Origin of the sequence: Paenibacillus sp. 11B (assembly GCF_030487755.1) — a bacterium.
Taxonomy (GTDB): domain Bacteria; phylum Bacillota; class Bacilli; order Paenibacillales; family Paenibacillaceae; genus Paenibacillus; species Paenibacillus vandeheii.
Genome location: NZ_JAUKNS010000001.1, coordinates 980243 through 1441615, shown reverse-complemented (window position 1 = coordinate 1441615; position 461373 = coordinate 980243). Strand labels below are relative to the sequence as shown.

412 protein-coding genes, 4 tRNA genes, 1 other RNA gene, 6 pseudogenes and 2 other annotated features (2 of these 425 only partly in view) are annotated in these 461373 nt (G+C 46.1%); of the genes and pseudogenes, 329 read left to right on the top strand and 94 right to left on the bottom strand.

Annotated elements, in window-relative coordinates:
* Window positions 1-212, bottom strand: partial view of a DMT family transporter gene (locus Q0V21_RS06435; RefSeq protein WP_301878091.1) — the 5' end (the start) only. Its footprint begins 733 nt before the window's first position; the window shows 212 of its 945 coding nt (coding positions 1-212); it begins with the start codon at window positions 210-212; the stop codon falls past the left edge of the window.
* Window positions 213-441: 229 nt separating this feature from the next.
* On the opposite strand from Q0V21_RS06435, the gene Q0V21_RS06430 reads away from it, so the two are divergent.
* The 9 genes from Q0V21_RS06430 (at window position 442) to sigK (ending at window position 9054) form a co-directional block, all read left to right on the top strand.
* Window positions 442-1344 (top strand): polysaccharide deacetylase family protein, encoded by a 903-nt coding sequence (locus tag Q0V21_RS06430; protein WP_301878090.1) that lies wholly within the window; start codon window positions 442-444, stop codon window positions 1342-1344.
* An 82-nt stretch (window positions 1345-1426) separates the two neighbouring features.
* Window positions 1427-2080, top strand: a complete 654-nt coding sequence (locus Q0V21_RS06425; protein ID WP_301878089.1) for a YkyA family protein — start codon at window positions 1427-1429, stop codon at window positions 2078-2080.
* Window positions 2081-2221: 141 nt separating this feature from the next.
* Window positions 2222-3112, top strand: coding sequence for a hypothetical protein (locus Q0V21_RS06420; protein ID WP_079351211.1), 891 nt, complete (start codon window positions 2222-2224; stop codon window positions 3110-3112).
* 113 nt (window positions 3113-3225) lie between these two features.
* Complete coding sequence (locus Q0V21_RS06415; protein WP_301878088.1) at window positions 3226-3672, top strand: GNAT family N-acetyltransferase; 447 nt, start codon at window positions 3226-3228, stop codon at window positions 3670-3672.
* 226 nt (window positions 3673-3898) lie between these two features.
* Complete coding sequence (locus tag Q0V21_RS06410; RefSeq protein ID WP_301878087.1) at window positions 3899-4822, top strand: ADP-ribosylglycohydrolase family protein; 924 nt, start codon at window positions 3899-3901, stop codon at window positions 4820-4822.
* Window positions 4823-4847: 25 nt separating this feature from the next.
* On the top strand, window positions 4848-6098 hold the full coding sequence (locus Q0V21_RS06405) for an MFS transporter (protein ID WP_301878085.1): 1251 nt from the start codon (window positions 4848-4850) through the stop codon (window positions 6096-6098).
* Window positions 6099-6493: 395 nt separating this feature from the next.
* On the top strand, window positions 6494-7438 hold the full coding sequence (locus tag Q0V21_RS06400; protein ID WP_301878084.1) for an alpha/beta hydrolase: 945 nt from the start codon (window positions 6494-6496) through the stop codon (window positions 7436-7438).
* A gap of 605 nt (window positions 7439-8043) precedes the next feature.
* Complete coding sequence (locus tag Q0V21_RS06395) at window positions 8044-8223, top strand: hypothetical protein (RefSeq protein WP_301878083.1); 180 nt, start codon at window positions 8044-8046, stop codon at window positions 8221-8223.
* Window positions 8224-8352: 129 nt separating this feature from the next.
* Window positions 8353-9054, top strand: coding sequence for an RNA polymerase sporulation sigma factor SigK (gene sigK, locus Q0V21_RS06390; RefSeq protein ID WP_024628561.1), 702 nt, complete (start codon window positions 8353-8355; stop codon window positions 9052-9054).
* Window positions 9055-9597: 543 nt separating this feature from the next.
* Here the strand turns inward: sigK and Q0V21_RS06385 are convergent.
* Window positions 9598-10164 (bottom strand): DUF421 domain-containing protein, encoded by a 567-nt coding sequence (locus Q0V21_RS06385; RefSeq protein WP_079349724.1) that lies wholly within the window; start codon window positions 10162-10164, stop codon window positions 9598-9600.
* A gap of 213 nt (window positions 10165-10377) precedes the next feature.
* On the opposite strand from Q0V21_RS06385, the gene Q0V21_RS06380 reads away from it, so the two are divergent.
* The 12 genes from Q0V21_RS06380 (at window position 10378) to Q0V21_RS06325 (ending at window position 22892) form a co-directional block, all read left to right on the top strand.
* Window positions 10378-10887 carry a HEAT repeat domain-containing protein gene (locus Q0V21_RS06380; RefSeq protein WP_079349723.1) on the top strand — a complete coding sequence of 170 codons (510 nt, stop codon included), beginning with the start codon at window positions 10378-10380 and terminating at the stop codon, window positions 10885-10887.
* A 76-nt stretch (window positions 10888-10963) separates the two neighbouring features.
* Entirely contained in the window at window positions 10964-11626 is a 663-nt protein-coding gene (gene rnhA, locus Q0V21_RS06375; protein ID WP_079349722.1) for a ribonuclease H, read from the top strand.
* A gap of 195 nt (window positions 11627-11821) precedes the next feature.
* On the top strand, window positions 11822-12691 hold the full coding sequence (locus Q0V21_RS06370) for an alpha/beta fold hydrolase (protein ID WP_079349721.1): 870 nt from the start codon (window positions 11822-11824) through the stop codon (window positions 12689-12691).
* A gap of 155 nt (window positions 12692-12846) precedes the next feature.
* Complete coding sequence (locus tag Q0V21_RS06365) at window positions 12847-13836, top strand: serine/threonine protein kinase (RefSeq protein ID WP_301878082.1); 990 nt, start codon at window positions 12847-12849, stop codon at window positions 13834-13836.
* 264 nt (window positions 13837-14100) lie between these two features.
* Window positions 14101-15414, top strand: coding sequence for an ABC transporter substrate-binding protein (locus tag Q0V21_RS06360; protein ID WP_301878080.1), 1314 nt, complete (start codon window positions 14101-14103; stop codon window positions 15412-15414).
* Between the two features lie 68 nt (window positions 15415-15482).
* Complete coding sequence (locus tag Q0V21_RS06355; protein ID WP_301878079.1) at window positions 15483-16364, top strand: carbohydrate ABC transporter permease; 882 nt, start codon at window positions 15483-15485, stop codon at window positions 16362-16364.
* Entirely contained in the window at window positions 16364-17209 is an 846-nt protein-coding gene (locus Q0V21_RS06350) for a carbohydrate ABC transporter permease (protein ID WP_079349717.1), read from the top strand. The genes Q0V21_RS06355 and Q0V21_RS06350 overlap by 1 nt, the downstream gene beginning before the upstream one ends.
* 26 nt (window positions 17210-17235) lie before the next feature.
* Window positions 17236-18789, top strand: coding sequence for a DUF4127 family protein (locus Q0V21_RS06345; RefSeq protein ID WP_301878078.1), 1554 nt, complete (start codon window positions 17236-17238; stop codon window positions 18787-18789).
* Window positions 18790-18806: 17 nt separating this feature from the next.
* The gene (locus Q0V21_RS06340) at window positions 18807-19523 is read left to right on the top strand and encodes an N-acetylmannosamine-6-phosphate 2-epimerase (RefSeq protein ID WP_301878437.1); all 717 of its coding nucleotides are present in this window, start codon (window positions 18807-18809) and stop codon (window positions 19521-19523) included.
* The gene (locus Q0V21_RS06335) at window positions 19501-20328 is read left to right on the top strand and encodes a MurR/RpiR family transcriptional regulator (RefSeq protein ID WP_079349715.1); all 828 of its coding nucleotides are present in this window, start codon (window positions 19501-19503) and stop codon (window positions 20326-20328) included. Before Q0V21_RS06340 ends, Q0V21_RS06335 begins: the two co-directional genes overlap by 23 nt.
* A 28-nt stretch (window positions 20329-20356) precedes the next feature.
* Window positions 20357-21310, top strand: coding sequence for an ROK family protein (locus tag Q0V21_RS06330; protein WP_301878077.1), 954 nt, complete (start codon window positions 20357-20359; stop codon window positions 21308-21310).
* The gene (locus Q0V21_RS06325) at window positions 21300-22892 is read left to right on the top strand and encodes an FAD-dependent oxidoreductase (RefSeq protein ID WP_301878076.1); all 1593 of its coding nucleotides are present in this window, start codon (window positions 21300-21302) and stop codon (window positions 22890-22892) included. The genes Q0V21_RS06330 and Q0V21_RS06325 overlap by 11 nt, the downstream gene beginning before the upstream one ends.
* Before the next feature lie 182 nt (window positions 22893-23074).
* On the opposite strand, the gene Q0V21_RS06320 is transcribed toward Q0V21_RS06325, so the two are convergent.
* Entirely contained in the window at window positions 23075-25141 is a 2067-nt protein-coding gene (locus Q0V21_RS06320; protein WP_301878075.1) for a vWA domain-containing protein, read from the bottom strand.
* 577 nt (window positions 25142-25718) lie between these two features.
* Here Q0V21_RS06320 and Q0V21_RS06315 point away from each other — a divergent pair.
* The 36 genes and pseudogenes from Q0V21_RS06315 to imm48 all read left to right on the top strand — a co-directional run bounded on the left by Q0V21_RS06315 (window position 25719) and on the right by imm48 (window position 60622).
* Entirely contained in the window at window positions 25719-27887 is a 2169-nt protein-coding gene (locus Q0V21_RS06315; protein ID WP_079349711.1) for a transcriptional regulator, read from the top strand.
* A gap of 183 nt (window positions 27888-28070) precedes the next feature.
* Window positions 28071-28496, top strand: a complete 426-nt coding sequence (locus Q0V21_RS06310; RefSeq protein ID WP_301878074.1) for a membrane-associated protease 1 — start codon at window positions 28071-28073, stop codon at window positions 28494-28496.
* Between the two features lie 126 nt (window positions 28497-28622).
* Window positions 28623-29084, top strand: a complete 462-nt coding sequence (locus Q0V21_RS06305; protein ID WP_301878073.1) for a J domain-containing protein — start codon at window positions 28623-28625, stop codon at window positions 29082-29084.
* Between the two features lie 42 nt (window positions 29085-29126).
* Complete coding sequence (locus Q0V21_RS06300; protein WP_483312365.1) at window positions 29127-29678, top strand: FHA domain-containing protein; 552 nt, start codon at window positions 29127-29129, stop codon at window positions 29676-29678.
* A 42-nt stretch (window positions 29679-29720) separates the two neighbouring features.
* Window positions 29721-30254, top strand: coding sequence for an FHA domain-containing protein (locus tag Q0V21_RS06295; RefSeq protein ID WP_072734549.1), 534 nt, complete (start codon window positions 29721-29723; stop codon window positions 30252-30254).
* Entirely contained in the window at window positions 30239-31120 is an 882-nt protein-coding gene (locus Q0V21_RS06290) for a PP2C family protein-serine/threonine phosphatase (RefSeq protein WP_301878071.1), read from the top strand. Before Q0V21_RS06295 ends, Q0V21_RS06290 begins: the two co-directional genes overlap by 16 nt.
* A 40-nt stretch (window positions 31121-31160) precedes the next feature.
* Window positions 31161-33005: a SpoIIE family protein phosphatase gene (locus Q0V21_RS06285; RefSeq protein ID WP_301878070.1), complete on the top strand. Its 1845-nt coding sequence runs from the start codon at window positions 31161-31163 to the stop codon at window positions 33003-33005.
* Window positions 33005-34297 carry a normocyte-binding protein gene (locus tag Q0V21_RS06280; RefSeq protein WP_301878069.1) on the top strand — a complete coding sequence of 431 codons (1293 nt, stop codon included), beginning with the start codon at window positions 33005-33007 and terminating at the stop codon, window positions 34295-34297. The genes Q0V21_RS06285 and Q0V21_RS06280 overlap by 1 nt, the downstream gene beginning before the upstream one ends.
* A 7-nt stretch (window positions 34298-34304) precedes the next feature.
* A complete protein-coding gene (locus tag Q0V21_RS06275) occupies window positions 34305-34994 on the top strand; it encodes an iron-dependent peroxidase (RefSeq protein ID WP_301878068.1) in 690 nt (229 codons plus the stop codon).
* A 32-nt stretch (window positions 34995-35026) separates the two neighbouring features.
* A complete protein-coding gene (locus Q0V21_RS06270) occupies window positions 35027-37678 on the top strand; it encodes a molecular chaperone (protein WP_301878067.1) in 2652 nt (883 codons plus the stop codon).
* 31 nt (window positions 37679-37709) lie between these two features.
* On the top strand, window positions 37710-38483 hold the full coding sequence (locus Q0V21_RS06265; protein ID WP_301878065.1) for a DNA and RNA helicase: 774 nt from the start codon (window positions 37710-37712) through the stop codon (window positions 38481-38483).
* Between the two features lie 32 nt (window positions 38484-38515).
* The gene (locus Q0V21_RS06260) at window positions 38516-39148 is read left to right on the top strand and encodes a hypothetical protein (protein WP_301878064.1); all 633 of its coding nucleotides are present in this window, start codon (window positions 38516-38518) and stop codon (window positions 39146-39148) included.
* Between the two features lie 21 nt (window positions 39149-39169).
* The gene (locus tag Q0V21_RS06255; RefSeq protein WP_076288032.1) at window positions 39170-40585 is read left to right on the top strand and encodes a phage baseplate assembly protein V; all 1416 of its coding nucleotides are present in this window, start codon (window positions 39170-39172) and stop codon (window positions 40583-40585) included.
* A gap of 37 nt (window positions 40586-40622) precedes the next feature.
* The gene (locus tag Q0V21_RS06250; RefSeq protein WP_079349702.1) at window positions 40623-41729 is read left to right on the top strand and encodes a pentapeptide repeat-containing protein; all 1107 of its coding nucleotides are present in this window, start codon (window positions 40623-40625) and stop codon (window positions 41727-41729) included.
* Entirely contained in the window at window positions 41729-42244 is a 516-nt protein-coding gene (locus Q0V21_RS06245; RefSeq protein WP_301878063.1) for a hypothetical protein, read from the top strand. Before Q0V21_RS06250 ends, Q0V21_RS06245 begins: the two co-directional genes overlap by 1 nt.
* Before the next feature lie 14 nt (window positions 42245-42258).
* Window positions 42259-42693: a DUF4280 domain-containing protein gene (locus Q0V21_RS06240; protein WP_079349700.1), complete on the top strand. Its 435-nt coding sequence runs from the start codon at window positions 42259-42261 to the stop codon at window positions 42691-42693.
* A gap of 2 nt (window positions 42694-42695) precedes the next feature.
* Window positions 42696-46019: an HNH endonuclease gene (locus Q0V21_RS06235; RefSeq protein ID WP_301878062.1), complete on the top strand. Its 3324-nt coding sequence runs from the start codon at window positions 42696-42698 to the stop codon at window positions 46017-46019.
* A gap of 20 nt (window positions 46020-46039) precedes the next feature.
* Window positions 46040-46516: a DUF6985 domain-containing protein gene (locus Q0V21_RS06230; protein ID WP_079350492.1), complete on the top strand. Its 477-nt coding sequence runs from the start codon at window positions 46040-46042 to the stop codon at window positions 46514-46516.
* A 614-nt stretch (window positions 46517-47130) separates the two neighbouring features.
* A complete protein-coding gene (locus tag Q0V21_RS06225) occupies window positions 47131-47751 on the top strand; it encodes a hypothetical protein (RefSeq protein ID WP_079350493.1) in 621 nt (206 codons plus the stop codon).
* A gap of 259 nt (window positions 47752-48010) precedes the next feature.
* On the top strand, window positions 48011-48529 hold the full coding sequence (locus Q0V21_RS06220; protein WP_079350494.1) for a hypothetical protein: 519 nt from the start codon (window positions 48011-48013) through the stop codon (window positions 48527-48529).
* A gap of 54 nt (window positions 48530-48583) precedes the next feature.
* Window positions 48584-50482 (top strand): HNH endonuclease, encoded by a 1899-nt coding sequence (locus Q0V21_RS06215; RefSeq protein WP_301878061.1) that lies wholly within the window; start codon window positions 48584-48586, stop codon window positions 50480-50482.
* 2 nt (window positions 50483-50484) lie between these two features.
* Entirely contained in the window at window positions 50485-50925 is a 441-nt protein-coding gene (locus Q0V21_RS06210; RefSeq protein WP_079350107.1) for an SMI1/KNR4 family protein, read from the top strand.
* A 92-nt stretch (window positions 50926-51017) separates the two neighbouring features.
* Window positions 51018-51206 (top strand): annotated as a pseudogene (locus tag Q0V21_RS32840) (hypothetical protein); the annotation flags it as partial.
* Window positions 51207-51452: 246 nt separating this feature from the next.
* Window positions 51453-51962, top strand: a complete 510-nt coding sequence (locus Q0V21_RS06200; RefSeq protein WP_301878436.1) for an SMI1/KNR4 family protein — start codon at window positions 51453-51455, stop codon at window positions 51960-51962.
* 135 nt (window positions 51963-52097) lie between these two features.
* Window positions 52098-52250 carry an HNH endonuclease gene (locus Q0V21_RS06195; protein ID WP_079350108.1) on the top strand — a complete coding sequence of 51 codons (153 nt, stop codon included), beginning with the start codon at window positions 52098-52100 and terminating at the stop codon, window positions 52248-52250.
* 11 nt (window positions 52251-52261) lie between these two features.
* Window positions 52262-52681, top strand: a complete 420-nt coding sequence (locus Q0V21_RS06190; protein WP_079350111.1) for an SMI1/KNR4 family protein — start codon at window positions 52262-52264, stop codon at window positions 52679-52681.
* Window positions 52682-53404: 723 nt separating this feature from the next.
* Window positions 53405-54511, top strand: a complete 1107-nt coding sequence (locus Q0V21_RS06180) for a hypothetical protein (protein WP_301878060.1) — start codon at window positions 53405-53407, stop codon at window positions 54509-54511.
* A gap of 207 nt (window positions 54512-54718) precedes the next feature.
* On the top strand, window positions 54719-54862 hold the full coding sequence (locus Q0V21_RS06175; protein WP_301878433.1) for an HNH endonuclease signature motif containing protein: 144 nt from the start codon (window positions 54719-54721) through the stop codon (window positions 54860-54862).
* A gap of 14 nt (window positions 54863-54876) precedes the next feature.
* A complete protein-coding gene (locus tag Q0V21_RS06170; RefSeq protein ID WP_094939947.1) occupies window positions 54877-55350 on the top strand; it encodes an SMI1/KNR4 family protein in 474 nt (157 codons plus the stop codon).
* Between the two features lie 391 nt (window positions 55351-55741).
* Window positions 55742-57166: a hypothetical protein gene (locus Q0V21_RS06165; RefSeq protein WP_301878059.1), complete on the top strand. Its 1425-nt coding sequence runs from the start codon at window positions 55742-55744 to the stop codon at window positions 57164-57166.
* A gap of 229 nt (window positions 57167-57395) precedes the next feature.
* Window positions 57396-57452, top strand: a pseudogene (locus Q0V21_RS32970) (hypothetical protein); the annotation flags it as partial.
* A gap of 15 nt (window positions 57453-57467) precedes the next feature.
* Window positions 57468-57779, top strand: a complete 312-nt coding sequence (locus Q0V21_RS06160; protein WP_218671923.1) for a pentapeptide repeat-containing protein — start codon at window positions 57468-57470, stop codon at window positions 57777-57779.
* Window positions 57780-58139: 360 nt separating this feature from the next.
* A complete protein-coding gene (locus Q0V21_RS06155) occupies window positions 58140-58421 on the top strand; it encodes an SMI1/KNR4 family protein (protein WP_079349698.1) in 282 nt (93 codons plus the stop codon).
* 94 nt (window positions 58422-58515) lie between these two features.
* On the top strand, window positions 58516-59097 hold the full coding sequence (locus Q0V21_RS06150) for a hypothetical protein (RefSeq protein WP_079349697.1): 582 nt from the start codon (window positions 58516-58518) through the stop codon (window positions 59095-59097).
* A 37-nt stretch (window positions 59098-59134) separates the two neighbouring features.
* A complete protein-coding gene (locus Q0V21_RS06145) occupies window positions 59135-60037 on the top strand; it encodes a nucleotidyl transferase AbiEii/AbiGii toxin family protein (RefSeq protein ID WP_301878058.1) in 903 nt (300 codons plus the stop codon).
* A gap of 141 nt (window positions 60038-60178) precedes the next feature.
* Window positions 60179-60622, top strand: a complete 444-nt coding sequence (gene imm48 / locus Q0V21_RS06140; RefSeq protein WP_079349696.1) for an Imm48 family immunity protein — start codon at window positions 60179-60181, stop codon at window positions 60620-60622.
* A gap of 599 nt (window positions 60623-61221) precedes the next feature.
* On the opposite strand, the gene Q0V21_RS06135 is transcribed toward imm48, so the two are convergent.
* The 5 genes from Q0V21_RS06135 to Q0V21_RS06115 form a co-directional block, all read right to left on the bottom strand.
* Complete coding sequence (locus tag Q0V21_RS06135; protein ID WP_079349695.1) at window positions 61222-62079, bottom strand: SDR family oxidoreductase; 858 nt, start codon at window positions 62077-62079, stop codon at window positions 61222-61224.
* Window positions 62080-62219: 140 nt separating this feature from the next.
* Window positions 62220-62639 carry an Rrf2 family transcriptional regulator gene (locus Q0V21_RS06130; RefSeq protein WP_079349694.1) on the bottom strand — a complete coding sequence of 140 codons (420 nt, stop codon included), beginning with the start codon at window positions 62637-62639 and terminating at the stop codon, window positions 62220-62222.
* Between the two features lie 101 nt (window positions 62640-62740).
* Window positions 62741-63565 (bottom strand): carbohydrate ABC transporter permease, encoded by an 825-nt coding sequence (locus Q0V21_RS06125; RefSeq protein WP_079349693.1) that lies wholly within the window; start codon window positions 63563-63565, stop codon window positions 62741-62743.
* Window positions 63566-64438, bottom strand: coding sequence for a carbohydrate ABC transporter permease (locus Q0V21_RS06120; RefSeq protein WP_079349783.1), 873 nt, complete (start codon window positions 64436-64438; stop codon window positions 63566-63568).
* Window positions 64439-64540: 102 nt separating this feature from the next.
* On the bottom strand, window positions 64541-65842 hold the full coding sequence (locus tag Q0V21_RS06115; RefSeq protein ID WP_301878057.1) for an ABC transporter substrate-binding protein: 1302 nt from the start codon (window positions 65840-65842) through the stop codon (window positions 64541-64543).
* 176 nt (window positions 65843-66018) lie between these two features.
* Between Q0V21_RS06115 and Q0V21_RS06110 the strand changes: the two genes are divergently transcribed.
* Together Q0V21_RS06110 and Q0V21_RS06105 are read left to right on the top strand one after the other, a co-directional pair.
* Window positions 66019-67920, top strand: coding sequence for a cache domain-containing sensor histidine kinase (locus Q0V21_RS06110; RefSeq protein ID WP_079349691.1), 1902 nt, complete (start codon window positions 66019-66021; stop codon window positions 67918-67920).
* Window positions 67910-68662, top strand: coding sequence for a response regulator transcription factor (locus tag Q0V21_RS06105; protein ID WP_301878056.1), 753 nt, complete (start codon window positions 67910-67912; stop codon window positions 68660-68662). The genes Q0V21_RS06110 and Q0V21_RS06105 overlap by 11 nt, the downstream gene beginning before the upstream one ends.
* Before the next feature lie 52 nt (window positions 68663-68714).
* Here the strand turns inward: Q0V21_RS06105 and Q0V21_RS06100 are convergent, their stop codons facing one another.
* Window positions 68715-69344: a YfbR-like 5'-deoxynucleotidase gene (locus Q0V21_RS06100; RefSeq protein ID WP_024628536.1), complete on the bottom strand. Its 630-nt coding sequence runs from the start codon at window positions 69342-69344 to the stop codon at window positions 68715-68717.
* Between the two features lie 251 nt (window positions 69345-69595).
* On the opposite strand from Q0V21_RS06100, the gene Q0V21_RS06095 reads away from it, so the two are divergent.
* Entirely contained in the window at window positions 69596-70303 is a 708-nt protein-coding gene (locus Q0V21_RS06095; protein WP_079349689.1) for a metal-dependent hydrolase, read from the top strand.
* 148 nt (window positions 70304-70451) lie between these two features.
* Here Q0V21_RS06095 and Q0V21_RS06090 read toward each other — a convergent pair whose 3' ends face one another.
* Window positions 70452-71525: a M42 family metallopeptidase gene (locus Q0V21_RS06090; protein WP_079349688.1), complete on the bottom strand. Its 1074-nt coding sequence runs from the start codon at window positions 71523-71525 to the stop codon at window positions 70452-70454.
* 603 nt (window positions 71526-72128) lie between these two features.
* Between Q0V21_RS06090 and spoVAC the strand changes: the two genes are divergently transcribed.
* The 16 genes from spoVAC to leuS all read left to right on the top strand — a co-directional run bounded on the left by spoVAC (window position 72129) and on the right by leuS (window position 88297).
* Window positions 72129-72632, top strand: coding sequence for a stage V sporulation protein AC (gene spoVAC / locus Q0V21_RS06085; protein WP_079349687.1), 504 nt, complete (start codon window positions 72129-72131; stop codon window positions 72630-72632).
* Window positions 72629-73645 (top strand): stage V sporulation protein AD, encoded by a 1017-nt coding sequence (gene spoVAD, locus Q0V21_RS06080; RefSeq protein WP_024628528.1) that lies wholly within the window; start codon window positions 72629-72631, stop codon window positions 73643-73645. Before spoVAC ends, spoVAD begins: the two co-directional genes overlap by 4 nt.
* Window positions 73646-73648: 3 nt before the next feature.
* Window positions 73649-73999, top strand: a complete 351-nt coding sequence (spoVAE, locus tag Q0V21_RS06075; RefSeq protein ID WP_053781314.1) for a stage V sporulation protein AE — start codon at window positions 73649-73651, stop codon at window positions 73997-73999.
* Window positions 74000-74209: 210 nt separating this feature from the next.
* Window positions 74210-75166, top strand: a complete 957-nt coding sequence (locus Q0V21_RS06070; RefSeq protein WP_024628526.1) for an AAA family ATPase — start codon at window positions 74210-74212, stop codon at window positions 75164-75166.
* Between the two features lie 3 nt (window positions 75167-75169).
* Window positions 75170-76417 carry a DUF58 domain-containing protein gene (locus Q0V21_RS06065; RefSeq protein ID WP_079349685.1) on the top strand — a complete coding sequence of 416 codons (1248 nt, stop codon included), beginning with the start codon at window positions 75170-75172 and terminating at the stop codon, window positions 76415-76417.
* The gene (locus Q0V21_RS06060) at window positions 76414-78627 is read left to right on the top strand and encodes a DUF4129 domain-containing transglutaminase family protein (RefSeq protein WP_301878055.1); all 2214 of its coding nucleotides are present in this window, start codon (window positions 76414-76416) and stop codon (window positions 78625-78627) included. Before Q0V21_RS06065 ends, Q0V21_RS06060 begins: the two co-directional genes overlap by 4 nt.
* A gap of 109 nt (window positions 78628-78736) precedes the next feature.
* Entirely contained in the window at window positions 78737-79264 is a 528-nt protein-coding gene (locus tag Q0V21_RS06055) for a YqeG family HAD IIIA-type phosphatase (RefSeq protein ID WP_064636329.1), read from the top strand.
* Window positions 79261-80388 carry a ribosome biogenesis GTPase YqeH gene (gene yqeH / locus Q0V21_RS06050; RefSeq protein ID WP_024628522.1) on the top strand — a complete coding sequence of 376 codons (1128 nt, stop codon included), beginning with the start codon at window positions 79261-79263 and terminating at the stop codon, window positions 80386-80388. Before Q0V21_RS06055 ends, yqeH begins: the two co-directional genes overlap by 4 nt.
* Window positions 80389-80429: 41 nt before the next feature.
* Entirely contained in the window at window positions 80430-81293 is an 864-nt protein-coding gene (gene aroE, locus Q0V21_RS06045; RefSeq protein ID WP_301878054.1) for a shikimate dehydrogenase, read from the top strand.
* A gap of 279 nt (window positions 81294-81572) precedes the next feature.
* On the top strand, window positions 81573-81866 hold the full coding sequence (yhbY, locus tag Q0V21_RS06040; protein WP_024628520.1) for a ribosome assembly RNA-binding protein YhbY: 294 nt from the start codon (window positions 81573-81575) through the stop codon (window positions 81864-81866).
* Between the two features lie 15 nt (window positions 81867-81881).
* Entirely contained in the window at window positions 81882-82472 is a 591-nt protein-coding gene (locus Q0V21_RS06035; RefSeq protein WP_301878053.1) for a nicotinate-nucleotide adenylyltransferase, read from the top strand.
* Window positions 82456-83022, top strand: a complete 567-nt coding sequence (gene yqeK, locus Q0V21_RS06030) for a bis(5'-nucleosyl)-tetraphosphatase (symmetrical) YqeK (RefSeq protein ID WP_301878052.1) — start codon at window positions 82456-82458, stop codon at window positions 83020-83022. The genes Q0V21_RS06035 and yqeK overlap by 17 nt, the downstream gene beginning before the upstream one ends.
* A 22-nt stretch (window positions 83023-83044) precedes the next feature.
* Window positions 83045-83392, top strand: a complete 348-nt coding sequence (gene rsfS, locus Q0V21_RS06025) for a ribosome silencing factor (protein WP_024628517.1) — start codon at window positions 83045-83047, stop codon at window positions 83390-83392.
* The gene (locus Q0V21_RS06020) at window positions 83389-84294 is read left to right on the top strand and encodes a CvfB family protein (RefSeq protein ID WP_079349680.1); all 906 of its coding nucleotides are present in this window, start codon (window positions 83389-83391) and stop codon (window positions 84292-84294) included. Before rsfS ends, Q0V21_RS06020 begins: the two co-directional genes overlap by 4 nt.
* Window positions 84295-84433: 139 nt before the next feature.
* The gene (locus Q0V21_RS06015) at window positions 84434-85204 is read left to right on the top strand and encodes a class I SAM-dependent DNA methyltransferase (protein WP_024628515.1); all 771 of its coding nucleotides are present in this window, start codon (window positions 84434-84436) and stop codon (window positions 85202-85204) included.
* Window positions 85205-85513: 309 nt separating this feature from the next.
* Window positions 85514-85781, top strand: a binding site (T-box leader).
* Between the two features lie 71 nt (window positions 85782-85852).
* Window positions 85853-88297, top strand: a complete 2445-nt coding sequence (gene leuS, locus Q0V21_RS06010; protein ID WP_301878051.1) for a leucine--tRNA ligase — start codon at window positions 85853-85855, stop codon at window positions 88295-88297.
* On the opposite strand, the gene comER is transcribed toward leuS, so the two are convergent.
* Window positions 88278-89123: a late competence protein ComER gene (gene comER / locus Q0V21_RS06005; RefSeq protein WP_024628513.1), complete on the bottom strand. Its 846-nt coding sequence runs from the start codon at window positions 89121-89123 to the stop codon at window positions 88278-88280. The two genes, leuS and comER, sit on opposite strands and share 20 nt — an antisense overlap.
* 186 nt (window positions 89124-89309) lie before the next feature.
* Here comER and Q0V21_RS06000 point away from each other — a divergent pair, with 186 nt between their 5' ends.
* The 3 genes from Q0V21_RS06000 to Q0V21_RS05990 all read left to right on the top strand — a co-directional run bounded on the left by Q0V21_RS06000 (window position 89310) and on the right by Q0V21_RS05990 (window position 93524).
* The gene (locus Q0V21_RS06000) at window positions 89310-89900 is read left to right on the top strand and encodes a ComEA family DNA-binding protein (RefSeq protein ID WP_301878050.1); all 591 of its coding nucleotides are present in this window, start codon (window positions 89310-89312) and stop codon (window positions 89898-89900) included.
* A gap of 134 nt (window positions 89901-90034) precedes the next feature.
* Window positions 90035-90556, top strand: a complete 522-nt coding sequence (locus Q0V21_RS05995; protein WP_301878049.1) for a deoxycytidylate deaminase — start codon at window positions 90035-90037, stop codon at window positions 90554-90556.
* A gap of 103 nt (window positions 90557-90659) precedes the next feature.
* Entirely contained in the window at window positions 90660-93524 is a 2865-nt protein-coding gene (locus tag Q0V21_RS05990) for a ComEC/Rec2 family competence protein (RefSeq protein WP_301878048.1), read from the top strand.
* Window positions 93525-94138: 614 nt separating this feature from the next.
* Here Q0V21_RS05990 and Q0V21_RS05985 read toward each other — a convergent pair.
* The gene (locus Q0V21_RS05985; protein WP_024628508.1) at window positions 94139-94441 is read right to left on the bottom strand and encodes a hypothetical protein; all 303 of its coding nucleotides are present in this window, start codon (window positions 94439-94441) and stop codon (window positions 94139-94141) included.
* A gap of 350 nt (window positions 94442-94791) precedes the next feature.
* Here Q0V21_RS05985 and Q0V21_RS05980 point away from each other — a divergent pair, with 350 nt between their 5' ends.
* From Q0V21_RS05980 to holA, 3 genes are all read left to right on the top strand, one after another.
* Window positions 94792-95340 (top strand): RNA polymerase sigma factor, encoded by a 549-nt coding sequence (locus Q0V21_RS05980; protein WP_024628507.1) that lies wholly within the window; start codon window positions 94792-94794, stop codon window positions 95338-95340.
* Window positions 95337-96587 carry an anti-sigma factor family protein gene (locus tag Q0V21_RS05975; RefSeq protein WP_301878047.1) on the top strand — a complete coding sequence of 417 codons (1251 nt, stop codon included), beginning with the start codon at window positions 95337-95339 and terminating at the stop codon, window positions 96585-96587. The genes Q0V21_RS05980 and Q0V21_RS05975 overlap by 4 nt, the downstream gene beginning before the upstream one ends.
* A 258-nt stretch (window positions 96588-96845) precedes the next feature.
* The gene (gene holA / locus Q0V21_RS05970; protein WP_301878046.1) at window positions 96846-97862 is read left to right on the top strand and encodes a DNA polymerase III subunit delta; all 1017 of its coding nucleotides are present in this window, start codon (window positions 96846-96848) and stop codon (window positions 97860-97862) included.
* A gap of 165 nt (window positions 97863-98027) precedes the next feature.
* Here holA and rpsT read toward each other — a convergent pair whose 3' ends face one another.
* Window positions 98028-98300, bottom strand: a complete 273-nt coding sequence (rpsT, locus tag Q0V21_RS05965; RefSeq protein WP_024628504.1) for a 30S ribosomal protein S20 — start codon at window positions 98298-98300, stop codon at window positions 98028-98030.
* Window positions 98301-98475: 175 nt separating this feature from the next.
* Between rpsT and gpr the strand changes: the two genes are divergently transcribed.
* The 18 genes from gpr (at window position 98476) to Q0V21_RS05875 (ending at window position 116357) form a co-directional block, all read left to right on the top strand.
* Window positions 98476-99477, top strand: coding sequence for a GPR endopeptidase (gene gpr, locus Q0V21_RS05960; protein WP_079349674.1), 1002 nt, complete (start codon window positions 98476-98478; stop codon window positions 99475-99477).
* 159 nt (window positions 99478-99636) lie between these two features.
* Entirely contained in the window at window positions 99637-100932 is a 1296-nt protein-coding gene (locus tag Q0V21_RS05955; RefSeq protein WP_301878045.1) for a stage II sporulation protein P, read from the top strand.
* A 45-nt stretch (window positions 100933-100977) separates the two neighbouring features.
* The gene (locus Q0V21_RS05950) at window positions 100978-101337 is read left to right on the top strand and encodes a hypothetical protein (RefSeq protein WP_024628501.1); all 360 of its coding nucleotides are present in this window, start codon (window positions 100978-100980) and stop codon (window positions 101335-101337) included.
* Between the two features lie 146 nt (window positions 101338-101483).
* Window positions 101484-103298, top strand: coding sequence for a translation elongation factor 4 (gene lepA / locus Q0V21_RS05945; RefSeq protein ID WP_301878044.1), 1815 nt, complete (start codon window positions 101484-101486; stop codon window positions 103296-103298).
* 181 nt (window positions 103299-103479) lie between these two features.
* Window positions 103480-104664, top strand: coding sequence for a radical SAM family heme chaperone HemW (gene hemW, locus Q0V21_RS05940; RefSeq protein WP_024628499.1), 1185 nt, complete (start codon window positions 103480-103482; stop codon window positions 104662-104664).
* Between the two features lie 116 nt (window positions 104665-104780).
* Window positions 104781-105251, top strand: coding sequence for an N-acetyltransferase (locus Q0V21_RS05935; RefSeq protein ID WP_094937945.1), 471 nt, complete (start codon window positions 104781-104783; stop codon window positions 105249-105251).
* Window positions 105252-105505: 254 nt separating this feature from the next.
* A complete protein-coding gene (gene hrcA, locus Q0V21_RS05930) occupies window positions 105506-106537 on the top strand; it encodes a heat-inducible transcriptional repressor HrcA (RefSeq protein ID WP_062328691.1) in 1032 nt (343 codons plus the stop codon).
* 39 nt (window positions 106538-106576) lie between these two features.
* Window positions 106577-107146 carry a nucleotide exchange factor GrpE gene (gene grpE, locus Q0V21_RS05925; protein ID WP_301878043.1) on the top strand — a complete coding sequence of 190 codons (570 nt, stop codon included), beginning with the start codon at window positions 106577-106579 and terminating at the stop codon, window positions 107144-107146.
* Window positions 107147-107302: 156 nt separating this feature from the next.
* Window positions 107303-109147, top strand: coding sequence for a molecular chaperone DnaK (dnaK, locus tag Q0V21_RS05920; RefSeq protein WP_079349668.1), 1845 nt, complete (start codon window positions 107303-107305; stop codon window positions 109145-109147).
* A gap of 129 nt (window positions 109148-109276) precedes the next feature.
* Entirely contained in the window at window positions 109277-110398 is a 1122-nt protein-coding gene (gene dnaJ / locus Q0V21_RS05915) for a molecular chaperone DnaJ (protein WP_024628494.1), read from the top strand.
* Between the two features lie 149 nt (window positions 110399-110547).
* Complete coding sequence (locus Q0V21_RS05910; protein ID WP_063567301.1) at window positions 110548-110916, top strand: hypothetical protein; 369 nt, start codon at window positions 110548-110550, stop codon at window positions 110914-110916.
* Window positions 110917-111186: 270 nt separating this feature from the next.
* Window positions 111187-111366, top strand: coding sequence for a YfhD family protein (locus Q0V21_RS05905; protein ID WP_079349667.1), 180 nt, complete (start codon window positions 111187-111189; stop codon window positions 111364-111366).
* Entirely contained in the window at window positions 111359-111751 is a 393-nt protein-coding gene (locus Q0V21_RS05900) for a hypothetical protein (RefSeq protein WP_301878041.1), read from the top strand. Before Q0V21_RS05905 ends, Q0V21_RS05900 begins: the two co-directional genes overlap by 8 nt.
* A gap of 163 nt (window positions 111752-111914) precedes the next feature.
* Window positions 111915-112880 carry a 50S ribosomal protein L11 methyltransferase gene (gene prmA / locus Q0V21_RS05895; RefSeq protein ID WP_301878040.1) on the top strand — a complete coding sequence of 322 codons (966 nt, stop codon included), beginning with the start codon at window positions 111915-111917 and terminating at the stop codon, window positions 112878-112880.
* A gap of 3 nt (window positions 112881-112883) precedes the next feature.
* Window positions 112884-113561, top strand: coding sequence for a site-2 protease family protein (locus Q0V21_RS05890; RefSeq protein ID WP_024628489.1), 678 nt, complete (start codon window positions 112884-112886; stop codon window positions 113559-113561).
* A gap of 137 nt (window positions 113562-113698) precedes the next feature.
* A complete protein-coding gene (locus Q0V21_RS05885; protein ID WP_024628488.1) occupies window positions 113699-114463 on the top strand; it encodes a 16S rRNA (uracil(1498)-N(3))-methyltransferase in 765 nt (254 codons plus the stop codon).
* Between the two features lie 2 nt (window positions 114464-114465).
* Complete coding sequence (mtaB, locus tag Q0V21_RS05880; protein WP_301878039.1) at window positions 114466-115812, top strand: tRNA (N(6)-L-threonylcarbamoyladenosine(37)-C(2))-methylthiotransferase MtaB; 1347 nt, start codon at window positions 114466-114468, stop codon at window positions 115810-115812.
* A gap of 110 nt (window positions 115813-115922) precedes the next feature.
* Complete coding sequence (locus tag Q0V21_RS05875) at window positions 115923-116357, top strand: NUDIX hydrolase (RefSeq protein ID WP_079349663.1); 435 nt, start codon at window positions 115923-115925, stop codon at window positions 116355-116357.
* Between the two features lie 56 nt (window positions 116358-116413).
* On the opposite strand, the gene Q0V21_RS05870 is transcribed toward Q0V21_RS05875, so the two are convergent.
* Complete coding sequence (locus Q0V21_RS05870; RefSeq protein WP_079349662.1) at window positions 116414-117415, bottom strand: Na/Pi cotransporter family protein; 1002 nt, start codon at window positions 117413-117415, stop codon at window positions 116414-116416.
* Between the two features lie 611 nt (window positions 117416-118026).
* Between Q0V21_RS05870 and Q0V21_RS05865 the strand changes: the two genes are divergently transcribed.
* The 30 genes from Q0V21_RS05865 to rnpB all read left to right on the top strand — a co-directional run bounded on the left by Q0V21_RS05865 (window position 118027) and on the right by rnpB (window position 155847).
* Window positions 118027-119403 carry a class I SAM-dependent rRNA methyltransferase gene (locus Q0V21_RS05865; protein WP_079349661.1) on the top strand — a complete coding sequence of 459 codons (1377 nt, stop codon included), beginning with the start codon at window positions 118027-118029 and terminating at the stop codon, window positions 119401-119403.
* A gap of 193 nt (window positions 119404-119596) precedes the next feature.
* The gene (gene addB / locus Q0V21_RS05860; protein WP_301878036.1) at window positions 119597-123103 is read left to right on the top strand and encodes a helicase-exonuclease AddAB subunit AddB; all 3507 of its coding nucleotides are present in this window, start codon (window positions 119597-119599) and stop codon (window positions 123101-123103) included.
* On the top strand, window positions 123100-127416 hold the full coding sequence (gene addA / locus Q0V21_RS05855) for a helicase-exonuclease AddAB subunit AddA (RefSeq protein WP_301878035.1): 4317 nt from the start codon (window positions 123100-123102) through the stop codon (window positions 127414-127416). The genes addB and addA overlap by 4 nt, the downstream gene beginning before the upstream one ends.
* 71 nt (window positions 127417-127487) lie before the next feature.
* The gene (locus Q0V21_RS05850) at window positions 127488-128672 is read left to right on the top strand and encodes an exonuclease SbcCD subunit D (RefSeq protein WP_301878034.1); all 1185 of its coding nucleotides are present in this window, start codon (window positions 127488-127490) and stop codon (window positions 128670-128672) included.
* Window positions 128669-132088 carry an AAA family ATPase gene (locus tag Q0V21_RS05845; RefSeq protein ID WP_301878033.1) on the top strand — a complete coding sequence of 1140 codons (3420 nt, stop codon included), beginning with the start codon at window positions 128669-128671 and terminating at the stop codon, window positions 132086-132088. The genes Q0V21_RS05850 and Q0V21_RS05845 overlap by 4 nt, the downstream gene beginning before the upstream one ends.
* A gap of 509 nt (window positions 132089-132597) precedes the next feature.
* Window positions 132598-132891 (top strand): hypothetical protein, encoded by a 294-nt coding sequence (locus Q0V21_RS05840; protein WP_285078309.1) that lies wholly within the window; start codon window positions 132598-132600, stop codon window positions 132889-132891.
* Window positions 132892-133098: 207 nt separating this feature from the next.
* Entirely contained in the window at window positions 133099-133458 is a 360-nt protein-coding gene (locus Q0V21_RS05835; protein WP_024628477.1) for a histidine triad nucleotide-binding protein, read from the top strand.
* Between the two features lie 198 nt (window positions 133459-133656).
* Window positions 133657-133830, top strand: a complete 174-nt coding sequence (gene rpsU / locus Q0V21_RS05830; protein WP_005547957.1) for a 30S ribosomal protein S21 — start codon at window positions 133657-133659, stop codon at window positions 133828-133830.
* Window positions 133831-133845: 15 nt separating this feature from the next.
* Window positions 133846-134289: a GatB/YqeY domain-containing protein gene (locus Q0V21_RS05825; protein ID WP_024628476.1), complete on the top strand. Its 444-nt coding sequence runs from the start codon at window positions 133846-133848 to the stop codon at window positions 134287-134289.
* A 335-nt stretch (window positions 134290-134624) separates the two neighbouring features.
* Entirely contained in the window at window positions 134625-135947 is a 1323-nt protein-coding gene (locus tag Q0V21_RS05820) for an NfeD family protein (protein WP_179132823.1), read from the top strand.
* Window positions 135948-136108: 161 nt separating this feature from the next.
* Window positions 136109-137119, top strand: a complete 1011-nt coding sequence (gene floA, locus Q0V21_RS05815; RefSeq protein ID WP_079349654.1) for a flotillin-like protein FloA — start codon at window positions 136109-136111, stop codon at window positions 137117-137119.
* A 13-nt stretch (window positions 137120-137132) separates the two neighbouring features.
* On the top strand, window positions 137133-137753 hold the full coding sequence (locus Q0V21_RS05810) for a hypothetical protein (protein ID WP_094937326.1): 621 nt from the start codon (window positions 137133-137135) through the stop codon (window positions 137751-137753).
* A gap of 176 nt (window positions 137754-137929) precedes the next feature.
* Complete coding sequence (yqfC, locus tag Q0V21_RS05805; protein WP_024628472.1) at window positions 137930-138223, top strand: sporulation protein YqfC; 294 nt, start codon at window positions 137930-137932, stop codon at window positions 138221-138223.
* Window positions 138220-139413: a sporulation protein YqfD gene (gene yqfD, locus Q0V21_RS05800; RefSeq protein WP_079349652.1), complete on the top strand. Its 1194-nt coding sequence runs from the start codon at window positions 138220-138222 to the stop codon at window positions 139411-139413. Before yqfC ends, yqfD begins: the two co-directional genes overlap by 4 nt.
* A gap of 6 nt (window positions 139414-139419) precedes the next feature.
* Window positions 139420-140391: a PhoH family protein gene (locus Q0V21_RS05795; RefSeq protein ID WP_024628470.1), complete on the top strand. Its 972-nt coding sequence runs from the start codon at window positions 139420-139422 to the stop codon at window positions 140389-140391.
* Between the two features lie 15 nt (window positions 140392-140406).
* Window positions 140407-142656: an HD family phosphohydrolase gene (locus Q0V21_RS05790; RefSeq protein WP_079349651.1), complete on the top strand. Its 2250-nt coding sequence runs from the start codon at window positions 140407-140409 to the stop codon at window positions 142654-142656.
* 33 nt (window positions 142657-142689) lie between these two features.
* Window positions 142690-143187, top strand: coding sequence for an rRNA maturation RNase YbeY (gene ybeY, locus Q0V21_RS05785; RefSeq protein WP_079349650.1), 498 nt, complete (start codon window positions 142690-142692; stop codon window positions 143185-143187).
* Window positions 143187-143558, top strand: a complete 372-nt coding sequence (locus tag Q0V21_RS05780) for a diacylglycerol kinase family protein (RefSeq protein WP_024628467.1) — start codon at window positions 143187-143189, stop codon at window positions 143556-143558. Before ybeY ends, Q0V21_RS05780 begins: the two co-directional genes overlap by 1 nt.
* 277 nt (window positions 143559-143835) lie before the next feature.
* A complete protein-coding gene (locus Q0V21_RS05775) occupies window positions 143836-144249 on the top strand; it encodes a cytidine deaminase (protein ID WP_024628466.1) in 414 nt (137 codons plus the stop codon).
* A 41-nt stretch (window positions 144250-144290) separates the two neighbouring features.
* Window positions 144291-145190: a GTPase Era gene (gene era / locus Q0V21_RS05770; protein WP_024628465.1), complete on the top strand. Its 900-nt coding sequence runs from the start codon at window positions 144291-144293 to the stop codon at window positions 145188-145190.
* Between the two features lie 101 nt (window positions 145191-145291).
* Window positions 145292-145432 carry a YqzL family protein gene (locus Q0V21_RS05765; protein WP_079349649.1) on the top strand — a complete coding sequence of 47 codons (141 nt, stop codon included), beginning with the start codon at window positions 145292-145294 and terminating at the stop codon, window positions 145430-145432.
* 33 nt (window positions 145433-145465) lie between these two features.
* On the top strand, window positions 145466-146218 hold the full coding sequence (recO, locus tag Q0V21_RS05760; RefSeq protein WP_079349648.1) for a DNA repair protein RecO: 753 nt from the start codon (window positions 145466-145468) through the stop codon (window positions 146216-146218).
* Window positions 146219-146620: 402 nt separating this feature from the next.
* Entirely contained in the window at window positions 146621-147508 is an 888-nt protein-coding gene (glyQ, locus tag Q0V21_RS05755) for a glycine--tRNA ligase subunit alpha (protein WP_024628463.1), read from the top strand.
* The gene (gene glyS / locus Q0V21_RS05750; protein ID WP_301877940.1) at window positions 147501-149576 is read left to right on the top strand and encodes a glycine--tRNA ligase subunit beta; all 2076 of its coding nucleotides are present in this window, start codon (window positions 147501-147503) and stop codon (window positions 149574-149576) included. Before glyQ ends, glyS begins: the two co-directional genes overlap by 8 nt.
* 228 nt (window positions 149577-149804) lie before the next feature.
* A complete protein-coding gene (locus tag Q0V21_RS05745; protein WP_373456219.1) occupies window positions 149805-150272 on the top strand; it encodes a YaiI/YqxD family protein in 468 nt (155 codons plus the stop codon).
* A gap of 46 nt (window positions 150273-150318) precedes the next feature.
* Window positions 150319-152139, top strand: coding sequence for a DNA primase (gene dnaG, locus Q0V21_RS05740; protein WP_024628460.1), 1821 nt, complete (start codon window positions 150319-150321; stop codon window positions 152137-152139).
* 43 nt (window positions 152140-152182) lie between these two features.
* The gene (gene rpoD, locus Q0V21_RS05735; protein WP_024628459.1) at window positions 152183-153322 is read left to right on the top strand and encodes an RNA polymerase sigma factor RpoD; all 1140 of its coding nucleotides are present in this window, start codon (window positions 152183-152185) and stop codon (window positions 153320-153322) included.
* A gap of 184 nt (window positions 153323-153506) precedes the next feature.
* On the top strand, window positions 153507-154265 hold the full coding sequence (locus tag Q0V21_RS05730; protein WP_079349645.1) for a tRNA (adenine(22)-N(1))-methyltransferase: 759 nt from the start codon (window positions 153507-153509) through the stop codon (window positions 154263-154265).
* Window positions 154241-155356 carry a Nif3-like dinuclear metal center hexameric protein gene (locus Q0V21_RS05725; RefSeq protein WP_079349644.1) on the top strand — a complete coding sequence of 372 codons (1116 nt, stop codon included), beginning with the start codon at window positions 154241-154243 and terminating at the stop codon, window positions 155354-155356. Before Q0V21_RS05730 ends, Q0V21_RS05725 begins: the two co-directional genes overlap by 25 nt.
* A gap of 81 nt (window positions 155357-155437) precedes the next feature.
* Window positions 155438-155847, top strand: an RNA gene (rnpB, locus tag Q0V21_RS05720) — RNase P RNA component class A.
* Window positions 155848-156089: 242 nt separating this feature from the next.
* On the opposite strand, the gene Q0V21_RS05715 is transcribed toward rnpB, so the two are convergent.
* Window positions 156090-157319, bottom strand: coding sequence for an aminotransferase-like domain-containing protein (locus tag Q0V21_RS05715; protein ID WP_301877938.1), 1230 nt, complete (start codon window positions 157317-157319; stop codon window positions 156090-156092).
* A gap of 108 nt (window positions 157320-157427) precedes the next feature.
* Here Q0V21_RS05715 and pdxR point away from each other — a divergent pair, with 108 nt between their 5' ends.
* Both pdxR and Q0V21_RS05705 read left to right on the top strand, forming a co-directional pair.
* On the top strand, window positions 157428-158948 hold the full coding sequence (gene pdxR / locus Q0V21_RS05710) for a MocR-like pyridoxine biosynthesis transcription factor PdxR (RefSeq protein ID WP_301877937.1): 1521 nt from the start codon (window positions 157428-157430) through the stop codon (window positions 158946-158948).
* A gap of 85 nt (window positions 158949-159033) precedes the next feature.
* Window positions 159034-159291, top strand: a complete 258-nt coding sequence (locus tag Q0V21_RS05705) for a hypothetical protein (protein ID WP_024628454.1) — start codon at window positions 159034-159036, stop codon at window positions 159289-159291.
* A 96-nt stretch (window positions 159292-159387) separates the two neighbouring features.
* Here the strand turns inward: Q0V21_RS05705 and Q0V21_RS05700 are convergent, their stop codons facing one another.
* Window positions 159388-161262, bottom strand: a complete 1875-nt coding sequence (locus tag Q0V21_RS05700; RefSeq protein ID WP_301877936.1) for a S8 family peptidase — start codon at window positions 161260-161262, stop codon at window positions 159388-159390.
* 288 nt (window positions 161263-161550) lie between these two features.
* Between Q0V21_RS05700 and Q0V21_RS05695 the strand changes: the two genes are divergently transcribed.
* Window positions 161551-162057, top strand: a complete 507-nt coding sequence (locus Q0V21_RS05695) for a YpuI family protein (protein WP_079349640.1) — start codon at window positions 161551-161553, stop codon at window positions 162055-162057.
* A gap of 9 nt (window positions 162058-162066) precedes the next feature.
* Here the strand turns inward: Q0V21_RS05695 and Q0V21_RS05690 are convergent, their stop codons facing one another.
* Complete coding sequence (locus tag Q0V21_RS05690; RefSeq protein ID WP_301878461.1) at window positions 162067-162330, bottom strand: hypothetical protein; 264 nt, start codon at window positions 162328-162330, stop codon at window positions 162067-162069.
* On the opposite strand from Q0V21_RS05690, the gene Q0V21_RS05685 reads away from it, so the two are divergent.
* From Q0V21_RS05685 to thiI, 5 genes are all read left to right on the top strand, one after another.
* Window positions 162241-162441 carry a DUF1540 domain-containing protein gene (locus Q0V21_RS05685; protein ID WP_306440240.1) on the top strand — a complete coding sequence of 67 codons (201 nt, stop codon included), beginning with the start codon at window positions 162241-162243 and terminating at the stop codon, window positions 162439-162441. The genes Q0V21_RS05690 and Q0V21_RS05685 overlap by 90 nt on opposite strands.
* Before the next feature lie 34 nt (window positions 162442-162475).
* A complete protein-coding gene (locus Q0V21_RS05680; RefSeq protein WP_301877935.1) occupies window positions 162476-162892 on the top strand; it encodes a hypothetical protein in 417 nt (138 codons plus the stop codon).
* Window positions 162893-163144: 252 nt separating this feature from the next.
* A complete protein-coding gene (locus Q0V21_RS05675; RefSeq protein ID WP_301877934.1) occupies window positions 163145-163900 on the top strand; it encodes a lytic transglycosylase domain-containing protein in 756 nt (251 codons plus the stop codon).
* A 176-nt stretch (window positions 163901-164076) separates the two neighbouring features.
* On the top strand, window positions 164077-165225 hold the full coding sequence (locus Q0V21_RS05670; protein WP_301877933.1) for a cysteine desulfurase family protein: 1149 nt from the start codon (window positions 164077-164079) through the stop codon (window positions 165223-165225).
* A gap of 6 nt (window positions 165226-165231) precedes the next feature.
* Complete coding sequence (gene thiI / locus Q0V21_RS05665) at window positions 165232-166476, top strand: tRNA uracil 4-sulfurtransferase ThiI (RefSeq protein ID WP_301877932.1); 1245 nt, start codon at window positions 165232-165234, stop codon at window positions 166474-166476.
* A gap of 131 nt (window positions 166477-166607) precedes the next feature.
* On the opposite strand, the gene Q0V21_RS05660 is transcribed toward thiI, so the two are convergent.
* Window positions 166608-167309 (bottom strand): TerC family protein, encoded by a 702-nt coding sequence (locus tag Q0V21_RS05660; RefSeq protein WP_301877931.1) that lies wholly within the window; start codon window positions 167307-167309, stop codon window positions 166608-166610.
* A 106-nt stretch (window positions 167310-167415) separates the two neighbouring features.
* On the opposite strand from Q0V21_RS05660, the gene Q0V21_RS05655 reads away from it, so the two are divergent.
* The 6 genes from Q0V21_RS05655 (at window position 167416) to Q0V21_RS05630 (ending at window position 173175) form a co-directional block, all read left to right on the top strand.
* A complete protein-coding gene (locus Q0V21_RS05655; protein ID WP_024628445.1) occupies window positions 167416-168075 on the top strand; it encodes a TerC family protein in 660 nt (219 codons plus the stop codon).
* A 280-nt stretch (window positions 168076-168355) separates the two neighbouring features.
* Window positions 168356-168850, top strand: coding sequence for a hypothetical protein (locus Q0V21_RS05650; RefSeq protein WP_301878425.1), 495 nt, complete (start codon window positions 168356-168358; stop codon window positions 168848-168850).
* 177 nt (window positions 168851-169027) lie between these two features.
* The gene (typA, locus tag Q0V21_RS05645) at window positions 169028-170869 is read left to right on the top strand and encodes a translational GTPase TypA (protein WP_301877930.1); all 1842 of its coding nucleotides are present in this window, start codon (window positions 169028-169030) and stop codon (window positions 170867-170869) included.
* A gap of 305 nt (window positions 170870-171174) precedes the next feature.
* On the top strand, window positions 171175-171471 hold the full coding sequence (locus Q0V21_RS05640; RefSeq protein WP_079349632.1) for a YlaH-like family protein: 297 nt from the start codon (window positions 171175-171177) through the stop codon (window positions 171469-171471).
* A gap of 90 nt (window positions 171472-171561) precedes the next feature.
* Window positions 171562-172623, top strand: coding sequence for an LCP family protein (locus tag Q0V21_RS05635; RefSeq protein ID WP_301877929.1), 1062 nt, complete (start codon window positions 171562-171564; stop codon window positions 172621-172623).
* A gap of 99 nt (window positions 172624-172722) precedes the next feature.
* Window positions 172723-173175, top strand: coding sequence for a pyridoxamine 5'-phosphate oxidase family protein (locus tag Q0V21_RS05630; protein WP_079349630.1), 453 nt, complete (start codon window positions 172723-172725; stop codon window positions 173173-173175).
* Window positions 173176-173182: 7 nt separating this feature from the next.
* Here the strand turns inward: Q0V21_RS05630 and Q0V21_RS05625 are convergent, their stop codons facing one another.
* Window positions 173183-173878 carry a YhcN/YlaJ family sporulation lipoprotein gene (locus Q0V21_RS05625; protein ID WP_024628439.1) on the bottom strand — a complete coding sequence of 232 codons (696 nt, stop codon included), beginning with the start codon at window positions 173876-173878 and terminating at the stop codon, window positions 173183-173185.
* Window positions 173879-174030: 152 nt separating this feature from the next.
* Here Q0V21_RS05625 and Q0V21_RS05620 point away from each other — a divergent pair, with 152 nt between their 5' ends.
* A complete protein-coding gene (locus Q0V21_RS05620; protein ID WP_024628438.1) occupies window positions 174031-175365 on the top strand; it encodes a PhoH family protein in 1335 nt (444 codons plus the stop codon).
* Between the two features lie 221 nt (window positions 175366-175586).
* Window positions 175587-176867, top strand: a complete 1281-nt coding sequence (locus Q0V21_RS05615) for an extracellular solute-binding protein (RefSeq protein WP_301877927.1) — start codon at window positions 175587-175589, stop codon at window positions 176865-176867.
* On the opposite strand, the gene Q0V21_RS05610 is transcribed toward Q0V21_RS05615, so the two are convergent.
* Window positions 176859-177938 carry a coiled-coil domain-containing protein gene (locus Q0V21_RS05610; RefSeq protein ID WP_301877926.1) on the bottom strand — a complete coding sequence of 360 codons (1080 nt, stop codon included), beginning with the start codon at window positions 177936-177938 and terminating at the stop codon, window positions 176859-176861. The two genes, Q0V21_RS05615 and Q0V21_RS05610, sit on opposite strands and share 9 nt — an antisense overlap.
* 180 nt (window positions 177939-178118) lie before the next feature.
* Complete coding sequence (locus Q0V21_RS05605; RefSeq protein ID WP_017687281.1) at window positions 178119-178355, bottom strand: DUF2626 domain-containing protein; 237 nt, start codon at window positions 178353-178355, stop codon at window positions 178119-178121.
* A 313-nt stretch (window positions 178356-178668) separates the two neighbouring features.
* Here Q0V21_RS05605 and Q0V21_RS05600 point away from each other — a divergent pair, with 313 nt between their 5' ends.
* From Q0V21_RS05600 to Q0V21_RS05420, 37 genes are all read left to right on the top strand, one after another.
* On the top strand, window positions 178669-179319 hold the full coding sequence (locus Q0V21_RS05600; protein WP_024628435.1) for an RsfA family transcriptional regulator: 651 nt from the start codon (window positions 178669-178671) through the stop codon (window positions 179317-179319).
* A gap of 143 nt (window positions 179320-179462) precedes the next feature.
* The gene (locus tag Q0V21_RS05595; RefSeq protein WP_301877925.1) at window positions 179463-180425 is read left to right on the top strand and encodes a ketopantoate reductase family protein; all 963 of its coding nucleotides are present in this window, start codon (window positions 179463-179465) and stop codon (window positions 180423-180425) included.
* Complete coding sequence (locus tag Q0V21_RS05590) at window positions 180425-180799, top strand: DUF3397 domain-containing protein (protein WP_079349626.1); 375 nt, start codon at window positions 180425-180427, stop codon at window positions 180797-180799. Before Q0V21_RS05595 ends, Q0V21_RS05590 begins: the two co-directional genes overlap by 1 nt.
* A 151-nt stretch (window positions 180800-180950) precedes the next feature.
* Window positions 180951-182648 (top strand): peptide ABC transporter substrate-binding protein, encoded by a 1698-nt coding sequence (locus Q0V21_RS05585; protein WP_079349625.1) that lies wholly within the window; start codon window positions 180951-180953, stop codon window positions 182646-182648.
* A gap of 189 nt (window positions 182649-182837) precedes the next feature.
* Window positions 182838-183770: an ABC transporter permease gene (locus Q0V21_RS05580; protein ID WP_079349624.1), complete on the top strand. Its 933-nt coding sequence runs from the start codon at window positions 182838-182840 to the stop codon at window positions 183768-183770.
* 65 nt (window positions 183771-183835) lie between these two features.
* Window positions 183836-184699, top strand: a complete 864-nt coding sequence (locus tag Q0V21_RS05575) for an ABC transporter permease (protein ID WP_373456220.1) — start codon at window positions 183836-183838, stop codon at window positions 184697-184699.
* A 17-nt stretch (window positions 184700-184716) separates the two neighbouring features.
* A complete protein-coding gene (locus Q0V21_RS05570; RefSeq protein ID WP_024628429.1) occupies window positions 184717-186480 on the top strand; it encodes an ABC transporter ATP-binding protein in 1764 nt (587 codons plus the stop codon).
* A gap of 153 nt (window positions 186481-186633) precedes the next feature.
* Window positions 186634-188265: a bacillithiol biosynthesis cysteine-adding enzyme BshC gene (gene bshC / locus Q0V21_RS05565; RefSeq protein WP_301877921.1), complete on the top strand. Its 1632-nt coding sequence runs from the start codon at window positions 186634-186636 to the stop codon at window positions 188263-188265.
* Between the two features lie 45 nt (window positions 188266-188310).
* Entirely contained in the window at window positions 188311-189576 is a 1266-nt protein-coding gene (locus Q0V21_RS05560) for an adenosylhomocysteinase (RefSeq protein WP_301877920.1), read from the top strand.
* 275 nt (window positions 189577-189851) lie between these two features.
* Window positions 189852-190289 (top strand): division/cell wall cluster transcriptional repressor MraZ, encoded by a 438-nt coding sequence (gene mraZ, locus Q0V21_RS05555; RefSeq protein ID WP_017687291.1) that lies wholly within the window; start codon window positions 189852-189854, stop codon window positions 190287-190289.
* An 18-nt stretch (window positions 190290-190307) separates the two neighbouring features.
* The gene (rsmH, locus tag Q0V21_RS05550) at window positions 190308-191258 is read left to right on the top strand and encodes a 16S rRNA (cytosine(1402)-N(4))-methyltransferase RsmH (RefSeq protein ID WP_301877918.1); all 951 of its coding nucleotides are present in this window, start codon (window positions 190308-190310) and stop codon (window positions 191256-191258) included.
* Window positions 191259-191285: 27 nt separating this feature from the next.
* The gene (locus Q0V21_RS05545) at window positions 191286-191714 is read left to right on the top strand and encodes a hypothetical protein (protein WP_301877917.1); all 429 of its coding nucleotides are present in this window, start codon (window positions 191286-191288) and stop codon (window positions 191712-191714) included.
* 133 nt (window positions 191715-191847) lie between these two features.
* Window positions 191848-194178, top strand: a complete 2331-nt coding sequence (locus tag Q0V21_RS05540) for a penicillin-binding transpeptidase domain-containing protein (RefSeq protein WP_301877916.1) — start codon at window positions 191848-191850, stop codon at window positions 194176-194178.
* A gap of 93 nt (window positions 194179-194271) precedes the next feature.
* Window positions 194272-196236 carry a stage V sporulation protein D gene (locus Q0V21_RS05535; RefSeq protein ID WP_079349618.1) on the top strand — a complete coding sequence of 655 codons (1965 nt, stop codon included), beginning with the start codon at window positions 194272-194274 and terminating at the stop codon, window positions 196234-196236.
* A gap of 128 nt (window positions 196237-196364) precedes the next feature.
* Window positions 196365-197852, top strand: coding sequence for a UDP-N-acetylmuramoyl-L-alanyl-D-glutamate--2,6-diaminopimelate ligase (locus Q0V21_RS05530; RefSeq protein ID WP_301877915.1), 1488 nt, complete (start codon window positions 196365-196367; stop codon window positions 197850-197852).
* Window positions 197852-199264 (top strand): UDP-N-acetylmuramoyl-tripeptide--D-alanyl-D-alanine ligase, encoded by a 1413-nt coding sequence (locus Q0V21_RS05525; protein WP_301878423.1) that lies wholly within the window; start codon window positions 197852-197854, stop codon window positions 199262-199264. The genes Q0V21_RS05530 and Q0V21_RS05525 overlap by 1 nt, the downstream gene beginning before the upstream one ends.
* 12 nt (window positions 199265-199276) lie before the next feature.
* The gene (gene mraY / locus Q0V21_RS05520) at window positions 199277-200245 is read left to right on the top strand and encodes a phospho-N-acetylmuramoyl-pentapeptide-transferase (RefSeq protein WP_024628420.1); all 969 of its coding nucleotides are present in this window, start codon (window positions 199277-199279) and stop codon (window positions 200243-200245) included.
* Window positions 200246-200248: 3 nt separating this feature from the next.
* On the top strand, window positions 200249-201670 hold the full coding sequence (gene murD / locus Q0V21_RS05515; protein ID WP_301877912.1) for a UDP-N-acetylmuramoyl-L-alanine--D-glutamate ligase: 1422 nt from the start codon (window positions 200249-200251) through the stop codon (window positions 201668-201670).
* 48 nt (window positions 201671-201718) lie between these two features.
* Window positions 201719-202816 carry a stage V sporulation protein E gene (spoVE, locus tag Q0V21_RS05510; RefSeq protein WP_285078090.1) on the top strand — a complete coding sequence of 366 codons (1098 nt, stop codon included), beginning with the start codon at window positions 201719-201721 and terminating at the stop codon, window positions 202814-202816.
* A gap of 7 nt (window positions 202817-202823) precedes the next feature.
* The gene (gene murG / locus Q0V21_RS05505; RefSeq protein ID WP_301877911.1) at window positions 202824-203933 is read left to right on the top strand and encodes an undecaprenyldiphospho-muramoylpentapeptide beta-N-acetylglucosaminyltransferase; all 1110 of its coding nucleotides are present in this window, start codon (window positions 202824-202826) and stop codon (window positions 203931-203933) included.
* A gap of 148 nt (window positions 203934-204081) precedes the next feature.
* Window positions 204082-204987, top strand: coding sequence for a UDP-N-acetylmuramate dehydrogenase (murB, locus tag Q0V21_RS05500; protein WP_301877909.1), 906 nt, complete (start codon window positions 204082-204084; stop codon window positions 204985-204987).
* A gap of 17 nt (window positions 204988-205004) precedes the next feature.
* Window positions 205005-206288 carry a UDP-N-acetylglucosamine 1-carboxyvinyltransferase gene (gene murA / locus Q0V21_RS05495; RefSeq protein ID WP_079349612.1) on the top strand — a complete coding sequence of 428 codons (1284 nt, stop codon included), beginning with the start codon at window positions 205005-205007 and terminating at the stop codon, window positions 206286-206288.
* Between the two features lie 58 nt (window positions 206289-206346).
* Window positions 206347-207114 (top strand): cell division protein FtsQ/DivIB, encoded by a 768-nt coding sequence (locus Q0V21_RS05490; protein WP_301877908.1) that lies wholly within the window; start codon window positions 206347-206349, stop codon window positions 207112-207114.
* Between the two features lie 292 nt (window positions 207115-207406).
* Window positions 207407-208690, top strand: coding sequence for a cell division protein FtsA (gene ftsA, locus Q0V21_RS05485; RefSeq protein WP_024628413.1), 1284 nt, complete (start codon window positions 207407-207409; stop codon window positions 208688-208690).
* 151 nt (window positions 208691-208841) lie between these two features.
* Window positions 208842-209954: a cell division protein FtsZ gene (gene ftsZ, locus Q0V21_RS05480; RefSeq protein WP_094937304.1), complete on the top strand. Its 1113-nt coding sequence runs from the start codon at window positions 208842-208844 to the stop codon at window positions 209952-209954.
* A 251-nt stretch (window positions 209955-210205) separates the two neighbouring features.
* On the top strand, window positions 210206-211186 hold the full coding sequence (gene spoIIGA, locus Q0V21_RS05475) for a sigma-E processing peptidase SpoIIGA (RefSeq protein WP_301877907.1): 981 nt from the start codon (window positions 210206-210208) through the stop codon (window positions 211184-211186).
* An 11-nt stretch (window positions 211187-211197) separates the two neighbouring features.
* On the top strand, window positions 211198-211920 hold the full coding sequence (sigE, locus tag Q0V21_RS05470) for an RNA polymerase sporulation sigma factor SigE (protein ID WP_017687308.1): 723 nt from the start codon (window positions 211198-211200) through the stop codon (window positions 211918-211920).
* A 111-nt stretch (window positions 211921-212031) separates the two neighbouring features.
* On the top strand, window positions 212032-212814 hold the full coding sequence (gene sigG, locus Q0V21_RS05465) for an RNA polymerase sporulation sigma factor SigG (RefSeq protein WP_024628410.1): 783 nt from the start codon (window positions 212032-212034) through the stop codon (window positions 212812-212814).
* A gap of 194 nt (window positions 212815-213008) precedes the next feature.
* Window positions 213009-213398, top strand: coding sequence for a YlmC/YmxH family sporulation protein (locus Q0V21_RS05460; RefSeq protein ID WP_301877906.1), 390 nt, complete (start codon window positions 213009-213011; stop codon window positions 213396-213398).
* A gap of 51 nt (window positions 213399-213449) precedes the next feature.
* Window positions 213450-214343, top strand: a complete 894-nt coding sequence (gene pgeF, locus Q0V21_RS05455) for a peptidoglycan editing factor PgeF (RefSeq protein ID WP_301877905.1) — start codon at window positions 213450-213452, stop codon at window positions 214341-214343.
* Window positions 214344-214349: 6 nt separating this feature from the next.
* Entirely contained in the window at window positions 214350-215051 is a 702-nt protein-coding gene (locus Q0V21_RS05450) for a YggS family pyridoxal phosphate-dependent enzyme (protein ID WP_079349608.1), read from the top strand.
* The gene (locus Q0V21_RS05445; RefSeq protein ID WP_024628406.1) at window positions 215042-215509 is read left to right on the top strand and encodes a cell division protein SepF; all 468 of its coding nucleotides are present in this window, start codon (window positions 215042-215044) and stop codon (window positions 215507-215509) included. Before Q0V21_RS05450 ends, Q0V21_RS05445 begins: the two co-directional genes overlap by 10 nt.
* A 7-nt stretch (window positions 215510-215516) precedes the next feature.
* Window positions 215517-215786, top strand: a complete 270-nt coding sequence (locus Q0V21_RS05440) for a YggT family protein (RefSeq protein WP_024628405.1) — start codon at window positions 215517-215519, stop codon at window positions 215784-215786.
* 16 nt (window positions 215787-215802) lie between these two features.
* Window positions 215803-216585 carry a YlmH family RNA-binding protein gene (locus Q0V21_RS05435; RefSeq protein WP_079349607.1) on the top strand — a complete coding sequence of 261 codons (783 nt, stop codon included), beginning with the start codon at window positions 215803-215805 and terminating at the stop codon, window positions 216583-216585.
* A 241-nt stretch (window positions 216586-216826) separates the two neighbouring features.
* A complete protein-coding gene (locus tag Q0V21_RS05430; protein WP_024628403.1) occupies window positions 216827-217336 on the top strand; it encodes a DivIVA domain-containing protein in 510 nt (169 codons plus the stop codon).
* A gap of 58 nt (window positions 217337-217394) precedes the next feature.
* Window positions 217395-217686: a binding site (T-box leader), on the top strand.
* A gap of 681 nt (window positions 217687-218367) precedes the next feature.
* Window positions 218368-221466: an isoleucine--tRNA ligase gene (gene ileS, locus Q0V21_RS05425; RefSeq protein WP_079349779.1), complete on the top strand. Its 3099-nt coding sequence runs from the start codon at window positions 218368-218370 to the stop codon at window positions 221464-221466.
* A 228-nt stretch (window positions 221467-221694) separates the two neighbouring features.
* Window positions 221695-222048, top strand: a complete 354-nt coding sequence (locus Q0V21_RS05420; protein ID WP_024628401.1) for a DUF5665 domain-containing protein — start codon at window positions 221695-221697, stop codon at window positions 222046-222048.
* Between the two features lie 12 nt (window positions 222049-222060).
* Here the strand turns inward: Q0V21_RS05420 and Q0V21_RS05415 are convergent, their stop codons facing one another.
* Window positions 222061-222798, bottom strand: a complete 738-nt coding sequence (locus Q0V21_RS05415) for a TraR/DksA C4-type zinc finger protein (protein ID WP_301877904.1) — start codon at window positions 222796-222798, stop codon at window positions 222061-222063.
* A 220-nt stretch (window positions 222799-223018) separates the two neighbouring features.
* Here Q0V21_RS05415 and lspA point away from each other — a divergent pair, with 220 nt between their 5' ends.
* The 8 genes from lspA to Q0V21_RS05375 all read left to right on the top strand — a co-directional run bounded on the left by lspA (window position 223019) and on the right by Q0V21_RS05375 (window position 229560).
* Window positions 223019-223513: a signal peptidase II gene (gene lspA, locus Q0V21_RS05410; protein ID WP_024628399.1), complete on the top strand. Its 495-nt coding sequence runs from the start codon at window positions 223019-223021 to the stop codon at window positions 223511-223513.
* Window positions 223506-224489: an RluA family pseudouridine synthase gene (locus Q0V21_RS05405; protein ID WP_301877902.1), complete on the top strand. Its 984-nt coding sequence runs from the start codon at window positions 223506-223508 to the stop codon at window positions 224487-224489. Before lspA ends, Q0V21_RS05405 begins: the two co-directional genes overlap by 8 nt.
* A 109-nt stretch (window positions 224490-224598) precedes the next feature.
* On the top strand, window positions 224599-225852 hold the full coding sequence (locus Q0V21_RS05400) for an LL-diaminopimelate aminotransferase (protein ID WP_024628397.1): 1254 nt from the start codon (window positions 224599-224601) through the stop codon (window positions 225850-225852).
* Between the two features lie 177 nt (window positions 225853-226029).
* Window positions 226030-226944, top strand: a complete 915-nt coding sequence (locus Q0V21_RS05395) for a decaprenyl-phosphate phosphoribosyltransferase (RefSeq protein ID WP_443145505.1) — start codon at window positions 226030-226032, stop codon at window positions 226942-226944.
* Window positions 226945-226976: 32 nt separating this feature from the next.
* Entirely contained in the window at window positions 226977-227609 is a 633-nt protein-coding gene (locus Q0V21_RS05390; protein ID WP_024628395.1) for an HAD family hydrolase, read from the top strand.
* Window positions 227610-227635: 26 nt separating this feature from the next.
* Window positions 227636-227926, top strand: coding sequence for an EamA family transporter (locus Q0V21_RS05385; protein ID WP_090810048.1), 291 nt, complete (start codon window positions 227636-227638; stop codon window positions 227924-227926).
* Window positions 227913-228233, top strand: coding sequence for an EamA family transporter (locus Q0V21_RS05380; protein WP_301877901.1), 321 nt, complete (start codon window positions 227913-227915; stop codon window positions 228231-228233). The genes Q0V21_RS05385 and Q0V21_RS05380 overlap by 14 nt, the downstream gene beginning before the upstream one ends.
* Window positions 228234-228258: 25 nt before the next feature.
* A complete protein-coding gene (locus Q0V21_RS05375) occupies window positions 228259-229560 on the top strand; it encodes a DUF6080 domain-containing protein (protein WP_301877900.1) in 1302 nt (433 codons plus the stop codon).
* Between the two features lie 155 nt (window positions 229561-229715).
* Here Q0V21_RS05375 and Q0V21_RS05370 read toward each other — a convergent pair whose 3' ends face one another.
* Window positions 229716-232391 carry a YhgE/Pip domain-containing protein gene (locus Q0V21_RS05370; RefSeq protein WP_301877899.1) on the bottom strand — a complete coding sequence of 892 codons (2676 nt, stop codon included), beginning with the start codon at window positions 232389-232391 and terminating at the stop codon, window positions 229716-229718.
* A gap of 784 nt (window positions 232392-233175) precedes the next feature.
* Between Q0V21_RS05370 and pyrR the strand changes: the two genes are divergently transcribed.
* The 21 genes from pyrR (at window position 233176) to Q0V21_RS05265 (ending at window position 254547) form a co-directional block, all read left to right on the top strand.
* Window positions 233176-233739: a bifunctional pyr operon transcriptional regulator/uracil phosphoribosyltransferase PyrR gene (gene pyrR / locus Q0V21_RS05365; protein ID WP_024631223.1), complete on the top strand. Its 564-nt coding sequence runs from the start codon at window positions 233176-233178 to the stop codon at window positions 233737-233739.
* On the top strand, window positions 233739-234650 hold the full coding sequence (locus tag Q0V21_RS05360; protein WP_301878419.1) for an aspartate carbamoyltransferase catalytic subunit: 912 nt from the start codon (window positions 233739-233741) through the stop codon (window positions 234648-234650). The genes pyrR and Q0V21_RS05360 overlap by 1 nt, the downstream gene beginning before the upstream one ends.
* 123 nt (window positions 234651-234773) lie before the next feature.
* Complete coding sequence (locus Q0V21_RS05355) at window positions 234774-236078, top strand: dihydroorotase (RefSeq protein ID WP_301877898.1); 1305 nt, start codon at window positions 234774-234776, stop codon at window positions 236076-236078.
* 397 nt (window positions 236079-236475) lie between these two features.
* A complete protein-coding gene (gene carA, locus Q0V21_RS05350) occupies window positions 236476-237618 on the top strand; it encodes a glutamine-hydrolyzing carbamoyl-phosphate synthase small subunit (RefSeq protein WP_024631220.1) in 1143 nt (380 codons plus the stop codon).
* Window position 237619: 1 nt separating this feature from the next.
* Window positions 237620-240838: a carbamoyl-phosphate synthase large subunit gene (carB, locus tag Q0V21_RS05345; protein WP_024631219.1), complete on the top strand. Its 3219-nt coding sequence runs from the start codon at window positions 237620-237622 to the stop codon at window positions 240836-240838.
* A 111-nt stretch (window positions 240839-240949) separates the two neighbouring features.
* Window positions 240950-241690 carry an orotidine-5'-phosphate decarboxylase gene (gene pyrF, locus Q0V21_RS05340; RefSeq protein WP_301877897.1) on the top strand — a complete coding sequence of 247 codons (741 nt, stop codon included), beginning with the start codon at window positions 240950-240952 and terminating at the stop codon, window positions 241688-241690.
* Window positions 241687-242328, top strand: a complete 642-nt coding sequence (gene pyrE / locus Q0V21_RS05335; RefSeq protein WP_301877896.1) for an orotate phosphoribosyltransferase — start codon at window positions 241687-241689, stop codon at window positions 242326-242328. Before pyrF ends, pyrE begins: the two co-directional genes overlap by 4 nt.
* Before the next feature lie 271 nt (window positions 242329-242599).
* Entirely contained in the window at window positions 242600-243538 is a 939-nt protein-coding gene (locus tag Q0V21_RS05330) for an ABC transporter ATP-binding protein (protein WP_301877895.1), read from the top strand.
* Complete coding sequence (locus Q0V21_RS05325) at window positions 243501-244622, top strand: efflux RND transporter periplasmic adaptor subunit (RefSeq protein WP_301877892.1); 1122 nt, start codon at window positions 243501-243503, stop codon at window positions 244620-244622. The genes Q0V21_RS05330 and Q0V21_RS05325 overlap by 38 nt, the downstream gene beginning before the upstream one ends.
* Complete coding sequence (locus Q0V21_RS05320; RefSeq protein WP_301877890.1) at window positions 244622-247528, top strand: ABC transporter permease; 2907 nt, start codon at window positions 244622-244624, stop codon at window positions 247526-247528. Before Q0V21_RS05325 ends, Q0V21_RS05320 begins: the two co-directional genes overlap by 1 nt.
* Before the next feature lies 1 nt (window position 247529).
* Entirely contained in the window at window positions 247530-248393 is an 864-nt protein-coding gene (locus tag Q0V21_RS05315) for an ABC transporter ATP-binding protein (protein WP_024631213.1), read from the top strand.
* A gap of 21 nt (window positions 248394-248414) precedes the next feature.
* Complete coding sequence (locus Q0V21_RS05310) at window positions 248415-249866, top strand: ABC transporter substrate-binding protein (RefSeq protein ID WP_301877889.1); 1452 nt, start codon at window positions 248415-248417, stop codon at window positions 249864-249866.
* 131 nt (window positions 249867-249997) lie between these two features.
* The gene (locus Q0V21_RS05305) at window positions 249998-250162 is read left to right on the top strand and encodes a hypothetical protein (RefSeq protein ID WP_167666091.1); all 165 of its coding nucleotides are present in this window, start codon (window positions 249998-250000) and stop codon (window positions 250160-250162) included.
* Between the two features lie 71 nt (window positions 250163-250233).
* Window positions 250234-250307: transfer RNA gene (locus Q0V21_RS05300), tRNA-Met, on the top strand.
* Window positions 250308-250363: 56 nt separating this feature from the next.
* Window positions 250364-250437 (top strand) — tRNA-Ile (locus tag Q0V21_RS05295).
* A 354-nt stretch (window positions 250438-250791) separates the two neighbouring features.
* Window positions 250792-250992: a hypothetical protein gene (locus Q0V21_RS05290; protein ID WP_079349590.1), complete on the top strand. Its 201-nt coding sequence runs from the start codon at window positions 250792-250794 to the stop codon at window positions 250990-250992.
* Between the two features lie 163 nt (window positions 250993-251155).
* Window positions 251156-252715, top strand: a complete 1560-nt coding sequence (locus Q0V21_RS05285) for a tetratricopeptide repeat protein (RefSeq protein WP_301878417.1) — start codon at window positions 251156-251158, stop codon at window positions 252713-252715.
* 86 nt (window positions 252716-252801) lie between these two features.
* A complete protein-coding gene (locus Q0V21_RS05280) occupies window positions 252802-252972 on the top strand; it encodes a hypothetical protein (protein ID WP_157258415.1) in 171 nt (56 codons plus the stop codon).
* A gap of 169 nt (window positions 252973-253141) precedes the next feature.
* Entirely contained in the window at window positions 253142-253816 is a 675-nt protein-coding gene (locus Q0V21_RS05275) for a hypothetical protein (protein WP_301877888.1), read from the top strand.
* Between the two features lie 116 nt (window positions 253817-253932).
* A complete protein-coding gene (locus Q0V21_RS05270; RefSeq protein ID WP_079349589.1) occupies window positions 253933-254046 on the top strand; it encodes a sporulation protein YjcZ in 114 nt (37 codons plus the stop codon).
* Window positions 254047-254217: 171 nt separating this feature from the next.
* A complete protein-coding gene (locus Q0V21_RS05265) occupies window positions 254218-254547 on the top strand; it encodes a DUF1904 family protein (protein WP_024631208.1) in 330 nt (109 codons plus the stop codon).
* 105 nt (window positions 254548-254652) lie between these two features.
* Here the strand turns inward: Q0V21_RS05265 and Q0V21_RS05260 are convergent, their stop codons facing one another.
* Both Q0V21_RS05260 and Q0V21_RS32835 read right to left on the bottom strand, forming a co-directional pair.
* Window positions 254653-255849, bottom strand: a complete 1197-nt coding sequence (locus Q0V21_RS05260; RefSeq protein ID WP_301877886.1) for an MFS transporter — start codon at window positions 255847-255849, stop codon at window positions 254653-254655.
* A gap of 143 nt (window positions 255850-255992) precedes the next feature.
* Window positions 255993-256157, bottom strand: coding sequence for a DUF6199 family natural product biosynthesis protein (locus tag Q0V21_RS32835; RefSeq protein ID WP_483312364.1), 165 nt, complete (start codon window positions 256155-256157; stop codon window positions 255993-255995).
* A 314-nt stretch (window positions 256158-256471) separates the two neighbouring features.
* Between Q0V21_RS32835 and Q0V21_RS05255 the strand changes: the two genes are divergently transcribed.
* Both Q0V21_RS05255 and Q0V21_RS05250 read left to right on the top strand, forming a co-directional pair.
* Window positions 256472-257620 (top strand): sensor histidine kinase, encoded by a 1149-nt coding sequence (locus Q0V21_RS05255; RefSeq protein ID WP_301877885.1) that lies wholly within the window; start codon window positions 256472-256474, stop codon window positions 257618-257620.
* A gap of 142 nt (window positions 257621-257762) precedes the next feature.
* Window positions 257763-258209, top strand: coding sequence for a NucA/NucB deoxyribonuclease domain-containing protein (locus Q0V21_RS05250; RefSeq protein ID WP_301877884.1), 447 nt, complete (start codon window positions 257763-257765; stop codon window positions 258207-258209).
* Window positions 258210-258386: 177 nt separating this feature from the next.
* Here Q0V21_RS05250 and Q0V21_RS05245 read toward each other — a convergent pair whose 3' ends face one another.
* Window positions 258387-258623: a hypothetical protein gene (locus Q0V21_RS05245; protein WP_024631203.1), complete on the bottom strand. Its 237-nt coding sequence runs from the start codon at window positions 258621-258623 to the stop codon at window positions 258387-258389.
* A gap of 206 nt (window positions 258624-258829) precedes the next feature.
* Here Q0V21_RS05245 and Q0V21_RS05240 point away from each other — a divergent pair, with 206 nt between their 5' ends.
* Together Q0V21_RS05240 and Q0V21_RS05235 are read left to right on the top strand one after the other, a co-directional pair.
* On the top strand, window positions 258830-259279 hold the full coding sequence (locus Q0V21_RS05240) for a general stress protein (RefSeq protein WP_079349585.1): 450 nt from the start codon (window positions 258830-258832) through the stop codon (window positions 259277-259279).
* A gap of 247 nt (window positions 259280-259526) precedes the next feature.
* Window positions 259527-259612: transfer RNA gene (locus Q0V21_RS05235), tRNA-Leu, on the top strand.
* A 166-nt stretch (window positions 259613-259778) separates the two neighbouring features.
* On the opposite strand, the gene Q0V21_RS05230 is transcribed toward Q0V21_RS05235, so the two are convergent.
* The 5 genes from Q0V21_RS05230 to Q0V21_RS05215 form a co-directional block, all read right to left on the bottom strand.
* Window positions 259779-260990, bottom strand: coding sequence for a tyrosine-type recombinase/integrase (locus Q0V21_RS05230; RefSeq protein ID WP_301877883.1), 1212 nt, complete (start codon window positions 260988-260990; stop codon window positions 259779-259781).
* A 77-nt stretch (window positions 260991-261067) separates the two neighbouring features.
* On the bottom strand, window positions 261068-261247 hold the full coding sequence (locus Q0V21_RS05225; protein ID WP_367620517.1) for a helix-turn-helix domain-containing protein: 180 nt from the start codon (window positions 261245-261247) through the stop codon (window positions 261068-261070).
* A gap of 613 nt (window positions 261248-261860) precedes the next feature.
* Window positions 261861-262058 (bottom strand): helix-turn-helix domain-containing protein, encoded by a 198-nt coding sequence (locus Q0V21_RS05220; RefSeq protein ID WP_301877880.1) that lies wholly within the window; start codon window positions 262056-262058, stop codon window positions 261861-261863.
* A gap of 87 nt (window positions 262059-262145) precedes the next feature.
* Complete coding sequence (locus Q0V21_RS32830) at window positions 262146-262538, bottom strand: sigma-70 family RNA polymerase sigma factor (protein ID WP_367620506.1); 393 nt, start codon at window positions 262536-262538, stop codon at window positions 262146-262148.
* Between the two features lie 888 nt (window positions 262539-263426).
* Window positions 263427-264272 (bottom strand): PocR ligand-binding domain-containing protein, encoded by an 846-nt coding sequence (locus Q0V21_RS05215; protein ID WP_301878415.1) that lies wholly within the window; start codon window positions 264270-264272, stop codon window positions 263427-263429.
* Between the two features lie 131 nt (window positions 264273-264403).
* On the opposite strand from Q0V21_RS05215, the gene Q0V21_RS05210 reads away from it, so the two are divergent.
* From Q0V21_RS05210 to Q0V21_RS05200, 5 genes and pseudogenes are all read left to right on the top strand, one after another.
* Window positions 264404-265909 (top strand): FGGY-family carbohydrate kinase, encoded by a 1506-nt coding sequence (locus Q0V21_RS05210; RefSeq protein ID WP_367620516.1) that lies wholly within the window; start codon window positions 264404-264406, stop codon window positions 265907-265909.
* 4 nt (window positions 265910-265913) lie between these two features.
* The gene (locus Q0V21_RS05205; RefSeq protein ID WP_301877879.1) at window positions 265914-267326 is read left to right on the top strand and encodes an L-fucose/L-arabinose isomerase family protein; all 1413 of its coding nucleotides are present in this window, start codon (window positions 265914-265916) and stop codon (window positions 267324-267326) included.
* A gap of 196 nt (window positions 267327-267522) precedes the next feature.
* A pseudogene (locus Q0V21_RS32825) lies at window positions 267523-267711 on the top strand (DUF4432 family protein); the annotation flags it as partial.
* Between the two features lie 157 nt (window positions 267712-267868).
* A complete protein-coding gene (locus tag Q0V21_RS32820; protein ID WP_367620515.1) occupies window positions 267869-268168 on the top strand; it encodes a DUF4432 family protein in 300 nt (99 codons plus the stop codon).
* 143 nt (window positions 268169-268311) lie between these two features.
* Entirely contained in the window at window positions 268312-269157 is an 846-nt protein-coding gene (locus tag Q0V21_RS05200; protein ID WP_301877878.1) for a class II fructose-bisphosphate aldolase, read from the top strand.
* Between the two features lie 702 nt (window positions 269158-269859).
* Here Q0V21_RS05200 and Q0V21_RS32815 read toward each other — a convergent pair.
* The 5 genes from Q0V21_RS32815 to Q0V21_RS05180 form a co-directional block, all read right to left on the bottom strand.
* Complete coding sequence (locus tag Q0V21_RS32815) at window positions 269860-270006, bottom strand: IS3 family transposase (protein WP_367620505.1); 147 nt, start codon at window positions 270004-270006, stop codon at window positions 269860-269862.
* Between the two features lie 589 nt (window positions 270007-270595).
* Complete coding sequence (locus tag Q0V21_RS05195) at window positions 270596-270766, bottom strand: hypothetical protein (protein ID WP_301877877.1); 171 nt, start codon at window positions 270764-270766, stop codon at window positions 270596-270598.
* 517 nt (window positions 270767-271283) lie between these two features.
* Window positions 271284-272069, bottom strand: a complete 786-nt coding sequence (locus Q0V21_RS05190; RefSeq protein WP_301877876.1) for an IclR family transcriptional regulator — start codon at window positions 272067-272069, stop codon at window positions 271284-271286.
* 688 nt (window positions 272070-272757) lie between these two features.
* Window positions 272758-273615, bottom strand: coding sequence for an IS3 family transposase (locus Q0V21_RS05185; protein WP_301878411.1), 858 nt, complete (start codon window positions 273613-273615; stop codon window positions 272758-272760).
* A 200-nt stretch (window positions 273616-273815) separates the two neighbouring features.
* Complete coding sequence (locus Q0V21_RS05180; RefSeq protein WP_301877875.1) at window positions 273816-273956, bottom strand: helix-turn-helix domain-containing protein; 141 nt, start codon at window positions 273954-273956, stop codon at window positions 273816-273818.
* Window positions 273957-274447: 491 nt separating this feature from the next.
* On the opposite strand from Q0V21_RS05180, the pseudogene Q0V21_RS05175 reads away from it, so the two are divergent.
* Both Q0V21_RS05175 and Q0V21_RS05170 read left to right on the top strand, forming a co-directional pair.
* Window positions 274448-275880, top strand: a pseudogene (locus tag Q0V21_RS05175) (IS1182 family transposase).
* Window positions 275881-276842: 962 nt separating this feature from the next.
* Complete coding sequence (locus Q0V21_RS05170) at window positions 276843-279203, top strand: beta-mannosidase (protein WP_301877874.1); 2361 nt, start codon at window positions 276843-276845, stop codon at window positions 279201-279203.
* Between the two features lie 192 nt (window positions 279204-279395).
* Here Q0V21_RS05170 and Q0V21_RS05165 read toward each other — a convergent pair whose 3' ends face one another.
* Complete coding sequence (locus tag Q0V21_RS05165) at window positions 279396-280091, bottom strand: GntR family transcriptional regulator (protein ID WP_301877873.1); 696 nt, start codon at window positions 280089-280091, stop codon at window positions 279396-279398.
* A gap of 261 nt (window positions 280092-280352) precedes the next feature.
* On the opposite strand from Q0V21_RS05165, the gene Q0V21_RS05160 reads away from it, so the two are divergent.
* The 12 genes from Q0V21_RS05160 to Q0V21_RS05105 all read left to right on the top strand — a co-directional run bounded on the left by Q0V21_RS05160 (window position 280353) and on the right by Q0V21_RS05105 (window position 303102).
* Entirely contained in the window at window positions 280353-280760 is a 408-nt protein-coding gene (locus Q0V21_RS05160; protein WP_301877872.1) for a hypothetical protein, read from the top strand.
* 471 nt (window positions 280761-281231) lie between these two features.
* A complete protein-coding gene (aldA, locus tag Q0V21_RS05155; RefSeq protein ID WP_301877870.1) occupies window positions 281232-282668 on the top strand; it encodes an aldehyde dehydrogenase in 1437 nt (478 codons plus the stop codon).
* 147 nt (window positions 282669-282815) lie between these two features.
* Window positions 282816-283937, top strand: a complete 1122-nt coding sequence (locus Q0V21_RS05150) for a mandelate racemase/muconate lactonizing enzyme family protein (protein WP_301877868.1) — start codon at window positions 282816-282818, stop codon at window positions 283935-283937.
* 128 nt (window positions 283938-284065) lie between these two features.
* A complete protein-coding gene (locus Q0V21_RS05145; RefSeq protein ID WP_301877867.1) occupies window positions 284066-285028 on the top strand; it encodes a C-terminal binding protein in 963 nt (320 codons plus the stop codon).
* Between the two features lie 25 nt (window positions 285029-285053).
* Window positions 285054-286055, top strand: coding sequence for a zinc-dependent alcohol dehydrogenase (locus Q0V21_RS05140; protein WP_301877866.1), 1002 nt, complete (start codon window positions 285054-285056; stop codon window positions 286053-286055).
* A gap of 41 nt (window positions 286056-286096) precedes the next feature.
* A complete protein-coding gene (gene kduD / locus Q0V21_RS05135; RefSeq protein ID WP_301877865.1) occupies window positions 286097-286852 on the top strand; it encodes a 2-dehydro-3-deoxy-D-gluconate 5-dehydrogenase KduD in 756 nt (251 codons plus the stop codon).
* A gap of 1826 nt (window positions 286853-288678) precedes the next feature.
* Window positions 288679-294222, top strand: coding sequence for an S-layer homology domain-containing protein (locus tag Q0V21_RS05130; RefSeq protein WP_301877863.1), 5544 nt, complete (start codon window positions 288679-288681; stop codon window positions 294220-294222).
* 1115 nt (window positions 294223-295337) lie between these two features.
* The gene (locus tag Q0V21_RS05125) at window positions 295338-296399 is read left to right on the top strand and encodes a glycoside hydrolase family 117 protein (protein WP_301877861.1); all 1062 of its coding nucleotides are present in this window, start codon (window positions 295338-295340) and stop codon (window positions 296397-296399) included.
* Between the two features lie 18 nt (window positions 296400-296417).
* On the top strand, window positions 296418-298889 hold the full coding sequence (locus Q0V21_RS05120; RefSeq protein ID WP_301877859.1) for a glycoside hydrolase family 2 TIM barrel-domain containing protein: 2472 nt from the start codon (window positions 296418-296420) through the stop codon (window positions 298887-298889).
* A 704-nt stretch (window positions 298890-299593) separates the two neighbouring features.
* Window positions 299594-300523: an ABC transporter permease gene (locus tag Q0V21_RS05115; protein ID WP_301877858.1), complete on the top strand. Its 930-nt coding sequence runs from the start codon at window positions 299594-299596 to the stop codon at window positions 300521-300523.
* A gap of 16 nt (window positions 300524-300539) precedes the next feature.
* Window positions 300540-301412 (top strand): carbohydrate ABC transporter permease, encoded by an 873-nt coding sequence (locus tag Q0V21_RS05110; protein WP_301877857.1) that lies wholly within the window; start codon window positions 300540-300542, stop codon window positions 301410-301412.
* A gap of 151 nt (window positions 301413-301563) precedes the next feature.
* A complete protein-coding gene (locus Q0V21_RS05105) occupies window positions 301564-303102 on the top strand; it encodes a type 2 periplasmic-binding domain-containing protein (RefSeq protein ID WP_301877856.1) in 1539 nt (512 codons plus the stop codon).
* A 497-nt stretch (window positions 303103-303599) separates the two neighbouring features.
* On the opposite strand, the pseudogene Q0V21_RS05100 reads toward Q0V21_RS05105, so the two are convergent.
* Both Q0V21_RS05100 and Q0V21_RS05095 read right to left on the bottom strand, forming a co-directional pair.
* Window positions 303600-304343, bottom strand: a pseudogene (locus Q0V21_RS05100) (ATP-binding protein).
* Window positions 304344-304397: 54 nt separating this feature from the next.
* On the bottom strand, window positions 304398-304880 hold the full coding sequence (locus tag Q0V21_RS05095) for an IS110 family transposase (protein WP_301877855.1): 483 nt from the start codon (window positions 304878-304880) through the stop codon (window positions 304398-304400).
* An 887-nt stretch (window positions 304881-305767) separates the two neighbouring features.
* Here Q0V21_RS05095 and Q0V21_RS05090 point away from each other — a divergent pair.
* Window positions 305768-307105 (top strand): annotated as a pseudogene (locus Q0V21_RS05090) (IS4 family transposase).
* Between the two features lie 77 nt (window positions 307106-307182).
* Here Q0V21_RS05090 and Q0V21_RS05085 read toward each other — a convergent pair.
* From Q0V21_RS05085 to Q0V21_RS04940, 30 genes are all read right to left on the bottom strand, one after another.
* Window positions 307183-308202: a hypothetical protein gene (locus tag Q0V21_RS05085; protein ID WP_301877854.1), complete on the bottom strand. Its 1020-nt coding sequence runs from the start codon at window positions 308200-308202 to the stop codon at window positions 307183-307185.
* Between the two features lie 95 nt (window positions 308203-308297).
* The gene (locus tag Q0V21_RS05080; RefSeq protein ID WP_301877853.1) at window positions 308298-310112 is read right to left on the bottom strand and encodes a VirB4 family type IV secretion system protein; all 1815 of its coding nucleotides are present in this window, start codon (window positions 310110-310112) and stop codon (window positions 308298-308300) included.
* Between the two features lie 4 nt (window positions 310113-310116).
* The gene (locus tag Q0V21_RS05075) at window positions 310117-310950 is read right to left on the bottom strand and encodes a C39 family peptidase (RefSeq protein WP_301877852.1); all 834 of its coding nucleotides are present in this window, start codon (window positions 310948-310950) and stop codon (window positions 310117-310119) included.
* 3 nt (window positions 310951-310953) lie between these two features.
* Window positions 310954-311634, bottom strand: a complete 681-nt coding sequence (locus Q0V21_RS05070; protein ID WP_301877851.1) for a hypothetical protein — start codon at window positions 311632-311634, stop codon at window positions 310954-310956.
* Window positions 311635-311652: 18 nt separating this feature from the next.
* Window positions 311653-313395, bottom strand: coding sequence for a DUF8193 domain-containing protein (locus Q0V21_RS05065; protein WP_301877850.1), 1743 nt, complete (start codon window positions 313393-313395; stop codon window positions 311653-311655).
* Window positions 313396-313461: 66 nt separating this feature from the next.
* A complete protein-coding gene (locus Q0V21_RS05060; protein WP_301877849.1) occupies window positions 313462-314037 on the bottom strand; it encodes a DUF6550 family protein in 576 nt (191 codons plus the stop codon).
* Between the two features lie 116 nt (window positions 314038-314153).
* Window positions 314154-314693, bottom strand: coding sequence for a hypothetical protein (locus Q0V21_RS05055; RefSeq protein WP_301877848.1), 540 nt, complete (start codon window positions 314691-314693; stop codon window positions 314154-314156).
* Window positions 314690-315082, bottom strand: a complete 393-nt coding sequence (locus Q0V21_RS05050) for a DUF4320 family protein (protein ID WP_301877846.1) — start codon at window positions 315080-315082, stop codon at window positions 314690-314692. Before Q0V21_RS05050 ends, Q0V21_RS05055 begins: the two co-directional genes overlap by 4 nt.
* Window positions 315083-315116: 34 nt before the next feature.
* The gene (locus Q0V21_RS05045; RefSeq protein ID WP_301877844.1) at window positions 315117-315992 is read right to left on the bottom strand and encodes a secretion protein F; all 876 of its coding nucleotides are present in this window, start codon (window positions 315990-315992) and stop codon (window positions 315117-315119) included.
* A gap of 15 nt (window positions 315993-316007) precedes the next feature.
* Window positions 316008-316757: a JAB domain-containing protein gene (locus Q0V21_RS05040; protein ID WP_301877843.1), complete on the bottom strand. Its 750-nt coding sequence runs from the start codon at window positions 316755-316757 to the stop codon at window positions 316008-316010.
* Window positions 316738-316974, bottom strand: coding sequence for a hypothetical protein (locus Q0V21_RS05035; RefSeq protein WP_301877841.1), 237 nt, complete (start codon window positions 316972-316974; stop codon window positions 316738-316740). Before Q0V21_RS05035 ends, Q0V21_RS05040 begins: the two co-directional genes overlap by 20 nt.
* Before the next feature lie 15 nt (window positions 316975-316989).
* Window positions 316990-317928: a type II secretion system F family protein gene (locus Q0V21_RS05030; RefSeq protein ID WP_301877838.1), complete on the bottom strand. Its 939-nt coding sequence runs from the start codon at window positions 317926-317928 to the stop codon at window positions 316990-316992.
* The gene (locus tag Q0V21_RS05025; protein WP_301877837.1) at window positions 317925-319274 is read right to left on the bottom strand and encodes a CpaF/VirB11 family protein; all 1350 of its coding nucleotides are present in this window, start codon (window positions 319272-319274) and stop codon (window positions 317925-317927) included. The genes Q0V21_RS05030 and Q0V21_RS05025 overlap by 4 nt, the downstream gene beginning before the upstream one ends.
* Entirely contained in the window at window positions 319271-320137 is an 867-nt protein-coding gene (locus Q0V21_RS05020) for a P-loop NTPase family protein (protein WP_301877836.1), read from the bottom strand. Before Q0V21_RS05020 ends, Q0V21_RS05025 begins: the two co-directional genes overlap by 4 nt.
* Window positions 320130-320879 (bottom strand): Flp pilus assembly protein CpaB, encoded by a 750-nt coding sequence (gene cpaB, locus Q0V21_RS05015; protein WP_301877834.1) that lies wholly within the window; start codon window positions 320877-320879, stop codon window positions 320130-320132. The genes Q0V21_RS05020 and cpaB overlap by 8 nt, the downstream gene beginning before the upstream one ends.
* Before the next feature lie 27 nt (window positions 320880-320906).
* A complete protein-coding gene (locus Q0V21_RS05010) occupies window positions 320907-321344 on the bottom strand; it encodes a prepilin peptidase (RefSeq protein ID WP_301877832.1) in 438 nt (145 codons plus the stop codon).
* A complete protein-coding gene (locus Q0V21_RS05005) occupies window positions 321341-321679 on the bottom strand; it encodes a hypothetical protein (protein ID WP_301877831.1) in 339 nt (112 codons plus the stop codon). The genes Q0V21_RS05010 and Q0V21_RS05005 overlap by 4 nt, the downstream gene beginning before the upstream one ends.
* Before the next feature lie 10 nt (window positions 321680-321689).
* Entirely contained in the window at window positions 321690-321899 is a 210-nt protein-coding gene (locus Q0V21_RS05000; protein WP_301877830.1) for a mercury transporter, read from the bottom strand.
* Between the two features lie 4 nt (window positions 321900-321903).
* Complete coding sequence (locus Q0V21_RS04995; RefSeq protein WP_301877829.1) at window positions 321904-322740, bottom strand: conjugal transfer protein TrbL family protein; 837 nt, start codon at window positions 322738-322740, stop codon at window positions 321904-321906.
* A gap of 54 nt (window positions 322741-322794) precedes the next feature.
* Window positions 322795-323025: a DUF6133 family protein gene (locus tag Q0V21_RS04990; RefSeq protein WP_301877828.1), complete on the bottom strand. Its 231-nt coding sequence runs from the start codon at window positions 323023-323025 to the stop codon at window positions 322795-322797.
* Window positions 323026-323090: 65 nt separating this feature from the next.
* Complete coding sequence (locus Q0V21_RS04985) at window positions 323091-323315, bottom strand: Mbov_0395 family pilin-like conjugal transfer protein (protein WP_197074276.1); 225 nt, start codon at window positions 323313-323315, stop codon at window positions 323091-323093.
* A gap of 119 nt (window positions 323316-323434) precedes the next feature.
* On the bottom strand, window positions 323435-325039 hold the full coding sequence (locus Q0V21_RS04980) for a VirD4-like conjugal transfer protein, CD1115 family (RefSeq protein ID WP_301877826.1): 1605 nt from the start codon (window positions 325037-325039) through the stop codon (window positions 323435-323437).
* The gene (locus tag Q0V21_RS04975) at window positions 324990-325505 is read right to left on the bottom strand and encodes a hypothetical protein (RefSeq protein WP_301877824.1); all 516 of its coding nucleotides are present in this window, start codon (window positions 325503-325505) and stop codon (window positions 324990-324992) included. Before Q0V21_RS04975 ends, Q0V21_RS04980 begins: the two co-directional genes overlap by 50 nt.
* Window positions 325502-326341 carry a hypothetical protein gene (locus tag Q0V21_RS04970; RefSeq protein ID WP_301877823.1) on the bottom strand — a complete coding sequence of 280 codons (840 nt, stop codon included), beginning with the start codon at window positions 326339-326341 and terminating at the stop codon, window positions 325502-325504. The genes Q0V21_RS04975 and Q0V21_RS04970 overlap by 4 nt, the downstream gene beginning before the upstream one ends.
* Before the next feature lie 30 nt (window positions 326342-326371).
* The gene (locus Q0V21_RS04965; protein ID WP_301877822.1) at window positions 326372-327088 is read right to left on the bottom strand and encodes a hypothetical protein; all 717 of its coding nucleotides are present in this window, start codon (window positions 327086-327088) and stop codon (window positions 326372-326374) included.
* Between the two features lie 14 nt (window positions 327089-327102).
* Entirely contained in the window at window positions 327103-327753 is a 651-nt protein-coding gene (locus Q0V21_RS04960) for a hypothetical protein (RefSeq protein WP_301877821.1), read from the bottom strand.
* Window positions 327740-327907 (bottom strand): hypothetical protein, encoded by a 168-nt coding sequence (locus Q0V21_RS04955; RefSeq protein ID WP_301877820.1) that lies wholly within the window; start codon window positions 327905-327907, stop codon window positions 327740-327742. The genes Q0V21_RS04960 and Q0V21_RS04955 overlap by 14 nt, the downstream gene beginning before the upstream one ends.
* Before the next feature lie 35 nt (window positions 327908-327942).
* The gene (gene mobP3 / locus Q0V21_RS04950; protein WP_301877817.1) at window positions 327943-329178 is read right to left on the bottom strand and encodes a MobP3 family relaxase; all 1236 of its coding nucleotides are present in this window, start codon (window positions 329176-329178) and stop codon (window positions 327943-327945) included.
* Entirely contained in the window at window positions 329159-329851 is a 693-nt protein-coding gene (locus Q0V21_RS04945) for a hypothetical protein (RefSeq protein WP_301877816.1), read from the bottom strand. Before Q0V21_RS04945 ends, mobP3 begins: the two co-directional genes overlap by 20 nt.
* Complete coding sequence (locus tag Q0V21_RS04940) at window positions 329841-330821, bottom strand: DUF3991 and TOPRIM domain-containing protein (RefSeq protein ID WP_301877815.1); 981 nt, start codon at window positions 330819-330821, stop codon at window positions 329841-329843. Before Q0V21_RS04940 ends, Q0V21_RS04945 begins: the two co-directional genes overlap by 11 nt.
* A 186-nt stretch (window positions 330822-331007) precedes the next feature.
* Here Q0V21_RS04940 and Q0V21_RS04935 point away from each other — a divergent pair, with 186 nt between their 5' ends.
* The 4 genes from Q0V21_RS04935 to Q0V21_RS04920 all read left to right on the top strand — a co-directional run bounded on the left by Q0V21_RS04935 (window position 331008) and on the right by Q0V21_RS04920 (window position 335335).
* Window positions 331008-332135, top strand: a complete 1128-nt coding sequence (locus tag Q0V21_RS04935) for a hypothetical protein (protein ID WP_301877812.1) — start codon at window positions 331008-331010, stop codon at window positions 332133-332135.
* 420 nt (window positions 332136-332555) lie between these two features.
* Window positions 332556-333224, top strand: coding sequence for a hypothetical protein (locus Q0V21_RS04930; protein WP_301877811.1), 669 nt, complete (start codon window positions 332556-332558; stop codon window positions 333222-333224).
* 2 nt (window positions 333225-333226) lie between these two features.
* Window positions 333227-334192 carry a PD-(D/E)XK nuclease domain-containing protein gene (locus Q0V21_RS04925; RefSeq protein WP_301877809.1) on the top strand — a complete coding sequence of 322 codons (966 nt, stop codon included), beginning with the start codon at window positions 333227-333229 and terminating at the stop codon, window positions 334190-334192.
* Between the two features lie 15 nt (window positions 334193-334207).
* The gene (locus Q0V21_RS04920) at window positions 334208-335335 is read left to right on the top strand and encodes a hypothetical protein (protein WP_301877807.1); all 1128 of its coding nucleotides are present in this window, start codon (window positions 334208-334210) and stop codon (window positions 335333-335335) included.
* 48 nt (window positions 335336-335383) lie between these two features.
* Here Q0V21_RS04920 and Q0V21_RS04915 read toward each other — a convergent pair whose 3' ends face one another.
* Genes Q0V21_RS04915 through Q0V21_RS04895 form a run of 4 tightly spaced genes read right to left on the bottom strand, consistent with a single transcriptional unit; the run spans window position 335384 to window position 344242 of the window.
* Complete coding sequence (locus tag Q0V21_RS04915) at window positions 335384-341956, bottom strand: N-6 DNA methylase (protein WP_483312361.1); 6573 nt, start codon at window positions 341954-341956, stop codon at window positions 335384-335386.
* A gap of 36 nt (window positions 341957-341992) precedes the next feature.
* Window positions 341993-342421 carry a DUF6075 family protein gene (locus tag Q0V21_RS04905; RefSeq protein ID WP_301877805.1) on the bottom strand — a complete coding sequence of 143 codons (429 nt, stop codon included), beginning with the start codon at window positions 342419-342421 and terminating at the stop codon, window positions 341993-341995.
* Window positions 342418-343461, bottom strand: coding sequence for a ParB N-terminal domain-containing protein (locus Q0V21_RS04900; protein ID WP_301877804.1), 1044 nt, complete (start codon window positions 343459-343461; stop codon window positions 342418-342420). Before Q0V21_RS04900 ends, Q0V21_RS04905 begins: the two co-directional genes overlap by 4 nt.
* The gene (locus tag Q0V21_RS04895; protein ID WP_301877803.1) at window positions 343451-344242 is read right to left on the bottom strand and encodes a ParA family protein; all 792 of its coding nucleotides are present in this window, start codon (window positions 344240-344242) and stop codon (window positions 343451-343453) included. Before Q0V21_RS04895 ends, Q0V21_RS04900 begins: the two co-directional genes overlap by 11 nt.
* A 592-nt stretch (window positions 344243-344834) precedes the next feature.
* Here Q0V21_RS04895 and Q0V21_RS04890 point away from each other — a divergent pair.
* Window positions 344835-347756 (top strand): insulinase family protein, encoded by a 2922-nt coding sequence (locus Q0V21_RS04890; RefSeq protein WP_301877802.1) that lies wholly within the window; start codon window positions 344835-344837, stop codon window positions 347754-347756.
* Window positions 347757-347918: 162 nt separating this feature from the next.
* Here Q0V21_RS04890 and Q0V21_RS04885 read toward each other — a convergent pair whose 3' ends face one another.
* On the bottom strand, window positions 347919-348626 hold the full coding sequence (locus Q0V21_RS04885; RefSeq protein WP_024631195.1) for a helix-turn-helix domain-containing protein: 708 nt from the start codon (window positions 348624-348626) through the stop codon (window positions 347919-347921).
* A gap of 248 nt (window positions 348627-348874) precedes the next feature.
* Between Q0V21_RS04885 and Q0V21_RS04880 the strand changes: the two genes are divergently transcribed.
* The 13 genes from Q0V21_RS04880 (at window position 348875) to Q0V21_RS04820 (ending at window position 360226) form a co-directional block, all read left to right on the top strand.
* A complete protein-coding gene (locus Q0V21_RS04880; protein WP_079349583.1) occupies window positions 348875-350095 on the top strand; it encodes a MalY/PatB family protein in 1221 nt (406 codons plus the stop codon).
* A gap of 230 nt (window positions 350096-350325) precedes the next feature.
* Entirely contained in the window at window positions 350326-350994 is a 669-nt protein-coding gene (gene ung, locus Q0V21_RS04875; RefSeq protein WP_053784508.1) for a uracil-DNA glycosylase, read from the top strand.
* A 20-nt stretch (window positions 350995-351014) separates the two neighbouring features.
* Window positions 351015-351434 (top strand): hypothetical protein, encoded by a 420-nt coding sequence (locus Q0V21_RS04870; protein ID WP_024631192.1) that lies wholly within the window; start codon window positions 351015-351017, stop codon window positions 351432-351434.
* 233 nt (window positions 351435-351667) lie between these two features.
* The gene (locus Q0V21_RS04865) at window positions 351668-352252 is read left to right on the top strand and encodes an LOG family protein (RefSeq protein ID WP_079349582.1); all 585 of its coding nucleotides are present in this window, start codon (window positions 351668-351670) and stop codon (window positions 352250-352252) included.
* Window positions 352253-352349: 97 nt separating this feature from the next.
* Entirely contained in the window at window positions 352350-352481 is a 132-nt protein-coding gene (locus Q0V21_RS04860; RefSeq protein WP_301243924.1) for a hypothetical protein, read from the top strand.
* Window positions 352482-353208: 727 nt separating this feature from the next.
* Window positions 353209-353946, top strand: a complete 738-nt coding sequence (locus Q0V21_RS04855; RefSeq protein WP_079349580.1) for a glycerophosphodiester phosphodiesterase — start codon at window positions 353209-353211, stop codon at window positions 353944-353946.
* A gap of 295 nt (window positions 353947-354241) precedes the next feature.
* Window positions 354242-355297, top strand: a complete 1056-nt coding sequence (locus Q0V21_RS04850) for a FecCD family ABC transporter permease (protein ID WP_301877799.1) — start codon at window positions 354242-354244, stop codon at window positions 355295-355297.
* Window positions 355298-355299: 2 nt separating this feature from the next.
* Complete coding sequence (locus Q0V21_RS04845; protein ID WP_024631187.1) at window positions 355300-356331, top strand: FecCD family ABC transporter permease; 1032 nt, start codon at window positions 355300-355302, stop codon at window positions 356329-356331.
* A 45-nt stretch (window positions 356332-356376) separates the two neighbouring features.
* Complete coding sequence (locus Q0V21_RS04840) at window positions 356377-358092, top strand: ABC transporter ATP-binding protein (protein ID WP_079349579.1); 1716 nt, start codon at window positions 356377-356379, stop codon at window positions 358090-358092.
* Window positions 358093-358418: 326 nt separating this feature from the next.
* Complete coding sequence (locus Q0V21_RS04835) at window positions 358419-358733, top strand: hypothetical protein (protein WP_301877797.1); 315 nt, start codon at window positions 358419-358421, stop codon at window positions 358731-358733.
* A gap of 192 nt (window positions 358734-358925) precedes the next feature.
* Window positions 358926-359357, top strand: coding sequence for a DUF5071 domain-containing protein (locus tag Q0V21_RS04830; protein WP_301877796.1), 432 nt, complete (start codon window positions 358926-358928; stop codon window positions 359355-359357).
* A 252-nt stretch (window positions 359358-359609) separates the two neighbouring features.
* A complete protein-coding gene (locus Q0V21_RS04825) occupies window positions 359610-359789 on the top strand; it encodes a CopG family transcriptional regulator (protein ID WP_079349576.1) in 180 nt (59 codons plus the stop codon).
* Between the two features lie 143 nt (window positions 359790-359932).
* Entirely contained in the window at window positions 359933-360226 is a 294-nt protein-coding gene (locus Q0V21_RS04820) for a DUF6809 family protein (protein ID WP_079349575.1), read from the top strand.
* Between the two features lie 153 nt (window positions 360227-360379).
* Here Q0V21_RS04820 and Q0V21_RS04815 read toward each other — a convergent pair whose 3' ends face one another.
* Window positions 360380-361282 (bottom strand): manganese catalase family protein, encoded by a 903-nt coding sequence (locus Q0V21_RS04815; RefSeq protein ID WP_301877794.1) that lies wholly within the window; start codon window positions 361280-361282, stop codon window positions 360380-360382.
* Window positions 361283-361512: 230 nt separating this feature from the next.
* Here Q0V21_RS04815 and Q0V21_RS04810 point away from each other — a divergent pair, with 230 nt between their 5' ends.
* From Q0V21_RS04810 to Q0V21_RS04795, 4 genes are all read left to right on the top strand, one after another.
* Window positions 361513-361806: a hypothetical protein gene (locus tag Q0V21_RS04810; RefSeq protein ID WP_079349573.1), complete on the top strand. Its 294-nt coding sequence runs from the start codon at window positions 361513-361515 to the stop codon at window positions 361804-361806.
* A gap of 53 nt (window positions 361807-361859) precedes the next feature.
* Window positions 361860-362180, top strand: a complete 321-nt coding sequence (locus Q0V21_RS04805; RefSeq protein WP_079349572.1) for a DUF3889 domain-containing protein — start codon at window positions 361860-361862, stop codon at window positions 362178-362180.
* A 198-nt stretch (window positions 362181-362378) separates the two neighbouring features.
* The gene (locus Q0V21_RS04800; RefSeq protein ID WP_053784259.1) at window positions 362379-362591 is read left to right on the top strand and encodes a hypothetical protein; all 213 of its coding nucleotides are present in this window, start codon (window positions 362379-362381) and stop codon (window positions 362589-362591) included.
* The gene (locus tag Q0V21_RS04795; protein ID WP_079349571.1) at window positions 362585-362866 is read left to right on the top strand and encodes a hypothetical protein; all 282 of its coding nucleotides are present in this window, start codon (window positions 362585-362587) and stop codon (window positions 362864-362866) included. The genes Q0V21_RS04800 and Q0V21_RS04795 overlap by 7 nt, the downstream gene beginning before the upstream one ends.
* A 75-nt stretch (window positions 362867-362941) precedes the next feature.
* Here the strand turns inward: Q0V21_RS04795 and Q0V21_RS04790 are convergent, their stop codons facing one another.
* The 3 genes from Q0V21_RS04790 to Q0V21_RS04780 all read right to left on the bottom strand — a co-directional run bounded on the left by Q0V21_RS04790 (window position 362942) and on the right by Q0V21_RS04780 (window position 364224).
* Complete coding sequence (locus tag Q0V21_RS04790) at window positions 362942-363178, bottom strand: DUF3892 domain-containing protein (RefSeq protein ID WP_024631175.1); 237 nt, start codon at window positions 363176-363178, stop codon at window positions 362942-362944.
* A 111-nt stretch (window positions 363179-363289) separates the two neighbouring features.
* Window positions 363290-363733 (bottom strand): GNAT family N-acetyltransferase, encoded by a 444-nt coding sequence (locus Q0V21_RS04785; RefSeq protein WP_285078707.1) that lies wholly within the window; start codon window positions 363731-363733, stop codon window positions 363290-363292.
* 236 nt (window positions 363734-363969) lie between these two features.
* The gene (locus tag Q0V21_RS04780; protein ID WP_079349570.1) at window positions 363970-364224 is read right to left on the bottom strand and encodes a hypothetical protein; all 255 of its coding nucleotides are present in this window, start codon (window positions 364222-364224) and stop codon (window positions 363970-363972) included.
* A gap of 144 nt (window positions 364225-364368) precedes the next feature.
* Between Q0V21_RS04780 and Q0V21_RS04775 the strand changes: the two genes are divergently transcribed.
* A tRNA-Val gene (locus Q0V21_RS04775) sits at window positions 364369-364441 on the top strand.
* 128 nt (window positions 364442-364569) lie between these two features.
* Here the strand turns inward: Q0V21_RS04775 and Q0V21_RS04770 are convergent.
* Window positions 364570-364908, bottom strand: a complete 339-nt coding sequence (locus Q0V21_RS04770; protein WP_218671918.1) for a winged helix-turn-helix transcriptional regulator — start codon at window positions 364906-364908, stop codon at window positions 364570-364572.
* Between the two features lie 126 nt (window positions 364909-365034).
* Here Q0V21_RS04770 and Q0V21_RS04765 point away from each other — a divergent pair, with 126 nt between their 5' ends.
* From Q0V21_RS04765 to Q0V21_RS04735, 7 genes are all read left to right on the top strand, one after another.
* A complete protein-coding gene (locus Q0V21_RS04765) occupies window positions 365035-366231 on the top strand; it encodes an NADH-dependent flavin oxidoreductase (protein WP_301877791.1) in 1197 nt (398 codons plus the stop codon).
* Window positions 366232-366459: 228 nt separating this feature from the next.
* Entirely contained in the window at window positions 366460-366879 is a 420-nt protein-coding gene (locus Q0V21_RS04760; protein ID WP_301877790.1) for an organic hydroperoxide resistance protein, read from the top strand.
* A 229-nt stretch (window positions 366880-367108) separates the two neighbouring features.
* Window positions 367109-367669: a DUF1541 domain-containing protein gene (locus Q0V21_RS04755; protein ID WP_301877789.1), complete on the top strand. Its 561-nt coding sequence runs from the start codon at window positions 367109-367111 to the stop codon at window positions 367667-367669.
* A 126-nt stretch (window positions 367670-367795) separates the two neighbouring features.
* Window positions 367796-367975 (top strand): hypothetical protein, encoded by a 180-nt coding sequence (locus Q0V21_RS04750; RefSeq protein ID WP_024631168.1) that lies wholly within the window; start codon window positions 367796-367798, stop codon window positions 367973-367975.
* Window positions 367976-368072: 97 nt separating this feature from the next.
* Window positions 368073-368270 (top strand): hypothetical protein, encoded by a 198-nt coding sequence (locus Q0V21_RS04745; protein WP_024631165.1) that lies wholly within the window; start codon window positions 368073-368075, stop codon window positions 368268-368270.
* A gap of 228 nt (window positions 368271-368498) precedes the next feature.
* Window positions 368499-369053 carry a stalk domain-containing protein gene (locus Q0V21_RS04740; RefSeq protein WP_024631164.1) on the top strand — a complete coding sequence of 185 codons (555 nt, stop codon included), beginning with the start codon at window positions 368499-368501 and terminating at the stop codon, window positions 369051-369053.
* Between the two features lie 97 nt (window positions 369054-369150).
* The gene (locus Q0V21_RS04735) at window positions 369151-369468 is read left to right on the top strand and encodes a DUF1292 domain-containing protein (protein WP_024631163.1); all 318 of its coding nucleotides are present in this window, start codon (window positions 369151-369153) and stop codon (window positions 369466-369468) included.
* 241 nt (window positions 369469-369709) lie between these two features.
* On the opposite strand, the gene Q0V21_RS04730 is transcribed toward Q0V21_RS04735, so the two are convergent.
* The gene (locus Q0V21_RS04730) at window positions 369710-371185 is read right to left on the bottom strand and encodes an aminotransferase class I/II-fold pyridoxal phosphate-dependent enzyme (protein WP_024631162.1); all 1476 of its coding nucleotides are present in this window, start codon (window positions 371183-371185) and stop codon (window positions 369710-369712) included.
* A 298-nt stretch (window positions 371186-371483) separates the two neighbouring features.
* Here Q0V21_RS04730 and Q0V21_RS04725 point away from each other — a divergent pair, with 298 nt between their 5' ends.
* The 4 genes from Q0V21_RS04725 (at window position 371484) to Q0V21_RS04710 (ending at window position 376331) form a co-directional block, all read left to right on the top strand.
* Window positions 371484-372776 (top strand): MFS transporter, encoded by a 1293-nt coding sequence (locus tag Q0V21_RS04725; protein WP_301877788.1) that lies wholly within the window; start codon window positions 371484-371486, stop codon window positions 372774-372776.
* Between the two features lie 345 nt (window positions 372777-373121).
* The gene (locus Q0V21_RS04720; RefSeq protein WP_024631160.1) at window positions 373122-373721 is read left to right on the top strand and encodes a hypothetical protein; all 600 of its coding nucleotides are present in this window, start codon (window positions 373122-373124) and stop codon (window positions 373719-373721) included.
* 171 nt (window positions 373722-373892) lie between these two features.
* Window positions 373893-375302: an NADP-dependent phosphogluconate dehydrogenase gene (gene gndA, locus Q0V21_RS04715; RefSeq protein WP_079349566.1), complete on the top strand. Its 1410-nt coding sequence runs from the start codon at window positions 373893-373895 to the stop codon at window positions 375300-375302.
* A 519-nt stretch (window positions 375303-375821) separates the two neighbouring features.
* Window positions 375822-376331: a shikimate kinase gene (locus Q0V21_RS04710; RefSeq protein WP_301877786.1), complete on the top strand. Its 510-nt coding sequence runs from the start codon at window positions 375822-375824 to the stop codon at window positions 376329-376331.
* Window positions 376332-376515: 184 nt separating this feature from the next.
* Here Q0V21_RS04710 and Q0V21_RS04705 read toward each other — a convergent pair whose 3' ends face one another.
* Window positions 376516-376821 carry a rhodanese-like domain-containing protein gene (locus Q0V21_RS04705; protein WP_024631157.1) on the bottom strand — a complete coding sequence of 102 codons (306 nt, stop codon included), beginning with the start codon at window positions 376819-376821 and terminating at the stop codon, window positions 376516-376518.
* A gap of 164 nt (window positions 376822-376985) precedes the next feature.
* Here Q0V21_RS04705 and aroA point away from each other — a divergent pair, with 164 nt between their 5' ends.
* From aroA to ptsP, 4 genes are all read left to right on the top strand, one after another.
* Window positions 376986-378281: a 3-phosphoshikimate 1-carboxyvinyltransferase gene (aroA, locus tag Q0V21_RS04700; protein ID WP_024631156.1), complete on the top strand. Its 1296-nt coding sequence runs from the start codon at window positions 376986-376988 to the stop codon at window positions 378279-378281.
* Window positions 378282-378501: 220 nt separating this feature from the next.
* Window positions 378502-378936, top strand: a complete 435-nt coding sequence (locus Q0V21_RS04695) for a CoA-binding protein (RefSeq protein WP_079349564.1) — start codon at window positions 378502-378504, stop codon at window positions 378934-378936.
* Window positions 378937-379132: 196 nt separating this feature from the next.
* Window positions 379133-381013: a glucose PTS transporter subunit IIA gene (locus Q0V21_RS04690; RefSeq protein WP_024631154.1), complete on the top strand. Its 1881-nt coding sequence runs from the start codon at window positions 379133-379135 to the stop codon at window positions 381011-381013.
* A complete protein-coding gene (gene ptsP, locus Q0V21_RS04685; RefSeq protein WP_079349563.1) occupies window positions 381010-382770 on the top strand; it encodes a phosphoenolpyruvate--protein phosphotransferase in 1761 nt (586 codons plus the stop codon). Before Q0V21_RS04690 ends, ptsP begins: the two co-directional genes overlap by 4 nt.
* A gap of 116 nt (window positions 382771-382886) precedes the next feature.
* Here ptsP and Q0V21_RS04680 read toward each other — a convergent pair whose 3' ends face one another.
* On the bottom strand, window positions 382887-383411 hold the full coding sequence (locus tag Q0V21_RS04680) for a type 1 glutamine amidotransferase domain-containing protein (RefSeq protein WP_079349562.1): 525 nt from the start codon (window positions 383409-383411) through the stop codon (window positions 382887-382889).
* Between the two features lie 275 nt (window positions 383412-383686).
* Between Q0V21_RS04680 and Q0V21_RS04675 the strand changes: the two genes are divergently transcribed.
* The 4 genes from Q0V21_RS04675 (at window position 383687) to Q0V21_RS04660 (ending at window position 386530) form a co-directional block, all read left to right on the top strand.
* A complete protein-coding gene (locus Q0V21_RS04675) occupies window positions 383687-384100 on the top strand; it encodes a hypothetical protein (RefSeq protein WP_052016637.1) in 414 nt (137 codons plus the stop codon).
* Between the two features lie 122 nt (window positions 384101-384222).
* A complete protein-coding gene (gene ytxJ / locus Q0V21_RS04670) occupies window positions 384223-384570 on the top strand; it encodes a bacillithiol system redox-active protein YtxJ (protein WP_079349561.1) in 348 nt (115 codons plus the stop codon).
* A gap of 92 nt (window positions 384571-384662) precedes the next feature.
* On the top strand, window positions 384663-385676 hold the full coding sequence (gene ccpA / locus Q0V21_RS04665) for a catabolite control protein A (protein WP_024631149.1): 1014 nt from the start codon (window positions 384663-384665) through the stop codon (window positions 385674-385676).
* A gap of 158 nt (window positions 385677-385834) precedes the next feature.
* The gene (locus Q0V21_RS04660) at window positions 385835-386530 is read left to right on the top strand and encodes a 5'-methylthioadenosine/adenosylhomocysteine nucleosidase (protein WP_079349560.1); all 696 of its coding nucleotides are present in this window, start codon (window positions 385835-385837) and stop codon (window positions 386528-386530) included.
* 152 nt (window positions 386531-386682) lie between these two features.
* Here Q0V21_RS04660 and Q0V21_RS04655 read toward each other — a convergent pair whose 3' ends face one another.
* Window positions 386683-387315: a GNAT family N-acetyltransferase gene (locus Q0V21_RS04655; RefSeq protein ID WP_079349559.1), complete on the bottom strand. Its 633-nt coding sequence runs from the start codon at window positions 387313-387315 to the stop codon at window positions 386683-386685.
* 454 nt (window positions 387316-387769) lie between these two features.
* On the opposite strand from Q0V21_RS04655, the gene acsA reads away from it, so the two are divergent.
* Window positions 387770-389494 carry an acetate--CoA ligase gene (gene acsA / locus Q0V21_RS04650; RefSeq protein ID WP_079349558.1) on the top strand — a complete coding sequence of 575 codons (1725 nt, stop codon included), beginning with the start codon at window positions 387770-387772 and terminating at the stop codon, window positions 389492-389494.
* Between the two features lie 179 nt (window positions 389495-389673).
* Here acsA and Q0V21_RS04645 read toward each other — a convergent pair whose 3' ends face one another.
* Window positions 389674-392793 carry a transglycosylase domain-containing protein gene (locus Q0V21_RS04645; RefSeq protein WP_079349557.1) on the bottom strand — a complete coding sequence of 1040 codons (3120 nt, stop codon included), beginning with the start codon at window positions 392791-392793 and terminating at the stop codon, window positions 389674-389676.
* A gap of 358 nt (window positions 392794-393151) precedes the next feature.
* Window positions 393152-393751 (bottom strand): 30S ribosomal protein S4, encoded by a 600-nt coding sequence (gene rpsD / locus Q0V21_RS04640; protein WP_024631144.1) that lies wholly within the window; start codon window positions 393749-393751, stop codon window positions 393152-393154.
* A gap of 463 nt (window positions 393752-394214) precedes the next feature.
* Between rpsD and Q0V21_RS04635 the strand changes: the two genes are divergently transcribed.
* From Q0V21_RS04635 to Q0V21_RS04615, 5 genes are all read left to right on the top strand, one after another.
* Window positions 394215-396194 (top strand): sensor domain-containing diguanylate cyclase, encoded by a 1980-nt coding sequence (locus tag Q0V21_RS04635; protein WP_301877784.1) that lies wholly within the window; start codon window positions 394215-394217, stop codon window positions 396192-396194.
* A gap of 131 nt (window positions 396195-396325) precedes the next feature.
* Window positions 396326-397192, top strand: coding sequence for a hypothetical protein (locus tag Q0V21_RS04630; RefSeq protein ID WP_301877783.1), 867 nt, complete (start codon window positions 396326-396328; stop codon window positions 397190-397192).
* Between the two features lie 109 nt (window positions 397193-397301).
* On the top strand, window positions 397302-398417 hold the full coding sequence (locus Q0V21_RS04625) for an aminopeptidase (RefSeq protein WP_079349554.1): 1116 nt from the start codon (window positions 397302-397304) through the stop codon (window positions 398415-398417).
* A 96-nt stretch (window positions 398418-398513) separates the two neighbouring features.
* Window positions 398514-398759, top strand: coding sequence for an HPr family phosphocarrier protein (locus Q0V21_RS04620; protein ID WP_024631140.1), 246 nt, complete (start codon window positions 398514-398516; stop codon window positions 398757-398759).
* 225 nt (window positions 398760-398984) lie between these two features.
* Window positions 398985-399278, top strand: a complete 294-nt coding sequence (locus Q0V21_RS04615) for an Fpa/YlaN family protein (protein WP_024631139.1) — start codon at window positions 398985-398987, stop codon at window positions 399276-399278.
* 185 nt (window positions 399279-399463) lie between these two features.
* Here Q0V21_RS04615 and cax read toward each other — a convergent pair whose 3' ends face one another.
* Window positions 399464-400534 carry a calcium/proton exchanger gene (gene cax / locus Q0V21_RS04610; RefSeq protein ID WP_024631138.1) on the bottom strand — a complete coding sequence of 357 codons (1071 nt, stop codon included), beginning with the start codon at window positions 400532-400534 and terminating at the stop codon, window positions 399464-399466.
* Between the two features lie 185 nt (window positions 400535-400719).
* On the opposite strand from cax, the gene Q0V21_RS04605 reads away from it, so the two are divergent.
* A complete protein-coding gene (locus Q0V21_RS04605) occupies window positions 400720-401082 on the top strand; it encodes an Asp23/Gls24 family envelope stress response protein (protein ID WP_024631137.1) in 363 nt (120 codons plus the stop codon).
* Window positions 401083-401238: 156 nt separating this feature from the next.
* Here Q0V21_RS04605 and ftsW read toward each other — a convergent pair whose 3' ends face one another.
* Window positions 401239-402525 carry a putative lipid II flippase FtsW gene (gene ftsW / locus Q0V21_RS04600; RefSeq protein WP_079349553.1) on the bottom strand — a complete coding sequence of 429 codons (1287 nt, stop codon included), beginning with the start codon at window positions 402523-402525 and terminating at the stop codon, window positions 401239-401241.
* A 13-nt stretch (window positions 402526-402538) separates the two neighbouring features.
* Window positions 402539-402886 (bottom strand): YugN family protein, encoded by a 348-nt coding sequence (locus tag Q0V21_RS04595; protein ID WP_053784292.1) that lies wholly within the window; start codon window positions 402884-402886, stop codon window positions 402539-402541.
* Between the two features lie 212 nt (window positions 402887-403098).
* Here Q0V21_RS04595 and Q0V21_RS04590 point away from each other — a divergent pair, with 212 nt between their 5' ends.
* From Q0V21_RS04590 to Q0V21_RS04555, 8 genes are all read left to right on the top strand, one after another.
* Window positions 403099-404268, top strand: coding sequence for a M20 family metallopeptidase (locus tag Q0V21_RS04590; protein ID WP_301877780.1), 1170 nt, complete (start codon window positions 403099-403101; stop codon window positions 404266-404268).
* A 199-nt stretch (window positions 404269-404467) separates the two neighbouring features.
* Window positions 404468-406144 (top strand): DNA repair helicase XPB, encoded by a 1677-nt coding sequence (locus Q0V21_RS04585; RefSeq protein ID WP_301877778.1) that lies wholly within the window; start codon window positions 404468-404470, stop codon window positions 406142-406144.
* 123 nt (window positions 406145-406267) lie between these two features.
* The gene (locus Q0V21_RS04580) at window positions 406268-408118 is read left to right on the top strand and encodes a helicase-associated domain-containing protein (protein WP_301877776.1); all 1851 of its coding nucleotides are present in this window, start codon (window positions 406268-406270) and stop codon (window positions 408116-408118) included.
* A 136-nt stretch (window positions 408119-408254) separates the two neighbouring features.
* Complete coding sequence (locus Q0V21_RS04575; RefSeq protein WP_079349549.1) at window positions 408255-408692, top strand: YlbF/YmcA family competence regulator; 438 nt, start codon at window positions 408255-408257, stop codon at window positions 408690-408692.
* An 80-nt stretch (window positions 408693-408772) separates the two neighbouring features.
* The gene (locus Q0V21_RS04570) at window positions 408773-409036 is read left to right on the top strand and encodes a YlbG family protein (RefSeq protein WP_024631130.1); all 264 of its coding nucleotides are present in this window, start codon (window positions 408773-408775) and stop codon (window positions 409034-409036) included.
* Between the two features lie 221 nt (window positions 409037-409257).
* Window positions 409258-409695: a hypothetical protein gene (locus tag Q0V21_RS04565; RefSeq protein ID WP_024631129.1), complete on the top strand. Its 438-nt coding sequence runs from the start codon at window positions 409258-409260 to the stop codon at window positions 409693-409695.
* A gap of 131 nt (window positions 409696-409826) precedes the next feature.
* Complete coding sequence (locus Q0V21_RS04560) at window positions 409827-410744, top strand: selenium metabolism-associated LysR family transcriptional regulator (RefSeq protein WP_024631128.1); 918 nt, start codon at window positions 409827-409829, stop codon at window positions 410742-410744.
* A gap of 111 nt (window positions 410745-410855) precedes the next feature.
* Complete coding sequence (locus Q0V21_RS04555; RefSeq protein WP_079349548.1) at window positions 410856-411716, top strand: PHP domain-containing protein; 861 nt, start codon at window positions 410856-410858, stop codon at window positions 411714-411716.
* A 149-nt stretch (window positions 411717-411865) separates the two neighbouring features.
* Here Q0V21_RS04555 and Q0V21_RS04550 read toward each other — a convergent pair whose 3' ends face one another.
* Both Q0V21_RS04550 and Q0V21_RS04545 read right to left on the bottom strand, forming a co-directional pair.
* Window positions 411866-412312: a GNAT family N-acetyltransferase gene (locus Q0V21_RS04550; RefSeq protein WP_301877774.1), complete on the bottom strand. Its 447-nt coding sequence runs from the start codon at window positions 412310-412312 to the stop codon at window positions 411866-411868.
* A gap of 97 nt (window positions 412313-412409) precedes the next feature.
* Entirely contained in the window at window positions 412410-414176 is a 1767-nt protein-coding gene (locus Q0V21_RS04545) for an Rqc2 family fibronectin-binding protein (RefSeq protein ID WP_079349547.1), read from the bottom strand.
* A gap of 312 nt (window positions 414177-414488) precedes the next feature.
* Between Q0V21_RS04545 and Q0V21_RS04540 the strand changes: the two genes are divergently transcribed.
* The 20 genes from Q0V21_RS04540 to Q0V21_RS04445 all read left to right on the top strand — a co-directional run bounded on the left by Q0V21_RS04540 (window position 414489) and on the right by Q0V21_RS04445 (window position 436312).
* Window positions 414489-417350 (top strand): cation-translocating P-type ATPase, encoded by a 2862-nt coding sequence (locus tag Q0V21_RS04540; protein ID WP_079349546.1) that lies wholly within the window; start codon window positions 414489-414491, stop codon window positions 417348-417350.
* Window positions 417351-417537: 187 nt separating this feature from the next.
* Window positions 417538-418371 carry a diaminopimelate epimerase gene (gene dapF, locus Q0V21_RS04535; RefSeq protein WP_079349772.1) on the top strand — a complete coding sequence of 278 codons (834 nt, stop codon included), beginning with the start codon at window positions 417538-417540 and terminating at the stop codon, window positions 418369-418371.
* Window positions 418372-418547: 176 nt separating this feature from the next.
* Window positions 418548-420437: a bifunctional homocysteine S-methyltransferase/methylenetetrahydrofolate reductase gene (locus Q0V21_RS04530; RefSeq protein WP_079349545.1), complete on the top strand. Its 1890-nt coding sequence runs from the start codon at window positions 418548-418550 to the stop codon at window positions 420435-420437.
* A gap of 19 nt (window positions 420438-420456) precedes the next feature.
* On the top strand, window positions 420457-421356 hold the full coding sequence (locus Q0V21_RS04525) for a YicC/YloC family endoribonuclease (RefSeq protein WP_301244138.1): 900 nt from the start codon (window positions 420457-420459) through the stop codon (window positions 421354-421356).
* Between the two features lie 50 nt (window positions 421357-421406).
* Entirely contained in the window at window positions 421407-421667 is a 261-nt protein-coding gene (remA, locus tag Q0V21_RS04520) for an extracellular matrix/biofilm regulator RemA (RefSeq protein ID WP_006209218.1), read from the top strand.
* Window positions 421668-421680: 13 nt separating this feature from the next.
* Window positions 421681-422253, top strand: a complete 573-nt coding sequence (gmk, locus tag Q0V21_RS04515; protein WP_024631121.1) for a guanylate kinase — start codon at window positions 421681-421683, stop codon at window positions 422251-422253.
* A 156-nt stretch (window positions 422254-422409) separates the two neighbouring features.
* On the top strand, window positions 422410-422625 hold the full coding sequence (gene rpoZ / locus Q0V21_RS04510; RefSeq protein ID WP_024631120.1) for a DNA-directed RNA polymerase subunit omega: 216 nt from the start codon (window positions 422410-422412) through the stop codon (window positions 422623-422625).
* 120 nt (window positions 422626-422745) lie between these two features.
* Entirely contained in the window at window positions 422746-423981 is a 1236-nt protein-coding gene (coaBC, locus tag Q0V21_RS04505; protein WP_301877756.1) for a bifunctional phosphopantothenoylcysteine decarboxylase/phosphopantothenate--cysteine ligase CoaBC, read from the top strand.
* Window position 423982: 1 nt separating this feature from the next.
* Complete coding sequence (priA, locus tag Q0V21_RS04500; protein ID WP_301877754.1) at window positions 423983-426532, top strand: primosomal protein N'; 2550 nt, start codon at window positions 423983-423985, stop codon at window positions 426530-426532.
* Window positions 426533-426715: 183 nt separating this feature from the next.
* The gene (gene def, locus Q0V21_RS04495) at window positions 426716-427204 is read left to right on the top strand and encodes a peptide deformylase (protein WP_024631117.1); all 489 of its coding nucleotides are present in this window, start codon (window positions 426716-426718) and stop codon (window positions 427202-427204) included.
* A 12-nt stretch (window positions 427205-427216) separates the two neighbouring features.
* Window positions 427217-428170, top strand: coding sequence for a methionyl-tRNA formyltransferase (gene fmt / locus Q0V21_RS04490; protein ID WP_079349543.1), 954 nt, complete (start codon window positions 427217-427219; stop codon window positions 428168-428170).
* On the top strand, window positions 428167-429687 hold the full coding sequence (gene rsmB / locus Q0V21_RS04485; RefSeq protein ID WP_079349542.1) for a 16S rRNA (cytosine(967)-C(5))-methyltransferase RsmB: 1521 nt from the start codon (window positions 428167-428169) through the stop codon (window positions 429685-429687). The genes fmt and rsmB overlap by 4 nt, the downstream gene beginning before the upstream one ends.
* A 254-nt stretch (window positions 429688-429941) precedes the next feature.
* Complete coding sequence (gene rlmN / locus Q0V21_RS04480) at window positions 429942-430982, top strand: dual-specificity RNA methyltransferase RlmN (RefSeq protein ID WP_079349770.1); 1041 nt, start codon at window positions 429942-429944, stop codon at window positions 430980-430982.
* A 7-nt stretch (window positions 430983-430989) separates the two neighbouring features.
* A complete protein-coding gene (locus Q0V21_RS04475; protein ID WP_024631113.1) occupies window positions 430990-431766 on the top strand; it encodes a Stp1/IreP family PP2C-type Ser/Thr phosphatase in 777 nt (258 codons plus the stop codon).
* Complete coding sequence (pknB, locus tag Q0V21_RS04470) at window positions 431763-433973, top strand: Stk1 family PASTA domain-containing Ser/Thr kinase (RefSeq protein WP_079349541.1); 2211 nt, start codon at window positions 431763-431765, stop codon at window positions 433971-433973. Before Q0V21_RS04475 ends, pknB begins: the two co-directional genes overlap by 4 nt.
* Before the next feature lie 62 nt (window positions 433974-434035).
* On the top strand, window positions 434036-434953 hold the full coding sequence (rsgA, locus tag Q0V21_RS04465; protein WP_079349540.1) for a ribosome small subunit-dependent GTPase A: 918 nt from the start codon (window positions 434036-434038) through the stop codon (window positions 434951-434953).
* Window position 434954: 1 nt separating this feature from the next.
* Window positions 434955-435614 carry a ribulose-phosphate 3-epimerase gene (gene rpe, locus Q0V21_RS04460; protein WP_053784310.1) on the top strand — a complete coding sequence of 220 codons (660 nt, stop codon included), beginning with the start codon at window positions 434955-434957 and terminating at the stop codon, window positions 435612-435614.
* A gap of 2 nt (window positions 435615-435616) precedes the next feature.
* A complete protein-coding gene (locus Q0V21_RS04455; RefSeq protein WP_024631109.1) occupies window positions 435617-435868 on the top strand; it encodes a hypothetical protein in 252 nt (83 codons plus the stop codon).
* A 167-nt stretch (window positions 435869-436035) separates the two neighbouring features.
* Window positions 436036-436116: a stage V sporulation protein SpoVM gene (gene spoVM / locus Q0V21_RS04450; RefSeq protein ID WP_019424875.1), complete on the top strand. Its 81-nt coding sequence runs from the start codon at window positions 436036-436038 to the stop codon at window positions 436114-436116.
* 1 nt (window position 436117) lies between these two features.
* The gene (locus tag Q0V21_RS04445; protein WP_024631108.1) at window positions 436118-436312 is read left to right on the top strand and encodes a hypothetical protein; all 195 of its coding nucleotides are present in this window, start codon (window positions 436118-436120) and stop codon (window positions 436310-436312) included.
* Here the strand turns inward: Q0V21_RS04445 and rpmB are convergent, their stop codons facing one another.
* Window positions 436313-436501 carry a 50S ribosomal protein L28 gene (gene rpmB / locus Q0V21_RS04440; RefSeq protein ID WP_024631107.1) on the bottom strand — a complete coding sequence of 63 codons (189 nt, stop codon included), beginning with the start codon at window positions 436499-436501 and terminating at the stop codon, window positions 436313-436315.
* Window positions 436502-437142: 641 nt separating this feature from the next.
* Between rpmB and Q0V21_RS04435 the strand changes: the two genes are divergently transcribed.
* The 9 genes from Q0V21_RS04435 to glsA all read left to right on the top strand — a co-directional run bounded on the left by Q0V21_RS04435 (window position 437143) and on the right by glsA (window position 448661).
* Window positions 437143-438951: a DAK2 domain-containing protein gene (locus Q0V21_RS04435; protein ID WP_079349539.1), complete on the top strand. Its 1809-nt coding sequence runs from the start codon at window positions 437143-437145 to the stop codon at window positions 438949-438951.
* A 78-nt stretch (window positions 438952-439029) separates the two neighbouring features.
* On the top strand, window positions 439030-439893 hold the full coding sequence (locus Q0V21_RS04430; RefSeq protein ID WP_301877746.1) for a DegV family protein: 864 nt from the start codon (window positions 439030-439032) through the stop codon (window positions 439891-439893).
* A 10-nt stretch (window positions 439894-439903) separates the two neighbouring features.
* Entirely contained in the window at window positions 439904-441949 is a 2046-nt protein-coding gene (gene recG, locus Q0V21_RS04425; protein ID WP_301877745.1) for an ATP-dependent DNA helicase RecG, read from the top strand.
* 113 nt (window positions 441950-442062) lie between these two features.
* Window positions 442063-442350 carry a stage VI sporulation protein F gene (locus tag Q0V21_RS04420; RefSeq protein ID WP_024631103.1) on the top strand — a complete coding sequence of 96 codons (288 nt, stop codon included), beginning with the start codon at window positions 442063-442065 and terminating at the stop codon, window positions 442348-442350.
* Between the two features lie 679 nt (window positions 442351-443029).
* The gene (locus tag Q0V21_RS04415) at window positions 443030-444682 is read left to right on the top strand and encodes a sensor histidine kinase (protein WP_285078709.1); all 1653 of its coding nucleotides are present in this window, start codon (window positions 443030-443032) and stop codon (window positions 444680-444682) included.
* A gap of 10 nt (window positions 444683-444692) precedes the next feature.
* Complete coding sequence (locus Q0V21_RS04410) at window positions 444693-445505, top strand: LytR/AlgR family response regulator transcription factor (RefSeq protein ID WP_301877743.1); 813 nt, start codon at window positions 444693-444695, stop codon at window positions 445503-445505.
* Window positions 445506-445625: 120 nt separating this feature from the next.
* Complete coding sequence (locus tag Q0V21_RS04405; RefSeq protein WP_301877742.1) at window positions 445626-446915, top strand: L-lactate MFS transporter; 1290 nt, start codon at window positions 445626-445628, stop codon at window positions 446913-446915.
* 207 nt (window positions 446916-447122) lie between these two features.
* The gene (locus tag Q0V21_RS04400) at window positions 447123-447605 is read left to right on the top strand and encodes a GNAT family N-acetyltransferase (protein WP_285078600.1); all 483 of its coding nucleotides are present in this window, start codon (window positions 447123-447125) and stop codon (window positions 447603-447605) included.
* A gap of 114 nt (window positions 447606-447719) precedes the next feature.
* Window positions 447720-448661 (top strand): glutaminase A, encoded by a 942-nt coding sequence (gene glsA / locus Q0V21_RS04395; RefSeq protein WP_079349534.1) that lies wholly within the window; start codon window positions 447720-447722, stop codon window positions 448659-448661.
* 205 nt (window positions 448662-448866) lie between these two features.
* On the opposite strand, the gene Q0V21_RS04390 is transcribed toward glsA, so the two are convergent.
* A complete protein-coding gene (locus tag Q0V21_RS04390) occupies window positions 448867-449208 on the bottom strand; it encodes a YolD-like family protein (protein WP_024631096.1) in 342 nt (113 codons plus the stop codon).
* On the bottom strand, window positions 449205-450449 hold the full coding sequence (locus Q0V21_RS04385; protein ID WP_301877740.1) for a DNA polymerase IV: 1245 nt from the start codon (window positions 450447-450449) through the stop codon (window positions 449205-449207). Before Q0V21_RS04385 ends, Q0V21_RS04390 begins: the two co-directional genes overlap by 4 nt.
* An 859-nt stretch (window positions 450450-451308) precedes the next feature.
* Here Q0V21_RS04385 and Q0V21_RS04380 point away from each other — a divergent pair.
* The 6 genes from Q0V21_RS04380 (at window position 451309) to Q0V21_RS04355 (ending at window position 459498) form a co-directional block, all read left to right on the top strand.
* On the top strand, window positions 451309-453534 hold the full coding sequence (locus tag Q0V21_RS04380; RefSeq protein WP_301877739.1) for a hypothetical protein: 2226 nt from the start codon (window positions 451309-451311) through the stop codon (window positions 453532-453534).
* A 26-nt stretch (window positions 453535-453560) separates the two neighbouring features.
* Window positions 453561-454772, top strand: a complete 1212-nt coding sequence (locus Q0V21_RS04375; protein WP_024631093.1) for a HEAT repeat domain-containing protein — start codon at window positions 453561-453563, stop codon at window positions 454770-454772.
* Window positions 454773-454794: 22 nt separating this feature from the next.
* Window positions 454795-456192 (top strand): glycosyltransferase family 2 protein, encoded by a 1398-nt coding sequence (locus Q0V21_RS04370; protein ID WP_179132809.1) that lies wholly within the window; start codon window positions 454795-454797, stop codon window positions 456190-456192.
* 68 nt (window positions 456193-456260) lie between these two features.
* On the top strand, window positions 456261-457064 hold the full coding sequence (locus Q0V21_RS04365; RefSeq protein ID WP_079349530.1) for a response regulator transcription factor: 804 nt from the start codon (window positions 456261-456263) through the stop codon (window positions 457062-457064).
* 134 nt (window positions 457065-457198) lie between these two features.
* On the top strand, window positions 457199-458566 hold the full coding sequence (locus Q0V21_RS04360) for a nucleotide sugar dehydrogenase (RefSeq protein ID WP_024631090.1): 1368 nt from the start codon (window positions 457199-457201) through the stop codon (window positions 458564-458566).
* A gap of 8 nt (window positions 458567-458574) precedes the next feature.
* Window positions 458575-459498 carry a hypothetical protein gene (locus Q0V21_RS04355; protein ID WP_301877737.1) on the top strand — a complete coding sequence of 308 codons (924 nt, stop codon included), beginning with the start codon at window positions 458575-458577 and terminating at the stop codon, window positions 459496-459498.
* 143 nt (window positions 459499-459641) lie between these two features.
* On the opposite strand, the gene Q0V21_RS04350 is transcribed toward Q0V21_RS04355, so the two are convergent.
* On the bottom strand, window positions 459642-460514 hold the full coding sequence (locus Q0V21_RS04350; RefSeq protein WP_301877736.1) for a helix-turn-helix transcriptional regulator: 873 nt from the start codon (window positions 460512-460514) through the stop codon (window positions 459642-459644).
* Window positions 460515-460982: 468 nt separating this feature from the next.
* Here Q0V21_RS04350 and Q0V21_RS04345 point away from each other — a divergent pair, with 468 nt between their 5' ends.
* Window positions 460983-461373, top strand: the 5' portion of a protein-coding gene (locus Q0V21_RS04345) for an LLM class flavin-dependent oxidoreductase (RefSeq protein ID WP_301878401.1). Its footprint extends 791 nt past the window's final position; the window shows 391 of its 1182 coding nt (coding positions 1-391); the start codon lies at window positions 460983-460985; its stop codon lies off the right edge, out of view.

Here is a 461373-nt window from a genome sequence, read left to right as displayed (position 1 = left end):
GCCCATTGTCTGAAATTCAAACGCATCATCTCATGCCGGAATTTCCACACAAAAGGCAGCATGAGCAGATTGGTGAGGAACAGTCGGTACATCGCAATGACGGCGACATCGGCTGAGGACCAACGTACAAAGATGGAAGAAAATGAAATGGCAATAATGCCGACAAAGAATAGCAGAAAGATCGACCTGCCGGCACGGTTCAAGCTAGTCATGGATGTAGCTCCTTCTTGAAGTCAAATGGCGTAAATCAATTTATTATACAGGACAATGCCTCCGCAGGAAAAGTATAAGAGAAGAAATAGATAAGTAGATTGTAACCGGGCTTGTAACTATTCTGTCATTCTCCAGGACCATTTTTCTATTAATCTTCTATATAGAGACATGAAACGATATAATGTACCAATAATCGGGAAAAAATGAAAGTAAGGAAGTGGCCTGGAAGTGAGAGTTCAACAACAGAGAGCGGGAGAGAGTGGCGGCATTCCGCATAGAACAAGCCGAACCAAGACGCATGGACGAAGAAGAATCCGGTATGGGAGACTGAGTGCTGCACTGGTGCTTCTGGCACTGCTCATTATCGGTTTAACATATGCATTCATTGGCATGACGCACTGGATCAAGGATTATGTAGCACCCCCTCCAGTAGCTGCAATTGAACAGCCAACCAAGCTTGGCATGATTGAAATGACTCCGGAGACCAAAGAGGAGCCTGCGCGGTTCCAGGGTCAGGTGCGCAAGCTGGCATACATAACGTTTGATGATGGACCAAGTGAATATACCGATCAATTGCTGGATATTTTGAAGCAGCATGAGGCAAAGGCAACCTTTTTCATGATTGGGCGCCAGTTAAATCAGCACAAGGAAGCGGTGGAGCGGCTTTTCAAAGAGGGCAGTTATCCGGGTCTTCACAGCATGACACATAACTATAACAAATTGTATAAGAGCGGAAACTCCGCTAATTTTGTGAAGGAGTTCAAGAAGGAGCAGAAGATGGTCCATGACCTCATTGGCTTCACACCACACCTGATTCGTGCTCCATATGGCAGCAGCCCACAGATTGGAGAAGACTTCAGGGGCGACATTGCCGCGGCCGGATTCAAAATGTGGGATTGGACCACCGATTCTCTCGATTGGAATTTACCGGGTCAGCCGGACAAAATCGTGGAACGTGTCAGCAGCAGTGTGCACCGGGATAAGGAAGTGATCCTGATGCATGAGCGGGAACAGACCGTAGAGGCACTACCGCTCATTTTAAAACTTCTTGAAGATCGGGGCTATGAGTTTGAGGTCTACGATCCGAGCGCCCATTGGGTGGCTAATTTTAGCGGGGATACCCGGTTATAAGCAATAAGCAGGCATTTTGCATAAATACTGAAATAAGCGATAAGTCATCGAGCGATAGATGCAAGAGAGGAGGCACTCCGAGGTGCTTAGAAGAAAAAAGATAGCTCTGGCCGGGGTCAGCATATTGCTGGCTCTGCTTGTCAGTGCTTGCGGTCAGCCGCAGGTTCCTGCGGCAAATCAAGTCAATCAACTGATTCTTACCGATCAGGAGATGAACCAGAGCTTGAAGGAGATTGTCCGTCATGAACGGGAAGACATGGAGTTGTACGGATCGATTTTGAGTAAAGGAAAGAATAGAAACAGTAACCTGGAGGCTCTGCTGGATCAGGCGGACGGACATATTTCCGAGCGAAGAACTCTGCTTGAACAGGCTGAAGCGGTAATGAGCAGGACAAAAGAACAGATGGAAGAACTGCGAACTTCGCTGGATGAGTTATCCTTTGAAAAAGAAGAGAACCTGGCTCAGGCTCACACGGTATTGGATCAATATGAGCAAAGAGCTGCTTCGTTTGCAGCGTTTGTTGCTTCCTACAGACAGAGTCTTGATGCGGACGAGCAATTATATTCATTGATGAGAGGCAGCGTGGAGCCTAATCTGGTCAAGATCAAACGTGCGATTCGGGAACGGAACAGCCAATATGCCAAAGTGGCCGAGTTAAGACAACAGTTCAACAAGCAGACGAAAGCGTTCAACGGAGCCAACGCAAAGCTTGTGCAAATGGAGCAAGCCGGCTGATTACTCATGGTGTCAACGGGCTATTGAACATTTGCATGATTGAGCGTCTTGTCAGCCGTGTAAGTAATACTAAGCTGTCAAGTTAACAAGTCAGGCAACATGGACAAGCATCATTGCGTATAAGCTAACGGAGGTGTTCATATGCGAAATACTATGAATATTAGTGCATCATTACTTGTTTTGGTTATGGGATTCTCGCTTGTGGCCTGCGGCAACAGTAGCCCTACTGCTCAGCCGCCCGCGAATAATACAGAAGAACAGACGACGGCACCAGGGAAGCAGCCTGAGGAAAGTGCTGTGATCGAAGCTGAAGGCATTTTGACCGGATGGGCAGACCCGCACACGGTTGAAATTCGTGTGAATGAGGAACCAATGTCTTTCCAGGTGGGTGAGGATGTGCAGAAGTCTTTTGATGACATTGACGATGAAGATTCCGTTCAATTCAAATATGTAGAGAAGGCCATTGAAGGCGACACGACGGTCAAACAATTGGTGCTTACGGAAATTGCCAAGGTCAAGTCCGATGATGACAATAACGGTTCGAATGCAGGCGGTAATGTTACCTCGGATCGTCCAAAGACGTCTGAGTTGGAAGTGACTGTAGAAGGCATGACCGAAAAGCGCCCGGTTACATTGGCTCAAGCCAAAGGATACTCGTTATATGTCTTTGAACCAATGACATTTGATGCGGGAGATCATGAATTGACCATGAAGATTGATCCGGATTACGAGGTAGAGATTGAAAAACTGCCTTCGGATTATAACCTGAATGAACTGAAGGTGGATGCGAAGAAAGAACTGACAGAAACCGGAGCGGTCGAGCAATTAAGTGAGGAAAAGCTTAGCAATGGCCCCATGAAAGAGGCAAAATTGTTCATGATGTCTCAAAATAATAAGAAAACAGAGTATTTCATCGTAAAAGAGCTGGATGGTACTGGCTTTGCTTTCCATATCCATGCACCGGTTGGCGAACCATCAGAAGGCTTCATGCCAATGGTTTATGCCTCCATTAATTCCATCATGAACGAGTAAGCTTGCTTGGATAAGTTCCTCGCCCAATTGTATTTTTCTTGTCAATCGATGCAAAAATGAATTACCATTTAATTCAGCTGTATCAGATCCTGGGGCGAATGAGGGGTTATTGAATGCGAGAAAGAAAAATAAGGGATATCCGGGTAACAGATGTTCATGATATTTATTTGCTGAATCAGGAATTCAATCCGAATTTGCAAGCATTCTCCGAGCAGCGGGTTAAGGCAAAGATTGAAGTCATTACAACGAAAACCAATGATAAGATTTTGGTGTGTGAGCAGGATAACGAAGTCATTGGCTACATCCATGGAAGTCCATATGAGTTGCTTTTTGCCGACTCTCTACTGAATATTTTGGGCTTTGTTGTGAAGGAGAAGGCTAGAAATCAGGGTATAGGCAGCCTGTTGATCGAGTCTCTGGAGCAATGGGGAAAGAATAACGGTTACTCCGGAATTAAACTACTGTCACATCCAAGTCGAATCCCAGCTCACCAATTTTACGAACATCGTGGATATGTATTTACAAAGGATCAGAAAAATTTTATTAAAACATTTCAATAGGTCATCTTTTTAAAAGAGTCGGGAGGAACGATGCGATAGGCATCGTCCCTCCCGGCTTTCTTGCCGTATGTCTATTCAGTTTGCTGGGCCAAACCCATTTGGCCTATTCTGTGTCAGGTTAAATTTGCAATCGACTTACGTATTAAACTTCTTTACGCCATATTAGGCCATGTGGGAGAATGGAGGAAGTTATTTGAGTCGTTGAATTGAAGAGGAGGGATCGACGATGCTGCTAAAGGATCGTTTCCAAGGTTGTTTCATTGGACTTGCCGCGGGAGATGCACTGGGAACTACAGTGGAATTCAGCAGTCCTGGCACGTTTGAGCCTGTTACCGATATTGTGGGCGGAGGTGTATTTGATCTGGTTCCGGGACAATGGACGGATGATACGTCGATGGCCCTCTGTCTGGCCGAAAGCCTGGTGAGAAAAGAGAGCTTCGATCCCGCGGACCAGATGCGCAGATATACGAATTGGTACCAGGTCGGTTATATGAGCAGTACGGGAACCTGCTTTGATATTGGCGGTGCTACTCGCAATGCACTTGAGCGGTTTGCGGCAACCGGTGAAGCGTATAGTGGCTCAACCGACCCGATGACCGCGGGCAATGGTTCGATCATGAGGCTTGCACCCGTAGCCATGGCCTATGCCAACGAGCCGGATCAGGCAGTGCAGTATGCTCGGTTGAGTTCCAAAACGACACATGCCGCTGTTGAAAGTATGGAAGCATGCGAAGTGCTGACGGCGATATTGGTTGCAGGACTGCGCGGAGCGGACAAGGACGTCATGCTGCAGCCTCAAACCTGTCGCCAGTGGAGGGACGAGAAATCTTTTTCACCCGCGATTGAAGAAGTTGTCCAAGGATCATACCGCCATAAAGCACCGCCTGAAATTCAGGGGAGCGGTTATGTTGTTCGTTCACTTGAAGCAGCGTTATGGGCATTCCACCAATCCTCGACCTTCGAGGAAGGTGCGCTTCTGGCAGTGAATCTGGGTGATGATGCGGACACCACGGGAGCGGTGTATGGGCAAATTGCCGGAGCCTATTATGGATTGAGCGGTATCCCGGCACACTGGCAAGAGAAGCTGGCCATGCGAGATACGCTGATTGAATTTACGGAGGCATTGTGGTCAAAGGCGGAAACAAGATAGAAGAGACAGGAGAAGAGAACATCATATGCGTAAGTCAGAATCATCTAATACGGAATTGGGAGTTTCGAAATCCGCTAAGCGAGGGGCGTTTCCCTTATCCCTTTTATGCCTGACGGTAGGGGCTTTTGCTATTGGCATGACGGAATTTATTATTATGGGGCTACTGCCCAATGTAGCAACGGATTTGAATGTGAGCATTCCGCAGGCTGGACAACTGATTACGGGCTATGCGCTTGGCGTGGCAGTTGGTGCGCCTATACTAACTGTGTTCACCCACAAGATTCCGCAGAAAAAACTGCTGGTGCTGCTGATGTGTATTTTTATCATCGGTAACGCGTTGTCTGTTATTGCTCCAACTTATGGGCTGCTTATCTCGGCACGTATTCTGACGGCATTTGCCCATGGTACGTTTCTGGGAGTAGGCTCGCTGATGGCAACACGGCTGGTTGCACCGGAGAGAAGGGCAGGGGCGGTATCCGTTGTACTGGCTGGATTAACGATTGCCAACATTATTGGTGTGCCTTTTGGAACATTTATCGGGCAGCAGCTCGGGTGGCGTTCATCGTTTGGGGCCATTACCATTCTAGGTATCATCTCATTGATTGGCATCATTCGTTTCATTCCGGTGATCCAGCAGGGACCCCCAGCAAATCTGGGCCAGCAATTCCGGAATCTGGTTCGACCACAGGTGTTATTGATACTACTTATTGGTGCGCTGGGTTGTGGAAGTCTGTTCGCTGTGTTCACCTATATTACACCGATGCTAGTCGATATTAGTGGTTTTGCTGAGCAAAGCGTGACCTGGATTCTGGTGCTGTTCGGTGTCGGGGTTACTTTGGGCAATATGCTTGGGGGCCGTCTGGCGGACTGGAAGCTGATGCCTTCCCTGATGGTTAACTTCGGTATACTGGCAGTTCTGTTAGCAGCATTAACGCTGACGCTGGACAATCCGTATCTGGCGGTAATCACCATATTTTGTTGGGGCGTTGCGGCTTTTGGTATTATGCCAGGGCTGCAAATTCGAATTATGAATATGACCCGTGAAGCACCACTGCTGGCGACAACGTCGAGTCACTCGGCCTTTAATCTGGGGAACGCAGGCGGTGCCTATTTGGGCGGGTTTGCAATTACGCATACGGGGCTAATCTCGGTACCGTTATATGCAGCAGTTATTGCGGCACTTGGATTGCTGGGACTACTCATTAGTGTGACAATGGAACGCAAAACACGCTTGCCAGAAATCGTAGAGGTCGCTGAGGCAGCGCCGGTAAACTGAAAAGACAGTCAGAAAGCTTCAATTCTCCTGCTGAACACGGAGAGTTGAGGCTTTTATTTGGTTTCACACATACTCCTGTTTCCGTTCTCCACTTTCAGTTTTTTAGAATAACCTCGAAAAGAGATATACTTTTTAAAGGAAATACAATGGAAATTTAAGTATTTAGATACTTTATAAGTTATTTAATGCGGTATAATGGAATTGATTGGGAAATAAAAATTCATGTTCTCATTTTTGTTCAAGAGGCAGTTAAGGGAACAGACCAATATATACGGAAAGGGGGTGAAGTTCACGTTATTTATGTAAGGGCTTTCAAAATATAGGTCCTATGAAAGGCCTGCTTTAAGTTTGTTCACACATACCAAAATTTAAGTTGGAACAGGAGAAGTGATGATATGAAAAAACGCTTGTCTGTCATTTTAAATCTTTCAATAGCTGCTGCATTTTTTGTGCCAACGATGGCTTTCGCCACTGAATCGAAGGAAGGTGTGTCCGCCGCCGCTCTGCAGGAAATTGGAAGTGGAACTACGAGTGTCTCGAACTACGAAAATGAAAATAGCTTGGCTGCAAGTGCGGTGATACCCGCACCGCCCGGTTATGATTCATACCGCAACAACATCCCACACGGAAATATGAATCTGATCTCATATTATTCCACAACGGTTGGCAATGCACGCAAAGCAATGGTGTATACACCGCCAGGATATTCTCCGAATAAAAAGTATAACGTTCTGTATCTTTTGCATGGCATTGGCGGGGATGAGTATGAGTGGGTTAACGCCATGAAACCGAAGAATATTCTGGACAACCTGTATTCCGAAGGCAAGCTGTCAGACATGATCGTAGTCTTCCCGAATGGCCGCGCCATGAAGGATGATCGCCCGATCGGTGACATTTATGCCCCGGATAAAGTGGCTGCATTTGAAAGATTTGAACAAGACTTGCTCAAGGATCTGATTCCTCATATCGAAGCCAATTATCCAGTGTACAAAGACCGCAATAGTCGTGCGTTGGCCGGTCTGTCCATGGGTGGTGGACAATCCCTCAATTTTGGGTTGAAGAATCTGAATACTTTCGCCTGGGTGGGCGCCTTCTCGGCAGCTCCAAATACAAAGTCGGTTTCCGAACTGGTTTCCAATCCGGGACAAGTCGCAAGCCAACTTAAATTGCTGTGGTTATCCTGTGGATCGAGTGATGGTCTGTTATGGGTCAGCCAGAACTTCAAAAACGGCTTGAGCAGCATGAACATTCCACACACCTGGTATCTGGATGTAGGCGGACACGAACCGTCTGTCTGGAACAGCGGGTTGTACCAGTTTTCTCAACGCATCTTTAAGTAATTACCAGCCTTCATGCAGTAAATGACTGTCAGCCTCAGTTCTGTATATACAGAGCTGAGGCTTTTGGCACGTGAGTTAAGCCATCAACTTGGTTCTCCCATCCTCGAATGATGGGCTCTAATGCTGCTAACATTTATAATAGACTGATATTTTCACAAAGGGTTGAGCGCTACCGAATCTGAGACACGTTATCTAAGGGTTTGAAGCGCCTGCAGCAGGTTAAGGAACCTGAGACACGTTATTTCGCAATTTGAGGCCGTTTGTAGCGTTTTTTTAGAGAATTTCAGGAAATAACGTGTCTGGTGTTCCTTACGTTTGAAAGAGAGGGCTTATTGTCCAAATAAGGCGTCCTCAGTTCCTTAGCCTAGAAAAAGAGCACGCAAACCCACAAGCCTCGGTTCAGGGCAAGGAGCTGCGAGGAGCTGCGGGGGGCCATGAAACGGACGATAAGCAAGAGCATTGGTTAAGTGGCATGCCAGAGTTTGAAGACACGCTCCAGTTCTTTCTCTTCAACAATTGAGTATTCGGTCGTATAGGCGAGTGTTCATGTTATAAGCGTTTGTTGATTGTTTTATATAGGTTATCTCTAAGAGGGAGTCGATGACATGTTTTACTACAAAGGTGCGTTCAGAGAAACGGACAATTTTATCTATTTCAAAAGTGATGTTCAATTAGTCGAGAATGATGTTGTTATATTCGGAGAGAAAAAATATTTTATCGAAAGTGTCGAGAAAGAATTCCTCATCCTTCAGAAAGTGGGCTCCATCGTTTCAGTGAGTGTATAAATCTTCGCGAATAACTTCCCTTTTTCAAGTGTACGTGCACTTCTGGGCACACGCCTACATACAATAAATCGACCCTGTTCCCACATGTGCTCAGGCCAGATCGTTGTAAAACTGCAGGAGGTGTCATCTGTGCCCGGATTGTTTACCGCAATTGCCCTTTTCATCAAAGAGTTAACGTTACTCGTCTCGTATGTCAAAAATAATGCATTTCCCCAGCCACTGGCTGAGGATGATGAAGCCAAACATTTACGCCTTATGGCTGAAGGCAACGCACATTCACGTAATTTGCTTATCGAACACAATCTGCGCCTCGTCGCGCATATCGTCAAGAAATTTGACAATACTGGCGAAGACCAGGAAGATTTGATTTCGATTGGAACGATTGGTTTGATTAAGGCGATCGAAAGTTTTCAACAAGGCAAAGGGACCAAACTCGCTACGTTTGCTGCCCGCTGTATTGAAAACGAAATACTTATGCATTTGCGTTCCCTGAAGAAAACACGCAAAGACGTATCTCTACATGATCCAATCGGAACGGACAAAGAGGGCAATGAAATTACATTAATCGATATTCTCGGAACAGAAGCCGACGACGTTGTAGATAAGGTGCAACTCAAGATTGAAAAAAGTAAGATTTACCGCAATCTCGACATCTTGGATGATCGGGAGAAGGAAGTTGTTATCGGCCGATTTGGCCTTGAGGCAGGCGGGGAAGAGCGCACCCAACGCGAGATAGCCAAGGAACTTGGCATCTCACGCTCCTATGTTTCACGGATTGAGAAGAGGGCGCTAATGAAGCTGTACCATGAATTTTATAAGCAAAAGAGTTAGAAATCTAGAACTCTCATTAACCCGGAAATGTATCCAGCTTTATTCCACAATAGAGCCAATAAAAAAATAAGAAGCTTTCCTGGACAATCTCGTCCAAGGGAAGCTTCTTTGGCTAAAGACCAGCTAAACGCATATTTATCAGTATTGCTTTTCGAAGTTAAGCTTCAGCCAATGAAGGATTCGCTCGACTACTTCCATATACCGCTGGCCGACGAGCAATCCGGTATGGGTCGTGTCCCACAGCCCTGCATATTCAGCGCCAAGCTGTTCTGGCAGTCAATTGACCTCTTCGCTCCTCATCATCGGATTCTACGGCTTTGATGACGAGGCTCGGACATGTAATTAAATCGCCGTTGATGGATACACCTCCGCTTGACCCAAATGCTGCCGAGAACGTGAGAAATGCCTTCGATGACTCCATTTGCAGATATTTACGCTGGAATGCAATGTCTTCTGCTGTTTCGTCGATGCTGCTTTGCTCCTCACGGGCCGGGGGAGGGATGACAATGTCAGGTATAATTCGATTTCTCTCAACTATTTCATTTACTGTATCTTGGAGTCAATTGGACGTGAGTGTCCATCCTGGATGACCTCCTGGAACAGTTCTTTGGATTCCGTAGGCCATGTACCCTGCTTTAAAAGTGCTTCCAAATCGCCTATGGTCACCGGGCGTGCGTGTCGTTTGAGCACGTATCCGAGCTGCCCGTTTGGTTCCATCGTGGCCGTTTCCAGATCGGCAATACTTGTAATTCCTTTTTCCCGCAACTGCATCTCCAATTGATCTACCGAAAAGCGCATGCGTTTCAAATTCGGCAGATTTAACTTCCCGTCCTCCACGACAACCTTCGATTTCCCACTCATCAGTTTTTCAAACCAATTAAACTTCAATTGCAATTGTTCAACGATCAGGAGCATGAGGATAAATACCGCAGCTGACCCGATTGCTTTGCCAAGCTCATGGTTCGCGATAGGCTGCACAATCGTGGTCCCGATCGAGATAATGATAACGGTGGTAGCGACACTCATCTGCGTGATTGATTTGCGTCCAGCAATCCGCAGTAAAATCATGCCAATCAGTACAAGTAAGATGGATTTCCAGATCCAGTCCATTGGTTGTATTCCTTTCTGCACCAAATCATCTGTTTATTTCTTAGCCTGTTCTTGATTTGGTTGAAATATACAATTGATTAGGACAAGAGATATAGATAAGGAAAATAGTCCTGATATTATAAGGACCATTATACTACATCCTAAAATAAGGAAATGACCGATATTATGATGGAGAGCTTTTTTCTAGCAAAATGAGGAGTGATACAGCGTACAATGTATACGAACCTAATACAAAAACACCTTTCTCAAGGAGATATTGAAGGAGCAATGAAGCAAGTAGCAACGATTGGTCAAAAAAAGGATACATCACAATTGTCTTCCCTGATTGATCTACTGAAATCTACGGAAAACAAAGACCTTCGCAACGAAATCGCGATCGCTTTATCTGACATTGGAGATGATCGAGCAGTCGAACCTTTAATTGAAATCATCACAGACCCCAAGACATCAGGAAGCAGAGGCACGTTGCTGTCCGCTCTTGAAAACCTGAATTATATAGTACATATAGAGAACATTATTCCATTTATCGGTGATTCCAGTCTGGAAGTGAGTGCGCAGTCATTCATGCTGCTGGAGCAAACGATGGATAGGTTATCGGAATCACAAAACCTTAGGTGTCAACAACGAATTGAGTTCCAAATCTCAAATAACCAAAGCAAGCTTTTGGAAGTTGCATTGGACATGTTGAAGAAATGGAGGGAATCTGCTGTAGGAACAAGATGAATCCACTCCTTTCAATCTCACCTCCCTATCGTTTACAATAAGGAATTGAATGCAGCAGATGAAGGAGCGGGTCATATTGGCAAAACAGAAATACTATGTCGTCTGGGCAGGTAAGCAGCCTGGCGTATACAGCACCTGGGCAGAATGCAAGGCACAGACAGATCATTTTACCGGAGCAAAATATAAATCGTATGAATCGAAAGCTGCTGCCGAAGAGGCATATCGTGCAGGATGGAAAGGAAACTGGGGTACGGGAGCAAGCGGATCAGGCAGTGCTTCGAAGACGAAGTCTGGCAGTAGCGGAAGAAGCGCAGGCATGGAGACCTCTGCAGAAATCGACTATGACAGCATCTCGGTGGATGTGGGTACGCGCGGGAACCCAGGTCCGGTAGAATACAAAGGTGTGGATACCCGCACGGGTGAGATCATTTTCTCGGTTGGTCCCATTGCGAAGGGAACAAACAATCTTGGTGAATTTCTGGCCATCGTACATGCCTTGGCGTATCTCAAAAAAGAGGGAAGCACCAAGACAGTCTATACAGACTCCGTCAATGCGATGAAATGGTTAAAGCAAAAAGCGGTGTCCACGACACTCGCAAGGGATGCTTCCACGGAAGAGATTTGGCTGATGATTGACCGTGCAGAGCAGTGGCTCCGAACGAATACGTACAGCAATAAAGTGCTAAAATGGCAGACCAAGCAGTGGGGCGAAATCAAGGCAGATTACGGCCGAAAATAGCCCAATTTCTCTACAATTTCTGTATTATTAATTTTCTATGAGAAACGATGTTTACAATTTCCAGTTTCCATTCTATAATCAGTTCATTATGATAAGTTACACATATGAAGGAGCCTGTCATCAGCGGGCTCTTTTATATTTATGGACCATGAAATCCATAGATTGTTAAAAGAGTATACTTTGCAGGAGGCAGACATGAGTTCCATTTATAGAAGTGAAGAAGGCAAGAGCAGCATACTTGAGGAATACGAAGCGTATGTTGAGCAATTGGGCGATGGTTTTACACGAGAGTACGTCGAGACACGTTTTGGACAAACGCATGTTTTATTAACAGGTCCAGAAGACGGTAAGCCGTTATTTATTCTCCAGGGCGGAAATTGTGTGAATCCGATGACGTTGTCATGGTTCTCTTCCCTATTCAAAGAATACCGGATCATCGCGCCGGATACGATCGGTCATCCAGGCTACAGTGAAGAAACACGAATTTCGGCAAGGTTTGATAGTTTGGCTTTGTGGATTTCTGATTTGCTGGACCACTACAAGATCGAAAAAAGTGCGTTTATCGGACCTTCCTTTGGAGGCGGAATTATCCTAAGATTGGCAACCTACATTCCGGACCGAATTGCATGTTCTGTTCTGGTAGCACCCGCTGGCTTGGCCATGGGATCCAAAATTAAAATGGCTCAGGATATCGTGCTGCCACTCGTCACGTACAGAATGACTTCTTCTCCTACTTCTTTGCAAAAGATCGCGGATATCATGTCATGCAGCTGTATGAAAGAAATAGATAAAAATATTATCGGGAAAATCTTCAAATACGTCAGTCTGGAGCAGGATATGCCGAAGCTTACAGAGCAGGAGGAACTGGTGAATTATACATCGCCAACACTACTGCTGGTGGGAGAGAAGGATGTCTTTTTCCCGGCAGATAAGGTCATTGAAAGAGCTGAGAAGATTATTCCGAATGTCAAAGCAGTCAAATACGATACAGGTCATTTTCCATCTCAAGATGTGTTAATCCAGATGAACCAGGAAATTCAGCAATTTTTACAGAAGAATTATTAAATTTAGAAATTTTTCAATATTTCCGCATGAATGTGATTCAAATTGCATCATTTGGTTTATATAGATGGTTGGCGATGAAACGCCTGTCTGTTGGAACCGAATGATGCAACATGCGGCAAGTCTTCCGATCGACAAGGTTGAAAAGAGGGTCTGTTATGAAAAAGGACAATTGCAAAATGGCATTGCAGCGCAATGTAATTTTAAATGATACATATCAGGTAAGACATCTTATGGCTAGCAGCGAGCTGGCTATTGTATATGCAGGAAGAGATCGAAATACAGGGGCGAAGGTAGCGATCAAGGAGTTTTTCCCCCAGAGACTGGCAGCACGACAGACCGACAAGCGGGGAGTGTTCTGTTCTTCCCGAGGGTTCAATGGTCAGTATCAGGAACTTCTTGCCGCATTTTTGGTAGAAGGAGAGCTGTTATCCACGCTGGAGCATCCTCATATTGTTCCGTATGTGGATCATTTTGAAGAAAATGACACAGGGTATCTTGTAATGGAGTACTGCTCAGGCATAACCCTGACCGAATATCTGATTGAGCGAAATCAAGCGCTGGATGCTGCATTTATTACGGAGACGCTGCTTCCGCTGGTAGATACACTGGACTATATTCATAAGCAGGGAATTCTTCATCGCGATGTGAAGCCATCCAATATTATGGTGATGGAAGACGGTACGCCCAAACTACTGGACTTCGGCTCCGCAGCTCGCTGGCCTGTACAATCCGGAGAAAAGCAGGCGATCTTTACCTCTGCAGGATATTCACCGCTTGAGTTCTATTCCGAGAAATCCAGTCAGGGACCGATGTCAGACATATACAGCCTGGCAGCGTTGCTTCATTATTGGACATGCGGGCAGCCTCCCATGGATGTAAAGCAGCGATTGTTCCGCGATGAATTACCGTCGGTGCGTTCTCATAATGAGTATGTGAACCGATGGCTCGCACGTGTGATTCACTGGGGATTGTCGGTCCGTTCCAAGCAACGCTGCAAGTCCCTCGCTTGGATTAAGAGATCGCTTCAAGTACAAGCCTGGATATGGAAAATACGCAAGCCTGGCACGGTAGAATGGGCCTTGTCCGAAAATGAACATACCCAGATTTACGAAGCGGAGCCGAAGAAACAGCATGAGACGGCTTGAATTCAGTATGGTTTTACCCATATAGTGAAGCTTAACATACGAGTCAGTTTGGTCCCTTCACGGATCGAGCTGGCTTCTTTTTTTTGCAGCAAAACGCTGGAGCATATAAAGAAAAATTATTTCTTTTTTTTATTTATTTATGGAAGAATACTTCATTCTAATTCCAGAGTCTGCATATACTCCATTGGAAAGATGGAGTGATAAGCCAGGAAACTGACATAAGCGCCGACTCCCGTCTTACACCAAACTGAGGGGGAATGTTGTGTGACCACCAACAGAAAGGGCTTCATAGTATCTTTGCTGCTAGTCGTCATGATGTCTATGCTGCTTGCCGCCTGCGGAGGAAATGGCAATACGGCGGGTACGCCGAGTCCGGGAAGCACTGGGGAGGCGGGAACGCAAGCTGGGAAGCCGGTGACGTTGGAGTTCTGGACGATTGCGCTACAGCCAACCTTCAACGATTACTTCAACGATTTGATTTCTGCCTATGAGAGCAGCCACCCCGGGGTAACGGTGGAGTGGAAGGACTATCCTTATGATGCAATCTCCCAGCGTTTGTTGACCAGCACAGCCAGTGGCAAAAGCCCTGATGTTGTGAATCTCAATACCGAATTTGCCAGTCAATTGGGAAGCAAGGGAGCGCTGCTGAATCTGAACGAATACCTGACAGAGGAGGAAGCGAAGAGTTACTTTGAAGGTATTTATAATTCTACGGTTTTGGATGGCAAAGCATATGCGCTTCCATGGTACACAGGTATCGAAGTGCTGTTCATGAATACAAAGCTGGTGAAGGAAGCAGGCCTTGATCCGGCAAATCCCCCTCAGACCCGAGAGGAGCTGGTGGAGTGGGCTCGTCAGGTCCATGAGAAGACTGGAGTGGCCGGATATGCGCAGCAGCTCGTCTCCAAGCTGTTTCCAATTGACGGCATCCCGATTCTAAATGAGGACAAAACGGCCGCGGCTTTTAATACACCGGAAGCAGAGGCGATGATCGCTCATATGCGCGACTTGATGGCCGAAGGCGTGGTATTGAAGGAGGATGCGGAATTCAGCAAACAGATCCAGTATTTTTCCGGAGAGCAGGTAGCCTTCCAATTGTCGGGTCCGACGTTTATCAACTTCATCAAGAAGTCGGCGCCGGATGTTTACAAGAATACAATTGCGGTAACGCTTCCAACGGGCAAAGCGAACCTGCGGCTCTCCAATTCCATGGATCTCGTCGTGCCACAGAAATCCAAAAACCCTGAGCAAGCAGTGGAATTTGCCGCCTTTATCACCAATGCAGCGAATCAGACCGCTTTCTCTAAGGTAGCCAACACGCTCCCGTCAAGCAAAGCCTCCATTGAAGATCCGTTCTTTACGGAATCCGACGGTTCACTGGAAGCCGAAGCCAAGGTAGCCTCCTCCCAAAGTCTCGATAAAGCTACGGATTACATGGTCGGTGTGCCGAATGCAGGGGATATCAACTCGGCGCTTGCACGGGGCTTACAGGAAATTCTGATGAACGGGGCAGATATTAAAGAAACGCTCAATGCGGTGGAGAAGGAAGTTAACCGTATTCTTAGTCAGGATTCCTGATTTTTGGTGGTACAGCTTGATGAGGGGGAGCACTCCCCCTCGATCCTGAAGGAGAGGGAGGCGTAGTGGTGTACAAGGCGATTCGATCTGAATCTTTTGCTGCATGGGCGTTTATGGCACCGGGATTGTTGTGTCTGGCGGTTTTTACCTTTTGGCCGATTATTTACGGGATACCCCTCTCATTAACGGATTATTCTGTCATCTCGGAGACGCATTTTGTTGGTCTGGATAACTTCACCCGGGCCTTCCAAGATCACAATTTCCTGATATCGCTGTGGAACTCGCTGGTGTATGTACTGATTGTGCCGGTGATCCAAATCATCTCGATCCTCATGGCCATTCTGGTCAACAGCCGCATTCCGGGCGTCAAAATGTTCAGGGCAGCCTATTACATCCCTGTTGTAACCTCCATGGTTGCGGTGGCACTGATCTGGAGCTGGCTGTTGGGCAATAACGGAGTGGTCAATTATCTTCTGATGAAGGTTGGCATTCTCAGTGAGCAGGTCTCCTGGCTTTCCACGAGTAGTACGGCGCTGTATGTTCTGATGTTCATCACCATGTGGAAGGGTCTCGGCTATTACATGATGCTCTATCTGGCAGGACTCCAGAACATTCCGGCAGATCTGTACGAAGCAGCAAGGGTGGACGGAGCGGGACCACTGAGACTGATTGTTCATGTGACCCTCCCGCTACTGCGGCCGCATATTCTCTTTTGCACTGTAATTTCGGTGATGGGCGCCGTTCGTGTGTTCGATGAGGTCTATATTTTGACCAAGGGCGGGCCGGGAACGTCCACATTGACTTCAAGTGTTTATATTTTTCAAAAAGGGCTGGAGCAGTTCAATTTCGGTTATGCCTCGGCGCTTGGGCTGATCGTCAGTGTGATGATAGCAGCGCTCAGTGTGCTGGTGTTCCGGCTGAACCGGAAAGGCGGGGTGAATACCTATTGATGCGGAGTACGCTATCGTCTAAAAAAATGAAAAAAGGCCTTCGTTATTTGATCACTTACGTATTGCTGATCCTGCTTGCCCTGTTTATGATGGGCCCTTTTCTGTGGCTGCTCAGCGTATCGCTGATGCCTGGCCGTAATGTATTTGCGAATCCGCCGGCGATCCTCCCTACCTTCATCGCGTTCGATAACTACGTACAGGTGTGGGCGTTCATGGATTTTCCACGCTATATCATAAATACTGTGGTGATTACGCTCCTTGGAGTGGTATTCAACATCTTCTTGTCCTGCCTGACGGCGTATCCACTCGCAACCTTTCGGTTCAAGGGACGTAATCTGGTTTTCACGTTGCTCATCTCGACCATGATTATTCCGTCGGCGACGGCGATGATTGTGCATTATTTAACCATTCAGGCCTTTCATTTGGGCAATACGTTTCTTGGGGTTGTGCTTCCGGCTGCGGTGTCGGTATTTAACATCTTTCTGATGCGGCAAACGTTTCTGGGCATACCGACGGATATTCGGGATTCTGGCAAAATGGATGGGGCCTCTGAGTTCCGTATCTTCGTGCAGCTTGTCATGCCATTGGTGAAACCGGGGGTTGCCGTCATTGGCTTGCTTGAGGTTATGGCATTCTGGAACAATTTCCTGTGGCCGATTGTGGTGCTGGATGATCCGCAGAAATATCCGCTGGCTGCGGCCCTGACGTACCTGAACGGGCAGTTCTCGTATAACTTCGGCTGGATTGCCGCCGGGACTATGATCTCGGTGCTGCCGATTATCGTTGTGTTCCTGTTCACCCAAAAATATTATATGGAGGGCATTGCGGGTGCGATTAAAGGATAAGAAACACAGAAAGGGTGATGGCATCCATGCCGAAGCAGTTTAAGCTAACATTTATCCCGTTGGATGAGCGGCCTTGCAATTATGAGTTTCCTTATTTATTGGCGCAAGGAACGGAATTTACATTGGAGCGTCCTCCGCTTGGACTTATGGGTCTGAAAAAGCGTCCGGGCGATGTGGAGCAGTTGTGGACCTGGTTTGAGGAGAACTGTGCCGGGGCGGACGGAGCAGTCGTTGCACTGGATACGCTGCTCTATGGCGGGATCATTCCTTCCCGGCTGCACCAGCTGCAGCTGGATGAATTGACCGCCCGTCTGGAGCGGCTGCGGGGCATTAAGCAGCGGTATCCGCAGCTAACCCTGTATGCGTTTCAACTGATTATGCGCTGCCCGCAATATTCTCTGTCAGATGAGGAGCCGGATTATTACGCTGACTGGGGACGGGAGATTTTTCGCAAAGGTTTCATCAGCCATCGGCTGGAACTGGGGATGGCGACTGAAGAGGAGATCCGCGAGCTGGCTGATATCGATAACCGTCTACCAACGGAAGTGCTGGAAGATTACCTTGGACGCAGGGCGAAAAATATTGAAGCGAACAAGCAAGTGCTGGCCCTGGTGAAAGAGGGAATTATCGAGTTCATGATTGTGCCGCAGGATGATTCAGCGCCTTATGGACATACAGCCAAGGATCAGGAGAAGGTGCGAGCAAGTATTACCGCCCTTGATCTGGAACTTAAAGTGTATATGTATCCTGGTGCGGACGAAGTTGGCTGCGTATTACTCACCAGAATGATGAACAAGGCTTGTGGCAAGATGCCGTTGGTATATCCGCGATTATCATCTGTTCAGGGAGCGTTTGTTACCCCGCTGTTCGAGGACCGTTTTTTCTATGAGACGCTGAAATATCAGATTTTGGCCGCAGGTGGGCTGATTGTACCCAGTGCGACTGAAGCGGATCTGGTGCTGTTAATTAGCACACCGGGGGAAACGATGGCGGAGGCGGTGTCGCAGCAGCATTCTTTTTACAGCTATGATGTATACCGGAATCTGATGGAACTAGTTGAATATGGACATTTTCTACTGAGGAGCAAGGAGAAGCCAGTCGCTGTAGCGGATGTCGGATATGCCAATGGTGGGGATCAGAAGCTGGTCAAGATGCTGCGGCAAAAAGACATGTTATTTGATCTGGCTGGATATGCCGCCTGGAATACCAGCTCCAATTCGCTGGGAACCGTCATTTCACAGGCTATGATCTATCTGCTCTATGGTCGTACACAATCGCATCTTGATTTCCTTGCCCTCCGCTATGCTGAGGATGTCTGCTATTGTTCAGTCGTTCGGGGAGAACTTAGCAATGGCCCGGTGCAGGAGATGGGTTATGGCAAGTACTTACTGGATGGATCTCGTGGCCTTGTTGCCGCCCGAGTAGAGGAAAGGCTGCGTCAAGAGCTTGCTGTGCGGATCGATACTGCAGCAGGGAGTATCCAGATTACCGATTGTTATATGCCATGGAACCGGATGTTCGAAGTGGGCCTGTCTGTACGATTCGTACCATCCAACCCTAGTAAGGAAAGCAGAATATAAGAGAGAGGGTGAGAACCCTGACAAAGGTAGTGCTGGAGAAACTGTATTTGGGGCTGATTGTTTCATGCCAGGCGTTGGCTGACGAACCGCTGCATGGCGCGGCGATGATGGCCCGGATGGCTGCGGCTGCGGAGGAAGGTGGGGCCGCTGGCATCCGGGCCAACGGGGCAGCTGATGTGCGTGCAATCAAGCAGGCGGTTTCGCTGCCGGTTATTGGCATCGTGAAGCGCAATTACCCGGACTCTGCTGTATATATAACGCCAACCCTCAGAGAAATTGACGAGCTGCTGGAGGCCGGCGCAGATATCATTGCATTTGATGCGACCCGCCAGAACAGACCGGAAAATCATACATTGGAGCAAATCACCACTTATCTGAACGCAAGTGGGGCAACTTCCATGGCCGACATCTCCATTCTGGAGGAAGCTTTATACGCTGAATCGCTTGGAGTGAGCTGTGTTTCCACCACCCTATCAGGTTATACACCGTATTCCCGGCAGCAGGAAGGGCCCAATTTAGAGCTGCTGGAGATGTCTGCCCAGCAGTTGAAGATTCCGGTTATTGCCGAAGGACGGATCAGTCAGCCCTCTCAGGTGGAAGAGGCGTTTAATCTGGGGGCATACGCTGTTGTGGTAGGCTCTGCGATTACCCGGCCACAGCTGATCACCCGGCGGTTTGCAGCAGTGACCAGAAAAGTGAGGATGAAGAGTAATGGAAATGAACGACCGAATTAATACGTATTATCCTTCCATGACCAGATCCGAGCAGAAAGTGGCCCGTTGCGTACTGGAGAACCCGGATAATATCATCTATTTTTCTGTGACCGAGCTGGCTGATTTTGCCGGTACAGGAGAGACCACGGTCATGCGATTCTGCCGCAAAATCGGGTTCAAAGGTTACCAGGATTTCAAGCTAATGCTGGCCCAAGGGCTGCCGAAACGGCAATACCAGTCAGACGGAGAGCAGGGAGAGGACGATTACGCTGACCATCTCTATGCCTCGATGGTTGGTGTGCTGCAATCCAGCTTGGGTATGCTGGATCGGGAGCAGTTGGAGCAGGCGGTGAAGTGCCTGGATGGCGCACGTCATGTGCAATTTTTCGGTGTAGGCTCGTCAGGCATTACCGCTATGGATGCCAAGAATCGCTTTCTGCGCATCGGGCGGCGTGCGGAAGCGAATTCCGACAGTCATATCCAGTCCATGATGGCGGTAACGATGCGAGAAGGTGATGTGGCTTTTGGTATCAGCGTGTCCGGCAGCACGCTGGATACCAACGATATGCTGATGAAGGCCAAACAAAACGGGGCTAAGGTGATTGCCATGACCAACTATGCCAAATCTCCGATTGCTTCCATTGCGGATATCCTGCTCTTGACCGCCGGGAAGGAGTCTCCCCTTGAAGGCGGCTCTGTAGGCGCTAAAATCTCTCAGCTGTTCATTATTGACCTGCTCTGCCAGGGACTGGAGCGCCAGCATGGCGAAGAGACCAAAAAGATGAAGGAATTAACGGCGAGGGCGGTTATTGACCGTATTTATTGAAGTGTTGATGTGAATAGGGGGAGAGCAGATGGCGCAGGTCATTGGCGTGGATGTAGGAGGCACAGGCATCAAGGGGCTTGTGATCAATGAAGCCGGAGTTGTTCTGGCGGAGGCTACGTATGCAACAGAGGCCCGACTGGGGCGGAAGGCCATACTTGGTCAGCTCTGTGGGTTAGTAGGAGAACTGCTGTCTAGCTATGGAGAAGTGGAGGCACTGGGCATTGCCTCGGCGGGAAGGGTGAATGTGGAAACGGGAGAAGTGATCCACGCTACGAACAATTTACCTGGCTGGCAGGGAATGCCGCTAACCGAGTGGGCAACCGGGGAATTTGGCCTGCCTTCGACTGCCGATAACGACGCCAATGCTGCACTGCTCGGCGAGGCGTGGCTTGGTACTGGCCGCGGTAAGCAGAACCTGGTGATGCTGACTCTTGGAACCGGGGTCGGAGGGGCCAACATGGCATTTGGCAGGATGCTGCGGGGTGGAGACTGGCGTGGAGGCGATTGGGGACACAGCGTTCTGGTGCCTGAAGGTCGGCCCTGCAATTGTGGTAAACGCGGCTGTGTGGAGCAATATATTTCCGGTAGTGCACTGCTGCGGTTGGCGCGGGAACAGAAGGACAACATCTATACTCATGGTCGAGAGATTATGACCGCTGCAGGCCAGGGAGAAGCAGCGGCGCTGTACATTTTGGAGCGTTACATAGCTGATTTGGCTTTGGTTGTTGAGAATATCGCTGCCTCGGTAGATCCCGAAGTGATTATTCTTGGCGGCGGAGTGACCCAAGCCCAGGCTATATGGTGGCCGATGCTTACCGCTAAGCTATCCAGTGTCGGGTTAGCAGACCGGGTATCCGTAGCAGAACTCGGTAACTGGGCAGGCTGTTTCGGGGCGGCGCAGCTGGCATTGGAACGCCTGCGCGAGGAGGGAGTTGGCTGGTCTGGCGGAAGTGAAGGGGAGGAGACAAAGCATGAGAATTGAACAGGAGAAACGCAGTGACATCATCATTATTGGTGGAGGTCTTGGTGGGACGGCGGCTGCGCTGGCTGCAGCGAAGGCAGGGCAGAGGGTGCTTTTGACGGAAGAGACGGACTGGCTTGGCGGTCAATTAACCTCACAGGCAGTGCCGCCGGATGAGCACCGCTGGATTGAACAATCTGGCAGCACAGCATCGTACCGCGAGTTCCGCAGCAGGGTCAGAGATTACTATAAACGGAACTACCCGCTTACGGAGGCTGCCAAGAGCAATCCTGTCCTCAATCCCGGTAATGGCTGGGTGAGCCGCTTGGCGCATGAGCCGAAGGTCGCGCTTGCCGTTTTGCATGAAATGCTGGCCCCTTACGTGAATACCGGTCGGATCGAGGTGCTCTATCATACCGTGCCAGTTCATGTGGATACAGCAGGTGAGCGGGTGACAGGCGTGATTGTGCGTGAAGGGCGAAGCGGGAGATTGATTAAGCTCCAGGGTGCCTATTATCTGGATGCTACAGAATGCGGTGATCTGCTTCCCCTTGCGGGAGTAGAGTATGTAAGTGGAGCGGAATCTCGGCGGGATACGGGTGAGCCACATGCCCTGGATGAAGCGGACCCGCTAGACATGCAGTCGATTACCCATGTGGCGGCAGTAGATTATATGCCGGGTGGAGATTTCACGATCCCCCGTCCGAGGGATTATGATTACTGGCGACAGTATATTCCCTCGTTCTCGCTGTATCCGATCCTGAGCTGGTACGCTTCGGATGCCAAAGATACCTCCAAGCTGAAAGAGTTCACGATGTTCCCGAATGATCAAGGCATAACCTCCCTGTGGGATTATCGGCGGATCGTTGACCCGGCTATATGGACAGAGCCACTGAATGATGGTGAAGTTACGCTGCTCAACTGGGCACTGAACGATTATTACGCCGGGCCGATCATTGGCGTATCGCCGGAGGAACGCGAGCGGCATCTGGAAGCGGCGAGGCAACTAACTCTTTCCTTAGTATACTGGCTTCAGACAGCAGCTCCCCGCCTGGACGGCGGAAAGGGCTATCCGGGCGTAAGGCTGCGTGGAGATGTGCTCGGTACGGAAGACGGTCTCGCGAAAGCGCCGTATATTCGGGAATCACGGCGAATCCGAGGCGTATATACCATTACCGAGCAGGATGTGAGCAAGGAATTGCGCGGAGCAGAGGGAGCCAAACGTTACGAGGACAGTGTGGGGGTCGGCAGTTATCATCTGGATCTCCATCCAACAACCGTGAGCCAGCGGACTTTTTATATTCCGAACCATCCCTATGAGATTCCGTTGGGTGCACTCATCCCGGTGCGAGTCAAGAACTTGCTTCCGGCTTGCAAAAATATCTCCATGACCCAGATTGCGAACGGTTGTTACCGTCTGCATCCCACCGAATGGAATATTGGCGAGGCTGCCGGCACCCTTGCCGCTTATGCCATTGCACAGCAAGTAGAGCCCTCAGAGGTGAGGGCTTCGGCGAAGCATCTTCACGCCTATCTGGAACAGCTGATTCGCCAGGGTGTTCAGCTTCATTGGACAGATGCGGAGCTGGCAGGGGAGTGTTAGATAGACTTTTAAGAGAACGTTGCTACCTTCACAACACATAAGCACTAGAGATACCAAAGGGATAAAAAAATGATTCCTGTTCTGAACAGGAATCATTTTCTATAAGTCGATTAACTCTCTTTGTGCATCTGTTTTTACAATAGTGTCATTGCAGATGATCGTTCTCATCAACACTGCGATGATTATCCCATGGCCTGCTGTGGATCTTTCTTTTGTCCTACATAGATATTGGTACTTGGTTTGATGGCTTTGTATCGAATTTCAATCTCCGTGACACCATCTTCAAACGTAATATACAACTTTTCATTATACTCCAGAGCTTCTGTATGTCTGGGTTTCACTGGTGTTCGTCCCCGAACGACTGTACAGTTCGTGTCATGCCTTACCAATAACGTTTCTTTTTTACCAGCTTCCAGCCAGATTCGTCCTGACTCTGGTACCTTAACCCCAATGTCCATTCGATCAAATAGTTCACTGAGACTTACTTTTCGTCGCTCCAATGAAGTCAGTGGCCAATTCGTTACGGGGATATCTTCTCCGTTCGCAGTAGCCAAGAAGTAGCCTTCCAGTCTTCCACGAAATACAGGTTTTGGTTTCAGCACGAACCAATATAGTGCGAAGATACCACCAGCTGCGAGGAGACCGAGTCCCGTATATAGGAGTACCTTTTCACGTAAAGAATGAATTTGCAACGGGATGTCTGCGGTTATACTGGCGCCTTCAGAATCCGTTGCGGTCACTTTGATGGATGAACTACCGGTGTGAAGCGAAGACCAGCGCAGTATATTGCCTTCAATGACAGCATCTCCGAGTTTGCGCTCATTACCACCTTCAGCGAGGGCATACGTTAATGGATCATTATTGGCATCCTTAAAGTACTTGCTTAGTTCAACCTCTGTATTGCTATTGTCTTTGGATAACACTATGGATTCCCCTGTTGCTACAGGGGCCTGATTCGTAATGTCTACTTCAACGGGAGTGATCTCCCGATAAAAGTCAGGACCATCAATTCGAAGACCCCATGTATATAGATCCGATTTTGGAAAAGTGTATTTTCCCGTAAATCCGCTGCCTGTATTGGTCAAAGGGATATGCTCTGTTTTTCCATCAGACGGGGTCACAATGAGTTCTGCTTCAAGTCCCTTGTAAACATTCAAATCCTGAATGGGTTTAGGGTCCACAGCCTGATCGTAGAGAGAGGCTTCAAATGTGATGCTTTTCCCCTTAATTGGCTGTTCCGTTGCCATATTTGCAACAGCAGACACGTTATAGTTACCGAGTAGGTTGATTTTCACCAGATCCCCGCTGCGCCCCTTGAATTTCAGTTTGAATTGTCCTTTGACCGGACGAATGATCTTCATTAGAGCATATTTATCAGATCGGATGAAGCTGACATTGCTGGACTGATAATAGAGCTGAGCTTCAGAGACAGCATGATCAGAGAGCATGATAATGTTGGCATCCGCCATGCTTGAATTGGGAATGTCCACCGTTACCTCCTGCATTGCCCCTGTTGCTGTTACTGCCGCCACAGATACAAGAACAGATTGAATCTGATCTGCAAAAATCCGGTTAAAAATTTCAGGCAAGTCGTCTGCACTTCCCGTGATAAAGGAAGATCCACCCGTCTCCTGAGCTATCCGCTCCAGTTCAGCGGGGTTAACCGTACCATCGCGGTTTAGTCCGACGGTATAGATTGGATAATTAGCTTTTTGAGCCATCTCAATCACCTTGTCTACATCTTTGGATGAATCAGCTGGTGTTCTGCTCGACGAGCCACGCAAATCCGTTTCCCCATCAGAGAGCAAAATCATAAATGGCTTTCGTTTGTCCGTCTGGGACTGTTCAAGCAAACTCGCACCTCGGCGTAAGCCAAGTCCAAGATCTGTATAGCCTGAGCGTTTTAAGCCATCAACACGACTACGAAGGTTATTTCGTGCCCCAGAGGATGATATATCCATTAGAAGTACGGATGAAGTGATTTGATCATTATAAGCTACGAATCCCAGTCGGGTCTTAGGTCCACTACTCATATCCATAAACATATGTATAACTTCTTCGGCGATGCGATCTTTGTCGGTCTCATTCATAGAGTAGCTAACATCCAGGACAAACATGGCATCGAGCCCTTCATACGCGTGGGTCTTGACAGATGATTCCGCGTAGATGCTGCCAATGTTCCCTGCTGGAATTAAAATGCTAATCACCAATAGGGAAAGCAGTATTTTTTTGCATTTAATTAATATCATGTGAGGCTTCGAATCTCCTTTCTGGTTTGAAAACTTCGCTACATTTTTTGGGGAATATTAAATTTTTTTGAATAACTTTTGCTTAATCGCGATATAACGCCGTTATGCGTAGTTTTCATCAATTGAGAATAATGCAACACCGCATACTTTCAGTATTTTTACTCTTGGTTAGGGGGAAAACCCCACTAGTCTTAAATCATTGAACTTCATCCAAATTATAGGATATTCTATATCATCGGCATGATTCGTAAGGAAGTGAAGCGAATTCCAAAAATTAGTTCTATAGGTATATCGAAGGTTATAAAATGAGCTTTTAGACCTATAGTGGGTATTATTGACAAAACATATCGCTGATGATTAAGATGAATTCCATAAATCTCCAAAGCAAACGGCATAATCTGGTACATAAGTTCCAGTCGTATGTTGACAGCTCGTTCTATTGGTCTTGTGTTTGCTGGGTGTAGTGATTCTCCTGAATCATGACCGAAGGCTGATAGAGACGTGCGGAGTGTCAAAAATTGATGGAGGGGGGGAAGCATTCGCCCAATGGATCATCATCTTGGCGGATGTTGCCTGAATGGACATTATTAATCAAACGAACCGAACGATGCTTTTTGAAGAAATTAATCCCGAGAAGTTGGACTTGATCACCATTGTCGGTGATGTTAAGGGCATCGACAGTCTGAGTGACGATAAGATCAAGGAGATTAACGAACATTTGCTTGTTCGTAGCTTCGATGAGTTCCTGGACAAGTTCTCACCTAGCGTGTACTCCTTTTTCAATGCGGTAAACCAGAAAGTCATGTATACGCTTAAAAAGCCGGAAGGTATCCCGGACGAAGCTATCTCGGAGATCAAGATCGACCATAGTAACGACTTTCTGAGAATGCTGTTCACCCTAATTGATACCAAACGCAGTCAAGGTATTACGAACGTTGATTTCAAGTTTGAAAATCTGCTCGATATGATCTCACCGAAGAAAGTCATGGATGACATTCGTCAGGTACGGAAGGAAATTCATTACATGTATGGCCAGCATGAGAAGCTGGATGACGGCGACCCGAAGAAGCTGGATATCGGAGATAAGCTGAACGTCATGTTTGAAGATGCAAGCCGCAACTACAACAATGTCATGGCCATGCTTCCTCTCGCCATTGAAGATATCAAGACCCGTTTGTTGCTGGGCCGTGCACAAGAAGAAACTTCTTCCGAGGCGATTCAGGTAGGGCAACTCACGATTGGTGAGAGCGGAGAATTGAAAATTATCGAAGCTCCGAAGAGTGATAACAACGAGCTGATGCTTCTCGATGAAGCAACAAGCACTGATTTGACGCAAGTATTTGCCGAAGATTATGACTCGCTCTCCGAGACACCTTCGCCGTATGTGCAGGATCTGGTGGTCCGCACATTCTGCCCGCTTCCTGCAGTTCAGTCTGAAGTGGATACAGCTATAGAAGTGCAGAACTACAACACATACCTGGAGTTTTACAAAAACGCCAAGGATGATTTTGTGAAAACCGTTAAACCGCTGGTCGAGAAAATCTTGGGTGTCAAAATGTTCTTTGACCAATATGCGATTAAAAACAAAGGCATGCTTCCTTCCATGCTTATCTCCAATGCCAAGCTGGATATGCTCGTCAAGAGCAGTAATATTCCGCGGCTTGAAACATATCTCAACACTGTCAATGCGAAGAATGATTTTACCGACACGATCTGGTTCGGTATCGTTCCTTCCGTAGAACTGGAAAATACAGGCCAAGTCAAAGTAAGTCGTGCCCGTTTCCGTGGTAATGAGAAAGTGGTTAAACAAGACGGAAATAGCATGGAATCTCTGGCAATGCTCCTTCAAGTCGTTAAGGATTACAAGGTGCAGGTGTTCTTCAGTTTCGAATCAGGAGAAGAAACCACGTTCAGCAGTATGGCTACCGCAGGCATCGATAAGTATATCGATAAATGTGCAGTGTTGACCCGCAAGGAATACAGCGAGTTTGCCATTCCGAGTGCTCCAAACTTCACGATTATTCCCAAGGAGAAATCGGGTGTCGTTATCGACAGTCGCATGCTTCAGACGGAGAATGGTGTGGAACTTTCCAAGGAGAAGGAAGACATCCTGAAACTGTGGATTGAAGGCGTATATGTTGGGGCTTCCTATGTATCTGCAGGGATTGTTGCTGCGTATCAGTGTCCGGAATACCTGAAAGGGGCTTTCAAAAACGTCAACCGTGATTATCCAGGTGTGCGTTTTGATATTGAGGCGGGGGACAACAGCTTGCGTGTTGTAACAACGATGACCAAAGAAATTTCCGGATTTACAAATACCATTAAGGATTTGATTAACCGAAAAAACTTTGGATTTATTTTCTCATCCGAAAATGCCCAAATCCAGGATAGCGATATCAAGCGGATCACCGTCTATAAAGCAAGAAGCATGGCGATGTCCGAAGATGGTTTCGATTCCTTGTACAAAACACTTGTAAGTACTTACATTGAGCGTTTGCTCCGTTTCCAAACCGGTGATTTCAAACATGAAAATATCGTCAAATTCTTCAGCAACAATCCGAGCAGTCAGAAGAGCCGGTGGCTGGGAACTCGAGGGTCGATCAATTCGATCATTCAGGAAGGCGACGACATGAGCTTTATCATCGATGAGAAGAGCAACATGTGCCACATTGACCTGGTATTCAACGGCAACGTGAAGAATCTGGAGGTCATGATTACTAAAGGCACTAGTGCGATGAAAGTGTAAGGACCAGCCTTGGAACAAGTCTGACTATTAAATTTGATTCTTCAAACAACGTATTATAGACATTTATTTTGGTGTTAGAGGCAGATTTTATCGTCTTGCCTTTATACATATATTCCGGTGCCTCTCCCGAGATGGGGAGCATGCCGGGCACATTTTTTCCTAATCTTAAGGAGGTTTTTATTAATGGGTTTTGTATTGAAAGTAGAAGGCGTAGAAACAATCGAATTGGGAATGGATAATATCCGTACAGTTGTGTATGACACGGATACTCCAGATGATTCCAACGCTAGATCCACAGATGTAGGCGCAACACTTCGCATCAGCGGCAAAATTATCACTGCAACCGATGGTGACAATGCAGATGACACAATGAAACTTGCTTTGTGGTCTCTCGTGCCTGCTGAAAAAGCGGATTGCTATCGCAAAGTAACCCTGGAAGTGGTTGCAGCAGATCAAGTGGTACGCAAAATTTACTTGCCTAACGCATTCGTTGTGGATTACACAGAACGTTTCGGCGATACCGAAGGCGTAGGTGAGTTCAGCCTGTTCATCAAACAGAAAAAAGACAAAACTGAATTCACTAAAATTGAGGGCGGCTTCCCTGTATAAAAGGGAACAACTGTTGTCTTGGGCCAGTTAGTTCTGGTCCGGAACAACGCTGTCATGTTAAGGGGCCCTGGCGCCCCTTAATCTTTATTTACGCCCGAATACGGCAGGGAGGCAGGAAAGAATACCATGAAAGATTATTATGCCGTGCTTGGTGTAGAACGTGAAGCTTCTCCGGAGCAGATCAAGAAAGCTTATCGCCAATTGGCGAAGAAATTTCACCCCGATGTCAATGGGGGAGACGTACAGGCAGAAGCGCGTTTCAAGCAAGTACATGAGGCATACAGTGCACTCGGAAATTCCGAGCTTAGAGCAGCGTATGATCAGCAGCTTCGCACTGGACGTAATACAGGTCAAGCGAAGGGATCAGCATCCGATACAGCCAGATCCAGTAAAGGCAATGCGAAGTCTGGGAGTGCAAATGCCGAGAAGGTATGGTCGGATCCGTCGCGGATGCAGGAACAGTTCGAACAATTTTTTGGCTATCACCCCAAAGGCAAGGAAAGTCCAAACGGTGGCAAAGCCGGTCCCAATAAAGGAATGGATATGTCCGCCATGTTTGACCGATATTTCGGAGTTCGAAAAAAGTAGACCGGGAGCTCGTTATGGATCATGCCGGTTCAGGCGGAGGTTATGGAAGTGAAACGAGGAAGGTCGGTATTGACGATGGGGCTTGACGCTTGCGTCGCCATGATTTCGTTAGCCGTGCTGTATTACATATTTATCATCAACCGGGATAGTAGTGCCCAGTGGGTAACTGGAATTATCGTGGTCCTCTCTGGAGGAGCATACCTGTATTTTAAATACATGCCAGCCACCAAGACGGAAAAGAAGAAATTGTCTTCGCGTGTTGTGAAGCTCGTCCTTCTGGACGACGACGGCACAAGTGTGAAGGAATGGTATATTCAGGGCGAAACGAGTGTTTTGATCGGGAAAAGTTCGAAGAACAGCGAGGCTGACATTGATCTGTCCGATACACCCTATGCGTCTCTCATTAGCTCGCAGCACGCCGTATTGAACAAAGCCTCGGGTCAATGGTTTATCGAGGATATCGACTCGGCCAGTGGGGTAGGTGTACGTAAAGGAAATCAAAGCAGAGCATCCAAATTGGAAATCGAAGAACCCAGCCTAATTGAGGCAGGGGACTTAATTTATATTGCCAATACCCGCATTTTGGTGAAATAACGTTGGCGTACATCATACAAGCTTACGGGGGAATGAAACGAAATGAGTCTGACTAGATGTGGAAACGGACATATGTTCAGCACGAGACGGCACGGCAATACGTGTCCATATTGCAATCTGGCCGTTGAATCGCCAGCTACCAGTAATGGTGAGGCAGCGGGTGCAGTCCCACGCGCACCTCGTACGGCAGAGGACGACAGAACGATGCCTTACCTGGGCGAAACGACAGGAATTGAACCGGTAACGGGATGGATGGTGTGTATCGAGGGTCCGCAGATGGGCCAGGATTATCGAATAATGGCTGAAAAGAACTTTATTGGACGTTCAGAAGAGATGCATGTTCGCATCCTCGGGGATAACACCATTTCTCGGCGTAATCACGCGGTGATTGTGTACGATCCCAAAAAGCGGAATTTCTATTTGCTGCCCGGCGATGCTTCTGGCCTCGCATATCACAACAATGAAGCGGTCTATTCTCCGGTGGAACTGGCTGCCTACGATGTTATCCAATTGGGACGAAGTAAATTCATTTTCATTCCATTGTGCGGTGTGCACTTTGAATGGGAGCAGCAGTGAACACCTTCATGATTTTGTGGAACGACAAGGAGCTAACGCCCTACTGGGTACTTGCGGGTGGCTGTTTGTTGATTTGGTTGCTGTTATTCGTGCGAAGCCGGATTCCGGTAAGGCAGCGTGACGATAGACCGGTTGGAGTTCAGATTGGCAATGGACAGACCATTGGTGCTCGCAATGAACAGGACGATTATTTTGCCTGTGCTGTGCAGCCGCATGGTGTACTTGCTGTACTTGCCGATGGGATCAGTGGATTGTCCGGTGGAAAAGTGGCGAGTACGACTGCCGTGGAAACATTTATCCGGGAGTTTGAAGAGTTGGAGCGGTTTCCTGATCCGGAAGAGTTTTGGGATGCTTCTTCCCATGCGGCAAATCAGGCCATCCTTCGGAATTTGCTGGGCGTTCCCGGAGGGACAACATTGGTGTCTGCCATGATCAAGGGAAAGGATCTGTATTGGGGTGCGGTAGGAGACAGCATCTTGGCCGTGTTTCGCAATGGAGAGCTGCTTGCCATCAATCATAAGCATACCCTGGAAACCCAACTTGAAGAACAGTATATGTCTGGAGAGATCTCCGAGCAGGAGGCGCTTGACAATCCGCAGCGCAAAAGGCTGGTCAACTATTTGGGGTACGACCATTTTAAACAAATGGAAATCGCGGACGAGCCGTTTGCACTGCAGCCGGCGGACAAGATTGTGTTATGCAGTGACGGGGTATACAACTCCCTTACTGAAATGGAACTGGAGACTATTCTGGCCAAAGACATTCCGCCGTTTGATGCAGCACAGGCCATCATTGATTTAATCGAAGAAAAACAGCTCGTGCATCAGGATAATGCCACGATTATCATTTTGGAGCAAGGATGGTAACGGATCGGGCAACGCACAGGGACGGGAAATGGGGAGACGGATGAGGAAGGAGAACAGTGAATTCAAGACCGCTTTTGTCTCGGAAGCGGGGTCTTTCCTGAAAAATCGGGATTTCTACGGCTGCGTTGAGCTGGAAGACTGGGCTTGTTATGTCATTGCAGATGGCCTCGACACCGATACGGAAGTGAATAGTGCACAGATCACGGTGCAGACCATTCTGGAATCCTTTTTGGAAAAACCAACGATGTCCAAACGCAGACTGACGGAGTATATCAAAATTGCGCATGAATGGTTGCAGTATGAAAGCCGCCGGGTCAGGCTCAAAGCGGGTTTCGTCATTGTTGTGACCGATTATACACGCATGGTGTGGGCATCTGCCGGACATAGCCGCTTGTATCATTTTCGGGGAAATAGGCTTGCATTAAAAAGTAAGGATCATAGTGTAGCTGCCCAGCTGGCAGCCGAAGGCCAGATTGCAGAGGATCGTGTGGATCAGCATGATGAACGCGGAAATCTGAATGAATACGCGGGCAAACCTGGCATGATCAAACCGTATGTATCCGATAAGATCAAGCTCGCCGATGGTGATGTGCTTGTTCTATGCACACCTGGAATATGGGAAGGCGTGCAGGATGCCGAGATGATTGATGCGGTGGAAGGTGCCAATGACCCGCAGGCGCTGGCCGATACGTTGGAAGAAGTGATGCTTAGCAAGCAGCGTTCGCGAATCGAGAATTATAGTGCGGCAGCCATCTATGTGAACAAGATTTTTCATGAAGAACCCAAGAACCGTAAGAAGTGGATTAAACGGATTGCCATCATGTTGATTATGCTCCTGATTTTTGGCGGAGCCGGCATATTCTACGCGGTGAAAAGCGCAGCCAAAAAAGCCGAGCTGGTAGTGGATATGCTGCAATACGAACAGAACGCTGACCAGTACGTGAAGGAACAGGAGTACGCCAAGGCCGTCTCAGATTACAGTCTTGCTCGCAACAATTCGATCAAAGTAAAGGACCCTGTGCACAAAAAGTTGCTGACTTCGAAGATGACTGCTGCTCAGACATTGGTTGACGGCGAAGCTCATTTGAAAGAAGGAGATATTCCCAAGGCAACCGCCAGTTACACCAAAGCACTGGAATTGTCTGAGTCCTACAATATGTTCAACCGTGAAGTCATTCAGGAACGTTTGGAACAGATGACCACCTTTCAGCAAGTACAAGACTGGATCACCGAGGGGGATCTGAAACTCCAGAACGGAGACTACAGTGGAGCGATCATCTTGTATAAAAGGGCCAGAACGGCCGCCACGGAAACAGCATACAAGGAGGCACTGAAGGAAGTTTCCACCAAACTGGAGACTGCCGAAACCAAACGGGCGGATATCAAGCGCCAATCCAGACAGCTTCAGGCCGATACCCTGGAACAGAAGGGTGACCGCTTCTCTGAAGCCGGAGATTATAGTGGCGCCATGGATGCCTATGCTTCGGCACAGGAAATTTATCAGGAGATCGATATGTTGGAACGCGTGCTGGCTATGGAGCGGAAAATAAATAAGCTGGATGAGAAACTGAATCCACCTGTACCGGCGGTTGATCTTACTCAGGATGCGGCAGGGTTAGGAACAACAGATACGTCTGGTTCGAACTCGGATTGGACCGGGAATGCGGGAGGAATGAGCGCAGGTAATTCAGTGGGAAGTACTTCTCCTGCAAGTAATGCCTCTTCGGTCGGAAGTGGAACTGTGGATGCTTCTGGATCCGGTTCTTCTTCAGGGAAAACGACAAGCAATGCTAGCATTAATTCCGCATCAAAGGCTAAAGGAAGCACCGACACCACCGAGGCTGAAGCGAATGAACTGGAAGCAACGGAAGGAGGAGATTCGTGATGAAAGATATTATTCGTGACCGTCTAAACAAGATGGAGGATCTGGAACAACGTCGCATGCTCAAAGATCTCATGACAGGCGTTTTTCTTAATCTGGTCGAGTATCAGGAGACGTTAAACAAACAGATCGAGCAACGGGTGTTTGACGAGGTGGTACCGCTGGAGGAACGCCACGATGTATATGTCACATTATGTCCGCGGGAAGATTTGGACCCCATTCATGAATTTCTGTATCCGATTCTTCCGGAGGATGCTACACCGCAGACCGTTTATTTGAGTGAGGCTTCAGAAGCGCTGGCACGTAAGGAAGAAATGAGATTGTTCACGTTCTACATGGAATGTGGGCAACAGGAGCTCCAATCCCTGCTGAAAAGTAATCGGACATTCCGCGGGGAGATTGTAACGAGTGAAGGCAGACATGGCATAACGGTTCGGTTGAAATCAAGTACTGCGTATATCTCCAAAATTGAAGAACTGTACCGGATCTTTCGTAAAAACAGCCTACCATGGAAATCGATTAATGCACCCTATGTGTTCAAATTCGTTGATTGTGTTCTAGTGGGTTCGGACGATGGAGATGCATGGGACAAACAGCATGTGGTCAAAGAACTTTCAATCCATTTGGAGGAGTTTGAGTCTTATAAAAGAACGAACATGATCCCACTTTGGAATATCCAGAAGCTTGATATGAAAACGGGTGGATTCCCTGTCCCGGCTTCTGACCGAATCAATTATGAACATGTGTTACCACTCCGCAAAACCGGAACGGAACACGGATATCTGGTGGATGGAGATGAATCGCATATTCGGTATATCAAAAGATCGGAAGAAGATATCACCATCGTATCTCCGCTGGAGAAATCCGATTCATGGACGGTACTGAAGATAGCCGGTCCCGTTACAACCCGAATCGGTAGAATGGACTTTCCGCTTTTTTCCAACAACAAACGGGAAGGGTTTGCGGGTAAATATGCGCGTCAGGAAGGACGCTCTGTGCGATCCAAAGGGGAGATTGCCCGCATGGTTCATGCTTTCCAGGTAGCGGAGGGATTGGAACTGGAAGATGTGAAAGTGGTGGCACCTGGGCCCACCTTGGGCATCACGTACCCGCTTAATGGATTTGTTAGCGATCATGTCCGTGTTGAGGCAGATAAACATCGAATGATTTTAAGGTTCAGCAAACACGGAATTCAGCCAGAACAGGCTATTTTTCTAGATGATTTGCTGAGCTTTCTGGTATCTGAGATCCAGTTGGCTTTCCCTGAATATCGCTGCGAAGGGGAATGGATGTGAGCTTAACATGAATTATATATGGGATCTGATTATTCGCGCCAAGCGTAATGGAACTGATCTGAGAGACGTAACTTTTGTTCCTGCACGTGTATATTCGCCTTATATTGAATTAAGTCATACGAACCTGAATGCTTCAGACGTGGAACGTACGATGGAAGTCAATCCGTATTATCGTTTTTTTGATATTTTCAGGGATTTGTTCGATATCAATAACGAAGAGCAGGTGGAATTGCGGGAGACGCTCTTTGATTTGGTCATTCATTTTCTGGCGGATATGGATTTGATGCAGGGGATGAATAAAAGGGAGTATTACATTCGCTTCATTTTGAATGATATGCATTCGGGTGTATACGGGAAACGGATACGGCGGCGACTGGAGTTGTTCGGACGAGAGGAACAGGAAGTGATCGCCTGCAATATTCTCCGTCTGTACGATACGGGAGAGGCCGTTCATCTGCTAAGGGATACTCTTGTCCGGATGTTCCCGCGTTCAACCCTTTATGCCAATTGTGAGGAGAAGGATGAATTGCTCTTATATATTGGTCAGGCAGAACGGACGGAAGCGAAGGAGAAGCTGGAATTGATTCTTGAACTCTTCCTGCCGGTTCGTTTTGACACGGAAATATACTGGGGTCATCATTTTGGCATTCTGGATGTGGACTATACGATGATACAGGACGGTATTGCCCTATATTAAGCAGCATCAGCAGTTGTAAGGAGGAAGTATAGATGAAAGGCTATTCATACCGATTGTATCCCGATGCCACGGGCAGGGAACGGGCCAGAGGAACCATGCGTTATACGCGCGAAGAGTTGATGGACATGACGACATTTCAATTACGGAATATTTGTTACAAGGAGCGACTGGTTGAGGGATTGGGGCCCCGCACGGAGCGTGAAGAACTGATTCGGATTATTCTGAAATTTTTGGGAGCGGACGATGTGTTGTGGATCGATCAGTCTGTTGAAGGCGGATTCGAGCGCATACAAAAGGCCATTTCTCGTCATATGACGGCTCCTATGAGCAGTGATGGAGGTATTAGTGTGCCCGCGCGGCTGATTCTGTTCGAAGGATTGAAAGTGGACAAGCTGGATCAGTACGTAGTCACGGCGCCGGGTGGTTTAACTGAATCCAACGTACTTTTGGTCAATGAGAGTATGGAGCTGTGTGGCATCTTTAATCTGGTTAAGGACGAGTCCATATCCGGAACCTTTTATTTGACGGCAGGAAGTGGATCGACCTGGAAACGATCGGGCAACAGACAGTACAGTCTTCTCTTTTTCCGTAAACGCGATTCGGAATATCTATATCAGACCTATTACTCTAGCAGGCCTCTTCCTCCGGTTCATATTCAATATACTCAAATTCCACTGGCCGATCTGGACATCCGGGAACTCGAACCGACAGACGCTGTACTTGCAATTGACTTTGGCACCTCCAACACGACGGCAGGCGCCTATTTGCATAATGGTTATATTCAGGCACCAAGCAGCCAGGATTTGCTGAATGGGCGGGTTCGTATGGATGCCATTAACTATGTGGCTTTTCCCGACCCTACATACAAAGACACGGACTGGATCGAGGTCCTGCCTACGGCCATCGGTGTGGCGGAGTGCTCGGATCCAGCGAACATTCGTTACGAGTTCGGCTATGAAGCGCTGCGAAGCATGCGTCGGGGAGGGTACAGCAGCCGGGCGAGTGTCTTCCGCAGCATGAAGCGCTGGGTGAACAACTACAACAAAATAGAAGAGATCGTCGATGTTCATGGCAATGCGGCCATGGTTTCTCGTATGGATCTGCTGCGTGCGTACATGAATTACATCATCCGAACGGCAGAGCATCAGTTTAAGTGTAAGTTTCGCCATGTGCATTTTACCAGTCCCGTGAAGATGAAAACACAATTTTTGCAGATGTTCGGAGAGATGCTTCCGGATTATCGGATTGAGCAGGCATATGCGCTGGATGAGGGAATGGCTGTGCTCTATAACACCCTTGCTGACGGGATGGAACGCGGTGCTTTCATGGAAGGGCAGACGTATCATGCGCTCGTGATTGATTGTGGCGGGGGAACAACTGACTTGTCATCTTGTGCATTTACGATCGAGGACGGACATATGGCGTACAAGCTGGATATCCATACCACTTACGAAAATGGGGATACCAACTTCGGAGGTCACAACATTACCTATCGTATTATGCAGTTCATGAAGATCGTATTCGCCGACTACTATAGCGGACGACGTCAGGTGACGGATATCGATAGCCTGATCGAGGCACCGGGTGCGGATGTGTTCCGTCAAGTGGACGAAGAAGGTGTGAAATCCGTCTATCAGAAGCTGGAACAACGCTATGAGGAGGCAGAACATATCATCCCGACTGCGTTTGCGCGTCGAGAGAATCGTTCACGAGATGAGTATCTTCGGGTGAGAGGCAACTTCTACTTTCTGTGGGAAATCGCAGAAGAGATGAAGCAGCAATTTTTCCGCAAAACCGGCATCTTGCGTAACCGATTCCACTCGGAGATGGAGGACGATGGGGATAGTGACCTGCAGATCACGACCATGGAACGTTGGTTTCTGTCCGTGGAACGTAGTGGTGAACTGAAGGATGAATATGAGTTCCCCGATGTGGTGTTTAATATCAAGGAAATTACTCAGCTGATTAAGGCTGATATCTATGAGGTGGTCCGCAAGTTTTTGGATGATTTCTATCGGCAAGGGCGGATGAGCCAATATTCGATTATCAAGTTGACAGGTCAGTCCTGCCGCATTGATGTATTTCGGGAAGCGCTGAAAGAGTTCGTTCCAGGCAGAAGCATTGAGTTTCGGCAAAAACCTGCGGAAGGGCGTGTGCCTGATCTTAAACTTGCCTGCCTTCGAGGGGCGATTCGTTATCAGAGTGCCCGCAAAACAGGAAGCGTTCAAGCCGATATCACGCATGATGCCGCTGTAATTCCTTATACCGTAAGTGCCTACACGCATAATGGACGTGAAAAAATGCTGATCAGCAGTCTGGATCGGAGTGACGGCATTCCGGGCTGCATTTCCCGTCCATTCGAGACGGCAGAAGTGGAGTTGTACCTGAGCGGAAGCGATGGTCAGCTGAGACAGAAATTCGTCTATGCCAACCGTCTGGATGCCTATAAAGAGGTGCTCTACGAAGACATCCGGGATCAGTACGGAGATAAAATCCCGCAGGATGATACGGACTCTATTGTGAATGGAGAGACGAAGTTTTTTGTTTTTCCGGATGACCGTCATTGGGGGTTTCATGTATTACCGGTTGCCCGCAGGAATGAACGGTTGTATCTGGGGCCGCAGAAGCTGCTTCCATTTGAAACAGACTTGTCGGAACTCGACTTCTTTGACGGAATGAAGTGAGGACCAAGAGCAGAAAGGAGGAACACCGCTCATGTTCACATATTCGTATCCGCATTTTAACAAGGGAAGAATTCTGAAAACATCCATGTTGGAGGGGCTACGTGATTTCCCCAGAGACTACATCGAACTGTACTATCGCGGTTATGCAGATGGCATCCTTGCAGGTGCAGAGGTGGAAGTGTTCCCGGACAAGTTGATCGTCTCCCCTGGGATGGTGCTGCATAAAGGAAGGCTTTACATGCTGACAGAGCCTATGGAACTGGTATACCAAGCTACGGGCCGGGTCAATGTGCTGAAGCTTCGGTTTACTGCGGAGGAGACCGTGAGTGACATGACGATAAGCCATTCGGAACTGCTCTTGGATGAAGAGACAACATGCACATCTGGAGAGTTGGAGCTGGCTCGATTCAAGCTGAAAGAAGGGGCCCGGCTGCGACGGGACTACCAGACCTTTGCCGATTTGGCAACGGAGTTCAACACGCTGCATGTCATTCATGTCCCTTATGCAGCCGAGGGGGCAAGCACCTTATCCCCTGTTGTCATGAAGGATTATGCCGAGAGATTGCTTCGAACGGGCACCTCTGATCCCCAGGATCTGGTCTTCGCCATGATGTGTCTTAATGAAGGAACGGTTGCGCGCAGCGTCATTTTGCATCACATTGCCAGTCGATTGGGGCTGGAGTACAGAGAATACGATAATGCGCAAATTCATCGATATCTGGATCGTATACTGGCGAATGCAGGTCGGGGAACGGGACGTTCGGGTATGCCGGTGGGCGGACCGCATCGTATGATTGTGGATTGATTCATTAAAAGGAAAGGAAGTGTGTTCCTCATATGGAATATCTTGATTGCAAAGTGATTCCAATATTATATAGCCAACGTGGAAATGAAGATGATCAGAATGGTGCAGAAGAAGAATTGGTTTCATCTGCATATAAATCTCAAGCTGTTGCTTCAGCAGATCTGCCAACGATGCTTCGTATTAGCAAGGAGAATGTGTTTCTAAAACGCACTGAGTTGTATGACAGTAGGGTGAGCATATCCCTTCCCCGTTCGTTGCGTTTAATTTTAGAGAAGGAAGCGAGCATAAAGTATCCTTCGTCTCATCGGCCGGAATGGATCTACACGAACGACTCAGGCACGGTCAATTTTACGTTCAACAGGCTGGAGCATCGAATTTCGGAAGCGGAACTGACTTCCTTTACCGAAACGATGGCGAATGTCGTTCGCGGAACGCAGCCTATCAGACAATGGGACAAACACGGCGTTCGTACTACAGAAATGGGACATGTCATGGGCTATTGCCAGTTTTCCGTACAGGGGTTGAATAATCAGATTTACAACCATATCGGTTTTACGATTTTGGACCAGTCCGTTCTTGTATACGGATTTAATTGCACAGATGAAGAAAAAAGGGATTGGCAGGAGCCTGGCGAGATGATTCTGAACTCACTTGCGATCCTTTGAGACTGAAAGGAGATGGGGAACATGAGTCTGACTTATGAGAATCTGCTTATTGAACCATATGAACTGCTGCATTTGCAAGAACTGACGATCCGCAAAAAGATGAATGAGCACACTCGGCTCGTGTTTAAGGGTATGGTGTCCGAGGAATGGAAAGATCGCTATGTCGATGTAACGGACCGTGATACTTCCATTGAAGTATGGCAAAAAGATGAGGATGGAAACAAAAGTCCGTTGTTCAAAGGCATTCCGTTATCTGTTGAAGTGCAGGTTGTGAGAGGCGTATATACGCTCCAAGTGGAGGCTATCTCGCATACATACCGGATGGACATTACAAAAAGGACGCGAACGTTTCAAAATGTCAAAATGACGTTGCCCGATTTGCTAAAGGAACTGGATCAGCATTATCCGGGACTTGATGTAATTGATGAGGGAACAGGCGGGGCCAAGATCGCCAAGGTTGCTGTGCAATATCAAGAAACGGATTGGGCATTTCTCAGGAGACTTGCTTCTCGCTTTCACACTAGCTTGATGCCTGCCGCCCAGTTTGATAGCCCAAAATTTTATTTTGGCGTCTTTGAGCACGGAAATTCAATTGACCTAGACAATACACGCTATACAATCCGCAAAAATATGACGCCATTCATGTACTTTACAGAAAACGATACGTTAAAGGTCAATGAATCGGACTTCATTATATACGAAATCGAGACAGACCAGGTCATGGAGCTTGGACACCATATTACTTTCCGGGGCAGGAGCCTATATGTGACTGAGGCATATACCGAGCTTGTGGGAGGGATCGTGAAACACCAATATGTACTTAGCCTTCATAGAGGACTGCGGCAAAAGACATATTACAATCCATTAATTGCTGGAAGCTCATTGCTTGGTCGCATCCTTTCAGTACATGGCGGTCATGTCAGAGTGCAGCTGGACTGTGATGAACAACAGGAGGAAGAGGAAGCGTTGTGGCTGCTGTATCAGTCGCCTTACATTGCAGAGGGGCAGACAGGTTGGTATGTCATGCCTGAAGTGGGGGATCCGGTGGCTGTCTATTTTCCAACGCAAAATGAAGAAGAGGCCTACGCGACAGGAGCACCTCGTCTGGATAACCAGATAACCGGAACGAACCAATTGAACAAACCGGACCATAAAATTTTCCGAACGCCCTATGGAAAGGAAATCAGACTGACACCAGATTCCATTTCCATTAGCAGTAAAGAGGGCGAGGTGTTCATTCGGCTCAGCGGGGACGAGGGCATCCAGATCATCGGAAGCCAGCAGGTTCGTATGTCTGCTGGGGGCAATATCTCGCTCAAAGCTGGGAAGAAAATAACATTGTCTGCTGATTCGCAATTGTTGCTCGAAGGTGGAGGAGGAACGTTCAAATTGGATGGACAGGCAAAAATGAGTGGATCGGAAGTGAAAGCCAACTAGCATGGTATGACAGAAAGGGCAGGAGGGGGAAGTTCCAATGGTTCGCAAGGAATCTGTATTACATTTTTATACCCATCAGGTGAAACCTGCGCGGGACAAGCTTATGGATGATTTGCAGCATACGCTGCATACAAGGCATGCGGAATTGACAGCCGAGTTCTTGAGTCATTTCAGGTTTATGATTCAGGAAGTCAGCGATGTGCAAAAGCGTGGAGCGAAAGGACGGATCGCTTATATTCAATATTCTATGCTGCGAACTGAACTACTTGGAGGAGATATGAATGTTCTGGTCGAAGCATGCGATGCTTCATGGTTGCTGGATCGCGCACCCATCCGTTCGTTCTATTCGTTCGATTGGGCCTATGAGTGTCTTGAACGGATGCTCAATGGACTAAGAGAAGAACTTCCTCGCTATCAAGGAACCGTTACAGCGGTAGAACTGGACCGAATCATGCTACAGGAAGCGGCATTGGTGAATCGTTATATTGTGCATTTTATACGCCATAGCTCTCGCGCGCTGGAGGACTTTGAGTGGAACTCTCTTATGGAACTGGAACAGATATTTGAAGTACGTGTGGGAGAATACTTGGATGCCAGCGAGTGCGTGTTTCGTCTTGATCGAAGGAATAGGAGCATTGAGGAGATTGGTGAAGCGTTGGAAGAAAGTGATGGTCTGGAGGTCATGTACGCGCACTTTCAGGGACTGGATATGAGCAAAATGGAATGCAGCGATCTGGATTTTCGTTACAGCCGTTTCGATCGTATCGATATGCATTCTACCGATTTTCAACGCTGTGTCTTGATAGAGACACGTTGGCGCAATTGTAGTCTGGAGAACACCGATTTCACCGGAAGCATTCTATATGGGGCAGATTTCAGCGGGTGTTCTCTGGAAAATGCTGTTTTCAGGGAGATCATAGGGGAGGCAGGACATCCGGAAGGACTCGTTCAGGGTCCAGAATACGATGCGCTTAACTTCGAGAATTCAAACCTTTCAGGTGCTGACTTCCGAGGAGCACGCCTTCGTGGAGCCATATTCCGTGGAGCCAATCTGACAGATACGTTATGGGATGGTGCTGATGTGGAGGATGCGATTTTTGACGATGCCGAGAGGGGGCGAGGGTTATCCGATACTTTCGTCTAATGGCCGATCCCAGATGGATACACCGCGTAGAGACAGAGCCTGTCGGAGAACTGCAACGCAGGGTCTGGAATCAGGCTTTTCATGATTCGGGCAGTGAGCATACAGCCATTAACCTTTATGTACGAAGCGGATTCCATGTGGATTATACGGATTATTTGGAACAGCCTGTCCCATTGGTTTCAGATCAATTGCTTGAAACACTTATATTGTATTGTCCCCATCTCAAGCGAAGGGCCACCGTATTAACGGACAAGGAGCGAATGACCCAGGAGACATATTGGGCCATTCACCCTCCTGCGCTGGCAAGCGTATTATCTCCCCATACTTGTAGGCGAATGGATGGAAGTCTGGAGCGGATCGTGCTAAAGCAAGAATTCCCTGAGGTACCTCTGTTCCAATTGATGGAGATGCGCGAAACCGTAATCATTGTCAATCTAGCATTGGCTGAGAGCATTCTGCGGCGAGATGTCACGGGAGTGCAATTCATTCCGTTGGAGTTGGAGCAAACAAATTAGAAAGGAGAGTTACGATGGCACAAAGTCAAGAACAAGCTGCCCAGATTCATACGGCTAGAGAAGCCTCCAAAGGCTATGTCGTTGCAGGAGCAATTCTTAAATGTAATTGCGGGACACAGCGTACACGATTGAAAATCCCGTTCAGTCATGGCGTATATATCAAGGGGAAAGCGAAGATGACCGTTGAGGATTATGTTCCGGGCATCCATATTGGGTCGTTCGGTAACTGTTCCAATCCACTAAATCCAGCAGTAGCGGCAAGTACGATGGTTGACATCTATGGGGTTAAGAAAGCGCCTTGCGTTCCCGTGCTGACCATGCCCTGGCTTCACGGAAAGGGAGATACCAAAGTGGAAGGGAAGGCTGCGCTGCTCAGTCACTGTACTCACAAGTGTCTGTACGGCGGAGATATCGTCATCGAGGATGACGGTCAGCAGTTGGACTTTTGACGATGAGTGAAATCACGCAGAAGAAACCGGAGCATATCGGATATGAACAGCTTCGCTTATATTGGCCTTATCGTGCACAGTGGCTGGAGGGCGTACAAATTACCCGCCAGGTGAACGAGCATGCGAAGCTCTATGTCAGCGGCATTCTTCCGGAAGAGGATGGACCTGAAATTCTTCAGGTTCAGGCTGATGGTGAATCTATCGTGCTCAGGCAAGTCGATGAAACTGGCAGATCGGTGAGAAGACTGTTCCATGGCGTCATGACCTCGCTCACGGTTCAATTGTCGGGAGGGATCTATCGATTCGAGCTTGAAGCCTTGTCCAACTCGTATCAAATGGATATCCGTATTCAGGAACGAGCCTTTCAAAACAGAGGGTGGTCGTTCAAGGAACTAATTCAATTCATTATGAATTCATACCGCTATTCGGATGTCATGGATCAGGTTACTGGAAATACCCTATTGAGTGGACTTGTTTTACAATATAAAGAGACTGATTGGATGTTCCTGCGCCGGCTTGCCTCGCGATTCGGTACGGTGTTGGTCCCCGAAATCACGGCGGCATCACCCAAGCTGTTTATCGGTTTGCCCGCAGGAAAGATGTGGAAGTGGCCGGAAAACCAGCCTTATCAGGTTCGTAAAGAATTGGGTGGAATTGACTGGCGTGGTTCCGGAACGGATGATCGATATATCATTCAGGGTCCCAAGGGCACGCAAGGCGTATTGCAGTATACGATGGAAAGTGCAGTCACCTATGCACTTGGAGACAAAGTTGAACTGCCGGATGGCACGGAGCTAACCGTGGTGTATGCCAATTCACGCCTGGAATCCGGGCTGCTCATGACGATCTATCGTATGGTACCCGAGGATCACATTCGCGTACCTAGATGCGACCTATCGGACCTGATTGGCTTGTCGTTATATGGTGAGGTGGTCCGCGTGATTCATGACCATGTTCAGATCAAATTACCCATGGACGAGGGCCCGATGGCGCAAGGGGCCGCATCTCCCTATCCGGTCACCCCAGCATATGCTGCGGAAGGACATAGCGGATTATACATGATGCCGGAGATCGGGGATCAAGTGGAATTATATTTTCCAAGTAGCCTGGAGTCCGGCGCATACATTCGTCATTCCATCTCGGAGGGCAAACGTTCTGCTAACGAGGGGACGGATCATAAAGTCTGGGGCCATCCTGCCGGAAGCTCTATCGGCATGTCGCCTGAGGAGGTTACGCTGCAAGCCGGATCCGGGATAACGATTACCTTGAATGAGCAGGGTGTACTATTGGATAGTCCGGGACATCTGTCGATTCAGGGTAGCAACATCCTGCTTGCAGCCGGAAAGATCGAGGCCACTGCACCGGAAGCGATATGGCTGCTTGGTGGAGGTGGCAGCTTCATTCTGGACGGGGAGGCCAACGTGCGAGCTGGCCTGCTGCAACAAGAGGGCAGCAACAAAGCGCCTGTTCATGTGGCGGATCTGCCACCAGAGCCAGAGCCACCGCTGATGCCGATTGAGGAGTACGAAGCGGCTCAGGCTGCTGCTGCAGAGGCAGCCGCATTAACCCAGGCCTCGACGACGAACCCGAAGGATGGATCCTTGGTTGGAGCTGCATTGGCCATCACTGCTATGATTCCGATCATGGGAGCGCTAGGAGGTATTGCTGCTCAAACCGCCGTCGGTGCTGGTATCGCCGCCGTGGCCACGGGTCTCATCGCGAGTGTACCGAAGATAGGGTCTTTCAAGCCTTCAGGGCTGAATTTGCTGGAACGACTCATGAATGGTTTTGCTGAAATGCAACAGCAGGAGAACGAAGCGAAATGGGCGATGCTTGGTAAAATGCTGACGGCCGCTAAAGTGTTAACTACAGCGACTTCGCCTCTCGATCTGATCAAGAAGTTGCATCAGCAGCATCAGGAAATTAGCATGACGTATTATGAAATTCCAGGTCATATTCGGGAGAAGTGGACGAAACAGCAGGCAGATCAGGACCTGAAAAGTTCGCTGGATTATTTCAACAAAGTGATGAAAAACCCGGAGGAATACAATATTCTTTTTGTAGGTCCCCATTTTGCGAATATTACCTTCGATATTGGCAGGCCTCATATCACGGTAGAGGAACTAGGGAGTTATGACTATTGGAAGGCTCAAGGGCTAAGCCTGGATGAAATGAAGTATCTGTCCTGGAGGCTCAAGGCTCCCATGAGCGAACAAGCCTTTGCTGAACTATGGGGTGAATACGATCAATATGATGCGACGCTAAAAGGTCTGGATACTCAAGTTAATTTTAAGAACAAGAGAGGTTCGGCAGGTGGTCTTGTAGGCTCGGTCCGGTCTATCCCCCAGGCAAGTGGAACAACGCCGCCCAAAGTGAGCACGAGCCCGTCTTCGCCTATAGTGCCCAAAGTGAAGACATTTGTCCGAAAATATTGGGAAGAAAGTCAGCAGATGCGAATCGTATCTGGTGGAGGAAGTCATTGGAGCAATAATAAGACGAACAAAACAGGTGAGACGGCTTCGGGGAATGGAAAGACAGCAAACAGTGGGGGAGGATCAACCTCAAAACCTGTAGAGAACCCGCCGAAGTCGAAAACAAGTTCGGGTAGTTCACCTTCTTCGAAAAAGAATGAAGGAAATTCAACGACAACGTCGAAACCAAGCACGACACCAAAGACGAATCCAGAAAAAAAAGAAACACCGAATGAAGTGAATATCTGGAAGCCGCCAACGAAGAAAAAGGACGAAGGTAAACCGCAAGGCGATACGAAACCGCCTAAATCATCCGAACCGGAGAAACCGCAGGAGAATCCCAAAACAAACAAACCGAAGGATGATCCGGAAGGCACTGAGGGGACGGGTAATGTTCCTAAAGTAACAAAAGGTTATGATGTAACACCATTGAAAAGCACTTATCAAGAAAGGCTGAATCAAACTCCTGTAAATAATGGTAAATGGACTGGCGAAAGAGGCGAATCAACTTTTATTTCAGATAAGCCTGAAGTAAAACCATATCTTGATGAAGCAGGAGTTAAAGGTGTAGAATATAAGAATGCAATGCCAGATTTATCTCCGTTTTCGAAGGCGGAATTTGAGATTACGGGTATGTCTAGTTCAAGAACTTCTAATTTTTCAAAAGCTGACAAGTTGCTCGCAGAGCAGTGGTCAACACCAGAGAAGCAGTGGACAAAGGCTGAAGTGGCAATATGGAGAACAAAAAACAAGTATACTTGGCATGAACTTAATGATGGAAAAACCATACAATTGGTTCCGAGTAGTGTTAATTCTAAATTTGGACACCTTGGTGGTGTAAGTGAAGTTAAATAAGAAAGGACGATACTCTAAAAATGAAAAAAGATGAGTTGTTTGGAGAAATTGTTTATGAAGATTTATGGATAGGGACGACAGAGATAACTATGTTTGGGAAAAACCAAAAAATACTTTTGAATATTTATGGCGAAGAGAATGAGGAAATTACTCCGAACCAACGGGATGCTTTTTCGCAATTCAAAGCGAATATGCCTAGCATAGTAAAGGAAAGCGAAGATAAGATTTTAGAGTATTATTTAGAGAACTATGAAGATTATCGAGCAATGCAAAGTGATAGTGAAGAAGTTGAAAAAATTGTTCCAAAGATTTCATCAATAGACGAGTTAGGGAGACTTGTTACGCCTACAGGTTTGCTAATAAGATATGATTTCGAAGATGGTATTAGAAGAGTAGGGATATTATGTGATTGCACTTGGGAACAAGAACATGGATTGGGTATTAGTGTTGAAAATGAAGAAGTAGTAGAAGTGGGTCTTCAAGATATTGTACTTTAACAGGGTCTGTCAAAGACTTAGTGTAAACTTGGTTTATAACCCCAGCAACAAGATCGTACAATGCCACAATGCGAGTTAGCCGCCCGTGTTGTGGTCTTTTTCATTCTCTGATATAGATGGCGGCGGTTAAAGAAGTAACCCCCACCCAGTGCCGAATGAAGCCATTATTCAACTAATCTCATACTTAACCCATGTAGTATCTGTATAGAGATTTCTTCATTTTGTTTGTACGCACATCAACGCTTGAATTTTATACCCTACTTAACTTAATAGCATCATGTTGAACAGGTCGATTATGGTCAGATACCACCATAATGGATCTGTTTTTTGTATGTTCGCTTTCTCACCGATTTTTCAAATCATTCACAACTGTAAATTACGTTTCTTGATGGATGTAGTGCTAGGAATGTTGCACCAAAATTGCAGGATGGTTCGACCACTATATTGCGAGGCTGTATCGGAACCATTTTTACAAGGAAGCATGCAACGAATTTGATAGTAGTTACGATCTTTATTGTGTAAGGATAATCTGGTGACGACCAGTTGACATAGAGAGTAGTTCATATGGTAAGGTTAGCCGCTCACTCCATCACTATTCGAGGGGGAAAGCAATCATGGACATGCCATTAACGAATTGGGAAGAACTACAGTCTAGAATGTTCAGAAATGCCTGTGCTGAACAACCGGATGAAGAACCGACAGAACTCTATGCAGTCAATACCGCGTTTTATGCCAAAGTTCCTCAAGAAATCCGCCTATGCTTTTTCTTGAAAGGCAATGCGGTTAACGTACTCCTTGAACTTGTATCGTGGGGGATATTGGACAGAGGGATAAAACGGAAAATAGCGGAGTGGTTTGTTATCAATCAGCAAGTGATGGCTCTCCATCTTGGGTTATCGAGAATACCGTCTGCACCAAGGTTGAAGAAGAAGGACTTTATCGAGGTTCAAAGGCGTGGTCGGAGGAACTTCTATCGTCTATGTACGATGCTGAACCCCTGTATGGTCTTGTCAGAAGCCGCTCATGCTTTCTTAAAACATGTCTACAACGAATCCAATTATGATGTGGTTCTTGTGCAAATGGACGACTGGGTGAGAGAGAAGTACCAAGACAGGCAGGACTTGTTTTCGGGAAGCAGTTGTATCGGCTGTTCTGCCAACGATAAAGAGCAAGGACTTCTATCCGTCATATGTGAGAAGAATACAGGAAGATATACGCAATGCAACGCCGAATGAGTTGGGTATGCTGTCATTGGTCGAGTGTCATAGCATTGTACTGGATTTGTGCGGTGAACGGACGGAGGTAATCGAGCGACAGTTACGGCTTCTAGAAGGGTAAGTCTCGTAAGCACCCACCGCGTTGGCATGAGAATTACCACAATACACCTAAATTGTACGGTAGCCTGAATATTATATTATTAGGCTGTATCTGAACTAGACTGTCTCACGATAAGGTATACTGAGCTCCAATGGTAGGAGCGCGAAGCGAAATGGTATGCTGACGGCTGCCAAAGAGTTGACTACATCGACTTCGGTGACCGATTTCTTTAAGAAGTTGGAACAACAGAACAAGGAGATTAGTCTTGCTTATGAGCAAATTCCGAGTTACTTCTGTGAGAAGTGGGCGCGTGAAAAAGTCCAACGTGACCTGCAGAAGTCGCTGGAATTTTTCGAGAGTGTGGAGAAAGACGATGTTCAACATCAAACCTTCTTTTCGCCCTACTACCAAGAAATTTCATGGGCATTAGACAGGGCGGGTATATATCATAATATTACCGTCGAGGAGGTAAAAGATTATAATTTTTGGTTGCGTCAGGACCTGACATTGGAACAAATGGAATATGTAACTCAATTGATTTACAATCCGATTAGCAATGAGAAATTCGTAGAGATGATCTACGATCATAAGATGCATCGCGATTTAATAGAGAACGGAACGATGATTGGCGGTAATCTAAGGGTAAGAACGCTAGACATTAAGGAAAGGTCATGCAAGTTGTTGGTAAAGGATTAAAAAAAGCAGCTGCTTGGTGGGGGTGGCAGCTTCATTCTGGACGGGTAGGCCAATGTGCAAGCAGGCCTGCTGCAACAGGAGGGCAGCAACAAAGCGCCTGTTCATGTGGCGGATCTGCCACCAGAGCCAGAGCCACCGCTGATGCCGATTGAGGAGTACGAAGCGGCTCAGGCTGCTGCTGCAGAGGCAGCCGCATTAACCCAGGCCTCGACGACGAACCCGAAGGATGGATCCTTGGTTGGAGCTGCATTGGCCATCACTGCTATGATTCCGATCATGGGAGCGCTAGGAGGTATTGCTGCTCAAACCGCCGTCGGTGCTGGTATCGCCGCCGTGGCCACGGGTCTCATCGCGAGTGTACCGAAGATAGGGTCTTTCAAGCCTTCAGGGCTGAATTTGCTGGAACGACTCATGAATGGTTTTGCTGAAATGCAACAGCAGGAGAACGAAGCGAAATGGGCGATGCTTGGTAAAATGCTGACGGCCGCTAAAGTGTTAACTACAGCGACTTCGCCTCTCGATCTGATCAAGAAGTTGCATCAGCAGCATCAGGAAATTAGCATGACGTATTATGAAATTCCAGGTCATATTCGGGAGAAGTGGACGAAACAGCAGGCAGATCAGGACCTGAAAAGTTCGCTGGATTATTTCAACAAAGTGATGAAAAACCCGGAGGAATACAATATTCTTTTTGTAGGTCCCCATTTTGCGAATATTACCTTCGATATTGGCAGGCCTCATATCACGGTAGAGGAACTAGGGAGTTATGACTATTGGAAGGCTCAAGGGCTAAGCCTGGATGAAATGAAGTATCTGTCCTGGAGGCTCAAGGCTCCCATGAGCGAACAAGCCTTTGCTGAACTATGGGGTGAATACGATCAATATGATGCGACGCTAAAAGGTCTGGATACTCAAGTTAATTTTAAGAACAAGAGAGGTTCGGCAGGTGGTCTTGTAGGCTCGGTCCGGTCTATCCCCCAGGCAAGTGGAACAACCCCGCCCAAAGTGAGCACGAGCCCGTCTTCGCCTATAGTGCCCAAAGTGAAGACATTTGTCCGAAAATATTGGGAAGAAAGTCAGCAGATGCGAATCGTATCTGGTGGAGGAAGTCATTGGAGCAATAATAAGACGAACAAAACAGGTGAGACGACTTCGGGGAATGGAAAGACAGCAAACAGTGGGGGAGGATCAACCTCAAAACCTGTAGAGAACCCGCCGAAGTCGAAAACAAGTTCGGGTAGTTCACCTTCTTCGAAAAAGAATGAAGGAAATTCAACGACAACGTCGAAACCAAGCACGACACCAAAGACGAATCCAGAAAAAAAAGAAACACCGAATGAAGTGAATACCTGGAAGCCGCCAACGAAGAAAAAGGACGAAGGTAAACCGCAAGCCGATACGAAACCACCTAAATCATCCGAACCGGAGAAACCGCAGGAGAATACAAATAAACCGAAGGAGAGTTCGAAAGGTACTGAGGGAACGGGGAAAGGTAAGAAGTTAGAACTGTCGGATTTTACTAAAGAAATAATGGAAACTAAACCGATGAATTCACCTATTCCACAAAAATGGTATAATAAGGGTGGTTACATCTCAATAGATAAGAATGGAACTTGGACATATACTAATAAGAAAGGGCAGTCTGTGAGTTATCCAGATGGCTACCCCGACTTTTCAGAGTATTATCATCCTACTATTAAACCAGTAACAATAGAAGTCACTACTCCTAAAAACCCTCAGGCGGACTTCAAGAAGGCGAACTTAGAAGCAGGACTAAATAAGGATTCTGATCCACCAGTTCCTGAACTAAATCAACCTCCAACAGGGTACACTTGGCATCATCATGAAGATGGAAAGACAATGGTTCTTGTTCAGAAGGATATCCATAGGGACTTTAGACATATAGGTGGTCAGTGTACAATTAACGGAAAAAATGATTATAAAGGAGAATAAACATGGCAACGATTTATAACACAAATGAAAAAGTTAAATTAAAAAATATTGAGGAATTTGAAGCAAAATATCATGTCGTGCTTCCGGTTCAATATCGCGATTTTTTGCTTGAGTATAACGGTGGTAATGTAAAGCCAAATGTTTTCAAAATTTCAGATGATGAAGGAGAGACTGCTCTCAACACACTTTATGGGCTAGATATCAATGAATCCTACGATGAGTTATCGAGTGTGTTTGACTCATTATATGGCGAAATCCCAAACGAATTTATATCTATAGGTGATGATTCTGGAGGAAATCAAATTTGTCTAGGAACTAGCGAAGAGTATACGGGGAAAATATATATTTTCCTTCATGATATAGAACCTACTGAAAAGATGAGCAATATGTTTCTTATATCTGATTCTTTTGATAGCTTTTTAGATAGTTTATATGAAGTTTAATCTTTAGAAAATGACGGATGCAGAAAAGCTAATTTCAACTTGAATTATAAGTCGAAATTGGCTTTTTCATTTGTCTGATCCCTGATCTTTGACCAGTAGCTAAAGAAGAAGTGCAAATTGAGTATATGTTAGGTGGAAAAGGCACATACGGAGGAGCAGCGAGAAGAGCTAATTTTGCTCAATCAGATCAAAGCTTAGCTGAACAACTTAATAATTCTCCTGAAATAGCACGCCAATTTGGTATGGAGTCTGGTAAAATTACTGCTAAAGATATAAAGATTTAGCGAGATGAAAATAAACTAATATGGCACGAATTAAAAGGAAACAGATGCTGTACAATTCAAGTGGCTGAATGATAGATTACCAAATAAAGTACAACCAGAAGGAACAACTTGGCACCATAATGAAGAAAGTGAATTGATGAAACTTGTACTTTTGGTATTCATAGTATTACAAAGCATAATGGAGGAAGAACAAAGGGACACTGGGCAGACGCTCCAAGACATTAATTTGAGAGGTGAAATATGTTGAAAATACAAAATAATAGTATAATTTATCCGCTTCCAGGTAGTAATTTAATTAAGCGTGTAGAAGAGAATTTTGAAATCGAGTTTCCCAAAGATTTTATAGATTTTATTTCGAAAAGCAATGGATCTATTCCAATAACTAGATTTTTTGAATTTAAATCGAATAGATATGTGGTTGATCGTTTTCTTTGTTTATTGGACAAGCCAAGCGAGCATGATAATGGTATGTATGATATTAAGGTTGTTTTCAGTCAATTGGATGAAAGGATACTCTCTGATGGAGATATGACAGGTGCTGAATTAGTACCAATTGCAGCTCTATTTGCAGGAGATTTTGTTTGTCTAGACTATACTGAAAGTAAAGTCGATCCAGTTGTTTGTATATGGTATAATGAGGAGTCAGATGAGTATGACCCAGTTACAGAAAAAATTGCAGATAATGTTAATAGTTTTCTTGATATGCTAGAAGAATATATTCTTCCTATAATGCAATCATATGACAACATTTAAAAGGCTTACTCCTACTCGAACAATGAGTCAGGAGTAAGCCTTTTATAGTTTTATGAAATGGCTATAGTTGTTACATCTGTTACCTAAAGGTGTGCTTGTTTAAGCGTTACTTTCCATAAAGATTCTAATCCACCTGTGCCAGCTAGTAATAAACCTCCAGACGGTTATACGTGGCATCATCATGAAGATGGAAAGACAATGATCCTTGTTAATGAAGATATTCATAGAGAGTTTAGACATATCGGTGGTCAGTCAACAGTAAATGGAAAAAATAAAAAAGGAGAATAACTGTGGCGAATATGGATAGAGTAAACGAAAGAATAACTATAAATGATATTCGTGAATTTGAAAGTAAATATGTTCTTAACCTTCCTGAACAGTATGTTGATTTCTTACTTAAATATAATGGAGGATATCTTGAAGAATCGACATTTAAGATTTCTGATGAAGAGGGTGAAAGTGTCATAAATAAATTCTACGGGATTGGTAATATGAAGGGGAATTTGGGTAAGGTATTTGAGGTTTTAGATGGAGAGTTACCTGGAAAATTTATATCGATTGCTAATGATCCGGGAGGAAACGAGATTTGTATTGGAACTGGTGAGAAACACTTTGGAGAAAATTATTTTTGGATACATGATATGGAGTCAGATGAAGAAATGGAAAATATGTTCTTTTTAAAAAGTAGTTTTAATGATTTTTTTGATAACTTATATTAAGAATTCATTTAAAATCCCTAGTGTTTTCATGAGCGTATTTACTAAAACAAGAACTTACATTACAGCCATCAATGTTACACTGCAATTTTCCCTTCTATTTTTCTTATTTCTGTCCCAACGTCCTATTAAATATGAAATGAGGTTGGGCGGCTGACTCCAATTAGACGTAATCCATTTCGGTTGAACGCACACGATCTACTTTAAATTATAAATTAAATAACGCTATACCGTTACATCAAACAGGTTGATTATGGTCAGATACCACTATGATTGACCTGTTTTTTGTTATCGTGGTTCTCTTACGTTTTTTTGAAACTGTAGAATACGCCCGATAAGTAGGATGAAATAGCAATAAATCGCATCTTTTAGAATAGATTAACGCACTATTGAGAGTAAGGCGGCTAATACGAAGGCTTTTTCATATTGTCCGCAACTTAATAGAACCTTTCAGCGATTGTTACAGCGCAAGGAGAAAATCTGCTGATGAGCAGTTGACATAGAAGTTGAGTGCGGTTTGGCTAGCTACCTGCCCAAAGTCGAACCATAATTCGGGTCGTTCAACTGAAGCAGGACTTAATCAGACGCCAGCACCTGAAAATCCCAAGGTTGGATTTAAAGTGGGACGAGGTGAATCCCAGTGCACGCTTAAACCTCTGCCAGATCCTAAAGTACAGAAAATATTTAAATAATATGGTGTTGCATCAGCAGCATCAGGAAATTAGCATGACGTATTATGAAATTCCAGGTCATATTCGGGAGAAGTGGACGAAACAACAGGCAGATCAGGACCTGAAAAGTTCGCTGGATTATTTCAACAAAGTGATGAAAAACCCGGAGGAATACAATATTCTTTTTGTAGGTCCCCATTTTGCGAATATCACCTTCGATATTGGCAGACCTCATATCACGGTAGAGGAACTGGGGAGTTATGACTATTGGAAGGCTCAAGGGCTAAGCCTGGATGAAATGAAGTATCTGTCCTGGAGGCTCAAGGCTCCCATGAGCGAACAAGCCTTTGCTGAACTATGGGGTGAATACGATCAATATGATGCGACGCTAAAAGGTCAGGATACTCAAGTTAATTTTAAGAACAAGAGAGGTTCGGTAGGCGGTCTTGTAGGCCCGGTCCGGTCTATCCCGCAGGCAAGTGGAACAACGCCGCCCAAAGTGAGCACGAGCCCGTCTTCGCCCATAGTGCCCAAAGTGAAGACATTTGTCCGAAAGTATTGGGAAGAAAGTCAGAAGATGCGAATCGTATCTGGTGGAGGAAGTCATTGGAGCAATAATAAGACGAACAAAACAGGTGAGACGACTTCGGGGAATGGAAAGACAGCAAACAGTGGGGGAGGATCAACCTCTAAACCTGTAGAGAACCCGCCGAAGTCGAAAACAAGTTCGGGTAGTTCACCTTCTTCGAAAAAGAATGAAGGAAATTCAACGACAACGTCGGAACCAAGCACGACACCAAAGACGAATCCAGAAAAAAAAGAAACACCGAATGAAGTGAATACCTGGAAGCCGTCTGCAACGAAGAAGAAGGACGAAGGTAAACCGCAAGCCGATACGAAACCACCTAAATCATCCGAAACGAAAAAACCAGAGGAGAATACAAATAAACCGAAGGATAAACTGGAAGGCACTGAGGGGACTGGTAAAGGTGGAAGTGGTAGTAAACCACCATATTTAAAAAACATTGATGATTTCTTATCAGGTAATAAGAAATTTGATGAAGTATTAGATGACTATGCTAAGCATTATGTTGATATCATAAATATTAAAGGATGGTCATGGGAAAAAAGTATACAGGGAGGTGCTAATTTAACAGGTTGACAAAGAAAACTGATTAGAACTAAAGCTGAGGAATTGAAACTTATACCTAAAATTGAAGTGAAGAAAGTAGAAGGTATGCGTTACGGCTTTGCTGATTTTGAGGGGGCTGGTGTAGTAGTGCATACAGATTACCTTCCAAAAGATTTGTGGAAGAAAGGTGACACAGAACAGTTTAACTAGTTGAATAAAAATCTACCAAAAGACATAATGAAATTGGTTGACAACGGATCGTATACATGGCATCACACTGAAGTACCGGGGAAAATGCAATTAGTTCCCTTTGGTATTCACAATATTACTACTCATAATGGTGGTAGATCAACTGGAATGTGGGCAGATGCACCAAGATAAGGGAGGAAAAAATTGTGGAAACGAGAGCAGAATCTATTATTTATCCATTACCATCTGATCAGCTATTGTCAAAAGAAGAAGGTTTCTGGAGGGTAGAGTTGCCTTCAGACTATAAAGAATTTATTAAAATAAATAATGGAGGCATTCCAGAAAGACGTTCTTTTAGTTGTGGTGGTCATAATTACTTAATTACTAGATTTTTGTGTATTATTGAAGATCCGACCAAACATGAATTTGGAATATTTGATATAGATGCCACAAAATCTCAACTTGACGAGAGATTGATTGATGATGAGGACTTGATAGGAGTAGCGTTGTTACCAGTTGCTGTTCTATTTTCTGGTGACTTTCTATGTTTAGATTTTCGTAAATCTAGGAATTCCCCTAACGTTTGTGTCTGGGATCATGCAAATTCTGGTGAATTTGATCCAGTGAGTTATGTTGTTGCGGATAGTTTTAAAGATTTTTTGGCGATGTTAACTGAATAAACAATATACTTAAGCCTGTTATTGTTACACAGGTATTCACAACTCCAACAACAAGATAGTACAAAACGTCCAACAAAACAAACACCTAAAAACTTGACCAATACACTTGTTAAAACTTTCAAAAGCTCTTTCCAACTTGAACCATGAGTAGGAGGAGCCTTTTTTATCTATGCCAAATTAATGATCACTACGCTTAATTAAGGTCAAAATCAGATGGGAGTTGTGGGCTCCTTCAAGCCACCGGCATTGAATTTGCTGGACCGACTTACTAAAGGTTTCGCTGAGCTACAACAGCAGGAGAACGAAGCAAAGTGAAAAACTGTTTGGTAAAATGCTGACGGCCGCTAAAGAGTTAACTACAGCGACTTCGCCTCTTGATCTGATCAAGAAGTTGCATCAGCAGCATCAGGAAATTAGTGCCACATATTATGAAATTCCAGGTTATATTCGGGAGAAGTGGACGAAACAACAGGCAGATCAGGACCTGAAAAGTTCGCTGGATTATTTCAACAAAGTGATGAAAAACCCGGAGGAATACAATATTCTTTTTGTAGGTCCCCATTTTGCGAATATTACCTTCGATATTGGCAGGCCTCATATCACGGTAGAGGAACTAGGGAGTTATGACTATTGGAAGGCTCAAGGGCTAAGCCTGGATGAAATGAAGTATCTGTCCTGGAGGCTCAAGGCTCCCATGAGCGAACAAGCCTTTGCTGAACTATGGGGTGAATACGATCAATATGATGCGACGCTAAAAGGTCTGGATACTCAAGTTAATTTTAAGAACAAGAGAGGTTCGGCAGGTGGTCTTGTAGGCTCGGTCCGGTCTATCCCCCAGGCAAGTGGAACAACGCCGCCCAAAGTGAGCACGAGCCCGTCTTCGCCTATAGTGCCCAAAGTGAAGACATTTGTCCGAAAATATTGGGAAGAAAGTCAGCAGATGCGAATCGTATCTGGTGGAGGAAGTCATTGGAGCAATAATAAGACGAACAAAACAGGTGAGACGGCTTCGGGGAATGGAAAGACAGCAAACAGTGGGGGAGGATCAACCTCAAAACCTGTAGAGAACCCGCCGAAGTCGAAAACAAGTTCGGGTAGTTCACCTTCTTCGAAAAAGAATGAAGGAAATTCAACGACAACGTCGAAACCAAGCACGACACCAAAGACGAATCCAGAAAAAAAAGAAACACCGAATGAAGTGAATACCTGGAAGCCGCCAACGAAGAAAAAGGACGAAGGTAAACCGCAAGCCGATACGAAACCACCTAAATCATCCGAAACGAAAAAACCAGAGGAGAATACAAATAAACCGAAGGATAAACTGGAAGGCACTGAGGGGACTGGTAAAGGTAACAAACCTAATCTTTATGATAAGGATGGAAATTATACGGGCGGTAGAACTCAGAAGGAATTGGATGACTTAGCTCGAGATCTAGCAAGTGATGGGAAAATAGAACCTGAAAATATAAGGGAAAGGGAAGTTGGATTAGCAGTAGAAGAAAGAGGTCAATTAGGAAAGCTAATACGTGATCCTCAAGCAGAAAATGGAGCAGAGTTTATTGATACTTCTTCAGGTTTAAAGTTGGACGTGAAAAGCTTTGAATCGTACCCAAGTGGTGACAATGGAGTTCCTATAACAAATCCCAAAAAGGGTGCCTTTACTATCAAACAAGGTATGAAAAAGCTACAAAAAGAATTTGATAATGGGAACAACGTAATTATTGACACGAGAAAAATGGAGCCTAAGCATGTTGAACAACTCAAGAAAGCAATTGATGAAGAAGGAGTAACAGATAAAATAATATGGTATCCTTAAGGAGTGGGAAAATGGAAGGAAATCTTAATAGGAAGTTTGAATTGCATAAAAAGTGGGTTGAGACAATTGGTAAAGAAGGCGAAATGTTAAAGCTAGATGAAGTGGACTTAAGAAGTTTTGATTTATCGATATATTGCTTGAACAAGCATAATTAATAGAGTGTACTTTTGATGATCCAAAACTGGAAAATATTGATTTTCACACATAATTATTAGCCTCGTCAACATTTAAAAATGCATATTTAGATAAATGTGATTTTTATAAATCAGATCTCAGATATACAGATTTTTCTAAATGTGTCATTAAAAAAAGTGGATTTAGTAAAGGTGATTGTTGGGAAGCAATATTTAGAAATGCATATTTAGTAGATTGTAATTTGATTAATGTATCATTTTACTTAACGGATTTTAGTTGGGCAATACTTGAAAATATAGATATAAGTGTAGCGACATTTGAAGAATCTTTATTAAGCGGAGTGACTTTGAAAAATATTAAAGGTATAGAAGAAGCTCATATTAAAAGTATTAATATTGGTACGTTGGATAATCCAATTTTGTTGAAATCAGATGAAGCAAAGAAATGGATGTTAGAAAAATGTGAAGTAAGTGGCTAAGAGGATTGGTTGCCAGTGCCGAGTGGAATGGGTAGCAATGCTCAATCAGACTTACCCCTTATCAGCCCTATATGAAATTTTACTAAATATGTTTGTACTCACATCAAATGCTTTAATTTTATAACCTAAAATTACTATTTCGTTTCATCAAACAGGTTGATTATGGTCAGATACCACCGTAATTGGCCTGTTTAATGTTATCTTTGTTTTCTTGTGTTTTTTAATTACTCACAACTGTAGAATAATCCGCCCCGATAGGAAGATATAATGGAAGTGAATGTCATTTTTAGAATGGATACCGCTACTATTAAGAGTATCGGCTAAAACGAAGGGTTTACATGATCCCCAAAGTTTGATCCTATTAATGGATGGTATGATGTTGAAGTTATTATTACACAAATAGGTGATAGATTAACTGATAATGAAGATTTAGTGGGGATGAATGTAATTCCTATTGCGGCACTTTTTTCAGGAGATTTTATTTGTTTGGATTATAGAGAGAAGAAAGAGCCTGTGGTAGTTATTTGGTTTCATGAAGAGTCAGAGGTGATATCTCCAGTTACACAAAAAGTCGCTCCCAATATATCAGCATTTTTGAAATGCTCAGTGAATAGGGTTGTTCTAGTTCATGTTAGCACGTGACCCAGTTAAAACGATGTGTCTGAATAATTAACAGAAGATGAGAAGATAGATCTATCTAATGACAGATGATAAAAATCAGTAAGGAAGTGGCCAGATGGAATTTGAATATCATGTAACCATGAGTGATCTGAAGCAGAATGAGAAGGAAACCTTTATCAACATCTGTAATAAAGAGAACGTAAAGCCCGTATTGATCGTCTTGGACCAAGGTGAATACATCAATCAGCCAATGATTACAGGCATTGTATATAGCGCGGATTATGAAGAAGTGAAGAATGTTATTGAAGAGGTTGTTGCGAAGTTTCGGGATAACGAACTCACAGTTGTTCGGACGAAGGTGGAAATTCCGGCAAAGGAAGAGACGTATTTTGATCAGCCGATGCTGGCGCAGTCTACGCCATATTTTGAATGGCACGGTAAAGTGTATGTTGATGATGTAGTCAGGTTGAAGCAGTTGTGCGCCGACTCAGGCGGACATATCTCACGGAACTCGCTGAATGCGAATGGGAAAATTAGATTTGTTACGGTCAGAGAATATAATAGTTCTGAAAAATTCTATAGCAGAGTAGAGAAGATACATAATATCTTACAGCAGAACAAAATCGAACTGTTAAAACAGCAATATGAACTGTGCATCTATGACAGTCGGGAAGAACTGGATCGTGGATGGATCTAACCGAATGTTGGGTGCGATGAATAGAGGAGGAGAACAGGTGTCTGGGAAAAATGTACAATTACATAACTTGAACGAGGATGAAAGATTCATTGTTGTGTTGGAAGCCTTATTGAAGCGTGCCTCTCTGGTGAATAGCCCATTTGTATTAAAAGGAAGTTTGCTGACAAGACAGTATTTGGAGAATCCCAATGTACGTTATGTTGATGACATCGACTTTTTGTATGTAGGTCGAATTGAGACTGAGGACCAGGCCAATGAAATATTTACAGACTGGATGATCCGGGTGACGGAAATGGACCTGAATGACGGTATCGTATTTCGAAGCTTTCGGGAGAACACGTTCTGGAGAAGAATAGACTATGCGATGGCGGATGATTTCCCTACGGTGAACACAGAGCTTGCCTTTTATATTGATAGTGAACCAAGGAGCGAAAATGAGTATGAAGATGAGGATGAGCTGCATCTTGATATATCCTTTAACCTCGACTTGGACGAGAAGTCTGTTGCTCTATCGTACCAACCCATGCTTGGAGAAGCTTTTGTCGTTCCTCACACCGTACCACTCTCCATTCAAATTGCATGGAAACTACATCAAACGATAGTGAGGCCCCGATTCAAAGACTTGTATGATTTGCAGCATCTGTTGTCTAACCCGTCATACGACCAACAGGCTCTGCAGGAGACACTACAGACCCTGGTCAACGAGTGCTATATAGACCCAGCAATTACAAGAGAGGATATGAAAAAGGTACTGGTTAACAATCTTCATGATGTGTATTTGAGGTTAAACTACGATTACGACCTGCAATATTATGCAGGAAGTCGTAGTCCTGAAGTGTACTTTATGGAGTTTGTTTCGGAGCTCCGCAAAACGATGAATCACGCTGGGATTAATAGTTACGCGTATGATCATTTACCAAGTTGTATTACGCACAAATAGAGCTTCTCATTTACAAGTAAGCTGAATCATTGTTTGTCTAACCGTAGATAGATTTGAAAGGAACACCCTATCTCCGATACAATGTTCTCATAGAGTCTGAGAGAATGGATTCAATATAGCTCAGAAATGGAGAATTACAATATGACTGATTTTATTAACGCTGAAGATATTAACGACATGATTCTGGCTGCGGCTGCTTCAGAGCTGGAGCAGATGGTGGATAAGATATGTGATCTGTTGGGTACGCCCTTGGAACAAACGACTGAACTGGAGCGGCAGGTCATGGCTGCATTTGGTTTTGGGGCGGTATACGGCATTACTCATCGGGATCAACTTAAGGAACCACAGGCTCATGCACTGAGCATCCGGATGCTAATCAAGCCGTTTAACTACAGTGAACAGCAGGCTGTGGATTTTGCCGATGATCTGATCCGGGTGGCTTCAGACCGTGAGGCTCATCCGGTAATGAACACGATTATTCATCGTGGGATTAATGGACACCGTCAATTTAACCAGGAGGACGACGAAGGGCTGGCCCGCAACATTCAAGAGATTTTGGCGGCGGTACAACCGGAGAGAAACTGAAGAGCAAGGACGGACTTCTCTTCTATCATGGGAATGAAAATATATGGCTGGCCGATCACATTCCGGCACGTTACATCGAGCAATAATTACGGTCTTGAAGTCCAAGCCTGCTGATCCTGGCTGGCGAATAGTAGACCATTTCTAAGGAACTCAGGACGTCTTATTTCGCCTTCAGATGCTCTTTCTAATAAGTAAGGAACCTCAGACACGTTATTTCCTGAAACCACCTGTCAAAACCGCAGTAAACCGCTGTTATTCTGATATAGCGTGTCTCAGGTTTCTTAGATTTCTGCGGTCACTTCAAATCCCTGAATAAGACGCCTCCGATTCGTTAGTGCTCGCATGTTTGTACACTCATGATGCCATGCGCTGACACGTTCAGGTCGGCTTCTGCTTTCCGTGGTTTGAAGACGCGCACTAGGATAAGTGATCTGTTCAGCTTCTATATCGTGTTATAGTTCTTAGCTACATCAAAAAGGACACATCCAACATTCGCTGGTGTGTCCCTTTTTAATTTTTCCATTATTCTCTTCTTCTCTTCTTCACTGTTTATAAAGCAGAGAGAATTCAGATATCTGGAAAGCTCTTATACTCAAAACTTACTTGCCCAAAATCGCTTTAACACCCTCGCTCAATGGTTGAGCCGGACGGCCAAGCAATTTCTCCAATGTATCACTTTCTACAGCCAGTGCGCCTTCACGGATGGCACTTTGCATTTCTACAAGCATCGATACCACAAAGTCAGGCAGACCTGCACCTTTCATAATGTCAGCGTATGCGGCATCGTCCACGTTTTGCACGTTAATGTCCTGTCCAAGTACTTGCCCAACAATAGCGGCGAGTTCAGCTTGGGTACGCAGTTTACCGGACAACTCATATACTGAATTTTCATGTCCCTCACCTGTAAGTACTGCAGCAGCAGCATGTGCATAATCACTGCGAGTAGCCCAGCCCACTTGGCTGGAGTTCGTTGCATGCACCCACGGTGCGCCTTGGGTAACTGCTTGAACGCTTCCTGCTTCATTCTCCAGGTACCAATTGTTACGCAGGAAGGAATAAGGGATGCCCGATTCACGGATAGCCTGTTCAGTGGCACGATGTACTTCAGCCAAGGAAAGGGTGTTTTTCTCTGCATTCACAACGCTGGTATAAGCGATAAATCCAACGCCTGCTTTCTTGGCAGCATTCACGGCAGCCTGATGTTGGCGAATACGCGTCTCGTTGTCACCATCGGTGGAGATCAGCAGCAGCCGATCTACCCCTGCAAATGCTTTTTCCAGCGTTTCGGGTTGATCGAAATCACCGTGACGAACGTCAACGCCTTGAGCACGAAGGGCGTCAGCTTTCTCCGGGTTGCGTACACTTACAGCTAGATCCCCAGCAGATACCGTTTTTAACAAAGCCTCTACGACCAGTGAACCCAAGTGACCTGTTGCGCCAGTAACCAAAATTTTCATTGTCTTTTCCTCCTAGGGGATATGTTTTGTTTTGATATTCGGTGATACACCAATTGGAAACATATGATGTAATCGTATGTGTTATAACAGGTGTGATTACAACGAAAGGTTTAAAAAAAGCTCGCAATGAGCTTTTTCATTCAGACTTTAACCTGATCCATCATCTGCTGTATCGTTACACGATTCAAGCGCTGCTCCATCGCTGTCTGAGCCTCAATCAGCTCAGCACGCAAGGTTTGTTCGATCATGCTGCCAACAGGACAATTCGGATTCGGATGTTTGTGAAAGTTAAACAACGCACCGTCCTCCACGACCTCAAGAGCACGGTATACATCCAGAAGTGTGATGTCTGCCGGGTCCTTTAGCAAGGAGGCACCGCCCACGCCGGGTCTGACCTCAATCAAGCGTGCTTGTTTGAGTTTGGACATAATCCGCCGGATAATGACGGGATTGGTATTCACACTTTGCGCGATAAAATCTCCCGTGCATTCGTTGGGTACAACAGCGATGAGTGACAGCGTATGAACCGCAATGGAAAAGCGACTGCTGATTTGTTTCATTTGTGATCACCACCGTTGTAACTATAATAGTTACAAATAAACCTGATGTCAATTATAAATTTAGAAGCAGTTAGTGAATGAGTTTACATTTCGGACATGTCTCAACCTTTAACAGCCCCGGAAGTCAATCCGCCAACAATATATTTTTGCCCAATCAGGAACACAATCAACACAGGCAGGGAGGTAAGCACGATATCCGCACTGACCAGATTCCACTGAGCACTGAATTGTCCGAAGAAGTTATATACAGCGAGTGTCATCGGCCACATCTCGACGGTATTGAGCATGTAGAGTGGTGCGGTAAACTCATTCCAGACGCTCAGGAAATTAAGAACAAAAACCGTAACCAGTACCGAGGTTAACAAAGGCACAATAATTCGGAGAAACAGCTTGAACCCGTTGCATCCGTCCATAATTGCCGCTTCATCCAGTTCTTTCGGAATATTGGATACAAACGCATACGTTATAAATAGCGAGATCGGAATGCCCATAGCTGTATAGAGCAGAATCATGCCCACATGCGAATTAATCATGCCCAGCGACTTCATGACCTCCATTAATGGAATATAGTTTAGGGGCAGTGTAATGCCCAGAATGAGAAAGAAGTACAGGAACTTGCTTAGCTTCGAATAATTACGCGACAGAGTGAAGGCCGAGAACGCCACAACAAACACCAGTAGCAGGGAAGAAGCAGTTGAATGCAGCAGACTGTTGAAAAAGGAACCACCCAAGTGTCCCTGCTCATAGACGATTCTATAATTTTCAAAGATAAACTTTTCGGGAAGCGTCAGTTTCAGCACTTTGGCTTCGGCATCGGATTTGAATGAATTCAGTACAATGACGACAAAAGGAATCAGTACCACCAGGCTAAGCAGCCAGGCGAGTATATTCAACCCGATGGAAACCAGCCGTTTCTTCATTCGCATCTAGTATTCCACCTTTCGGTTCATCAAACGGATGATGAAGAAGGAGATGATCGCCATAATGACAAACAGAATCGTGGATAATGCACTGCCGAGTCCCCAATAACCTTTGGCAAAAGAGGAATACACTGCTGTGTTAATCACATCTGTCGCGTTGCCTGGCCCTCCATTGGTTAGTACATATACCGCATCAAATACCCGCAGCCCGTACGTAATATTGAGCACCGTGGCGATCGTGATTGTAGGCATAAGCATCGGAATCGTGATTCGAAACAGCTTCTGCCAGAAGCTGGCACCGTCAATCGATGCCGCTTCGTAATAATCGCGAGGAATGGCGAGCAGTCCGGCAATGAACAGCACCATAATGTATCCCATGCCTTTCCACGTGTCCACCGCCATAATGGATGGCATCGCCCAGGTCAGGGAACCTAGCCAGTTTTGCGCCAGAACGTCCAGCCCCAGCGAACGTAGCGTCACGTTAACGAAGCCGTTGTTGGGATCGAGCAGGCTTTTGAAAACCAGGCCGACAATCAGGAATGACAGTACTTGGGGTGAAAATATGATCATCCGGTGCAGATTGGCGGCCTTTACACCGCTGACCAGCAGCAGAGCCAGGAACAAGCCCAGTACGGTTTTGGCGATGGATGTAATCAGGGTGAACAGAACAGTATTCTTGATAAAAAGTAAATACGTTGGATCACCCGCCAGAATGGTGCGGAAATGCTCAAGTCCAACAAAGTTCTTCTCTGAACTGTAGCTGTTCCAGTCGGTGAAGGAATAATAAATGCCCAGCAGGGCGGGAGCGACAATGAACAGCACATACAGCACAATCGCTCCGGAGGAGAAATACCAGGGATAGATTTTGTTTGCATTCATAAGTTGTACCAACCGTCCTTCCTGCCAGAATGGCATGAGCGAGGGTAGCCTCGCTGCATGTCAATGGTGGTCAGCTTCATAAGTTTGCCGGGATATGCGTTGTTATTGCCAGGCTTCATCTTTCAGTACCTTGGCCTGTTCGGCTCGGCGTTTGTCAATATTTTGAAGAATCTGATCAGGGGTCATCGCTCCGGCGAACATGCCGGAAAGGTCCTTGCCGATATCCATCCATTGCGGATCAATGTACTTCACAGCTGCCTGCATGACCGTACCTTTCTCATGAGTTTTCTCATAATCGATGTAATCTTGTGTCAGCTTCGGTTCAATTTCCGGCCAGCAGATGGTCAGGTTGCCTTCTCCGCCATCAAATACACGCTGCAGATGGTCATGCTCGGTGATCCAGCGGAAAAACTTTAACACCTCTTCCGGGTGCTTGCTGTTTTTGTTGCCAAACATCGCAGCCGAACCACCCGGGTTCACACCAATGGTCTGATTATCACCCCATGGCATTACGAAAAATCCCATATTGTCTTTCATGTCTGGATAAGCTTCGGATACTTCCTTTTCGGTACCCGGAACCCGGAGCAGCATAGCTGCCTTCTCCTGACCAAAGGCTTCAATCCCAGCCTCCACTGTATTGGATAGAAAATCCTTGCCGAAGTAACCAAGGTCCGCAAACTCCTTCAGCTGTTCAATGACCGTTTTGAGCTGCGTCAAATCCGCGACGTTCATCTCATTGTTGTTTAGCTTCTCGTACGTTCCCGGCGAAGCCTGCTCATAGTTCGGTCCGGTTTCGAACAATGGCAGCACCTGGTACCATCCGCTGGCAGGCGCCTGATAGAACGGAATGATGTCCTTGTCCTTGATTTTCTGGCTGATCGCTTTGAACTCGGCGTAGGATGTTGGCGGCTCAATGCCAAGCTCTTCGAAGATGCGTTTGTTATAGTACACATACCATATTTTCGATGGTGCAAAAGAAACCCCGTACACCTTGTCGTTATGGCTAACCGTTGGCAAAATCTCCTCGGACATGCGTCCTGTAAATTCCTCATTGGTCAGATCGATGGCATTTTCCTCCGGTCTAACATTGGCCAGCATGCTAAGCGGGTCTACATCCACATTAAAAATATCGGGTGCTTCACCAGAAGCGAGCTTGACCTTAATCAGGTCGCGCCACTGGGCGTCAGGGACCACCTGAAAGTCAATTTTCACACCCGTTTCCTGCTCATACTCCTTCGCCATCGTCTGCATGATTCCCGTACGTGGAATGCCGCTCTGGCTTGTTCCGAAGGTTAGCGTAACCTTGCCTGTGCCTTCAGAATTTTCACTGGTGCTGCACCCGGCAAGAAGCAGGCTGGACAGCAACAGTACACCTACAAGGGATAATAGAAATCGTTTTCTCATCAATGAACCTCCCAAGGAATAAAGAATATTGGCTCTTGCAGAAACGCTTTATGTAAGCGTATTCTTATGTGGATAACTTTACGCGGAAGGAAGAATGCGCTCAATAGACAAAAACGTCCTGTTGGGTGGACATTTTCGAGTAAGTTGCAAGATATCAACCTATAACGAGGTGTGAAATGGTTAAGTACCGATTCAGGACGCTTCAGCAAAGCCTGTTTGCCTACTACTCTGCGGTATTCATTGTTTTTTCACTGATTGTGGCAAGCCTCTTATATGTTTTTCTTGCCAATGACATTCGTAATCGCAGCGCTGAACAGCAGAAACAGCTGGGAAACTCGATGGTGGGCAATCTGGATCAGGAAATCGTCAAAATGAACAATTTCTCCATGAACATCGTATATTCCAACCTGGTCAAGGAGCATTTCAGTCACTATTTATCTCCAGCGGAAGACAAGGAACAGACGCTGGCCAGTGACCCGGCATTTTACAAGGATACAACGACACTGATTGATGTCATTCTGGCGATTATTAGCAGTTCCAACACAGCCAAACAAGCCAATATCTATGATGTGAACGGTAACATGCTGGGTGCGGGCGCGTTCAATGGACAGCTGTCGGTAGATTTGACCCAAAGACCGTGGTACGAGGAAACGTGGACGCGCAATGGCTGGCGTGTCATAAGTGTACTGGATGGTGGAACTTTACCGATGCCAACAGGGCAGGGGGAATCAGGCAAACGATATCTCTCCCTTACCCGGGTGTATAAGGATGGGAATTATGTCTCGCAAGGAGTCGTCGAAATTTTGCAGGATGCCGGAACCCTGTTCCAGCATTTGAACGATGTGCAAGCCGGAAACGAAGAACTGAGCGTGTATGTAGTGAATGAACGAAATGAGATTTTATATCCTTTTTTGTCCCATGAGCAGCAGTTAAAGGCAATAGATTCCGACGTTGTAAACTTGATTGGGAACAATCTCTATCCCTCAGGAACGATGCAGGAAGTGGTAGCTCCCAATGGGAATTCGAAGCAAATGATGACCTACACCACCTCCCAAGAAACGGGATGGACAGTTATCGTCATGCAGTCCAAACAATCCCTTTTCGCAAATTTGAATCGCACGGCTCTTCTGTTCATAGGGGCTACTTTAGTGACCTTGATGCTTATTCTGCTCCTCTCATATCTGATATCCAAACGCGTTACTTTGCCGCTCCATCGTTTGCAGCGTATTATTCAGAAAACAGGTGTCCATGATCTGACTACAGGCCAGGACTCTGGTCAGTTGTTCAAGCTGGAATATCCGGGTTCCATCCGTGAGATGGATGAGCTGAATGATACGTTTATCCAATTGAATCAACAGCTTGTGCAGTCCTTCCAGGACATGCTGGCGGTCAAATCCCAGGAAACGGATGCCAGGTTGCTGGCGTTGCAGTCTCAGATGAATCCTCACTTTCTCTATAACAACATTACGAACATCAGCATTATGGCAGAGGAGGGCATGAATGAACAGATCGTTGTGTTCTGCGGTCACATCGCATCCATGCTGCGTTACATCTCGGCTCCGAACAAAAACGGTGTTCCGTTGGAAAAAGAAATTGACTATTGCGAACGGTATTTGGAGTGTATGAAAATTCGGTTCGAAGATGATCTGCTTTACGAATTCCATGTTCCTGACTCGATGAAAAGCCTTCAGGTTCCCATGCTGCTGATTCAGCCTTTGCTGGAAAATGCCATGAAATATGGACTGCGTGATAATCCGCCCTGGAAGCTGCATATCATTGGAGAGCTGGACAGTATGCAGGAAACATGGCGCATCACTGTCGAAGATAACGGCCCGGGCATGGAACCCGAGGCACTTATGCTCATCCAGCAGTACATACAACAATCACAGGAATGGGAGCGTATGCCGGAACTTGAGATTAACGGTATGGGCTTGAAAAACATCTGGATCAGGCTCAAATTATGGTATGGTTCTGCGGCTCTTATGCATATTACAAATCATTCTTCTGGCGGGGTCAGCATCACGATTGGCGGTTCCATTCGAAAGGGGCACAGTGAGTCTCATGGTCATGACATATAGAACCATTATTGTGGAGGATGAGGCGTTAATTCGGCGCAATGTATCCCGGAAATTCAGCGAGCTGAGCACACGGTTTGAGGTTATAGGTGAAGCAAGGAATGGACAGGAAGCATTGGAACTGATTGAACATACAGTGCCTGATCTGGTTGTTACCGATATTCAGATGCCCGTCATGAATGGGCTGGAACTGGCGAAGCATCTGTATTTTGCCTATCCGCATGTCAAGATCGTGATCCTGAGCGGTCACCATGAGTTTGAATATGCTCGTCAGGCGATCAGTTACAAGGTGGAGGATTATCTGCTTAAACCCCTCACGGAAGGACAGCTTCGGACGCTGCTGGATGCGATGGAATTAAAGCTCGGCAGTGCAGGAGACTCACTGGCACATGTTAGTGCAATGCTGGATGAACAGGTGAAGCCGGAGGATATTGCAGAGGCAGTCAAGCTGTATTTGAAACAGAATTATATGCATGAAATTACGTTGCAAGACATGGCAGGACAGATGCATTTCAGCGTGGATTACCTGGGGAAGTGTTTCAAAAAGGTGACGGGTGAAACCCCGCTCAAATACATGACAGGGCTTCGAATCAACGAAGCAAAGCGCATGCTAGCGACCTTTAAAGAAATGGATATCAAGGCTGTAGGCAAAGCGGTGGGATATAGCGATTCCCATTATTTTAGCCGTATTTTCAAAAACAAGACAGGACTGTATCCCAGCGAGTATCGCCAACAGCTGCAATAACGAAAAAAAGCCCTGTCCATGGTTCTTGAAGAACCACGATGACTGGAGCTGATTATTGTGACAAAGCATCTTCCGTGATTTGGCGGATATCGAATGGGGAGCGGTTGCCTTCCTCTATGATGTCGGGGAGAATATGTTCGAGGAAATAGTGTACACAGTGGAGATCAATATTTTTGATTTTGATCAGGGCATATCGATACATGACGATAAATTCCTTTTCGGTATTGCCACGCTGCAGTTCAGCAAACGCTTCGTACACCTGATCCATTTTGTCGGCTACTTCCAGAATAAGTCCTTCAACCGAGTTGTCTTTGCCTTCACGCAGCTGTCTGCGGAATATGGGCTGGAATTCCTCAGGAATATTTTCGTTAATAAAATGCGCAACCATACCTTCTTCCACCTGCTGCAGCATGGAACGAAGCTCCAGTGAATAATGTTTGACTGGTGTTTTGATATCACCGATGAAGATTTCGCCATAATCATGACTGCTGGTGATTTCGTAAAGTTTTTTCCAATCAATAGCGACCCCATGCTGTTCCTCAATATCGGCAAGTGTTTTGGCATACTGCACGACTTTCCATGAGTGAGCGGATACGCTGTGTTCCTCGAATTTGAATTTTCCCGGGGTACGAATGATGCGTTCAAGATCGTTGAGTGACCTGAAGTACGTATGAATTCCCATATAAGTAATCATCCTTTGTTGTTTGGGTATGAACCGACTATACACCAGAGATGTTAAGACAAGATTAACGTCGTTTGGCGTAAAGGTAAAAATCCGTTCAGATGATAGTCTGCCCATAGATACAGAGGTAATTCCACAGTTTGAATGGATGAAATGAGAAATGCGAACTATTGTTCTTATATTGTTTTCGTTGTAATATCTGGAGTGGACGGTTTATGTTCCCTATTTCTTCGAAAGGAAGTTTTTGCATCATGATGGGAAGATCCCACCTCATTATTGGGACCACTGTATCCCTCTCTGTTCTGCAATTGGCAGGTATGCCTGTGACTGCACCGGCGGTTACTGTGGCCCTGATCGGTTCGCTGCTGCCAGACATCGATGAACCGAATTCGCTATTGGTATCCAAGGCATTGCCGAACAGCCTGATTCGACTGCTGCAGACCATCCTGCTGCCTGTCGCTGTATTTGTGTACTTCTATGTTCAGGCGAAACCATGGAATCTGCTGCTTGCCATTCTGATTGCGATGGTATCTTTCCTGCCGTCCCGTTCGCTGCGCAAAGTGTTGATGTTTGCGATTGGATTAGGACTCGTATTCTATGGCCATGCATTTGCACCATGGAATCTGATCGCGGGCAGTCTGTTAATGCTGTGCACGACGCTAACTCACCGGGGATTGACGCATTCCCTCTATGGAACCGCCGTATGGGCAGGATTGCTCTACAGTACGACTCATTTGCAGGGGCCTGAGATCTGGGTAGCTGGAGGTACGGCATATGCCATGCATCTGCTGGCTGATTCGTTGACGAATCGGGGTATTCGTCCATTGCCGCCACTCAAGTGGCGTATACGGTTCAATCTCATGAGTACAGGTACGAAACATGGGGCTGTTGTGGAGAATGTCTGCATTGTGCTGGCACTTATTTTGGCCTGGATTGCGTTTTCGCCTTTATTTCTGTAAACCACCAAATCATGCCAGTCTTTGCTTCTGCAGGGCTGGCATTTTACTATTCATTTCTACTTCGCACCTTAACCTGATGATTGAAACGAATGTCCTGTTCTGAACATAAAAAAGATGCCCTTAAAATTAGGGCATCTCTTAATGGTAGTTATGCGTTTTCGATTATTGTGTTCAGTGTTGTCTGATCCAGACCCTTCACCAGCTTCACGAGCAACTCTTTTGCTGCATCATAGTCATCCGTATGAATAATGGAAGAGGATGTATGAATGTAACGTGCGCAGATGCCAATTACCGTTGAAGGCACACCGATTCCGCTCAGATGAACCGCTCCGGCATCTGTACCCCCAGGAGAGATGAAATATTGCATTTTGATCTGATTGGATGATGCTGTGTCCTGAACATATTCAACAATACCGCGATGGGTGAACATGCCCGGATCGAAGATGCGCAGCAGGGCCCCCTGACCAATATGTCCGAATGATTGTTTATCTCCGGTCATATCATTCGCGGCACTGCAGTCCAGTGCAAAGAAAATATCCGGCTCAATCAGATTGGCAGCCGTGCGTGCACCACGGAGTCCCAATTCCTCTTGAACGGTTGCACCGCAATAGAGGGTGTTTGGCAACTTTTCCTTATGTAGTGCTTCAACCAGCTCAAGTGCAAGCCCTACTCCGTAACGGTTATCCCAAGCCTTTGCCATAATTTTCTTCGGATTGGCCATCGGTGTGAACTCACAGATCGGCACGATCTGCATACCCGGATGAATGCCCCAAGATTCTGCTTCTGCACGGTTATCCGCCCCAATATCCAAGTACATATGGTTGAGATCAACCGGTTTATTACGCTGGGATTCATCGAGTAAATGAGTAGGTGTTGAACCGACAACCCCGGGAATTCGGCGTTCCGGAGTGATGAGTTCCAGACGTTGAGACAGTACAGCCTGACTCCACCATCCACCGAGTGGACGGAATTTGATCATGCCTGTTTCCGTAATGCCTGTAGTCATGAAACCAACTTCGTCGAAGTGACCTGCAACCATGACTTTGGGTCCGGACGCCTCTCCTCGCAACACGCCAAAAAGGCTGCCCAACCGATCCTGGACAAATTCATCTGTATAGGGAGACATTTGTTCCTTCATCCATCCGCGAAGCTCGCGTTCAAACCCGGAAACGGAAGGGAATTCCGTCAACGTTCGAAACATTTCCAACGTTTTTTGATTCATGTGTCGACAACTCCTCTGCTTGTATGTAGATCAGGTCTCAGCAGAACGGCTGCCGGACTGTTGTCCTTCGAAAGAGAAGAACGTTTATTTAACCACTGGTCACACTACAGTATGAACCTTGCGCAAGTAATTGTCCATGGTTATGTCACGTATCTCAGGCATGAATGATTGTGCGTTTGATGCTTCATCGGGCTATTAAATCCGCACCAAACACAGTCGCGAGGCTGTTGCAATGAATATGCATATAGTGAGGAACAGTTTTGCTTAACCTTTATTTTTAATAAACCCGTCATTTCACTTGCCTAACAACAGGAAGGAGCTTGGACAATAGATGATTCCACCCGATGAAGGCAATGAAACCATCCTTTGTATCGTCCTTTTTATTTTGCTCGTGATCATTCTGCTTTATTTATAAATTTCATCTGACCTCTGATCCGGCGCTGAGCGACTCATCTGATTCGGCTGCTTCATCTGCTGGAAACAAATGCTGTCTTCCGCCGGATACATAACTTTCCCAACCTTAACAAACAATGAATACAGGATTACACACAGTACATGCAGTCACATCAGTTGACTCATTTTCACTAAGGGAGGTTCTGTATATTGCCAGCTCAATCTAAGGGTAGTGGAAAAAAATCATCATCATCCCTGTCCATCAGTGAACAGGAATATAAAAAAGTCGCCAAAAAACACGAGCCTGCCCGTCCAATCTGGGCGAACTGTATTAAAGCATTCTTCGTCGGCGGATTCATCTGCGTCATTGGACAGGCTATCCAGGAAGCGTTTATGGCCGGGTTCCACATGACATCCAAGGAAGCTGCCAGTCCAACCGTTGCGGTCATGATTCTCATTTCAGTCATTCTGACTTGTTTGGGTGTCTACGATAAAATGGCGCAATGGGCTGGGGCCGGGACGGCTGTCCCTGTCACCGGGTTTGCCAACTCCATGTGCTCGGCAGCACTAGAGCATCGTGCCGAAGGGCTGGTACTTGGTGTCGGTGCGAACATGTTCAAACTGGCAGGCTCGGTCATCGTGTTTGGTGTCGTTGCTGCCTTCATCGTGGGGATCGTGTATGCCATTCTCGGCTTCGGAGGTGGACATCTATGAAACGCTTGGGCCAACAAACCTGGCAATTTGAGAACCGTCCACGCATTATCGGCAGGTCAGCAGTCGGAGGGCCGGATGAAGGCCAAGGGCCTCTTGCATCTGATTTTGATTATGTATATGACAATTTGGAGATTGGGGAGAAAACCTGGGAAAAGGCAGAGCGCAAGCTCCTTGAACAGGCCTCTCAAATGGCTTTGATCAATGCCAATATCACGAAGGAAGAGCTTCAATTCTTTGTTGGCGGAGATCTGATGAACCAGATTATCAGCAGTTCTTTTTCTGCCCGCAAGTTGGGTGTACCCTATCTGGGGGTATTTGGTGCCTGTTCAACCTCAATGGAGACCTTGGCTCTGGCCTCACTCATAGTGGATTCTGGTGCAGGGGATTATGTACTAGCAGGTACGGTGAGTCATAATTGTACGGTGGAAAAGCAATTTCGTTATCCAACAGAGTACGGTTCTCAGAAGCCGCCATATGCGCAGTATACTGTTACGGGGTCGGGTTGCAGTGTGATATCCCGCACGGGTCAAGGCCCTGTAGTCACCAAAGCGACAATTGGCCGAATTATGGATATGGGCATTAAAGATCCGTTTAACATGGGGGCTGCAATGGCTCCTGCGGCAGCAGATACCATTGTTTCGCATTTCCGGGATACGGGCCTGGAACCCGGTTATTATGATCTGATTGTTACAGGTGATCTTGCATCGGTAGGATTGCCCATCGTTAAGGAGCTTTTGCATAAAGAGGGTGTTCCGATGGAACAAACGGTCTTCAATGATTGTGGCCTGATGATATATAACCTGGAAAAGCAGCCTCAGGTTGTGGCTGGGGGCAGCGGCTGCGGATGTTCAGCGACCGTGACCTACGGTCATATTTTGAACCGGATGCAAAAGGGTGAACTCAATAAGGTATTGGTTGTTGCTACTGGTGCATTATTGTCCCCACTTTCATACCAGCAGGGCGAGAGCATTCCTTGTATTGCGCATGCCGTAGCCATAGAAAAGGAGGGATAAAGGATGCAGTTTTTGTGGGCATTTATTGTTGGCGGGTTGATCTGTGTTGTGGGACAGCTTCTGATGGATGGTGTCAAGCTGACTCCTGCACATACGATGAGTACACTTGTTGTGGCCGGTGCGGTTGCGGATGCGTTTGGACTATATGATCCACTCGTCAAATTCGCTGGGGCGGGAGCCTCCATTCCCATTACCAGTTTTGGTAACTCCCTTGTGCACGGGGCATTGACGGAGCTGGAGAAAGAGGGATGGATCGGTGTTATTACGGGGATATTCGATTTGACCGCGGCGGGTATTTCCTCAGCGATTATCTTTTCTTTTCTCGCGGCATTAGTGGTTCGACCCAAAGGATAACAAACAAAGCATGCAGAGCTAAACATTATATAAGGATCCAGCAGAGGCTTCGGATAACTTCTATCCGGGCCTCTTTTTGTCGTAATCATGCGATAACTGCGGTGAATCTGACGGATGGAAACAAAATATGAGTTCCTTCGAGTGTACTCGCGCCCGTGGATCATGTACAATAAAAGGAAATCTGTATGCTTTTTTAGGAGGTTAGACCACATGCCTGTGCGCAAAGAGTCGATCCAAATCATATCAGCAGTTCGTTCTAATCTGGAATCATGCATAATGGGGAAATCCTTTGAAATTCAACTTTTGCTCACAGCTTTGCTTGCAGGCGGACACGTTCTGATTGAAGACGTACCGGGAACAGGCAAAACGCAGTTGGTTAAAGCGTTATCGAAATCCATGCGCGGAGAGTACCGCCGCATTCAATGTAATCCTGATATTTTGCCGAGTGACATTACAGGGGTATCCGTTTTCCATCCGCGGGACGAGCGCTTTTACTTCCGCCCGGGTCCGGTTATGACCAACATTTTGCTGGCAGATGAGATTAACCGGGCTACAACGAAAACGCAGTCTGCATTGCTGGAAGTCATGGAGGAGCGGAGTGTAACGGTAGATGGTGATACGTATGATCTGCCCCATCCATTTATGCTCTGTGCAACCCAGAATCCAATCGATTTTGAAGGAACGTACACATTGCCGGAAGCGCAGCTGGACCGGTTCATGTTGAAAATAAGTTTGGGTTATCCCGACAAAGATATCGAGAAAACGCTACTGAAACAGCATCAGTCCGGTCAGCCTGTGGATCGGCTTGAATCCGTAACCCACATGGATCAGATATCTGCCATTCAACAGGAAATCAAGGAAGTGTTCCTCGGTGATCCAGTCATGGATTATCTGCTTGACGTGGTTCGCAAAACACGCTCCCATCCATCCGTATTGCTTGGCGCCAGCCCAAGGGCAGCCATTTCATTTATGATGGCAGTGAAGGCTTTTGCCTTCTTGCAGGAACGTGACTACGTGCTTCCGGATGACGTGAAAACGATGGCACCTTACGTAATCTCTCATCGGATCGTGCTGCGTCCCGAATCGAGACTGGACAGCATGAGCTCCGAAGCTGTATTAAATTCCGTACTTCAGCAGGTTCGTGTGCCCGTCTCCATGGGGCAATAATTGATGAAGCCGCTTTTGAGTACAGTCCGAAGGGGAATACGCCACCCTCGCGTATGGAGCATCGCGGCGGTGTGGATGTGCTGTTTGGCTTATGTTTTATTCCAGGGCGGGAAGACCTCCCTGATGTTGCTGTCGATGGTGACTCTGCTTTGTCTTTACCTTGCGATTGCTGGTTTTAGCGGTGTACGGCGTACTCAAGGCGTACGCAAGCTCTCTTCCGGTCAGGATCATGAAGAGCTGCTGCATGCCGGTGACCAGGTACAGGTGCAGTTAAGTCTGAGCATCCCGGGATTTTTGCCACTCCCTTATGTGGTTGTGCGTGAAATGCTGCATCGGCATAACGGCGAATCTTGGTCTTTCAAAGAAAGCCTTATTCCGAGCATGCGTGGGTATGGTGAATTGTCATTTCAGACCCCACCGCTGGAGCGAGGCAAGTATGTCTTTTCAGAAACGGAATGTGCCAGCGAGGACATCTTTGGGCTGATGGAGCATCGGGGCACGTTCAAAGCGAAAGGGGAATTCCGGGTTCTGCCGCGGACCGTATTTATTCCGTACTGGCAGCTATATGACCGTAAATCGCGGTTATCCGGCCCCCAGACGGCCCTGACCCGCTCGCGCAGGGAAACGACCCAGATCAATGGTGTGCGTGATTATGTGTACGGAGACCGTCTTTCCCGGATTCACTGGAACGCTACTGCGAAGACAGGCGCGTGGAAATCCAAGGAATTTGAACATGAGTCTGTGCCGAAAACGATTCTGGTGCTGGATGCGCTGGCAGGCAGCTATGAACATGGTGAGGCCTTTGAACTGGCTGTGTCCACGGCTGCTTCCCTCCTGGAGTATGGCACAAGAGAACGAATGGGTATGGGACTGCTGACACTGTCGGAGAAGACTTCATTTTTTGCTCCCAGCGAAAGTTCGCTGGAACGGCAAAAGATGATTCATCATCTGGTGGATATCCAATATAACGGCCAGGAGAATCGTTTGCTGCCTGGTGTCGAGAAGATATCGCGTCAGTTTCCTCAAGGCGCTTATTTTGTAGTGATTTCTCCCCAGAAAGATGAAAAAGTTCTGGAGCTGCTTCGATGGGCTGACACACGGGGAATGACTCCTTGTCATATTCTAATTGAGCCCAGTGATTCCCGCCGGAGTTCCGAGTGGAATGCGATGCTGCGCGGAAGAGGCACAAGATCCTTCACCGTTTCCCATTTGCAGGAGCTTCCAACGGTTATGGGGGGAGGTAATGTATGAGTACTAAAGGCAAAGAGCTGGCAGCGGGGAGAAGATCCTGGTATCATGCAGCTTCGTTGCTCTGGATTTTCCTGATTGGGATGCAGTGGATATCATTTACACAGGAAACCTGGTATACCGAGACAACTTCATTAGTGCTGTGGACGCTCGCAGCGGTAAGTATTCTGGAAGTGATTCTGCCTTTCAAAATTATGGTTCGAACTATAATCAAGGCGATAGTCCTTTTATATATTTTGCATAAGACATTAATCGATTATACGGTTTATATCCCTTACGGCACGTTAGCGGAGCGCACAGAGCAGTTCATAATGCATCTGACGCCTTACATCTGGTTCACTCTGTGCGCATGGGTCATGCTTGAAGCTGCCCTTCGCCTGGTGAACACGACACGCCGAATTCTTGTTTTTCTGGGCATCAACATTATTTCGATGGGAATTCTGGATTCCTTTACCCAGATTCCACTCTGGATTGAAATTGCCTGGGTCATGTTTGCGGGAATGGGATGGCTGGTATGCCAGCACTTCCGTAATTTTCAACTGCAATATCCACAAGGCTGGAAGCGAATTATCCGGTATCCTTACAAAATTCTGGCGAACATTGCAATCATATTTTCTTTAATTATCGTAGCCAGTGTGAACATGCCGGAAGTTCCTCCTACCTTGACGGACCCGTATACCGCGTGGCGTAATTATACCGGAAGTTCGACGAATCAGGCCGGGAATGGAACACTGGACATTCCGGCAGCAACCGAGTCGGGATACAGCAGGGAAGACAACCAGCTTGGCGGAGGATTTAACTTCGACTATACACCTGTCATGTCCGTCACCACCAATGAGCGCAGTTACTGGCGTGGGGAGACACGCGCTGAGTATACGGGAACAGGCTGGGATGATCGCGGACGAAGTGCGACAGAGGATGTTGAGGCGGGACAGGCTCTGGAGAATGACGAACCCGGAAATGTGAGCACCAAACAAGTCACTCAGAAAGTGACGATGTTGAATGACAACGTGTATCCGATCCTCTTCGGAGCCTATTCTATTTCGGAAGTAACGTCTGTCAATGGGGAAGCTAATTCGGAACGGATGTTATGGAATCCGGAGCAGGCAGAACTGCATGTCGTTACAGACCGCCAGCAGCCGCAATATCCGAAGACGTATACGATTGTATCCGAGGCGCCAGTCATTGTGGAAGATGAACTTCGCACCAAATCTTTTGATGATCTGTATACGAGCAATCCGACAGATGATATGTACCTGCAGCTGCCATCCCGATTTCCTGATCGGGTGACGGACCTGGCTGCTGAAATTACAGCATCGGCAAATACACCGTATGAAAAAGTAGCATTACTGCAAAACTATTTACAACATAATTTTGATTACACAAACAATCCGGATTTATCCCGAAAAGTAAGCAGTGACTTTGTCGAAGGATTTTTATTTGACATTCGTGAAGGGTATTGTGATTATTTCTCGACTGCGCTGGTTATGATGGCGCGCTCCGAAGGCATTCCTGCCCGCTGGGTGAAAGGGTACGCGCCTGGTCAGCTGTCGCTGAATTCGGACATGCAGGCCCCTCGTCAACCTGGGGCTGAGATCGAGACGACCTACACCGTAACGAATGCAGATGCGCATTCTTGGGCTGAGGTTTATTTTGGTGAGTATGGCTGGATTCCGGTTGAAGCGACTCCGGGCTTTGATATGCCATTGCTAACCGAACAACCCGATGTACAACCTGTAGATGAGCCTGAAGTACAACCTGAAGAGGAACCGGTAAAAGAGGAAGAGCAGACTCCTGCGCCTGAGCAGGCCTCATCCAGCATCCCGGCTTTTGTGATCTGGGCTGCGGGAGCCATCATTGTATTGTGGGTGGCTTATATGTTCTGGCGGAATCGCCTCTCACTTCGATTCTTCGTGCTTCGACTGCGGACAGGTGGACCGCTGACACCTGAACAAAAGGTTGTGGCAGAGACTGAGCGCTGGATTCGTTATGCGAAGCGCAAAGGATTAACCCGGAGCGGGGACGAGACCCTACGTGAATCGGTAACCCGCTGGAGTCAGGCGAAGCCAGCTGCAGCAGAGACATTGTACGAACTTCTCGCGAAGTTTGAGCAGACTCGCTATAGCCCTGCGTCTGTAACTGCAGACGACTGGAAGGCCGTCTATCAGACAGCCTCGAAGCTGCGTAAGGAACTTAAAGCGGAACGGGCGTAATGTCGCCCGTCCCGTTTTTCCTTTTTTCCTAAGCTATCAGGCGCTGTATGCATTTTCAGGAAAGACGGATTTGTGATATAGTGTGTCGTATGAAACTGAGGTGACTTCTTTGTTTGAAATGTTAATGCCCAAGCTGCGTGTAGACACGGTTTTTGACATTAATCTGGAAGAGCTATACGCTCAAGGCTACCGTGGAATTATAACTGATCTGGACAATACGCTCGTTGGGGCCAAAGCTCCTGACGCCACGCCCGAACTGATCGAGTGGTTCGCACGTGTCAAAGAGGCTGGTTTCCAACTCATGATTGTGTCCAATAACAATTTGAATCGTGTATCCCTGTTTGCGACGCCACTGGATATCCAGTTTGTGCATAGTGCACGCAAACCATCGAATGTTCCGTTTCGTAGAGCAATGAAGATGATGGAGTTAACTCCAGAAAAAACGATTGTGGTAGGCGATCAGATGCTTACGGATGTCTATGGAGGTAATCGGCTGGGACTCTATACGGTTCTGGTGCTGCCGATCTCCATTGGAGATGAAGGCTTCATGACCCGCTTCAATCGGCGCGTGGAACGGATTGCTCTAACGAGTTTGCGCAAGAAAGGCTTATGGCTTGAGGAGGAAAAGAAGAAATGACAGAACCGCATAACGGCAATATTGCCGTAAGGTGCAGCGGATGCGGAGTGCATCTGCAAACGGAAAACCCGGAATTACCAGGATTCATCCCCGAGAAAGCGTTGGATCGTGAACCCGTCATTTGCCAGCGTTGTTTCCGTATCAAAAATTACAATGAGTCATCATCCGTTACAGTGGATCAGGATGAGTTCCTGGCCCTGCTGAGCAAAATCGGGGATAAGGATGCACTTGTCATCCATATCGTTGATCTGTTTGACTTTGATGGCAGTATCATCTCTGGTTTACAGCGTTTTGTAGGCAACAATCCGGTATTGCTTGCCGTGAACAAAACGGACTTGCTCCCGAAAGTAACCAACTGGAACAAGGTTCGCAACTGGGTACAAAAGCAAGCCAAAGAACAGGGTTTGCGTACGGTAGATGTCGTTCTGTGCAGTGCGAAGCAAAATCAGGGCTTCGATCGACTGCTTGAGCTAGTCGGAACGTATCGCGGAGATCGTGACGTATATGTGGTTGGTGGTACGAATGTGGGTAAATCCACATTGATTAACCGTCTGATTCGTGACTACAGTGATCTTGAGCAGGAACTCACAACATCCCGTTATCCGGGAACGACGCTGGATATGGTTAATATTCCGCTGGATGATGGAAAAGCTATTATTGATACACCGGGAATTGTATACCCTTGGCGTTTCAGTGAGATCGTATCCCGTAAGGATCTGGCTGCCATTATGCCTGAAAAACCGCTTAAACCTGCTGTTTATCAATTAAATTCTGGTCAGACGCTGTTCTTTGGCGGCATGGCTCGTTTTGACTTTGTGGAGGGGGATCGTCAGTCCTTCACTTGTTTTATCAGCACTGCGCTTGATATTCACCGGACGAAGCTGGAACGTGCAGACGACTTGTACCGTGACCATCTGGGTGAATTGCTGTCTCCGCCAACGCGTGAAGATGCAGCAGATATGCCTGAGTGGACCAGACATGAATTCCGTATCAAACGTGGCAGTCAGTCGGATGTATTTATTTCCGGCCTGGGCTGGATTAAGGTTAACGGAGAGAATGGGGCGCTTGTTGCTGTTCATGCTCCAAAAGGTATTCGTGTACTGATCCGTCCATCCTTGATCTAATGTAACCTCAGCAGCATTTTCATCAGATCGGAGGCGGAAGTATGTCGGAACAGAAAAAAGCCAATCCTTCACTCCCTGTCCTGCTTGGCGTTATGGGTGATCCCATTGCACATTCCAAATCGCCTGCCATGCATAATGCGGCTTTGCAGGCTGCAGGAGTGAATGGAATGTATATGCCATTGCATGTTCATCCCGCGCAGCTGGAAGCAGCCATTCGTGGAATAGTGGCGCTGGGGTACCGTGGTGTGAATGTAACTATTCCTCACAAGGAACAGGTCATGCAGTATCTTGATGAGATTGATGAAAGTGCACGTCTGATTGGTGCGGTGAACACCATTGTCAATGAAGAAGGCAAGCTGACAGGGTATAATACGGATGGCATCGGTTATGTGCGTTCTTTGAAGGAAGAAGCTGTTCCGGAACTCGCAGGTAAGCGTATCGCTGTTCTAGGGGCTGGAGGAGCAGCAAGAGGTGTGATCTATGCCCTCGCTTTGGAGAAGCCTGATCGGATTAGTATTCTTAACCGTACAGCCGACAGAGCCGTTGCGCTTGCTTCAGATCTGCGGGCCCATGGACTGGGTGATATCACAGGTGGCGGAATGGAAGAAGCCGCTGCGGTGCTGGCTTCAGCCGATATTGTGATTAACACAACAGCCGCAGGCATGCATCCGCATGTAGATGACGTGCCTGTTGATCCTGCACTCATTCGAGCAGGCGCAGCAGTAAGTGACCTCATCTACAATCCATTGGAAACTCGCCTGCTCCGTGAGGCAAGGCAGCGTGGATGTACTGTGCACGGTGGCCTGGGTATGTTTATATATCAGGGCGCGGTAGCGTTCGAGCACTGGCTCGGCATCCCGGCTCCCGTGGAGACGATGAGACGAGCTGTGTTAGACAGTTTTTGATATTGTAAAATGAAAATAAGATTACACGATGACGAAGAGTGCAGAACCAATCTGAAGAAACGAAGTGCTCGCCTTTATCCCCGGATTTCCCCCTTTAGAATATGAAATGAAGAAATCTGGGGATAACAGTGATCGTAAGATGGTACTGCAATCGTAGTCACACTGTGTAAACTTTGTTAGTTCGTTTTATGAATGTAAAAATATAATTGAACGGTCAAGCCTCGGACAGACATTGTACTGTTACTGAGGTTTGCTCACCATAAGGAGTATGGAGTATTCATGTTAAACGGTAAACAAAAGCGCTTTTTGCGTTCACAAGCACATCATCTGACCCCTGTGTTTCAAATTGGTAAAGGGGGAACGAATGAGCACCTGTTCCGTCATATCGAAGATGCGATTGAGAAGCGTGAATTGATGAAAGTGCAAGTGCTGAACAACAATCTGGATGACAAAAATGAAATCGCGGAAGAAGTTGCCCGTGAAACAGGAAGCGAACTGGTGCAAGTCATCGGTAGCACCATCATCCTGTATAAAGAATCACGTGACAACAAACAAATTGAACTACCTAGGTAAGGGAGAGTGACACGGGTGAAGATCGGCATCATGGGTGGTTCGTTTGATCCGATCCACATGGGGCACCTGCTGGCAGCCGAAGCGGCCAGGGATTCATATGCATTGGATGAAATCTGGTTTATGCCATCCCATGTTCCTCCTCATAAACGCGGAACCGGGGCATCGGGACAGCAACGTCTTGAAATGACGGAAGCAGCAGTGAAAGATGTGCAGCACTACGAAGTGCTTGGCATCGAGATGGAGCTTGGCGGCGTGTCCTATACCATCGATACGATGAAGGAGCTGTGGAACCGTTATCCGGAGCATGAATTTTACTTCATTGTTGGAGCGGATATGGTGAACTATCTTCCCAAGTGGGAACAGATCGAAGAACTCGCTGAACGTTTGATCTTCATCGGTGTGGGACGCCCGGGATTCCAGCTGCATCTGGATGACCTGCCTGACGTATTACAGGATCGGGTACTGTTGGCTGAGATGCCTTTGGTGGACATATCATCCACAGCAGTACGCAGACGTTTCTCCAAAGGGCATTCCGTGCGCTTTATGATTCCTGACGCGGTCCATCAATACATTGTAAGGAGCGGTTTATATGGAACTAAGCCGTGACGAACTGATCCGCGCAGTTTCCGGTCAAATGCCGGAGAAGCGTTGGAAGCATACGCTTGGTGTCATGGAGTCGGCAGTAATGCTGGCTGAAAAATATGGTGCTGACCCTGTAAAAGCGGATCTGGCAGCGATATTGCATGATGTGGCCAAGTATTGGCCTGTATCGGAGATGGAAGCGGTCATCCGTGATAATGGATTGAACGAAGAACTTTTGCAGCATGACAAGCAGCTCTGGCATTCCGAAGTGGGTGCTTTTGTTGCAAAGCGTGACTACGGCATTAGTGATGCCGAAATTATTAATGCCATCCGCTGGCATACCTCAGGTCGGGTGGGCATGAGTCTGCTGGATAAAGTGGTGTGTCTGGCGGATTATATTGAGCCTGGGAGAGACTTCCCGGGAGTGGATCATATCCGTGAACAGGCTGAGCATAGTCTGGAAGAGGGTTTAATTGCCGGTTTTGACTCGACGATCAGCTTGCTGATCTCGCAGCGCCGTGTCATTTATCCTTTGACCATGTTGTCGCGAAATGACTTGATTGCACAATTATAGATTAAATTATGGAGGTTGGTTCATGACAGTATCATCGAAAGAACTTATGAATATGGCGGTTGCCGCCGCTGACGATAAAAAGGCATCCAACATTGTAGCGCTGGATCTGATTAACATCTCGCTGGTAGCGGATTATTTTGTTATCTGTCACGGGAATTCCGATACACAGGTACAGGCGATTGCAACAGAAATTCGCAAACAGGCACATGCAGCCGGAGTGAATATCAAAGGCATCGAAGGTATGGATTCTGCACGTTGGGTATTGATGGATATGGGTGATGTGGTTGTTCATATCTTCCACCGCGACGAGCGTGAGTATTACAACATTGAACGACTGTGGTCTGATGCCAAAGTGGTGGAAACGGTATGAGTTTGATCGCAGGAACAGTTGTCAATTTGCCGGTTTCACGTGAAGTGTCTCCGTTTGGCTACTTTTTGACGACAGGATCGGAAGATGTACTGCTTCACTATACGGAGCTTACACGGGACGTTAAAATTGGTGAAATGCTGGAGGTCTTTCTGTTCTTTGATACGGAAGATCGTCTCGCGGCAACCATGAAAAAACCATATCTCACACTCGGTGAAATGGGACGACTGGTTGTGGCTGATATTCATCCACGCCTCGGCTGTTTCCTCGAAATGGGGCTTGGACGGCAATTGCTGCTCCCGATTCGTGAATTGCCTGAGTTGGAAGAATTGCGTCCCCATGTAGGGGATGAAGTTTTTGTTCTTATGGAGCATGACAAGCAAGGACGTTTGCGGGCAAAATTGGCTGGGGAACGTGAGCTTGCGCCATTGTCTTTCCATGCGCCAACCTCTTGGGTGAACGAATGGGTTGAAGCAACAGTGTACAAGCCACTTCAGATGGGTACTTTTGTACTTGTTGACGGTGGTGTGCTCGGCTTTGGCGCGATCGGCATGATTCATTCCTCGGAGCGAAATCGTATGCTGCGTCTTGGTGAAAAGGTAAAATGCCGGGTAACCATGGTACGTGAAGACGGACGTGTCAATCTGGCGATGTCCCCTCTCAAAGAGGTGGGTCGCAATGAAGATGCGGACAAACTGCTCGCTTTCATGAAAGAGCGCCCTACGGGCGGCATGCCCTATTCGGATGCTACCCCGCCGGACATTATCAAGCAGCGTTTTGGCATCAGTAAATCTGCGTTCAAGCGTGCCTTGGGCAAACTGATGAAGGACGGTCTGGTCACTCAAAAGGAAAACTGGACCTATCTGACAGAGTCTGTACCCCAGGATCAGAACGAGGACAAGTAAGCAAACAGCTATCATGGATCAAGCATGTGCTTGAATCCACACGTAAAGGCAGGGCAAGGCTGGGTGAACTCCGGACGCCCCTGCTTTTTCTTTTGTTCAAATGAGCTTCGAAAATGAAATTGAAAGTGCGGTGCCTGACATGTCTTACCGGAAATTTGCCTATGTGTACGATGAATTAATGGAGGATATGCCTTATCCGGACTGGATAAGGTTTGCGAGAACGGCTTGGGAACGGCATGGCATGCCAAAAAGTGTGGCTGAACTGGGCTGCGGTACCGGTTCAATTACGATCCCCCTGGTGAACTCCGGCTTCGAAGTTACAGGCATTGACCTGTCAGCGGACATGTTGTCTGTTGCACGCAGTAAAATGGAGGCTACACCTCAAGGTCACCGCTTATATCGGGAGGGCAGCGTCCGCTGGGTGCAGCAGGATATGCGGGACTGGAGAGTACCGGAGCCCGTGGACTCGGTGATATCGTTCTGTGATTGCGTGAATTATTTGCTTGAAAAAGAAGATGTTGTCCGTACATTTCAGCGTACTTACGAGATGCTGAAGCCTGAGGGGACTTTCCTGTTTGATGTACATCATCCGAATACCCTTATTCGATACGAAGAGGAGCAACCTTTTGTGTTGGATGAACGCTCCGTGTCGTATATTTGGACCTGTGATATGGATCATGATCGGTGTGAGATTGAGCATCATCTGAGTATCTTTTCGCGTGCGGCTGAGAGTGGCAAGGATATGTACCAGCGGTTTGAAGAGGTTCATGTTCAGCGTGCATACGATCCAGACTGGATGAAGCTGGAGCTCACGAAGGCTGGTTTCAGAGATGTGCGTGTGTATGCTGATTTTGAGTGGAAAGAAGCGGGAGAAGGCGCACAGCGTCTGTTCTATGTAGCTGTGAAATAAGATTATGATGTTGAACTGTCCTTATGATACATAGGGGCAGTTTTTGTTACAACAGATAGCAAACGGAAAATAAGAAGGTTATATGAACTCTACTTTGATCTGATGCTGAGAGAGAATCAAGTGTACTTATCGTCAATACAATAACCAGGAACACATTCAGTGGACGATGGATAACCTGAAAGAAGGAATCAAGCGATTCCGGTCGTCTTGATGTGTATACTCATGCATGGCATTGTTTATAGTCAACAAACAGTGTAATATTGACTTTAATGCTTCTTTTTTATATAATGTTCCCGATCATATCGTATACATATTTCGATGATAAGGATCAGTAGTGAGTCCTGTACATGACAGAGAGCCGGCGGTTGGTGCAAGTCGGTTGACAGTATTTCACGAACTCGCCTTGGAGAAATGCGGTGATTACACCATCTTGCAACCGACCGAAGCAACACTCGTGTTCAGGAATGGAAATCCGCATCGGTTAACCGCCGTTACAGGTCCAAAGGGAGTGGATGACGAAGCACGATCGTCCGCTAACTAGGGTGGTACCACGGGAATTCAACCTCTCGTCCCTAGCGCTGCAAACGCTACGGGATGCTGAGGTTTTTTTGTTGCAATAAATGTGAATAACCAGAGGAGGAACAATAGATGAGCGAGAATCAACAGCCAAAACACGGCTATAAGCCACAAGTTATGGAAAAAAGTTGGCAGCAATACTGGGATGACAATAAAACGTTTAAAACGGGTGAGGACCCTTCTAAACCGAAGTTTTACGCACTGGATATGTTTCCGTATCCATCCGGCTCAGGCCTGCACGTAGGTCACCCGGAAGGATACACGGCAACGGATATCGTATCCCGTTTCAAACGTATGCGCGGCTTTAATGTACTGCATCCAATGGGTTGGGACGCTTTCGGCCTGCCTGCCGAGCAGCATGCATTGGATACGGGTGAACATCCGCGTGATATCACCTTCCGTAACATTGATAATTTCCGTCGTCAGATCAAATCACTCGGTTTTTCCTATGACTGGGATCGGGAGATCAGCACAACAGACCCTGAATATTACAAATGGACGCAATGGATCTTTATCCAGTTGTACAATAAAGGCCTGGCTTATGTTGATGAAGTACCTGTTAACTGGTGCGAAGCTTTGGGTACGGTACTGGCGAACGAAGAGGTTATTGACGGCAAGAGTGAGCGTGGTGGACATCCGGTCGTTCGTAAACCAATGCGCCAATGGGTATTGAGAATTACGGAATATGCAGAGCGTTTGCTGGAAGATCTGGAGGAGCTGGACTGGTCAGAGAGCATCAAGGATATGCAGCGCAACTGGATCGGCAAATCGACCGGGGCTGAAGTTACTTTTGCCATTGAGGGTCATGAAGAAGTTATCAAAGTGTTTACGACACGTGCAGATACGTTGTTCGGCGCAAGTTATGCTGTATTGGCACCTGAGCATGAGCTGGTGGATGTCATTACAACCCCAGAACAGCGTGAAGCAATCAAGGCATATCAGGAACAGGCTGCTCGCAAGAGTGATCTGGAACGCACCGACTTGGCTAAAGACAAATCAGGTGTGTTCACAGGAACTTACGCAATCAATCCGGTAAACGGAGCGAAGGTACCTATCTGGATCGCCGATTATGTTCTGGCTGGTTACGGCACAGGGGCAATCATGGCCGTTCCGGGGCATGACACTCGTGACTGGGAGTTTGCGAAACAGTTTGGTCTGGACATCATCGAGGTTGTACAGGGTGGCGACGTAACCCAAGAAGCGTATTCCGGAGACGGACCGCATGTGAACTCCGATTTCCTGAACGGATTGAACAACGAAGAAGCGATTGCGAAGATGATTGCCTGGTTGGAAGAGAACGGTAAGGGACAAGGCAAAACGACCTATCGTCTGCGTGACTGGTTATTCAGCCGTCAGCGTTACTGGGGTGAGCCAATCCCGATTCTGCATCTGGAAGACGGAACGATGAAGACGGTGCCGGAAGATCAGCTGCCTTTACTGCTGCCAGATATTGACCAGATCAAACCTTCGGGTACTGGAGAATCACCGCTGGCGAATGTTACGGAATGGGTTAACACCGTAGATCCGGAAACAGGAATGAAAGCTCGTCGTGAGACGAACACGATGCCACAATGGGCCGGTAGCTGCTGGTATTACCTGCGCTTTATCGATCCACACAATGACAAGGAACTGATCTCTCAGGAGAAACAGCAGCAGTGGCTGCCGGTTGATCTGTACATTGGGGGAGCTGAGCACGCGGTGCTTCACTTGCTGTACGCTCGTTTCTGGCATAAAGTGCTGTATGATCTGGGTGTGGTGCATACCAAAGAGCCATTCCACAAATTGGTCAACCAAGGCATGATCCTGGGAACCAACAACGAGAAGATGAGTAAATCCCGTGGTAACGTTATTAACCCGGATGAGATCGTCAATGAATTTGGTGCAGACACATTGCGTCTGTATGAAATGTTTATGGGGCCTTTGGAGGCTACAAAACCGTGGAACGCTAACGGGGTTGAGGGCATGCACCGCTTCCTGTCACGTGTATGGCGTCTGTTCATCAATGAAGATACAGGTGCAATCAATGACAAGATTACAGCAGATGGTGGTACCGATGAGTTCAAACGGACGGCTCAGAAAACCATCAAAAAGGTTACAGAGGATCTGGAACATCTGCGTTTCAACACAGCAATCAGCCAGTTGATGATTTTCATCAACGATGCATACAAAGCAGATACGCTGTCACGTGAAGCGATGGAGAACTTTGTACAGTTGCTGGCACCACTGGCACCACATATGGCAGAGGAGCTGTGGAGCCGTCTCGGTCATGAAGGTGGAATCTCTTACGTAGCTTGGCCTGAGTATGATGAGTCCATGACGGTGGATGCCGAAGTGGAGATTGTTGTTCAAGTGAATGGCAAAATTGTAACTCGTGCTACGATCGCGAAGGATCTGGACGCACAGGGCATGCAGGACTTTACAATGGAACTGGCACCTGTGAAGCAGGCACTGGAAGGCAAGACCGTTCGCAAGGTCATTGCCGTTCCAGGCAAACTCGTTAATATTGTTGCCGGTTAATCTCACCGGCTTTGAATAGCTCATCCAGCTTCAATAAATCTTCATCATATTTGTCATGAGTCGTCTGGATCAGGCTGTCAAAAACACCATCTAGACTCACCTTCAGCAGGGCTAGTGCCTGTGCGGTGATGCCGCCAGGTACAGCCACGCGAGCCTGAAGTTCTTGCGGTGTATATCCTCCCTCGGTGAGCAGCTTGCCTGTTCCCAGGAGCATCTCGCCAGCAAGAGCGCAGGCATCGGCTCGCTTGATATCTGTGAGCTTGACAGCACTCTCGATCCATTGCTCCAGAAAGAACGATATGAATGCAGGTCCGCAGCTGGAGAAGTCGGATGTGATCCGGGTACAGGCTTCATCCACTTGATAGGGTCTGCCGATATGACTGAGCAGCCCTTCCAGCAAAGCGCGGTCTTCGGTAGTCATTCGCTCACCGTGTATACACAGGGACGCTCCGCTGCCGACCTGGTGCGTAACACTGGGGATCACTTTGGAGACTTTGCAAGGAAGTGAAGATTCCAGATGGCGCAGCTGCACGGGACTGGTGATCGAGACGATTATATGATTGGGATTCACGACAGGCAGGATGTCGTCAATGACATGTTTGAATTCAAGCGGCTTCACGCATAGAAAGACGATATTGCTGCGGATGACGGTTTCCCGGTTGCTCTGTGATTCATGCAGACCAGGGTAACGGAGGGCTAGCTGCCGTACTTTGGAAGGGGTTCGATTGCTGGCGGCGATCTGCCGTGGCTCAAGTGCACCGGATTGAATCAAGGCATAGATCAGCAGGCTACCCATGCTGCCGGTTCCGATAAATCCAACCTTCATTGTTCAGGCCTCCTTTCATGCTTTACGGTAATGGCGCAGTTCTTTCCCTCTAGTGTATGCGTCAGGACCTGCTTGACATGACATGAAAAAAGTACAGCTTGGTTTACCAGGCAAGTCCAACGGTTCGGAAGCACCGCCCGTGTTCAGAATAGATTTATTTTGAATCCAGGGAGAGGTGTGGAAGACATGAGATGGAACAAGGGAATGACCATTGCTGCTGCGGTGGTTGGATGTATATTGATATTATGGTCGGGCAAAAGTGAACAGCCACCTTCTGGCTGGGAACCTATGCAGCTCGCCACCGAGAAGCCGACGATAGTGCAGGAAACCTCTGCTGTACAGTCGGCTACTTTGGTTCAGGAACAAACAAAGGCTCCCGGTGCAGATCAGAGACCTTCAACTACTGAGGCCTCCACAGAGACGAACCAGATTAATGCCACGACGGAAAAGGTAGCTAATCAGAGCAATGCAGGCAACAACCAAATGGATGTTTCAATAGGTGTGGCAGAAACGAAATCGGATGTACCTGTGGTTTCACCAGACAATAATCAAGCATTGGTCGGCAATGAAGCTGTTGACAATGGTAAAATTGATGTCAATACAGCTCCTGTAGTCAAGCTTATGGACCTCCCTGGAATTGGGGAGAAAAAGGCGCAAGCCATTATTGATTATCGTAATTCGCATGGACCTTTTACCAAAGTCAGCGACCTGACTAAAGTGAAAGGAATCGGAATGAAAATGCTGGAGAAAATGGCTCCTTATGTGCAGATCAGGTAGTAACAATATATTAAATATCACGATATAAGTTGGATTTGAAATGACATTACAGCAATCGTAAGGTTTTCTGTACGCTGAGTGTCTGGATGACATCTATATGGATTCAACTTGTATCGGACGGGAGGGAAACGGTAATGAGTACAACAGACGTACGCAAAGACTGGGATACGTATTTCATGGACATCGCATATATGGTCTCAACCCGTTCCCGCTGTTCACGCCGTCATGTTGGCGCCGTACTTGTTCAGGGGAAGAAACTGCTTGGAACAGCTTATAATGGTGCGCCCATGGGAGTTCCGGACTGCTCTGAAGCAGGGTGCATGATCTCGGAAGAATATGAGCTGGTAGTGACCGACGGTCAGGAGGAAATGGTCAAAAAGCAACGCTGTATTCGTACCATTCATGCGGAGCAGAATTTGCTTTTGTTCACTGATCGCATTGACCGCGAAGGCTCTTCTGTATATGTTACGGATGAACCTTGCTGGACTTGCTCCAATATGCTCGCGAATAGCGGCATTACAGAAATCGTATTTCATCGCCCATATCCCAAGGATACAGGCAAGGTTACGGACATGATGAAGCAAAAAGGCATTACGTTTCGCCGACTGGAAAATTACCAGGCTCCGCGTGAGACGATGATGACGGTAAGTAACTAGAACACATATAATATCAAATTTGCGGGGAAGAACCTCCGGTTGCTGGAACAGCTGCCGGGGGTTTTTCTGTGTTCATACGCGTGAAAAGAAGGAGGCAAAGAAAATGAAAGGCAGACCTTTACTGGTATTTACCGTCTGCTGGTTATGCGGTAGCGGGATGGCATGTGCGTTATCAGGCTGGTCCCTGTTCATAGGAATGATTGGCGCTCTCGTTTGTCTGCCGTTGTTGCTACGAATGATTGATATACGCGGTTGGCCCATCTTGTTACTGATCGTAGCACTCATCGGCGGTGCTGTGCACTGGGAATGGAATGATACGCGGAATCGGAGCAGTCTGCCCGAGATCACACATACGGCTGCAGAGGATTTGGATGGTTATGCAGCTACATTTGAAGGAACCCTGATGTCGGATGTACGCATAGATGGGGATCGGGCCGATTTTGAAATGCAGATTACCTCCATGCTCCCGCAATCCGATATAACATCGGCATCAGCGTCAGAAGCGCGAACTGAGCCTAACTTGAGAGAACGTCTGATGGTCCAAGTCCGTCTGGCTGAGGAAGAAGAACAGCAGGTAGCAGCAGGCTGGAAGCGAGGGGATACGATAACGTTGACGGGTTCGCTTGCGCTTCCCGGCGAAGCCAGAAACTTTGGCGGATTTGACTATCAAAATTACTTAAGGACTCTTCATATCCATTGGTTGTTTAAAGTGAAGGGTGCCAACTCGGTAACGAACATTGCGCCTGAAGGGCTGGGGAAATTCAATATTCTTCGGTGGAATGACGTGGTCAGACATAAGCTCGGCTTAGCTGTAGAACAGTTATTCCCCGAACCTCATGCTGGCTACATGAAAGGTCTGATTATCGGGATGTCTAAAGATATCGATCCAGATACATATGGTCAGTTTTCACAACTTGGTTTAACTCATATCTTGGCGATCTCCGGAACACATGTTGCAGTGTATGTGGCATCGCTGCTGCTCCTTTTATCCTGGCTTAGGTTAACCCGGGAAACATCGCTCACCATTGTGTTGCTGCTAATACCAGCATACGTACTGTTGTCCGGGGGTTCACCGTCGGTCATTCGTGCGGGAATTATGTCGATGATTGGTTTGTATATGGCGCGGCGTGGGCTTGCCAGGGATGGCTTGCAGATGATCAGTGCAGCAGCGTTGTTGATGATGTGGTGGAACCCTTATTTTTTATTAAGTGTGAGCTTCCAGCTATCCTTTCTGGTAACAGCCGGACTGATGATCTATATGCCGCTGATTAATCGACTATTTAGCAGTTGGCCCAAAGGACTTGCAGCAACAGCTTCCGTGACGGTAACGGCACAGCTGATTTCTTTTCCGGTAACGATTCTGTATTTCAACCAGTTTTCACTGCTGTCATTTGTTGCAAACTTCCTGCTAGTCTCCTTGATTAGCGCGATTGTGCTTCCGCTTGGAACGGTTGCCCTGATTTTATCGCTTCTTTGGATGCCTCTTGCTAAACCGTTGGCGTGGACTGCTATTTTGCTGAACAAAATGACCTTTGCAAGTATGGAGTGGATGAACAGCTTGCCGGGCTTTGTGCTGATCTGGGCTACACCTTCGTTGCTGTGGATTGCAGCATATTATGCTGTTCTCTATGCGCTTTTGCGTACCCTTCATCGCGGCTCAGGTGAACAGCCTATTGCCCAGGGCACAGAAGAGGACACGGCTCCTCTGGTTCATCGGCATGCTGGAGGATCGTCCAGAGCAGCTCTGGGTCTATCTGCGTTGTCTAACGCATCATCACCATCACAAGGATTAAATAAAGGTGGACGTGAAGCTAATCATGGTTCAATGACCACATTAAGTGCAAGCATTGCGTGGCCGGAATATAGCAGTGCATTTGCTGCGCGTGGAGCGGGTTTTTACTCTGGTGAACGGATGAACTTCTTCCACAAATGGATGTGTGCCCTGTTGGCCATTAGCTTTGTAGCGGGACTATGGTGGGCATACCAGACGCCCCAGCCTGCGGGTGCGGGAGTGGTGCAATTTTTGGATATTGGACAAGGCGACAGCACACTAATTACAACTCCCGGAGGTAAACATATTTTGGTCGATGGCGGGGGCACGGTCCAGTTTGGAAAGTCCGAACAATCCTGGAAGACACGGCGTGATCCATATGAAGTAGGGGTCAAGGTGGTAGTTCCTTTATTGAAAAAACGGGGCATTCATCGGCTGGACGCCGTAATCGTAACCCATGCTGATCAGGATCATGCCGGGGGATTACAGGCGGTGCTCGAACAAATTCCGGTGGAACGATTCATGTTCAATGGGACAACCAGCGGTACAGCCAATTTTGAGAAATTGCTGGATACAGTTATCGAGAAGAAGATTCCGTTATATGCCATTCGCCAAGGGATGTCCTACGCGCCGGATGAAGAGACCAGATTACATTTTATATATCCGGATCTGGAGAAAACGATGGATACAGGAGAAAGATTGCCCGTTTCGGAACATCAGAATCATGACTCGGTTGTCTTTATGCTGGACATGGCAGGCGCCTACCTATTGTTCACAGGAGATATGGATGCTGCAGCCGAGCAGGATCTGCTCTATATGATTCAGGATGGATCGCTCGCAGCCTCATTTGGACAGCAGGGTGCAAATGCTGCATTAGCAGATGTTTCTGTTCAGGAGATGTTTACACGTCAGGCGGGGGAGAATCATGAGGATGCTCCGGTCACCATTGATGTGTTAAAAGTTGCACATCACGGGAGCAAAACTTCTTCTACCGAAGCTTGGTTACAGTACTGGAATGCATCGGCTTCCGTGATATCTGTAGGAGCCAACAATACATATGGACATCCCAATTCTGGAGTGCTTGAACGTCTTGTGGATTCGGGTACAGACATCTATCGTACAGACCAGATGGGGGAGATTCAGATGAGGATTAAAGATGGGGAGATTGATGTGCGCTATAAACTAGAGGGTGGATGACGTTACCTTTATGACTAGATAGATAATTCATCTTAAGTAATGAGTTACCTTTTCTTACTTCTTATAGTAGAGGAAGATCTACAACGAATGGTTGGAACGCTAATAATCCCTTAGGGGAGCTGACTAATTGAATTATTTTCTTGCCTTCAAAATGCCTACTGTTAAGCTAATTATCGTAACACTGAATATGTTTAGTATATAATCGATTTCATTCCATGTTTTATGCTGTATCCCAATATTAAATACAATTATTAACAAATTATAGAGAACAAATAATCCTAAAAAGTATTTTAAAAAGATTTTTAATTTCATTTAATCTGCCACATTTCTATTTAAAGTGTGTTACAGGACTAACTCTCTTCAACTTTGGTTGTTGTATCCAAGGACAGGATTTACCACTAAGTGTATATATTTTCTATTTTATATTATTATTTGAATTGAATTGTATTCGCTTTGTTAATTTAATGTAAGTTATGGTATTACAGTTTCAATAACAAGTTGGTAATCACATTTGCACGTAGAATAATATAACAAAAGCCCGCTATCCGTTATACTCCTCGGGGAGAATACCGGAAAGAGGGCCATTTTTTAAACATTTGGGAATAATGTAAGAATTATTCAACGCCATCTTTGAAATGTTTGCTCCAATGTTTGTCGCCTTTGTGCAACAGATCTTCCACCGTTTTCTCAAGCGTCAGCAAGAGCTGTGCTCGTACATCAAGCACGGTTTCTCTGTACAAGCGTTCTTCCGTTCCGACGATTTTGTCGCCGTATAATGCTTGTGCAGCGGTGTACTTCCGATGTTCCTCAACCAGAGTATCAATAGACTGCAATGCATGTTCCACAAAATGGGATATGCTTTGATATTCTTTGGGCATTTGTTCTTTTAACGCTTGAATTTTTGCAAGAGCTGGCATGCTCATCACCTCGTGTTATGAATGTAAATTTACAATACACTGTTTTCATGAAAATTACATTAAAATGAGCTTAAATTTGTACAAAATTTGAACTTTTTTATTTTCAATGCTATAAGTGTTGTTAGCTATAATGTATGCCATTGTGATTAAATTGAGTCGTGTAAGTACTGGAATGACTTTTGAGCTGGCTTGATGACTCGTTATGCAATTTCTGTTATTCTAAGAGAAGATTTCAGCGGCCCCAATACATAAGCCGTTATTTTGTTATGGCAATATAAAAATATACTTAACTTTGCAACAATTTTATTGATGGTCACGTCTGTAAGGTTGCAGGGAGAGGGGGATCCTTTGTGGTAGAGCCGGAACTCATCAGAGCCGCTCAATCGGGCGATCGCGACGCTCTAATTACCCTATTGCGGGACATTGAACAGCATGTTTATCGGACCGCATATTACATTCTAAATAATGAACAGGACGCTTTGGATGCTGCTCAGGAAGCGTTGATCCGAATTTACACCAAGATTAACTCATATGAGGAAAAGGCCCAGTTTAAGACATGGGTACAGCGCATCGTCACGAATATCTGTATTGATAAATTCAGAAGAACCAAGCCTTCCGTCTCCATTGACGAGCATGATATGGTTTTTCAGGACAATCAGGACGTGGAATTCGAAGTGATGTCCACGTATGTGGCAAAGGATATACAGGATGCTATTAATAAGCTACCTGAGCATCACCGTACCGTTATTGTTCTAAGATATTTGCAGGACTTATCCTATAACGAAATTGCGGATTGCCTCGATCTTCCGTTGAATACGGTTAAATCTTATTTATTTAGAGCCAGACAACAATTACAGAATCTACTACAGGAGTATCAGAAAGGTGGTGTGACAGGATGAAATGCGAAGAGGTGGTGGAATGGATGCACCGGTATCTGGATCATGATCTGGGCGAGGCCGAAACCGCGCAGATGCTACAGCATGTAGCCCAATGCGCGGAGTGCGCCGAAAATTTTAGTTTGCTCAGAGCTCTCTCCAGAGAACTGGAAGATTTGCCGCAGGTAACCCCGAGATTCAGTCTGGTTGACGCCATTATGCCGCAATTGGATGCAATCGACGAAGCGAAAAGAGAACAAAGCAGTACTATACAGGAAATGAGTCCTGTCCCTGCTGCATTTGAGAATTTACAGCGTTCAAGTGAGCGGAAACCGAAGCAAAAATGGTTGAATTCCATGGCTGGTCGGATGTCCTTGGGTGCAGCAGCAGCAGCTGTTGTTCTCGGTATAGCAATCTTTGGATATCAGCCAGAGAAGATAGAGAATGCCGAAGTGATGATGAGCACTGGAAGTAATCAAGAAGGCGGAAATACCGATCAAAATCCAGTGAGCAGAGAGATTAACAACGATGAACCATCCGCTGCATCGAGTGATAGCAGTTCATTAATTGAAGATTTTAACCAGCCATTTGTTGAAGATAAAAAACTTCAAGAGACTGCTCCTGAGGAAGATGGCTCCGAGAAGGCACAGGAACCTGTAATAAAGGAAAATCCAACGCCTAAACAGCCAGCTTCCGGGTCCGAAACGAACAAGAGTACTGATACGAAGGGCACTCCTTCCAGTTCCGATTCTGCTGATAGTACGAAAAGTGTAAATCAGCAAAAAAATGAGGATACAGGAACTGCTACCGCACCACCAGCAGGCACTGATGGAAACGGAGCAACGGAGCCTGAAACTGGGGACGCACAATCATTCACTTCTCAGGATATGCCCGACATTAAGGTAGAAGAGCCAACGGAGAGTACGACGACTCCTGATTCCGAGACGGGCATGGATGCAGCGGGAGGCAACAAAGGATTCGCTGCCACAGATTCGGGTGCCCTTTCCAATACAACTCCAAAAGAATGGAAGTCACCAGATGGCTCCTATCTGGTCATGCTGCTCGACGATCAGATCAGCATCTACTCTAAATCTGCCAATGACCCGGATGTGCTTAATTTGGTCGAGCAGCGAAATGTGGGTGGTACGCTAAAATCTGCGAGTTGGTCCACGGATAGTACCGTATTCAATTATGAGACGGATAAAGATGGGACAACAGTGAAGAAATCATTTAATGTTTCCACTGCTTCGAGTGGAACTTCTGCCAAATAGGCGGTAAATCACACATTTGGACTCCAGACTTGCCGAACATTTCTGTTGCATTGAGAATATACTGGGAGTAACAACAACGTCCTATCTCAGTTACAACAACTGACGTCGTATGACCGCTATACCAGCCTTTTCTAGAATTGTTGGTGTTAGCGTTTATATAGATGTAGGACAGGGGGCCTTCATCCGTTAAGCGGATGTAAGGTCCCTTTGTTGTCTGTCACGTTTTCTGGTAGGATAAGAGGATAAGGGGGCACCGTGATGGATGTAAAGAGTGCGACAAAGGCAATACGTAGTGGGGAAACGGCTCCGGTATATGTGCTGTACGGAACGGAGAAATACCAGATACAGCAATTTACGGATATGTTAAAAGAACAGGTTATTGAAGAAGAACACCGTGATTTTGCAATCATTCCATATGATCTCTCCGAAACAGCTGTGGAGGTGGTCATTGAAGAAGCGGAGACGGTTCCTTTTCTTGTTCCACGTAAACTTATCATTGTTCGCGATGCCAATTTGTTTACAGCGGGCAAGGATTCTAAAATTGATCACCAGGTTGACAGACTGCTTACATATATGGACAATCCGGCAGATTATAGTACTATAGTTTTCCTGGCACAAGGGGATAAGCTGGATGAACGTAAAAAACTGGTGAAGGCAGCCAAGAAACAAGCGGTTGTCCTTGCATTTGCTCCGCTGAGCGGTGAGGAGCTGCTGAGTTGGATTATAAAGCTGGCGAAGCAACGGGATGTTTCTTTTGAAGCTGGAGCGGCTGAAACGCTTGTGAGTTATGCAGGAACAGGCCTGCAGACGTTATCTGCGGAAGTGGACAAGTTGTGTTTGTTCGCTGGTAACGGAGGCACGATCAAACGCGCAGATATCGAATCACTGGTGGCACGAAGTACGGAGCAGAATGTATTCGCAATGGTGGAAGAGCTTGCTAACTTGAGGCTGGAGAAGGCTTTGGGCCTTTTTTATGAGCTTCTGAAGCAGCGTGAAGAACCAATCAAAATTGCAGCGTTGATCGCCCGTCAATTCCGAATCATGATCCAGGTGAAAGAGTTAGGTCAGCAGAGTTACTCTCAACAGCAGATTGCCAGCCAGCTTGGTCTGCATCCGTACGCTGTGAAGATCGCCGGCGAGCAGGCACGTAAATTTCAGGCGGAACGTTTAAGGCTGATTTTGAGTCATCTCAGTGAACTGGATTATCAGATGAAGACAGGGGCAGTGGATAAAGTGTTGGGATTGGAGTTGTTCTTGTTAAGGCTTGGTGCATAAACATAGATATAACGGTAAGACAAAGCGGCCTCTATTCCGTTGATCGTATGATCATCCGAATAGAGGCCGCTCTGTATGTGGGAAGCTTATAGAATCAGATACTAAAAAATCCTGAAAGCTCTTGCTGTTCAGGATTTTTCCATTAGATCGTATAAGTAACGCTTCTTACGCTTGTGCGGAAAGAGCGTTCAGTTTTTTCGCCAAGCGAGACTTTTTGCGGGCTGCAGCATTTTTATGAACCAGACCTTTAGTTACAGCCTTGTCCAGCTTTTTGGAAGCAGCTTGAATCGCAGCTTTTGCAGTATCAACTTCGTTACTTACCAGAGCAGCATCAGCAGCTTTAACAGCTGTACGGAGTGCAGATTTCTGGGAAGCGTTGAGTGCGCGGCGCTTGTCGCTCGTTTTTACGCGTTTAACAGCGGATTTGATGTTTGGCATTACATTCACCTCCTGTAAGGCATTTGCATGAATACAAACGTTTCACAACTTAAAATATTCTAGCATGCTGGCATGCAAATTGCAACAGATTTTCCTATGATGTTCGATAGTGCTGCATAAAGCACACCATTTTCCCACACAATATGCTCAAATGCGGTAAGGGAGGCAGGGACAGATGACACTGGATTTGCAAAATTATGCAGTTCGCACCGACTTGGCGATTGACTCCAAGGAAATGGCGCAGGGTGGGCAGAAGCAGACGATTCCCGGGCTACGGGAAGATGTGGAAAAGAAAGATGGTATCACTATCACGCGTATTGACGTGCTGGATGAAGCAGCTGCTACAGCCATTGGACGTGTGAAGGGGCACTACGTCACATTGGAGGTCCCTTCGCTTCGTAATGGGGATACCGATCTTCAGGAACGGGTGGCTGCAGAATTTACGCGAGAGATGGAAGATTTTTTGGCAAAGGCAGGCATCAACAAGACCTCCAAGGTGCTGATTGTCGGTTTGGGCAACCTGAACGTCACACCCGATTCACTGGGTCCGCTGGTTGTGGAGAATTTAATGGTTACGCGCCAGTATTTTGAACTGGTACCGGATCAGGTTGCACCCGGTTATCGTGAAGTCAGTGCTATTGCGCCGGGCGTATTGGGCACAACAGGTATTGAATCCAGTGACATCGTGCAAGCGATTGTGGACCGGACGAAGCCGGATGCAATTATTGCGATTGATGCACTGGCCTCACGCTCCCTGGAACGTGTCAATACAACGATTCAGGTCGCAGACATCGGCATCCATCCTGGCTCGGGCATTGGCAACAAGCGACGTGGATTGACACGTGAAATATTGGGTGTTCCCTGCATCGCCATCGGTGTGCCTACCGTATGTTATGCGTCCACTATCGTGAATAACGTCATTGAAATGATGCGTACTCATTTTAGACAAGAGACCGATCAGACGAAACAGATCATGGGCATGCTGGACGATATCGGTGAAAATGACCGCCTCAGTTTAGTAAAAGAAGTATTGGAGCCGCTGGGTCATGATCTGATTGTAACCCCCAAGGAAATCGACGAATTTGTCGAAGATATTGCCAATATTATTGCAACAGGTCTGAACGCAGCTCTCCATGATGCGGTAAATGCTGAGAATGTAGCTGCCTACACTCATTAATTGAAATTTGTAAGTTAAATGTTTGAGGCTCCTGAGAAGAAGGTCCGAATCTATCGGACTTTCTTTTTTGTGCAATCTTCTTTTTCCTGTTCTATCAAATCTGGCAGGCTCATAGAGTTGAAGTATAAGCGTTGTCCAGCAGGGAAGGAGACAGAAGCAATGAACAAAATATTGGCATGGAATATTGGTAAATGGAAAAAAAGATGTTTGCACGTGCTGGCCATGGGCCGTACGTTGTTGTTGCTTATGATTATATCGGCTTTGTTTTTTGTAGTCCTCGGTCTGGGAGGTATGGCAGAGAAGCGTTTGAATAACTCGCCAGTCTCTTCTATGAAAGGATTTGCGGGAGCTGTATCAAGCAGCTTTTTTGTGGACATGCTCGGCATGGAGATGCCGCATCTAACTCAAAAGGAACAAGCTTCTGCATTTTCTGGTGAAAATCTCACTTCGTTTGTATTTCAACTGCTAACGAATGTGAACCCCCAGGATCCCAAAAGCCTGATTGCTAGGGAAATGCCAGGCATGGGTTCCAATCAACCTGTACTGCTTCGACCAGGGTCAGGTAACGCCAAGGCTGAAGCCCCAGAAGATTATCAGCCGGGTCCGGGACTCATTGATACCGCCTCCGCAGGCGGTGGAAAGTCAGGTGGCGAGCAGCATGTTCCGCCGGGTCAGGATAATACCGATCCATCCAATCCCCAGGAACCGGGGGATGGCGAAGTCAAGGGAGATCCACCACCGCAGAGTGGCGGGAAGAATGAACCTAGTACACCAACGACAGGGAAAAAAGCGGTCCTTGTCTATCATTCCCACCCACGTGAAGGATACAACCCACTTTTGGGCACGAAAAGTGACAATCCTTCCTCTGGTAAATCTACGGGCAATGTTTTTCAAGTGGGAACCTACTTGTCCGACAGTCTGGAGAAGCTGGGCATTGGCGTGGAACACGCGCAGGAAGATTACCCGACCAAGGTTAAGGATTATAACTGGAATTATTCCTATAAATACTCCCGACAGACCGTGAAAGCTGCACTTGCTCAAAATGACGATCTTACGTACCTCATCGACATTCACCGTGACTCACAGCGTCATAACAAAACAACGACGACCATTAATAATCTGGGCTATGCCAAAGTATATTTTATTATTGGACATGAAAATCCAAACTGGCAGCAGAATGAAGCCTTTGCAGCGAAAATCCATAAAAAGCTGGAAGCCAAATATCCAGGGGTATCTCGCGGCGTGTGGGGTAAGGACGGTGGCGGAGCCAACAATGGCGAGTACAACCAGACGCTTTCACCCAACAGCATATTGATTGAGATTGGCGGCATCGACAATACAGCTGCTGAACTGGAGCGGACATCCAAAGTGCTCGCCGACATGATTGCAGAGGTGTACTGGGATGATCAGAAGGTGGACAAAGCGAGTGCGGAAAAAACATCTCAAGGCGGCTAGTATTCTTAAATAGAAGAATCAAAGATATAACAGGAGGCGAGGAATGTGTCCAGATTCGGTAAAAGATTGTTTTCCATCTGTGTATTAATGTTGCTGGGTGTTCTGTTTGGAATGCAGCTGGCAGGCAGCAACTTTAATAGAGGCGATGATTCGGCCGGCAACCCTGCAGTTGTGAAAACTCAGCCGGTGTCACCGTCTGCCGAATCTGTTCCGACCGAGCCTGTACAACAGGAGGTCAAAGAACCTCCAGCTGTACCTGTTCCGACACCGAGTCAGGTGCTTGGCGCAGAACAGAGTAAAGCACCCGTGGACGTGCTTGCCGACAAAACGGCAGGACTTCTTCAAAATCTGTCTCATAACGGAATGAAGTGGGTTGTATCCTTATTTAGCGGAGTCGCTGAATAAAAGACGTTGAAATACAGGCAAAATAAACCCTTGGGAGCTTGCGAATATGACGCATATTATAAAGTTGAGACAACGCGGGATTGATGCACCCTGCATCAACTGTTATAATGAAGTGATTGACACTAGGCTGTTTCTGGGGGTAAGGAATGACTGACATTCGGGCAAGACAACGTAAAATTCGTAACTTTTCTATTATTGCACATATAGATCACGGCAAATCAACACTTGCGGACCGGATCTTGGAGTACACAGGTGCGCTCACTTCACGTGAAATGCAGGAACAAGTTCTGGATAAGATGGACCTTGAACGCGAACGTGGAATAACGATCAAGCTACAAGCAGTAGCACTGACTTACAAAGCAGATGACGGTGAAGAGTATTTATTGAATCTGATTGATACACCGGGACACGTAGACTTCACGTATGAAGTCTCACGTAGTCTTGCTGCATGTGAAGGTGCTCTGCTGGTTGTGGATGCGGCTCAGGGAATTGAAGCCCAAACACTTGCCAACGTGTATCTGGCATTGGATAACAACCTTGAAATTTTACCGGTTATCAACAAAATTGACCTTCCAAGTGCTGATCCTGAACGGGTGAAACAGGAAGTGGAAGATGTCATTGGCTTGGATACAAGCAATGCAGTTCTGGCTTCGGCCAAAGCAGGAATCGGAATTAAAGAGATTCTGGAGCAAGTTGTACAGAGTGTACCGGCACCTCAAGGTGATCCTGACGAGCCTTTGAAAGCGCTGATTTTTGACTCGCACTATGACCCTTACAAAGGTGTAATCGTCTATGTGCGTGTGATCGATGGCATGATCAAATCGGGTTCCAAAATCAAAATGATGGCAACAGGTAAATCGTTTGAAGTGATTGAAGTTGGAGCGTTCAAACCTCGCATGACCATCGTGGACGAGCTGAACGTCGGGGACGTTGGATTTATCGTTGCAGGTATCCGGCATGTAGGCGATACACAAGTCGGGGATACGGTAACAGACGCCAAAAATCCAACGCTTGAACCGCTGGCGGGCTACCGCAAAATTAATCCAATGGTATACTGCGGTCTCTATCCGATTGAAACATCGGACTATGTTGACCTGCGTGAAGCACTTGAGAAATTGCAGTTGAACGATGCGTCTCTGAGCTTTGAACCGGAAACATCCAGTGCACTCGGTTTTGGATTCCGTTGTGGATTTCTTGGACTGCTTCACATGGACGTTATCCAGGAGCGGATCGAGCGGGAGTTTAACATTCCGTTGATCACAACTGCACCAAGTGTAATCTATCATGTAACCTTAACGAATGGTGAAGTGATGAGAATCGACAACCCATCCAACTATCCTGAGGTGGGACGGATTGATTACGTCGAGGAACCATACGTCAAGGCAGATATTATCGTACCGAATGATTATGTAGGTACTATTATGGAGCTGTGTCAGAATAAACGCGGTGAATATGTGAATATGGAATATCTGGACACCACGCGGGTTACCATTACCTATGAGATTCCGTTGTCCGAGATTGTATATGACTTCTTCGACCAGTTGAAATCCGGTACCAAAGGATATGCATCCCTGGATTATGAACTGTCCGGTTACCGTCAGTCCAATCTGGCGAAAATGGATATTGTACTTAATGGCGAACAGGTTGATGCTCTGTCCTTCATCGTTCACCGTGACCGTGCCTATAACCGCGGACGCATTGTCTGTGAGAAGCTGCGCGAGCTGATTCCACGGCAGATGTTCGAGGTGCCGATCCAGGCATCTGTAGGTACCAAGGTTGTAGCTCGTGAAACGGTAAAAGCAATGCGCAAAAACGTACTTGCCAAGTGTTATGGCGGTGACATCTCGCGGAAACGGAAACTGCTTGAGAAGCAGAAGGAAGGTAAGAAGCGGATGAAGCAGGTCGGTAACGTAGAGGTGCCGCAGGAAGCGTTCATGGCGGTGCTGAAAATTGATGATTAATAATTCAATTTTGGGTACAACACAGAATGTGTGTATCAAAATTGAATTGTAAGACGTTTGGTTACAAACGCGGGTACAATACAGAATGTGTGTATTCAAATTAGATTACAGAATAACCAATAAACCAAGCTGAAAGGGAAGCCGGATGGCTTTCCTTTTTTCAAATAGAGGGGGACTTGCCATGACATTGGCAGCACACAGCCGGAAGACAGGTGCACCCCAAGCGGTGTATCTTCACATTCCCTTTTGCACAAATAAATGTTTCTACTGCGATTTTAACTCCTATGTATTGAAGGACCAGCCTGTTATGCAGTATCTTGAAGCGCTGGAACGGGAGATGGAACATACAGTTAAAGCGAATCCGCCGGGAGAAATCAAAACCATATTTGTAGGCGGCGGCACGCCGACTGCACTAAAACCGGACGAAATGGCCGTATTCCTGAAGTCCGTTAAAACCTATTTCCCGAACTGGGCAGACGATATCGAGTTTTCAATGGAAGCTAACCCGGGCACGACCGATGCAGAGAAGCTCGCAGTTATGAAAGAAGGCGGAGTGAACCGCGTCAGCTTTGGGGTACAGGCTTTTCAAAATGACCTGCTGACAGGCATTGGCCGGATTCATAATACAGATGATGTATACCGCAGTTTGGAAAATGCCCGAGCAGCTGGATTGCATAACTTGTCCATTGACCTGATGTTTGGTTTGCCAAACCAGACTGTCGAGATGCTGAACGAAAGTATCGACAAAGCGCTGGAACTGGATCTGCCGCATTACTCCATATACAGCCTGAAGGTGGAGGAGAATACTCTTTTCCATACGTTATATCAGAAGAACCAGCTGCCGCTTCCTCATGAAGATGACGAGTTGCAAATGTATCTTCTATTAATGAAGCGTATGAAAGAAGCAGGTTACGGACAATACGAGATCAGTAACTTTGCCAAACCCGGCTTCGAGAGCCGTCACAATATCACGTACTGGCGCAATGAAGACTATTACGGTCTGGGTGCAGGTGCACATGGATATGTAGGCCGCGAACGCCATATGAATATAAAAGGTATAAACCCGTATGTTGAAGCTTCCAAAGGAGGCCTGCCGCGTCTCGATCATTTTGAAATCAGCCGTGCCGAGGCCATGGAAGATTACCTGATGGTTGGGTTGAGAATGCTGGAGGGTGCTTCCTCCTCACGGTTTAGCGATCAGTTCGGCGAGCCTATGGAGGAAGTGTTTGCTAAGCCTTTGGGCAAAATGTTGAATGCAGGACTGCTGGAGAAGACGCCAGACGGCTTCCGGCTTAGTGAACAGGGCATCCTGTTCGGAAATGATGTTTTTGCTGAGTTTATCGGGTCCATATCGCTGAATTCGTAGCTTGAAATTCTATACGCTCTGTTGTATATTTATTCATATTGATTTTACAGAGCGTGTAATTTATACAACTACGAAGTCGGCTTTCCTCTGGAAAGCTTCTATAGGAGGAGAGCTGGATGTCGGCCATATGCAGAAAAGCCGTACCGGAAGATGTTGAACCATTATTTGAAATGATTAAGGGCTATGCAGAGCGTGGGATCATGCTTCCGCGTTCACGGGAAGTACTGCAACGGCAGCTGGATCACTTTGTCGTGGCTGAAGTGAATGGTGAGGTTGTGGGCTGTGGATCTCTCTGCCGTTTGGGCAATGATCTGGTTGAAGTCAGATCGCTCGGCATCTCCGAAGGTCACAAAGGCATGGGTATTGGTTCACTGCTGCTGGATCGGCTGGTAGAGGAAGCGGAGAAACAACAGATTCCCAAGGTCATGGCGTTGACATATGAAGTATCTTTTTTTCTCAAAAACGGTTTTGCCGTGGTGGATAAGGAGATTTTCCCGGAAAAAGTATGGACGGACTGTGTTCATTGCAGCAAACAGGATTGCTGTGATGAGATTGCCGTATTGAAAGAGTTGAACATTTCAGCCTGATAAACGAATGAACCGTATGGATTGAGCCGAGTAACACTCTATCTCACCTGCGGTTCTTTTTAATTCATGAGATGTACAGTAAAGTGGTTATGTCTTGGAGACATTGGTCTATACTATAAATAGATGAGCGTACTCATCAAACTGACTTGACAATGTTCACGTCATTTTGGTATTTTTGTATTACCGCTTAGCACTCATCTAGCTGGAGTGCTAACGACATGGGACAGTGCAGTCAGAAGGAGGGAATACTCACCATGTTAACAGAGCGTCAACGAATGATTCTGAACGCTATAGTGGATGACTATATCCGTTCAGCTGAGCCCGTAGGGTCCCGGAGCATTTCCAAAAGGGGAGATGTTGGATACAGTCCGGCGACGATCCGTAATGAAATGGCGGACCTTGAAGATATGGGGTTTCTGGAACAACCGCATACCTCTGCTGGACGCATTCCTTCGCACAAAGGCTATCGATATTATGTCGATCATTTGGTTCCGTGGAATCAGGTGGAGCCGCAAGAGCTGGACGATCTAAAGTCATTCTTTGCGGAAAAGCTGAACGTGATGGAACAAGTGATTCAGCATGCCTCGGTCATTTTGTCTCATATGACGAACTATACTTCGATCCTGCTCGGACCGGAAGTTTTTCACACGTCACTTCGTCATTTTCAACTGCTTCCGCTTAATGAAAGCGAGGCTGTGGCCATAATCGTAACGAACACGGGTCAGGTGGAGAACAAGACCGTTCAGATTCCACCCGAAATTTCGGTAGCGGAGATGGAAAATGTAGTTCGTTTATTAAACAGCAAGCTGGTCGGCGTGCCGATTTACAAATTAAAGTCTCGTCTCTACACCGAGCTTGGGCAAGAGATGGAACGGCATATTACACGTTATGAGGAAGTCATGCAGGTGCTGAACAGCGCCTTTGACAACGAGCATGACAATCGTCTGTTCCTTAGCGGTGCCACCAATATGTTGACCCAGCCAGAGTTTAAGGATATCGAAAAAGTAAAAGATATTCTGGACTTGCTAGATGAAACACCAACACTCATGAAATTGATGATGCCCGTGCAGGGTGGATCTGGTATTCAGGTGCGAATAGGCACCGAGAATGATCATGAAGCCTTCGCCAATTGCAGCCTGATAACGGCATCCTATTCATTGGATGGAGAGGCTTTGGGCTCCATCGGAATATTGGGACCTACGCGAATGGATTACGCACGTGTCATTCATATTTTAAATACATTATCCCGTGATTTGACGGCAATGCTAACACATCGCTTCAAATAAGGGAATGAATCATTTCATTCTTATAAGGAGGTGAACATCTTGAAAGAGGAGCAATCATTCGCAGCAGAAGAACAGGAAGCAACTACAGCAGCTGAGCAGGAGCCTGTCAACGAAGCCGGAGCTGCAGAAGCACAGGCGGAAGAGATGACAGATCAGGAGCAAGATGAGATCGCACATTTGAAGGCGGAAGCTGAGGAACAACAACAACGTTTTGTTCGTGCGCAAGCTGATTTTGATAACTTCCGTCGTCGTACACAAAAGGAAAAAGAAGAACTGGCGAAATACGCTTCGATGAAGCTGGTTACCGAACTGGTGCCGGTCATTGATAACTTCGAGCGTGCCATGGCTACTGTACCGGAAGGTACTGAAGTCGAGTCCTTCTCCAAAGGCATCGAAATGATCTTCCGTCAGCTGGAGACAGTACTGAGCAATGAAGGTCTGACGTCAATGGATACGGTAGGACAACCGTTTAATCCCGAATTCCACCAAGCAATCATGTCCGTGGAGAGCGACGAGTATGAAGAAGGTACCGTTGTTGAGGAAGTCCAAAAAGGCTATATGCTGAAGGATAAAGTACTTCGTCCGGCTATGGTTAAAGTTAGCTCATAATTTCTGTTACAGAATGAATTGAGTTCACTCTTGATTGTACGATGCCACCGAAGTTTAATATAAAGGTCAGTACACACATAGAGCACGATTAGGAACAACAAATACAAATAAGGATCAATCTGATCCATTTAAATTGTCGAGGGAGGAAATTTTCCGATGAGCAAAGTAATCGGTATTGACTTAGGAACAACAAACTCATGCGTAGCGGTTATGGAAGGCGGCGAGGCTGTCGTTATTCCAAATCCGGAAGGCGCACGTACAACCCCATCCGTAGTGGGTTTCAAAAAAGATGGAGAACGCGTTGTCGGTGAAACGGCTAAACGTCAAGCAATCACAAATCCGGATCGTACAATTATCTCGATCAAACGTCATATGGGTACATCCCACAAAGAAACAATCGATAGCAAAGATTACTCTCCACAAGAGATCTCTGCAATCATCCTGCAAAAACTGAAATCCGATGCTGAAGCATATCTGGGTCAAACCGTAACTCAAGCGGTTATCACGGTACCAGCTTACTTCAATGACAGCCAGCGTCAAGCAACCAAAGATGCAGGTAAAATCGCAGGTCTGGAAGTTCTGCGTATCGTCAACGAGCCAACAGCAGCAGCTTTGGCATACGGTATGGAGAAATCCGAAGACCAAACGATTCTCGTATATGACTTGGGTGGCGGTACGTTCGACGTATCCATCCTTGAACTGGGTGACGGCTTCTTCGAAGTTAAAGCGACCAGCGGTGATAACCAACTGGGTGGCGATGACTTTGACCAAGTAATCATTGATTATCTCGTAAGTGAATTCAAAAAAGATCAAGGCATTGACTTGAGCAAAGATAAAGCAGCGGTTCAACGTTTGAAAGATGCAGCGGAAAAAGCGAAAAAAGAACTTTCCGGCGTATTGACTACAACGATTTCCCTGCCGTTCATCACGGTAGCTGATGGCGTTCCTCAACATTTGGAGTTGAACCTGAGCCGTGCGAAATTCGAAGAAATCTCTGCTGGTCTGGTTGAGCGTACGCTTGAACCAACTCGTCGTGCACTGAGCGATGCTGGAATGACAGCTAATGATATCGACAAAATCGTATTGGTTGGTGGCTCCACACGTATTCCTGCAGTACAGGAAGCAATCAAAAAACTGACAGGTAAAGAGCCTCATAAAGGCGTTAACCCGGATGAAGTTGTAGCTTTGGGTGCTGCTGTACAAGCGGGCGTACTGACAGGTGACGTGAAAGACGTTGTATTGCTTGACGTAACTCCATTGTCCCTGGGTATTGAAACTGCGGGTGGCGTATTCACTAAGATGATCGAGCGTAACACAACGATCCCTACAAGCAAATCCCAAGTGTTCTCCACTTACGCAGACAACCAACCGAGCGTTGAGATTCACGTTCTGCAAGGGGAGCGCGAAATGGCAGCGGGTAACAAATCCCTCGGTCGCTTCATGCTGGGAGACATTCCACCAGCTCCACGTGGCGTTCCGCAAATCGAAGTTAGCTTCGATATTGATGCCAATGGTATCGTTAACGTATCTGCAACAGACAAAGGTACAAACAAAACTCAAAAAATCACCATCACTTCTTCCAGCGGTCTGAGCGATGCTGAAGTTGAACAAATGATGAAAGATGCTGAGTTGCATGCAGAAGAAGACAAAAAACGCAAAGAACTCGTTGAAGCGAAAAACAGCGCAGATCAACTGATCTACTCTGTTGACAAAACGATCAAAGATCTTGGCGAAAAAGCAGATGCTGGTGAAGTTGAAAAAGCGAATGCTGCAAAAGAAAAACTGCAAGGCGTTCTGGCTTCCGACAATCTGGAAGACATCAAAGCTGCTACAGAAGAACTGACAGAGATCGTTCAACAACTGTCCGTAAAACTGTATGAGCAAGCACAAGCTCAAGAGCAAGCAGCTCAAGGCGCTGAAGAGCAACAAGGTTCTGCAAAACGTGACAACGTCGTAGACGCTGATTACGAAGTTGTGGATGAAGATAAAAAACAAAACTAATTCACGTTTTTTGGTGAATTAATCATCGGTGACGTTCGGATCGAGGGGAAAGTCATAGCCGGGGCTCCCGTGCTTTGGCTTTCCTTTTGTCACGATGTGCGATATGGTGAATGATATGGGGGTGGAAGAGTGGCTGAAAAACGTGATTATTATGAGGTACTCGGCGTCAGCAAAAATGCCAGCGACGAGGATATCAAAAAGGCATACCGCAAGCTTGCCCGTCAGTATCACCCTGACGTAAACAAGGCTGCTGACGCGGAAGCCAAGTTTAAGGAAGTTAAAGAAGCTTATGATGTAGTCAGTGACGGCCAGAAACGGGCACAGTATGACCAATACGGTCATATTGATCCGAATCAGGGCGGCTTCGGCGGCGGTGGCGATTTTGGCGGCGGCGGCTTTGGCGACATCTTCGATATGTTCTTTGGCGGCGGCGGTGGACGACGTGATCCGAATGCTCCGCAACGGGGGAACGATCTGCAATACACCATGACGATTGAGTTCAAGGAAGCGGTATTCGGTAAGGAAACCGATATTACCATTCCACGCACCGAAGGCTGTGATACTTGTCATGGTTCAGGTGCAAAACCAGGCACCAAACCGGAAACCTGTTCCGTCTGCCAAGGTAGCGGTCAACAGGAAGTAGTCCAAAATACACCGTTTGGCCGTATGGTCAACCGTCGCGCTTGTTCGAACTGTAACGGTTCCGGACAAATTATTAAGGAAAAATGTACAACGTGCAGCGGCAGCGGTAAAGTACGCAAACAACGCAAAATTCATGTTCGCATTCCAGCGGGTGTAGATGACGGCGCTCAATTGCGTATGACTGGTGAAGGAGAAGGTGGTCTGCGCGGTGGACCAGCAGGAGATCTGTATATTGTCATCCGTGTGAAATCACATGACTTCTTCGAGCGTGAAGGCGATGATATCTATTGCGAAATTCCACTCACCTTTGCTCAGGCAGCACTGGGAGATGAGATTGAAATTCCAACGCTGTCCGAGAAAGTGAAGCTGAAAGTACCTGCCGGTACACAAACGGGAACGTATTTCCGTCTCAAAGGCAAAGGCGTACCACGCTTGCGCGGCATGGGACAAGGGGATCAGCATGTGAAAGTCGTTGTAGTTACGCCTAGCAAGCTGAATGACGAGCAGAAAGATCTGCTACGCCAAATCGCTGCGCTGGATGGAGAACAAACTCATGAGCATGAGCAATCCTTCTTTGACCGGGTGAAACGGGCCTTCCGTGGAGACTGAGTCTTAATCATTAATATAAAAGGACACCACAGCGGTTTTTTCCGCAAGGTGTCCTTTTTTGCATAATATAGGCCCGGTTGCGGAAAGATACCAGACATGAGCATTCAGTGGTTTGCTGTGTGCCGAATCTAGGGAAGCAGGTGAACCAGATGACCGAGAAAAATATTTTGGCTTATTTTCATAGCCCGGAGCAGGCGGAAGGGGCGGCCAAAAAACTGGAGGCATTACGAGTGGAAGACCTGTCCATCAATCGATTCAGTCGTTATGCGGGCGTTGGGCCAAGTGGAGCATCCTATACGCCAGGTGTATCAGGCAGTTTTTCTTCCTGGGTACCAGGTGCTCTAGGCACGAATGCCAGCGCGGGAATTATGGCTGCAGCAGATCCTTCTGCGAGTGGTATGAGCGATGGCGGACAAGAGGGTCCGACAGGCAGAGATGTATTGCTGACCGTCGTCGTAGATGAGGCCGTACATCACCGCGCCCTATCCATTATCGAACAAGCCGGCGGTATGATTTAGTTTCACCAAATCTATATAAGATGGACAGAGAATTACACTTTAACGGAGGGTGTAGAACCAATCTGAAGAAGCGAAGCGTTCGCCTGAAAGCTTTCGTAAGAAAGCTACTTCGGAAGCATATGCTATCACCGGATTTCTCCCTTTAAGAAGGGAGATGAAGAAATCTGGGGATAACAGCGATCGGAGGATGGTACTACAATCGGAGTGGTACAGTGTAACAAGTATTAGTTCATTTTATATAGATACCTAATTTGAAGGAGGAGCATAACGATGGCAGAACATGAACGTCCAGGCAAGATTTTGACGAAAACGGAAAAGATGAAACGAATGCAGTCCGCCAAAAATGAGGATGTAGAATTCAGTGCGGAAGCTGCGGATCATGAAGATGTAGAGGCTTTGCGCCGCAGTGAAGCAGCCGATCGTCGTCAGGGTCGGGAGATTCATGACTGAAGATCGCTCTGTAGTAATTATCGAAGCGGTATTTACGAGCTGGTCCGAGGCTGAATCTGCACGCAGAGCGCTGGAATTGCTGCACCCGAACCAACTGAGTATCGAGAGTCTGAATGGCTCGTCGTCTTCAATGAATTCAGGAGCGCCTGAGGGCAACGATAACTCGACCATGGCTGTGATTGGGGGATTCAGTGGTGAGCTGAATGTACTTTCGCTCATTAGCGATGAGACCGAGTTGTTGTCGGGTGGACAGGTGTATGACGATACGGAAGCTGGCTCTGAAGGCAGGTCCAAGCAAGAAATCTTGCTGACCGTATCCGTATCCAGTGACTCTCTCCCGCAAGCTGCAGAGATGATTATGCAGAACGGTGGACGCTTTTATTAACAAGTTAATCAAGTCATGTCAGAATTAAAACAGGGTATTCGAGCAGTGAAGGCTGCGGGTATCCTGTTTTTGTTGTTTCTTTTACTGCTGCGGTTTTGTACTCCTGCTCGCTTGTGTAGTACAATGGTGGGGATGTTTGAAAAATGAGGAGGAAAAACGAAGTATGTTATGGCATGAACTAACAATACATACCACAGAAGAAGCTGTGGAGATGATTTCGAATTTTTTACATGAAGCGGGTGCTGGAGGGGTCTCGATTGAAGAGTCCGGTACTTTAAATAAAAAACGGGATACGACGTATGGCGAGTTGTACGAGTTTCCTTTGAATGATATTCCTGAAGGCTTTGCCGTCATTAAAGGATATTTCTCCGAAGGTACGGACATGGAGGCATTGCAACTGGAAGTAAGTCCACGAATTGAACAGCTTTCCGAATTCGATATCCAAACGGGTGAGGTACGTTTTGAGACTCGAACAGTGGATGAAAATGACTGGGCGAATGCCTGGAAACAATACTTCAAACCGGTACGTGTCTCGGAACGTCTGACCATTAAACCAACATGGGAAGAGTATACACCGGAAAGCCCGAATGAGAAAATAATTGAGCTTGATCCAGGCATGGCATTTGGTACGGGAACGCATCCAACCACTTCGCTATGTCTGCGCACACTGGAATCGGTCATTCAGGGTGGTGAGGAAGTCATTGACGTAGGCACAGGCTCTGGCATTTTGGCCATCGGAGCGATCCACCTTGGTGCAAAACATGTATTGGCGCTGGACCTCGATCCTGTTGCCGTAATCAGTGCCAAGGAAAATGTGGAACTGAATGGGTTGGAACAACAAATTACCGTTAAAGAAAGTGATCTACTGTCGGTTCTGGGTAGTCAGGACCCTGCGCTGGGCGTGAAGCTTCCGGTGAAAGTTATCGTTGCCAATATTTTGGCCGAGGTTATTATGATGTTTGTGGATGATGTCTACAATGCACTTGAGTCAGGCGGCGTTTATATTACTTCAGGCATCTGGAAAAATAAAGAACAGATTGTCCATGATGCGCTCGTTGCTTCCGGCTTCGAAATCAGTTCGGTGCACCGCGATGAGGACTGGATCGCGTTTGTGGCCAGAAAGAGGTAACCGATGGATTTGAACTCGTTCTTTCGTTATCCGCTGGATCAACTGCCGTTTTTCCTGCTGACCATCCTGATTGCTTTTACCGTGCATGAATTCTCTCATGCGTATTTTGCCAACAAATTTGGTGATCCGACGGCTAAGCTTCTAGGTCGGGTCACACTGAATCCGGTCGTACACTTTGACTTGTTCGGTGTACTGCTGCTCGTTATTGCCGGTTTCGGTTGGGCCCGTCCGGTTCCGGTCAATCGGGCCAATTTTGACAAACCAAGACTAATGGGCGTCATAGTATCCGTTGCTGGGCCTGTAAGCAATTTGCTGCTGGCGATCATCGGTACGATCATCTATGCTTCGTTGGTTGGTTCGGGAGCACTGGGTAGCATTGAAAATGAGCGTTTGCTTACAGCAATTTCCATGTTTTTCTCCATATTTAACCTAACGAACTTTTTCCTGTTTCTCTTTAACCTGATTCCGTTGCCTCCATTGGACGGATATCGAATTCTGGAGGATATTCTGCCGCCTTCGATCAGCCGGAAGCTGCAAGGGGTAGAGCAATGGTCCATATTTATTTTCCTTTTGATCCTTGTCATTCCTCCATTGCAAAATGCGACGATTCAACCTTTATATCAATTTGCCCAGAATATGTATGTAGATCTGGCAAGGTTAATCATCGGTTTATATCGTTAGAAACGTATAGTGTATGGGACTGAAATACTGGTCAGAAGCACATAAAAGTTGTATGATCATCTGTGGCGATTGGATTCACGCCTGCCTTTAGCGGGGTGAATTCCAGTCATAACAGGATAGAATGGGTGGACAGACTTATGCAGCGTTATTTTGTATCTGCAGAACAGTTTAATGAACATTCCGTGGTCATCACGGGTGATGATGCGCGCCATATCGGCAAAGTGATGCGTGGTAAACCTGGAGATAAACTGATTGTCAGTGATGGAAACTCCAAAGAAGCTTTGGTGGAGATTGAAAGCATCGAGGCTCAGCAAGTAACAGCGAATATTGTGGAACCTCTCGAAATGGACCATGAAGCGCGTATACGTGTAACTGTGGCTCAAAGCTTGCCCAAAGGCGATAAGATGGAGACGGTCATCCAAAGATGTACAGAAATCGGAGCAGTTTCCTTTGTTCCTTTCCTGTCTGAGCGTACCATTGTACAATATGATGCCAAGAAAGAAGGCAAACGGTTGGAGCGGTGGCGGAAAATCGCCAAGGAAGCCGCTGAACAGAGCCATCGGAACCGCATTCCATCCGTCGAGCAGCCACTTTCCTGGAAAGGGCTGCTATCTTCTTTTGAGGGCTACAGTCTGGTATGTTATTGTTATGAAAAGGAAAACGGCAAGCAGTTAAGAGACGCATTGAAGCCGTTTGTAGAGCAGCTTGCACCTGGTGCGAGTGCTGAAGTGTTGATTGTTGTTGGACCTGAGGGCGGATTTTCCGAGAAAGAAACGATGGAAGCCGATCAGGCGGGTGCTGTATCCGTTGGACTGGGCAAACGCATCTTGCGGGCCGAGACGGCCGGAATGGCGGCGCTAACTTGTGTCTTATATGAATCCGGAGAAATGGGGGGAATGTAATTATGCCATCCGTGGCGTTTTACACCTTAGGCTGCAAAGTTAATTTTTATGATACAGAGGCGATTTGGCAATTGTTCAAAAACGAAGGATACGATCAGGTAGACTTTGACGAACAGACAGCGGATGTATACTTGATTAATACTTGTACAGTAACCAATACCGGCGACAAAAAGAGCCGCCAGATTATCCGTCGTGCCATTCGGCGCAACCCGGATGCGATTGTAGCCGTTACAGGCTGTTATGCGCAAACTTCTCCGGCAGAAATTCTGGACATCCCTGGGGTGGATCTTGTCATCGGTACACAGGATCGGGACAAAATCTTGCCATATGTCAAAGAAATTCAGGAATCACGTCAGCCTGTCAACGCGGTACGCAACATTATGAAAACGCGGGTATTTGAAGAGATGGATGTACCGGATTTTGCTGATCGTACCCGTGCTTTCCTGAAAATTCAGGATGGCTGCAATAACTTCTGCACATTCTGCATTATTCCGTGGTCGCGTGGACTGTCCCGCAGCCGGGAAGCAAACAGCATTATCCAACAGGCTCATCAACTCGTACACGCCGGATACAAGGAAATTGTCCTGACAGGCATTCATACCGGTGGATACGGCGATGACATGGAGAACTATGATCTGACGGATCTGTTATGGGATTTGGACAAAGTGGAAGGCCTGGAGCGTATTCGAATCAGCTCGATTGAAGCGAGCCAGATTGACGATCGGATGCTGGATGTGATCAAACGTTCAGACAAACTTGTACGTCACTTCCACATTCCGCTGCAAGCGGGCGATGATATCGTACTGAAACGCATGCGCCGTAAATATACGACCGAAGAGTTTTACAATAAAATGCTTCGCATTCGGGAAGCGATGCCGGATGTAGCGATTACAACTGACGTTATTGTTGGGTTCCCGGGTGAGACGGATGAGATGTTCCTTAACGGCTATAATCTGATGAAGAAAATCGGTTTTTCCGAAATGCACGTATTCCCATATTCCAAGCGGACTGGAACGCCAGCAGCACGTATGGAGGATCAGGTGGATGAGGAAGTCAAAAATGCACGCGTGCATGAACTGATTGATCTGTCTGAGCAAATGCAACTGGCATACGCCAAGCAGTTTGTGGGGAAGGTACTGGATGTCATTCCTGAAGGTGAAGCCAAGGGCCGTGAGGGCAGTGGTAAACTGCATGGCTACAGTGACAACTACATTCAGCTGGTCTTTGATGGTTCCATGGATATGGTTGGCAAAGTGTGCCGTGTCAAAGTGACCGAGGCGGGTGTGAATGAAAGCCAGGCTACGCTGGTTCGTGTGTTGGAGGAAAATCTCAAGTCCGCAGCGATGTAATCGAGGCGTCAGAAACAAGGATTTCATTTCCTTGGGGAGCGTACCCGTGGAGATGAGGTCCTTCTTTTTCCAAAAAAGATGAAGACAATTCCGAAATGGGGGAGAGCAGCATGAACAGAAAAGAAATTTCGGCAGGCGGAGTCGTCTACCGCACGGGAGAAGACGGAAAGCTTCAAATTCAACTGATTGTAGATCGCTACGGCAAAACAACTCTCGCCAAGGGCAAGATGGAAGACGGAGAAACGGTGGAACAGACCGCGCTTCGTGAGATTCTGGAAGAGACGGGCATGGTTGGCCGCATTATAGAACCCGTCGATATCATCGCCTATACGTATCAGCATGCTGATTTTGGTTCAGTGGACAAGGAAGTTCATTATTATCTCGTTGAAGCGGAAAGCGGCGATCTGCAGCCTCAGATTGAAGAAATCAAAGGTGTGGATTGGTACACTCCGGAAGAAGCTTGGTCGAGACAGCAGCATAGCGGATACGATAATAACGATGACATTTTACGTGTGGCGCTGAACAAATTAGGCATTACCGTATAGCGGTTTTCTTTTGAGTGAGGATGTATCGCTGCTGATTGTCGAGAGAGTTCTAAACATCAGGCCACGGGTGACTTCGCCACTGGGGTGGAGACCGGTGGTTTTTTGTGCCAAATCGGCAAGTAACAGAACGGCAAGGCAAGCAGTGAACTGGTGACGTTAAAAAGGGTCTGGGCATGCGCAATCTGTGCCCCGTTATCCGCTGACAGCCAGGCCGAAGCTGCATGCAGCTGGCCGATCAGCGGCATAAACAGCAGCGCCCCCGCTATGTTTAATACAACATGGGAGGCTGCGACAAATTTGCCTGCGGATGCTCCGCCAGCGGCAGCAATCACGGCGGTGATACAGGTCCCCACGTTCGACCCGATCACAATGGCAATGCCGATCTCCACAGGCAGTACTCCTGTGGCTGCAAGCGTAATGGCCATGCTGATAACGGCTGCGCTGCTATGAATGAGCGCCGTCAGACAGGCACCTGCCAGAAAGCCCCACCACAAGCTGTCTGCTGAGCGGTCCAGGAACCACTGGAATACGCCCATACTCCGCAGCGGTATTGCAATGGATTGCATCACTTGAATGCCTGTCATGACGAGGGCAAATCCGGCGGACGCAAGAAAGCTGTATTGCATGGTAAACAGCGTCCGGCGTGTGCGCTCAGGAGCCAACTGATTTCGTTCACCAAGCACAACAAAGACGGCCCAGCCTGTCAGGGACAGGGCAAGCAGAGGCAGGGAGACTCGTCCGATCTGCAGTCCGACCAGCTCGGTGGTCAGGCACGTTCCGATGTTCGTTCCAAGAATAATGCCAAGTGTGCGTCCATAGGTAATCAATCTGGCGTTTGCCAGTCCAATGGTTAGCACCGTGACAGCCGTACTGCTTTGCAGCAGGGCTGTAGCGCCTGCACTGAAAGCCATGCCTTTCCAGGGTGCAGAGGTGGCCCGGCCCAGAAAACCAGCCAGCATCGGCCCGGCCATCCGTTGCAAGGCTGTTTCCATCAGCTTCATCCCACCCAAAAAGATAAGAAGCCCATATAATAGGGGCAGCACAACATCTCTGAACATGAGTTAACATCATTCCTTCCGTGCATGTCCTTATCTCATCCTATGAGAAAGCAAGGACAACCATGACAGGCTAACGGAATTCTGGAGACAATAGCATTTGAAAGACCAATAAGTTATCTTAACGGTCGCCCAAATTACCGCACCCCTATTCGAAAGATACGGAGATTCTGCAACGGAGGGGATGGAATTGGAACTGAAGAAGCGAAGCGCTCGCCTTTATCCCCGGATTTTCCCTTTGGAGAAAAGGAATCAAAAAAATCTGGGGATAACAGCGATCGGAAGGTTGTTCTGTCATCGTAGTGGTAAGTGTGAAATTTGAGATTCATCTGTACAATGCAACAGCGATCGAAAGTCCGACCCATCCCCGAAGCGATCACCTAAATTACCGCACCCCTATTCGAAAGATACGGAGATTCTGCAACGGAGCGGAGGGGATGGAATTGGAACTGTAGAAGCGAAGCGTTCGCCTTTGTCTCCGGATTTTCCCTGTGGAGTAAGGGAATCAGAAAAATCTGGAGACAACAGCGATCGAAAGTCCAATCCATCCCCGAAGCGGTCTCCTTTGCACCAAGCCTATCTTTTTAACTAACTATGAAAGAAGTGGATCTATCTTGCCATCAGTTACACTGGAACGCAGTCGCAAAAAGCGGCTTGAACATGCACATCCATGGATATATAACAATGAAATCGCCTCTGTTGAAGGAAACCCCGAGCCGGGAGATCTGGTCAACGTATTAAATCATCAAGGTCGCTATCTCGCGACGGGGTACTATAATCCTGCATCTCAAATCACAGTTCGAGTCGTGGCCTATCAACCTCTGGAGTTTGAACAAATGGATACTGCGTTTTTTGCAGCGCGTTTCCGCGATTGCTTGCGCCACCGGGAGCGTTTTATCCAGGATGGTGAGGCATACCGTCTCGTTTATGGCGAAGCTGATTTTCTGCCAGGACTAATCGTTGACCGTTTTGGCAGCATCCTTGTTGTTCAATTGCTCACATTGGGCATGGACCGTTGCCGCGAAGCGATCGTACAAGCTCTAATTGAAGTGATGCAGCCGGAAGGCATCTATGAACGCAGTGATGTGTCTATTCGTGAACTGGAAGGCTTGGAGCAGACGAAAGGGCCACTGTATGGGGATTGCCCGCGTCATGTCACGGTAACGGAAAACGGCTTGCTCATTAAGGTAGATATCGTGGAGGGTCAGAAAACAGGGTACTTCTTCGACCAGCGCGAGAATCGTGCAGCCATCGAACCGCTTATGAAGGGCTGGGGTTACAAGAGTGGCATTACGCTCCAACAGACCGAGCAGGATGGTACGCAGCAGTTACTTCCTGTCAATAAAAGCGGCAAGGTTGTGACGTTCCCTTATTGGGACGGAGCCACTGTGCTGGAATGTTTCTCTCACACAGGCAGCTTCACATTGAACGCCTGCAAATATGGAGCCAAAAAAGTAACATGCCTTGATATCTCAGAGCATGCGATTGAAAGTGCACGAACCAACGTAGAGCTGAACGGTTTCACTGACCGGGTCGAATTTGTCGTTGCGGATGCGTTCCAATACTTGCGTGAGCAGGTCAAAGGACTGGATGATCGTAATGTACGTGCGCGTGCTGGTGAACAGAAAGTGGATACTTCCAAAGCGCTTGCAGCCGGTGGTAAAACATTTGATGTGGTCATCCTGGATCCGCCAGCGTTTGCCAAAACGAAATCAGCAGTCAAAGGCGCATGCCGTGGATATAAGGACATCAATCTGCAAGGAATGAAGCTGGTGAATGAGGGCGGGTATCTGGTAACAGCAAGCTGTTCTTACCATATGCGTCCGGATCTCTTTCTGGAAACGATAGCAGATGCAGCCGAAGACGCAGGCAAAGTGCTGCGTCTGATCGACTGGAAAGCAGCCGGTAAGGATCATCCCCAAATTTTGGGTGTAGACGAAGGTCACTATCTGAAATTTGCCATCTTCGAAGTACGCAGCAAAAAGAATTAATTGAGCGATTTCAATCTAAATCGGACATACATTTAAGCAAAAGCCCACAGTTTGGATAAGCTGCGGGCTTTTTGCTATGCTGCACAGATGATCTCTAGAATTGCCGGATAGTGGCAAACGTATGTTCCGAACCAAGTCAAATATGTTATACTGGGAATTAAAATCTTGTTCGTGATGATTTGGAGGATTAAACATGTCCGTACGCTTTGTTATTGGCCGGGCAGGCAGCGGTAAAAGCGCGCTGATTACCCGGGAAATCACATCCCTGCTTCAAAAGGAACCACAAGGTAAACCGCTGATTCTGCTGGTTCCGGAACAGAGTTCGTTTCGAACCGAGCAGTCACTGGTGTCTTCAGGGGCTATTAAAGGTACCATGCGTGCTGAAGTGCTTGGTTTTCGCCGATTAGCCTACCGGGTAATGCAGGAGGCAGGTGGTTCTGCGCGAATTCCCATTGGCGCTGAAGGAAAAAAAATGCTGCTCTATAAAGTGCTCCAGCGCCGTAAAGAAGAATTGAAGCTGTTTGGAGCATCGGGCAGCCAGCTGGGATTTATAGGAGAACTGAATGACTTATACAGTGAGTTTAAACGTTATGAACTTGACCCCACTTCGCTGGAAGAAGGACTTTCCGCATGGAATACTTCCTCCTCCTCAGCACCGATTCTGGGAGACAAGCTGCATGACTTGCTTCTTATATACCGTGACTATGAAAAGGAATTGACTGAACTATATATCGATGATGAAGACACGTTGACTGAACTGACAGAGCGGTTGACGGAAAGCGCGTTACTGCAAGATGCACAGATCTGGATTGATGGATTTCAAGGATTTACCCCGCAGGAAATGAGTGTTATTGGAAGATTAATGCTGCAAGCTTCTTCCGTCACAATTGCATTGACGTTGGATCGTGCTTACGACCATGGTGCACTTCCAGGAGAATTGGAGCTGTTCCATCCTACAGCGAGTGCTTACGCGCGCCTCAAAGGCATGGCAGAGGATTTGGGGGTCCTTAGTGAGACGACCGTGCTTCAACCGGAAATTTTGCATAGATATGAAGGCAGTCCTGGACTGGCTCATTTGGAGGCTGGTTTTGATCGCAGGGTTCGCTGGATGAGTGAAGGTCGCGATGCAGGTATCCGACTTTACACAGCTGAGAACCGTCGGGCTGAGATGGAAGGGGCACTCCGTGAGATGCGTCGTCTGGCTCAAGATGAAGGTGCGCGTTACCGTGATATGGCAGTGCTCGTTCGTCAGCTGGATACATATGCGGACATTGCTGAGCCCCTATTTAGGGACTATGGTGTGCCTGTCTTTCTGGATCGGAGAAGAAATGAACTACATCATCCATTATCTGAATTTATTCGTTCGGCACTGGATATCGTTCGCCGCCGCTGGCGTTATGAGGATGTATTTCGCTGTGTCAAAACGGATCTGCTGCTTCCACAAGACGGATCCATCACACGTGAAGATATGGACCAGCTCGAAAATTATATACTGGCTTGCGGAATTCACGGATACCGCTGGACAGATGGAAAGCCATGGAAGTACGTACCCAGTCTTTCTCTGGAAGACAATGATCAGGATGTCCGCAGTCGGGGACGGGAGCAGATGCTGTCCTTAATGGAAAAATGCCGAACAGTGATTGTTGATCCACTGGGTGCTTTTGAGAAACGAATGAGTAAGGCAAAGACAGCCAAAGACCAATGTGCGGCGCTTTATCGATTGCTGGAGGATGCCGAGATTCCCTGGAAGCTGGATCATATGTCTGCTGAAGCCAAGGTCCAGGGTGATCCGGAACGATCGAGAGAGCATCGTCAAATGTGGGGTGCCGTCCTTGATCTGTTAGATCAGATGGTCGATATGATGGGGGCGGAACGGCTGGATATCGATCTGTTCGCCGGGCTTATGGAGACCGGGTTAACCGAACTGAAGCTGGGACTCGTTCCTCCAGCGCTCGATCAGGTGTTGGTTGGATCGATGGATCGTACACGTCTTCAGGATATCAAGTACGTATTTATTCTGGGTGCGGTAGATGGGGAGCTGCCTGCCGTGCCTCAGGATGATGGTGTATTAACCGAGCAGGAACGACTGCTCTTGACGGAGAGAGGTATGGGGCTTGGACCAGGGGCAACAAGACAAATGCTGGACGAACGCTTTTTGATATACACCGCCCTGACAGCGGCAAGCAAGCAGTTGTGGCTCAGTTATCCCATCGCAGATGATGAAGGCAAGACACTATTGCCCTCGGAAATTGTACGACATGTGCGGAAGATGTTCGGTCTGAATGAGCAGCCATTACTTGCCCAGCCGCCGGTCACGGATGTGGAAGAGGTACACTGGTCTTACGTTATCCATCCTGATCAGAGCCTTTCCTATCTCATCGGACAATTGCGCAGATGGCGTCGTGGAGAAGATATTCCTGAAATGTGGTGGGCGATCTATAACTGGCATGTCTCTCGGGAGACGAGCAGGCCTCAGCTGGAGCAATTGCTTGGATCGGTCTTTTATCGCAATCGGGCGTTACCTCTGCGTACCGTTACCAGCCGTAGATTATATGGCACAGAGGTAAGGACCAGTGTCTCGCGAATGGAGCGTTTTGTGGCGTGTGCGTTCTCCCATTTTGCCTCCCATGGACTGCGGCTGAAAGAGCGCCAACTGTATCGCTTACAAGCTCCCGACATTGGACAACTGTTCCATGCTGCCTTGAGTCAGCTTGCAATACGTTTGCGTGAGCAAAATCGCAGCTGGGGGAGTCTATCTCCGGAGGAATGCCGGAAGGAAGCGGAGCACACCGTGGAGCAGATTGCACCACAGCTGCAGGGAGAGATTTTGCTCAGCACGAAACGGTATGGTTACATCTTCCGCAAGCTGAAGGACATCGTTAGCCGGGCGTCGGTTATATTGGGTGAACAGTCCAGACGGGGAAGCTTTGAGCCGATTGGATTGGAGCTTGATTTTGGACCAGGTAAACCGCTGCCACCGCTTCGTTTTGAATTGGAAAATGGCTGTGTGATGGAGATTGTGGGTCGGATCGACCGTGTGGATGTGGCTGAAGGAGAGAACGGCCTGCTGCTGCGAGTCATTGATTACAAATCGAGCCAGACCGATCTCAAACTGCATGAGGTGTATTATGGCCTGTCATTACAGATGCTCACGTATCTGGAGGTGCTGCTTAGTGCTGCCGAGGAATGGCTTGGAGAATCGGCGATGCCTGGAGGAACACTCTATTTCCATGTGCATAATCCGTTGCTTCAATCCGCGAACGGCATGACATCTGAGCAGGCAGGACAAGAACTGCTGAAACGATTCAAAATGAAAGGCCTGCTCCTGGCGGACCGGGATGCGATCGCTCAAATGGACAATACCCTGGACAAAGGCTATTCAGCCATTATTCCGGTTGCGCTTAAGGCGGATGGCAGCTTTTATAGCAGTGCTGCTGTAGCTACACCGGAGCAATGGGATACTTTGCTTGCTTCAGTTCGCAGTAATATCCGCGAGATTGGCACCCGAATTACGGAAGGGGATGTGGCGATTGAGCCTTATCGTATCCAGCAGGAGGTTGCTTGCACTTTCTGTCCGTATAAACCGGTCTGTCAATTTGATGAAAATATCGAAGGTAATGAATATAATCTGTTGTCCAAACCGGGCAAACAGCAAATCTGGGACATGCTGTCTCAGGGCAAGGGAGGGGAAACATCATGACGAATATGCCAAAACCGGAGGGAAGCTTCTGGAGTGATGACCAATGGAGTGCCATCTCACAGAGTGGAGAAGACATTCTGGTTGCTGCTGCAGCGGGTTCCGGGAAGACGGCTGTATTGGTTGAACGGATTATTCGCAAGATCGCAGACCCTTCCCGTGGATTCAGCGTAGATCGTTTGCTGGTCGCCACATTTACCAAAGCTGCTGCTGCCGAGATGAAGCAGCGGATTCGGGAAGCGCTGGAACGCGCACTTGAAGAGCAGCCTGCGGAGGAACATCTGCGCAAACAACTGTCCCTGCTTGGGCGCGCTTCGATTACGACACTGCATTCATTCTGTATGGAAGTCATTCGTCGGTATTATCAGCAAATACCACTAAACCCGGCTTTTCGAATTTTAAATGAAAATGAAGCCGAAATCATGCGGCAGGAATTGTTGGAGCAGTTGTTCGAAGAAAAGTATGGGGAAGAAGACGAAGGCAGTACATTCCGTGAATTGGTGGATTGGTTCAGTGGGGAACGGAACGATGATGCAATGCATCGACTTGTGCAGCGATTGTATGATTTCTCGCGCAGTCATTCCTGGCCTGATCATTGGCTTGCGGAGATGGCATCTGCTTTTCAGGTAGAAAGTGTTGAGGCGCTTGGCCATTCTGCTTGGGTTCAGAGTATATTGCGCGATGCCGCTCTTGCCCTGAGTGGTGCGGCGGGTCTTCTGCGCCAAGGGATCAGTATATCGATGCAGCCGGAAGGCCCGAAACCTTATGCAGATACGTTAAAAGAAGATTTGGCTATGGTCGAAGAGCTTCTTTCTGCTGTTGAGGTTATGCCGTGGGAAAGATTGCCTGAAGTGTTTCAGCCCGCAGCTTTTGGCAAGCTGAAGCCTTGTAAAAAGGACCAGACGGACCCGGGGTTGCAAGAACAGGTCAAGGAACTGCGTGAGGCTGCAAAAAAAGCCGTTACAGACCTGAAAGGGTCCTTGTTTGGAAGAAGTGCTTTTTCTTTCTGGCAAGAGCTGGAGCAGGCGGCACCACTCATGCAAGAGCTGTCCAAGCTGGTCAGTGCATTTGGAGAGCGATATCGACAGGCCAAGCAAGAGCGCAGTCAGGTCGATTTCAGTGATTTGGAGCATTACTGTCTTCACATTTTGCGTCATGAGGATTCTACGCCTGAGCTTTCCATGCCTTCGGATGCAGCAATGGAATACCGGGCACGTTTTGATGAAGTGCTGCTGGATGAATATCAGGATACCAATACGGTACAGGAAGATATCGTCAGATTGATCTCCAGAGAAAATCCGGGGAACCGCTTTATGGTCGGTGATGTAAAACAGAGCATTTACCGTTTTCGTCTGGCTGAACCCGGCCTATTTCTGAATAAATACCGTCAATATGCAGCGTATACGGATGCGGACGGAGAGAACGGCTCATTACGTGCAGGACGACGTATTGATCTTGCACGGAACTTCCGCAGTCGTGCAGAAGTAGTCCATTCGGTCAATATGTTATTCAAGCAGCTCATGAACGAAGGGGTTGCCGAGATTGCCTATGATGAACGAGCGCAGCTCGCTTATGGGGCTACTTTCCCGGCAGAGACGCTTGGAGATGAGGCATACACACCTGAACTTATGTTGATCGATCGTCAAGGCGGAGGACCTGATCTCACGGAAAGCACGGACGAGAATGGGGATGCGTTGCCTTCTGCTGAGCTGGAGAGTGCCGAGCTCGAAACCGCTCAGCTGGAGGCACGAGCCATGGCTCGCCGTATTCGTGAAATGGTCGGAGATACGGATAAACCAGCCCTTAACGTTTATGATAAAGCCCTCAAATCCATGCGACCTGCGCGTTACGGAGACATTGTTATTTTGCTGCGTTCTGCCCTGATGTGGGCGCCACTCATGATTGAGGAATTCAGACAGCAGGGTATTCCTGCCGGAGGGGAACAGAGCAAAGGGTATTTTCAGGCGACGGAAGTGGAAGTAATGTTGTCCCTGCTGCAGATTGTGGATAATCCAAGGCAGGATATTCCGCTTGCTTCCGTGCTTCGTTCACCAATTGTCGGACTGGATGAAGAGGAGTTGGCCCAGATTCGCCTTGGGGACAAGAGACAGTCTTTCTATGATGCTGTTGTATCCGCTACAGGAGCGTTCGCAAGTTCGTCGAACATCTCCAGACAGCATGGAGAGTACGCTTCGCATCCTGATTCATCCGCAATTCAGCTGCAATGGCCGGAAGTCTGGTCAGAGATTGAACAGGGGCAGCGGGAATCGGCGGTATCCGCCGAGGCAGATGTTATGGAAGGCATACATGAATCCTCTGCACATGCAAATATAGATGAGATTATGGATGCTGGTATAGATGCAAGTATGGGTGGACGTATAAGCGATGATGCGGATAGGGAAAACGGTACCAGCACAGAGCTGCAGCATAAGTTAATTCGTTTTATGCGTCAGCTGGAGCAGTGGCGGGTTGAAGCCAGACAGGGCAGCTTGAGCGAACTCATTTGGCGAATGTATCGGGAAACGGGTTATCTGGACTGGGTTGGTGGCCTACCTGGAGGTATGCAGCGTCAAAGTAACCTGAAGGCCCTATATGATCGCGCGCGGCAATATGAGGAGGCAACGGCCAACCGTGGATTGTTCCGCTTCCTGACCTACGTGTCCAGACTACGTGAGAACGGTGGAGATCTTGGGACTGTAGCAGGTGGTTCTGGTGAGCAGGACAATGCAGTGCGCATCATGACGATTCACCGGAGTAAGGGCTTGGAATTCCCTATTGTTTTTGTTGGGGGTATATCCAAAATGTTCAATCAGCAGGATCTGAATTCGCCGTTTCTGATGCATAAGGAGCTGGGATTTGGCCCGAGGTTTGTAGATCGTGAGAATCGGGTTGCCTATCCAACCTTGGCAAATCTGGCGATTCGTCGTCGTGCCCAGTTTGAGCTGCTTGCCGAAGAGATGCGGGTGCTCTATGTGGCTTTGACCCGTCCGAAAGAGAAAATGATTTTGGTCGGTACCGTGAAAGACGTTGTTAAAAAGGCAGTCGCCTGGTCTCAGATTAAGGACAGTCCGGAACGGGTGCTGCCTGACTACCTGCTTGCAGCCGGACGGAGTTATCTGGACTGGATCGGTCCATCCCTGATGAGACATCCAGATGCAGCTTTACTGCGTGAACTTGCGGGAGGCACTGATTCATTTGCTGCCTGCCTTGTGGATGATGAATCACGCTGGGGCATTTCCGTCATTTCAGCTGATCAAGTATCCCGAGAAATAGTTGTGGATCAGACGCTTGGTGAGGATGAAGGCATGACAGAAGTGCGGAAAGAGCGGATTGCTGCCCTAAAAGCAGTTCAGCCTGTGGAGCTGTTTCCCAGCCCAACAGAAATAGGGATGACCGAGGATGGACAAGATGCAGCCCTACGAGACATCGGGGATGAAGATGTATCTTCAGCAGCAGGTCTGCAAAAGGGAGTACAGCTAATTCGCGAGGTTGATAAACGACTGTCGTGGACATATCCCCATCAAGCAGCAACGCAAGTGGCTGCCAGCACTTCGGTCACCGAGCTGAAAACATTGCTTGCGATGCAGGACCATCCGTCCGTTCAAATGATGGATGAAATGGAAGAACAAGTGGAGGCTTTCACGGTTTCTGAGAACCGTGGGCTGAAGGATGGAAGCTCGACCTTTAAATTGCATCTGCGTCGTCCCAAATTTATGGAGGAGAAACAACTGACCGGAGCCGAACGGGGAACCGTATATCATACGTTGATGCAGCATCTTCCTGTAGATGGCTCACTCGTTGATTCGCAAATCGTTGAGCAGACACTTTTGCGGTTAGTCGAGCTTCAGATTCTGCTCCCCCATCAGGCAGAGGTGATTGATTCTGAACAACTGGCTGGATTCTTCTATACAGAACCTGGCACAGAATTGCTGCGTGCGGAGTGGGTGAAACGGGAGATTCCGTTTATTTATGGACTTCCGGCACATCAGTCTCCTGCCGAATGGCTTCATGAACTGTCACCGAATGCCGGCATGCAAACGGTGGAGGAAGACGGTAAGATGCAGGCATCATTAGAAAATGAAACGGTGCTGGTACAGGGGATTATTGATTGCCTGTATGAGGTGGATGGCGAACTTGTTTTACTCGATTACAAGACAGATCAGGTGTTAGAGCATCGTGGCGGATTGGACAAACTGACGGAAAACTATCGTTTCCAGCTGGAGTTGTACGGCCGGGCCATTGAAGATATCTTGGGTCGGAAAGTAGACCGGAAGTGGCTGTACTTTTTTGATGGTGGACATGCTGTGAAGCTATAAAGTGAAATTTTCAAACGGCCGGATGAAATTTGTATCATTGGATATTGCATGAGAGAGGAGTTGAACGGACGATGCGTATTTTGCACACAGGAGACTGGCATCTGGGAAAAACGCTGGAGGGACGGAGCCGGCTACGAGAGCAGGAGGATTTTGTGGATGAGCTTGTTAGACTTGCGGATGAGCAGCAAGCCGATGCCATATTGATGGCTGGAGACGTGTACGATTCCGTTAATCCACCTGCATCGGCGGAACAGCTGTTTTACGAGGCAGCGGCGCGTCTGACGGAACAGGGAAGACCACTTGTGGTCATTGCCGGTAATCATGATCAGCCGGAGCGAGTGGCTTCGGTGACCCCGCTTGTGGACAGACAGGGAATTACACTTGTAGGTATGCCTACTTCAGAAGTAGTAACCATCCATGCAAAGCGAACTGGAGAGACTGCACAGATTGCTGCATTGCCATATCCCTCGGAAGCCCGATTGAACGAACTATTGACAACGGATGGGGACGAGAATGTGCTTCGCCAGGCATACAGTCGCCGGGTTGGCATGTTAATGCAGCGTCTGGCTGCTTCTTTTCGTCCGGAGACGGTGAATTTGGCGATGAGCCATATTTATGTTCTGGGCGGGGTTGAAAGTGATTCGGAACGTCCGATTCAGGTAGGGGGCGCCTATACGGTTGACCCTTCAGCACTATCAACAGGTGCGCAATATACAGCTCTGGGTCATCTCCATCGTGCGCAGGCCGTTAAAGGGGAAGGTGTGATCCGATATAGTGGTTCTCCGCTGGCTTACAGTTTCTCCGAAGCGGGGCAGAGCAAGTCCGTCACGATGGTTGATCTGGCACCAGGTGGGGCTGCAAATGTGGAGGAATTTCTGTTGACCTCGGGCCGCCCACTTGTGCGCTGGAAGGCGCGTGGCGGTCTGGCTGAGGTCTATCGGTGGCTAGATGAAGGGCGCGATCCTCAAGCCTTTATCGATATGGAAGTATGGCTGGATGATGCCATGTCTCTGAAGGAGATCCAGCAGCTGCGGAAGTCTCATGAAGGGATCATACATATTCGTCCGGTCTATCCCGAGATGGCGGCAGCGGGGCTTCTGGAGCAACGTTCCGAGCTTCCGGTGCATGAGCTTTTTCGTAAATTTTATCAGCGTCAGACGGGTGGAGCATTACCTGAAGACAGCCTGGTACAGCTGTTCCTTGAACTTGTCGATGAGGACGAGCCGGGTGTACGTGAGGAGGTTGAAGGAAATTGAAGCCGATTCTATTAAAAGTTGCGGGTCTGCAAAGCTATCGAGAGGCACAGGAGATTGACTTCACCGTATTGACTGAAACCGGTTTGTTCGGCATTTTTGGTCCTACAGGCAGCGGCAAATCTTCCTTGCTCGACGCGATTACGCTCGCGATGTACGGAAAAGTGGAACGTGCGGTTAACGGTACCCAAGGGATTATGAATCACGCGGAGGATTCATTGTCAGTTGCCTTTACATTTGAACTCGTATCAGCAGAAGGCACAAGAAGGTTTCGGGTGGAACGACGCTTCAAACGAAACAATGAAATTTCGGTAAGCAACACAATCAGTAAATTCATCGAAACTGTCAACGGAGAGGAGCAGGTGCTGGCTGACAAGCTGGCAGACGTGAATCGCTGTGTTGAAGACGTCATCGGGTTGAAAATGGATGATTTTACGCGGGCCGTTGTGCTTCCGCAAGGGAAATTCGCGGAGTTTCTGTCACTGAAAGGCAGTGAACGGCGCCAGATGCTGCAACGTTTGTTCCATCTGGAGAAGTATGGAGATCAGCTTGCCATTAAGCTCAGCCGGCGGGTGAAGGACAATGATATGGTTCATCAAGCCCTGGCCGCGGAGCAGCAAGGGCTCGGTAATGCCAGCAAAGAGACGTTGGCAGAAACGGAGCTTCTTCTTCAAGCTGCTGTGAAGCAGTCCGAGCTGTCGCGTAAAGCGCTTGATGAAGCGATGAAGGAAGCCGAACAGCTCGGCAAATTCCGTGAGTTAAGTCAAGAACGGCAGGTACGTACGGAGGAACATGAAAAGCTGAAAGCACGTGCACCACAGATCGAAGCGGGTGAACAACGGCTGAAGCAGGCCGGGGCGGCAGATGCGATACTCCCTTCATTGCAGACGATGCGTGATGCAGCAGTGCAGCAGAAGTTGCGTCAGGATGCAGCCGAGATGGCTCACCAGCAAGCGCTGGAACATGAACGGCTGTCTGTGTTGGAAGGCGAGAAGGCTGAAACGGCCCGTGTGCAGATGGCTGAGGAAGAACCCAAGTTGCTGCTTCGTTTGGAACAGCTGGAACAGGCCAAGGAGTTACAGCGGGAACGGGACGGACTTCGAGAGGATAGTACCCGTCTTAAGCAACTTCTGGACAAAGGGCAGGCGGAACAGAACGTCATCGGACAGCAGCTAGAGAAAGAAAAAGAACTTCAGCAGCGTGGCCGCAAACGACGGGAAGAATTACAGGAAAGCCTTAAGCCGAATGAAGTGAAGTCCGAAGAACGCAGACAGCTGCAGGCTGCACTGGAATTGAGACATCGTCTGGATACGGCGGCGGAGCAATTACGCCAGAACAAGGCTGAGATGGAAGCCAATAAGCAGTCGGCAGAACAGGGGGCGGACAGGCTTAAGCTGGCTGCCCAGGAAGAGGGCCGTCTGAGTGAACAGCGTCAGCAGCTGATCGAACAGGCGGCAACGGGTCTTGAGGCCTTGCTTGCCTGTGAGCAGGACATTGGCCGCGAACAGAGCCTGCTGGCCAGGGCGGAGGAGCAGCTGCGCGGAACGATGCGCGAGCAGGAGCTGCACCGGCTCTCCTCCGCCTTGCGCGCCGAGCTGCGCGACGGCGAGCCATGCCCGGTGTGCGGCTCCGCACACCACCCGCTCCCGGCTGCGCCGCCGGGAGAAGGTCCGCCCGCAGGCGATGCGGACCTGGAACTGCTGCGCAGCCTGCACGCGGAGCTGCAGGAGCTGCGCTTTGGGCTGCGTCAGCAGCTGCACGAACGTCGCAGCCTGCTGACGCAGCTTGGCGCTGCGGCCGGCGAAGCCCCGGCCGCAGCCGAGGCCGCGCCTGCGGCTGCGGAGCCGGAGCCCGCCGGGTCGCCCGTACACGGGCGCTCCCCGGCGGACTGGGCGGAGCGTGCCGCCGCACTGCGCGAAGCCGCGCGGGCGCTGGCCGCTGCCGCAGCGCCGCTGCAAGCGGAAGCCGCCGCGTTGCAGCAGGCGGCTGTGGGCGCGCAGCAGCGCCGCATGGAAGCGGCTGCTGCGCAGGAGGCCGGCCAAGCCGGGCTCGCCCAGGCGGAGCGCCGATTGGCCGAGAGTGAGGCCGCCGCAGCCGCCTTGCACGGCCGCTGGGCCGCGGAACTGCCAGGCATCGCTCAAGAGGAGGCTATGGCCCTCCACCAGGCGATGCAGGAGCGCGACGCGCGCGCAGAAGACATCAAGGAACGTTTGAATAAGAGCGTGACGTTTCTTGAAGAGAAAGAACAGCTGGTACAGTCTCTCCAGCAGAAGCTGGTCGAATTGGACAAACAGCTGATTCAGTGGCAGACGGAATGGCAAGGCAACAGCAAACAGCTTGCTGAGAAGGAAGAGCGTCTGCGTCAATGGGTTGGCGAGCAACGGGTCGAGGACTTGATTGCTGCGGCCCAGACTCGACTGGATGAACTGCGAAGAGTGGCTGCTGAGTCGGTACAGCGTTTCAAGGAAGCCGATGCGTTGAAGCAGGAATCAGCCAAGAAGGATGTCATGGCTCATCAAGCCGCAGCCTCGGCAGCAGAGCATTTGCAGCAGGCGCAGGAACGCTGGAAACAATTACTGGATCAATCGCCATTTGACTCCGAGACTGCCGTTGTGGAAGCTGCCCTTCCTTCCCAGGAAGCGGAGCAGCTGGCCGCGGAAATTCAGCAGCATCGTGATCGTGATCGTGAACTTGTTTCTCAATTACGTGAGCTGGAACAGAAACTGGGCGGAGCTGTTGTATCTGAGGAACAATGGTTGGCATGCACAGAGCGACTGCAGATGTCTCGTGCAGAGGATGAAGCGGCTCTAAGAGCCAAGGCGCGTGCAGAACGGGATCTGGAAGATGTGCAGCAGCGACACGTTCGATGGACCGAGTTGGAGAACAAACGAGTGGAAGTAAGCCGGCAAGGTGAAATGCTTAGCAAACTGCAAGCAGCTTTCAGAGGTAACGCATTTGTCGAGTATATTGCAGAAGAACAGCTGATGCAGGTTAGTCAGGCTGCTTCACAGCGCCTGCGCTTCCTGACCAAACAACGCTATTCACTTGAGGTGGATTCGGGCGGTGGCTTTGTCATCTGTGACGATGCAAACGGTGGGGTTAAACGTCCGGTGTCCACCTTGTCTGGTGGAGAGACGTTCCTGACTTCGTTATCACTGGCTCTGGCTCTGTCTGCCCAGATTCAGCTGCGCGGTCAATACCCGCTGCAATTCTTCTTTCTGGATGAAGGCTTTGGCACATTGGACCCTGAACTGCTGGATACTGTCATTACCTCGTTAGAAAAACTGCATGATGACCGTCTTGCCGTCGGTATTATCAGCCACGTTCCGGAGCTGCGGGCACGCTTGCCACGCAAACTTGTGGTTATTCCCGCGGGTGAAGCCGGAGCTGGCTCTCGTGTGGTTCTGGAAACGTTATAGGAGACGGAACACATTATGGTTTTAAATGAGTCCCAATTGTGACTCCCTCAGGAACCAACCTTAAAAGTTGTTGATCCTGAGGGGGAACTCTTAACTGACTAAGGTTTGTTGGTTTGAATCTCATTTCTATACTCGCTGAGTCAGTGGAGTGAGATAGCTCACAGATACAGGTTCATCCTGTTGTTATACTACAGTTAAGCCGACAAACTTTATGTTAAGTACCCCGGCGGACGTCTGATCAGGAATACTCCTGGATAGACGTCCGCGACAGCAGAACTCCGTATGGAAACTGCAACGGGGTGCTTCTTTTTTATTTTTTTATTTCACAGGCACAACTCCTATACTGATTTCACTCTTTTGGACACCGATTCCCGATTCTGAAACTCTTGTCATTCACAGTGTCATTTCGCCCAGATCTGAATACCATGAAAGGGTGATGAAGAGAAGAGCATATCCGGAGGCGATGAAACGTGGAAAAGGTAGAAGCGAAGAAACTGTGTAAGGAACACATGCATCGCTATGTGTGTGTACAGATGCATGACGGTGCCCATTATGATGGCATTATGGAAAACGTGGATGATGACATGATTTATTTGGCTGTTCCCGTGGGAAATGAAGCCATGGTTAATCAAGCGAACTGGGGACCCAATATGATGCCAGTTACTTATCCCGCTCATTCGCGGGGATTCTTCCCGGGCTTTGGCTATCCATACCCCTATTATGGTTACGGTCGCAGACGGTTTAACAGACTGGTATTACCTTTGGTTGGACTGACTGCATTATCCTTATTGCCTTATTATTAATAGAAAAAAATGAATCATTATGCTTGTACCAATATAATCGTTCACATCTTTGGTGTACGCTCAACAGTCCACTAAGTGTGAACGGTTTTTTTGTCCATCATCCTGGTTTGGATGACATACCTGAAGAGGTTCGATTGGAATTTACTTTTCAGTTCCGGTATGATAGAAGGGTATACATAATTTTTAATCCAAAGGAGGGTGTGAACAATGGATTGCTTATTTTGCAAAATTGTAGAGGGCAGCATTCCCTCCAATAAGGTACTGGAGAATGACCATGTCATCGTCTTTCATGACATCCAGCCCGCTGCACCGACCCATGTACTCGTTATTCCCAAGAAACATATTGCTTCCATGAATGAAGTAACCGCAGAAGATTTGCCGTTGATCGGTGAGATTCATTTGGCTGCGCAAGAAGCGGCCAAGCGTCTCGGTGTGGAAGAAACAGGTTACCGACTGATTAATAACTGCGGCAAGGATGGAGAACAAACCGTTCATCATCTGCACTATCATTTGCTTGGTGGGACTCGACTCGGCGTGTTGACAAGTTTGTCTGACTCCCACAAATAAACGAGCAAGTTTACTCAGTTTACTCTGATTCAGGACTTATCCATATATACTTAAAAGGCATGAATATGGAGTTGAAGTTCACATAAAATAAATGATCATTACGTTAAGGTTGACACCTTTATTACCTTTCGCCTATAATGAAAGGTGATGAACCGTGTTATTGCTCTTGGACGGTCTGGTCGGAGGGAGGGAAAACTGGTGTCTGAAACTAAAGTTCGCAAAAACGAGACTATTGATGCTGCACTTCGTCGCTTTAAACGTTCCATCGCAAAAGATGGCGTATTGGCTGAGGTGAAGAAACGTAAGCATTATGAGAAGCCAAGCGTAAAGCGCAAGAAAAAGTCCGAGGCTGCTCGTAAGAGAAAGTTTTAGGAGGATTTTAACTACATGAATCTTAGCGAACGATTGAACGAAGATATGAAGCAAGCGATGAAGAGCAAGGACAAGTTCAAGCTCTCCAACATTCGGTTGATTCGTTCGACGATCAAGAATCTTGAAATAGATTTGAAAAGAGATTTGGATGATAACGAAGTGCTTGATATTCTGAGTCGTGAAATCAAACAGCGCAAAGATGCCCTCCAAGAATTTGACAAAGCGGGCCGTGATGACCTCGCGGCAAATGCAAAAGCGGAAATTGAATTACTCAGTCAGTACCTTCCCGCACAGCTTACCGAAGAAGAAATTAAAGTTATTGTACAGCAGACCATCCAGGAAACCGGTGCTTCTTCGAAAGCCGAGATGGGGAAAGTCATGTCTGCCCTTATGCCGAAAGTCAAAGGCAAAGCGGATGGCAAACTGGTAAATCAAGCAGTTCAACAATTTCTGCAATAAAGCAAATCAATGAACACCTCCTGACTTGTCAGGGGGTGTTTTTTCCGTTTACACCATTGGATACGGTACTCAGTTTGAGAAGAAACCTGAAGCCGGCTGGGAAGTCATTCATCTGTTAAAGGAAATTCACAAATATTGCTTTTAAATGGATAATATATATGATAATGGATTTGGAATGTTGCAATTGCTGGCGATTTCAAATATAATTCTAAGATTTTGAAACGAAATGTTGCATTGTACGTAATAAATACCATAAGCTGGACAGTATAACATTAATGGAAAAGGGGGGACTATTTGTGAAGGGAAAGCGCCGGAAGAAGCTTACGGGGTCATTAATGCTCATGATGCTACTGACGCTGCTGCTTCCTGTTTGGATTGGATCACCGTCAGCACATGCAGCTGAGAAAAGTGGCGCCGTATATATCATTCCGGTGGATAAACCAATCGAGCAGGGACTTGGCAAGTTTATGGAACGCGGGTTCAAGGAAGCAGAAGAGATGAATGCTGGCCTGATCGTTCTGGATATCAATACGCCGGGAGGGCGTGTTGACACGGCTGAAGAACTGGGTACCTTAATTAAGGAAAGTCCAATTGAAACCGTTGCATTTGTCCGTGGAGATGCTGCCTCAGCCGGAAGTTTTCTGGCTCTGAATGCAGATAAGATCGTAATGTCGCCAGGCAGTATGATCGGTGCGGCAGCGATGGTGGACAGCACGGGTAAACATGTCGATGATCCGAAGCTGGTTGCATTCTGGAAGAGCAAGATGCAGGGAGCGGCAGAGAAAAGTGGCCGTGACGGCAAAATTGCAGCTGGAATGACGGATGTTAACATGGTCGTGAAGATGCCTGAGATTAACAAAACCAAAGAAAAAGGTGAAATTATTGCTCTCTCGGCCGACGAAGCGCTGAAAGTGGGTTATGCGGACCATATAAGCAATACGCCGGAAGAAGCCGCAGCCTGGCTCGGTTACAGTCAGGATGATGTGTTCACCGTTCAGAGAACAGCCGCCGAGAACATATCTACATTTCTGACCAATCCTGTCGTCATGACGGTATTGCTATTCCTTGGAATAGCTGGTGTAATCATTGAGTTGATTGTACCTGGATTCGGAGTGCCTGGTATTGTTGGTATAGTGTGCTTTGTGCTTTATTTCTCAGGGAATTACATCGCTGGTTTTGCCGGTGCGGAGACATGGGTGTTATTCACTGTCGGACTCATCATGATGATTCTGGAGATGTTTATTCCGAGTATGGGGATTCTTGGCATACTGGGATCAATTGCACTGGTGGCAGGCGTTGTACGGGCAGCTTATGATACAAGCGATGCTTTCATATCGTTGGGTATTGCTTTTGGGGCTGCGCTTGTAGTCATTGCGATTGTCGTTATTCTGTTTAAGGATCGAGGCATATGGAATCGATTCATCCTAAGCGACAGATTGTCAGCTGACCGGGGATATTCTTCCGCTACAGAACGTAAAGAACTGATCGGGCTGCAGGGAATCAGCCTGACACCACTTCGTCCTGCCGGAACAGCGATGTTTAATGGGGAACGAATTGATGTCGTATCGGATGGGGATTTCATTCCGGTGAATACACCGATTGTCGTAATTAAAGCGGAAGGTACACGCATTGTTGTTCAACAATCGTTACCGGTTTAATCCGCTCAGTTGCCAGGCTGCTCAGGCTTAGGCAACCGTACATAACCACTATGCTGAAGGTGCATGCGAAGTGGTGTAATCTTTAATTTAGTAGCAGATTTATGAATGTATGTTCATATAATTTTTGCCAAAATCAAAACGAAAATGGAGGAATTTATACTATGGAACCAACCATGATTACGGTTTTGCTCATTGCGGTTGTTGCAATTATCGTATTGAGCGTATTCTTCAGCTTTTTCCCAGTAATGCTCTGGATCTCGGCAATTGCATCCGGTGTACGTGTGAGTATTATTACGCTCGTAGCGATGAGACTCAGACGTGTAACACCTAGCCGGATCGTAAATCCTATGATCAAAGCAACTAAAGCAGGTCTGCAATTATCAATGAACCAACTTGAGAGTCACTTCCTTGCTGGTGGTAACGTGGACCGTGTTGTAAATGCCCTGATTGCTGCTCAACGTGCAAATATTCCACTCGAATTCGAACGTGCTGCTGCGATTGACCTTGCAGGCCGTGATGTATTGCAAGCTGTACAAATGAGTGTTAACCCACGTGTAATCGAAACGCCTGTAGTTTCTGCTGTAGCCAAAGATGGTATTGAAGTCAACGTACGAGCAAGAATTACAGTTCGTGCCAATATTGATCGACTTGTTGGTGGTGCGGGTGAAGAGACGATTATTGCCCGGGTCGGTGAAGGTATTGTAAGTACGAACGGTTCAGCGGACTCCCACAAAGAAGTTTTGGAAAATCCGGACCTGATCTCTCGTACTGTCTTATCCAAAGGTCTGGATTCCGGGACTGCTTTTGAGATTCTGTCCATTGATATTGCGGACGTAGATGTAGGTAAAAACATTGGTGCGTTTCTACAAACTGAGCAGGCAGAAGCTGACAAGCGGATCGCTCAGGCCAAAGCGGAAGAGCGTCGTGCAATGGCCGTAGCTCAAGAGCAAGAGATGAAAGCACGCGTCGTAGAAATGAGAGCGCGTGTTGTTGAGTCAGAATCCGCAGTACCGCTTGCGATGGCAGAGGCTCTACGCACTGGTAAAATCGGTGTTATGGATTACATGAACCTCAAAAATATTGAAGCTGACACTCAAATGCGTAACACACTGGGAAAACCTGCTGAGGGCTCGAATTCTAACGATCAGGGTGATTCCAAAAACGGAAGATAGGCGGTGAGTATATATGGGCCTATTCGAATGGATTTTTAATAATCTGTATATCGTGGCTGTCATCGGTTTTGCGCTCTTTTCTTTTCTTGGAAAAGCAGCTAAATCATCTGATCCAAACAAAAAGCGTCAGAACAATGGAATGCCGACCTTTGGAGGCAGTGGTGACTCCGATCAGTCCGACCGTTCACCAGCGCAGACCTCTCCAAAGAAAACTGCCAGCACTGAAGCTGCTGGTGAAACTCGTTATGATGAACCGTATGAGAACCAGTACGATGAACCATATGAGAACCAGTATGATGAAGGTCGTTATGATCAGCCGTATTCAGGACCACAAGCTTCCTCACGTCCTTCAGATGAAGTAGGTAGCCGAAACTTTAGTGGTGAGATGGAACGTTCGCTTGACCAACAAAAGAAAGAATTCGAAAGGCAACAACGTCTGATTCAAGAAAGGCTAAATCGCTTTTCTTCTTCAAACAAACCTGTTGTGGCTGATTCCAGTTGGGATCAAGTGGAGTCAAGTGAATCGGGAAATTCCCAGCTTCGTCCGGAAGACATTCGTACGGGTGTTTTATGGGCAGAAGTATTGGGTGCTCCTCGATCCAAGCAGCCTTTCGGTTCAAGAGGGAAACTTTAACAATCTAAGTGATGTAGAAGGAATAGAGCCGTTTCTGGTGAGCAATATGCCGGAGACGGCTTTTTTTGCGTTCATCATCTTTTTCTCACATTTCACATCTAACACGGTCCGTAGTTTTCATAATTTCATGAATCTGCGCATAAGTTGAACTGTAGAGGAAGGGGGAAGACCTTCGAATGACCCGGATCAGCCGCAAGCTGCGCAGATGGACCAGTGAAGTTCTGGATCTGCCGCAGGACGTGCTTTACGATATGCCACGGTTAACCCTGATCGGCACAAAGCAATTGTATATAGAGAATCATCGTGGTGTCATTCATTTTACACCGGATCGCATCGTTCTGGCTCTCTCCCAAGGCCAACTGGAGATCAAAGGGACTGAACTGATGATTCGCAATATATTGCCGGATGAAGTGGCTGTTGAAGGAACAATTCTGGATATTCATATGAATGGAGCGGAGGGGAACGGATGAAGCAGCCCAGTCTGTACAAACTGCGTGGAGCAGTCCGAATCACGGTCACTGGGGGGGATATTGAAGCATTGATCAACACGGTGGCAGAGCAGGGACTGGAAGTATGGGACCTGCGTGCCCATGACGGGCGCAAGGCAGAAATGTATATTCTGCTACCGCATTTTTTTAGGCTGCGTCCTTTGCTGAAACGGACAGGCTGCCGTGTAAAGGTGACACACCGGAGTGGATTTCCTTTTTTTGCAGCCCGTTTATTGAGAAGGAAGTTCTTTCTGGGCGGCATGCTGTTTTTTATAGCAGCTCTGTTTGCGTTGTCATCGATGGTTTGGAATATAGAAGTCAAAGGCAATGTGACGATTCCCACGGATGAAGTGCTCGCGGCAGCAAAGAAAGAAGGCATTTACCCCTTCCAGTGGGCATTTCGACTGCAAAGCCAGGACAAGCTCTCCAGACAGCTCGCGCTCGCTTTGCCGGATGTAACCTGGATTGGGGTGAGCAAAGAAGGGACAACCATCACCATCCAGGTTGTGGAGTCTGCACAGCCCAAGCGTGAACCGCTGCTGAACCCGAGACATCTGGTCAGTAAAACAGACGCTGTAATCACTCAAATATACGCGGAGCAGGGACGCCCTGTCGTGCAGAAGGACATGCGTGTCAAGAAGGGACAGGTACTGATATCGGGTATTTTGGGAGATGAAGAGAATACAAAAACCATTGTTGCCAAAGGGGAAGTACGTGGACTGGTGTGGCGTGAGTATCAGGTCGAAGTCCCCCTTGTGCAAAAACATAATACGATGACCGGGGAGAGCAAGGAACGTTTTTACATTGTGCTGGGGAAATGGGCGATTCAGCTCTGGGGATACGGGAATACGCCTTTCACCTCATTTGATACCGAAAGTGATCATAAACCGCTAACCTGGAGATCCTTCACACTTCCCATGGGATGGCTGACAGAGAAAGATTTGGAAACTCAGGAAAAAGAGCAGCAAAACACGATAGAATGGGCTAGAACAAAAGGACTGGAAGGAGCGAGAAACGATATTATCGCCAAAAATGGCAAAGGAACGAAAATTTTAAGTGAAAAAATTTTGCATGAGAAGAAAGAGAATGGTAAAGTTTATATGAAAGTATTGTTTGAAGTAGAAGAAAGCATTGCGGAAGAACTTCCGTTAGTCCATAGTCAAGGAGAATGAGGCTATTTGTCAGAGCAAACACGCAGCATACGAATCTCCCTCCAAAGTGCGGGAGAGGGTCAATCTCTTTTTGGACCCCAAGATATTTTTCTGAAACTGATTGAATCCGAGATTCCCGCCCAGATCGCATCCCGTGAAGCGGAGATTGTGATTCATGGCAACATTCAAAATGTGGAATCACTTGAACAATTATTTGATGTGTTGTTGCAATTGGTACGTAACGGATATGTGTTAACCGAAAGGGACGTTAAGTATGCCATTGAGCTTGCAAAGGAACTGCGTGCAGACCAGCTTCTGGATCTGTTCAAAGGCGAGATTACAACGACCTACCGTGGTAAACCGATCCGGGTTAAGACGATTGGACAGAAACATTATGTAACTACAATTAAAAAACGTGATGTTGTATTTGGTATCGGTCCTGCCGGTACAGGTAAAACGTATCTTGCAGTTGTGCTGGCTGTGGCAGCACTCAAGGAAGGAAGCGTCAAACGGATCGTGCTCACAAGGCCTGCTGTTGAAGCGGGAGAAAGTCTTGGCTTCTTGCCTGGTGATCTTCAGGAGAAGGTTGACCCTTATCTACGGCCCTTGTATGACGCCTTGTATGACGTTATGGGACAAGAGCAGACGGCCAAGGCACTGGAGCGCGGATTGATCGAAATTGCACCTCTAGCCTATATGCGGGGACGTACACTGGATGATTCGTTTATTATCCTGGATGAAGCCCAGAATACGACACCGGAACAGATGAAAATGTTTCTGACCCGTCTTGGTTTTGGTTCCAAAATGGTCATTACCGGTGACGTGACACAAATTGATTTACCGCGCGGCAAAAAGTCGGGGCTTGTGGAAGCAAATACAATACTGGGCCAAGTGGAAGAGATTGGATTTGTCTATTTTGCCGAGCAAGACGTTGTACGGCACTCCCTCGTCCAGAAAATTATCGTCGCCTATAACCACGCCGCAGAAAATCAAGAATAGAAAGGGATTGTCTCGATGACCTCGAAGGAACTGTCAAAAGGCAAATCTTTTCAAAATAGAGCTACAGGATGGAAGTATAGCGTGTGGGCACGCTATCTTCTGTTTTTGTTTCTGGTGATCCTTTTCTACGTGAGTCTTGCTTCCAAACTGCTACCTGAGCGGTATGATATTCAGGAAGGCACACGAAGTGAAGTGAATATTGCTGCGCCCATGCAGATTCCCAATACCAAGGCTACACTGAAAGCGCAAGAAGAAGCCGCTGAACGTGTGCAGCCGATGTTTCAGATCGTGCAGATGCGGAACGAAAATCTGATGACCACGCTGCTCGATCGTATTGATCGATTGAATCAGGATGATCAGATTTCCAGTCAGGACAAGATCGACATCTATCGTGATGAAATACCGCAGCGCCAGAAAGACTTTGTGTCCAATTTTATCAACAACAACCGGAAAGCGGGTACATACTCCGAAACTCTTTTGGAAGAGATCAGAAATGTGGTACAGGAGCAAAGCTACCGTATCCCGGAAGAAACATATATCAAAATTTCACGTCTGACTTCGGATGATATTCAGGAGATGAAGGCCGTTGCCCGGGATATCGTCTCCAGATTAATGACCGACCAGATTAGCGAGGCTACAACAGCTCGTGCCAAAGTGGCCGAGATGGTGAGTGTTAGCTCCCTTAGCAAACGTACACAGCGTGAGGTTGTACAGGAGCTTGCGCGTCTTGTAGTAACGTCGAACCGCTTCTACGATGAAGAGGGTACAAAAGAAGCTAAAGTGCAGGCGCGTGAGAACACTCAAACGGTCTTTATCAAGCAAGGTGATACGCTCGTTGCCAAGGGTGAGATGATCACCCCGGAGATGTACACTCTTTTGGGCGAGAACGATTTGCTGAAAAACGAAGTAAACTATTGGCCTCAGCTTGGATTGCTTATTCTGTCCTGTCTGTTGTCGGCAGCGATTCTCATGTATATTCAGCAATTCAGCGGAACGCATTTCAAGTATAACAATGCTCAGCTGCTGATGCTTGTTCTCATATTTATTATCACCATTGTGGTTATGCACGTCACAGCGATACTCCAGACCAGTGAGAATTCATATGTAGGCTTTCTTGCCCCTGTTGCCGTAGGCGCAATGTTAATTGCATTACTGCTGGATACATCACTTGCATTTGTATGTTCGATTATTATCGGCATGCTGTCGAGCATTATTTTGAATACACATCAGGGTCAGATTTTTGACTTTGAACTTGGTTTCTTCGCGGTGTTGGTATCGTTTGTTGCGATCTTTGCCACCCATCGGGCAAGTCAGCGGTCTACGATTCTGAAAGGCGCCATTATGGTCTGTCTGTTCGGGTCAATCGCGGTCTTCACGCTGGCTCTGATTGACTCAAGTGACTGGAACCGGACGACAACGCTGTATGGCATTGGATTTGCGTTTGCTGGAGGCGTACTGACCGCCATATTAGTCATTGGGCTGATGCCGTTTTTCGAAACCTCGTTTGGCATCTTGTCTGCCCTGAAACTGGTGGAATTGTCTAATCCCAATCATCCGCTATTGCGCAAACTGCTAACAGAGACACCCGGCACATATCATCACAGTGTGATGGTCGGAAACCTGTCAGAGGCTGCAGCGGAGGCAATTGGTGCCAACGGCTTGTTATGTCGGGTCGGCTCGTATTACCATGATATTGGCAAGACCAAAAGACCCATTTATTTTATTGAAAATCAAAATAATATGGAAAATCCGCATGATTCGATTGATCCCAAGCTGAGCAAGTCCATCATCGTTGCTCACGCACGGGATGGTGTGGAGATGCAGAAGGACTATAAGCTGCCAAGGCCTATTCGAGACATTGCCGAGCAGCATCATGGTACAACCTTCCTGCATTACTTCTATCACAAAGCGCTGCGTCAGGCCGAGGAAGCTGGGGTGGAACCTGATTTCACGGAAGATGATTTCCGTTATCCGGGTCCCAAGGCCCAGTCCAAGGAGTCGGCAATTGTTGGTATTGCTGACAGCGTGGAAGCTGCAGTTCGTTCCTTGCGTAAGCCTACCGTGGAACAAGTGGAATCCATGATCGAAAAAATAATTAAAGGTCGTTTGGACGATCATCAGTTTAACGACTGTGATCTGACGATGCGCGAACTGGACATCGTTGCCAAAACCCTTAAGGAAACCGTCATGGGTATATTCCACTCCAGGATTGAATATCCGGAGGAAATGAAGAAACCGAAGCCAACATCGCCTGAGGCGGGTTGATTCGCTAATATGAGAAGACAGGAGTATGAAAGAATGAGTCTTAACCTAGCATGGAATAATGAACAACAGGACAAAGAAATTAGCGAACCGATGATTGCAATGCTGGAGCAACTGCTGAACCTTGCCGGAGAAGCAGAAGGTGTTGCGGACGGGGAAGTGGCTCTGACTTTTGTAGATGATGAACAGATCCATGAGTTGAACCGTGACTATCGCGGCATTGATCGTCCAACGGATGTATTGTCTTTTGCAATGAATGAGACTGTGGATGAGGAACTGGATATTATCTACGAACTGGACGAGGATGAAGAAATGGAAGAAATGCCGGATGTTCTGGGGGATATTATTATTTCGGTTCCACGGACCATCCTGCAGAGTGAAGAATATGGGCATTCATTTGAACGTGAGCTCGGCTTCCTGTTTGTTCATGGATTCTTGCACCTGCTTGGATATGATCATCAGGATGAGGCCAGTGAAGCCGAAATGATGGGCAAACAGGAAGCGGTACTCGCTCAAGCCGGGTTGACACGATAATGAAAAGGCGCTCCTGGGGGATGGTATTCCGCAATGCTGCGGAAGGAATCGTATACGGGCTGCGGACTCAAAGGAATGTAAGAGTTCATACAGGAGTCGCCATTTTGATGTGTGCAGCCGGATTTTTTTTCGGGATTTCAAGAACAGACTGGATGTTTGTACTGACAGCCGTATTTCTGGTTCTTGTGACGGAGTTGATGAATACAGCAGTGGAAGCTGCTGTAGATCTGGCGCATCCGCATATACATCCGCTGGCAAAAGCGGCGAAGGACACCGCGGCCGGTGCAGTTTTGCTGGCTGCGGTGTTCGCCGTCATCATCGGGTGTATCGTTTTCATCAAGCCAGTGATGAGCTGGCTGGGATTGCTTTGATTGGATTTTAATATTACACACTAATTGTAAAGTTGGACTCATTTTTTAAGTTAAACTTCTGGTTTGCACAATAACGGAGAGGTCAGAAATAACCTGTAGAAGCGAAGCGTTCGCCTTTATCACCGGATTTTCACTTTGGAAAAGGGAATCAATAAAATCCGGGGATAACAGCGATCGTAAGGTTGTTCTGGCAGCGAAGAGGCCAGTGCAAATTTTTTAAGTTGAACTTAACTCATTGAGTGAAACTTTATATACACCCCAAAGGGAGAGATTGATTATGGATAATGGTTTGCTGATGCAAGAAGCGATTAAGGCACGTACAAAAGCGTATACCCCTTATTCTCATTTTGGAGTAGGCGCAGCTTTGCTTGACAGCGAGGGACATGTGCATCATGGTTGTAATATTGAGAATGCTGCTTATACGCCAGGCAACTGTGCTGAGCGTACAGCTATGTTCAGTGCAATTGCAGGAGGCAAGCAACCACGCAGCTTTAAAGCTATTGCAATTGTAGGAGATACGGACGGTCCAATTGCTCCGTGCGGTGTATGTCGTCAAGTGATGTACGAACTGTGTGATCCGGATATGAAGGTCATTCTGGGTAACATGAAGGGTGATCTGCAGGAGACTACAGTTGCCGAACTATTGCCATGGGCCTTTGGGCCATCTGATCTGAACTCTGCTAAAAAGTAAAAACCAATACATTCCAGGCCTAGGCGCCTGAGGAGGAACATATGAAAAAACAAGCATACAAATCCGGTTTTGTAGCCATTATCGGTCGTCCCAATGTAGGTAAATCCACGCTGATGAACCAAGTCATTGGACAGAAAATCGCCATTATGTCGGACAAGCCGCAAACGACGCGTAATAAGATCCATGGCGTATACACATCGGAACAACAACAAATCGTTTTCCTGGATACACCAGGGATTCACAAACGTCAATCCAAGCTGGGCGATTACATGAACCAGACTGCTTTGAACACACTCGGAGAAGTCGAAGCTGCTCTGTTCCTGATTGATGCTTCGGAAGGTATGGGCGGTGGTGACCGTTATATTGCAGAACAATTGAAAAATGTGCGAACGCCTGTCATTCTGGTCATGAACAAAATTGATAAAATTGAGCCGGAAGCACTGCTTCCGCTGATTGAGGCATATCGGAAGCTGCACAATTTTGCCGAAATCGTTCCGGTATCTGCCATGCTTGGCAGCAATGTAAGTACCTTGCTGGAGCAGCTCGGTAAATATTTGCCGGAAGGCCCTCAGTACTATCCTGATGATCAGGTTACGGACCATCCGGAGCAGTTTGTTTGCGCCGAGTTGATTCGGGAGAAAATTCTTCAGATGACGCGTGAAGAAGTGCCACACTCCATTGCAGTAACAATTGAGGATATGAAAGTACAGGATAACGGGGTTGTTTATATTTCAGCCGTTATTTTTGTGGAGCGTGATTCACAAAAAGGAATCATTATCGGGAAACAGGGTGCCTTGCTTAAAGAAGTGGGAAAACGTGCTCGCCAGGATATTCAAAATCTGCTCGGTTCCAAAATCTTTATGGACCTGTGGGTTAAAGTGAAGAAGGACTGGAGAAACCAGGAGCGTGTGCTGCGAGATCTTGGCTTTGGTCGCGAATAATAAATTCAGTATCCAGTAATTGCAACACATAGTTTACCTTGCAAGACTCCATCCTATCTGGTAGAAGCAAATGTCATTTTCGAAGAGAGGATGAAATTCCGATGCGAGATTTTTCGTGGAAGGTTTTTGCGATGACGGGGGATGTGGAGTCCTATCTGTTGTATACCGAGGCATGCAGCTCGTTGGGACAGGAGTCGGAACCTGCAAGGGAAGTGATTGAAGATGAAGAAGCCGAAGGTTAATTGGCTGATTCGGGAATGGTTAGGTGACGAGGCATGCTATACAGGGTGGAAGGGATTGTCATCCGCAGCATGGACTACGGCGAGGGGAACAAAATTATTACGCTTTGCACCGAAAGCGGCGGGAAAGTAGGGGTACTCGTCCGCGGTGCCAAAAAGCCCAAAAGCCGACATGCTGCACTGGTGCAGCCATTTACGTACGGTCAATATGTTTATTTTCGCAACACCGGACTGGGAACGCTAAACGCAGGAGAAATCATTGAATCATATCATGAGTTGCGTGAAGATTTGGTTAAGGCTTCCTATGCATCTTATGCTTGTGAACTGCTGGATCGTGTATTGCAGGATGAAGAGACAGGAACGTTCTGGTTTAAACAACTGAAAGCCTGTCTCCAGGCGTTGAAGGAAGAGAAAGATCCGGTTGTCATTACCAGCCTGTATGAAATGAAAATACTGCAGGCAGCCGGGTACGGTCCTCAGCTGGATGATTGCATATCTTGCGGTCAAGAGCGACCGGATGAGCAATTATTTGTTAGTCCAAGGCTTGGTGGAGTCCTGTGTCGTGCCTGCAAGCACTTTGATCCTCCGGCACTGTCTGTGAGTCCGAAAGCGTTGAAGTTGTTGCGTTTGTTTGCACAGCTGGATCTGCAACGACTCGGTAATATATCGGTAAGTGAAGGCACGCGGGATGAGATCAAAAAGATTATGCGGGCCTTTATGGATCATCAGCTTGGCTTGAATCTGAAATCCCGTTCTTTTCTTGATCAAATGGAAAAGTACGGGATTTGAGTCGTCCTATTATGAAATAAGTAATATATCTTGACTTCGTACTTATTTTTATATATTATGAACTATAATTTCTCTTTTGGAGACATGCATTGAACGAGAAAGTAGGAGACTTGATTTATTATATTCAAGAAGAGGTTGATTGACCTAATCTTGTGTGAGCGAGCCGGGGATGGTGGGAGCCGGGTTGAATCGGTCTGTGAAATGGCACTCGGGAGCATGAATGGACACGGAAAAGTGGGCTTGTTTGAACAGGATCTTCTGTTTATATCCAAGCCAAGTAGGGTGGAACCGCGGGAATAGCTCTCGTCCCTATGTCTGTATAACAGGCGTAGGACGAGGGCTTTTTATTGTCTGTACCGTTCTAGGCTTGTTTATCACAAACCATCGAAAAGGAGCATGATTATGAATTTTCAGCAGATGATTCTCACGCTGCAACAATTCTGGGCCGAGCACAACTGTATTATTGTTCAGCCATATGATACGGAAAAAGGGGCAGGTACGATGAACCCGATGACCTTTTTGCGTTCGCTTGGACCCGAGCCTTGGAAAGTAGCTTATGTAGAGCCGTCCCGCCGTCCTTCGGATGGTCGTTATGGAGAAAATCCAAACCGTCTCTATCAGCATCATCAATTCCAGGTTATTATCAAGCCTTCTCCGGACAATATTCAGGAAATTTACCTGGAAAGTCTGAAACAATTGGGCATTGATCCGCTCAAACACGATATTCGGTTTGTTGAAGACAACTGGGAGAACCCTTCCCTCGGCTGTGCCGGTCTTGGCTGGGAAGTATGGCTAGACGGTATGGAAATCACCCAATTTACGTATTTCCAACAAGTCGGCGGGATTGAGACAAATCCGGTAGCGGTTGAAATTACGTATGGCATGGAGCGTCTTGCTTCATACATTCAGGAAAAAGAAAATGTGTTTGAACTGGAATGGGTAGACGGGATTACATATGGTGATGTGTTCCGTCAGCCTGAATTCGAACACTCCAAATATACGTTTGAAGTATCTGATGTCAAAATGTTGTTTACACTCTTCAACATGCATGAAGAGGAAGCAAACAAAGCTATGGCACAGAATCTGGTTTTCCCGGCATATGACTATGTTTTGAAATGTTCACATACGTTCAACCTTCTGGATGCGCGCGGAGCAATCAGTGTAACGGAGCGTACCGGGTACATCACCCGTGTCCGTAATCTGGCTCGTCAAGTGGCTGCAACATATGTGGAAGAGCGTGAGAAGCTCGGCTTCCCGCTGATCAAGAAAGGGGGAGCTGAGCATGTCTAAGGATCTGTTGTTTGAAATTGGTCTGGAGGAAGTGCCTGCACGCTTCATGCGAGCAGCAATTGAACAGCTGCAGGATCGTGTCGTGAAATGGCTGGATGCCTCCCGTATTGCTTATGGTGAAGTGAATGCCTATGCCACACCGCGCCGACTGGCTGTTTTGATCAAGGATGTTGCCGAGAAGCAGGAAGACGTGGAGGAAGAGGTAAAAGGACCTTCACGTAAAATAGCATTAGACGATAGTGGTAACTGGAGCAAAGCTGCACTCGGATTTGCCCGTAGTCAGGGTGTTGAACCGGACCAGTTCACATTCAAGGAACTAAGCGGCGTGGAATATATCTATGCGACCAAGAGCAGCAAAGGCGTAGAAACATCCTCTGTAATCGGTCAGGGTTTGCTGGCTATCCTGCATGCTATGACGTTCCCGAAATTCATGCGATGGGCTTCGTATGATTTCAAATTTGTACGTCCGATTCGCTGGATTGTTGCTCTGCTCGGCAGTGATGTGATTGAGTTGGAAGTTGCAGGAGTGAAGTCTGGCAATGTAACACGTGGACATCGTTTTCTCGGAAAAGAGGCGGTCATAACGGACCCCGCTTCGTATGTAGAAGTGCTGCGCTCCGAGCATGTCATTGCAGATATTAAAGAACGTGAACAGATGATTGTGTCCCAGATCCAGGCACTGGCTGCCGAGAAGAAATGGGACATTGCGATCAAGGAAGATTTGCTGGAAGAGGTCTTGTTCCTGGTGGAGACACCAACGGTGCTGTTTGGAACATTCGAGTCTTCATTTTTGAATATTCCACAAGAGGTATTGATCACTTCGATGCGCGAGCATCAACGTTATTTCCCGGTGCTTGATAATGATGGCCAATTGTTACCATACTTCGTTACGGTTCGTAACGGCGGCAGCGATTCACTGGATGTCATTGCAAAAGGAAACGAAAAGGTACTACGTGCGCGTCTGTCAGATGCCAAGTTCTTCTATGAGGAAGACCAGAAGCTGGAGATCAAGGACGCATTATCGAAGCTGGAGAGCATTGTCTTCCAGGAAGAGCTGGGCACGGTTGGAGATAAAGTACGCCGTATTCGCAAAATTGCGGATGGTCTGGCTAACAAGCTGCAAGTACCAGCTGATGTAGCTGAAGCGGTGAGTCGTTCTGCGGATATTTGCAAATTCGATCTTGTTACACTTATGGTGGGAGAATTCCCTGAACTGCAAGGTGTGATGGGTGAGGATTATGCTCGTAAAGCTGGTGAAAAAGAAGAAGTGGCCAAAGCGGTATTTGAGCATTATCAGCCACGTTTCGCCGGAGATCAATCTCCTGCTTCGCTCGTTGGTGCCATTGTCAGTGCTGCGGATAAAATGGATACGATCGTAGGCTGCTTCTCGATCAATATCATTCCAACTGGATCTCAGGACCCTTATGCGCTGCGTCGTCAGGCAGCAGGTATTGTTCAAATTTTGCTGGATCACAATCTTCCACTGACACTGTCCGACGTGTTCGGCGTTGCACTTCAAGTGCATGCCCAGATGAACTTGTTGAAACGTGCGGATGAAGAGGTACGTAAAGATTTACAGGACTTCTTCGGTCTTCGTGTGAAGAAACTGTTGTCCGAAACGGTTCGTTATGATGTGGTTGATGCAGTAATTTCTTCCGGATTTGATGATATCAGCGCGGTAGTTCCAAAAGGTGAAGCCCTTATGGCAGCTGTTCAAACGGGAGATGCTTTCAAAACTACCGTTGAATCTTTCAACCGTGTCGGTAATCTGGCTGCCAAAGCATCCAATGCTTCGGTACATGCAGAACTCTTCACAGAAGAAGGAGAGCGTCAGTTGCATGAGGCTTGGAGTAAAACCAAGGAAGAATATCGACAGGTATTGTCTCAGCATGCAGCAGCTGAAGCACTCGCGATTGCATCGGCTTGGAAGGAAGCTATCACCGTATTCTTTGATTCAGTTATGGTTATGGCTGAAGACGAAGCTGTGCGGGCGAATCGTCTGGCACTGCTTGCAGCGATTGACCGTGATCTGAAAGCTTTTGCTGATTTCTCCAAACTGGTCTGGTAATCGGGTCCGTTTTTGCTCCGGGAGCACAGATCTGAGACAAAGCACAAATTCAGTATTAAAGAAGGATATATGAGGGTATAAATATACGGAACGGATTGTGAGAAATTTATATTTACAGCCGTTCCGTATTTTAGCCTTTGATTTCCATAGACTGGTCAGAAGGATTTTGGCTGGCTGGGGTCGTATATTACAATATGCAGCTATTTTATGAAACCGGGTGGTCTGGGTTTGAGTGAGTTGAATGTACGCCACATTGTTGTGGATGGTGATGCTTGCCCGGTCAAGGCCGAGATCGCAGAAACAGCACGCCAATTCAAAGTTCCTGTACTGATGGTTTCTTCATTTGATCATTTTCTTCAGGGCGGAGAGGGAGTGCGCACCGTTCAAGTAGATCGAAGTGATCAGAGTGCAGACTTGTACATTGCCAATCACATCAAGCCATACGATGTGGTCATTACACAGGATTATGGACTGGCGGCGCTCGCACTTGGCAAACGGTGTTATGTTTTATCATTTCGTGGTCGTGAGTTTAATGATCGTGACATTGATTTCATGCTGGATTCCCGTCATACTGCGGCCAAAGCACGTAAAAGAGGGCATTATGGAAAAGGCCCAAAGCCTTTCACAGAGCAGGATCGGGAAATTTTTCAACATAAACTGACAAAACTTTTGAAAGATTTGCAGGAGAATGTGTAAGTTTATCGAATAATATTTACGTGTTAAGAGATGAAGGTGGATCAAGATGAGTACCGGACAAGGCGGTATACCCGAAAGCATTATTGAATCGGTGTTACAGCAGCATGATATCGTCGATACGGTGAGCCGATTTGTACATCTGACCAAACAGGGGAAATATATGAAAGGCCTCTGTCCTTTTCATTCTGAGAAGACGCCTTCGTTTACAGTTACACCTGAGAAACAAATTTTCTATTGCTACGGTTGCGGCACGGGTGGAAATGCCATCAAATTCAGGATGGAAATCGAAGGGTTATCCTTTCCCGAGGCTGTCAAGACGATGGCAGAAGAAAGTCACATCTCAATGGGGGACTGGCAAGGGCGTGAATCGGCTCATGTTAATCCAGAGACTGAACGTTTATTGGAAGCCTATGAGCTTACCGCGAAGCTGTATCATTTCTTATTGAAAAATACAGAGCACGGTAAAGTGGCTATGGAATATTTACGCTCACGCGGGTTTAGCGACAAGCTGATTGACCAGTTCCAGATAGGCTATGCGCCGAATCGCTGGGATACCTTGGTACAATTTCTGGAAAAGCGCGAATTTCCGCTTGAAGAGATGGAGAAGGGCGGCTTACTGTCGCCGCGAAACGAAGGTCAGGGATATGTGGACCGTTTCCGAGACAGAGTCATGTTTCCGATTAATGGCCGGAGCGGAAAGCCGATTGCATTTGCAGGTCGCATTTTGGGAGACGGGCAACCGAAGTATCTAAATTCACCGGAAACCCGGTTATTTAACAAAAGCCGTGTTCTCTACAATCTGCATCATGCCAAAAATGCAATTCGCAAACAAAGGCAGGCCATATTGTTCGAAGGGTATGGCGATGTTATCTCCGCTTGGGATCAGGATATCCAAAATGGTGTAGCGGCAATGGGTACTGCGCTCACTGAGAATCAGGCACTGATGCTTAAGGGCATGTGTGATGAAGTCATTGTATGTTATGACGGCGATCGAGCGGGACAGGCTGCGGCTCTCAAAAACTTTCCTATTCTTGAGGAAGCGGGGTTGCAGGTCAAAATTGCTCTAATACCGGATGGACTCGACCCGGATGATTTTATCCGCAAGCATGGTGGCGAGCGGTTCCGAAACCAGATTGTGGACGGCGCCGTAACGACTACAAAATTTAAGCTTATAAACCTTAAAAAAAACCATATACTGCTAGAAGGCGGCGGACAGATCGCTTATTCCAAGGAAGCGGTGAAACTTATTGCTCCTTTGTCTTCTCCTACAGAACGGGAAGTATATCTTCGGGAACTGGCTGCGGAAGTGGACGTATCATTTGAAACACTGAAGCAGGAGTGTAATGAAGAACGGGAGGCCATGAAAAATAACCTCCAGTATGGGGATAATAACCCGAAAAGGTGGAATAATGGTAGGCAACAAAATAGGCAGGTGCCTACACCCAATCTGTTGCCGGCTTACCACGCTGCTGAACGCAAACTGCTCGCCTGGATGCTTCAGGATGAAGAGGCTGCCCAGTACGTGAATGAGCATCTTGGTGAAGCTTTTAACTTGGATGATCATGCAGCTATTGCTGCTTATCTATATGCCTATTATGCGCAAGGCAAACCGTCGGATACAAGCCGTTTTATGTCTTCACTGCATGACGACCGACTGGAAAAAACAGTTAGTTCAATCTCGATGATGGATGGTCCAGGTGAATGGAGTGTTCAAATGCTCGATGATTGCATCAGGGAAGTGCTGAAATATCCGCGTAAGAAAGAGTACGATCTGAAAAAAGAAGAAATGATTGCTGCAGAGCGGGCAGGTGATTCTGTACGCGCGGCACAAATTGCAATTGAAATGATTGCCCTAGAGAGACAGTGAACGTCTGAATGTTGGATGTTTCTAGGGAGGAGGGAGTCGAGTTATGGCGAATGATCAGCATACTGAACTAGAAACAGAATTGACGCTGGATCAGGTTAAGGATCAATTGATTGAATCAGGTAAGAAAAGAGCTTCGTTGAACTACAAAGAAATTATAGAGAAACTCTCCCCGTTTGAGCAAGACGCTGAGCAGATGGATGAGTTTTATGAACAACTGAGCGACCTGGGTATTGATGTAGTGAACGAAAATGATGAAGAGGTAACCCTTCGCCCTAGTGAAGATTCCGAGAACAACACCAGAGAGGGAGACGATGAATTCCACTTTGATGATGATCTGAGCCTTCCACCAGGAATCAAAATCAACGACCCTGTTCGTATGTATCTCAAAGAAATTGGTCGTGTACCTTTGTTGTCTGCGGATGACGAAGTAGAACTGGCTAAACGGATTGAAAACGGGGATGAAGAAGCGAAACGTCGTTTGGCTGAAGCTAACCTTCGTCTCGTGGTCAGTATCGCGAAGCGTTATGTTGGACGTGGAATGCTGTTCCTGGATCTGATTCAGGAAGGTAACATGGGTCTGATCAAAGCGGTTGAGAAGTTCGACCACAAAAAGGGTTATAAATTCAGTACGTATGCAACATGGTGGATTCGCCAAGCGATCACCCGTGCGATTGCGGACCAGGCGCGTACCATTCGTATCCCTGTGCATATGGTGGAGACGATTAATAAGCTGATCCGGGTATCCCGTCAGCTGTTGCAGGAACTTGGGCGTGAACCGACACCAGAAGAAATCGCTGCGGAGATGGATCTGAGTGTGGAAAAAGTTCGTGAGATTACGAAGATTGCTCAGGAACCGGTTTCCCTGGAAACACCGATTGGTGAGGAAGATGATTCCCATCTGGGCGATTTCATCGAGGATCAGGAGGCACTGGCTCCGGCGGATGCTGCTGCTTATGAATTGCTGAAAGAACAGCTCGAAGATGTCCTGGATACATTGACTGAGCGTGAAGAGAACGTACTTCGTCTGCGTTTCGGTCTGGACGATGGACGTACAAGAACGCTGGAAGAAGTGGGCAAAGTATTTGGTGTTACGCGTGAGCGTATTCGTCAAATTGAGGCCAAGGCTCTTCGTAAATTGCGTCACCCTAGCCGTAGTAAACGGCTTAAGGATTTCCTCGAATAACATCACTATTGGAGACTTTCCGCAAGACGCTTTAGCGGCGGCGGGGTCTCCTTTATTTTTAAATTGAACATCTAAATTTCTTGGTTTTGGTAATTCATCCTTGAAATGTTTTATTGGATTTCATTTTATCGCTTTTCGTTGTTCAATGCAAATCAATAAATTAAATGAATGGTGTAGGTGCTTCATGAAACTTTCGAATCGATTACAGCGAATACATGATCAAATTCCCGAAGGCAGCCGCTTGGCTGACATTGGCTCGGACCACGCTTTGCTTCCAGTAGCTGCAGTACGCAGCGGAAAAGCAGCAAGTGCAGTAGCCGGTGAAGTGAACCCTGGCCCTTATGAAGCTGCACGTAAGCAAGTCAGCGATGCAGGTCTGAAGGAACGTATTATAGTACGGCGTGGGGATGGATTGGATGTCATCTCTGCAGGAGAAGTGGATGTTGTGACCATTGCCGGGATGGGAGGGGCACTAATTGCCTCCATTCTGGATCGTGGTCTCTCTAAACTTGATGAGGTCAAGCTTCTTATTTTGCAGCCTAATGTGGGTGAAGATATTCTCAGACGTTGGTTGCTCGAGCATCACTGGGTGGTGGTTGCAGAACAACTGCTTGAGGAAGATGGCAAAGTGTACGAAATCATTACAGCAATGCCGCAAGAACTCAGTCCGATCGCCAATGAGGAAGTGTATCGCGCACGTCCCCTTGAAGGCGGGGTAGAATTGACATCAGATCTGCTGCTTCGCATGGGGCCTTATTTAACAGACCGTCCAACGGATGTGTTTTTTGCCAAATGGGAGAGCGAAATTGTCAAGCTGCAAAGCGTTGTTCAGTCCATTTCCAAATCCGATCAGGAGTCTTCCCGGGAGAAGGCGGCAGAGGTAGAGCAGCTAATTGTGAACTTGAAGGAGGTACTCTCATGTTTGCGAAAGGTCAAACGGTAATTCAAATGATGGAGCAGCTTGCTCCCAAACATCTGGCCGTGCCGGACGATCGAATTGGTCTTCAGCTTGGCAGTTTGCAAAAGGAAATTACACACGTGCTTATCGCGCTTGATGTTACGAACGAAGTTGTTGACGAGGCGATTTGCATTGGGGCCAATTTAATTATTGCGCACCATGCTATCATTTTCCGTCCGGTCAAATCGTTGAGCACCGACACTCCCATGGGGAAATTGTATGAAAAGCTGATCAAGCATGATATTGCGGTATACATTAGTCACACCAATCTGGATGTGGCTGAGGGCGGCATGAATGACTGGATGGCCGAGGCCATTGGAATAGAGAGCAAGGAGTCACTTGAGGATGTACATACAGATCATTTGTACAAACTGGCTGTATTTGTACCCCGTACTCATCATGAGCAGGTGCTCCAGGCCATTCTCGAAGCTGGGGCTGGCAGTATTGGTCAGTACAATAAATGCAGCTTCAATACGGAAGGCATAGGCACTTTTGTCCCGGGAGAGGGGACACAGCCTTTCATCGGTACAGAGGGACAGATGGAGCGTGTAGAAGAAATACGGATTGAGACGATCGTACCGCAGAGTTTGCGCAGCAAGGTTGTTCAAGCGATGCTTAAGGCTCATCCGTATGAGGAAGTGGCCTATGACCTGTATGCAATGGATTTAAAAGGCCGTACGCTGGGCCTGGGGCGCTTGGGACCACTCAAACTACCAAAGACACTCGGTGAGCTGGTGGAGGTCGTGAAGGCCCAACTGGATGTGCCTTACGTCCGGGTAGTAGGCGATCTTACTCGGCAAATCAAAAAAGCAGCAGTGCTTGGCGGTTCAGGTAGCCGTTATACCCTTCCTGCACGATTTAAAGGTGCTGATGTCATCGTGACTGGAGACATTGATTACCATACGGCTCACGATGCGTTGATGGCGGGTATGTGTATCATCGACGTCGGGCATAATGCCGAGAAAATCATGAAACCCAAAACGGCGGACTGGCTGCGTTCACGTTTGGAAGACAAACGTTATGAGACGAAAGTAACTGCATCAGAGGTAAACACGGAAGTATTCCAGTTTATCTAAAAGCTCTGGGGTTCATTGCTTCCAGTAAGATTAAGCTTGTTTGTAAACTCAAATGCCTGTATACTATGTAATGTTGTTCGGAAAGCTTGACAGACAATCGCTGGTGGCCTTCGTTGCCACGAGAGGAAAGTCCGGGCTCCACAGGGCAGGATGCTGGATAACGTCCAGTCAGCGCGAGTTGAAGGATAGTGCCACAGAAATGGACCGCCGATGGCCGGATTTTCCGGCACAGGCAAGGATGGAACCGAGGTGTAAGAGACCCCGAGGAACGCTGGTGACTTCGTTCCTGGTAAACCCCATCTGGAGCAAGACCTAATGGGACACAGTCGACTCTTCGGAGAAGACAGCCTTAGCCCGAGGTGTGTCTAGGTTGGTCGCTTGAGCTGTGCAGCAATGTATGGCCTAGATAGATGATTGTCGCTTGTGGTGGGAGGGTAGTTCCCGTCTGAACCACGAAGAGCACAGAACCCGGCTTACGGTAAGCTTTCCTAACTACAACACAACAGTAATAAGTACAGTCCACTATCAGTCAAGGGCAAACAGAACGATTGTACCTGATGTGCCTGACTGATCAGAAGGACGCCATTACATTTCAAAAGACTTCTTCCTGCTCTTGCAGGTCATATAAATAAGGCGTCAGACTTCGAGCTTTCTCGGGTCTGACGCCTTATTTTTGTTGTTAGTTTGTGCGGAATGAAAAATGGTTTCTAATGATACAGTGGATGACAGTTTGTTACAGTGTAACTACACTGTCCGACTGTAATGATGCATGCCAGCGTTGAATGGCGCGATCCATACGCTCTACAGCCTCAGGAAGCAGATCTGGATCGGTATGGGTGAAGTTAATCCGCATACGGTTGAGCTCCGGTGTACCTGCATAGAAGGAATCTCCAGGTACGATGCATACTTTCTCTTGAATTCCATAAGTGAACAGATTGCTGGCCAGCATGCCCTCAGGCAGTTGCAGCCATAGGAACATACCGCCTTGTGGTGAATTCCAGGAAATACCTTCCCACGCTTTTGCTGCCATTAGAGTGGTCATTTTTTTCATCCGTTGTTCATAATCCTGTGAGATATTGCGAATATGCCCGTCCAGATCGAAAGACTCCAGTAGCGCATGAAGTGCTCTCTGGTCAATGCTGCTGGAATGCAAATCTGCACCCTGTTTGGCGCGGGCGGCTATTTTGATAACATCCGGAGCAGCCAGTATCCAGCCAGTGCGGAGGCCTGGAGCTACTGTTTTGGAGAATGTGCTGGTGTAGATGACATTGGACGGTCCCTCGTAGGATGCTGCATCCAGCTGCGCCAGCGCAGGGGCATCCAGTTGTTCCGGTTTAAAACGTATTTCACCATAGGGGTCGTCTTCCAGGATCAATACCCCATATTTCCGGCACAGGTCCACGGCTTGTTGCCGTCTCGCTCGAGACCATACTTTGCCCGACGGGTTAGAGAACGTAGGATTGATGTAGACGAGCTTGGGACGATGCAATTGCAGCTGTTCTTCCAGTGATTCAGGCAACATTCCGTCATCATCACAAGCAACACCTTGCGCTTCAGCCTGATAGGAATGAATGACTTGAAGCGCAGCCAGATAGGTTGGTGATTCAACTAGTACGCTGTCGCCTGGATCAAGCAAAATTCGGCATACCAGGTCAATGGATTGCTGGGATCCGGTAGTCAGAATCATATGATCAGGTGAAGCCGGAATGCCTTTGGATTCAAGACGTTCAGCAATTTTGGCACGTAATGGTCGGAAACCTTCCGTCTCTGCATATTGAAGAGCCGCTGAACCGCCCATAAATACTTTTTCGTATGCGTCACGGATAGCTTCAAGCGGGAACGATGTTTGAGCAGGTAAACCTCCGGCAAGCGAAATCATTCCAGGCGCCTGTGCAGCCTGTAACATGTCGCGAACGACAGAGGACGGGGTGTTTTGTGCCATTTTGGACCAAGGGATATTCATATTATTCTCATCTCCTGTTATTCACTGTTATACTGATATTATAAACTATAATAGACGGAATGCAGTATAACAGTAAAATGCTGATCATAACAGTTGGGAGGTGCATGTGTGCATATTGAATTAAAGCGGGGAAGCAGCACTAAATTGTATGTTCAGATTGCACTCACCCTTGCGGACCGAATAAGGTCTGGATTAATCGAGCCTGGTACCCGTTTGCCATCGGTTCGTAAAATGACCACAGATCTGGGCGTCAGTCTGGTCACCGTGTCCAAAGCCTATGCAGAGCTTGAAGCCATACAGCTGATTACCTGTTCCCAAGGGAAGGGGTGTTATGTACGGGGGACGCAGGAGTTGGAGAAAACAGAAGATATGGAGAGGACACACCGTACTCAAGCAAAGAATGAATCCAGCACGCCATGGAACTGGCAGATGGCTCTTGTGGATTATTTGCCCCGGGCTCAGCTATGGAGACATTTTGATGCATCTCCTCAAGTTAGATATGAGCTGCATATGTCGGCCATTCAGCCTGAATTGTTGCCAACGCGAGAGATTATCGATAGTGCCTACCGACTGTCCTCGGATCATCCGGAGCGAATGGCTACCTACGGGTCCTTTCAGGGGGATCGGGAACTCCGTCAGACGTTCTCCGGGCATTTTGCGGAAAGAGGTCTGCGGGTAATGCCCGAACGGATGCTGATAACGAGCGGTACCCAGCAGGGAATCGATCTTGTGGCGCGTACGTTTGTTGGTCCTGGTGACGTCGTTTACATGGAAGCACCAAGTTATACCGGAGCGATTGATGTGTTTACAAGCAGAGGAGCAAAGATCATTACAGTGCCGATGGATGACGATGGTATGCGTATTGATCTGTTAACCCGGTTATGTGATACATACCCGCCTAAATTAATATATACCATTCCTACGTTTCACAATCCTACAGGCATTACGATGAGCGCCAAACGACGTGCACAACTGCTGAATCTTGCTCAGAGTTATCATTGTCTCATCCTGGAGGATGATCCGTTCGCTGATTTGTATTTCCGTGATCCGCCCCCTGCTTCCATTAAATCCATGGATGGGACGGGCCACGTGATATATATCAAGAGCTTCAGCAAAGTGCTGTCTCCCGGCTGTCGAGTGGCGTGTGCGGTTGCAGACGGAAGTGTACTCACCCGGCTTGTTGCTGCCAAATCCACTGCTGATCTCGGGAGCCCGCTGCTCACGCAGAAAGCATTGCAATCTTTTATTCAACATCAATACAGTGCGTATACAGCCCGTCTGAGGGATGAGTTGTATTCTCGTCTGTGTGCCGCAGCGGATGTGCTGGAGGAACATGGTCCTCCGGGGATGTACTGGACTTTACCTGATGGGGGATTAAACCTGTGGCTGCAATTGCCGGATGGTTTGGATATGCGTGAGCTGCACCGCCAGTCACTTGCTGCAGGTGTTTCCTTTTTGCCGGGTTCTGCCTGTTATGTGGGGGAAACGGATACGGCGAGTCTGCGGATCTGCTTCACGGTTACGAATATGGAACTGTTATGTGAAGGGCTACAGGTGTTATGCAGGGTTATTGAGAACATTACACCGCAGCAGGGTGGGACAACGGCGGACAGGCTCCCGCTTATTTAATTTTCTCGAACACGGACATACATCCAATCCACATTGGACCATGTGCAATACGTTATAGTATCACTTGAAAGGGAGTTGGTTTGAAATGAACCATTTCTGTCCACCGCTTTGTCCGATTGTATGTGACCCGATCCAGGTTGTTGAAGATTACTACATCCCACAAATCGTACCCGTAATTCACCCGATCGAAGTCATCAAAAAACATCACTGTGTGCCAATTCATCATCACATGTATCCTGTCGTGGTCAAAGAAGAAGAACCTTGTTTTGTTTCAAGCCATAACGGTAAGAAAAAATCCGTGAAAAAATCAGGCAAATCCCGCACAACTACTCGCAAGCGCTAGTCGCAGCGGGTGCCCCGGGGGAATAGGTAAACATACCAAAGAGCAGCATACGCCCCGGGGCGCAGCTGCTTTTGTTTTTTTACATTCAGTGTTCGGCTAATGTTTGATGTACTTTTTCATCGCATTATCCATTTGCTGTCTCACATGCTGCGGCCAGAATTGAAGTGGGGCGCTGCTGCCAGAGGCCGCCTCCAATGCTTTAAACACATCGATTTGACCGTAACCGAAATACTTGTCATGACCTGGGTCACCAAGATCTATGACGCTTTGACGCATGAGATCCATAACTTCCGTGTTGGTCAGATCGGGATTGAGCGAGCGAATCAAGCCTGCAAGTGCCGCTACATGGGGGCTAGCCATGGACGTTCCGGACAAGGCTGCATATTGGTTGTTCGGATACGTACTTGCGATGCTGGACCCTGGAGCCGTTACATCCACGTAATCCCCGTAGTTGGAATAGGAAGCTTTGCTCATGTCCGGATCCGTAGCGGATACCGCAAATACTTCCGGATAGGCGGCAGGGTATCCTGGACGCTCCGTATTGTCGTTACCGGTCGCTGCAATTAATACGATATCGCGATCAAAAGCGTATTTGATGGCATCATGAAGAAATTGGGCATCGGCGTAATTCCCCAAACTCATATTAATGACCTTGGCTCCATGATCAGCGGCCCAAATGATGCCTTCGGCAACGGCATAGGTTGTGCCTGAACCCGAATTGTCCAGCACTTTAACAGGAAGTACCTTGTTATACCAGCTCATGCCTGCTACACCTTCGTTATTATTCACAACAGCGCCGATGATGCCTGCTACATGTGTACCATGGCCCACATCATCAAGCGGTTTGCATGCTGGATCAACAACGTTATAACCATCCAGCAGCTTGCCCTTCAAATCGGGATGAGTCAGATCGACGCCGGTGTCTACCACGGCAACGATAACATCCTTGTTGCCCTTCGTAATATTCCAGCCGCGGTTAGTCTCAATGGCGGGCAGGTTCCACTGGTAGTCGGAGAACAAGAGATCATTGGGAACAGTTACATCTTGTTCAGGTAAGGTCTCATTGGTTAAATACATGTAGTGGGGTTCCATGTACAGCGGATTCCATTTACGTTCAAAATAAGCATGCAATTGCTCATAATTCATATGTTCTGACCGAAAAACATACGTATATCCAAGCTTACGTGCCGATTGAGTGCGCAGATCGGATTTAATGATGCGCATATCCCGCTCCCCTGGCTCCTGACGGAAACGGATGACGATTTCATTTTCGTAAAAATGACTGGCATTGGCGTTATCATGCCCTGTCTTTACGGTGATTTCGTTAAGGGTGTCGGGGTGTACAGATTCGATTTTGAACTTGCCTTCCCGCGGATAAGGGATCATGCGCAAATTTTTGCGCTGGTGCTGCTCGACAGCATTCAGGACATTTTGGCTAAACAAAGCGATGACTGCTCTTTTTCCATCTTTGGAAGGCTGCCCCATGACAAAAAACTTTTCTTTCCCCAGAGGAAAGGATGAAGATTCGAAGCTTTGACGTTTACTCACGGCTTTTTTGGCCAAGGCGAGAGAATGTTCCAGCTTCTGCTGTTCCACTTTGCTTCCTTTTGCTGCTGTTTTGTCAAAGTGCCGACTGTGTGATCCATTGGTATTCATTATATCAATAGACCGGATATGATCATGTGTTTGTTGTAGTTCATTAACGTATTTGCTTATTTGCACATCATTCATTTTGGAGGTCTTCTCAAGCATGATGCTAAGGTGCTGTTTGGCATCTGCGCGGGTTAGCAGATCGGTTGACTTTACATCCTGAACTTTGAGACGTTGTTTGCTTGCATGCTCCTCGTGTGGAGAATCGGGCATGGCACTTGGAGTAGGAACAGGACGATTGGACGTTGGAAGCAAAAGTGTCAAGGCAAGTGCGCCTGCACCCGCGGCAATGGCCCAATTAATCCATTTCGGTCTGGACATAAGGGATGGAACCTCCTCGTTTGTTTTGACAATCATCTTACAGTGCTCTAATTTCATCGTTGTCACTGGATATATGTATCGTTAGGAAAAGCGGTTATTTTTATGCAGGTGAAGATCAGGGGAGCTGTGGGTAATGGGCATGTTCAGGGGCAGGAAGGGAAAGCCTGATTAAGGGATACCGCTCGTCATCTTTTTATGGTAGGATAGTAGCTGAGAATTCAAGGTCAGGGGAGAACCTCCCGTTGGCCGATCTATATGTAAGGACTTATTTAAGGGGGAGCTACCTTTATGTCAGCAGCCAATGTACAGAAAACATGTGAGTCAACTAGGGAAAAGTTAAAACCGGCTATCGATCGGATCGAACAATTTTTGAATGAAAATGCCTTGCCTGAACTGGATCAGAATCAGACGGAGGAGTCATCAGCCTTCTACAAAGGATTTCTTTCGGATCTCCGTCATTTGCTCGTTTTTTCTGAAGTTTCTTACGAAAAACTTGGCGTTGTGCTGCGTCGTGCCAATTTTGATGTCGATTTTGCCGAGAAGGCTCTCTATAACACATACCATCAAAGCATAAACAGCTTTTTTTATCCTAAAAATGAATGTTACTCCGAAGATGGAAGATATGCTTACACTGGTCAGGATGCAATCCGTTTCCGTGATAAGCCCATTCGTGCAGTACGGGATGTCATTCTTGAGATATCAAAAACGTACGAAGAATTGCGCGATGACCTGGCATATTATGAAAGTGACTACCTAACGCAGCGTCGGATGCAAAACCAACGCAATCACGCGTAAATCAATTTTTTAACTCATATGCGAATTGGACAAAACCGCCCTTGGGCGGTTTTTTTGCGTTTTCTTCAACTGGAATTGCGGAGAAGGGCCCATGTCATCATCTGGCATTTCGTTGGAGAATAGCTCATTTACGGTGCGGAGACAATAGATGTCGAGGTGATAAAAATGAGCCATGAGAAGCCAATAGTCAAATGCAGTGTTGCTAACTGTCACTTTTGGGGAGAAAACAATTTCTGCCAGGCCGATGCCATCATGATTGACATTGACCAACATGCCACCCGCCGCTTACATGAGGAATTTGCCGGAGAGACCTTTGATTCCGATCATCATGATCATGCACGTACATCTTCTGCGACATGCTGCCACACATTTAGACCGAAATGAGCAGTCATTCCCATTTATATGGAGGTGCTTTGCATTGAATAAGGACCATAGAGATGATTACCCGTTCCATCGTCCAAAAAAAACTTCGTTAGATGAAAAACAGCGTGAACGTGTAGATTATCCAAGACGCAGCCACAAGGAAGAGTATGGTGCAGAGGTAGCACCTACAACTGGTTCTATTCGAACAGAACCAACGGAAAGAACAGATCATACACCTGTAAAGCACGAAGAAGACGGTGTCATGAAATCTACCGGCCGAATCTCCGGTTATATGGGGCTGGCCTTTGGTATTGCTTCCTTGTTCATGTGGTCCATTGTTCTGGGTCCGGCAGCAGCAGTGCTTGGATACTATGCTTATGTCAACGGCCGTAAAACGGCGGGGGCGTGGTCCATTGGACTTGGGGCCGTGGCAACACTCAGCTATTTCTTCATGATTCCATTCGCTCGCTGATACGTAAAAACATGATCTGAACAAGCAATCCTAATGAGCATATAACCGACTGATATGAGTTGCTTGTTGTAGCCTTCTGCTTCCACCTTACTTAAAGGTGATAGCAGAAGGTTTCTTTCGCATTTACGCAATGATGTTGTACAATCGGTTTATTTTTTTGAAAATATTTTGAAAACGATAGAACCTTCCTGTAAAATAATGTAGAATAAAGTCATAATCTACGTTTACATTATACGGGAGTGAATATAACTCATGCAGATTGATCCGCGCGCGTCGCGGCAGTTGCTGGAACTGCAATTGTCCAATAGTCTCAACGAAACAAATGCATCGGATGGAAATTCCGATTCAACGGTGGATTTTGCCAGTATGATGGACGGGCTGCTCGGGACGAATTCAACTTCTTTAAACCATACCGTAGGAGAAGACGTGAACTCTGCTGCGATCTCCAAACGATCCAGTGATGGTCTGTTGTGGCTGCAACTGGGCAGCATGTATAGTCCAGATGCAAGTTCTGTTTCTTCCTCAAACAGTAATGTGGCTTCTTTATCTTCTCTGATAAACATTGGAGTAGTGGATTCGGGTGCATCTGTACCTACGGATTTTGAATCTTTGATTGCTTCAGCGAGCGCCAAATATGGGGTGCCTGAATCTTTGATTAAGGCAGTCATTGATACAGAATCCGGCTTCAATCCAAATGTAGTGTCTTCCGCAGGTGCCAAAGGACTCATGCAGTTAATGGATGGCACGGCAGCAGGGTTGGGGGTAAGTAACGCTTACGATCCCGCTCAAAATATAGATGGTGGAACCAAATACCTTTCTCTTCAGCTCCAGCGTTTTGGTGGCGAGGTGAAGATGGCACTTGCTGCATATAATGCCGGACCGGGACGGGTTTCGAGTTTGGGTGTATCGAATGACGCTGAATTGATGAGTGTACTTAACCGTCTCCCTTCGGAAACACAGGCTTATATCTCCAAAGTGGAGAAAGCGCAGTCGAAATATATGGTGTGAATGGTCTATACCAAAGAAATGGCAAACACAACAGTACGTCCAGTAAAAGATCAAACGCGGGAACAGCAGCCCTTAAATGTGCGTAGTTCCTGTTTGGTCTTTTTGTGTTGAGCGGGGATCGTGTTACAATGCTCACTGTAGATTCCACAACGAAGAGACAAGGAGGGGAACCTCATTTGAAATATTTTGATCATGCCGCAACGACGCCGCCTCATCCGGATGTCATTCGTACAATGACCGAGATTATGGAGGCACAATATGGGAATCCGTCATCGATTCATGGATATGGTGAGCGAGCCCATCAACTGTTGCGCCGAGCGCGATCTGTCTGTGCAGCTGCTATTGATGTGAAGCCGGAAGAAATTATATTTACCTCAGGTGCAACCGAGAGCAACAACCTTGCCATCAAAGGCGCGGCATTACAGTATCAGTCTCGCGGCAAGCACATGATTACAACGGCAACGGAACATGCTTCGGTATATGAAAGTTTTGCACAGTTGCAGCAGTGGGGCTGGGAGGTCACATGGCTTCCCGTGGATTCCGACGGGCTGATTAGCGCCCAGCAGATGATGGATGCCATAAGATCGGATACGGTGCTTGTGAGTTTGATGCATGTGAATAATGAAACAGGAGCTATACATCCAATTGCTGAAATCGGAGCACGTCTGAAAAAGGAAGCACCAAAGGTGCTTTTTCATGTGGATGGGGTGCAGGGCTTCGGCAAGATGGAGGCTAAACCTGCAGCATGGGGCGCGGATCTGTACAGCTTGTCTGCTCACAAGATTCGTGGCCCCAAAGGAGCGGGACTTCTCTATGTACGAAGTGGAGTGCAGCTTACGCCTCTACTGTCAGGAGGTTCCCAGGAGCAGGGACTGAGAGCGGGAACTGAAAACGTACCTTTGCTTGTCGGTATGGCGAAGGCGATGCGTCTCGCAGCAGAACGTCAGGCTGATTTTGCACAGCGTACAACGATTTTGCGAGATCGTATTATGGAGGTCATCGATACGATTCCCGGACTTGTCCTAAATAGTCGTAAAGAGGGAGCACCGCACATAGTTCATTTTTCTTATCCTGGAATGAAGGCAGAAGTGGCGCTTCATACCCTGGAACAACTTGGAGTAACCGTTTCTACACAATCTGCCTGCTCTTCGCGATCAGCAGAACCCAGCAGGGTATTGCTTGCCATGGGCAGGGATAATGCTTGTGCTGCGGGTGGATTGCGTATTAGTCTTGGAGATGAACATACAGAAGAAGATGTGGCTCTGCTCGGGCAGGCTTTACATCAGATGGTGGCGCAGCTGCGCCCGTTGGAAAGGCGGATGTGATTTTAGATGAAATATGATATGCTGCTTCTCCGTTTCGGAGAGTTTATGTTAAAAGGAAAAAACCGTGCCCGGTTCGAAAAAACGATCATTACCCAGGTACGTTCCCTGCTCAAACCGTATCCAGGCGCAAGTCTCCGGAAGGAGTTTGGACGGTTGTATGTCGATTTGGGTGGCGAATCTCATACTGAACTGATTGCTGTGCTGAAACGAGTGTTCGGTGTTATGTCGATCAGTCCGGTTAAAGTGACTCCATCTGAGCTTGATCTGATCGTGGAGACGGCCGTTGCTTTTATGGATGAAAGAGTGAGTGAATTCAAAGAAGGGACTACATTCAAAGTTAATGTGCGGCGTGTATGGAAAGAGTTCCCCAGTTCTTCGCATGAAATGAACCATCTGGTCGGTTCTCCGATTCTTCGGAAATTCCAGCAGTTAAGTGTAGACGTGCGTCAGCCTGACATTGAACTGCGCGTGGAAATTCGGGATCAGGGCACATATATCTTCAATGAGGTTATTCCGGCTGTAGGCGGATTCCCCTTGGGTACGAATGGAAAAGCGATGCTCTTACTATCGGGTGGCATAGACAGTCCGGTAGCGGCATGGTCTTCGATGCGTAGAGGCCTGGAAGTGGAATGCGTCCACTTTTACAGTTATCCGTTCACAAGCCAGCGAGCCAAAGAAAAGGTCATTGATTTGGCGCGTGCCCTTGCTGATCATGCAGGCACAATTAAACTGCATCTGGTTCCTTTTACGGAAATTCAAACGGCATTTACCCAACTGGGACAAGATAACTTGATCATTACACTGATGCGCCGCTCCATGTTACGTATTGCCACCAAGCTGGCTGAACGTGAGCGTGCGCTTGCACTAATTACCGGAGATAGTCTGGGTCAGGTAGCAAGCCAAACCCTGCCGAGTATGAATGTTATTGGGCGTGCGACGGATCTGCCGTTGCTGCGACCACTTGTCATGATGGATAAACAGGAGATTATAACGCTATCCAAACAGATCGGGACGTACGATATATCGATTCTGCCCTATGAGGATTGTTGTACTCTTTTTGTACCGAAATCTCCAACCACGAACCCAAATCTTCGCATTGTGGACAAAATCGAAGCAACCATGAGTCAGTTGCCGGAATGGGTGGAACAGGCAGTGGAGCAGACAGAAACAATTACGCTGCATGCAGGCGAAAACTTTATGGTAACCAATCAGCAGGATGAAGCTAATGAAATGAAAGAAGAGTGGTTCTAAGGACCCGTATTCTGGTTTGAATGACATAATAAGGACTATGTTATCTTCAAGAAGAAAAAGGACTGGCCGATGTATTATCGGTCAGTCCTTTTTATGCTGCCTGTGGTTAGTGGGAGCAACATTTATTAAGCTTAGGAATAGGAGTGCTGCCGCTCTCCACCTGTTTTTTTGCTGCTTGCACGTTTGCGATATCCGGCGAACACAACACCAGCAGTGACGAGAACGATAAATAAGATTCTCAGTGCAGGATGCTCAGTGAAGAAAGGCACAAGACGATGTTCCTCTGTAATCATGTTAGAAGCCGTATACCCCAGTACGATGGCTCCAAGATAAATGATCCAAGGGAAACGGTTAATTAATTTGATGAACAGCGTACTGCCCCAAACGATAATAGGCACACTGATCAGCAGTCCAAGTATAACAAGTACCAGATGCTGCTGTGCTGCACCAGCAACGGCGATGACGTTATCCAGTCCCATGGCAGCGTCTGCGATCACAATCGTTCGCACAGCTACCCAGAGAGAGCTGCCGGCCTTGATATCCGAATGCTCTTCCCCTTGATCTGCCAATAGCTTGTACGCAATCCAGATTAGCAGTAATCCCCCAACAAGAAGTAGCCAGGGCACTTTGAGCAGCCAGAGCACAATCACAGTGGCCACAATGCGAATCAATAGTGCACCGCCTGTTCCATAAAGAATCGCCCTTTTTTGCACAGAAGGGTGCAAATTTCGAGCTGCGAGACCAATTACGATGGCATTATCGCCAGCCAGAATTAGATCAATAAATACAACGTTCAACAACGCTAGCCAAAAAGCGGGGCTAAACAGCTCCATACGATGTCACTCCTTCATATATTTCCAACCCTAAGAAAGCTTGTTCAACGTTTAAGAATAGCATGGACAACTTTGACATACAAGTTAGAGTGGGGGGATGAGAAGCATGGATACGTTATGGCTATTGACCGAAATATTAATGATCAATCTGGTTCTGAGTGGAGATAATGCGGTTGTTATTGCACTTGCAAGCAAGGATTTGCCAGCAACACAGCGCAAGCAGGCGGTGTGGTGGGGAGCTTTCGGCGCGGTTGTTTTACGTTGTGTGTTAACCTTTGCAGCGGTGCTGCTCCTGGGCATTCCTTTTATTCAGGCGGCAGGTGGCCTGCTTTTGCTCTGGATTGCCGTCAAGCTGCTGCTTCAGAATGAAGATGAAGTACATATTCGTAAGGCGTCCACCACCTGGAAAGCAATCCAAACGATTTTGGTTGCTGACTTTGTCATGAGTCTGGACAACGTTCTCGCAATTGCAGCTCTGGCGGATGGGGACCTGGCGCTCACGGTCATCGGGATTGCCATAAGTATTCCGATTGTGGTGTGGGGGAGCGGATTAATTGTCGGTTTGTTGAAGCGATTTCCGATTCTCGTGTTTGCCGGTTCAGGTATTCTGGCCTTCACAGCAGGTGAAATGGTGATGAATGATCCAAAGCTGGGCCAGTGGCTTGGCGGCATGGCAGCTGAGGCACATACATTCCTGCCTGTAGCTATGGCTTGTCTTGTAGTCGCGGTTGGCGGAGCCCATAAATTTGTTCGTCGAAACGTGTAAATTGAATTTGATAAATGAATGATAAATATACCTGTAGACTGCCCTCTTAGGGCAGTTTTTTGTCGTATTCAATGTGCTCTGCAAAATCAGACTGATTCGATTAAGTCATAGTCCGGCCATTTTAGGGTAATACAGGATAAGGGAGGGAGGGGAAGTACGACATTAAGTGTAGTTTTTTGCATACACATCGGCTAAACTAGAAGCAGGCTGGAAACAGTCAGTCATCATGGATGCTTATAGTTTAGCTTACGGGATACATAGCCAAATGTTATAAGAGGTGATTTTGATGAGAAATGAAAAAGCAATTGGGATATTTATATTGGTTGCAGGTATTATCATTTTACTAGGTAAGTTTGGTGTGTTTGGCTTCATTGGACGGCACTTCTGGCCTTTGCTCATCTTGTTGCCAGGTATTGCTCTTCATGCTTGTTATTATGCAAGGCTTACGCCATCCTGGTCACTCGTTCCAGCAGGTACGTTAACCGTCTATGGTCTGTTGTTCGGGATTACGAATACTTGGGGCGGGGGATTGATGAGCAGCCTTTGGCCTGCATTTTTGCTTGGGATTGCCATAGGTTTGCTGGAATATGCACTGGCCGATCATCGAAGACCTGCATTGGTACTTCCGGTTGCACTGGGCGTGGGTGTCCTTTCAATTATTTTCTTCGGATTTACACTGCTCCACACCGGAATTATCTACGTGCTGGCAGTACTTTTGATTATTGGCGGGATGTGGTTGCTGTTTGGTCGTAGACGCCAAGGGAGAGGCTGGTAACATTCCCAGTGGTCTTTCCAGCGAAATATCTTGATTTTTACCTATGATCAACTATAATATAAGGGATATAGGCATGCGTCGGGATATCACCGACGCTTATTTTGGGTGAGTAACCTGCGAAATTGCGGGAAGTTTAGTAGATAAGAATTGAAATTGGAAAGGATATGGATACAAACCATGCATTCAAGAGAACACATTCGCAATATTGCGATTATTGCCCACGTCGACCACGGGAAAACAACGCTCGTCGACAAGTTGCTCCAGCAATCCGGTACTTTCCGTGATCACGAAACGGTACAGGAGCGCGCAATGGACTCCAACGATTTGGAGCGTGAACGCGGTATTACGATTCTGGCCAAAAACACAGCTATTACCTATAAAGATTACCTGATTAATATTGTGGATACACCAGGACACGCCGACTTTGGTGGTGAAGTGGAGCGTATCATGAAAATGGTTGACGGCGTATTGCTCGTTGTTGATGCATACGAGGGTTGCATGCCGCAAACGAAATTCGTATTGCGTAAAGCACTTGAGCACAACCTGACACCTATCGTTGTTGTAAACAAAATTGACCGTCCAGCGGCTCGTCCGACTGAGGTTATTGATGAAGTACTGGACCTGTTCATTGAACTGGGTGCCAACGATCAACAACTTGAATTCCCTGTTGTATATGCTTCCGCATTGAACGGAACATCCAGCATGGAGAATGATCCTGCGAAACAGGATGACAACATGATGGCGATCTACAATACCATCGTTAGTCATATCCCACACCCTACCGAAAATGTTGAAGAACCACTTCAATTCCTCGTTACTTTGATGGACTACAATGAATACCTTGGCCGTATTGCCATTGGTCGTGTTAACCGCGGTGTGATCCGTCAAGGACAATCGGTAACGGTTATTATGCGTGATGGTAAAAGCAAAACTGCACGTATCGAGAAACTGTTTGGTTTCCAAGGTCTCAAACGTGTTGAGACAGAAGAAGCAGGAGCAGGCGACATCGTTGCGATCGCAGGAATCAAGGACATCAACATTGGTGAAACCATTGCTGATCCGAACAACCCAGAAGCACTTCCAGTTCTGAAAATTGATGAGCCTACATTGCAAATGACGTTCCTCGTGAACAACAGTCCATTCGCAGGTCGTGAAGGTAAATGGGTAACTTCCCGTAAACTGCGCGAGCGTTTGTTCAAAGAATTGGAAACTGACGTATCCCTTCGTGTTGACGAAACGGAAAGCCCGGATGCATTTGTCGTTTCCGGACGTGGTGAGCTTCACTTGGGTATCCTGATTGAGAATATGCGTCGTGAAGGATATGAATTGCAAGTATCGAAACCGGAAGTTATCATTAAAGAAGTTGACGGTAAGAAAATGGAACCGGTTGAGCGCTTGTTGATTGATATCCCTGAAGAAAGCATGGGTTCCGTAATGGAGAGCCTGGGCGCACGTAAAGCAGAGATGGTTAACATGGTCAACACAGGTAGTGGTCAAGTTCGTCTGGAGTTCCTGATTCCAGCACGTGGTTTGATCGGATATAGCACAAACTTCCTGACATTGACTCGTGGTTATGGAGTAATGAACCATGCATTTGACAGCTACGCTCCAGTAGTATCCGGTCAAGTGGGTGGACGTCACCAAGGTGTACTGATCTCAACTGAAACTGGTACGTCTACGTTCTATGGAATGATGGGCGTTGAGGATCGCGGTACGCTCTTCTTGGAGCCAGGTACTGAAATCTACGAAGGTATGATTGTTGGTGAACATACACGTGACAATGATATCGTTGTTAACATCTGCAAAGAAAAACAACTGACTAACGTTCGTTCTTCAGGTAAAGATGATACGGTTAAAATTAAAACTCCGATTATCTTCTCGTTGGAGCAGGCTCTTGAATATCTGAATGAAGATGAATATTGTGAGATTACACCGAAATCTATTCGTCTTCGTAAGAAGATCCTGAATAAATCAGAGCGTGAACGTGCAGAGAAACAACGTAAAATGGCTACAAAATAACGCCTAACGACAACTAAACTAGAAGATAAAAGTTAATGTTTGAGGATACACGGAAAGTAACGAAAGGTTTGTACAGCAAAAGTAGTGAAGGGATCGGAATCGATTCTGAAGAAGCGAAGCGCTCGCCTTTGTCTCCAAATTTTAACCTTTGAAGATTCGTTCAAGAAAATTTGGAGACAACAGCGATCGAAAGAACGATCCGAAACCGAAACGGTCACCACGCATGTACTTCCCTTGAGTTATCGAAAGGGTATAATCAACAATTAACTTATATTTAGCATGAACACGAAAGGAGCTGGCTGTGCATGCAAGCATGGTTCGCATCACACCCGATCGTAGCCTACATCGTCATCTTTGTATTGATTACTTACGTATATAACAAGGTGTTTCGGGTACGTCAGAAATTGCCACTTGGTAAGGAAATCGTTCTCTATATATTGATGGCGATGGGCACATTCATGCTTCTTGTTTTTCAAATCGACAAGCTGCCGATCATTCAATGTTTGTTGGTGGCGGTTGGTTTGATGCTGTTAGTGCGAGTGCGCTATTTCATTGAAGGTCGTCAAAAGAAAAAAGCGGAAGCTGCCGCTCGAAACTCATAAATTCTGTATAGTATAGACCATCCGTTTTCCCTAGGGAAAGCGGTTGTCTTATATATAGGCCAAAACAGATGTGATAAAGGTGTTGAAGATATGAACTCGAATTCGAACGGACTGCCTCCACGGAGACAGGCACCGACTCAATCCGGCGCTTCTGGATCGAAGAACGGTAAAGGCAAGCAACCAAAGAAGAAAAAACGGATGCGTACCTTTGGCAGACTAATTTTAAGTTTATTGGTTATTGCAATTGTGGTAGGCGGCGGATATGCGTATTGGGTATACAACCAGGTAGCGGATACGGGCATTGACAAGCCAGTACCTCCGGGGATGTCAGCCAAGACCAAACCGATTACGATGTTGTTACTAGGCACAGATAACCGTCCTGAGACGGGTACGTACCTTTCAGATGTGGTCATGGTTGCTTCTCTAAATCCGGAGACCAAGACGGCAACTATTGTGTCTTTACCTCGGGATACGCGTATTCAGTTGGATGGCTATAAAGCAAACAAGTTGAACTCCTACTATCCCAAATTCAAAGCACAAGAAAAAACCTCTGGCAAAAATGCAGAGGATCAGATGAAAGAAATGATGGGCAAATATTTGGATGTGGATATCAATTATACTACGGTCCTGAATTTTCAAGCGTTCCGTGATGCGGTCAATGCTGTAGGTGGCGTGGATGTAACGGTGGATAAAAACATGTGTTACAAAGATACGGCCGATGGCACAGATATTAATCTGGTAGCTGGCGCACAGCATTTGGATGGCAAAGAAGCACTTGATTTTGTTCGTTATCGTAAGTCGAACTGTAAACCAAAAACAGATGAATCCAACGATTTTGACCGAAATAAACGTCAGAATCAAGTGCTGAATTCCATGTTGGATCAGTTGAAATCATTGGGCGGTGTAACGAAGATTGGTAAAGTGATCGGTGCCGTTGATGAGAACATGACAACAGACGTGGAATCAGAACAAATGAAGAACTTCATCTCTACCTATTGGAATATTTCCAAATCGGATGTGCACTACACACCTGTAACCGGAGAATGGAGAAGTCCTTATGTGTATATCAACGAAACCGAATTGGCAACTGCCAAACAGGCGTTGAAGGATACACTCTCAGGTAAAGTAACAGCTTCTCCATCAGCCGAGTAACATGCATTCTTTTAGGATTGGAAGCAGCTTTGGTGGTATGATATAATAACATCAACAACGAATCAAGAATTGCATAAAGAAGATTAGGGGGCTGGTTGGATGTCCGAAGCCGTCACACAATTGACTGAATCTCTTTTACAGCAATTCAAGAACGAAACATTTGTGCTCTTGAGCACCGTGGACGTTGAAACTGGAGGTCCAACATCAACAGCAATCTCCTGGGTTTATGCGGAGAATGCTTCTACCCTGCGTGTGGCGATTGATCATCGTTCACGTCTCGTGAACAATATGATCGAAAATCCGGCTATTACCGTCACCATTTTTGGAGAAGAGATGGTGTATGCGGTAAACGGACGTGCTTCCGTACGACAAAATCCGTTACAGGATGTTCCGTTTAATATGTGCTGTTTCGACATTTCCATTGAAGCGGTAAGAAATGCGCTTTTTTATGGAGCCCAACTGTCCTCTGTGCCTCAATATGTCAAAATATATGATCAGCGTGCTGCTGAGAAATTAGATGAGCAGGTTTTTACTGCCATGAAAAAAGCCTAGTGAGAGATCACTGGGCTTTTTGTTGTCTTTTGTCAGACGAATGCAGCTGCTGCATTTGTTGTTTACGCTCTACATGTTCATCCGGATTTTGACGGACTTTGACATCTTTGGGCAGTTGGGGAATGATTCGGCCAACCATGTCAGCAAGTTCTGAGGCAAAACCGGATATCGGATGACCTTGACGAATATGCTCACCAATTTCCTTGATTCGTTCAGAAACATCGGCATCTGCGGTAACAATGGAATCCACACCTTCCGGATCTTTGCGGAGGGCTTCGGCAACAGAGTATTTAATGGTACCCACTCGTGCTCGTTCCAGTTCACCGTCAACATCAATGCCAACTACGGCTGTATTGCCAAGAATGACACAGTTGGCGTCTTTAACACCTTCCACTTGCTTGGCAAGTGTTTTGAGGTGGGTTACCCTTTTTTCATTTGGCATCCGATCAGCCGTGGTGTTGTTCTTGACGTTTTTCTCATGAACCTCACCTGTATTCTCGGTCAGATGATCCACAGCAGAAGGGTGCAACCGATCCTCCTGAGTATTGAGCATGTGAGATCCTTTACGTTGATCTTGCTGAGTTGTAACATTTCCTCCGTAGCCTTTGGCATGCTGACCTTGTTGCTGCGAGGCATTACGCGTAGAACTGTTGCAGCCTGTAAGTATAAAGATCAGAAGCAGCGTGCAAACCCAATATTTCATAAATGTTCATCCTTTCCTGGAGTTTTTCAGAATGGTTGACAATTATTTTGTCCTAGTCGAATACATTTATGTATGGGAGCATGATTGTCCATGCCGCTGCTGAAAGATCACACTATCCATGCCTTTAACGACGCCGCTTTGGAGGGGATTGAATGAAAAAGATTTTTGTATTGGATACGAACGTGCTTCTGCATGACCCCAATGCCATATTTGCCTTTGAAGAACATGAGGTAATCATTCCCGCGGTTGTACTGGAGGAAATCGACTCCAAAAAGAGAAATGCTGATGAAATTGGCCGCAATGCCCGCAATGTATCGAGACTTCTTGATGGATTACGTGAATTGGGACATTTGCACAGTGGGGTGCCTTTGGCTAATGGAGGCAATCTGAAAGTGGAACTGAATCACCGCAGTTTTGTGAAAGTACAGGAAATGTTTGGAGAAGTGTCCAATGATAATCGAATTTTGGCCGTCGCCCTGAATTATCAGATTGAGGAAAATGAGAAAGAGGTTGTTGAACGACAAGTGGTTCTGGTCAGCAAGGATGTGCTTGTTCGTATCAAAGCGGATGTACTCGGCCTATTCACACAGGATTACTTATCTGATCGGACGGCAGGTCTCAGTGAATTATATCCAGGATATACTGCACTGAAGGTTCATCCTTCGGTCATTGATGAGTTTTACACATATCGCTTTCTACCAATCAAACCGTTACAGTTGTCTTATTCGCTTTACCCGAATGAATTTGTAATTCTCAAGGATGAGATGGGAACCAATAAATCAGCTTTGCTCAAAGTAAATACAGAGGGAACGAAGCTGGAGCCACTTTTCCTGAGTAATGATAATGTATGGGGCATCAGTGCACGTAACGCGCAACAGCGTATGGCTCTGGAGCTGCTTCTGAATGATGACATTCCACTTGTCACGATTACAGGGAAGGCGGGAACGGGGAAAACCTTGTTGGCACTTGCAGCGGGATTACTTAAAGTGGAGGATGATCATAAATATAAAAAATTATTGATCGCCCGTCCGGTTGTTCCGATGGGGAAAGATATCGGTTATCTACCCGGAGAAAAAGAAGAAAAACTGAGACCGTGGATGCAGCCGATTTATGATAACTTGGAATTCTTGTTTGATACCAAAAAAGCAGGCGACATTGATAAAATTTTGATGGGTCTTGGCAGCATTCAGGTTGAAGCCCTCACTTATATTCGTGGGCGTTCCATACCAGGACAGTTCATTATCATCGATGAAGCACAGAATCTATCTCGCCATGAAGTGAAGACCATTGTATCAAGGGTGGGCGAAGGCAGTAAAATTATTTTGATGGGTGACCCTGAGCAAATTGACCACCCTTATCTGGATTCAGCAAGTAATGGTCTGACGTATATTGTGGAGCGATTCAAGCAAGAGGGGATCAGCGGACACATTATGTTGGAAAAAGGAGAACGTTCCAAGCTGGCTCAGCTTGCAGCGGATTTATTATAGGATTACGGGGAGTTATTTCCCGGAAAATGTTTCTATTTAACCGGCTCTTAGAGCCGGTTTTTTTGCTGAAAAAATAAAAATCACTTATTACACAGAACTCGATATGCTCGAAGTATGCAAAATATCGGAAAACTGTTTTTTGGCAGGATAGGACAAGAGCACTACTTATTTGTTACAATGAACGTTGCAGGAAAAAATTAGGGAGCAAGGAGGAGAAGTTAATGAAGCGTGGTCACCAAGTTGTTTTGTTTGCAGTACTGCTGCTTTCGTTAACGATTCTGTCTCCCAGCTTTGATTTTAGAGGTTCACAGCTTAATCAAGAACGGGATCAGGAAAAAGATGCATTTCCTAACACGTCATCTCGCAATGAGGATCATCATGCCCCGCTAGAGATTGTGGTGTCAATGTCTGAGACAGACTTTCAGTTGTTTAAAAGAATGGCTGATGAAGTAGCAGATTCTCAGCATGTGGAAATTAATTTGCGCAATTTAGAGCCGGATACATATAAGCGAGTGCTTGATAATCAATTTTCGGTAGGAGAGAGCGGAGATATTATTCTTCTGGACAGCGCAGAAGTTCAATACCATGCCAAAAAAGGACATCTGTATCCGTTAAACGGTACAACGCTGTCCAAGTCTTTGGGAGAGACGGTAGTGGGCTTGCGGGAAATGACAGAGTGGAATGGGTATCAATGGGGAATGCCGTTTGATTTTGATCCCTATGTAATGGCAGCTCGCTCTTCATTCCTAGACGAAGCCGGTTTGGCAGCATTGCCTGAAAGTAAGGAGCAGTGGATTAAACTTGTACAACAGGCAGCACAGGATAGAACGGATTTAATTAGAATAAACTTGAATGACCTTCACGCGGTAAGTGCATGGTTGAATCAGTTTGAACCAGGCATGGCCCCCGACAAAATCAAGAAAGCGCAAACTTCTTCCCAAACGGAGGCGTACCAACAGGTCATACAACTACTGGATCAGATCCAGCCTCATATTACGGGTGAATCAATAAATCCGACGCTTTCTGCTCCTAATGATCAGACGGATACTCCTATGGTAGTAACGTTACTGTCTCGTTTGTTAAGCGGAAATCAAGGCGTGGCAGGCAATCAGGGTTCAATGGAGAGGATAGCCATCAGTAAGTTGGAACCTTTAGGCTCAAGAAGCCTTGTTATCGCAGCTGGCTCACTTGAGGCGGAAGAGGCCAGCCGCTGGATTGAAGGTATGACTTCCTCTTCCGTGCAATCGGAGTGGTACAAGGAGGCTAACTATTTGCCAGCAAAGCAGCAAGAACTAGATCTTGAGTCACAGAAACTAATAACAAAATATGGTGCCACTGATATAAAATCTTGGGTTCCAGCTGAATCTTCACAGTCTGTAATGACTGAAAGCCTTGTACAGACTGCTGCCTTTCAAAAGAAGGTTCAACAACTACTTGCGGGAGAGATCACGGCGAATCAATACGTAAAAAGCATTATCGCTCTGCAGAGCGAATCAAAATGAAATAGCAAGCTTCACTTCAAGTATGCCTTCACTTGTGGATACCTCAGTGGCTTTGACAAACGACAGAATTTTCTGTGGGTAAAATCCGAGATCAAATTCCCGTTCCAGCATACGACGTGTAGTATCGGGGAGCTCTAACTGATTAAACACAAGTTTATCCACATGAAAGCGAATCGAATTCTGAGGTTCACTCTCGACCGTATAATGGCCTTCAATACTTAATTGCAACTGATCACGCTGTCCCGAGGCGGTAATCTGATCTTTTTCAAACTTGAAGGCGAAGTCTTCGAAGATGGGGTTTTGGGAACGAAGAAACGTATTCAGTTCATCTTGTCCAATTCGAATGGTGTAAGATGTTCCGGTAGTAGAGATGCCCCCGTTTTGTTCCTGGATAAATTGTGGCAGGTTCTGCATGGCTGCTGCCAATGCTTTGAAGTATCGCTTGACCTCGTATATGCCGATGTTCTCCCAATAGATGGTTAACTCATCCATCAATTTTTGCATGGCTGCAGCATCCCCGCTGGCGGCTACTTTTCCGTCCACTTCTTTTTGTAAGGCAAGTACGCGTTCACGTTGATTTTGAAGATTATTTTTGAGTTCAGACAGTTCTGAAGAGGTTTGGTTAATCTGGGCAGATGTTTGCTGCATGGAACGATATCGATCCTGATACTTGTCCAGAACAGCCTGATCCCTGCCAATAATAATCTGATAGTAATCGTATAGAACAAACAGGTCTTTAAAGGATCTTGCCCCCAGAACCGTCATCAAGAGACTATCACGCTCCCCGGTATAGTAGGATCTTACAACTGAACCTGCACGGTCTTGCTGAGTATGTATCTGTTCTTTCTGTTCCTGAAGCTGAATGGATAACGTCTGACGCTGTTCGTCCAGCTGTTTTTGTCTTTCTGCAATACGTTCGATTTCATGATCGATTTCGACGATGGATAGGCTTTGTTGCAAAATTTCGCGTGTATCCTCAGAGGAAGGCTCTCCGTAGGCATAAGTCCAAGGTAGCTGGATCAAAAATATAATGCATACAATAAAGCCAGGAATGCCGTATCGACGTTTCACCTATCATTCTCCTTTCCTTATCTAAATAGATGCGAACAGGCTTATCTCTTCCAGACAATATATGAAATAGATACGTGAATTATCCGTAGTGGTTACATAACACAAAGAATAGTCATTTAATCTGAAAACGACAAAAAAGCAATCCGACTATAGCCGGATCGCTTTGATGCTGCTGGCGGATTAAAGCGGCAATCCCATTTCGAATACGGTCCAGTAGCTGAACCCGGTGAAAGTCACGATCATATAACCCCAGAAGAGCAATATGTACGTACGTTCGGTGAATTTCAAATATCCCAAAATGACAAAAAACGCAGTCTGCAGGAAAAAAAGCAAAGCCATTTCGACCAAGTCTCCCGCAAAAGCCATTAGGCCAATCGCTAGCGTGAAGAACCCGAGTACCCGAAACATGCGCGCCACGGTAAGTCCTCCTCTCCTATGTACGTTCATAGATTGTCTACACAACATTATACCGGGAAAGGAAAATGGTGTAAACAAATTTGGATATGAAAGCGAATTCTTTTTAGCCAAAACGAGTTAACGTATGGTTTGTTTTGTATATGCAACGTATGAGCACACATAAATGTGGAAATACATTTTAGTATGAAATCAATTCTATGAACTCTATGAGAGGCATAAGAATGAATGAAGCAGCTTTTATACCTAATTCACATGCCGGGAAATCGGTTATGGGGACGGTTATTTTAGGATGTTGTTAGGAGGGTATTATAGCATGACTGCAGTGAGACAGGATGCTTGGAGTACAGAGGACGATTTGATTTTGGCAGAGGTTACTTTGCGTCATATTCGGGAAGGAAGCACACAACTGGCTGCTTTTGAAGAGGTTGGCGAAAAAATAGGCAGAACCTCTGCCGCTTGCGGTTTTCGCTGGAACAGCTGTGTACGTAAGAAGTATGAGTCTGCCATTAGCAATGCTAAGGCTCAACGACAAAAGCGGAGTTATCTTCGCAAACAACCGGTTTTGCTTGGACCACAGGTAGCAGCTTTGTCTACCCTGGATACGGAAGAAAATCTGTACAAAGCGGATGGGATTTCGGAAGACTCTCTATCCATTGATGCGGTTATACGATTCTTGCGGCAATGGAAGGGAACAGTGCAGGAAAACGGTCGCCAGCTAAAGATGCTTGAGAAAGAGCTTCGTGAAAAAGAGGATGAACTTCATGAACTGCGTTGCGAGAATGACCGTCTGTCCAAGGAAGTGAATGAAGTACAGACCGATTATCGTGTCGTAAATGACGATTATAAAGCATTGATTCAGATTATGGATCGTGCTCGCAGACTCGCATTTCTGACGGAAGAAGAAGAGGAACTCAAAACGAGATTCAAAATGGACGCCAACGGGAATCTGGAACGAATTGAATAATCGGAAAATGTATTTGTGGATCAGCATTAGATTAGGCCCGTCACACCTCCGTTACATAACGGCGGGTATGACGGGTTTTTTGTTTACTGTTTTTGTTCTATTATAGATAAAAGCAACTATTGGAGCAGAGGTAGGGATGCAGCATGATCATTGACGTTGTAGGATCAGGGTCACTGGGTCTTTTGTATGGAGGAAAGCTTCAGGACGCAGGTAATGAGGTTCGATTTTGGACCAGAACGGCTGAACAGGCGGATAAACTAAGTGTAGAAGGATTTAAGATCATCGAAAGGGAGAAAACCATCCAGATTCTACCTGACTATATCCAGGTCAAGCCGATTACGGAGTTAACCCGAGTGTGGAAAGACTTACCTGGAGATTGGCTATTATTAATGGTGAAGCAGACAGCAATACATGATGTTATTCGTGAAATTAGTTCGTTGGAGAAGCAATCCATAAACATCGCATGTTTTCAAAATGGGGTCGGTCATCTAGATCATGTACAATCCAACTTGCCGCACTCCAATATATACAGCGTCATAACCACGGAAGGGGCGAAACGTCAGCAGGATGGAGTCGTTCGTGCTGGGAAAGGGGAGACCTGGGTAGGAAAAAGTGAAGAGAAACCTTACTCAGCCCTAATGCCAATGGATCAGAATGAGTCCATTCGTTTACAGGGACTTTTGCAACAGGCAGGATTTGGCTGTACAGTGTCGAATGAAATCGATAAGCTTATTTATAGGAAGCTGTTAATCAATGCTGTCATTAACCCACTTACTGCGATATGGCGTATTCCCAACGGTGAGTTAATTAAAAAGGAAGAGCGAATTGTATTTATGCGTCAGCTATATGATGAGGCGTCAGGAGTATACAAAGCAAACGGGATAATTCTAGATGTAGATGTGTGGGAACAAATACTCTCCGTCTGTCGTTCTACAGCCTCGAATACATCTTCCATGCTTTCGGATGTTCTGCATGGACAACCAACGGAGGTGCAAGCCATTAACGGACAAATCGTAAGGCTGGCGAGTCAATGTGGCCTGACTGCACCGATGCATGAAGTACTGCTTCATCTGATTGAAGGTATGCAACCGGAAGGAGTGAGTTAATGGGATTTTTTATAGTGCTGAGCATCTTGCCGTTCTTTCCGTTTTTTCTGGTTTATTGGATCATGTATGGATGGAAGAAAGATAAGCGTGTGGCGTTGCGCTCGGCCATGGATGTGACAACCGTATTCCTTATTTTCTCTGTGTCGGCGTTATTCAACTTAACATTTGATTCGAATTTTGGATTTTATTTAACACTAATACTCATACTAATAGCACTTGGATTCATCGGCGGAGCACAAAATCGACTCAAAGGTAAGGTCGATGGGGGTAGAATGTTCCGGGCCGTTTGGCGCATGGCTTTCGTAATAATGAGTTTTGGGTACGTTTTGTTTACTATATTTGGACTATTTAGATACTTTTTGAAACAGATGTGAGGATACATAACGCAAAAGGGCTAAAAAATGTGTCGATTTTGTCGAAAACTGAAAAAAACATTACTTTCTGAAAAAGTAATGTAGATTTTTTTGACCGGTGGTTGTATAATCTATAAACATATACCACATCAATTTAGGGGGAAAGTGTTAGATGAAAAGGAAAAGTCTATTAGTCCTTTTGACGCTGATTTTGGCGTTCGGTACCGTACTTGCAGCGTGCGGTTCGAAAAACGAAGGCACAGGTAACACCGATAATGGTTCTGCAACCGAAGGAAATGGTCTTGCTAAAGATCAAGTCTTGAAAATTAACCTGTCAGCTGAACCTCCTACGTTGGACCCGGCTCAAGCAAAAGACAGCCAAACCAACACTGTTCTGAAATTCTTGTATGAAGGTCTTGTGCGTATCGGCGCTGATGGCAAAGAAGCTCCAGGCGTTGCTAAAGACTGGACAATCTCCGAAGACGGCCTGAAATATGTTTTCAACCTGAACCCGGATGCTAAATGGAGCAACGGCGATGCAATCACTGCCGAAGACTTTGTACGTTCTTGGGAACGTGCTTTGAAACCGGAAACAGCTTCTCCATATGCTTACCAATTGTATTACATCAAAGGCGCTGAAGGATTTAACCGCAGTGTTGATGAAACATTCAAAGGCACTAAAATTACTGATTTCTCCCAAGTAGGGGTTAAAGCTACTGATGAGCACACGTTGGAAGTGACGTTGGAAAACCCAACACCTTACTTCTTGGGTCTTACAGCATTCTACACGTACTACCCAGTACACAAGTCTGCTGACACGAATGACAAATTCTTTACAGACTACAAAAACATGATCGTTAACGGACCATTCACAATGGATCAATACGCTAAAGGTCAAAAAATCGTCGTGAAGAAAAACGAAGGCTACCATGCAGCTTCTGATATCAAATTGTCTGAAATCAACATGTCCCTGACAAACAGCAGTGCTTCCGAACTGCAAGCTTACAAGTCTGGACAATTGGACTATACAGGTGCACCTAACGGTGAAATTCCTTCCGACCAAATTCCTTCTGTAAAAGCGGAATTGCCGGACGAGTTTAAAGCTACTGGTATTGCTAGTACGTACTACTATCAGTTCAACGTTAATGAAGCTCCATTTAACAATGTTAAAATCCGTAAGGCTTTTGCAATGTCAATCGAGCGTCAATTGATTGTTGACAAAGTAACACAAGGTGGACAAATTCCAGCTTTCGGCTTTGTACCTCCAGGTATCCGCGGTGAAAACGGCGAATTCCGTGATGAGCACAAAGATGACTACTTCACTGAAAACGTAGAAGAAGCTAAGAAATTGCTTGCTGAAGGTATGAAAGAAGAAGGTTACACAACATTGCCAGCAGTGACATTGATCTATAACACTAGTGACGGTCACGCGAAAATCGCTCTTGCTGTTGCTGACATGTGGAAGAAGAACCTTGGTGTTGACGTGAAAACGGAAAACCAAGAGTGGGGCGTATTCCTTGAGAACCGTCAAAACCAAAACTTCCAAGTGGCTCGTGCAGGCTGGTCTGCGGACTATAACGATCCATACAACTTCTTGGAAATGTGGACTACTGGAAACACAAACAATGATTCCAAATTCAGCAACGAACAGTATGACAAAGATGTTAAAGAAACTGTAAAATCGGCTGATCCAGCTACGCGTATGGCTGCATTTGCTGATGCAGAGAAAGTTCTGATTCAAGATGAAATGGGCGTAATGCCGATCTATTACTACACAAATGTATCTTTGACTAAGCCTTACCTTAAAGGCGTACAACTTGATTTCAGTGGAGCAATTGACTTCACTCGTGCATATCTGGAAGAGAAATAAGTTGTTCTGAAGTCTATATGATTACTTCGGGATATATATGTGGAATTCCATATATATCCCGATTTTTTTGTATGTGCACCGATTTTCCTTATAATTCTTGAAATTTCCGATAAATGGATTGGACATTATTCTTGTCTAATTCTACAATCGATTTGTATACAAAATATTGTTTGTGGAGGTGTGCAAGGGTTGGTTAAGTACGTGCTGAAAAAACTACTATTTATGCTGCTATCGCTTTTCATACTCGCATCAGCAACCTTCTTCCTGATGAAGGCCATTCCAGGTGACCCTTTTACATCCGAGAAAAAAGTCTCACCTGAAATTCGGGCACTTTTGGAAGTGAAGTACGGTCTGGACAAACCGATGTATGAACAATACCTGAAGTATATGGGTGGAATCATTCAGGGTGATTTCGGGGTTTCTATGAAATACCTGAATCAAGATGTATCTGGTATGATCACTCAAACGTTTACAGCATCGCTGAAGCTTGGAATCTTTGCAATTATTATCTCAATTGTTGTGGGTGTCTTGTTGGGGCTTCTTGCCGCCGTTTACCATCGCAAGCTGATTGATGATATTACGATGATCCTCGCTGTTATCGGGATTGCTGTACCGAGTTTCTTGCTCGCATCCCTGGTACAATATGTGTTCGCATTCAAACTCGGCTGGTTTAACGTTATGGGCTTCGATGGCCCACTCGACTATGTGCTTCCTGTTGCAGCTTTGTCTGCATCACCAATTGCCTTTATCGCTCGTTTGACGCGTTCAAGCATGTTGGAAGTGTTGCATGCCGATTACATCAAGACAGCCAAAGCGAAAGGCTTGAAATGGCCTGCTATTATGTTTAAACACGTTTTACGGAACGGTATTCTGCCAGTCGTTACTTATGTTGGTCCAATGACAGCGAATATTATTACAGGTTCCGTTGTTATTGAACAAATCTTTAACATTGGTGGAATTGGTAAAGTATTCGTAGAGAGTATTACGAATCGTGATTATACGATGATTATGGGGATTACAATCTTCTATGGTATTCTCTTGATGCTTGCACGTTTCCTGACGGATATTGCTTACGTGCTGATCGATCCTAGAATTAAGCTAGAAAGCCGGAAGGGGGCATAACGTTGTCTGGCACGAATAAAAACAATAATGAAACGGTGAACACAGGCCTGGATAGTCAGGCAGCGTTGAAATCGCAAGAGAGTGTATCGCTATTCAAAGACGCTATGTATAGACTTGCAACCAACAAGGCCGCTATGATTAGTTTGGCTGTTCTAGTCCTTGTTGTCATTTTCTCTATGATTGGTCCAACTTCGTTGTTCTCAAGCTATAATTATTATTCCAATGATTTGTTGAATGCCAATGCCGCACCGAGTGCGGAACACTGGTTTGGAACAGATGAACTCGGTCGTGATGTATGGGTAAGAACCTGGGTAGGTGCACGTGTATCTCTTACTGTAGGTCTAGCTGCTGCTTTAATTGACCTTGTTATCGGGGTCATTTATGGAGCGATTATGGGCTTCTACGGTGGACGTGTTGACGGCATCATGAACAAGTTCTCCGAGATCCTGTACTCCCTGCCTTACATGCTCGTTGTTATCTTGTTGCTGGTTGTATTGGAGCCAAGTCTGACAACGATTATCATTGCACTTACCATCACAGGCTGGATCAGTATGTCCTGGATTGTACGTGGTGAGATTATGCAACTCAAAAATAGAGACTTTATCCTTGCTGCTCGTTCCATGGGCGCTAGCACAGGACGTCAGCTTTTCCGTCATTTGTTGCCAAATGCTATTGGACCCATTCTCGTCACATTGACGTTGTCCATTCCAAATGCGATTTTTGCTGAAGCATTCCTGAGCTTCCTCGGATTGGGTGTATCTGCACCTAAATCTTCCCTTGGATCCATGATCAATGATGCACTTACAGGCTGGACGCTGTATCCTTGGCGGATGTGGTTCCCTGCAGGTTTAATGGTTATGACAATGCTCGCATTTAACTTGCTTGGTGACGGCTTGCGCGACGCGCTTGATCCGAAATTACGTAAATAGAAATAGGAGGTGGGATTATGGAGCCGATTTTAACAGTCAAAGACCTGAGTGTGTCGTTTACGACGCGTTCTGGTGAATTTGATGCCGTTAAAAATGTGAGTTTTGAACTTGGCAAAGGAGAGACGCTGGGGATCGTAGGTGAATCTGGTAGTGGTAAGAGTGTTACTGCCCAAACCATCATGAAATTGATTCCCTCCCCGCCTTCGAAGGTCAAAAGCGGAGAAATTACTTTTCACGGGCAGGACCTGCTGAATAAGACAGATAAACAGATGGAAGCCATCCGTGGTAAAGATATCGGCATGATCTTCCAGGATCCAATGACTTCTTTGAATCCTACCATCAAAATTGGTAAGCAAATTACCGAGGTACTGCGCAAGCATCAGAATATGTCCAAAAAAGAAGCTGAAAAAAGCGCATTGGAAATGCTCGAACTTGTAGGCATCAAAAATGCCGAAGTGCGTATGAACCATTATCCACACCAATTTTCCGGTGGTATGCGCCAGCGTGCTATGATTGCGATTGCCTTGGCATGTCGTCCATCCCTTCTGATTGCGGATGAACCAACAACTGCACTCGATGTAACGATTCAGGCACAAATCTTGGATGTTATGAAAGACATGCAGCAAAAGCTTGGAACTTCGATCATGCTAATCACGCATGACCTTGGCGTAGTAGCAGGAATGTGTGATCGAGTTGTCGTTATGAAGGAAGGCGAAGTTGTTGAAACAGGAACAACTGCCGAAATCTTCAGTAATCCTCAACATCCATACACGATTAAATTGCTGAATGCTCTTCCTCGTCTGGACGAGCCTAAGAAAGAAAAGCCTACTCCAGTTGGTATTATCAAAGGTGCCAACAAGCCGCTGGTTCAAGTGAAGAACCTGAAACAATACTTCAATTTGGGCAAAGGGAACATTCTCAAAGCGGTTAATGATGTTAGCTTTGATATTTTTGAAGGCGAAACACTTGGAGTTGTAGGGGAGTCTGGCTGTGGTAAATCCACAACTGGCCGTACAATTCTGCGCCTTTATGAGCCAACAGGCGGAAATGTTAACTTTAATGGAACGGACATCTACAAGCTGTCTCCGCGCAAGATGAAAGAAATGCGTAAAGATATGCAGATGATTTTCCAGGATCCTTATGCTTCCTTGAACCCACGTTTCAACGTTATGGATATCATCGGCGAATCTCTTGATATTCATGGTCTGGCGTCAAGCCGGGCAGAGCGGAAGAGACGTGTTGAAGAATTGCTGGATCTTGTAGGTCTGAATCCTAGCCATGCACTCCGTTATCCACATGAATTCTCTGGTGGTCAAAGACAACGGATCGGGATTGCCCGTGCACTGGCTGTAGACCCTAAATTCATCATCTGTGATGAGCCATTGTCTGCCCTGGACGTTTCCATTCAGGCTCAGGTCGTTAGTTTGCTTGAAGAACTTCAGCAACGCCTCGGCTTGACGTACCTGTTCATTGCGCATGACTTGTCCATGGTTAAGCATATCAGTGACCGTGTAGCTGTAATGTACATGGGTAAAGTGGTGGAGTTGGCAGAAAGTGAAGAACTGTATGCGAATCCGATTCACCCTTACACCAAAACATTGCTGTCTGCGATCCCTGTACCTGATCCGGAAGTAGAAGCGAGCAAACGTCGCATTTTACTGCCGGAAGAACAAGCACTTAAGAATGGATCTGGTGGTCCTGCAAATGATCCATACAACCTGGAGAATGCTCAATTGATTGAGGTATCCAAAGGTCACTGGGTTTCAGAACCTTACGTATAAAAGTACAATTTGTATTTGGACTTATCCATGAATATCAAACCGCCGACCTTGTTCGGCGGTTTTTTATTTTTTGATGCACTTTCTTTTGACGAAAAGGGCTCACATTCGGTACAATCAAGTAAGCTCTTTGAAGCAGAATAGGAGGCAGACCTCATGAAAGGTATTACCGAGGCACTCCGCAGCGGAACGAGACTTGCAGAAGACTATGTCTGTTCAAGGGATGCTGCGCGTGGCCTTTACGAGTATGACATTCGCTGGGAATCGGGGCTACATACACGTGCCGAGTGGCTGGACCAATCGGAGAACACACGTGTACCTCGTCAAAGTCTGGCAGAGTATCTACGTATATATAATAAACGGGTGAATGATCATGGTGCAGTCCATGAATCCATCACACGTCTCGCGGAACAAGATGCGTTGGTTGTTACGGGAGGGCAACAAAGCGGCCTGCTCACAGGTCCGTTGTTTGTAATTTATAAAGCGGCAAGTGTAGTTGCAGCTGCGCGGGAAGCGGAGAACAGGCTACAGCGGCCGGTCGTTCCCGTTTTTTGGATTGCAGGTGAAGACCATGACTGGGATGAAGTCAACCATATGTATTTACCTGATCCCAACGGAGAGATGAAGAAGCTCAAGTTACAGGGGCGATTCGCAGGAAGAGATTCCGTGAGTTATGTCCATGTGGAAACGGAGCAATGGATGAATGTGTTAGATCAGGTGGAACATGTATTGCCAGATACGGTCCATAAATCAGGATTGATGAAGCTGATCACCGAAATCCATCAGTCGAGTTCGAACCTGAGTGATGCGTTTGCCCGATTAATTTCAGCCTTGTTTGGAAGTAGTGGACTTATTCTGATGGATGCAGCAGATCCAGACTTGCGCAGACTGGAGCAGCCGGTATTTGAGCGATTAATTCGTGAGAATGAGACATTACGCAATGCATACTCATATGGCGCCTCTGTGCTGGAACAAGCCGGATATGCAATGCCTGCTGAAGTCGCGGAAGATGGGGCCAATTTGTTTTACATACATGATGGAGCACGGTTGCTTCTGATGTTGAAAGACGGATTGTATGGCGACCGTAAAGGTCTGGTTTCATTTACAGAAGAGCGGCTTCTTCAGGAACTGGCTGAACATCCTGAGCGGTTTAGCAACAATGTATTGACGCGGCCTTTAATGCAAGATTCCATTTTACCTGTAGCGGCTGTTATTTTGGGTCAAGGGGAGATTGCATATTGGGGGTTAACGCGTGAGGCGTTTCACCGCTTCGGATTACAGATGCCGATCTTACTTCCACGTCTGTCCTTTACCATTATGGAAGATGTTCATCACAAACATATGAAACAGTACGGCCTTTCTTTCCAAGACGTTCAATACCATATGGAAGAAAAGAAGGAACAGTGGCTGGCACAGCAGGAGACCTTCCAGGTCGATGAACAATTTGAGCGAGTTCAGCAAGCATTTGCCGACTTATATCGTCCATTGCTTGATCAGATCGCTGAGATTCACCCTGGTCTGGAACGTATTGGAGATACCAATATAGGCAAGATCATCGAACAGATGCAGTATCTGCAACAGCAGACCCACAAAGCCATTAAAGATAAACACAATGTGAGTCTAAAACACTGGAACGGGATGCAAAACTCACTCTTTCCCATGAACAAACCCCAGGAAAGAGTACATAATGCACTCTTTTACCTGAACCGTTATGGAACCGAGTGGATTGGACAACTGATTGAAAGTCAGAGCGAATTCCGTGGACAACACCAAGTAATTACATTGTAGTTACCTTTTATAATAGAAGGAATTTATAATCGAGGAGGATGAGGAATGGCTACCCCTGCATTGCAAAACAGTATCGTTAAGGATATGGGACTCGCTTCGGAAGGTCATCTGAAAATTGATTGGGTAGAAGCGCATATGCCGGTGTTGAACCGCATTCGTTCTCAATTTGAACAGGATCTTCCGTTTAAAGGTTTGAAAGTAGCCATTTGCCTTCATCTTGAGGCCAAAACAGCTTATCTGGCGAAAGTCATTCAAGCGGGTGGTGCAGAAGTAACGATTACACACAGCAACCCATTATCAACACAGGACGATGTTTGTGCTGCTCTGGTCGAAGACGGCGTTACCGTTTATGCCAAACATAATCCGGACCCTGTAGAGTTCAAGGAATTGCAACTCCGGGCACTTGAAGTGAAACCTGATCTGATCATTGATGATGGCGGCGATTTTGCCACCATTATTGCATCCGAACGTCCTGATCTTGCTGCCACCATTCGTGGCGGAGCAGAGGAAACGACAACGGGCATCATTCGTCTGAAAGCTTTGGCGAAAGAAGGACAACTGCGCTTCCCGATGGTTGCAGTCAATGACGCTTATTGCAAATACCTGTTTGATAACCGTTACGGTACAGGTCAGTCTGCATTCGATGGTATTATCCGTACAACCAATTTGGTTGTTGCAGGAAAGAACGTAGTTGTAGCCGGTTACGGATGGTGTGGTAAAGGTGTAGCGATGCGTGCTAAAGGATTAGGAGCCAGTGTAATCGTAACTGAAATTGATCCCATTAAAGCCGTAGAAGCACATATGGACGGATTCCGTGTGATGACGATGGTGGAAGCTGCAAAATTGGGTGATTTCTTCATTGCTGTAACCGGCAATAAAGATGTGATTACTGGAGAGCATTATGATGTGATGAAGGATGGAGCAATCCTGAGTAATGCGGGTCACTTTGACGTGGAAGTGAACAAACCTGAACTTGCTAAACGTTCCGAATCGATTCGTACCGTACGCCGCAACATTGAAGAATATCGCTTCAAAGATGGCCGTAAAATGTATTTGCTGGCTGAAGGACGTCTCGTAAACCTGGGTGCAGCCGACGGACACCCAGCCGAGATTATGGATACAACGTTTGCATTGCAAGCACTGGGTCTGCGTTATGTGAGCGAGAACTATGCGGAACTAGGTAAAAACGTTGTTAACGTACCTTATGACATTGACCAACAGGTTGCCAGCTACAAACTGGAAAGCTTGAATATTGCCATCGACTCCCTGTCAGCCGAGCAGGAAAAATATCTGGACAGCTGGAAATTTTAAGAGGCATCCAATAATTACAAGCTGATTAAGTGCTTCAAAGGGTTTAAAATGGTTTATTAATGATACGGCTCATATGCGGGTGTACGTGCAATTGCCCGTAAACGGGAAACGTCTTTGATCCTGAGTGACAGGATCAAAGACGTTTTTTTGCGATTACTAAATTAAAAAAAGTAAAGCAAGCAAGAAGGGTTTTGATTTTTTTGTTCGAATCTATTATGCTTAGGTGGTGGAAAGTGGGGCAAAGTGGGAGAAACGGGTGAGGAGTGAGTGGGCCAATGTTTATGGGGGAGTTCCAACATAGCATTGATGATAAGGGTCGGGTCATTATTCCGGCTAAATTCCGCGAATCTCTGGGACCGTCTTTCGTTGTCACACGGGGTTTGGACCAGTGTCTTTTCGTGTACCCTATGGAGGAGTGGGGGGTCATGGAACAGAAGCTCAAAGCACTGCCATTGATGAAATCTGATGCACGTGCGTTTACCCGGTTTTTTTTCTCGGGTGCCACCGAATGTGAATTGGATAAACAGGGCAGGGTAAATTTGCCGGGCAATCTTAGAGAGTATGCCAAGCTGGACAAGGATTGCGTTGTTCTTGGCGTGTCGAACCGGGTGGAGATTTGGAGCAAAGGCATATGGGAGAGTTATTTCAATCAATCCGAAGAAGCATTCAACGACATTGCCGAAAAGCTGGTCGATTTTAATTTTGATCTATAAAGTCAGGAGGGGTGCAGGTTGTTTCACCACATAACCGTACTCAAAGAAGAGGCAACAGAGGGTTTAAACATCAAGCAGGACGGTATATACGTGGACTGCACTTTAGGCGGTGGCGGACACAGCTCCGTTATTGCATCCAAGCTCGGTCCAGGGGGGCGTCTGATCGCACTGGATCAGGATGATTGGGCTTTGGATAACGCGCGTGAAAAATTGGCTCCGTATGGAGAGCAGATTACATTGGTCAAAACCAATTTTCGTGATCTGGAACAGGTTCTGAAAGATCTGGAAGTACCGATGAAAGATGGCGTGCCGCAAGTAGACGGTATTTTGTACGATTTGGGGGTATCATCACCGCAGTTCGACGAAGGAGAACGTGGATTTAGCTACAATCACGATGCTCCGTTGGATATGCGTATGGATCAGGATGCATCCCTTACCGCCAAAGAGATTGTTAATGAATGGCCGGAAGAGGAGATTGCCCGCATCTTGTATCGCTATGGTGAAGAGAAATTCTCTAGAAGAATTGCTCGTGTCATTGTTGAAAAACGAAAGCAATCCCCGATTGAGACTACTGGTGAACTGGTGGAATTGATCAAAGAAGGCATTCCGGCCGCGGCCCGTCGAACTGGAGGACATCCCGCGAAACGCAGCTTTCAGGCATTGCGAATTGCGGTTAATGATGAGCTGGGCGCGTTCGAAGAGGGGTTACACCAGGCCGTTCGGTGCTTGGCACCCGGCGGACGTGTATCTGTTATTACTTTTCACTCACTTGAGGACCGGATTTGCAAACAGATTTTTAGCAGTTATTTGGAGAAGTGTACATGCCCTCCCGATTTCCCGTTGTGTGTTTGCGGCGGTAAGGGTGTCATGCGTTTAGTGAACAGAAAACCGCTGATTCCAACGGAAACGGAACTGGCCGAAAACTCCCGTGCTCGTTCAGCGAAGCTGCGCGTAGCCGAGAAACTGTAAACCAAGAGCGGAGGAGAGAGTCGGAGTATGGCATATACACGTGGTAATTTAGCAGTGAAAGAAAAAGCGTCCCAAGAACGTGTGAACCAGCAGCGGTATAAGGAAACCACCAAAGTGGTGACCCGTCGTACCGGTCTTCCGGCACGCGAGAAATTTTTGTATTTGATCACTTTGCTCGCAGTCATTGTTGTGGGTGGTGTAATGATGTCGCGTTATGCTCACATCTATGATCTGAATAAGCAGGCACAGACGACATTGTCCGATGTGAGAGAAGCAGAGAAAACCATTGCAGATCTGCAAGTGGAAAAAGAAAGACTGAACAATCTGGTCATCGAGAATGCTCGCAAACTTGGTTATGTTGAGGCTTCCGGCAAGGATGTCATTTTTGTACCTCGTTCAACAAGTACAACGAATTCGGCAGGTACTGATTCGTCTTCGGATACAGCAAATAACTAGAACATTTTGTATCAATCCATAACGAGACTTCCAAGCAAGATGAGATCGAAATGCTCCTGTTCGACAACATCTTGCACTTGGGAGTGAGCTGGAATTGAAATATACAAAATGCTGAAGTAAAAGAGGTGTACCGATGGTAAAAAGAATAAAGATGCGCACGCTGCTTATAGGGGGATGTATTACCCTCTTTTTTCTTGTATTAATAACCCGCATTTTTTTTATTCAGGTTGTTAATGGCGGTATTTGGCAGGAGCGAGCGGCTGGTTTGGTCGAACGCGAACAAACCATCAAGGCAAGTCGCGGGACAATTACAGACCGCAATGGCAACATTCTGGCGACGGATGCACCTGCTTACACGGTGTCTGTGAATCCGGCTCTGATTAACGAGTTCGGGATTGAAGATGTGATCATTAAAGAATTGTCTAGTTTGTTGGGGAAAAACGAGAGCGAAATGCGTTCGCTTGTAACAGCTAAAGATAAGGATGGGAAGTTCTACAAGCAACGTGAAGTTCGCAGTGAAGGGTATAAAATCAGCCCTGAATTGGCTGCTAAAGTAGATGCATTTCGTGAAAAACTGCAGGATGACTACAAGGCTAAAAACGCGATTGTTATGACACAGGAGTCGAAGCGATATTATCCCGAGGAAACGCTCGCCTCTCATCTACTGGGATACATGAGCCGTGATGGCAAGGCTGTTAATGGACTTGAGGTTTCGTATGATGAACAGCTTACAGGTACAGATGGTTATCTGAACTATCAGAAGGATGCCAAAGGTATTAAGCTTCCTGACTCCCAGGATAGTTATCTTCCTCCGCAGAACGGGAACAATCTGAAGCTGACGTTAGATGATACCATTCAGTACTACATCGAAGAAGCGATGAAAGAAGCGGTAGCCCAGTACAATCCACTGAGCATGACTGTCATCGCAGCAGATCCTAACACCATGGAAATCTTAGGGATGGCCAATTGGCCGACCTTTAATCCTAATACGTATGGGGAAACGCCGGATCAGAAAAACTTTATTAACCATGCGATACAATCCATCTATGAACCAGGGTCTACTTTTAAAATTGTTACTCTGGCGGGTGCGGTTGAAGAGAAGCTGTTTGATCCAAATGCAACATTTGAATCCAAACGGGTATACATCGGTGGCTATCCAATTAGTGATAACGGTCACGCCTATGGCCGAATTTCCTACTTGGAAGGTGTCAAACGTTCAAGTAACATTGCGTTTGTTAATCTGGGTTATAACATGCTTGGTGGTGAACGGTTGCGTCATTACATAGACCAATTCGGTTTTGGTAAAAAGACGGGCATTGATCTGCCGAGTGAATCGGCCTCACCAATCAAGCCGCTGGTTTATAAATCAGAAATTGCCACAGCAGCATATGGTCATGGTCTTGTACAGGTAACGCCAATCCAGCAGGTAGTAGCCATTTCGGCCATTGCCAACGGTGGCAAACTTATGGAACCGCATCTGGTAAAAGAAATTATTAATCCAAATGACGGTACATCAGAAGTAATTAAGCCGAAGGTTGTTCGTCAGGTTATTTCCAAGGAGTCTTCCAAACTGGTGAGCGGGTATCTGGAACAGGTAGTAGCAGACCAAACAATTGGTACAGGGCGTAATGCATACATTGAAGGTTATCGCGTGGCTGGTAAAACGGGTACAGCAAGAAAAGTTGTGAACGGGACATACAGCAAATCGAAGGATGTCGTTTCTTTTATCGGATTTGCACCTGTTAATAATCCCAAAATCGCGATGTTGATTGTGATTGACCAGCCTGATGGATCCAATATTGGCGGAGGGACTGCAGCAGCTCCGGTATTCAAGAAGATTGTAAGCCAGACTCTTCAGTATATGGGAGTTCCCAAAGACACGGTGAAGACCACTGACAAAAAGTCAAAAACAACTCCGGTCGTTCAAGCTAAAGCTCCTGATCTGTCAGGTAAAACAGCCAAACAGGCCAGAAGCCAATTATTGAACGCAGGAATTGCCTATGAGACACTTGGTCAAGGTGAAAATGTCATTCGCCAGTATCCTGTGGCGGGTGCAGCCATGAATCCTGGCCAGCGAATTTATCTGCTCACCGAAGAGAGCAGCAAGATGAAGATTCCTGATCTGACTGGCGAATCTCTCCGGGATGCCCTTGAAGTTCTTTCTCTTATGAAAGTGGGGGTAACCGTTAAAGGCGAAGGATATGTCGTGAAACAAACGGAGCAGGTATCAGGCGAACAGAGAACGGTTGAGCTTTCGCTGCAGACGGCCAAAGCGGCAGTTACCGGTATAGCAGATGAAGCCCCCGAGTCTTCTGATCCAGCATTAGGTGACGAGACTAACAATCAGGGAGCAGCTAATGGTACGGAGAACACCGAAGAAACGGGCAAAACGGATACTACAAAACCACCTTCAAATGAGACAAAATCGTCTGCCAACACATCGGACGAGGGTTCGCTCCCATAGAGATCACTGACAGCTTGTTCTAACCCCCGGTTGTCCTGAATATTCATGAATGGAACACAATCATGATTTTGGGACGAGTGGGGGGATCTTTTCGTGAAGGGGTCAAGCGTAAATCTGCGGCGCAGGCTGTTGTGGAGTTTAGTGATTTTAGTTCTGTTATTCTCAGCCTTGGTGATCAGGCTTGCTTATGTACAGTTGGGAAAAGGACCGGAACTATCCGCGAAAGCGGAGGAGTCTTGGCGGCGGAATATTCCTTATTCAGCCAAAAGGGGAGAGATCCTGGATCGAAACGGAACCTCTCTTGCCTACAATATAACTACACCGACCATTATGGCGATTCCTGCCCAGGTGAAGGAAGCAGAGACAACAGCAAGAGCACTCGCTCCTTTGCTGGGGATGACCGAAGAGAAAGTGCTGGCAACCATCAAAAAAAGAGAACTGATTGTAAGACTACAACCCGGTGGCCGCAAAATTACGATGGAGAAAGCTCAGCACATCCGTGATTTGAAGCTTCCGGGTATCGTTGTTGCTGAGGATAATAAACGCTTTTATCCTTATGATGATTTGGCGGCGCATATTCTCGGTTTTACGGGCATTGATAATCAGGGCTTAACGGGTGTAGAAAAAAGATATGATGATAAGCTGAACGGTTTAAATGGCAGTGTGTCCTACTTGTCCGATGCGGCCGGAAGGCTAATGCCGGGCTCATCTGAGAAGTATGTGGAACCGAAGGACGGTCTGAACCTGAAGCTGACTATTGATAAATCGATTCAGTCCATCATGGAACGTGAGCTGGATCAGGCTATGGTCAAGTTCCAGGCCAACTCGGCGCTTGCCATTGCAATGAACCCCAAAACGGGTGAAATCCTTGGCATGGCCAGTAGACCCGGATATGAACCAGCGGATTATCAGCAATACCCGGCCGATGTATACAACCGGAACTTACCGATCTGGATGACGTACGAACCCGGTTCAACGTTTAAGATTATTACGCTCGCAGCAGCACTTGAAGAGAAGAAAGTAAATCTGACGCAGGATCAGTTCTATGATCCCGGATTTGTTGAAGTTGGAGGCGCTCGCCTGCGTTGCTGGAAAAAGGGTGGCCATGGAAGTCAAACCTTCCTCCAAGTCGTGGAGAACTCCTGTAACCCTGGATTTGTTGCACTGGGTCAGAGACTGGGTAAAGAATCGCTATTCTCCTATATCAAAGACTTTGGATTCGGGACCAAAACAGGCATCGATTTAAGCGGTGAAGCCAGCGGGATTCTGTTCAAACTGTCACGGGTCGGACCTGTTGAGCTTGCAACAACTGCTTTTGGTCAAGGCGTTTCGGTTACACCGATTCAGCAAGTAGCGGCTGTGTCAGCAGCCATTAATGGTGGTAAACTATACAAGCCTTATGTTACAAAGGCATGGGTTCATCCGGAAACGGGTGAAGTGATGGAAGAGGCCAAGCCGGAACTGGTTCGTCAAGTCATTTCGGAAGATACGTCCAAGCAAGTACGTGAAGCGCTAGAGAGTGTAGTTGCCAAGGGTACGGGACGTCCGGCGTTTATTGATGGATACCGGGTTGGCGGCAAAACGGGTACAGCCCAGAAAGTAATTAATGGACGTTATTCCTCTACCGAGCATATTGTATCCTTTATTGGCTTTGCTCCGGCAGATGATCCGCAGATTGTTGTTTATACTGCGGTGGATAACCCGAAAGGGATTCAGTTCGGCGGCGTGGTTGCCGCACCGATCGTACAGAACATTCTGGAGGATGCATTGCATTATATGAATGTTCCTGTTCGGAAGGATCAGGTAGCCAAAGAATACAAGTATGGAGAAACGAAAATCGTGACGGTTCCCGATCTGACAGGAGCTACGGTCGAAGACTTGTATGAGGATCTGAATATGAATTTTATGCTGGCCAAATCCGGCAGTGGAAAATATGTCATTAACCAGGCTCCAAAGCCAGGAGCACGGGTCGATCAGGGTTCTACCATACGCATCTATATGGGTGATGTACTGAATGATATCCATGACCATACCAAGGAGGAAGGACAAGAGCCCTGATCGGGCTCTTGATCTCCACCGCAACAAAATGCACGGAGTTGCGTTTCATTAATTGGCTGTGTTGACGATAGTAATGAATACAGAACTGTTGAAATTGAAGTAAACTTGGAAAAAGTGAGGTTATTCATGTGCTTTTAAAACAACTTTTATCAATGCTGACAACCGCCCGTATCATTGGCGAACCAAATACAGAATGTCAAAACCTACAGACAGATTCTCGCCAGGTACAACCGGGAGATCTGTTTATCTGTCTTCCGGGGCATACGGTTGACGGACATGATTATGCCGAGAAGGCCGTAAACGCTGGAGCTGTCGCTCTGGTTGTGGAACGAGAGCTGGATCTGCCTGTACCGCAGCTGCTTGTAAAAGACAGCCGTTTCGCTATGGCTGTACTGGCGGATTCCTTTTTTGACTCACCAAGCCGCAAGATGAATATGATTGGTGTAACGGGAACCAACGGGAAAACAACGACTACCTATTTAATTGAAAAAATCATGAGTGATTTTGGTCGAAAAACAGGATTAATCGGGACTATTCAAATGCGTTATGACGGGCGTACGTACCCGATGTCAGGCACTACACCGGAAGCACTTGATTTACAGCGCAGTCTGAATGATATGGTGCAAGCGGGCACGGACTGTTGTGTAATGGAAGTTTCCTCCCACGCTTTGGAACAAGGTCGAGTAAAAGGGACGGAATTCCGTACGGCTGTATTTACCAACCTGACGCAGGATCATCTGGATTACCATCATTCCATGGAAGAATATCGCGGAGCCAAAGGATTGTTCTTTGCAAGATTGGGTAACGGATATACTGCGGATGCTTCCAAACGCAAATTTGCAGTGATCAACGCAGATGATCCCGCTGCAGACTATTTTATATCTGTAACGGCAGCTGAAGTAATTACATACGGCATGGAGGACAATGCGGATGTACGCGCATCCCAAATTTCAATTACTTCGCAGGGTACCTCTTTCCATGTAGACACATTCAGAGGCAGCACCGATATTCGTTTACGCATGGTAGGTAAATTCAATGTGTACAACGCAATGGCTGCCATCGCTGCTGCTCTGGTTGAGGACATTCCGCTGGAGGAGATCAAACGTAGCTTGGAGACGGTTCCTGGCGTAGATGGACGTGTTGAGGCTGTTGACGAAGGACAGTCGTTTGCTGTCATTGTTGACTATGCGCATACTCCAGATGGCCTGGAGAACGTATTGCGGACGGTGAAGGAATTTGCTGAAGGACGTGTGATCTGTGTATTTGGCTGCGGTGGTGACCGAGATCGTACGAAGCGACCTCTAATGGGCAAAATTGCAGCAAACTATAGTGATATTGTATTTGTCACTTCCGACAATCCGCGGACAGAAGATCCCGATCTGATTCTCAAGGATATTGAACAAGGCCTGATTGAAGACGCCATTGAATCTGACCGTTACACCATGATTGTGGATCGGCGCCAGGCGATTCATGAAGCTATTGAAATGGCAAGCCCTGCCGATGTAGTATTGATTGCGGGCAAGGGGCATGAAACCTATCAGATTATCGGCACAACTAAAACGGACTTTGATGATCGGATCATAGCGAAAGAAGCGATAAGGGGCAAATCCAATTGATAAAAAGAACATTGGCACAATTGGCCGAGATGTGTGGAGGAACACTAATTGACATTGCTGCTTATGGTAATGTTGGTGTTGAAGGTGTATTTACAGATTCGCGTAAGCCCGTTCCAGGCAGTCTCTTTATCCCGCTAGTTGGCGAAAGGTTTGACGGACATGAATTTGTGCAAACCTGTTTAGAGAAGGGCGCTGCCGGGACATTATGGCAAAAGGATCATGGAACTGCACCTCAAGGTGCTGTGATTATTGTGGAGGATACCCTTGTTGCCTTGCAGGAGCTTGCGACCTCCTATTTAAAAGAAAACAAGGCCTCCGTTGTAGGCATTACAGGCAGCAATGGTAAAACAACAACAAAGGACATCGTGGATGCCATTCTGTCTACCACATTCAAAGTGCATAAAACTCAAGGCAACTTCAATAACCATATAGGTCTCCCGCTCACCGTGCTAAGCATGGAGCCGGATACGGAGATCGTCATTCTGGAGATGGGCATGAGTGGCCGAGGAGAGATCGAAGAGTTATCTGTAATCGCCCAGCCCGATGTCGCGATCATCACGAATATTGGTGAATCCCATCTGCTTCAACTGGGATCTCGATTGGAGATTGCTCGGGCCAAAGTTGAAATTGCGGCTGGCATGAAACCAGGTGGGCTACTGATCTATAACGGAGACGAACCGTTGATTGAGCAGGTTCTGGCAGAGCCAGCCACTAAGCTCCCTGAAGGGCTCCAGCGGTATACATTCGGCTTGCAGGCAGATAATGATGATTATCCTACCGGAATCATGAATGCGCAGAGCGGGGTCGCTTTTACAACCAAGCAGTCTGGAGAAGTTGCTCTTACAATGCCATTACTGGGGACACATAATGTGGTCAACTGTCTTGCTGCATTAGCGGTTGCCCGTCATTTCGGAGTGGCCGCTGAGCAGATTGTGGCAGGACTGTCACGTCTGAAATTAACCGGCATGCGAATCGAGATTATTAACGGTGTCAGTGGTTTGACCATGCTCAATGATGCTTACAACGCCAGTCCGACTTCTATGAAAGCAGCTGTGGATGTGCTGGAGAGCCTTAAGGGGTATCGGATCAAAGTAGCCGTGCTTGGTGACATGCTTGAACTGGGGCCTCAGGAGCATGAGCTCCATCGGGGAATCGGTGAATACATCACACCCGATAAAATGAATATGGTGCTGGCTTATGGCCCATTATCAGCGAGTATTGCAGAAGGGGCAAGACAAAACATGCCAGCGGAAGCCGTGCACGCTTTTGAGAGCAAGGAAGAATTGACTCATTATCTGCTGGAGAATCTTCATTCCAGAGACGTTGTCTTGTTTAAGGCCTCCCGGGGCATGAAGCTGGAAGATGTGGTCGAAGCGCTAAAAATAGCTCCATTACAGAATAGAGTAGACTAGAGGGGTGAACCCATGGATTTTCAGGTATTACTGTTAACAATCGGTGTTTCATTTATTTTGGCGGTGATCGCCGCACCGCTCTTGATTCCATTGCTGCGTCGAATGAAATTCGGACAGCAGGTTCGGGAAGATGGGCCACAGAGCCATCTGAAAAAGAGTGGAACACCTACAATGGGCGGAGTTGTTATTTTACTCGCGTTCACATTGGCCTTTTTGAAATTTTCAGCGGTCAAAAATACGGACTTTTATGTCCTGCTTGTGGCTACACTCGGTTTCGGTCTGATCGGATTCCTGGATGATTACATCAAGATTGTATTCAAACGTTCACTGGGGCTGACCGCTAAACAAAAGATGATTGGTCAGTTGTTTTTCAGTGCCGTGATGTGCTACTTGCTGATTCAGAACGGCCACAGCACAGCCATATCGATTCCAGGTACATCCTTCTCCTTCGACTGGACGGGATGGTTCTACTATCCGTTTGTCGTATTCATGATGCTTGCCATCACGAATGCAGTCAACTTTACCGATGGTCTGGACGGCTTGTTGTCCGGCGTGAGTGCCATCGCTTTTGGGGCATTTGCCATTGTAGCGATGCAGGCAACATCTATGCCGGCAGCGGTATGTGCGGCGGCGATGATTGGTGCGGTACTAGGCTTCCTGGTATATAACGCACACCCGGCCAAAGTGTTTATGGGAGATACGGGATCACTTGGAATTGGTGGTGCGATCGGTGCCGTTGCGATTGTAACGAAGACAGAACTTCTCTTTGTCATCATTGGCGGTATTTTCGTCATCGAAATCCTGTCTGTTATTATCCAAGTGGTATCCTTCAAAACTCGTGGCAAACGCGTATTCAAAATGAGTCCGATTCATCATCACTTTGAACTGAGTGGCTGGTCGGAATGGCGAGTTGTCATCACTTTTTGGGCGGTAGGTGCCATTTTGGCCGCTCTTGGACTTTATCTCAACAAGGGGTTGTAGACAATGAATCATCCGGAAACATATCGTGGGCAACAAATCGTCGTGCTTGGACTGGCCAAGAGCGGCGTGCAGGTCGCCAAAGTGCTGGATCGTGCCGGCGCAATAGTTACAGTCAATGATAAAAAAGAGAGAGAACAGTGTCCCGAAGCATCCGAATTGGAGGCTTTGGGAATTTCTGTTGTATGCGGGGGGCATCCGGACGATCTGATTCACAGTGATGTGAAGCTTGTGGTCAAAAATCCGGGTATTCCTTACCATGCGCCTCCTGTGCAGCAGGCACTTGCCTTAGGCATTGAAGTGGTGACTGAGGTGGAAGTGGCATATCATTTATGCGCTGCACCTATGATCGGAATCACTGGGTCTAATGGGAAAACGACTACAACAACGTGGGTAGGCAACATGTTGGAGCATGCCGGCTTGAAACCGATCGTTGCCGGTAATATTGGAACACCATTGTGTGAGGCGGCAGAGCAGGCTTCTGCGGATAACTGGATGGTGGTGGAGCTTAGCAGTTTCCAACTGAAAGGCACATCCGATTTCCGTCCGCGCATTGCCAGTCTGCTAAACGTAGCGGAGACTCATTTGGATTACCATGGGGACATGGATGATTATGTGGCTTCCAAATCCAAATTATTCTCCAACCAGCAACCGGAGGATGTAGCTATCCTGAACTGGGATGATCCAGTATGCCGTGGACTGGTTCCTTATATCAAAGCAAGACTGCTCCCATTCTCGCTGACAGAGAAGCTTGAAGCAGGGGTATATGCTGATCCTCCATACGTGGATGGGGAAGAGGATGACGTGAAGCGCCAGGTGATCTATGCAGACGGTCAGGGAAACCATCATATCATTATTGATGTGGAAGACATCGGACTCCCAGGACGATTCAATGTGGGAAATGCATTGGCAGCAGTAGCTATTGCTGTGTCCGCTGGAGCCGACCCGTCTGTGCTTGCTGCGCCTCTGGCTGATTTCAAGGGGGTTGAACACCGTCTTGAGTATGTACTTGAACATGATGGAGCCAAATATTACAACAATTCTAAAGCAACCAATTCCAAGGCAACTGTAATGGCGCTGAACTCATTCAAGGAACCGGTTGTGCTCATTGCCGGAGGACTGGATCGTGGTTCAGACATGATGGAACTGCTGCCCTTGTTCCAGGAGCGTGTAAAAGCTGTGGTTGCTCTAGGAGAGACAAGAGCGAAAATTGCCAAAGTCGCGGAACTGGCGGGATTAAAGCAAATTAAGGTCGTCGATAATGAGGAGGACGCTGCCCGGACGTTAACCGCTGCCGTGCAGGAAGCTTCACAGTTTGCAGCTCCAGGTGATGTTGTCTTGTTATCACCGGCGTGTGCAAGCTGGGACATGTTTGCTTCCTATGAAGAGCGGGGACGCATTTTTAAAGAGGCGGCGCATAACTTGTAAGTAGGGGGGTGGAAAAGCCCCTACTTCCATGCAAGGGGTGGCCTCCTGATGAAACAGACGCGACCGGCGCCGGATTTCTGGCTCCTAATTTGTATTCTGGCATTGCTTGCCATCGGCATTATTATGGTATACAGTGCGGGCTCGGTGCTTGCTTTTCATGACTACGGTGATTCATTTTACTTTGTCAAAAGACAGCTGTTGTTCGCCGGACTTGGACTTGCTGCCATGTTTGTTACGGCAAATGTGGACTACCGGGTCTGGAGAAAGTATGCAAAGCCGATATTGATTGCCTGCTTTATAATGCTGATTGCGGTGCTGATTCCTGGCATCGGAGTGGTTCGCGGAGGGGCACGAAGCTGGTTGGGCATTGGCTCATTCGGCATACAACCTTCAGAATTCATGAAACTGGGTATGATCCTGTTTCTGGCTCATTGGTTAAGCAAGGAGCCTGGTAAAATCAAAACGTTTACGACGGGGCTTCTGCCACCGCTCGGCCTGATTGGTTTGGCCTTTGGTATTATTATGCTTCAGCCCGATTTGGGGACAGGCACAGTCATGCTGGGTGCTTCAATGCTCATTATTTTCACAGCAGGAGCACGGATGAAGCATCTATTACTGCTTGCCCTCGGTGGTGTAGCAGGGTTTGCCGGGCTGATTGCGGCAGCTCCGTACAGATTGCAGCGAATAACGGCTTTTTTGGACCCGTGGTCTGATCCACTTGGTGCAGGATATCAGATTATTCAATCTTTATATGCGATCGGTCCTGGAGGACTTGCGGGCTTGGGGCTGGGTATGAGTCGACAAAAATACAGTTATGTACCCGAACCACAGACGGATTTTATTTTTTCCATTTTGGCAGAAGAGCTTGGCTTCATTGGTGGAATGATTGTATTATTGCTGTTCCTGGTCCTGGTGTGGAGAGGGATGCGCGTAGCGATGACGATACCGGATACTTTTGGCAGCCTTCTGGGCGTAGGCATTGTGGGTATGGTCGCTGTGCAGGTCATTATCAACATTGGTGTGGTCATCGGGCTTATGCCGGTTACGGGGATTACACTCCCACTCATCAGTTATGGCGGTTCATCTCTGACCTTGATGTTGACAGCGTTAGGCATATTATTGAACTTATCCCGTTATGCGAGGTGAATGTACGATGCGAGTCGTTCTAAGCGGCGGCGGTACCGGTGGACATATCTATCCGGCCGTTGCGATAGCAAGGCAATGTGAGGCGGAGAATCCCGACTCGACATTTTTATATATCGGTGGTACCCGTGGACTGGAAAGCAAACTGGTGCCACAAGAGAATATTCCATTTCAATCGATTGATATTACAGGTTTTCGCCGGAAATTATCCTTTGACAACGTGAAGACGGTAATGAGATTTCTGCAAGGTGTACGCAAAGCCAAGAAAATGCTCAAGGAATTCAAACCCGATGTTGTCATCGGTACGGGGGGCTACGTGTGTGGGCCTGTCGTGTATGCGGCAGCCAAACTCGGTATTCCGAGTGTCATCCATGAACAGAATGCCATTCCCGGACTAACCAACAAGTTCCTTACACGTTATGTGGATACGGTCGCAGTTAGCTTTGAGGGTTCGGAGAAAGCATTCTCTGGAGCCAAAAGGGTTGTGTATACCGGCAATCCAAGGGCTACCACGGTAGCTCAAGCCAGCCGTGATCGCGGATTCGCGACACTGGGTGTACCTATGGACAGCCGAGTAGTTCTTGTGGTTGGTGGCAGCCGTGGTGCGAAGGCAATCAATAAAGCTATGGTGGATATGGCACCGATGCTGGCCAAGCTTGAAGATGTGCACGTGGTCTACGTAACAGGTGATTCTTATTTTGACGAAACGCGTGAAGCGATCCGCAGCTCCCTTGGAACGATGCCGAATCATCTGCATGTGCTGCCCTACGTCCACAACATGCCCGAAGTTCTTGCATGCACATCGCTGATCGTGAATCGTGCTGGGGCTTCGTTCCTTGCCGAGATCACATCGCTCGGAATTCCATCCATCCTGATTCCGTCACCTAACGTGACGAATAATCATCAGGAGGCAAACTCCCGCACGCTTGAGGGTGGAGGCGCATCGGTTACGATGCTGGAGAAGGATCTGACAGGCCAGGGGCTATATAAAGCGATTGCTGGAATTATGAATGACGAAGCGGCGCGCAAAAGGATGGCAGAGGCCTCCAGGAAACTGGGAAAACCCGATGCAGCCGAGGTACTTGTGAGCGAGATTCGGCGTCTTGCTGCAGGGCGTTAAAGTGCGTTTTGGGCGATTGTCACACACACGGCGGGACTGACATAAGATACCCTATAAATCGTGACAATCGTTCCATGGCGACGCAACACGGCCAGCAGCAATGTAAACTGCCGTGCTCATTGGTTTTGAAGTAAAGGAGGATGTTAATATGCAGCAGTGGATATCGCTACTATCCCAGAACAATGTCGGCAATGTTCTTGAAAACGAGCCGCTAGCCAAATACACCACATGGAAGATCGGCGGTCCTGCAGATGCGCTGGTCATACCGGAAAACAAAGAGCAGATGGTTAATCTCATCCAATTACTGCACAAGCATCAGATCCCATGGATGCAGCTTGGACGGGGTTCAAACATGCTGGTGTCCGACAAGGGAATACGCGGAGTTGTTGTGAAACCGGGAGAAGGCTTTGATTATGCCGAGTTTCACGAGGGCGGGGTAACTGCCGGAGCGGCACATTCCTTTGTTAAACTCAGTGTTGTTGCTGCAAAAAAAGAGTGGACCGGTTTGGAATTTGGCAGCGGCATCCCCGGAACGGTCGGGGGAGCCGTATATATGAATGCTGGTGCCCATGGATCGGATGTGTCACGGATATTTCAATCCGCTGAGATTGTACTGGAGACAGGGGAATTGGTACGTTACAGCAAGGAGGACATGGAATTTGCTTATCGCCACTCTGTTCTGCATGACCGGAGAGGCATCGTGCTGGAGGCTACATTTGCACTTCAGCAGGGAGAACGCAAAGTCATTTCGGAATCAATGGCAGCTTACAAAGACCGTAGGCGCCGTACACAGCCACTACAGATGGCGTGTGCTGGCAGTGTATTCCGGAATCCACCTGGTGATCATGCCGCCCGTCTGATTGAAGCAGCGGGGCTAAAGGGTAAGACTCAGGGAGGCGCACAGGTATCCACCATGCATGCCAATTTCATTGTCAATACAGGCCAAGCAACAGCAGAGGACGTTATCACCCTAATGCAGCAGATTCAGAGCACTATATCATCTCAAAACGGTATTAACCTGGTACCGGAAGTCTTCGTAGTGGGTGAACGGTAAACCCCGGAGGTGATACATTGGACAAATTGGTGATTGAAGGCGGGAAACCCCTCTCAGGATCCATACGCATCCATGGAGCAAAAAATGCAGCTTTACCGATCATGGCCGCAAGTTTGTTGGCAGACGGAGAAATTACGCTGCACAACGTTCCGCACTTGCTGGACATCGAAGTGATGCTGTATATCCTGGAACGACTTGGATGCACGTGTCGGCATGAACAGGGAACAGTGACGATAGATACGTCGTCCATCCGGTCATATGATGTGCCTGAGGATCTCATGAAACAGATGCGTTCTTCCATTTTTTTAATGGGACCATTGCTGGCTAAGTTTGGGCAAGTATCTGTATACCAGCCAGGTGGCTGTGCTATCGGGGAACGCAAAATTGATCTTCACCTTCGGGGCCTGGAAGCGCTCGGAGCTTCGATTGAAGAGCTGGATCAGCAGATCATTTGCCGTGGGCGTAAGCTGGTAGGTACAGATATTCATCTGGATTTCCCCAGCGTAGGAGCCACAGAAAATATTATGATGGCTGCCGTTACGGCTGAGGGTACAACAACGATATTTAATGCAGCCAGAGAACCAGAAATACAGGATCTGCAGCATTTTCTGAATGCGATGGGTGCACGAATTATCGGTGCTGGAACGGATACGATTACGATTAGTGGTGTGGAGAAACTCAAGCCTTGCTCTTATGAAATTATACCGGATCGGATCGTTGCTGGAACGGTGATGATTGCGGCCGCAGCAACGAGAGGGAATGTAACGCTTACACACTGCAATCCGGCTCATCTTACTTCCCTTATACATGTGTTGAAGCGTACTGGTGTTCAAATCACAGTCTGCAATGATATAATGACGGTGAGCTGTATGAGCCGTCCCAAATCAGTAGACCGCATTGTGACTTCTCCGTATCCTTCATTCCCAACAGACCTGCAGTCGCAAATTATGGTGCTGCTCAGTCTGGCAGACGGTTTTAGTGTGATGAAGGAAACGGTATTCGAGGGTCGGTTCAAACATGTGGATGAGCTGAATGTCATGGGTGCCGATATTTCGGTAGACCTGAATGCAGCATTTATCCGTGGCGTTCCCCGTTTGTACGGGGCTACAGTGGAAGCAACCGATCTGCGTGCAGGTGCAGCATTAGTCATTGCTGGCCTTGCTGCCCAGGGAAAAACGGTTGTGGAGCAAGTGCATCATATTGATAGAGGGTACGATCGTATCGAGAAGCTCTTTCAGAGTTTGGGAGCTTCGGTTGAGCGACAGTCCCCCGTTTCGAAGCAGCTGGATTTTGCCAATTAACGTCCTTTGAGTCCCCTTCTTAAGGGAAGGGGGCCGGAGGCTTTGTGGAGCGCGACCTATGCCTAAAAGCCAAATTCCGGTTCTGAAGAAGAATCGGCCCAAACGAAACACAAGCCGTAAAATTGTTTTTATTCTCTTACTTCTTTTTATTGTATTACTTGCTGTACTTTTTTTTCGTTCTTCGATGAGTCGGATTTCGGCAATTGAGATTACGGGTAATGTATACACAACAACTTCGGAACTGCTGGAGAAAAGCGGTCTGAAGGAGGGCGAACAGTTTTTTGGGATAAGCTCGGCGGATGTGATCGAGCGTCTGAAAACGATCAAGGCTATATCAACCGTAACTGTGGATAAACAATTTCCGGGTACTATTCTTATCAAGGTGCAGGAATATCCAACGGTTGCGTATGAACTTGGTTCTGACGGTACGCTAAAAGCCATACTGGCAAGCGGGACAAGCTTAACGGTTCCTGCCACCATTGGAGTTGCCGTAGAGAAACCTATATTAACCCAATGGAAGGCTGATGATCCGCTCAAGGCCAAGCTGAGTGAAGCGTTGGCCAAGATCCCGAATGAACTAACGACGGATATTTCAGAGATTATTCCGAATCCTACGCCTTCATTCCCGGATCAGATTCGGATGTATACCAAGTCACAGTTTGAAGTGATTACAACCGTCTCTCTATTGTCCGATAAGGTAGAGTATCTTAACCAGGTCATTGAGACGGAACGGCCAGGGAAAATCACGATGCTGGAGGCCGATACGTACGTGCCTTTCATTCCGGATAACCCGGAAGAAGATGCTGAACCAGGAGCAACTCCCTGATTTCCGCCTTTAATTCGGTTAAGCTGCATTCAAAACCAGGCGGGATCGGGGTTTAGCCCCTCTTATCCAGTGAAAGTTGTTCTTTCTGAGACGAAGAAAAAATGATACACTTGAATATGGCACCTAAGTTGCCTCCTTCTTTTTTCTTCAAGGTTTTATGTCTCACAACCAGATCTTGGCACCCAAAAAAATTGTAGAAAAAAGAGGGAAAGCCTAAAGTGTGTTGAATATGTTTTAAGAGTGTTTAAACCCGAACGTATTTTACTATTTGGAGTCAGGAGGTGCCACAGACTTGAGCAACAATGACATCATTGTTAGTTTGGACATCGGTACATCCAAAATTCGCGCTATTATTGGGGAAATGAATAATGGAACCTTTAATATTATTGGAGTTGGATCTGCCGACTCGGAGGGAATTCGCAAAGGTGTAATCGTAGATATCGATCAGACGGTGCAATCGATCCGCAATGCAGTGGATCATGCAGAACGTATGGTAGGTATTCAAATATCCGAAGTATATGTTGGAATCTCGGGAAATCATATCGGACTGATGAGCAGTCACGGCGTCGTGGCAGTGTCTAACGAGGATCGTGAAATCGGAGAAGAAGACATGGAGCGGGTGTTGAAAGCAGCCGAAGTGATTGCGGTCCCACCGGAACGGGAAATTATTGATGTTGTAGCCAAGCAGTATGTTGTAGATGGCTTGGAAGGCATACAGGACCCCCGTGGTATGATTGGTGTTCGTCTGGAAGTGGAGGCGACCATCATTACGGGTGCAAAAACCGCGATACATAATCTTTTGCGCTGCGTGGAAAAAGCGGGTCTGAAAGTAAGTGATCTGGTACTCATGTCACTTGGAGCAGGTCAGCTGGCTTTGTCCAAAGATGAAAAAACGATGGGTTCCGTGCTTGTTGATATCGGAGCAGGGGCTACAACCATCGCCATCTTTGAAGAAGACAGTCTCGTTGCAACTTCAACCCTGCCTATTGGCGGGGAGTTTGTAACCAATGACATCGCCTATGGTTTGCGCACATTAACAGATCAAGCCGAAAAGGTAAAACTGAAATATGGCTGCGCATGGCTGGATGACGCTGCTGCGGATGTCATGTTCAAAGTAACACGGATCGGCAGCAATGTAGACAAGGAGTTCTCTCAAGAGGATCTGGCGGCTATTATCGAACCTAGGGTTCAGGAAATATTCCAGATGATTTCTCAAGAAGTGAAGCGTCTTGGTTACAATGATCTTCCGGGAGGTTATATACTAACGGGAGGTACGGTCTCTATGCCGGGTGTTCTGCAGGTAGCTCAGCATGAGCTTGCTGCTTCGGTACGAGTTGCGGTGCCGGATTATATTGGTGTGCGTGACCCGGGCTATACAAGCGGTGTCGGTATTTTGCACAGTGTAATCCGCAGTTTGCGTATTCGTCCCTCGATCAACAACGGCGGTGGAAATAATAATAACAACAATAATAACAAAAAACCGACCAACCGTCCTAAGCCGAATGCGGCCCAGGAATCGGAGCAGAAACCAGGTCTGTTCGAACGGCTGAAAAATATGTTTAGTGAATTTATATAACAGGTTGGATCTATTTCATACAATTCTTGAAGCCGTTTGAATGCGCTGGTTCTAAAATAAACGCTTTCGTTCGTCGATATATGAAATTGATTCGGTTCAAATCAAAAATTGGACGGGCCATCCATGCACATTGAGGGGGAGATGGAATAATATGTTGGAATTTGATTTCGAGATGGAGAGCTTGGCTCAAATTAAAGTCATCGGTGTAGGCGGCGGCGGAAGCAATGCAGTCAACCGAATGATTGAAAATGGTGTACAAGGTGTAGAATTTATTACGGTGAACACGGATGCACAGGCATTACACCTGGCAAAATCCGAGCATAAATTGCAAATCGGTGATAAATTAACCCGTGGTCTTGGCGCTGGCGCCAACCCGGATGTAGGTAAAAAAGCAGCGGAAGAATCCCGCGATTTGATCATGAATACCTTGAAAGGTGCAGACATGGTATTTGTGACAGCCGGTATGGGCGGCGGAACGGGTACTGGTGCGGCTCCGGTGATTGCCGAAATCGCCAAAGAGTGTGGCGCACTTACCGTTGGTGTGGTTACTCGCCCGTTCACATTTGAAGGACGTAAACGTTCCAGCCATGCAGAGCAAGGTATTGAAGCTCTCAAGGAAAAAGTGGACACGCTGATCGTCATTCCTAATGATCGTTTGCTTGAGATTGTTGACAAAAAGACACCGATGCTGGAAGCATTCCGCCAAGCGGATAACGTGCTTCGTCAAGCGGTACAAGGTATCTCCGATCTGATTGCAGTACCGGGTCTGATCAACCTTGACTTTGCAGACGTCAAAACGATCATGCACGAGCGTGGATCTGCGCTGATGGGGATTGGTGAATCGACTGGCGAAAACCGTGCAGCAGAAGCAGCACGCAAAGCCATTATGAGTCCTTTGCTTGAAACGTCCATCGAAGGTGCACGCGGCGTTATCATGAACATTACGGGTGGCATTAACCTGTCCCTGTATGAAGTTAATGAAGCAGCTGAGATCGTTACGTCCGCTTCCGATCCGGAAGTAAACATGATCTTCGGTGCGATCATTGATGAGGATCTGAAGGAGGAAATCAAAGTAACGGTCATTGCGACTGGCTTTGAAGATAAACCTGCTTCACCACCACCTGGACGTAAACCGACTCCCGCAAGTGAGCCTGCGGATAACCGTTCGCCGAACCTGCGTCCATTCGGAAATCAGCCGAGCAGTGATCAGCTGGATATTCCGACATTTTTACGCAATCGTTCACGCAATAATAATAACGATTAATACGTTAATCGATTTCAATGAAGACCCGGTACTCCTGATGGAGCCACCGGGTCTTTTTATTTTTTTACATTTTATCACACATCATTGAACAAATTCTGAACAAGGGGCCTGAGTAATTCCGACAAAAAAAGTTGAAAGGGTCCCCCCATGATTAGACAGACTTTGAAAAGTGCGCTCCTTATACTTGTGAATATGCTCATGAATATCGGATAACGTTATTTCGATATGCTGCGCGCAGGCAGGTGAAGAATGTGGTAGTTTATGTGGATCTTATTTTTTTGACGAACCTGTGTATTGACGGTGCACTCATCGGCTTGACGGCCTGGATGCGCAAAACGAAGCTGGTCTGGTGGAGATGGTTGCTGTCCGCGATCGTCGGTGCGTTGTACGTCGTCATGATGTTTGTGCCGGAGTTTGATTTTATGTTCACCTTTTTGATCAAGTTTGGATTGTCTCTGGTGATGCTGAGTATTGCATTTGGGTTTACGGGTCTTCAGGCATTTATACGGACTTTGGGCACCTTCTATGTGATCAATTTTGTCGCTGCCGGAGGAATTCTGGGTGTACATTACATGCTCCAAAGCTCCGGGGAATTGTTCAACGGCATATGGTTTACAGCATCGGGTGGAATGTCATTTGATCTGAAAATCGCCTTCTGGTTCACGTTTGTCGTCTTTTTTGCCGTGCTTTTTTTATTCAAAGCCGTGCAGAGCTCGAAACGTAAAACAGACCGAATGACAACGTACTTGGGTAAAGTGGAGGTTTTTATTGACGAGGTGACTATTACTTGTACAGGCCTTCTGGATACAGGAAATCAACTCACAGACCCCCTTTCACGAATGCCCGTTATGGTCATGGAGGTATCGTTATGGCAAGACATGCTGCCTGCTGCATGGAAGGGCAGGTTGAAGGATGAGGCGCCGGACAACCTTATCATGGAGCTCGATCAGGAGGATTTTCACTGGCAGGATCGTTTAAGGCTGGTACCTTATCGAGGTATTAACAAAGGAACTGCGTTTATGCTGGCGATGAAGCCAGACCGGGTGAAGGTAACGATGGATGAGATGTGTTATGAGACGACAAAGGTATTAATAGGGTTGGACGGGGGCGTACTGTCATCCGATGGAAAATACCAGGCCGTGATTCACCCTGAGCTTGTGCAAGACGCCGCTTCTGCGCAGTCTACGGCTATCTCTGCGGGAGCAACAGAAAAGCCGCTGAATGTGGTATAGGAGGAACGTACATGCTTGTAAAATGGAAACTGGTGGCGCAGCTGCAGTACTATCGTTTATTATTTCTGCTTGGTTTAAAAAGTGAAGAGATTTATTATATCGGAGGCAGTGAGGCGTTACCGCCCCCATTAACACGTGAAGAAGAAGAGTTTTTGTTGCAAAAGCTGTCTTCAGGCGATTCGGCGATTCGTGCCATGTTGATTGAACGTAACCTGCGGCTGGTGGTATACATCGCGCGCAAATTCGAGAACACAGGTATCAATATCGAGGATCTCGTCTCTATCGGTGCGATTGGGTTAATTAAAGCAGTTAATACATTTGACCCGGAAAAGAAAATTAAGCTGGCTACCTATGCTTCCCGTTGTATCGAAAATGAAATTTTGATGTACCTGAGACGTAACAGCAAAATTCGTACAGAAGTTTCTTTTGATGAACCACTCAATATTGATTGGGATGGAAATGAACTATTATTGTCCGATGTACTCGGTACAGAGAACGATACAATCTATCGGAATATTGAAGAACAGGTAGACCGGAAGCTTTTGCATAAGGCATTGGAAAAATTAACCGAGCGGGAACGAATGATTATGGAGCTTCGTTTTGGGCTGACAGATGGGGAAGAAAAGACACAGAAAGATGTCGCCGATCTGCTTGGAATCTCCCAATCCTATATCTCCCGTCTCGAAAAAAGAATCATTAAAAGACTCCGTAAGGAGTTCAACAAGATGGTCTGAACAGGAGCATTTTTCATAATGGGTATTAATGGCAAGGATGCCAAGTGCGAATAAAAAAGCCTGCCCCGGAGATAATGTACATTAATGTTTCTCCTTGGGAGGTAAATCACGATGACCCGAAACAAAGTCGAGATTTGTGGCGTGGACACCGCAAAATTGCCTGTCCTCACCAACACAGAAATGCGGGAATTGTTTCATTCCCTTCAGCAACACCATGATCGCTCAGCAAGAGAGAAATTAGTGAATGGCAACCTGCGTCTTGTACTCAGTGTCATTCAGCGCTTTAACAATCGGGGAGAGTTTGTCGATGATCTGTTCCAGGTTGGATGTATTGGCCTGATGAAAGCCATTGATAATTTTGATTTATCCCAGAATGTCAAATTTTCAACCTACGCGGTGCCGATGATTATCGGTGAAATCCGTCGATACCTGCGCGACAATAACCCCATTCGGGTATCTCGCTCTTTGCGGGACATTGCTTATAAAGCACTTCAGGTGCGTGACAGCCTGACGAATAAAAACTCTCGTGAACCGACGATATTCGAAATTTCTGAGGTACTGAACGTACCGAAGGAAGATGTGGTTTTTGCATTGGATGCCATTCAGGACCCGGTTTCGCTCTTCGAACCGATTTATCATGATGGTGGAGATCCGATTTATGTAATGGATCAGATCAGTGATGACAAAAACAAGGATGTGTCCTGGATTGAGGAAATTGCACTGCGTGAAGCGATGCACCGTCTCGGTCAAAGGGAGAAAATGATTCTGTCGATGCGGTTTTTCGAAGGGAAAACCCAGATGGAAGTGGCTGATGAAATTGGCATTTCCCAGGCGCAGGTATCCCGTCTGGAGAAATCAGCGATACAACAAATGCAGAAACATGTGAAGTCGTAACAAGGGGCAAGCCAGGAGGCGATCCAAGGGAAGAGATATTCCTTGGATCGTCTTTTTGCTTTTTGCATTTCGACACCAGTGGAAGTGAATTTGTTCAGTTTCCTCTGAAAAAGAGGACATTTTTCGCGTATGAAACATATATTGTATAGAAGCGGAGAACGGGCAGAAGCGGATTAATCGGGGGGCGGGACCATATGAAAGTGAACACAGGTGAACCGGTGGGTAGCGGGATGAAAATTTCGGATTTTCAAACTAAAGATGTTATTAACATTACGGATGGCAAACGTCTGGGTCAGATTAGTGATTTGGAGCTGGATCTGAAACAGGGACGAATCGAAGCGATTGTTGTGCCGGGTTATAGTCGTTTTATGGGGCTGTTCGGCGGGGGAACGGATCTGATTATCCCATGGAGAAACATTGTGAAGATCGGTTCGGATGTCATTTTGGTTAAAATGGATGAAATGAAGGAAACTACCTATGATGAGCGTGACCGTGAAGCCCGCTTGTATGACGAACAGAACAACCGCATGGACCGGGCGGAACGAATCGAACGGCTAGATCGCAGCCAGCGCCGAACGATATAATCGAGACAGAACGGGGTTCATTTGGTACACTGGAAGTTGTGAGGTGAGAGGATGGAGCCGTTTATTTTGGATAAGGAAATACGGTCGGGAAGCCAGAACTCTAATTGGGGTCCTGACCCGTTGTTATTATATGTGGAGCCGTGGAAACTGGAGTTTAAGCATGTGAAAGCCGGTTTTACGACAAGGCAGGGTGGTGTCGGAAGCGCGCCTTACGCCAGTCTCAACTGTGCCTATCATGTTGGGGATGATCCGGCTGACGTGCTACATAATCGTAAACTTGTAGCTGAAAAGTTGGGTTTCCCTTTGGAATCCTGGACTTGTGGAGAACAGGTACATGGGAAACATGTAACTGTAATTACAGCTGATGATCGGGGCAAAGGTTTGCTGGATCGGCAGTCTGCATTGCAGGATACGGATGGTTTGGTCACCAATGTGCCTGGTGTGCTGCTGACTTCCTTTTATGCAGATTGTGTACCCCTTTATTTCTATGACCCCGTACAACAAGCGGTGGGGCTTGCTCATGCGGGATGGAAAGGTACAGTTGCAGGTATAGCCGAATCGATGGTTGAAAAGATGGAGCAGGAATATGGAAGTCGCAGACAGGATATCCGTGCTGCAATTGGTCCCTCGATTGGGGATTGCTGTTATGAAGTGGATGAAGCAGTTATGCAGCATGTACGAGTTTGGCTGGATCATTCCTCGGGTAATGATGAATACAAGAACTCTGCATCAAATCAAGTGTATCGGCCAGCCGGAAATGGCAAAACGATGTTAAACTTGAAAGAATGCAATCGACACATTATGATGAAAGCAGGAATATTGCCGGATCATATCGAATGTACAACTTGGTGTACAAGCTGCAATCCCGAGCTGTTTTTCTCATATCGTAAAGAAAATGGCATTACCGGGAGAATGGCGAGCTGGATTGGGCTGGAAGAGAGGTGACCCTCTGTGTCATTGGAGGAGCGTATACAACTGGTAAATCAGAAGATCGAAGCCGCGTGTCAGCGCAGTGGCCGTCAACGTGAAGATGTGAATGTGATTGCTGTCACGAAATACGTCTCACTTGAAACAACGGGAGCTGTGCTGGACCACGGTCTTGAGCATATTGGCGAAAACCGCTGGCAGGATGCACAAGCGAAATTTGAAGCATTCGGTCAGCAAGGTACCTGGCATTTTATCGGTCATTTACAGACGAATAAGGTGAAGGACGTCATCGGTAAATTCCGTTACATACATTCACTGGATCGTTTGTCCCTGGCCAAGGAGTTGGATAAAAAGGCGGCGTCTCTTGGCATCCAAGTGGAAACACTATTGCAGGTGAATATTTCGGGTGAAGAAAGCAAGTATGGCTTGCAGCCTGAACAGGTGAGTTCTTTTTTACGTGAAATCAGTTCGTTCAACAACCTGAAGGTCATCGGTCTGATGACCATGGCACCCCATGAGGAAGATCCGGAGCTTACACGTCCTGTATTTCGCGGACTGCGCGAGCTTAGAGACCATTTGAATGGACAAGCTCTGACGGCAGAGCCATTAACCGAGTTGTCTATGGGCATGTCCAATGATTTTGAAGTGGCGATTGAAGAAGGGGCAACCTGGGTTCGGCTTGGATCGATTCTCGTAGGAAAAGAGGAGGGTTCACAATGGGCGTAATGAATAAGTTTATGAATTTCCTCGGGCTACAGGAAGAGGAAGAAATTGTGGAACGTGAGCGTATGGCGGCACAAGAGGAACATGATCCTGATCAACAGGAAGCTGAAACCTCAAGTCTCGATAAACGTAGAAACCAAAGGGGGAATAATGTGGTGAGCATTCATTCCCAGAAAAATGTTAAAGTCGTCCTTTATGAACCGCGTTCTTATGACGAAGCACAGGAGATCGCTGACCATCTGCGCTCCCATCGGACAGTTGTGGTTAACCTGCAGCGAGTGCGTCAGGATCAGGCACTGCGCGTCATTGATTTCTTGAGTGGCACAGTATATGCACTGGGCGGCGGTATTTCAAAAATTGGTGGCAACATTTTTCTCTGTACGCCAGATACGGTTGAAATTCAGGGAGCAATTACGGAAATACTGGCTGACAGCGAGCAAGATTATAACAGAATGAGGTGAGCCACTTTTGCAACAGGTTGAAGTTGTATTGTACACGCTATACCAGATTTATTTTTACATGGTCATTGTCTACATATTGATGTCATGGCTTCCCAACGCACGGGAAAGCTTCATCGGTGAATGGCTAGGTAAGTTGGTGGAACCATACCTAAGACCTTTCCGTCGATTTATTCCGCCTTTGTTCGGTATGTTGGATATTTCACCGATTGTGGCGTTAATCGTTCTGCAACTTGCGCTTAATGGGCTGATCTCCATCCTCCGATACTTTGTATATTAGGGTAGGGTGAACATAGATGAGCGGTGAAATTTACGAGCATTTTAGTCATGACGAGCGGGATTTTGTGGATAAAGCCTCAGACTGGGTTGAACGTGCAGGCAAGTTTCATGACATGAAGCTAACTGACTTTCTTGATCCCAGACAGGCCTTTATTTTACAAACACTTGTTAACCGTCGAGATGATGTACAGATTCGTCTGGATGGTGGTTATGAAACAGCTGAACGTAAGCGTGCGCTGATTGCACCGGATTATCGGTATCTGGACGATGAAGATATGGGTATGCAGGTGATGAGCATTACGTCTGACGATCAGAAGATTAAAGAGCTGGAGCATGGGGACTATATGGGTGCCCTGCTCGGGCTTGGCATGAAACGTGGCAAGATCGGTGATATTCAAGTGCTGGAGGACGGGTGCCATACGGTGGTGGCGTCGGAAACCGGCGCTTTTTTATCGCTTCAATTGAACCAGGTGCACCGGGTACATGTGTTTACAGAGCTACTGCCATTGGATCAGCTGAAATGGTCCCAAAGTAAACTGGAGACGATGGATATTACCGTGGCTTCCCTGCGTTTGGATGGCATCTGTGCAGATGTGTATCGGCTTAGTCGCAGTAAAGTTCTGGTCCCGATCAAGGCTGGTCGCTGTCGTGTGAATTGGAAAGTGGAGGAAGACCCGTCCAAATCACTAAAAGCTGGCGACGTGGTTTCCATTCAAGGTTTTGGTCGATTCAAGGTGCTGGAACAGGATGGGTTGACCAAAAAGGGACGCTGTCGCGTAAAAATCGGCAAATTTGCCTAAGTGTGTTGCAGGAAAACCCGCTTTCTTGTCGAAATGTTTAAGGTAAAGGTGCAAAAAACATTCGGTGTTTCCGATATACATTAAAGTGCAAAGGTTGATATGATCGCTAAAGGATCAGAGTCTGATCCTGCATTCCGTATTAGTTGCCAGAATTGGGCATCTCATATACGGCCCCTTGGGTGGAACCCATATGCTGCAAACCTTCTCGTCCGGGAAGGAACTTTTACAGGAGGTGGACAGCATGCCATTAACGCCGCTGGACATACACAACAAGGAATTTTCCCGACGCTTGCGCGGGTATGACGAGGATGAGGTCAATGAATTCCTGGATCAAGTCATCAAAGATTACGAAGGCGTCATTCGCGAAAACAAAGAGCTGAGCAATCAGTTGCTGTCCGTACAGGAGAAGCTTGATCATTTTGCAACGATTGAAGAGACGCTGAGCAAAACGATTATCATTGCGCAGGAAGCTGCGGATGATGTGAAGAACAATGCGAAAAAAGAAGCACAGTTGATCGTGAAGGAAGCCGAGAAAAATGCGGACCGGATCATAAACGAATCATTGTCTAAATCACGCAAAATTGCTTTGGAAGTCGAAGAGCTGAAAAAGCAGGCGTCCATCTACCGTGCCCGTTTCCGTACACTTGTGGAAGCACAGCTCGAACTGCTGACTCAGGATGGTTGGGAAGCGCTGGAGAGCCGGGAACAGGAAGTCCGTGACCGTGAGCGGGAAATGAAGGAAATTTATTAGTCTATCCGCCTGGTTGACTTTTACCTGTAAAGAGGCTATAACTATATTCATAATGAATAGTGATTCCATGACGGGTTCAGTACGTTATGATCTCATCCCTCAGAGAGTTGGCGTTTGGTGCAAGCCAATGGATGAGTTATAGCCGAATATCTCCCCGGAGAAGTGACGCTGAAGCGGTGAATTAGTTGCCGTGTGTAAGCGAAACCGTGAGCCGAACGTTATATCGGCACCCTGCTGTAGTGAAGCGGGGCATAAGCGCTGTTGATGACAGAGCATACCCAATTTATATTGGATGTGGTTTGTGATGAACAGAATTAGGGTGGTAACGCGAGTATAACCTCGTCCCTTTCCAGGGATGAGGTTTTTTTGTGTCCAAAAAAAGCAGCGAACGCCCATGAGGCCCGAAGGGACCTCAAGGAGAGAGCCACTCGCCGGAGGAGCGAAGCGTCCGGCAACCGGGCTCCACCAAGGCGAACGCCCATGAGGCCCGAAGGTGCCTCAAGGAGAGAGCCAACTCGCCGGAGGAGCGAAGCGTCCGGCAGGGGCCTCACCAAGGCGAACGCCCATGAGGCCCGAAGGGACCTCAAGGAGAGAGCCCATCGCCGGAAGAGCGAAGCGTCCGGCAGCCGGGCCCTCACCAAGGCGAACGCCCATGAGGCCCGAAGGGACCTCAAGGAGAGAGCCACTCGCCGGAGGAGCGAAGCGTCCGGCAGCCGGGCTCCACCAAGGCGAACGTCCATGAGGCCCGAAGGGACCTCAAGGAGAGAGCCACTCGCCGGAGGAGCGAAGCGTCCGGCAGCTCCCCTACGTAGTAAGGCCCGGCGGCGTTCCCGGAGGGGACAGCCGCAAAAGGGCCGACTCCAACATATACACCTTCTCAAACGCCACCGCAGTCCCGCCAAAGACAACCCATCCCGGGTGTCCAGAGGGCGGAGCGCCTATGGGGTCCCCCTTGGTAAGGGGGATTTAGGGGGATTGAAACGCTTTTTGTGGACGGTCCACAATCTAACACAGTTGAAAGGAAGATAATTATGCAACGAGTTGACGTCAAAGAGAAAGCACGCGCCAGAGAACTACGCGTGTTAAACAAATGGAAAACCGAGAATACATTCAAAAGATCCATCGAAAACCGGGAAGGCAAGCCGAACTTCGTATTTTACGAGGGACCGCCAACGGCCAACGGTAAACCGCATATCGGTCACGTACTCGGACGGGTCATCAAAGATTTCGTGGGACGTTATAACACCATGAAGGGTTATCGCGTCGTTCGTAAAGCAGGCTGGGATACGCATGGTCTGCCTGTAGAACTGGGTGTTCAGAAAAAGCTGGGGATCTCCCACAAGTGGGAAATCGAAGATTACGGCGTGGAGAAATTCATTAACGAATGTAAAGCGAGTGTGTTCGAATACGAGCAACAATGGCGTGATCTGACGGAAGGGATCGGCTACTGGACGGACATGAATAATCCGTATATCACACTCGACAACAATTACATCGAAAGTGTGTGGAACATTCTGGCGACGATTCATGAAAAAGGCCTGCTGTACCGTGGTCACCGTGTGAGTCCGTACTGTCCTTCTTGTCAGACGACACTTAGCTCCCATGAGGTAGCGCAAGGGTACAAGGACGTCAAGGACCTCAGTGCTACGGCCAAATTCAAGCTGGATGACAGCGGCGAATTTGTGCTTGCCTGGACAACGACGCCTTGGACATTGCCATCACACGTTGCGCTGGCCGTGAACCCGGATATGGATTACTCCCGTGTTCGTCAGGAAAACGAAGTGTATATCATGGCGACCAATCTGGTTGAAAAGGTTATGAAGGACGCCAAAGGTGAATATGAAGTTATCGGTTCCCTGAAAGGGTCCGATCTGGTTGGTAAAACGTATAATCCTCCGTTCAACTACGTGCAGGCTGAGAAAGCAAACATCATCCTGGGCGCTGGATTTGTAACCGATGCAAGTGGTACAGGGATTGTACACATGGCACCTGCTCATGGTGAAGATGACTATCGTGTATGTCGTGAGAATGGCATCAGTTTTGTGAACATGGTGGACCTGGAAGGCAAGTTTGTGCCGCAGGTAACTGATTTTGCCGGACGTTTTGTGAAGGATTGCGATATTGATATCGTTAGATACCTGTCGGAAAAAGGACGTTTATTCAGCAAAGAAAAATATGAGCACAGCTATCCGTTCTGCTGGCGTTGTGATACACCTCTTCTGTACTATGCTATGGACAGCTGGTTTATCCAAACAACAGCAATCAAGGATCAACTGATCGCCAATAACAGTGAAGTAGACTGGTATCCAGGTCACGTTCGTGATGGTCGCTTTGGCAAGTTCCTTGAAGATCTCGTAGACTGGAATATCAGCCGTGACCGCTATTGGGGAACGCCACTGAACATCTGGGTGTGTGAAGAGACAGGTGAACAATTCGCCCCGCATAGCATCGCTGAACTGCGTGCTCGTGCTATTGGCGACGTGCCAGAGAATCTGGAGCTGCATAAGCCGTATGTAGATGACGTCAAAGTCATGAGCTCTTGTGGCAAATATGAAATGAAACGTACACCGGAAGTGATCGATGTCTGGTTCGACAGCGGCTCCATGCCGTTTGCCCAGCAGCACTATCCATTTGAAAATAAAGAAACATTCGAACAGCAATATCCGGCAGATATGATCTGTGAGGGAATTGACCAAACGCGCGGGTGGTTCTACAGCTTGCTGGCCGTATCTACACTTTTGACAGGCAAAGCGCCTTACAAAGCAGTTATGGCAACAGGACACGTTCTTGATGAGAATGGACAGAAGATGTCCAAATCAAAAGGCAACGTTATCGATCCATGGGAAGTGATTGAAGAATACGGTACAGATGCATTCCGCTGGGCTTTGCTGTCTGACAGCGCACCATGGAACAGCAAGCGTTTCTCCAAAGGTATCGTGGGCGAAGCGAAATCCAAAATGGTGGATACGCTGGTCAACACTCATGCATTCCTGACGCTCTATGCTACGATTGATGGATTTGATCCACAAGAGCATCCGTTCAAGCTGTCTTCACACAACCTGGATCGCTGGATCTTGTCAAGACTGAATAGCCTGATTCTCGTTGTAGAAAAAGCGCTGGCTGTTAACGACTACTTGAACTCTTCCAAAGCTATTGAAGCATTTGTGGATGAGCTCAGTAACTGGTACATCCGTCGTTCCCGTGACCGTTTCTGGGGCAGCGGATTGACAGAAGACAAACTGGATGCCTACCGTACATTGACTGAAGTGCTGGTAACTACAGCCAAGCTCGTGGCTCCGTTCACACCAATGCTTGCAGAAGATATCTATCTGAATCTGACTACTGGTGAGAGTGTGCACATGGATGATTATCCGGTTGCCAATGAAGCGCTGATTGATTTGGATCTGGAGCAGGATATGGAGACAGCTCGCCGAATCGTTGAACTTGCCCGTAACGTTCGTAACGAAACAGGCATCAAGACACGTCAACCGTTGTCCGAACTGATCGTTTCTCTGGATAAAGGTTTCAATCTGGCAAGTTATGAAGAGATCATCAAGGATGAGATCAATGTCAAAAGTATTCGTACCGAGCATGATGATGCGGACTTCGTTGATTTCACTTTGAAGCTGAATCTGAAAGTAGCAGGCAAAAAATACGGTAAAAACGTAGGCTTCCTGCAGAACTTCTTCAAGGGAATGTCAGCGGATGAGACTCGTAAAGTGGTAGCAGAGGATGTGCTAAACGTCGTTTCTCCGGAAGGTGAGGAGCTGCAAGTGACGGGTGAAGAATTGCTGGTGGAGAAACAAGCCAAATCCGGTTTTGCCTCGGCATCCGGCTATGGTCTGACGGTAGCTCTCAATACGGAGATCACAGCAGAACTCGAACAAGAAGGCTGGGTCCGTGAAGTCATTCGTGCAGTTCAAGATACACGGAAGAAGCTGGATCTGCCAATTGAGAAAAGAGTTCGTTTGACGCTGGATGTGGACGCTGCTCTTCAAGCAGCGATTCAGGCCTTTGATCATGTGCTGCGTGAGAATGTGCTCGTTACCGAAGTAACCTTCGGAACAAATGATTCGATGCAACGAATTGAAGCCGGAGGCAAAGCCATCGGTGTATATATCGAGGGGTAATACAGTAATTTTCACGTAAGGCGGTCCTGGAGAAAGGATACTTTGTCAGACTTTAACGGAGACAGAGTAACTCTATTTCAAATAGGACAGTATATAGAGACAGAAATGCCAACGAGCCTCAGATGCAGGAGAAGAATCCTGTGTCCTGGCTCGTTTGGTTTTTCAGCAAATGGGCAATGATTTCTATTGTGCAGACACTCTATATACATCAAAGGAACTGAGTAAATTATGAACGAACAGGATAGCCGATCACCATTGAATTCAGAATCCACGCATTCCAAGAATGCAGAGGACAAAATTGAAGAACTTCATACGCTCACCAACCGGCTCGCCAATGAGCTCGAACGTTCGCGGATCGCGCAGTACACAGAATTGCTGAACCGGCCATGGAAGCTGATTGGACTTAATCTGTTGTCCGGAGCAGCACGCGGCGTGGGGATTGCAATCGGGTTTACCTTTTTTGCAGCCACGATCATTTATGTGTTACAGGTTCTTGGGGCTCTTAATCTGCCCATTGTAGGTGATTACATTGCAGATATTGTGCGAATTGTGCAACGACAGCTGGAGTTGAACACATATTAGTCAGTCAAGTGATCAATACGAATCGTCCGAATCGAAATCCGGTTCTAACAGTCCTTCGCCTTCACGGTTCTCCAGATACTGTCGATATTGCCGATTGCGCACGATGGACACATCATGACCGTAGATATCGGTGGCGACAAAGCTCTCATATGCTTCAACGCATCCCTCGACTTCGTCTGTGGCTTCAATCGCCATAACATCATAACTGTCGATGTCCCGTCCCTCAGCCATGGATGGCGTGTTGGAGGTACCCCAACTTTCAACAATCTGCCACGCATCTTCGCCGTCGAAGCCGTTCTGGTCATCCCGTTCATCCAGGCTTGTGCGGCCAAAGGCCGGAGCGAGGAATTCTTCCTCGACAGGACGATTTTCGGAGACAACGGTTTCGGGTTGATGCTTTTTGCAGTACTTGGTGTAAGGAACAGCTTGCATGCGTTCATAAGAGATGGGCTGCTGACACACGGCACAAATCCCATAATGGCCTTCATTGATGGAATGCAGAGCAGAATCAATGCGCTCCAGTTGAAATTCATCATGCTCCAGCAGCGAAATATCCTTTTCGCGTTCATACAATTCGGTAGCGATATCACCTGGATGGTTATCAATCGGTGATAATTCACCTGTCTGGAGTTTCATGGAGTCACCAAGACCATAATGTTCGTTTTGCTCCAGTCTATGTTCAATATCACGCTTTTCGGTTATCAGTTGGGAACGTAACAATTGCAGTTGTTTGGCAGTGAAATGTGACATCGTTTTCCCCTTTCTGTTCCGTGTGGACTCCGGTTTTTGTCTCTGTTGTAGGATGTACCATTTCGTGCAGAATTACAGAAGGCAAATGTTATCGTTTTTGCCATCCGGACTGCGGCGTACCGCGTCGTGGACGATTTCCAAACAGCTGTGCTACAATGAACAAGTCTGGCGTTAAGCCTGGTATCGTTTGGAAAAGACAAGAACGGAGTGACAAACAAACGTGGTGTATTATATCCTCGCTTTTATCGTATTTTTAGTCGATCAGGGAACGAAGTTCCTAATTGCAACCCGGATGGAACTTAGAGATGAAATTCCGGTGATTGGCAATTTTTTTGTCATCACATCACATCGCAACTCAGGTGCAGCCTTTGGTATTTTGCAGGATCAACGCTGGTTCTTTATTGTGGTTACGCTTGTAGTCGTGGTGGCTTTGGTTTGGTATTTGCAAAAGGTGAAAGATACTCCGCACAAATTGCTGCCCGTGGCGCTTAGTTTGGTGCTGGGGGGAGCCATTGGTAACTTCCTGGATCGGGCTCTGACCGGAGAGGTTGTCGATTTTATCCAGCTTAATTTTGGAAGCTACACGTTTCCCATTTTCAACATAGCCGATTCGGCGATCTGTATCGGTGTGGTACTGATTATTGTGGAAACGCTGCTTGAAGGACGGCGCGAGAAAGCTGCCGCAAAGGTCGAAGGGAATGAACATCATGAGTAAATCGCAAAATGAAGAACAAATTAACGGAGATACGTCAACGCATGACGATGAACTCTTGAATGGCAATGATCGTATGGAATGGACGGTTGCCGCAGAACATAATAGGGAACGAATTGACAAATATATTACAGAATCCATGGATAACGTATCGCGCTCTCAAGTTCAATTGTGGATCGGAGACGGGTTCGTAACGGTGAATGGGGCTAAAGTTAAAGCCAACGCCAAATTATCTGAAGGTGATCTGATAGAGCTTCTGATTCCTGAGCCGACGACTGTGGAGATTATTGCTGAAGACATTCCGCTTGAAGTGGTATATGAAGACAGTGATTTGATCGTTATTAACAAACAGCGTGGCCTGGTTGTACATCCAGCACCAGGGCATACGTCGGGAACACTTGTTAATGCACTGATGTATCACTGTAAAGATCTCTCAGGCATTAACGGCGAGTTACGTCCCGGTATTGTGCATCGGATTGATAAGGACACCTCAGGTCTGATTATGGCTGCCAAAAATGATCGTGCTCATGCCTCGTTGGCCGCTCAGCTCAAAGAGCATAGTGTGAATAGACGATATATTGCACTCGTTCATGGGCATCTTAGTCACGATCAGGGTACGATTGATGCACCGATTGGTCGAGATACCAATGATCGCAAAATGTACACCGTTACAGAGCGGAACAGTAAACATGCGGTCACGCATTTTACTGTCACGGAGCGCATCAATGACTACACGTTATTGGAACTGAAACTGGAGACAGGGCGTACCCACCAGATTCGTGTTCACATGAAGTTCATTGGTCATCCGCTTGTTGGAGATCCGACGTATGGTCGTAATAAAGGGATCAAAATGCAGGGACAGGCTCTGCATGCTGCGATTCTCGGTTTTGTACATCCAACGACCGGAGAATACCTTGAGTTTACAGCGCCGCTTCCGCAGGATATGGAAGATGTTCTGGCCTCACTACGTAGTCGCTGACAGCTCGAGAAAGTACAAATGTTCGGATAATTTGTCCATGGTTTTGAACGCGCAAATGCTTCATATTAAAGTGTAGAAATTTGCGTCAAATGAGGAGATGAACAAAATCATGAGTATCGATAAATATCAGGAAACGTACATTCAGACTAATTTTGCCGACCGTATTGGCGGCTCCAACTATGGTAAAGACACCAACATTTATAAATTCGAGAAAATCAAACGTGCCAAAGCTTCGGCTAAAAAAGATTTTCCTAATGTAGAACTGATTGACCTCGGCGTAGGTGAACCGGACGAGATGGCAGATGCAGGCATCGTAGCTGCATTGGCGGAGCAAGCCTCCAAACCAGAAAACCGTGGTTATGCGGATAACGGTATTCCGGAATTCAAGGAAGCGGCTGCTGCTTACCTGAAAAATGTATTTAATGTAGAGGGTATTGACCCATCAACTGAGATCGTGCATTCCATCGGTTCCAAGCCGGCTTTGGCTATGATGCCTTCCTGCTTCATCAATCCAGGTGATGTAACGATCATGACGGTGCCAGGATATCCGGTTATGGGTACACACACCAAATACCTGGGTGGGGAAGTATTCAACATTCAATTGACCAAGGAGAACAACTTCCTGCCTGACCTGACGGCCATTCCGGAAGATATCGCAAAACGTGCGAAGTTGCTCTATCTGAACTATCCGAATAACCCAACGGGTGCGAGTGCAACGGTGGAGTTCTTTACGGAAGTGGTTGAATGGGCGAAGAAATACAGCGTTGTCGTTGTGCATGATGCTCCATACGCAGCACTGACATATGACGGCAAAAAACCGTTCAGCTTCCTGTCCGTACCTGGTGCGAAGGATGTTGGCGTAGAGCTTCACTCCTTGTCCAAGTCCTACAACATGACAGGCTGGAGAATTGGTTTTGTAGCAGGTAACCCGCTTGTTGTAAAAGCATTCAGCGACGTAAAAGACAACAATGACTCCGGTCAGTTCATCGCGATCCAGAAGGCTGCAGCCTATGGATTGAACCATCCGGAAATCACGGAAAAAATCGCGGAGAAATATTCCCGTCGTCATGACCTGCTGGTAGCTGCACTGAACGAGCTGGGCTTCCAGGCTGAGAAACCTAAAGGTTCCTTCTTCCTGTATGTTGAAGCGCCAAAAGGGATTGTGGGTGGCCGCCGCTTTGAATCCGGCGAAGACTTCTCCCAGTTCCTGATCCGTGAGAAACTGATCTCTTCGGTACCTTGGGATGATGCCGGTAACTTTGTTCGTTTCTCCGTTACCTTTGAAGCTAAAGGGGAAGAAGAAGAGAAACGTGTTATCGCTGAAATTAAACGCCGCCTGAGCGACGTGCAATTCGAATTTTAATTTAAGTTCACATCATCATAATGATGTAGCTAAAAGAGACCGGAAACGGTCTCTTTTTTATGCAAAAAATTATAAATTCTTCCTGTAATCCCTTTACAAAATTATACAAGCAACATATGATTAAATCTTTACGTTATGTATTTAGTCAGAAGTTGCTTTTGAAGGGAGTTATGGAAATTGTTATCATCTCGTACCAATACCGTGTCCACACCTGCTGCAGGAACAGGTAGTACCTTTTCAGGTTTGCTTAAACTGTTGAGGCCGAAACAATGGACCAAAAATTTGCTATTGTTTGCCGCACTGCTTTTCTCTTTTGAGGAAATTCGGACGGAGACCATTCTATCGACTTTGTTAGGTTTTATTTTATTTAGCCTGGTTGCAGGCTGCGTTTATATTTTAAACGATTATGTAGATCGCGACAGAGATCGTCAGCATCCGGTGAAGATGTTCCGTCCCCTTGCTTCTGGACAGGTCAACCCGGCTCACGCTTTGGTATTCGGAGTTCTGCTGCTGATTCTTTCCGTCGGGACAGCCTTTGTGATAAACCCGTTATTCGGAGTGTTATGTATTGTTTATTTCCTATTGAATGTGTCGTATTCATTTGTGCTGAAACATCTCGTTATTTTGGATATGATGACTATTGCGGCTGGATTTGTGCTTCGTGCGATTGCGGGTGGCGTGCTGATTCATGTGCCATTTACGCCGTGGTTCCTCATTTGTACAATGCTGCTGTCCTTGTTCCTGGCTATTGGCAAACGGAGGAATGAACTTACCCTGCTTGAGGGAAATACTGGTTCGCACCGTAAAGTTCTGGATAACTATTCAATTACGTTATTGGATCAGTTTAATACCATTGTCACAACCGCGACCATTATCAGCTATTCGCTTTTTACGTTCACATCCGATCGCACCATTCATTTAATGTGGACGATTCCATTGGTCATATACGGCATGTTCCGCTATCTGTATTTAATTCATATGAAGAACCAGGGTGGTTCGCCAGATCGAGTTCTATTTGAGGACAAGCCTATCTTAATCACGGTCATTTTGTATGTCATCAGTGTTATTTTGATTTTTGCTATTTTTGAATAAAAGTTAGAGTCTGGAAGGTAGAGGGGATCAGGGTGAAAAGCACGAAAGTCGCCATCTTTGATATTGATAAAACGATTATACGCAGAGATTCCATGTTTCAGTTTGTACATTACGGCGTTCGGCGTTACCCGTGGCAGGTATGGAGATTGCCTGTCATTGCATTTCATACCGCGCTGTTCAAGGCAGGTCTGATGAGCGTTGAACGTGTTAAACGTTCCTATTTCAAGAGCATTGAGCGCATGTCCGAAGAAGATCTGGAGCATTTTTTTGATACGCGACTCCGTACTGCCATTTTTGCGGAGGCAAGTGTAGAGATGCAGCATCGTAAGGAAGCCGGTTACCACGTATTACTGGTGACTGCATCTCCGCATGCCTATATGAAATATTTTAAAAACTTCCCTTGGGTGGATCATGTCATAGGTACCGATCTGGTTCGTCACCCGAATGGCTATACCTGTAGGATCGAAGGCAGCAATTGCAAAGGGGATGAGAAGGTTCGCCGAATTCAGGCCTATCTGGATGAGAAAAAGATGGTGATTGATTATGATCAGTCCTGCTCCTATTCCGACTCCTTATCCGATCTTCCAGTGATGCAGTTGGTAAGTCAGCGATACTTTATTAACAAGCGCGTGCCAGAGATGGAGGCATTGTCGTGGGGGAGATAAAAGGGCGCCATACAGGCAAGCTATTGATGTTGGTCTCCGCCTTTCTTACAGCGACGGGCCAACTGTTCTGGAAGTGGGGTCTGACTGAGTGGATCTATTTGGGCATCGGCTTTCTTTGTTATGGACTGGGTGCCATTTTGATGATCAAGGCGTTTGCTTTGGAAAAACTGTCTGTAGCCTATCCTTTGATGTGTGCCAGCTACGTGTTTGCGCTGATCTATGGATATTTTTTGCTAGGAGAAGAAATTACGGTGCAGAAGCTGGCGGCTGTCGTGCTGCTTGGAATCGGGGTGACATTGACCAGTGTTGATCGATAGCTGGATGATTGCTGTACTGATCGCAATGACCCTGTGTGGAGCGATGGGAGGAGCGGGTCTGAAAGCCTACGCCACCAGCCGCAAAAAGCTGCATGTTCTAATAGGGCTTGGATTCTATGGTACAGGTGCGCTGCTGAACATTGTATTGTTAAAATTTCTTCCATTAACGGTTGTACTGCCTGCCAATGCGTTAACGTATGTGTGGACGCTCGTTATTGCGCGGTTGGCATTTAAGGAGAACGTGGGTCCTTTGCGTTGGATAGGTGTCACTTGTATTATGGGCGGGTTGTGTTTATTGGTTTTCTAGAATAATTGAAACTGGATGTGAACGCATGAGATTTTTGGACTACATATTTGTTAATCGCAGAACCAATCGGACGGCATTTTGCCTGTTTGCAGGTTTTGCTCTTTTTTACGGTCTGATGAATGGCCCTTACGTGACGTACATTGCAGATCACGCAGAGCTTCTAGGGTCATACACGCCATTTAGTACGGCGCAGTTCCCACTTAATTTATTTAACTTTGATCCTTCCATGTATTATGGAGCCAACAGTTCTTCGGTTATTCATCCGTTAATTTCATTTCTGGCGGTGACGCTTGAAGCAGGTGCTCAATTACTGGGCGGAAATTGGTTCTTTCTTATCCTGCAGTCGCTTGTGAATGCGGGCTCGGTTGTGCTGGTATTTCTGTTCTTGAATCAAAAAGATAAACAAAGCACGACACCGTTACTTTTCGCTTTATTATTCGGTTTTAGCTCCTATCTGATGTTTACTGCATTGATTCCGGACTCCTATCCGTATGTACAGTTTGTTATCCTGTTCTCTGTGCTGTACATGCAATACACCCGTGAACGCAAAGATGTCCGTTACATCCCGAATGCGCTGCTGGCATCCATCAACTTCGGATTGACGTCGACCAACATTGTACCATTTGCGGCCGCCATGTTTTTCAATTTGCGGACGTGGCGTAACAAGTCGGGTTGGAAAAAGTATATCGGAATCATGGCGCTGGCCGTTGCTTTCATCGTAGTATTGACAGGGATTCAGTACATCGCGTTTGGCGGTCGCAGTTGGGTCAGCAATTGGTTGCTCGGTATTCAAAATGGGGGAACAAGCTATGCCACTCCATTCCAGTTCGCAGTTCATTGGAAGGCTCTAAGCTTGCTAACGATTAATCCGATGCTGTCACCGAAAGTTCATTTGCTGGACCCGGGCATGGTAGCGTTTGTAACGGACCTGTCCCGTTCCAATCCGATCTATGTGCAGCTCACGGGGATTTTTATCCTGTTGCTAGCGCTCACTGGGTTTATTAAGGGCATCCGTGAACGGGAAGTGTGGACTCTTGCGCCATACATTCTGTTTGCATTTGTACTTCATATCGTTGTTGGTTTCGGGCTGGCGGTATTTCAATACGATATGTACCTGTACGCAGGACACTATCTGTTTGCGTTTTTCCTCCTCGGTGGGGGCTTTGTCATCGGTCTTCGTCAGGGGCTGGGGAAAAAAGTGTTAATAGGCTTGATTATGCTATGTATTCTCGTTACTGCAGTCAACAATACCTATCGTCATGTAGAAACATTAACAACGATTAAGCAGTCCTATGTTCAATTGGAACAGGAACGTACAGTGAAATAATCAGACATTTTAATTATTCTATACAAAGAGACAAGGCCATTGGATTTACAGTCCAATGGTCTTGTCTCTTTGAGCATGATTCATTCGGTATGTGCAGGTTGGTTTAAAAACAAAAGACCCTCTGCATTCATGACACAGAGGGTCGCTCGGACGATTTAAGCAATAATTTTGGTCTTCTTGGCATTCTCGGCTGAACGTTTGGTGAGACTGCTGAGTGGACGTTTCAAAGCGAGGGCAACAATGAGACTCAGTGCGATGAACATGCATAACCACAGAATATCCTTGATGGCCGTCGACCACAAGATGCCGCCGACCGACTCACGCAGCAGACTGATCGCATACGTGAAGGGCATGAACGGATTCAATGCCTGGAAAAAGGGCGATGTCATGCTGATCGGGAATGTACCGCCCGAGCTGGAGAACTGGAACACCATGAAGATGATGGCGATCCCTTTGCCGATATTCCCAAAAACGGACAGCAGGGTGTACGTTATGGTGACAAACACGGCACTCACCAGCATGGCAAACAGGACAAACCACAGCTTATCTGCGACGTATGTTCCGAGAATCAGGATGTCTCCCAGGCTGACACATACCGCTTGAAGCAATCCGATGGTCAGAAAAGTACCAAGACGTCCGAGATACAACTCATATCCCCTGAACTTGCCTTCTGGATTTTCAGCTTCGGCACGAAGCAGGGAAATCAGCAGCGTTGAACCGACCCACAAGGACAGCACGCCATAAAATGGTGACATGGCCGATCCATAATTCGGAATCGGGTAAAGCTGCTGTTCCTTGATTTGTACTGGACTTGCAAGGAAAGCACTTTCTTCTTCAATGTCTCCGCGCAAAAGCTTGGCGAGTTCGGCAAACTGGTTATTGCCTTCCACTTCCCTAAGCTTGTCTGCAGCCTTGCTGATAGCACTTTCCAATGCGGGCAGGTCATCACGTACAAGCGTGGCAACACGATGTACTCCTTTTTCGACCTCTGGCAGCTGGTTCTGTACAAAATCGGATGCCTTGCCGATCTGTTTCTCGGCATTAGGCAGATCGTTCCGAACAAAATCAGCTGCTTCGTTCAGCTTGATTCCCAGCTTGGGCAGATCGTTCCGAATTAATGAAGACACCGTGTTCAAAGCTTGGATAAAGCCTTCACTTTTGTTCGCGAGTGTCTCCGATATTTCATGGATCTTAGATTGTATCTGAGGCAGTTCGCTCTGGATTTTCGTCAACTCGGTCTGCCCAAACGTAATCCCTTCTTTGGCTGACGCAAGAATGTCCTTAATATCCGGAATTCGATCTCTGGCCCCCTGTAGTGCATCTGCTGAAGTGGAGAGGATAGACCTGAGTTTATCCGCACCAGCCGCAAGTGCAGGTGATATTTCGCTATCGTAGGTGTTCAGGATATTGCCAATGCCGCTGCTAATGTCCTTGGAGAGGGCATTTAACTGAGCGATGACGTCTGCAGGCGGAGTTGTATTGCGACGCATCGCATCACTGATGATCCCAGCCAGGCGGATTTGCAGCTGAAGTTTATCAGAAATGGTGTTCAGTTGCGTTATTTTATCGCTCAGTGGATGGCTAGGAAGCAAATTGTTGATTTTGCTGAGTAATTCCGCCATACTGTCAACGAGTTTTACCGCAATCCCCAAGCGGGCAGCGATCCGGTCCAGATCTTCTGGTGTCGGCAGCTTGTTAAGATCCGTATTTTGCAGTTGCCCAAATACATCTCCTGCAGCGTTTGCGATTTGCTGCACCAGCAGCAGGTTTTGCCGGATCGCCGGGCCTATAGCCTGAAACGCTTCTTCACTGGAATCTACAAACTTATTCAAGCCTTCGGCCAGCTCAATCCCGTTACCAGCGATTTGGGATACTTTGTCCAGATCTTGCTCTGCGGCGGTTACGATAGACAGAGCTTTGTCGGTTTTGTCCAGGGCCGTTTGAATCACACCTGATACCTGACCAAAGTTTGCATCCACTTCCCGAATACGTTCTACGGCTTTTTGAATATCGGGAATCCGTCCCTGAATAGCCAACACCTCGGATGCCGCATCATTAATTTGTGGCCAATACTCCTGCACCTTGAGCACATACTGTGCGGCTTCATTAATTTCGGGCAGTTTTTTTTCGATTTCGACGATCTTTTGAGCATCTTTGACAATACCAGGCATGGCTTTTTCCACTTCCAGTACCTTTTGACCTGCGGACTGTATAGCCGGAAGATTTTTCTCCAGCGTGAAAATGCCATTCTCCATCTTGCGCAAAGTTGGAAGCTGGGCATTGATTTCAACTCCGGCTTCCTTCAACTTGGTTAGAACAGCCTGACTGACGGCTTCAGTAAAATTTTCATTGATTTGTGTTGTTATCGCAGATACACCGGAGCCTGTGATTTTTGGAGCAATGGCATTAACCTTCTCATTAACGGTATAGATTACCTCTGGGCGCTCCAGCTTCCCGTCAACAATGCCTGTAATTTTGGATGAAAAGTCCTCGGGAACGAGTAGGCTTGCATAATACTCTCCGGTTTGCACACCCCGTTCAGCCTCAGCCTGATTGACAAAAGTCCATCCCAGTTTTTCATTCTGTTTCAGGCTGGATACCAGTTCGTCCCCGATATTGACGCTGGTTCCCGCAACAGTCGCACCTTTGTCCTCGGTTGTCACCGCAATTTTGATCCCTTGGGTGTTACTGTACGGGTCCCAGACAGATTTTACGTTAACCCAGTCATACACTCCCGGCAGTAAAATAATAGCCACAATTAGAAATATACCTGTGGGAACCTTCAAAATATGTAACCAGTCTGTTTTGTAAATGTGCCAAATGTGACGCATAACTTCCTCCTAAATGTAAATAAATGTAGATCTTATCTTATTTCTATGTCGCATATTTGTAAATCCTTATGTATATCGGCTTTATTGCAGCTTCAATGAATTGTTTCATGTTTATAAACTTTACCCATTTCACAGCGTACTAATGCAGAGCCTTTATGTATTCCGTGTTTCTGGACGTTGAACTCTAGAATTTGAAGATATGGATTACATTAAATATGTTATTAAAACTTAAGGCAGTTAAGGCTAAACTCACCGAATGTTTTAAAAGGGAGGGCTCTGTCTCCACGTTGAAAATAGTCGGAGGATTATTTTGGCGGTAATATTCTCCTTAATTTCTTATGGATAAATATACAGTTTTATTGTATAATTATGAATAACGAATGAGATGTGATGTGTTTGGATGTTTTTCAGCCGAACTGCTGATTCTAATAGGAATACAGTAGAGGAATTTCGCCTGTGATGTTGAGGTGTTGACAGGGAGTTGTCTTTCTGTCATAATTCATGAAGATAAACGGACATATTGAATACAGAACCCTGTGAGGTCCTGCAATATGAACGACATGAATAGCACCTTTAAATCAGTCCCGTGAGACTGGCAAGGTAACGTGAACGATACATCGTTTTTTTGCTGCGGCAAATGAAGCGATGCATCCCGAGAGTAAACTTTCTTCAGAGCGGTCTGAAGTTCGGAGACTCCTTGCCAATAAACACGGCAAGGAGTCTTTTTTGTTCTCCTCGTCACGGGGCCATGATCTGAAAGGTAAATCCTGAGGAGGCTGAACGCATGAGCACAGAGACACATGTCATTATGGATGAAACCGCGATCCGCCGCGCATTAACACGGATTGCCCATGAGATTTTGGAAAAAAACAAAGGCATTGAGGGCTGTGTACTGATCGGTATTCGAACACGGGGTGTATACCTAGCAGAACGGATTGCCGCCAAGATTGAAGAAATCGAAGGTACACCGATCCCTTGGGGAGAGCTCGATGTGACCCCTTATCGCGATGATCGCTTGGATGAAAATAAAGCGAATCGCAAGGAACTGTTGACGATGACCCCTGAATCACTTTCGATTCATAACAAAAAAGTGATTTTGTTCGATGATGTGCTCTATACCGGACGGACGATTCGCGCAGCGATGGATGCCCTGATGGACTGTGGAAGACCACAGAACATTCAGCTGGCAGTTCTCGCGGATCGTGGACACCGGGAACTTCCGATTCGACCTGATTTTATCGGCAAGAATGTACCGACTTCCAAATCAGAGGAGATCGAGGTTGCACTCATCGAAACGGACGGAACGGACGAGGTCAAAATCATTCAGAACCGGGGGGAACAGGCATGATGATTACACAACCTGCATTGAAGGACCGGAGCTTGCTTGGCCTTAAGGAACTTAGTCGTGATGAGATCGAATCCATTCTGAACAGAGCAGCACACTGGGAAGCCCAGAAGGAGAAGCTGGTTCCAGTACTGGAATCGCACTTTGTAGCCAACATGTTCTTCGAGAACAGCACGCGCACTCGCTTCTCGTTTGAGATGGCTGAGAAACGTCTGGGTGCACAAGTGCTGAACTTCACGGCGGCTGCATCAAGTGTGGAGAAAGGTGAATCCATCTATGATACGGTACGCACACTGGAGTCCATGGGCATTGACGCTGGGGTAATCCGCTTGAAACCATCGGGTGTTTTACAACAACTGGCTCAGAAAGTAAATGTTCCACTGGTGAATGCCGGAGATGGGAATAACGAGCATCCTACACAAGCGCTGCTGGATCTCTACACGATGCGGAAGGCATTTGGTGAACTGAAAGGTTTGCGTGTGTCGATCATCGGAGACATCCTGCACAGCCGGGTAGCCCGCTCCAATCTGTGGGCACTGCAAAAGTTTGGTGCGGATGTGCGCTTCTGTTCGCCGCAAACGATGCAGGCACCGGAGCTCGCAGAACACGCGCCTTATGTTGGTCTGGAAGAAGCACTCGATGCGGATGTAGTCATGATGCTAAGAGTTCAACTGGAACGTCATAAACACGGCCTGATTACTTCGGCTGAGGATTATCGCGAACACTATGGATTGACGGAAGAACGGGCGTCACGCCTGAAACCAAGTACCATTATCATGCACCCTGCTCCTGTGAACCGCAATGTCGAGGTAGATGACGCGGTAGTGGAGAGCGCAGCATCGCGGATCTTCCCGCAGATGACTAACGGTGTTCCGATCCGCATGGCGGTCATGGAACGCGCGATGAAACTGTAACAGGGTCTGGCTGTGGGTCATAGGCTGACGGGACGGAAGTTCTTATAGAGCAATGTGAGGGTTCACGATAAAAATCATCCGGCTTGTCTGGCAAGTCGGACAGAATCGAAGCGGAGGGCAATTATGCTACAGATTATAAAAAACGCGAACATCTTGAATCAACAAGGGGAACTTGAACGGAAAACGATCATTATAGATGAAGGAAAAATTCAAAAGATCGCTGGAGTGGAAGATGAAGCGGTACTGACAGCAGAGCAATCAGCGCATAACGTCACCGATGCTTCAGGCAAACTGGTTATCCCCGGTTTGATTGATATGCACGTGCATCTGCGTGAACCTGGATTCGAGCATAAAGAGACGATCGAAACAGGTGCCCGTTCGGCAGCGCAAGGCGGTTTTACAACGATTGCCTGCATGCCAAACACAAGACCGGTAACCGACAATGCGGATGTCGTTAAGTTGGTTTTGGATAAAGCCAAAGAAGCCGACCTGGTTAAAGTGCTGCCTTATGCAGCTATTACGAAAAACGAGCTTGGACGTGAACTTACGGATTTTGCCGCATTGAAAGAAGCGGGCGCGATTGGATTCACGGATGATGGTGTAGGCGTACAAAACGCTCAAATGATGAAAGATGCCATGAGCCTTGCAGCAAGCATGGATATGCCAGTCATCGCTCACTGCGAAGACGACTCATTGGTAGTCGGTGGATATGTGACGGAAGGCGAGTTTTCGAAGCGTCACGGTATCAAAGGTATCCCAAATGAATCCGAGGCTATCCACGTAGGCCGTGATATCCTGCTTGCAGAAGCAACGGGAGTTCACTACCATGTCTGCCACGTAAGTACGGAACAATCGGTTCGCCTGATTCGTCTGGCGAAGTCCATCGGCATTAAAGTCACTGCTGAGGTATGTCCGCACCATCTGGTATTGTCCGATGAAGATATCCCGGGCATGGATGCCAACTGGAAGATGAACCCGCCTCTTCGCTCACCACGCGATGTGCAGGCTTGTATCGAAGGTTTGCTGGACGGAACGCTGGACATGATCGTTACCGATCACGCGCCGCACAGCGAAGAAGAGAAGGCAAAAGGCATGGAGCTGGCACCGTTCGGTATCGTCGGATTCGAAACAGCCTTCCCGCTGCTGTACACGAAGTTTGTGGAAACAGGGCTCTGGAGCCTGGACTTCCTCGTCAAACGCATGACAGCTGACCCGGCACGGGTATTCCGACTGGATACTGGTAAGCTGGAAGAGGGAGCACCTGCGGACATCACCATGATTGATCTGAATCAGGAACAAGTGGTTGATCCGGCAGCTTTTGCTACCAAAGGAAGAAACACACCATTCACAGGCTGGAAGCTGAAAGGCTGGCCAGTACAGACATGGGTGGACGGCAAAAGCGTGTGGAACAACACGGTCCAACAATAAATCAGTACTTAGTAAATCAATAAACTTTACATCAAAAAGCTCTTAATAACTCTTAATAACTCTTAATAACTCTTAATCTACAACCTATACACCATTAACATCTTTACGACTAACTCGAGGCAGATCATGCCGAGAGTTCAATATACGAAACAAAGAAAAGTTGAATAATGCTTTTGAACATGGACACCAACGTAACTGTGGAGTGGGCAGAAAGAACCCGAAGAAGCAAAGCGTTCGCCTTTATCACCGGATTACACCATTTGAAGAATGGGATCAAAGTAATCCGGGGATAACAGCGATCAAAGGGTTTTCTGCCAACGGAGCCGCACCAAACGTAACGTCCCCCATGTTCAACTCAAAGTATTCAACGTTGATAAACACAGAGGAGTGAAATGGGATGCAGGCACAGGCAAGATTATTGTTGGAAGACGGCACACTGTTCACCGGGAAAGCATTCGGTGCTGAAGGTGAAACAACAGGTGAGGTCGTTTTTAATACGGGAATTACAGGCTATCAAGAAGTGCTTTCGGATCCTTCTTATTGTGGTCAAATCGTAACCATGACGTATCCACTGATTGGTAACTACGGCATTACGCGTGACGACTTCGAGTCGATTCGTCCGTTCGTACACGGTTTTGTGGTACGCCGTCATGAGCCAACGCCAAGCAACTGGCGTGCGGAATACAGCGTAGACGATTTGCTTAAAGAGTATGGCATCGTAGGGATCAGCGAAATTGATACACGGATGCTGACTCGCCGGATTCGTCACCACGGTACAATGAAAGGAATTCTCACAACAGGATCGAAACCTGTGGAAGAGTTGCTGGAGATGATGGAAGACACCAGCATCGCTGAACTGCGTAACCAAGTTCCTATGACTTCTACTCAGCATGTCTACAACAGCCCGGGAACGGCTGAACGCATTGTATTGGTTGACTACGGTGCAAAAACAGGGATTTTGCGTGAACTCAGCAAACGGAACTGTGACGTTGTCGTAGTTCCGCATGATGTAACAGCGGACGAAATCCGCCGCATGAACCCGGATGGAATTCAGCTGTCCAACGGCCCTGGAGACCCGAAAGACGTACCTCACGCGGTTAAAATGATCAGTGAACTGCTCGGTGAATATCCGATCTTCGGAATCTGCCTGGGTCACCAACTGTTCGCACTGGCGGCAGGAGCCGATACAGAGAAACTCAAGTTTGGTCACCGCGGTGGAAACCACCCGGTTAAAGAACTGGAGAGCGGACGTTGCTTCATCACATCTCAGAACCACGGTTACACCGTAAACGAAGAATCCGTGAAAAATACGGAGCTTGAAGTGACACATATCAACAATAACGATAAGACCATTGAAGGTCTGAAACATAAAACATTCCCGGCGTTTTCCGTTCAGTACCACCCGGAAGCAGCGCCAGGACCGTATGATAACAGCTATCTGTTCGACCGCTTTATCGAGATGATTCGGGAGCACAAGATTACTCACCCGCAACAGCCGCGTCAAGCCGTATTGGCAGCCGCAGTGAAAGGAGCACAATAACATGCCGATTAACAAAGATCTCAAAAAAATCCTGGTGATTGGTTCAGGTCCAATCGTCATCGGTCAAGCGGCCGAGTTTGACTATGCCGGTACACAAGCATGCCAGGCACTGAAAGAAGAAGGCGTGGAAGTTGTACTCATCAACAGCAACCCGGCTACGATTATGACAGATACCAACATGGCTGACAAAGTATACATTGAGCCCATTACACTTGATTTTGTAACGCAAATTATTCGTCAGGAACGTCCAGACGGTTTGCTGCCAACTCTTGGTGGTCAAACGGGTCTGAACATGGCGGTGGAACTGGCACGTGCCGGCGTCCTTGAACGTGAGAATGTCAAATTGCTCGGAACACAGCTCACATCCATTGAGAAAGCGGAAGACCGTGATCTGTTCCGTGATCTGATGCGTGAACTGGAACAGCCTGTACCTGAGAGTGTAATTGTAACAACACTTGAGGAATCACTTGATTTTGCCAATGAGATTGGTTATCCAATCATCGTTCGTCCAGCCTACACGCTTGGCGGAACAGGCGGCGGGATCTGTGCCAACGAAGAAGAACTGCGCGAGACAGTCGTAGCAGGTATTCGTTACAGCCCGATCGGTCAATGTTTGGTTGAGAAGAGCATTGCAGGTATGAAAGAAGTCGAGTACGAGGTTATGCGGGACAAAAACGATAACTGTATCGTCGTCTGCAACATGGAAAACTTTGACCCGGTAGGTGTTCATACCGGTGACAGTATCGTTGTGGCACCAAGCCAAACGCTGTCTGACCGTGAATATCAAATGCTGCGCTCAGCTTCCCTGAAAATCATCCGTGCCCTCAACATCGAAGGTGGTTGTAACGTACAGTTTGCACTTGATCCGCACAGCTTCCAATACTATGTTATCGAAGTTAACCCACGGGTAAGCCGCTCTTCGGCACTGGCTTCCAAAGCAACGGGTTATCCGATTGCCAAGATGGCTGCCAAAATTGCCATGGGTTACACACTGGACGAAATCGTGAACCCGGTAACGGGCCAAACATATGCATGCTTTGAGCCAACACTGGACTATATCGTGAGCAAAATCCCACGCTGGCCGTTCGACAAGTTTATCTCGGCGAACCGCAAACTGGGTACACAGATGAAAGCGACAGGCGAAGTTATGGCGATTGGCCGGACATTCGAAGAGTCGATTCACAAAGCGGTTCGTTCCCTGGAAATCGGCGTACACCGTCTGTATCTGAAAGATGCCGAAACACTTGATGAAGAAACGCTGAACGAGCGTCTGGTCAAAGCCGACGATGAGCGTATCTTCCTCATCGCTGAAGCCTTCCGCAGAGGGTATACCTTACAACAGCTTCAGGATCTGACGAAAATTGATTGGTGGTTCCTGGATAAACTCGAAGGGCTGGTCGGCTTCGAAGATCGCATTCGAGAGGAATCCGAATTGTCTTCCGAAACCTTGTATCAAGCGAAGCGTCTGGGCTTCACTGACCGTGCCATTGCTGAATTGCGTGCTGAAGGACAGCCAGGAGGTACGTTGACAAAAGAAGCTGAAGTCAGAGCACGCCGTGAAGAGGAAAACCTTCGCCCAGTCTACAAAATGGTAGATACGTGCGCAGCTGAATTTGAAGCAACAACGCCATATTACTACTCCACTTACGAAACTGAGAATGAAGTCATTCCTTCAGATAAGAAAAAAGTCGTCGTACTTGGTTCCGGTCCAATCCGGATCGGTCAAGGGATTGAGTTCGACTACTCGACAGTACACGCAGTATGGGCTCTGCAAAAAGCAGGCTATGAAGCAGTTATCATCAATAATAACCCGGAGACGGTGTCTACCGACTTTAATACATCGGATCGATTGTACTTTGAACCCCTGTTCTTCGAAGATGTAATGAACGTTATCGAACAGGAACAGCCTGTAGGTGTTATCGTACAGTTTGGTGGTCAAACGGCAATTAACCTGGCAGCACCACTGCGTGCCGCTGGGGTGACAATTCTCGGAACAGATCTGGAAAACATTGACGAGGCAGAGGATCGCAAGAAGTTCGAGCGTCTGCTCTCCCGTCTGGAAATTGCACAACCAAAAGGTAAAACAGTCATTTCGGTAGATGATGCAGTTGAAACGGCTCAAAGCCTGGGTTACCCGGTACTGGTTCGTCCTTCCTACGTACTCGGCGGTCGTGCGATGGAGATTGTATACTCCGATGCCGAATTGCTGACATATATGGAACAGGCGGTTAAAATCAATCCGGAGCATCCGGTTCTGATTGACCGCTACATGATGGGTAAAGAGGTTGAGGTTGACGCGATCTGTGATGGTGAAACGGTATTGATTCCGGGTATCATGGAGCATATCGAGCGCGCAGGGGTTCACTCTGGTGACTCCATCGCGGTATATCCGCCACAGCACCTGTCCCAGGATCTGAAAGAGAAAATTGTAGAGATTACAATCAAGATTGCAAAAGAATTGAAAACGATCGGTTTGGTTAATATCCAGTTTGTTATCCATGATGGCCAAGTGTACATCATTGAGGTGAACCCGCGTTCATCCCGTACAGTTCCTTTCCTGAGCAAAGTAACCAACATTCCGATGGCGAACCTGGCAACACAAGCCATTCTGGGCGTGAAGCTGAAAGACCTCGGTTATGTAGACGGTCTGTGGCCTGAGTCGGATCATGTTTCGGTAAAAGTTCCGGTCTTCTCCTTCGCGAAGCTGCGTCGTGTGGAGCCAACGCTTGGACCTGAGATGAAATCCACAGGTGAGGTTATGGGGCGTGACCCGAATTACGCCAAAGCGTTGTTCAAAGGTCTCATCGGTGCAGGCATGAAGATCCCGGCCACCGGAGCAATCGTGGTAACGGTAGCGGATAAAGACAAAGAGGAAGCTGTTCCACTGCTTGAAGGTTTCTATAGACTGGGATACAAAATCATGGCTACTGGAGGCACGGCAGCTGCGCTCGAAGCAGCGAACATTCCGGTGACGACGGTGAACAAATTGAGTGAAGGTTCACCAAACATTCTCGATATGATTCGCAGCGGCGAAGCAAACTTTGTGTTCAACACGCTAACCAAAGGCAAAACTCCGCAGCGTGACGGATTCCGTATTCGTCGTGAGGCGGTAGAGAACGGCATTGTATGTATGACTTCACTGGATACCATCCGTGCCCTGTTGATCATGCTGCAAACGATCAACTTCTCCTCTGAGGCTATGCCAGCTCTTGTACAATAAATAAGACGATTTGTCACTGATCAAGGACATCAGTCAGCCTTCGGGCTGGCGGGATGTCCTTTATATCGGGCAAAAACGGAAAAATGAAGCTTTTGGAAGGAGCGCTGGTAAATGAATCACCCGAATTTCAACGAAATGGCTGGCCGTCTGATGGTGGCACTCGATTATCCCGGAGCGGAGCAGGCTCAGGAATTGGTAAAGGCCCTCGAAGGCATTCCCTGTTATCTGAAGGTGGGCATGCAGCTCTTTTACGCCGCTGGCCCGGACTTCATTAGGGAATTAAAGTCGAAGGGATACTCGGTATTCCTTGATGTGAAGATGCATGATATTCCAAACACGGTTCGTGGGGGTGCTGAAAGCATAACTCGTCTGGGTGTGGATATGTTCAATGTGCATGCAGCTGGAGGTAAAAGCATGATGCGTGCTGCCCGTGAAGGGGCAGAGGCGGCTCTGGCTGCTGATCCATCCCTACGTAAACCTGAGATTATTGCAGTTACTCAGCTGACCAGTACAAGTCAGGAAACGATGAATTCCGAGATCGGCATCCAGGGAAGTGTTGAGGCAGCGGTAGTCCGTTATGCAGAACTGGCCCATGAGGCAGGTCTTGATGGTGTTGTTGCTTCCCCGCTGGAAGTACCTGCGATCCGCGCAGCCTGTGGCAGTGATTTTCACACGGTCACACCAGGCATTCGTCCAGCAGGAAGTGGCCTGGGAGACCAGACTCGTGTCCTGACGCCCGGTGAAGCCATTGCCAGAGGCAGTCATTACATCGTTGTAGGCAGACCAATTACGGGCGCTCCCCATCCGCGTGAAGCGGCAGAAACCATTTTGAAGGAGATGTTGAATGCATGATCGAACTTAACGAGATTCCTAACCATATTGCTTCCCAACTGTTAAAAATTAAAGCGGTGGCGCTGCGTCCGCAGCAGCCATTCACCTGGACATCCGGCATCAAATCACCAATCTATTGTGATAACCGCTTAACGATGTCTTATCCCGAGATTCGCAACGACATTGCTGAAGCCTTTGCTGCGATCATTCGTGATCAATATCCCGATGCAGAAGTCATCGCAGGTACTGCAACCGCAGGTATCCCGCATGCTGCCTGGGTTGCGCAAAAGCTGAATCTGCCGATGGCTTACATTCGTGATAAAGCCAAAGGACATGGCAAAGAGAACCTGATTGAAGGTCTGATCACCGAGGGACAAAAGGTTGTTGTTATTGAAGACCTGATCTCGACAGGGGGCAGTTCAATCAAAGCGGCAGAAGCGGTACGTGTAGCCGGGGCGACTCCCCTTGCAGTATTGGCCATTTTCAGCTACCAGCTGGACAAAGGCATTAAGGCTTTTGAAGAAGCGGAAATCCCGCTGCAAACCCTGTCCAACTACACTGCTTTGATGGATGTGGCGTTGGCTGAGGGCACGATCCAGGAGAGTGATTTTGCACTGCTCAAATCCTGGCGTGAAGATCCTTCTTCATTTGGAAAATAATATCATTCACAGTGGATTGAACGGTTTGCTTGTGAACGGTATCAAAATTGTAATGATTGCCGCCATAGAGGCAAATTCATCGAATATTCAAGAGGCATCCCGTACTTTGGGGTGCTTTTTTGGTTTGTTCATCAAAATATTAACTTTTTCACTGGAACGTTGTAAAAAGCTTGTAACTTTTAGTTGTGATCCGTCGTTTATAATGCAGTGTAGTATGGAATAGATTTCTATTTTTAGTGTCTTGATGAAGTAAACGGGATATGAAGAAAGGATGAGCGTGATTGCTGGCATGAAGAAGTTATTTTCCAAAATCAGACCTGCCAAGAGTCAGTCAGGCGAGGACAGCGCAGTCGAACCAACGGAGCAGCAGGAACCCGTTGGGCAGGAGGAATCGGCATACATAAGTGAACCACAGAACCCATCCATCGACTCGCACGACATAACCAGTGATACAAGCCAGGAGGAGGTTGCGGCTGCAGCAGCTGAACCTGAAGTGAACTCCCAGTCTTCCAAGAAGGATCTATTGCCTCCATATGATGGGCCCGTGCTGGAGGTTCGCAATGTTCATCGCAGCTTTCAGACGGGAAGCCGCATTATTCATGTGCTCAAAGGCATTGATATGGAAGTGAACCCGCAACAGCTGGTGATGTTGAAAGGGAGATCTGGCTCAGGGAAAACCACGCTGCTCAATATGCTGGGCGGGCTGGATCAGCCTTCAAGTGGAGACATCCTGTTCTCCGGCCAGCCTCTTCAGGATTGGGGAGACCGGCGGCGGACCGCTTTGCGACGCAGGGAAATTGGTTTTATTTTTCAGGCGTATGCGTTGATGCCCTTGTTGTCTGCCTGGGAAAATGTAGAGCTGTCGCTCCGCATGGCGGACGTGCCGCGTTCGGAATGGAAGGACCGGGTAGGTCATTGTCTGGATCTGGTTGGACTAACCAAACGGGTCAAGCACCGTCCATTCGAGATGTCCGGGGGAGAACAGCAGCGGGTTGCTATCGCCAAGGCGATAGCCCACAGACCGAGATTATTGCTCGCGGATGAGCCGACAGCTGAACTCGATTCCAAAATGGGAGCACAGGTGATGGCTGTATTTCGCAATATTATTGAAGTTGAACAAGTAACGATCTGTATGACTACACACGATCCTACGATTTTGGAGGTTGCGGACCATGTTTATGAAATGGCGGACGGCAGATTTATCAAGTAAAGGGGCCGCTCCGAAGAGGGGGAAACGCGCAGCGCTTATTGTGCTTAGTGCGATAGTGGCTGCAACGATGTCCGGCTGCTCTTTGCTGCCGGCAGAAACAGAGGAAGAAGTGCTTCCGCCAATTACACCACCAACGATCTCCAAGAAGCCGGAGTATGAAGTTCGGACGGAGACGCTGGAGAAGAAAGTAAGCGGAAGTGGCAAGATGATGAGCCAGCGGGAAGAAAAGGTATATTTTACGCTGGACGGTATGCATGTCAAAGAGTTGAATGTAAAACCAGGGGATAAAGTGAAGAAAGGTCAACTTCTCGCAGTTCTTGATGTAGAGAGTGTGGAGAAGGAGATCCGGGCCAAAAACCTGCAGATTCGCAAATCGGAAGTCCAGATGAAGGAAACGCTTCGCAAGCGGGATGAGATGGACCCGGTGGAGTTCGAAGAGTCCACGATTGCCTTTGAAGAACTTCGTCAGGAACTGGCTGATCTGGAGGATCAATTAGGTAAAGCCACTTTGACCGCTCCGTTCGGCGGAACAATTATTGCCGTGCAGGTGGAGAAAGGTGCGGCTGTCAAAGCCTATGACCCGATTGCAACCATAGCAGATACATCCAATCTGGTTGTCGCAGCTACGTTTGCCAAAGAAGATCTCGAAAAGTTCTCGGCTGGCATGAAGGCGGATGTAGACATTAATGGTGCAGGCAAAGTGGCTGGCAAAGTTAAAGTTATGCCTGTTGCCCAAGCATCGGGAAGCGGAACTGGTAGCGGCAGCGGCGGAAGTTCGGGAGAAGGCGGAACGCCTCCGGCGAAAGAAAGCCTGGATCAATATGTTATTGTTTCGCTGGCGAAAATGCCCAAGGGTGTTGAACGCGGTACACCTCTAACGGTATCCATTGTCACCCAACGTACAGAGAACGCGATTGTTATTCCTGTATCCGCTTTGCGCTCCATCGGTTCAAGAACGTATGTGCAAGTGGTGGAGAGTGATGGAAGCAAGCGTGAAGTGGACGTGGAAGTCGGACAGCAGACATCTACGGATGTGGAAATTCTAAAAGGTCTGACCGTTGGACAGAAAGTAGTGGGCCGCTAATGGGGCTGCCATTGCTTCGACTGCTGTTCCGCAAAATGTGGAACACTCGCTGGATGACGTTCAGCACACTGATCGGACTAATTGTGGCGGTTGCGTTCACCGTTAGTATTCCAATGTATGCCGATGGTGCGCTGAAGCGGGTCGTGGCCCAGACACTGCAGGACAACAGTGAGGGACTGCCAGCCGGTTCGTTGCTCATGAGTTATCAGGCACCTGGTGGTGTGAAGACTGACACACGTGGTCTGGAAGAGGTGGATCGATATATTCGCGAGGATGTGCCTCGTGACATTGGTTTTCCTTTTCATACGTATGTGAACTCCCGTTCCATCCGCAGCACAGAGGTGAACCCGGAAGATCCTACTAAAGTGGATGCCAGCCGGGTCCGCAGCATGAGCCTGGGCACGATGACAGGTCTGGATGCACAGGTTAATTATTCTGCGGGAGTGAAGCCGGGCAACCAGGTCAAGGACGATATTATTGAAGCGGTCATGCTGGAAGAGGGCATGTATCGTAATGATCTTCATATCGGAGATGTGCTGGAATATCCGATTTACAGCGGTCTTGATATTACGTTGCGTGTGAAGATTACAGGTTCTTTCAAAGCGGATGATCCTAGCAGCCCTTACTGGGTGCAGGGATTTGACGGTATGATGAACGGACTATATGTAGATGAATCGGTATTTAATGATGTTTTACTGAAGGAAAAAGGTATCCCTCTTCAGAATTCACGTTGGTATTATGCATTTGATCTGAAAGAGATTCAAACGAGCCAGCTCTCGGGACTGACCTCTGTGCTGGAAAGGCTGGATATCGACCTGTATCAGCGGTTGAAGGATACGAAAGTGGACATCACCTTCGGGGATCTGTTGAAACAATTCCGCAGTCAGAGTCTGCAATTGCAGACCATGCTGTTCACGCTGGCTGCACCGATGATTGCGATGGTCTTTTATTTTATAGCCATGAATGCCAGACAGTCGTTACAGAAGCAGGAAAGTGACATCGCAGTTCTGCGCAGTCGTGGAGCTTCTGCCCGGCAGATCTTCTCTCTTTATCTGCTTGAAGGTATATTCCTGGGCGCGATTGCTCTTGTCATCGGACCGTTTCTTGGATGGTTTATGGCGAAAAGCATCGGTTCTGCCAGCGGATTCCTGTCGTTCGTGGATCGAAAATCCATTCCGATCGGAATATCGAAAGAAGCGATCCTGCTTGGCCTTATCGCCGTGTTGGTGGCAATCATAGCCTCGCTTATTCCGGCAATAACCTATGCGCGGGCGACGATTGTATCGGCCAAACGCCGACAGGCACGTACGGATCGTGCGCCGGTATGGCAGCGCTGGTTTCTGGATATTGCGTTGCTGGGGCTTGCGGGGTATGGATATTACTTGTTCTATGAACGGCAAATGTTGACGTTCCAGACTGGAATGACGACAGATCAGCTTCAGGTACAGCCGTTTTTGTTCTTTGTTCCGGCACTCGCCATCTTTGCACTGGGACTGTTCTTCTTACGGTTGTTCCCGTGGATTTTGAAGCTCATTCAGCTGATCGGGCGCAAGTTTCTCCCGGTTCCATTGTATCTGACACTGACACAGCTTTCGCGTTCATCGTCTTCTTACTATCCTTTGATGATCCTGCTTGTATTGACACTCGGACTTGGTGTGTATAACTCGGCAGCGGCTCGTACCATTGATCTGAACTCGACCGAGCGCACGTTATACCGATATGGTTCCGATGTTATTATGCAGACCGTATGGGAAGGTACACCTGAGGTTAAGCCAACGGGTTCCGGACAAAGCGGCGGTTCAGGCGGAGGACAGCAAGGTGGTGGAAACGGTAGTGGTGGTTCTGGAGGCGGAGGAAATGGCGGCGGAGGTGGATCAGGTGGGGGTGGTGGTTCACAACCCACGAAGATGATCTATTCCGAGCCACCTTTTGAAGTGTTCCGCAGCTTGAATGGGGTAGAACATGCAGCGAGAGTGCTGCAAACGAAAGGCAATATTATTGTCTCTGGCAAATCGGGTGGACAGGGAATGCTGGTGGGGATCGACAATGTGGATTTTGCTCAAGTGGCTTGGTTCCGCAACGATCTGTTCCCGGCACATCCTTATAAGTACCTCGACTTGCTTGGAAAATATGAAGGGGCCGTATTGATCTCTTCCAAATTTGCAGACAAATTCAAGCTCAAAACCGGAGACCTCGTCTCCATTGGTGTACAGGGTCAGGCCATTGAATTTGTAGTTTTTGGCATTATACCTTACTGGCCCGCTCAGTACCCGGATCAAATGCCGTTCTTCATTGCGAATCTGGATTACATCTATGATCAGGTGCCTCTGATTCCATATGAGGTCTGGCTGAAGATGAAGCCGGATGCCAAAGTTGCTCCGTTGATGGAGAAGCTTGCAGCGGAAGGCATTGAGTTATCGTCAGTACGCGATGTGCGTACAGAGCTGGTATCCCAGGGCAAACATCCGTCAAGGGGCGGAGTGTTCGGCATACTGAGTCTCGGATTCTTAGTGTCGGTCATTATTTCCCTGATCGGATATATCCTGTACTGGTTCTTCAATCTATCCGGGCGTGTAGTACAGTTCGGTGTTCTGCGGGCGATGGGGTTATCCCGGGCGCAATTGAGCGGTATGTTGCTGCTGGAGCAGGTGTTCACGGCGGGTCTTTCGATCATTCTCGGTATTGGCATTGGTCAGGTATCCAGTCGTCTGTTCCTGCCCTTCCTGCAAACCACAGATAATGTGTCCGCACAGGTCCCTCCGTTCCGAATTGTATTTGAAGAGAAAGACATGCTGCAGCTGTATGGCGTGACCGTAGTCATGCTGATCATTGGAGCGACAATGCTGCTGTGGCAAATCCGCAGGCTGCGGGTTCACCAGGCAGTCAAAATGGGAGAGGAGAGGTAACGTGATCCAGTGCGAAGGACTTGTCAAAATTTTTAAATCCAGCGATGTGGAAGTCGTTGCCCTTCAAGGTCTCAATCTGACTGTCAATCAAGGTGAAATGATGGCTATTATCGGCAACAGCGGTAGTGGTAAGTCTACCTTGCTCAACATTCTGGGAGGACTTGACCGTCCAACAGCCGGTACGGCCGTTGTCGGAGATTGGGATTTGCTGAAAATGACAGATGCCCAATTGGTGGAGTACAAACGTCATACCGTAGGCTTCATTTGGCAAAATAACGGTCGTAACCTGCTTCCATACCTCACAGCACTGGAAAATGTGGAAACACCCATGATTTTGGGAGGCAAGCGAGATCGCGCCTATGCCATGCAGCTGCTGGAATGGGTTGGACTGAAGGACCGGATGCATAACAAACTGCATCAATTGTCCGGTGGGGAGCAGCAGCGGGTGGCGATTGCCATCTCGTTATCGAATCGCCCCAAGCTGCTGCTCGCGGATGAGCCGACAGGTTCGGTGGATTCGGAGACCTGTGATACAATCATGGGCATTTTTCGCAAAATGAACAAGGAGCTCGGGGTCACGATTGTGATTGTTACTCATGATCTAACCCTCGCTGGCAAGGTGGACCGGATCGTGGCGATTCGGGACGGCTTGACCAGCACCGAGTTCGTGAAACGCAATCCGAATCTGGATGACGAACATGGCTTGTCTGAGGCAGGAGCCGCGGATATTCATGAAGCTTTTGTCATCATTGACCGGGCTGGGCGACTTCAGGTGCCCAAGGAGTATTTGGAGGCACTGTCCATTGATAATCGTGCCACATTGGAATTTGACGGTGAGCGTATTGTTATTACACCGCCAAGATAATTTTAGAGGGGGAATTGGGAGATGAAGAACAGGTTTTGGGGAAAACGGGTGCTGGCTGTGCTGGCTACAGCTAGTCTGGCATTGCCGCTGCTTGCGGGTTGTACAGCAAGTGAGTCCAAGGAAAACGAGCAGCGTGTACTGCGTGTAGCAACGATGTGGGGGGGCCAGGATGACAGCTATTTCCGCCAGCAGTTTACCGATGCTTTTGAATTGACACATCCGAATATCACGATTGAAGTTGTACCTGCGGTAGACCAGGGCAGCATGTACGGATATGGTAATCAGGAAGAGCAGAAGGACGTTCCGGATACGATGGAGAGCTTGAAAAAAATTATGACAGGGGATAACCCGGTAGACGTCATCGTGGCGGATACGACGACAATCAAGTCGTTAATTCAGGAAAACATGGTCAAACAACTGGACCCACTGATGCAGGAAGACAAGTTTGATACATCGGATATTGTGCCGAGTGTTCTTGAGGGAATCAAGGATTTGGGAGATCAGAGTATCTACGCTTTGACACCAACGTTCTCCTCTGCAGCGTTATTCTACAACAAGGGCATGTTTGAGAAAGCAGGCGTAGAGCCTCCAACGGATAATATGACTTGGGACGACATTTTCAACCTAGGTACCCGTCTTACAAAGGGTGAAGGCAAAGACCATGTGTTTGGTTTCTCTTTCAGTACCTATCAAGGCGGTTCTCCTTACTATACGATGTCACAGTACTATAACTCTCTGCAGCTGAAAATTTTTGATGACAAAGCAGAAAAAATGACCGTCGATTCTCCGCAGTGGGAGAAAGTATGGAGTACAATAAGCAAGCTTGCCTTAGATAAAGTCATCCCTAAAGGAGACGAACCGCAGGATCAGGATAACAGCGGACGTTATAATCCAATTCAGGGTGATCTGTTCCTGAGCAGCAAAACAGCGATGGTCATTGGAGATTATAGCTATATTAATCAATTGATTGATGCCAATAAAAATGCGGATAAAATGAAAGACTTTACGAAGGTGGACTGGGATGTTGTCACACCTCCGGTTCATCCGGAAGCTCCTGAAATCGGAGGCAACATTTATCTGAGCAACCTCATGGCCATTAATAGTTCAGCTCAGAACCCTGATGATGCATGGGAATTGATCAAGTACATGAACAGTGAAGATTGGGCGAAGATCAAAGCACGCAGCAGTTATGAGATGGTTTCCCGGAAGAGCTTCATTAAACCGAAGGATGGCTTGGATTACAACATCCAGGCATTCTATACGCTGAAACCTGTACCTCCGACCAATACGAACTTGGATAAAATGTATCAAAAAATGCCAAACCTGTGGCAAGTAAGCGACAAGGGCATGGAATACTTCAATCAAGTGCTTGCGAACAAAAAGACACCAAAAGAAGCGCTTGGTGAATGGGCAGCCAAAGGAAACGAAATGCTGGAGAAGTTGAAAAAGGACCCTAAAGCCACGTTTCAATAAGGTTAAATGATCTTGTAATAAAATCATAGAGGTAGCCGCTGGAGATTTAGTTCTTTGGCGGCTATTTTTATGGAATTGGGGTATTCTACAAAAGCAGGGAAAAATGATGACACCAGGAAAGGACGAGTGGAATGCACTGGGTATATTTCAGCAAATTGTATGCAACCAAATTTCAGGCAGGGTGTCTTGCGAAGCGAATGGAGCAGGATGGATGGATTTACGGTCATAACGAGCCAGCTGAAGTGGAAGTATATCGTTCAAAAAAGGGGCGTTATGGTGTACGTTTCATTCCCTAACATTACCCCTTGACTTATGGCATAGGAATGGTGTATATTAATTAAGTCGCTGTTTTAATATTTCTTACTGACGCGGGGTGGAGCAGCCCGGTAGCTCGTCGGGCTCATAACCCGAAGGCCGCAGGTTCAAATCCTGCCCCCGCAATTTAGTTTTACTGGATGATTCACAGCCATCATCTGAACGTTATACGTTTTTGTTCAGGGCCCTTAGCTCAGTTGGTTAGAGCGGTCGGCTCATAACCGATTGGTCACAGGTTCGAGTCCTGTAGGGCCCATTCTCTCAAAACCCTTGCGGAGCAAGGGTTTTTTTCTGTTGTTACAACTGAAATATATACGAAAACCTGCAAAGCTTAAGATGATGAACGTTAATCATCCGTTCTGGTTGGCTGAAGTTTGGATGGCGACGATTCCGCCCGCTGGGAAATTGGACGTTTATTTTGGAAGTTGATTATTTTCAAGTGCTGAAAATTTTTAAATAATTCACTTTGAGAAAGCTCTGTTAGCATAAGGCTACCGGAGCTTTTTTTATGGCAGACAAGCGAGTGCTAACGAATTTGTAAACGAACCTGATGGAGTGATATATGGTATAATTTTGAAATATATGCAGTAAAGGTGGTGTAATTAAAACGATGGACGGCGGTGCAAGTGCAGTGAGTTTTGTGGGGATTTTGATGATATTTATTTTCATCGCTCTGGTTGGTTTGATATTATATGCAGTGTTCTCATTGGCTATAAAAAGATCTGGTTTAAGAAAGGAAATCTCGGGCTTGAAGCAGGAGATTCGATTATTAAAAGAGAGAATGGAAAAAAAGGAACATAATCTTGATTAAGCCATTCTAATAGAAGATGATTTGAAGCTAAACGTGAGAGGCGCTGCCGTTACAGGGGAGTACACTATTGGCCTTGATTTGACCAGACGAAGTTTATGTTATAATGCGTTAGAGATTGAAGGGTCGGTCTATGAAATTAGAATGGAAAGCAGGGTTACAATTAATGATGCAAAACGAAGGACAGCGTTTCCGCTTCAGTGAAGCTCCGGTGTGGGATTGGCAGCGTGCATATTATGAACAAAAAGGGCTGCATGCTTGGACAGAGAATCAGGTACCGCAATACATAACGAGTAATCCGATGATTGCAACGGCGTATGCCGAGATGATTTTTGGCTTTCTTCAGGACCTCGCAAGCAAAGGGAAGACAACCGAAACGGTGACCATTCTGGAGCTTGGAGCAGGTGTTGGGCGCTTAGCGCACCAAATTCTGCTCAAACTGATAGCCTTGAAGGATTTTGCAGGCTTGGAGTTGCCTGCTTTTCGATATGTAATGACCGATCTGGTAGAAGATAATGTGTTGGGATGGAGAGCGCATCCGTCCATGCAATCCTTCATTGATCAAGGGATCCTGGATTTTGCACGCTTTGACGCAATACAGGATACTGAATTGAACCTGGTGGTGGCAGGTACAGATATTCGACCTGGCGATTTGAAACAACCCTTGTTGTTGATTGCCAATTACTTCTTTGACAGTATTCCACAGGAGTTAATTTATGTTGGGGAGGGTGAGATATATGAATGTGATGTACTCGTCCAATCTTCAGAACCTTCTTCTCTTTATTCCAAACCTGCCGAGCTGCTGGAAAATATGACACTGAGTTATGAGTACCGCCGTGCACCTGAGTACAGTGCAGAAAACTATCCGTATCATGAACTTATCGCACTGTACAAGGAAGAGTTAGAGGATTCGCACATTCTGTTCCCGTCAATTGGCCTGTCCTGTCTCGAACGGTTGAACACGTTATCAGAATCAGGGTATGTGTTGATTACTGCGGACAAAGGGGACCATCGACTGGACAACTGGAAGTTTGCTGAACCGCCTGAATTCGTTCTTCATGGAAGTTTTTCTTTGACAGCGAATTATCATGCCATTCAATATATATTGGAACAGCAGGGAGCTCACACTCGTTTCACAACACATCATTATAAGGATCTGAACGTGGGATGTATGTTGATGTTGGACGAACCGCTGGGGTACGAAAACACACGGCTGGCATATCACCGATTTGTTGAACGTTTTGGACCCGATGATTTTTTCAGTATAAAGGAATGGATGGATGATCAGGTAGAACGGATGGAGCTGAAGCAAATTTTACCTTTTTGGCGTCTGGGCGGGTATGATGCTGAGTTTTTGATCCATAGTGCCAACCGGATTTCGAGTCTTTTACCTGATGCAAGTGATGAGGAAATACTTGATATTCAGTCTGGAATCCACATCATGTGGTCTTCTTATTATGCAATGGAACGACAAGGAGATGTAGCGTTTCTTGCTGGTCAGCTGTTATATGGGATGTATATGTATGAGGACGCTAAGCGTTTTCTGGAACTGTCCCTGGATGCGGATTCGAGAAAACAAAATTCTGCTGTGCTGTACGACTTGGCTGTGTGTTGTTATGAACTTGAACTGGAAGAAGAAACGCTGGCTTACACGCGGAAAGTACTGGCTTTGGAACCTGAGCATGAAGAAGCCAAGGATTTGCTGAATAGCTTCGAATGTTTATAAAGATTGTTGAAACTCACTCTCCTCTTCAGCGTATTATTAGGATGATCACACAATAATTTCCGTTAAACGGAAGAGGAGATGAGAAGATGAAGAAGGTTCTGACTATTTTGCTTTATCCACTTGCGGCGGTTGTGGGAGCACTGGGTGCAAATTCAGCTGCGACTGGTGATATGGTACTTTTTGCGAAAGATATAGCTACAGATCGAGGTTATGACGGGCAGGAGATTTATGATAGAATCGAGCACAGAAATTCCTAATTACATATCATTTAAACTGTAAAAGTAATTGTTAGACGGAGCGGTATACCAAAGACAATTACTCTTGAAGCGAAGTGCGATGAGCAGAAATCCTGTCTGTACAACCTTTAAGCAGGTTTCGTACCTGATTTAGGTGTGAACCGGCTTTTATTCATGAGGGGGATAACCGTTGAAGATTATAATTGGACAGCCCAAGCTGGAACAGCAGTTACTGCAGCTGGAAGCGGAATTGAAGCAACATCCGGAAGCGGATGTATTGTTTTTTCCTGAAGGTTATCTGAATCAGAACGTGGAAGAGGCCAGTCGTCTGGCAGCTGCATATGGAACGATGATTGTGTCAGGTTATCGCAGGTTGAATGAACGCCCCAAGGACCGTTCGATCATTATTAGCAAGGCTGGGGAGACTGTATTGGAGAAAGCGAAGTATACCTCTGCTGAGGTCGTTAAGGAACAGGAGTGGGCCATCAGCACCTTGTTGTGTGACGAGCTGGTGTTACAAGGTTTTCATAACGAGAATATTGGCAGAGTGGATATAATCATGCATTCCATTGGTGTAGGGATGTTCAGTCAAGAGCAGTATACAGAGTGGATGGAAGAAGCGCGGCGGCTGGCGGTGCAAAATCAATGTATCGTTATGGGGACCAGCCATGCGGACGGTACGTATCGTGATAGTGAAATTTCAATTCCAATCGCCTATTGTATTGCCCCGGATGGGCAAGTGGTCTTGGCATCCAGAAATGATACACGTACTCGTTTGATTATCCTGGACAAGCAAAATACAGCAGAACGCTGTCATGGAGCACCAGGAAATGATGTGAACATTCACGTCGTTCCTTTGGCATAATTCAACGGACAAAATAGGCAATGTTTGGGCCTGTGAGCTTGCCGAATAGCCCGGTCATTGATGTTAGAATCGACATATGTTATGGCATACCTTGAAATTCAAAGGAGGCCAATCAAATGAGTGAAGTTGGATACGGCTGTGGCGGCCATGTTGGTGGATGGACTTCCACAAGCGCAATTCTCGTACTCTTCATCCTGCTCGTAATCATCACTAAATCTTTCTGGCTGTAAGCCACTGCAGAACAAAGTTGAAAGACGGGTTACGTGTACGCTCCGCTGAGAGTTCAGCGGGGCATTTTCCCGTTTCTATGAAAGAATGGTATGATGAAAGAGATTTGACAACCGAAAACAATGTGCTTAAAATCACATAAGAGACTAATAATAGAGATTGAAGGGATAGCAATGCCGTTTATTCGTTTTAAAGGATTCACAGGACCCCAACTGGAGGAAGTTGTACCCCGCATCACGGAGCAATTTGCGTTGATCACCAATATTCCGCAGGAGAGAATGAAGGCAGAACGTCATGACGTACAAGCACTTACACCTTCTCCGGCTTCAGTAGAGATCCTGATGTTCCAACGTGATCAGGAGATTCATAATCGGATTGCTTCCTCAATGCAAGATATTTTGGAAGAAGCGGATTTGCCTGATGTGCATATTTTCTTTAATATACTGTCACCAGCACTTTATTATAAACAAGGCAAGCCGTTGACAGATTACCGATTGGATTGAGAATAAAAGGGCTGCTCCGATCATGTTCGGAAGCAGTGAAGACGAGCAGATGTGTGCTCGTCTTTTATTTTTGACTTCATCATCTTACGTAGCAGTTTCGTATCACTACTTCGCTTTGATTCGATGTAACTGGAAAGAGCAAAGGGAGGATACGATGAATAAACTACCGCCAATCAAGTATACCAGTCGAACACCCATTTGATCAGCAATCAGTCCGAAGATTACCGTGGATATACTCATAGCAGCTGAGAGAACAATATCATGTGCTGCGTATACCTTGGATAGGGATTCGACAGGCGCGCTGCTCTGAAAAGCCGTGTGCTGAGCAACATCGCGGATCTGATAAGCGGGACCCATAAGCACACACAATACAATAGCAAGCCAGGGAAGGCTGTTTAAACCGTAAGCGATGGTCAGCAAGCTGAAGAGGAGAGAACCTATTGCCATACTGGATATCAGGTGCTTTTGTATGCGCGTGGCCAGGGCGATGGCTATAATTCCTCCGAGAATGGTGCCGACAGAATAGCTGGAGTTGATAAGCCCCCACCAACCTTCTTGTTGGCCCAAAGCTTCTTTCACAAAAGCAAGTGTGATAGCGCCGATCCATATGGAACCAGCGATACTTGCAACCAGGTCCATAAAAGTAATGAGGCGCAACGATCGATTTTTCCAAAGGATAAGCCAACCTTCCCTTAACACATCCCATCTGGAAGTGGATTTCTCTACTTTTCCTTGAATATCGCGGGTAAGTGAGCTAATCATAATCATCAGAATCAGGACAGCCCAGGATAAGGCTGTAGCCGCCCAGAATGTTTGTGAGGCACCCCAGTACATAACGATGAATCCGGTCATCGCATATCCGATAATTGTCATGGTCTGAGTAGAGAAGGAGAGAAAACTGTTCGCCTTCACCAGATCTTCTCCTTGAACCAATCGGGGAGTTAACGTGTTTAACATTGGAGCTTCCCATCCGTCCAGAAACGATAGAATCGCTACTCCCACAAGCAGAAGAGGAATATGTGCAATGAGATCAGTAAATGCGATGGCGATCCCGGTAATCATCAATGTTTTGGCTAAAGGAATGGTAACCATCAGCCTCGAGAATGCGAAACGGTTCACAAGCAAGGGTGCAGTAAATCCGGCCACGATACGTGCGGACATTTGTATAAACGGAAACAGCGCAGCGATAAGGACAGACCCCGTCTGTCCGTAAATAAATGTCGTGATAACCATGATATATATAACATTAATGAGAGAGAGCAGTGTTTTGGCAGCCCAAAATGGATAAAATGCGATGTTCATGCTAAGGTGTCCTTTCCACAACGATAATTATATTTTACGGGTATCGTTGTGAACGCACCACAAACAAAGTTATCATTTTCCCGTCATTGAGCAGCAGAAAGACAGCTATCCCTTGGGACAGCTGTCTTTCTGCTTTCTATAATTCAAGCCACGACGAGCGAAAAAGCGATAAGCAGCATCAGCAAACTGGTCATTCTGGTCATTGCCATATACGGTCTGCTGGGCTCACCCTCACCCCGGGAAATCCAGCCATAACGCAGGTACCAGCCAAACTTAGGGAAGCAAAAATTGATGATACAAAGTGTCATGAATATAAAAAAGAGGGTTCTCATACCCGATCTTCCTTCCTCATTTACATGACCGCCTCAAAATTAACGCTTACGTCTCGTGAAGAAGAAAACAATCAAAATAATAATAATGACAATTAATAGAAATTTCATAAGTGACCCTCCTGATGGTATGATGAATATTTGTGAATGTATTTATCAGTTATTACCCAAGGAACACATGTCTTGAATAACTATGTTACAATTAATTATATTGTTTTTATATAAACACATACCAACGGGTTATCGATAGCTTCAATAATTACAATAAAGTTTGGTGAGATGAAGGAGGAAGCATGACTAACTACAATCAACTCGCTATACAATGGGAATTTATTATTTCAAAAATTAAATCTTCCGTGACCGTAGTCGATGCTACCTTGCCTGATTTTCCGCTTATGTTTGTAAATGAATATTTTACTCAATTAACCGGATATCGTGCGGAAGAGTCGATTGGACAGAATTGTCGGTTCCTCCAAGGGCCGGATACAGACCCGGAAACCGTACAGCATATTCGCGAAGCATTGAAAAAGCAGCAGTCAATCAAGACAGAGATTCTGAACTATACGAAGGATGGACAGAAGTTCTGGAATGAACTGAATATTGATCCTATTTTCGATGAAGCAGGGAAATGTCTGTTTTTTGTGGGCATTCAATACGATATTTCGGAGCGGAAATATGCTGAGCAGCAGTTGCGGATGGCAGCTTCGATGACTGAAATGAACAGCAGGGGACAGCTGGAGTTTATTGGTAAGCTGAATCATGAACTTCGCACGCCACTGAACGGGATTATGGGCATGATTGAACTTGTCAGCATGGGTGACAACAGTGTGGAGCAGAAGGAGTACCTGGAGCTTGCGCGTCAGTCCGGGGAAGCTCTTCTGAATATTGTCAACAATAGTCTTGATATGGCCAAGCTGGGCAGAGGAAAAATGAGAGTGGAGCAAATCGAATTCCAGCCGTTGAAGCTGATTCAACAGATTATTAAAACGCATGAACCTGCCGCGCGGAATAAACAAATTCGCTTGCACTGTCAGGCGGATCTGACTATTCCTGACGTACTCACGGGTGATCCTCTGCGTCTCCGGCAAGTGCTGGATAACCTGCTCAGTAACGCCATTAAATTCACGGAACAAGGTGAAGTGCACATTCAGATGGATGTACAGGAGCGGCGAGGAGATACCGTTATCCTAGTATTCAATGTACATGACACGGGAATTGGCATTCCGGAACATAAAATCAATCAATTGTTCGAAGCCTTCACGCAGACGGACGTCTCTCATGCACGCAAATTTGGCGGGAGTGGACTTGGACTCACCATCTGCAAAGAGTTGCTCGAGTTGATGAGTGGTCAAATTTCGGTGGAAAGTATCGAGGGAAAAGGGACGAAGTTTGAGGTTACCGTACCCTTACTTCGACAACAGGCGATTCCTAACGTGGGATAGTCTGTGCAGAACAGCCGGGAAATACCGGCTGTTTTTTTGTGTTTATATATTGTTTAGCGAACTGGCGTTCTGGTATAATGCAAGTGTTGAATGGGGGAGAAGCAGCATGAGTAAAAGGCGCAGAAGGAGAAAGAACAAGGGCATGCAACGATTTAAAAAGCAGATATTGACGTTAGTGGCAATCTTAATCGTCGCCCTGTATGCATGGGTTGGGGGAGAATGGCCACTGGATATACCGTCCCAATTCGGGGGGAGCGACCGGAGTGTGGATCATACCATCACATTCCCTGCCGAGCGTTATCCCGAAACGGCCAATCATATCAAGACGGCGATCAAGGCAGGTCATTCGGATGTTTGCACCATTGATCGCAATGGGGCTGAGGGTAATCGGGATTTGTCCCTCAAAGGTGTTCCGGTCAAAAAGGGGAAAGATCGGGATGAATGGCCAATGGCGATGTGTGCGGAAGGCGGAGCAGGTGCGGATATCCAATATATTAGTCCCAAAGATAATCGTGGTGCAGGGTCATGGGTGGGAAACCAACTAAGTACATATCCGGATGGAACACGAGTAAAGTTTATGGTGAAATAAACGTCAGACGATGAATAAGAAAGTAATTGTTACAGAAATGCCCTGGCTTTGAAAAAGTGAGGCATACAATGTAGGGCAAAAATAAAACCAGACGTCTATGCGTCTGGTTTTATGGTATGAAGAGCGAAATAATTACGTCTTGTTCACGTATAAATACATGAAGTGATTGTTCCTTGTTTACAGATCAGCCGTAGATAACTGCATTCCACTTAAATGATGAGAGCGGATGCTTAACAACCGTGTGACTTGCTCTACTTCGTCGAATGGAATCCACAGGCTTCCGTGGACTGTCCGTAAGGAGAGAATGGACTCGTCGGCTGTACGCTCCGGAAATCCAGTTACCGTTTGACCGCTTGTATTACGGACGATGATCTGTTGTTTGCGCCGAATGGCAATTTCTACCTCTTTTTTCATATGTCATTGCTCCTGGTTATGGAATAGTAATTCGATATGTCAATAATTTCAATGGTTAATTTGTCTTCTTTATCTAGTCTATCAGAACTAGGTATAGATTTCCAGATCAGAAATTATATTTTACATAGGTGAAAGGACTTATTTTGTTCTACCCGTTTTTGAAGAAGCAACCAGGGTTATATAAGGGTAAAAGGAGGGGCACGGAAATGACACAATTGCTGATCGGACTTGTACGCACAGAGAATGAAGCCATTATCATGCTGAATAAACTGAAAGAGGAAGGCATAGCAGATAAATATTTGGGAGCGGTAGCCAAGGAACAAGTCAATTTAGAAGTGGTAAGTGAGAAGACAGGTTTATCTATGCCTCTGAAGGGTGCAGGAACAGATGGCGCTTTGGGGGTATTCAAAGGGGTACTCGCTGGTCTGGGCAAACGGATGGATCAGACGATGTCCATAGGGAAAGCGGTACGCAAACTTGCAGGCAACGAGATCGGAAGTGAGACGGATGATCTGGTGCTTACCCTGACAGAAGCAGGGGTCTCGGAAGAAGATGCTAATTACTATGAAGATTGGCTGCTGCAGGGGCATATCCTGGTAATTGTAGAATGCAGTGAGGAAGAGGTGGATCGAATTGCCCCTATTCTTCTTTTTTAGTTTAATTTAAGCCTGATTTTAGGTTTCTTTAATGTTGGGGAGGTATTCTTATTTTACACCTCCCTTAATATAGATGGTTTATAGAAAGTTCGGGACCGCAACTCGAACTTTCTAGGCACTGCTCGCTAACGCTGGCAGTGCCTGTTTCATTTATTTTGGATTATTTTATATTAAGGTATTGCAAAGTTATAAATTTCATGGTATGATATTTCTTGTCGCCTGAAGTGATGAAGCAATACATACATATGCCGGGGTGGCGGAATTGGCAGACGCACAGGACTTAAAATCCTGCGGTACGTGAGTACCGTACGGGTTCGACCCCCGTCCTCGGCATCCTTGATTTATAAGGGTTTTTCCGGAAAACCTTGGTTTTTGAAACGACTTAGGAGAGAACTTTTTATCGAGTTCTCTCCTGCAGTTCTCTCCTTTTTCCGAGGAAAGAACGAGGAAAGATCGCATGACTCTCATGAAATATTGAGGGTAGTGCGATCTTTTTTTATTAAAAGACCAAAACACCACTCATTGTTGATGCTGAAGATACTTTGGAACTGTACTCAAGATGAGAATAAATGTTTGCCGTTGTAGAATAGTTGCTGTGTCCCAGCCATTCCTGAATTTCTTTCATACTGACTCCATTAGCGAGTAGGAGGCTTGCACAACTATGACGCAGGTCGTGATAGCGAATATGACGAAGACCATTCTTTTTAAGAGTTCTAGTGAAGTTCTGTGTGATATAGCCAGGTTTAATTCGTTGTCCCAACTTATCCAGATAGATATACTCCTCGTAATCAGTGCAGTAGGATTTACCACATATGGATTTATTGAGAGTTTGAAGCTCACGAATACGCAGCAGTAATTCCTCAAAGGCAGGTACAAGAGGTAAGGTGCGGCGACTTGCTTTGTTTTTAGCCCGGTCCTTTTCAATGATGTGTTCCTGACCTTCAAAATAAACGGGAGTTACAGTATGCCTAATACTAATCGTTTTGTTTTCAAAATTTATAGCTGTCCATTTCAACCCAACTACTTCACTTCGCCGCAATCCATAAAAAGCGGCAAGAATGACTGCTAGCTCTATCAGTTCGCCTTTAACTTTTTCAAACAGAATATTAGTCTCTTGCTTGTTGTAAAAACTCCCTACAAAATCATTTTTCTTTGGTCTTTCAATCTTATCTGCCGGATTAGTGTTAATTAAATCATTTTTAAGCGCATACTTTAGCGCTTTGCGAATATTAGCGTGATAATGGAGAACCGTATTGGTTGTCATTCCATTTTCCTCTAACTCATACTGATAGTAATCTTGTATGTGACTTGGTAATAATTCTTTGAGAAGTAACCCTTTTTCTTCGAAGTAAGGAACGATATGATTAGTAATGACATTGTGGTACGAAGCATAGGTGATAAATTCAACCTGATGTTTCATCATTGCTAGCCACTGAAGCATGAAGACAGAAAATAGGGGGCCCTGATCGACTGGCTCTTCGGCTGGCATTTCTTTGATAATTTCTTCAACTATCAGTTCTTTCTCGTTAGCATTTAAAAGAAGAGTAAATTCCCTCCTTGTCTCTAATAGCAATGCTTCTGCTCGTTTTTTGTTTCCTTTCACCGTAAGTCCAGTAGGAATCCATTTTGGTTTTCTCTTACCATCCTCATCTTTGCAATTCAAGACCATATAAAAAAGACCTTTTTTTTCTTGTAGGTGGCCTGCTACCATGAAAAAACCTCCTTCATAGCAGCCCGCATTGATCCTACCATTGACGTATTAATTATAACACGTTTGGAAAAGGTGATTCAATGTGGCAAAGTGGATAAGGGAGTTGTAGTAGTGGTACATGAAAAAAGAATAAGGTATAGAAGGATATTTATTTTTGGGATTTTATAAATTCGCCCAATTTTGAAATGTCTGATTTTATTATCTTGAAGTAACTTATAAGCAGTCTTGGTGCTTATGCCACCAAGCATTTCACACATTTCCGAAACATTTACTACATCTGGATATTTTCGAAATAAGGGATCATACGTCTCAATTTCATTTAAGGTCAAAAGAGTAGTTTGGTTCATAATATTCATCTCCATTCTGAACAACTTACTTTTTTAAGGGATCTAGGGGTAATTCATTAAGTGCATATAAATAAACTGTAAATGAGTTTGGGAATATATATCTCAAGTTGCCGATGGTTATGCGGCACATAGCTCTGATTTTCCGCAGAGACTCCCCCTCATCCGAGCAGGCTGCCCCCACTACAGTAACGTTGGCCGGGCAGAAGTATCATTATCCCTTTTGCAGATTATGGCGAATCAATTTCACCACGAAATAGATTTTAGCCAGAAGAAGTCAGTTCTATTTTGTATAATCAAGAAATCCTTGACTATACTCTTCTGCTATGTCGCTTCTGCTGTAACAGATGCAAAAGGAATGTACTTGAAATAAGTTATATAATTTTCAAGGAGCGATATTCACTTCATCGAAGACAGTTAATGTCTTCTGCAATATAAATAGTACATAAGAGTGGAAAAAGAAACTATCTTCGCTTTTTTTTGAGAATAATCCGAGTTTTAGATAATTCTAAAACCCGGATTATTTTTATTTGTATCGGTTAAGATCGAATCGTCGAATAGCTAGAATAAACTCTATAATCAATTGTTGTTTACAATCCTCATTTATCTCGCCTTGATCACGGGAATATTTATTAATTAGTGGTTCATACCTTGCGATAAGATCCTCTATAGCTTGATGGTCTCCATTTTGAGCTAATTGAATTAATTCTAGCACTTCACGCATATACTCATCTCCTATTCTCCTTGTCTAAATTGATATTAATTTAAGTAAAGATTAGGAGGAGAGCGGTTTTTTATAGATTCAGGCCCTTTAGTCCATATATCTTCTAAGCCTGACCAATAAAAGTAATTTTGATTTAGTTATAGCTTGTCTAGTTACACCGAAAGTACTAGCGATCTCCTGGTCCGTCATATCTTTATAAAATTTCATATACAATACCTTTTTTTCTGTGGGACTCAATTTTTGTATAGCTTGAAATAGGGAAGCATATTCGACTGCATGTACAAAGGGGCTGTCAAAGATATTTAAAGTGATGTACAAATCAGATGAAGTTTCATCAAATGGTTTTAATGGTGCAGATTCATAATATAGTTTTTTGAAAAAATCACGGCTTGCATGACGAAGACAGGACTTTACATAACTACTGAAGCCCTTTTCAACTGCAATACGAGTTCTATTGTGAGCACTATTAATTTTAAACACCTCCTCTCAGGTATTAAATGGGAAGTATTTTACAAATAGGAAACCATTTCAATTAAAAAATAAAGCTTCTTCGCTAAAGTGAATGTTTCTTAGAAAGGAGCCGCGGCTCCTTCACTAATGACAAAAAAGTCGTTGTTCTGTTGCTCGTGGCAACAAAACAACGACTTTTTCAGTGCTCTCCCATCTGGAGATGCCCCTTTGCTGTTCCTAAAATGATAATCCAAATAGCCGAAATAAATATTCTTATTAATGTTTTTATAATTTCGCGTGTTGAGTTCGGCGAACCGCGTTTTAATTAATTTGGCTTACATACGAAATACTATTCAGATTTTTGCATTTTAGAATCAATCGGTCTATTTCTCGTCTGAGACGGCAGATGACGTTCGTGTGCAAATGCAGTGACTCTGTACGGAATTAAAGCGAGGCTATACCCGAATACAAGATGCCGAAATAGTCCGGAATTTTGATTGATATAGAGCTGGATTTTGGGAAGGTACAGTTGTTGAGGGGTGAGGATCAACTCTCCTTCAATCTTTTGGGGATTTAGCATCAGATTGTAAATAGGGGATGCCTCTTCTACTGCCTTATGGCCGGGCTATGAGCAAGTTCCAATATTCCCACACAATATCCAGTATAAGTTGCACATCACATCCAGCAAGACACAGGAAACGATTTAAGTGCTCCCGCCAAGGGGTGCTGCTGTCCGCTTACTTCAAGTGCCGGTACTTTCTTTTCTTGGAGATTATGGATCCCGGAGACCACTGTTTTGAGAAGCTTAAGGATGGGATGGTGTATGCCTTCGGCCCGGATCGCAAGTTGCGAGACCTTCTTCCTGAGAGAGCTCATGTGACGCTTTTATCGGCGATTATTTGCGCATGGAGATGCTGTTCATCTAGTTGCTAAATGGAAGGAATACTCCCTTCGGTATGCAGTTGGAATCATACCAGTCTCACGTTTGAACACTTTGGTAAAGTAGTTGTAATCCGGGATACCCACCAGGTCTGCAATTTGGTAAATGGACTTATCCGTATCTCCCAGCAGCTTTTTGGAATGTTGAACTCTTACCCTCCGGATGTGCTCTGCGATTCCCATTCCGAAGCTTTGCTCTGATAGCTTGTACAGACGGGATTTGCTAATGCTGAATTTTCCACATAGAGCAGGTACCGACAGGTTACTCCGAATATGATTATTAATGTAATCATCGATTTCTTGTGCCAATGGATCCTTTTTCAAGACCAACTTCCTGGATAGATAGAGGTAGCTGGCGCTCATTTCCATGGTTCTGGCATAGGCCTCTATGACGTCTCTTGAGATGTTCTTCATGCACTGATAGGCAGTGTATATTGCGTCTTGATCCAAGTTATAATTGCTTAACCCGGAACGGATAGTTTTCCAGAGCTCTTCCCGCGAATCACTATGAAGCACCTGTCCGAACATCATATACCCGATCACCAGATGATCCGCCTTGATGGGTACTAGGGTTTCTGCAAGCCCCGCGTGGCATTGGTACGTATACATACTCTGTTCCTTTTTACAACGTATAATGGCTTGTTGATCGCACTGGATGCAAGCGGCTTCCGCACGGGGATCGCTGCGAATCAGGTGGCAGTACGTGGAATGTCGCGGTGGATAAACAACCAATTCATGAAACGAGTCATCAAAAATGCCTGTACGAATTTTCGTCAATGTATAGAAATCGCTCAGCAGATCTTTAAGATCTGCAAGGTTGAACATCAGACCCAAGGGATCATCTCCTAAAACAAAATTACTATTATTGGGGATAGAAATTACTATAATTGTATACGGAGCAGATGATAAGATCAATACTGAAAAGTCAACTTTTCTATTTAATGGAGGTGGGATAAATAGCGATTGCAGGGATCGATATTGGAACAACTGGATGTAAATGTACCGTGTATGACCAAAAAGGACAACTGCTTAGCGAGGTCTACAAGGAATACTGCAGTGCGCCGTCTAATGAACACTTGTTGGATGCATTATTGATATGGCAGTACACTAAGTCTGTCTTGCAGGAAGCAGCCAAACAAGCGAATGAACCGTTAGATGCAATAGGAGTCACATCATTTGGTGAAGCAGCAATATGGCTAGATCAACAGATGGTGCCCATGGCTCCTTCCATGTTGTATACTGCTCCCTATGGAAAGGAACAATGCGACCGCTTGATCCGACATTTTGGCAGACAATATTTGAACCAAAGCACCGGATTAGCACCAACCCCGATGTATAGCCTAGCGAAGTTAATGTACTTCGCTGAGCATAACCCTGAGTTAGTTAAGGAAGCCAGGGCCATCTGTTTATTCGCAGATTTCATCGTATATATGTTGAGCGGTGTCAGGCAAATTGATTATTCTTTGGCTAGCCGAACAATGGCTCTCGATATTGATTCCCTGGAATGGAACCACGAAATACTTACATTTGCAGGAATCGACCCCAACTTATTTCCAATTCCTGTTCCGATCGGAACCATCGCGGGCAAGATTCTAAGCTCGTTGGCGGAGGAGTTGGGGATTCATCCCGAAGCAATGATTGTATCCGGCTGCCACGACCAGATCGCAGCAGCGATTGGCACGGGGGCCTACCAACCGGGCATGGCTGTTGACGGCACGGGAACCGTAGAGTGCATCACCCCCGTACTGGGACAGGAAATCGTGAAGGAACCTCTGTATAAAGGAGGCTATGCCATTGTTCCCTTCCTAAACAGTCGTTACGTGACCTATGCGTACTCGTTAACGGGAGGAGCCTTGCTGAAATGGTACCGTGATAACCTGGCTTATTGCGAAGCATATGAAGCCCGAAAGCAAGGTGATAACCCCTATGAAGTGTTCAATAGTGAAGTTGATATTTCGAAGCCTTCAGGACTTTTAGTGTTACCTCACTTCTCGGGAGCAGGGACACCTTATACGGATCCGGAATCAAGAGGAGCCATCTTTGGATTGACCATCGAAACAACAAGCCGGGAAATTTATCAAGCGTTGATGGAAGGTGTAACTTTCGAAATGGCCTTAAATTTGGAACGATTATCGGAGGCGGGGATAGAAATCCATACCCTTCGGGCAACTGGCGGGGGAGCCTTGTCGCACATCTGGCTCCAGATGAAGGCTGACATTCTGAACAGGCCGATTATTTCTTTGGGTGCTGCGCAATCTGGTACTTTGGGTTGCATCATGTTGGCGGGGGTAGCATGTGGAATTTACAGCTCATTGGAAGAGGCGGAATCCGTCTATGTCAAGGTAAGGCATACTTATACTCCGGACTCGGGAAAACATGAGCACTACAAGAAATGGTACTACAAATACAAAAAATGTTATGAAGCCGTCAAGAGTGTCATGACGGTGGATCAGGAGGTTTAAGTTTATGATACCCAAAAAGAAGACTAAATTTGCACTATTTTTCGGAAACCGGGGCTTTATGCCGGAATCGCTGGCTTTGGAAGCAAGAACGGAAGTGTCCAAGGCAGTGACTGACGCCGGATACGAATTCATCATAATGGATGAGAAAGCAACCCGGTACGGATCCGTTGAGACGAGGGAAGAAGGAAGAATCTATGCCCAGTGGCTGAAAGAACACGAGGGGGAGTATGATGGTGTGATTCTCTCTATGCCTAACTTTAGCAATGAGAACGGGGCCGTTTTGGCCTTGGAGGAATGCGGGAAGCCGATCCTGATCCAAGCCTATCCGGACGAAATAGGCAAGATGGGGTTTGATCAACGAAGAGACGCCTATTGCGGCAAGTTCAGCATTGTGGACGTCTTCCGTCAATACCGGGTACCCTTTACTGCGTTGCAGCCGCATGTCGTCCATCCGTCCACGGAAGCCTTCGCGCAGAATGTTCGGGATTTTGCAGCGGTCTGCAGAGTCGTCAACGGAATGAGGAAGTTTACGATCGGCTGCTTTGGAGCTCGGACCACCGAGTTTAAGACGGTCCGATTTGACGAGATCACCTTACAGAAGTATGGGATTACGGTGGAAACCTTCGACCTGTCGGAGCTGATCCATCGTGTCCAGAGTATGAAGGATGAGCGGCCGGAGGTTGTGGCAAAGCGGTTGATTCTACTCAATTATTCGGACTGCAGCAACGTTCCCGACGACAAGCTCACGATAATCGCAAAAATCAGTGTTGTTTTGGACGACTACATTGCCGAATATCATCTACAAGCCCTTTCGCTTCGTTGTTGGAGCGAGTTGCAAAGCATCTTGGGGGTCACGCCTTGTGTGATCCTAAGTGAACTGAATGAAAGAGGTATTGTGGCTTCTTGTGAAATCGATATTTGTACCGCCATTAACATGTATTCCTTGCAGCTTGCGGCGGAAGAGCCGGCTGCGTGCCTCGACTGGAACAATAACTACGGGGATGATTTGGATAAAGCGATCTTGTTCCACTGCGGCCCCGTAGCCCAGAGCTTAATGGAGGGAAAAGGCACGGTAACGGATCATAAAATGGTCGCGAAAACAGCTCCGGGCTGCGGTTGGGGGAGCAACGAGGGACGAATTAGATCCTTCCCAATGACGTATTCCAACTGTATTACGGAGGATGGAATGCTTACCTTCTATGTGGATGAAGGAGAGTTCACTAACGATATTATTGAAGACGGATTCTTTGGCTGTGCCGGGGTCGCGCAGATTCCAGATTTGCAGAATAAACTGCTGACTATGGGTCGTGGCGGCTTTCGGCATCATACAGCGGTTGGGGTAGGACATTTTAAATCGGTCCTGTATGAAGCTTTCAAGTATTATTTGGGCTATGAAATTCTAGAATTGGAGAGATAAGGATGTGGCTGTAACCGTGCCTACATCGGATACCAATCCCAAATAAGCGGAGAAGAGGAATATCGGCTGTTGAGAGGCAAAGTGACGGAATGTGTCTTTTGGAAGTGCGAAAGCTAGCCCTCCATTTTACCTATCGTTGACAAGAGGCTGATATTTCCTGGTTGTTTTTTAAGCGGATAACTATGCCTATTTCTCACCCAGCGGTTACGTGGCTCCCTCTTATTATGACAATAAAAGAGTAGGTTTTGTTAAATCCTTCACAGCGGGATTTCTGAAGATCTGTGGATTAACGGCTGTCGGAGCTCCTTGTGAAGATGAAGAAGCGGCATTGCCCTTGCATAGAACCTTAAGCAATAGGCCTGCGGAGCAGATCTACAGTGTGTAATAGGAAAGAGAGATCATCATCCATGAGACCGTGAATCAGAAGGGATTCATTGCGAAGAAGCTCAGGCTATACAGGAAGATCGCGTGCTCGAAACTGGTGAACCGAGTCTTAATTGAGGACCGTACTGAAAAAAAGCGATGATTGGGTCTCTCTCTTGATGATTCTGTATCACATGAACATATGTTATTCGTTGCTGAGCGAGGAAATGTATATATTAATTCAATCCAAAGGTATTGCCGCAAGGAACGATCACCCCAACAGGGCATCTAGACCTGGAATCCGATTTAGGAGCTCTAGGTCCATTACGAATAGCAATGTTATTACCATAACTTTAACGTTGAAAAAAGAACTCTCCCAGAAAGGCTTAGCCATCGCTTTCGATATAAGGACATTAAATTATTTTGTTCAGTGGAAAATGTTTGGGGTGAAGGATTACGTTCTGGGATTCGAGCCCTGAAACTGTCATCCGGATGGCAGGGAAGCGATGCGAAGAGAGAATACCCTGAAGTTCATCAGCCCTGGAGAATCTGTCACATATCACGTGGAGACTGGTATGATTGATGGCATTCACGAGTGGGATACCTTGAAGGAGGCACGTACATGTTAGTCTCATTGACAGATATATTAAAATTGGCAGAGGAACAAGATTACGCCGTCGGAGCCGTTAACACCCCTAATCTGGAGTGTGTCATGGCTGTTATTGAAACGGCGGAGAAGTTGAATGTGCCGGTGATCATCAGCCATGCCCAGGTACATGAAGCTTTTATGCCCATCGAGAAAATCGGACCGATTATGCTTCATTTTGCCAAGATGGCAACGGTCCCCGTATGCGTTCACTTGGATCATGGGGAAGATCTGGACTATTTGGAAAAGGCATTGAAGCTGGGCTTTACATCCGTTATGTATGACGGTTCTCTTCTTTCTTACGAAGAAAACGTTCGAAATACCGTTGAAGCCGTTCGACTGGCAAAGGTATATCATGCAAGCGTGGAAGCGGAAATCGGGATTATAGGCGGTCGTGAAGCGGGGGGGAACGATATGGGTGCGTCAATGGAAGATTTGTACACCGATCCCAATTTGGCGGACTGCTTCGTCAAGGAAACTGGGATTGATGCTCTGGCCGCATCTTTCGGTACCGCACATGGATTCTATAAGACGAAACCCAAGTTGGATTTTGAGCGTATCGAAAAAATTAGAGATTTGGTAAAAATTCCATTGGTTATGCACGGCGGTTCGGGGGTAAGTCCGGAGGATTACACCACGGCGATTGGCAAGGGAATCCGGAAGATTAATTATTACTCTTATATGGCCAGATCCGGTGTGCAAAGCGTAGAAGAGCTGTTAAAAAAACAAAAAGTTGATTTTTATCATGATCTTACAATTGCTGCCATCAATGGAATGAAGGCTGATATCGGAAAAGCCATGAAGGTGTTCTGTAAGGTCTAAAATGGGGTGGTGTTGTTCTTTTTTCGATTTTTATTGTATATCATATGAGTAATTCTATTGGAGATACTCTCTCGAACTGCTTGAAAATTTTACGAAAATAAAAAGGATACGCGTATCGACCTGCTCGGGAATTTACCGGACATTTGCTTGTTTTTCCAAAAGCAAATGTGTGGCGTGCAAAACGGTAGCTGCTGAAAATCATTCCGCTTGGTGAGCCACCATGAATACAGTGTCCAATTGGTTCGATGAAGTGAAGCATCGGGCATGAATATGAAGGATATTAGTACAATATTGTTTCCTCTAGGACGGGGTTTTCAATGGTCCAAGTGGATTGCGTGATATAGATTCTGAATCCGAATACCTCTAAGGAGAAGGAGAAGGAGAAGGAGAAGGAGAAGGAGAAGGCCGCGTTAAGCTTTCAGTTGTCTTCCCTTAAGGAAAGACTTAGCTCGTATGTGGAAAGAGTCGTTCAGTAGATGTTCTTGGACGAAGACACCTATTCCTGACCCTGGCAGGTTCTGAGCGAAGTTCAGGAACTTGCTCAGAGATAAGTTTTAACTTAATAACAGTGAAATAAAGATTCAGACGACCAGAGTGACCCTGAAGTGCTCCCTGTCAAGTGGACAGTGTAAAAACAAAAATAGTTAGTTAGATACCTCAGCTCGCATTACCAGAGCTGAGGTGTTTTCGTTATGATGCTCGTCAGTATTCATTAGGTGACAATCCATCCAAACATTCTGTGTAGCGGTAATTATTGTAGTAGTGAATATATTGCCTAACCTCTGTGAGCATATCTTCATTGGTATCACACTTAGTAAGATAATAGCTTTTTGACTTGTAGAACCCCAAAATCGCTCAATAGGTTGGTTGTCCAAACATCTCGGCTCACACGAGACATGCTTTTCTTAAATCCTTATTTCATTTGAAGTCGGTTGTACTCATGAAACGTAAACTAGAAGCCTCGGTCACTTTGTAGAAGAGGGGATACGCCAGGATTCTACGCGTAAGCTCTTTTCAGGGTATCCATTACGAGCTTATTGTTGTTAGAAGAACTTAATACCCCTGAGACAATGGAATTATCATACATCAATAACGGCACTCAAATAGGCTTTTTGTCGATTCCCAATAATTCAGTTCTGTTACATCTGTACACCATTTTAAATTAAGAGAATTGGTATTAAAGATACGGTTCAATACATTTTAGCTACATGGATCTCTGCTGATTTCACATAACTTGTTCGTTTTCTGCGAATTACTGCTCTTAGCCCAAGAGCACACATGATTTGATAATAACGCTTTTGTTATACTTTTTTTGAACTTTCTGTTTAATTACGTGCGCATTTAACGATAGCCAAGTGTCCCTTTTCGCTTATCATAACGAAGCTTAACTTCTTTGACTAACGCGCGAATTTCAAGTTCCATGCTATAGGTTTCCATTTTAACCACTTGTAATAGGCAGATCGAGCGCCCCAGCTAACGCACACAACTTCGTAATTGGGTGGCCTTTTTCTGTGTTCAGTTCTTGAATCGCTTGATACAAGTTTTCGTGCTGAACGAGGGTTAGCGTGTATTTCGTTGCTTGAACTCCGCCAACTTTTTGCGAAGTCATTCTCCATCTCTAGCTAATTCATTTCACTCTTCTAGCTCTTTAAGCCGTATCTTAAGACGTTCATGCTCCTCAAGTTCTTCTATAGGCTTTTTGCGACCATGATTGTCCTGAACAGGCTCCTCACTACCAGCTTGATATTTCCGAACCCATGTGTAAACTTGCTAATAAGAAATCCATTAGCTAAACTTCTGTTGACAGAGGATCGGTGAAGAATACGAATCAATATGTTCATGACGGCATTAATTTCGAGATCGAGCCCGGGGCCGTCATCATGAATCCATCGCTAGAGGCTGCTGGGCCATATCGGAAAGAGGATGCGGAACGCAGTCCGCAGGGGCTAAGTCATAATGTCCATGCAAAGAGCGACCATGTTTTTACATTCAGTTGGGGAAATATAATATTATTATGTAAAAAAAGGTTGGCCGGGATGTCTACAATAGATCCTAGAGTTCTTTTATGACTGGAAGTAACAAGGACGCTGTCAATAATCTTGTGTCCATTCTGGAAATTATGAGAGTTAGATGGAACGCATGGAAGGAACAAAGCCTAGCCGTTTGGAAATTAGAGAGGAGTTCTCCTTGACGAGTGCTTTCAGTTCATCCTGCTTGTCGAGTATTCGAGCGGTTGGCCCCGCCACGCTGATGGCTGCAATCACTTTACCCGTATAATTAAACACAGGTGCAGCAATTGAGCTCAAACCATCGTCGTATTCCTCGCGATTGACAGCAATGCCAGTCTGTCTGATTTTGTTGAGTTCCTGCAGGAACTGCTGATGATCCGTAATCGTAGTTGCAGTGTATTGCTGCAGCCCCTTCTCGCTGACGATCTTATCGACAGTTTCATTTGAAAAGTAAGCCATTATGGCTTTCCCGAGACCCGTACAATGAACGGGGTTCCTTGAGCCAAGAATCGCTTTCATAATAACTGAGGCGCTTCCATCTACCTTATAGATATAGATGACCTCGCCTTCAGAATGTACAGCGAGGAATGAGGTTTGGCCCGTTTGAGCAGCGAGTTCTTGCAGATGGGGGATTGCAGCTTCCACCAGATCAATGTTATGAAGTCCTGCGATACCGACTTCGATGGCTTTTAGTCCCACGAAATATTTCTCTGTAGAAGGCTCCTGCATAACAAATCCCGCCTTCTGCAGTGTTTCTAATATGCGATGTGTCGTACTTTTAGCGAGGTGTGTCGTTTTCGACAATTCGCCGATTCCGACTCCCCCCTTTATTAATGAGAGATGCTCAAGCAGGAATAGTGCACGTTCTAACGTAGAGTTCGTTTTATTTTTTTCAATGCTCAAAAGAAGCCCCTTCTTTCATTTAACCTCTATTTCGTTATATTAACTAATGATTTGATATCAGTCAATCTCATTAGGACGTGTATGTAAAACCTAAGCGAGCCACACCAAAATCGAAGCGAGCGTTAAAAGTGCCTTAAATGAGCCTTCAGCAGTTTTTCTAGCAGAAATCACCGGCACGGCAGATTGTACCTTCAGGAGTTAAAGGATTCGGTTAGTTTCGTAAGCACGATCGGCCAACACTTGCATTTTCATTAAGTCATTTGGCTCAGCATCTCGTAGCCGGCTACAGAGTCGTGGCACAGACCGCCGAGAAGCACAAAGCGTAGAGGATTGCCCAGGACATCGATACCCTCATGAATTTGGTCGTTGATCCGCCTCGGGATCGCCCTACGCCTGATGAAGGCTTATCGTTTGCACCCGTTCCATGCTGATGGACATTGATGATCGTCGCATCAATCATACTACTTTCAAAGTTGGGTTCAATTGAGACGTGTTCTAGTATCCGATCCTAAATGCCGGTGATTTTCCAGCGGCGAAAACGGCTGTGAAATGAGGGCCAGGAACTATAGTATTCCGGTAAATTCCGCCATGCTCCCCTGTTCATACGACCCAAAGCATTGCGTTTATTTTAATACGTTGGTCTTTGAACTGCCCCCGTCAAGTAGACAGTATAAATAATAAAAGATAGTTAATCGGCCTTGGTCCTGAATTCAATGGGACTGAGGCCGTTTAGTTTTGCCTGGAACCGCTCGTTATTGTAAAAGTGAATGTAGTCATCAATATCTTGTTGAAGCTCAGCAAAGGTTCGGTAGGTATGTAAGTAGTACTTCTTACATTTCAGTGTCCCCCAAAAGGATTCCATGGGTCCGTTATCAATACAACAGCCTACTCGGGACATGCTTTGCGTCAGTTTTTCCTCGTCTAGCATCTCTTTAAAGTGGAGAGAGGTATACTGGAAACCGCGGTCGATATGAAGCAAGGGATGGTTCTCTGGGGCTGCCTGCAAAGCCAATTCTAGCGTCTTAAAGACCAGTGAATTATTATTAGAATGCCCTAGAACGTAAGCAACAATGGACTTGTCATGTAGATCTTTTATAGCACTCAAATAGGCCTTCTGCCCATTGCCGTATTTGAATTCCGTCACATCGGTTACCCATTTATCGTTTGGTGCTTCTGCCTCAAAGTTGCGGTTCAATACATTTTCTGTGACCTGTTGAGGCGTGGAGCCAACGTACTTCTTCCTCTTTCTGCGGATGACGGACTGGATGCCCTGGATTCTCATGAGGCGGTATACTCGCTTAGCGTTAAGGGGTTTGCCCAGTTGCTTGCGTAGATGCAGGGTTAACTGACGATATCCAAAGGTTCGTTCCACCTTTTCATACAAGAGGAGCATGGCCTGTGTCAGTTTCGCATTGTCGGCGTCTTGGGAACTGGGTTTGCGATTTAACCATTTGTAATAGCTTGACCGTGAAATCCCTCCAATGTCACATAAAAACTGGATGGGACAAGACGCCTCTTGCTGAACAGTCTGAATAGCCAAGTAAATTTTCTCCTGACGAACGGGGCTTAACGACTCCTCCTTTCGAGTTCCTCTAACTTATTTAGAAAAGCATTCTCCGCACGCAGCCTTGTATTCTCGTATTCCAGCTTTTGCATCGCGAGTCTGTGGCGATCTGCTTCCGTAAGTTCTTCAGGTGCTTTGGTGCGTCCTCTACCCTCCCGTAACGCCTCTTCACCGCCTGCTTCCTACTTCTTTACCCAGCTATATACTTGTTGGTAAGACACGTGAAAGTGGCTTGCCGTCTTCGTGTAGTTTTGTCCATTCGAAAGGCAGTACAGTACGATATCTATTCGTTCCTGCCAAGTGGTTGCGCGTCCTTTGGTCATAGCTTTAGTTCCTCTTGAATGAGCCGTTAAGCTGTTGCTATGACCATTATACTTCTTTATCCAATTGGCGAGTTGGGTGGTGCTTGCAATCTTATACTTGTAGATGATTTGGCTTTGCGATAATTTCTTCTCGAGGTAATCCCTAACCGCTTGAAGTTTGAGCTCCGCAGAGTAGGTACGGTTATGAGTCCGAACGTCTAGTCCTTCGTAACCGTACAACTCATACCGTCGCCGCTATTTCACAATAGAGTTCTTGTTGACCCCGTACTTTTTGGCTGCTGCCTTCACTCCGATAATTCCCTCTTATATCTGTTGTAGATTAGTTAATTTTTCGAACGCTGTAAACTTCTTTTGTTCTATAAAAAATGCCCCCCCATACAGCGAGGCCACTGAAAAAGTGATTTTTAAAAGATGTAGTATCTTCTTACCAAAAGAGGAGGTTGCATCTTTTTCATGTATACTTAGGTATCATAGGGAAATAGGTGAGCGGAATGATTGAGAAACAACAGACCTTGGTGTTGAGTCCATACATCGAACTCTACAATATGGTGGTGCCCAAGGACAACTTGCTTCGGCAGATCAATGAGCTCGTGGATTTTACATTTATCTACGAAGAACTACAAGTGAACTATTGCATGAATAATGGTTGTAAGGCCATCGACCCCATTCGGATGTTTAAATATTTGCTTCTTAAAGCAATCTTTGAATTGTCTGACGTGGATATCGTGGAACGGTCTCGGTATGACCTGTCCTTTAAGTATTTTCTGGGGATGGCCCCAGAGGATCCGGTTATGGAGCCCAGTTCCTTAACCAAGTTCCGCAAGCTGCGCTTGAAAGACATGAATATACTGGACTTGCTCATTAGGAAAACGGTGACACTTGCTATGGAGAGGGGGATCGTGAAGAGCACTGCTATTATTGTGGACGCAACCCATACCAAAGCGCGCTACAACCAGAAATCTCCACAAGAGATCCTACAGGACCGGGCCCGGAAGGTGCGCAAAGCTCTCTATGTGATGGACGAATCCGTCAAGGTTAAGCTGCCCGTGAAGAATACCAGCACGGTGTTGGAAGACGAGATCTCCTACTGCAATAAACTCATACATACTGTCGAAAACGAATTGGGCCTCCCCTTAGTGCCGAAACTCTTGGAACTGCTAAACCTGTTAAAGGAAACTGTGGAGGATGATGTGGAGCAGCTTCGGATCGCGGAAGACGCAGAGGCGCGGGTTGGACACAAGAGTGCGGACTCCGCTTTCTTTGGATACAAGACTCATCTGGCAATGACCGAGGAACGCATTATTACAGCAGCTGTTGTAACAACAGGTGAGAAAAATGACGGCAAACAACTGCAAGACCTAATCTAAAAAAGTAAAGCCGCAGGGATAGACGTCCGAACGGTTATTGGAGATACAGCTTACTCGGAGAAAGACAATCTCCTTTATACAAAGACGAACGACATGGAACTGGTAACCAAATTAAATCCGATGATTACGCAAGGAAACCGCAAGAAAGAAGATGAGTTTGAATTCAACAAAGACGCTGGTTTATACGTCTTCAAGGCTGGTCACATGGTGATCCGGAAAGCGAAGCAAGGAAAGAAAGGCGTCGGAAAAAACCAGGTGACTACCTATTATTTTGATGTGTCCAAGTGTAAGCGGTGTCCGCTTCGGGAAGGCTGCTACACCTATTCCGTGAGTATAAAGTCTGACGAACACTTGGAGCAAATGGCTTTTCAAGAGAGCGACTATCTCAAAGAAAAGTCTAAAGAACGGTACAAGATTGAAGCCAAGAATATGAACTGAAACACAGACACGGGTATGATGTAGCCATATCGTCGGGTCTTTTGGGCATGGAGCTACAAGGAGCAATGGCGATATTCGCGGTTAATCTGAAGAGGATTTTGAAGCTACACGACCAATAAGGCAGATAATTATACAGCCAAACACAGCAAAAGAAGACATCTTCCCTTAGGATTGATGTCTTCTTTTTCAATAAACGAAGCACTTAATACAAAATGGTTAGTTCTTCAGTGGCCTCCATACAGCAAACAGGTTTTTATTATTTCACCTGTCTACTATATGGGGAGCATATCACTATCGGGGTGACACCCTCCTTATGGTTTTTGTACCGGGGGGCAGCGGGCCTTTGATCTGTTTCCGTTGGTCATCACGTATTTCGTATCGTCTCATCATACCTACTCTTACCCATTTTTAAGGTTTATGGTTTGCATACAGGACTAATACCGACAGTTACCTTGTGACTTTGGCGGAGCAAAAGGGTCTAAGAGGTATGGACTTCATTGGCACCGGGGTTGATAGCCGTCACTATTGTACTGTAGAACGGCAGTGAGGGTATTGGTAAGATTTATACTGTATTCATCTGCAGAAGAGCGATCCGCCAATTTATTGAGCATAAAGTATAATATGAGGCTCTTTCTGCTAGCATAAGATGCCAGCCTGTATCGAGAACCATTAGTATGAGATAAATTTGAAGGTTCATTATTATGTGGGCCGAGGGGAAGTTGCCTCGTTCGCGTGCCATTATCGAATATCGTCTTATGAAATCTTCGTGGTAAGAACTGTGGCGATTATTTATGGAAGTTGTTTAGTGGCCAGTCCTATCTTAAATGAAACTTCTGCAGGAGAGATCGGTGTCGACTCTAACTCATTTAGTCCTAAGCTGATGAACAAGTATCAGCTGAATGAGAAACAATTTGACATCCAATTCAATTTGAGATCTGTGTTATAGGAAGATGAATAGAGAATACGGTGTTGACGTCTAACCCCACCAATTCTATAATATAAAAATGGAACGACGTTCTGATTTTAAAAAATGATCCCTATTCTTCTATTAAAATAAATTCATAGTACTGGAGGTTATAGAATGTCGAGAGTTGTAAAGGATTTAAGCGGAAAGCTCTGGCAGATGGAGAAAATGAGAGTAGGCGAAGGGGAACGCGAGGGGTTTCATCTCCTTCCAGCAGAGCGTCAAGGCGTTATTTTCAGTTGGAATTACGCCTCTGTTCCAGGGGATGTGTACACCGATCTTCAGCGGGCGGGCGAATTGGAGGATCCCTATTTCGGAAGAAATATGCATAAGGCGAAATGGGTGCAGGAATACGAATGGTGGTATATTCGTAGGTTCAACGTTTCGGAAAAGATGAAGAGCAAGAAGGTTCATCTGGACTTTGAAGGCGTCGACTATTGCTGTACCATTTGGCTGAATGGAAATCTGCTAGGCAGTCATGAAGGTATGTTCTCGCCGTTCTCCTTCGAAGTTAGTGAATATTTGAATTTCGACAAGTGGGCTGGCGGTTCGAATCAGCTTGCGATCAAGCTCGATCCGCCTCCGAAAAACTTCCGCAATGTCGGCGGCAAGAAGGTGAATTTCTCCGGCGATTATTTCACCGGATTAGTCCCATTTGGTATATGGAGACCGGTTCGTCTAGTTGCAACAGATGCTGTGCGCATTCTCAATCATCGTACCGAATCGGATCTTAAGGATTCAGGCGCTACTGTACATGTGCAGATAGATCTTCACAACATGACTCCTGAGACTCAGACCGTTCAGCTTCAAATTGCAATGAACGGTCACAACTTCACCTCGGAGACAATCAGTCGTACATTGGAGACTGTTGTTAAATCCGGCACGAGTAGCGCAAAGGTTAGTGTAGAGATTGCGGATGCTAAGCTGTGGTGGCCGTGGGACATGGGGACGCCTCATCTATACGATATTGAAATTAAAGTCCTGAAGAATGGTACGGAGCTCGATCGTGTGGAGGACAGAATCGGTATCCGGACGGTTCATATGGAGCAGAATCCGGGCTTCACGCCGGAGGAATCCGAATATCCATGGACATTTGTTATCAATGGCAAGCGTCAATTCCTGCGCTCTGCATGCTGGGGGGGGCAGCCATCTTTCTTATATGGAAGGAACAGCACGAAGAAGTACGAGCATCTGCTGACGCTGGTCAAGGATTGCAATATTAACAATTTGCGAATCTTCGGCTGGCATCCGCCGGAAATTCCAACCTTCTATCGCCTATGCGACGAGCTTGGAATTACGGTATGGACGAACTTCACATTCTCTACCCAAGCCTTTTCCGACGATCCTGTATTTATAGAATCTGCGTCGCGGGAATGTGTTGAAATCGTGGTGCTTCGCCGCAATCATCCATCGAATATTTATTGGATGGGTGGAGAAGAAGTGTTCTTCACGGACGCACATGTAGAGAGCGGCAATAAGGGGCTAATGGAAGCGATCGGAGTAGCGATTGAAGGGTATACCTCGGTGCCTTACGGATTAGCATCGCCGCTTAGCAATGTGTTTGGTCAAAGTATGGGCTTTAAGCCCAAGGAGTCTCAACATGCCAATGAGCATTATTACGGTGGCGGTCGAAACTTCATGGAGGAGTATTACCCATCGCTCGATTGTTCGATTATTCCTGAATTAACCGCTGCCTCGGCGCCTTCTATCGAAAGCCTTAAGAAATTTATTCCGGAAAACGAACTATGGCCTATGGGACCAAGCTGGGGCTATCACTGGGCGGATATTCATATTCTCCAAGGACTGAATATTGAGGTGTTTGGAGATAAGAGAATGGATTCACTGGAGCAATTCGTAAAATCGACACAGATTGCGCAAGGTACGATTCTGCAATTCGCACTGGAAATGTACCGTAGACGGAAGCCGCGTATGAGCGGCGTGTCACTCTGTCATTTCATCACAAATTGGCCGGATATCAAGTGGGGGCTTGTTGATTACTACGGATTGAAGAAGCTGAGCTTCGATTTTGTCAAGACAAGCTATCAGCCGCTTCTACCAAGCTTGGCATTCCCGAAGAGAAGATGGAAACCTGAGGAGATGTTCCATGGAGAATTGTGGATCGTCAACGACTTCCAAAAAGCGTTTGAGAACACGATGCTGGAGTGGACGCTTCGAAGTCATAAAGACGAAGTTGTTCAGAGCGGAAAGGTACCTGCACAGGTTGCTCCGAATAGCTCTTCAAAATTCAGCGATATTGCGTGGAAGGTCGATGTTGATGCCGTAGGAGAGTTTAAGGTCTCACTAATATTGAAGCAAGGCGATAGTGTTCTGGCTAGAAATGAGTATAAGTTGCTCATTGGCGATCTGGCTGAGGCGAAGCGTATATGCAATGAGCACCTAGACGAAAGCGAGAAGAAGCTGAATGAATTCGGCAGCAGCTACTATCGCTACAATCCGGATCTCTGGGAGCTGGAATAATCACGGTTAACGGGTAGAAAATGAGGAGGTTGTATAAATGTAGGGATGAACATGCACCTTCGTATGTTCATCCCTTTCCCTGTTTGAGATTATTAGGAGGGTTCACTCTTAGAGGCTTTGGACGCCAACTAGTCAGGTTATGACCAAAAAAATATGTCACATATTATTTCTTTAATTATCTCGTACTTTAAGTTACAAACGCATATTCTTCATCTGCTGAGCAATCTTATTCCATTGTTTATTATTTATGATGTCTTCATAATTAATTTTGCTGTTCAATAAATGTGATTTAATTGCATTTATGGCAGCATTCAAATCTAACTTAGTCAATGTATCTATAATTAATTGATGTTCTTCACATGTTTCTGTATAACGTGAAGGAGTAAGCATGGTTATCCAACGTAGTCGTTGGCTCTGAAGATAAATTCGTTTACAAATATCTAAAAACCGCTCATTACCAGAATATTCTGCTATTTTTTCATGAAACCTAGAATCCGCTTCAAAAAATGTATCGAAATCTCTGTTATTTGTATTTTCGCATAATTTTTCTTGGATTTGATTTAATTCTTTTAATTGAGCTTTTGTTAAACCTTTATTATTAACTATAATTTCAATACTCTTTAGTTCAATTGCCTCACGAACTTCTAAAATTTCATTGATATCTTTTAATGTAATAGCTCTTACAACAACTTTTGTTTTAGTTCTTTCAAGTATGCCATTATCTAATAAAATCATAATTGCTTCTCTCAATGGAGTCCTGCTCATTTCAAATTCTTTAGACAATTCTAAATCTGATACAATATCTCCCGTTACTAATTCATAATTCTCAATTTTACGTAATATTTTCTGTACTGCAATATCAACAGTATTCCCTCTTACTCTAGGCATAATTATTCCTTTCTATTTTTAATAAATATCATTTTTAGCATACATAAAAATGAGTAAACTAACAAGTATATTAGAACACAACTATTATAAAGACTCAAAGTATGTGTTTGTACACAACTACCAGAACTTGTGTAGCCCTCGTCGTGGAGAACACTTAATTCAAGAAAGACAAGACGACAAGAAGGAAGTGATTAATTCCTGTAACCAACAGCAGATGATTTCATGTCATTGTTGCCGTCATCTCGTCAATCATAAGAAAGTATGGCGACTTATGAAAGAACTGGCGATTTCTTCGGTGAACCGGAAAAAGCGAAAACACCCCAGCTATACCCCCTCTGTGGTGTACCCGAATCGGCTGCAGCGTCAGTTCCATGCACCAGGGCCACAGCAGAAACTGGTGTTACGTATATCTCAGACGGTACGCGCTTTTATTACCTGTCTGCCATTCAGGAACTGTTTAACAATGAGATTGTGGCCTGGCAGATCTCCGAGCGAAACGACGTAAAACTCGTCCTAAATACGCTTGAACGGTGGACACGAAAAAGAGACGTATCCAGGGCCGTGCTCCATTCGGTTATGCTTCCAGTATACGTCTCAGGCGTACAACACACGACTCGAAGAATTCAGCGTCAAGGGCAGTCACTCTCGCAAAGCTACCTGTCTGGATAATGTCTGCATCGAATCCTTCTTTTCGCATCTCAAAACGGAGGAGTTGTACCTTAACCATTGTAAGTTATAAGGAGATATTCATCAAGCGGTGGAGGAGTACATTTACTTCTAGAACTACCAGCGCTTTCAGGCCAAACTAAAACAACGCACACCGGTTGAATACCAGCACGCGTTGGCTGCTTAGCCTTTTTTACTTATCTACTTGACAGGGGGATGACCAGATAGACTTTTTGCACTGAAGTTTTGTATACTTAAAAACCTTTTTTGTCCATCATGTTCATAGGGACGGATTCATGCAAAATGCATAAAGAAATAGGTTATGAAGAGAATAGTGAAATAAACATAAAGTGTTGATTTTTTCAGAAGTAAAGTATACAATAAAATTGTTATTGGCGGAAAAATAAAAAACATAAAAGTTGAATGAGAGGAGGAGTAATGGATTAGTATTCCATTACGAAAATTATGTTATCAATGAAATTATTTATTGACGGAAAATTAGTAGATACAACATCACAAGAAAAAATAGAAGTAATAAATCCTTATAACAACGCAGTAGTAGGTACTGTTCCTAAGGGTAGTAAAGAGGATGCTACTGCTGCCTTAGAAGCTGCGCGTAAAGCGCAAAAGTCATGGGCACTACTACCAGCACAAACAAGAGCTGAATATGTTTTGGAATTAGCAAAAATTATAGACGATAACGCTGAAGAATTAGCTCAAATATTAACATCAGAACATGGTAAACCTATAACTGAAGCACGCGGTGAAATAGAGGGGGCATCGGGGTTTCTGAAATATGCAGCTGAATCGGCAAGAAGAATAGAAGGAGAAATTATTACCTCTGAGAAAAAAGATGAACAAATCTGGATTCAAAGAGTACCTTATGGAGTTGTAGTTGGGATAGTTGCTTGGAATTTTCCTTTAGCGTTATCAACAAGGAAAATTGGAAATGCATTAGTTTGCGGAAATAGTATGGTTATTAAACCACCGTCAGAAACTCCACTTACAGTTATGAAGTTTGCAGAATTAGTTGAAAAAAGTTCTCTGCCAAAAGGGGTTCTTAATTTCATCACTGGTTCAGGAAGAGTTGTAGGTGATGCATTAGTAAGAAGTGAAATTACTCAATTAGTTACCTTAACTGGAAGTACTACTGCTGGTATAGAAGTGTTTAAAGCTGCCTCGGAGAACGTTATTGATGTGCATTTAGAACTTGGTGGAAAAGCACCATTTATAGTAATGGAAGATGCTGATATTGATAAAGCTGCAAAATGCGCAGCAATAGCAAGATTTAGCAATTGTGGTCAAATATGCACATGTAACGAACGTATGTATATTCACGAAAAGGTTTATGAAGAATTTAAGAATAAATTCATAGCACATGTACAAGAAATAGTTGTTGGAGATCCAATGGATCCGAAAACAACTATGGGTCCAAAAGTGAACAAATCAGAAGTATCTAAGTTGATACAAATGAAAGAAGAATCCATACAACAAGGCGGTAAAATATTATTAGACATGACTCCAGATGAGGGAAAGCCTTCTGAAAACGGAAATTGGTTCTACCCCGTAGTGGTTGAAGTATCTGATAATAAGAATGTATTAATGCAAGTTGAAACATTTGGACCTATTGTACCGATGATGAAGGTGTCAAGCTTTGATGAAGCAATCGAATTAGCGAATGACTGTGAGTATGGCTTATCTGCTTACTTATTTACAAACAATGCTAAAAACATAATGAGAGCAGTAAATGAACTGGAGTTTGGTGAAGTATATGTGAATCGTGAAAACGGAGAGTTAATAAACGGATTCCATAATGGATTCAAAAAGAGTGGTCTTGGTGGGGAAGATGGTAAATATGGATTAGAAGGTTATCTACAAAAGAAAACTATTTATATGAATTATAATTACTAAAAGATTAATAGAGACTCTTCGTTAAGCTACGTGGTTAAATTTACATCTCATGTATAGCGATTTGACATGCGTATCTATTCATATCAAATCGCTATATATTATACCTACCTTGTTTAGCGCGGAGGCATAAAAAAAAGGTGGAGTGGTATGTCGAGGAATGCAATTAAAAACGTGGAAGTTAAATATTTCAATATTCCATTAGAAGAAAACTTAGTTGATGCACTTCATGGTAAACATGATAGTTTCGAATTAATTACAGCAACTATTGTTATGGAAGATGGAAGAAAAGGTACAGGATACACTTATACAGGTGGAATAGGTGGAACTGCAATATATAAATTGTTGGTTAATGACTTGATTCCAAGATTAGTCGGCAGAGAATTTACTACTCCTGATAAAATGAATGCTTACATGAATCAATGTATTCACTATGTTGCAAGAGGAGGAATTGCATCTTTTGCAATTTCAGCATTAGATATTGCGCTTTGGGATATAAAATTAAAAACTGAAAACATGGCAATTTGTGATTTATATGGTACTAGAAACGAAAAAGTCCGTACTTATTATGGCGGTATAGATTTAATGTTAACAGAAAAAGAATTATTGCAAAATATTGAAAAGCAACTAGAAAAAGGACATACAGCCATAAAAATAAAATTAGGAAAAGAAAACGAAGATGAAGATATAGAAAGAGTAAAGGCTGTTCGTAACTTAATTGGTAAAGATGCTATGTTCATGGTAGATGCTAATATGATATGGACAGTACCTCAAGCAATAAGAATGGCGAAGAGGATGGAAGAATTTAATATAGCGTGGTTAGAAGAACCAACAAATCCTGATGATTATGAAGGATATGCAAGAATAGGGCAAGCAACTACTATTCCAATAGCAATGGGAGAAAATTTACACACTATTTATGAGCATAAATTGGCTTTAGACATAGCTCGTATTAAGTATCCAATACCTGATTGTTCTAATGTTTGTGGAATAACAGGTTTTTTAAAAGTTGGTGAAATGGCAAAAGAAAGAAGTCTGAAAGTAAGTTCACACGGAATGCAAGAATTACATGTGAATGTGTTAGGCGCACTTTCCAATGCTGGATTCTTAGAATATCATAGTTTCCCAATATGTGATTATACTATAGAACCATTAAAAATTGTTAATGGATATATCGAACCATCCAAAGCCACAGGTGTAGGTATAAACTTTGACTGGGAAAAATTAAAAAAATATGAAATGATTAAAGAAAATAGAGATGGGAGGCGGTGAAATCCACTTCCCATTTTATAATTGAGCATTTTGCATTAATCTAAGCTCTTTTAGATAAAAAAAGCTTGGGAAGAAAAAGGACTGTACAGTGCATAATTAATTAAATTTATAAAAGGAGCAGACGAGAAATGAATAATTACGTTGTAATGATTACAGATTGCGATCATGACTCAGTAGAAATTGAAGAAAAAATCATTAATAATGTAACCAATAATTTTAAAATATTAGATTGTAAAACAGAAAATGATATTATAGAAAATTGTCGTGAAGCCGACGCTTTAATTACTCAATATGGAAAATTTACTAGAAAAGTGTTGAGTCAACTTTCAAAATGTAAAATCATTGTTAGATATGGAGTGGGTGTTGATAGTATAGATTTAGATGCAGCTACAGAATTTAACATTCAGGTTTGTAACGTACCTGATTATGGATTGAACGAAGTTTCTGATCAAGCAATAGCATTAATGATGGCGCTTACTAGAAAAGTTACTTTAATGTCAAATGGTGTTAAAAGTGGTCTGTGGAAATATGAAATATCTAAACCTATTTTCAGATTGCAAAACCAAGTTGTAGGTGTTATAGGACTAGGAAGAATAGGAAATGCGTTTGCCAAAAAAGCTCATGGACTAGGCCTTAAAGTTATTGGATTTGATCCCAATCATAAAAGACTAAATCCTCCTGATTTTATTGAAGTTGTTGATTTTGATACTTTAATAAAAACATCAGATGTTATTTCTATACATTGTCCATTACAACAAAATACTGATAATTTAATTTCTGAAACTGAATTTAAAGCAATGAAGTCTACAGCATATATAGTTAATACTGCTCGTGGTGGAATTGTTAATGAACAAGCATTAGAGAAGGCATTAACTAACACGTGGATTGCTGGAGCTGCACTTGACGTATTGGTGAGAGAAGAGGCAGATGTTAATAACCCACTATTTAAACATGAAAATTTTATTTGTACTCCACATATGGCTTGGTATTCTGAACAAGCATTTGATGAATTAAAGAGAAAAGTTGCTGAGCAAGTTGTTAGCGCATTAAAAGGTGAGAAACCTGCTTATCAAGTTAACAAAATTAATTAAAAGTATAAAGAGGAGATAATATACTATGAAAAGTATTGTTTACAATGGACCAAATAAAATTGACGTAGAAGACAAACCAATTCCTGATTGTTCTGATGGTGAAGTATTAATTAAAGTTGCATATTCAGGTATATGTGGTACAGATTTAAATATTTATGTTGGGGCACATCCTAGAGCTACTGCACCGTTGATTTTTGGTCATGAGCTTTCTGGGTTAATAGCAGAAGATTATCCTTCGCTACCAAAAGGTACACCAGTTACTGTTAGGCCCTTACTATTTTGTGGTAAATGCACTCCGTGTTTAACAGGAAACAGTCATGTATGTAAATCATTAAAATTAATAGGCATTGATAGAGATGGTTCAATGGCTGATTATGTAAAAGTCTCGATTGATAAAATACATGTTCTTCCAGAAAGTGTATCCTTAGAATTAGGAGCAATTACAGAACCGTTAGCTGTAGGAGTTCATGCTGTTAAACGCTCAGGAATTTCAATTGGCAACAGCGCTTTAATTTTTGGCGCAGGTACTATCGGTTTGTCTGTAGCAAGTTCATTAAAATTATTATATAAAGCAAACATATTTATAGTTGAAACAAATCCTTTTAGAAGAAAGATAGCCGAAGAATTAGGATTTACTGTAATAGATCCTTCGAAAGCCAATCTAGAAGTTGCTGTTTCTGAATTTACAAATGCAAATGGAGTAGATTTTGTATTCGACTGTGCAGGACACCCTATAGTTGCAGAACAATTAGTTGGATTAGTAAAAGTTCACGGGACTGTTGTAATTGTGGGAGCATACAAAAAACCTGCCGCACTTGATTTGTTGGGCATGATGTTTAAAGAGGTTAACGTTATGGGAGTTAGAGTTTACGAGCCAGAAGATTTTGATATTGCAATCAAATTATTAGGTGAATCTTTTGATTTCGGAAAAATAATTACTCATATATTACCTGTTGAGAAAGCGCAAGAAGGGTTTGATGTTTTACTTAGTGGCGGAGATGCTGTAAAAGTAATGTTTAAATTTTAATATAAAAAAGATTAAATATAATTCGAGTGGAGGAAAAGCGAATGTTGGAGATGTTTAGTTTAGTGAATAAAACAGCTATTATTACTGGCGGTAATCGTGGTTTGGGAGAGGCTATGTCTTTAGGTTTAGCTGAAGCTGGCGCTAATATAGTAGTTATTGCAAGAAATGAAAATCCTGAATTAGAAGAAACAATAAAGGGTTTAGGAAGAAAATATAAAATGATCTCAATGGATTTATCAGATATTTCTAAATTTGAAGAAGTTGTAGAATCTATAAATGAAGAATTTGGAAGCATTGATATATTAATTAATAATGCAGGAGTACAAAAACGTCATCCTAGCGTAGAGTTCCCTAAAGAAGACTGGGATTTTGTATTAAATGTTAATACAAAGGCAGTGTTTTTCCTATGTCAAGCAGTAGGAAAAAAAATGATTGAGCAAGGAAAAGGAAAGATTGTAAATATTGCATCACTTCTTTCATTCCAAGGCGGTCTTACAGTTCCGGCTTATGCTGCAAGTAAAGGTGCAGTTATGCAATTTACAAAATCACTTTCAAACGAATGGGCAAGATTAGGTGTAAATGTTAATGGCATTGCTCCAGGTTACATGGCTACTGAAATGAATACAGCTATAATGGCTGATAAAGTTCGGAATGAACAAATTGCTCAAAGAATTCCAGCAGGAAGATGGGGAAAACCAGAAGATTTAGTAGGAGCTGCAATTTTCCTTTCTTCAAATGCATCAGACTATGTAAATGGTGAAATAATCGTTGTAGATGGCGGCTGGATGGGAAGATAGCTTATTTAATATTTGAAACTATTATAGCGTGTGTTCAAACTATAAAAAAATTCCAAATCATTGTAAGCTTCATCTATGAAAAGACGATACGAAATAGGTGAAGATCAATACACTCGAATTAGGTTAAATTCTATGCTTTGGTTTCCCCGCTCGAGTGCAACTTGGTGGGGATTACCCGTTTTCCATGATAGAAAGTACTTGGTGTTTGGGACAAAGAACTTAGATAAGTATCTATTTCTCCTCATCAAGAAAATATTATGATTGATGCAATCATCGTTCGTTTCCTCTAGAACAGTACGAGGGCAAGAGGACGTGGCAATATTATACTATTGGATGCTTTAAAGATGGAATAACGACCCAAAATTATGCAGTTGAGGATGCTTTGGCCAAACGGGACTGTGATATGAATATCATTCTGATTTTCATTCAAGAGCAACAAGCCACGGTCGTCCTCATTTCATGCGAAAATCATCGAAAGGCCCAGTGTAAGTTTGATTGGTGTTTTTTAAAGAACGGTATCTGCTTGAATACCTCTTTAATAAACTCAAACATTACCGTAAATTGGACACATGCTACGATAACTCCTCTTGTACTTTTGCAGCGTCCTTATTTATTATTGCTAAATTAGATTTGAAGACATACCCTAGTTGTTTCAGAATAATTATAATTTTTCGATTTGTTGTAAGCGTTTGCAAGAAGAAGGAGAATGTTGTTAGTGATTAAATGCTTAATACAGAAGGATAGCTTTTTATGGAAAATGTGAATGGAGTCCGGCAACTGGACGATTCCGATATCAGGTGTGGGGAGCCTTTAAAAAAGGCTCAAGACTGCTGAAGAGTTACCAGTTATAATTGTTTGTTCTTCTTTCTGTTGTATTACGTGCTGTTCCATAACGTTGGGCTATATGGCATTCAGATTGCCTTCACAAACTTCCTAGCCTTAATAGGCATAGTGGATAGTTCATGGGTTGAGTTTGAGCATTTCGAACGATTCGTCCGCTCCTTCGAGTTCACAAAAATCATTCAGGACACAATCAAGCTAAGGGTCCCACGGATCGGAGTGTGGCCTTCTCGGCTCACTTTGTGGTCTCGTTGATGCTATCTCAGCTAATACACAAGTGGAACACTTTTAACGCCACGCGAAGTGGTTCAAGCTGGTGAATCTAACGTAGCAACGCCGAAGAAGAACGATATACAGCGGGCTGTAGGAGACAAGTGTGTCGTAACGCTATATTATGCGCAGCTACCAAGTCCATCGGCCTAACAGAAGGTGTAACGGCAGTCAAACATGAGCTAGCTATGTCCTTGAAGCAGCACGACAAGATGTCTAGACAGCTTAATCAACTGATGGAACTTGTTAAAACGTTGGTCATACAGATTCATGGGAGCGAGGTTATGATGAGTATCCTCTGTGTGGAATTGGTTACTTTTGTGGCATTTTAGCAGAAGTAGGTAATTTCAGCGACTACCATCATAGCCAACAGGTCGACCTCGTATTTTCACGCATTATAAAATATCATCCAAGGATGATTCGCTAGTCAAAATAGATGTTGCAAGAACAAGTGAGAAAAACGAAAGAAACATTCAATTCTTGAGGGAGGTGAATGCTATGCTTTAACGAACGTTGGGACAGATAGCTTACCGATCTGAGCAAGATGAAGGTTGACGAGCTGAGTAGCATTTATCAGACGGCGTATGATCGTTTCGTGAAAACCTAGTAACAATTACTACCACATTTACAGGAATCCCCCCCTTACACAACTTTACCTGGGGGAGTTGTTTAGACGAAACACAAACTCAAGTCATAGATTGGATGGTGTATAACTGTTGAAAGCTAATTTGAAGATCAAACAAATTTTGGCTGTTCTATTATGTACGGCTATGCTTGCGGCGTCCTCTCTCACTGCGCCTGCAAATGTCAGCTATGCGGACTCGGAGAGCAACGAGCTCCCTGAAAACATCAGAATCGACAAGGCTGATTTCGATACAATTCCCGACATTGCAGATTATTACAAACAGATCTACAGCGATAATGCGGTATCCTATTTCAACAGCATTAACGGCGAAAGCCGGATTCAGCGCATTAATTTCATTCAATACCCTACCGGCGAATATTTGAAAGTTAACGGAGAAGTAACGATCGATATCCCTGCAAGGGATGCAAGAGCGTGGCGTCTATTCAGCGATGTGCGATTCGAGGGATCTGTTGCACAGACAATGGAGCTCTATATTATTGACCCAAAAGGCTTTGAGACGCAATGGACGGTGTTCCAGAATGGTGGGTGGAATGACCAGATTACCGGGTTATATACCAATTATACGAAAATGGATTTCCAGGAATCGAACCCATCAGAAGGCATTACACATCCTTGGCTGATTAAGGAAACAAATGGAAATATTATCTACGAGGGTTATAAAATGAGAATTGTTGGAAACGGAGACCTCCGCAGTGTATATCACTGGGAAGAGGAAGGAGTACCGTTGAACTTCGACACATCGGCATGGACGGTTCTCGGGGGAGACAAGGATATTATGAATGTTTCCGTCAACGTGGATGCGCTTACAAATTTAAGTTTGGACGGCGTAAACAAGCTGCCCGAGGAAATATTCAAGCGATACCATGTGAACAGCGGTCCGGTCGGTCTAGAGCAAGCTGGAGGCGAAATCACTTTGCTGGACGAAGCGTACCATAAAACGACAAATGATTATGGGTTTATTCCCGGTCGTGGTGCGTTTCACTATCCTCTATTGACAAATTGGGCCGGTCTCAAGGAAGATACTCAGCATCCCGGATATGCAGACTTTACAACAACTAAAGAGGTTTACACGAAGAGTCTGCCTGCCATTGAGAAATTTGAAAGCTTGTATCCATCTATCGGCAAAGATTATATGCTGACACTAGATGGATGGCCGAAGTGGATGTGGGAGAACCCGTTTTCCGGTCAATCGGAGAATTTCGGTACGCCGTCTTACGCCAACTTCAATGCTGCGGCGGACGCATCGGCCAAGTTGATCAAGAGCATAGACACCCGATTTGACGGACGGGGTCCCAAGTACGTGGAAGTGAAAAACGAATCGACCATTCCTCAGGAGTGGTGGTTCTTCCAGTCAGAGCCGCAGCAAGCTTGGAGCTATCTGTCTGAGTTCCATAACAAGGTAGCTGAGGCGGTGAAGTTGGAAAATCCGGATGTATTAGTCGGTGGACCTTCAAGCGCATTCATGTATTTGGAGAATAATGATTTTGAGGAAGCGCGTGCGCAGTTGAAGTTTATGGATGAAACCAAGGATTCTATGGATTTCTATTCTCACCACTTCTATGAAAACTCGAATCTGTTCATCCATGACAGGGAGAACAATCCGGATGGTTTCCTGAGCGGACGAATGGAAGCTGTTCTTGACTTGCTTAATGCTCACATGGTGAATACGGATAATGTAAAGCCAATCTACATTACGGAAGAAGGCACCTACAATACAGCCGGAAGCGAAGCGGACTATTTTCAAAAGTTGGTTGCCTTCAATGGTTATATGTTGCGATTCATGAATTATTCCGATACGATCGGCATGCTTGTTCCGTACCTGTACCCTATTATCAACTGGCGTCCTAATTCCAATGATACATTCTATAAATTTAACGAAGCACAGAACGGATTATTGGAAGAAATGACGCCAATGGAAGCTTATCTGGATATGTGGAAAGATTATCGCGGTGCGTTCCTGCCTTCCCATGCCGATCAAGAGCGTGTGTACACGAATGCGGTTCGTTACAATGAAAAAGTATATGTCGCTGTGCACAATCTCAACTCGCAGCGCGTCAACCTTGATCTTAACGTATTGATGGATGATACCAACATTGCAGACGTGAAACGCAAACACTTCTTCTTGGAGAAGGGTAACTTGACTTACGAAGAAGAGAATGTAACTGATTTGAACAATGTGTATATGAGAGTGCAGGAGATGAGCGTCTTCGAGATCACGCTTGATTCCAATCCGGCGTTCACAAAAACGTGGGAGAGAGAGTTTGCGTACGCTCCTGAGGAGTTGGTTGCTACAAGCATAAATGCGCCTGCCGTATTTACAATTGACAGCCCAGCGTTGTCTCTCGCTAAAGCAACTCTCCGTATTGGTTTCGGCAAGATGGACAGCGGATTTGCAGCCGATATGGATGTTGTCGTTAATCCTGGTGACCCGACGAAATTACAAATTTTCAGCAAGGATCTGAATTACACGAACAAGCCGGGCAATTTGCTGACCTTTGCCGAATTTGAACTGGATGCCAGCAAGTTACTAACTAAGAACACGATTGAAATTTCGATTCCTGAGAATGGCGGCTACGTAACAAGCGTACAAATTATTCAGTATGATGAGCAGGCGGCTCCTACAGGCGTATCCACCAGTGCGCTTACTGTTCCTATTGAGGATGCCAAGTCGAAGCTTGCGTCAACTGTAATATCGTCTACAGGGAATGAGGTAGAGCTAGGCAATAAGTGGGTGAAAAAACATATCCGCGATACACTTAACATTGAAGTGACGAAAGCGGAGGTCGTTGCAAGAGATATATTGGCGACAGACGTCGAGATTGATAAAGCAGTACAGCAGCTGAGCATGGCGATGAGTATTTTTGATCAATATACAAAAATAAAATCGTCTTCTACTGGCACACGAGGAGCCAAATTCTCCTTCGAAGACGCAGAATCGGCTGCTTATACACACAATGTAGATACTGTGACCACGACGACTGGATCGCAAGGCACAACTGACGGTAGCAAGGCGCTCCAAGTCGAGTTTACATCCTTCACCTCCTACGCTTGGGATACAACAGGCACTTACTCTGGTAACCTGGATTTTGCGGCGCCGGAGGATGGCTGGAGTCTCAGCGGTGTACCATTTACGTTCGACGTCACGAATCTAAAAAACTATGCAACACAGCTACGCGTAGAAATCACGGATACATCGGACGTGAAAGGTACTTATTATTATACGTTGGAAGCTAACGCATCGCGGAGAATCAGTATTGCCGATTTCGGCGTTGCGGGAGGAACTTGGCTCGCGGACGGCAGTTTCCCGAGAAACGCGGTAATCGATACTGATAATGTGAAGTCCATACGATTCTTTGTGTTTTCTCCAACGGCCACTCCTGTTGAGAACGCGGCGCTTGCTTTGGACAATGTAGTAATCGGCAGTGTAACGGATCCAGGTACAGAACTAGAAAATCCGAACGGCGTGTACCTATCCTTCGAGGATCAAGAAGAGGTAGTCTATACACATAATGAACAAGGAATTACCACATCCAGGAAAGAGCAGGGCGCGACAGATGGCAGAAAGGCGCTTAATGCGGAGTTTAATTCCTTCACCTCATACAATGGGGATACGAGCGGCACTTATTCGAGCAGCATTGATTTCACAGCACCGAAAGAAGGCTGGAGCCTAGGCGATAAACCGCTACAATTTGATGTTGCCAATCTCGTGAACACGCAAGCCCAGCTTCGCGTGGAGGTTACGGATGCTGACAATCACAGAGGTACCTATTATTTTGCGATTGGACCGGATCAATCAAGGACCATTACCATATCGGAGTTTGACATCTCTGAGGCGAGCTGGCTGACGGATGGCTATTTCGCAAGGGCAACTGCAATTGATACAAACAGATTGAAGTCCATTCGGTTGTATATTTTTGAACCGACGGATGCCAGTACGGGTTACGCAGCACTGGCTTTTGACAGAATAATCATAGGCAAGATACCACCGATCGAGCCTTCAGAGAATCAGTTGGCAGCCGATGCGGTGAATGCATTGTCAGCAGCCTCCTTGACCTTTGTAGAGGGGGACACGGCGCAATCTGTAACAAATCACATTTCATTGCCATCAGTTGGGTTGCATGGAGCCAGCATTACTTGGGCAACCAGCCATCCGGTGACGGTGGCGAATGACGGAAAGGTTTCGAGACCGCAGCATGGAACCGGGAATCAGGTTGTAACTCTGACAGCTACAGTCACCATTGGAGTGGCAAAAGCAACCAAGGATATAAACGTAACCGTGATTCAACAGACTGCGACGATCCCTGCTCAACCTGGAGGCAATAGTAATCCGATAATTCCAGCGCCTAGCACTCCGCCGTCAGCTAACATAGATATTCTGGTGGATGGTAAGAAGCAGAACAAGATTGCTAGGTCTGTAATAACAACTGAAGGAGGTCGTATGGTTACGACGATCACTGTTGACCAGGAACTATTGAGGACTATTGTGGCCAATATGGATAACAATGCCATTATTACGATTCCTGTTGCGAGCAGCTCTGATGTCGTGCACGGCAAGTTTAATGGTCAGATCGTGAAGGATCTGGAGCAGAAGAATGCGGTTATTGAGCTAAGAACCGCTACCTTCTCTTATAAGCTTCCTGTTCAGCAAATCAATATCAACGAATTAGTAAAACGATTTGGGTCGGATGTTAAGCTTGCTGATATATCGATCGATATAAGAATTAGTCAAGCAGATGCCGATTCTAAAAAGGCGCTAGAAAGCTCGGCAGAGAAGGGTGGATTTACGGTTGTCGCCCCTCCTATGGACTTCCATATCACTTACACTTACAAGAATAAAACGCTGGAAATTAATACATTCAACATTTTTGTTGAAAGATCTATCGTTATTCCGGAAGGGGTAGACCCGACTCAAATCACTACAGGAGTAGTGGTGGAAACTGATGGGTCGGTGAGACAGATTCCAACTAGATTCGTCAGACAAGACAGCAGCTATTATGCTGTAATGAACAGTCTGACCAATAGTACTTATGCGGTTATTTGGAATCCTGTTGCTTTTCAGGATGTCTCTGGTCACTGGGCAGAGAGTGCTGTGAATGACTTGGGTTCCAGATTGGTAATCGCTGGCGTTGACGGCAATCTCTTTAAGCCGGATCGTTACATTACCCGTGCCGAGTTTACCACCATCATGGTAAGAGCTTTGGGCCTCAGGGCAGAGGCTGGCGATTCGGCCTACAGAGACGTTGCTCATGGTAGCTGGTATGAAGCATATCTGAACACAGCAACAGCGAATGGCTTGATTAACGGTTACGCCAATGGTCAAATCGGACCAAATGATTTCATCACACGTGAACAGGTTATGCACATGATGGAACGCGCCATGGAACTCACCGGTCTTGAGGATGCGGTAAATATGACCGAAGTGGAGGGACTCCTGGCAGGCTTCAAGGATGGCTCCGAGGCGGCAGCATACGCGAAAAAGGGTATTGCAGCAAGCATTAAGGCAGGTCTGGTGTTGGGCAGAAATGCGGACGTGCTTGCGCCGAAGGCGGCAATCACTAGAGCAGAAGTAGCAGAGGTCGTTCGTAGACTGCTGCAGAAATCAAATTTGATCTAGAATGTACGGAATATTTGTGAGGGGCCTCTATTGGAGGCCTCTTACGTATTATCCAGTTTCGGGCAGAATGAATACTAGAAGTGAGGAGATGAAGAATGAAGCCACATGAGTAGTAAGAACATCACAAGAAAGTTATTTGTTTGTTGAGCTTAGGAATTTGTAGTGAGATGAGTATACTTTGCTTGTACCGAAATTAGGTGGGAACTTAATCCGATTCCATTCGTCCGGGTTAGAGTTATTATCAGCTTCAGACTATACTCACGAATTATGATCAGGTAAAACGATGTAAGCACTCCGATTCTAATCCAGTTGAATCGCTTGTAAGACGGAAACTTTACGTACAATTTCATCCTTATCTATTACAGATTAATAAAAAGCCTCATCTCTGTCTGCATGGGGAACTGACGGACAGGAGAATGGAATTCGTGGAGTGGTCAAGCACGGAAGTACAAGGCACTTATGTTATCCTCAACTTCGTTATGCGGATATGCTGGCATACTTCTCACCACCGTTTGTATTCAACATGACGATATCAATGCTTGTTGGACGTAACTATTGTCAATGCGGAGGAGGATGAATAGTAGGAATATCCTTTGTTTTCTGACTTCATACACTAGCTAGATAGCGGACTTTCTTGCTGCACGCTACGGTATTCAGGGAATGACCGATATCCAGTTATTCCTTTATAAATAAAATGAGGTAATTATTAAGCGAATTACATTTTTATCGTGTAAACGAGTCTTTCACTGAATAACGCATCCTTTATGCGCACTATCAGAAACGTGTCCAGCCATCTTCATATCGAATGAAGAAGTACTTCGTCTACTAAATTTCAGTGAAAATGGACTACTTGACGCATTGGGTAATACGAACGAATGGCTTCCTCACGTTTATTATTGAAGTTGAAGCTTTGCTCCCGTCTGAATATATGCTCCAAGGCATTTGTGCCGACTGGGGGACTGCAGATCAGTGGGATGGAATACATCAGATTTGATTAATTTAAAATGAACTCATAAACAATACTATTTTGTTTGACAAAAATTCTATAAAAGTATACAATTACTTTAATAAAATAATGATTAATGTATACATAAAACGCAGGGGGGTACAATAATATGAAAATGAGTAGCGCAACTAAAAGAGCCCTAGAAAGAAACTATTATCAAAGTTGTGACTGGTTTTGTGATTTTAAAGAAAGTGATGTTGAAGGAATAGGATTCGAAGAAAATGTTCATAGAAGAGATCCTAGCAGCGTTATAAAAGTTAATGATTTATATTATGTGTGGTATACAAAATCTGAAGGTGAATCCGTAGGATTTAATACTGGCGATGACAATGCAAAGGTTTTTCCATGGGATCAATGTGATATATGGTATGCAACATCAAAAGATGGAGACAAATGGGTAGAAAAGGGACCTGCTGTAAAAAGAGGTGGGAAAGGCGAATACGACGATAGAAGTGTTTTCACACCAGAAATATTAGAATATAACGGAATGTACTATTTAGTATATCAAACAGTTCAAGCTCCATATAAAGTGAGAAGTTTTGAAAATATTGCAATAGCAAAAGCTTATAGCCCAGATGGACCTTTTGAAAAATCTAAAACTCCAATTTTAGAGCCTACAAAAGATGGTGAATGGAAAGATGATAAGGATAATAGATTTGAAGTAACTAAAAAAGGTGGGTTTGACAGCCACAAAGTACATGATCCTGTATTATTTGATTATAAGGGAAAATTCTATTTATATTATAAAGGTGAAGCTATGGGTGAACAACTTTATATGGGTGGTCGTGAAACAAAATGGGGTGTTGCCATTGCTGATAATGTAGAAGGTCCTTATGTAAGAAGTGAATATAATCCTGTAACTAATAGTGGACATGAAACTTGTTTGTGGAAATATAACGGTGGAATAGCAGCATTTTTGAGAACTGATGGAGTAGAAAAAAACACTTTACAATTTGCTGAAGATGGAATTAATTTTGAAATTATGTCAGTAATAAAAGAGGGCCCTGAAGCATGTGGTCCATTTAGAAGTGAGAAAAATGATATCTATCAATTAGAAGGAATGAGATGGGGTTTATGTCATGATGTAGATGGAAAATGGGGCTTCATTAAGAAATTTGACTTAGATGAATGGCAAAAAAACGTATATGTTAACAAAAAAATGTATGAATAACAAGAAAGGATATAAACAATGCGAGGAATAGATTTTAATAGGGATTGGAAGTTTACATTAGATGAAACTGTTGCCCCTCATATGAATCATATTGATGATTCTACATGGAAAGATGTTGTTTTACCCCATGACTGGAGTGTAGATTTTCCTTTTAATAAAGAAGAAGGTGACGGCTGCACAGGCTTTTTATTAGGCGGAATGGGCTGGTATAGAAAACATTTTATAACAACTGAAGAAATGATAGATAAAGAAGTTTGGATTGTATTTGATGGTATTTATAACCGCTCAGATATATATTGTAATGGTCATTTTATAGATTTTTATCCATACGGATATGTACCTATAAAGATTAATTTATCTTCATACTTAAATCCAATTGGGCAGGATAATTTAATATCAGTGAAAGTTGATCACACAAGATATGCAGATAGCAGATGGTATACAGGTTCTGGAATATATAGAAAAGTATCCATGTATATACTCCCTAAGGTGAACATTCCTGTATGGGGAACCTATATCAATACACCTAGAGTATCAAAAGATGTAGCTGTTATAAATGCAGAAACTACAATAAGTAATAATTTTTTAGAAGCAAAAGAAATTAAATTAGTTTCTAATTTATATGATCCAGAAGGAAAGAAAATAGATACACAAGAAACTAAAATATCAATTGATGCAGGTAAAGAGCTTAAAGTAGAACAAACCTTTGTTGTAACAAAGCCTAAATTATGGGATATACACAATTCATCACAATATAAAATTCAAGAAGAACTTATTGTTGACAATGTTAATGTTCAAACATATGAAACTAAGATCGGTCTTAGATCGTTTGAATTTGATGTTGATAAAGGATTCATATTTAATGGTGAAAAAACATTAATTAAAGGAGTATGCTTACACCATGATGCAGGTTTAGTTGGAACTGCCGTGCCTTTAGATGTGTGGCGTAGAAGATTAGAAAAACTAAAAGAATGTGGCTGTAACGCAATCCGTACTGCGCATAATCCAACATCAGAAGATTTCTTGGATTTATGTGATGAAATGGGATTCTTAGTTCAAGAAGAGTTTTATGATGAATGGGATAATCCAAAAGATAAAAGATACAACGGAAATGAAATAAAAGTTGATTATATTACAAGAGGACATGCAGAATTCTTTAAACAATACGCTAAACAAGACTTACAAACTGTAATGTATAGAGATAGAAATCACCCTTGTATTATCCAATGGAGTATTGGAAATGAAATAGAGTGGACATATCCTAAATATAATATCGCTACTGGATACTTTGGAGCTGAGACAAACGGAAATTACTTCTGGACATTACCTCCTTATAGCATTGAAAAAATTCGTGAAAATGTAAAATTATTACCTGTTGATAAATATGAAGTAGGGGACACTGCTAAAATATTAGCTAAATGGACTAAGGAAATTGACAGTACAAGACCTGTTATAGCTAACTGCATATTACCATGTGCAAGCTATGAATCTGGATACACAGATGCTTTAGATATGGTTGGATATAGTTATAGACAAGTAGAATATGAGTATAATCATATTCATTATCCTGATAAACCTATTATGGGAACTGAAAACTTAGCGCAATGGCATGAATGGAAGCATGTTTTAGAAAAAGAGTATATTGCTGGGGTTTTTTTATGGACAGGAATTGACTATTTAGGCGAAGCGGGAAATACAACTGTTTGGCCAAGAAAAGCTACAAGATCTGGATTGCTTGATTTAGCAGGCTTTGAAAAGCCTTCATATTATATGATGAAAAGCTTGTGGTCCGATGAGCCGTCACTTTATATAGCAACACAAACTGTTAGTAAATCTTTATATCATTTAGATGATACTGGAAATCTATATGAAGAAGATAAGGATGCATGGAAACAAAGACTTTGGGAGTGGCAGGATGTAAATCACCATTGGAATTATACCGAAAACGAAATGGTAGTTGTTGAAGTATATTCAAATTGTGAAAGCGCTACTTTGTATTTAAATGACTATATGATAGAAACGAAATATTTAAAAGACTTTGAAGATCATATATACAAATGGGTAATACCGTTTAAATCAGGCTGTTTAAAAGTAATTGGTGAAAAATCTGGAAAAGTAATTGAATATTCAATTACTTCTGCATCTAAAACAAGTGGAATTAAATTGATGACTGATAAAGTACGTCTAAGCAATAACATAGATGAAGTTGCTCATATAGTTGCTCAACTCATAGATGAAAACGGTATTGATGTTATTCACCAAGAACAAACAATACAGTTTATTCTAGACGGAAAATACTCGATTCTTGGAGTAGATAATGGAGATGCGGATAGTGTACAAAACTACAAGTCACGAAGCTGCATAACTAAAAACGGAAGATGCATGCTTATATTGCAAAATAAAGGGGAGACAGATATAACCGTTGAGGCTAAATCTGATAATATTAATAGTATTAACACAATTTCGATAAAAACAAATATGTGCAATTAATCGAAAAAACATTGCGATTTTAGTTTTTAAAGTATACAATATTGTTATGATTACAGCTTTTTAAGTTGACAAAATTATTATATTTTTCAAGAAATGGTTTAAGTTTGAAAGAAAAAATATGGATACTGAGAACACTGTTGTAACATATTAAAGACCAAAGACCATACGCTGCGCAGAATCTCAACATAATTCTAAAACAAATCAAGAAATACGGATTTCCTTGAAGATGCAACAAACCGAAATTACCAGAGATTTATTCAGATTGGTGAGTTCTCATAAACTCTCTGGAAATTTTAAAAGCTTCTTGGAATCGCTTCCAGAAAGGTTTGGCATGTAAAAGGGCGAATATCTTGAGAGGTCCAAAGAAGGAATGTTAGAGTAATGCTCTCGTGTATGGATAACCCGCTGTCAGGAGACGGGTGTGGATATCCAAGAGTAATCCCAAGACGTATCCTTAGGTTGGGAATAACTATCCCCCTGCCGCTTTCTTTCTGGCCAACGGTCTCACCGGAAACAGTGTCATCCTTGCATGGCTTCTTCATCTCTGATTCTGTCAAATAAGAGGAAATCTTAGATCGAGTGAACAAACGAAAGTAGTAATTATTTTATAGTGGGAGATGAAAATAATAATATATTTAAAGTTGTAAGTGCTTTTGAATTTACAGTAATCAGTCATGAAATTGAGAGGAGTGGAATGTATTAATATGATAATGAGATTTGGAGAGAATTTCAACCTACTAAATAAATCGTTCAGAAAAAATTATACATTATATTTATTTTTGTTGGTGCCTGTTCTTTACTTTATAATATTCAAGTATATTCCTATGGCGGGAAATGTTCTTGCTTTTAGAAAGTATGTGCCTGGACAATCTTATTTTGGAGTGAAGTGGGAAGGCTTTAAATATTTCGAAATGTTTTTACAAGATCCGCAATTTTGGAATGCGTTTAAAAATACCCTAGTACTTAGTTTTGTGACTTTACTAATTACATTTCCGTTACCTATAATTTTTTCTTTATTTCTTAATGAAATTAACGGGAAGTATTTCAAGAAAGTAGCTCAATCAGTAACTATTATTCCTAAGTTCTTATCTGCAGTTGTAGTAATAATGATATTAAATACATTATTATCACCATCTAACGGGATTGTTAATTTGTTACTAGAGAAAATAGGTATTGGATCTATCTATTTTTTAAATGAAGCATCGTGGTTTAGGCCAGTATATATTGTTTCAGAAATATGGCAGTTTCTAGGATGGAATTCAATAATTTATATGGCAGTTTTAGCTTCAGCTGATCAACAACAATATGAAGCTGCTATGGTTGATGGTGCTAGTAGACTTCAACAAACTTTTCATATTACTATGCCATTGCTTTTGCCAACAATAGCAATAAATCTTATTATAGCCGTTGGTAATATACTCAATCTAGGCTTCGAAAAAATACTTTTAATGTATACTCCTTCAACATATGATACATCAGATATTATCCAAACATTTGTATATAGAATAGGTCTTATTGGAAATAACTTTAGTTATGGTACCGCAGTTGGCTTGTTCCAAAGTGTAATTAGCTTGCTATTGTTATGGATGACAAATAAAATCACCAAAAAATATTGGGGAAGTGGATTATGGTAAGGATGGTGGGCTTTAAATGAAAAAAAGTAGAAGTAGAAAAGTATTTGAATTCACGAATTTAACTCTAATGGCATGCTTGACCTTAATGACAATATATCCAATTTTCAACCAATTAGCTTTATCTCTAAGTAGTACTGATGCAATTTTAAATGGTAAAGTAACAGTATTTCCAGTGGATTTTTCTTTAACTACCTATAGAGATATTGCAAAAGAATCATTGTTTTGGGGGAATTATATAAATACTATTTGGTATACTGTTGCTGGTACAGTTGTTAGCCTAGTATTAACAACTACGTGTGCGTATGCTTTATCTAAAAAGATTTTACTAGGAAGAAAAGTAATATTAAGACTTATGGTATTTACTATGTTTTTTGGTGGTGGATTAATTCCGACCTTCATGCTTGTAAAAGATTTACACTTAACTGATAGTATTTGGGCGATTATTATACCATATGTAATTGTTCCCTACCATATACTGCTTATGAAAACTTATTTTGAAGGATTACCTGGAGACTTAGAGGAAGCTGCAGAAGTAGACGGTTTAGGACAATTTAGTTTCTTTACTAAAATAGCGCTTCCATTATCTAAACCTATATTAGCTACAATGACTTTATTTTCAGCAGTTTTATATTGGAATGATTGGTTCACTGCTCTAATTTTTATTAATGATAGTGCTAAATATCCAGTAACTTTATACCTTAGAAATGTAATGATGGGAGCAACTATGGCATCTCAAACCGGCCAAACTATAGATGCTTCAGTTAAATCAATCCCGCAAGGTATACAAGCCGCTTCAATGATGCTTGTAATAACTCCTATATTATGCATTTATCCATTTGTTCAAAAGCATTTTGTTAAAGGCGTTATGATAGGAGCTATTAAAGGATAAAGACAAAGCTTATAGAACTAGGATCTGCTAGCAAGAATATTCCTTTCTATATTAAATTCTAGATGAAAGATTCTTGAACATTGTTACAAAATAATATATATATATAATTTTGTAAACGTTTAACAAAATATTTTTCAATGGAGGGTAAAAAATGAAAAAAATTATTTCAACAGTATTGATGACGGCTCTAGCAATCTCTATGATTGCAGGATGTTCAGAGTCAAAGTCTTCATCAAATTCAGACCCAGCTAAGGATGGTTCAGATGATTCATTTGAAATATCAATGCTTTATTCAGATAACGCGAGTTATCCATATAAAGCTGACTGGAAAGTATGGGATATTATTAAAGAACATACTGGTGCAGAAATTAGTGTACAGGCAGTACCAGAGTCAGATTTTGAAGCGAAAAAACAAATCGTTTTTAACTCTGGGGACATTCCAGATATAATTACTAAAACATTTGCTTCTGAAGAAGAGGGATTATCTGGATTACTTCTTCCTATTAGCCAATATGAAGATGAGATGCCTAACTATAAGAAGTTTTTAGAAGAGAGCGGTATGAAAGAAGAAATTGAAAGAACTAGATTGTCAGATGGAAATTACTATACATTACCAGTAAACGCTCACGAAACAAGGCTTCAAGATCAACAATGGTTAATAAGAAAAGATGTCTTTGAAAAAAATAACATTCCAATTCCTACAACCTTAGAAGAAATGTATGAAGCTGGAATTAAACTTAAGCAAATTTATCCTAATTCCACACCTCTTATAAATCGTTTTGGTTCCGGTAACATTATGGCAGCTATTGCTGCTGGATTTGGAACAGCAGCTGGTTGGTCATTAGAAAATGGAGAATACTATGATGCTAAAACTGATTCATGGACATTTGGACCAAGCACAAATAATTGGAAGAATATGTTGCAATTTACTAACAAGTTATTTGTAGATGGAGTTTTAGATCAAGAATTTGCAACTTTAGATAGTACTGTTTATGAACAAAAAATTGTAAAAGGCGATGCTTTTATATTATATGATTGGACAGGAAATATAAAGAGATATAATCTTCAAGGCAAACAAAATGATGCTGATTTTAACATGACTCCTATTTACCCATTGAAAGGTATAGATGGGAATTATGCAATCTCTTGGAAGAGTCAAGCTGCTCAAGGTTGGGTTTTCCCTGCAACATTGAAAGATGATAAGGACTTTAAAGATATATTAAAATTTATTGACTGGTGTTACACTGATGAAGCTGAAGTTTTATTAACTTTTGGTGTTAAAGATGAAACTTATAAAGAAGAAAATGGAGTATTGAAATATGTTGATGATAACGTTGATTATAATGCTGTATATGGTTTGAATAATAATAGTCTAGCAGTAAGACAACACTCAGATTTTTTATTTAGTTCTTTATCAAAAGAGCAAATAGACTTATTTGACAAAATAGCTAAAGATAATATTGTACCAATCCCTAATCCTAAATCGCCGTTGACAATAGATAATATTGATAAAAGTAAAATTTATTCTTCTACACTTACAGATTTTGCTAATACTACAATGGAAAAATATATTTTCGGGAAAAGTTCAATTGATGATTGGGATAAAACTGTAAAAGAATTTGAAGCTAAAGGTAGTGGAAAACTTACTGAGATGTACAATGATGCCTGGGAGAATAGAATGAAACAATAATTTTAATTTATTATTTCTCTCGACTTTAGCAGCTTAAATCTCCAAAGAAAATCTTGATAACCAAACCACTGAAAAACATGGATTTCCTGGATATCTAAAAGTGAACATCTAAAAAGACGACATTCATTCTAAGTTTTCTCGAATGAAATGTCGTCTTTTGCTATCGTGCACCCGGCATGGGCGATAACTTGGCGGTGAAAGTCCGCTACAGGCTTGGCAGTAGGAACTGTTAGCCAAAGGCAAGACCCTCTATGTCAATATAGAATATATGTTCGGGCATTGAGGCGAATTTATTCCGGTAATGATGGCATGTAATTTATACCACTTTATGGAAACACTTCAACTGAGCGCTCTAAAGATAGCAGGGTCGTACTGTTCTTGTTTCTTCCACAATGCATAAATAATACGTACCCAGTTGTTAGCTAGTGAACGTATCGCTACATGATGACTCTTTCCTTCTTTGCGTTTGCGGTGAATATTTCGATGAAATAGAGCCATCATTCCGGTTTTAAGCGAGCCAGTCGTCCGGAAAAAATGAGCCGCCTTTCCGGGGGAAGAGCCACCAACGTGCAGCGGCTCCGAATATATAGGAATGGTTTGATTGTGTAGGATGAATGCACGATTCGATCAAGGATAGAATCTGCCAATGTGCTTTCACCGATTTTCCCATGCCAGCCGGCAGGAGTGAACTGCGAGCAGAATATGGTTGACCCTTTTTGATGACGAGCCTCCACGATCTCAAGGAGATCCCGGCCCTCACTCTCCTTTAGCGAGACAAGCAGCCATTCGTCTAGGATTAATAAGGGGATTTTTTTATAGGTCTTCATTATTTTCTGGTGGATTCCTTCGCCTCTAGCCACTGCCAGCTCATTTAGCAAATCGGGCAAGAGTACATACTTAACTGGGTAGAAGTTTCTGCAGGCGGTAGTGCCAAGGGCGCAAGCCAGATAGGTTTTTCCTGCACCCGATGCGACCATGATGATAATATTGAGCTTGTCCTGAATATATGCTACGGTTGACAATCGCAGGATCTGCGTACGGTCAAGTTTTCGATCAACGTGATATTCAATATCCTCAATGCAAGCATTGCTTTGCTGGAAGTCGGCCTTGCGAATTAACGAAGATAGCCGATTGTTCTTGCGTCTGGACCACTCCATATCCATTAGAAGTCCAAATCGTTCTCCAAACGAAAGGGCTTGGAAGTTTGAATTTATTAGGTGGTTTTGATAGGATTACGTCATTGCCTCAAGGCGTATTTATTGTAGTTTGCGTAAGGTAGGTTCATAAGTCATGTTTTAACCCCTCCCGTAATAATCTGCGCCACGGATGAATCCATGGTTCTCAGAAGAGGATGATGGTTCGTTTCTTTCTGGTTGTGTTTCAAGCCGATCCTGTCCGGTGGTCAAGATCGTTTTAATACTTTGGAAGCTTGGCCTAGGTATATAGGATAGTGCTTTGGCATAAGCAGCTTCGAGACGAACTACCCCATGCTTGTCTGCCAGCTTAAGGAGTTTACATTGACGGTCGACCACTTTCGGATTAAGCGGATAAGCTTTAAACCCATGTTGTAATAGCGCACTTACCAATAAACCTCGGCTTGTTTCAATAAAGCAATAAGCATTGTCAACAGGAATAGATAATTCATCGAGCCTCTCAATGAATTCTTTTATTCCTTCATAACTGTGAGGGATCTCGAACGAAGAAATATGTTTAGAACACTCAACTAAAATTACGATTGTATGTTTCTCGTCAGCCCAATCAATCCCTACAAAAAACATGAACACCCTCTCCTCCAGTAAACAATGATTAGCAGTGGCCTAATACTTTAGTGCTCGAAGCACAACCCTCTAACGACTGTTTAATCGCTGTATTCTGAGGAAAGCATGTCTTGCCTAAGGGATCGAGTCCCGGGGTGTCCAGGCTTTTCCCCAGAATGTTACTACTATAACCTAGATTAAACGTATTAGGGTGTTACCGCGAGGTGGAATCTGAAGGAAGCCGGAGGCAAACCCTCGGTCTGACGAACAGAAATCACATACAAGGCATGGTGGGACGGACGAACTTGCATCTCAAAGCGAAATCCAATACTGCCCGAATCCTATCATGTAAATGTGGCAGATAGATGAGGGGAAGGTTATCGCTCTTACCCGGGGAGATCTCACAGACGTCGGGTAGGGAAAAAACTCCGAAATACGGAGTGAAGCTTGCTGTGAGAAGTCAGCAGAAGCCATAGTGCGTGCGTGGCAGCACGATCATCAGGTGGGTTAAAGTCCCGCTGAGCACCGGACTAGGGGGCTCATATCCAAACTCGGGGGTAACGCCTCGGGGGCCGGTATTTTTTTACTGGAGGGCAGGGCGTCTGCCGCGAGGCAGAGTCTGAAGGGCTTGAGGAGAAGTACCAGGCCGTAGTGAATCGGGGCTACCCGAACTCGCTAACCGGTCGGCCAAAGATGGGGCAGGGTGAGTCTGCACTATGGAGACGAAGGCGTTCTAGTCCACCCATCGCACGTTCACGTCTACTCGACCACCTGGAAAATAGGTTTAAACCCTTGGGGGCGTAAGAAGAATTCAATATATTTATTTGTATTGACAAAAAAACACCTTGCTTGTTTGGTATCATGGAAGTGTCGAATCAACCATGCCAACAAGAAAGGTGCGTAACTCTATGTTACAACAACATTCCCTGTCTGAACAGTCTCGCTTTTCCAAACTTTTTGCCACTCTACACATTGGGAAATCCTTGAGTCACGCGGGCATTTCTAAATCCTTTTATCTTTCGAGTCTAGCGATTTTTCAAATTGTTTTCTCTTTGGTCTTCGAAGGTAAGAACTGGTTTCGACTCCTAGAAAGTGACCGTGGAGCGGATATTCCCGGCAAAGATGTCTTAAATCAAGCTTCTTTTGCTTGGCGGCGCTTTTTGCAGGCATTGAGTCTTCGCATCGTACGCGATTTCGAATCGCTTGTTTCATCTTCACGTGTACGAGTGTTCATCGTCGACGATTCCGTGCTCAGCCGAAACCGAAGCAAAAAAGCAGAGCTACTGGCACGAGTCTTTGACCATTCCATGGGCAAATTCACTAAAGGTTACACCATGCTAACCCTGGGCTGGTCGGATGGTTTTAGCTTCGCTCCGCTTGATTTTGTCATGCTGTCTTCCGCCAAACTGGCCAATCGGTTGTGCGAAATGGCTTCAAATCTCTCGAAACGCAGCAACGGATACAAACGTCGAGGAGGCCTTTTCTCGGAAGCCGAATGCGGTTGTTGCCTTGCTGGATCGGGCGTTACAGGCTGGATTCACCGCCGATTATGTGCTTATGGATAGCTAGTTTACGCAGGCTCCACTGCTTCGTGAGCTCACCGCCAAATGTCTTCCGGTATTGGCATGGTTAAGGAAATGAAGCAGCGCTATCTGGTTCAAGGCAAGCGAATGACGCTGCGTGAAGTGTTTCAAAGCCTTCCCAAATCAACTGCCAAAGACATCAAAGGTTCTGTCATCGTACAAACGGCCTGCGGTCGGCCCGTGAAGATTTTTTTTGTGCGTAACCGAAATAAAAAACGGGAATGGCTGGCGATTTTAAGTACAGACGTGACCCTGGATGCAGCTGGAATCGTACGAATCTACGGCATGCGCTGGAGTATTGAGACCTTTTTCAAAGTCACCAAAAGCTATTTGAAACTGGGAACGGAGTTTCAAGGTCGGTCCTTCGATCAATTGATTAGTCATACCACGATTGTATTCAGCCGTTATTTAGTGATGGAATACGAACGGCGTCAATCGAGTGATGATCGGACACTGGGAGGACTCTTTTTTCTCTTAGCAGATGGGGTCCGCGATTTGGACTATCAGACCGCCCTTCAGCAACTTATGAGTTTATTTCTCGAAATGTCAGAGACCAAAACCAAGAAGAACAAAACATCTGTTTTTTGTCAACTACAGGATAGGACATCTAGTTTACCCAGCTACATCAAGGGTTTATTTGGAGACTTGAGCTGCGAAAGTTGAGTTAGTAATAAGTATTTTAAAAATGATTGAGTCAAATTTGAATAAATAGAAAATGTTTTTCTGACCTTGAAGTTTTGTTAATTCTTAATTTCCGAATTTAGTAATATTTTGAAAATATCTCCATTCGTATATGCATCAAATAAGTCATGCGTTCTATTACAATAAATGATGTCTGGGCTTATTGTTTTTGAAAGATAAGGTTTAATATTTTCAGGCACAAATATTCCAAGCGCCTTCACAGAAAGATCCTTACAACGTTCTAAAACTCTATAGAATTCCACTAATTCATAGGGCATTGCTGAGCTGCAGAGCAAGCGAATGTCCGCATGTCTAAAGTCTTCTTGAACTATTTTCTCTCTAATAATGCCGCAGTCTACGATAATGAAGTTATAGTCTCGATTTAATTCATTAGTAAAATAGAAATCGGAATCTTCTATTACATAAGCATTTCCCGATTGTTCCGGTTTAAATAATTGAACGATATGAGCTAGATGATTATAAGAATTGGCCTCCACATAACATGCTGTCCCACCATGTGCATTGATCCAACAGACTAGATTAAATGCCGTAGTTGTTACACCCACACGTCTATCACATCCAGCAATTGCAATTGTGAAGTTGCTACAGGTGAAATGATACTGTTCTACTTTATCTAAGGATGTATTCAGTTGTGGATCCACACTGTTATGAAGGGTTTCAACGGAATTTTTCCGATGCATTCCAAGTTCAGAAAAACACTCTCGAATCTCGCCTTTAATAATCTCCATTTGTTCAGCAGTAACTACATTCGGAACATTTGCCTGTAGCAGTCCTTGAAAAAAAGGACTGCTCTCCGGCAGCCCTTCCGAAATCACAATAACTCTCATTTCATACATCATCTGAAAAGATAATAGTGCTTGTATCATTTCTTCGTTAGTCTCTTTTATTGCTCCACGCTCAATTGCTAAATAGCGAACATGGCTATAAAATCGCATATCTTTGACCACAAAAGAATTGAGTGAAAATGACCCAATCAGCTTTTTTATCGGCAATTCCAACTCAGTCTCAATAAAATCTAGCAGATTAACTTTATTACTACTAGTTAGATATAGAATCATCCTTTACCCTTCCTTCATGAATAATAATATAATCCCAATGACCACTAGACCCATATAGAAAAAAAGCTCAATGAACTCTTTCTTTTTGTCCATCCTCATCGTCCTCCTGCTGTTCCCATATAAGCAAACTTATATTCAGGGATATCAAAGTGGACATGCAACCTCTTGGAGCCAATCATCAACAAAGCATGTTCACGCTTCTTGCTAGCTAGAAGTTCTTCCTCTGCGGCTGTTAGATTATAAAGCTCTCGTGTTTCTTGAAGGTTTTTCCCGTCCGTCCCCATCAATATTTTGATACAAGGAATATCCAAAAGTGCCTGTCCGTACATCTTTACTTCAGGAGCTAGAAAGTCGACGACACTATGAGAGATAATTGCAAGTCCGGCTTCATATTTACGGGCCCGTTTCTCTACATTACGCAGGAAAACTAGGCTCTGAGGGACATTTGGGTCAATCATCAAATAACACTCATCACAGATCAGCAGAACCCGTTCTGCTCGGTCCTGAGACATTTGCTCCCAGCACCAGGATAAAAGGTTAAAGTATTGAGTTCGTTTGATATTCTCAGAAGTATTCTGAAGAGTGTGGGTGTCCAAACAAATGCAACGACTATGGGTTTGGATGGTGCTGTGACCATTCCATAAAAAAGAGTCCCCACCGTGTGCAATATCATGCAGCAGTAAGGACAACTCTTTATACACTTCATCTCCAAGCTTGTTTTCCTTGCCATGAATCAGAGCGTAGAGGTCAGAAAAAGTAGGGAAGTCGGTGCTGGCTAGTTTCGTAATATCTGTGGTCCACGTAATTAGAAACTGATTATACAACTCAATCAAACATTGCTTAAGGACAGCTTTTTGCATCATGGTCAGGTCAGGGATGTAGAGGTTAAAGAAGATTTCCAGATTCTTCAGATGAAGCGCCATGTCGGACATACCGTGACCTTCATCTTTATAAAGCGGAAATTGCTCATCCTCTTCATCGCGTGGAGCGGGGCGAATTTGCAGTGGATTGATTCTACCATTAGATCCACCGCCGGCGTTAATCCAGTCGCCATTTAGCCTCTGGCAAAGTTCCTTATATTCCGATTCTGGATCAATAAAAATAATTTTGGTACCCTTCATGTATTCACTAAGTGCCACATGCTTTACAGCTGTAGATTTACCTACGCCGGCCACGCCCATAATGACGATGTTTGAATTGGTTCGGTCGCCACCACGCTTCCATGTATCGACGATGACCAACCCGCCGCTAGCGTCCTGAGCGAAATAATAACCCGTTCCGTCATTGAAGCCAGAGCTTGCAAAGGGGAAGCCTCCAACGAAGGTACTCATCGGCATGATTTTGTTAAGTATATCTCCAATTTGATCTTGTGCAGGGTACATGGGGGAAAGGTGACGAAAGCCCTCTTTTTGAAGATGGGCCAGGTTTCGAATTTTGCAGCGCATCATACTGAAGGTATTTTCAACACGTCTACATGCGCGAGTGAACTGCTTATCATCTTCTGCAAATGGCATGACCATTACATTCATAAGGCCAACCGTTTCACCGTTTTGGTCGATCTGCATCATAATGTTCTCACCATCGGTAGCCGCCTTGTCTGCTCGTTGACGGGTGAGAGGATCTTTAGCACTGTCGGCTATGCTGCGATTTTGTGTAATGGATTTGGATATTGCGGAGATTAAGGCGCTATTATCTATAGGTTGAAAACCGATGGATACCATGGTAGATGGCATATTGGTTAGTGTGGAGAGCCAACCGACATCGGCTTTGGGAGGATACTGAATGACGCCATACATTTTAGCTGTTTGTTCACCAATCACAAGGCCGTTACGAGAAAACTCCAGGCCCATAGGAGTGATTGCGTTTAGAAGCGAAGGATTCACAGATAAAGATGGAGATGTGGGTTTCAAAATATCAATTCTCCTTTCCGCTTATGATCCAGAAGGGGCCACCTGCTGCTGCATTCTTTCGGGCTTCGTTCAAAATAATGGGGAAATCCCATTCCTGCTCACTTCGCTTTCGACTGGCTGGATCGGCGACAAGAATCTTGCCTTCAGAGGTGACACCTCGAAGGACCATGAAATGCCCTGAAGAAGTGAAGTGACCTTTACCCATAATGGCAACAACCAGTTTCCCACTAGCTAAGGCATTAATGATGGTTTGCTGGTCTTTTTGTGCAGCACCTTGAACATTTAAACCAAAATACTGAGCACCATCAGGAATTAAGCTATGGTAGCTACCGGTTCCTTCTGCCAAATAACCACTGTTATATGCCCAATTAGCCATAGTGACTGGATCGATCCTTTTACTGGTGAGGGTCGAAACGACAATTGATAAGGAAGTTGGACCGCAACCGGATACGCCAATGGTGTCCCTGGGACCATAAGGTTTATCTGCCCAACGGGAGTCCATTTGGTTGTAATAGACAACTTCGCGACTTCCATCCTTAAACGTTACTCCCTCATATTGCTGTCCCTGGCTTTCCGCATATCCTTCGTCGGTATTTTGTAGAATTTGGGTGAAACCATAGTCGATACGCATTTCATTTACAATGGGGGTTTCATCAGCGGAGAGCCAAATTTTGAGTGACTCTAAGGGGGAGGTAAGCAGTTGTAGAACCATAGCGATGAGAATTAACAAGGTGGCTGCCAGAAGTAAAATAAGCATCAATATTCGTTTACGAACTTGTTCGTCCGAGGCGATTTTAAAGGCTATTTTGGACAGTAACTTCGCGGTGAAGGGATCCAAGTTCTACACCTCCAACTTCGCAAGAAAAGGAATCACATTTTCAGGTTCTGTCGTTTCGAGGTGGGTGTAGGAGGGATTGTTAACTAAGTTGCATAACTGAACGATGTCTTGCTGTTTTAAAAGTTGGGTCTGCACTTGGCCATCTTCAAAATGCTGGGCGAGCCTTTTAGCTTTGTCCAAGAGGTCCCGTTCAGTTCCGTCATTTTGTCGCTGCCAGAGGATTAAATAAAATTGTCGCTCAACTACTTCACCTGAGAGAGTGAGCGTGTTCATCTCCAGCATTTCTTGCCGGAGCAGTTCTTTCTGCTTAGGGTCTGCGGTAGAGAGTAAGGCACTGAGTTCTGAAATTAGAGGGGATATATCTACAGGGCGGCTTACCGCAAGAAACTTAAATGGATAGTTGAAAGAGGATAATTCGGCTGTCAGCTTGCTAATAAGCATCCGTTTTTCTGAAGTACTCAATAAATCCAGACTAATCGGGAAGATCCGTAAATAGCTCATCAGCCAACCATCTTGTGTATGAAGGAAGTTCCCATGAATGTCTTGTACTTGGACGAATTCTTGTGCTGTTTGCATGGCAAGATCAGTGGTGATATTGGATTTTGATTTACTTTTCATGAGGCGAAATAAAACAGCTCCTCCGCCAAGAAGGCAGAGGAGCAGCACAATGATGGGCAGCAGCATAAAAGCAGCACCAACTTTCTATATTGTTTTTTTCGGTGCAATGTGCCAATCAGAGAATAGGTTCCCGGAGATCGTAATCGTTTCTTGCATTTGAAGAGTCAACATGCCTTCAGGTGTCCAGGCATCCAAAATGCGTGTAATTGGACTATAAGGTCCATCAGGGAACCAAACTGGCGTAAAGTGAACTCGACTTTGGTAAGTTGAGTAGTCATTAGTCTTCAAGCAAAAATTGGCGTTCACTCCACCTGATTTGAGGTCATGAAGTCGCCAGTAGGTTTGATAAGAAAACTCCGGAAAATAGGTGACGGCGTGCTGGGCACCTGTGATGTGACTACTAGGAGCATTAGAAGAGGTAGTGCCGTTGCTGGTTATCTCAATGCCATATCCTGATTTCATCCTATTGGAGGAAAGAGCAGGTGATTTAGTATCAGGTACAACTGATTGGGTGGCAGATAGGGAAGCGAAATAGCTGGTCCAGATATAATCCCACCACCCTGTATCTTTCCAATATCCATAATCTATCCAGTAGCCGGTGTCCTTTCCGGTACTGTGCCATTGCCAGTTAGAAATCCAGACCCAGTATTCATGCCAACTAGCCGACCATATTCCCCAGGAGGCAGTAGTTATTGATGGATAGTTAGGAACTGCAGGGAGTTGAAATGAGTCGTTACGATCTGTGGCAGTAGGATTGGGCGGCGGACTCTGGTCAAAAGCTATGATTGAAGCTGTTATAGAAGAGACATTGAGTGAGCCGTTTGTTGAACTCACCTGAATGGAGATTGATTGCGGTGTGCTAGGTGTATGCCATTTTACCCAAACCAACTGACTATCACCTTCCGGAATGACGATGTTCGTCACCGTATAAGTGCTGCCCATAATCGCAAACGTAACTCTTGCAGGATTATCAGGTGTGATCTCAGCAGAGGTGGAAAGAAGTACGGAGGTAATCACATCGGTATCTGTTCGGTATTGATAGCTCGTCTGACTGGGGGGAGGGATAGTAGGGGTGTTATTAAAGCGGACGATGCCCAAACCAAGGGAAGTAATTATTTGATCATTACTGACACGACTGCTGGTCGAACCATTCCAAGCGGGGAAGCCCAGATCGGAGGTCTCTAAAAATATTGATAATGGTTGGTTTTGATGAGTGAGGCTAACCATTTTTGAACGTAAGCCGCCATTGAGAATTTGATCGTATAAAGCGGCCTCATGGGCAGTCATCGCAATCTTTACACCTTGAAAGGTGATATAAGCAATTGGTTCAATAAGGAGTTTGTAGTTACCGTTTATTAAAGTCTCGTAGTCAATATTTGTTGCGTTCGCTATCCGAATTGCCATGTACTCTGAACAAAAATATCTTTTGATGAGCTCTAAACTCGGTTCAGCTTTACTCGACTTAATAATGAAAGGTAGACGTTCTCCAGGCTGTACATATGTGTAAGGGGCAGTTGACGGTTTTAAAGTTGTCCCTTTGCTATACTGTAGTTTACTGACTTTTCCGAAATGAATAAGTGAGCTTGGAGGAGTGCGATTTGTAAAATCAATAGGGGTAGATAACGGCATCTGATCAGCTGCTCTTATTACAGTCACCCTGACTCCTTCATCGTTTGTATTCCAAAAGTTTTCCCCACTGCCGCTACCTAAACCACCACCACCAATGTCGATATTCCCATCACCAGTACCATCAGCGTTTATACTATACGACATGAAAATGGTCATTGTAAGTAATAGGATAAACATACATTTTAAAAATCTACTCATAACCCATGCCTCCAAAAAAGAAAAAGACGCAGCAACACGCCGCGTCTTTTCTCATGTTTTGTGATTTTAATTCATGTCTCCAACTTGCTTATTCAAATCACCATCATTTCCAGTTTCAACAACTTGGGTTCCTCCCCCTTGATCCTCAACCCATCCAAATCCAGGAATGTAAACCTTCCCATCATTATTTTTAGCTCCAGCCTTTGGCTCATCATTTGGTTTATTTGGTTGAGTTGTCTCTTCCTCATAAGCTGGAGTAGAAGCAGGAGACTGTGGTTTTGTAGAAGCCTTAACCTTGGGCTTAGGTGGCTGGGTAGGTTTAGGTGTTTTTGCAGGTTGTGTAATAGGTACTTCAACGTTCTTCTTTTCTTTTTCTGGCTGAAGTACAGGAGTTTCAGATATGGTAGGCAGAGGGGTAATTTCGGCAACAGTGATGGGGGAGGGACTTGGGCTTGGATTCTGGGAGGAGTAAGTAGGGCTTGGCTCTATTTCAGGAATATTGATTTTAGAAGGGTCTACCGCAAATACAGTATTTGTTGAATCAGGTATCTGACTACTGTCTTGATGTGGCCATGCCGCACAAGTGACAATAAGTCCGATAATCACAATTCCTCCAGCAAAAGCCCATATCTTTTGCTTCATTGTTCTCGACTCCTTATAGCATATTTGTGTTCTTACAAATGATCCCGTCCTTCTATTTTACTGTATAATTCTGTAAAATCCAATGAAATCAGCTAACATAATGTTTTTTAATGAGTTTATGAGCTGAACCGAGGCATATATACTGCTTTAACATGTAACTCTGCATTCATTGGAGGTAGATGACCCCAACCAAAGGAAAGTGGCACCTCCAGTTGAATTACTGCTTCAGCCGTGAATTGCTCCATGGTGTTCGGAGTAGAAGGAGCAAACGGTGCATTAATGAGAGTTACTGCTAATCCGGATAAACTATATTCCACCTGATCTCCAATCAGTTTGGCATATCTTGTCCCTTGTTGGGCCAGTCCCAAATTCTCTTGTAGCCGAGGATAAATATGTCCTGTGGAGACCTGCTCTTTCCATTCGTTTCCGGACCGTAAATAACCGCCGGAGTAACTTTGCCGCAGGCTACTGTATACATAACTGTAGTTTTCAGCAACCACGGCAATAATGGAACTTTGCACGGCACCACGTACACCACTGGCAATAATCGTTAGTCTCATATATTCAAAAATCACACTAGAAAACATTAGTATTGCTAATACAATGGCAACAACTAACGGAAAGCCATTTCCGGATTTGTTAGTCACCCACTTCATTTCCAATACACCTCAGACTTTCCTTGAGCTCTAGCGGAGAGTTCAATGGGGAAGGAGCCGAAATCTCCAAATAGTCCGATGTTAACAGTGGTTTTCAAAGTTACCGTTACTTCTTCGTTAATTTGAATTTCTCCGGTTCTACTCCACGCAATTGTAGGGTATAGGCCAGTTTGTGTTTGTAATTCACTAGCACGCCAATTAGTCTCATTGCCAACTCTACCGGATATCTCAGCTTCTCGTACCAGTTCCGCGGCGAAAGTGTCCAGTTGATTCTTTACGACAAAGACCGGAAACACCTTGATCGCCAGAGCTACGCATAACATGGCAGCCAATACTAGCACCACCACATCGACGTAACCTTCTCCGCGCTTACTTCGGAGGATGGACACCTAGCATTCCTCCCTTCCTTCTGGATGGTATGCATCAGAATAACTTGCCCATCGCCCTCATGATCTCCATGCCCAAGATGACAATGTACATCAGCATAAAGCAGCCGAGCATATAGAATGAATACTTGCGTACTTTGCCTGGACGCTTCATTGCAATAAGCTTGAGTCGCTGAATTTCTATCAATTTGAAGTCATGTGCGAGCATTTCAAAATAGACGACTCCATGATCACCACGCAATACGGCTAGTAACCCCCGTACAATATCAGATAACATCGTGCTGCCAATACGTGTCTCGAACCTCAGCAGGGCTGTCTCCTGATTGCCGCTCTTTATATCCGCTATAGTAATAAATAATTCGCTCTGCAAGCTGACCCCGGCATTTTTGGCGTAGACCTCAAGCATCCGCAGCACGTCTCTGGTGGCTTTAAGTTCTTGCGCGATAGTGGCCACAAACCGGGGGAGTTCGGCTTCAATTTCTTCTCTTTTTTTGCGAACAGATTCACTTGCCGCACCGATATTCTTGAAAAATACGGCGATAGCCAAAAAGATAAAGAGTGGTGAAATCAGCGGTAAAATTGGCAGGCTGACTAATCCTAAACCGAAAATCAGACCTGCTTTTACAATGGAATGGGCTACAAAGGCTTGCGGGGTTAGTGGAATGCCAGCTGACTGAAGGGTCGCAGCAGTTTTGCGTTTATAGTACTCACTTAGTGGAAGTTTTGGAGCTAGCCAGGAAGAGATACGAAAGACAAGAGCATCTAAGCTAGAACTGCTTTTCTTCCCAGTTCGTGCGACTCGAATGACAGCCTTCGAGGCAGCAAGTGTAGGAAGTTTAATCAGGTCCGCTAATACGAGATAAGTTCCAGCAGCGAAGGTCAAACCAATGAACAATAGTAATCCGGACATCATAGATAGTCATCTCCTTTAGCGCTCCCATTCTTCCTCGCGGACTACACCATCCCAAACAGGCTCCGAGTAAGGAGCTGGAATATAACGTTCGACTTCCTCCAGACTTTTGAGGGTGATGGCCTCGTAATTAATCGCCTCTTCAGCTGCTTTCGGTAATTGCCCCATCTGTGTCAATGAAGTGAAGCCAGCATTACCAATAATGATGTGATCCAAAATACCAATATGAAGCGGTTCGAAGATTGCAACCAATCGTTTGGTCATCTCAATATCTTCCCAGGATGGCTTTAGGCTTCCGCCCGGATGGTTATGCGCCATAATGATGGATGTGCAGTCACAATTCAGCGCAGCTTTTAAAATATTGCGAGGATACACTGGTGCTTCGGTAAGACCACCTTCAGAAATAATCCGTGTTTCAATCACATGGTTACCATTATCTAAGAAGGCGACCATAAAGCGTTCTCGGTCCCGTAGTCCTTGTAAAAATGCGGAGAAGTAGCTTCCTGCCAGCTCTGGAGAGGTGATTTTTTGCTGTGTATTCTCCATTTCCCACCGCAGAACACGATGGGAGATGAGGAATTCATTAAGCTGCTCTATTTTCTGTAATTGCATTGAAGTGAGCTCCAGGGAATAGGGATGCTCCAGAGCATTCATTAGGTTATTGGTATTTCCATAGATCTCTAATTTATCGAGTGGAATACCCGTTAGCTGATGAAGGGATTGGATATAATCTTTGACCATTCTCTTATCAAGGGAGTCTTGGCCCATCGGATTCGCTCCTTTCAGGAGATGGGACTAGCTCCAATGCCAGTAAGATCTTCTTTACTGCCTGCAGCTTAATTTTCAAATCGCCAGACAGTTCCTCTTCCTCGAACCGGTCCCAAAAGTTACGGAACCCGTATTCCTCAATCAGGGACTGCAAGCTGATCTGATCTTGCGGGGAAGCCTCAATCAGATCCCCTAGTAGCCGTATAGATTCGTGCATTTAAATTCTCCTTTCTTACCGTTTGTATTCCAGAGGACGTGTAAGCCGGATCACTGCTGCCAGGGAGACAAACAACGCCAATGCGCAGATTGAAAGTACGATATGCCCAGGGGTGCTCGTAGTCAATGTATGGAACCAGCCGTGATTCAGAAAATAAAGCAAGGGGATATTGCCGACGAGTAGAATAGCCATGGTCAGAAATTCTTTTAACGGCTCATAAAGCAAATAGTCAAGTTCCGCCGAGACAACACGCATATCGGACAATTTGGCGACAATGGGCATGAGTGTAGATTTCAACGTTCGGTCATCCTGACAGGCAATCAGAGCATCACACCACTCTTGAAATACAGAGTTGTTAATTCGGCTTCTAAGCTGTAGAGTTGCCAGTCTGAGATTGGCATGAATCAGTTTCGTTTCAGCTAGGAATGCTTGAAACACATCTGCTACGGGAGGATTCAAGTAAGGGAGATTTTCTTCAATTGCTGCCAGAATATTCTCGTTACGCAGGTAGGAGGTGGTAATGACGGAGAGAGCCGTTTCTAATTCACTACCAAGCCGCTTCTTGTAGAAGGTGGAGCTGAACAAGACACCCCAAAAAGGAAGCAGGGCAAATCCTCCAGCCATTATGGGCAACAACCACAAGTTGTTCATGAGGATTGCCAGCATAGCTCCTATAATTGCTAAGGTTAGGGAACCGGCGATAAGCAAACCAAACCGTTGACTATGGCCCGTCTGTTCTAGAATGGCTTGGGCTTCTTGTACTGTAGCTCGCCAGCCCTTAAGTTTCTTGTGGTGCTGAATAGCACGGATTCGTGTTGCTAATGATTGATTTCGAATAGATAAATGGGAGAGTAGTTCGGAGATTTCCTGGACGAAAGTGTAAGGAGCGAGTTGAAGAATCAACATGCAGCCCGCAGTTAACCCGATAGAGGCTACCAGCAGCATAAACGTCATGAGGCTTCACCTCCGGATAACAAACGCTGCAATGAGGACAAGGGCAAACCGTTTTCGAGCAACCGTTTTTGTAGGCTGACAGAAATGTCATTAACTTTCTCATAAGCGCCGTCGATGCAAATAAGGCCGGCTTCTTCGTAAGTAGCATGAACGGCAAATCGGAATAACGTATGAATGACACGCTGACCATCTGGGAGGATGCAGCATTCCGTGATTTCCATCATCCGGCGGGTATTGTCCTCTAGTTTTTTCACAAACAAAATGAGTGGGAATGCTTCTGTTACCAGGTTATACAGGGTCTGGTCATTCATATCATATTTCTGGGTACAGAGCGTCACCATGCGGTAGTACGTAGCAAAACAAGAATTTGCATGGGTAGTGGTAATCACAGTATGACCAGTTCGAGCTGCTTCTTGAGAGGCAAAAGCTTCAGCTGATTTCATTTCCCCGACGCAAATAATATCGGGGTTGGCAGTCAGGGCAAATTCCAGTAGCTTTTCCTGATCGATATGCTGGCGGAGGTCTTCGCTGGAGCGTGTCACCGTATGCACCACATTGTTCAGAACGCGGCCGTTATCGTCGGTAATAACCAGATCAAACTCACGGCAATCATTTTCAATAGTGAAGATGCGTTTGTCATAGGGGATCGTGGAGAGCAGCCAGCTCATCAAGGTTGTTTTCCCGCTGCCGGTGGCTCCAGTGACGCACATGGATACCCCGTACCTTAGACAGATGCTGAGGAAGTCCAGCATTTCTGCGGTCGCTGTTTCATTCTGAATAAAATCCTCTCGGGCTAACTTTTGCGGGTTAATGATTCGTATGGAGGCAGCAATCCCTTTATCTTTATCTGTAATGGGAGCACCGAACACGGTAATACGAATATTGTTGGCCAGATGGCCCCGAACAATGGGCTGAGAATAGTCTAGGATCATACCGGACTGATGCAGTAGCCGCCGTATGACATCAACCGCATGCTCGGGAGAAGAAAACTGTTCTTCGGCAGGGAGTATTCGTCCATCCGTATAGCTGATTTTCACGTCATTGTAGCTGTTGATATTGATTTCCTCAACATCTCTTGAAAAGAGATAACGAGTCAAAAAGGAATACTCCACCATCTCGGCATACAGTCGGTCAATCAGTTCATCGAAGGTAAGTCCTGGTACATGTAGTCGTTGGTCGGTTAGATATTGACTCATGTAGGAAGTGATCTGTTGTTTTTGTTCTTCTGGGTGGCGGCTCATCAGTGTGGCGTATTTTCCGGAAAGATATGTCTGGACTTCTTTTAGCACATCCACAAAGGGCTTAGACTGAGTAGCAGAGAAAAATAGAGAAGATGCTTGATTCATTGACCATCACCTCGGCGCTTTGGAAGGAATGATTTTAGCCAATGGAGGAGATTTAAGGTTGTCGTATTACTGGTAGAAGTCTTAGAAGATTTATCCTTTGACTTTGCTACTTGATGGTACTCTTCCGGTAAAGCCAGTTGAATTAAATGTTCAATGCCACTGAGATAAGTCTTTGCTTCTTTGCCAGGTAAATCATCGAGCAGACGGCCATCTGCCGTTTGTTGCTCTAGCTCAGTCACGTAGGGAAGGGTTACCTCAATGCCCCCGAAGACTTGACTATATTCCCTTTCGTTTTGCCCTGCTTTAACATTGGATAGTACAGAGACATTCAAAGAACGGAGAAATCGTATATCCGTCAACAATGGTAAATAGGAAGCATAGAACATCAGGCTTTTCAACTCACAGCTGTGCAGTCGATAGACGGTATCTGCCAGTTCTAGCGCTATCGTGGAAAGGGGGTCGGCGGACAGATAACTGGAGCAGTCAACCAATATCACGTCTGCCATATGTCTTGCCAACGTTAGGAAGTCGACAGCTCGTTCCCTGTCGTAAGAAGCATACGTAAAAGCGGTATCCCCTTTTTTGTAACCAATCAGAGCGATATGAGAAGAACCATCCAGTGGTAGAGCAAAACGTAGTAATTCTTCTTGAGTTAGCGCAGGCAGACTGAGCAGTTCGCCCAGGGAGCGTTGTTGCTTGGCGGCTTGCGGCAAGATTGTGGAAGCGGAGGGGCAAAGCGCATCACAGCAGAGAATCAGAACATTTTTCTTTGTAGCGGCAAAGGCTTTGGCCAGCTTGATCGTGGTTACGGTCTTACCGCTACCGGGATTGCCCCAAATAGCGATCAACGGTTTATTACTCATCTGCCTCCCCTTTCTTTTGCTGGGCCGTAAAGTAAGCATCCTGTTTGTCGGTAAAGGCTTTGGCAGTTACAGGGTCGCCGCGGTACACAAGGGACGTATGCAGCTTAGCTTTATTCTCAAGATCAGCTAATAGCTGGGCCTGCTGCGGTTGAACCAGTAGTGTTAAGGTTGAAGGGAGTTCGTTATCCTCATCGTCTTCGGAGGAGCCGTTATTACCTATTTGGGCGTCTAATCCGCTGCTTGCAGTGACAGCCAATACTTCAACATACTGCAGCTCTGGAGGCATGGTGGTCGTACGCATATCTCCGTAATCTGAAGCGATCAAAGTCACTATATCCCCAGGTTGAAGTTTCCCGGATAATCCTGCTGCAAGGCTCTTAATGGTGACGGACAAGGCTTGTTTGTGCCCATCCAATCGATTGAGGTAAGCATCTAGTGGAACAGCAGACAACTTGGAAGGAAGCAAATAGTCGCCAGTTTTGAGGTCCACCGCCGCATATTGTCCAACAACGGCCTCCGTTACTTTGAGAACAGCTCCAGGTAAGTGGAGCTTTCCTACCTCTACGGTTTCTACCTGTTCTGACTGAATTACCGATCCTTTGGCGACATCCTTGGTGATACGGATGATATGAGTCGTATCACCGGCTGCACGGTTTAAGAGTGGTGCAATGCCAAAACAAATAATGAGGGATAGTAGAATGCAAGCTGCTCCTAATACAGAACGATTTTTAAATCTGTGCATAAGTGACAAAACCTCCTGAGGAAGGGTTTAGAGTTGGAGTAGGATAAACGCAAAAAGGCCGCCGGCAGATAAAAAGGGGGCCAGCGGCAGAGATGTTTGTTTAGCAGATTGGTAACCGGATTTGATACTAACTCCTGCAGCAGTGAATAAAACAAGTGTTAACCCAATGATGCTTTGCATCGTGCCACCAATAGGACCTAGAACAAAACCACAAGCAGCCATGAGTTTGATATCCCCGCCACCGAGCTTACCTTTGGAGATTACAGCGGCAAACAAGTACGGTAAGCCAGTCAGGAGCATCCCAGATAAGGAGAACAGAGGGGAGAAGTGTATGAATCCAACAGCGGTGATAGCTACGGAAAGAGAATCAGGAATGCGGCGAGTTTTCACATCCTGAAAGCTGGCAGAAGCCAGGAGCAAGGTGAGAAGTAAACCTTTTAGAAGGATGATTAGGGACAGACTCAAGGTTGCTCCTCCTGCCACGGCCATTCAGGTAGACTTCTGTAGGGATATACCTTTTGGCTTTTGGCAAAGCGAACCATAAAGCGTACTTGATCGAGAACAGACAGATTATTTCGGTCTTTAGTGGTCATCATCACTGAGGCGGAAACACCGGTTAAGAAAGTAACCAAGGCCATCGGCACACTGCCATTGATCAGCCAGAGCAGTAGTGCTAGAAGTACAGTGAGCAGCGAACCAATAAAAGCCTGACCTAATTGCTGTTTGCCAAAACCGGGAAACCATTCGGCTTCCGGCTTCACACCCATCGGAATATACAACGTTTGCGATTCTTGAGTCATCTTAGACCTCCTACTGGTAATAGAACAAAATGATATCTTTTACCTGCCAGATGCTTTCGGCAAGAATGTAAAACAGTACAACGTTCCGGCTGCGCTTCTTGTATTTGGTCGCTTCCTCATCAGCTCCAGCCAGACGTACCATGCAATACACCAAGCGACAGGCACAACCGAGCCGGATTAAAGCGATAACGGCTTGGGCTAGTTCCTCCAAGGTAGTCATTCAGTCACCCGGCCTTCGTCATTTTGCGGGCCATCCCCACGAGTTTGACGGAGTGATAGACATTGTTTACAACCCCGCCACCACCACCCGATGTAATCAAGAAATCGGAAAGGAAACGTGGTGTCTTGATCGCGAGCATCATACAGGCTAAGCCCCAGAAGACATGGGATTGCAGCATCAGCCCCACGCCTAATTTGGCTAAGGCGATTTGAATGACTACCGTCAACATGGATTGCACAAATTTCTGAATATACGCCCGGAACACGCCGCGGTCATTATCCAGTAATCCAGCGCAGGCGAGAGGAATGCCAACACGAAGGATGAACATTTCGAGTCCGCGCATAAGAAACTGGAAATACAGAATGAAGAAACAAACCACAAAGACCAAACCGAATAGTGCTGTCACTAGCCCAAGCGAGCTGACACTGTTAACCCAAGCCTGCCAGTTGTAGTCGGTCGATTGTCCGATAACGACCAGTAACTGATTGGTTAGCTCTTCGACCATTTGGCCGATCCATGTATATATGGTGGGGAAACAAATGGCGACAGCCATTGCCCTGAAAAAATTGGTCAGTAGAAACAGCGGTTCTTCATCCGGATCGCCATCGGTCCACAGGACATAAATCTCAAAGCCCTTTTTCAGAAACTTGAGAATCATCAATGCAACTCCAAAACCAAACAAAATATCGTACAAGCTTTCCAGCAGATTCGTTCCGGTTGTGAGTGTCATGTATTTCTCTGCATACAAGGAGATCGGGAGGATATCTTTTAACAAGGTGTCCATATAGATGAGCGCCCCGTTAAGCAGAGCAACGACGAGCAGTAGTAAGATCTTCTCCATCTGTTCCTCCTTTCTAAGAGAAGCGGCGTGATTGCCGCTTCCTCTGAAGGCTGCTTAACCTTTGTAGTTGAACATTTCCTTGATCCGCTGAGTAAGCGTGGGTAGGATGGTTCCTTCAAACAGCAGATACAGACCGCCTAATACGAGTGCTCCGATCACAACGGCCATCAGGATCTTTACAGCCGTATCAACGAAACCTTCCCCGTTTCTATTGCTAAGCACTCTCTTTGCATTGCTCCCCATGTGAGCCAATTTCTTCGCTATAGCCTTCATCCATTTTTTCATTTTTCCTAACCTCCAGAATTCAATGTGAGCATAAAAAAGAGCCTGCTATGGTCAGCAAGCTCTTTTTACTTGTAGTAGCCAATAATGATATTAAGGGTGGCTGCGCCGAGTACCGCACCAATGCAGGATACAACGGCAACAATGATACGGTTGTTCCACTTTTTGGTGTCCATCTCATCCGCGGCAGAGCGCCGGATACTAAAATAAACAATGAGCAAACCGGAAACAACGGGAGCCAGAATCATCAGCCAAGTTGTAACATCACCGATTAATTTCTCAGTCCCGGTCACCAGCTTGCTACCCTTAATGTCGCCGGAAGCATAAGCATTTGCGGACTCAAACCAATTGTAATAAAGCGTAAAAAGTATGGCTGTTGCTGTTCGCAAAACCGAAGAGAAGCGGCCGGACCTTAATCGTCTTCTGAACCCGGAGGGAAGAATCCGCTTTGAGCAGCTGCTTGTTGACGTTGTTCGGCCATCTGCCGGGTAATGTCTTTCTGATAGTAAATCCAAATGTTCCAAAGTTTCACCTCCTCAGCAGTATTCGTTCGTATGCTTCGCCGCATTTCACGTTCTTCTCTTACTTTGCGATTGTGCTCCTTGTCCCCAAGGCCCATCATCGCGTTAAACGCCCAGGAGGATAGATCGGGAGAATACATCATTGCGGGATGAGAACGAGATAGTACAATCTGATAAGGGCGCGAGATGCGGTGCACCTCGTCTACGGTTAGCAGCTTGCGCTCAAGCAGATTCAAGCTGTGTGAAGTGCTAGGCGTCGAATATTTGCCATGTGATGCAGAAAGCTGGTAACTGGACGTTGTATATGTCCCGAGCTTCTCGCTGACTTCCCGCAGCGTCTCTAAATCGTCAGCCTGCAGATATATCCAAGTCTGACAATTGGATTTAATCGTATTGGCTACATGGTCGTCGTATTTTTCTTTCAATTGTTCAAAGCTTTGTAGAAACAGGTTAAAGCGCATTCCACGCCCTCCGCCGACCGTCAACTTATTTGTGAAATCGGCAATGGGCGTAAAGTTACCGAACTCATCAAGGATAAAATTGACCCGTTGTTTTAAGCGTCCCCCGCGTTTGTCTGCTTCGGTAGTTAATAGTTCGTACAGCTGGGATACTATAAGCGAAGCCACAGGATAAAAGGTTGTCTTCTCATCGGGGAGAATAATAAAAAGCGCCTGTTTCTTTTTACCGATGTCGGCTAAAGAAAAGTCGCTTTTGTGTGTGATGGCATAAATGGACTTGGAAGTGAAGAGGCGCAAAGTGGTCAATGCAGAGGTATAGAAACTACCTTTGGTACGGGAGGGAGCAATGTCGGAGATGCTGAGGAGGGCCCGAGCAGGATGGTTCTGAGGCAACCGCTTAATGTACTCCTGCATCGGTGTTTTGTTGCCGATTTGCTTATTCATCTCCGCTAGAAACCAGTAGACATTAGTCATATTCTGAAACTCTGGACGCTTGACGTTATCCCACACGACACTAAGGATCGAGGCGGCGATGACCGACATTTCTCCGTTGGTCCAGATTTTTTCACCCTGAGCTTTGCCTACCAGCACGTTCGTCATGTCCCAAGCGAGCATTTCCGCTTGCTCTTGGTCTCCAGCCAGCGTTGCGTCGATGATAGGTTGAAGCAGATTGTAATGGTGACTCTTTTCAGGATGGCGGAAATCGAGAGCAAATACTTCGTAACCCAGCTTCTCTAGCAGTACGCTACTATAATGAAACAGCTCTGCCTTCGGATCGGAGATAACCAATGACTCTCCGGCTAAAGCTAAGAGTCCGATGGATTGAAGGACCACTGTTCGAGATTTTCCGCTTCGCGTCGCTCCGATACAGATAGAATGAACATCATCCCCTATAAAGAAAAGACGCTCCTGACTTCGCGCTTGTTGTAATCCGAGTACAATACCACCGGATTGGATCGAAGGTGGTGCTGCAGTTGGACGAGGATTGTTAACCGCGGTGTTCACTTTCGGAATAGATTTCGGATGAAGCATTCTCATGGTGAAGCTCCTCCTTCAGATCAGTTCGTCGAAAATTCAGGTCATCGTAACCGGATTGAATCAATTGACGAATAAAGGGATGATGCAGATCGAGCAATTCGTAGTCAAAAGCATGAGCCCATTCCTCTTCTTGGAGCCATCGTGCGGAACCATGCTGATTTTGTCCCACCACGACAGGTGTTTCAATCCCGGGCGCGATTTGCTTAAGTTTACTTTGATATGGCCGGTTATTAGAGGCGAAAAAGAGAGCGGACAGGAGTAATGTAAATCCTTGAAGACAAAGAAAAAGCAGAAAGTGAACTCTGCTGGAAATAAGACTAGCTAGGCTTGTATTTAGGGAGGGGACAGTGAGGTTTGAAATTGAACCGGATAAGACGCCATGCAGCGCTGTGGAGAAGAAGATATTGAAGATGAAACCGATGGTTATAAAAAGCGTGCAAAGCAGCAGCTTTTGTTTCGTTTTCACCACTCAGGCTCCTCTGTGGGTTCAAAAAAATTATCAGGTCGTTCTCTCAGGGAGATAGAATCTTGATGGGATTGTGGGAAATCATCATATTGTTCTACAGCAGGGAAGCGGGCTTCCTGATCCAACTGTATTTGTAGAAAGAGTGATCTTGGTGCCGGCTGATCATAAATACGGCCCCATTCTTCAACTTGAAGATTATGCATCGTTACATAGACAGGATGGTCTTCGCATAAGGTGTGCACCAGGCTATCTTCGTTGATGATTTGTTCCAGCATAGCGGGATGAGAGGCGGATAATTCATAGACTGGAATGGAGCAAGCATCGAGTGGATAAAAGAGATAATTGTCTTGACCAGCGGCTACTTCCTGTGCCATCTCCGAGAGACAATGCTTCGCGATTGTTTGATGTACCGCGAGTGTCCACTCTCCATCATGATTCACCAAGGACATACCATTGTAGATCTCTTGGCTCTCGGTAATGTCTCCCCAAGGTGTAGTTGCTGGTGGGGTCATTCCACCAAAATACTCTGGAGCAAAAAACTCTCCATCCTGGGCTAGTTTTTCTGGCGAGCCGCACCATTCTTTGAATTCCGGATCCGTAATTGCATCTTTCTTGAGCAGTTCATAAGCAGGAATGATACTTTTGGCGTCGTCGAAATAGATATGATCACCTTGTGACTCTCCAGTTTGCAGCGCTTCTTCACTGAGTACTTCTTTGGCATAATCAGCATCCACAACAATGCCGCTATTGCGTTCGGCCATCATGCCGTACACATGCAGGCCAATTTCCGCGCAGGTTAAAATATTACCCCATATCGAGCTTTCGGGCTGAGGCATGGACTCACTTCCTTTACTAAAGATGAGTTATTACCGTCCTTCTTCGGTAATTTCGAGCGTCTCCGAGTTACCGTCAAAATCATGACTAAATTCTTGCTCGTAATTCAGCTGGATTTCCCGATCTTTAAGCTCGGGCAGTAGTTCCTCTAACCGGTCGATCAGGATCTGGACCTGTTCAAATTGGTCCATAGTCTTGTCGTTGGGACTGATGAGGAATTTGACCATCTCATCATGAATGAGAATAAGCTCATTTTCGCTGAATAGTTTCTTACCATCTACCAAGCCGCTTCGGACGGCAAAATTCTCCATCGCTTCATTTCTGTCATAAAAATATTGGCGTTGTACCGGTATTCCATTCTCTGGAGCAAGACGGTAGGTCGAAAATACATATTCGAATAGAGGATGATGTTTGCAAGCAAGAATGACATCCCCGTATTCACTAAGCTTGTAGACACCGTTTGTAATCTTATCATCCTTATCGGTGTATGGTTTTTCGGTACAAACGCCCAGCTGCAAGGCTGTTTTCCGTGCTAAGTCCGAAATGCTGCTCATAAGCCGATCCGGGACAGTTACAAAAGGATTGCGTTCAATGCTGTCCATCCGCGTATAAAAGGCAATGATCTGATCCTTCTGATACAAATCTGCTAAATAGTCCGCAGATGTGGAACGCCGAACCTCAATCCCTTGTTGCGATAGGGCAGCAAAGAAGCTTTTATAAAATTCACTTTTGCTTTTCGTTCGAATCACTCCTTCCAAAAAGGCTACTGTTCGAGATCTAGTTCAGCTTGAAGTGGCGAATAAAGAAGATTTGGAGAATGGGGAGTCAGTGACTCAATTTTCTGTAGAAGGAGGTCGATGGATTGCTTTTCGTTATATCCTAGTGTGGGATCATTGATGCTGCGATAAAGAAGGGCGGTGTAAAGTGAACTGATCTGATCGCTATCAAACAGTTTACCTTTGTCGAGTAATCCACTCCGCATTAGAAAATCGTCTTTTGCCTTCTCGTATTCATTGCGATAAAAATAATGGCCCATGGCAAATCCAGTTCGCTCGCGATTCATCTCCCACGTAACAAAGCGAAACTCACCTTCCCCATCATAGCGGCCGGCTAACACATGATGGTTATATTCCAGCATACTTCGGTAACTGTCCAAACTGGAGATTCCAAGCTGGGCAGCATTACGATAGCTGCGCTCTATCTCCCAGACCTTTCCGACAATGCTTGGAAACTGGTGAGCGAATGCAGCTTCGGCATTAGCTGGATAATGAATTTCACCATTAGCATGAATAAATGCGATAGGGTCATTCTTTTGAAGAACGGAGAGAACGGAGGACGATTCACGCTGGATATTCAAACCCAAACGGGAGAGTTCTGCTTCCAGCACCTCATTCATTCGATTATTGATCTCCACTGGTCGTTTGCTCCTTGAGCTGAGATGGACTCTCCTGAGAAGGAGTTACTTGAGGTTGTTGATTCGGTTTGTCTTCTGAAGATGGTCGATGTTTCCGTGGAGTTTGACGCATCAGTTTTTCGAACGATTGCAGCTTTCCATTGGTAAAAAACATTTGATCATTCCCTTCGATGTGGTTGGAGACTCACACTACCTATCGAATCCTTTATCCTTATTTCGTAGGAGCCATTCTTTCTTAGCCTGCTTCGATAAGTCACCTCCCATTAGTTTGCTTTTGTCGTCATAATCCATTTGGGCATTCATCGCTAATCCTTCCATCAGGTTAAGCAGCTCTAGCACTAATTGTTCTGTCATTGCATACTGCCAATTAGCTTGTTTGGTATTAAAGCTGGCATCCTTCTCTAGCTGGATGATGGTGCGAACCGTGGAGAGGATGCGGTTGGCAATACGTTTTTCGGCCTCAGCCTGATACTTCGCACGCTGCTTGTTCAAATGATCTGGATTAGAATCATAAAGCAGTGCCATGTTCATTTTGGCTTCAACGTAATCTTCTACCATCTGAGCCAGATAGCGATTCTCTTGCAACAAGTCTTGTACAAACTTATCCAGCAGCGTTTTCGATTCAGTAGGCAACAGTTTGTACGCAAGTCGTCCGGATTTCGGCATTTGTTGACGCAATTGAAAAAGCTGTTCAGCCAACTTCTTGATAGAAGCAGGTTCCATCAAATAATGTTTAGGAAATCGGAGTAGAGAGTCTTCGTCATCCGTATCAAACCGCTGCTGGAATGCCCGGAATGCTTTTGGGTTCAACTGCTTCAGATAGTTTTCAAATTCTGATATCAATTGATCAGTAACCTCGGATACTCCGGATTTGGCCTGATCCCGCATAGCAATAAACTGTTTGATTTTATAAGCGAACGTGTCTTTAATCAGTTGTTTGCGAATGCGATTGGGTACTTCGGGGGAAGTGAAGTTCTTCATAATTTCTTGTTTCTTGTCCCAGAACACCACATGAAGATGGGGATGATCTATTTCGTTGTGAAATGCGGCAGCCCAGCAAAGGTTCTCTGTTTTAATCTGGTTTTGGGATGCAAGTGTGGCAATGTGCTGTTCGATATACCGCTGCCATGCCGTGAAGTTTGATAGTCCCAGCTCCATTGCAGTTTCTTTGCGGAAGGAAATAATCCCGCGGTACATATTTTTGCCTTGTTGTGAAATATCTCGGGCAGTTCGCGCCACTTCTTGCCAGGAATCAAATACCTGCATCTCGCCGGGCTTTAGTTTTCCGAATAGACCATGGTTCTTCACATCATGTCGAACCGCACCAGGGCGGGTGGCGATATAACCAATATGACAGTAATTGCTGACTGCGGTTTTGGGCTTATTGGGGTGGAAGAAACGCTGCTTATAGATCAGAGCCGACATCGATATCGCCTCCGCGCAGTCGCTCAGCATCCTGCTCAAAACCATCACCGGAGAGGAATAGCTTCTCCACATCAGTGAGCTTCATCTTCATGTATTCCACTGCAAGCTGCCGAGCCTTCTTCTCAATCTCCCGGAAAGTTGTATAACGATTCACATCGATTAAATCCGCAATGATAGCAATGGTGGAGTAATAAGAGGCGGCGGACATGATGAGGTCTTTGCTAGCCAGTCCGGCTAACCGGTTACTCAAACTGTTGATGGCAATGGTGATCTCCTGGCGGATAATAGTAGTGATGAAATCAATCTCTTCGGTATAGGCATCTACAGACATCCCCTTTTGAATAAAGGCACGTACGATATCTGCCATACTGAGATGCTTGGTAGCTGCATGCTTTTTCAATGCTTCATATTGTTTCTTTGGGAGCTTGACGGTGATCTGTATGGTTTTCTCAGCTTGTGCCATGGCATCTCCTTCCCTTTGGGGTACTCTTAAGCGACATTCGTTTGCCGGGTGAAAATCACTAAAAATGTCGGTGGAAGCTCTGCTTCCACGCTGTTTACTCGCAAAATGACATTTTGCTATTCCTGCCTTTACACCACCACCATCGGGCGGTGCCCTCTGGTGGTGGGACGGCAGTTCTCTTATCCAATGAGCAAAAAGTCTACAATTCATATTCACAATCCTCCTCATGAATAGATGATTTCGCTTCGGTTGTGGGCTGACGCATAGTAACCAGATCTACATTGAAATCCTTATTATGTGGCGTCTGGATACTGGTCTGATATCCTAATTCATCATACTTATGGGCAAATTTAAAGGCAGCCTCTTGTCCCCAATTGGGAGCCGGGCTGCCATCTCGATAAGTGGCGTTATAGTCGTTATCAAAGCAGAAGATGATTTCTTGAATAGTGTGTTGGGATAGGAAGCGCTCTAAGGCATTATCTGATAAACAGCCGAGAGAGATTCGATGATCTGCTCGCCAATCCAGCGCGTTCAGTTTGTATAGAGTGGCATGACTTATGGCGTCAATGGGGCTTTCAAATACGTAGACTCGTGTACTGTTGTCGTTACCTGAGATGTGAAAGGGGGAGCTTTTATCCGAGTGTATTCGATCCTGCTTAAAAGAACGATTAGGGTTGCAACCTCTCATCGAACAGTACTTAGGAATTCCGTCTTGATTGTACCCGACGAAGACACAGTTCCCGGTTTTGTTTTGCTGGTATAGCTTTTTTTCGTGCATGAGATGGGACATGATTTCAGGGTCAATCCCTCGAACGTGTACGAGATACCAAGCGACTCGTCTATAGTTGGAAGCCTTGTCTGGGAGGATGAGTCGGCCGGCTGTTGGAGGAGGAGGGGACACAGGAGCGAAAAGTGGAATTTCACTCTCTAGTAGAAAAGCCACAGCTTCTTTGAAATTCATATTCCAGAATTGCATTACAAAGTCAATTGGGCCGCCGTGGGTATCGGTGGAGAAGTGATAGTACTTATTGCTGTTTTTGAAAAAGTAAAGACCGCCGCTTTGCTTCGCATGAAGTGCGCGGCGGCCGCCGTTTTGGAGGATGTAGCCATGGAATTTGGCTAAATCAATTAGGTTTATGTTATTAGCTTGAGTTAATTGGACTTTTGAATAAGAAGGCATTTGATAATCACTTCCTATTAAATTGAAAAGCGTATACTAATGATTAGTGGGTCAACTTCATTAAAATATAATCTAATTTTCGAAAAAAATATTACTTAAATAAATAGAATTAATTTTATAATTAAGGTGATATAGGAAAAATGAAATAATTAATATTAATTTAATACTGGTGAGGTGTACTAGTAAATGGATGAAGAATTAATGGGTCTGCTGCAAGAGCTTTTTGGTAGTGATCTCTTAGAAGAGCTAGAGATAGTAAAACTTGATGAAACTGAATTAATTATTAAAGATAATGCAATTGAGCAAACTATAGTTTTTAATTGGAAGGGCATTTTTTCTATGCCCTATGATGTTTGGTTATCAGAAAACAAGGATCATCCGCATCTAAATTATAGGATAGAATCTCTGGTGGGGAGTTATGCTTACGATAAATTCAATCATAACATGCTGAATTATATGGATCGAGGTTTCTATAAAAGCGGATATGCAGAGTTTTTTATTCATTATAATATGTTCGATCTCGAATATGATCTTTGGAAATTCAATATAGGCGCTGTATCTGTACAAATAGGTGAACCAAGCAGTCTTTTTAAAATGCTTAACTATTCTATTTCAACCGATGATTTATTTGCGGATTGGAGTGCATATTATACTATCTCTTTGTTTAATGTAACTAAAGAAAATTTTCAAGATGTTCTCCATCAAGCGCTTTTTTATATTCAAAAATGTAAACCCTCATATTATATAAATGATATACCTGAAATTTATAAATACATGTATGAAGGGGATGGAGGAGTAGATTTAGAAGTAGCGGATTTAGTAAATACCGATTTCAAACTTGCTAAATATAGCGAACCAATCAGCTTTTTTACTGCTGGAGATCGAAATAGGGATCAGATATCATTTTTGTATTATTACAAAGTACTTGAGTTTTTCTTTATTATCAATAGAAAACAGGAGTTAGAACAATTGATAACTAAATATTCCGGGAATCTGGATAAACTGATATTAGAGGTAACTAGAGTTTATAAAACAAGAGAAATTGATTTACTTGGTTATCTATTAAATAATTTGAGTTTTGAATTGGTGGAGATTTTAGAAACAGTCTACAAAGATGAATTGATTAAAGAGAAAACAATAAAAGCGTTATCTGATGAAATATATAAGATTAGAAATAGTATAGTACATGGAAAAAGCGATAGTGGCTTTGAATTATTACTTCCAAAATTGTTTGAGGATGAAGAAAATGATATTTGGAGAACGGCTATAAGAAAGATTGCGAGTATATGCATAGATAAATATTGTTTTAAATAAACTGTGTTACCTTCTCTATAAAATTATTTAAGGTAATTGTCGCCATCAATGTGCTTCGGATGAAGTGCGCGGTGGCGGCCAACTCGAGGATGAAGCCGTAATTCGTCGAATATGATAAGAATTGGATTGTTAGTTAAAGAGATTTGATAAGAAGTCACTATATTACTCTCTAGAAGTGGTAATGAAACTTATTGAAAAGATGAGTATATATATAAATTTATTTCTATAATCACCAATTTTCGACAAATTTCGTCTAGTTCATTTGATATAATACTTAAGTTGCAGTTAATGAATAAAGATAAATATATATTATACTGTTACATTATGAATAACATCCTTGATATAATGATACAGAACAGATGTTCTCATTTTTTGCGTCTGGCTTTAAATGGGGTTGTATTATTAAAAGGAGGATAAGCAATGTTTACTGCTCTTTTTAGAACATTCGATAATTTATCCGTGGAACTGCTGAATAATTTATTACATAATTCTTCAACAAGAGTGTCAAGTGAACGGATAACTGAATTATCAATCACTGAACAAAATATAACTTTGAATTATTATCGTACTATTCGATCTGTGGAATTATTCTACGACTTTATATCAGAAGTAGAGGTACCAGAAATTATGAATAAAGCTCACAGAGCAAGCTGTATAATTTCCAGAAATCGAAATCGTGCTTTAATTTATGGAAGCAGAGCCGCTTGTAGTAACTTTGAAAGATACTTAAAAAATAAGGCACATATTAATTTTTCTTCTTATTCAATAGAATTAAAAGGAATTTTAAGCAAGCTATCAGAAAAAGAATATCAATTAAGAAAACTAGAATACATCAACGTTGAATTTTTAGGAACAGTATTAAATTCATTATCATTAGATTTTAAATCTAACATCGATGCTCAGCGTACATTAAAAAAAATTCCGACCTATCCTTCAAAAGCGAGTATTGAAGTTTTTTATAGTAAAAGTAAATGTACACTCAACATTGACTTAGCCAATAGTGCCTTTAAAGTAGAGTATGATTCTCTAGAGCTCACCAATATAGAAGAAATCAAGGAATTAATTGTAGATTATTTTGAGGAGGAGTAATTTTGTCTGAAGAGCAACAGTATCAAGGAGATAGATGGACAACACAAACAAAGAATATATTACATAATTTGGGGTGGACTCAAAAAGGCGATGCTAATTTTGATATTGCATGTGTGAATAAGACTTCCCATAAAACAAGAGATAGAGACCGTATTAATCCACATGGTATCGACACAGTGTTTTCATTTTATGATCCATACGGAAAAAAAGATTTGGGGATTATAGTTGAATCAAAGCACAGAAATTGGAGTGGAATTAATAAGTCTGAGATTGAAAGCTTTGTAAATCAATTACAGATGGCTATTGAATGTGCAGAAACAAATGAGACATTTAAAAGTATCGGTTGTCCACCAGTTAAAACAGGTCTTCTAATGTTATGGTGTAATGAACCCAATAAATTTGATGACAATAAGTATAGAGAATATCTTAAGCAACTAAGATTTACAACAAAAAGAAATCCAATTACATTGTATATTGCTTCCAATTCTGAAATACTTAAATGGTGTTCGTTAATTCAAAAAGTAAATGAAATTAAAGCTGATCCAGCATTAACGGAGTTTAAATATTTTTATCCAAGTGATGTATATAGTGGTGGAAAAAGCTCACCATCAAGAAGAGATCATATCAATATTGTTCATTTATTTTCAAGTTATATCTTTGCTAAAAGTAAAGGGAGAAAAGACTATGGACCTGTAACTCTTACGGAAGAAACAAGCCATGTCTTCTTCTTTTCTGAGCCCACGTTAGATGAGTTGAATTTCATGTATTCATGCATACAACCATTTCAATTAGAAGATGCGCAACAACTAAAAATCCATTTGTATAATAACGATTCAAAATATAGAGTTCAGATTGAAGAATTTAAAAGATTAAAAAGAGATAGTTTGAAGTTAGAAGGTGCACAAGTAAAATTAGATATCGAATATATGCTAAGACTTTCCGATGTACCAGAACAATATTCTAAATAGTAATGAGAAGGTGAAATGATGCAATTAAAAAAATACCCTAATAGGTTTCATGTAAGGAAAGTAATTGAACAGTTTATGAGCAGTAAGGATTCAATAAGCATTTTCCAAGAGCAAGGAATCCTTATACAGGCTGTCAAAAAAAAAGATGTTGCAAAGATTGCAGCGGATCATTATTTTTGTAGAGATAGTTTTTTGAAACTTAAAGAGAGAATAGAAGCGGAACATAATTATAAAAAAACTAGCAGGCTAGAGATACCTAAGGGGCAGATTGAAGATTTAAAGAGTGCTTTATTAGAAATAAACGGGACTTCCTTAGGAGATGATGAGAATACAATAGTATCTGTTGTGGAAACTCCTAATGGTGAATGGAAATTCGTAATTGATTACATTGAATTTAAACCTGGTATGATAGATTTATTAGATCAAACAGCTAGAAGAGTTGAAGTTAAAGTTAATTATCAAAATGATACGTGCAGTTTGGACTTTGATACAATTGTAAGTCATGATCATAAAAAAGTAACTCAAGTTTTAAATTATCTAGAGCGAGCAAATGATGATATTAAGCTAAACTTCTCTGAAATAAGCTTAAAAGCATTGTCTTGTGAGAAGCGGATACAATTATTCAACGAATTTTTCAAATATAACCATCATCCTTGGACATTTGTAGAAATAAAAAAGCTGAAAGTAAAACGAGATGAAAATGGAGAAAAACCGGAAGAAAGCACCGTAGGAGAAGATCAACTTCAGGGTATAAACTCAGCAGTGCTAGATGGTGAGAATCTTATTGAGAATAGATTTGTGAAAGGAACCTTGGATAACGGGTTTTATTTTTCTATGGCTCAGATGAGATTTGATAATACAGAGAATGCAGACTTTATTGACGTTGCTATAGAATTTATGAGTAGGCCAGAAAAATGCGAGACAAAAATGGTTTCTTCTGGTTACTATTTCGAGGATATGGGAAAAACTTTGGAAGAAACAAATGTCGTGGGAACAAAAATTCAGGATGCTATATTATTTGATTTCAAAAATGTACTTTTTCAAATCTATCGACAACTTTTTAGTGAGAGAAGGGTTTCTTTTGCCGCTGATGATGTGGGTGTTAAATTTATTGAAGAAACTGCAGTGACAGAGGAAACATAGGGACAGTCTATAGACTTCGGTAAAGTCTTAGTCTTAAGAAAAGTAAGACTATATTTCTACATGATTTTCTTCAGCATGTACATTTGGGTTTTGATTATCTGTGTAGGGATCATCAACAAGTTGCACTTGATTTTGTAACTCTTCAAATTCTAGTGCCGAGTTAATCTCGACTTGACGAGTGATTTTCTCCCGAAGTTTTTGCTCAAATTCAAAAGCATTATTAACTTCATTCTTGGCCTCGGTAATCTGAACCTCTAAATCATACAACCTCTGCTTAATTGAGTGGAGGTTCTTCGGGATTTTCTCAATTAGATTTTCTAACCTTGTAATATTGCCAGTTCCTGATTCACTTAAATCAAATGTATAAATTTCACTTCCTGTAACCTGAATACAAATATTATTAAAAGTAGAATGTTCAATATATAGTTTGAATCCGCGATATCGACCTATCTGAATTGCTTCCCCTGTGTTAACCTCATTTACCTTCGAAAGAAGAAGGAACAACTCTCCAGCAGATTGTTTTTCACTATATATCTCCTCTCCAAGTTCAATTGAAAATTCTGTTCCTCGCGTTTGTTCTGCCAATTCTACATCAGCCTGTAGTCGTTTAATACGTTGTTCGCAAGCCTCGATCTCTCGAGGATAGTGCAGCTCAATTTGTCGTTCCATTATCAAACGCTCATTGTTCCAATTTGCCTTAAGCAACTTCAGCCGTATCACCTCATTATCCACATGCATTTTCTCTGCTAGAAGCGGATTAGCTGTAGCAATCGCCTTTACCTCAGCAGCAGACAACACTGTTTCATCTGCATCTTCACAGGAGCGTGAAATACTTTTACCGGTCATGACTTGTGAAATATAACGGAGTTTCTGCTCTTGAATTTGCCAGAGGTAGCTATCAAATGTACCTTTGGTTACATAGCGGAAGATCTGAACCGTTTGATTTTTATTACCTTGCCGAAGGATTCGTCCATCACGCTGAGTAATGTCTGCTGGTCTCCAGGGACAATCAAGATGATGGGCTGCAACAAGCTGATCCTGAACATTTGTGCCAGTTCCCATCTTCTGTGTCGAACCGAGCAAGATACGTACTTCACCGCGGCGAACCTGTTCAAATAACTCCTCGCGTTGTATATCCGTTTTAGCATCATGGATAAATGCAATCTCATGTTCAGGAATTCCTTTATTGATTAGTTGTGTTTTGGTTTCATCGTAGACATTAAAGTATCCTGGCTTAGGTGTGCCGCTATCAGAGAAAATGACTTGAGTAAGACGAGCAGATCTGGATTGTTCCCAAATATCAAAAACGTTGCGGATACATCGACTCAACTTGGAATCAGATTCAACCGGAGCTTCAGGGTTCACCAGACGGGGATCAATGGACATGAGCTTGGCTTCATTCGTTAATTTCAGCATATTGTCTTCGGTAGCCAGTACATCATTGTTACGGATTTTCTCAGCACGTTCGACAAAGCTGTCCATCATCAATTTTTGGAAGGGAGAACATTCAATGACGACAATCTCCGGCTTCCCGTCTTTCAATTCGGGAACCGGAAGCTTGAGCATTTCGGCGGTTTGAATATCGGCAACGGTGCGAAATATGTTCATGAGTTCCGGGAGATTATGAAATTTGGCGAACCGGGACTTCATGCGATACCCACTGCCTTCAGGTGTCATCTCGAGCGAGGAGACAACTTCTCCAAAGGTGGCAGCCCAATTATCGAAAAAGTCTAACCCGAGTCGCTTTAAAACCATTGGCTGCAAATAACGCTGCATTACGTACATCTCAGACATGCTATTGCTGATCGGTGTCCCCGTTGCGAACACCACACCTCTGCCTTGATTCATCTCCTGGATATATTGACATTTTAAGAGCATATCCATAGCACGCTGACTACTTGTTTTACCTATGCCGGCGACATTGCGCATTTTAGTAAAAGTAAAACAGTTTTTGTAAGCATGCGCTTCATCGACAAACAACATATCAACTCCTAGCTGTTCAAAGTAGAGCAAGTTGTCTTTTTTATCCTCATTGACCAAACGCTCCAATCGATGCTTAAGCTGATTCTGAAAAATGACCATCTGTTTAATCGTCCAATTGTCGCCTTTTTCCCGTTTGACCTGATCAATCATCTGGGTAACTCCATTGATCTCATTTTGCAGTAATTGTTCCTGACGTTCATGAGATATAGGGATTTTTTCAAACTGGCTGTGACCGATGATAATTGCGTCATAATCGCCCATGGCAATTTTAGAGACAAAGCGGTTTCGGTTCTGCATGCTGAAATCCTTCTTTGTGGTCACCAGGATGTTAGCAGAAGGAAAGAAGCGCATAAACTCATTAGCCCATTGTTCGGTTAAATGATTGGGAACACAATATAGTGGCTTTTGAATGGCTCCGAGATGCTTCAAATACATGCCTGCAGCAATCATTGCCGCGGTCTTACCGGCTCCCACTTCATGAGCCATAAGGGCGGTTCCAGAGTAAATGATTCTAGCTGCAACGTCTTGCTGGTGTTGCCGAAGCTCCACTTCTTCACTCATACCCTGAAACACAAGATGACTACCATCATACGAACGTGGACGGAGAGTATTAAACTTCTCATTATAGATACCCAGTAATATATCTGCCCGATCTTTGTCCTTGAAAAGCCAGGATGAAAAGGCCTCCTTAATTTGCTGCTGCTTGGCGCGGGCAATCATCGTTTCCTTGGCGTTCACCACATATTTGATTTGTTCATTTCCATTCTGGTCGAAGTAGGTTACCGGATCACGAATAGTAATACTCTGCAGGTTCAAACTGCCTTCATAAATGTCGTATGCATTTACCCGTGATGTACCAAGAGTGCGGTTTACTTTTATTGATTCCCGTTCCAATAATTTACCGGAGACGCGCCAAGAGTTCGCATATTCCATATACTCAACATTGATATTTCCAGCAGATTGATGATATCCCGCCGTTCCGAATGTCTCATACATGAAATCACGGTAATACTTGATTGGAATCCATGGACTGCCAATCCGGAAATCAATATCGCCCGGTAATAGTGGAGCAGGCTGCACGGCACTCAGGGCGGTTACATTACGCTCAAACACCTCGGGATATTCCGATGTTTTCAGCTTGGCATAGGCTAATTTGTCTTTTACATTTCCGGATAAGTATTCTTCATCCAGTTCCCAGCCTTCGTTTTGATTGCCAACATATTTCTGAGGATTAAGGAACAGCCGATCTCCAAGTTCATCTAAGATCTCTTCTGTTGATTTGCCATATAGTCTCGACATATAGGGTAGATCTACTTTGAGCTTCTGATTCAGGCAGATTTGAAGAGCTTGTAAAGCTGAATCAGCATGTGCCGGCATGCGGTTCGGACGAATCGTGGGCTTAGTGAACACCTGAGCTTTTACCCATTTCTTCTCGGGTGTCATATCCTCAATGGAGCGTAGTAGGGGGAGCTGATCATCATCTGAAAAAGCGGCAGTATTGGCTCGATCATTAATGGGCCCGTGTCTATTGACAAATTGATCGTAGACCTCATTTAGTCGCTGCTGTCCCTGTTGGAGTTCAGAGATGTCATAACCATCTTCTCGGGATTGAATGTCGATCACCGTTTTAAGGGCATTTCGTATGTCACATAACCCTTTGATACGTTCGGCTTTTTTGCCCTTGATATCTTGTGGAAGCAAATATCCATTTTCGCAGAAATAGATCTGATTGTCCTTGATCACGTAAGTGAAATTTTTGATTCCTGCATCGGCTGGTTGCGCCTTTTCCTGTCCATCCTCCAAGTCCTCAATTTGAATGTCATCGGATAATACTGGAAATTGAGCTTTTAGAGAATGAAGGGCGATACTTAAGTCGGCATAAAGATCCTGCTCAGGTTTAGGAAAGCAGGAGGTAGTTCGTTCTGAACCATACATGCTGCGATCCCAGTTCATATCTCCGAGCACCATTTCGGGATGCTGAACAAAATAAGTATTAATCGGAATGCCGTCGGATGTACGCGAGACCGAAATCCATTCTGGGAATTGTTCAGGGTCAAGCTGCTGGGGCTGATCTAGTTTCTGGAAGAATACCATGTCGGTAGTTACTTCAGTAGCGGCAACTGCTTTGAAGGCAGTGTTTGGTAAGCGAATAGCACCAATGAGATTAGCTTGTTCTGCTAACTCTTTTCGGATCGAAGAGTCTTGTTTATCGAGTGTACCTTTACTGGTGATAAAGGCTATGATCCCGCCCGGCTTCACCAATTCCATAGATTTTATAAAAAAGTAATCATGGATCAAATAGCTCTCTTTAAAGCGATGATCGAAAACTTGAATGTTATTGAAAGGGATATTACCGATAACGGCGTCAAAACTGCTTGGGCCAAAATTTGTTGTCTCAAAACCTTGAACATAGATTTGAGCGGAGGGATATAATTGCTTGGCCATCCTACCAGTGATTCCATCTAGCTCTACTCCATATAGTTCAGCTTGCTGTAAAGCATCTGGAATAACAGAGAAGAAGTTTCCGGTACCCATAGCAGGATCAAGGATTTTACGGTGTTCTCCGGCATTCAGGCCAAAGCGCTCGAGTGCTTGATAGATGTAACGAATTAACTCCGGCTCTGTGTAGTAGGCCGTAATTGTGGAGTTCAGCGCTTCAGCATATTCTCTCTCATCCAGCAAATGTTTTAACTCCGCAGTTTCATGTTCCCAATCCTTTGCCTTCTCATTAAAGGCATTTGCTAATCCGCCCCAGCCAACATAACCAGCTAAAATCTTTTGCTCATCAGGTGAGGCAACACGATGTTCAGATTCAAGTTTTTTTAGAAGACGGATTGCTTCAACATTACGTTTATATTTGCTTTTAGCACCGGCAGGGTACAGGGATATTTCCGGATTATAGTGAAAGTTCTGAGGTGTGAAAACAGGCCGTACAAGAGGTTCTTGAGTTACAGAAGGAGTACGTTCAGTCTCTTCTTGGGACTGAGGAGAAAAGGAGTCCTGATTCTCGGCTGATTCAATTTCTATAGGTTCAAATTGTATAGCGTCTCCAAGAGAATCGGCCTGATTATTAGTGTCTTCCACATGCTGAACGTAATCAAATAATGTCCATTCCTCTTCTTGCGGAGGGAAGGCAGGTAGGTTATCGTCATAGCTTCCATTTTGAATGAGCTGCAGGAGAATAGTAGCTATCGTTCTCCAGTTGATAAGGACCTCATGGGCACCTGCACTGTCAGACCATAGTAGTTCAATTCCTTTTCCAGAGTGAGTATATCCGGTCAAGCCATTGCCAAAATCGCCTCTGGCTCCACCAGTTCCGTATCGATTTTTAAGCATCGGAATGAGGTCAGGAGCCTTTATAACTGAGTGTTTGACTACGTAAGAATAGATGACTTGTTTTCCTTGCATCGAACCCATACCACTGCGGAGCAAGTACTCTAACATTTCTTGTTCCGACAAAATGATTGCTTCAGATTTTTCAGGCAATAAAAAAGAACCGCTAGTTTGCGGTTCTAAGGACAATGTATTGGAAGGGGGGATTATCTGGGTCTCAAGACGATTTCGTTCAGTACCAGCTCCTCTGCGGTTGATTTGATCTGGTTCAAGTGTCGTGTCCGTTCCAGAGTATCTTCGGTCTGAGGTAGCGGTTGTAGTCGGAGTAACTGGTCCGTCAGCTGTTGCATTCTCTCGTTCGCTTCTTGGTCGATTTGATGCATTTTCTCCATCAGATTGCCCTGCATCTTCAGGCTCATTAATCGATGGGGATGATGATTCCTGAGATAGTTCAAGCTCATCCTTCCGTATTTGCCTAATGGCAGTTGGTCGGTCTCCAGTTGACTGGAGATCTGCATCAGAGGATAGAGTAGTCCGTCTGTCTGTTGACTGTAGTTGAGATTCAAGTTCTCTTTGTTCATAGTTAACCATCCTTTCTTGTTCCATCAATTTGACATGCCTGCCGATGTCGAGCAAAATCTCTTTGGAAATCTCAGTTAGGATGCCGCCCAGTCGAGACATTAGCGGTATAATGTTCCAATCGCTTATAGTATCAAACACTGAAGATACATCTGGCTCTGGAAGCCTGCACCGAGAATGAATGAAGTAGATACTGCTGGCGGCAATTAGTTCTTCCATTTGTTCTTGCACACCGGAAAATGGGAATGTGGCAAACGGATGATTCACCATGTCCAGCTCAATATCCTGAAATAAGTAAAAAGATGATAAATGCTGATTAACCATCTGTATAATACATAACCCGAGATCATTAGTTTCATTGGAGGATAGCCGGTTAGCGAGTTCAGCTAAGTCTAATCCTTGTAAGCTCCAGGATTGAGGAGGGACCCTCCCGTGAGTCTGTGAGACATCAAATAAATAGTCTATATGAGGCCTATTCTCCTGGAAGTTACTGACGCCAATGGCTTTTTCGCCTCGATTAATGTACCGTCCTAGTTTGTTCCAAAGAGGAAGGGAGGCCAACATGGTAGCCTCCGGATTCTGCATGTATATGAGAAGAGCATTATCAAAAGAGTACTTATAAATTCCAGAAGCAAATTTTAAATAATCCATCCAGTCTTGTGGTGACTGTGAGATTTGTGATACAGCCGACTGATAGATGGCTCTTAGTGTTGTAACATGGGCCATGATGGTTATCCTCCCTTCCTGTGGATCGTATAACTTTTATTGTTCCAGCTCATCATATATATCTTTGTCTGGCGCAACGGGAAGCCAATCTCGTTTGATATCCACGGCATAGGATGGATATCGAAGTTTGATCCCTTCAAAGAAATATGGCATGAGTCCATTATCGAACAGAAAATAGGGGCTAAAAGAGTGGGCCTCTTCTTCATGTTCTCCCGTATAGCCCGAATAGAGGTTAAATGCGAGACGGGAAAGACGGACCGTTGTTCCTGTCTGCCAGCCGTTGTTTAAGCCCTCTAGCCTAATGCTGTCTTCTCTGAAATCATAAAGATCATTAATGTGACGGCGAGTATCTTCTGTAAGGCCTAACAGATAAAACAGAGCGGATCGGTAAGGATCGTGTTGACGCTCAGCGCGAATGACATTACCTTCATAAAACTGTTCATGGGCCAAATCTTTGAATATCATTGAATTTCCTCCTCTTCAATTAAGGGGTGTTGTTCAGGCTCTGACTGGAGTGAAAAATATAGGGTTAAAGCTTTATCGATGATTTCCTCAACTTCTGCGGCTTTACTCTCAGGAGGAAAATATTTGGAATATACTTTATGCTTTAGCTTGAATGGAGCAGGAACCTTATTTTTTGGCTTCCGGCTAGTCTCACCGGAAAGGATTGCTAATGCGGCTTGCTCAGTAAAATTGCGGTTTTCTGACTTTGCTCGAAGGAGCTCGGATTTTTTCATATCTACTTTGTAGCCCTGTCCATGTATTAATGATTCCACCATTTGTTGTTCTTCCGGTTTCAGATAAGAGAGATCGACGGCCGGGCGAAGTTTGATTTCGCCTAGATCGACTCTTTCCATGAGTTCAGGTAGAAGGTGATTCAAGCGCAAATATCGTTTGATATTGGTTACACTCATATCGTTCTTCTCAGAAACTTCATCCACACTTTTTCCTGGGTGTCCCAGTGGGGCACCTTCGCTATTTTCGTAGTCGTTACTGGTAAATTGAGCATTTTCAATCTCGCTCATTTTACTCTGTTTTTGCTTAGCTTCTTTGCAAGCTTCAAGCTGCATCTTCAGAGCACGAGCAAGTTCACTGGGCAACATGTCCTGAATGGAACGTTGATGGAAATTGGTGTCCACCACGATAATTACAGCTTCTGCTTCCGTCAATTGTTCTTTAACAATGGAAGGGATATAAAGTAACCCAGCAGCTTTAGCAGCATTGACGCGATTATGCCCAGAAAGAATTTCATAGGAATCTTGTTCCATTGGACGAACTATAACAGGAATTAGGACACCGTTCTCCAGGACGCTTTCGATTAGGTCATCCAGTTTTTTGCCCTCATAGAGCTTAAACGGATGTTTATGAAAGGGAATTAGGCTGGAGAGTAGAAGAGAAGTGACTCCTGAATTTTCAGGGGATGTTGTTGTAAGATTTGGCCCTTCAGACAAAAGTAAAAGCTCATCAATGCTTGAAAGTTTAGGCGTAGGTCGCTTATTGCTCACCTTGCATCAGCTCCTTCGCTAAACTGCAATAAGCTGTAGCTACCTTCGACTTAGGATTAAATTCAATAATACTTTGACTATAGAAATTCGCCTCTCCGACTTTGACTGAGAGAGGGATTTGAACATCAAAGATGCGGACGGTTTCCTGGTAATAAGCTTTTACTAACCGAAAGGCTTCTTTATATAAATTGGTTCGGGTATCACACATGGTCATTAAAATCCCCGCAATGCTAATCTGCGGATTGATCCGTTTCTTTACCTTGATGATAATTTTCAATAGCTGAGTTAGGCCTGTTGCCGACCACAATTGAGGGTTTACCGGAATTAACACACTGTCACTGGCCGCAAGGGCGTTTATCGTTAGTAGACCAAGAGAGGGATTTGTGTCTATAATGATATAGTCGTATCTTTGTTTCATTGATTCCAGCAATGTGGTGAGAGTCTTTTCACCACCCATTTCATCTCTTAAATTAATCTCAGCAACAGATAGTTCTATGTTGCTTGGGATGAGGTCTATATTGCCTTGATTATGAATGTATTCTTCAGGAGCCGGCAGGGGTTCGTCACTCATGAGGGCATTCATAATATTGAACATTGAAAACTTAAGCTGGTCTGGATTCTCGATTCCAAAGCACATGCTTAGATTGCCTTGCGGGTCGAAATCAACCAGCAGCACTTTTTTATCTTCATGGGACAAGGCGCACGCCAGATTGTAGGCGGTGGTTGTCTTGCCTGTACCACCTTTCTGATTGGCAATGGTGATAACGGTTGTTTGTGTCATTGTAAAAACCTCCCCGGAGGTTTGCTCCGAACATATTGTCAATGGTAGGGAGCGGGCTGGTTCTCTCATTTTTCTCTCCGAGTTCTCTCGCAGTTCTCTCCAAAGGCTAAATTTGCTCTTTCTGTTGCTTGCTGCCGGAAACCCTTGCGGCTCTAAGGAAAACACGAAAAACCGTAAAATTCCTTGATTCTACAAGGTTTTTTGCGGATTGTAGGATCCCATATATTCCACTGCAGGGTGTAAAAGTCCAAATGACTTCTGGGACTTAAAATCCTGCGGTAGGTGACTACCGTACCGGTTCGATCCCGGTCCTCGGCATACTAAGAAAAGATCGCATGACGCTTGTTAAACAAGTTGTTCATGCGATCTTTTTTTGTTTGAAAATTTTATGATTCTCTGCCGTACCATTCAGGTTCATAAACACTAAAAAATGATAATACATATCAAATGACGCCTGTGGGGCTGCCCATTATGAATTACCAGGATCGATGGTGTATAATATCCATAGACATAAATTACCTTTATCTCTGAACTTGAAGAACTCAAGGTTGCATATCAAAATAAACAATTTTATGGACGGAGGACTCGACCCATGTTGAAACAGCTTAAGCCCTATAAGGTGCTGCAGGAACGCAGAATCGAAGAGTTGAAATCAGATGCGTATCTCCTGGAACATCAGAAATCCGGTGCCAAAATTGTACTCTTATCTAATCAGGATGATAATAAAGTGTTCAGTATCGGTTTCCGTACTCCTCCGGAAGACAATACAGGTGTAGCTCACATTCTGGAACATTCCGTGCTTTGTGGCTCGAAGAAATTCCCGGCCAAGGATTCCTTTGTTGAATTGCTAAAGGGTTCACTCAATACATTTCTGAATGCGATGACCTATCCCGATAAAACGATCTATCCGATTGCAAGCCGGAATGATCATGATTTCCATAACCTGATGGATATTTATCTGGATGCGGTACTGCACACCAATATTTATAATAATGAAAAAATATTTCTGCAGGAGGGTTGGAATTACAACCTGACCTCAGCTGAAGATGAGTTAACCTATAACGGTGTTGTATATAACGAGATGAAGGGCGCATTTTCTTCACCGGAACGGATTGTACGCAGAGAGGTTCTGAATTCACTTTTCCCGGATACCACGTATTCCTGTGAATCAGGCGGATTTCCCGATGCCATTCCCGATCTGACCTATCAAGGATTGCTGGATTTCCACTCCAGATATTATCATCCGTCCAACAGCTTCATTTATTTGTACGGGGATATGGATATGGAAGAGAAGCTGCAGTGGCTGGATGAGAACTATCTGAGCGAATATGATCGAATCGAGATTGATTCTGCCATTCAGCTCCAGCCTGCATTCGGAGAAAGAGTGGATGCCGTCAAGACATACTCTGCCGGAAGTACCGAATCGGAAGTGGATAACAGCTTCTTGACCTATAATGCGGTCATTGGAACAAGTCTGGACAAGGAATTGAATATCTCTTTTCAGATTTTGCTGTACGCACTGCTTAACGCTCCGGGAGCGGTTCTGAAGCAAGCCTTGCTGGATAAGGGCATTGCGAAGGATGTATATGGCACGTATGATGACAGCCTGTATCAGCCCGTGTTCACCGTTGGATTGAAGAAGAGCAATCTGGCGAGTAAAGAAGATTTTCTGGGAACTGTAAAAGAGGTGCTGGAGCGTGTTGTGAAGGAAGGCTTCGATCCAAAAGCGCTGCTCGCAGGCATTAATTCCTATGAGTTCAATCACCGGGAAGCGGATTATGGAAGAATGCCCAAAGGATTAATCTACGGTTTCTCCTCATTGCAAAGCTGGCTGTATGATGTCGAAGCTCCATTTACACATTTGGAAGCGAATGACGTATTTGCCGAGCTGAGAACGAAGATGAACGAGGGTTATTTTGAGAAGTTGATTGAGAAGTATTTACTGCAAAATACGCATACTTCTTTTGTCGCTGTCACGCCGGATAAAGGGTTGAACGCCCGTAAAGAGGAAGCGCTGAAAGCACATCTGAAATCGGTTCAGGCAGGATTGAGTCCGGAAGAAATTCAGCAGCTCATTGAGAGAACCGAGGCTCTCGCCGAGTACCAGAATGCACCTTCAACCAAAGAGCAACAGCAGGTGATTCCGACGTTGTCGATAGAGGATATTGAACCGAAAGCTTCCACCCTGTACCAGACGGTAAATCAGGTTGAAGGTACAACTGTTCTGCATCACAACATCTATACCAATGGGATCGGTTATCTCCGACTGTTGTTTGATATTAAAGAAGTCCCACGGCGTTTGCTGCCCTATGTTGGATTGTTGAAAAGTGTGCTGGGTTACGTCGACACTCAAAATTACTCGTTTAATGAATTGTCGAATGAAATTCACATTCATTCCGGGGGCATTCATAGTGGCATTGGTACGTATGCAAACGCGCATAATCACCATGATTTCAAGGCTACCTATGAATTCAACGCCAAAGTGCTGTATGACAAGCTTGGATTTGCTTTTGACATGATCAAAGAAATTGTGTTTACATCCAAATTCGATGATTCGAAGCGTTTATACGAAATTATCGCCCAATTGAAGGGCAACCTGCAGCGCAATCTGATCAGCGGAGGGCATTCAGCGGGAATTGGCCGCTCTACCTCTAAACACTCGGCTGTTGCCAACTTCAGGGAAGCGGTTAGTGGCATCGCCTTTTACCAGTGGCTGGAGGATCTTCAGGCGAACTTTGAGGCAAGAAAAAAAGAGCTGTCGACCAGCCTTCAATCGCTGACAGGCTTTATTTTCAGACCGGAAAACTTGATGGTGAGTTACACTGCGGATGATCAGGGATATGCGGGCCTGGAGGAACAGGTGTCTGATTTAAAAGCGAAGCTGTTCACACAAGATGTTGCGAAGGAAAAAGCAGCATTTACACCTGTGCAGCACAAAGAAGGATTCAGATCACCATCTGAAGTCCAATATGTCGTTCAAACAGGCAATTTTATCGATAAAGGGTATGCATACACTGGCTCGCTTCGTGTCTTGCAGGGGATTCTATCGCTGGATTACTTGTGGAACAATATCAGGGCCAAAGGCGGAGCATATGGCTGCATGTCAGGCTTTAGACGTAATGGAGACAGCTATGTAGCATCGTATCGCGACCCGAATCTCGAAAAAACATATAAGATTTATGAAGAGATGCCGCAATACTTGAAGGATTTCAAAGCAGATACGCGGGAAATGACGAGATATATCATTGGTGCCATCCAGGATCTCGATACGCCGAGAACACCTCATGGCGAAGGGTCATTCTCCCTGGAGTGTTATCTGTCCAATGTTACCGAGGCCGATCTCCAGAAAGAACGGGATGAAGTGCTGAGCACAACGGAAAGTGATATTATCGATTTTGCTGAATTGATATCCTCCATATTGGAACAGCAGCAACGCTGTGTTATCGGTAATGAAAATAAAATTGAGGACCAAAAGCAATTATTTGACGAAACGCTTGATCTGATCAAGAACTAATGCGTGAATTGAAGGCTGCAACAAGGTTGAAGGCTTGAAAGGAATGCACAAACATATGATCCAAAGGGCGCTTTTATGAGCTGTAATAGCTTATAACTGCCGCCCTTTTCTTGTTGCAGGGGGGGGGACTCAAATGCAATCTGATCAAGTTTATGTTGAAGATTAAGTGACGGCGAGCATATTATAGATCTTTAACGTACGTAGGTCTTCTTTGGAAATTTTCAGCTCATTATATAACTCCTGATTCTCAGGCAAGGGTGTTCGAGAGAATAACATTTTCAAGGCGATGGGCATAAAGGGACGGAAGGAGACACCGGCCATCAATCCCCACTTTTTCTCGGATTCCTGAAAAGACGCCAGAATGTTAATGTACAGCTTTTCCAGCGGTGTGGCCTGATTTTTCAAAATCAGCGTGGTGAGTGTGTCGTAATGCTCGGTGTGACCCCAATACATATTTTCGCATTCCTGATAATTCTCAAAGTTCTTCACATTCATATACATTACGGTTCGATAACAATTGGCATCTGACTGTGCCATCATGTCAATGACACAACGGATGAGGCTATTGTTGCGCCCGTCATAAAAATACGAATAAAATCTGGTGGAGTTTTTGAAAAAGCTGGACGGTACCGTATTCATCAGGGGAGAGGCTTGTTTAGGCTCAATATACAGCAGCTGCTCCACTTGGATATTCAATGAATCAGCAATTTGATGCAGCGTGACCACATCAAGCGTAATATCGCCGCTCTCATATTTGGACAGGGTAGCTTTGCTTTTGTGAATCTGATCCGCCAGCTGTTGGACCGTCAACCCTTTCCATTTGCGAAAATTACGGATTTTCTTGCCCACTTCTTTGTTGATGGTGTTCATATTCGGATCTCCTTCTGCTAAGTTTCTTAAGAATATGAGAAAAGGTGAAACCCGTTGGGAAAATCAATCTCTACGAAGAATATAACACTTTTATCATGAAAAAACCTATTGTGAAGAAACATTAAGAACTATTTGTTTCTTGTGAATAGATTCTATTACGTTTGATGTAGCTTCCGTGCCATGAAATAATACATCTAACAGAAACCCATTCCAGGATGGATAACAGAGAGAAAGAGGCGCAGAAGACTATGAAGTATGATTTTGATGAGATAATTGATCGCACAGGAACTAATGCCATGAATACGGATGGTTTCCGTCAATATATTTTTAACGCAACAGAAGATATGAAATTCCCTTTCAAGGATGAAGAATTTATACGGATGTGGATCGCAGATATGGAGTTTGCCACACCTCCCGAAATACGGGAAGCAGTCAAGGAGCGCCTGGACCGAAAAATTATGGGATACTCCCAGGTGTTCGATCCCGCATACTACGAAGCTGTCTCCAGCTGGATGACCAGATACTACGACTGGTCTTTTCCCAAAGAGCATCTGGAGACATCCCATGGGATCATTCCTGCTTTATATGAATTAGTTGAATATATTTGCAAACCGAATGAGAAGGTACTGATTGTGACGCCTTCTTATGGTTTTTTCAAATCGGCTGCGGAGCATAATCATCTTGAACTGGTTTGCTCAGATTTGATCAACGAGCAGGGGCATTACGCGATAGACTTTGCAGATTTTGAAGCCAAAGCCAGCGATGAACAAGTCACATTGTGTATTTTCTGTAATCCGCATAATCCGTCCGGACGGGTATGGACAACAGAAGAGTTACAACGTGTGGGCGATATCTGTCTCAAGCATAACGTGTGGGTGATCTCGGATGAAATTCACTGTGATTTGCTGCGTACAGGAAGGAAGCATACGCCGCTTGCCAAGCTGTTCCCGGATGCGGATCGAATCGTTACCTGTATGTCACCAAGCAAAACATTCAATATGGCTGGTCTGATGTTCTCCAACGTGATTATTGCAAATGAAGGACTCCGAACGATCTGGCAAACCCGGCATTATGGATTCAAAAATCCGCTTAGCATTGCTGCGACTCAAGCTGCTTACGAACATGGCGATGAATGGCTGAAGCAGTTAAAAACATATCTCGACGACAATTTTGCCTTTGTGGATCAATATGTGAAACGTGATCTGCCGCAGGCTGTCTTTCATATTCCGGAAGCTACGTATCTGGCATGGATTGATATTAGTGCATACGTCCCCAAAGATGTAAACCTGCCTTTATTTTTCGCTGAACAAGCGGGGGTATTACTCGAAGATGGTCATATGTTTGTTGCTAATGGAGGTGGGTGTATCCGCCTAAATTTGGCTTGCCCACGTTCGGTTCTTGAAGAGGGGCTCAGAAGAATAAGCGCTGTATTGGTCAATAAAAGTAAGAGCGAAGCCGTTCAGGTCTGATTTTAGTTATCTATGGACCAGGCGCTGGGTTACTTTTACTCTGAAGTACAAATTCAAAGCGTGCGGATGTTACAGGCAACCCTAACCTTGATGTACACTTCTGGTCTGCCGTCCCCGGTTATGTTAAAATGGTGGATAGTCTCTGAGTCGTAGGATACGGCTCTCGCAGGTGGCAGTTCGTTATGTGGACTGCACGGATATGTATTTATGAGGGAAAGGAGCCTTTACATATGTTTGGAAATGATTGGGACACTGTGCTTCAGGAAGAGACTGAAGCCGAGTATTTCAACAACATTCGTTATGCACTCGCCGCCGAGTATAAAACACAGACCATCTTTCCACCCAAGGAAGATTTGTTCTCGGCTCTAAAACTGACCCCGTATCATAAGGTCAAGGCTGTTATTATCGGTCAGGACCCTTATCACGGAGCGGGCCAGGCTCAAGGATTAAGTTTTTCGGTCAGACCGGGGGTACGGATTCCTCCTTCTTTGAAAAATATATATAAGGAGCTCCACGCGGATCTGGGCCTGCCGATTCCGAAGCACGGATCGCTGGTTCATTGGGCAGAGCAGGGTGTGCTGTTGCTTAATGCTGTTCTGACGGTACGGGAAGGGCAGCCGAACTCCCATCAGGGACTGGGTTGGCAGACGTTTACGGACGCTGTCATCCGGGCATTGAATGAACGCTCAGAACCGATGGTATTTATGCTGTGGGGCAGTCATGCTCAGAAGAAAGGGGCATTCATTAACCGAGATAAGCATCTGGTGTTGGAGTCTACACATCCAAGTCCGCTGGCAGCGCATCGTGGCTTCCTGGGCAGTCGTCCTTTTTCCAAAGCCAATGAATTCTTGACCTCCAAAGGTATTGAACCGATTGATTGGACGATACCGGAAAACTAGACAAACGGGGGGTGAAGGCATTGCGACATTGGGTAGGACGGAAAGTAGCCGTATATCGTGCAACCGGCATACGAGAGCCACTGAAGGGAACGCTGGTCGAGTGGGATGAAGAAGCGGATTGTGTACGAATCGGACCGAAACGGATTAAGGTATCGTTCGACAATATCGCAATGATCCGGCCTCTGCCTGAAGAGAGCCTTCCCTTGAAAAAAGCGCGTTCCGAGGTGCATAAGGTTGGATATGTGATAAAAAAGGCCGTACAGTTTGAAAATGCCATCTATTTCAAATCACAGGTTATGATTTGGCGTCGGGCCAAAATTGTAGTATTATCCACAACGATTATACGCCATGATGATGATCAGGTTGAGCTTGCAGACGGCCGGATTCTTCGCAAGGACAAGCATATGTTTGTGGTGCGCTCACGACGTGGAATACGATAAGTCACTCATATTTAATATTCATTTCATGCAAAGATCATATGGATTTAATGTTCGGCCTTTATAGTAACAGTATAACAACCCCTTCTAAATGATGTGTATGAATTATGGGAGCCCGGCCGGCTGCAAACGGTCGGGTTTTTTTTTATTCACTTGTGTATGAGGGGTGATGTAACATAGTATTTACATTTATGTTATACACTAATGAAATAGTTAATGAGAAGGAGTGAAACCCATTGAAACGTATATGTGTTTTTGCAGGCTCCAATCCGGGAAATCACCCCGATTACACACAGCAGGCTATTAAATTGGGTAAACAGATCGCGGATAACGGGTACGCACTCGTCTATGGCGGTTCTTGTATGGGACTAATGGGTGCAGTTGCCGATGCTGCTCTGGAACAGGGTGGAGAAGTGATTGGCGTCATGCCAACTGGCCTGTTCCGGGGAGAGGTCGTACATGGAGGTCTTACACAGCTGATTGAAGTGGGAACGATGCATGAACGCAAGGCGACGATGGCCGAGCTGTCCGACGGATTTGTGGCGCTTCCTGGTGGTATGGGAACATTTGAAGAATTGTTCGAGGTTCTTTGCTGGGCCCAAATTGGCATTCATCGTAAACCCGTGGGTTTGTTAAATGTAAATGGATATTATGAGCCGCTGATGAAAATGGTTGAGCATAGCGTGCAGGAAGGGTTCTCCAATACTTCACATCTCAGTTTATGGAGCCTGGAATCGGACCCGGCTGAACTGCTGAACCGGATGTCATCCTATATTCCGGCCCAGTTGACCCAGAAGTGGTCACAGCTTCAAGATAAATAACTACCCGCTCCAGCGGAAACTTTCCAGGGTGCCCAAGCAAGTTACCTCCCCAAACATAGTCTATAGTGTACTTTCTTAAAAGAGGGGAGTGTCACTCATGAGCGAAATCAAAGGCACAGGATACGGTTGCGGATACGGCGGCTTTGGCGGTGGAGCATGGACATCAACAGGCGCGATTCTGGTGTTGTTCATCCTGCTCGTTATCATCTCTCGTACATTCATTCTGTAATTCGGTCAGCCATTCCGGGACGGTGACTTCATCGTCGGGGCAGCACCCGATGAAGAAATGGCCTTTCCAAAGAGACGCCGGTGGTGCTGGCGTCTCAGGGGAACGGTTTTTTTCTGTCTGCAAAAAAAGAACTCCGCCTCCATGGAAAAGAGAGACAGAGTGGAGCACGAGGAGCTAGACCGTTACCACAGTCTCCCCAGGCAAACTGAGAGTTCTCCAGGCAACGTATAGACCAATTGAAGCTGAAATAAGAAGAAGGATGGCAGCGATAACAGCCAACTGATCCAAACCATGTTGTATGTCAGTAACAGATGATTGATTACTCGTTTTGCCGGGAACAGTCAGCCCTCGAACGGATGCCTTTTTCATATGTTGACGTGGTCCAGGGGGAGTTCGTGTTTTACAGCCGGGTTTGCTGGATCTGCTTTTTGCAGAAATTCTGGGTAATGGAGCTTTTTTGGAGGAAGATTTGGAAGATATCGAGCTCTTCTTCGTTAAGGGTTTCAATGGGCGACCTCCTTACAGCAGAGTGCAGTTGTCTATGACTGATACTATATTATGTCTGCTTTACAGATTGAGTTCACAAAATGAGTGAATCCCCAGCTCTTCAAGCCGATGTCCTATACACGGACGGAGCATACGATTAAACGCTCTGTTAATACAGGTATGACAAACTGCGTATATAGTGAGAATCATAGAGTTCATGTTACACTCAGGAGGCGCTGGAATGAGAAGAATTGAGAATATCGCCCATAGGGGAGCATCTGCCGTATGCCCCGAGAATACGATGGTTGCGTTTGAACGCAGCTTGGAACTTGGAGCGACTGGCATTGAAACGGACGTACAGTTGTCCAGTGATGGTACACTGGTGTTGATCCATGATGAGACGTTAAGCCGCACGACTGGAGCAGAAGGATGGGTTAAGGATAAATCGGTTGAAGAATTGCGTACTCTTGACGCAGGCGCTTGGTTTCATGCTGATTTTGCTGGAGAACGTATTCCATCTTTGGATGAATTATTTGATCTGGTTCGAGGCAAAAACCTTCTACTTAACTTGGAATTGAAAAATGGTATTATAAGTTATAAGGGAATGGAAGAAAAGATCATACAAGCGATTCGGGATTGGGACATGCAGCAGCAAGTCATTCTGTCCAGCTTCAACCATGCCTCATTAGTGAGATGCAAACGTCTTGCCCCGGAGATTCGCACAGCACTTCTATATATGGAAAAGCTCTACCGCCCATATGATTATGCGGCCAGACTCGAAGCCTCTGCACTGCATCCCTACAAGCTGGCTGTAACACGTGAAGAAGTTATTGCTGCGCTGGCTCAGGGAATTGCTACACATCCGTTCACAGTAAATGATCCTGCCGAAATGCAGGAACTGATTGACATGGGCGTGCAAGCGATTATTACCGATGTGCCTGATGTCCTGGCAGCACTGACTGCGGTACAAGCTCGTTAAGAATTACACCAATACAAGTGAAGTTAGTCCAAAATAAAGTGGGAATTGCAGACGAATAACTCGTTTGCAGTTCCTTTTTTTTGCGAGCTACGATGCTTCGTGCAGCCCTTTTTACGTACAAAAATTCATTTATGCAATAAACTTGTCCCATTTGTCCATTGCCAGCGACAGTTCGTTGACATACAATGATCTATGGGAATGAGAATCAATATCATTATCAGTTTTGTATTAATAGAGAGGTGATTGTTATGTACATAGGGTCTGTCTACGCCACTCATAACAAGGGAGGAGACATATGAGCTCGAAAGTTTCATCGGAAAATCAGCCTGCGGAATCACCGACAGCCAAAATACACACTCGTCCCTGGGCTGCCACATTGATCCTGATTGGGGGAATTCTGCTGCTCGCGCTGGGGATGGCGTTGTCCATTTCGTTTGGTGCCGCAGATATCAAGCTGGGCGTTGTATGGCAGGCGATTTTTAACTTCAATCCTGATCTGACTCCGCATCAGATCATATGGGAGATTCGGTTACCGCGTATTCTGGGCGGAGCGATGGTTGGTGCCTGCTTCGCTGTAGCTGGTGCAATTATGCAGGGGATGACCCGTAACCCGCTGGCAGATTCCGGGTTGCTCGGACTGAATGCTGGCGCAGGATTTGCGCTCGCTATCTGCTTTGCCTTTTTCCCGGGCATGCCATATATGTATATCATTCTGTACTCCTTCGTCGGGGCAGGACTTGGGGTATTGCTGGTCTATGGTTTCGGTGCTGCTTCCAAATCCGGTCTTACACCTCTCCGGCTCGTTCTCGCGGGAGCGGCAGTATCTGCCATGTTGTCCGCGCTGAGTGAAGGGATTGCGTTGTATTTCAAAATTGGACAAGACCTCGCATTCTGGACAGCGGGCGGTGTGGCCGGGACGAAGTGGTCCCAGTTGGAAGTCATGTTCCCATGGGTTTTGGCTGCGCTTATTGCAGGGATTATTATCTCTCGTTCCATCACGCTGCTTAGCTTGGGAGAAGACATCGCGGTTGGATTGGGTCAACGTACTGGCCTGATCAAGCTGGTTGGTCTGGTTGTTGTACTGATCCTCGCAGGTACAGCCGTATCCGTGGTTGGTGCGGTTGGTTTTGTAGGACTCATCATTCCCCATCTGACTCGTAAATTGGTTGGGGTCGATTATCGCTGGATTATTCCATGTTCCGCAGTGATGGGCAGTCTGCTGCTTGTGTTCGCGGATCTGGCTGCACGTATGATTAATCCGCCATACGAGACGCCAATTGGCGCCCTGGTTGCCCTGATTGGGGTACCTTTCTTCCTCTATCTGGCGCGTAAAGAAAGGAGGACGCTGTAACGATGGAATCCTCAACTCTGGTTGGAGCGGAACGCAAAAAGAGAACAAAAAGCACCATTGTCATGATTGTGCTTGGTGCGTTGATTATTACAGCTTTTATTATCAGTATGAATACAGGCTTCACTCGGCTTTCACCACTTGAGGTCATGCGTACCCTGTTTGGTGGTGGAACGGCTAAGCAGGAACTGATCCTGTTTGAATTCCGTTTGCCGCGTATCGTCATTTCGGTTTTGGTCGGTGCGGGACTCGCGCTGTCCGGCTGTATTTTGCAGGGAGTGTCCCGAAATCCGCTGGCTGATCCAGGGATTCTCGGCATCAACGCTGGAGCCGGATTGGTTGTTATGCTGTTCGTTTCCTTTTTCCCGACAACGACGGCTGCTCCCGTATTTTTACTGCCGATTCTGGCCCTGATCGGGGCAACCTTTGCTGCCTTCCTGATTTATGTGCTCTCTTACAAAAAGGGAGAAGGTCTCATGCCTACGCGCATGCTGCTTACAGGGATTGGTGTAGCAGCAGGGATTAGCTCTGCCATGATCGTGCTTACTCTTCGGCTTAGCCCGGAGAAGTATCAATTTGTGGCGACCTGGATGGCAGGAAGTATATGGGGTTCGAATTGGAAATTCGTAACGGCGCTGCTGCCGTTTCTCATTGTCCTTGTGCCGCTTGTTCTGTATAAGGCTCGTGTGCTGAACGTACTGAACCTTGGGGATCAAACAGCGAGCGGTCTTGGCGCTCCGGTTGAGCGTGAAAGACTGATCCTGCTCGCTGCTGCCGTGGGACTGGCCGGATCTTGCGTATCCGTCAGTGGCGGAATTGGTTTTGTGGGTCTGATCGGTCCACATCTGGCACGTCGTCTCGTGGGGCCGAAACATCAGTTCCTTTTGCCTGCATCCGCACTGGTCGGTTCATTGCTTGTGCTTGTTGCAGATACGCTCGGGCGTGTCATTCTACAGCCTTCTGAGATTCCAGCAGGGATTCTGGTTGCCATCATTGGAGCCCCATACTTCCTGTATCTCTTGAGCAAAACGAAATAGAAAGCAATCATGGGGGTATGGTTGCTATAAGGAGGGCTTCAGCCCATGCTTCGCCGTTTCTTTGCCTACTACAGGCCGTACAAAAAGCTGTTCATTCTGGACTTTAGCTGCGCGATTTTCGTAGCTCTGCTGGAACTGGCCTTCCCGTTGGCAGTTAATAGAGTCGTGGATGACCTGTTGCCAGGGGGGCGCTGGGACTGGATATTATGGGCATGTCTTGCACTTCTCGCGATCTACCTGTTAAGCTCCTTCCTTAACTTTGTAGTTACATATTGGGGACATAAACTTGGGATTAACATCGAGACCGATATGCGTAAGGCGCTCTTTAATCATGTACAGAAGCTGTCGTTCCGTTTCTTTGACAATACCAAAACCGGGCACCTGGTCTCCCGCATGACCAATGATCTGATGGATATCGGGGAGATTGCCCACCATGGTCCGGAGGATGCCTTTATTGCGGTGATGACCTTGATTGGTGCATTCAGCATTATGATGAGCATTAATGGAAATCTGGCCGTGTTAACATTTATCATCGTACCGCTCATTATTTATCTTTCCCTGTATTTTGGCAGCAAGATGTCCAAGGCCTTTAGCCGAATGTTCGGGGATATTGCAGACTTCAATGCACGTGTAGAAAACAATGTAAGTGGTATCCGCGTTGTTCAGGCTTTTGCCAATGAAGAACATGAAAAAGCTCAATTCGCTGTAAATAACAGTCGTTTCCGCCAAACGAAGCTGATTGCGTACAAAATCATGGCCTGGAACTCTTCCGTCAGTTATATGCTGATGAAGCTGGTCTCCCTCTTTGTACTCGTATGTGGAACATGGTTTGTCATTCAAGGCAGTATGAGCTACGGTCAATTTATCGCATTTATTATGTTATCCAATGTGTTCCTGACACCAATCCAGAAGATCAACTCCGTGATTGAGACGTATCCCAAAGGAATTGCGGGTTTCAAACGTTATACGGAACTGCTCGATATGGAACCGGATGTGGAAGACCGTCCGGGTGCTGTTAAGGTCTCCCACTTGCGTGGAGATATCCGTTATGAGCAGGTGACGTTTGGTTATTCGGATCAGGAGCCTGTTCTCAAAGGAATCGACCTGAATATTCAGGCTGGTGAAACGGTAGCCCTGGTTGGACCATCGGGTGCAGGGAAAACAACGCTGTGCAGTCTGCTGCCTCGTTTCTATGATGTGCTGGAAGGTCGCATCACGATCGATGGTCAGGAAATTCAGGACATGACGCTGGATTCATTGCGCAGCCAGATTGGAATTGTTCAGCAGGATGTGTTCTTATTTGATGGGTCTATTCGTGAGAATATTGCCTATGGCAAGCTGGATGCAACCGAAGAAGACATCTGGATGGCGGCTCGCCGTGCGCAGATGGAAACACTTATTACTTCCATGCCGGAAGGATTGGACACGTTAATTGGTGAACGTGGCGTGAAGCTGTCCGGTGGACAAAAACAGCGTTTGTCGATTGCACGTATGTTCCTGAAGAATCCTCCGATTCTCATTCTGGATGAAGCTACATCTGCACTCGACACGGAAACCGAAGCTGCAATCCAGCAATCGCTTGCTGAATTGTCTGAGGGACGGACTACCCTGGTCATTGCCCACAGATTGGCTACCATCAAAAATGCGGATCGCATTATTGTCGTTGCCGAGCAGGGAATTACGGAGCAGGGGCGTCACGAGGAATTGCTTGCAGCGGGTGGAGTATACAGCCGTCTGCATTATGCACAGTTTGGTGCGTAAATGTGACACGGTGTGTTTTATAACAGCTAAATAATGATGAAAAATAACGCCTTCGTTCTACTACTTTATATGAGTAAGGACGAGGGCGTCTTTTTTGATTTTTAATCTGTCCGATAATGCTCCTGTCGGCAAGCTTAATGAAAATAATGCGTTTTCGTTTGGCTGTACCAGAATGTCTGCCTTTGTGATCCGGAAAACGTATAAATGTTGATATCCTTTGTTCTGGTTTGCTTAAGTTGGGTTGGTGGTAATATTCATTAAAAGGGTACCAAATTTGCATGCTGCTTTTATCGTTAAGGTTCATGCTTAGGGAGGGGAACATCGATATGCTATACATTTTCATAACCTGGCTAATATTGATTTTAACGCTGATTATCTTGGCTCAAGGCATTCAGAAGAACTCCGAAGATGGCGGGGAATCTGTTTATAAACGTTGGGGCGGATGGTTGATCGGACTTTTTGTTGTAGGCAGCGTGCCTTTGGGTTATGAGTTATATACGGAGCTACGCGGGGGCTATATTGGGGCCAACATCGGATTGGGATTGGCTTTGTTTTTTACCTGGGGATTTTGTGCAATTTTGTTATGTGTGGCATTGATTATATGGGTTAGGTACTGGTACAAGAGGAATAGAGTAGAGTAATTGATGTAGCCAGCACGGTTGTTAAATTACATTTATTAGAAACTTTTATCATATGTGAAACGTATTTTCAAGATAATGCACAAGAGAAGAAGGCTTCACTGGTTATGTGGTTGAGCGCAAAGATGACTCTATCCTTGTTGTTGATCCTGTATATGAAGATTTAAGTGCCAAGGGTAGGGAGCAAAAGTATGAATGATGGAATTCCTTCATGGAGTTAGAAGTAGAAAAGAGGAAATCTGTGTGGATATTAGGGAATGGCTTCCCCGAGACAAGTATGATGTTAAGGCTATACGTAAGTTAAGTAAATGTAGTGATGCAGAATTAAAGGAGATCATTCCCGAACTTATGGAGTGGTTACAAGATGGAAATTGGCCCATTTCTAAATCCGTCGAAGATTTACTTTTGAGATTTGGAGAAGAACTAATTCCTCATATAAAAAATGTTTTTAAAACAAGAGACTCTACATGGGAATATTTTATGTTGACGGGGTTAATTAGTAGATTGCCTTCTAAATATTTGATTATGTTAAAGGGCGATTTAGAAAGAATATTAGAAAATCCTACGGAGGATGAGATGCTTGAGGAATTGGATGAGGTTATAGTGCCGCTACTGAATAAAATATAATAACAAGCAGTTCAGTGATTCCGGAAAGTTCATACTGAGGAGAATCCCTTAACAACCTTGAACGGCTTAACGCCTTTCAGGGTTGTTTTTTTGTCAAACATATAACTTGAGTAATATTTTTCTGAGTTGAACTGAGATCCATTTGTGTTTAATTTGGAAACCACAAAAAACGAACGTATGTTTTACAATTGAATTGACTTTTTGTTGCTACAATAATATATTTATTATGGACACAAAAAGTGGGGTGAAGCGATGTCGTCCAAAAAGATGGGGCGTCCACTATCTGACAATCCCAAAAGTGAATTAATTCGAGTACGTGCCGATCAGGCCATTCTGAGTAAGCTTGATGCTTGCACCGAAAAGCTGAACACCACTCGCTCGGATGTTATTCGTAAAGGGATTGAAAAGGTGTACGACGAACTCCAAAAATAAAAAAAGAAAGCAGCGTTCGTCCCACGAAGAACAGCGCTGCTTCCTATCCCGCAATCACTAAGAATGAGCTGACTGCATAAATATCCTACCATGTGCAGAAGGCTCATTCAAGTCGATGCGATTACATTCCTAGGAGGATGCACATGAATTCGATATTGGAAGCACTTTATAACGGGCGACTTCGCCCGGATGAGACGATGATGCCAACTCATCCTGAATATCAATTATTAGGCCGACAAATTGCAACTATGACAGAACAATGGAAAAATCGATTGAGCGAGGAAGAATTCCGTGACCTTGAACAGTTGTTTGACTTGTGTGGTCAATGTGATGGCATGCACAGCGAAGCTGCTTTTATTCAGGGGTTTCGACTGGGAGCCAACATGCTGATTGAAGTGATGAGCCAACGTGAAGAGTCGGTTCTGGCGACTTCATAGGCTTCTGAGTGAACATGAGTTAAGTTTTACTTCAAATATGCACATACAAAAACAAGCCCTCGATCCTGCCACCAAAGCAGCAAGATCCGAGGGCTTTATCTATTTTTCATGCCAAATCAACAACAACTAATACATCCACTACATAACGCTACCTTAATCCGCAATATTTCCCGCCATCTTCAGACGACGTGCAATTTCATTGAAGTCTTCGTGCGAAATGCCTGGTGCGAATTCTTCTTCCACCGCAGGAGCTTCGGGGATCGGGAACCCTTCAGGTACGCCTTGAATGACTTCCAGGGGGTGTCCATCTTCGGGGTGTGTGCCTTTCCAGATCTGACTGATCGCAGTAAAGTCTTTATCACTATAAGTGTACAGCTTGGTGTGTAGGCCTTTTTCTTCGTATTTCCACGCTTCGTTAAAGGATTTATTGCTCAGGGATGGAATCGGCACCAATTTGGTTACATTTACTCCAGTTGCAATCTCAAGCGCCTTGGCATAAGCAACCACATGCACACCGCCGCGTACCAGCAGGTAACCAACTACCGCCCGGGCTGCAGGGTGATCGGTCATTTCGTAAACTTTCATCTTATGAGTACGTGCTCCGCATTCGAGGAAAAAGTTATGCAGCAGATCTTCGACCAGATTGCCACTGTTGAAGACATGTGCGCCTGTCCATGGATTGCCCATGGAGTCGAAAGGCATGGCTCCCTGTGCACCAGCCAGGAAATGATAGGACAGACGAGCATCCTTCACGGAACCAAGCGGTGTATCGTCAGGCTCTTTGTACTCGGTTGAACCTCTGAGGCATTTGTTAATGCCATGAGACACAAGTTCCACATGCCCCAATTCTTCGGCGGTGATACTCATCACCAGGTCGTAGAAGGGTTTCAATTTTTCCTTGGAGCGAAAATTAAACGATTGATAGAGGTAGTTGTTCAACGTTGACATCTCTCCGAATTTACCACCCAGCAATTCTTGGATCGCTGCCGCTGCATTCGGGTCGGGTTTCTCGACATTGGGGATTTCAATTGCGATTTCATCCATACGTTTGAACATTCGGGTGTAACCTCCTCAAAATGATTGTGCAGAATAATGAAGTGATGCCGTCAAGGCATATTACACGTATTCCCACTATGCTAAACCCATAATTATGCAAATGAGGCTTTAGACGTATACTATGGAGTCAACATTTGTTATTTCCAATACCATGTTATTTATGTACAATCAGGACGAATGAAGTATATCTGGTTGTGATGATGTTATTTAAATGAAGGAGAAACAGGAAAATGCACAAACGTTGGTTTATGGTGGGATGGAGTGTTCTATTATGTGTAGTTTTGGGATGTAGTGATGTCACGGCATATGCAGATGCTCCGATAGAGTTGGATCAGCAAACACGAGATGCGCTTATAGAAAAATACGGTTTGGAAAAGTCGGAAGATCCATCACCGCGAAATCTGTTATTGGAGGGTGACTGGGGCATAAGCTTCAGTTCTCCAATCGAACGGTATAAGATGGCAGTAAGTACAGTTCAAACGCTTCAGCAACCGGTTACGATTATTCTTCGTTTACTGGTGTAAAATAAACTTCTACAGGGCAGGCTAACGTAAACGTTGCCCAAGGAGTGAATGATATGAGAATGCTCATTGTTGCACTGATGACGGTGGTACTAAGTTTAAGTGGACTAACAACAAGTTCAGCAACCGCGATCCCTGACTATGCGAAGTGGGGAATCATTGCAGTGAAGGAAACACAAACCAAGTACAATGTGGACATTTTGGATTACAAGCATATCGGCCGCACCTCGCTCACAGCAGACCAATCCCGTGAACAGTTCAAGTTATGGGTACGTAACAAAGAGGGCAAACAATTTGCTGTATATGTGAATGTAGATTTTAATCCGTCTACCCAGCAGCTGAAAAAAGTACAATTCACGGAATCGGATCGAAGATGAGGTCGTATAACAGTAGCACGAAAGGTATAAAAGATTGATTGCTTGCTTAGCAAGCTGGATAAGAACCAGACTTTCCTATAAAAAGGGGGGAGTCTGGTTTTTTGATTTCAATAAAATCCTTTTTTTAGTTGTTGAATAAAGAACTTATGTTCGCATATAATAATAAAACAAACACATGTTCTTATTGGAGGGATGATTATGCTAGGAAAATATATTGGTCAGATGGTGGAACTCGTCTACATGGATCGTGCAGGGCATATTACACAGCGGCAGATTCGAATCAACAGTGTACGAGGAGGGATGATTAGAGCATCCGCAGGAAAAGAAGGGGCACCCCGAACATTTCTGGAACAAGGTATTCTGGCATGGCGTCCCGTTCTCCATAAGGAAGGGAAGGAAGAAATATGCTGAATGATTTTGAACGCAAAATTTTGCGTATTATTGTTAATTATGCAGGGCAGCGTCGCCGAGTGCCTCGAATGGATGAGCTGGAGAATAAGACAGGAAGAAGCAAGGCGTTCATTCACGAGTCATTGCTGGAGCTTGAGCGCAGGCAGCATATTGTGTGGGAGAACAAGTCTACACTGGAAGGCATATTAATTCTGCAGGCATGGGAGCAGGAACCACAGCCCATTCGCAAAAGTCAGCCTGCTGGCGATGCCGTGAAATATTTTACCGAATATTAAAACGAAAGAAAAACGAAAGAAAACGCCAACCCGGAAAATCCGGATTGGCGCCTTGTTAAGCAGCAAGCATCTATTTTAGAAAATTGGAAGTTGATCAAGGTTATTGGTCGGGTCGCCGTCTGCGTCACCACGAATGTACATTTCGCCATCTCTGCCTTTAAAGACGTTCACACCTGCAATTGATCCTGCTTTGACTTCCGCCAGTGCCTGTTGGTAATCCAGCACACGTCCAGATGAAGTTTGAAACGCCGTCAGATCGCCGTCACCATTTTTTTGTACTGCTGTGAAGCTTTCGCGTGTCGTTTGATCCATGATGTCACACTCTCCTTTATCTGACCAAATAGGAATCTGGTTTCCTCTTTAGCATGTCCGGAACAAAAAAAAGTATGCACCACATGGCTTCATATAGCACTTAAAGGATAGTTACAGGCTCTTTTGCATACGAACGTGCAGAATGTCTGCATCATAAAAAGGCTCTTCCGAGATCACTTCATATCCGAGCTTTTCATAGAACTTTTGCGCCTGACATTGGGCATCCAAAATGGAGTAAACCAATCCCAATTCGCGAGCTCGTTCTTCCATGGCTAACAGAAGTACACGACCATAGCCGAATGCACGATGAGATTGGAGCACAGCGATCCGCTGCATTTTGGCAGTATCCTTGGTGTAATAGATCAGACGCCCTGTGGCTACAGCCTGTCCATCCGTACTCAACAGTACGTGATGCACATCAGGACTGATGATATCATATTGATCAATCTCAATGTCAGCAGGCACCTGCTGCTCGATCACAAAAACATGATTGCGAATCTCCAGCGCTTTCTGGAGTTGTTCTTCAGTCGTTACATAACTAATCTCAGCTGCCAATTCCATTCCTTCTTTCTGCTCTACGCTATCAGTCTGAATTATACAAAAAAATGCTTTTCCTGTATAGTTAAGTCTGGAACATACTGGGAGAGGAGGTGCGAACCATGGGCATGGCAGGAGTGATGGCAATCACACTTTTGATGTCGGCGGGAATGATAGCTTTATTGTATTATGTGACCAAGAAGGCGTACTCCAAAAAGTGGGACGAAGACGAGTGAAATGCGGTATCATGTTCCTCAGGGTAAGACTTCAACATGGCCTTGTGGGGAGTAAACATCATGCACAACAGACTTGGAATACACATCCAGCCAGACAGGCAGATCATCGTTAACCTCATTGGGCTCCTTTAATTGTTGGAATTGTACCGTATGTTCATCCCGCTCTAAACCGCAGCCGACAGCAGCGCTGATTAGTACAACAAGCACAAGTAAACAGATTAAGTTTTTGACTGTTAAATATAAACGTATTTTGCGTTCTCTATTGTTTCTCAACTGGAAGTCACCTCGTCATCGAAATGGTAATCATTCCTTTATTGTGCACCAATACGGATAAAATATTACCAATTAAACGATTGACAATGAACACGGTTACTTGGTATGATACTGTTACTTGATTGGAAAACAATTAGATATCATGATCTGTTAGCTCAGCTGGGAGAGCACTATCTTGACAGGGTAGGGGTCAGTGGTTCGAGCCCACTACAGATCATAACAAAAAGTCCTTGCGCAGCAAGGGCTTTTTTCTTTTTGTCTGGTTTATGAATAAGGCATTATGGAAGACTTGGGGGACAATTGGGGGAGAAAAGTAAAAGAAATACATCCTTCGCTTCAGTACGTTCACTGAGTTTTCTGCAAATCAGCAAGATTCTGTCTTCCCCAATTGCAGAGAACTTCCAGTACAGGCATCAGCGTTAAACCTTCACAAGACAAAGAATATTCTACTTTTGGTGGTAATTGTGGGTACTCTTTACGGATAATTAATCGATCTGACTCTAATTCTTTCAGTTGAGAGCTTAGCATTTTATGCGTAATGCCTCCCAAGGCTCTTTTTAATTCTCCATAACGTAATGTTTTATTTTTCCACAGCCAAAACAAGATATGCATTTTCCATTTTCCGCCGATCATCGACATGGCATGTGAAAATGGTTTAACGTTTACTTCCTCCATCATTTCCATATTCACTCTCCTTTTAGATAGTATCTATCTTTTAAGTGCATACTATACTCGTGTTTCACCCTACTATACAATAACTCATGAAACGGAGACAAGGGTGAACAAGCCTGAAAGAAGGAGAGAATATATATGGAAAAAAGTAATCGTAATTTCTTACAGCCTTATACATTTGCGAATGGTTTTACGTTGAAAAATAGAGTGGTTATGGCGCCGATGACAACGATGTCCAGTTTCTTCGATGGTTCAATCACCAATGATGAAGTTGATTATTATGCAGAACGTGCTGGTGGCCCTGGTATGATCATTACGGGTGTTGCGTATGTAACCGATGGAGGAAAAGGCTTCGAAGGTGAGCTTTCCATCGCAAGCGATTCTACAATTAAAGGACTTTCCAAAATTGCAAGAGCTATTCAGAAGGACGGAACCAAAGCGATTGCACAAATCTTTCATGCAGGACGCAAAACGAATTCCAAAACGCTAAGAGGTGTTCAACCCACCAGTGCGAGCGCAATCGCTTCCGTGCATCCAACAGGCTCGGAGACGCCGCGCGAGCTGACTTGCGAGGAAATCGAAAGCATTATCAAAGACTTCGGCAGAGCAACCTTACGGGCGATTCATGCCGGTTTTGACGGGGTAGAGCTTCACGGGGCGAACACGTATCTTTTGCAGCAATTTTTCTCCGTGAATTCCAATCAACGGACAGATCAATGGGGTGGCAGCTTTGAGAATCGCATGCGATTTCCGCTGGCGGTCATACAGGAGGTCGCATCGATTATCGATGCCCACGCAGATAAACCCTTTATCCTTGGTTACCGGATTTCACCGGAAGAAATTCATATGCCGGGTATCCGACTTGAAGACTCTTTGGCTTTTGCCCAAGCTCTGACAGACACTCGGGTTGATTACATTCATCTGTCGATGGCCAGCTACAAACGAACATCCTTAAATCAACCTGAGGACAAGGAGCCGATCTTAGCCAAATTCGTTCGGGTTTTGGACAACAAGAAACCTCTGATTGGCATTGGATCGATTGAACGGCCAGAAGATGCGGAAGAAGTCATCCATGCCGGGGCAACCTTGGCTGCACTCGGCCGGGAATTGATTCGCGAGCCCAAATGGGTGCAGAAGGTGGAAGCAGGAGACCTTGCCAGCATTCGCTATCAAATATCTCCATATGATATGGATGAATTGCGCATTCCATTGGCGATGCAGACTTATCTGGAGGGCTCGTTCCGGGAGGTCATGCATTTCACCACCGACGGTCAGGTGGATAATGACTATCAGAATTCGCTTGCGCCGATGGAGGGATTTGAGAAGAAGATGTAATGGATCGAATATATAAATAGGTGAATTCAACTTTTGGATAAGTAATAGACATTTATCTATTAAGAAGCAACCATTTCCTTGTATTACACGAGGGGATGGTTGTTTTTTTAAATTTTATAATAATGATTTACAAACGCAATTAAATTGTGTACAATTTAATTGTTAGCTAAACAAAGAGGGACATCATCATCACAAAATAAATCAAAACATACAAAGGAGCCAAACCAAATGAAAACATTATATGAAACGACAGTAATCAATACAGGTGGACGTCAAGGAATTGTACAATCGCCAGATAACGTATTTATGCTTGATGTCGCTGCCCCACCTGAGCTGGGAGGCAAAGTAACGACAGCTACGAATCCAGAGCAATTGTTTGCAGCAGGCTACAGTGCTTGCTTTAATTCCGCGCTGGAGTTTCAGTTGAAGAAACACAAAGTCGAAATTGAGAAAAGCACGGTATCTGCAACGGTTATGCTTGTGACGGACCCTTCGGATAATGGTGTGAAGCTGGAAGTGGAACTTGAAGTTAAAATTGAGGGGCTGGACGAGGAGACTGCACAGAAGTTTGTCAAACTTGCTCATGACTACTGTCCGTACTCCAAAGGCATCAAAGGAAATGTTAATGTTTCCGTGGAACTGGCATAATTACTGCGTTGGTCATATTGGAAGGTCGAAGTAATGCGTAAACTACATGATTTCATTTTGTTGTTCATTCTAAGCCTCCGAGAAATCGGGGGTTTTTCGTATTATGTTACTCCATGGGCAATGTCTCTGGGCACTAGGGAAATAAATGATAGAACTCAATTTTGATTGAAATATACCCATATGGGGTATATTATAGACGTAGAATTAAAAACCTAAAGGAGTGCAACTCATGAAAAAGTATACAATGTTATTACTGACTACGGTGATTACGGGCAGTCTGATGTTAAGTGGATGTGGCAAGAATGCTGAGCAGGACAATAACAGTAGTGACAGTCATACAGCGAGCACAGGCGAGATGCACCACTCCGAATCAGGGGAGTTACCGGAAGGAATTCACGTAAAGAGCAATCCTACATATCCAGTAGGCAGCCAAGCCACAATGAGCGCGGACCATATGCCAGGAATGAAAGGTGCAGAAGCGAAAATTGTGGGAGCTTATGAGACGACGGCGTATGCAGTCTCGTACACACCAACCACAGGTGGAGATCCAGTGGAAAATCATAAATGGGTTATTCAAGAGGAAATTCAGGACCACACAGATCAACCGTATGCAGCAGGAACAGAGGTTGTGCTGAATGCTGATCATATGCCAGGAATGAAAGGCGCTAAAGCCATAATTGACTCGGCTGAGCAAACCACTGTATATATGGTTGACTATACTCCAACTACAGGTGGAGATCCGATGAAGAATCATAAATGGGTCACGGAAGAAGAATTGTCTTCAAAATAAAAGAGTTTCAATAGATACTAGCGTAGCTCGTTCATTTCTTCTTTTTTGAGAATTAATAAATTCTCATTCAATTATGGGTTATAATGGAATGAGAATGAACCAAAGCTGCTGGAAAGGAGAATGCATATGATGGACTTCAGCAAGCCACCCCATGCCTCCGAGTCACATACACACAAACAGCGTCATGAAGAAAAGGAACAACAGCTTTTAGCCGGAGGGAAAAGCATTTGGTGGGAAATCAGTAACTGGCTGATTCTCGGTGGCATACTCGCGGTGATCTTCGTATTGTTTAAGTACGTATTCTAGAGAACGAAAGTAAGTTTATTCCTTTTGACACACAACCGGGCAAATCCCCATATGATGCATTACATCAGCAAGCAATTGGGGAAATGGGGAATCCGGGATGGCAAAAGCAAAGGCAAAAAAGGCTCCCGTGTTAAAGAGTGACAAACTTCGTGTATCGATGAAGTTGGTTACTTCGGATGTATGTGAGCGTTGCAAGACCCCCTGTACACGAGGAATGGATTATGCAGCACGGATGCGAACGGATGGAGCTGTAGGCAAGGGTGTACCTTGTATATTGACTCGTCATACTTCGTAGTTCCAGCAGTATAATAAGGGACTCACAAGAAGTTCGTATAATTACGTATTGCCAACAACAATACTATAGAGGCACCCTTTAATAGGGAACGCCTCTTTTTGATCGTTCCAAGGGGTGGAAAATATTCTGGATAAAAAATGAAAAATGATGAAAAACAGCGCAACTTTGTGGCTGAATCTGCAGTATAAATGTACAACAGCTAGCAGCAGGGGAGGGAATATTGACGGAATGAAATGGAAAAGAATTTTGCTGTGTGTCACAGTATTCTCCTTGCTCGGCGGGTCTTTATTGTTTGCAGATTCAGTGAACGAGAAGATTCGGGTTCTCATAAACGGCAAGGAAGCAGCTGACGGTGGTTATCTCATTGACGGAACGACCTATGTACCTGTAAGGGAAGCGGGCGGAATCGCCAGATGGGATAGCATAAACAAGAGAGTAACGGTTATCAAACCGAATGTACATATTTTTCTCTTCAAGGGAGATACTGTGTTTGGCAACGTGAACGTGGGTAAGCTGAAATTTAATGTGTTCTCACAAGTCGACAGTTTGACAACAGATATAGCTGCCGTGAAGGTGACGATTACCAATCCAAGTGGTGATGTTAAGGATATACAGTCCCAGGAGCTTAAGACCCAGAAGGATAACTTCTGGTTCCGAACGTACGATTTTACGTATGACTTCAGCCGGGCTGGCAAGTACCAAGTCGGTTTTTATATTAAAGAAAATGCAAACAGTAATTATGTGCTGGCAGCTGAGAAAATCATTACCGCGCTGAACGAATGAAGCAAAAATAACCTTGTCGGTTAAATTGACCTGGCCCTATGAACATGTTACGATATGCAAGGTTACACAATATCTATTTATAAAGCGAGGTATTTCAATGAGCGATCACACACATGAACACGGCGATGCCTGCGGTCACGACCACGATCACGACCACGACCACGAGCATGAAGAAGTTCTTCTGACACTGACAGACGAGAACGGAAATGACGTGGAGATGGTTTTGGTGGAGACGTTTGACGTGGAGAAGCATGTTTATGCGCTCCTGCTGGAACGTAACAATCCTGAAGCTGACGGCATCATTCTGCGTATGGAAGAAGAAGACGAGGAAATGGTGCTCTACAATATTGAAGACGAAGAAGAGTGGACCCGTGTTGAAGCGGCGTACAACGAACTCGTTGCAAGCCAAGAATAGTCATCCTTTTGGAATAAAGCAAGAAGGCTCCTTGATCACAGGGGGCCTTTTGTTTGCTTTTTATTAGGCTTAAATGCTGCTTTTTCTTGCGATAGGGACAGTGGAATAGGTGGAAAAATGCAAACAATACAGCGAATCATAAGCACATGGCAGTTCAATCTTCTTGGAGAAAAAAATAAAAAGGACCAAGCATCCCGCTTGGTCCGTAGAGATCGATTAACCCCATGTAGAAATGGCTGTTTTAGAAAATGGCATCTGCTTCCACAATGACTTTCACGTTGGTTACGCTGCGGTCCTCGGGTCCTTTTACAGGAAGTCCCACTTCAACATGATCAATGATGTAATCGATGTTTTCCTGAGTGATAACCTCACCTGGCAGCAGAATCGGAATTCCTGGTGGATAGACATAGATGAATTCCGAAATAATCCGGCCCGCGGATTCCTTGAAAGGAATGACTTCGGTATCACCGTAGAACGCATCACGTGGAGTCAGCATCAACTGTGGTACATCAGGTACCTTGACTACCAGCTCATGGGCTGGATTCACCTGATAATACGTACGGGATAGATCTTGCAGGGCGTTCAGCAAGATTTCTATGGAATCATCCGTATCTCCAGGCGTGATGAGGCACAGAATATTATACATATCACTGAGCTCCACCTCGATTTTGTAATGCTCACGTAGCCAGTTCTCTGTTTCGTAGCCTGTAATGCCCAGGTGGCGAACATGAATGGTTACTTTAGTTGGGTCGTAATTAAAGGTAGCCTCAGTGCCCAGCAGCTCTCTGCCGAAGCAATACAGTCCGTCCATATCATTAATGGAGCGTCTTGCAAACTCGGCCAGATCAATGGCTTTCTGTGCCATCTGATGGCCATTCAGAGCCAGATTACGTCTCGACGTGTCGAGCGAAGCCAGCAGGATGTAAGAAGTCGACGTTGAAGTCAACATACTCAGAATGGTTTGAACACGTTGTGGATTCACAAATCCATTCTTGGTGTTCAGATTGAGTACAGAACTCTGTGTCATCGAACCACCCAGCTTGTGCACACTCGTTGCAGCCATATCAGCCCCGGCGGCCATGGCAGAGAGCGGCAGATCTTCATGGAAATGAATGAGTACGCCATGCGCTTCATCCACAAGTACTGGGACCTGATAGCTATGAGCCAGTTCTACAATTTCTTTCAGATCGGTACATACGCCGAAGTACGTTGGGTTAATGACGAGCAAGGCCTTGGCATCGGGATGACGCTCAAGGGCACGTCGGATCGCGCCTGTAGTAACACCGTGATCAATCCCCAGATTGGCATCCTGCGCAGGAGAGACGAACACGGGTTTCGCTCCTGAGAAAATAATGGCAGACATGACCGATTTATGCACATTACGGGGCACAATAATCTTGTCACCCGGCTCACATACCGACAGAATCATGGTCATGATGGCACTGCTTGTGCCCTGTACACTAAAATAGGTATAATCGGCTCCGAAGGCATCGGCTGCCAAAATCTGCGCTTCCTCAATGACACCGGTTGGCTGATGCAAATCATCTAGCGGAGCGATGTTAATCAAATCTATGGAGAGGGCATTATCGCCGATAAATTCACGAAATTCGGTATCCGTTCCCAATCCTTTTTTATGTCCCGGAATATGAAATTGCACCGGATTGAGTGCCGCGTGATTTTTTAAAGCGGTAAACAGCGGCGTACGGCGGTGATCCATCAGTGCTGTCACAACCTTTCCTAATTATAATTTGTAAGAAAAACGTCTTTCGACGTAAATTCTATGAAGACAGACCGCATGTAGCGGAAGTTTTTCTTGCGATCACGGATGGATTTAGTTCAGCTTCGCTGAGAACTTATCATTTTGTAATCTTAAACAAATTTGAGTATAGCAAATTAAGAACCGAATGCAAGCAGTATTGCTTGACAATTTTTCGAATTGCTGAGATTTGGACACATCCCCGAGGGTTACAGTAAGCATAGGAGATGGGCAAGCAAGCATCGAAAGGGGAAAAAGAATGCAAACTAATACAAAACCAGCCAAAATCTTGCGATCACCTTTTTTTATCGCTATGTGGCTAACGCTTTTTCTAGTTGAGATTATCAAGGGTGCCTTGCTGGTCGCTGTATTGCCCGTGTATATGGACAATATTCTGGGCCTGACCGCTGGCGTGATTGGTGTGGCCTTTGCCCTTCAATATTTGGGTGATAATCTGTTCCGGGCTCCCTCTGGCTGGGCAGCAGAACGAATCGGGTTCCGTGCCACGATGGTAACGGCCCTAATTTGTACATTAGTCGCTGTAATCATGATTATCTTTTTCAAAAGTGCATTTGGACTTGCCATGGCTTGCCTCATTCTTGGAATCGGTACGTCCCCCCTTTGGCCGTGTGCCATGACAGGTGTGACGGCGATGTCGGGGCCGCAGAACAAGAACGGTACAGCCATGGGAGCGCTGGAGATGGCGGCTCTTGGAGGGACCGGACTTGGTCCAATCGGCATGAACTGGCTTCTGGAACGGACGCATCACGATTATCGCACCATTTTCCTGATATTGATGGGTGTTGCCATTCTGGTCATTCTGGTCGCGCTGATTTTGCCCGGACGTGTCGTTGTTGAGGGAGAGCATGCGGAAGGGGAGAGCAAGCGGGCGGATATGAAATATCCGGCTAAACCGAATTTGCTTACGCCTTTCATTCGACTCAAAAAGAGCGTCCAGGGCACACTGCAACGGGTACGTAGTACTCTTAATGTGAATCCGCTTGTATATCCTGCACTTTTCATGCAGTCCTTTGTAATTGGTCTGCTAAGTCCGGTGATCACGCTATACACACGCACAGACCTGCATATCTCCCCCAACCTGTACAGCCTGTTGCTGATAGCAGGGGGTGGGATTACGGTTATTGCACTGCTGCCTGTAGGGAAAATGGTAGACCGGTTTGGAACGGCGCCGTTCCTGAACATCGGTTTTTTGATGGCAGCAGCAAGTCTGTTTGCATTTTCATCCATTACGTCCATTCCTGTGGTGTTCGGCGTCGTTATGCTGGTAGGTGTCAGCTATGCGATGATTCTTCCGGCTTGGAATGCGTTTGTAGCCACATTGATTCCTCAGGGAGAACGCGGAGCGATCTGGGGGTTCTTCCTAACCCTACAGGGGTCAGGCATGGTCGTAGGGCCGATTGTATCCGGACTGCTGTGGGATCACATTAGTCATCCGGCTCCATTTATCGGAAGTGCTGTCGTTATGGCTGGACTTGCTGTTGTGCACTATGTGTTATCCCGTAAACCGTATCGTACGGCCCCTGCCAAATGATGCCATTGAAGTCCGATGAGGATGAGTTGATAAGAAAAGGGAGTTCCAACGACCGTACAGGTTGTGGAACTCCCTTTTTGTGTAGATAATGCATCCATTCAGCTAACGACCAGAAGGTAATTCTGCCCGTGTATACCTTCATTTCGCGTCCATCATAGCATGAAAATCGGGGGCTTGCCCCTGTGCATCTGCGGAAAGCTGCGATCCCTCAGATCAATCGGTGAAAAATAGTCAAATAACCAAGTACCCTTACATAAAATGAAGTATAAAATAGGGTAAGCCGATTGAGTAGAAGCGATTGAAGAAGATGACCGGAGCATCTCCGGTACAGATGGAGGGAGTGCCGTGAATAAGAGTTATGAAGTTGAATATTGCAATCTGGAGCTGCGGTTCAACCGTCGGCATATCCAAAATTTGATCAAAGACCTTATTCGTGAGGGGTATTCACTATATTGGAGCGAGGACGAATCCTTCTTTATTCTGTCAGTTCGCACCGGACGCAAGCTGGTAAAGCTCCGTTTTCAACAGACGCGCAGTGGGAATTACAAGATGACAGGGGATTATATTATCAAGGATGCAAAGCTTGCGGAATGGTTGGAGAAGCTGATTGGGGATACGCGCGGGCATGCCGTTGTGAAACGGTTTAAGGATCAGCAGATGACCGTGGAGAACATTTTGTTTGGTGAAGTCATCCGTCTCGTTGAAGTGTCCGGGTTCAAACAGCGCGTTATTTTTCAAAAGGAACCTGCGCCGACGGCGGAAGAAATGGAAGAAATGTTCCTCTCGCGCGAAGGCGAGGAGCGTCTCCTGCTGTTACGTATGGAAGTGGACGATGAACTGGAGCGTCTGCATGCCGCGATTCAGATGGATAATATCGAAAAAGCAGATGCCTGTCGTAAAGTCCTAAAGCAGTTGTCAGGGCATATGTTGATGCTGGAAGGCTGACATTTAACGCTGTATTTATGAAAATACGATGAACACCTCAGGCAATTGGGGTGTTTTCTCGCTGTGCGACCATGGTCCGGGGTTCACTTCTATGCGTAAAACCGTTAAAATGAGGGTATTGTTGAGAGTACATTTCAATAAAATTAATTGGAGCAAAGGATGGAGGACCAGATGGCGAAACAACAGATCGGTGTCATTGGACTTGCAGTAATGGGCAAAAATTTGGCCCTTAACATTGAAAGCAGAGGTTTCTCGGTATCGGTATTTAACCGTTCCCCGGAGAAAACCAACGATCTTCTGAAAGAAGCCGAAGGTAAAAACCTGACAGGCACATTCTCCATTGAAGAGTTTGTGGCATCCCTGGAATCCCCGCGCAAAATCCTGATCATGGTACAAGCCGGTTACGCAACCGACGCAACCATTGAGCAACTGCTTCCTCATTTGGATGAGGGCGACATCATCATTGATGGCGGTAACGCCTATTTCCCTGACACCCAACGTCGCAGCAAAGAGCTTGAAGACAAAGGCATTCGCTTCATCGGTACAGGCGTATCCGGTGGGGAAGAAGGCGCGTTGAAAGGCCCGGCAATCATGCCAGGTGGACAAGAGAGTGCGTACAAGCTGGTTGAACCGATCCTGACAGCCATTTCGGCCAAAGTCGGTGACGATCCTTGTTGTACATATATCGGACCAGACGGTGCCGGACACTATGTGAAAATGGTGCACAACGGTATCGAATACGGAGACATGCAGTTGATTGGTGAAGCTTACCACCTGCTCAAATCCGTGTTGAATGTGTCCGTTGAGGAGCTTCATGCCATCTTTACAGAATGGAATCAGGGAGAGCTGGACAGCTACCTGATCGAAATCACGGCAGACATCTTCTCCAAATACGATCCGGAAACCGGCAAACCAATGGTTGATGTCATTCTGGATGCAGCCGGACAAAAAGGAACAGGCAAATGGACAAGCCAAAGCGCGCTGGATCTCGGCGTACCTTTGTCCATGATTACGGAATCCGTATTCTCCCGCTTCCTGTCTGCGATGAAAGACGAGCGTGTGGCAGCGAGCAAAATCCTGAACGGACCTGCGGTTGAGGCATTCTCCGGTGACAAAAAAGCGTTCATCGAGAATGTACGCAAAGCGCTGTTTGCAAGTAAAATCGTATCCTACGCACAAGGCTTTGCCCAAATGCGCGCAGCTTCGGACGAGTACGGCTGGGATCTGAAATACGGCAACATCGCGATGATCTTCCGTGGTGGATGCATCATCCGTTCGCAGTTCCTGCAAAACATTAAAGAAGCGTATGACAAGGATGCAGCACTGAAAAACCTGCTTCTGGACCCATACTTCCAAAACATTGTTGAATCCTACCAAGGTGCATGGCGTGAAGTTGTGGCTGCTGCAGTAACTCAAGGGGTTCCGGTTCCTGGATTCTCCAGTGCATTGTCCTACTACGATAGTTATCGCACAGAGCGTTTGCCTGCAAACCTGTTGCAAGCACAACGTGACTACTTCGGCGCACATACGTTCAAACGTCTGGACAAAGAAGGCAGCTTCCACCACAACTGGATGGAATAGTAATGTATATACGCAAGTCCGTGAGTTTGGCTAAAGCGTCCTGAATCAGGAGCCTTGGCTGGAAGAAAGGCATGGACGATTGCTTGGAAAAAGGGACTTGGAGAGTCGGTTCATACCGATGAGCTCCAGGTCCTTTTTTTAACCGCATGGTAAGCTGGTTCTACATCTTACGAACCCGAGAAGCTCTATTTCGTGGATATGAGCCTTTTCTATTCTCTAACGAACTCAGAAGGTTCTATTTAGATCATTTGGAGCGAAATTTTGCTGTTTTGAGGGTGTTTTAGAAAAATAAGTTTTCTGAGATTCGTTACAATTTTATAATCAGCTAAAATTCAGAAATAAGCTCATCTGAGTTCGTTCGAAATCTATGGAGTAAATGGACTTGCTTTGAATTACCTTAGATGTGCTTGTGGCTACTGGAGGGGAGTCGTTAGTAGGATAGCCTTCCCCAGTCCGCAGGGCTGTGTTATGATAGGACAAAAGTGCTCACGAATTGCTTGAATTAAAGGAGTGTACACCTTGAGCAAGTCTAATAATATTATTCTCATCGGCATGATGGGAACTGGCAAATCAACCGTCGCTGATATGCTCGCTCGAGAGCTGGGATACCGACTGATTGATGTGGACGCTGCGGTGGAGAAAGAGGAAGGCTGTACGATTCCTGAATTGTTCACAGGCAAGGGAGAGACGTATTTCCGCGATGCCGAGAGCCGTATGCTGTGCTCGGTGCTGGAGAAGAAGTCGCAGGTGATTGCAACCGGGGGCGGTGTCGTTCTGCGTTCGGATAACTGTGATGTCATGTCGAAGAACGGCTGGGTGGTTGCTCTGACTGCCGATCCGGCAGTGATTGTAGAACGCGTCAGCGGCTGTGATAATCGTCCTCTCTTGGCAGGCAATGCGGAGGAACGCATTCAGACCATTATGCAGGAACGGAAGGACGCATATCGGTTTGCGCATTACACGGTGGATACAACCGAGTTATCCGCTTCTGAAGTGACTCGTTTAATTTTAGCGCATTACCGCGTCTAAGCTTGTAATTGTTTCTATGCCGAAGGATGTTAGTGGTGAGTGGGGTCGTGTAATTCTGGCGGATAGATGTGAAAAACGGGCCGATTGGCCCGTTTGATTGACTGTAAGGATCAGAATGTACAGGGCTTATGATGAACTGCTGATTGCAGCTATCCTAACCCCTATATTCCGATCCTGATGCTTTTTAGTCTTCCTGCTGCCATTGCAGCATGCCGCCAACCATATTGGTGCAGCCATCATATCCGAGCTGCTGCAAATACTCACAGGCACGCTCGCTGCGGTAACCGCTGCGGCAGATCAGAACAATCTCACCGGACTTTTGAATTTCAGACAGTCTGTCCGGAATCTGTCCGAGTGGGATGTGTTTGGCTCCCTCGATCATGCCTTGTGCGACTTCATCGTCCTCACGGACGTCTATCATCTGCAGCTTCTCTCCCGCCTGCAAACGGCGGCGCAGCTCAGAAGGTTCAATTTCAGCAATTTGTGTCATATTCAGGTCCTCTTTTCTGTATGGACTTAACGCCTATAATGATACCCAAGCGATGTATGGAATGTCAATTTGGCAGTATAGCATCACCACATGTATCCTGAACCAAATACGTAGCAGGATCATCTAACGAAGCACATTATAATCAATGAAGGAGAATTTCATCCATGGACGTTATCGTTAAACCGACCCCATCCCTGAACGGGGAAATTGGAGCTTTGTCTTCCAAAAACTACACTACACGCTACCTGCTTGCTGCCGCATTGGCAGAAGGCACGAGTACGATCCATTACCCGGCCCATAGTGAAGATAGTGACGCAATGCGCAGATGTATTCGTGATCTTGGAGCAGTCCTTGAAGAAGATGACAGCAAAATCGTCATCCAGGGCTTCGGCAGCCATCCACGGGATGTGCGTGAATTGAATGTAGGCAATGCGGGTGCAGTGCTCCGTTTCCTGATGGGGGTAACTGCACTTTGCCCTGAGGTTACGTTTGTGAATACGTACCCGGATTCTCTTGGCAAACGCCCGCATGATGACCTGATCGATGCACTTGGTCAGCTTGGTGTTGACGTACAGCACGAACAAGGGCGCTTGCCAATCACGATCAAAGGTGGTCAGGCCAAGGGTGGTCATATCCGTGTATCCGGTTCGGTTAGCTCCCAGTACTTGAGCGCATTACTGTTTGTCACGCCTCTTCTGGCCGAAGACAGCACCATTGAAGTATTGAACGACTTGAAATCCAAAGTGGTCATTGGTCAGACGCTGGAAGTACTGGAACAGGCGGGCATCGTCATTCATGCGAGTGATGATTACATGTCCTTCCGCGTACCTGGCGGTCAAGCCTATAAACCACAAACATATACGGTTCAAGGAGACTACCCGGGGTCAGCAGCTGTTCTCGCGGCCGCGGCTGTCACCCAATCGGATGTTAAAATTTTGCGATTGATGGAACAGAGCAAACAGGGTGAACGTGCCATTGTTGACGTTCTGCGCATGATGGAAGTGCCGTTGACGCACGAGAACGATGTGGTACACGTTCAAGGTAACGGTAGATTGAAAGCCGTGGAATTCGACGGAGATGCCGCGACAGACGCGGTTTTGGCAATGGTAGCGGCAGCTGTGTTTGCGGAAGGCACCTCACGGTTCTATAATGTAGAGAACTTACGTTACAAGGAATGTGACCGAATTACGGATTATTTGAACGAACTGCGGAAAGCAGGAGCCAATGTAGAGGAACGCCAAGCCGAAATTATCGTACATGGTCGTCCGGAAGGCGTTGAAGGCGGCGTTGAGATTAATGCTCACTACGATCATCGCGTAATTATGGCACTGACCGTTGTCGGTCTGCGTTCCAAAGAACCGCTTCGTATTCGGGATGCACACCATGTAGCGAAGTCTTATCCGCAATATTTTGATCATTTGCAGGCGCTTGGCGCCTCGGTTCAATGGGTAAAAGAGTAAAATAACACGTTTAAGAAGTTGTTCAAAAAACCGCTTTTGATTACGAAGGATGCCTGGAGGCATCATCAGCATCGAATATGGAATTCAGCCGAAATGTCCGTTGCTCACGTAGTTTTCCCTACGCTCCGCTACTCCATTTCTAGCTGCATCCCATCTTCTCGGTACTGAAAACCGGTCTTTTTGAACACGCACTTTAAGCAGAAAAGGATGGTGCTTGAACATGGAATTTAACAACCCTACTCGTGAAGAAATTGGACAAATTTTGCGCAAGGCAGGCAACATCGCAGTCGTCGGCTTATCGGACAAATCAGATCGCACTTCCTATATGGTAGCGGAAGCCATGCAAAGCAGAGGGTATCGCATCATTCCGGTAAATCCACAGGTACAAGGTGAGATTCTCGGTGAGACCGTATATGCAACTCTTGCGGATATCCCTGAGCCAGTCGATATCGTGAACGTATTCCGCCGCGATGAATATTGCGCGGATGTCGCTCGTGAAGCTGCCGCGATCAAAGCAAATGTATTGTGGCTTCAGCTTGGTATCCACAGTGATGAGGCCGTACAGATTGCTGATGAGAACGGCATGACAGCGGTGACGAATCGTTGTATCAAGGTGGAGGATTCCATCGTTCTGCGTGGTGCTGGACGCGGTTAAATCTCGATCAAGCAAAAATCCCGTCAACGTTGACGGGATTTTTGCTGTTGTATAATTGAAACGCAGAATATAGTTTACAGAAGAGGGTCGCATAAAGTTAAATCCAAGCGGTAACCAAATTGCCAACAGCTTACTGTTTTGCTTTGACAAAACGTTGCGTAAAGCTTACCATCTAGGATAGAAAGGAGAGGTCGCCATGAATTGGCTCGGATCCTTGCAGCAGCTCGGACGAGCGGTAATGCTGCCTACAATGGTCCTGCCCGCCGCCGCAATTTTGCTGAGTGTTGGCAGTTTGCCCTGGGACGCCTGGGGATTGAAAGTTGTTGGTGAAGTGTCTACCGTGGCCGGACACGGTATTTTTTATTTTTTGCCGTATTTGTTTGCTGTCGGCGTAGCGCTGGGACTCTCCAACCAGGCCGGACAAGCGGGACTCGCCGCTCTGGCTGGTATTGTGATATATGATCAGGTGACTCGCAACTTCGGCGATGGCACCGTTCAACCTGCTTCCTTAATCGGAATTATTCTCGGCGCACTTGCCGGGGTGACGCATAATCGGTTCAAAAGCATTAAACTGCCTGAAATTTTACAATTTTTCGGTGGTTCCAGGTTTGTTTTGCTCATTGTTGGACTCTGCTCAGCCCTGTTTTCCTTCTTTATGTTATGGATTGCACCCATTCTTCAACATGGATTGAACGCCATCGCCACCTGGGAATACAGTCTCGGCGGTTTTGGGCTGTTCATTTATGGGGTCCTGTACAGGGTATTGGTTGCCTTCGGATTGCACCATCTGCTTAACAATGTATTTTGGTTCCAACTGGGGACGTATGAGACAGCAGATGGAAACATTGTTCAAGGGGATTTACCGCGATTTTTTGCAGGTGATCCAACAGCAGGATTTTTTATGGCTGGTTTGTTCCCGATCATGATGTTTGCGATTCCAGCGATTGCCTTTGCGATCATTCAGGAGGCAAGGGAAGACCTGAAGCCGAAAATCAAAAAAACATTTCTCACTTCCGCACTCGTTTGTTTCCTGACAGGGGTATCGGAGCAGATCGAATTTGCCTTTTTGTTCGCAGCACCTTATCTGTTCATCGTGCATGCGGTCATGTCGGGACTTGCGATGTGGATCAGTTACTGGCTTGATATACGCCATGGGTTCTCTTATTCGGCTGGCATTATTGATTACATACTCAATTTCCATCTATCGGAGAATGCTTGGAAGCTCATACCGATTGGCATACTATATGGGTTGGTCTATTATTTCCTGTTCAGGTGGGCGATTCGCACGTTCAAGATTCCGACTCCAGGGCGTGAAGAGGGCTCCATGCTGGAAGATTGGGTAGGTAACATTCCTTATCAGGCTCCTCTCATTTTGGAAGCGCTGGGCGGGAAAGAAAACATTGTGCAGGTAGAGGCCTGCATTACGCGACTTCGCCTCACAGTGCATAATGATCGGTTAATCGATACAGGTGCAATGAAGAGTATGGGGTCCGCAGGTCTCATCAAGCTGGGTGGCGGTAACGTACAAGTGGTATTTGGCACCTACTCGGAATTGATTCGGGAAGAGATTGCGAAGCTGCTCGAACGCGATCTGCAGCAGGTTCTATTCTGCGCTCCTGTGCAGGGTAAAATGTTACCGATTGAAGAGGTGCCGGATCAGATATTTGCAGCCAAGCTTGTGGGCGATGGCGTAGCCTTTGTCCCGGAAAAGGGAGAGCTCGTCTCACCCGTGTATGGAACAATTATGCACTTGTATCCGACGATGCATGCTCTGGGTATTTCAACCCGGGAAGGACTTGAAGTCCTGCTGCATATCGGTATCGATACCTCCCAACTCAAAGGGCATTTTGAAGCCTTTGTTCAGGAAGGGGATACGGTGGAGCCGGGGCAATTGTTAATCAAATTTGACCTGGCTGTATTGCGAGCCGAGGCGGCATCGCTGACGACACCAATGGTAATTACGAATCCAGATCGAGTCAAATCATGGAGCTTTGCTCCATTTAAGCAAGTTAAGAAAGGTCAGGCATCCGTTATGTCCGTGGTGCTCTATGACAGGAACGTTGGAGGGGTAGAATGAAGATACAAGGCATCAACGGCGCTGCAGGCATAGCCATCGGCAAAGCATTTGTCCTGCCCAGTTGGGAATGGGATCTGCCGGATCAGAAGATGGATTCGGTGGATCTCGCCCAAGAGTTCGAACGGCTGTACGAGGGCATACGGACATCAAAGGATGAGATTGAATATATCAAGAACGAGTTCAAGGAAGTGGTCGGTCCTGAAGAGTCCAGCATCTTTGATGCGCATCTGGCCATTCTGGAAGATCCGGTATTCATGAACGAAATTCGCGGTATTATTGAACGGCAGTACAAGGCGGCAGAAGTAGCCGTCAAAGAAGCTATTGACCATTTTGTCACCATGTTTGACCTGCTCGACGACGAGTATATGAAGGAGCGGGCCATCGACATCAAGGACGTGGGTAACCGCTTGTTAAAACATCTGCTGGGCGCACCGGAGATTACGCTCCCATCGGATACCCAGCCTTATATACTCGTGGCCAAAGAGCTGTCTCCCTCTCAATTGGCGCATTTGAATCCAAGCCACGTGCTGGGCATTGTGACACTCATCGGAGGCAAAACGTCACATTCGGCCATTATGGCTCGTGCCCTTGGTATTCCTCTCGTTTCCGGTCTGGAAGCGAGTCTTGGCATGCCGGTAGAGACCGGAGATATGTTGGTTGTGGATGGAGATAACGGTCTCGTCTTTACGGAGCCGGATCGCAAGACGATTGAGCGTTACACGATGATTCGCAGCAAACAATTGAAGAAAAAAGAACAGCTGCAGGTACTTGCAACAGTGGATGCCGTAACCAAAGACGGCTCCGTTCTGCATCTGGCTTCCAATATCAGCTCCGTTAAGGAACTGGATTTGGCATTGAAACACGGGGCCAAGGGAGTCGGCTTGTTCCGGACAGAGTTCCTGTACATGGATCGGGCTACGTTCCCGGGTGAGCAGGAACAGTATGAGGTTTATCGTCTTGTTGCTGAGAAAACAGCAGGTCAGTCTGTCGTCATTCGTACGCTCGATATCGGTGGTGACAAGCAGCTCGACTATTTCGAACTTCCCGAAGAAGATAACCCGTTTCTGGGATATCGAGCGATTCGAATCAGTCTGGACCGTAAAGATCTGTTCAAAACACAGCTTACAGCCATTCTGCGCGCCAGTGCTGCGGGCAATGTCAAAATTATGTACCCGATGATCTCTTCGGTAGAAGAACTTCAGGAGGCCAATGAAATCCTGCGTGAAGCGATGTCTGATCTGGATGAGCGCCAATTGCCGTATGATCCGCATATTCAGGTAGGCATCATGATTGAGGTTCCGGCAGCGGTGATGATAGCGGACCTGCTTGCAGAGGAAGCTGATTTCTTCAGTATCGGTACGAATGATCTCGTGCAGTATGTATTGGCGGTAGATCGAATGAATGAGCAGATTGCACATATGTATCATCCGTATCATCCGGCTGTACTGCGCATGCTGCGCGCGACAGTGGATGCTGCCCATACGGCAGGGATTGATATCAGTGTGTGTGGAGAGATGGCAGGAGACGAACGTTCAATTCCCCTGTGGCTTGAGCTTGGAATTAGCAATCTGAGCATGTCCCCGCAATCCTTGCTGCGTGTCAAGCACAGGGTCTTGAATACAACAGCCGCTGCTGCCAAAGAGGCAGCATCTGAATGCTTCACCTTGCGGACAAGTGCGGATATCGAACAACGTCTGCAGGTCTTCAATGATTCGATGGGCAGTCCGGATGAACAGAGTGGATCGAATGCATCTTGAACAGGATATTTTCAAATAAATACCTTTAAGTGAAAATATTAACTTTTGTACAATTTTGGAAAATAGTCTTTATTTCATAGGATAAAGCCCCACACCATATGGTGTGGGGCTTTGCTTTATTTGTCAGCAAGTGCATCGCAAAATGCTTTGCCATACGGAGGAAGGTCAGGTGGACGACGAGCTGAAATGATGTGACCATCCACAACAACGGCTTCATCTTTCCAGATAGCCCCGGCATTTTCCATGTCATCTCTGATTCCAGGCGTAGATGTGACCGTAACCCCATCCAGTATTTTAGCTGAGATCAGCACCCACCCTGCGTGACAGATCTGTCCGATGGGCTTACGCTCCGCGTGCATTTCCTTAACCAGTTCAATTACTTTAGGGTAGCGCCGAAGCTTGTCCGGAGCCCAACCCCCGGGTACAAGAATACCATCGTATTGTGAACTATCCAGTTCATCAAAACTGTATTCTGCTTCGGCGGGAACACCATATTTCCCGATGTAGATTTTACCTTTTTTCTCTCCGGCGAGATGCACCTCAGCGCCTTCCTCACGGACACGATGCACCGGATACCACAGTTCCAGATCTTCGAATTCTTCATCGACCAGGGCGATGACTTTTTTGCCTGTTAATCTCATTCATCATCTCTCCTTTTGCGGTAATTAGTACATAGCGTCCTTATTGTAACAGATTCTCACAGTGACTTCATTGTCATGCATTTTCTCCATCACGTAAGCGATTCCAACTCAATGTATGCCTGCATTCGACAACCTTCATCTGGAGGTAGTGGTAATTTGTGCAACCTATGGTTTATAGCAGGATTTGAGCGGAAATAGGTCGAATGGTATCTATATAAGAGTATAGAACGAATGAGGTGATGACTGTGCGTAAGACGTGCAGATGCGGACATGTAATGGAACTTGAATTAAGAACGGTGGTATACGCCAAAAAGGTGGAGATTCGTAACGTACCTGTATTTGCTTGTACAGACTGCGTTTCCTATGAAGTGCTTCAGCCGGTCAAGCCGGATTTGAAAGAGTGCATCAGTACACTTGGGGAACAACCTGCCAAACAGGATGTATCGTTTGGAGAGCGAAATGAACTTGCAGACCTTTTTCATGAGCAGCTGCTGGCCTGGCCTGACGCTACGGATCGAGAGATGGAGCATCGGATGCAATGTGCTGTGGAAGAGCGAATTAACCTGCTGCTGGACATTATGGGGTACGCCCAAAAGTCTAATGATGAGGAATGGATCGAAACAACACAGCGCAGATTGGGTCAATTATCTGGATTTGTATGGCAGGCGCATTTCTCGAATGCTGTCTAATTTTGACGTGCAAAATGCTTGTTTTCATGAAAATTGGCTTTTTCGCCCGCTTTTTGTTAAGATATCGTAGAGTGAAAACGCTCAACATAGCGGTATTCCTGGTAAAGGGGGATGTATATCAAATGGCTGACATGACTAAAATGACAAGTATTGAACAGCTAAACTCCGCAGTGGAGGCTACCGAGGATCAACCTTTGCTTCTGTTTAAGCACAGTACACGCTGCCCGATCAGCGCGAGCGCCTATCAGGAGATGAACGATTATTTGCAAAATAGTCCAAATGAACAAGTGAAATACGGTATCATCTATGTAGTGGAAGATCGCCCTGTATCCAACGAAGCAGCGGACAAGCTGGGTGTTAAGCACGAATCTCCGCAGGCGATTCTAGTCAAAAAGGGAATTCCTGTATGGCATACTTCCCACTCGGATATTACTTCAACCACAATCACGAAAGCACTGCGTGAGTCCTAAAGCCTATTTTAATTGATTAATGCATAAATTTGTCGTAATATAAATCTTAATGAAAATGGTATGAAAATTTACTGGTAATGGAGAGAAGTACTGTGACGGTAACCATTTATGATGTGGCACGTGAAGCCGGTGTCTCTATGGCAACGGTATCACGGGTTGTTAATAATAACCCTAATGTGAAGCCACAGACGCGCAAAAAAGTATATGAAGCCATCGATCGGTTGGGATATCGTCCGAATGCGGTAGCCAGAGGTTTGGCGAGCAAGAAGACAACCACGGTCGGGGTCGTTATTCCGGACATTTCGAACTCAACCTTTGCAGAGATTGCCCGCGGGATTGAAGATATCGCGAATATGTATCACTACAACATTATTTTGTGTAACGCGGACAAGAAGAAAGAAAAAGAAATTCGTGTAATTAACACATTGCTGGAGAAACAGGTAGACGGTCTGCTCTTCATGGGTGGAACGGTAACGGACGAGCATATTCAGGCGTTCCAGTCAGCGGCTGTGCCGATCGTTCTCTGTGCAACAAGTGACGAGAAGGGCACGTATCCTTCTGTAGATATCGATCATGAAGCTGCGGCATTTGACGCTGTAAACACGTTGATTCGTCATGGACACAAGGAAATCGCAATGATCAGTGGTACATTGCAGGATCCTGCCAACGGTTATGCTCGTTTCCAAGGCTACAAGAAAGCACTTGAAGCAGCAGGTATGGAATACCAGGAAGATCTCGTACGCATTGGTAACTATCGTTATGAGTCTGGTGTGGAAGCGATGAAGTATTTCCTCGGATTGAAGAAAAAACCATCGGCAATCTTCGCTGCAACAGATGAGATGGCGATCGGTGCTATTCACAGCATTCAGGATGAAGGTCTGAAAGTACCGGATGACTTCTCCATCATTAGTGTGGATAACATCCGTATGGCTTCCATGGTCCGTCCTCAGCTGACTACTGTAGCTCAACCGATGTATGACCTGGGCGCTGTAGCAATGCGTTTGCTGACCAAGCTGATGAAGAAGGAAAATGTGGAGAACCCACGGGTTATTTTGCCGCATGAAACGATTCTCCGTCTGTCTGTAAGCCACGCAGACGTAGTTTAAATAAGAAAGGGAGAAGACATTCTCTCTACATAGTGGAATAACGGAAGCTCCGGAAACGGAGCTTTTGTGCTGAATGGGACTTTGAGCTTAAAAGGAAAATCATACTGGATGGGACAAGGTCAGGTTCAACATGCAGAATGTATACAGGAGGTCAGAACATGCGTGAAACGATCGGCATTATTGGTGCAATGGATGAGGAAGTAGAACTTCTCCTGGCTGGTATGAAGCAACTGGAGACTGTAAAACAAACCGGAATTACCTATGTCGCTGGCGAATGGTTGGGTAAGCAGATAGTGGTCTGCAAATCAGGCGTAGGTAAAGTGAATGCGGCTGTGACGACACAGATTCTAATTGATCGTTTTCAGGTAAACCGTATTATTTTTACAGGTGTCGCGGGCGCGGTTAATCCGGAATTAAACATTGGGGATATGGTTATCTCGTCGGTATGTGTACAGCATGATATGGATGTGACCCCACTTGGATTCGAGCGCGGAGTTATACCTTATCAGGAGACGTCTGCCTTCCCGGCGGAAGCATCACTTATCGCATTAGCTGAAGAAGCTTGCAAAGCGCAGGGAGCGAACTATCTGATCGGTAAAGTGCTGTCAGGAGATCAATTCATTGCAAGCAAGGATACCGTGAAAATGCTGTATACTGAAATGGATGGGGCATGTGCGGAGATGGAAGGGGCTGCCGTAGCGCAAGTAAGCTTCATGAATCGTGTTCCCTTCGTTATACTTCGTGCTATGTCTGACAAAGCCGATGGATCAGCGCATGTAAACTTTGCCGAGTTTACGGTCGAGTCTTCCCAGCGTTCCCACCGAATTGTGGAACATATGCTGGAACATATGTAGACCCTAAGATATGCATGTTTTGAGTGTGGCAGAGAGTTAAAAGGGCAACAAAAAACCGCTTCTTCGTAGCAGATCATCCATGATGAAATTGTTCACGAAGGGGCGGTTTTTCTATGTATACCTATTTCAAAATCATCCATGTGGATTCGTCATCAGTACATAAAACGATGGCGGAATCGCACACGGTCGAACTGTTCTTCCGATTCAAGAGGCACTTGGCTGCCAATACGGACCATGAGGCAGTTTGCCGGATGTGAACAAATCTCGGGATCATCGGTGGCGTACCAGGTCATGTCTACGGTTTGCATCAATTTTTCCATCATCTTGCGGTAATCCCATACGGAAAGGGCGCTACCTTTCAAATCCCAATGCCAGTAATATTCCGTTGTGAATATGATATATTTCTCCATCTGTCCGTTTTCAAACGCAGTGAGCAGCATTTCGCGTCCAATCCCGAGAGAACGATAGGAATCGGCAACCTCGATGGCGCCCAGCTCAATCAGATCGGTCATGTTGCCTTCCGACCAACGCTCGCATTCATCTGCATAATGAAAAGTCACATAACCGACAATGGTCTCATTTTCCCGTGCAATGATGATTCGACCTTCGGGCAAGGCGGCAATTTCGGCTAATGCCTCCTGCTGTTCCGAAGGGCGCCTGAAGGCATCGAGATCGGTATGAAATTCAAGCTGCTTAATCGTCTCGGCCTGAACAGGTCCCTCAATGATGATTCGGTGGCCGGACTTGAAGATGGAACGCACATGATGCTCCTTAATATGCTCCATGGTTCATGCTCCTCTCTCCCCCTACTTGTAGAGGCTGTTCAAAAAGTCCGCTTTTGATTACGAAGGATGCCTAATGGCATCATCAGCATCGAATATGGAATTCAGCCGAAATGTCCGTTGCTCACGTAGTTTTCCCTACGCTCCGCTACTCCCTTTCTAGCTTCATCCCATCTTCTTGGTACTGAAAACCGATCTTTTTGAACACATATTTATAGCAAAAAACCAAAAATTTGAAAAGCCATAGACGATGATTGAAAAGATTTGCTATAATTGCGTAGACAAAAAATGTTCACAATTCAACTGCAGTTTGGGTTCATCGGTTTGACCAGACAAGTACATGATGAGAAGTTCTCTCTACTAATGTAAGCGCTAACTGGAAGTTCAGTCAACACAAAGGCAATCAGAAGTACCCATAATGGGAATCGAAATGTCGAGTTGAAGGAGGCTGGCAAGCATGAGTCAAGCACATGGTGAGATGCTGCAAACGGTTGTGTCTGAATCTAATCTGGGCGATTACACGGAGGCCCGAAGCCGGTTTGATTGGGAATCGGTTGAAAGGCACTTTACGTGGCACGCCAGCGGGAAAGTCAACATGGCGCATGAAGCGATAGATCGTCATGTGCTGGAAGGAAGAGGCGGGAGAACGGCACTGTTATACAGTGATGCTTCTCGTGAAGAGGCGTACACGTTTGCTGACTTGAGCGAGCAGTCGAGTCGCTTCGGTAACGTACTGCGCAAATATGGCATAGCCAAGGGAGATCGGGTATTTATTTTTATGCCTCGCAGTCCTGAGCTCTATTTCAGTCTGTTAGGCATATTGAAGGTTGGAGCTATTGCAGGTCCGCTATTTGAAGCCTTTATGGAAACTGCGGTGAAGGATCGGCTGGAGGATAGCGGAGCTGTGGCACTGGTGACGACCCCTCAATTGCTGGGACGAATTAAACGTTCCGAACTGCCGGAACTCAAGCATATCTTTGTTGTGGGTGGCGGTCCGCAGACGGAAGAAGGGCTCATCGACTTTGATGCTGAGATGTCGCAAGCTTCGGACGATATGGAAGTGGAATGGCTGACTCGTGAAGATGGTCTGCTGATTCACTATACATCCGGCTCTACTGGTAAACCCAAAGGTGTATATCATGTGCAAAATGCGATGATTCAGCATTATTATACCGGCAAGGTTGTGCTGGATTTGCGCGAGGATGACGTATACTGGTGCACAGCTGATCCGGGATGGGTCACAGGTACATCCTACGGGATCTTTGCACCCTGGTTGAATGGCGTAACCAACGTTATTCGTGGGGGACGATTTAGTCCAGGAGACTGGTACAGCACCATTGCGAAAAATAAAGTCACCGTATGGTACAGTGCGCCGACTGCTTTCCGGATGCTGATGGGTGCGGGCGAAGAGACCATTGCCCAGCATGATCTGAGTAGTCTTCGTCACGTCATGTCCGTCGGTGAACCACTTAATCCGGAGGTCGTTCGTTGGGGCTGGAAAGCCTATGGTCAGCGAATTCACGATACCTGGTGGATGACAGAGACGGGTGGACAGCTGATTTGTAACTATCCGGGCATGCCGATCAAACCAGGTTCCATGGGTCGTCCATTGCCCGGAATTGATGCAGCCATTATTAATGATCAAGGACAGGAATTGCCACCATACAGTATGGGGAACCTGGCAATTCGTACATCCTGGCCGTCCATGATGGCGAAGATCTGGAATAACCCGGCCAAATACGAGGAGTATTTCCGGCTTTCTGGGTGGTATGTATCCGGTGATTCTGCTTATATGGACGAAGATGGCTACTTCTGGTTCCAGGGCCGGATTGATGATGTCATTAATTCTTCAGGGGAACGAATTGGCCCCTTTGAGGTGGAGAGCAAGCTTGTAGAGCATCCTGCGGTAGCAGAGGCAGGTGTTATCGGCAAACCGGATGTAACTCGTGGAGAGATCATCAAGGCCTTTGTGGCACTGCGTGAGGGGTATGAGCCGACACCGGAGCTGAAGGAAGAGATCTATCGATTTGTAAAAGAAGGCTTGTCTGCCCACGCCGCTCCGCGTGAGATTGAGTTCAAGGATAAACTGCCTAAGACCCGTTCCGGCAAGATTATGCGCCGTGTGTTGAAAGCCTGGGAGCTGGATTTGCCAACAGGCGATCTATCGACCATTGAAGACTAAAGAGTAAACGAGTAGGATGCAGCACGTCTGCCTGCCCCATGATTCAAATGCAAAGCCTGATCCGTGTTTCATTGCGGATCAGGCTTTTGCTTTTGGGTATCAATGCTTCAATGCAAAACAAAAACCCCATCCTCAACATACGAGAATGGGGTTAAAAGTGGAATCTTGATAACTCTGTATTACGGTTGGAAAAGCACGGCACTGGACGCTTCAGATTCGCCTATACTGTTGCTGGCAGATACCTTGAACCATCCACTGGTGGATGCAGGCACTCCGTAGTCCATGGAGGTACCTGAAGTTGTGCCAATTTTGGTGTATGGGGCTGCGCCCGTTTCACTAAAATATACAGCATAACTTTGAACGCCATCCGATTCCGGATTGGAGGCCCACTGAATGCGAAGTCCTTGGGAGAGTGCCGACACGCTCACTTGGCCCGGTGTAGCCGGAGCCGTAGTTGCGGCGTTCTCATTCTGGGAATCTTCCGGTGTAACGACCGTTCCCGGAACATTAATCGGTTCATTTATCTCTTCATCTGGAGGAGGCTGTGCCACTCCTGCGCTGCTAACTGCTGCACTAGGAGCGGACTCTCGGCCAGCGACATCCACTGCTGTAACGTAGAATGCAAAGTCCCCACCTTGTGCATAAGCGCTGAATGATCTGGACTCACCTGTCAGGACAACCTGCCCCTGATTTTGGAATCCGGCACCATTTACTGAGCGATACAGGCGATAACCAACCACATCACTTTCCGGTGTGGCATTAAACGTAATGACGGCGTTCCCGTTACCAACGGAAATTCTTACATTTCCTGGTGCATCCGGTGCCTTGCCGTTATCTGTTCTTGGATCAATCTGTGTCGGCATGTCTGCATCGGCATCTTCCGGCAGGTAATAAGCCAATGATTCGTGACGGCTCATGCGTGAGAATGCACTTTGAAGTTCCTTGATGAGATCAGAGATCGGTTTTTTGCGCTTGACGACCGTTTTCTCCTTCGTCATGTCTCCAGGCGTTTCATCACGCGGAATGTAGTTGACACCATTGTAAGTGATATATTTGGCTTTTGCGACGCCATCATCGCTATCCTTCGGCACAAATTTGCTATTGAAAATATCAGTGACAAATCTGTCCGTCAGAGATGTTGGCAATTTGCCGCTATAAGCCGATACGGTTCGTGTCTCGATTCCGGATGGTTTCTTGAACGAATCGGTTACAAACATCTCTTTATCTGTAGCGATGACTTGATTCATAATTTGGGTCCACAGCTGCTGGGCACGTTTCTTCTGTGATCTTGTTTCCAGCGTGTTTACCGGCTGTTTGTATCCCACCCATACACCTAGTGTGACATCCGGCGTATAGCCTTCAAACCAGACATCCGCATAGTTTTGGGTTGAACCCGTTTTGCCTACAATTGGCACACTTTTAGAGTACTTGTAATTTTCACGAACTTTATCCGCTGTACCTTCCGTAATAACGGTGCGAAGCATATCTGTCATCAGGTATGCCGTCTGTTCGGAGAAGGCCTGAACAGGTTCTACATCGTGTTTATATACGATGTTGCCATTGGAGTCTACAATTTTGCTGATCATATAGGAATCATTGTATACACCATTGTTGGCGATGGCTCCATAGGCATTGGTAAGCTCCTCGACAGTAACACCGTACTGAAGTCCTCCAAGAACACCGGTCTGAGCTTGGTAATCAGCCGGCTGGATGGTGGTAATCCCCAGCTTCTTGGCAAAGGCCCATGATTTGTCGATACCAACTTCCTCGTTGAACAGCTTCAGCGCAGGTACATTCAGCGAGTAGTTTAGTGCTCTACGGGCAGTTACAAGTCCCTGGTAGCGATTGTTGGCATTTTTCGGAATATGGAATCCGTTCGTGCCGTCCTTCAGAATAATCGGTGAATCATCAATAATGGAAGCGGGTTGAACAAGTCCTTCATCCAGTGCAGGCAGATAAGCGGCAATAGGTTTCATGGTTGAACCTGGCTGACGCACCATCTGGGTTGCATAGTTCATCTGCTCATCCTGGAAATCACGGCCTTCAATCATGCCGAGAATAGCGCCTGTTTTGTGATTAATCAACATGGCAGCTGTCTGTTCTTTTCCCTTCACGGGATCGTCAGCAGAGAAATTACTGTCATCTTCAGCAATCGTACGCATGGTTTTATAGATACTCTTGTTGATGGTCGTGTAGATACGATATCCGCCAGTACGCAATTGCTGCTGGGCTTCCTCCAGTAAGGCACTGCTTTCTTTTTGCGGTGTATCGGTATCCGTATCCTTGGCAGTATCCGCTTTGGCATCCGTGCCTTCAGCTTTATCCGAATTGAGTTGCATTAAAATCTGTGCAGCTTGTCGTTCCGTTTCCATCATAAGGTATGGATAAGTATTGTAAGCTTTGATGGTTTTGGGTGCGAGTGAACTCTTGATGTCAAAAGCAAGAGCTTCGTCATACTCAGATTGATCGATTTTGCCCAGTTCCAGCATACGGCGCAAGACCAGATGCTGACGATTGATTGCACGCTCAAAATTATCCTCAACAAAATCGCCTTTTCCATTAAAGGCAGAGTAAGAGGAGGGGAGCTGAGGCAAACCTGCAAGATAAGCAGCCTGAGCTGTGTTTAATTTGCTCAAATCATTGATATTGAACAGTCCTTTGGCAGCTGCCTTGACTCCATATACATTATATCCACTGGAGCCGTTACCAAAAGGAACCTTGTTCAGATACGCTGTCATAATTTCGTCTTTGGTCAGGAAACGTTCGAGTCGGAGCGAGAGTAATATTTCTTTCACTTTCCGGTCCTCGGTTCGATCCAGATTGAGGAATACACGCCGGGCCAATTGTTGAGTCAGTGTGCTTCCGCCCGTTTGAACAGATTCTTTCAGCACTTTCTGTTTCACGGCTCGGAGCGTTCCGCTCATGTCTACACCTTTATGTTCGTAAAAATGATTGTCTTCAATCGAAATGACTGCATCAATAACCTTTTGCGGAATCTGGTCAAACGTGACCGGACGCCTGTCTTCTTCTGTTCGTAATTGACCGATCGGGCTGCCGTCGGCAAAGTAAGCAAAGCCTGTGATGGAGTTTTCGCTGACTTTTTGTTCAATCAGCGCCCTTGAACGGACGGGTTCGTCTTTCACAATGGAACTGACGTATCCCATCAGAGCACCGCCTACAAATAGTACCCCCATGAATCCCAGGACAACCATCCATTTGACGAAACTCCCCAGTCTGCGGGCAAAGCTGCGCTTGCGTGCAGGCTGTTCATCGGGCTTATTCTTATTAACATCAACCATTCAGTGTCTTCCTCCTTTTAACAGCACTTATTATAGCATAAAAAGGCTGGTTTGCATGCCTGAGAAATACAAGCAATGGTCGAAAATTGCCATTCTTTCTTGGATTATGATATATATCATACGGAATTGAATTACATATCATGAGAAGACGTGGAGAATTTCAGTAAAACGTGGAAGTATTAAGCATGCAAGTGTGGATGAAAATAGATGACTAACCATACGAAGGAGGCCGTATCCATGCATTAGGTGCAGGTACGACCTTCTTGTTCTTTCCCTGTTGTTTCTTCTGTAATAAAAAAACAGCTGCCGAGAAAATCTCGACAGCTGTTTGGAGTAAAGCTTAATGAAATTCCAACGATTAACGGTTGTAGAACTCGACGATTTGTTTTTCGTCGATGTCTTGGGACAATTCCGAACGCTCAGGCAAACGAATAAATTTACCTTCCAGAGCAGTATCGTTGAATTCTACGTATGCCGGAAGATGCGAACGGTTTTCAATAGCTTCCTTAACGGAAGAAAGACCGCGGCTTCTTTCACGCAGGCTGATAACGTCGCCAGTGCTTACTTGGTAAGAAGCGATGTCAACTTTTTTGCCGTTTACAGTTACGTGACCGTGGGATACCAACTGACGCGAACCAGCGCGGGAGTTAGCGAATCCAAGGCGGTATACGAGGTTATCCAGGCGGCTCTCAAGCAAGAACATGAAGTTTTCACCCGCGATACCTTGCATTTTTTGCGCTTTAGCAAAGAGAGTGCGGAATTGCTTCTCGCCCAAACCGTACATGTGACGCAGTTTTTGTTTTTCTTGCAATTGCATACCGTAGTTGCTGATTTTTCTCCGTTGGTTAGCTCCGTGCTGACCTGGAGGGAAAGGACGTTTCAATTCTTTGCCTGTTCCGCTCAGGGAAATGCCGAGGCGACGGCTCAATTTAAATTTAGGACCAGTGTAACGTGCCATGTTTAAAGTAGCTCCTTTTTAGTTGAAGTTCATATAGGGCTCTGTTTGCGCTCCAATTTGTTGATGCGGGCTATACCTCGCATAAAACGATCAGGAAAGTTCAGCCGCTGTCCTGAAAGCAACAAAAAGAATGAGGGTGACACAACCGGTAATGCCCAAATTTAAAGACCCATTAGTAGTCTTCATCAACAATTTATTTTACAGTTTACTAGAACCAAAGTCAAGCATGTGATAAAAGCAAAAAAACGTCTAAATTTGTCGATAGGTCATTAGGCCCAAAATAATGGGACAATTTTCTGAAATATGGATGCAAAAAACCTTTAAAGAGAGTAAAATAGATTGTATCTTAACTTTAAATGATCTTGTACATTAAGGTTATCGCATAGAATTTGCAGGTTTGCGATAACGTCTGCAGATTAATGCATCCGAGTGGATGCAAAAACGGTGCAAAGGAGCGCCTGACATGTTAGAACATCTAAGAAGTAAACCCGCCAGCTTGAATTCGCGAAGTTCGGGCGATTCCGCATCTTCTGCCGCTCCTCACGAAGCGCATGTATTCTGGATGCAAAAAATGGATATCACACCTTTTGATTTTTCATATCTGGGAAGCCTTCTGCAACAAGCGTATACCGACTGGTATACCCAACGACGGCCACACTCAGACAGATCATCGATAATATACAACGTATGGAATACAGAAGGGATCTGTATGGGGCAAGGAAAAGAAGGGGCTCCTCCGCTGGACGTACATTCGACTGTAATGCAATGTCTTGAATCTGGACAGGCACAGTCGTTACGTGGAACCACTGAAAATGGAGAATATCATCTAATGGCTGAGCCACTTTTCTCCAGGACAAACAAGGATATGTTTGCTGTCTTCACTGCTGTAACCTACGAGCAAAATCGAGATGACACGTCTGAAGCCGTTGTTCGATCGGAGGCATTGCATTATCGTACCTGCTTTTACCGAAGATTTGAATACATATTTATGACGGACATGTTACATGCTCATGAACAAACTGCCCGTGAAGAACACCGAAGGTCGATTCTGTTCCAAATCGTTCAACGGATGCATGACAAGATGGATGTGGACGCCATTTTGGATGAAGTGTTTGACAGCATCGACTACTTATATCCAACGACGGGCATGACACTGTATATGTCTCAGGATCAGAGCAGCCTTAACCCTCGTATCAAGCCGCTGCTTGTTCATGAGCGTGGAGAAGACATCTGTGTACAATCGTTCATGGAGGGCAAGCTCATTGTTGTTCGGGCACGTGAAGGTGAGCATCGCATTCTGGAGGTTGGCCTTCCTCTAAAAGGCAAGCAAGGGATCTATGGTGTATTTCACATTGAGATGAATGAGGAGTTAATGGAAGATTCCGATCTGCAACTCATTACGATGATGGCGGATACAGCCGGAACTGCCTTTGAAAATGCCAAGCTGCACGAGCAATCGAATATGTTAATCCAGGAACTTCGTCTAATCAATGATCTGACACAACGTTTGAATAAGAGCCTGCAGCTGATGGAGATCTATCAATTCTCCGAGCAGGAGTTGAAGGACATCTTTCAGGCTGAATCCTGCTGTATCCTTCAACTGGATGACACTACGAGTCATTTCGAAGTGATGTCATCCAATGTAAATGAGTTAAGCCGCAAATCATTTCCAATAGACTACGGAATCGCAGGGGTGCTGTATGAGACAGAAGAACCGCTCATTCTATCCAATTATGCGGATTATGATAAAGTGTCATCCGTCTTCATGGATATTACCGGTTCAATGTCACTAATAGCCTCGCCCGTTCGGGTGAATGGTGAAGTGAAGGGCGCCATTCTACTGGGACATCCCAAAACACAGTATTTTTCGTACGAAAATTATCGTCTGTTGCAGATGCTGTCCATTCATATAGGACTTGCACTTTCCAATGCAACACTTCATGCCGAGGTACGACGCTTGGCAAACCTAGATATGCTCACAGGGCTGTATGTAAGGCATTATCTGGATAGTGTGATCCATGAACGTCAGGCCCATGATTTCTGTGGGGCGCTGGTGGTCGTGGACATTGACCAGTTCAAGCAGGTGAATGACACATTTGGGCACCAAACAGGTGATCAGGTATTGAAGCAGGTGAGCGACATTGTAACGAGTTCAGTCAGACCTGAGGACATCTGTGCCCGATGGGGCGGGGAAGAGCTGGCCATCTATATGCCCCAGATTGGTGCTCGTCAGGCACTGGAATATGCCGAGATCATTCGTACGAGGGTTGCTGAAGAGACAAGGCCTCCGGTGACCGTATCCAGTGGTATTGCGGAATGGAACTGGATGGATGAGAAAGTCAGTGTGGAATCGTTATTTTACCGGTCTGATATGGCTCTGTATGATGCGAAGCATGGCGGTCGAAACCGGATCGTCATGGAAGAACAGGAAGTTACACGTTAAGAGAGGACTATTCCGATTGCGGAGTCGTCCTCTCTTTATTTTTTTGAAATGGCGATGCCAAAGGAAGGAAGTATAAGCAAATAAGGGAGGGGCAGGCTATGGAGAAAGTTGACGGAAGGGTGGAATAAAACATGTTGAAGCGTCGGTCTATACGTGGGCTATTGTTGATTCTAAGTATTGTTGTGTTATGTGCTCCTGGTTGTGGATTGTTAGAGCGTGATCGAAGTCCCGAGGAATTATTCTCACTGGCTTTATCAGGAATAGCAGGCAAAGAAAAGCTGAGTTTTGACGGGGAAGCGGGACTGCGACGTGAAAGCAGCGGGTTGTTCGAAAATCAGTTCAAATTTGAAGGCAAGCTGGAGGATCATGACCGCTTGACCTTGCAAACGAGACTACCTGGAGCTGTGACTGCTGCCGGAACGGGAGTAAAAGGAGTGAATGCCAAGGCTGTTAACAATAGCGGTCAACCAAGCGGATTTAGCGCTTCTTTTGTACGAAAACAAGGACAATGGATGGCTTTAACTGCTGAGCATGAGCCTCTCCGCGGCTCGCTGTCCCGCTTTAATCCCATTGCTCAAATGGAAAGTATCGATCGGTTGAACAAAACGATAAAGTCCGAATACGGTTCAGGCCATCGAACAAAAATACTGCGGATTGAACTCGAACCGAAAGATGCCAAAACCTGGGCGCTCGCGCAGCTTAACGACGAGATGAACGCAATCCGGGCAGAGTATATGCACAAGGCAGCTACAGTTAAGGGAGGCAGTCAGGAGGAGCTTGAGAAGGATCTGAGCAAAGTGTGGGAGCAAGGGGAAACATCGATGCAAGAGATGATGAAACAGGCCGAGGTACATACGGTGTATCATCTAACCGTGGATCGGAAAACCAGCTTGCCCTTGCGTCTGTCCTCAGAAAGCCAGGTGAGTTATAAGGATATGAACAGCAAAAAGAATAAAGAAGCCCTTGTCACAGATGTAAACTTCAGGTCCTATGAGTAAATAAATTGCGGGACTGCCTGCTGACGGGATGGTTGTAGCGTGCTACAATAGTATCGTAATTTACCGTTGTTCAATTCAGGAATGGCAGATGACAGGAGGAGTTTACAAGATGAAGGACCCAAGAATTCAGAAGCTCGCAGCCAATCTGGTGGGCTATTCTGTAGATGTACAACCCGGCGAGAATGTGCTGGTAGAGATGATCGGTACAGAACGTGATCTGATTAATGCAATTATTGAAGAAGTAGGCAAAAAGGGCGGTAACGTCTTTGTACAGCTGACTGACAAGACAGTACAGCGTGCGATGTTCAAAAATGCGACAGAAGAGATGATGAAAACCTGGGCAGAGATCGATCTGAACCGGATGAAACAAATGGATTGTTACATTGGTATTCGTGCTGGGGAGAACGTAAATGATCTGTCCGATGTACCGGAAGAAAAAATGAAAATGTACAATTCACTTTATTCCCATCCGGTACATAGCGAGCAACGGGTAAAACATACGAAATGGGTTGTGCTTCGTTACCCGAATGCAAGCATGGCACAGTTGGCTAATACAAGCACAGAAGCGTTTGAGGATTTCTACTTTGACGTATGCAACCTGGATTATGCCAAAATGGATAAAGCGCAGGATTCACTGGCTAACCTGATGAAACGCACAGACAAAGTGCGTATCACTGGACCGGGAACAGACCTGAGCTTCTCCATTAAAGATATCGGTGCAGAGAAATGTTCTGGGCAAAAAAATATTCCGGATGGCGAAGTGTACAGTGCCCCTGTCCGTAATTCCGTGAACGGAACGATTAGTTATAACGCGCCAACGCTTTATAACGGGGTTACTTTTGAGAATATCAAATTCACCTTCAAAGACGGTAAAATTGTTGAAGCAACGAGCAACGATACAGAACGTCTGAATGAAATTCTGAATTCAGATGATGGCGCTCGTCATATCGGTGAATTCGCGATTGGATTCAATCCACATATCCTGCATCCGATGAAGGACATTCTGTTTGATGAAAAAATCGCAGGCAGCCTGCACTTTACGCCAGGACAGGCTTATGAAGAAACAGATAATGGAAACCGCTCATCCATTCACTGGGATCTGGTGTTGATCCAGCGTCCGGACTACGGCGGTGGCGAGATTTATTTTGACGATGTATTGATCCGTAAAGACGGTATTTTCGTTATTCCTGAGCTGGAATGCCTTAATCCGGATAACCTGAAGTAGGAACAGTATTTTGCTGTTGCTAGGAAAGCGGATTCACGGTATCATGTAGTGGTAATTAATAGATGATACCAAAAGTGAAAAGACGGAGGGATTCCTATGTCGAGTAATAACGCAGCGGTAGTTGAAATTGCTCAAACAGCGAGCAAATTTACTTCTTCAATCGTACTTCATTCAGAGAACAAGTATATCGATGTAAAAAGTATTCTCGGGCTGTTTACAACGCTGATCAGCACGCACAGCTATGAACTGCACGTTCATGGCCCGGATGCAGCTGAAGCCAAAGCAGCTATGTCAGAAGTATTTGCCAAACATGGACTGAATGTGAGTATCGCATCCGAGTAATGGCACTAAGAAGCATCTCTGCCTATTATGGCAGAGGTGCTTTTTTGGCATGAGATCATTCAGGTGTACGGCAAGACCTCTGTAAAATAGGGAGATTAGGCAAGAATAAAGCTCTTCAGAATGTATGGTTATTTTGGTCAGGTTCTTGTATTAGCTCCTGATTTCGTCTAATATTAGAGGTAGAACGTCTTTACGCGATTTTTGGGACATAGGGGGGAAAAATGCATGACTTCATCTGATCTGCAGGACCAGTTGCACTTGAAAGCGATCAGTCTTCTTCAAGAAGATGCAGATAAAATACAGAAGCTTATTGAAGTACAGATGGAGAATCTGGCTACCCGCTACTGCCCTCTCTATGAGGAAGTATTGGATACACAGATGTATGGGTTCTCCAAGGAAGTCGATTTTGCTGTTCGTGCAGGGCTTCTTCCAGAAGGTGCTGGTAAGCAGCTGGTAAGCGCGCTTGAGCGGAATCTGGCAATTCTATATGAAGCTTTGAACAAGAAGAATGAGCAATAGCCTGCAATAGCGCGGGTCAGAATAGAAGGCATGCAGGTATTTGCATGCTTTTTTTGTGCGGTTGAATTGGTAGATAGGTTGGTGGGATAGAGGCGGAGGGATAAATGAAAAAAACAACCTGGAAAATGCGTTTCCAGGCTGCCTTTTGCGCTAAATGGTCTATCACATCGTACGAGTGAAGTATGTTATACCAGAAAGAACGATACACCCAAAATAATATACACAACCATCAGGAGCAGACCTTCGTACCAGTTCGTTGAACCGTCCTGGGTGATGGATTTGGCTATAAATACGGCTACGCCAATGGCTACCAGCTCAATCGTTGTAAACACAATGTCCATCGTTCTGCCTGTGAAGTAGCTGACAAATACGAGCACAGGAGCAACAAAGAGTGCGATTTGCAAACTGCTGCCGACCGCAATCTCTACGGCGGCGCCAATTTTGTTTTTCATGGCAAGCATGATGGCTGCACTATGCTCTGCTGCGTTACCGATAATGGCAACGAGGAACGCACCGACGAACAGTTCGCTGAGTCCGAATTGTTCAGTAAACACCTCAAGTGTGCCAACAAGCCATTCACTGACGAAGGCAACCATGACAGTGGCAAGAACGAGATAGAGAATTGATTTTTTCTTGGACCACTCGGGTGCATGTTCATGCGGCAACTCTTCATCTGCATCCACAGTGACATCTGCGAGATAGTTCTTGTGTGTGACCATCGAGAACAATAACCAAGCTATGTAAGCAAGGATCAGCAAACCTGCGACAATGAGACTGAGTGTATTGGTATCCTTCTGTGTGATGGAATGGGTATTCAGGAAGACAGCTGGAATAAACAGCGCAATGATGGCTACAATCATAAGAGAGCCGTTTAAACCGGCAAGTGATACATTGTAATTCTGAATTTTGAACTTGAGTCCTCCCGCAAAAATACTTAAACCAAGCACCAGCAGCAGGTTACCAATAATCGAGCCTGTCAAACTGGCCTTAACCATGTCAAACAGTCCTTCTTTGACGAGAAAAATGGCGATAATCAATTCGGCGGCATTACCGAATGTTGCATTCAAAAATCCGCCTAACCGCTGTCCGGCATAATGGGCTACATTTTCCGTGGCTTTTCCTAAAAAACCGGCCACAAAAATAACCGAAATGGCTGAAATGACGAATTGCAGAATCGAATCCCATTTCATGTAGTGGGCGACGGCGCTGAGCGCAAAAAAAGCAATCAGCAAAATGGATGAAATCCGGTTTCTCACAACTAACACCTCGGTTATCTAATTATTTTGTTTTAAACGACATCATAGAACGGTTTATGAGAATATTTTCATATTTCAATATAACCAAATCGTGGTAGGTTGTAAACGCATCTTTTTGAGTTTAATTTGCTTTTTGGGGTGGAAAGGATTTAAAATACGAGTAACGAAGTGAAGGAGGATGTGGCATGGCAGAACAACTTCAACTAGAGGGCGGAAACATCCGGATTGCCGATGACGTAGTGGCGAAAATTGCCGGAATGGCTGCGATGGAGACACCCGGAATTGCCGCAATGTCTGGAGGATTGTCAGAGGGCTGGGCCAAGCGCCTGAGCGGTAAAAACGTACAGAAAGGCGTAGGCGTGGAGGTCGGCCAGCTGGAAGCAGCCATTGATCTGCGCATCATCGTCCTGTACGAGACACCGATTCATGAAGTTTCCCGCATGCTTCAACAAAATGTAAGAGAAGCGGTAGAGACCATGACGGGATTACGTGTTGTTGAAGTCAATGTAAAGGTAGAAGGCGTATCTTTCAGAGGCGACGATCTGTAAACTTTAGCAATCCGCGATGGAAGAACAGCAGTACATTGAACCTGGTTCTTCATCTAGATAGACAACACCAAAAAGACTTCGCATCGAAATCGATGCGAAGTCTTTTTGTGTTTACTTCATTTTGTTCCAAAACCATTCGTATACCGTTCCTTCTCATTACCGAATTCGGCGAATGGATTCACGTGAACGAAGTGCGGGAGAGGTACGTGATGTTTGAACCGTCACCGACTTTGTTTTTTCTTCCTTGATGACGTCCAAGTTATTGGTACGAGAGATGCTGAGCAGAATACCCATGGCTACCATCATCACAAAGAGTGAGGTACCGCCATAACTGATAAACGGAAGGGTAACCCCTGTCACGGGAATGGTCTGGGTCACGCCCCCAATGTTAATAAAGGCCTGAATCGCAATTAATCCCATAATCCCAATACCGACCAGTGTCCCAAATGGATCGGGACAGCGAAGGGAGACGATAATGCCTCGCCAAATGAAGTAAAGGTAGACCAACAGGAACAGGGCAGTTCCAACAAAGCCCAGCTCTTCTCCAATGACGGAGAAAATGAAGTCGTTATAAGCATTTGGCAAGTAATGCAGTTTCATCGTGCCTTGTCCGATTCCAGAGCCGGTGATGCCTCCATCACCGATTGCAACAAGGGAGCGATAGAGATTAAGGCTTCCGCCTGTCGTATCGGATAATGGATTCAAAAATGCCTGAATCCGCCCGATTTTGTAGTTCTGTGCAGCCTCCGTAGTTGTGGTGTTATCTACAGTATCTGAAGAAGCCATAGAAGAAAACAGGGCGTTCGCTCCAAGCGCCAATGCTGCTCCCAGCACAACCAGCAGGATGGAACCCATAATATGTTTCATGCTGGCGCCACCTGCATAGATGACCAGACCGCAAGTAGCCACGAGAATGAAGCATGTACCAAAGTCCGGCTGCAGCATAATTAGCCCGGCAATAAACCCGACAATAACCAGCACGGGAATATATCCTGTCTTAAGATCCCTGAACCGTTCCCCTTTTTTGGTAATAAGTGCAGCGAGGTACAGAATAATAGCGATTTTGGCAAACTCTGCGGGCTGTATACTAAAGCCAAAAATGTGAATCCAGCTTCGTGCGCCGTTCAGCACCTTGCCTGAAACCAAAACAATCAGGAGTAATACCGTGGTGAACAGGAAAAACGGTGCATAAAGTTTTTTGTATTTGTTAAATCGGATATTCATGGCAAAAAACATGCCCACTAAACCGATAACCGCCCACATAAGTTGTTTTTTCGTGAAGTACAGGGCATCATTGTTGAAACTTTTGTTTGCAATTGCAATGCTGGAACTGGAGCTGAACACCATCACCAGTCCGAAGCCCACCAACAATAAAGTGAGGATTAGCAGTTGAAAATCCGGCGTGCCTCTCTTCGTTTTCGTTTGGGCCGTTTGTTGTTTCATGATTCGGCCCAGCCTAAGCTTCCAGCAGTTCTTTAAGCTGCTGTAATTTTTGGGCCGCCAGCTTCACGACTGGCTGCGGTACGGTAGAGTCATAATCCAGACCATGCGGAAAAGTTGCTTTTCCAAGATAAACAGCTTCAACTGCGAGAACCGTATCCGGTTTTTCGAGTTTGCCATCGATCGCACGGGTATTAATACGTACAAAGTATTCCGATTTGGTTTGTTCATCTTCAATTTTGTAGTCATATGTAGCACGATAATATTCCCATTGCCACCGGACAAATCCGACTTTCTCGGCGCTCTCATCCAGGTATGCCAAGTCGCTCTTCAAGCCATCCAAGCCTGTATTCTCAAAAATCATAAGCGTCTGATCCTCCTCATAAGCTTCCGAGAGTAAAATTCTCGTTCTTTTCTCTAGTTTATGATAGTATGTTTCCCCTTCCCGTGCAAGCTTTCAAGCGGTGATTCGTATCGGTTTTCTTCCAATTCTGCTACAATATACAGCAATAGGTTTCAAGAGGAAGGTTCGGGCTTGATGAAAGTCCCGTTCAGAGAGCGAAAGGATGGAGAGACATGACAAATAATATATGGTGGGATGATCTGCAGATCCACATGGTAGAATGGCGTCGTCATCTTCATCGGAATCCTGAGGTTTCCTTTCATGAGGAGAAGACATCCTCTTTTGTAGCGGGTATGCTGGAGAGCTTTGGAGTTGAAGTAAAACAACACGTAGGCGGGCACGGAGTTATAGGCTCCATCCGTGGGGACAAGCCAGGACCTGTCGTAATGCTTCGTGCGGATATGGATGCACTTCCGATTCAGGATGAGAAGGATGTGGAATACGCATCGCAGCAAGCAGGGGCCATGCATGCCTGTGGCCATGATGGGCACATATCCATTTTGCTGGGCACGGCACTGTATTTCAGTCGCCATAAACATGAGATTAAGGGTGAGATTCGTTTTTTGTTCCAACCTGCAGAGGAATTGCTTCCAGGTGGGGCGCTCAAGGTTATTGCAGACAGTGGACTGGAAGGGGTAGATGTCATCTATGGCATTCATCTGTGGACCCCACTTCCAGTTGGCGTAGCTGCGAGTACTCCGGGGCCGATGATGGCAGCGGCAGATGATTTCTATATTGAAATCAAAGGCAAAGGCGGTCATGGCGGCATGCCGCAATCTACAGTGGACAGTCTGGTAGCGGGATCGGCTCTTGTGATGCAATTGCAGACGGTTGTCAGTCGCTCGGTGGATCCGTTGCGTCCAGCAGTGTTAACGATTGGTACGATGCAGGCGGGGGCTGCACAGAATATCATCGCCGAGTCGTGCAAAATGACGGGTACGGTGAGAACGTTCGACGAAGAGACACGCAGTATCATGAAAGAACGTGTGCATACGGTCGTTGCTCAGACAGGGGCAATCTATGGTGCAGAGACACAATTGAACTATATTATGGGGTATCCTCCAGTCGTGAATGATGAGCAGGAGACGGCACGATTTTTCAGGGAAGCGGTGGATGTATTTGGTGCAGACCATGTACAGAAGTCACCGATGCTTATGCCGGCTGAAGATTTCGCGTATTACCTGCAGCAGATTCCGGGCTGCTTTATGTTTGTCGGAGCAGGTAACCCGGAGAAGAATGCCGTCTATCCGCATCATCATCCCAAGTTTGACTTTGATGAGGATGCCATGCAGAATGCTGTAAAACTATTTATAGCAATGGCTAAAGGATATACAGCCGAATGATTTGAGTATAGTTGGGCATCCTATTCATACGAAAGTATGAGCAGGGTGCTTTTTTTTGTAGGGTCTATCTAAAGGTTAAGGTAAGGTCGAACTGTTGTACTAAACAGGTTCAATTTCGGAAGACACCGGAACTGAACTTTTTGTGATGTCTTTCATTTAGAAAACTGATAGCACAATTTCAAAATAAGGAGGAAGCGGAATGGGGAAAACGGATGCCTGCATTGTCCAGCGGGATTTTACAGTATTGCTTGAAGTGGGTCATCCTGGATTTGATCAGGCCCGAGCTCAACTGGGGATGTATGCCGAACTGGTGAAGACACCTGCGGCTTTCCATACCTATAGAATTACTGCATTATCGCTGTGGAACGCTGCTGCACTTGGATGGAGTGCTGATCAAGTGATTGCAAGTCTGGAATCAGTGTCACGTTGGAATGTTCCTGCCGCCCTTATTCAGGATATCCAACGGATTATTGATCAATATGGAAAGTTGAAATTGCAGCCAGAGGCCGATCACAAGAGGATGCGTCTCGTGAGTGAAGATGAGGGATTGCTGGATGAATTAAGCGGTATGAAGACCATCTCGGCTTTTCGGATGGAACGTGTCGATTCCCATGAGCTCGTGCTTGGCGGGGAGCAGCGCGGATTGCTGAAGCGTGAATTGACCCGTTTGGGGTACCCGGTGCTGGATTATGCGGGATATCGGGAAGGAACAAGCCTTCCGTTTGAATGGCGAGCGAATACTTCAGGCGGAAGTTCAGAAGGTTTCGGGTTGCGACCGTATCAGCGAGATGCTGTGGATGCTTTTGAAGGTAGCGAGGGTATGGGAGGAAGTGGCCTGCTCGTTCTTCCCTGCGGTGCAGGCAAAACGGTTATTGGGATGGCCGTATTGGAACGTCTGCAGTGTGAATGCCTTATTTTGACCTCGAATACCACATCTGTGAGGCAATGGATTCAGGAATTGCAGGACAAAACAACGATAACGAGTGAACAGATTGGTGAGTATTCTGGTCAGAAAAAACAGGTTAAACCTGTGACTGTGGCTACCTATCAGATTCTTACGCATAGAAAATCCAAAGATGCTGATTTTACGCATATCAAATTGCTCAGTGAACGCCAGTGGGGGCTTATCATTTATGATGAGGTTCATCTGCTGCCAGCGCCTGTATTCCGTGCTACTGCAGATATTCAGGCAACAAGAAGACTGGGATTAACAGCAACATTGGTGCGTGAGGATGGCTGTGAACAGGATGTATTCTCACTTATTGGCCCGAAATTATATGACATGCCGTGGAAAGAATTGGAGCAACAAGGTTGGATTGCTGATGTACAGTGTCAGGAGATACGTATCCCCCTCTCTCCTGAACTACGATCAAACTATCTGGAAGCTGAGGTGAAGCATCAGTTTCGTCTTGCAGCCGAAAATCCGGCCAAATTGGCTGTGATCAAACGGATATTGGACCATCATGAAGGGGTGCCGGCACTTGTCATCGGACAGTATTTGGATCAGCTTGAGAGCATTGCCCGGGAAATTGAAGCTCCCCTCATTTCGGGCACAATGTCCCAGCAAGAACGGGTAAAATGGTATGCAGCGTTCAGACGGGGGGAAATCAAAACGATAGTGGTATCCAAGGTTGCCAACTTTGCCGTAGATTTGCCAGATGCAGCTGTTGCACTTGAAATATCCGGAAGTTTCGGTTCAAGGCAGGAAGAAGCCCAGCGATTGGGGCGGATTCTAAGGCCAAAGTCAGGAGAAAATAAAGCTTATTTCTATGCCCTTGTATCTGAGGATAGTAAGGAACAGGAGTTTGCATTACGGCGTCAAATGTTTCTGGTCGAGCAAGGATATGAATACAAAATTGTTCAGGAATTGCAATGAAAAGATCAGTTCACATCACCAACTAAAATAATGGGAAAGGCAAGATAAGCCATGCATACACAAAGTAATCTAGATATGAATTCATTCCAAGAGCTATCATGCGTTGAAAGAACGGTACTTGGAGTGATTTTTTGCAAATATGCCGGACAACCCTTTTCCAACATGATGACACCAGCAGAGTGGGCAGCGGATGGTCTTAGCAGAGCTGAAGCAGTGACAGCATTTATAACACTTCGGCACAAAGGATGGATCAAAGCTGTGTGCAAGTCGTGGGGCGAACGTCTGTATTACATACCGGATTCACTGCTTTCTTTGTTAACAATTCCCTATGCAGCAAGGGTTGGAACGTTTGTTCAGCAGAAGGTGAATGTAATACAGGATGAAGATGCACTTCATAAGTCCAAATCCAGTAATGAAGTCCGAAGTGTGAAGATTGTTGGAGAGGGAAAACCCCATATTGCTGCTGAGCTTCTTCATGTATTGGCTTGGATGCTAAGAGAAGGTCAAGCGAAAGGAGGACTTCCATTAACAAGTAAAGGGACTATCCACAAGAGAATGGTGCAGCGATTAAGTCGCATGACAGTTCTGGCACCTGAAGACTTCTCTGGATTAGGTATTCGCTACGATCACGCAGATGTCTATCCAGTCCATGTAGCCATTATTATTGATATGCTGCTCCGTCTGGGTTTGATTGAAAAGACGCACAACCGGATGCAGGTGTCCCCTGACCATCTTGATCATTGGTTAACATTGTCGTGGTCTTCAATGCATCGAGAAATCTATAGTGTATGCATGGACCAATATGGCTTAGCAGAGCCCAATCTTCAGCATTTTCGTTATCAATTAATGATGTTTGATTTCCGAGAGAATGATTGGTTGAGTATTATGGCAGGAACCGTAGATCATGTTGGGTTTGAAGAGGCAAATGAGATTAGAGAGAGTGAAGGTGCTTCAGGATCAGGATCATCCTTTCTGACATTGATCCGGGGATGGCTTAATGCTCTGGCGGGTTTGGGGTATGGTGAGATAGGGGAGTCCGCTGAGGGAGAGTTATATTATCGTTGGCAGATTGAACCTGACATTTTAAAGGATTTTGCGAATGACGAAGCAGAGAATGCTGGGGGGAATTTGATTTTTGTTCAGCCTGACTTTGAAATTATGGTTCCGCCAGATGTAACCCCACAGGTCCGTTGGGTTCTGGAAATGGGTACAGAGCTTATAAGCCGTGATCGCATGTCCATATACCGAATGACAAAGGAACGAATCATCGCTGCATCAGAGCTCGGTCTTACAGCCGATGAAATGATAAACTTCCTTAGCCGATATGCCGGATCGGGTGTGCCTGAGCATGTGGAACTAGCAATCCAGCAGTGGGGACTGGAGGTAAACAGACTTCACATGGACGTAGGCCAGAACGTTGATCTGGATGAGTCGGTGGATAAAGCCAACAAAAAGGATATATGGACATATGAATCAAGAAGTGCATTACAGGAGAAGCTGAACCCCCCAGGTTGGGGAGCCTTTGCAGATGAGTCCATAGTCGGAGCAGATGAGTTCAATATCGGACTTGAGGTAGAGAAGGAACTCTTTTATATGCGTGGAAGAGTAGGGCTCATTGAAAGCGAACTTAATCTGCATGCGTATGAACCGGATCACTCCATTACAGAGCAATCGGGTCTGTTTCCCGGATACGGAGAGATCCCGGAAATGTGGCATAACGAGTGGCGAGGATATCATGTGTCCACAGCTCGTCAGATTACTGCGAAAGCCATTGAATGGCAGACAAAACTGGGTCTGAAGCTGGACAGTGATATCGTTTATGTTATCCCCGATCAGATTCAGGGTCATGAAGATTGGACATTAACGGGCTGGTCCATATCAGATAGTGGGACAAATCACGCAGAACGTCGCTCTTTTTCGCCTAACGAATGGAATCAGATACGACTGATTATTCCGGACCATGCTCCAACTTGAATCGACTTTGCAAAAGCAGATCCCTTGTTCCCCTTATTTCTATTTGCAGGAAAAACTCTTCTTAACTTTTCGGGGATATGATATGATGAAGTAGTCTACGTTAAGTAGAACTTTATATATAGATAGGATGAATTTCATGAGCGTAGCGGAAATGAACACGGTCGATATGGCCCAAGTGTTAACGGGCGCATATGAACTGGGCGACATGATTAACCAATCAGCCGAAGTATCGGATTATTTATATTGGAAACAGCAAGTGGAGACGAACCCTGAAATTCAGGTGGGAATACGCAAGCTGAACGCCAAGAAGGAATTATTTGAAGAAACCCAGCGTTTTGGGCATTTTCACCCGGACTATCACGCGGCAAAAGATCAGGTTCAGGCTTTGGAGCAGGAGTTGGAGCGTTTCGAGGCGGTAGCCCGCTTTAAACAGGCGGAGAAGGCATTGGACGATATGTTGTTCCAGATGTCGGAGACGATTGCATTCGCGGTGTCAACGACCATTAAGGTACCGAGCAATGATCCCAATCCGAAGGGCGGCTGCGGTAGCGGAGGCAAGTGCGGTTGCAGCTAAGGCTGGATAAGAAAATAAATTCATGATAGACCGGACCTTTCCGAGGATCCGGTCTCCATTATAGAGAGGCGGGGAAAATGATGTTTGCGGAAAGGACAGGATTCATCATATGGGTCAGTGATTTGAAAGCGGCTCGTAATCTCGAAAAGTATGGTACCGTTCATTACATCTCCCGCCGTATGCATTATGTCGTCATGTATGTTAATGCAGAGCGGGCTGAAGATACGATGAAAAATGTGAACAGACTTTCCTATGTGCGCAAAGTCGAACGTTCTTACCGGAATGAGATCAAAACAGAGTATGCTAGCAAAACATTGGACAAAACAAGTTTTTACGGGATATAACAAAATGGTTTGGGAATGTATAGGGAACTTCTTTTGTTGCTACTGAACATTTCGAAACGATTAACCAGAGGGGTCCTTCGGGACCGCTCTTTTATTGAATTAGGCATAAACTGGATTTTGTGAAAAAATCTGAACTTACGCCTTGAGGTTGCGGGACTTATGTTGTAATATATTGGGTAAATAAATAGATAGAAAGTCCTATCTGGTGGAGAGTGATTCCCATGCGTGATAAGGTGATGCAACGTTGGAGCACGTACGAGCCTTTTTTTGTGGCTCTTGGAGACAAAAAAGTGGCCGACATCGTCATTACCCATCATGCCAAGATGCGGTATGCAGACCGTATTGAGCCGGCACGTGATGATGATGACCATATTGCGGCATGGTTATGGGAGTGTCTGAAGCAGGACCGTATTACACCATACTACCGTAATGAGCAGGATGTCTACCTAATCGACGAGGATCTGGTCGTGGTTGCTGAATTTTCCGAACTTGAAGGGGAATATGATATTGCTGGCAATCCGCTTCATAAGATGATTGTCGTTACATTTCTGGGGAAAATGTCCGAGACGATTGAACTGCGGGATCTGAAATCGTATTATTCCTGGCTGAGACATTCAAGACGAATGACTCTGGTCAAGAACAGTCGCAAGCATAAGTGAGTTTGGAATAATCCATATTTTTGAATGAATAGATCCAGGTTACATCGCATGCAGACAAGCTGCATGCTTTTTTTGTTGGAATTCAAGAAATCGGCTACAATGGGGAAAGCGTACAGAAGAGGGGCGAAGATATGAATTTTCATCAATTGCATATTTTTTATACCGTTGCAGAAAAGGGGAGTTTTTCAGCGGCTGCGCAAGCTCTACATATGACACAACCTGCGGTAACGATGCAGATCCAATCGCTTGAGGATTATTTTGGAACCAAGCTGCTGCACCGTTCTACCAAGAAAATAGAATTATCCGAGGCGGGTCGGACATTATTGCCTCATGCCAAACGCAGTGTAGAGTTGGTCAGACAGACCGATGAGGCAATGTCTGCATTTACGCAGATGCTGCAAGGGAGATTGCAGCTCGGGGCAAGCTTGACGATTGGTGAGTATGTGCTGCCACGGATGCTGGGTCCTTTTGCTCGCCAATACCCGGATATCTCGATCGTCATGAAAGTGATGAATACGACGCAGATTATGGACGATATCTTGAAGCATCAGCTAAACTTCGGACTCATTGAGGCACCAGTTCACCACCCGGATATGATTGTAGAGCCGGTCATGCAGGATGAATTGAAGCTGGTTGTTCCGGCAGGGCATGCATTGGCAGATCGTGGGGAAGTAGAGCTGGAAGATGTGCTTAGCTACGCATTTGTGCTGCGGGAAAAAGGTTCGGGTACCCGTCAGGTGATGGAGGATCAGTTACAAAAGAGAAATATAGATCCACAGGACATGAATGTGGTGATGGAACTTGGCAGTACAGGTGCCGTGAAATCTGCTGTGGAAGCAGGTGTGGGTATCACGATGTTATCTCCGTCATCGGTTCAGCACGAATTGGCCCTTGGCCTGGTTCATATCGTGGATATTCGTGGGCTTGAGTTTAAAAGACAGTTCTACGCTATACATCTGAAGTCTTCATTGCTTCCCCTGTCGGCAGTAGCTTTTCTGAATTATTTGCGTCAGCATGAGCAGACAGCATCAGAAGGACAGGCGGAATAGGGACAATAAATGCAGAGCTGGAATAATGCATGATTGATCCAAAGAATGGTGGAGTGCAATAAATTGCAATGGTCTGACCTATAATGAGCCGATTAAAGGGAGTTGTTATTTATGAATCATCATCAAGGACGTTGTGATCTTCATACCCATAGCCAAGCTTCGGACGGAATGCAGCCACCTGCCGAGAATGTGAAGCTCGCCAAACAAAGAGGACTGTCTGCGGTTGCGCTGACGGATCACGATACAGTAGCGGGTGTATCTGAGGCACAGCGGGTGGGCCGTGAATATGGGATTGACGTTGTTGCAGGAGTTGAGATCAGTACTCGTGCGGGCGGCAAGGATATTCATGTGCTGGGGTATTATGTGAATACAGAAGATGAGCAATTTCTGGAGCGACTACGCGGGCTTCGGGAAGCAAGAGAAGAACGCAATCATCTGATCATTGCCAAACTGCAGGAGCTTGGACTTGAAATTAGCTGGCAGGAAGTCATTGATGGCCTTGGCCGACCGCTGGAACCGGATGAAAGCATCGGTAGACCTCATATGGCCGATGTGTTGGTACGGAAAGGATATGCCGCTGATATGAGGGATGCGTTCAATCGTTATCTGGCTGAAGGCCAACCTGGATTTGTGTCGGTTCCCCGAGTTGCACCGGAAGATGCATGCCAGTGGATTAAAGATGCGGGTGGTGCTGCGGTTATTGCCCATCCTGGTTTATACGGAGACGATGAATTGGTTCGGCGCATTCTGGTGGACTCCCATCCTGACGGGATTGAAGTGGTTCATTCGGATCATGGACCGGAAGAAGAGCACAGATATGCGGAGTTGGCACGGGAATTTGGGCTCATTCAGACAGGTGGTTCGGATTACCATGGTGTAAGACAAGGGGTAGTTTTCCACGGGGATCTGGGTAGCAAAACTGTAACCATTGATGTGCTTGATGAGCTTCGCGCTGCAGCTGGAAAGTCTTGATTTCCAAACTTTTCATTTTTGTGTGAGCCTCGGGGAAAAATCGGTTGTTATCATGCGGAATGAAACGGGAAAATAATGAAAGGACATAGAATGGGGTGACCGTTAGTCACTAGCCATGTCTCTATGTCCTTTTTTTGAATCCACTATAATTAGGTGATGGAATAATTCACCCAGGTGCCGCGAGCAGCTCCAAGACGTTCAAATAATTGCTGTGCCCGCTCGTTGGTTGCTGCTGTGATCCAGGACATGTAAGCACATCCGTGTTCACGTGTATACTGCTGACAGTGTTCGAATAGGCTGGCCTCGGCTTCGCCTTCTCTCCAAGCCTCGGTCACAAACAAGTCATTCATAATGGCAACGCGGTTTGCCTTCATCGTGCTATAGGTAAAATAGAGAGTAGCGAACCCGATGAGTTCACCGTCCTGTTCTGCAACAAATTGAACTCCTATCTGCTGATCAAGCAGGTTTTTGATCAAAAGCTCGATTGCCTGATCACCAGGCCAGGGGTTGTTATAAAATCCGACGACATACTCGTGTATTAATCCACTCAACGGAAGCAAATCATTAGGTTGAGTTGGTCTGATATGTAGAGTCATGGGACACGTCCTTAGAAGTTTATTTATAGAAAATCCCCCGAACATTCTTTTGTTCCGGGGGATTTTACGTTGTCTAACAGGATTGAAAGCAAGCATCCTATCCATTTTTGATGGTGGATGGCAGACTCTTAACCAGTTCTTCGTTTGGCGTCACAAACAGGGTCTTCTGGTGGTCATAAATGACAAAGCCTGGTTTGGAGCCACTTGGCTTGCGTACATGTCGGATAAAGGTGTAATCCACCGGCACGCTGCTCGATTCTTTGGCCTGACTGAAGTAAGCCGCAAGTTGAGCAGCTTCTTCCAGGGTAGCTTCGCCAAAGTCTGTGCTGCGAATGACGACGTGTGAACCCGGTATGTCTTTGGTATGCAACCAGGTGTCATTGGAAGAAGCCAGACGGTTGGTGACGTACTCATTTTGCAGATTGTTTTTGCCCACGAGAAGTTCAATTCCCTCCGAAGAAGTAAACTGATGCACTGTAGGTCGGTCGTTTTTCTTTTTCTTTTTGCCTTTTTTGTTGCGGTCACGAAGATACCCCTGTTGTACAAGCTCCTCACGAATTTCCTCGATGTCGTTCATGGATGCGATAGACAGCTGCTGCAGCAGATTGTCGAGATAGTCGATCTCGTCTTTCGTTTTACCAAGTTGCTCATGAATAACAGCCAGACTGTTCTTATATTTGTTATATCGCTTGAAATAACGCTGTGCGTTGTCAGACGGTGTAAGTAATGGGTCAAGCTGAATGGTAATGTTGGCTTGATCTTCATCATAGAAGTTCACAAGCTCCACACTTTTGTCCCCTTTATTAACCTGATGCAGGGAGGCAAACAGCAGCTCGCCCCATAATCTGAATTTATCCGCATCGTCGGCTTCCAGCAGATCCTTGTTCAGATTGTCCAGCTTTTTGATGTTTTTACTGCGCTCATTTTGCAGAAAACGCAGCAGATCGCTCACTCTTTGCTTGACCGTATCCCGCTCAGCCTTGTCTCCGTAATAATCTTCCATACACTTGCTTATCGTGTCATAGGTTTTCTCCGCGTCCTGAATGCTTTGAAGCTGAACGGCTGAGAAAATCATTTTGCCTTTGGCATTCAGCCCGGTCACAGGAGTGTAGCTGTTATCTCTAACTGGCCCCATGATGGACTCAAAAGCATTCCATAGGGCATCGGCTTCGATTCGAGCATCCCCTTCGCTTGCAGCTTGATCAGCTCCTGGATCGGCAGATACCCGAGAGGTAATCTCTCCTGCGATCAGCGGACTAAGACCGCTGAATGAATTTACCAGCCAACGAGAGGCTTCTTCTTCAGCAGCAGTATAGCTATTTTTAAATTCAATGCTGCTCACTTCCAGTGGATTGCTCTTATGCTGCTCTGGTGGTTCGGTGTACGAAAATCCAGGCATAATGACCCGGTAACTGCTGATGGACGGAGTTACGTGGTGAATACCATCCAGAATCGTTCCCGTTATCGGATCGACCAAAACAATATTACTGTGACGTCCCATCAGTTCAATGATGATCCGTTTGACCGAAACATCACCCAGCTCATCGCGCTGACGCACGTCAATATGGATAATCCGCTCCATGCCAATCTGACGAATCTCCTCAATGATCGCTCCTTCACAGTGCTTGCGGAGCAGCATGCAGAACATCGGAGCTTCAGTAGGATTAACAAACGTTTTCTCTGTAAAGTGCACACGCGGATATGTTGGGCTGGCCGAAATTAGCAATTTGCTATTTCCACGCTGAGCACGGAGGGTCAGAACAACATCATGGCCGTTTGGTTGATGTATTTTGCTGATCCGTCCGCCCTTGCAGCCTTGCAGTTCATGTACGATGGCTCGTGTTACGATGCCGTCCAATGCCATTTTTTTCAACGTCCTCTCTATCTATAACTGAAATGAACACCGGGATATGTAAAAAAGAACCCGTTGCAGATTCGTATTCGTTTGCACAGCAAAAATCGAATTGCCACTGCGTGTATAACCGCAGACCTTTATTTTAGCTTATTCTGCCCATCAGGGAAAGGATTCGCCATGGGGTGCTAATTAGGGTCCTGTCCGAATACATATAGAGCAGGTAGTTTGTCCGGCATCGCGTACAACCTGTTGATGAGCATGCCGGTGAAGTAAGTTTGATGTTTTACAGAGGAAATACAGACTGGGAGGGAATTTTGAAGCATGGAACATACCAAGTGGCACCAACTAAGCGTTGAAGAGCTTCGCAACACTCTTGGCGTCAGTCTTGAGGACGGGTTAACTGAAGAGACTGCAACAGAAAAGAGGAAGGCAGCCGGTTCGAATGAACTGAGTGAAGGAAAGCGCATATCTCCAATTACATTATTGCTTAATCAATTTAAGGATTTCATGGTTCTGGTGTTGATGGGGGCCACACTGGTGTCCGGATTGCTTGGAGAATATTTGGATGCTGTAACGATTGTTGCCATTATCGTGCTTAATGCCATTCTTGGTTTTGTGCAGGAATTCCGGGCAGAGCGTTCCCTTCGTGCACTGAAACAATTATCGGCACCACTGGCCAAAGTGCTCAGGTCGGGTCAGGAAGTACATCTTACAGCCAAGCTCCTGGTACCAGGGGATATCGTGCTTGTGGAGAGCGGTGATCGTATTCCTGCCGATGTTCGCTGGCTGTCCACGAACAGCCTCGATGTGGAGGAATCTGCATTGACCGGGGAATCAGTTCCTGTAAGCAAACATTGCCATCCCATAGCTGCGGATGACGTGCCGCTTGGAGATCAGAAGAACATTGGATTTATGGGGACGATGGTCACTCGCGGTACGGCTAAGGGCGTTGTAGTTCGAACGGGCATGGGTACCGAGATGGGCAAAATCGCCGATCTGATCCAGAATACAGAGGAACAGGAAACACCGCTGCAACACAGATTGGAGCAGTTGGGTAGAATTTTGATTTTTGTCGCGCTTGGATTAACCGTCATGGTTGTTGTTGCGGGTATTCTGCATGGACAACCGGCAGTAGGCATGTTTCTGGCAGGGGTCAGCCTCGCAGTGGCTGCCATACCAGAGGGGCTGCCAGCGATTGTAACGATTGCGCTAGCTCTGGGTGTACAGCGCATGATCAAGCGCAAAGCGATTGTACGCAAGCTTCCTTCCGTCGAAACCCTTGGTTGTGCCTCGGTCATCTGTTCGGATAAAACGGGTACGTTGACCCAGAACAAGATGACAGTTACGGACGTGTGGCTGGAGGGACGCAGCATCAAGGTAACCGGGGATGGTTATGCGCCGGAAGGGCAGATGCTGGAGAATGGTCGTACCTTGGAGCTGAAGAGTGATCAGACATTGCGAAGAATGCTCCAAATCAGTGCGCTATGCAATAATGCCAGTATTATTGAGAGTATCGCGGATGACACGCCGAATAAAAAGAAAGGCAAAGAGAGCAAAAAGGATAGCAAGCATGATAAGCATGACTCCAAGAAAGAGCATAAAAAGGAAATGGTCAAGGAAGACAGCGTCGTATGGGAGCTGAAAGGAGATCCTACGGAAGGAGCACTTGTAACACTGGCTTCCAAAATGGGTCTTACCCCTGCTGGGCTCAAAGAGTTATACGCACGTGAGCAGGAATTCCCGTTCGACTCTGATCGGAAACGGATGTCTGTTCTGGTTCATCATCAGGGTGGGCGCATGATCTACACCAAAGGTGCACCGGATGTGCTGATTGGGCATTGCAGCTACATTTTGTGGGAAGGCAATGTTGTACCATTCACGGGAACACTGCGGCAGAAAGTCATGGCGGCGAATGAGAGCATGGCTGGGGCTGCGCTGCGGGTTCTCGGGATGGCTTATCGCGATGTACGGCCGGAAGAAAAAGTGGAGAATGAGCATGCTGCCGAGAACCAACTCGTCTTTGTCGGACTTGCAGGCATGATTGATCCACCGCGACGTGAGGCACGGGATGCCATTGCCACTTGCCGCAGAGCAGGCATACGTACCGTTATGATTACCGGCGATCATGGCACGACGGCAGAGGCGATCGCCCAGCAGCTGGGTATCCTCCCCCGGGGTGGGTCTTCCCTTAGCGGCCAGCAATTGGCGGGTATGACGGACGAGCAGCTGGATAAACAGGTGGAGGGCATCTACGTATTCTCACGAGTATCGCCTGAGCACAAACTGCGAATTGTGAAATCGTTGCAGCGCAAAGGACATGTCGTGGCAATGACCGGAGATGGTGTGAACGACGCACCGGCCATCAAAGCGGCAGATATCGGTATTGCGATGGGGATTACAGGCACGGATGTGACAAAGGAAGCATCGGCATTAATTCTGAGTGATGATAATTTTTCTACTATAGTAGCTGCGATCGAAGAAGGGCGTAATATTTATGAGAACATTCGGAAGTTTATCCGGTATTTGCTGGCATCAAATGTAGGCGAGATTTTAACGATGTTTTTCGCGATGATGATGGGTTTGCCATTGCCACTTGTGCCGATCCAGATTCTATGGGTTAACCTGGTGACTGATGGATTGCCAGCGATGGCGCTCGGTGTGGATCAGCCGGAAAAAGATCTGATGGAACATAAGCCGCGTGGCTCCAAGGAAAATATTTTTGCCAGACGACTGGGCTGGAAAATCGTCAGTCGGGGTGTATTGATCGGACTTTGTACACTCGGCGCGTTTTGGCTCACCCTACAGGCCGCACCGGATCAACCGGGTCAGCTCATTAAAGCTCAATCTGTGGCCTTTGCTACTCTCGTGTTGGCGCAGCTCATTCATGTATTTGACTGCCGGAGTTCCCGCTCCATTTTCCACCGGAATCCATTGCAGAACAAGTACCTGGTGTTTGCAGTCATTTCATCCATCGTGCTGATGCTGGCGGTTATGTATGTAGAACCATTGCAGCCTATCTTCAAAACAGTACCACTGGGTATGCGCGAATGGGCCATTTCCATCGTTGCCGCAGGTATTCCAACCTTCCTCATGGGAATTGGCAGCGTGTGGGGAGGTCGCCGCAACCGTCGCCGGATGGGCCCTGAGCGCTTCGTACCAAAAAGTACAAAGTTTTCGGCATAAAATCAATAGCAATTGCTTATCGTTTTCGTTATGCTATCCTCAAAATGATTCGAGGCGAGAATCCTCGGCATTTTGCAGGATAGCTTTTTCTATTGGGGAATGATGGGTATGAATGTTCCTGGGGTATCCTGTAGAGGAGCAAGAATAACGCTTTGGCAGCAGACTGTCAAAAGGAGTGGGCAAGATGATGGAATTTACAAAAATGCATGGACTCGGCAACGATTTTATTGTTGTGTTTGGAGAGAAACAGCTTCCGGCTGATGCATCAGAATTGGCTATAAAATGGTGCAATCGATTTTTCGGTATCGGTGCGGATGGCCTGGTTTATATACTGCCTTCGGAGAAGGCGGATTTTCAGATGCGCATCATGAACTCGGACGGTTCGGAAGCAGAGCAATGTGGTAATGCCATACGCTGTGTATCCAAATATGTATATGATCACGGCCATGTGACACAAGAACAGATTACGATTGAAACCATCGGTGCCGGTGTACAACCAGTCAGCCTGAACATTCGAGATGGTAAAGTGGAAACCGTTCGTGTGGATATGGGAGAGCCTATCCTGAATGGCCTTCAGGTTCCAACAACCGTCGATGCCAATCCGGTGGTGGATCATTCCATTGAAGCCAATGGACAGGAGTTCAAATTTACGGCTGTATCCATGGGTAATCCTCACGCAGTCATCTATGTGGATGATGCTGTGAATTTTGATCTCTCGACATGGGGACCACTTCTTGAAGTTCATCCCATGTTCCCGAAAAAAATCAATGTAGAGTTCGCAACGGTTCGCGATCGCGGATATGTGGACATGCGTGTGTGGGAACGCGGTGCTGGCCCGACACTCGCCTGTGGAACTGGAGCTTGCGCAACCCTGGTATCCTCCGTTCTGAATGGACATACGGATCGAACAGCGGTGATCAGCCTCAAGGGCGGCGATCTTCATATTGAGTGGAGCGAAGCCGACAATCACGTGTACATGACTGGGCCTGCTGAAGTTGTTTTCAAAGGAGTCATTTCGTAAAGAAGACGTTTAAATGAGGAGGCCTGAGGCCTCTTTTTTGCATTAATAAGAGAATTCCTACTGGTTCAGATGGTTATGGAGACTGGATTTCACGAAAAACCTGTGTTTTTCTTCGTTTTCAGATGTTTTTTGTGTTACATTAGTATGAAATGATCAGTCAGGCGGGGGGAAAAGGGATGAAGGCGGATTTGCGGAGTGTAATGCAGGAACGGGTCCTCATTGGGGATGGGGCAATGGGAACATTCCTGTATCAGATGGGATTCCCGGTAGGGATTTCTTATGAAGAGCTGAACTTGATTTCACCTGAAGTAGTGGCAGATGTGCATCGTCGTTATCGCGATGCGGGTACGGAAATTCATGAAACGAATACGTACTCTGCCAATTACGATAAGTTGTCCAAGTTCGGTTTGGAGTCCAAGGTGGAGGATGTTAACCGTGCCGGTGTGCGCATTGCCAAAGAAGTAGCTGGTGCGAACGGTTATGTTCTGGGTGCGGTTGGTTCCATTCGTGGAGGCAAGCGGACGAACGTTTCAACGAGTGAATTGAAGCGTTTCTACCAACAACAAATTTTTGCGCTGCTTGATGAAGGAGTGGACGGCATTCTGCTCGAAACCTTCTATGATATTGAGGAGATGGATATCGCCCTTCTGCAGGCACGCAAGTTGAGTAATCTGCCGGTAATTGGACAGTTTGCTGTTGAGGATGTAGGGCACACACTGGATGGTTATACAATGCCTGAAGCTTTCCGTATCATGCGAGAGCAAGGGGCTGACGTTATTGGTTTTAACTGCCGTTCCGGTCCAAACGGAATTATGCGCGCGATGGAAACAGTGTCAGGCCGTATCGGAATCCCGATGTCCGTATACCCGAATGCGGGTGCAGCGGACTACGTCGATGGTCAGTTCCGTTATGGAGCGTCCCCGGAATACTTCGGACAGACTGCCGTGCAATTCGCTGATCTGGGTGCGCGTATCATTGGAGGATGCTGTGGTACGACGCCTGATCATATCTCGGCCATTGCCAAGGCTCTTGTTGAATACACACCTGTGCCGATACTGGAACCAGATCCATCCGAGTCAAAACCGCGTATTATCCTGCATGAGAATGTAGATGAACGGTCTGGACGAGGTGGGCAGCCTACGATTGTGGATCTGGTCAAACAACGCCATACGGTCATCGTCGAACTTGACCCTCCGCGTGATCTCGATATTGCAAAATTTATGAAAGGTGCCGAGACACTGAAAGCGGCTGGTGCAGATGCGTTAACACTGGCGGATAATTCCCTGGCGGTTACCCGCATGAGTAATATGGCTCTCGGCCATCTGGTTCAGGATCGCACTGGATTGCGCCCCCTGGTGCATATTGCATGTCGTGACCGGAATCTGATCGGGACACAGTCGCACATGATGGGGTTTGATGCTCTCGGCATTAATCATGTACTCGCTGTAACAGGTGACCCTGCACGATTTGGTGACTTACCCGGATCGAGCTCGGTATACGATCTGACTTCTTTTGAAATTATACGTATGATCAAGCAGTTGAACGACGGCGTGTCCTTCTCCGGTAAACCACTGAAGCAGAAGGCAGGCTTTGTTATTGGTGCCGCATTTAACCCGAATGTGAAACATCTGGATAAGGCCGTACAGCGGCTTGAGAAAAAGATGGCTTCCGGAGCCGATTATATTATGACGCAGCCGATATACGATCCCGAACTAATCGTAGCCATGCATGAAGCGACCAAGCATCTGGATGTGCCGATCTTTGTAGGAGTGATGCCGCTAGCCAGTGGCCGAAATGCAGAATATCTGCATAATGAGGTTCCGGGTATTCAGCTGTCGGATGAAGTGCGCTCCCGGATGGCCGGTCTCGAAGGTGAAGAAGGTCGGGCCATGGGTGTGAAGATCGCCAAGGAGCTTCTGGATGTAGCCACAGCGCACTTTAAAGGAATCTATCTCATGACTCCATTTATGTTCTATAGTATGACGGCCGAACTGACCCAATATGTGTGGGAGAAGTCGGAGCATGAATGTCCTACTTGTTTCAACCCTAATAATCAATTACAATAGTGTAACGGATGTGATGCCGATGTCATTCAGTATGACCGGATACGGTCAATCCGCCTTTCATTTTGGAGGCTATAAGGTACAATTGGAAATCAAGTCTGTCAATCATCGTTATTGCGAAGTGATGATGCGTCTCCCGAGAGAGTGGACGTGTTATGAAGATGGATTGAGGAAAAAGGTACAGAGCCGATTGAAACGTGGGCGGATTGATGTTTATGTAATGAAAGAAAAAGATGAAGACCAGGCTCTTCCCGCTGTTCTGAATGAGCAGGCGGTCAGGGCCTATCTTCAGGCCGCAGAGCAATTGGAGAGCCGCTATGGTATGCAGGGCAAACCGAGCATTATGGATATGCTGGCACTTCCAGAGGTCATGGTTCATTCGGATGGGACGAGTTCGCTTCCGGAAGAGCAGAAGGACGAATGGGAGCGTGTCCTGCAGCAGGGGTTGGAAGAGGCTTTGTCCGGTCTGGAACAGATGCGCGCCCGCGAGGGTCTTCATCTGGCCAGTGATCTGGAACGACGAATCAGTCGTCTGGAATCACTGCATACCGAGATGCTTGATCTTGCGCCGACTGTGGTGAGTGATCATCGCAACAAGTTAAGACAACGACTTACGGAAATGCAGGAAGAAGGCTCTTTCCCTTTTGACGAGCATAAATTGGGTATGGAAATTGCTATGTTTGCCGATCGTTCTAACATAGAGGAAGAGCTTACGCGTCTACTGAGTCACTTTGGACAGAGCAGGGAACTGCTGAAAAGTGATGAGCCGGTAGGCCGCAAGTTGGACTTTCTTATTCAGGAAATGAATAGGGAAGTTAATACGATTGGATCAAAAGCCAACCATTTGGCTCTGGTGAACCGTGTTGTCGAGATGAAGGCGGAACTGGAGAAAATTCGTGAGCAAGCGGCGAATATCGAATGAACGGTCATATTTCGGCAAAGAGTCGCATGTATAGGGGGAAGAACCTGATTATGGCAATCAAACTCATTAACATTGGATTCGGTAACATCGTATCGGCGAACCGGATTATATCCATCGTGAGTCCGGAATCTGCGCCGATCAAGAGGATTATACAAGAGGCAAGAGACCGTCATATGCTGATAGACGCAACGTACGGAAGACGTACTCGTGCCGTTATTATTACGGATAGCGATCATGTCATTCTGTCTGCGGTTCAGCCAGAAACGGTCGCCCATCGTCTTTCTTCGAAAGATGATGACAACGACGAATAAAATGGAGTGTAATATGTCTAAGGGATTACTGGTAGTGTTGTCCGGCCCATCTGGGGTCGGGAAGGGTACAGTATGCAGCGCTTTGCGCAAACGGGTGCCGGAATTGATTTATTCTGTATCGGCAACGACTCGTCAGCCTCGTCTGGGTGAGGAACATGGCGTCAATTATTTCTTCAGAAGCCATGAAGAATTCCTGAACATGATTGCTGAAGATCAATTGCTGGAACACGCAGAATATGTAGGGAACTATTACGGAACACCGCGTGATTTTGTGGAGAAAACGATTAACGAAGGCCGTGACATCATTCTTGAGATTGAAGTTCAAGGCGCGTTAAAAGTGAAAGAAAAGTTCCCGGAGGGGATCTTTGTATTTCTGTTGCCTCCTTCATTGGACGAGCTTAAAGATCGCATTCAGGGCCGTGGTACGGAAAGTCAGGCGACGATTGATCATCGGATGTCCGTCGCGGTAGATGAGATCAGTCTGCTGGAGCAGTATGATTACGCTGTCGTTAATGATGAAATTGATTTGGCGTGTAAACGAATAGAAAGCATCATTATCGCCGAACATTGTAAGATCAATAAATAATCCATTTGCCGCCGCAAAATGCGATAATCAGTGGAGCTGCTGACATAGGATATATAGGTAGAGCAGCTCCAATCTGATTAGCTAACCAGCGGAGCACCATGATTCCGTCAGGCGGGCAATTGTGATTATACTAATGCAAAGAGGTGTTTTGTAAATATGCTGTATCCTTCTATTGATGAAATGATGAACAAAGTCGACAGCAAGTATTCTCTTGTTGTTGCCGCTTCCCGCCGGGCCAGACAGCTTCGTGAAGGTGAGAAAACGGATTTGAGAAATGCCAGATCCCATAAACAGGTTGGCGTTGCACTTGAAGAAATTTATGGTGATCTACTCGTTGTCATCAAAGGACAGGACGAAGAGGAAGAAGAGTAAGCCGCCTGCGGCTGCTCTTCAACTGCATACGGCGTAAGCCGGATTTATTTGACAACCGCGAGGTTGTTATTTTTTTCTTTATTCATCCTTTTTAACGTCGTATATATCGGGGGGATAACCATGTTGAACGGTAAAAAAATCGTGCTTGGTGTGACTGGCGGCATAGCCGCATACAAGGCGGCTACATTATGCAGCAGGCTGGTGCAAAAAGGAGCGGACGTTCATGTCATTATGACGAATTCCGCCAAACAGTTTATTACCGAATTAACGCTGCAAACCTTGACCCGAAATGTAGTATATAGTGATACATTTGATGAGCGGGAGCCTTCCGTGGTCTCGCATATCCATCTGGCCGATATGGCTGATCTTGTTTTGGTTGCTCCGGCAACAGCCAATGTAATTGCCAAAATGGCACATGGCATGGCCGATGATATGCTCTCAACAACCCTGCTTGCAACCACTGCACCGGTGATGATTGCGCCAGCGATGAATGTACATATGTATGATCATCCGGCTGTACAGCATAATATGTGCCTGTTAACCGAGCGCGGAACGATGATGATTGAACCGGGTGAAGGACAGCTGGCTTGTGGTTATGTGGGCAAAGGTCGTCTGGAAGAGCCGGAAACGATTGTCGATGTGGTCGAACGTTTTTTTGAACAGCAGGAGTCTGCCAAACGGGAACGCAATGAACAGCTTTCTTTGTTAAGTGGCAAGAAGGTTGTGGTCACTGCAGGAGGTACCATTGAACGCATTGATCCGGTGAGATATATTACCAATGATTCTTCTGGGAAAATGGGTTTTGCCATTGCAACGGTTGCGCGTGATCTGGGAGCGGATGTGACCTTGGTTATGGGAAATACCCAGGTTCAGCCACCAGCGGATGTACATGTAATCCCCGTAAAGTCAGCACAGGATATGTATGATGCGGTAGCGGGCCAATGGGATGATGCAGATATCGTTGTTAAGGCGGCAGCTGTTGCGGATTACCGGCCCAAGGAAGTGTACACGGAGAAAATCAAGAAGAAAGGCGATACGTTATCGCTTGAACTTGTTAAAAATATAGATATTCTTGAAACATTGGGCAAGCAGAAGAGCCATCAGTTTTTGATAGGTTTTGCAGCCGAGACGAATTCAATGGAAATGTATGCACGTGAGAAACTGGAACGGAAAAACTGTGATCTGATCGTAGCCAATGATGTCACCCGGGCGGGTGTCGGATTTGGAACAGATACCAACGCGGTGCACATATATGACCGTGAAGGATTGGTGGAAGAGCTTCAGGTGGTGGCGAAGGAAGAGGTCGCTCGCCGGTTGCTTTCAATTGCGGCGGAGCGCATTGCCGGGAGGAATTAATATGGAGATCGCCAAGGTTATTGTCGATGTTCCTGTGAAGCAGACGGACCGGCCCTTTGATTATCTGGTGCCGGAATCCATGCGTGAATGGATTGAGATTGGCAGCAGGGTAGGTGTACCTTTTGGTCATCGGACGGTGCAGGGGTTTGTCATTGATTTGGTGCCTCGTACGGGTACGGAGTCTTTCAAACTCAAACCAATTCAGGAGCTGTTGGATATCGTTCCCCCGTTGTCTGAAGATTTGGTGGAATTGGCCGAATGGATGAGTGAGCGTTATGCCAGTAACCGCATTTTGTCTTTGCAGGTGATGGTGCCGACCGCGCTGAAAGGCAAAGCGGAACGGTATATTTCACTTGGAGATGCCCTTGACGGAGAAATGGCTGGTTCGGAGTCAGGTGAAGAAGTCCTTTTTGTGTGGGGAGAGGAATCGACATCAGAGAAAGTACAGCAAGATATTATTCGTTTTGTGAAGAGTCGTGGGCAGGTTCCCTTACAACAACTGAGTCGCAAGTACCCCAATCATGCTGCGCTGATCAAGAAGTTGTTACTTAGTGGTGTCCTGCTGGAAAGCCAGGCGATCAAGGACAAGCTGAATAAAAAAACGATGAAGTCTATTGATCTGGCTGTGGATGTGGCAGCTGCGGAAGAGGCGTTGAATTCGTTTCCTGCAAAGGCCCAACGGCAGAAGGAAGTTCTGGCTTTTTTGCTGGAGATGAAAGAACTGCTGCCCATGGCGATGAAAGAATTGCTGGCTACACTTCAGGTATCAGCGGCTACAGTCAAAGGGCTGGAGGAGAAAGGGTTGGTTGTAACGGAGGACGTCGAAGTCTTTCGTGATCCCTATCAGGGCCGTAAGTTCCGTGCGACGGAGCCACTGAATCTGACCGATGAACAGCAGCATGTGTATAACAATATCAATGGTCGATTGCAGGAGAGACGCCATGGCGTCTTTTTGCTTCATGGTGTAACAGGCAGCGGCAAGACGGAAGTCTACCTTCAGACCATTCAGCGCTGTATTGAACAGGATCGACAGGCGATTGTTCTCGTACCTGAAATTGCACTGACACCGCAGATGGTGGAACGTTTCAAAGGACGCTTTGGCGATCAGGTCGCTGTGATGCATAGTCGTCTGTCTGGCGGAGAGCGTTATGATGAGTGGCGTAAAATTCGGGAAGGCCAGGTGACGGTTGCCATTGGTGCCCGGTCAGCCGTTTTTGCTCCGTTCAGTCGTCTTGGCCTGATCATTATGGACGAAGAGCATGAGACTTCATATAAACAGGAAGAAACCCCAAAATATCATGCCCGTGATGTAGCGGTAAAAAGAGCACAGCAGCATCAGGCGGTCGTTGTTCTTGGTTCGGCGACACCCTCGCTGGAAAGTTACTATGCTGCACGTTCACAGAGTAATGATGATTTTGCACCACTTTTGCTGGAGATGCCAACCCGCGCACTGGGGAACAAGCTGCCAGAGGTGCGGATTGTTGATATGCGGGAAGAACTGAAGGATGGAAATCGCTCGATGTTCAGCCGCGCCTTGCACAAAGGGCTGGAGGAGCGGTTGGAGCGTGGGGAACAGACGGTGCTTCTGCTGAATCGACGCGGATATTCCACCTTTGTGATGTGTCGCAGTTGTGGATACGTTGCAGGCTGTCCCGAGTGTGATATTTCACTAACCTATCATCAGCGCTCCAACAATCTTCGTTGTCACTATTGTGGATATGCGGAAGCAGCACCAGAGGTGTGTCCGGATTGCGGCAGTGAGCATATTCGATATTTCGGTACGGGTACACAGCGGGTAGAGGAAGAATTGGCCAAGTTGTTCCCGGGTATTCGCGTTATTCGGATGGACGTGGATACAACGAGCGAAAAAGGGTCACATGAGAAGCTGTTGAAGCAGTTTCGCGAGAAAAAGGCAGACGTTCTGCTGGGGACCCAGATGGTTGCCAAAGGACTTGATTTTCCGGATGTCACCCTGGTTGGTGTTATAACAGCGGACTCGGCACTCAATTTGCCTGATTTCCGGGCTGCCGAAAAAACATTTCAGCTGCTCACTCAGGTGGCGGGCCGTGCAGGACGGCATCAACTGCCTGGCGAGGTGTTTGTGCAGTCCTATACACCAGAGCACTATTCGATTGGGCATGCGAGCCAGCATGACTATGTTTCGTTTGTCCGTGAGGAATTATTGCATCGGCGCAATTTGCAGTACCCGCCATACTGTCGTCTGATTCTGGTGACGTTCTCGCATGAACAGCTTCCGGTACTGATCCGGCTGGCAGAGAACTACACACGAATATTGAAAGAAAAGGCGAATGCGGCTGGCTGGCTGGGAAGTCTGGATCGTTTCAGCAATGAAGCCTTTGACGTGTTGGGCCCGGTAGCATCGCCCATTCCTCGGATCAAGAATAGATACCGATTCCAATGTATGATAAAATGGCGGGGGGATGTCGACGCCATTGGACTGGCGCTCGCGACGGCCCGGCGTATGGACGACGATGTTCAGGCGCAGAAGCTGCAAATTAGTCTGGATGTAGACCCGCAAATGTTAATGTAAGCATTTTGTAGTAAAATGCGGATGCAAACAAGCGGTATAAACATAGATTAAAAACAACATGAATGATGGCTCGATCTTTAAAATCAGTTTTTGATACCTGCTACATAGCAGAAAATCAGTACTTGTTTTTGAATGAGCCTGATGTCCTGAAATTATGATGAGGATTAGGAAGGTGCTTACAACATGTCGATTCGTATTATCGTGAAAGAACCGGATGAGGTGCTACACAAAAGAGCTAAAGAAGTAACTAAAGTTACACCGAATGTTCAGAAGCTGCTGGATGATATGGCAGATACAATGTATGACGCAGAAGGCGTAGGTCTTGCTGCACCACAGGTTGGTATTTTGAAGCGCCTCATTGTGATTGATTGCGGAGATGAGCAGGGCCTGATCAAGATGATCAATCCGGAGATCATTTCGAGCGAGGGAGAGCAATTTGGACCCGAAGGCTGCTTGAGTATCCCTGGCATTAACGGTGATGTGCGTCGTTTTGAGACGGTTACCGTAAAGGGACTGGATCGTGAAGGCAAAGAACTGATTATTACGGGAAGTGGCTTGTTGTCTCGTGCGTTCCAGCATGAAATTGATCATTTGGATGGCGTACTCTTTACGGATATTGCTGAAAAGGTGTACGAAATTGCAGCCGATCAAACCGGGCCGCGTCGTAACTAAGGAGTGATTGATTTGAATATTGTTTTTATGGGAACGCCTGAATTTGCAGTTCCGTCTCTCGACATGCTTATCGCCGAGGGATATAACGTGGTTGGTGTCGTGACTCAGCCGGATAAACCACAGGGCCGCAAAAAGGTGCTTACACCAACACCAGTCAAGGCTGCGGCAGAACGCCACGGCCTGCCTGTATTTCAACCTGTAAAACTGCGTGCTCCAGAAGCTGTAGCCCGATTGGCTGAATGGAAACCGGATCTGATTGTGACTGCGGCTTTTGGGCAGATTCTGCCCAAAGCTGTGCTGGATATGCCCGTTCGTGGTTGTGTGAACGTGCATGGTTCTCTTTTGCCCAAATATCGCGGTGGCGCCCCGATTCAACGTTCCATCATTAATGGAGAGTCGGTGACGGGAGTTACGCTGATGTTTATGGCGGAAGGCCTGGATACGGGGGATATGATCTCACGTGTGGAAGTGGCGATTACGGATGAAGATACATCAGGCTCCATGTTTGTAAAGCTTAGTGAAGCAGGCTCCAAATTGCTTCAGGAAGAAATGCCGCGTCTGGTTGCAGGCGAAACAACGGCTGTCCCTCAGGATGAAGCCGAGGCTTCGTATGCTCGCAATCTGACTCGGGATGACGAGAAGATGGACTGGAATCGAACGTCGCGTGAATTGTTCAATCAAATTCGCGGTCTTGTACCGTTCTCGGGTGCATTTACGATGTGGGATGAGCAGGTCTTCAAGGTCTGGGCAGCAGCAAATCCGGGGCAGGCGGATCTACTCACGTCTTCGGATGCTGGACAAGCCGAGCCGGGAACGGTATTACAATTGGGCAAGAACGGCATTGAAGTTCGCACAGGTGACGGTTCTCTCTGGCTTACTGAGGTTCAGCCTGCGGGTAAAAAGGTAATGCAAGCTGCTGACTTTGCACGTGGCGGAACCCTGAAACCGGGAACGGTGCTGCAATGAGCGGAAATACACCAGGCCGCCCGTCAGGAACAGGTCATAAAGTCGCAGGAAATACATCCGGGCGCGGAGGAAACCAGGGTCGTCCAAACTCCGGGAAATCTGGTGGTGCAGGGAACAGGTCTGCATCCCAGTCTGCTGCAAATGGTGTCTCCCGCACTCCGCGGCCCAAAACCTCCGCGCGTGCACTCGCAGTGAAGGTGCTCAGCGCCGTTGAGCAAGAAGGGGCTTACAGCAACCTTGAGCTGAACCGGCGTTTGAAGGAAGCCGAGCTTAGTCCGGCAGATGCTGGACTGGCAACAGAACTGGTCTATGGAACGATCGCGCGTCGGAATACCCTTGATTATTTTTTGGAAAGATACGTAGCCAAAGGTGTATCCAAACTGCAACCTTGGGTTCGCAGCTTGCTGCGCATTAGCGTATATCAGATGCTGTATCTGGACCGTATTCCGGAACACGCCGTGGTGAGTGAAGCTGTCAATTTGGCTAAGAAATTGGGACATCAGGGTATCTCCGGTATGGTGAACGGTGTTCTGCGGAACATGATCCGCAATCGGGATGAACTGCGAATTCCCGAACATCTGCCTGCTGCTGAACGTATCTCACTTGAGCACTCTCACCCGCTGTGGATGGTTGAGCGCTGGATCAGTCAATATGGCGAAGAGAAAGCAGAAGCGATCTGTCGTGCAAATAATGAGCCGCCTGCGGTTAGTGTTCGTGTGAACACGACAATGACGACACGCGAGAAAATGATGCAAGAGATGGAGAGCACGGGGGCAATCGTGGAACCTTCCCGGCTTAGTCCCGACGGCATTCTCGTTCGCAGTGGTGGTAATATGGCACTTACGTCCTGGTATCGGGATGGCCTGTTATCCGTACAGGATGAAAGTTCGATGCTTGTAGCTGAGGCTGTTGGGCCTGAGGAAGGTGAGACGGTACTGGATTGCTGTGCAGCTCCTGGTGGCAAGACAGCCCATATGGCAGAGAAAATGCAGGACCGTGGACGGATTGTTGCCAATGATGTACATGCTCATAAACGTCAGTTGATCATGGATCAGGCGGATCGTCTCGGACTCAGCTGTATTGATGCGGTGACAGGTGATGCCCTTGATCTGGATGAGCGTTATCCTGAGGCATCGTTTGACCGCATCCTGCTGGATGCGCCGTGTTCCGGTCTGGGTGTTATTCGCCGCAAGCCGGATGTCAAATGGACCAAAACTGCTGAAGACATTCAGGATATCTCCAATCTGCAGCGTGAACTGCTGGATCGGGTTGCACCACTACTAAAGCCAGGTGGTATTCTGGTATATAGCACGTGTACAATCGAGCCTGCGGAGAACGAGCATAGGGTTGCTGACTTTTTGGACCGGCATCCGGAATACAAGGCGGCTGAAGAGTCAGCTTGGTCTGGTCTGGAAACAGCCGAGTGGAAGGTTGTGAACGGTGGTGTGCAGATTCTGCCACAGTACGCTCACAGTGACGGTTTTTTCATTGCCAGGTTGATAAGGATAGCGGATTAACAGTTTAATAGAGCACTGAAGGACAGCCGCCGAGGGGAACTTCGGCGGATTTCTTTGTGATAAGACTGAGGGTTAATGATCAGTTAAAAGTGATGATAGGGTGCGATGCAGGCATTGAGGTGTTATAATGCATGAAGTAAAGGCATCAAGGGTATACATGGATGTAAAGTGGTCTTTGTGATAGAATAGGACGAATGGAACGAAAAAAAGGAAGCCAAACGAAAAGAAAAGAAGGAATAGGTGTTGACAACAAAATGAAACCTTTTATATATGATTATTCCCTGGAGGAGCTGCAACAATGGGCTATTGAGAACGGGGAACCGGCATTTCGCGGTGGTCAGATCTTCGACTGGATTTATGTGAAACGTGTGAATGATTTCAGTGAAATGACGAACCTGTCCAAAGCGCTCCGTGAAAAGCTGACTGAACAATTTGAATTTGTTACACTTACTGAAATTACGAAATTTGAATCCAAGGATGGAACAGTGAAATTCCTGTTTGGTTTGCATGATGATCATGCGATCGAAACAGTTATTATGAAACACAACTATGGTAACAGCATCTGTGTAACGACACAGGTTGGATGCCGGATTGGCTGCACGTTCTGTGCCTCCACGCTGGGCGGACTCAAGCGTAACCTTACAGCTGGCGAAATTGTCGCTCAGGTTGTGCAAGCCCAAAAAATTCTGGATGAACGCGGTGAGCGGGTCAGCAGTATCGTGATTATGGGTTCAGGGGAGCCTTTTGAAAACTATGAAGCCACGATGACGTTCCTGCGAATCATGATTCACGAAAAAGGGCTGAATATCGGTCAGCGCCATATCACCGTGTCTACCAGTGGAATCGTACCGAACATCTATAAATTTGCAGATGAAGATACGCAGATTAACCTGGCGATTTCCATCCATGCGCCAAATGATGCTTTGCGTTCCAAGTTGATGCCGGTAAACCGCCGTTTTCCTTTCGAAGATGTAATGGAGTCTTTGCGTTATTATTTGGCCAAAACGGGTCGCAGAATTACGTTTGAGTACGCACTTATCGGCGGTGTGAATGATCAGCCGGAACATGCGGCAGAATTGGCAGGCGTGCTTAAGAACATGCTGTGCCACGTAAACCTGATTCCGGTCAACCATGTACCTGAGCGCAAGTACGTAAGAACATCCAGAAGCGACATTTTCAATTTTCAGAAGATTCTCTCGGAGCAGGGTGTTAATGTAACCATTCGTCGTGAACAGGGACATGATATTGCTGCCGCTTGCGGTCAGCTTCGTGCAAAGCATATGGAGTTGAGGTGAGAACGTTTTGATCAAAACAGTTCATGTGAGCCATATCGGACGGGTGCGTTCGGTGAATGAAGATTCAGCCTGGATTCGAAATCTCGATACAGGTTATATTCTGGGTATTGTTGCCGATGGTATGGGCGGTCATCTTGCAGGGGATACGGCGAGCCGTCTGGCGGTCGAGACGTTGGTGCAGGATCTGGGGACGCTTGAGCCAGGTCTTTCACATGCGTCTTTGTCAGCCGCATTGAGCGATGCTATTTTGCATGCCAACGAAGTGATCTTCCGCACGGCGTCTACGGATGATAATTACCATAACATGGGGACCACCGTAGTTGCGGCATTGCTGAATGATACGGAAGGCGTTATTGGTCACATCGGTGACAGCAGGGCATACAAAATTGCAAATAAACATGTGATCCAGTTGACCGAGGACCATACACTGGTGAATGAATTGTTCAAAAATGGTCAGATCAGCAAAGAAGATGTCTCTCATCATCCGCGTCGCAATGTGCTCACACGTGCACTTGGGACAGATGCTGAAGTGAAGGTGGATCTGGATACCGTCAAGCTGGAAGAAGGCGAAGTTCTTCTCTTGTGCAGCGACGGGCTTAGTAATCTGGTCAGCAATGAGCAGATCATTCAGGTCGCAGGTAATCTGGAACTGGCGTTGGAAGATCGGGCTGATCGCTTACTTCAGCTGGCTTTGCTTGCGGGTGGAGATGACAATATCACGATAGCTTTGTTTGAACTGCAAAAGGAAGGTTCCGTGATATCGGAAACGGGGTGTGAGTCATGATTGGGCACCAGCTAGGCGGACGCTATGAAGTGATCGAGCGTGTCGGCGGCGGCGGCATGGCTCTTGTGTATAAGGCCCAGGATCTGTTGCTCAACCGGAATGTTGCCATCAAAGTGTTAAGACAGCAATTTGTCCACGACGAAGAATTTATTCGCCGTTTCCGCAGGGAAGCACAATCCGCAGCATCGCTGTCTCACCCTAACGTGGTCAGTATCTATGATGTGGGTCAGGAAGATGAAGTTCACTACATTGTTATGGAGTATGTCGAAGGCAAAAACCTGAATGAAATTATTAAAGAACGGGCGCCTTTGCAGGTGGACGAAGCGGTTCGAATCGCCTCCCAGATTGCAGATGCTCTCGATCATGCACATCATAATCAGATCATTCATCGGGATATCAAACCCCATAATATATTGATTGGCCGTAATGGTCGTGTGAAAGTAACAGATTTCGGGATAGCTCGTGCGGTTACGTCCACAACGATTACACAGACCGGCTCGGTAGTCGGTTCCGTTCATTACTTCTCACCTGAGCATGCCAAAGGCATCGTGACTGGCGAGAAGTCGGACTTATATTCTCTAGGTATTGTACTCTATCAAATGCTAACTGGGCAGCTTCCGTTCCTGGGAGAAAGTCCGATCAGCGTTGCTTTGAAGCATTTACAGGAAGAGTTTGATGAACCGCGTAAATTCAATCCGCTGATTCCGCAAAGCGTGGAGAACGTTATTCTGAAATCCATGCGCAAAAATCCGCAGGAGCGTTACCAATCTGCGAAAGAAATGCAGACAGATCTGGAAACCTGCCTGATGCCGGAAAGACGTAATGAAACGAAGATTGATTTTCCGGATGAGGATGATATCGATCAGACACGTGTCATGCCGGCGATCAAGCCGGAGCCGCGTGGGGTCACATCTACAGGTGCTGCACCCGTGATAGAGTCTGACGATGATCACAACAAGGGCAAACCCAAAACAAAGAATTGGAAGAAGCCAGCGCTGCTGATCTCGTTGACGGTGCTTATTCTCATCGCGATGGTTGGAGTTGTATGGTACGTGAAAGGCATGCTTGTTGTGCCTGATGTGAAGGTGCCCAATGTTGTGAGTCAGACCGAAGAAAAGGCTCGTCAGATGCTGCAGGACAGCGGGCTTGTTGTCAGTGATAATGTCATCCGGGAGTACAAGGAAGGCATTGAGCCGGGTATTGTATTCGATCAGAGCAGGGATGAAGGCGATATCGTCAAAGAAGGCTCTGAGGTCCAGCTGAGTGTTGGGGCGGAAAAAGAACTGACCAAAATGATCAGCGTTGAAGGCAATACCTATGATGAGGCTGTCAAGAAGTTGATCGCTCTTGGTATCAATGAGGATCAGATCAAACGGAAGGATGATTTCTCGAATGACATTGCATCCGGGAACGTGATCTCCCAAACTCCTGGAGTCGATGTAGAATTCGATCCTAAAGAGACTGAAATTGTTTTGACTGTTAGCAAAGGCGCTAAAACCGTCAAAATGCCTGATCTGAAAAATAAGACCCGCAGCCAAGCTGAGGAATTGATCAGGTCTGCCGGGCTGGTGCTTGCTCAGGTACAGGAAGAATCCAGCTATACGTTTGAAAAGGGAAGAGTTACGCAGCAATGGCCTGTAGAAGCCGGCACAGATGTGAATCCGGGTGATAAAATCACCATATTTATCAGTACAGGATATCCGCCAGAGGCACTGAACTACGACTATAACATCAACGTTTCACCAAAAGAAGAAGGAAAAAGCAGCAAAATTCGAATTACTTTCGAGGATGCTCGTGGAAAGAATCAAGAATGGGGAACACGGACCATCAAGTCTGCCCAATTGCTGACCATTCCGCTTATTTTGGCTCCAAATGTGGATGGTGTGGTTTCGGTCTATCGGGATGATCAATTCCTGGATACGTATTTGGTTTCCTACAGCGAGGCCAAAAATGGAACGGTTGTTGTGCCTACCATCGAGCCTGAGAAGGGTGCTCAGCAGCCACCGCCTGATGAAACCGATCCAGGCAAAGTTGACGAAGAAACGGTTGATCCTAACCAGGAGGGTGAGCCTGATACACCTGTGGATGGTGAAGTGGACAACGAAGAGGGAGATACTTCGGCTATGAATAAGGAAGAGGGTCCCTCCAAAGGCAAAGGCAAGGATAGCAAGAAAAAGGAAGTCGTTAACGCATCGAGCCGTCCGTAAGGACGGCTTATTGCTGAGGTTCAGGGTGCGTGTACTGTAAATTAAAGGAGGGCGACGGAGCTATGCCAGAAGGTATCATCGTTAAAGCGCTAAGCGGTTACTATTATGTCATGCCAGTGGAAGACAGCGGGGTGCCTTCGGTTGAAGGCTCCGCCGTTCAATGCCGGGCCAGAGGCATATTCAGAAAACGGGGTACCTCACCGCTTGTGGGTGACCGTGTCAGCTACATGCTGACAGAGAACGGGGAAGGAACAGTAGATGAGATTCGAAAACGTGAGACGGAGTTGATTCGTCCCCCGGTAGCCAATGTAAGTCTGGCTGTTCTGTTATTTTCCGTGAAGGAACCGGACATGAATCTCAATCTGTTGGACAAATTTCTGGTACATATCGAGCAAGCCGGACTGGATGCACTGATTGTGCTCACCAAGCAGGACCTGGCTGATCCGGAAAAAGATGCACGTGATACAGTAGCTGAAGTAAAGGCATTATACGAGCAGATCGGATATGAAGTTATCTCGACCAGTTCACGAACCGGTGAAGGCAATGAACAACTCAAGAAGCGTCTTGCCGGCAAGATTAGCGTATTCTCCGGGCAATCCGGTGTAGGTAAATCTTCCATGCTAAACGCCCTGATGCCAGGCCTGACGCTGGAGACCAGTGCAATCAGTATGCGTCTAGGCCGAGGGAAACACACCACCAGGCACGTGGAGCTCATCCCCCTGGATAATGGTGGCTTTGTCGCCGATACGCCGGGATTCAGCCAACTGGACTTTCTGGAGATTGGTGTGGAGGAGCTATCCACTTGTTTCCGGGAGTTCGCTCAATATGCGGACCAGTGTAAGTTTCGAGGCTGTACGCATACGCACGAACCAGGTTGCCGAGTGCTTGCAGCCAAAGCGGAGGGAATGATCTCCGAAAGCCGTTATCACCATTACGAACAATTCCTTACAGAAATGAAAGACAAGAAGCGGAGGTACTAACATGATTAAAATTGCCCCATCTATTTTATCTGCGGATTTTGCCCGTCTCGGCGCGGAAGTGGCGGAAGCCCAAGCTGCTGGCGGAGACTGGATACATGTTGATGTCATGGACGGTCATTTCGTCCCTAATATTACGCTTGGACCTGCGATTGTAAAAGCGATCGCTCCACATACAAGCTTGCCGCTTGATGTTCATTTGATGATTGAGAATCCGGAGCGTTATGTCGAGGAATTCGCGAAAGCTGGTGCTGCCGTCATTACGGTTCATGCCGAGGCTTGTGTGCATCTGCACCGGGTTATTCATCTGATCAAGGAGCAGGGAGTCAAAGCAGGGGTTGCCCTTAATCCGGGGACTCCGGCGAGTGCTATTCAGGAAGTGCTGGACGATGTGGATATGGTGCTTGTCATGACCGTAAATCCAGGTTTTGGTGGACAGGCTTTCATCTCCGGCACCATGAACAAAATCAAGCAAATTCGCAGCTGGCTGAACGAAAAAGGACGTCATGATGTGCATATTGAAGTGGACGGCGGTATTGCTGCCGACACGGCTCCACTTGTGGTGGAAGCGGGAGCGGATGTGCTTGTTGCGGGAAGTGCTGTATTTGGACGTGAGGACCGGGCTGCTGCGATTGCAGAAATTCGCAGTAGCTACGGAGGCTAAGCATGAACCTCAAGGAGACGCTGTGGACAATGGCTGCGAGTCTCGTTACGGGACTGGTGCTGGCTATGTTTGCGGTTATTCAATCCCCTTATAATGCGATTACGTCATTGATCGGGGTTGGTGTTGTCATTATGTACTTCCGCAAATTTGACCGTACAGGACTTCGGGTTACTTTTGTGATATTCAGCATACTGTATTACTTATTGAGTGTATTCATGATTGCTGTCTATCAATATATCCCTACCCAAACCTAAATGACCTGATAAACGGGCTCGTCATTGTGGAATAGGGACAGAGGGTTCCGCATAAATATGGTTACATGAGCAGGTTTCTCATGTAGCCTTTTTTGTCGTGTTTAACGTAAAGAAGGCCTGGAGCATAAGATACGGCGGATGCATGAGCATGATGGGGAGGGTGAAGTATGAAATTTTACACATTCAAACTGCCGAAGTTTTTGGGAGGGTTTGTAAAGGCAATTCTTAATACGTTTCAAAAGAACTGACATGATTAAATGGTTACATTGGCGAATACCGCCGCTTTGGCTTCAGGATCATCTGGAATTCGGACCTGCGAAGCGCCATGCGGCGGCCATTCACATGCTGATGTGTGTATTCATGATTTTATTTCTGAATACCAAAAAAGCACCTGCAAGGAACAAGGTGCTTTTTGCTTACCCGATTTATAGTAGCTGTGCGTGATTATACGCGAGTCACTTTACCGGCTTTCAGTGCACGGGTGCTTACGTATACACGTTTTGGTTTACCGTTCACGAGAATACGGACCTTCTGAACGTTTACGCCCCAAGAACGACGGTTACGGTTGTTAGCGTGGGATACGTGGTTACCGGTGCCCGGTTTCTTACCTGTCACATAACATTTGCGAGACATAGATTACACCTCCTATCCTAAAATAACCAGTTGCCCTCCGGAGACACGAATGTCATTCCATACGGACTAAAATTGTTCTTCCTGACCGCAATGGCCAGGTTCCAGTAGCTAATGGTGTGTTCAAGCCGGCATAGCCGGATCATTTCCATTACTAAACCTGCATAAAACAATACTTGAATATAATATCATATTGAAAAAAGCTTCGTCAACTGATCCAAAAACTTTATTTATTTCTCCTGTCTAATATAGTACAATGTTGAATAGTCCATAATACAGTGGTGAACAGGCTGTTGCCGCGGGGTAGCCGGAGAAAAAACCGGCCTTAGAGGTCGGTGGTCTGCTTTTTTGGCAACGCTGTGAGCTGCGGCATTCCATCATTGGCACCAGTCTCCATGCGGCATTCATGCCGGCTCTTGATACCGGTGCATATCCGTATGCCCCGAATTAGGGGTTACAGAGCAATTGCAGGATATCGGTTGCCCGGCCGCCCAGACCGTTAATCCGGCTGACATTATGTATTGTATGCCTGTGCCGGACAAGGTATGGACGAAGAATAACGCGATATGCGTTTGCGCATGAACAGACCAGATACATCTTGGTGCAAGATGTTCGTGTATCAAGCTAGGAAGGGGAATTCTCACTTGAGTATACGTTCTTTAAATGGAACAGATTTCACCGCAATGGTACTTGCCGGAGCGGAACAACTTGGACAGCATGCAGAGCACGTCAATTCCCTGAATGTTTTCCCTGTGCCGGATGGCGACACGGGAACGAACATGAATTTGACAATGAGTGCAGGAGTCGCAGAGATTAAACGTAAAAGTTCTGCCTCCATCGGAGAAGCTGCCGGTATTTTATCGAAAGGCCTGCTTATGGGTGCACGGGGGAACTCCGGAGTAATTTTATCTCAATTGTTCCGTGGATTCAGTCGTTCAGCTGCTCCTTACGAGGAACTGAATACACTCCAGTTCGCCGCAGCCCTGCAGAACGGTGTGGACGCAGCTTACAAAGCTGTAGTGAAACCCGTTGAAGGGACCATTCTTACCGTAGCCAAGGAAGCGGCGAAACATGCCAGCTACTACGCAAGACGGACGAATGATATAACTGAATTAATGAATGAAGTTTTGTTAAAAGCAAAAGAAGCACTGGCAATGACTCCGGAACTGCTGCCTGTATTGAAACAGGTCGGCGTTGTGGATTCAGGTGGCCAGGGGCTTGTATATATTTACGAGGGCTTTATGGACGTTCTGTTGCAAACGGACGGGGCTAGTCGCACATCCTTTCAGAAAGACGTACAGCCAACCGTAGCTTCATCTGCATTGAAACCGGCTGCACCGTCAGAAGTAATTCCTGCGAAGCCTGCACAGCAGGTAATCGTGCCGGAGATGCCAATGTCTGCTCAGGCGAGACTGGAAACGGAAGATATTGAGTTCCTGTATGACATGGAGTTCTTTATTAATCGCGAGCTGGGAGAGAACGCAGGCGTTGCATTCGATGACGAGGCATTCCGGAAAGCGTTGTCAGTTAACGGAGATTCCATCATTATTATTGCTGACGATGAAGTGATTAAGGTTCACGTGCATTCCAAGACACCTGGAGATGTATTAAACCTGGCCCTCCGTTATGGAGAAATCACACAAATTCACATTCTCAATATGCGTGAGCAGCATCGTGATCTGCTGACTGCTGGCATGGACATAGCGCCATCGCCTGAATTGTTCGCAGAGATCCCGCCTGAAGCAACACGCAGTCTGGAGCAAGCGGAGCCACCAGCAGATGAGATGGCGCCATATGGCTTTATCGCGGTATCTTCCGGGGATGGCATTGCAGAGATTTTCAAGAGTCTCGGCGTGGATGTTGTTCTGTCTGGTGGACAGACGATGAATCCGAGCACTGAAGATTTTGTGAAAGCGGTGCGTTCGATTGCAGCGGAACAGGTATTTATTTTGCCGAACAACTCCAACATTGTACTTGCTGCGCAGCAGGCTGGAGAGTTGCTTGAAGATGAGCGCCGAATTACTGTCATTCCGAGCAAGACGATTCCTCAGGGCATGGCAGCTGCTTTTGCTTTCCAGGAGGATGAGTCTGCGGAAACCAACCGTGACCATATGCTTGAGGCGATTAGCCGGGTACAGTCTGGTCAAGTGACTCATGCGGTCAGAGATACGCAATATGATGAGCTTGATATCAAAGCTGGACACTACATCGGTATCCACAATTCCAAGATCGTGGCAACAGACGAAAGCATGCTGCACGCATGTGAAGGCTTGCTGCAACAGATGATGGAGAGCGGAGATGAAGTGATTACCCTTCTTGAAGGGGACGAGGCGACCCCTGAGATTACTGATGCGCTTGTAGCTTGGCTTGAAGAACAATATCCTGATGCTGAGGTAGAGGTGCATCTTGGAGGACAGCCGGTTTATTATTATTTGTTCTCTGTAGAGTCCTAATAGAGATTGTTCAAAAAGTCCCCAATGGATCACTATTTGAACATGCACTATAGCACTTAAGCAAAGAGGAGGGATCTCATGAGCCACAAGGTTGCGATCGTAACCGACAGTACCGCGGATATACCTGAAGAACTGGTACGTAAATACGGGATTCATGTTGTTCCGCTGCGTGTTCTGTTTGGGGAAGAAGCTTATGCAGACGGTGCTGATCTGACTTCAGAACAGTTCTATGCAAAGTTGGAGAAGGCATCTGTGCTGCCTACAACCTCACAGCCTTCTCCCACCGATTTTATGAATATCTATAACAGACTGTTGGATGAGGACCCGGAACGGTCCATTGTATCAATTCATTTGTCTTCCGGTATGAGTGGTACCTATCAATCGGCGCTGCTCGGCAAATCGTTGCTGGAACGTGAAGGCGATATAACGGTACTGGATTCGAAGTCTGCATCCTATGGATATGGTTTATTGGTCGTACAGGCTGCCGAGCTTGCCGAGCAAGGCAAATCCGCAGCGGAGATTGCTGCGGCTGTAGCAGCCATGCAGCGGAGCCGCAAGCTGTTCTTTCTTGTAGACACTTTGGAGTATTTACAGAAAGGCGGTCGGATTGGCAAGGCTGCGGCCATCTTGGGAACACTGCTGAATATTAAACCGATCTTGTCCATTGACGAGGAAGGCGTTATCTACGCAGTGGAGAAAGTCAGAGGTCACAAAAAAGCCATGGCACGCATTATTGAACTGTTTCAGCAGGATCTGGCGGGTCAACGTGTTAATCTGGCGGTAGGTCATACCGCAGACCCCGGATCAGCGATCGCTTGTGCAGAGCAGTTGCGTGGGCATTTTACATTGAATGAAGTGGTGTATACCAATATTGGAGCCGTCATTGGCAGCCATGTTGGGCCAGGCGTAATTGCCATCTTTATGTGGCCTGTTCCGGAATGAGGGATTAGACATGAAATGGGAAGAAATATCGGTTAAACAAATTAGCGGCGTGAGTGCTCTCAAAGAGGGAGAGCTTCACGCCTTTGGCATCTCTACTGTAAAAGACCTGCTTGAATATTATCCGTTCCGTTATGAGGACTATCGTCTGCGTTCGCTCAGCGAAGTGAAGGACGGGGACAAAATTACGGTACAGGGCAAAGTGATGGGTATCCCGGTTTTGCAGCGTTATGGCAAAAAGTCACGCCTTACCTGTAAGGTAATGACGGAAGAGTGGATGATTTCAGCCACTTGGTTCAATCGGCATTTTTTGAAGGAGCAGCTTACACCCAACCGGGAGATTGTGATTACGGGGAAATGGGAACAGAAGCGTATGCAGATGACCGTAACAGATTCGGAATTCCCGGATAAAGGGGAAGGACGATCGGGCACGCTGCAGCCTGTGTATTCGGTAACCGGCAAGCTTACACAGTCCTGGATGCGCAAAACGATTAATCAGGGGTTAGTCCAGTTCGGGGACATGATCCCCGAAATTTTGCCTCAATCACTCATGAAGAAATATGGATTCATGCCCCGCAAACAGGCGATTGCCGGAATTCATCGCCCACAGGATAACCGGGAAGGCCAGCAGGCCAGACAGCGGATGGTGTATGAGGAACTATTTTTGTTTCAACTCAAGATGCAGGCTTATCGTGCATTGAACCGGGACCGTATGGATGGTGTAGTGCATACAACGGATAATACAACGATTCGCGAGTTTGTTCGCAGTCTGCCATTTGAACTGACGGATGCACAGAAGAAGGTAGAGCTTGAAATTCTGCATGATATGCGTTCACCGTATTCGATGAACCGTCTGTTGCAAGGCGATGTAGGCTCTGGAAAAACGGTTATTGCGGCAATTGCCCTGTATACAACCGTTCGTTCCGGTTTTCAGGGAGCTCTGATGGTCCCTACGGAGATTCTGGCAGAACAGCATATACGCTCATTGCAAAAGCTGTTTGAACCTTTTGGCGTAACGGTGGGACTGTTAACGGGCAGTGTCAATGGACGGAAGCGCAAAGATCTGATTGCATCCTTGCAGATGGGCATGATCGACATTGTGGTGGGTACACACGCTCTGATTCAGGAGGATGTATTTTTCCGCGACCTGGGTCTTGTCGTTACGGATGAACAGCATCGCTTCGGTGTGAACCAGCGCAGCATTTTGCGGCGTAAAGGGTACAACCCGGATGTGTTAACGATGACGGCGACGCCGATACCGCGTACACTGGCCATTACGGCTTTTGGTGATATTGAAGTGTCGACCATCTCGGAACGTCCAAAAGGAAGGATTCCAATCTCGACGTACTGGGTCAAGCATGACATGATGGACCGGGTGCTTGGCTTTATTTCGCGAGAAGTGGACCAGGGACGTCAGGCCTATCTGATCTGTCCGCTCATTGAAGAGTCGGAGAAGCTGGATGTACAGAATGCGATTGACCTGCATATTCAGATGCAGCAGAACTTTCCGAAGTACCGTGTAGGTCTGCTGCATGGACGGATGACGGCTGGCGAGAAGGAAGAGATGATGCGTGACTTTTACAGCAACGATATTCAGCTTTTGGTCTCCACAACGGTTGTGGAGGTCGGGGTCGATGTGCCCAACGCAACACTGATGGTCATTATGGATGCGGACCGCTTCGGTCTCTCGCAGCTGCATCAGCTTCGTGGCCGGGTCGGTCGGGGCGCTCATGCCTCCTATTGTGTGCTCATTGCTGATCCCAAGACGGAAGTAGGACAGGAGCGCATGAAGGTTATGACAGAAACCGAAGATGGATTCGAAGTATCCCGTCGAGATCTGGATCTGCGGGGACCGGGTGATTTCTTTGGCACAAAGCAAAGTGGATTACCCGAGTTCCGTCTTGCCGACATGGTTGCGGATTTTGCCGTATTGGAGCAGGCCCGGGATGACGTGTCCAGTCTGATTGCGGATGCAAGCTTCTGGACCTCTGTTGACTACTCGCCTTTACGTGATTTCTTACAGCAGCAGCAAGTATTCCAGGGGGATCTGATCGATTGATTGGGCTGCCGAGTTGTGGTTTTCCACATTTTCCGTGGGAATATGTCAAGTGTACAGGCCCTTCTGTCATATGAATAAGAAGTGAGTTCATTATTCAGGAGGTGCTGTACGTTTTGGGTTACCAACAATATGGAATCAGTCCGCAGCTGGTGGAGCGGATCAAAACGAAGATGAAAAATCCCGCTGTCAAAGAGCGTATCAAAAAGTTGATAGATGGGGTCTCCAAGTCTGATTTGCAGGATAAGGCCAAGGTGAGAAGATTGGTCAAGTCGTCAGCGGTCATTTTGAATGAGAATTTTTCTACGGCTCAGGAGGAACAATTCGTTGCTTTTGTTCTCGCGCAGAAGATCGATCCGAACAATACGTTTCATTTGATTAAGCTGTGGGGCATGTTTAGGTAGGGATTCGATGTATTGTTGGGTGGTATAAAATGAACCATAGGATGTTACACGTGGCCACTCCGAGTGCAGTACCATCTTCCGATCGCTGTTACCCCCGGATTTTTAGATTAGAATTTTAAAAGGGTAAAATCCGGGGATAAAGGCGAGCGCTTCGCTTCTCCAGATTGGTTCTGCACTCTCCGTTACTTTGTAACTGGAAGTTCACTTTATAAAACCAAATTACATCGAATGTGTATGAAGTAATTTAGTGGAAGGGGGTTCCATAAGTCAGGAAGATGACTTATGGAACCCCCTTTTTATTTTTAAAGCCTGTGACATCCTTATGAATGAAGAAGAACAATGTGTAACTCAATCGAGCAGGATTTATGGATTTATGCAGAAAATGGTGTGCAGGAAAACGTCTATCAATGGTAAATGAATATTGAGTAATAAGGCTGTGTAGAGAAGAGAATCAATTGGAATAAAATGAATTCTGTTTCATCTATTCAACAGGTTAGAGACTGTCTACTACATTCCTGTACATCTCATTTTCACAGGATTGACTTTGCTTTCCTCCTGGGGGAGCGGTAAACTGTTGCATACGAGCATATATGGACTCAAGATGAGAAAACGCTGCTGCGATCATGGGCGTTTATTTTTGACGGATGTGGAGGAAGTCAGATTGACGGAGATGTTTACGATGCTGTTGGGGTTGTTTGAACGGGCGGCACTGCTGATTATATTTTTATTCTTTCTGTCGAGGATACCGCGGTTTAGGCAGATTTTGCAAAAGGGAAAATTGAGATGGCAGGAGTACATTGCGGTTACGTTGTTATTCTGTGCGTTTGCCATCTTTGGAACCTATACCGGTATTAATGTGGAAGGCTCGCTGGTGAATGTGCGCATTATTGCGATCATGTCTGGCGGCATTTTGTTTGGAGCGCCTGTGGGCATCATTACCGGGATTGTCTCCGGGGTGCATCGGTACTTGATCGATATGGATGGGATTACGGCGATCCCCTGTCTGATTACGAGTATCCTGGCAGGTCTGGTGTCCGGTTATATACATAAGTATACGCCCAAGTCGAAGCGCTGGATGGTTGGTATTGCGGCCGGAATGATCTGTGAGGCACTCACGATGATGCTGATTCTGTTGTATTCTTACCCTGATCCCTTGGGGGCGGATATTGTCTCGAAGATTGCATTGCCGATGATATTGGGTGAGATGAATATTGGGCTGATCGTGCTGCTGGTGCAGAGTGTGGAAGGGGAAAAGGAAATGATTGCGGCTCGTCAGGCCAAGCTGGCGCTGGAGATTGCGAACAAGACCTTGCCCTACTTCCGTTCCATTGACGAAGATTCCTTGCGGAAGATATGCCGGATTATTCAGGAGGATATTCAGGCGGATGCGGTTGCGATTACGGATACCCGAAATGTACTGGCTTATGTGGGATTTGGTGAGGAACGATATCATATCGGGAATGAAATTATTAGTGAGATGACGAAGAAAACGATCTCCAGCGGAGAGATTACGATTAGTAATGATGTAATTGATGAAAAAACGCCGGATATTCACTCCCTCCTCATCATTCCGCTCAAAGAGCGGGGAGAAGTGACGGGGGCTCTGAAAATTTATTACCGCAAAGCGTACAAGATCACGTATCCGTTGCAAACAATGGCTGTGGGCCTGTCTCAGATTATTTCCACCCAGATGGAAGTATCTCGTGTAGAGGAGATTAAGGCTGCGGCCAATAAGGCGGAGCTGCGTGCATTACAGACCACGATTCATCCTCATTTTCTATTCAATGCGCTGAACGCCATTGCTTCATCGATTCGCACCAAGCCGGATCGGGCACGTGAGTTGATCGTTAATCTGTCGGGATATATGCGCTATAACCTGGAGCTGTCAGATGAGCTTATTGATATTCATAAGGAACTGGAGCAGGTCCGCAATTATGTAGAAATTGAGAAGGCTCGCTTCGGCAGCAGGCTTAACGTCATCTATGACATTGATGAGGTGGCTGTGCATATTCCAAGTCTGGTCATCCAGCCGCTTGTGGAAAATGCTATTATCCACGGCATTCTCAAGGTAAAAGGACCCGGGACTGTACGGATTCGAGTACAGGATTATCCTGACTTTGTGCGAATTGGGGTCAGTGATACAGGAGCAGGTATTGGAGCCGACATTATTGAGCGTGTGTACCATGACCGGATGCCTGCCAACCAAATCGGTTTGTACAACGTACATCGGCGGGTGAAGCTCATTTATGGGCAGGGGTTAACGATTACGAGGCTGGAGCAAGGAACCGATATTTTATTTGATGTACCCAAAGGAGATGTAGTGACAAGGTGATGAACGGTTAATGAGAGCTCTTATTGTTGAAGATGAAATTCCGGCAAGTGAGGAACTGAATTACTTGATACAGGAACATAGCCAAATTGAAGTGGTAGATTGTCTGGAAGATGGACTGGATGTGCTGAAGTTTCTGCAGGAGCAGGAAGTCGACGTTATTTTTCTAGACATAAACATTCCTTCGCTGGACGGCATGATGCTGGCACATCATATTGGGAAGTTTGCGAGCAAGCCATATATCGTATTTACAACAGCTTATAAGGAACATGCGGCAGAAGCATTTGAGCTGGAGGCGTTTGACTATATTCTGAAGCCTTATGATGAGAAACGGATTGCTGCGATGCTGAATAAACTTGAAACGGCGTTCAGACGGGATCATGAGCAGGTGAAACGTGAACGTGGCAGCGACGATGGACAGGCTCACCATGCGGCTCAAGTGAACGATGAATGGTCTGCATCCACGATGCAGGCGCGGGAATCCAATGCACAGACGGGACGACGTATCAATCTGCTGCGCAATGACAATATTATTGTGACAGACACCGCCGATATTTATTATGCGGAAGCACAAGAGAAAGTCACGAAGGTGTATACCAAAAACGGTGAGTTTACGATGCCGGTCAGTATTTCGGATTTTCACGGCCGTTTGCCGCAAGAGACCTTTTTCCGCTGTCATCGCTCTTACGTGGTGAATTTGTCTCAAATCCGTGAAATTGTGCCCTGGTTTAACAATACGTATCTGCTTCGCCTGCGCGATCTGGAGGCTGAAGTGCCTGTTAGCCGGGGCAAGGTCAAGGAATTTAGGCAGCTCATGCGCATCTAGAGGCAGTTCATTCCGCCTTTGATGCAACTCATGCTCAAATCGGTGTTATGAATCCCCTTTCATGTATGATTAGCTTGTGAACGCATTCATATATATGACATCGGCAAAGGGGAGATCACGATGAAAGCAGCTATTTCATCCACACCTAATTCAGCATCTACATCTATGAAAATGAACCGCTGGCTTATTGTACTGGGCACCATTATTGTACAAATGGGTCTCGGAACCATCTACACCTGGAGTTTATTTAATCAACCGCTGTCTGATCGTTTCGGATGGGACGTCAGCTCGGTAGCGATAACTTTTTCGATTACCAGCTTTGCTTTGGCATTTGCCACACTGTTTGCAGGACGACTGCAAGAACGATGGGGGCTTCGTCGCCTGATTCGGGTAGCCGGTGTGGTGCTTGGTCTGGGACTCGTGCTTAGTTCTCAAGTGAGTTCATTGACATTGCTCTACATCCTGGCCGGATTTGTGGTTGGATTCGCGGATGGTACGGCATATATTACTTCCCTGTCCAACCTGATCAAATGGTTTCCTGAGCGAAAAGGTCTGATCTCGGGTATTTCGGTTGGGGCCTTTGGTACGGGCAGTCTGTTGTTCAAATACGTGAACTCTGCCTTAATCGGTGCTGTTGGTCCTGCTCAAGCCTTTATGTACTGGGGCATTATTGTACTGGTATTGATTGTGGGCGGCTCGTTCCTGATCCGTGAAGCGGTAGTTCGTGAACAAGCTCCAGCAAGCAGCACCGAAGGTGCGAAGCAACAAGAAGTACGTCATGATTATACGGTCAAAGAAATGCTGCGTACGAAAGAAGCTTACATGCTGTTCGTTATTTTCTTCACGGCATGTATGAGTGGACTGTATCTGATCGGTATTGTGAAAGACATCGGTGTGCAGCTGGCAGGACTTAACGTGGCTACAGCTGGCAATGCGGTGGCGATGGTTGCCATCTTTAACACCGCTGGACGTATCATTCTGGGTGCGCTGTCGGATAAAGTGGGACGGATGAAAGTCATTGCCGGAGCACTGCTGGTTACGGCTGTTGCCGTAATGACGCTTAGTCTGGTACCGCTGAGCTTTGGCATCTTCTTCGCCTGTGTGGCTGCTATCGCGTTCTGCTTTGGTGGCAATATTACGGTCTTCCCTGCGATTGTGGCTGATTATTTCGGACTGAAAAATCAGAGCAAAAACTACGGCGTCATCTATCAGGGATTTGGATTTGGTGCCTTGGCTGGATCGTTTATCAGCGCCCTGCTGGGCGGATTCCATCTTACCTTTATTGTGATCGCTGTACTCTGCGCTGTCTCGCTGCTGCTGGCGTTGATTATTACACCTCCGGGTCAAGGACGTCGTACACGTCAACGTGAACAGCAGATGAATCTTAACCCATCATCCCGGGCAAGCTGAGTGTAGCCAGGGGCGAAGTTTTATTTTATAAAAGCAAGTTGGGCGGTCTCTGCGGAGACCGCTTTTTTGGTACCAGCTCGACCGGAAGGGAATGGGATTCCTTGTACATGAAGCGGTTGTGTGCAATGCATACTTTGCTTCTGGTATACTCTAGGTGAAATAAAAAGAGCAAGTCCTTGTTAGCCATTTAGAGGAGGTATGTCCGTCATGAATTTCTTGAAATATGCATCATCTGATTTTGCTGATTATTATGCTCTTGTGTCCAATATTGAAGTTATGCAACAAATTACCGAACGTGCTCTGCCTGAGCATGAAGCTACAGCGGAATTTGAATCCATGCTGAATTATAATCAGGGGAATGACTGCGGATATTATCGGATATCCGGTGAAGACGGGGTAGGGATGGCTTACGCTAAACTGATCCCGGATGAATCCGATCCATCGCGGGCGGAAATGGGTTATATGATTCTGCCTGAATACTGGGGGAAAGGACACGGGACTTCCATTGCAGCTCGGCTGATTATTCAGGCACAGGCGGCAGGGATTGCTGTACTCTATGCGGTTATCGATCCGTCCAATGCGGCATCCCGTCAAATATTGCTCAGACAGAATTTTGTATCCACATGGGTGGGGGATTATGAGGGATTACCTGGCGAGATTCTGGAGCTGAATCTTCAGGTGAAGCGCTAAGGGATCAGGCTTGCGGGTAATACATACTATCCCGGGCATTTTGCATCACTTCGATGGGAACTCATCATTCGAAAGCATGCGAAATGCTCATACAGAGATTTGGAGGAGATGGAGATGAGCAATGCTGCAATGGAACAATTGAATTTATTGCTGCCGGAATGGCTGGAGACCAGCCGTTTGCATACTGGACAGGGGAAAGTTGCTTCTTATATTCCCGAGTTGTTCAAGGCTTCGCAGGACGAATTGGGTATACATATCATGAACGCCGAAGGCAATCATGTGTCGGCCGGAGATTGTGGTATCCCGTTTACGATGCAAAGTATCTCCAAGGTATTTACACTCATTCTGGCCCTGATGGATCATGGGGAGGAAGCGGTCTTCTTTAATGTAGGAAAAGAACCTACCGGGGATGATTATGATTCCATGATCAAGCTCGAACTAGTGGAACCGGGCATTCCGTTTAATCCATTGATCAATGCGGGCGCGATTACGGTATCGTCCCTGATTGGCGGGGATTGCAAAGAGGAGAAGTCCCGGCGCATTTTGGAATTTTTCCGCACGCTGGCGAATAATGATCGACTGGACTACAACGAAGCGGTATATCGGTCCGAATGGGAAACAGGCCATCTGAACCGTTCGCTTGGTTATTTTCTGAAGCATAATGGCGTACTCAAGGATGATGTCGAAGATGTGCTTGCCGTCTATTTCCGCCATTGCTCCATCGAGGTGACTTGTGCGGATCTGGCCCGTATGGCACTGGTGCTTGCTTATGACGGGACAGATCCCATCACCGGAAATGAGCTTATTCCTCGTCGTTATGTACAGATTGCCAAAACGTTCATGACCACCTGCGGTATGTATAATGCATCCGGCGAATTTGCGATTCAGGTCGGACTGCCTGCCAAGAGTGGAGTGTCGGGTGGAATACTGACCCTGGTTCCAGGACAGTTTGGCATCGGTCTTGTAGGTCCGGCTCTGAATCGGAAAGGAAACAGCATTGCAGGCGTGCATCTGCTTGAGCGTCTTTCCAAGGAATTTGACTGGAGTTTATTCTAATGAAGTCACCTTGAAGTCATCTCCTTATCCTCCTGAGTAGCCGATGAATCACCAATCCGTTCTTTTGCTTCTTTGGAACGAAATGCCCCATGTGGATATGGCTTGTCGGCTGCTTCAGTCCTGCAACAGAATGTGTAGGAAAACGGTCCTGCATGGCAACGGCCATGCTGCATCTATACCGGTGTACCCGCAATGCCAGCCCGCATCATTCATTCGCGAGTACCACATCTGTAATGAGATTCATCTGAATGTCCCGGGTCCCGCTCTCCATCAGCAGCTTAAGGGTACGGGCAGGGGAGTCCAATCGGAGCACCTGTCCGGTAAAGCGGATATCATCATGTTCATGGAACAGGGTGATGGTGACAGCATCCCCGAGCACCATCGAGTTACTAAGCAAACGGGACATTTCTTCCGCTGCCTGGGCATCCAGGGATGGACGGGTACGGGGAGCGAGCTGCTCCTGATGAATGATATAGGCCTCCCGGTGTTCGGGAAGCATCATGCGCGAGGACTCAAAAATTCCGTTTTGCTGCAATTTTTTACTCATTTATAGTGACCTCCAATTTTATGAGAACGTTCCTGTGCCTGTGCGGACGAGCAGAGCGAGGAGGCCCGCATAATCGCGGTATCTCCGAACTTGCGCTTGATGTCATCCGTGGCGCGTTCCAGTTCTCTTTTACGTTCACGGTCATCGAACCAGGATAGCTGTACTTCGGAATCGGGCACGAGTCCGGTCAATGACACGCTGATGCGGCGAATGGGTAATCCGTCCCAATGGCGCAGAAACAGAGCAGCTGCCGCATCGTATACTTCATCGGTGATGTTGGTAGGTTCATTCACCTTCATCTGGCGGGAGAAGCCGGTTGGACGATCATAATCCTGCCCCCGACATCCAACAGAGACGACATTACCCATGAGTGATTTGTCCCGGGAACGCCTGCTGACCAGCTCTGCCAATTCGAGCAGCACCACCTTGATGTCCGCCCACGATTCATAGTCCCGAGGCAATGTCATCTGATGTCCAATGCCCTGCTGCTGGTGAGCATATGTCCCGGGTTTTACCGGAGAATCATCGATCCCGCGGGCAATACGCCACAATACCTCACCGTTTACCCCCCAACGCTCTTTCAGCCGGGACAACGGAGTCTGTGCCAGATCACCGATCGTATGAATCCCCATCTTGTAGAGATGCTGCGCCATTCGGGAACCGACCATAAACATGTCTCGAACAGGTTTATTCCACAGTGTTTTCTGCATGTCCTTGCGGGGCAGTGTATAGATGCCTACCGGGACTTTTTTGGCATACAGGTCACAGGCCATCTTGCTAACAACCTTGGTGTCGCTGATGCCAACGCGGATATAGACGCCAGTCTCTTCCATGACCCTGTCCTGAATGCTGCGGGCAATGGTTTCAGGGCTGCCGAACAGGTCCAAACTTCCGGTGACATCGAGAAACTGCTCATCAATACTATACGGTTCAACCAGATCGGTATAGGACTGAAGGATACGGGTAATGTGTAGGGAAACACGAATATATTCAGCCATCCGGGGACGAATGACGACAACATCGGGGCATTTGGCGAGAGCCTCACCCAGCCGTTCTGCTGTAGTAATTCCATAGGACTTGGCGAGTGGGCAGGCTGCCAGAATAATACCCGAACGGCGTGCAGGATCTCCCGCAACAACAAGCGGACGGTCTCTGTATTCGGGATGTGCAGACTTCTCTACACTGGCATAAAACGACTGGCAATCGGCCAGCATAATGACACGTCCGTCTTTGCGGGGCATAGTACTTCTCTCCTTTTATTCATAAATCGGCTACTTCTGTACAACGATGGAACTCATTCAGCCAACGTTATTTTACAGTTTACTTACAGTATGGAACAAGTGTTCCTGTTTTATAAGCATATCTGACAATGTCAGATGCGGCAACCGGAATTATTTTGCAAATTGGACACAATTATTGAACGGACCTAATAGAGTCAAAATTTAGGAAATAAGATGTATGTTTTTACATTTCGTGTAAGAGATCCGTGACTTCCGGGTGATGACCGGGTGTTCATTCAGCTTTATGTAAAAGTAATATAAATGGGCACAGTCCTATAAGGGGGGACTGATGTCCTTTTTTCATTTTCTGCACTTTTCAGAAAACCTTGATAGGGCGCGGGTTTTCAAGGATACGTTATCGGACTATAGTATCAATTTTGTAATCTTTATGGTTAATACTGTAAAAATGTCCGCAACTTTAAAATATCATTAGCGTTTAATGGGGTAAGCGTTCAAGCGGAAACAGATCTCACAATCCGCGTTGCATATAACAATAACGGGTAGAGATGTGCAAGGCTGGAAGAACCTCAAACGGACGGTTAAAGTAGCCTATATTCGTGTTGATGGAGGATAAGGGCCAGAAGGTCACCTGGATGCTAGTTGATGGCGCTTTTTACGAATTATGGGCAGAATGTTGCAGTTTACGTTTGCTTCCATCAGCCTAGTTACAAATGCAGAGACTTAGAGCTATAGTGAGAACACACCGCTGACATCTCTACCCAAAGCGGACATCCGAAGCGGGATTCCCCGCATACCTTCATGTCATTCAAGATCTGAACTGAAGCAGGATGCATACTAGAGAGGTGAGCAATTAAGAACCATGAGCAGACGAAGACGTAAGCGCTGGTTGTTGACGATGTTGACCGGAGCGGCCGTAGTGACGGGAGGAATATTTGCCGGCTGGCACTACATGCAACCTCAACTGGTTACGTACACAGCGGAGAACGGTACAGAGATGAAATTCAGAACCGATGGAGACCGGTTCATGGAATATGGACCCGATGGCACATGGCGGGAGATGTTCGTCAAAGGGGTAAACCTGGGCGCAACATCACCGGGACATTACCCGGGCGAATTTCCGTTGACCAAAGAGGATTACTTGAGGTGGTTCCAGCAGATTGAGGATCTTGGAGCCAATGTGATCCGGGTGTATACGGTGCATGAGCCGATTTTTTACACAGCATTGGTTGATTATAATCGCGGCAGGGAGCAACCGTTATATTTTATACAGGGCATATGGTCGCCGGAAGAAGAATTGATTGAGAAGCAGGATGCCTATGCTGACCCTATTGAGCAGACGTTCAAGCAGGAGATTGAAAAGGCGGTATCCGCTGTATATGGCGATGCGGACATTCCCGATAAACCGGGCGAGTCAAGCGGTAAATACAAGACGAATGCCGGGAAATACCTGATGGCTTGGCATGTGGGTACCGAGTGGGACCCTTCGATGGTGAACAACACGAATGAGAGCCATCCCGATGTGCCGCAGTATAAGGGCGTTCATTTTTCGGGGACGCAGGATGCATCTCCGTTTGAAAATTGGCTGGCCGAGCTGCTGGACTATACCGCTGTATTGGAGAAGAAATACGGATGGGAGCATCCGATGACCTTCACCAACTGGGTAACTACTGACGTGTTGGATCATCCGGGCGAGCCGCTATTCGAGGAGGATCTGGTCAGTGTGGATGCACGCCATATTCAACCGGAAGAGTGGCAGGGTGGATATTTTGCAGCATACCATGTGTACCCTTATTACCCGGATTTGTTCCATACGGACCAGACACTTCAGACCATCAAGGACGAGAACGGCGAGTACAACACGTACAAAAGTTATCTACGCAAGCTCAAAGCCGAGTTTTCCGATATGCCTGTAATGGTTACAGAGTACGGTGTACCGTCTTCGCTGGGAATTTCCCATCTGGGTATGGGAGGCCGGGATCAGGGCGGACATAACGAGGTGGAGCAAGGAGAAATCGACGCATCGCTGACTCAGGATATTTATGACGAAGGGTATGCGGGAGCGATTTTGTTCATGTGGCAGGATGAGTGGTTCAAGAAAACCTGGAACACAATGCCGCTGGAAATTCCAGCTGATCGGCGTGCCTACTGGTTGAACGTGCTGACGAATGAGAAAATGTTTGGTCTGCTCGCCATGGACCCTGGTAAACAGGAACAGCTAACCATAGACGGTAAACTGGATGACTGGAATGCGCTGAAGAAGGAAGAGGTCACCGTCTGGCAAGGCAAGGTCGATGGCATCAAGGAAATGAAGATGACCCATGATGAAGCCTACCTGTACATCGGCATGACGCTGGATCAGCCTTTTGACCCGGATCAGACCTTGCTGCGCATTGGAACGAATACACTGGATGGTGGCAATCAGCCAGGTACGAGGCTTCCGGATCGAACACTCAGTGATGGTCTCGAAACGGTGATCACACTGGGACAGGATGCTGAATCGCAAGTGGAGATCGCCAAAGACTATGACTTTAACCAGCGGCTTTATGGCAAGGACGGTTACGGGATGCTGCCGGAAGAGCAAAAGAATGCAGCAGATCCATTCCATCCATGGAATCTGGCGGTCAGCCTGCGGATGACCCCACCGGATACCCGATCTGCCCAACCGTTCATGAATGAGAAGGTGGGTACATTGAAGCGGGGAACGACAGCTCCAGATCAGTCCGATACCGATTCGTTAACCGCCTGGCAATATAACGGTAATCAGGTTGAGATGCGTATTCCCTGGATGCTGCTTGGATTCGGTGACCCAAGTTCACTGCAAGCGATCAAGTATGGTGCGCTGAAGGGTGGACGGGAATTCGAAACGGTCGCGGTCAAGGGCGTCACTCTGGTTCCCTGGCTAATGGATCGTTCAACTGGAGATATCTCTTGGCCCGGTGGTGAACAGAAGACACTGGATGTGAAGACATTGCCTATATACAGCTGGCAGCCATGGGAGCAAGTACAGTACAGTGAGCGACTGAAACTGAGCTACGAGGAAATGCAGAAACGGTATGAACAAATTCCAAGTTTTCAGACCGAATAAATGAGTATAAAGGAGGACCTTTTCACATGTTTCCGAATTTGGCTTTGGCTTATCTATTTCTATACATCTGTACAGCGCTCGTCGTTGTGGGGGTGATCCTGCTGTTTGCCATGAAAATGTCCCACAACGGCAAACGGCGCAAGATTGAATTTTATAAATTAAAACAGCGTGATTACTTTACGTATCTCCAGACGGCGCTGACAGAGGACAGTCCCCTGCGATTGCCACCTGGGAAGCTGGCTCGGCTCGAGCGCCGGGTCATCCAGAGCAAGCTTATTGAATGGATTGATCAGTTCAAGGGAGAGTATCGCAACAAATTGATTGTACTCTGCCGTGAAGCCGGATTTGTAGAGCAAGATCTGAAGGAACTGAGCCGTATTCGTTACGGACGCCAAATTGATGCGGCTTATCGATTGGGCGGCATGCGTTGTCCAGAGGCTGTTCCAGGTTTGATGGAATTGCTTAAGGATGAGAAGCCGGGCCCGATGGCGATTATGATTGGTCGTTCGATCGCAAGATGTACCACCCGCCAGGGTGAACTGAAAGACATGCTCGCGCTGCTGTTAACCAAAGGAAAATCGATTCATCATCTGGCAGCAGATATTTTGCTCGAAACCAGTCTGGATACAAGCCGAATTCTCATTGAATTGCTGGAAGACCGCAATCCTGACTTTGTCAAAGTGGGACTCGTAGCGATGTGGGGACAGGCTGTACCGGAAGTGATGCCAGCACTCGACAGACTCGTAGGTGCAGAACATCAGGATGTACGGGCAGAAGCGGTGAAGCTGTATCTCAGCGCAAGTCCGGCACTTCAGGACGAGACCATTCTGAAGCTTATGCAGGATTCGGACCCGGAGGTGCGTGCCGAAGTGGTTCTGGCGCTCGGTTCGAAACATGCGGCGGGCAGCATTCCATTGCTGCGCAAAGCACTGCGTGACGAAGACTGGGGCGTACGTTATAACAGTGCGGAGAGCCTGAGCAAGTTGGGTGAACCGGGATTTGAAGCCTTGTGTCAGGCCGCGGTGCAGGGTACAGGTGCTGAAAGGGAAATTGCAATGCAACAGATTGAGAGCACGATGCAGCACTCAGGAACAGACCACAAAGCCGTTGACCAGATGATTGCACATAACAAAAAAAGGCTGCTGTATGATCGGTACTTTGGTCCCGTACGCGGGAACCGGACAACAAGCAAGAAACGTACAGGTGTGGCTGCGGTAGGAGGGGATTACACTGCTTAGAGATCTACTATTAATCTATGGCATGGTCGCAATCTACTATGTCGTTGCTGTAAATACGCTCTATTTTTCCATTCTGGCCTTATCATTCCGTAACATTTGGACGATCTTCAGGCGGTCGCACTATTCCAAATACAATACGTTATCGGGCTCGGAGCTCGTACCATCGGTTTCCTTGCTGGTGCCTGCATACAACGAGGAACTGACGATTATTGAAAATGTGAACTGCCTGATGACGCTGAATTATCCAACCTATGAAGTCATCGTGGTGAATGATGGCTCCAGCGATACCACCTTAAAGGTGCTGTTGGAAGAATACCGTCTGAAGCCAGTACCTAACACGAAGATCCGGGGCAAGATTTCCTGTCAGAAAATTCGCGGGATCTACCACAATCCGGAATTCCCGGACCTGTATGTCATTGATAAGGAAAACGGCGGGAAGGCCGATTCCCTCAATGCTGGAATTAACCTGTCCCATTACCCGCTGATCTCTTCGATTGATGCCGACTCTTTGCTGGAAAAGGATGCCCTGATTCGCATGGCTCGCATGTATATGGAGAATCCGGAAGAGACGGTTGCTATTGGCGGGGATGTACGGATAGCCAACGGCTGCAAAATCGAAAACGGGGCAGTGCAGGACGTTTCACTGCCTCGCAAGATTTGGCCGATGTTCCAGTCCATCGAGTATCTCAAAGCTTTTCTCGGCGGACGGATCGGCTGGAGTCACATGAATGGTCTGATTATCGTCTCGGGTGCCTTCGGTATGTTCCGTAAGGATGCAGTTATCGCCGTTGGGGGATATCGGGACGGTTATCCGGGTGAAGACATGAACATTATCATCAAGCTTCACCGTTATATGCTGGAGAACAAATTGAAATACCGCGTAGCCTTCTGCCCTGAGGCCGTGTGCTGGACACAGGCGCCGGATTCCTACCGGATCTTGTCCAGTCAGCGCAAGCGCTGGGGACGCGGAAATCTGAAGAACATGCTTGAGAACCGCGGCATGTTGTTCAACCCGAAATATAAAGTCATGGGCATGCTGACCATGCCGTACAACATCCTTTTTGAAGCGCTGAATCCGTATTTCCGTATTACCGGACTTCTCGCTCTCACGGGATATGTACTAATGGATATGACCCAGTGGCCGATACTTGTGCTCTTTGGATCGCTCAACATTGTGAGTGGTTATCTGCTCAGTGTGGGAGCTCTTGTGCTCGAGGAAATTGCATTCAAGCGGTATAACAAGCTGTCCGATCTGGTCAAAATGCTGTTCTACTCCGCTCTGAAATTCGTCGGCTATCATCAGCTTGGCGTGCTGTGGAGATTGCAGGGGCATATTCAGTTCATGCAAAAAAACAATTCATGGGGTACCATGACACGCCAGAGCTGGTCCGAGGAAGAGAAAACAAGCGAGGCGGCCTAAGCACAGCGTAATCAAAGTAATACAGCAGAAACAATATAGATAACCGAGGGAGAAGGGTGGAAAAGAACATGCCAAATACGGCGACATTGCAGCGTGAGGCTGCCGTTAATGTGTACCGCAGTGTAGAACAGGGATTGAAAGAAACGGGTGCCGAAACATGCGGCTTAATGTTCATCCATTGTGCAGGGCAGTCTCAGCCGGAGCAGCAGGTCAGGACACATCTGGAGCAGACCGGTGAGTCTGCGTTCCAGGTGTGGGTGGATGGAGCCACACAGGCGATTGCTGTCCTGCTGCCAGGGTTGACACTGGATGAGGTTCATTATGAGGGGCTTCGCATCAAGCATGAACTGCAGGAGACGGTACCTGGTGCCGATCCGCAAATCACGCTGGCAAGTTTCCCGGCAGGTGAGCGTCCTTCCAAGGCAACCATTCAACATATGGCTGAGTCTGCGAAGCTGGTAGACCCGTCGGAGATTCATATCTACACGCTGGACAAGACGGCAGACGAGCCGGAACGAATTTTGATTGTGGACAACGATCCGACGGTACGCGAGTTTCTGCAATTGCGGCTGAAGATGCAAGGGTACGAAACCTATGAAGCGGTGGATGGGCTGGCTGCATTGGAGCTGATTGAGAAAATCACGCCCGATCTGGTGCTGACCGAATTGAATCTGTATGGCATTGATGGCCTGCCGTTCATTCAACATATCCAGAACCTTGATGTGGAGCAGCCGCCCAAAATCGTCGTTTTGACGGAGCAGCGTGTAGAACAGACGATCAGCCAGTGCTTCCGCAGCGGGGTCGATGATTATATGACCAAACCGTTCTCACCTGTGGAACTGGATGCCCGAATCAGGCGTTGCCTGCATTAGACGCAATCACCAGCACAACCAGGAGAGACAGCAGCCTATTAATCTCGATCAAAACAAATAAGAACATTTACAGACAAACATCTATCAAATGGATTCGTCAATCAACCAAACAAATACACTTTGGAGGGAATATCATGGAGAATCAACAATTCCACACATTACTGAATGCGATTGAAAATAAAGAAGCGGTGCTCGGCGTGGTCGGGCTCGGTTACGTAGGGTTACCACTTGCGGTGGAAATGGTCAATCAGGGTTTCACGGTAATCGGAATTGATCTGGATGCATCCAAAGTGGAGAGCATCTATCAAGGAGATTCCTATATTCACGACATTTCGTCCGAGGAATTGAAAAAAGTAATGCAAAGCGGCCGCTTCCAGCCAACAACGGACTACAGCATGCTGCGCGTGATCGACGCACTGAGCATCTGCGTACCTACACCGCTTAGTGAAAACCAGGACCCGGATACGTCTTATATCGAGACGGTTGTGGATCAGATCAAACTGCACATGAAACCAGGTATGCTGATTACGCTGGAGAGCACCACTTATCCAGGTACAACCGAAGAACTGATTCAGGATGAGCTGGACAAGATCGGACAAGAAGCAGGAAAAGATTACTTCCTGTGCTTCTCGCCTGAACGTGTGGACCCGTCCAACGGACGATTCACTACCTTTAATACACCGAAAGTAATCGGTGGAACAACGGAAGCTTGCCTCAAGCTGGGAACAGCATTGTACAGCAAGTACGTTGAAACGGTTGTACCTGTATCTTCGCCAAAAGTGGCTGAAATGTCCAAACTGCTGGAAAATACGTTCCGCAGCGTAAACATTGCCTTTGTTAATGAAATGGCGATGATGTGCGATCGTATGGGCATTGATATCTGGGAAGTTATCGACGCAGCTGCGACGAAGCCGTTTGGCTTCATGCCATTCTATCCGGGCCCTGGCATCGGCGGTCACTGCATTCCGCTTGATCCGATGTACTTGTCCTGGAAGGCCAAAGGATTCCGTTTCTACAGCAAATTCATCGAGCTGGCACAATCCACTAATGACAACATGCCATATTATGTACTGAACAAAACATCTACGATCCTGAATGAGTACGCGAAATCCGTACGTAAATCTAACATTCTGTTGCTCGGTATGTCGTACAAGCCGAATATTGCCGATTTGCGTGAATCTCCAGGACTGGAAGTCTATGAACTGTTCAAGGAAGGTGGCGCCAATGTCAGCTATTATGATCCACATGCTGAATCGTTCCTGGACAAGCATGGAGAGACGGTATATAGCGAAGTGTTCAACCTTGAGCAGTTCAAGAAGTACGATTGCATCGTGCTGATCACCAACCACAGCGATTTGCCTTACTTTGATATTGCCGAGATGGGTGTGCCGATTCTGGATACACGTAATGCGTTCAAAACGTACACACATCCGCACATTTACAAGATTGGTCATTCGGTACAGCACCCTGTGCTTGAGCCAAGTGAAGCGTTGCTCGTCTGAGGAATATAATGAACAAGTGGGGCAAACTGTCGGTGAAGGCAAAATGGGCCATTCTGGCCCTGCTGTTCTGCCTGCTGCTTCTGCCCTGGCTACTCAAATGGTTCTCACATGAGGAACACAAAGCGACCTGGCTGTGGGACGCTTCCATTATTGCAGAGCAGACGCCCGAGATTATCTCCTTCTCCAAAGCACAGGGCGTAGATACCATTTTCCTGCAAATCCAGGATGAGGTTTCGGATGAGACGTACCGCAAATTCATTGCGGCTGCCCGGCAGGCTGAGATCGAAGTGCATGCTCTGAACGGTCATGCAGACTGGGCTTATACGGAGAAGCGGGAAGAGGGACTTGCATTTATTGAAAAAGTACGAGCCTATAATGCGGCTTCGGCCAAAAATGAACGCTTTGAGGGCATTCAGCTGGATGTGGAGCCTTATCAGCTAAAACGCTGGGAGAACGAGCAGAACAGCGTGATTGCGGAGTGGAGCGACAACATGAAGGCCTGGACCAAAGCCGGATCTGATGCCGGACTGTACATGAGCGCCGCGATCCCTTTCTGGCTGGATGCTCGTGAGTCGGTAGAAGGCGGAGATACATTCAGCCGCTGGGTGATCGACCATTTTGATGCAGTAGCTATTATGGCTTACCGGGATAGTGGTCAGCAGATGTATGATCTGTCCAAGGAAGAGCTGGACGAAGCGGATGAGCTTGGCAAGAAAGTATGGGTTGGAGCCGAGCTGGCAGACACGCATGAAGGCGATCATCTAACCTTTTTCAGCAAATCCATCACCAATATGGACGAAGAAATGAAGAAGGTGTTTGATCTTGGCGCTTCTCATTCCTCTTTTGCTGGTGTCGCTGTGCATCATTATGAAGCATGGTATGCAAAGGAAAACGGCATTCCGCTGGCTCGAAAGAGCGAGGAGAAGAAGTAGCAGGAGCATATGCATAGGCATGTGGTTAACAGAAAGATGGTTGTGAATTGTAAATGGGAAAAGGCAGGTCTCCGTCAAGGAGGCTTGCCTTTTTGCTTTGGGTAGTTTTAGGTAGCTTTCAGCAGCGGGCGATTGGCGACAAATCAGCTTTTGTTGTTCTCGGCGGTTCGATATCGGTTGGGAGGCAGACCGACCTGCTTTTTGAATGCTTTGGAGAAGGAAAACAGGTCGGGGTAACCTACCGAGTGCGCTACTTCAGTTAACGTTAACGGGGTCTGCACAAGCAGCCGTTTGGCCTGATTCATTTTGAGACGTTGAATATACTGGACAGGAGACAGACCATAAGCTTTGCGGAATTGTTTGGCAAAATGGGTCCGATCCACGCCAGCGTGTGCAGATACACCTTCCACAGTAATGCCGCCAGCAAAGTGAATATCCATGTACTCTTTGCCCTTTTGCAGCCATGGTGTGGCAGAGTCTGGTTGAAGTACTCGGGTAGCGGGCGATTTGGCAATTCGATCAAACAATCCGAGAAAACGGGTCAGTCGTCCCAGGTCGCTTGCGCCTCCCTGAGGTTTGCGAACCTCTTCCATAAAAGCACGCATGCCATTTGCCGTCTCCGGGGTGAGTACACCTGAACGATGCGGCGCGTCCGGAGTGAGCCCGATTCGTGCCAGAAGTTCGGCTGCATGTTTTCCGTCAAAGGCAATGAAAATTTTGTGCAAAGACTCCTTCGGGTCAGACCAGTACTCATGGGTAACCTGGGGATACAGGCAGAATGCATCACGGGCACGCAGGGAATAACGATGTCCGTTCTGTATGAATGTTCCCTCGCCCTCCAGAACAAAGATCAAATAATGAAAAGGCGTCGTTCGCGGGCCAATATGATAGTTGCTCTTGGCTATATTACGGCCGATTCGAATCGGCCAAGCTCCACCGGCTTTCTCGAATTCGGACGGAGTAAAAAAAATAATATCCAAAAACTCGTGGTGGTCCTCCTTCATGCTCTCGATCATCAGGAACACCTCTTTAATATAAGTATAGTTTGTAATCTCTGAAAGTTTCTCTTATAACCTATTATACAGGTGGGTTTTGTAAATATTCAAGATGAGAAAGACCTATTCCTGTGAATTCACCACAAAATGACAAAATAAAATTGCCGCGAAATGACATTGATCACAGACAAATCAATTGTTATGATGTCCATACCTATTAAACCAAGTTAATTAATCGGCATTTGGAATTATTCGCACTTATAAAATGATTAGAAATTAGGCGCACTTTAAAAATAAGGTTTAACGAGTGCGAACGTAGTGGAGGGTACGAAATCGATTCTGAAGAAACGCAATGTTTGCCTTTATAACAGTGATCGAAAGAACGATTCGTAACCGGAACGGCCAATGTGCACAACACTGGTCTTATTTTTAACATGAGACTTTATTTATTCATAGAAGGGAATGACTTGTGTGAGCGAACAGGAAGAGATGAAATTTGGCTGGTTTTTGCCTACAGCAGGAGACGGAAAATATGTGGGGGTTGCCCCGGAACGGGAACCGAGCCTGGATTATTTAGTTCAAGTGGCGCAGACGGCGGAGACGGCAGGTTTTGAATTTGTATTGATTCCGACAGGAGGAGCTTGTCTTGATGCGTGGGTTGTGGGTTCGGCTGTCATGAGTCACACGAAAACATTGCGTCCGCTTGTGGCTATTCGCCCAGGTCTGGTCACCCCTGTATTGGCTGCACGAATGGGAGCGGCACTGGATCAACTGTCTGGTGGTCGTGCCATGATCAATGTAGTGACAGGCAGCTCGGTTCGGGATCTGGAGGAACTGGGTGATCCACTGGCTCATGCCCATGATGAACGTTATGAACGCG

What these genes read in the sequence shown, in the direction of transcription:
- Q0V21_RS06395 (WP_301878083.1), top strand. Translation starts at nt 8,044, where the DNA reads ATGTTTTACTACAAAGGTGCGTTCAGAGAAACGGACAATTTTATCTAT.
- carA (WP_024631220.1), top strand. Translation starts at nt 236,476, where the DNA reads ATGCAGGCACAGGCAAGATTATTGTTGGAAGACGGCACACTGTTCACC.
- Q0V21_RS04860 (WP_301243924.1), top strand. Translation starts at nt 352,350, where the DNA reads ATGAGCGAAATCAAAGGCACAGGATACGGTTGCGGATACGGCGGCTTT.
- Q0V21_RS05165 (WP_301877873.1), bottom strand. Translation starts at nt 280,091, where the DNA reads ATGCCTAGAGTAAGAGGGAATACTGTTGATATTGCAGTACAGAAAATA.
- Q0V21_RS05070 (WP_301877851.1), bottom strand. Translation starts at nt 311,634, where the DNA reads ATGCTGCTGCCCATCATTGTGCTGCTCCTCTGCCTTCTTGGCGGAGGA.
- Q0V21_RS04350 (WP_301877736.1), bottom strand. Translation starts at nt 460,514, where the DNA reads ATGATCGAGAGCATGAAGGAGGACCACCACGAGTTTTTGGATATTATT.
- hrcA (WP_062328691.1), top strand. Translation starts at nt 105,506, where the DNA reads ATGTTAACAGAGCGTCAACGAATGATTCTGAACGCTATAGTGGATGAC.
- Q0V21_RS05055 (WP_301877848.1), bottom strand. Translation starts at nt 314,693, where the DNA reads ATGAAGTGGGTGACTAACAAATCCGGAAATGGCTTTCCGTTAGTTGTT.
- Q0V21_RS05160 (WP_301877872.1), top strand. Translation starts at nt 280,353, where the DNA reads ATGGCGACTTATGAAAGAACTGGCGATTTCTTCGGTGAACCGGAAAAA.
- Q0V21_RS05215 (WP_301878415.1), bottom strand. Translation starts at nt 264,272, where the DNA reads ATGTTCAACCTTGCAGATCTTAAAGATCTGCTGAGCGATTTCTATACA.
- Q0V21_RS06015 (WP_024628515.1), top strand. Translation starts at nt 84,434, where the DNA reads ATGTCTTACCGGAAATTTGCCTATGTGTACGATGAATTAATGGAGGAT.
- Q0V21_RS05150 (WP_301877868.1), top strand. Translation starts at nt 282,816, where the DNA reads ATGTCGAGGAATGCAATTAAAAACGTGGAAGTTAAATATTTCAATATT.
- priA (WP_301877754.1), top strand. Translation starts at nt 423,983, where the DNA reads ATGGAGATCGCCAAGGTTATTGTCGATGTTCCTGTGAAGCAGACGGAC.
- mtaB (WP_301878039.1), top strand. Translation starts at nt 114,466, where the DNA reads ATGCCATCCGTGGCGTTTTACACCTTAGGCTGCAAAGTTAATTTTTAT.
- Q0V21_RS04805 (WP_079349572.1), top strand. Translation starts at nt 361,860, where the DNA reads ATGAGAATGCTCATTGTTGCACTGATGACGGTGGTACTAAGTTTAAGT.
- Q0V21_RS05430 (WP_024628403.1), top strand. Translation starts at nt 216,827, where the DNA reads ATGCCATTAACGCCGCTGGACATACACAACAAGGAATTTTCCCGACGC.
- mobP3 (WP_301877817.1), bottom strand. Translation starts at nt 329,178, where the DNA reads ATGTCGGCTCTGATCTATAAGCAGCGTTTCTTCCACCCCAATAAGCCC.
- Q0V21_RS06325 (WP_301878076.1), top strand. Translation starts at nt 21,300, where the DNA reads ATGAGAATTGAACAGGAGAAACGCAGTGACATCATCATTATTGGTGGA.
- Q0V21_RS04855 (WP_079349580.1), top strand. Translation starts at nt 353,209, where the DNA reads ATGAGAAGAATTGAGAATATCGCCCATAGGGGAGCATCTGCCGTATGC.
- murG (WP_301877911.1), top strand. Translation starts at nt 202,824, where the DNA reads ATGCGAGTCGTTCTAAGCGGCGGCGGTACCGGTGGACATATCTATCCG.
- Q0V21_RS05250 (WP_301877884.1), top strand. Translation starts at nt 257,763, where the DNA reads ATGCAACGATTTAAAAAGCAGATATTGACGTTAGTGGCAATCTTAATC.
- Q0V21_RS04565 (WP_024631129.1), top strand. Translation starts at nt 409,258, where the DNA reads ATGCGTGATAAGGTGATGCAACGTTGGAGCACGTACGAGCCTTTTTTT.
- Q0V21_RS06060 (WP_301878055.1), top strand. Translation starts at nt 76,414, where the DNA reads ATGAGTACTAAAGGCAAAGAGCTGGCAGCGGGGAGAAGATCCTGGTAT.
- Q0V21_RS05030 (WP_301877838.1), bottom strand. Translation starts at nt 317,928, where the DNA reads ATGACGTTTATGCTGCTGGTAGCCTCTATCGGGTTAACTGCGGGCTGC.
- Q0V21_RS04915 (WP_483312361.1), bottom strand. Translation starts at nt 341,956, where the DNA reads ATGGCCCATGTTACAACACTAAGAGCCATCTATCAGTCGGCTGTATCA.
- Q0V21_RS05995 (WP_301878049.1), top strand. Translation starts at nt 90,035, where the DNA reads ATGAGTACAACAGACGTACGCAAAGACTGGGATACGTATTTCATGGAC.
- Q0V21_RS06320 (WP_301878075.1), bottom strand. Translation starts at nt 25,141, where the DNA reads ATGATATTAATTAAATGCAAAAAAATACTGCTTTCCCTATTGGTGATT.
- Q0V21_RS06370 (WP_079349721.1), top strand. Translation starts at nt 11,822, where the DNA reads ATGAGTTCCATTTATAGAAGTGAAGAAGGCAAGAGCAGCATACTTGAG.
- Q0V21_RS05265 (WP_024631208.1), top strand. Translation starts at nt 254,218, where the DNA reads ATGCCGTTTATTCGTTTTAAAGGATTCACAGGACCCCAACTGGAGGAA.
- gpr (WP_079349674.1), top strand. Translation starts at nt 98,476, where the DNA reads ATGACACTGGATTTGCAAAATTATGCAGTTCGCACCGACTTGGCGATT.
- Q0V21_RS04895 (WP_301877803.1), bottom strand. Translation starts at nt 344,242, where the DNA reads ATGACACAAACAACCGTTATCACCATTGCCAATCAGAAAGGTGGTACA.
- Q0V21_RS05690 (WP_301878461.1), bottom strand. Translation starts at nt 162,330, where the DNA reads ATGTTGGTCAATGTCAATCATGATGGCATCGGCCTGGCAGAAATTGTT.
- Q0V21_RS05270 (WP_079349589.1), top strand. Translation starts at nt 253,933, where the DNA reads ATGAGTGAAGTTGGATACGGCTGTGGCGGCCATGTTGGTGGATGGACT.
- Q0V21_RS05290 (WP_079349590.1), top strand. Translation starts at nt 250,792, where the DNA reads ATGGACGGCGGTGCAAGTGCAGTGAGTTTTGTGGGGATTTTGATGATA.
- Q0V21_RS04885 (WP_024631195.1), bottom strand. Translation starts at nt 348,626, where the DNA reads ATGAACACCATCAACAAAGAAGTGGGCAAGAAAATCCGTAATTTTCGC.
- gndA (WP_079349566.1), top strand. Translation starts at nt 373,893, where the DNA reads ATGGCGAAACAACAGATCGGTGTCATTGGACTTGCAGTAATGGGCAAA.
- Q0V21_RS05115 (WP_301877858.1), top strand. Translation starts at nt 299,594, where the DNA reads ATGATAATGAGATTTGGAGAGAATTTCAACCTACTAAATAAATCGTTC.
- spoVM (WP_019424875.1), top strand. Translation starts at nt 436,036, where the DNA reads ATGAAATTTTACACATTCAAACTGCCGAAGTTTTTGGGAGGGTTTGTA.
- Q0V21_RS04370 (WP_179132809.1), top strand. Translation starts at nt 454,795, where the DNA reads ATGGTCGCAATCTACTATGTCGTTGCTGTAAATACGCTCTATTTTTCC.
- Q0V21_RS04920 (WP_301877807.1), top strand. Translation starts at nt 334,208, where the DNA reads ATGATGCAATTAAAAAAATACCCTAATAGGTTTCATGTAAGGAAAGTA.
- Q0V21_RS06295 (WP_072734549.1), top strand. Translation starts at nt 29,721, where the DNA reads ATGAGTCTGACTAGATGTGGAAACGGACATATGTTCAGCACGAGACGG.
- Q0V21_RS06180 (WP_301878060.1), top strand. Translation starts at nt 53,405, where the DNA reads ATGACGTATTATGAAATTCCAGGTCATATTCGGGAGAAGTGGACGAAA.
- yqfD (WP_079349652.1), top strand. Translation starts at nt 138,220, where the DNA reads ATGAAGCAGCCCAGTCTGTACAAACTGCGTGGAGCAGTCCGAATCACG.
- Q0V21_RS05370 (WP_301877899.1), bottom strand. Translation starts at nt 232,391, where the DNA reads ATGCGTCACATTTGGCACATTTACAAAACAGACTGGTTACATATTTTG.
- yqfC (WP_024628472.1), top strand. Translation starts at nt 137,930, where the DNA reads ATGACCCGGATCAGCCGCAAGCTGCGCAGATGGACCAGTGAAGTTCTG.
- Q0V21_RS05405 (WP_301877902.1), top strand. Translation starts at nt 223,506, where the DNA reads ATGAGTAAATCGCAAAATGAAGAACAAATTAACGGAGATACGTCAACG.
- Q0V21_RS05660 (WP_301877931.1), bottom strand. Translation starts at nt 167,309, where the DNA reads ATGGAGCTGTTTAGCCCCGCTTTTTGGCTAGCGTTGTTGAACGTTGTA.
- sigG (WP_024628410.1), top strand. Translation starts at nt 212,032, where the DNA reads ATGACCCGAAACAAAGTCGAGATTTGTGGCGTGGACACCGCAAAATTG.
- Q0V21_RS05375 (WP_301877900.1), top strand. Translation starts at nt 228,259, where the DNA reads ATGAGATTTTTGGACTACATATTTGTTAATCGCAGAACCAATCGGACG.
- Q0V21_RS05355 (WP_301877898.1), top strand. Translation starts at nt 234,774, where the DNA reads ATGCTACAGATTATAAAAAACGCGAACATCTTGAATCAACAAGGGGAA.
- Q0V21_RS04735 (WP_024631163.1), top strand. Translation starts at nt 369,151, where the DNA reads ATGAGCGATCACACACATGAACACGGCGATGCCTGCGGTCACGACCAC.
- ileS (WP_079349779.1), top strand. Translation starts at nt 218,368, where the DNA reads ATGCAACGAGTTGACGTCAAAGAGAAAGCACGCGCCAGAGAACTACGC.
- Q0V21_RS04890 (WP_301877802.1), top strand. Translation starts at nt 344,835, where the DNA reads ATGTTGAAACAGCTTAAGCCCTATAAGGTGCTGCAGGAACGCAGAATC.
- Q0V21_RS04625 (WP_079349554.1), top strand. Translation starts at nt 397,302, where the DNA reads ATGAAGGACCCAAGAATTCAGAAGCTCGCAGCCAATCTGGTGGGCTAT.
- Q0V21_RS06065 (WP_079349685.1), top strand. Translation starts at nt 75,170, where the DNA reads ATGAAGCCGCTTTTGAGTACAGTCCGAAGGGGAATACGCCACCCTCGC.
- Q0V21_RS05245 (WP_024631203.1), bottom strand. Translation starts at nt 258,623, where the DNA reads ATGAAAAAAGAGGTAGAAATTGCCATTCGGCGCAAACAACAGATCATC.
- Q0V21_RS05385 (WP_090810048.1), top strand. Translation starts at nt 227,636, where the DNA reads ATGTTGGTCTCCGCCTTTCTTACAGCGACGGGCCAACTGTTCTGGAAG.
- glyQ (WP_024628463.1), top strand. Translation starts at nt 146,621, where the DNA reads ATGAATTTTCAGCAGATGATTCTCACGCTGCAACAATTCTGGGCCGAG.
- Q0V21_RS04760 (WP_301877790.1), top strand. Translation starts at nt 366,460, where the DNA reads ATGAAAACATTATATGAAACGACAGTAATCAATACAGGTGGACGTCAA.
- imm48 (WP_079349696.1), top strand. Translation starts at nt 60,179, where the DNA reads ATGACTGATTTTATTAACGCTGAAGATATTAACGACATGATTCTGGCT.
- Q0V21_RS05330 (WP_301877895.1), top strand. Translation starts at nt 242,600, where the DNA reads ATGAGCGTGATTGCTGGCATGAAGAAGTTATTTTCCAAAATCAGACCT.
- Q0V21_RS04560 (WP_024631128.1), top strand. Translation starts at nt 409,827, where the DNA reads ATGAATTTTCATCAATTGCATATTTTTTATACCGTTGCAGAAAAGGGG.
- Q0V21_RS06400 (WP_301878084.1), top strand. Translation starts at nt 6,494, where the DNA reads ATGAAAAAACGCTTGTCTGTCATTTTAAATCTTTCAATAGCTGCTGCA.
- Q0V21_RS05205 (WP_301877879.1), top strand. Translation starts at nt 265,914, where the DNA reads ATGATACCCAAAAAGAAGACTAAATTTGCACTATTTTTCGGAAACCGG.
- Q0V21_RS06280 (WP_301878069.1), top strand. Translation starts at nt 33,005, where the DNA reads ATGAAAGATATTATTCGTGACCGTCTAAACAAGATGGAGGATCTGGAA.
- Q0V21_RS05990 (WP_301878048.1), top strand. Translation starts at nt 90,660, where the DNA reads ATGAAAGGCAGACCTTTACTGGTATTTACCGTCTGCTGGTTATGCGGT.
- Q0V21_RS06365 (WP_301878082.1), top strand. Translation starts at nt 12,847, where the DNA reads ATGAAAAAGGACAATTGCAAAATGGCATTGCAGCGCAATGTAATTTTA.
- Q0V21_RS05715 (WP_301877938.1), bottom strand. Translation starts at nt 157,319, where the DNA reads ATGAATATCCCTTGGTCCAAAATGGCACAAAACACCCCGTCCTCTGTC.
- Q0V21_RS05170 (WP_301877874.1), top strand. Translation starts at nt 276,843, where the DNA reads ATGTCGAGAGTTGTAAAGGATTTAAGCGGAAAGCTCTGGCAGATGGAG.
- rpe (WP_053784310.1), top strand. Translation starts at nt 434,955, where the DNA reads ATGATTAAAATTGCCCCATCTATTTTATCTGCGGATTTTGCCCGTCTC.
- dapF (WP_079349772.1), top strand. Translation starts at nt 417,538, where the DNA reads ATGGAATTTACAAAAATGCATGGACTCGGCAACGATTTTATTGTTGTG.
- rsfS (WP_024628517.1), top strand. Translation starts at nt 83,045, where the DNA reads ATGACAGTATCATCGAAAGAACTTATGAATATGGCGGTTGCCGCCGCT.
- glsA (WP_079349534.1), top strand. Translation starts at nt 447,720, where the DNA reads ATGAGCAATGCTGCAATGGAACAATTGAATTTATTGCTGCCGGAATGG.
- Q0V21_RS05545 (WP_301877917.1), top strand. Translation starts at nt 191,286, where the DNA reads ATGGCATATACACGTGGTAATTTAGCAGTGAAAGAAAAAGCGTCCCAA.
- rpoZ (WP_024631120.1), top strand. Translation starts at nt 422,410, where the DNA reads ATGCTGTATCCTTCTATTGATGAAATGATGAACAAAGTCGACAGCAAG.
- Q0V21_RS05085 (WP_301877854.1), bottom strand. Translation starts at nt 308,202, where the DNA reads ATGATTCTATATCTAACTAGTAGTAATAAAGTTAATCTGCTAGATTTT.
- Q0V21_RS05835 (WP_024628477.1), top strand. Translation starts at nt 133,099, where the DNA reads ATGGATTGCTTATTTTGCAAAATTGTAGAGGGCAGCATTCCCTCCAAT.
- Q0V21_RS06385 (WP_079349724.1), bottom strand. Translation starts at nt 10,164, where the DNA reads ATGGACTGGATCTGGAAATCCATCTTACTTGTACTGATTGGCATGATT.
- Q0V21_RS04585 (WP_301877778.1), top strand. Translation starts at nt 404,468, where the DNA reads ATGGGGAAAACGGATGCCTGCATTGTCCAGCGGGATTTTACAGTATTG.
- Q0V21_RS05125 (WP_301877861.1), top strand. Translation starts at nt 295,338, where the DNA reads ATGAAAATGAGTAGCGCAACTAAAAGAGCCCTAGAAAGAAACTATTAT.
- Q0V21_RS05700 (WP_301877936.1), bottom strand. Translation starts at nt 161,262, where the DNA reads ATGTCCAGACCGAAATGGATTAATTGGGCCATTGCCGCGGGTGCAGGC.
- Q0V21_RS04380 (WP_301877739.1), top strand. Translation starts at nt 451,309, where the DNA reads ATGAGCAGACGAAGACGTAAGCGCTGGTTGTTGACGATGTTGACCGGA.
- Q0V21_RS04930 (WP_301877811.1), top strand. Translation starts at nt 332,556, where the DNA reads ATGTTTACTGCTCTTTTTAGAACATTCGATAATTTATCCGTGGAACTG.
- Q0V21_RS04905 (WP_301877805.1), bottom strand. Translation starts at nt 342,421, where the DNA reads ATGATATTCAAAGATTTGGCCCATGAACAGTTTTATGAAGGTAATGTC.
- comER (WP_024628513.1), bottom strand. Translation starts at nt 89,123, where the DNA reads ATGAAGGTTGGATTTATCGGAACCGGCAGCATGGGTAGCCTGCTGATC.
- Q0V21_RS06245 (WP_301878063.1), top strand. Translation starts at nt 41,729, where the DNA reads ATGGCCGATCCCAGATGGATACACCGCGTAGAGACAGAGCCTGTCGGA.
- Q0V21_RS05325 (WP_301877892.1), top strand. Translation starts at nt 243,501, where the DNA reads ATGTTTATGAAATGGCGGACGGCAGATTTATCAAGTAAAGGGGCCGCT.
- Q0V21_RS32820 (WP_367620515.1), top strand. Translation starts at nt 267,869, where the DNA reads ATGATTCTGTATCACATGAACATATGTTATTCGTTGCTGAGCGAGGAA.
- Q0V21_RS05025 (WP_301877837.1), bottom strand. Translation starts at nt 319,274, where the DNA reads ATGAATCAAGCATCTTCTCTATTTTTCTCTGCTACTCAGTCTAAGCCC.
- dnaK (WP_079349668.1), top strand. Translation starts at nt 107,303, where the DNA reads ATGAGCAAAGTAATCGGTATTGACTTAGGAACAACAAACTCATGCGTA.
- Q0V21_RS05840 (WP_285078309.1), top strand. Translation starts at nt 132,598, where the DNA reads ATGCATCGCTATGTGTGTGTACAGATGCATGACGGTGCCCATTATGAT.
- Q0V21_RS04355 (WP_301877737.1), top strand. Translation starts at nt 458,575, where the DNA reads ATGAACAAGTGGGGCAAACTGTCGGTGAAGGCAAAATGGGCCATTCTG.
- Q0V21_RS04970 (WP_301877823.1), bottom strand. Translation starts at nt 326,341, where the DNA reads ATGCCTCAGCCCGAAAGCTCGATATGGGGTAATATTTTAACCTGCGCG.
- Q0V21_RS06235 (WP_301878062.1), top strand. Translation starts at nt 42,696, where the DNA reads ATGAGTGAAATCACGCAGAAGAAACCGGAGCATATCGGATATGAACAG.
- Q0V21_RS05120 (WP_301877859.1), top strand. Translation starts at nt 296,418, where the DNA reads ATGCGAGGAATAGATTTTAATAGGGATTGGAAGTTTACATTAGATGAA.
- Q0V21_RS05045 (WP_301877844.1), bottom strand. Translation starts at nt 315,992, where the DNA reads ATGATGTCCGGATTACTATTGTTCATTGGTTTGACCTTCGCTGCTGGA.
- Q0V21_RS06260 (WP_301878064.1), top strand. Translation starts at nt 38,516, where the DNA reads ATGGAATATCTTGATTGCAAAGTGATTCCAATATTATATAGCCAACGT.
- Q0V21_RS05260 (WP_301877886.1), bottom strand. Translation starts at nt 255,849, where the DNA reads ATGAACATCGCATTTTATCCATTTTGGGCTGCCAAAACACTGCTCTCT.
- Q0V21_RS06270 (WP_301878067.1), top strand. Translation starts at nt 35,027, where the DNA reads ATGAAAGGCTATTCATACCGATTGTATCCCGATGCCACGGGCAGGGAA.
- Q0V21_RS04850 (WP_301877799.1), top strand. Translation starts at nt 354,242, where the DNA reads ATGAGCTCGAAAGTTTCATCGGAAAATCAGCCTGCGGAATCACCGACA.
- addB (WP_301878036.1), top strand. Translation starts at nt 119,597, where the DNA reads ATGTCCGTACGCTTTGTTATTGGCCGGGCAGGCAGCGGTAAAAGCGCG.
- Q0V21_RS04955 (WP_301877820.1), bottom strand. Translation starts at nt 327,907, where the DNA reads ATGTTTTTTACCAATGGAAAGCTGCAATCGTTCGAAAAACTGATGCGT.
- Q0V21_RS04825 (WP_079349576.1), top strand. Translation starts at nt 359,610, where the DNA reads ATGTCGTCCAAAAAGATGGGGCGTCCACTATCTGACAATCCCAAAAGT.
- Q0V21_RS05110 (WP_301877857.1), top strand. Translation starts at nt 300,540, where the DNA reads ATGAAAAAAAGTAGAAGTAGAAAAGTATTTGAATTCACGAATTTAACT.
- Q0V21_RS04750 (WP_024631168.1), top strand. Translation starts at nt 367,796, where the DNA reads ATGATGGACTTCAGCAAGCCACCCCATGCCTCCGAGTCACATACACAC.
- Q0V21_RS05900 (WP_301878041.1), top strand. Translation starts at nt 111,359, where the DNA reads ATGACTGAAGATCGCTCTGTAGTAATTATCGAAGCGGTATTTACGAGC.
- Q0V21_RS05910 (WP_063567301.1), top strand. Translation starts at nt 110,548, where the DNA reads ATGACCGAGAAAAATATTTTGGCTTATTTTCATAGCCCGGAGCAGGCG.
- ytxJ (WP_079349561.1), top strand. Translation starts at nt 384,223, where the DNA reads ATGGCTGACATGACTAAAATGACAAGTATTGAACAGCTAAACTCCGCA.
- Q0V21_RS04365 (WP_079349530.1), top strand. Translation starts at nt 456,261, where the DNA reads ATGCCAAATACGGCGACATTGCAGCGTGAGGCTGCCGTTAATGTGTAC.
- Q0V21_RS04540 (WP_079349546.1), top strand. Translation starts at nt 414,489, where the DNA reads ATGGAACATACCAAGTGGCACCAACTAAGCGTTGAAGAGCTTCGCAAC.
- ftsW (WP_079349553.1), bottom strand. Translation starts at nt 402,525, where the DNA reads ATGAAACAACAAACGGCCCAAACGAAAACGAAGAGAGGCACGCCGGAT.
- yqeK (WP_301878052.1), top strand. Translation starts at nt 82,456, where the DNA reads ATGGAACTAAGCCGTGACGAACTGATCCGCGCAGTTTCCGGTCAAATG.
- Q0V21_RS05360 (WP_301878419.1), top strand. Translation starts at nt 233,739, where the DNA reads ATGATTACACAACCTGCATTGAAGGACCGGAGCTTGCTTGGCCTTAAG.
- Q0V21_RS05625 (WP_024628439.1), bottom strand. Translation starts at nt 173,878, where the DNA reads ATGAAATATTGGGTTTGCACGCTGCTTCTGATCTTTATACTTACAGGC.
- yqeH (WP_024628522.1), top strand. Translation starts at nt 79,261, where the DNA reads ATGACAGAACCGCATAACGGCAATATTGCCGTAAGGTGCAGCGGATGC.
- Q0V21_RS04995 (WP_301877829.1), bottom strand. Translation starts at nt 322,740, where the DNA reads ATGGAGAAGATCTTACTACTGCTCGTCGTTGCTCTGCTTAACGGGGCG.
- Q0V21_RS05725 (WP_079349644.1), top strand. Translation starts at nt 154,241, where the DNA reads ATGTTTGCGAAAGGTCAAACGGTAATTCAAATGATGGAGCAGCTTGCT.
- Q0V21_RS04740 (WP_024631164.1), top strand. Translation starts at nt 368,499, where the DNA reads ATGAAATGGAAAAGAATTTTGCTGTGTGTCACAGTATTCTCCTTGCTC.
- prmA (WP_301878040.1), top strand. Translation starts at nt 111,915, where the DNA reads ATGTTATGGCATGAACTAACAATACATACCACAGAAGAAGCTGTGGAG.
- Q0V21_RS04445 (WP_024631108.1), top strand. Translation starts at nt 436,118, where the DNA reads ATGATTAAATGGTTACATTGGCGAATACCGCCGCTTTGGCTTCAGGAT.
- Q0V21_RS06415 (WP_301878088.1), top strand. Translation starts at nt 3,226, where the DNA reads ATGCGAGAAAGAAAAATAAGGGATATCCGGGTAACAGATGTTCATGAT.
- Q0V21_RS04405 (WP_301877742.1), top strand. Translation starts at nt 445,626, where the DNA reads ATGAAAGCAGCTATTTCATCCACACCTAATTCAGCATCTACATCTATG.
- Q0V21_RS05310 (WP_301877889.1), top strand. Translation starts at nt 248,415, where the DNA reads ATGAAGAACAGGTTTTGGGGAAAACGGGTGCTGGCTGTGCTGGCTACA.
- rlmN (WP_079349770.1), top strand. Translation starts at nt 429,942, where the DNA reads ATGAAACCTTTTATATATGATTATTCCCTGGAGGAGCTGCAACAATGG.
- Q0V21_RS05935 (WP_094937945.1), top strand. Translation starts at nt 104,781, where the DNA reads ATGTCGGCCATATGCAGAAAAGCCGTACCGGAAGATGTTGAACCATTA.
- Q0V21_RS04790 (WP_024631175.1), bottom strand. Translation starts at nt 363,178, where the DNA reads ATGGATCAAACGACACGCGAAAGCTTCACAGCAGTACAAAAAAATGGT.
- Q0V21_RS32835 (WP_483312364.1), bottom strand. Translation starts at nt 256,157, where the DNA reads ATGACACTTTGTATCATCAATTTTTGCTTCCCTAAGTTTGGCTGGTAC.
- Q0V21_RS04385 (WP_301877740.1), bottom strand. Translation starts at nt 450,449, where the DNA reads ATGCCCCGCAAAGACGGACGTGTCATTATGCTGGCCGATTGCCAGTCG.
- Q0V21_RS06410 (WP_301878087.1), top strand. Translation starts at nt 3,899, where the DNA reads ATGCTGCTAAAGGATCGTTTCCAAGGTTGTTTCATTGGACTTGCCGCG.
- Q0V21_RS05790 (WP_079349651.1), top strand. Translation starts at nt 140,407, where the DNA reads ATGACCTCGAAGGAACTGTCAAAAGGCAAATCTTTTCAAAATAGAGCT.
- Q0V21_RS05620 (WP_024628438.1), top strand. Translation starts at nt 174,031, where the DNA reads ATGAAAAAGATTTTTGTATTGGATACGAACGTGCTTCTGCATGACCCC.
- gmk (WP_024631121.1), top strand. Translation starts at nt 421,681, where the DNA reads ATGTCTAAGGGATTACTGGTAGTGTTGTCCGGCCCATCTGGGGTCGGG.
- Q0V21_RS05585 (WP_079349625.1), top strand. Translation starts at nt 180,951, where the DNA reads ATGAAAAGGAAAAGTCTATTAGTCCTTTTGACGCTGATTTTGGCGTTC.
- Q0V21_RS06100 (WP_024628536.1), bottom strand. Translation starts at nt 69,344, where the DNA reads ATGGGAATTCATACGTACTTCAGGTCACTCAACGATCTTGAACGCATC.
- Q0V21_RS05255 (WP_301877885.1), top strand. Translation starts at nt 256,472, where the DNA reads ATGACTAACTACAATCAACTCGCTATACAATGGGAATTTATTATTTCA.
- Q0V21_RS05400 (WP_024628397.1), top strand. Translation starts at nt 224,599, where the DNA reads ATGAGTATCGATAAATATCAGGAAACGTACATTCAGACTAATTTTGCC.
- glyS (WP_301877940.1), top strand. Translation starts at nt 147,501, where the DNA reads ATGTCTAAGGATCTGTTGTTTGAAATTGGTCTGGAGGAAGTGCCTGCA.
- Q0V21_RS05020 (WP_301877836.1), bottom strand. Translation starts at nt 320,137, where the DNA reads ATGAGTAATAAACCGTTGATCGCTATTTGGGGCAATCCCGGTAGCGGT.
- mraY (WP_024628420.1), top strand. Translation starts at nt 199,277, where the DNA reads ATGGATTTTCAGGTATTACTGTTAACAATCGGTGTTTCATTTATTTTG.
- Q0V21_RS05600 (WP_024628435.1), top strand. Translation starts at nt 178,669, where the DNA reads ATGACTGCAGTGAGACAGGATGCTTGGAGTACAGAGGACGATTTGATT.
- Q0V21_RS05675 (WP_301877934.1), top strand. Translation starts at nt 163,145, where the DNA reads ATGCAGATTGATCCGCGCGCGTCGCGGCAGTTGCTGGAACTGCAATTG.
- Q0V21_RS06220 (WP_079350494.1), top strand. Translation starts at nt 48,011, where the DNA reads ATGCTGACGGCTGCCAAAGAGTTGACTACATCGACTTCGGTGACCGAT.
- Q0V21_RS05065 (WP_301877850.1), bottom strand. Translation starts at nt 313,395, where the DNA reads ATGAGTAGATTTTTAAAATGTATGTTTATCCTATTACTTACAATGACC.
- Q0V21_RS04675 (WP_052016637.1), top strand. Translation starts at nt 383,687, where the DNA reads ATGGAACTTGAATTAAGAACGGTGGTATACGCCAAAAAGGTGGAGATT.
- Q0V21_RS05230 (WP_301877883.1), bottom strand. Translation starts at nt 260,990, where the DNA reads ATGGTAGCAGGCCACCTACAAGAAAAAAAAGGTCTTTTTTATATGGTC.
- def (WP_024631117.1), top strand. Translation starts at nt 426,716, where the DNA reads ATGTCGATTCGTATTATCGTGAAAGAACCGGATGAGGTGCTACACAAA.
- Q0V21_RS04840 (WP_079349579.1), top strand. Translation starts at nt 356,377, where the DNA reads ATGCTTCGCCGTTTCTTTGCCTACTACAGGCCGTACAAAAAGCTGTTC.
- Q0V21_RS04570 (WP_024631130.1), top strand. Translation starts at nt 408,773, where the DNA reads ATGTTTGCGGAAAGGACAGGATTCATCATATGGGTCAGTGATTTGAAA.
- Q0V21_RS04695 (WP_079349564.1), top strand. Translation starts at nt 378,502, where the DNA reads ATGGAATTTAACAACCCTACTCGTGAAGAAATTGGACAAATTTTGCGC.
- Q0V21_RS06345 (WP_301878078.1), top strand. Translation starts at nt 17,236, where the DNA reads ATGCCGAAGCAGTTTAAGCTAACATTTATCCCGTTGGATGAGCGGCCT.
- Q0V21_RS05460 (WP_301877906.1), top strand. Translation starts at nt 213,009, where the DNA reads ATGAAAGTGAACACAGGTGAACCGGTGGGTAGCGGGATGAAAATTTCG.
- Q0V21_RS04655 (WP_079349559.1), bottom strand. Translation starts at nt 387,315, where the DNA reads ATGGAGCATATTAAGGAGCATCATGTGCGTTCCATCTTCAAGTCCGGC.
- Q0V21_RS05890 (WP_024628489.1), top strand. Translation starts at nt 112,884, where the DNA reads ATGGATTTGAACTCGTTCTTTCGTTATCCGCTGGATCAACTGCCGTTT.
- Q0V21_RS05000 (WP_301877830.1), bottom strand. Translation starts at nt 321,899, where the DNA reads ATGACTACCTTGGAGGAACTAGCCCAAGCCGTTATCGCTTTAATCCGG.
- Q0V21_RS04415 (WP_285078709.1), top strand. Translation starts at nt 443,030, where the DNA reads ATGCTGTTGGGGTTGTTTGAACGGGCGGCACTGCTGATTATATTTTTA.
- Q0V21_RS04410 (WP_301877743.1), top strand. Translation starts at nt 444,693, where the DNA reads ATGAGAGCTCTTATTGTTGAAGATGAAATTCCGGCAAGTGAGGAACTG.
- Q0V21_RS06020 (WP_079349680.1), top strand. Translation starts at nt 83,389, where the DNA reads ATGAGTTTGATCGCAGGAACAGTTGTCAATTTGCCGGTTTCACGTGAA.
- Q0V21_RS05955 (WP_301878045.1), top strand. Translation starts at nt 99,637, where the DNA reads ATGAACAAAATATTGGCATGGAATATTGGTAAATGGAAAAAAAGATGT.
- Q0V21_RS06110 (WP_079349691.1), top strand. Translation starts at nt 66,019, where the DNA reads ATGGTTAAGTACCGATTCAGGACGCTTCAGCAAAGCCTGTTTGCCTAC.
- aldA (WP_301877870.1), top strand. Translation starts at nt 281,232, where the DNA reads ATGAAATTATTTATTGACGGAAAATTAGTAGATACAACATCACAAGAA.
- Q0V21_RS04620 (WP_024631140.1), top strand. Translation starts at nt 398,514, where the DNA reads ATGTCGAGTAATAACGCAGCGGTAGTTGAAATTGCTCAAACAGCGAGC.
- Q0V21_RS04880 (WP_079349583.1), top strand. Translation starts at nt 348,875, where the DNA reads ATGAAGTATGATTTTGATGAGATAATTGATCGCACAGGAACTAATGCC.
- recG (WP_301877745.1), top strand. Translation starts at nt 439,904, where the DNA reads ATGAAATGGGAAGAAATATCGGTTAAACAAATTAGCGGCGTGAGTGCT.
- Q0V21_RS06130 (WP_079349694.1), bottom strand. Translation starts at nt 62,639, where the DNA reads ATGAAACAAATCAGCAGTCGCTTTTCCATTGCGGTTCATACGCTGTCA.
- Q0V21_RS05635 (WP_301877929.1), top strand. Translation starts at nt 171,562, where the DNA reads ATGAACTCGAATTCGAACGGACTGCCTCCACGGAGACAGGCACCGACT.
- Q0V21_RS04400 (WP_285078600.1), top strand. Translation starts at nt 447,123, where the DNA reads ATGAATTTCTTGAAATATGCATCATCTGATTTTGCTGATTATTATGCT.
- Q0V21_RS05180 (WP_301877875.1), bottom strand. Translation starts at nt 273,956, where the DNA reads ATGACCAAAGGACGCGCAACCACTTGGCAGGAACGAATAGATATCGTA.
- Q0V21_RS04810 (WP_079349573.1), top strand. Translation starts at nt 361,513, where the DNA reads ATGCACAAACGTTGGTTTATGGTGGGATGGAGTGTTCTATTATGTGTA.
- Q0V21_RS06240 (WP_079349700.1), top strand. Translation starts at nt 42,259, where the DNA reads ATGGCACAAAGTCAAGAACAAGCTGCCCAGATTCATACGGCTAGAGAA.
- aroA (WP_024631156.1), top strand. Translation starts at nt 376,986, where the DNA reads ATGGACGTTATCGTTAAACCGACCCCATCCCTGAACGGGGAAATTGGA.
- Q0V21_RS06300 (WP_483312365.1), top strand. Translation starts at nt 29,127, where the DNA reads ATGGAAGTGAAACGAGGAAGGTCGGTATTGACGATGGGGCTTGACGCT.
- ptsP (WP_079349563.1), top strand. Translation starts at nt 381,010, where the DNA reads ATGAAGATACAAGGCATCAACGGCGCTGCAGGCATAGCCATCGGCAAA.
- Q0V21_RS06380 (WP_079349723.1), top strand. Translation starts at nt 10,378, where the DNA reads ATGTATACGAACCTAATACAAAAACACCTTTCTCAAGGAGATATTGAA.
- Q0V21_RS06275 (WP_301878068.1), top strand. Translation starts at nt 34,305, where the DNA reads ATGAATTATATATGGGATCTGATTATTCGCGCCAAGCGTAATGGAACT.
- Q0V21_RS04545 (WP_079349547.1), bottom strand. Translation starts at nt 414,176, where the DNA reads ATGGCATTGGACGGCATCGTAACACGAGCCATCGTACATGAACTGCAA.
- Q0V21_RS04770 (WP_218671918.1), bottom strand. Translation starts at nt 364,908, where the DNA reads ATGGAAATGATGGAGGAAGTAAACGTTAAACCATTTTCACATGCCATG.
- Q0V21_RS06190 (WP_079350111.1), top strand. Translation starts at nt 52,262, where the DNA reads ATGGATAGAGTAAACGAAAGAATAACTATAAATGATATTCGTGAATTT.
- Q0V21_RS04605 (WP_024631137.1), top strand. Translation starts at nt 400,720, where the DNA reads ATGGCAGAACAACTTCAACTAGAGGGCGGAAACATCCGGATTGCCGAT.
- Q0V21_RS04820 (WP_079349575.1), top strand. Translation starts at nt 359,933, where the DNA reads ATGAATTCGATATTGGAAGCACTTTATAACGGGCGACTTCGCCCGGAT.
- Q0V21_RS04555 (WP_079349548.1), top strand. Translation starts at nt 410,856, where the DNA reads ATGAATCATCATCAAGGACGTTGTGATCTTCATACCCATAGCCAAGCT.
- rpsD (WP_024631144.1), bottom strand. Translation starts at nt 393,751, where the DNA reads ATGGCACGTTACACTGGTCCTAAATTTAAATTGAGCCGTCGCCTCGGC.
- Q0V21_RS05490 (WP_301877908.1), top strand. Translation starts at nt 206,347, where the DNA reads ATGCCTAAAAGCCAAATTCCGGTTCTGAAGAAGAATCGGCCCAAACGA.
- Q0V21_RS06265 (WP_301878065.1), top strand. Translation starts at nt 37,710, where the DNA reads ATGTTCACATATTCGTATCCGCATTTTAACAAGGGAAGAATTCTGAAA.
- Q0V21_RS05415 (WP_301877904.1), bottom strand. Translation starts at nt 222,798, where the DNA reads ATGTCACATTTCACTGCCAAACAACTGCAATTGTTACGTTCCCAACTG.
- Q0V21_RS06090 (WP_079349688.1), bottom strand. Translation starts at nt 71,525, where the DNA reads ATGAATCAAAAAACGTTGGAAATGTTTCGAACGTTGACGGAATTCCCT.
- Q0V21_RS05615 (WP_301877927.1), top strand. Translation starts at nt 175,587, where the DNA reads ATGAAGCGTGGTCACCAAGTTGTTTTGTTTGCAGTACTGCTGCTTTCG.
- Q0V21_RS04680 (WP_079349562.1), bottom strand. Translation starts at nt 383,411, where the DNA reads ATGAGATTAACAGGCAAAAAAGTCATCGCCCTGGTCGATGAAGAATTC.
- Q0V21_RS04830 (WP_301877796.1), top strand. Translation starts at nt 358,926, where the DNA reads ATGATGGAATTCCTTCATGGAGTTAGAAGTAGAAAAGAGGAAATCTGT.
- Q0V21_RS06070 (WP_024628526.1), top strand. Translation starts at nt 74,210, where the DNA reads ATGCCTGTGCGCAAAGAGTCGATCCAAATCATATCAGCAGTTCGTTCT.
- cpaB (WP_301877834.1), bottom strand. Translation starts at nt 320,879, where the DNA reads ATGCACAGATTTAAAAATCGTTCTGTATTAGGAGCAGCTTGCATTCTA.
- Q0V21_RS05655 (WP_024628445.1), top strand. Translation starts at nt 167,416, where the DNA reads ATGGATACGTTATGGCTATTGACCGAAATATTAATGATCAATCTGGTT.
- murB (WP_301877909.1), top strand. Translation starts at nt 204,082, where the DNA reads ATGCAGCAGTGGATATCGCTACTATCCCAGAACAATGTCGGCAATGTT.
- Q0V21_RS06420 (WP_079351211.1), top strand. Translation starts at nt 2,222, where the DNA reads ATGCGAAATACTATGAATATTAGTGCATCATTACTTGTTTTGGTTATG.
- Q0V21_RS05850 (WP_301878034.1), top strand. Translation starts at nt 127,488, where the DNA reads ATGCGTATTTTGCACACAGGAGACTGGCATCTGGGAAAAACGCTGGAG.
- Q0V21_RS04835 (WP_301877797.1), top strand. Translation starts at nt 358,419, where the DNA reads ATGCTATACATTTTCATAACCTGGCTAATATTGATTTTAACGCTGATT.
- Q0V21_RS04390 (WP_024631096.1), bottom strand. Translation starts at nt 449,208, where the DNA reads ATGAGTAAAAAATTGCAGCAAAACGGAATTTTTGAGTCCTCGCGCATG.
- Q0V21_RS05320 (WP_301877890.1), top strand. Translation starts at nt 244,622, where the DNA reads ATGGGGCTGCCATTGCTTCGACTGCTGTTCCGCAAAATGTGGAACACT.
- Q0V21_RS05820 (WP_179132823.1), top strand. Translation starts at nt 134,625, where the DNA reads ATGCTCATGATGCTACTGACGCTGCTGCTTCCTGTTTGGATTGGATCA.
- Q0V21_RS06150 (WP_079349697.1), top strand. Translation starts at nt 58,516, where the DNA reads ATGGAATTTGAATATCATGTAACCATGAGTGATCTGAAGCAGAATGAG.
- Q0V21_RS04940 (WP_301877815.1), bottom strand. Translation starts at nt 330,821, where the DNA reads ATGCCTTCTTATTCAAAAGTCCAATTAACTCAAGCTAATAACATAAAC.
- Q0V21_RS06310 (WP_301878074.1), top strand. Translation starts at nt 28,071, where the DNA reads ATGGGTTTTGTATTGAAAGTAGAAGGCGTAGAAACAATCGAATTGGGA.
- Q0V21_RS05695 (WP_079349640.1), top strand. Translation starts at nt 161,551, where the DNA reads ATGTCAGCAGCCAATGTACAGAAAACATGTGAGTCAACTAGGGAAAAG.
- Q0V21_RS06125 (WP_079349693.1), bottom strand. Translation starts at nt 63,565, where the DNA reads ATGCGAATGAAGAAACGGCTGGTTTCCATCGGGTTGAATATACTCGCC.
- Q0V21_RS04935 (WP_301877812.1), top strand. Translation starts at nt 331,008, where the DNA reads ATGGATGAAGAATTAATGGGTCTGCTGCAAGAGCTTTTTGGTAGTGAT.
- leuS (WP_301878051.1), top strand. Translation starts at nt 85,853, where the DNA reads ATGAGCGAGAATCAACAGCCAAAACACGGCTATAAGCCACAAGTTATG.
- Q0V21_RS04845 (WP_024631187.1), top strand. Translation starts at nt 355,300, where the DNA reads ATGGAATCCTCAACTCTGGTTGGAGCGGAACGCAAAAAGAGAACAAAA.
- Q0V21_RS06405 (WP_301878085.1), top strand. Translation starts at nt 4,848, where the DNA reads ATGCGTAAGTCAGAATCATCTAATACGGAATTGGGAGTTTCGAAATCC.
- Q0V21_RS06250 (WP_079349702.1), top strand. Translation starts at nt 40,623, where the DNA reads ATGGTTCGCAAGGAATCTGTATTACATTTTTATACCCATCAGGTGAAA.
- Q0V21_RS05220 (WP_301877880.1), bottom strand. Translation starts at nt 262,058, where the DNA reads ATGCGTGAAGTGCTAGAATTAATTCAATTAGCTCAAAATGGAGACCAT.
- holA (WP_301878046.1), top strand. Translation starts at nt 96,846, where the DNA reads ATGGATGTAAAGAGTGCGACAAAGGCAATACGTAGTGGGGAAACGGCT.
- lepA (WP_301878044.1), top strand. Translation starts at nt 101,484, where the DNA reads ATGACTGACATTCGGGCAAGACAACGTAAAATTCGTAACTTTTCTATT.
- Q0V21_RS06330 (WP_301878077.1), top strand. Translation starts at nt 20,357, where the DNA reads ATGGCGCAGGTCATTGGCGTGGATGTAGGAGGCACAGGCATCAAGGGG.
- Q0V21_RS05140 (WP_301877866.1), top strand. Translation starts at nt 285,054, where the DNA reads ATGAAAAGTATTGTTTACAATGGACCAAATAAAATTGACGTAGAAGAC.
- Q0V21_RS06350 (WP_079349717.1), top strand. Translation starts at nt 16,364, where the DNA reads ATGCGGAGTACGCTATCGTCTAAAAAAATGAAAAAAGGCCTTCGTTAT.
- aroE (WP_301878054.1), top strand. Translation starts at nt 80,430, where the DNA reads ATGTCGGAACAGAAAAAAGCCAATCCTTCACTCCCTGTCCTGCTTGGC.
- Q0V21_RS05630 (WP_079349630.1), top strand. Translation starts at nt 172,723, where the DNA reads ATGTCCGAAGCCGTCACACAATTGACTGAATCTCTTTTACAGCAATTC.
- Q0V21_RS05985 (WP_024628508.1), bottom strand. Translation starts at nt 94,441, where the DNA reads ATGCCAGCTCTTGCAAAAATTCAAGCGTTAAAAGAACAAATGCCCAAA.
- mraZ (WP_017687291.1), top strand. Translation starts at nt 189,852, where the DNA reads ATGTTTATGGGGGAGTTCCAACATAGCATTGATGATAAGGGTCGGGTC.
- Q0V21_RS05095 (WP_301877855.1), bottom strand. Translation starts at nt 304,880, where the DNA reads ATGTTTTTTGTAGGGATTGATTGGGCTGACGAGAAACATACAATCGTA.
- Q0V21_RS04690 (WP_024631154.1), top strand. Translation starts at nt 379,133, where the DNA reads ATGAATTGGCTCGGATCCTTGCAGCAGCTCGGACGAGCGGTAATGCTG.
- Q0V21_RS04765 (WP_301877791.1), top strand. Translation starts at nt 365,035, where the DNA reads ATGGAAAAAAGTAATCGTAATTTCTTACAGCCTTATACATTTGCGAAT.
- Q0V21_RS04575 (WP_079349549.1), top strand. Translation starts at nt 408,255, where the DNA reads ATGAGCGTAGCGGAAATGAACACGGTCGATATGGCCCAAGTGTTAACG.
- ftsZ (WP_094937304.1), top strand. Translation starts at nt 208,842, where the DNA reads ATGTTGGAATTTGATTTCGAGATGGAGAGCTTGGCTCAAATTAAAGTC.
- Q0V21_RS05105 (WP_301877856.1), top strand. Translation starts at nt 301,564, where the DNA reads ATGAAAAAAATTATTTCAACAGTATTGATGACGGCTCTAGCAATCTCT.
- remA (WP_006209218.1), top strand. Translation starts at nt 421,407, where the DNA reads ATGGCAATCAAACTCATTAACATTGGATTCGGTAACATCGTATCGGCG.
- Q0V21_RS04430 (WP_301877746.1), top strand. Translation starts at nt 439,030, where the DNA reads ATGAGCCACAAGGTTGCGATCGTAACCGACAGTACCGCGGATATACCT.
- Q0V21_RS05560 (WP_301877920.1), top strand. Translation starts at nt 188,311, where the DNA reads ATGGCTACCCCTGCATTGCAAAACAGTATCGTTAAGGATATGGGACTC.
- Q0V21_RS04755 (WP_301877789.1), top strand. Translation starts at nt 367,109, where the DNA reads ATGAAAAAGTATACAATGTTATTACTGACTACGGTGATTACGGGCAGT.
- spoVAD (WP_024628528.1), top strand. Translation starts at nt 72,629, where the DNA reads ATGAAACGCTTGGGCCAACAAACCTGGCAATTTGAGAACCGTCCACGC.
- Q0V21_RS05305 (WP_167666091.1), top strand. Translation starts at nt 249,998, where the DNA reads ATGCACTGGGTATATTTCAGCAAATTGTATGCAACCAAATTTCAGGCA.
- spoVAE (WP_053781314.1), top strand. Translation starts at nt 73,649, where the DNA reads ATGCAGTTTTTGTGGGCATTTATTGTTGGCGGGTTGATCTGTGTTGTG.
- Q0V21_RS06000 (WP_301878050.1), top strand. Translation starts at nt 89,310, where the DNA reads ATGAGATGGAACAAGGGAATGACCATTGCTGCTGCGGTGGTTGGATGT.
- Q0V21_RS05280 (WP_157258415.1), top strand. Translation starts at nt 252,802, where the DNA reads ATGAAGAAGGTTCTGACTATTTTGCTTTATCCACTTGCGGCGGTTGTG.
- thiI (WP_301877932.1), top strand. Translation starts at nt 165,232, where the DNA reads ATGAAATATGATATGCTGCTTCTCCGTTTCGGAGAGTTTATGTTAAAA.
- Q0V21_RS04635 (WP_301877784.1), top strand. Translation starts at nt 394,215, where the DNA reads ATGTTAGAACATCTAAGAAGTAAACCCGCCAGCTTGAATTCGCGAAGT.
- rsgA (WP_079349540.1), top strand. Translation starts at nt 434,036, where the DNA reads ATGCCAGAAGGTATCATCGTTAAAGCGCTAAGCGGTTACTATTATGTC.
- pknB (WP_079349541.1), top strand. Translation starts at nt 431,763, where the DNA reads ATGATTGGGCACCAGCTAGGCGGACGCTATGAAGTGATCGAGCGTGTC.
- Q0V21_RS05905 (WP_079349667.1), top strand. Translation starts at nt 111,187, where the DNA reads ATGGCAGAACATGAACGTCCAGGCAAGATTTTGACGAAAACGGAAAAG.
- Q0V21_RS04705 (WP_024631157.1), bottom strand. Translation starts at nt 376,821, where the DNA reads ATGACACAAATTGCTGAAATTGAACCTTCTGAGCTGCGCCGCCGTTTG.
- Q0V21_RS05775 (WP_024628466.1), top strand. Translation starts at nt 143,836, where the DNA reads ATGGATAATGGTTTGCTGATGCAAGAAGCGATTAAGGCACGTACAAAA.
- Q0V21_RS04980 (WP_301877826.1), bottom strand. Translation starts at nt 325,039, where the DNA reads ATGAGAATGCTTCATCCGAAATCTATTCCGAAAGTGAACACCGCGGTT.
- bshC (WP_301877921.1), top strand. Translation starts at nt 186,634, where the DNA reads ATGAAAGGTATTACCGAGGCACTCCGCAGCGGAACGAGACTTGCAGAA.
- rpsT (WP_024628504.1), bottom strand. Translation starts at nt 98,300, where the DNA reads ATGCCAAACATCAAATCCGCTGTTAAACGCGTAAAAACGAGCGACAAG.
- Q0V21_RS06175 (WP_301878433.1), top strand. Translation starts at nt 54,719, where the DNA reads ATGAAATTGGTTGACAACGGATCGTATACATGGCATCACACTGAAGTA.
- era (WP_024628465.1), top strand. Translation starts at nt 144,291, where the DNA reads ATGAAAAAACAAGCATACAAATCCGGTTTTGTAGCCATTATCGGTCGT.
- Q0V21_RS05765 (WP_079349649.1), top strand. Translation starts at nt 145,292, where the DNA reads ATGCGAGATTTTTCGTGGAAGGTTTTTGCGATGACGGGGGATGTGGAG.
- Q0V21_RS04945 (WP_301877816.1), bottom strand. Translation starts at nt 329,851, where the DNA reads ATGAATTGTAGACTTTTTGCTCATTGGATAAGAGAACTGCCGTCCCAC.
- Q0V21_RS06105 (WP_301878056.1), top strand. Translation starts at nt 67,910, where the DNA reads ATGACATATAGAACCATTATTGTGGAGGATGAGGCGTTAATTCGGCGC.
- recO (WP_079349648.1), top strand. Translation starts at nt 145,466, where the DNA reads ATGCTATACAGGGTGGAAGGGATTGTCATCCGCAGCATGGACTACGGC.
- Q0V21_RS05240 (WP_079349585.1), top strand. Translation starts at nt 258,830, where the DNA reads ATGACACAATTGCTGATCGGACTTGTACGCACAGAGAATGAAGCCATT.
- Q0V21_RS04630 (WP_301877783.1), top strand. Translation starts at nt 396,326, where the DNA reads ATGTTGAAGCGTCGGTCTATACGTGGGCTATTGTTGATTCTAAGTATT.
- addA (WP_301878035.1), top strand. Translation starts at nt 123,100, where the DNA reads ATGACGAATATGCCAAAACCGGAGGGAAGCTTCTGGAGTGATGACCAA.
- Q0V21_RS05445 (WP_024628406.1), top strand. Translation starts at nt 215,042, where the DNA reads ATGGGCGTAATGAATAAGTTTATGAATTTCCTCGGGCTACAGGAAGAG.
- pyrR (WP_024631223.1), top strand. Translation starts at nt 233,176, where the DNA reads ATGAGCACAGAGACACATGTCATTATGGATGAAACCGCGATCCGCCGC.
- spoVE (WP_285078090.1), top strand. Translation starts at nt 201,719, where the DNA reads ATGAAACAGACGCGACCGGCGCCGGATTTCTGGCTCCTAATTTGTATT.
- Q0V21_RS05640 (WP_079349632.1), top strand. Translation starts at nt 171,175, where the DNA reads ATGCAAGCATGGTTCGCATCACACCCGATCGTAGCCTACATCGTCATC.
- Q0V21_RS06135 (WP_079349695.1), bottom strand. Translation starts at nt 62,079, where the DNA reads ATGAAAATTTTGGTTACTGGCGCAACAGGTCACTTGGGTTCACTGGTC.
- coaBC (WP_301877756.1), top strand. Translation starts at nt 422,746, where the DNA reads ATGTTGAACGGTAAAAAAATCGTGCTTGGTGTGACTGGCGGCATAGCC.
- Q0V21_RS05975 (WP_301878047.1), top strand. Translation starts at nt 95,337, where the DNA reads ATGAAATGCGAAGAGGTGGTGGAATGGATGCACCGGTATCTGGATCAT.
- Q0V21_RS06230 (WP_079350492.1), top strand. Translation starts at nt 46,040, where the DNA reads ATGAAAAAAGATGAGTTGTTTGGAGAAATTGTTTATGAAGATTTATGG.
- Q0V21_RS05145 (WP_301877867.1), top strand. Translation starts at nt 284,066, where the DNA reads ATGAATAATTACGTTGTAATGATTACAGATTGCGATCATGACTCAGTA.
- Q0V21_RS05420 (WP_024628401.1), top strand. Translation starts at nt 221,695, where the DNA reads ATGAACGAACAGGATAGCCGATCACCATTGAATTCAGAATCCACGCAT.
- Q0V21_RS04645 (WP_079349557.1), bottom strand. Translation starts at nt 392,793, where the DNA reads ATGGTTGATGTTAATAAGAATAAGCCCGATGAACAGCCTGCACGCAAG.
- Q0V21_RS05705 (WP_024628454.1), top strand. Translation starts at nt 159,034, where the DNA reads ATGAACCATTTCTGTCCACCGCTTTGTCCGATTGTATGTGACCCGATC.
- Q0V21_RS04360 (WP_024631090.1), top strand. Translation starts at nt 457,199, where the DNA reads ATGGAGAATCAACAATTCCACACATTACTGAATGCGATTGAAAATAAA.
- Q0V21_RS04795 (WP_079349571.1), top strand. Translation starts at nt 362,585, where the DNA reads ATGCTGAATGATTTTGAACGCAAAATTTTGCGTATTATTGTTAATTAT.
- Q0V21_RS06255 (WP_076288032.1), top strand. Translation starts at nt 39,170, where the DNA reads ATGAGTCTGACTTATGAGAATCTGCTTATTGAACCATATGAACTGCTG.
- floA (WP_079349654.1), top strand. Translation starts at nt 136,109, where the DNA reads ATGGAACCAACCATGATTACGGTTTTGCTCATTGCGGTTGTTGCAATT.
- Q0V21_RS05875 (WP_079349663.1), top strand. Translation starts at nt 115,923, where the DNA reads ATGAACAGAAAAGAAATTTCGGCAGGCGGAGTCGTCTACCGCACGGGA.
- Q0V21_RS06115 (WP_301878057.1), bottom strand. Translation starts at nt 65,842, where the DNA reads ATGAGAAAACGATTTCTATTATCCCTTGTAGGTGTACTGTTGCTGTCC.
- Q0V21_RS05570 (WP_024628429.1), top strand. Translation starts at nt 184,717, where the DNA reads ATGGAGCCGATTTTAACAGTCAAAGACCTGAGTGTGTCGTTTACGACG.
- dnaG (WP_024628460.1), top strand. Translation starts at nt 150,319, where the DNA reads ATGAGTACCGGACAAGGCGGTATACCCGAAAGCATTATTGAATCGGTG.
- rsmB (WP_079349542.1), top strand. Translation starts at nt 428,167, where the DNA reads ATGAGCGGAAATACACCAGGCCGCCCGTCAGGAACAGGTCATAAAGTC.
- Q0V21_RS04530 (WP_079349545.1), top strand. Translation starts at nt 418,548, where the DNA reads ATGAAGGCGGATTTGCGGAGTGTAATGCAGGAACGGGTCCTCATTGGG.
- Q0V21_RS06095 (WP_079349689.1), top strand. Translation starts at nt 69,596, where the DNA reads ATGATGGGAAGATCCCACCTCATTATTGGGACCACTGTATCCCTCTCT.
- Q0V21_RS04745 (WP_024631165.1), top strand. Translation starts at nt 368,073, where the DNA reads ATGGCAAAAGCAAAGGCAAAAAAGGCTCCCGTGTTAAAGAGTGACAAA.
- rpoD (WP_024628459.1), top strand. Translation starts at nt 152,183, where the DNA reads ATGGCGAATGATCAGCATACTGAACTAGAAACAGAATTGACGCTGGAT.
- Q0V21_RS05595 (WP_301877925.1), top strand. Translation starts at nt 179,463, where the DNA reads ATGATCATTGACGTTGTAGGATCAGGGTCACTGGGTCTTTTGTATGGA.
- Q0V21_RS05005 (WP_301877831.1), bottom strand. Translation starts at nt 321,679, where the DNA reads ATGACTCAAGAATCGCAAACGTTGTATATTCCGATGGGTGTGAAGCCG.
- Q0V21_RS05060 (WP_301877849.1), bottom strand. Translation starts at nt 314,037, where the DNA reads ATGAAGCAAAAGATATGGGCTTTTGCTGGAGGAATTGTGATTATCGGA.
- Q0V21_RS06210 (WP_079350107.1), top strand. Translation starts at nt 50,485, where the DNA reads ATGGCAACGATTTATAACACAAATGAAAAAGTTAAATTAAAAAATATT.
- Q0V21_RS04660 (WP_079349560.1), top strand. Translation starts at nt 385,835, where the DNA reads ATGCGTGAAACGATCGGCATTATTGGTGCAATGGATGAGGAAGTAGAA.
- Q0V21_RS05200 (WP_301877878.1), top strand. Translation starts at nt 268,312, where the DNA reads ATGTTAGTCTCATTGACAGATATATTAAAATTGGCAGAGGAACAAGAT.
- Q0V21_RS05540 (WP_301877916.1), top strand. Translation starts at nt 191,848, where the DNA reads ATGGTAAAAAGAATAAAGATGCGCACGCTGCTTATAGGGGGATGTATT.
- Q0V21_RS04815 (WP_301877794.1), bottom strand. Translation starts at nt 361,282, where the DNA reads ATGTTCAAACGTATGGATGAAATCGCAATTGAAATCCCCAATGTCGAG.
- Q0V21_RS04595 (WP_053784292.1), bottom strand. Translation starts at nt 402,886, where the DNA reads ATGATTTTTGAGAATACAGGCTTGGATGGCTTGAAGAGCGACTTGGCA.
- kduD (WP_301877865.1), top strand. Translation starts at nt 286,097, where the DNA reads ATGTTGGAGATGTTTAGTTTAGTGAATAAAACAGCTATTATTACTGGC.
- Q0V21_RS05035 (WP_301877841.1), bottom strand. Translation starts at nt 316,974, where the DNA reads ATGCACGAATCTATACGGCTACTAGGGGATCTGATTGAGGCTTCCCCG.
- Q0V21_RS06290 (WP_301878071.1), top strand. Translation starts at nt 30,239, where the DNA reads ATGGGAGCAGCAGTGAACACCTTCATGATTTTGTGGAACGACAAGGAG.
- Q0V21_RS04725 (WP_301877788.1), top strand. Translation starts at nt 371,484, where the DNA reads ATGCAAACTAATACAAAACCAGCCAAAATCTTGCGATCACCTTTTTTT.
- Q0V21_RS06285 (WP_301878070.1), top strand. Translation starts at nt 31,161, where the DNA reads ATGAGGAAGGAGAACAGTGAATTCAAGACCGCTTTTGTCTCGGAAGCG.
- Q0V21_RS05225 (WP_367620517.1), bottom strand. Translation starts at nt 261,247, where the DNA reads ATGTGTGAAATGCTTGGTGGCATAAGCACCAAGACTGCTTATAAGTTA.
- Q0V21_RS05825 (WP_024628476.1), top strand. Translation starts at nt 133,846, where the DNA reads ATGAATCTTAGCGAACGATTGAACGAAGATATGAAGCAAGCGATGAAG.
- ung (WP_053784508.1), top strand. Translation starts at nt 350,326, where the DNA reads ATGTTTGGAAATGATTGGGACACTGTGCTTCAGGAAGAGACTGAAGCC.
- Q0V21_RS04990 (WP_301877828.1), bottom strand. Translation starts at nt 323,025, where the DNA reads ATGAAAAAATGGATGAAGGCTATAGCGAAGAAATTGGCTCACATGGGG.
- pyrF (WP_301877897.1), top strand. Translation starts at nt 240,950, where the DNA reads ATGAATCACCCGAATTTCAACGAAATGGCTGGCCGTCTGATGGTGGCA.
- Q0V21_RS06315 (WP_079349711.1), top strand. Translation starts at nt 25,719, where the DNA reads ATGGACATTATTAATCAAACGAACCGAACGATGCTTTTTGAAGAAATT.
- Q0V21_RS04455 (WP_024631109.1), top strand. Translation starts at nt 435,617, where the DNA reads ATGAACCTCAAGGAGACGCTGTGGACAATGGCTGCGAGTCTCGTTACG.
- Q0V21_RS05195 (WP_301877877.1), bottom strand. Translation starts at nt 270,766, where the DNA reads ATGACTTCGCAAAAAGTTGGCGGAGTTCAAGCAACGAAATACACGCTA.
- sigE (WP_017687308.1), top strand. Translation starts at nt 211,198, where the DNA reads ATGCTTGTAAAATGGAAACTGGTGGCGCAGCTGCAGTACTATCGTTTA.
- Q0V21_RS05810 (WP_094937326.1), top strand. Translation starts at nt 137,133, where the DNA reads ATGGGCCTATTCGAATGGATTTTTAATAATCTGTATATCGTGGCTGTC.
- typA (WP_301877930.1), top strand. Translation starts at nt 169,028, where the DNA reads ATGCATTCAAGAGAACACATTCGCAATATTGCGATTATTGCCCACGTC.
- hemW (WP_024628499.1), top strand. Translation starts at nt 103,480, where the DNA reads ATGACATTGGCAGCACACAGCCGGAAGACAGGTGCACCCCAAGCGGTG.
- yhbY (WP_024628520.1), top strand. Translation starts at nt 81,573, where the DNA reads ATGTTAAACGGTAAACAAAAGCGCTTTTTGCGTTCACAAGCACATCAT.
- murD (WP_301877912.1), top strand. Translation starts at nt 200,249, where the DNA reads ATGAATCATCCGGAAACATATCGTGGGCAACAAATCGTCGTGCTTGGA.
- ybeY (WP_079349650.1), top strand. Translation starts at nt 142,690, where the DNA reads ATGAGTCTTAACCTAGCATGGAATAATGAACAACAGGACAAAGAAATT.
- Q0V21_RS06335 (WP_079349715.1), top strand. Translation starts at nt 19,501, where the DNA reads ATGGAAATGAACGACCGAATTAATACGTATTATCCTTCCATGACCAGA.
- Q0V21_RS05885 (WP_024628488.1), top strand. Translation starts at nt 113,699, where the DNA reads ATGCAGCGTTATTTTGTATCTGCAGAACAGTTTAATGAACATTCCGTG.
- Q0V21_RS06120 (WP_079349783.1), bottom strand. Translation starts at nt 64,438, where the DNA reads ATGAATGCAAACAAAATCTATCCCTGGTATTTCTCCTCCGGAGCGATT.
- Q0V21_RS05870 (WP_079349662.1), bottom strand. Translation starts at nt 117,415, where the DNA reads ATGTTCAGAGATGTTGTGCTGCCCCTATTATATGGGCTTCTTATCTTT.
- Q0V21_RS06225 (WP_079350493.1), top strand. Translation starts at nt 47,131, where the DNA reads ATGGACATGCCATTAACGAATTGGGAAGAACTACAGTCTAGAATGTTC.
- Q0V21_RS05780 (WP_024628467.1), top strand. Translation starts at nt 143,187, where the DNA reads ATGAAAAGGCGCTCCTGGGGGATGGTATTCCGCAATGCTGCGGAAGGA.
- Q0V21_RS05730 (WP_079349645.1), top strand. Translation starts at nt 153,507, where the DNA reads ATGAAACTTTCGAATCGATTACAGCGAATACATGATCAAATTCCCGAA.
- Q0V21_RS04615 (WP_024631139.1), top strand. Translation starts at nt 398,985, where the DNA reads ATGACTTCATCTGATCTGCAGGACCAGTTGCACTTGAAAGCGATCAGT.
- Q0V21_RS04375 (WP_024631093.1), top strand. Translation starts at nt 453,561, where the DNA reads ATGTTTCCGAATTTGGCTTTGGCTTATCTATTTCTATACATCTGTACA.
- pyrE (WP_301877896.1), top strand. Translation starts at nt 241,687, where the DNA reads ATGATCGAACTTAACGAGATTCCTAACCATATTGCTTCCCAACTGTTA.
- Q0V21_RS04550 (WP_301877774.1), bottom strand. Translation starts at nt 412,312, where the DNA reads ATGACTCTACATATCAGACCAACTCAACCTAATGATTTGCTTCCGTTG.
- Q0V21_RS04590 (WP_301877780.1), top strand. Translation starts at nt 403,099, where the DNA reads ATGACAAATAATATATGGTGGGATGATCTGCAGATCCACATGGTAGAA.
- Q0V21_RS04730 (WP_024631162.1), bottom strand. Translation starts at nt 371,185, where the DNA reads ATGGATCACCGCCGTACGCCGCTGTTTACCGCTTTAAAAAATCACGCG.
- Q0V21_RS05040 (WP_301877843.1), bottom strand. Translation starts at nt 316,757, where the DNA reads ATGGGCCAAGACTCCCTTGATAAGAGAATGGTCAAAGATTATATCCAA.
- carB (WP_024631219.1), top strand. Translation starts at nt 237,620, where the DNA reads ATGCCGATTAACAAAGATCTCAAAAAAATCCTGGTGATTGGTTCAGGT.
- rpmB (WP_024631107.1), bottom strand. Translation starts at nt 436,501, where the DNA reads ATGTCTCGCAAATGTTATGTGACAGGTAAGAAACCGGGCACCGGTAAC.
- Q0V21_RS05590 (WP_079349626.1), top strand. Translation starts at nt 180,425, where the DNA reads ATGGGATTTTTTATAGTGCTGAGCATCTTGCCGTTCTTTCCGTTTTTT.
- Q0V21_RS05285 (WP_301878417.1), top strand. Translation starts at nt 251,156, where the DNA reads ATGATGCAAAACGAAGGACAGCGTTTCCGCTTCAGTGAAGCTCCGGTG.
- acsA (WP_079349558.1), top strand. Translation starts at nt 387,770, where the DNA reads ATGAGTCAAGCACATGGTGAGATGCTGCAAACGGTTGTGTCTGAATCT.
- Q0V21_RS06305 (WP_301878073.1), top strand. Translation starts at nt 28,623, where the DNA reads ATGAAAGATTATTATGCCGTGCTTGGTGTAGAACGTGAAGCTTCTCCG.
- Q0V21_RS04525 (WP_301244138.1), top strand. Translation starts at nt 420,457, where the DNA reads ATGTCATTCAGTATGACCGGATACGGTCAATCCGCCTTTCATTTTGGA.
- Q0V21_RS05435 (WP_079349607.1), top strand. Translation starts at nt 215,803, where the DNA reads ATGAGCGGTGAAATTTACGAGCATTTTAGTCATGACGAGCGGGATTTT.
- pgeF (WP_301877905.1), top strand. Translation starts at nt 213,450, where the DNA reads ATGGAGCCGTTTATTTTGGATAAGGAAATACGGTCGGGAAGCCAGAAC.
- Q0V21_RS04800 (WP_053784259.1), top strand. Translation starts at nt 362,379, where the DNA reads ATGCTAGGAAAATATATTGGTCAGATGGTGGAACTCGTCTACATGGAT.